At 66.7% G+C, this 448,915-nt stretch carries 441 protein-coding genes, 1 tRNA gene and 5 pseudogenes (2 of these 447 cut by a window edge); 226 read left to right on the plus strand and 221 right to left on the minus strand.

Annotated features, from left to right (window positions below):
- The 17 genes from R0232_RS15115 to R0232_RS15195 all read left to right on the plus strand — a co-directional run.
- Positions 1-541 carry the end of a ClpP-like prohead protease/major capsid protein fusion protein gene (locus tag R0232_RS15115; protein WP_431512609.1) on the plus strand. The gene continues 1,607 nt to the left of window position 1, outside the view, so only the last 541 of its 2,148 coding nucleotides appear in the window; its start codon lies beyond the left edge, outside the window; the stop codon is at positions 539-541.
- Between the two features lie 37 nt (positions 542-578).
- On the plus strand, positions 579-950 hold the full coding sequence (locus tag R0232_RS15120) for a capsid cement protein (RefSeq protein WP_431512610.1): 372 nt from the start codon (positions 579-581) through the stop codon (positions 948-950).
- A gap of 11 nt (positions 951-961) precedes the next feature.
- A complete protein-coding gene (locus R0232_RS15125; protein WP_431512611.1) occupies positions 962-1,285 on the plus strand; it encodes a hypothetical protein in 324 nt (107 codons plus the stop codon).
- Between the two features lie 2 nt (positions 1,286-1,287).
- Positions 1,288-1,734 carry a hypothetical protein gene (locus tag R0232_RS15130; RefSeq protein ID WP_431512612.1) on the plus strand — a complete coding sequence of 149 codons (447 nt, stop codon included), beginning with the start codon at positions 1,288-1,290 and terminating at the stop codon, positions 1,732-1,734.
- 12 nt (positions 1,735-1,746) lie between these two features.
- Positions 1,747-2,394: a phage tail tube protein gene (locus R0232_RS15135; RefSeq protein WP_431512613.1), complete on the plus strand. Its 648-nt coding sequence runs from the start codon at positions 1,747-1,749 to the stop codon at positions 2,392-2,394.
- Between the two features lie 3 nt (positions 2,395-2,397).
- The gene (locus tag R0232_RS15140) at positions 2,398-2,766 is read left to right on the plus strand and encodes a hypothetical protein (RefSeq protein ID WP_431512614.1); all 369 of its coding nucleotides are present in this window, start codon (positions 2,398-2,400) and stop codon (positions 2,764-2,766) included.
- A 77-nt stretch (positions 2,767-2,843) separates the two neighbouring features.
- On the plus strand, positions 2,844-3,110 hold the full coding sequence (locus R0232_RS15145) for a hypothetical protein (protein WP_431512615.1): 267 nt from the start codon (positions 2,844-2,846) through the stop codon (positions 3,108-3,110).
- 1 nt (position 3,111) lies between these two features.
- Positions 3,112-5,361 (plus strand): hypothetical protein, encoded by a 2,250-nt coding sequence (locus R0232_RS15150; RefSeq protein WP_431512616.1) that lies wholly within the window; start codon positions 3,112-3,114, stop codon positions 5,359-5,361.
- Positions 5,361-5,855 carry a hypothetical protein gene (locus tag R0232_RS15155; protein WP_431512617.1) on the plus strand — a complete coding sequence of 165 codons (495 nt, stop codon included), beginning with the start codon at positions 5,361-5,363 and terminating at the stop codon, positions 5,853-5,855. Before R0232_RS15150 ends, R0232_RS15155 begins: the two co-directional genes overlap by 1 nt.
- Positions 5,855-6,379, plus strand: a complete 525-nt coding sequence (locus tag R0232_RS15160; protein ID WP_431512618.1) for a DUF1833 family protein — start codon at positions 5,855-5,857, stop codon at positions 6,377-6,379. Before R0232_RS15155 ends, R0232_RS15160 begins: the two co-directional genes overlap by 1 nt.
- Positions 6,376-6,744, plus strand: coding sequence for a hypothetical protein (locus R0232_RS15165; RefSeq protein ID WP_431512619.1), 369 nt, complete (start codon positions 6,376-6,378; stop codon positions 6,742-6,744). Before R0232_RS15160 ends, R0232_RS15165 begins: the two co-directional genes overlap by 4 nt.
- Positions 6,741-9,554 (plus strand): host specificity factor TipJ family phage tail protein, encoded by a 2,814-nt coding sequence (locus tag R0232_RS15170; RefSeq protein ID WP_431512620.1) that lies wholly within the window; start codon positions 6,741-6,743, stop codon positions 9,552-9,554. The genes R0232_RS15165 and R0232_RS15170 overlap by 4 nt, the downstream gene beginning before the upstream one ends.
- Positions 9,555-9,566: 12 nt before the next feature.
- The gene (locus tag R0232_RS15175; protein WP_431512621.1) at positions 9,567-12,206 is read left to right on the plus strand and encodes an SGNH/GDSL hydrolase family protein; all 2,640 of its coding nucleotides are present in this window, start codon (positions 9,567-9,569) and stop codon (positions 12,204-12,206) included.
- Positions 12,207-12,213: 7 nt separating this feature from the next.
- Positions 12,214-12,618, plus strand: a complete 405-nt coding sequence (locus R0232_RS15180; RefSeq protein WP_057592900.1) for a hypothetical protein — start codon at positions 12,214-12,216, stop codon at positions 12,616-12,618.
- Positions 12,615-13,019, plus strand: coding sequence for a hypothetical protein (locus R0232_RS15185; RefSeq protein ID WP_431512622.1), 405 nt, complete (start codon positions 12,615-12,617; stop codon positions 13,017-13,019). Before R0232_RS15180 ends, R0232_RS15185 begins: the two co-directional genes overlap by 4 nt.
- Positions 13,016-13,558, plus strand: coding sequence for a lysozyme (locus R0232_RS15190; protein WP_431512623.1), 543 nt, complete (start codon positions 13,016-13,018; stop codon positions 13,556-13,558). Before R0232_RS15185 ends, R0232_RS15190 begins: the two co-directional genes overlap by 4 nt.
- A gap of 61 nt (positions 13,559-13,619) precedes the next feature.
- A complete protein-coding gene (locus tag R0232_RS15195) occupies positions 13,620-14,117 on the plus strand; it encodes a DUF2514 family protein (RefSeq protein WP_431512624.1) in 498 nt (165 codons plus the stop codon).
- A gap of 61 nt (positions 14,118-14,178) precedes the next feature.
- Here the strand turns inward: R0232_RS15195 and R0232_RS15200 are convergent, their stop codons facing one another.
- The 3 genes from R0232_RS15200 to R0232_RS15210 form a co-directional block, all read right to left on the minus strand.
- Positions 14,179-15,303 (minus strand): hypothetical protein, encoded by a 1,125-nt coding sequence (locus tag R0232_RS15200; protein WP_431512625.1) that lies wholly within the window; start codon positions 15,301-15,303, stop codon positions 14,179-14,181.
- A 249-nt stretch (positions 15,304-15,552) separates the two neighbouring features.
- Positions 15,553-16,377, minus strand: coding sequence for an SOS response-associated peptidase family protein (locus tag R0232_RS15205; protein ID WP_431512626.1), 825 nt, complete (start codon positions 16,375-16,377; stop codon positions 15,553-15,555).
- A gap of 34 nt (positions 16,378-16,411) precedes the next feature.
- A complete protein-coding gene (locus tag R0232_RS15210; RefSeq protein ID WP_431512627.1) occupies positions 16,412-16,789 on the minus strand; it encodes a hypothetical protein in 378 nt (125 codons plus the stop codon).
- Between the two features lie 180 nt (positions 16,790-16,969).
- Between R0232_RS15210 and R0232_RS15215 the strand changes: the two genes are divergently transcribed.
- Together R0232_RS15215 and R0232_RS15220 are read left to right on the plus strand one after the other, a co-directional pair.
- Positions 16,970-17,158, plus strand: coding sequence for a hypothetical protein (locus R0232_RS15215; RefSeq protein WP_431512628.1), 189 nt, complete (start codon positions 16,970-16,972; stop codon positions 17,156-17,158).
- A gap of 3 nt (positions 17,159-17,161) precedes the next feature.
- Positions 17,162-17,416 (plus strand): hypothetical protein, encoded by a 255-nt coding sequence (locus tag R0232_RS15220; RefSeq protein ID WP_431512629.1) that lies wholly within the window; start codon positions 17,162-17,164, stop codon positions 17,414-17,416.
- On the opposite strand, the gene R0232_RS15225 is transcribed toward R0232_RS15220, so the two are convergent.
- A complete protein-coding gene (locus R0232_RS15225) occupies positions 17,388-18,995 on the minus strand; it encodes a recombinase family protein (RefSeq protein ID WP_431512630.1) in 1,608 nt (535 codons plus the stop codon). The genes R0232_RS15220 and R0232_RS15225 overlap by 29 nt on opposite strands.
- A gap of 205 nt (positions 18,996-19,200) precedes the next feature.
- Here R0232_RS15225 and R0232_RS15230 point away from each other — a divergent pair, with 205 nt between their 5' ends.
- On the plus strand, positions 19,201-21,135 hold the full coding sequence (locus R0232_RS15230) for an adenylate/guanylate cyclase domain-containing protein (protein ID WP_431512631.1): 1,935 nt from the start codon (positions 19,201-19,203) through the stop codon (positions 21,133-21,135).
- On the opposite strand, the gene R0232_RS15235 is transcribed toward R0232_RS15230, so the two are convergent.
- Genes R0232_RS15235 through R0232_RS15245 form a run of 3 tightly spaced genes read right to left on the minus strand, consistent with a single transcriptional unit; the run spans position 21,132 to position 24,333 of the window.
- Positions 21,132-22,106 carry a PDR/VanB family oxidoreductase gene (locus tag R0232_RS15235; protein ID WP_431512632.1) on the minus strand — a complete coding sequence of 325 codons (975 nt, stop codon included), beginning with the start codon at positions 22,104-22,106 and terminating at the stop codon, positions 21,132-21,134. The two genes, R0232_RS15230 and R0232_RS15235, sit on opposite strands and share 4 nt — an antisense overlap.
- Complete coding sequence (locus R0232_RS15240; protein ID WP_431512633.1) at positions 22,103-23,335, minus strand: Rieske 2Fe-2S domain-containing protein; 1,233 nt, start codon at positions 23,333-23,335, stop codon at positions 22,103-22,105. The genes R0232_RS15235 and R0232_RS15240 overlap by 4 nt, the downstream gene beginning before the upstream one ends.
- Complete coding sequence (locus R0232_RS15245) at positions 23,332-24,333, minus strand: Bug family tripartite tricarboxylate transporter substrate binding protein (protein ID WP_208509284.1); 1,002 nt, start codon at positions 24,331-24,333, stop codon at positions 23,332-23,334. The genes R0232_RS15240 and R0232_RS15245 overlap by 4 nt, the downstream gene beginning before the upstream one ends.
- Positions 24,334-24,418: 85 nt before the next feature.
- Between R0232_RS15245 and R0232_RS15250 the strand changes: the two genes are divergently transcribed.
- Entirely contained in the window at positions 24,419-25,363 is a 945-nt protein-coding gene (locus tag R0232_RS15250) for a LysR family transcriptional regulator (protein ID WP_057596670.1), read from the plus strand.
- Here R0232_RS15250 and R0232_RS15255 read toward each other — a convergent pair.
- On the minus strand, positions 25,350-26,099 hold the full coding sequence (locus R0232_RS15255) for a TetR/AcrR family transcriptional regulator (protein ID WP_431512634.1): 750 nt from the start codon (positions 26,097-26,099) through the stop codon (positions 25,350-25,352). The genes R0232_RS15250 and R0232_RS15255 overlap by 14 nt on opposite strands.
- Positions 26,100-26,220: 121 nt before the next feature.
- On the opposite strand from R0232_RS15255, the gene R0232_RS15260 reads away from it, so the two are divergent.
- Positions 26,221-27,525, plus strand: a complete 1,305-nt coding sequence (locus R0232_RS15260) for an aspartate aminotransferase family protein (protein ID WP_431512635.1) — start codon at positions 26,221-26,223, stop codon at positions 27,523-27,525.
- A gap of 7 nt (positions 27,526-27,532) precedes the next feature.
- Here the strand turns inward: R0232_RS15260 and R0232_RS15265 are convergent, their stop codons facing one another.
- The 16 genes and pseudogenes from R0232_RS15265 to R0232_RS15340 all read right to left on the minus strand — a co-directional run bounded on the left by R0232_RS15265 (position 27,533) and on the right by R0232_RS15340 (position 45,581).
- A complete protein-coding gene (locus tag R0232_RS15265; RefSeq protein ID WP_431512636.1) occupies positions 27,533-28,603 on the minus strand; it encodes an NAD(P)/FAD-dependent oxidoreductase in 1,071 nt (356 codons plus the stop codon).
- Positions 28,561-28,890, minus strand: coding sequence for a ferredoxin FdxA (gene fdxA / locus R0232_RS15270; protein ID WP_057596674.1), 330 nt, complete (start codon positions 28,888-28,890; stop codon positions 28,561-28,563). Before fdxA ends, R0232_RS15265 begins: the two co-directional genes overlap by 43 nt.
- 42 nt (positions 28,891-28,932) lie before the next feature.
- A complete protein-coding gene (locus R0232_RS15275; RefSeq protein ID WP_431512637.1) occupies positions 28,933-30,261 on the minus strand; it encodes a sulfate adenylyltransferase subunit 1 in 1,329 nt (442 codons plus the stop codon).
- Between the two features lie 106 nt (positions 30,262-30,367).
- On the minus strand, positions 30,368-31,309 hold the full coding sequence (gene cysD, locus R0232_RS15280; protein ID WP_203205795.1) for a sulfate adenylyltransferase subunit CysD: 942 nt from the start codon (positions 31,307-31,309) through the stop codon (positions 30,368-30,370).
- Between the two features lie 41 nt (positions 31,310-31,350).
- Complete coding sequence (locus R0232_RS15285) at positions 31,351-31,971, minus strand: phosphoadenosine phosphosulfate reductase family protein (protein ID WP_093341456.1); 621 nt, start codon at positions 31,969-31,971, stop codon at positions 31,351-31,353.
- Positions 31,972-31,998: 27 nt separating this feature from the next.
- A complete protein-coding gene (locus R0232_RS15290) occupies positions 31,999-32,394 on the minus strand; it encodes a DUF934 domain-containing protein (RefSeq protein WP_057596678.1) in 396 nt (131 codons plus the stop codon).
- Complete coding sequence (locus tag R0232_RS15295; protein WP_431512638.1) at positions 32,391-34,169, minus strand: nitrite/sulfite reductase; 1,779 nt, start codon at positions 34,167-34,169, stop codon at positions 32,391-32,393. The genes R0232_RS15290 and R0232_RS15295 overlap by 4 nt, the downstream gene beginning before the upstream one ends.
- Positions 34,170-35,027: 858 nt before the next feature.
- Complete coding sequence (locus R0232_RS15300; protein WP_431512639.1) at positions 35,028-35,849, minus strand: M55 family metallopeptidase; 822 nt, start codon at positions 35,847-35,849, stop codon at positions 35,028-35,030.
- A 25-nt stretch (positions 35,850-35,874) separates the two neighbouring features.
- On the minus strand, positions 35,875-36,924 hold the full coding sequence (locus R0232_RS15305) for a P1 family peptidase (protein WP_431512640.1): 1,050 nt from the start codon (positions 36,922-36,924) through the stop codon (positions 35,875-35,877).
- Positions 36,921-37,862 carry a glutathione ABC transporter permease GsiD gene (gene gsiD, locus R0232_RS15310; RefSeq protein ID WP_431512641.1) on the minus strand — a complete coding sequence of 314 codons (942 nt, stop codon included), beginning with the start codon at positions 37,860-37,862 and terminating at the stop codon, positions 36,921-36,923. The genes R0232_RS15305 and gsiD overlap by 4 nt, the downstream gene beginning before the upstream one ends.
- 10 nt (positions 37,863-37,872) lie before the next feature.
- Positions 37,873-38,793 (minus strand): glutathione ABC transporter permease GsiC, encoded by a 921-nt coding sequence (gsiC, locus tag R0232_RS15315; RefSeq protein WP_261205959.1) that lies wholly within the window; start codon positions 38,791-38,793, stop codon positions 37,873-37,875.
- Between the two features lie 80 nt (positions 38,794-38,873).
- The gene (gene gsiB / locus R0232_RS15320) at positions 38,874-40,427 is read right to left on the minus strand and encodes a glutathione ABC transporter substrate-binding protein GsiB (protein WP_057591101.1); all 1,554 of its coding nucleotides are present in this window, start codon (positions 40,425-40,427) and stop codon (positions 38,874-38,876) included.
- 91 nt (positions 40,428-40,518) lie between these two features.
- Positions 40,519-42,420, minus strand: coding sequence for a dipeptide ABC transporter ATP-binding protein (locus R0232_RS15325; RefSeq protein WP_431512642.1), 1,902 nt, complete (start codon positions 42,418-42,420; stop codon positions 40,519-40,521).
- Positions 42,421-42,446: 26 nt separating this feature from the next.
- Positions 42,447-43,445, minus strand: coding sequence for an isoaspartyl peptidase/L-asparaginase family protein (locus tag R0232_RS15330; RefSeq protein WP_296787587.1), 999 nt, complete (start codon positions 43,443-43,445; stop codon positions 42,447-42,449).
- On the minus strand, positions 43,442-44,404 hold the full coding sequence (locus R0232_RS15335; RefSeq protein WP_431512643.1) for a MurR/RpiR family transcriptional regulator: 963 nt from the start codon (positions 44,402-44,404) through the stop codon (positions 43,442-43,444). Before R0232_RS15335 ends, R0232_RS15330 begins: the two co-directional genes overlap by 4 nt.
- A gap of 228 nt (positions 44,405-44,632) precedes the next feature.
- A pseudogene (locus R0232_RS15340) lies at positions 44,633-45,581 on the minus strand (LysR family transcriptional regulator).
- Positions 45,582-45,697: 116 nt separating this feature from the next.
- On the opposite strand from R0232_RS15340, the gene R0232_RS15345 reads away from it, so the two are divergent.
- Both R0232_RS15345 and R0232_RS15350 read left to right on the plus strand, forming a co-directional pair.
- Positions 45,698-46,786 carry a tartrate dehydrogenase gene (locus R0232_RS15345; RefSeq protein WP_431512644.1) on the plus strand — a complete coding sequence of 363 codons (1,089 nt, stop codon included), beginning with the start codon at positions 45,698-45,700 and terminating at the stop codon, positions 46,784-46,786.
- 74 nt (positions 46,787-46,860) lie between these two features.
- Positions 46,861-47,850, plus strand: a complete 990-nt coding sequence (locus tag R0232_RS15350) for a tripartite tricarboxylate transporter substrate binding protein (RefSeq protein WP_431512645.1) — start codon at positions 46,861-46,863, stop codon at positions 47,848-47,850.
- 155 nt (positions 47,851-48,005) lie between these two features.
- Here the strand turns inward: R0232_RS15350 and R0232_RS15355 are convergent, their stop codons facing one another.
- Entirely contained in the window at positions 48,006-48,353 is a 348-nt protein-coding gene (locus R0232_RS15355) for a hypothetical protein (protein WP_431512646.1), read from the minus strand.
- The gene (locus R0232_RS15360; protein WP_431512647.1) at positions 48,350-48,826 is read right to left on the minus strand and encodes a hypothetical protein; all 477 of its coding nucleotides are present in this window, start codon (positions 48,824-48,826) and stop codon (positions 48,350-48,352) included. Before R0232_RS15360 ends, R0232_RS15355 begins: the two co-directional genes overlap by 4 nt.
- Before the next feature lie 33 nt (positions 48,827-48,859).
- Here R0232_RS15360 and R0232_RS15365 point away from each other — a divergent pair, with 33 nt between their 5' ends.
- Positions 48,860-49,060 (plus strand): hypothetical protein, encoded by a 201-nt coding sequence (locus R0232_RS15365; RefSeq protein WP_431512648.1) that lies wholly within the window; start codon positions 48,860-48,862, stop codon positions 49,058-49,060.
- On the opposite strand, the gene R0232_RS15370 is transcribed toward R0232_RS15365, so the two are convergent.
- The 5 genes from R0232_RS15370 to R0232_RS15390 form a co-directional block, all read right to left on the minus strand.
- Positions 49,035-49,511: a hypothetical protein gene (locus tag R0232_RS15370; protein ID WP_431512649.1), complete on the minus strand. Its 477-nt coding sequence runs from the start codon at positions 49,509-49,511 to the stop codon at positions 49,035-49,037. The two genes, R0232_RS15365 and R0232_RS15370, sit on opposite strands and share 26 nt — an antisense overlap.
- 153 nt (positions 49,512-49,664) lie before the next feature.
- Positions 49,665-49,814, minus strand: a complete 150-nt coding sequence (locus R0232_RS15375; RefSeq protein WP_431512650.1) for a hypothetical protein — start codon at positions 49,812-49,814, stop codon at positions 49,665-49,667.
- Positions 49,815-49,893: 79 nt separating this feature from the next.
- Positions 49,894-50,685: an alpha/beta hydrolase gene (locus tag R0232_RS15380; RefSeq protein ID WP_431512651.1), complete on the minus strand. Its 792-nt coding sequence runs from the start codon at positions 50,683-50,685 to the stop codon at positions 49,894-49,896.
- A gap of 31 nt (positions 50,686-50,716) precedes the next feature.
- Positions 50,717-51,946, minus strand: a complete 1,230-nt coding sequence (locus R0232_RS15385) for a diaminopropionate ammonia-lyase (RefSeq protein ID WP_431512652.1) — start codon at positions 51,944-51,946, stop codon at positions 50,717-50,719.
- 31 nt (positions 51,947-51,977) lie between these two features.
- Positions 51,978-53,159, minus strand: coding sequence for a M20 aminoacylase family protein (locus R0232_RS15390; RefSeq protein ID WP_431512653.1), 1,182 nt, complete (start codon positions 53,157-53,159; stop codon positions 51,978-51,980).
- A 97-nt stretch (positions 53,160-53,256) separates the two neighbouring features.
- Between R0232_RS15390 and R0232_RS15395 the strand changes: the two genes are divergently transcribed.
- The 4 genes from R0232_RS15395 to R0232_RS15410 all read left to right on the plus strand — a co-directional run bounded on the left by R0232_RS15395 (position 53,257) and on the right by R0232_RS15410 (position 56,409).
- On the plus strand, positions 53,257-53,748 hold the full coding sequence (locus R0232_RS15395; protein WP_431512654.1) for an Lrp/AsnC family transcriptional regulator: 492 nt from the start codon (positions 53,257-53,259) through the stop codon (positions 53,746-53,748).
- A complete protein-coding gene (locus tag R0232_RS15400; protein WP_431512655.1) occupies positions 53,745-54,272 on the plus strand; it encodes a demethoxyubiquinone hydroxylase family protein in 528 nt (175 codons plus the stop codon). The genes R0232_RS15395 and R0232_RS15400 overlap by 4 nt, the downstream gene beginning before the upstream one ends.
- A 137-nt stretch (positions 54,273-54,409) precedes the next feature.
- Positions 54,410-55,276 carry an alpha/beta hydrolase gene (locus R0232_RS15405; protein ID WP_431512656.1) on the plus strand — a complete coding sequence of 289 codons (867 nt, stop codon included), beginning with the start codon at positions 54,410-54,412 and terminating at the stop codon, positions 55,274-55,276.
- A gap of 104 nt (positions 55,277-55,380) precedes the next feature.
- Positions 55,381-56,409 carry an aldo/keto reductase gene (locus tag R0232_RS15410; protein WP_431512657.1) on the plus strand — a complete coding sequence of 343 codons (1,029 nt, stop codon included), beginning with the start codon at positions 55,381-55,383 and terminating at the stop codon, positions 56,407-56,409.
- Between the two features lie 143 nt (positions 56,410-56,552).
- On the opposite strand, the gene R0232_RS15415 is transcribed toward R0232_RS15410, so the two are convergent.
- Positions 56,553-57,458: a LysR substrate-binding domain-containing protein gene (locus tag R0232_RS15415; RefSeq protein ID WP_431512658.1), complete on the minus strand. Its 906-nt coding sequence runs from the start codon at positions 57,456-57,458 to the stop codon at positions 56,553-56,555.
- 206 nt (positions 57,459-57,664) lie between these two features.
- Between R0232_RS15415 and R0232_RS15420 the strand changes: the two genes are divergently transcribed.
- The 5 genes from R0232_RS15420 to R0232_RS15440 are packed head-to-tail and all read left to right on the plus strand — an operon-like array spanning position 57,665 to position 63,355.
- Positions 57,665-58,828, plus strand: a complete 1,164-nt coding sequence (locus R0232_RS15420) for a branched-chain amino acid ABC transporter substrate-binding protein (RefSeq protein WP_431512659.1) — start codon at positions 57,665-57,667, stop codon at positions 58,826-58,828.
- Positions 58,829-58,838: 10 nt separating this feature from the next.
- Positions 58,839-59,738: a delta(1)-pyrroline-2-carboxylate reductase family protein gene (locus R0232_RS15425; protein WP_431512660.1), complete on the plus strand. Its 900-nt coding sequence runs from the start codon at positions 58,839-58,841 to the stop codon at positions 59,736-59,738.
- Between the two features lie 28 nt (positions 59,739-59,766).
- Positions 59,767-60,939 carry an NAD(P)/FAD-dependent oxidoreductase gene (locus tag R0232_RS15430; RefSeq protein WP_431512661.1) on the plus strand — a complete coding sequence of 391 codons (1,173 nt, stop codon included), beginning with the start codon at positions 59,767-59,769 and terminating at the stop codon, positions 60,937-60,939.
- 46 nt (positions 60,940-60,985) lie between these two features.
- Positions 60,986-62,011 carry a class I fructose-bisphosphate aldolase gene (locus R0232_RS15435; RefSeq protein WP_431512662.1) on the plus strand — a complete coding sequence of 342 codons (1,026 nt, stop codon included), beginning with the start codon at positions 60,986-60,988 and terminating at the stop codon, positions 62,009-62,011.
- A 48-nt stretch (positions 62,012-62,059) separates the two neighbouring features.
- On the plus strand, positions 62,060-63,355 hold the full coding sequence (locus R0232_RS15440; protein WP_431512663.1) for an acetyl-CoA hydrolase/transferase family protein: 1,296 nt from the start codon (positions 62,060-62,062) through the stop codon (positions 63,353-63,355).
- A 7-nt stretch (positions 63,356-63,362) separates the two neighbouring features.
- Here the strand turns inward: R0232_RS15440 and R0232_RS15445 are convergent, their stop codons facing one another.
- The gene (locus R0232_RS15445; protein ID WP_431512664.1) at positions 63,363-64,259 is read right to left on the minus strand and encodes a ribokinase; all 897 of its coding nucleotides are present in this window, start codon (positions 64,257-64,259) and stop codon (positions 63,363-63,365) included.
- Between the two features lie 236 nt (positions 64,260-64,495).
- Here R0232_RS15445 and R0232_RS15450 point away from each other — a divergent pair, with 236 nt between their 5' ends.
- Genes R0232_RS15450 through R0232_RS15480 form a run of 7 tightly spaced genes read left to right on the plus strand, consistent with a single transcriptional unit; the run spans position 64,496 to position 71,982 of the window.
- A complete protein-coding gene (locus R0232_RS15450; RefSeq protein WP_208508432.1) occupies positions 64,496-65,437 on the plus strand; it encodes an ABC transporter substrate-binding protein in 942 nt (313 codons plus the stop codon).
- 35 nt (positions 65,438-65,472) lie between these two features.
- Positions 65,473-66,963: a sugar ABC transporter ATP-binding protein gene (locus R0232_RS15455; protein WP_431512894.1), complete on the plus strand. Its 1,491-nt coding sequence runs from the start codon at positions 65,473-65,475 to the stop codon at positions 66,961-66,963.
- Positions 66,960-67,694 carry an HAD family hydrolase gene (locus tag R0232_RS15460; protein ID WP_431512665.1) on the plus strand — a complete coding sequence of 245 codons (735 nt, stop codon included), beginning with the start codon at positions 66,960-66,962 and terminating at the stop codon, positions 67,692-67,694. The genes R0232_RS15455 and R0232_RS15460 overlap by 4 nt, the downstream gene beginning before the upstream one ends.
- Before the next feature lie 37 nt (positions 67,695-67,731).
- A complete protein-coding gene (locus R0232_RS15465; RefSeq protein ID WP_057596723.1) occupies positions 67,732-68,763 on the plus strand; it encodes an ABC transporter permease subunit in 1,032 nt (343 codons plus the stop codon).
- Positions 68,764-68,768: 5 nt separating this feature from the next.
- Entirely contained in the window at positions 68,769-70,430 is a 1,662-nt protein-coding gene (locus R0232_RS15470; protein WP_431512666.1) for a ribulokinase, read from the plus strand.
- A complete protein-coding gene (gene araD / locus R0232_RS15475; RefSeq protein ID WP_057596725.1) occupies positions 70,417-71,115 on the plus strand; it encodes an L-ribulose-5-phosphate 4-epimerase AraD in 699 nt (232 codons plus the stop codon). Before R0232_RS15470 ends, araD begins: the two co-directional genes overlap by 14 nt.
- A gap of 15 nt (positions 71,116-71,130) precedes the next feature.
- Positions 71,131-71,982, plus strand: a complete 852-nt coding sequence (locus R0232_RS15480) for a DeoR/GlpR family DNA-binding transcription regulator (RefSeq protein WP_281077217.1) — start codon at positions 71,131-71,133, stop codon at positions 71,980-71,982.
- Positions 71,983-71,992: 10 nt separating this feature from the next.
- Here the strand turns inward: R0232_RS15480 and msrA are convergent, their stop codons facing one another.
- The 4 genes from msrA to R0232_RS15500 form a co-directional block, all read right to left on the minus strand.
- Complete coding sequence (gene msrA, locus R0232_RS15485) at positions 71,993-72,697, minus strand: peptide-methionine (S)-S-oxide reductase MsrA (RefSeq protein ID WP_431512667.1); 705 nt, start codon at positions 72,695-72,697, stop codon at positions 71,993-71,995.
- A gap of 105 nt (positions 72,698-72,802) precedes the next feature.
- The gene (locus tag R0232_RS15490) at positions 72,803-73,039 is read right to left on the minus strand and encodes a pentapeptide MXKDX repeat protein (protein WP_431512668.1); all 237 of its coding nucleotides are present in this window, start codon (positions 73,037-73,039) and stop codon (positions 72,803-72,805) included.
- A gap of 104 nt (positions 73,040-73,143) precedes the next feature.
- Complete coding sequence (locus R0232_RS15495; RefSeq protein ID WP_208508437.1) at positions 73,144-73,935, minus strand: molybdopterin-dependent oxidoreductase; 792 nt, start codon at positions 73,933-73,935, stop codon at positions 73,144-73,146.
- 298 nt (positions 73,936-74,233) lie between these two features.
- Positions 74,234-74,866, minus strand: coding sequence for a cytochrome b/b6 domain-containing protein (locus tag R0232_RS15500; protein WP_431512669.1), 633 nt, complete (start codon positions 74,864-74,866; stop codon positions 74,234-74,236).
- A 97-nt stretch (positions 74,867-74,963) separates the two neighbouring features.
- Here R0232_RS15500 and R0232_RS15505 point away from each other — a divergent pair, with 97 nt between their 5' ends.
- The 4 genes from R0232_RS15505 (at position 74,964) to R0232_RS15520 (ending at position 79,578) form a co-directional block, all read left to right on the plus strand.
- Complete coding sequence (locus R0232_RS15505) at positions 74,964-75,695, plus strand: response regulator transcription factor (RefSeq protein ID WP_093341507.1); 732 nt, start codon at positions 74,964-74,966, stop codon at positions 75,693-75,695.
- The gene (locus R0232_RS15510; protein ID WP_431512670.1) at positions 75,692-77,185 is read left to right on the plus strand and encodes an ATP-binding protein; all 1,494 of its coding nucleotides are present in this window, start codon (positions 75,692-75,694) and stop codon (positions 77,183-77,185) included. Before R0232_RS15505 ends, R0232_RS15510 begins: the two co-directional genes overlap by 4 nt.
- Before the next feature lie 116 nt (positions 77,186-77,301).
- Entirely contained in the window at positions 77,302-78,225 is a 924-nt protein-coding gene (locus R0232_RS15515; protein ID WP_431512671.1) for a crotonase/enoyl-CoA hydratase family protein, read from the plus strand.
- A 138-nt stretch (positions 78,226-78,363) separates the two neighbouring features.
- Positions 78,364-79,578 (plus strand): glycerophosphodiester phosphodiesterase, encoded by a 1,215-nt coding sequence (locus R0232_RS15520; protein ID WP_431512672.1) that lies wholly within the window; start codon positions 78,364-78,366, stop codon positions 79,576-79,578.
- Between the two features lie 46 nt (positions 79,579-79,624).
- On the opposite strand, the gene R0232_RS15525 is transcribed toward R0232_RS15520, so the two are convergent.
- Both R0232_RS15525 and R0232_RS15530 read right to left on the minus strand, forming a co-directional pair.
- Entirely contained in the window at positions 79,625-81,139 is a 1,515-nt protein-coding gene (locus tag R0232_RS15525) for an alpha/beta hydrolase family protein (protein ID WP_431512673.1), read from the minus strand.
- A gap of 189 nt (positions 81,140-81,328) precedes the next feature.
- Positions 81,329-82,231 (minus strand): transglutaminase family protein, encoded by a 903-nt coding sequence (locus tag R0232_RS15530; protein WP_296800980.1) that lies wholly within the window; start codon positions 82,229-82,231, stop codon positions 81,329-81,331.
- Between the two features lie 121 nt (positions 82,232-82,352).
- Between R0232_RS15530 and R0232_RS15535 the strand changes: the two genes are divergently transcribed.
- Entirely contained in the window at positions 82,353-82,682 is a 330-nt protein-coding gene (locus R0232_RS15535; RefSeq protein ID WP_093341517.1) for an antibiotic biosynthesis monooxygenase family protein, read from the plus strand.
- Positions 82,683-82,688: 6 nt separating this feature from the next.
- Here the strand turns inward: R0232_RS15535 and mnmC are convergent, their stop codons facing one another.
- Positions 82,689-84,551, minus strand: a complete 1,863-nt coding sequence (gene mnmC / locus R0232_RS15540) for an FAD-dependent 5-carboxymethylaminomethyl-2-thiouridine(34) oxidoreductase MnmC (protein ID WP_431512674.1) — start codon at positions 84,549-84,551, stop codon at positions 82,689-82,691.
- Positions 84,552-84,570: 19 nt separating this feature from the next.
- Positions 84,571-84,843 carry an oxidative damage protection protein gene (locus R0232_RS15545; protein WP_093341520.1) on the minus strand — a complete coding sequence of 91 codons (273 nt, stop codon included), beginning with the start codon at positions 84,841-84,843 and terminating at the stop codon, positions 84,571-84,573.
- A gap of 145 nt (positions 84,844-84,988) precedes the next feature.
- Between R0232_RS15545 and R0232_RS15550 the strand changes: the two genes are divergently transcribed.
- From R0232_RS15550 to R0232_RS15600, 11 genes are all read left to right on the plus strand, one after another.
- On the plus strand, positions 84,989-86,032 hold the full coding sequence (locus R0232_RS15550) for a sulfate ABC transporter substrate-binding protein (protein WP_209544847.1): 1,044 nt from the start codon (positions 84,989-84,991) through the stop codon (positions 86,030-86,032).
- 106 nt (positions 86,033-86,138) lie between these two features.
- Positions 86,139-86,723 (plus strand): NADPH-dependent FMN reductase, encoded by a 585-nt coding sequence (gene ssuE, locus R0232_RS15555; protein ID WP_431512675.1) that lies wholly within the window; start codon positions 86,139-86,141, stop codon positions 86,721-86,723.
- A 129-nt stretch (positions 86,724-86,852) separates the two neighbouring features.
- Positions 86,853-87,890 carry a sulfonate ABC transporter substrate-binding protein gene (locus R0232_RS15560; RefSeq protein WP_431512676.1) on the plus strand — a complete coding sequence of 346 codons (1,038 nt, stop codon included), beginning with the start codon at positions 86,853-86,855 and terminating at the stop codon, positions 87,888-87,890.
- Positions 87,891-87,928: 38 nt separating this feature from the next.
- Positions 87,929-88,885, plus strand: coding sequence for a sulfonate ABC transporter substrate-binding protein (locus tag R0232_RS15565; protein ID WP_422097164.1), 957 nt, complete (start codon positions 87,929-87,931; stop codon positions 88,883-88,885).
- On the plus strand, positions 88,885-90,054 hold the full coding sequence (gene ssuD, locus R0232_RS15570) for an FMNH2-dependent alkanesulfonate monooxygenase (protein ID WP_398500550.1): 1,170 nt from the start codon (positions 88,885-88,887) through the stop codon (positions 90,052-90,054). The genes R0232_RS15565 and ssuD overlap by 1 nt, the downstream gene beginning before the upstream one ends.
- Positions 90,055-90,064: 10 nt before the next feature.
- The gene (gene ssuC, locus R0232_RS15575) at positions 90,065-90,913 is read left to right on the plus strand and encodes an aliphatic sulfonate ABC transporter permease SsuC (RefSeq protein ID WP_431512677.1); all 849 of its coding nucleotides are present in this window, start codon (positions 90,065-90,067) and stop codon (positions 90,911-90,913) included.
- Positions 90,914-90,923: 10 nt separating this feature from the next.
- Complete coding sequence (locus R0232_RS15580; protein ID WP_431512678.1) at positions 90,924-91,910, plus strand: aliphatic sulfonate ABC transporter substrate-binding protein; 987 nt, start codon at positions 90,924-90,926, stop codon at positions 91,908-91,910.
- 1 nt (position 91,911) lies between these two features.
- On the plus strand, positions 91,912-92,757 hold the full coding sequence (locus R0232_RS15585; RefSeq protein ID WP_431512679.1) for an ATP-binding cassette domain-containing protein: 846 nt from the start codon (positions 91,912-91,914) through the stop codon (positions 92,755-92,757).
- 31 nt (positions 92,758-92,788) lie between these two features.
- Positions 92,789-94,078, plus strand: a complete 1,290-nt coding sequence (locus R0232_RS15590) for an O-acetylhomoserine aminocarboxypropyltransferase/cysteine synthase family protein (RefSeq protein WP_296787650.1) — start codon at positions 92,789-92,791, stop codon at positions 94,076-94,078.
- A gap of 20 nt (positions 94,079-94,098) precedes the next feature.
- Positions 94,099-94,695 (plus strand): malonic semialdehyde reductase, encoded by a 597-nt coding sequence (locus R0232_RS15595; protein WP_093341537.1) that lies wholly within the window; start codon positions 94,099-94,101, stop codon positions 94,693-94,695.
- A gap of 60 nt (positions 94,696-94,755) precedes the next feature.
- Positions 94,756-94,971 carry a TOBE domain-containing protein gene (locus tag R0232_RS15600; protein ID WP_042579699.1) on the plus strand — a complete coding sequence of 72 codons (216 nt, stop codon included), beginning with the start codon at positions 94,756-94,758 and terminating at the stop codon, positions 94,969-94,971.
- Positions 94,972-95,045: 74 nt separating this feature from the next.
- Here the strand turns inward: R0232_RS15600 and R0232_RS15605 are convergent, their stop codons facing one another.
- Genes R0232_RS15605 through R0232_RS15615 form a run of 3 tightly spaced genes read right to left on the minus strand, consistent with a single transcriptional unit; the run spans position 95,046 to position 96,791 of the window.
- Complete coding sequence (locus R0232_RS15605) at positions 95,046-95,777, minus strand: DUF4261 domain-containing protein (protein ID WP_431512680.1); 732 nt, start codon at positions 95,775-95,777, stop codon at positions 95,046-95,048.
- 52 nt (positions 95,778-95,829) lie between these two features.
- A complete protein-coding gene (locus R0232_RS15610; RefSeq protein WP_431512681.1) occupies positions 95,830-96,177 on the minus strand; it encodes a hypothetical protein in 348 nt (115 codons plus the stop codon).
- A 26-nt stretch (positions 96,178-96,203) separates the two neighbouring features.
- On the minus strand, positions 96,204-96,791 hold the full coding sequence (locus R0232_RS15615; RefSeq protein WP_431512682.1) for a hypothetical protein: 588 nt from the start codon (positions 96,789-96,791) through the stop codon (positions 96,204-96,206).
- A 220-nt stretch (positions 96,792-97,011) separates the two neighbouring features.
- On the opposite strand from R0232_RS15615, the gene R0232_RS15620 reads away from it, so the two are divergent.
- From R0232_RS15620 to R0232_RS15640, 5 genes are all read left to right on the plus strand, one after another.
- The gene (locus tag R0232_RS15620) at positions 97,012-97,491 is read left to right on the plus strand and encodes a rhodanese-like domain-containing protein (RefSeq protein WP_431512683.1); all 480 of its coding nucleotides are present in this window, start codon (positions 97,012-97,014) and stop codon (positions 97,489-97,491) included.
- Positions 97,492-97,523: 32 nt separating this feature from the next.
- A complete protein-coding gene (gene epsC / locus R0232_RS15625; protein WP_431512684.1) occupies positions 97,524-98,435 on the plus strand; it encodes a serine O-acetyltransferase EpsC in 912 nt (303 codons plus the stop codon).
- A 7-nt stretch (positions 98,436-98,442) separates the two neighbouring features.
- Positions 98,443-98,712, plus strand: a complete 270-nt coding sequence (locus tag R0232_RS15630; RefSeq protein WP_057593379.1) for a helix-turn-helix domain-containing protein — start codon at positions 98,443-98,445, stop codon at positions 98,710-98,712.
- Positions 98,713-98,844: 132 nt separating this feature from the next.
- Positions 98,845-99,777, plus strand: a complete 933-nt coding sequence (locus tag R0232_RS15635) for a family 2A encapsulin nanocompartment shell protein (protein ID WP_093341542.1) — start codon at positions 98,845-98,847, stop codon at positions 99,775-99,777.
- A gap of 90 nt (positions 99,778-99,867) precedes the next feature.
- Positions 99,868-101,775, plus strand: coding sequence for a family 2A encapsulin nanocompartment cargo protein cysteine desulfurase (locus R0232_RS15640; RefSeq protein ID WP_431512895.1), 1,908 nt, complete (start codon positions 99,868-99,870; stop codon positions 101,773-101,775).
- On the opposite strand, the gene R0232_RS15645 is transcribed toward R0232_RS15640, so the two are convergent.
- Complete coding sequence (locus R0232_RS15645; RefSeq protein WP_431512685.1) at positions 101,772-102,767, minus strand: alpha/beta hydrolase family protein; 996 nt, start codon at positions 102,765-102,767, stop codon at positions 101,772-101,774. The two genes, R0232_RS15640 and R0232_RS15645, sit on opposite strands and share 4 nt — an antisense overlap.
- A gap of 20 nt (positions 102,768-102,787) precedes the next feature.
- Positions 102,788-103,642, minus strand: coding sequence for an AraC family transcriptional regulator (locus R0232_RS15650; protein ID WP_431512686.1), 855 nt, complete (start codon positions 103,640-103,642; stop codon positions 102,788-102,790).
- 107 nt (positions 103,643-103,749) lie between these two features.
- Between R0232_RS15650 and R0232_RS15655 the strand changes: the two genes are divergently transcribed.
- Positions 103,750-105,108, plus strand: a complete 1,359-nt coding sequence (locus R0232_RS15655) for an NAD(P)/FAD-dependent oxidoreductase (RefSeq protein ID WP_208513947.1) — start codon at positions 103,750-103,752, stop codon at positions 105,106-105,108.
- Positions 105,109-105,265: 157 nt separating this feature from the next.
- Here the strand turns inward: R0232_RS15655 and R0232_RS15660 are convergent, their stop codons facing one another.
- The 3 genes from R0232_RS15660 to R0232_RS15670 all read right to left on the minus strand — a co-directional run bounded on the left by R0232_RS15660 (position 105,266) and on the right by R0232_RS15670 (position 108,485).
- Positions 105,266-106,207 (minus strand): ketopantoate reductase family protein, encoded by a 942-nt coding sequence (locus R0232_RS15660; protein ID WP_431512687.1) that lies wholly within the window; start codon positions 106,205-106,207, stop codon positions 105,266-105,268.
- A 65-nt stretch (positions 106,208-106,272) separates the two neighbouring features.
- A complete protein-coding gene (gene solA, locus R0232_RS15665) occupies positions 106,273-107,487 on the minus strand; it encodes an N-methyl-L-tryptophan oxidase (protein ID WP_431512688.1) in 1,215 nt (404 codons plus the stop codon).
- A 14-nt stretch (positions 107,488-107,501) separates the two neighbouring features.
- Entirely contained in the window at positions 107,502-108,485 is a 984-nt protein-coding gene (locus R0232_RS15670) for an aliphatic sulfonate ABC transporter substrate-binding protein (RefSeq protein ID WP_431512689.1), read from the minus strand.
- A 197-nt stretch (positions 108,486-108,682) separates the two neighbouring features.
- Between R0232_RS15670 and R0232_RS15675 the strand changes: the two genes are divergently transcribed.
- The 4 genes from R0232_RS15675 to R0232_RS15690 all read left to right on the plus strand — a co-directional run bounded on the left by R0232_RS15675 (position 108,683) and on the right by R0232_RS15690 (position 111,578).
- Complete coding sequence (locus tag R0232_RS15675) at positions 108,683-109,516, plus strand: ABC transporter substrate-binding protein (RefSeq protein ID WP_398493213.1); 834 nt, start codon at positions 108,683-108,685, stop codon at positions 109,514-109,516.
- Positions 109,517-109,529: 13 nt separating this feature from the next.
- Complete coding sequence (locus tag R0232_RS15680; protein WP_395347598.1) at positions 109,530-110,231, plus strand: amino acid ABC transporter permease; 702 nt, start codon at positions 109,530-109,532, stop codon at positions 110,229-110,231.
- On the plus strand, positions 110,228-110,959 hold the full coding sequence (locus tag R0232_RS15685) for an amino acid ABC transporter permease (RefSeq protein ID WP_431512690.1): 732 nt from the start codon (positions 110,228-110,230) through the stop codon (positions 110,957-110,959). Before R0232_RS15680 ends, R0232_RS15685 begins: the two co-directional genes overlap by 4 nt.
- Before the next feature lie 61 nt (positions 110,960-111,020).
- Positions 111,021-111,578: an NADPH-dependent FMN reductase gene (locus R0232_RS15690; protein WP_431512691.1), complete on the plus strand. Its 558-nt coding sequence runs from the start codon at positions 111,021-111,023 to the stop codon at positions 111,576-111,578.
- A 19-nt stretch (positions 111,579-111,597) separates the two neighbouring features.
- On the opposite strand, the gene R0232_RS15695 is transcribed toward R0232_RS15690, so the two are convergent.
- The 4 genes from R0232_RS15695 to R0232_RS15710 form a co-directional block, all read right to left on the minus strand.
- Complete coding sequence (locus tag R0232_RS15695) at positions 111,598-112,584, minus strand: hypothetical protein (RefSeq protein ID WP_431512692.1); 987 nt, start codon at positions 112,582-112,584, stop codon at positions 111,598-111,600.
- A gap of 22 nt (positions 112,585-112,606) precedes the next feature.
- A complete protein-coding gene (locus R0232_RS15700; RefSeq protein WP_431512693.1) occupies positions 112,607-113,344 on the minus strand; it encodes a hypothetical protein in 738 nt (245 codons plus the stop codon).
- Entirely contained in the window at positions 113,341-114,750 is a 1,410-nt protein-coding gene (locus tag R0232_RS15705) for a hypothetical protein (protein ID WP_431512694.1), read from the minus strand. The genes R0232_RS15700 and R0232_RS15705 overlap by 4 nt, the downstream gene beginning before the upstream one ends.
- Positions 114,751-114,884: 134 nt before the next feature.
- Positions 114,885-115,532 carry an FMN-dependent NADH-azoreductase gene (locus R0232_RS15710; RefSeq protein ID WP_093342420.1) on the minus strand — a complete coding sequence of 216 codons (648 nt, stop codon included), beginning with the start codon at positions 115,530-115,532 and terminating at the stop codon, positions 114,885-114,887.
- Positions 115,533-115,667: 135 nt separating this feature from the next.
- Between R0232_RS15710 and R0232_RS15715 the strand changes: the two genes are divergently transcribed.
- From R0232_RS15715 to R0232_RS15765, 11 genes are all read left to right on the plus strand, one after another.
- The gene (locus R0232_RS15715; RefSeq protein ID WP_296787690.1) at positions 115,668-116,582 is read left to right on the plus strand and encodes a LysR family transcriptional regulator; all 915 of its coding nucleotides are present in this window, start codon (positions 115,668-115,670) and stop codon (positions 116,580-116,582) included.
- A gap of 128 nt (positions 116,583-116,710) precedes the next feature.
- Complete coding sequence (locus tag R0232_RS15720; protein ID WP_431512695.1) at positions 116,711-117,352, plus strand: peroxiredoxin; 642 nt, start codon at positions 116,711-116,713, stop codon at positions 117,350-117,352.
- A 34-nt stretch (positions 117,353-117,386) separates the two neighbouring features.
- The gene (locus R0232_RS15725) at positions 117,387-117,962 is read left to right on the plus strand and encodes an RBBP9/YdeN family alpha/beta hydrolase (RefSeq protein WP_093341564.1); all 576 of its coding nucleotides are present in this window, start codon (positions 117,387-117,389) and stop codon (positions 117,960-117,962) included.
- Positions 117,959-118,975 (plus strand): sulfate ABC transporter substrate-binding protein, encoded by a 1,017-nt coding sequence (locus R0232_RS15730; protein WP_093341565.1) that lies wholly within the window; start codon positions 117,959-117,961, stop codon positions 118,973-118,975. The genes R0232_RS15725 and R0232_RS15730 overlap by 4 nt, the downstream gene beginning before the upstream one ends.
- Positions 118,976-119,863, plus strand: a complete 888-nt coding sequence (cysT, locus tag R0232_RS15735; RefSeq protein ID WP_093341567.1) for a sulfate ABC transporter permease subunit CysT — start codon at positions 118,976-118,978, stop codon at positions 119,861-119,863.
- A 1-nt stretch (position 119,864) separates the two neighbouring features.
- Positions 119,865-120,758: a sulfate ABC transporter permease subunit CysW gene (gene cysW / locus R0232_RS15740; protein ID WP_093341569.1), complete on the plus strand. Its 894-nt coding sequence runs from the start codon at positions 119,865-119,867 to the stop codon at positions 120,756-120,758.
- Between the two features lie 14 nt (positions 120,759-120,772).
- The gene (locus R0232_RS15745) at positions 120,773-121,873 is read left to right on the plus strand and encodes a sulfate/molybdate ABC transporter ATP-binding protein (RefSeq protein ID WP_093341571.1); all 1,101 of its coding nucleotides are present in this window, start codon (positions 120,773-120,775) and stop codon (positions 121,871-121,873) included.
- Positions 121,870-122,373 carry a disulfide bond formation protein B gene (locus R0232_RS15750; RefSeq protein ID WP_208509013.1) on the plus strand — a complete coding sequence of 168 codons (504 nt, stop codon included), beginning with the start codon at positions 121,870-121,872 and terminating at the stop codon, positions 122,371-122,373. The genes R0232_RS15745 and R0232_RS15750 overlap by 4 nt, the downstream gene beginning before the upstream one ends.
- A 233-nt stretch (positions 122,374-122,606) precedes the next feature.
- Positions 122,607-123,773, plus strand: a complete 1,167-nt coding sequence (gene macA, locus R0232_RS15755) for a macrolide transporter subunit MacA (protein ID WP_203205858.1) — start codon at positions 122,607-122,609, stop codon at positions 123,771-123,773.
- Positions 123,770-125,755, plus strand: a complete 1,986-nt coding sequence (macB, locus tag R0232_RS15760; protein ID WP_431512696.1) for a macrolide ABC transporter ATP-binding protein/permease MacB — start codon at positions 123,770-123,772, stop codon at positions 125,753-125,755. The genes macA and macB overlap by 4 nt, the downstream gene beginning before the upstream one ends.
- Complete coding sequence (locus R0232_RS15765; protein WP_431512697.1) at positions 125,748-127,133, plus strand: efflux transporter outer membrane subunit; 1,386 nt, start codon at positions 125,748-125,750, stop codon at positions 127,131-127,133. The genes macB and R0232_RS15765 overlap by 8 nt, the downstream gene beginning before the upstream one ends.
- 13 nt (positions 127,134-127,146) lie before the next feature.
- Here R0232_RS15765 and R0232_RS15770 read toward each other — a convergent pair whose 3' ends face one another.
- The 3 genes from R0232_RS15770 to R0232_RS15780 are packed head-to-tail and all read right to left on the minus strand — an operon-like array spanning position 127,147 to position 129,717.
- Complete coding sequence (locus tag R0232_RS15770; RefSeq protein ID WP_208509009.1) at positions 127,147-127,923, minus strand: glycosyltransferase family 2 protein; 777 nt, start codon at positions 127,921-127,923, stop codon at positions 127,147-127,149.
- A complete protein-coding gene (locus R0232_RS15775) occupies positions 127,890-128,693 on the minus strand; it encodes a lysophospholipid acyltransferase family protein (RefSeq protein ID WP_296787701.1) in 804 nt (267 codons plus the stop codon). The genes R0232_RS15770 and R0232_RS15775 overlap by 34 nt, the downstream gene beginning before the upstream one ends.
- Positions 128,694-128,721: 28 nt before the next feature.
- Entirely contained in the window at positions 128,722-129,717 is a 996-nt protein-coding gene (locus R0232_RS15780; RefSeq protein WP_398493237.1) for a hypothetical protein, read from the minus strand.
- A gap of 286 nt (positions 129,718-130,003) precedes the next feature.
- On the opposite strand from R0232_RS15780, the gene R0232_RS15785 reads away from it, so the two are divergent.
- The 9 genes from R0232_RS15785 (at position 130,004) to R0232_RS15825 (ending at position 138,464) form a co-directional block, all read left to right on the plus strand.
- On the plus strand, positions 130,004-130,729 hold the full coding sequence (locus tag R0232_RS15785; RefSeq protein WP_431512698.1) for a YebC/PmpR family DNA-binding transcriptional regulator: 726 nt from the start codon (positions 130,004-130,006) through the stop codon (positions 130,727-130,729).
- 57 nt (positions 130,730-130,786) lie between these two features.
- Entirely contained in the window at positions 130,787-132,088 is a 1,302-nt protein-coding gene (gene purD, locus R0232_RS15790) for a phosphoribosylamine--glycine ligase (RefSeq protein ID WP_093341583.1), read from the plus strand.
- Positions 132,088-133,014 (plus strand): oxygen-dependent coproporphyrinogen oxidase, encoded by a 927-nt coding sequence (hemF, locus tag R0232_RS15795; RefSeq protein ID WP_296787706.1) that lies wholly within the window; start codon positions 132,088-132,090, stop codon positions 133,012-133,014. The genes purD and hemF overlap by 1 nt, the downstream gene beginning before the upstream one ends.
- The gene (gene nadD / locus R0232_RS15800) at positions 133,011-133,637 is read left to right on the plus strand and encodes a nicotinate (nicotinamide) nucleotide adenylyltransferase (RefSeq protein WP_431512699.1); all 627 of its coding nucleotides are present in this window, start codon (positions 133,011-133,013) and stop codon (positions 133,635-133,637) included. Before hemF ends, nadD begins: the two co-directional genes overlap by 4 nt.
- Positions 133,637-134,335 carry a ribosome silencing factor gene (gene rsfS / locus R0232_RS15805; protein ID WP_208509006.1) on the plus strand — a complete coding sequence of 233 codons (699 nt, stop codon included), beginning with the start codon at positions 133,637-133,639 and terminating at the stop codon, positions 134,333-134,335. Before nadD ends, rsfS begins: the two co-directional genes overlap by 1 nt.
- The gene (rlmH, locus tag R0232_RS15810) at positions 134,332-134,799 is read left to right on the plus strand and encodes a 23S rRNA (pseudouridine(1915)-N(3))-methyltransferase RlmH (protein ID WP_057593347.1); all 468 of its coding nucleotides are present in this window, start codon (positions 134,332-134,334) and stop codon (positions 134,797-134,799) included. Before rsfS ends, rlmH begins: the two co-directional genes overlap by 4 nt.
- Positions 134,800-134,896: 97 nt before the next feature.
- The gene (locus R0232_RS15815) at positions 134,897-135,499 is read left to right on the plus strand and encodes a Maf family protein (protein WP_431512896.1); all 603 of its coding nucleotides are present in this window, start codon (positions 134,897-134,899) and stop codon (positions 135,497-135,499) included.
- A gap of 16 nt (positions 135,500-135,515) precedes the next feature.
- Positions 135,516-137,042 (plus strand): ribonuclease G, encoded by a 1,527-nt coding sequence (gene rng, locus R0232_RS15820; RefSeq protein WP_093341590.1) that lies wholly within the window; start codon positions 135,516-135,518, stop codon positions 137,040-137,042.
- A gap of 183 nt (positions 137,043-137,225) precedes the next feature.
- On the plus strand, positions 137,226-138,464 hold the full coding sequence (locus tag R0232_RS15825) for a tyrosine-type recombinase/integrase (RefSeq protein WP_060987550.1): 1,239 nt from the start codon (positions 137,226-137,228) through the stop codon (positions 138,462-138,464).
- A gap of 107 nt (positions 138,465-138,571) precedes the next feature.
- Here R0232_RS15825 and R0232_RS15830 read toward each other — a convergent pair whose 3' ends face one another.
- Positions 138,572-139,630 carry an IS110 family transposase gene (locus tag R0232_RS15830; RefSeq protein WP_431512700.1) on the minus strand — a complete coding sequence of 353 codons (1,059 nt, stop codon included), beginning with the start codon at positions 139,628-139,630 and terminating at the stop codon, positions 138,572-138,574.
- Between the two features lie 132 nt (positions 139,631-139,762).
- Between R0232_RS15830 and istA the strand changes: the two genes are divergently transcribed.
- Complete coding sequence (gene istA, locus R0232_RS15835) at positions 139,763-140,632, plus strand: IS21 family transposase (RefSeq protein ID WP_431512701.1); 870 nt, start codon at positions 139,763-139,765, stop codon at positions 140,630-140,632.
- Between the two features lie 215 nt (positions 140,633-140,847).
- On the opposite strand, the gene R0232_RS15840 is transcribed toward istA, so the two are convergent.
- Genes R0232_RS15840 through R0232_RS15850 form a run of 3 tightly spaced genes read right to left on the minus strand, consistent with a single transcriptional unit; the run spans position 140,848 to position 144,028 of the window.
- Positions 140,848-141,852, minus strand: a complete 1,005-nt coding sequence (locus R0232_RS15840; protein WP_060985439.1) for a tyrosine-type recombinase/integrase — start codon at positions 141,850-141,852, stop codon at positions 140,848-140,850.
- A complete protein-coding gene (locus R0232_RS15845) occupies positions 141,849-142,787 on the minus strand; it encodes a tyrosine-type recombinase/integrase (protein WP_060985440.1) in 939 nt (312 codons plus the stop codon). Before R0232_RS15845 ends, R0232_RS15840 begins: the two co-directional genes overlap by 4 nt.
- Positions 142,784-144,028 (minus strand): tyrosine-type recombinase/integrase, encoded by a 1,245-nt coding sequence (locus R0232_RS15850; protein WP_060985441.1) that lies wholly within the window; start codon positions 144,026-144,028, stop codon positions 142,784-142,786. Before R0232_RS15850 ends, R0232_RS15845 begins: the two co-directional genes overlap by 4 nt.
- A 162-nt stretch (positions 144,029-144,190) precedes the next feature.
- Here R0232_RS15850 and R0232_RS15855 point away from each other — a divergent pair.
- Together R0232_RS15855 and istB are read left to right on the plus strand one after the other, a co-directional pair.
- Positions 144,191-144,724: pseudogene (locus R0232_RS15855) on the plus strand (Mu transposase domain-containing protein); the annotation flags it as partial.
- Positions 144,725-144,750: 26 nt separating this feature from the next.
- Positions 144,751-145,488, plus strand: a complete 738-nt coding sequence (gene istB / locus R0232_RS15860) for an IS21-like element helper ATPase IstB (protein WP_060985442.1) — start codon at positions 144,751-144,753, stop codon at positions 145,486-145,488.
- 152 nt (positions 145,489-145,640) lie between these two features.
- Here istB and R0232_RS15865 read toward each other — a convergent pair.
- A pseudogene (locus tag R0232_RS15865) lies at positions 145,641-146,003 on the minus strand (IS110 family transposase); the annotation flags it as partial.
- 331 nt (positions 146,004-146,334) lie between these two features.
- On the opposite strand from R0232_RS15865, the gene R0232_RS15870 reads away from it, so the two are divergent.
- On the plus strand, positions 146,335-147,735 hold the full coding sequence (locus tag R0232_RS15870; protein WP_431512702.1) for an IS701 family transposase: 1,401 nt from the start codon (positions 146,335-146,337) through the stop codon (positions 147,733-147,735).
- Positions 147,736-147,774: 39 nt separating this feature from the next.
- Here the strand turns inward: R0232_RS15870 and R0232_RS15875 are convergent, their stop codons facing one another.
- The 12 genes from R0232_RS15875 to R0232_RS15930 all read right to left on the minus strand — a co-directional run bounded on the left by R0232_RS15875 (position 147,775) and on the right by R0232_RS15930 (position 161,125).
- On the minus strand, positions 147,775-148,887 hold the full coding sequence (locus R0232_RS15875; protein ID WP_431512703.1) for a CaiB/BaiF CoA transferase family protein: 1,113 nt from the start codon (positions 148,885-148,887) through the stop codon (positions 147,775-147,777).
- Positions 148,888-148,934: 47 nt separating this feature from the next.
- A complete protein-coding gene (locus R0232_RS15880) occupies positions 148,935-149,795 on the minus strand; it encodes an ABC transporter ATP-binding protein (RefSeq protein ID WP_431512704.1) in 861 nt (286 codons plus the stop codon).
- Positions 149,789-151,018 carry an ABC transporter substrate-binding protein gene (locus tag R0232_RS15885; RefSeq protein WP_431512705.1) on the minus strand — a complete coding sequence of 410 codons (1,230 nt, stop codon included), beginning with the start codon at positions 151,016-151,018 and terminating at the stop codon, positions 149,789-149,791. The genes R0232_RS15880 and R0232_RS15885 overlap by 7 nt, the downstream gene beginning before the upstream one ends.
- Before the next feature lie 63 nt (positions 151,019-151,081).
- On the minus strand, positions 151,082-152,134 hold the full coding sequence (locus R0232_RS15890; RefSeq protein ID WP_431512706.1) for a branched-chain amino acid ABC transporter permease: 1,053 nt from the start codon (positions 152,132-152,134) through the stop codon (positions 151,082-151,084).
- 3 nt (positions 152,135-152,137) lie between these two features.
- Complete coding sequence (locus tag R0232_RS15895; RefSeq protein WP_431512707.1) at positions 152,138-153,025, minus strand: branched-chain amino acid ABC transporter permease; 888 nt, start codon at positions 153,023-153,025, stop codon at positions 152,138-152,140.
- Positions 153,022-155,034, minus strand: a complete 2,013-nt coding sequence (locus tag R0232_RS15900) for an AMP-dependent synthetase/ligase (RefSeq protein WP_431512708.1) — start codon at positions 155,032-155,034, stop codon at positions 153,022-153,024. Before R0232_RS15900 ends, R0232_RS15895 begins: the two co-directional genes overlap by 4 nt.
- The gene (locus tag R0232_RS15905) at positions 155,031-155,840 is read right to left on the minus strand and encodes an ABC transporter ATP-binding protein (RefSeq protein ID WP_431512709.1); all 810 of its coding nucleotides are present in this window, start codon (positions 155,838-155,840) and stop codon (positions 155,031-155,033) included. Before R0232_RS15905 ends, R0232_RS15900 begins: the two co-directional genes overlap by 4 nt.
- Before the next feature lie 3 nt (positions 155,841-155,843).
- A complete protein-coding gene (locus tag R0232_RS15910; protein WP_066690281.1) occupies positions 155,844-157,004 on the minus strand; it encodes an acyl-CoA dehydrogenase family protein in 1,161 nt (386 codons plus the stop codon).
- Between the two features lie 27 nt (positions 157,005-157,031).
- Positions 157,032-157,799, minus strand: a complete 768-nt coding sequence (locus tag R0232_RS15915) for an SDR family NAD(P)-dependent oxidoreductase (RefSeq protein ID WP_431512710.1) — start codon at positions 157,797-157,799, stop codon at positions 157,032-157,034.
- Between the two features lie 10 nt (positions 157,800-157,809).
- Complete coding sequence (locus R0232_RS15920) at positions 157,810-159,057, minus strand: thiolase family protein (RefSeq protein WP_431512711.1); 1,248 nt, start codon at positions 159,055-159,057, stop codon at positions 157,810-157,812.
- Between the two features lie 27 nt (positions 159,058-159,084).
- Positions 159,085-159,885 carry an enoyl-CoA hydratase/isomerase family protein gene (locus tag R0232_RS15925; protein WP_431512712.1) on the minus strand — a complete coding sequence of 267 codons (801 nt, stop codon included), beginning with the start codon at positions 159,883-159,885 and terminating at the stop codon, positions 159,085-159,087.
- Positions 159,886-159,946: 61 nt separating this feature from the next.
- Positions 159,947-161,125 carry an acyl-CoA dehydrogenase family protein gene (locus R0232_RS15930; RefSeq protein WP_431512713.1) on the minus strand — a complete coding sequence of 393 codons (1,179 nt, stop codon included), beginning with the start codon at positions 161,123-161,125 and terminating at the stop codon, positions 159,947-159,949.
- Between the two features lie 713 nt (positions 161,126-161,838).
- On the opposite strand from R0232_RS15930, the gene R0232_RS15935 reads away from it, so the two are divergent.
- From R0232_RS15935 to R0232_RS15990, 12 genes are all read left to right on the plus strand, one after another.
- Complete coding sequence (locus R0232_RS15935) at positions 161,839-163,023, plus strand: lipid-transfer protein (protein ID WP_066690404.1); 1,185 nt, start codon at positions 161,839-161,841, stop codon at positions 163,021-163,023.
- Positions 163,024-163,057: 34 nt separating this feature from the next.
- Positions 163,058-163,501: a MaoC family dehydratase N-terminal domain-containing protein gene (locus tag R0232_RS15940; protein ID WP_431512714.1), complete on the plus strand. Its 444-nt coding sequence runs from the start codon at positions 163,058-163,060 to the stop codon at positions 163,499-163,501.
- 10 nt (positions 163,502-163,511) lie between these two features.
- Positions 163,512-163,928, plus strand: a complete 417-nt coding sequence (locus tag R0232_RS15945; protein ID WP_431512715.1) for a MaoC family dehydratase — start codon at positions 163,512-163,514, stop codon at positions 163,926-163,928.
- A gap of 66 nt (positions 163,929-163,994) precedes the next feature.
- Entirely contained in the window at positions 163,995-164,822 is an 828-nt protein-coding gene (locus R0232_RS15950; RefSeq protein ID WP_066690408.1) for an SDR family NAD(P)-dependent oxidoreductase, read from the plus strand.
- Positions 164,823-164,853: 31 nt separating this feature from the next.
- The gene (locus tag R0232_RS15955) at positions 164,854-166,035 is read left to right on the plus strand and encodes an acyl-CoA dehydrogenase family protein (protein WP_431512897.1); all 1,182 of its coding nucleotides are present in this window, start codon (positions 164,854-164,856) and stop codon (positions 166,033-166,035) included.
- A 10-nt stretch (positions 166,036-166,045) separates the two neighbouring features.
- Entirely contained in the window at positions 166,046-167,188 is a 1,143-nt protein-coding gene (locus R0232_RS15960; protein WP_431512716.1) for an acyl-CoA dehydrogenase family protein, read from the plus strand.
- On the plus strand, positions 167,175-167,360 hold the full coding sequence (locus R0232_RS15965) for a biotin/lipoyl-containing protein (protein ID WP_133156848.1): 186 nt from the start codon (positions 167,175-167,177) through the stop codon (positions 167,358-167,360). Before R0232_RS15960 ends, R0232_RS15965 begins: the two co-directional genes overlap by 14 nt.
- Positions 167,357-168,196 (plus strand): enoyl-CoA hydratase/isomerase family protein, encoded by an 840-nt coding sequence (locus R0232_RS15970; protein WP_431512717.1) that lies wholly within the window; start codon positions 167,357-167,359, stop codon positions 168,194-168,196. Before R0232_RS15965 ends, R0232_RS15970 begins: the two co-directional genes overlap by 4 nt.
- A 20-nt stretch (positions 168,197-168,216) precedes the next feature.
- The gene (can, locus tag R0232_RS15975) at positions 168,217-168,867 is read left to right on the plus strand and encodes a carbonate dehydratase (RefSeq protein ID WP_431512718.1); all 651 of its coding nucleotides are present in this window, start codon (positions 168,217-168,219) and stop codon (positions 168,865-168,867) included.
- Between the two features lie 22 nt (positions 168,868-168,889).
- Positions 168,890-169,207: a hypothetical protein gene (locus R0232_RS15980; protein ID WP_431512960.1), complete on the plus strand. Its 318-nt coding sequence runs from the start codon at positions 168,890-168,892 to the stop codon at positions 169,205-169,207.
- Entirely contained in the window at positions 169,143-170,054 is a 912-nt protein-coding gene (locus R0232_RS15985) for an MmgE/PrpD family protein (RefSeq protein ID WP_431512898.1), read from the plus strand. The genes R0232_RS15980 and R0232_RS15985 overlap by 65 nt, the downstream gene beginning before the upstream one ends.
- Positions 170,054-171,223, plus strand: a complete 1,170-nt coding sequence (locus R0232_RS15990; RefSeq protein WP_431512719.1) for an acyl-CoA dehydrogenase family protein — start codon at positions 170,054-170,056, stop codon at positions 171,221-171,223. The genes R0232_RS15985 and R0232_RS15990 overlap by 1 nt, the downstream gene beginning before the upstream one ends.
- A 27-nt stretch (positions 171,224-171,250) precedes the next feature.
- Here the strand turns inward: R0232_RS15990 and R0232_RS15995 are convergent, their stop codons facing one another.
- Positions 171,251-173,218, minus strand: coding sequence for an AMP-binding protein (locus tag R0232_RS15995; RefSeq protein ID WP_431512720.1), 1,968 nt, complete (start codon positions 173,216-173,218; stop codon positions 171,251-171,253).
- A gap of 94 nt (positions 173,219-173,312) precedes the next feature.
- Here R0232_RS15995 and R0232_RS16000 point away from each other — a divergent pair, with 94 nt between their 5' ends.
- The 4 genes from R0232_RS16000 to R0232_RS16015 all read left to right on the plus strand — a co-directional run bounded on the left by R0232_RS16000 (position 173,313) and on the right by R0232_RS16015 (position 177,338).
- A complete protein-coding gene (locus R0232_RS16000; protein ID WP_431512721.1) occupies positions 173,313-173,984 on the plus strand; it encodes a nitroreductase in 672 nt (223 codons plus the stop codon).
- Positions 173,985-174,049: 65 nt separating this feature from the next.
- Complete coding sequence (locus R0232_RS16005; protein WP_431512722.1) at positions 174,050-175,687, plus strand: class I adenylate-forming enzyme family protein; 1,638 nt, start codon at positions 174,050-174,052, stop codon at positions 175,685-175,687.
- A 23-nt stretch (positions 175,688-175,710) separates the two neighbouring features.
- Positions 175,711-176,922, plus strand: coding sequence for a thiolase C-terminal domain-containing protein (locus R0232_RS16010; protein ID WP_431512723.1), 1,212 nt, complete (start codon positions 175,711-175,713; stop codon positions 176,920-176,922).
- Positions 176,919-177,338, plus strand: a complete 420-nt coding sequence (locus R0232_RS16015; RefSeq protein WP_431512724.1) for a Zn-ribbon domain-containing OB-fold protein — start codon at positions 176,919-176,921, stop codon at positions 177,336-177,338. Before R0232_RS16010 ends, R0232_RS16015 begins: the two co-directional genes overlap by 4 nt.
- Positions 177,339-177,461: 123 nt before the next feature.
- Here R0232_RS16015 and R0232_RS16020 read toward each other — a convergent pair whose 3' ends face one another.
- The 35 genes from R0232_RS16020 to R0232_RS16190 form a co-directional block, all read right to left on the minus strand.
- Positions 177,462-177,905, minus strand: a complete 444-nt coding sequence (locus R0232_RS16020; protein WP_431512725.1) for a PaaI family thioesterase — start codon at positions 177,903-177,905, stop codon at positions 177,462-177,464.
- Positions 177,902-178,780 (minus strand): SDR family oxidoreductase, encoded by an 879-nt coding sequence (locus R0232_RS16025; protein WP_431512726.1) that lies wholly within the window; start codon positions 178,778-178,780, stop codon positions 177,902-177,904. The genes R0232_RS16020 and R0232_RS16025 overlap by 4 nt, the downstream gene beginning before the upstream one ends.
- Entirely contained in the window at positions 178,777-179,640 is an 864-nt protein-coding gene (locus tag R0232_RS16030; protein WP_431512727.1) for an SDR family oxidoreductase, read from the minus strand. Before R0232_RS16030 ends, R0232_RS16025 begins: the two co-directional genes overlap by 4 nt.
- A gap of 11 nt (positions 179,641-179,651) precedes the next feature.
- Positions 179,652-181,250, minus strand: a complete 1,599-nt coding sequence (locus R0232_RS16035; RefSeq protein WP_431512728.1) for an acyl-CoA carboxylase subunit beta — start codon at positions 181,248-181,250, stop codon at positions 179,652-179,654.
- Positions 181,251-181,274: 24 nt separating this feature from the next.
- Positions 181,275-181,772: a biotin/lipoyl-containing protein gene (locus tag R0232_RS16040; protein WP_431512729.1), complete on the minus strand. Its 498-nt coding sequence runs from the start codon at positions 181,770-181,772 to the stop codon at positions 181,275-181,277.
- 2 nt (positions 181,773-181,774) lie between these two features.
- Positions 181,775-183,253, minus strand: a complete 1,479-nt coding sequence (locus R0232_RS16045) for an acetyl-CoA carboxylase biotin carboxylase subunit (protein ID WP_431512730.1) — start codon at positions 183,251-183,253, stop codon at positions 181,775-181,777.
- 29 nt (positions 183,254-183,282) lie between these two features.
- The gene (locus tag R0232_RS16050; RefSeq protein ID WP_431512731.1) at positions 183,283-184,488 is read right to left on the minus strand and encodes an ABC transporter substrate-binding protein; all 1,206 of its coding nucleotides are present in this window, start codon (positions 184,486-184,488) and stop codon (positions 183,283-183,285) included.
- Between the two features lie 41 nt (positions 184,489-184,529).
- Positions 184,530-184,745: a hypothetical protein gene (locus tag R0232_RS16055; RefSeq protein WP_431512732.1), complete on the minus strand. Its 216-nt coding sequence runs from the start codon at positions 184,743-184,745 to the stop codon at positions 184,530-184,532.
- A 155-nt stretch (positions 184,746-184,900) separates the two neighbouring features.
- Complete coding sequence (locus tag R0232_RS16060) at positions 184,901-185,947, minus strand: branched-chain amino acid ABC transporter permease (protein WP_431512733.1); 1,047 nt, start codon at positions 185,945-185,947, stop codon at positions 184,901-184,903.
- Positions 185,947-186,819: a branched-chain amino acid ABC transporter permease gene (locus R0232_RS16065; RefSeq protein ID WP_060986784.1), complete on the minus strand. Its 873-nt coding sequence runs from the start codon at positions 186,817-186,819 to the stop codon at positions 185,947-185,949. Before R0232_RS16065 ends, R0232_RS16060 begins: the two co-directional genes overlap by 1 nt.
- Complete coding sequence (locus R0232_RS16070; RefSeq protein ID WP_060986785.1) at positions 186,819-188,687, minus strand: AMP-dependent synthetase/ligase; 1,869 nt, start codon at positions 188,685-188,687, stop codon at positions 186,819-186,821. Before R0232_RS16070 ends, R0232_RS16065 begins: the two co-directional genes overlap by 1 nt.
- Positions 188,684-189,466 carry an ABC transporter ATP-binding protein gene (locus tag R0232_RS16075; protein WP_431512734.1) on the minus strand — a complete coding sequence of 261 codons (783 nt, stop codon included), beginning with the start codon at positions 189,464-189,466 and terminating at the stop codon, positions 188,684-188,686. Before R0232_RS16075 ends, R0232_RS16070 begins: the two co-directional genes overlap by 4 nt.
- Positions 189,467-189,474: 8 nt before the next feature.
- Positions 189,475-190,266 (minus strand): ABC transporter ATP-binding protein, encoded by a 792-nt coding sequence (locus R0232_RS16080; RefSeq protein WP_060986787.1) that lies wholly within the window; start codon positions 190,264-190,266, stop codon positions 189,475-189,477.
- 350 nt (positions 190,267-190,616) lie between these two features.
- Positions 190,617-192,302: an electron transfer flavoprotein-ubiquinone oxidoreductase gene (locus R0232_RS16085; RefSeq protein ID WP_060986788.1), complete on the minus strand. Its 1,686-nt coding sequence runs from the start codon at positions 192,300-192,302 to the stop codon at positions 190,617-190,619.
- A 59-nt stretch (positions 192,303-192,361) separates the two neighbouring features.
- The gene (locus tag R0232_RS16090) at positions 192,362-192,871 is read right to left on the minus strand and encodes a MaoC family dehydratase (protein WP_431512735.1); all 510 of its coding nucleotides are present in this window, start codon (positions 192,869-192,871) and stop codon (positions 192,362-192,364) included.
- Positions 192,872-193,039: 168 nt separating this feature from the next.
- Positions 193,040-193,672: a TetR/AcrR family transcriptional regulator gene (locus R0232_RS16095; RefSeq protein WP_066690462.1), complete on the minus strand. Its 633-nt coding sequence runs from the start codon at positions 193,670-193,672 to the stop codon at positions 193,040-193,042.
- A gap of 104 nt (positions 193,673-193,776) precedes the next feature.
- On the minus strand, positions 193,777-194,568 hold the full coding sequence (badI, locus tag R0232_RS16100) for a 2-ketocyclohexanecarboxyl-CoA hydrolase (protein ID WP_431512736.1): 792 nt from the start codon (positions 194,566-194,568) through the stop codon (positions 193,777-193,779).
- Positions 194,569-194,616: 48 nt separating this feature from the next.
- Positions 194,617-195,414 (minus strand): SDR family oxidoreductase, encoded by a 798-nt coding sequence (locus R0232_RS16105; protein WP_066690469.1) that lies wholly within the window; start codon positions 195,412-195,414, stop codon positions 194,617-194,619.
- Between the two features lie 357 nt (positions 195,415-195,771).
- Entirely contained in the window at positions 195,772-197,016 is a 1,245-nt protein-coding gene (locus tag R0232_RS16110; RefSeq protein ID WP_431512737.1) for an ABC transporter substrate-binding protein, read from the minus strand.
- Positions 197,017-197,097: 81 nt separating this feature from the next.
- The gene (locus R0232_RS16115; RefSeq protein WP_306556042.1) at positions 197,098-197,904 is read right to left on the minus strand and encodes an ABC transporter ATP-binding protein; all 807 of its coding nucleotides are present in this window, start codon (positions 197,902-197,904) and stop codon (positions 197,098-197,100) included.
- Between the two features lie 10 nt (positions 197,905-197,914).
- Positions 197,915-198,988, minus strand: a complete 1,074-nt coding sequence (locus tag R0232_RS16120; RefSeq protein ID WP_066690475.1) for a branched-chain amino acid ABC transporter permease — start codon at positions 198,986-198,988, stop codon at positions 197,915-197,917.
- Between the two features lie 3 nt (positions 198,989-198,991).
- On the minus strand, positions 198,992-199,879 hold the full coding sequence (locus R0232_RS16125; protein WP_066690478.1) for a branched-chain amino acid ABC transporter permease: 888 nt from the start codon (positions 199,877-199,879) through the stop codon (positions 198,992-198,994).
- Between the two features lie 3 nt (positions 199,880-199,882).
- Entirely contained in the window at positions 199,883-201,811 is a 1,929-nt protein-coding gene (locus R0232_RS16130) for an AMP-dependent synthetase/ligase (RefSeq protein ID WP_431512738.1), read from the minus strand.
- Positions 201,798-202,643: an ABC transporter ATP-binding protein gene (locus R0232_RS16135; protein ID WP_431512739.1), complete on the minus strand. Its 846-nt coding sequence runs from the start codon at positions 202,641-202,643 to the stop codon at positions 201,798-201,800. The genes R0232_RS16130 and R0232_RS16135 overlap by 14 nt, the downstream gene beginning before the upstream one ends.
- Before the next feature lie 142 nt (positions 202,644-202,785).
- Positions 202,786-204,009 carry a CaiB/BaiF CoA transferase family protein gene (locus R0232_RS16140; protein ID WP_431512740.1) on the minus strand — a complete coding sequence of 408 codons (1,224 nt, stop codon included), beginning with the start codon at positions 204,007-204,009 and terminating at the stop codon, positions 202,786-202,788.
- A 15-nt stretch (positions 204,010-204,024) separates the two neighbouring features.
- The gene (locus R0232_RS16145) at positions 204,025-205,191 is read right to left on the minus strand and encodes an acyl-CoA dehydrogenase family protein (RefSeq protein WP_060986553.1); all 1,167 of its coding nucleotides are present in this window, start codon (positions 205,189-205,191) and stop codon (positions 204,025-204,027) included.
- A 125-nt stretch (positions 205,192-205,316) separates the two neighbouring features.
- Positions 205,317-206,120: an enoyl-CoA hydratase/isomerase family protein gene (locus tag R0232_RS16150; RefSeq protein WP_431512741.1), complete on the minus strand. Its 804-nt coding sequence runs from the start codon at positions 206,118-206,120 to the stop codon at positions 205,317-205,319.
- Between the two features lie 39 nt (positions 206,121-206,159).
- Positions 206,160-207,017: a MaoC/PaaZ C-terminal domain-containing protein gene (locus R0232_RS16155; protein ID WP_431512742.1), complete on the minus strand. Its 858-nt coding sequence runs from the start codon at positions 207,015-207,017 to the stop codon at positions 206,160-206,162.
- Between the two features lie 13 nt (positions 207,018-207,030).
- On the minus strand, positions 207,031-207,936 hold the full coding sequence (locus R0232_RS16160; protein ID WP_431512899.1) for an SDR family oxidoreductase: 906 nt from the start codon (positions 207,934-207,936) through the stop codon (positions 207,031-207,033).
- 46 nt (positions 207,937-207,982) lie between these two features.
- The gene (locus R0232_RS16165) at positions 207,983-209,140 is read right to left on the minus strand and encodes a thiolase (RefSeq protein WP_431512743.1); all 1,158 of its coding nucleotides are present in this window, start codon (positions 209,138-209,140) and stop codon (positions 207,983-207,985) included.
- A gap of 3 nt (positions 209,141-209,143) precedes the next feature.
- On the minus strand, positions 209,144-209,557 hold the full coding sequence (locus tag R0232_RS16170; RefSeq protein WP_431512744.1) for a Zn-ribbon domain-containing OB-fold protein: 414 nt from the start codon (positions 209,555-209,557) through the stop codon (positions 209,144-209,146).
- Positions 209,554-210,726: an acyl-CoA dehydrogenase family protein gene (locus R0232_RS16175; protein WP_431512745.1), complete on the minus strand. Its 1,173-nt coding sequence runs from the start codon at positions 210,724-210,726 to the stop codon at positions 209,554-209,556. Before R0232_RS16175 ends, R0232_RS16170 begins: the two co-directional genes overlap by 4 nt.
- Entirely contained in the window at positions 210,723-211,889 is a 1,167-nt protein-coding gene (locus R0232_RS16180) for an acyl-CoA dehydrogenase family protein (protein ID WP_431512746.1), read from the minus strand. The genes R0232_RS16175 and R0232_RS16180 overlap by 4 nt, the downstream gene beginning before the upstream one ends.
- An 82-nt stretch (positions 211,890-211,971) precedes the next feature.
- Entirely contained in the window at positions 211,972-213,138 is a 1,167-nt protein-coding gene (locus R0232_RS16185; protein ID WP_431512747.1) for an acyl-CoA dehydrogenase family protein, read from the minus strand.
- A gap of 19 nt (positions 213,139-213,157) precedes the next feature.
- Entirely contained in the window at positions 213,158-215,209 is a 2,052-nt protein-coding gene (locus R0232_RS16190; protein WP_431512748.1) for an FAD-dependent oxidoreductase, read from the minus strand.
- A 160-nt stretch (positions 215,210-215,369) separates the two neighbouring features.
- Here R0232_RS16190 and R0232_RS16195 point away from each other — a divergent pair, with 160 nt between their 5' ends.
- From R0232_RS16195 to R0232_RS16275, 17 genes are all read left to right on the plus strand, one after another.
- Entirely contained in the window at positions 215,370-216,533 is a 1,164-nt protein-coding gene (locus R0232_RS16195; RefSeq protein WP_431512749.1) for an acyl-CoA dehydrogenase family protein, read from the plus strand.
- Positions 216,533-217,330, plus strand: a complete 798-nt coding sequence (locus R0232_RS16200; RefSeq protein ID WP_431512750.1) for an enoyl-CoA hydratase/isomerase family protein — start codon at positions 216,533-216,535, stop codon at positions 217,328-217,330. The genes R0232_RS16195 and R0232_RS16200 overlap by 1 nt, the downstream gene beginning before the upstream one ends.
- 34 nt (positions 217,331-217,364) lie before the next feature.
- Entirely contained in the window at positions 217,365-218,972 is a 1,608-nt protein-coding gene (locus tag R0232_RS16205) for a carboxyl transferase domain-containing protein (RefSeq protein ID WP_066697091.1), read from the plus strand.
- 75 nt (positions 218,973-219,047) lie between these two features.
- Positions 219,048-221,045: an acetyl/propionyl/methylcrotonyl-CoA carboxylase subunit alpha gene (locus tag R0232_RS16210; protein ID WP_431512751.1), complete on the plus strand. Its 1,998-nt coding sequence runs from the start codon at positions 219,048-219,050 to the stop codon at positions 221,043-221,045.
- Between the two features lie 18 nt (positions 221,046-221,063).
- On the plus strand, positions 221,064-222,017 hold the full coding sequence (locus tag R0232_RS16215; protein WP_431512752.1) for a hydroxymethylglutaryl-CoA lyase: 954 nt from the start codon (positions 221,064-221,066) through the stop codon (positions 222,015-222,017).
- 5 nt (positions 222,018-222,022) lie between these two features.
- Complete coding sequence (locus R0232_RS16220) at positions 222,023-223,618, plus strand: acyl-CoA carboxylase subunit beta (protein ID WP_431512753.1); 1,596 nt, start codon at positions 222,023-222,025, stop codon at positions 223,616-223,618.
- A gap of 25 nt (positions 223,619-223,643) precedes the next feature.
- Positions 223,644-224,441: a crotonase/enoyl-CoA hydratase family protein gene (locus R0232_RS16225; protein ID WP_431512754.1), complete on the plus strand. Its 798-nt coding sequence runs from the start codon at positions 223,644-223,646 to the stop codon at positions 224,439-224,441.
- A 134-nt stretch (positions 224,442-224,575) separates the two neighbouring features.
- Positions 224,576-226,585 (plus strand): acetyl/propionyl/methylcrotonyl-CoA carboxylase subunit alpha, encoded by a 2,010-nt coding sequence (locus tag R0232_RS16230; RefSeq protein WP_431512755.1) that lies wholly within the window; start codon positions 224,576-224,578, stop codon positions 226,583-226,585.
- Between the two features lie 11 nt (positions 226,586-226,596).
- The gene (locus R0232_RS16235; protein WP_431512756.1) at positions 226,597-227,742 is read left to right on the plus strand and encodes an acyl-CoA dehydrogenase family protein; all 1,146 of its coding nucleotides are present in this window, start codon (positions 226,597-226,599) and stop codon (positions 227,740-227,742) included.
- A gap of 2 nt (positions 227,743-227,744) precedes the next feature.
- On the plus strand, positions 227,745-228,782 hold the full coding sequence (locus tag R0232_RS16240; protein ID WP_431512757.1) for an MBL fold metallo-hydrolase: 1,038 nt from the start codon (positions 227,745-227,747) through the stop codon (positions 228,780-228,782).
- Between the two features lie 17 nt (positions 228,783-228,799).
- Positions 228,800-229,273, plus strand: coding sequence for a PaaI family thioesterase (locus R0232_RS16245; protein WP_431512758.1), 474 nt, complete (start codon positions 228,800-228,802; stop codon positions 229,271-229,273).
- Complete coding sequence (locus R0232_RS16250) at positions 229,270-229,704, plus strand: PaaI family thioesterase (RefSeq protein WP_431512759.1); 435 nt, start codon at positions 229,270-229,272, stop codon at positions 229,702-229,704. The genes R0232_RS16245 and R0232_RS16250 overlap by 4 nt, the downstream gene beginning before the upstream one ends.
- Positions 229,705-229,725: 21 nt before the next feature.
- Entirely contained in the window at positions 229,726-230,610 is an 885-nt protein-coding gene (locus R0232_RS16255) for an SDR family oxidoreductase (protein WP_431512760.1), read from the plus strand.
- Between the two features lie 7 nt (positions 230,611-230,617).
- The gene (locus R0232_RS16260) at positions 230,618-231,319 is read left to right on the plus strand and encodes a transglutaminase-like domain-containing protein (protein ID WP_431512761.1); all 702 of its coding nucleotides are present in this window, start codon (positions 230,618-230,620) and stop codon (positions 231,317-231,319) included.
- Positions 231,320-231,334: 15 nt separating this feature from the next.
- Positions 231,335-232,117 carry a methanethiol S-methyltransferase gene (gene mddA, locus R0232_RS16265; RefSeq protein ID WP_431512762.1) on the plus strand — a complete coding sequence of 261 codons (783 nt, stop codon included), beginning with the start codon at positions 231,335-231,337 and terminating at the stop codon, positions 232,115-232,117.
- A gap of 188 nt (positions 232,118-232,305) precedes the next feature.
- Positions 232,306-233,178, plus strand: coding sequence for an alpha/beta fold hydrolase (locus R0232_RS16270; protein WP_431512763.1), 873 nt, complete (start codon positions 232,306-232,308; stop codon positions 233,176-233,178).
- 14 nt (positions 233,179-233,192) lie between these two features.
- Complete coding sequence (locus tag R0232_RS16275) at positions 233,193-234,707, plus strand: AMP-binding protein (protein ID WP_431512764.1); 1,515 nt, start codon at positions 233,193-233,195, stop codon at positions 234,705-234,707.
- A 14-nt stretch (positions 234,708-234,721) separates the two neighbouring features.
- On the opposite strand, the gene R0232_RS16280 is transcribed toward R0232_RS16275, so the two are convergent.
- Entirely contained in the window at positions 234,722-234,868 is a 147-nt protein-coding gene (locus R0232_RS16280; RefSeq protein ID WP_431512765.1) for a hypothetical protein, read from the minus strand.
- 9 nt (positions 234,869-234,877) lie between these two features.
- On the opposite strand from R0232_RS16280, the gene R0232_RS16285 reads away from it, so the two are divergent.
- From R0232_RS16285 to R0232_RS16310, 6 genes are all read left to right on the plus strand, one after another.
- Positions 234,878-235,174 (plus strand): hypothetical protein, encoded by a 297-nt coding sequence (locus tag R0232_RS16285; RefSeq protein WP_431512766.1) that lies wholly within the window; start codon positions 234,878-234,880, stop codon positions 235,172-235,174.
- Entirely contained in the window at positions 235,171-235,656 is a 486-nt protein-coding gene (locus tag R0232_RS16290) for a MaoC family dehydratase (RefSeq protein WP_431512767.1), read from the plus strand. Before R0232_RS16285 ends, R0232_RS16290 begins: the two co-directional genes overlap by 4 nt.
- A gap of 60 nt (positions 235,657-235,716) precedes the next feature.
- Positions 235,717-236,886, plus strand: coding sequence for an acetyl-CoA acetyltransferase (locus R0232_RS16295; RefSeq protein WP_431512768.1), 1,170 nt, complete (start codon positions 235,717-235,719; stop codon positions 236,884-236,886).
- Positions 236,887-236,891: 5 nt separating this feature from the next.
- On the plus strand, positions 236,892-237,293 hold the full coding sequence (locus R0232_RS16300; RefSeq protein WP_431512769.1) for a Zn-ribbon domain-containing OB-fold protein: 402 nt from the start codon (positions 236,892-236,894) through the stop codon (positions 237,291-237,293).
- 16 nt (positions 237,294-237,309) lie between these two features.
- On the plus strand, positions 237,310-238,542 hold the full coding sequence (locus R0232_RS16305) for an acyl-CoA dehydrogenase family protein (protein WP_431512770.1): 1,233 nt from the start codon (positions 237,310-237,312) through the stop codon (positions 238,540-238,542).
- Between the two features lie 70 nt (positions 238,543-238,612).
- Entirely contained in the window at positions 238,613-239,410 is a 798-nt protein-coding gene (locus R0232_RS16310) for an alpha/beta fold hydrolase (protein ID WP_431512771.1), read from the plus strand.
- A gap of 105 nt (positions 239,411-239,515) precedes the next feature.
- On the opposite strand, the gene R0232_RS16315 is transcribed toward R0232_RS16310, so the two are convergent.
- The 3 genes from R0232_RS16315 to R0232_RS16325 are packed head-to-tail and all read right to left on the minus strand — an operon-like array spanning position 239,516 to position 242,611.
- On the minus strand, positions 239,516-240,922 hold the full coding sequence (locus R0232_RS16315; RefSeq protein WP_431512772.1) for an MmgE/PrpD family protein: 1,407 nt from the start codon (positions 240,920-240,922) through the stop codon (positions 239,516-239,518).
- Between the two features lies 1 nt (position 240,923).
- Complete coding sequence (locus R0232_RS16320) at positions 240,924-241,685, minus strand: enoyl-CoA hydratase-related protein (protein WP_431512773.1); 762 nt, start codon at positions 241,683-241,685, stop codon at positions 240,924-240,926.
- 47 nt (positions 241,686-241,732) lie between these two features.
- Positions 241,733-242,611, minus strand: coding sequence for an IclR family transcriptional regulator (locus tag R0232_RS16325; protein WP_431512774.1), 879 nt, complete (start codon positions 242,609-242,611; stop codon positions 241,733-241,735).
- Positions 242,612-242,756: 145 nt separating this feature from the next.
- Here R0232_RS16325 and R0232_RS16330 point away from each other — a divergent pair, with 145 nt between their 5' ends.
- Positions 242,757-243,986, plus strand: a complete 1,230-nt coding sequence (locus R0232_RS16330) for a CaiB/BaiF CoA transferase family protein (RefSeq protein WP_431512775.1) — start codon at positions 242,757-242,759, stop codon at positions 243,984-243,986.
- A 400-nt stretch (positions 243,987-244,386) separates the two neighbouring features.
- On the opposite strand, the gene R0232_RS16335 is transcribed toward R0232_RS16330, so the two are convergent.
- Positions 244,387-245,712: an IS1182 family transposase gene (locus tag R0232_RS16335; protein ID WP_431512776.1), complete on the minus strand. Its 1,326-nt coding sequence runs from the start codon at positions 245,710-245,712 to the stop codon at positions 244,387-244,389.
- Between the two features lie 33 nt (positions 245,713-245,745).
- Here R0232_RS16335 and R0232_RS16340 point away from each other — a divergent pair, with 33 nt between their 5' ends.
- From R0232_RS16340 to R0232_RS16365, 6 genes are all read left to right on the plus strand, one after another.
- On the plus strand, positions 245,746-246,600 hold the full coding sequence (locus R0232_RS16340) for a branched-chain amino acid ABC transporter permease (RefSeq protein ID WP_431512900.1): 855 nt from the start codon (positions 245,746-245,748) through the stop codon (positions 246,598-246,600).
- Between the two features lie 52 nt (positions 246,601-246,652).
- The gene (locus tag R0232_RS16345) at positions 246,653-247,729 is read left to right on the plus strand and encodes a branched-chain amino acid ABC transporter permease (protein WP_431512901.1); all 1,077 of its coding nucleotides are present in this window, start codon (positions 246,653-246,655) and stop codon (positions 247,727-247,729) included.
- Positions 247,726-248,574: an ABC transporter ATP-binding protein gene (locus tag R0232_RS16350; RefSeq protein ID WP_431512777.1), complete on the plus strand. Its 849-nt coding sequence runs from the start codon at positions 247,726-247,728 to the stop codon at positions 248,572-248,574. The genes R0232_RS16345 and R0232_RS16350 overlap by 4 nt, the downstream gene beginning before the upstream one ends.
- The gene (locus R0232_RS16355) at positions 248,571-249,368 is read left to right on the plus strand and encodes an ABC transporter ATP-binding protein (protein WP_431512778.1); all 798 of its coding nucleotides are present in this window, start codon (positions 248,571-248,573) and stop codon (positions 249,366-249,368) included. The genes R0232_RS16350 and R0232_RS16355 overlap by 4 nt, the downstream gene beginning before the upstream one ends.
- 114 nt (positions 249,369-249,482) lie before the next feature.
- Positions 249,483-251,339 (plus strand): AMP-dependent synthetase/ligase, encoded by a 1,857-nt coding sequence (locus R0232_RS16360; RefSeq protein ID WP_431512779.1) that lies wholly within the window; start codon positions 249,483-249,485, stop codon positions 251,337-251,339.
- Positions 251,340-251,365: 26 nt separating this feature from the next.
- Positions 251,366-252,538 carry an ABC transporter substrate-binding protein gene (locus tag R0232_RS16365; protein WP_060983763.1) on the plus strand — a complete coding sequence of 391 codons (1,173 nt, stop codon included), beginning with the start codon at positions 251,366-251,368 and terminating at the stop codon, positions 252,536-252,538.
- 215 nt (positions 252,539-252,753) lie between these two features.
- Here the strand turns inward: R0232_RS16365 and R0232_RS16370 are convergent, their stop codons facing one another.
- From R0232_RS16370 to R0232_RS16430, 13 genes are all read right to left on the minus strand, one after another.
- Entirely contained in the window at positions 252,754-253,404 is a 651-nt protein-coding gene (locus tag R0232_RS16370; RefSeq protein WP_431512780.1) for a TetR/AcrR family transcriptional regulator, read from the minus strand.
- 154 nt (positions 253,405-253,558) lie between these two features.
- Positions 253,559-254,746 (minus strand): acyl-CoA dehydrogenase family protein, encoded by a 1,188-nt coding sequence (locus tag R0232_RS16375; RefSeq protein ID WP_431512781.1) that lies wholly within the window; start codon positions 254,744-254,746, stop codon positions 253,559-253,561.
- 52 nt (positions 254,747-254,798) lie between these two features.
- Positions 254,799-256,580, minus strand: a complete 1,782-nt coding sequence (locus tag R0232_RS16380; RefSeq protein ID WP_431512782.1) for an acyclic terpene utilization AtuA family protein — start codon at positions 256,578-256,580, stop codon at positions 254,799-254,801.
- A 57-nt stretch (positions 256,581-256,637) separates the two neighbouring features.
- Positions 256,638-257,144 carry a PaaI family thioesterase gene (locus tag R0232_RS16385; RefSeq protein ID WP_431512783.1) on the minus strand — a complete coding sequence of 169 codons (507 nt, stop codon included), beginning with the start codon at positions 257,142-257,144 and terminating at the stop codon, positions 256,638-256,640.
- Between the two features lie 43 nt (positions 257,145-257,187).
- Positions 257,188-258,606 (minus strand): VWA domain-containing protein, encoded by a 1,419-nt coding sequence (locus R0232_RS16390; RefSeq protein WP_431512784.1) that lies wholly within the window; start codon positions 258,604-258,606, stop codon positions 257,188-257,190.
- Positions 258,590-259,558, minus strand: coding sequence for an AAA family ATPase (locus R0232_RS16395; RefSeq protein ID WP_431512785.1), 969 nt, complete (start codon positions 259,556-259,558; stop codon positions 258,590-258,592). Before R0232_RS16395 ends, R0232_RS16390 begins: the two co-directional genes overlap by 17 nt.
- Positions 259,555-260,805, minus strand: a complete 1,251-nt coding sequence (locus R0232_RS16400) for an acyl-CoA dehydrogenase family protein (protein WP_431512786.1) — start codon at positions 260,803-260,805, stop codon at positions 259,555-259,557. Before R0232_RS16400 ends, R0232_RS16395 begins: the two co-directional genes overlap by 4 nt.
- A 69-nt stretch (positions 260,806-260,874) precedes the next feature.
- Positions 260,875-262,035: an acyl-CoA dehydrogenase family protein gene (locus tag R0232_RS16405; protein WP_431512787.1), complete on the minus strand. Its 1,161-nt coding sequence runs from the start codon at positions 262,033-262,035 to the stop codon at positions 260,875-260,877.
- A 62-nt stretch (positions 262,036-262,097) separates the two neighbouring features.
- Complete coding sequence (locus R0232_RS16410) at positions 262,098-264,059, minus strand: acetyl/propionyl/methylcrotonyl-CoA carboxylase subunit alpha (protein ID WP_431512788.1); 1,962 nt, start codon at positions 264,057-264,059, stop codon at positions 262,098-262,100.
- Positions 264,060-264,067: 8 nt separating this feature from the next.
- Positions 264,068-265,687, minus strand: a complete 1,620-nt coding sequence (locus tag R0232_RS16415; RefSeq protein WP_431512789.1) for an acyl-CoA carboxylase subunit beta — start codon at positions 265,685-265,687, stop codon at positions 264,068-264,070.
- A gap of 16 nt (positions 265,688-265,703) precedes the next feature.
- Positions 265,704-267,836: a 3-hydroxyacyl-CoA dehydrogenase NAD-binding domain-containing protein gene (locus R0232_RS16420; RefSeq protein WP_431512790.1), complete on the minus strand. Its 2,133-nt coding sequence runs from the start codon at positions 267,834-267,836 to the stop codon at positions 265,704-265,706.
- A gap of 54 nt (positions 267,837-267,890) precedes the next feature.
- Positions 267,891-269,099 carry an acetyl-CoA C-acetyltransferase gene (locus tag R0232_RS16425; RefSeq protein ID WP_431512791.1) on the minus strand — a complete coding sequence of 403 codons (1,209 nt, stop codon included), beginning with the start codon at positions 269,097-269,099 and terminating at the stop codon, positions 267,891-267,893.
- Positions 269,100-269,153: 54 nt separating this feature from the next.
- Positions 269,154-270,290 (minus strand): acyl-CoA dehydrogenase family protein, encoded by a 1,137-nt coding sequence (locus tag R0232_RS16430; RefSeq protein WP_066690107.1) that lies wholly within the window; start codon positions 270,288-270,290, stop codon positions 269,154-269,156.
- A 153-nt stretch (positions 270,291-270,443) separates the two neighbouring features.
- Between R0232_RS16430 and R0232_RS16435 the strand changes: the two genes are divergently transcribed.
- From R0232_RS16435 to R0232_RS16520, 18 genes and pseudogenes are all read left to right on the plus strand, one after another.
- Entirely contained in the window at positions 270,444-271,076 is a 633-nt protein-coding gene (locus R0232_RS16435) for a TetR/AcrR family transcriptional regulator (protein WP_431512792.1), read from the plus strand.
- 138 nt (positions 271,077-271,214) lie between these two features.
- The gene (locus tag R0232_RS16440) at positions 271,215-271,964 is read left to right on the plus strand and encodes an electron transfer flavoprotein subunit beta/FixA family protein (protein ID WP_431512793.1); all 750 of its coding nucleotides are present in this window, start codon (positions 271,215-271,217) and stop codon (positions 271,962-271,964) included.
- Positions 271,964-272,902 carry an FAD-binding protein gene (locus R0232_RS16445; RefSeq protein WP_066690098.1) on the plus strand — a complete coding sequence of 313 codons (939 nt, stop codon included), beginning with the start codon at positions 271,964-271,966 and terminating at the stop codon, positions 272,900-272,902. Before R0232_RS16440 ends, R0232_RS16445 begins: the two co-directional genes overlap by 1 nt.
- Before the next feature lie 87 nt (positions 272,903-272,989).
- The gene (locus R0232_RS16450) at positions 272,990-274,147 is read left to right on the plus strand and encodes an acyl-CoA dehydrogenase family protein (protein WP_431512794.1); all 1,158 of its coding nucleotides are present in this window, start codon (positions 272,990-272,992) and stop codon (positions 274,145-274,147) included.
- Positions 274,148-274,161: 14 nt separating this feature from the next.
- The gene (locus R0232_RS16455) at positions 274,162-275,139 is read left to right on the plus strand and encodes an acyl-CoA dehydrogenase family protein (protein WP_431512795.1); all 978 of its coding nucleotides are present in this window, start codon (positions 274,162-274,164) and stop codon (positions 275,137-275,139) included.
- A 141-nt stretch (positions 275,140-275,280) separates the two neighbouring features.
- Positions 275,281-276,072 carry an enoyl-CoA hydratase/isomerase family protein gene (locus tag R0232_RS16460; protein ID WP_431512796.1) on the plus strand — a complete coding sequence of 264 codons (792 nt, stop codon included), beginning with the start codon at positions 275,281-275,283 and terminating at the stop codon, positions 276,070-276,072.
- 14 nt (positions 276,073-276,086) lie between these two features.
- A complete protein-coding gene (locus R0232_RS16465) occupies positions 276,087-277,280 on the plus strand; it encodes a CaiB/BaiF CoA transferase family protein (RefSeq protein ID WP_431512797.1) in 1,194 nt (397 codons plus the stop codon).
- Positions 277,281-277,326: 46 nt separating this feature from the next.
- Entirely contained in the window at positions 277,327-278,109 is a 783-nt protein-coding gene (locus R0232_RS16470) for an enoyl-CoA hydratase-related protein (RefSeq protein WP_431512798.1), read from the plus strand.
- A gap of 29 nt (positions 278,110-278,138) precedes the next feature.
- A complete protein-coding gene (locus tag R0232_RS16475) occupies positions 278,139-279,296 on the plus strand; it encodes an acyl-CoA dehydrogenase family protein (RefSeq protein WP_431512799.1) in 1,158 nt (385 codons plus the stop codon).
- An 11-nt stretch (positions 279,297-279,307) separates the two neighbouring features.
- Complete coding sequence (locus R0232_RS16480) at positions 279,308-280,483, plus strand: CaiB/BaiF CoA transferase family protein (RefSeq protein WP_431512800.1); 1,176 nt, start codon at positions 279,308-279,310, stop codon at positions 280,481-280,483.
- A gap of 16 nt (positions 280,484-280,499) precedes the next feature.
- Positions 280,500-281,864, plus strand: coding sequence for an MmgE/PrpD family protein (locus R0232_RS16485; protein ID WP_431512801.1), 1,365 nt, complete (start codon positions 280,500-280,502; stop codon positions 281,862-281,864).
- Between the two features lie 55 nt (positions 281,865-281,919).
- Positions 281,920-282,750, plus strand: coding sequence for an HpcH/HpaI aldolase/citrate lyase family protein (locus R0232_RS16490; RefSeq protein ID WP_431512902.1), 831 nt, complete (start codon positions 281,920-281,922; stop codon positions 282,748-282,750).
- 33 nt (positions 282,751-282,783) lie between these two features.
- Entirely contained in the window at positions 282,784-283,569 is a 786-nt protein-coding gene (locus R0232_RS16495) for a citryl-CoA lyase (protein WP_431512802.1), read from the plus strand.
- A 44-nt stretch (positions 283,570-283,613) separates the two neighbouring features.
- Positions 283,614-284,621: a biotin synthase BioB gene (bioB, locus tag R0232_RS16500; protein ID WP_082753111.1), complete on the plus strand. Its 1,008-nt coding sequence runs from the start codon at positions 283,614-283,616 to the stop codon at positions 284,619-284,621.
- Positions 284,622-284,646: 25 nt separating this feature from the next.
- Positions 284,647-285,033, plus strand: coding sequence for an aspartate 1-decarboxylase (gene panD, locus R0232_RS16505; RefSeq protein WP_060983955.1), 387 nt, complete (start codon positions 284,647-284,649; stop codon positions 285,031-285,033).
- A gap of 197 nt (positions 285,034-285,230) precedes the next feature.
- Positions 285,231-285,869: pseudogene (locus R0232_RS16510) on the plus strand (IS3 family transposase); the annotation flags it as partial.
- A 300-nt stretch (positions 285,870-286,169) separates the two neighbouring features.
- A complete protein-coding gene (locus R0232_RS16515) occupies positions 286,170-286,952 on the plus strand; it encodes a site-specific integrase (protein WP_243721573.1) in 783 nt (260 codons plus the stop codon).
- Positions 286,953-287,053: 101 nt separating this feature from the next.
- Complete coding sequence (locus R0232_RS16520; RefSeq protein ID WP_060983956.1) at positions 287,054-287,389, plus strand: hypothetical protein; 336 nt, start codon at positions 287,054-287,056, stop codon at positions 287,387-287,389.
- Positions 287,390-287,401: 12 nt separating this feature from the next.
- Here R0232_RS16520 and R0232_RS16525 read toward each other — a convergent pair.
- The 23 genes and pseudogenes from R0232_RS16525 to R0232_RS16635 form a co-directional block, all read right to left on the minus strand.
- A pseudogene (locus R0232_RS16525) lies at positions 287,402-287,900 on the minus strand (IS4 family transposase); the annotation flags it as partial.
- Positions 287,901-287,969: 69 nt separating this feature from the next.
- Positions 287,970-290,741 (minus strand): conjugal transfer protein TraG N-terminal domain-containing protein, encoded by a 2,772-nt coding sequence (locus R0232_RS16530; RefSeq protein ID WP_060983963.1) that lies wholly within the window; start codon positions 290,739-290,741, stop codon positions 287,970-287,972.
- Positions 290,742-290,762: 21 nt separating this feature from the next.
- A complete protein-coding gene (locus R0232_RS16535; RefSeq protein WP_431512803.1) occupies positions 290,763-292,211 on the minus strand; it encodes a conjugal transfer protein TraH in 1,449 nt (482 codons plus the stop codon).
- Positions 292,212-292,220: 9 nt separating this feature from the next.
- Positions 292,221-293,096: a conjugal transfer protein TraF gene (gene traF, locus R0232_RS16540; RefSeq protein ID WP_066787231.1), complete on the minus strand. Its 876-nt coding sequence runs from the start codon at positions 293,094-293,096 to the stop codon at positions 292,221-292,223.
- A 10-nt stretch (positions 293,097-293,106) separates the two neighbouring features.
- Positions 293,107-293,496, minus strand: coding sequence for a hypothetical protein (locus tag R0232_RS16545; RefSeq protein WP_060983797.1), 390 nt, complete (start codon positions 293,494-293,496; stop codon positions 293,107-293,109).
- Positions 293,493-295,910 carry a type-F conjugative transfer system mating-pair stabilization protein TraN gene (gene traN / locus R0232_RS16550; protein WP_431512804.1) on the minus strand — a complete coding sequence of 806 codons (2,418 nt, stop codon included), beginning with the start codon at positions 295,908-295,910 and terminating at the stop codon, positions 293,493-293,495. The genes R0232_RS16545 and traN overlap by 4 nt, the downstream gene beginning before the upstream one ends.
- A 9-nt stretch (positions 295,911-295,919) precedes the next feature.
- Entirely contained in the window at positions 295,920-296,684 is a 765-nt protein-coding gene (gene trbC, locus R0232_RS16555; RefSeq protein ID WP_060983795.1) for a type-F conjugative transfer system pilin assembly protein TrbC, read from the minus strand.
- Positions 296,671-297,696: a conjugal transfer pilus assembly protein TraU gene (gene traU, locus R0232_RS16560; protein ID WP_431512805.1), complete on the minus strand. Its 1,026-nt coding sequence runs from the start codon at positions 297,694-297,696 to the stop codon at positions 296,671-296,673. The genes trbC and traU overlap by 14 nt, the downstream gene beginning before the upstream one ends.
- Complete coding sequence (traW, locus tag R0232_RS16565) at positions 297,693-298,328, minus strand: type-F conjugative transfer system protein TraW (RefSeq protein WP_431512806.1); 636 nt, start codon at positions 298,326-298,328, stop codon at positions 297,693-297,695. Before traW ends, traU begins: the two co-directional genes overlap by 4 nt.
- Complete coding sequence (locus tag R0232_RS16570) at positions 298,325-298,708, minus strand: hypothetical protein (RefSeq protein ID WP_060983792.1); 384 nt, start codon at positions 298,706-298,708, stop codon at positions 298,325-298,327. Before R0232_RS16570 ends, traW begins: the two co-directional genes overlap by 4 nt.
- 11 nt (positions 298,709-298,719) lie before the next feature.
- Positions 298,720-299,313, minus strand: a complete 594-nt coding sequence (gene traF / locus R0232_RS16575) for a conjugative transfer signal peptidase TraF (RefSeq protein ID WP_060983791.1) — start codon at positions 299,311-299,313, stop codon at positions 298,720-298,722.
- Entirely contained in the window at positions 299,310-299,666 is a 357-nt protein-coding gene (locus R0232_RS16580; protein WP_060983790.1) for a hypothetical protein, read from the minus strand. Before R0232_RS16580 ends, traF (R0232_RS16575) begins: the two co-directional genes overlap by 4 nt.
- Positions 299,663-302,245, minus strand: coding sequence for a type IV secretion system protein TraC (gene traC, locus R0232_RS16585; RefSeq protein WP_431512807.1), 2,583 nt, complete (start codon positions 302,243-302,245; stop codon positions 299,663-299,665). Before traC ends, R0232_RS16580 begins: the two co-directional genes overlap by 4 nt.
- A 7-nt stretch (positions 302,246-302,252) precedes the next feature.
- Positions 302,253-302,918 carry a TraV family lipoprotein gene (locus tag R0232_RS16590; protein ID WP_067512335.1) on the minus strand — a complete coding sequence of 222 codons (666 nt, stop codon included), beginning with the start codon at positions 302,916-302,918 and terminating at the stop codon, positions 302,253-302,255.
- Positions 302,915-303,745, minus strand: a complete 831-nt coding sequence (locus R0232_RS16595; protein WP_060983788.1) for a DsbC family protein — start codon at positions 303,743-303,745, stop codon at positions 302,915-302,917. Before R0232_RS16595 ends, R0232_RS16590 begins: the two co-directional genes overlap by 4 nt.
- A complete protein-coding gene (locus R0232_RS16600) occupies positions 303,729-305,165 on the minus strand; it encodes a TrbI/VirB10 family protein (protein WP_060983787.1) in 1,437 nt (478 codons plus the stop codon). Before R0232_RS16600 ends, R0232_RS16595 begins: the two co-directional genes overlap by 17 nt.
- Positions 305,162-306,070 carry a type-F conjugative transfer system secretin TraK gene (locus R0232_RS16605; protein ID WP_243721572.1) on the minus strand — a complete coding sequence of 303 codons (909 nt, stop codon included), beginning with the start codon at positions 306,068-306,070 and terminating at the stop codon, positions 305,162-305,164. Before R0232_RS16605 ends, R0232_RS16600 begins: the two co-directional genes overlap by 4 nt.
- Positions 306,071-306,155: 85 nt before the next feature.
- The gene (traE, locus tag R0232_RS16610) at positions 306,156-306,722 is read right to left on the minus strand and encodes a type IV conjugative transfer system protein TraE (RefSeq protein WP_060983786.1); all 567 of its coding nucleotides are present in this window, start codon (positions 306,720-306,722) and stop codon (positions 306,156-306,158) included.
- Positions 306,723-306,736: 14 nt separating this feature from the next.
- Entirely contained in the window at positions 306,737-307,036 is a 300-nt protein-coding gene (gene traL / locus R0232_RS16615) for a type IV conjugative transfer system protein TraL (RefSeq protein WP_011804814.1), read from the minus strand.
- A gap of 31 nt (positions 307,037-307,067) precedes the next feature.
- The gene (locus R0232_RS16620) at positions 307,068-307,430 is read right to left on the minus strand and encodes a hypothetical protein (protein WP_060983785.1); all 363 of its coding nucleotides are present in this window, start codon (positions 307,428-307,430) and stop codon (positions 307,068-307,070) included.
- Positions 307,431-307,946: 516 nt separating this feature from the next.
- The gene (locus tag R0232_RS16625) at positions 307,947-308,474 is read right to left on the minus strand and encodes a lytic transglycosylase domain-containing protein (RefSeq protein ID WP_060983783.1); all 528 of its coding nucleotides are present in this window, start codon (positions 308,472-308,474) and stop codon (positions 307,947-307,949) included.
- Positions 308,475-308,615: 141 nt separating this feature from the next.
- The gene (locus R0232_RS16630; protein ID WP_060983782.1) at positions 308,616-309,113 is read right to left on the minus strand and encodes a hypothetical protein; all 498 of its coding nucleotides are present in this window, start codon (positions 309,111-309,113) and stop codon (positions 308,616-308,618) included.
- A gap of 203 nt (positions 309,114-309,316) precedes the next feature.
- Positions 309,317-309,625 carry a hypothetical protein gene (locus R0232_RS16635; RefSeq protein ID WP_060983799.1) on the minus strand — a complete coding sequence of 103 codons (309 nt, stop codon included), beginning with the start codon at positions 309,623-309,625 and terminating at the stop codon, positions 309,317-309,319.
- Positions 309,626-309,795: 170 nt separating this feature from the next.
- Here R0232_RS16635 and R0232_RS16640 point away from each other — a divergent pair, with 170 nt between their 5' ends.
- The gene (locus R0232_RS16640; protein ID WP_041835951.1) at positions 309,796-310,041 is read left to right on the plus strand and encodes a helix-turn-helix domain-containing protein; all 246 of its coding nucleotides are present in this window, start codon (positions 309,796-309,798) and stop codon (positions 310,039-310,041) included.
- A 15-nt stretch (positions 310,042-310,056) separates the two neighbouring features.
- On the opposite strand, the gene R0232_RS16645 is transcribed toward R0232_RS16640, so the two are convergent.
- From R0232_RS16645 to R0232_RS16665, 5 genes are read right to left on the minus strand one after another with little or no spacing between them, the layout of a single operon-like run.
- The gene (locus tag R0232_RS16645) at positions 310,057-310,680 is read right to left on the minus strand and encodes a DUF4400 domain-containing protein (RefSeq protein WP_060983781.1); all 624 of its coding nucleotides are present in this window, start codon (positions 310,678-310,680) and stop codon (positions 310,057-310,059) included.
- Positions 310,677-312,578, minus strand: a complete 1,902-nt coding sequence (gene traD / locus R0232_RS16650) for a conjugative transfer system coupling protein TraD (protein ID WP_431512808.1) — start codon at positions 312,576-312,578, stop codon at positions 310,677-310,679. The genes R0232_RS16645 and traD overlap by 4 nt, the downstream gene beginning before the upstream one ends.
- Before the next feature lies 1 nt (position 312,579).
- Positions 312,580-314,373, minus strand: a complete 1,794-nt coding sequence (gene mobH, locus R0232_RS16655) for a MobH family relaxase (RefSeq protein ID WP_060983779.1) — start codon at positions 314,371-314,373, stop codon at positions 312,580-312,582.
- A 53-nt stretch (positions 314,374-314,426) separates the two neighbouring features.
- On the minus strand, positions 314,427-315,089 hold the full coding sequence (locus tag R0232_RS16660; protein ID WP_133156800.1) for a FlhC family transcriptional regulator: 663 nt from the start codon (positions 315,087-315,089) through the stop codon (positions 314,427-314,429).
- A complete protein-coding gene (locus R0232_RS16665) occupies positions 315,090-315,404 on the minus strand; it encodes a hypothetical protein (protein ID WP_060983777.1) in 315 nt (104 codons plus the stop codon).
- Between the two features lie 263 nt (positions 315,405-315,667).
- Here R0232_RS16665 and R0232_RS16670 point away from each other — a divergent pair, with 263 nt between their 5' ends.
- The gene (locus R0232_RS16670) at positions 315,668-316,417 is read left to right on the plus strand and encodes a S24 family peptidase (protein ID WP_243721571.1); all 750 of its coding nucleotides are present in this window, start codon (positions 315,668-315,670) and stop codon (positions 316,415-316,417) included.
- A gap of 84 nt (positions 316,418-316,501) precedes the next feature.
- Here R0232_RS16670 and R0232_RS16675 read toward each other — a convergent pair whose 3' ends face one another.
- From R0232_RS16675 to R0232_RS16700, 6 genes are all read right to left on the minus strand, one after another.
- Positions 316,502-317,566 carry a DUF932 domain-containing protein gene (locus tag R0232_RS16675; protein WP_060983776.1) on the minus strand — a complete coding sequence of 355 codons (1,065 nt, stop codon included), beginning with the start codon at positions 317,564-317,566 and terminating at the stop codon, positions 316,502-316,504.
- Positions 317,567-317,848: 282 nt separating this feature from the next.
- Positions 317,849-318,853, minus strand: a complete 1,005-nt coding sequence (locus R0232_RS16680; protein WP_066786508.1) for a DUF7146 domain-containing protein — start codon at positions 318,851-318,853, stop codon at positions 317,849-317,851.
- Positions 318,840-320,477 (minus strand): ATP-binding protein, encoded by a 1,638-nt coding sequence (locus R0232_RS16685; RefSeq protein WP_431512809.1) that lies wholly within the window; start codon positions 320,475-320,477, stop codon positions 318,840-318,842. The genes R0232_RS16680 and R0232_RS16685 overlap by 14 nt, the downstream gene beginning before the upstream one ends.
- A gap of 66 nt (positions 320,478-320,543) precedes the next feature.
- Complete coding sequence (locus R0232_RS16690) at positions 320,544-320,891, minus strand: hypothetical protein (RefSeq protein ID WP_060985795.1); 348 nt, start codon at positions 320,889-320,891, stop codon at positions 320,544-320,546.
- Positions 320,888-321,109, minus strand: a complete 222-nt coding sequence (locus R0232_RS16695; RefSeq protein WP_060985796.1) for a hypothetical protein — start codon at positions 321,107-321,109, stop codon at positions 320,888-320,890. Before R0232_RS16695 ends, R0232_RS16690 begins: the two co-directional genes overlap by 4 nt.
- Before the next feature lie 33 nt (positions 321,110-321,142).
- Positions 321,143-321,724, minus strand: a complete 582-nt coding sequence (locus R0232_RS16700) for a hypothetical protein (RefSeq protein WP_060985797.1) — start codon at positions 321,722-321,724, stop codon at positions 321,143-321,145.
- 489 nt (positions 321,725-322,213) lie between these two features.
- Between R0232_RS16700 and R0232_RS16705 the strand changes: the two genes are divergently transcribed.
- A complete protein-coding gene (locus tag R0232_RS16705) occupies positions 322,214-322,999 on the plus strand; it encodes an AcaB family transcriptional regulator (protein ID WP_060985798.1) in 786 nt (261 codons plus the stop codon).
- Between the two features lie 421 nt (positions 323,000-323,420).
- Positions 323,421-323,660: an AlpA family phage regulatory protein gene (locus tag R0232_RS16710; protein ID WP_060985805.1), complete on the plus strand. Its 240-nt coding sequence runs from the start codon at positions 323,421-323,423 to the stop codon at positions 323,658-323,660.
- 49 nt (positions 323,661-323,709) lie between these two features.
- Here the strand turns inward: R0232_RS16710 and R0232_RS16715 are convergent, their stop codons facing one another.
- Both R0232_RS16715 and R0232_RS16720 read right to left on the minus strand, forming a co-directional pair.
- Positions 323,710-324,954 carry a DUF1173 domain-containing protein gene (locus R0232_RS16715; protein WP_060985799.1) on the minus strand — a complete coding sequence of 415 codons (1,245 nt, stop codon included), beginning with the start codon at positions 324,952-324,954 and terminating at the stop codon, positions 323,710-323,712.
- A 5-nt stretch (positions 324,955-324,959) separates the two neighbouring features.
- Positions 324,960-325,907, minus strand: coding sequence for a site-specific integrase (locus R0232_RS16720; protein WP_243721570.1), 948 nt, complete (start codon positions 325,905-325,907; stop codon positions 324,960-324,962).
- A gap of 276 nt (positions 325,908-326,183) precedes the next feature.
- Between R0232_RS16720 and R0232_RS16725 the strand changes: the two genes are divergently transcribed.
- Entirely contained in the window at positions 326,184-327,488 is a 1,305-nt protein-coding gene (locus tag R0232_RS16725; protein ID WP_431512810.1) for a hypothetical protein, read from the plus strand.
- A gap of 11 nt (positions 327,489-327,499) precedes the next feature.
- Complete coding sequence (locus tag R0232_RS16730; RefSeq protein ID WP_060985801.1) at positions 327,500-328,780, plus strand: metallophosphoesterase family protein; 1,281 nt, start codon at positions 327,500-327,502, stop codon at positions 328,778-328,780.
- 99 nt (positions 328,781-328,879) lie between these two features.
- Here the strand turns inward: R0232_RS16730 and R0232_RS16735 are convergent, their stop codons facing one another.
- The 3 genes from R0232_RS16735 to R0232_RS16745 are packed head-to-tail and all read right to left on the minus strand — an operon-like array spanning position 328,880 to position 332,611.
- Positions 328,880-331,207, minus strand: coding sequence for a type I restriction enzyme HsdR N-terminal domain-containing protein (locus tag R0232_RS16735; protein WP_067512333.1), 2,328 nt, complete (start codon positions 331,205-331,207; stop codon positions 328,880-328,882).
- Positions 331,208-331,247: 40 nt separating this feature from the next.
- Positions 331,248-332,213 (minus strand): nucleotidyl transferase AbiEii/AbiGii toxin family protein, encoded by a 966-nt coding sequence (locus tag R0232_RS16740; protein WP_066788246.1) that lies wholly within the window; start codon positions 332,211-332,213, stop codon positions 331,248-331,250.
- Positions 332,210-332,611, minus strand: coding sequence for a DUF6088 family protein (locus R0232_RS16745; RefSeq protein ID WP_066788243.1), 402 nt, complete (start codon positions 332,609-332,611; stop codon positions 332,210-332,212). The genes R0232_RS16740 and R0232_RS16745 overlap by 4 nt, the downstream gene beginning before the upstream one ends.
- A gap of 200 nt (positions 332,612-332,811) precedes the next feature.
- Between R0232_RS16745 and R0232_RS16750 the strand changes: the two genes are divergently transcribed.
- The gene (locus R0232_RS16750; protein ID WP_243721569.1) at positions 332,812-335,295 is read left to right on the plus strand and encodes a DNA repair protein; all 2,484 of its coding nucleotides are present in this window, start codon (positions 332,812-332,814) and stop codon (positions 335,293-335,295) included.
- Positions 335,296-335,346: 51 nt separating this feature from the next.
- On the opposite strand, the gene R0232_RS16755 is transcribed toward R0232_RS16750, so the two are convergent.
- The gene (locus R0232_RS16755; protein ID WP_060987327.1) at positions 335,347-335,655 is read right to left on the minus strand and encodes a hypothetical protein; all 309 of its coding nucleotides are present in this window, start codon (positions 335,653-335,655) and stop codon (positions 335,347-335,349) included.
- A gap of 541 nt (positions 335,656-336,196) precedes the next feature.
- On the opposite strand from R0232_RS16755, the gene R0232_RS16760 reads away from it, so the two are divergent.
- Entirely contained in the window at positions 336,197-336,409 is a 213-nt protein-coding gene (locus R0232_RS16760; RefSeq protein ID WP_060987328.1) for a hypothetical protein, read from the plus strand.
- A gap of 94 nt (positions 336,410-336,503) precedes the next feature.
- Here the strand turns inward: R0232_RS16760 and R0232_RS16765 are convergent, their stop codons facing one another.
- Complete coding sequence (locus R0232_RS16765) at positions 336,504-337,016, minus strand: hypothetical protein (RefSeq protein WP_060987329.1); 513 nt, start codon at positions 337,014-337,016, stop codon at positions 336,504-336,506.
- 111 nt (positions 337,017-337,127) lie between these two features.
- On the opposite strand from R0232_RS16765, the gene R0232_RS16770 reads away from it, so the two are divergent.
- Entirely contained in the window at positions 337,128-337,373 is a 246-nt protein-coding gene (locus R0232_RS16770) for a hypothetical protein (RefSeq protein WP_431512811.1), read from the plus strand.
- Here the strand turns inward: R0232_RS16770 and R0232_RS16775 are convergent.
- Positions 337,344-337,568 (minus strand): hypothetical protein, encoded by a 225-nt coding sequence (locus tag R0232_RS16775; RefSeq protein WP_060987331.1) that lies wholly within the window; start codon positions 337,566-337,568, stop codon positions 337,344-337,346. The two genes, R0232_RS16770 and R0232_RS16775, sit on opposite strands and share 30 nt — an antisense overlap.
- A 1,600-nt stretch (positions 337,569-339,168) precedes the next feature.
- On the minus strand, positions 339,169-344,211 hold the full coding sequence (locus tag R0232_RS16780) for a DEAD/DEAH box helicase (protein ID WP_296335979.1): 5,043 nt from the start codon (positions 344,209-344,211) through the stop codon (positions 339,169-339,171).
- Between the two features lie 451 nt (positions 344,212-344,662).
- Between R0232_RS16780 and R0232_RS16785 the strand changes: the two genes are divergently transcribed.
- On the plus strand, positions 344,663-345,574 hold the full coding sequence (locus R0232_RS16785; RefSeq protein ID WP_060986651.1) for an AbiJ-NTD4 domain-containing protein: 912 nt from the start codon (positions 344,663-344,665) through the stop codon (positions 345,572-345,574).
- Positions 345,575-345,623: 49 nt separating this feature from the next.
- Positions 345,624-347,000, plus strand: coding sequence for a hypothetical protein (locus R0232_RS16790; protein WP_431512812.1), 1,377 nt, complete (start codon positions 345,624-345,626; stop codon positions 346,998-347,000).
- Between the two features lie 71 nt (positions 347,001-347,071).
- Here the strand turns inward: R0232_RS16790 and R0232_RS16795 are convergent, their stop codons facing one another.
- Together R0232_RS16795 and R0232_RS16800 are read right to left on the minus strand one after the other, a co-directional pair.
- Positions 347,072-347,746, minus strand: coding sequence for a hypothetical protein (locus R0232_RS16795; RefSeq protein ID WP_060986648.1), 675 nt, complete (start codon positions 347,744-347,746; stop codon positions 347,072-347,074).
- 308 nt (positions 347,747-348,054) lie between these two features.
- Positions 348,055-348,387 carry a hypothetical protein gene (locus R0232_RS16800; RefSeq protein ID WP_060986647.1) on the minus strand — a complete coding sequence of 111 codons (333 nt, stop codon included), beginning with the start codon at positions 348,385-348,387 and terminating at the stop codon, positions 348,055-348,057.
- 622 nt (positions 348,388-349,009) lie between these two features.
- On the opposite strand from R0232_RS16800, the gene R0232_RS16805 reads away from it, so the two are divergent.
- From R0232_RS16805 to R0232_RS16835, 7 genes are all read left to right on the plus strand, one after another.
- Entirely contained in the window at positions 349,010-349,513 is a 504-nt protein-coding gene (locus R0232_RS16805) for a hypothetical protein (RefSeq protein ID WP_431512813.1), read from the plus strand.
- Positions 349,506-350,450 carry a nucleotidyl transferase AbiEii/AbiGii toxin family protein gene (locus R0232_RS16810; RefSeq protein WP_431512814.1) on the plus strand — a complete coding sequence of 315 codons (945 nt, stop codon included), beginning with the start codon at positions 349,506-349,508 and terminating at the stop codon, positions 350,448-350,450. Before R0232_RS16805 ends, R0232_RS16810 begins: the two co-directional genes overlap by 8 nt.
- A 111-nt stretch (positions 350,451-350,561) precedes the next feature.
- The gene (locus R0232_RS16815) at positions 350,562-351,425 is read left to right on the plus strand and encodes a DUF5131 family protein (RefSeq protein ID WP_013722621.1); all 864 of its coding nucleotides are present in this window, start codon (positions 350,562-350,564) and stop codon (positions 351,423-351,425) included.
- Positions 351,426-351,461: 36 nt separating this feature from the next.
- Entirely contained in the window at positions 351,462-352,745 is a 1,284-nt protein-coding gene (locus R0232_RS16820) for a three-Cys-motif partner protein TcmP (protein ID WP_066788249.1), read from the plus strand.
- A gap of 92 nt (positions 352,746-352,837) precedes the next feature.
- Positions 352,838-353,587, plus strand: coding sequence for a three-Cys-motif partner protein TcmP (locus R0232_RS16825; RefSeq protein ID WP_431512815.1), 750 nt, complete (start codon positions 352,838-352,840; stop codon positions 353,585-353,587).
- A 129-nt stretch (positions 353,588-353,716) separates the two neighbouring features.
- A complete protein-coding gene (locus R0232_RS16830; RefSeq protein ID WP_431512816.1) occupies positions 353,717-355,339 on the plus strand; it encodes an AAA family ATPase in 1,623 nt (540 codons plus the stop codon).
- A gap of 1 nt (position 355,340) precedes the next feature.
- Positions 355,341-356,186, plus strand: a complete 846-nt coding sequence (locus R0232_RS16835; RefSeq protein WP_431512817.1) for an HNH endonuclease — start codon at positions 355,341-355,343, stop codon at positions 356,184-356,186.
- A gap of 196 nt (positions 356,187-356,382) precedes the next feature.
- On the opposite strand, the gene R0232_RS16840 is transcribed toward R0232_RS16835, so the two are convergent.
- A complete protein-coding gene (locus R0232_RS16840) occupies positions 356,383-356,511 on the minus strand; it encodes a hypothetical protein (protein ID WP_296338130.1) in 129 nt (42 codons plus the stop codon).
- Between the two features lie 118 nt (positions 356,512-356,629).
- Between R0232_RS16840 and R0232_RS16845 the strand changes: the two genes are divergently transcribed.
- From R0232_RS16845 to R0232_RS16885, 9 genes are all read left to right on the plus strand, one after another.
- The gene (locus tag R0232_RS16845; RefSeq protein ID WP_066788232.1) at positions 356,630-358,393 is read left to right on the plus strand and encodes a PRTRC system ParB family protein; all 1,764 of its coding nucleotides are present in this window, start codon (positions 356,630-356,632) and stop codon (positions 358,391-358,393) included.
- A gap of 98 nt (positions 358,394-358,491) precedes the next feature.
- Positions 358,492-358,980 carry a PRTRC system protein E gene (locus R0232_RS16850; RefSeq protein ID WP_066788229.1) on the plus strand — a complete coding sequence of 163 codons (489 nt, stop codon included), beginning with the start codon at positions 358,492-358,494 and terminating at the stop codon, positions 358,978-358,980.
- A gap of 96 nt (positions 358,981-359,076) precedes the next feature.
- Positions 359,077-359,520: a PRTRC system protein C gene (locus tag R0232_RS16855; protein ID WP_060987129.1), complete on the plus strand. Its 444-nt coding sequence runs from the start codon at positions 359,077-359,079 to the stop codon at positions 359,518-359,520.
- A gap of 26 nt (positions 359,521-359,546) precedes the next feature.
- The gene (locus R0232_RS16860; RefSeq protein WP_431512818.1) at positions 359,547-360,581 is read left to right on the plus strand and encodes a PRTRC system protein F; all 1,035 of its coding nucleotides are present in this window, start codon (positions 359,547-359,549) and stop codon (positions 360,579-360,581) included.
- 26 nt (positions 360,582-360,607) lie between these two features.
- Entirely contained in the window at positions 360,608-361,348 is a 741-nt protein-coding gene (locus tag R0232_RS16865) for a PRTRC system protein B (protein WP_060987127.1), read from the plus strand.
- The gene (locus R0232_RS16870; RefSeq protein ID WP_060987126.1) at positions 361,348-362,058 is read left to right on the plus strand and encodes a PRTRC system protein A; all 711 of its coding nucleotides are present in this window, start codon (positions 361,348-361,350) and stop codon (positions 362,056-362,058) included. Before R0232_RS16865 ends, R0232_RS16870 begins: the two co-directional genes overlap by 1 nt.
- On the plus strand, positions 362,055-362,957 hold the full coding sequence (locus tag R0232_RS16875) for a PRTRC system ThiF family protein (protein WP_296338124.1): 903 nt from the start codon (positions 362,055-362,057) through the stop codon (positions 362,955-362,957). The genes R0232_RS16870 and R0232_RS16875 overlap by 4 nt, the downstream gene beginning before the upstream one ends.
- Positions 362,954-363,172: a hypothetical protein gene (locus tag R0232_RS16880; RefSeq protein WP_060987125.1), complete on the plus strand. Its 219-nt coding sequence runs from the start codon at positions 362,954-362,956 to the stop codon at positions 363,170-363,172. The genes R0232_RS16875 and R0232_RS16880 overlap by 4 nt, the downstream gene beginning before the upstream one ends.
- Before the next feature lie 96 nt (positions 363,173-363,268).
- Positions 363,269-363,622, plus strand: a complete 354-nt coding sequence (locus tag R0232_RS16885) for an H-NS family nucleoid-associated regulatory protein (RefSeq protein WP_060987124.1) — start codon at positions 363,269-363,271, stop codon at positions 363,620-363,622.
- Positions 363,623-363,626: 4 nt separating this feature from the next.
- Here the strand turns inward: R0232_RS16885 and R0232_RS16890 are convergent, their stop codons facing one another.
- Positions 363,627-364,784, minus strand: coding sequence for a phage integrase N-terminal domain-containing protein (locus R0232_RS16890; protein ID WP_431512819.1), 1,158 nt, complete (start codon positions 364,782-364,784; stop codon positions 363,627-363,629).
- A gap of 1,197 nt (positions 364,785-365,981) precedes the next feature.
- Here R0232_RS16890 and R0232_RS16895 point away from each other — a divergent pair.
- The 4 genes from R0232_RS16895 to R0232_RS16910 all read left to right on the plus strand — a co-directional run bounded on the left by R0232_RS16895 (position 365,982) and on the right by R0232_RS16910 (position 368,269).
- Positions 365,982-367,013, plus strand: coding sequence for a PRTRC system protein D (locus R0232_RS16895; RefSeq protein WP_060987122.1), 1,032 nt, complete (start codon positions 365,982-365,984; stop codon positions 367,011-367,013).
- Positions 367,010-367,285, plus strand: a complete 276-nt coding sequence (locus R0232_RS16900; RefSeq protein WP_067512833.1) for a hypothetical protein — start codon at positions 367,010-367,012, stop codon at positions 367,283-367,285. The genes R0232_RS16895 and R0232_RS16900 overlap by 4 nt, the downstream gene beginning before the upstream one ends.
- A 139-nt stretch (positions 367,286-367,424) precedes the next feature.
- Positions 367,425-367,739, plus strand: a complete 315-nt coding sequence (locus R0232_RS16905) for a CFI-box-CTERM domain-containing protein (protein ID WP_296338134.1) — start codon at positions 367,425-367,427, stop codon at positions 367,737-367,739.
- Complete coding sequence (locus R0232_RS16910; RefSeq protein WP_060987120.1) at positions 367,736-368,269, plus strand: PD-(D/E)XK nuclease family protein; 534 nt, start codon at positions 367,736-367,738, stop codon at positions 368,267-368,269. Before R0232_RS16905 ends, R0232_RS16910 begins: the two co-directional genes overlap by 4 nt.
- Positions 368,270-368,524: 255 nt before the next feature.
- On the opposite strand, the gene R0232_RS16915 is transcribed toward R0232_RS16910, so the two are convergent.
- The 3 genes from R0232_RS16915 to R0232_RS16925 form a co-directional block, all read right to left on the minus strand.
- A complete protein-coding gene (locus R0232_RS16915; protein WP_431512820.1) occupies positions 368,525-369,859 on the minus strand; it encodes an MFS transporter in 1,335 nt (444 codons plus the stop codon).
- A gap of 91 nt (positions 369,860-369,950) precedes the next feature.
- Positions 369,951-370,883, minus strand: a complete 933-nt coding sequence (locus tag R0232_RS16920) for a 3-keto-5-aminohexanoate cleavage protein (protein ID WP_431512821.1) — start codon at positions 370,881-370,883, stop codon at positions 369,951-369,953.
- A 43-nt stretch (positions 370,884-370,926) separates the two neighbouring features.
- Complete coding sequence (locus R0232_RS16925) at positions 370,927-371,709, minus strand: SDR family oxidoreductase (protein WP_431512822.1); 783 nt, start codon at positions 371,707-371,709, stop codon at positions 370,927-370,929.
- A 100-nt stretch (positions 371,710-371,809) separates the two neighbouring features.
- Between R0232_RS16925 and R0232_RS16930 the strand changes: the two genes are divergently transcribed.
- Positions 371,810-372,553, plus strand: coding sequence for a GntR family transcriptional regulator (locus R0232_RS16930; protein WP_208509000.1), 744 nt, complete (start codon positions 371,810-371,812; stop codon positions 372,551-372,553).
- Here R0232_RS16930 and msbA read toward each other — a convergent pair.
- Positions 372,535-374,325 (minus strand): lipid A export permease/ATP-binding protein MsbA, encoded by a 1,791-nt coding sequence (gene msbA, locus R0232_RS16935; RefSeq protein ID WP_431512823.1) that lies wholly within the window; start codon positions 374,323-374,325, stop codon positions 372,535-372,537. The genes R0232_RS16930 and msbA overlap by 19 nt on opposite strands.
- 201 nt (positions 374,326-374,526) lie before the next feature.
- Here msbA and tolB point away from each other — a divergent pair, with 201 nt between their 5' ends.
- The 9 genes from tolB (at position 374,527) to tnpC (ending at position 382,838) form a co-directional block, all read left to right on the plus strand.
- The gene (tolB, locus tag R0232_RS16940) at positions 374,527-375,852 is read left to right on the plus strand and encodes a Tol-Pal system beta propeller repeat protein TolB (RefSeq protein WP_172705446.1); all 1,326 of its coding nucleotides are present in this window, start codon (positions 374,527-374,529) and stop codon (positions 375,850-375,852) included.
- A gap of 24 nt (positions 375,853-375,876) precedes the next feature.
- Positions 375,877-376,401 carry a peptidoglycan-associated lipoprotein Pal gene (gene pal / locus R0232_RS16945; RefSeq protein WP_093341601.1) on the plus strand — a complete coding sequence of 175 codons (525 nt, stop codon included), beginning with the start codon at positions 375,877-375,879 and terminating at the stop codon, positions 376,399-376,401.
- Complete coding sequence (ybgF, locus tag R0232_RS16950; RefSeq protein WP_431512824.1) at positions 376,401-377,159, plus strand: tol-pal system protein YbgF; 759 nt, start codon at positions 376,401-376,403, stop codon at positions 377,157-377,159. Before pal ends, ybgF begins: the two co-directional genes overlap by 1 nt.
- A 109-nt stretch (positions 377,160-377,268) precedes the next feature.
- Positions 377,269-378,057: a tRNA threonylcarbamoyladenosine dehydratase gene (locus R0232_RS16955; protein WP_431512825.1), complete on the plus strand. Its 789-nt coding sequence runs from the start codon at positions 377,269-377,271 to the stop codon at positions 378,055-378,057.
- Positions 378,058-378,142: 85 nt separating this feature from the next.
- Positions 378,143-378,218: transfer RNA gene (locus R0232_RS16960), tRNA-Lys, on the plus strand.
- Positions 378,219-378,573: 355 nt separating this feature from the next.
- Positions 378,574-380,073 carry a hypothetical protein gene (locus tag R0232_RS16965; protein WP_431512826.1) on the plus strand — a complete coding sequence of 500 codons (1,500 nt, stop codon included), beginning with the start codon at positions 378,574-378,576 and terminating at the stop codon, positions 380,071-380,073.
- Positions 380,074-380,489: 416 nt separating this feature from the next.
- Positions 380,490-380,870, plus strand: a complete 381-nt coding sequence (locus R0232_RS16970) for a transposase (protein WP_431512397.1) — start codon at positions 380,490-380,492, stop codon at positions 380,868-380,870.
- Positions 380,867-381,202 carry an IS66 family insertion sequence element accessory protein TnpB gene (gene tnpB / locus R0232_RS16975; RefSeq protein WP_431512396.1) on the plus strand — a complete coding sequence of 112 codons (336 nt, stop codon included), beginning with the start codon at positions 380,867-380,869 and terminating at the stop codon, positions 381,200-381,202. Before R0232_RS16970 ends, tnpB begins: the two co-directional genes overlap by 4 nt.
- A gap of 70 nt (positions 381,203-381,272) precedes the next feature.
- Positions 381,273-382,838, plus strand: coding sequence for an IS66 family transposase (gene tnpC / locus R0232_RS16980; protein WP_431512395.1), 1,566 nt, complete (start codon positions 381,273-381,275; stop codon positions 382,836-382,838).
- 41 nt (positions 382,839-382,879) lie between these two features.
- Here the strand turns inward: tnpC and R0232_RS16985 are convergent, their stop codons facing one another.
- The 4 genes from R0232_RS16985 to R0232_RS17000 all read right to left on the minus strand — a co-directional run bounded on the left by R0232_RS16985 (position 382,880) and on the right by R0232_RS17000 (position 385,717).
- The gene (locus R0232_RS16985; RefSeq protein WP_296779176.1) at positions 382,880-383,392 is read right to left on the minus strand and encodes a hypothetical protein; all 513 of its coding nucleotides are present in this window, start codon (positions 383,390-383,392) and stop codon (positions 382,880-382,882) included.
- Between the two features lie 184 nt (positions 383,393-383,576).
- Entirely contained in the window at positions 383,577-384,092 is a 516-nt protein-coding gene (locus tag R0232_RS16990; RefSeq protein ID WP_431512827.1) for a hypothetical protein, read from the minus strand.
- A 125-nt stretch (positions 384,093-384,217) separates the two neighbouring features.
- Positions 384,218-384,448, minus strand: a complete 231-nt coding sequence (locus tag R0232_RS16995; protein WP_431512828.1) for a hypothetical protein — start codon at positions 384,446-384,448, stop codon at positions 384,218-384,220.
- 111 nt (positions 384,449-384,559) lie between these two features.
- Complete coding sequence (locus R0232_RS17000; protein WP_431512829.1) at positions 384,560-385,717, minus strand: alpha/beta hydrolase; 1,158 nt, start codon at positions 385,715-385,717, stop codon at positions 384,560-384,562.
- Here R0232_RS17000 and R0232_RS17005 point away from each other — a divergent pair.
- Positions 385,675-386,115, plus strand: coding sequence for a hypothetical protein (locus R0232_RS17005; RefSeq protein WP_296787736.1), 441 nt, complete (start codon positions 385,675-385,677; stop codon positions 386,113-386,115). The genes R0232_RS17000 and R0232_RS17005 overlap by 43 nt on opposite strands.
- A gap of 30 nt (positions 386,116-386,145) precedes the next feature.
- Here R0232_RS17005 and R0232_RS17010 read toward each other — a convergent pair whose 3' ends face one another.
- From R0232_RS17010 to R0232_RS17020, 3 genes are all read right to left on the minus strand, one after another.
- Positions 386,146-386,367: a hypothetical protein gene (locus tag R0232_RS17010; RefSeq protein WP_093341623.1), complete on the minus strand. Its 222-nt coding sequence runs from the start codon at positions 386,365-386,367 to the stop codon at positions 386,146-386,148.
- Positions 386,368-386,493: 126 nt separating this feature from the next.
- Positions 386,494-387,420, minus strand: coding sequence for a hypothetical protein (locus R0232_RS17015; RefSeq protein WP_431512830.1), 927 nt, complete (start codon positions 387,418-387,420; stop codon positions 386,494-386,496).
- Complete coding sequence (locus R0232_RS17020; protein ID WP_431512831.1) at positions 387,417-388,040, minus strand: hypothetical protein; 624 nt, start codon at positions 388,038-388,040, stop codon at positions 387,417-387,419. The genes R0232_RS17015 and R0232_RS17020 overlap by 4 nt, the downstream gene beginning before the upstream one ends.
- Positions 388,041-388,297: 257 nt before the next feature.
- On the opposite strand from R0232_RS17020, the gene R0232_RS17025 reads away from it, so the two are divergent.
- Positions 388,298-389,296, plus strand: a complete 999-nt coding sequence (locus R0232_RS17025; protein ID WP_431512832.1) for an AraC family transcriptional regulator — start codon at positions 388,298-388,300, stop codon at positions 389,294-389,296.
- Between the two features lie 9 nt (positions 389,297-389,305).
- On the opposite strand, the gene R0232_RS17030 is transcribed toward R0232_RS17025, so the two are convergent.
- Positions 389,306-390,520 carry an ABC transporter substrate-binding protein gene (locus R0232_RS17030; RefSeq protein ID WP_256222403.1) on the minus strand — a complete coding sequence of 405 codons (1,215 nt, stop codon included), beginning with the start codon at positions 390,518-390,520 and terminating at the stop codon, positions 389,306-389,308.
- A 223-nt stretch (positions 390,521-390,743) separates the two neighbouring features.
- Between R0232_RS17030 and R0232_RS17035 the strand changes: the two genes are divergently transcribed.
- The 6 genes from R0232_RS17035 to R0232_RS17060 are packed head-to-tail and all read left to right on the plus strand — an operon-like array spanning position 390,744 to position 396,174.
- Positions 390,744-392,006, plus strand: coding sequence for a dienelactone hydrolase family protein (locus tag R0232_RS17035; protein WP_093341627.1), 1,263 nt, complete (start codon positions 390,744-390,746; stop codon positions 392,004-392,006).
- A complete protein-coding gene (locus R0232_RS17040) occupies positions 392,003-392,968 on the plus strand; it encodes a PDR/VanB family oxidoreductase (protein ID WP_431512833.1) in 966 nt (321 codons plus the stop codon). Before R0232_RS17035 ends, R0232_RS17040 begins: the two co-directional genes overlap by 4 nt.
- Positions 392,969-392,993: 25 nt before the next feature.
- Positions 392,994-394,298: an aromatic ring-hydroxylating dioxygenase subunit alpha gene (locus tag R0232_RS17045; protein ID WP_431512834.1), complete on the plus strand. Its 1,305-nt coding sequence runs from the start codon at positions 392,994-392,996 to the stop codon at positions 394,296-394,298.
- A complete protein-coding gene (locus R0232_RS17050; protein WP_208508978.1) occupies positions 394,295-394,789 on the plus strand; it encodes an aromatic-ring-hydroxylating dioxygenase subunit beta in 495 nt (164 codons plus the stop codon). Before R0232_RS17045 ends, R0232_RS17050 begins: the two co-directional genes overlap by 4 nt.
- Positions 394,786-395,373: a cysteine hydrolase family protein gene (locus R0232_RS17055; RefSeq protein WP_057595342.1), complete on the plus strand. Its 588-nt coding sequence runs from the start codon at positions 394,786-394,788 to the stop codon at positions 395,371-395,373. The genes R0232_RS17050 and R0232_RS17055 overlap by 4 nt, the downstream gene beginning before the upstream one ends.
- Positions 395,374-395,391: 18 nt before the next feature.
- Positions 395,392-396,174 (plus strand): SDR family oxidoreductase, encoded by a 783-nt coding sequence (locus tag R0232_RS17060; protein ID WP_093341635.1) that lies wholly within the window; start codon positions 395,392-395,394, stop codon positions 396,172-396,174.
- A gap of 261 nt (positions 396,175-396,435) precedes the next feature.
- Here the strand turns inward: R0232_RS17060 and R0232_RS17065 are convergent, their stop codons facing one another.
- The 13 genes from R0232_RS17065 to flgB all read right to left on the minus strand — a co-directional run bounded on the left by R0232_RS17065 (position 396,436) and on the right by flgB (position 409,016).
- The gene (locus R0232_RS17065) at positions 396,436-397,302 is read right to left on the minus strand and encodes an EAL domain-containing protein (protein WP_256222405.1); all 867 of its coding nucleotides are present in this window, start codon (positions 397,300-397,302) and stop codon (positions 396,436-396,438) included.
- Positions 397,303-397,495: 193 nt separating this feature from the next.
- Positions 397,496-398,728, minus strand: coding sequence for an HDOD domain-containing protein (locus tag R0232_RS17070; RefSeq protein ID WP_296787752.1), 1,233 nt, complete (start codon positions 398,726-398,728; stop codon positions 397,496-397,498).
- Between the two features lie 44 nt (positions 398,729-398,772).
- Positions 398,773-399,975: a flagellar hook-associated protein FlgL gene (gene flgL / locus R0232_RS17075; RefSeq protein WP_093341638.1), complete on the minus strand. Its 1,203-nt coding sequence runs from the start codon at positions 399,973-399,975 to the stop codon at positions 398,773-398,775.
- A gap of 20 nt (positions 399,976-399,995) precedes the next feature.
- Positions 399,996-401,879 (minus strand): flagellar hook-associated protein FlgK, encoded by a 1,884-nt coding sequence (flgK, locus tag R0232_RS17080; RefSeq protein WP_093341639.1) that lies wholly within the window; start codon positions 401,877-401,879, stop codon positions 399,996-399,998.
- A 34-nt stretch (positions 401,880-401,913) separates the two neighbouring features.
- Positions 401,914-402,768, minus strand: a complete 855-nt coding sequence (gene flgJ / locus R0232_RS17085) for a flagellar assembly peptidoglycan hydrolase FlgJ (RefSeq protein ID WP_398499012.1) — start codon at positions 402,766-402,768, stop codon at positions 401,914-401,916.
- A gap of 5 nt (positions 402,769-402,773) precedes the next feature.
- Entirely contained in the window at positions 402,774-403,925 is a 1,152-nt protein-coding gene (locus R0232_RS17090; protein ID WP_431512835.1) for a flagellar basal body P-ring protein FlgI, read from the minus strand.
- Positions 403,926-403,939: 14 nt separating this feature from the next.
- Positions 403,940-404,632 carry a flagellar basal body L-ring protein FlgH gene (locus R0232_RS17095; RefSeq protein ID WP_431512836.1) on the minus strand — a complete coding sequence of 231 codons (693 nt, stop codon included), beginning with the start codon at positions 404,630-404,632 and terminating at the stop codon, positions 403,940-403,942.
- Positions 404,629-405,411, minus strand: coding sequence for a flagellar basal-body rod protein FlgG (flgG, locus tag R0232_RS17100; protein ID WP_057595348.1), 783 nt, complete (start codon positions 405,409-405,411; stop codon positions 404,629-404,631). The genes R0232_RS17095 and flgG overlap by 4 nt, the downstream gene beginning before the upstream one ends.
- Positions 405,412-405,439: 28 nt before the next feature.
- Positions 405,440-406,180 (minus strand): flagellar basal-body rod protein FlgF, encoded by a 741-nt coding sequence (gene flgF, locus R0232_RS17105; RefSeq protein WP_431512837.1) that lies wholly within the window; start codon positions 406,178-406,180, stop codon positions 405,440-405,442.
- Between the two features lie 25 nt (positions 406,181-406,205).
- The gene (gene flgE, locus R0232_RS17110; protein WP_208508974.1) at positions 406,206-407,423 is read right to left on the minus strand and encodes a flagellar hook protein FlgE; all 1,218 of its coding nucleotides are present in this window, start codon (positions 407,421-407,423) and stop codon (positions 406,206-406,208) included.
- A gap of 38 nt (positions 407,424-407,461) precedes the next feature.
- On the minus strand, positions 407,462-408,139 hold the full coding sequence (locus tag R0232_RS17115) for a flagellar hook assembly protein FlgD (protein WP_093341644.1): 678 nt from the start codon (positions 408,137-408,139) through the stop codon (positions 407,462-407,464).
- Between the two features lie 40 nt (positions 408,140-408,179).
- Entirely contained in the window at positions 408,180-408,584 is a 405-nt protein-coding gene (gene flgC, locus R0232_RS17120; protein WP_057595352.1) for a flagellar basal body rod protein FlgC, read from the minus strand.
- Between the two features lie 3 nt (positions 408,585-408,587).
- Positions 408,588-409,016, minus strand: coding sequence for a flagellar basal body rod protein FlgB (gene flgB / locus R0232_RS17125; protein ID WP_296787762.1), 429 nt, complete (start codon positions 409,014-409,016; stop codon positions 408,588-408,590).
- 211 nt (positions 409,017-409,227) lie between these two features.
- Here flgB and flgA point away from each other — a divergent pair, with 211 nt between their 5' ends.
- The 3 genes from flgA (at position 409,228) to R0232_RS17140 (ending at position 410,759) form a co-directional block, all read left to right on the plus strand.
- Positions 409,228-409,968, plus strand: a complete 741-nt coding sequence (gene flgA / locus R0232_RS17130; RefSeq protein WP_093341648.1) for a flagellar basal body P-ring formation chaperone FlgA — start codon at positions 409,228-409,230, stop codon at positions 409,966-409,968.
- A 97-nt stretch (positions 409,969-410,065) separates the two neighbouring features.
- On the plus strand, positions 410,066-410,374 hold the full coding sequence (flgM, locus tag R0232_RS17135) for a flagellar biosynthesis anti-sigma factor FlgM (protein WP_431512838.1): 309 nt from the start codon (positions 410,066-410,068) through the stop codon (positions 410,372-410,374).
- A gap of 4 nt (positions 410,375-410,378) precedes the next feature.
- Positions 410,379-410,759 carry a hypothetical protein gene (locus tag R0232_RS17140; protein WP_431512839.1) on the plus strand — a complete coding sequence of 127 codons (381 nt, stop codon included), beginning with the start codon at positions 410,379-410,381 and terminating at the stop codon, positions 410,757-410,759.
- A gap of 9 nt (positions 410,760-410,768) precedes the next feature.
- Here R0232_RS17140 and R0232_RS17145 read toward each other — a convergent pair whose 3' ends face one another.
- The 9 genes from R0232_RS17145 to flhD all read right to left on the minus strand — a co-directional run bounded on the left by R0232_RS17145 (position 410,769) and on the right by flhD (position 420,156).
- Positions 410,769-411,689: an SdiA-regulated domain-containing protein gene (locus R0232_RS17145; protein ID WP_431512840.1), complete on the minus strand. Its 921-nt coding sequence runs from the start codon at positions 411,687-411,689 to the stop codon at positions 410,769-410,771.
- Positions 411,690-411,741: 52 nt separating this feature from the next.
- Positions 411,742-412,464 carry an RNA polymerase sigma factor FliA gene (locus tag R0232_RS17150; protein WP_093341659.1) on the minus strand — a complete coding sequence of 241 codons (723 nt, stop codon included), beginning with the start codon at positions 412,462-412,464 and terminating at the stop codon, positions 411,742-411,744.
- Between the two features lie 52 nt (positions 412,465-412,516).
- Complete coding sequence (gene flhF / locus R0232_RS17155; protein WP_431512841.1) at positions 412,517-413,989, minus strand: flagellar biosynthesis protein FlhF; 1,473 nt, start codon at positions 413,987-413,989, stop codon at positions 412,517-412,519.
- Positions 413,986-416,058, minus strand: a complete 2,073-nt coding sequence (gene flhA / locus R0232_RS17160) for a flagellar biosynthesis protein FlhA (protein ID WP_093341662.1) — start codon at positions 416,056-416,058, stop codon at positions 413,986-413,988. The genes flhF and flhA overlap by 4 nt, the downstream gene beginning before the upstream one ends.
- A complete protein-coding gene (locus R0232_RS17165) occupies positions 416,055-417,233 on the minus strand; it encodes an EscU/YscU/HrcU family type III secretion system export apparatus switch protein (RefSeq protein ID WP_431512842.1) in 1,179 nt (392 codons plus the stop codon). Before R0232_RS17165 ends, flhA begins: the two co-directional genes overlap by 4 nt.
- A 15-nt stretch (positions 417,234-417,248) precedes the next feature.
- Positions 417,249-418,268, minus strand: coding sequence for a flagellar motor protein MotB (motB, locus tag R0232_RS17170; RefSeq protein WP_431512843.1), 1,020 nt, complete (start codon positions 418,266-418,268; stop codon positions 417,249-417,251).
- 25 nt (positions 418,269-418,293) lie between these two features.
- Positions 418,294-419,151: a flagellar motor stator protein MotA gene (gene motA, locus R0232_RS17175; RefSeq protein ID WP_093341666.1), complete on the minus strand. Its 858-nt coding sequence runs from the start codon at positions 419,149-419,151 to the stop codon at positions 418,294-418,296.
- A gap of 103 nt (positions 419,152-419,254) precedes the next feature.
- Complete coding sequence (gene flhC, locus R0232_RS17180) at positions 419,255-419,794, minus strand: flagellar transcriptional regulator FlhC (RefSeq protein WP_093341667.1); 540 nt, start codon at positions 419,792-419,794, stop codon at positions 419,255-419,257.
- A 29-nt stretch (positions 419,795-419,823) separates the two neighbouring features.
- The gene (gene flhD, locus R0232_RS17185; RefSeq protein ID WP_057591771.1) at positions 419,824-420,156 is read right to left on the minus strand and encodes a flagellar transcriptional regulator FlhD; all 333 of its coding nucleotides are present in this window, start codon (positions 420,154-420,156) and stop codon (positions 419,824-419,826) included.
- A 623-nt stretch (positions 420,157-420,779) separates the two neighbouring features.
- On the opposite strand from flhD, the gene R0232_RS17190 reads away from it, so the two are divergent.
- The 4 genes from R0232_RS17190 (at position 420,780) to R0232_RS17205 (ending at position 424,353) form a co-directional block, all read left to right on the plus strand.
- Positions 420,780-421,943 carry a flagellin gene (locus R0232_RS17190; protein WP_093341669.1) on the plus strand — a complete coding sequence of 388 codons (1,164 nt, stop codon included), beginning with the start codon at positions 420,780-420,782 and terminating at the stop codon, positions 421,941-421,943.
- Positions 421,944-422,070: 127 nt separating this feature from the next.
- The gene (gene fliD / locus R0232_RS17195; protein WP_208509021.1) at positions 422,071-423,519 is read left to right on the plus strand and encodes a flagellar filament capping protein FliD; all 1,449 of its coding nucleotides are present in this window, start codon (positions 422,071-422,073) and stop codon (positions 423,517-423,519) included.
- A gap of 98 nt (positions 423,520-423,617) precedes the next feature.
- Positions 423,618-424,034, plus strand: coding sequence for a flagellar export chaperone FliS (gene fliS / locus R0232_RS17200; protein ID WP_208509020.1), 417 nt, complete (start codon positions 423,618-423,620; stop codon positions 424,032-424,034).
- 19 nt (positions 424,035-424,053) lie between these two features.
- Entirely contained in the window at positions 424,054-424,353 is a 300-nt protein-coding gene (locus R0232_RS17205) for a flagellar protein FliT (protein ID WP_057591767.1), read from the plus strand.
- A gap of 73 nt (positions 424,354-424,426) precedes the next feature.
- Here the strand turns inward: R0232_RS17205 and fliE are convergent, their stop codons facing one another.
- Positions 424,427-424,744, minus strand: a complete 318-nt coding sequence (fliE, locus tag R0232_RS17210; RefSeq protein WP_203205913.1) for a flagellar hook-basal body complex protein FliE — start codon at positions 424,742-424,744, stop codon at positions 424,427-424,429.
- A gap of 158 nt (positions 424,745-424,902) precedes the next feature.
- Here fliE and fliF point away from each other — a divergent pair, with 158 nt between their 5' ends.
- The 13 genes from fliF to fliR all read left to right on the plus strand — a co-directional run bounded on the left by fliF (position 424,903) and on the right by fliR (position 435,606).
- Complete coding sequence (fliF, locus tag R0232_RS17215) at positions 424,903-426,648, plus strand: flagellar basal-body MS-ring/collar protein FliF (protein ID WP_093341676.1); 1,746 nt, start codon at positions 424,903-424,905, stop codon at positions 426,646-426,648.
- A gap of 15 nt (positions 426,649-426,663) precedes the next feature.
- Entirely contained in the window at positions 426,664-427,656 is a 993-nt protein-coding gene (gene fliG, locus R0232_RS17220; protein ID WP_057591764.1) for a flagellar motor switch protein FliG, read from the plus strand.
- Between the two features lie 43 nt (positions 427,657-427,699).
- Complete coding sequence (locus tag R0232_RS17225; protein WP_431512844.1) at positions 427,700-428,377, plus strand: FliH/SctL family protein; 678 nt, start codon at positions 427,700-427,702, stop codon at positions 428,375-428,377.
- On the plus strand, positions 428,364-429,770 hold the full coding sequence (fliI, locus tag R0232_RS17230; RefSeq protein WP_093341679.1) for a flagellar protein export ATPase FliI: 1,407 nt from the start codon (positions 428,364-428,366) through the stop codon (positions 429,768-429,770). Before R0232_RS17225 ends, fliI begins: the two co-directional genes overlap by 14 nt.
- Positions 429,767-430,216, plus strand: coding sequence for a flagellar export protein FliJ (locus tag R0232_RS17235; protein WP_398500445.1), 450 nt, complete (start codon positions 429,767-429,769; stop codon positions 430,214-430,216). Before fliI ends, R0232_RS17235 begins: the two co-directional genes overlap by 4 nt.
- Positions 430,213-431,466, plus strand: coding sequence for a flagellar hook-length control protein FliK (locus R0232_RS17240; RefSeq protein WP_431512845.1), 1,254 nt, complete (start codon positions 430,213-430,215; stop codon positions 431,464-431,466). Before R0232_RS17235 ends, R0232_RS17240 begins: the two co-directional genes overlap by 4 nt.
- 107 nt (positions 431,467-431,573) lie before the next feature.
- Entirely contained in the window at positions 431,574-432,140 is a 567-nt protein-coding gene (locus tag R0232_RS17245) for a flagellar basal body-associated FliL family protein (protein ID WP_431512846.1), read from the plus strand.
- Positions 432,141-432,153: 13 nt separating this feature from the next.
- Positions 432,154-433,143, plus strand: a complete 990-nt coding sequence (fliM, locus tag R0232_RS17250) for a flagellar motor switch protein FliM (RefSeq protein ID WP_431512847.1) — start codon at positions 432,154-432,156, stop codon at positions 433,141-433,143.
- Positions 433,133-433,498 (plus strand): flagellar motor switch protein FliN, encoded by a 366-nt coding sequence (gene fliN, locus R0232_RS17255; RefSeq protein WP_093341686.1) that lies wholly within the window; start codon positions 433,133-433,135, stop codon positions 433,496-433,498. Before fliM ends, fliN begins: the two co-directional genes overlap by 11 nt.
- Positions 433,499-433,523: 25 nt before the next feature.
- The gene (locus tag R0232_RS17260) at positions 433,524-433,820 is read left to right on the plus strand and encodes a FliO/MopB family protein (protein ID WP_093341687.1); all 297 of its coding nucleotides are present in this window, start codon (positions 433,524-433,526) and stop codon (positions 433,818-433,820) included.
- The gene (gene fliP / locus R0232_RS17265) at positions 433,801-434,550 is read left to right on the plus strand and encodes a flagellar type III secretion system pore protein FliP (RefSeq protein ID WP_431508852.1); all 750 of its coding nucleotides are present in this window, start codon (positions 433,801-433,803) and stop codon (positions 434,548-434,550) included. Before R0232_RS17260 ends, fliP begins: the two co-directional genes overlap by 20 nt.
- Positions 434,547-434,816 (plus strand): flagellar biosynthesis protein FliQ, encoded by a 270-nt coding sequence (gene fliQ / locus R0232_RS17270; RefSeq protein WP_057591754.1) that lies wholly within the window; start codon positions 434,547-434,549, stop codon positions 434,814-434,816. Before fliP ends, fliQ begins: the two co-directional genes overlap by 4 nt.
- A gap of 19 nt (positions 434,817-434,835) precedes the next feature.
- Complete coding sequence (gene fliR / locus R0232_RS17275; RefSeq protein WP_057591753.1) at positions 434,836-435,606, plus strand: flagellar biosynthetic protein FliR; 771 nt, start codon at positions 434,836-434,838, stop codon at positions 435,604-435,606.
- Between the two features lies 1 nt (position 435,607).
- On the opposite strand, the gene R0232_RS17280 is transcribed toward fliR, so the two are convergent.
- The 3 genes from R0232_RS17280 to R0232_RS17290 form a co-directional block, all read right to left on the minus strand.
- Positions 435,608-436,135 (minus strand): nucleoside 2-deoxyribosyltransferase, encoded by a 528-nt coding sequence (locus tag R0232_RS17280; RefSeq protein ID WP_431508853.1) that lies wholly within the window; start codon positions 436,133-436,135, stop codon positions 435,608-435,610.
- Between the two features lie 127 nt (positions 436,136-436,262).
- Complete coding sequence (locus R0232_RS17285) at positions 436,263-437,660, minus strand: alkaline phosphatase PhoX (RefSeq protein WP_431508854.1); 1,398 nt, start codon at positions 437,658-437,660, stop codon at positions 436,263-436,265.
- Between the two features lie 288 nt (positions 437,661-437,948).
- Complete coding sequence (locus tag R0232_RS17290; RefSeq protein WP_431508855.1) at positions 437,949-438,752, minus strand: helix-turn-helix domain-containing protein; 804 nt, start codon at positions 438,750-438,752, stop codon at positions 437,949-437,951.
- Positions 438,753-438,818: 66 nt separating this feature from the next.
- Between R0232_RS17290 and R0232_RS17295 the strand changes: the two genes are divergently transcribed.
- Together R0232_RS17295 and R0232_RS17300 are read left to right on the plus strand one after the other, a co-directional pair.
- Positions 438,819-439,226, plus strand: coding sequence for a helix-turn-helix domain-containing protein (locus tag R0232_RS17295; RefSeq protein ID WP_431508856.1), 408 nt, complete (start codon positions 438,819-438,821; stop codon positions 439,224-439,226).
- Between the two features lie 3 nt (positions 439,227-439,229).
- On the plus strand, positions 439,230-439,481 hold the full coding sequence (locus tag R0232_RS17300) for a hypothetical protein (RefSeq protein ID WP_431508857.1): 252 nt from the start codon (positions 439,230-439,232) through the stop codon (positions 439,479-439,481).
- On the opposite strand, the gene R0232_RS17305 is transcribed toward R0232_RS17300, so the two are convergent.
- The 9 genes from R0232_RS17305 to argA all read right to left on the minus strand — a co-directional run.
- Entirely contained in the window at positions 439,414-439,917 is a 504-nt protein-coding gene (locus tag R0232_RS17305) for a hypothetical protein (protein ID WP_093341697.1), read from the minus strand. The two genes, R0232_RS17300 and R0232_RS17305, sit on opposite strands and share 68 nt — an antisense overlap.
- A gap of 112 nt (positions 439,918-440,029) precedes the next feature.
- Positions 440,030-442,069 carry an ABC-F family ATP-binding cassette domain-containing protein gene (locus tag R0232_RS17310; RefSeq protein WP_431508858.1) on the minus strand — a complete coding sequence of 680 codons (2,040 nt, stop codon included), beginning with the start codon at positions 442,067-442,069 and terminating at the stop codon, positions 440,030-440,032.
- Positions 442,070-442,237: 168 nt separating this feature from the next.
- Positions 442,238-443,116: a 50S ribosomal protein L3 N(5)-glutamine methyltransferase gene (prmB, locus tag R0232_RS17315; protein ID WP_431508859.1), complete on the minus strand. Its 879-nt coding sequence runs from the start codon at positions 443,114-443,116 to the stop codon at positions 442,238-442,240.
- Positions 443,113-444,291: a succinyl-diaminopimelate desuccinylase gene (gene dapE, locus R0232_RS17320; protein WP_208507889.1), complete on the minus strand. Its 1,179-nt coding sequence runs from the start codon at positions 444,289-444,291 to the stop codon at positions 443,113-443,115. The genes prmB and dapE overlap by 4 nt, the downstream gene beginning before the upstream one ends.
- Positions 444,292-444,306: 15 nt before the next feature.
- Entirely contained in the window at positions 444,307-445,455 is a 1,149-nt protein-coding gene (locus R0232_RS17325) for a PilT/PilU family type 4a pilus ATPase (protein WP_093341704.1), read from the minus strand.
- A 92-nt stretch (positions 445,456-445,547) separates the two neighbouring features.
- Positions 445,548-446,381, minus strand: a complete 834-nt coding sequence (dapD, locus tag R0232_RS17330) for a 2,3,4,5-tetrahydropyridine-2,6-dicarboxylate N-succinyltransferase (protein ID WP_208507891.1) — start codon at positions 446,379-446,381, stop codon at positions 445,548-445,550.
- 50 nt (positions 446,382-446,431) lie between these two features.
- Complete coding sequence (gene dapC / locus R0232_RS17335; RefSeq protein ID WP_431508860.1) at positions 446,432-447,658, minus strand: succinyldiaminopimelate transaminase; 1,227 nt, start codon at positions 447,656-447,658, stop codon at positions 446,432-446,434.
- Between the two features lie 47 nt (positions 447,659-447,705).
- Positions 447,706-448,341 (minus strand): LysE family translocator, encoded by a 636-nt coding sequence (locus R0232_RS17340; RefSeq protein WP_431508861.1) that lies wholly within the window; start codon positions 448,339-448,341, stop codon positions 447,706-447,708.
- A 31-nt stretch (positions 448,342-448,372) separates the two neighbouring features.
- A protein-coding gene (gene argA, locus R0232_RS17345; protein WP_093341712.1) for an amino-acid N-acetyltransferase crosses the window boundary here: on the minus strand, positions 448,373-448,915 show its 3' end. It continues 804 nt past the right edge of the window; the window shows 543 of its 1,347 coding nt (coding positions 805-1,347); its start codon lies beyond the right edge, outside the window; it ends in the stop codon at positions 448,373-448,375.

The raw sequence follows: 448,915 nt of genomic DNA on the forward strand, positions 1-448,915 counted from the left end.
GGAAGCCGATGTCTATGCCACCCTCGCGCTCAACGCAGGCCTGGGCCCGCTGCTGGAGGACGGGAAGACGCTGTTCCATGCGGATCACAACAACATTGCGGGCACGCCCGGCGCGCCGAGCGTCTCGACTTTCGAGGCCGCACGCGTACAGCTCGCCTCGCAAAAGGACGTCTCGGGCAACGACTTCCTCGATCTCACGCCCGACGTCTGGCTGGGCCCGGCGGGCATCAGCGGCCAAGCGAAGGTGGTGATCAACAGCACCTACGACCCCGACGCCAACAACAAGCTCCAGCGCGCGAACGTGGCCGCGAGCATGGTCCGCGACATCGTCGACACGCCGCGGCTGGCCGGCACCGCCTGGTACATGTTCGCGGATCCGAACATCGCGCGCGTGCTCGAAGTCGCGTTTCTGGACGGCAACGACGTGCCGTACCTCGAGCTGGAGACCGCGTTCAACACGGACGGCGCGCGCTGGAAGGTGCGACTGGACTACGGCGTGGCCGGCATCGACTACCGCGGCGCGGTCCGCAACGCCGGCTGATCGTCGAGCGTCATCTATCCGTTCGAAAGGAACCTTCATGACCACCACCTACGTCCAGCCGGGGCATGTCCTCGACTTCACGAACAATTCCGGCGCCAAGATCTCGAGCAGCGCCGTCGTTCGCATCGGCCAGCTTATCGGCGTGGCGCTGACCGATATCGCGATCGGCGCGACCGGCTCCGTGGCCATCGACGGCGTGCACCGCCTGCCGAAAGTCGCGGGCGCCGTGATCGCGCAGGGCGAGTCCCTCGTCTGGGATGCGTCGGCCGGCGCTTTCGACGACAACCTGGCGGCCCCCGCCGCCGGCGACGTCTCGGGTGCGGCCGCGGTGGCATTCGCTGGCGCCGGCAACGGCGCCACGACGCTGCTCGTTCGTCTGACCGGCGTGCCGGGAACGCTCGCGGCCTGATCGAGGATCTCGTGTCCGTCAACTTCGCCGCTCTGGAGTCGCGCCTCAACGCGAAGGTGATGCGCCGCGTCGCGAATCGCCGTGTGGTGGTGTCGGCGCCGGTGGCCGCGGAGTTCGGCGGGATCTACGAGGCCGCGGGCGTCGAGGCCTTGGACGGCCTGGCCGAGGCCACCGAGCCGCGCCTGACGGTTTCCTTGGCCGATGCACAGAAGCTCCGGCAGAACACGGCCGTAGTGCTGGTGAACCCCGTCACGGCCGTCTCGGAAGAGTTCCTCGTGGGCCGCGGCGACCCGGATGGCGCGGGATTCATCGTGTACGCACTTCGGAAGGCCTGAGCATGGTCCACGCGCAGCAGTTGATCCTCGAGGCCTTTCGCGACGCGCTCCTCGCAGCCAGCACGGCGGCCGGCTCGCGTGTGTTTCTCGATCGCGTGGATCCGCTGGAAGCGGAGGATCTGCCGGCGATCTTGATCGAGGAAGGCCAGGAAGGCGAGCGATCCGACCCGCAGACCGTCAACGGCATGCAATCGCGCGTGCTGTCGGTGCTGGTGACGGCCGTGCTGGCCCACGGCGAGGGGTACGGGGCCCAGGCCCGCGCCCTCGGACTCGAGATCGAGCGCGTACTTGGAGCTTCCACGTTCGCGGCGCCGAAGCCCGGGCGTACCGCCCTCACTGGCTCGCGCATCCGCTTCAGCGGAGAGGGCGATCGCGTGCTGGCGGCGCGCGAGCAGGCCTGGCAGACCCAGTATTTCACCCGGCGCGGGGCGCCGGACCAACCCCTCTAGCAGGAGACTCACATGTCCGATTTTCAGATCTGGTCCGAGGTGCAGGTCGACGTGCAGTCGGCTCTCGGCGCACCCGTCGCCATCACTGGCATTTCCAAGGCCAATCCGGCCGTCGTCTCCGCTGATCACGAGTTCGTTGTTGGCGATATCGTGCTGCTGCGAGTCAAGGGCATGGGCGATCTCGACTATGCCGTGGTGCGTGTGGCGACGGTCATCGCGGACACGTCGTTCGTCGCGGAAGGCATCGACGCCACGGACATGAACGGCACGTTCGTCTCCGGCTCGGCCGCCAAGATCACCTTCGGGGTCAGCGCGAACACGTTCACCGACGTGACGCCGTCGGGTGGCGAGACCAGCGACGTGCTGATCCAGACCATCCACATGAAGCGCGGCTTCAACAAGCCGGGCGCCGAGTCGCCGCTGGTCTACGGCTTCGGTTCTCTGTGGGACGTCGCAGATCCTGCCCTGCTGGCCCTGCAGGTCGGCGCGCGCAAGGGCCGTGTCCTCGCGGTGCGGTTCAAATTCCTCGACGGAACCACGGTGCTCTTCGCCGGTCTGCCCAGCACCAGCATGGCGCCGGGTGGCAGCGCGGGTGGGGCGGTCACTACGCCCGTCAAGATCAACGTGCGCGGCTGGCTGCAGGCCTACCCGGGAGCCTGACCCATGGTCGTGAACCGCAACTCGGTGCGGAAGCCCGTGCTGCCGCAGCAGATCGAACCGTGCGAGCCGCTGGGTGGCGACGTCGTCGTACGGGGCCTGCTGATGTCGGAGCGCATGGCGCTAGACGATCTGAACGAGAAGGCTGCGAAGCCGCTCGAGGGCGAATCCGAGGAACAGGCGCGTACGCGCGCCGGCAAGTTGATCGTGCCTCGCATGCTCAATGCCTGCGTGGTGGACGACGAGGGCATGCCCGTGCTGTCGATGGACGAATGGGACGTCTTCGGCGGCGCACATCGGCGGCTCACCTTCCACCTCTTCGGCATCGCACTGCGCCTCTCGGGACGAGACCCGGAAGCCGTCAAAAAAAACTAGCCGCCCAGCCCGCGCTGCGATTCGCCTTCGTCCTGGCGCGGGATCTGGGAAGCACCGTCGAAGAACTGGGCCGGCGCATGAGCGCCCTGGAGTTTGCGCAATGGCAGGTGATGTACGAGCTCGAGGGCTTCAATCCGGAATCGCGGCGGCTGCAACACGCAACGCTGCTCGCCGCAACGATGCAAGGGGCCAGCACGCGAAAGGACCGCAAGCCCTGGTCGGCGGCGCACTTTCTCGGGCCCGATCCTTGGGCGCCACCGTCGTCGCAGTCGTCCGCGTCTCGCGGGCCCAGCGTCGTCGATCAAGTGAAGGCCATGAACGCTCGCCGCAGAGGGAGGCATTGACATGGTGACTCGTGCCGAGATCATCCTCGCGGGCAAGGACCAGACCGCCGCGATGTTCGCGAGCGCGAGCCGCGGCTTCGACGGGCTCAAGCGGCAGGCCGCCGCGGTCCAGACGGGCATGGCGGCCGTGGGCACCACGCTCGCCGGTGCCTTCGCGCTTGTCGGCGCGAAAGGTGCGATCGACACGCTCGACATGCTCGACGACCTGCAGGAAAAGACCGGCATCAGCGTCGAGAAGCTGAGCGAACTCCGGTTCGCGGGCGAAGCAGTTGGTACGCCCTTCGAGGTGCTGGCCGGCGGCGTCAGTCGTCTCAGCAAACTGATGGCGGAGGCCGCGAGCGGAAACAAGGAAGCCGCGGCCACCTTCAAGGCGCTCAACGTCGAGGTGAAGAACGCGGACGGCACGCTGCGCAGCCAAGACCAGGTGCTCGGCGATCTGGCCGACCGGTTTGCTTCCTACAGCGACGGGCCCGAAAAGGCCGCCGATGCCCAGCGCCTTTTCGGGAAGAGCGGCCAGGAAATGATCCCGCTGCTCAACCAGGGTCGCGAGGGCATCGAGAAACTGCGCCTCGAGGCGGAGCAGCTCGGTGCGATCTACAGCGGGTCGCTTGCGAAGGATGCGGCCGACTTCAATGACAACCTGACGAAGCTCAAGCTGTCATCGGAAGCGGCCGCGATCGCGGTCGGTGGGCCATTGCTCAAGTCGCTGGTGGCGATCACCAACCAGATCCTCGAGGCGAAGAAGGAGGGCGGTCTCCTGAATGCAGTGCTGGTCGCTATGGGCGGTGGTGTCGCCCGCACCTTGGGTCTTGACGAGATCGGCCAGGCGCAGAGTCGTGCGCGCGGCGCCATCGGCGAAATGACGCGCCTTCAGAGCCAGATGAACGGCGTCGAGCTGCAGTTGCAGCGAGACCCGACGAACGAGATGGCCCAGCGGCGGCTCGCCACCTATCGCAGCAAGATCGAGGAACAGCAGCGGATCGCAACGGCAGCGAGCGGCGACCTCAAGCGGCTGGCAGATTCGGCAGACCCGAACGGTTCCGCGCAGAAGCGCAAGGAAGACCGAGGCTTCAATCCCGTGATTCCCGATGGCCGCGGCGCCGCTCCGGTGATCGGCGACGGTGGAGCGGCCGGCAAAAAGGCCAAGGACGACGAGGCCGCGGCCAAGCGTTACATCGACAGCCTCACGAAGCAGAAAGAGAAGGTCAAGGAGCTCAGCCAGGTCGAGATCTCACTGGCGGAGATCCAACGCATCCGCACCGCCGGCGGCGAGATCACGGATGCGCAGCAGCAGCAGATCCTGACGATCTCAGCCGAGATCGACCACCTAAAGGAAGTCGAGGATCTGAAGAAGAAGGCGGACGAGGACCAGAAGGAGCGGCAGCGGCGCCTGTTTGCGGAGCAGGACGAAGCCAAGCGGCTGTACCAGGAAACGCTCACGCCGCTCGAGGCCTACAACGCTGCGGTTGCGCATCTGAACGACCTGCGGCGTGATGGCTTGATCACGGCGGAGACCTATGCGCGCTCGATCTCCAAGGAAGGTGACGAGTTGACCGCGGCGGAGAAGCGGCTGCGCGAGCTGGCTGGCCAGTCCGATGACTTTGCGAAACAGGCTGCAGAGAATATTCAAGACAGCCTCGGCCAGAGGTTGAAGGAAGGACTCGACGGTGACTTCAGGGACATCGGCAAGAGCTTCTTGAAGATGGTCCAGGACATGGTCGCGCAGGCTGCCGCTGCACGGATCGCGCGCGCTATGTTCGGTGACCTGGTCAAAGGCGGGGAGGGAGACGGCATCTTCGGCCAATTGCTTCGCACTGCCGGTGGCGCACTGCTTGGGGGTGGAGGCGGGGGATATACGCCCGCGCAGCAACGCGATCTCGATACATTGGTTGTCGGTCTTTCTGGCCAGAACGGTTACTCGGTGACCGGCCTCGCTGGCACCCGCGCTGACGGCGGTCCCGTGGCCGCGGGCAAGGCCTATCTCGTAGGCGAGCGCGGCCACGAGGTGTTTGTACCCAAGACCGACGGCACGATCGTTCCGAACCACGAACTCGGTCGTAGCGGCTCTCTGACGGTCAACAACCTGACCAACGGCCGGGTCGATATCGCGAACCTCGATCGCACGCCGCAGGGCGACGTGCTCACCATCCGCCAGGTCGACGACTACATGTCGCGCCAGATCGCCAACCCGAACAGCCAGTTCAGCAAGGCGCTGGCCGCTCACACCGGCGCATCGCGGAGGCGCGACTGATGACCTTGGCCACCATTCCGAGCGGCTTCGTCCCGCAGGTGCAGGGCTACAACATCGGATCGCCGTCCGGCGTGCGATCAACCAGCGTCGCCGGCGGCGCCCCGCGCAACGGGCTCGAGTACGACCGTGGGCCGCAGTTGTTCCAGGCCACGTTGATCTTCGATGACCTCGAGCTGGGCGTGTGGACGGTCTGGTACCAGCGAATCATCCGCAACGGTGCCTACCCGTTCTCCATGGATCTGAACAGCGGCACGGGCCCTCAACCGCACGAATGTCAGATGGTGCCGGGCAGCTATTCGGCGGTTCCTGTGGGCGGCGGAGCGCTGTGGTCCGTGTCGTTCGTCGTCACTGCCACCTCGGCCGCCTACCAGTACTCCGATGCTGACGCGCAGGCGCTCATGGATCTGTGGGAGGGCGTGGGCACCGATCTCGACGCTCTGCTGGCCCGCCTGGCGCAGTTCGCCAACGTCGACACGTTGGTGCTGGACTTCTGATGGCACTCGATCTCCCGACCCGTCTTCGCATGTACCTGGCCTCCGCGCCGGCGAACGTTCGCGCGATCCAGGTGCTCGAACTCAGCCACCCGGCAATGTCACGTGTGTGGCACCTGTGGGCCGAGCCGTACGTCGGCCAGGTCACCGTGCAGGATCCGCTCACGCTGATCACCAGCGAAGTGGAGGTGTTGCCGATTAACCTCGAGATCGATCTCGCCGGGTCCGAGGGAAACCTCGACCAGGTCTACGAGATCACGCTGGACACGGTCGACAACAGCGACGAGTTCGGTGGTGAGATGGATCGCATCCCGCTGGACACCAATCAACGGGTGCGTGCGGTCTATCGCGAGTACCTCAGCGATGACTTGACCGAGGCCGCCGTTACGGCGCTGCTGCAGGTCGAGTCGGTGTCGTCGAACGCCGGTGCCGCGACGATCTCCGCGATCTCGCCGCGGCTCAACATCACACGGACCGGCGAGATCTACGCGCCGCGCGACGTGCCTATGCTCCGGAGCTTCACATGAACGTGGCGCACTACCAGGCCAAGCAGTATCCGAACCCGCCTTGCTGGGCGCTCGTGGCGGACGTCTACGCTACCGAGCGCCAACAAGGCGTCTCCGAGTTCCGAACCATCAACAGCTCTATCCGGGAGATCGCCTCAACCTTCCGGATCGCGCTGCACAAGGGGCAACACGGCTTCGAGCAGATCGCGGAGCCCGAGGACTTGTGCCTCGTGCTGATGGGCAAGTCCATCCGGCTGGGGCTGCATCACTGCGGGATCTTCTATCAGGGCAGCGTGCTGCATGCGCTGCCTGACGGAAACCTGTTCCAGGACCTGGCCAGCCTCGCCGACAACTATTCGCTGATGCAGTTCTGGGGGCGTGCATGAGAATTCGCGTCTACGACCACCCCCTGGCGCCGGTAGCGCCCAAGATCTTCGAGACCGACAACCTTGCGGAGTGGCTGCTCGATCGCTACTGGGTTCCAAGCCGCATCAATGCGCAGGTCTTCCGCGGTGAGCCGAGCGGGGCGACGGAGATCACTCACGATTTCGATGCACTGCTGCATGCCAGCGAGGGTGAGTACGTTGTTCTCGAAAGCCCGGGCACCGGCGCTGAATTGATCGCGATCGGCAAGACCCTCCTGGTCAGCGTCGCGCTTCAAGTCGTCACCTCGATCCTGTTCCCGCCGCCGCGCATGCCGTCGAACGTCAACCGCACGCAGCAGAGTCCGAACAACGCGCTGGGTGCGCGCGAGAACCAGGTGCGGATGCTGCAGCGCGTCGAGGACATTATCGGAACGGTCAAAGCGATCCCCTCGGTGATGATGACGACGTACACGAAGTACGTCGGCAGTCGGCAGGTGGAGTACGGGTACTACTGCATCAGCCGCGGCTATCTCGAGATCACCGACGTCAAGGATGGCGAGACGTTCATCTCGTCGATCACCGGCTCGAGTGCGGCGATCTACCGTCCATTCACGAGCCCGAACAGTGGAGATGCGCCGCAGCTGCTGATCGGTGACGCCATCATCGACACGATCATGTCGGTCCGTCGGTCGGTGGAGACCGATGGCTTCACACTGAAGGCCTACAACCAGATTCAACTCTCGGCGGCCGACCGCTACAAGTTCATCCCTGGCAGTGCTCCGGGCTACGGCGGGAACGACGTGCTCGAGCAGAAAGAGAAGAAGCCGAACTTCAACTCGGTGTCCGAGGTCGGGCAGACCATCACGATCGCGCCGTTCGACACGTCCTACACGGTGAGCCAGGAGGCGGAGTGCATCGGCGTCGATCGCAAGTACATCGACCTGGGCGTGGTCCCATCGATGTTCACCGGCGTGCGCCCAGGGGATCAGGTCACGTTCTCCGGCTGGTTCAGCCCTCAGAACAACGGCACGTTCACGGTCGCGACCAAGGCACCGGACGATAGCTTCATCACTGTGACCTCGGGCAGTCAAATCGACGAAGTGCGCGTTCTGCCTGACCAGGTGACGGTCCTCGCTACGCCGGACCTCAGTTCGTTCTCGGGCACGCGGACAATCATCGAAGTGCGCGACGGAGCGGTGGTGCTGAGCGGATCGGTGTTCGCCTATGAGCTCGACCTGGGCACTGGTGGCACCTTCGTGAATGCATCGGTCGCGAACGGCCTGAGCGATTGGACCGACCAGATCACGCTGCGCGAGCTGGACCGCACGCAGGTGTGGCTGAACATCATCGCGCCGCAGGGCTTGTATGCGGACGCCGGCGGCAAGTCGCCGGTTGCGGTGGAGTTCGAGATCCAGATCGAGCAACTGGACGGTTCGCTCAATCCGACGGGCAACGTCGAGACCATCATCAGCACAATCGGCGGCGCAGTGTCGGACCTGCTGGGCGAGACGGTGGAGCGCGTGACCGGCTGGACAGGCCCCGCACGAGTCCGCATGCGTCGCCGAACGCCATACCTGTATGACTACCCGGGAACCTTGATTGACGAAATCAAGTGGGCCGACCTGTACAGCGTGTCGCCGGTGGACAAGCTGCACTTCGGGAACAAGACCACGGTGCATACAGTCACGCAGGCCACGCAGCGGGCTACCGCGGTGCGCAGCCGGCAGTTGAATTGCATCGCGACCCGGCTGCTACCGCGTTGGACCGGCAGCGGGTTCTCCGGCGCTTTCGATGCAGAGGGTCGACACGTGTCCGGCACGCTCGAGCCGACCGCCTATCTGCACGATGTGATCGCCGCGCTCGCGCTCGATCCGAAGATCGGAAACCAGCAGCTGTCGGACCTGGACATGGTGCAGATGTCTGCACAGGTCGATCTCGCGTACGGCGTGCATCCCGAGCTGCCGACTTTCAACTTCACGTTCGATTCGGACTCGATGAGCTTCGAAGAGACGGTGCAAACCGTGGCCAACGCCGGCGCCTGCATCGCCTATCGGCAGAACGGAAAGATCCGCCTCAGCTTCGACCGCGCGCAACCCTACAGCACGGCGCTCTTCACGCATCGGAACAAGGAACCCAACGCTGAGACGTTCGTGCGGACCTTTGCCAACGATGGCGGCTACGACGGCATCGAGTTCGTCTACCAGGATCCGGACACCGAGCAGCCAGAGACGATCCGACTGCCAGCCGATGGCAGCTACACCAAGCTGAAGAAATTCGAGATCCCGGGCATCCGCAGCTTCGCGCAGGCTTGGATCCGCGTCAACCGCGAGTACCGCAAGCTGATCGGGCAGCGCATCACCGGCCGCACCAGCGTGACGACCGATGCGCGTGCGTTGCTGCCGAATGCTCGCGTCGACGTGGTCGACAACACGCGGTTCAAGGCCTACGACGGCGAAGTGATCGGCCAGGCTGGTCTCGAGCTGGTGCTCAGCCGGGACGTTGCTTTCGAGGATGGTGCTGATCACAGCATCGTGCTGATGCGCCGTGACGGAACCCCCGAAAGCATTGCAGTCGTGGCCGGGTCCGCCTCGAACAAAGTTGTCCTGCAAAGCGTGCCCAGCGAACCCATCGTGACCGCTCTCAGTGCCAACGGCATTCGCACGATCTTCTCATTCGCCAGCGATAGCGCACGCCAGCGCCAGGCGTACTTGGTCCAGCGAATCGGGCGGCCCAAGGGCGACTACGTCGAGCTCGAGCTCGTGAACTACAGCGACAGCTACTACGCCATGGACGGGGAGCCGATTCCGCCCAAGGCCTCCATCATCAATTGAGCAGAGGAAGACATGCCATTTCCGTCCATTCCGGACCTCAATGAGGCCGACATCGATGTCGAGTTCATAAAGGAGTTTGCGACTTCTGAAGAGGTCACTGCAGTAGACCGCCTGGGTCGCACTCGTCGGACCCTTGCTGGCGTGGAAGCGTACATAGGTGAGCACGGTGTCCTCGGCGAGGTGTTGGACGTGCAGGTTGCCACTGAGATGGCACGGGATCAGGCCATTGCGCTGACGAACTCGCGAGACAGCAAGGAGATCGCGCTAGCTGATTCCACCATTCCTGTAGGGGGACGGTTTGCCGCCCCATTGGCGGACGGGTCATGGCAGGCATACACGAAGACCAGTACGTCCGTGGCAACGCCGATCGGCGGCCCCGGCGCGACAGCGCAGGCTGTTTTGTATGCCCCATTGGCAACGATCAGCCCCGAGTCCACGATCACAGTGGATATGACGGCAAAGGCCGTGACGATCGCAGCGGGATCTGCATTTTTCCTTCGCAGTGGTCGACTGCCTCTCAATCCGCAGGTGATCAATTTCACTGCAGCGGACACGGGTGTCTTCATGCGGCTGTACTACGACCCTGCGACCGGTGTTGGCGGCATGTCAGTCGGGATAGGCACCGTCATGCCCATTGGTGTAGTCCTGCTCGCCTATCTCTACAAGGAGCGCCTGATTGCAGACGATCCTGACAGCCGAATCGTGGTGGTACAGGCCCAGCGACTCGCAGGACCGATGGAGCCGTTTCGACCGTTGATTGGCGGCGCCGTCGTCGTCAACATGCAAGGCCCAACCCTTCGAATCTCAACAAGTGCCGCCGGCTATGTGCCGTCGAAGCGCAATAACAACGGCGGCTTTCTGGAGATTCCCACTGGGCAGAGTGTGCCGATCTCGGCTCCGAGTGGCCTAGTTTCTATACATGCGCATCCGGTGACTGGTGCACTATCGGCGTGGAATCTCGGTGCGCCGCCTCCCCTGAACCACCCCCTGCTAGCGGTGGTGCTGAACAACGTGCTCTACAAGCCGTCGACCAGCAATATCACGCTGATCATGACGAATGGGGCGGAGTACACGGACCCCGCGCGCACGATGGCCAGTGCGTACTTCGTGGACGCAGCGCTTACGATCAACCTTGCCACCCTCACGCTTTCGTTGATCAGTTCCAGTGGTGTGGTGATCTGGAGCGATGGCTATCGCTCGATGACTTCTCAGCCGAGCGTGGCGTTCACCATGCCGTTCCTGAACGGGTTGCTGTGGGTCTACGTGAACAAAGCGACAGGAGTGATGGGGGCCATGGCCGCGGGCAGCGGTGTCCCGCCAGTTGGTAGCGCTGTGGTTGCTGAGGTCTACGGCCAGAAACTCGATGCGCCGCTCGACTCGCGGCGTCAGGTCAAGCTCATCAACGCAAGCGGCAACGAGGTACCCAGCAGCAGCGGCGCGGCCTTCGATCCGCTCGTGCAGCGCATGATCCTGCCGGACACGATGTATTTCCTGCCGAGCACGCCAATGCGCCTGTTCCGCGCGCCGTGCTTCGCCGACTACCAGAACATGATCCGCACGGACATCGCGTTCTGGCTCGACACTGGCGGCACCTCTGTCGTGGATCGCTTCCAGCCCGTTGGTGATTCCATCAAGATCGATCCCGCGCAACTCGGGGCGACGTTCCGGCTCGGCTACCGCCACAACGCGCAGCCGGACAAGCGCTACATCAAGACGATCACGCGCGCCGTGGCCGCGCCGGGGGCATTGGCCGGCAAGGCGATCAAGCTGCTGGCCTTTGGCGACTCGCTCACAGAGGAGGGCATGGTCACCGAGCTCAAGACCCAGATCGACGCCCAAGGCGCCACGGTCACGCCGGTAGGGACCTACTTCTCGGCCAGCACCAACAGCCTGCGTGGCGAAGGGCGCGGTTTCTGGGCCTACCGCAACTTCATCGGCAAGGACAACTTGTCGAACGTGAGCGGAACGCCGACGCCGCACACGCTGGCGCCGGCTGGGCCCGACACCACGAAGTTCGCCAATCCCTTCCTGCGGCTCGCGACCGGCACCGACACTACGAACACGCCGACCTGGTGCTTCCGCAACACCGGAGCCGAGAAAGAACTCTCGTACACCGACGACCCCGACAAGACCGGAAACTTCTACATCTTCGACTTCGGCTGGTATCGCACACAGCACAGCGTGTCCGCGCCGGACATCATCACGATCGCGATGTCGACGAACGATATCAACCTCGACCGTGGCACATACAGCCAGGCCGAGCGGCTGCAATTCATGCGGCTGGGCCTGGAGATCATGGTGAAGTCGATCAAGGCGGATCTGCCGAGCGTGAAGATCTTGATCATCCCGGCGCCGTCGTGGTGCGCAGACAGCGTGAATGATCCTCGCTGGCTGGCCGAGACGGCTCCGTGGGTCGAGATCTGCATCAAGGACGTGGCCGCGCTGTCGGGAACCTACTCGAATCTCTTCGTGGTCGGCGTCTGGCCGTTCATTTCCGAGGACTGGGTCTATCCCTACACGGGCTCGCCGCCCGATCTCTCGGCCAACAACAACACGAAGGTGAACACGATCGCGGATCGCGTGCACTTCGAAACTATTGGCCGTGCGCAGTACGCCACCGCGGTGACTGCGTGTGTCGCCAACGTGGCTTGAGGCGGCGATGAACGGACAGCCTTCGGTCACCGATGCAGTTGGCTTCGGCATCTTCCTCGCCGGCCTGGTCTATGCGCCCAACGTGGCCGCGGTGGTCGGCCCCTACATCGTGATCGTGCTGGCTTCGGTCATCGGCGCATCCTTCGCGCTCAAGCGCCGCGAGAAGACCTCGCGCGCCGCGGCGCTCTGGTACTTCCTCCGCGTGGCCGGCCTGGCCGTGCTGATCACCGTCAGCCTGGCCGGCATCGGCAGCAGCTACTACAGCTCGCTCACCGAGCGCGTGCTGATCACGCCGGTGGCGCTCTTGATCGGCGCCATCGGTGACGACTGGCCCAAGCTGCTCCGGGCCATCGTCCGGTTCATTTTCAAGGCCATCGACCTGGCGCGCGGCAGCAGGGGAGACACGCCATGACCTGGGACATCGCCCGTCTCTACGCCCTTGCCATCTGGCCCGCCAGTGCCGCGATCTTCGTGATCGCTGGCTGTCGGCTCAATGCGATGCCCAAGAACACGCGGTGGCCAGTGGTGGTCGAGTACGCCGTCTGGTCGGCCATCGCGTGGGGCATGGTGCTGCTGCCGCTGGTCGGCGAATGGCCGGGCCCGGGCATGGTGCTGCTGGCCTACAGCCTGGTCGTGGTGTTGCTATGCAGCGCGCGGGCGTGGGCCGGCGACGTGGCGCCGGACGAGGCCACCGACATTTTGGCGCTCGAGTCGTTGGCGCCCGTGCAGCGCATCGAGCTCTACGTGCTCCGACAGCGCGCCAGGGCCGGCGCGCTCTGGCAGCGGCTAAAGGCGAGGAGGGCACGATCGTGAACGAATCCCTGCACCTCGGCCCGGACGGCACCGAGATCTGCCACTACTACGAAGAACTTCGGCTGCGAGCCTACCCTGACCCCGCATCGCCTCGCGCCAAGGCCGAGCGGGCAGGGCGCCCCTCGGCAGGGCTGAGCGGCGCTCCCTGGACCATCGGATGGGGCGACACCGGCCCGGATGTGGTCGACGGCCTGAGCATCACGCTGGATGAGGCCAATCAGCGCTTCGCGCGCCGGATGGCGCTGGAGTTCGAGCCGGCGGTGCGCAAGGCCGTGCTGGTGCCGCTGACGCAGCGTCAGTTCGATGCGCTGGTCTCGATCTTCTACAACGCTGGCCGCGCGGCGCTAAGCGCCTCGACGCTGGTCCGGCTGCTGAACGCGGGCGACTACGCCGGCGCGGCCAGCCAGTTCCCGCGGTGGAATATGGCCGGCGGCTCGGTCATGAAGGGCCTGCAGCGCCGGCGCGAGGCCGAGCTGCTGGTGTTCCTGGGCGGCGACGCACGCAGCGCCATCGACTCGGCCAAGGCGCGATACCCATGACCGCCGACGGACGCTGGTGCTGCCTGTGTGGCGGCCAAGGCCACCGCGCAAGGAGCTGCCCGTGGCTGCGCTGACCTGGCTGCTCGCTAACTGGAAACTGATGCTGGTCGGCCTACTGATGGCGCTGCTGGGCCTTCAGACCGTGCGCGTGGCAGGGCTCGAGCAGGCGGCGGCCGACCAGCGCGCCACCGATGCCGAAAGCCAGCGCTTGGCCGAGCGCGCGCAGCGCACCGAAGAACAGCGCCGCGCCGCGGCCGTCACGAAGGAGGCCACCGATGCTCATGCCCGAATCACGACCCTGGAAGACGACCTGCGCGGTGCTCGCGCTGCTGCTGACGGCGTGCGCAGCGCGGCCGCCAGCGCAGCCGGTCGAGCCCGCGCGGGTGCCTGCACTGCCCCCAGAAGCCCGGGCGACCCTGGTGCCGACGCCATCGGAGTGCTGGCCGACGTGCTCCGCCGGGCTGACGAGCGCGCGGGCGTCTTGGCAGAGCATGCTGACCGGCTCCGGATCGCCGGCATTGCCTGCGAGCGATCCTACGGCGCGCTAACCATCCAATGATTCAGGCGAGAGGCAACGAAGGCGGGCAGTTTTCGGAAACTCGGTTCATCCGGGGTGAATATCACTTGTTGCCTTTTTGTGAATCGCTGCTGACCGAATTTCTCAACTTCGCAAAGCCTTCCGCAATTTCCTGTAGCGGTGTACCCGCGTCGCTTGGAATTTTGTAGATTCGAAGCGGATTCTCGGAGAATGTGGTGAGCGTCAATTCCAGTAGCTTAGCTTTTAGCTGTTCATTTATGTCGGCCTCACTTTTGTATCCCAGATAGGAGCGAGCAGTTGAGACTTTGAAAGAGTAATCTTCTTGCAGGCGAGAGGTGTACCCAAATTGCTTCGCGCAGAACCATGCTACCCAAATCAATGGGAGCGTCAGAAGCGCACGCGAAACTAGCAATTGCCACGTCAAGTCTGCGGGAGGTGCGGAAAGGATTTTATATGCGTTCAATGTCATACATGCCAGTGCCGCCAATAGTCCTGCGCCCCACCACCACTTTTGTGCATTGAGTGAATCTGCTTTTTTCTGAAACGCACTTTCCAATTGAATTCGATTGGATTTCCCAATCGTTTCATCAAAATTTTTCTCATAGCCACGATAGAGGTTGATTAGATCGACTAGGGCCTTTAGAGAAGATTTAGCTTCAATCGTATGATCTGTGAGGGTCGCGGCATAGTCCAACTCCAGTTGATGAACCCTCGTTTGCGAAGCGTCAATTTCCTTTTCGATGGCGTTGTTCAACCGTTTGCTCCGGCGCGCAATTCCCTCGAGATATTTGTCACCGGGCGTCGTGTCTGTACCTGAGAGGGCGTCGCTGTCGCCTTCAAGTATTTCGGGGCCATCGAGAAGCATTAGAAGATTCCAATACTTGTTATGGAAACTGTATCTGTCAGGAAGATACTGTATATAGCTATGCAGACTTGAGAAAACAGGTGACTGCTCAAGTTTCGCGAGCTCTTCTTGATCTTTTTTTAGATTCTGCTGCAAGTAATCCAAGGAGATGTATTCGGCGCCAATGAAGTGTTGATTTTTATTGCTTGAAACTTCTTCAATCGTTTCTTTGAGGGTTGTGAGTGCCGCGACGGTGTCGGAAAATACGGAATAAGGTTGCCCCATGTTCCCGGCGATCTTATTTATAAGTTCGATTAATTGAGAAATCGAATTTGATATTTCCACCAGCTTTAGGTCGGCCATTATTCAGCCCTCAGATAAAATTAACTCAAGCGGAGTGCGGTCAAGCACCGCACTCTACCTTAATGATCGCTGCTGGCCGATGCGGGGCACGCAAAAATTCTTTGCTCGTTGAGTTGGTGTCAGTTGCTTCCCCGGGAGGCGACTGAAAGTTGGACGCGTGGATTGCTGCGCTCCGGCATTTCCCAAGCTCAGCGATGCTCTGCAGACTTTTATCGAGACGTGGCAGTGGGCGGCTTGGGACAAACGCGGCTAATCAAACAGACTTGGTTGATTTGGCGGCGCCGGCGGGGCGCTCGAAGCCCCGGTGGCTTTCGGTGCGCGCGAGGGCTTGTGCGATTGCGGTGGGTCTTCGAACTCCCAAAGCTGCGCGGTCGGATCCGCCAATGGCTTTGCATCCCTCGCTGCCGCCTTCTTTGGCGTGGGCGCACGTGGCGGCAGCGGCGCCGGGAACGTGTCGAGTTGCCCATGCCATTGCCGGAAAAACTTCGTTGCCCGGTCGACGCGACAGGTCAACCACTCGTCCTGCTCGTGCGGGTCGAGAAAAATCACCATCCTTTTTTCGTCGCCCGGCCTGTGAAACCTGCTCATGACAGGGTGGCCGTCTGCATTGACGGTCAGCATCGCGAAGCTGAAGACTTCTTTGCCTGTCGCGGTTTCGGTGTACTTTTCCCACACGCCCGCGATCGCGAACGGCACCTCACCGGGCTGCTGAATGCGCCAACGCACGGGAGCTGAGTCGGCAGTTTCGTAGTACTGCTCGTAGATTCCCTCGGCGGGGACGATGCAGCGCTGGCCCATGCGCCACGCACTGCGGAAGCTGGGCTTGCTCGCCACGGTCTCAGACCGAGCGTTGTAGGTGCGCCGGCCGTACTTGACTTCCTTCGCGTACGTCGGAACCAGTCCGAAGTGTCCATCGTTGACCAGGCGGTTGCCTGACCCGTCTTCGGCCAGCCGGATGAACGGCGCCATGTCGGTCGGGAAAGCGATGATCGATTTCTCGTCACCTTCGCGCCTGGCGTCGAAGAATGAGAGCAATCGATCGGCGCGAGTCACGGCCTCGTAGTTGCTGCACATGTTCGCTCCCGAGGTTGTGCACGTCGCCCGGGCGTCAGAAGTAGCCTGGGCTTCGGTCCGGCTTTCCGGTAAACCGCTCTGGTCTGCGGCTTGATTGTCGCGTCAGGGTATCGCCGATCTCGCGTGCGTGCAGGGACTCCTCGAGCTCGAGCTCGCGAGCTCGGCGCCGTGCCTCTGCTGGGTTGCCGAAGGGGGATGGGTCCCCCTCGAATGCGCTGGTTGTCACCCGGACCGGTCGGCAGTACCAGGTCTGCGGGTAGTCGTCGGACTTGATGTTTTTTGATCCATGGCCGCGCGCGATGACCTCGACGCCGCTGATCAGGGTTCCGCCTCGGATCTCCCGCACTCGCGCTCGATCGAGTGGCGGGATGACGTAGGTCTCGCCATCGGGCTGAAGGAGCATCGCGATCATGATGCTCCGCCCCGGCCGAGGATCCCAGACGCGATGCCGGTAGAACAGCTCGCCGATTCTGTGGGTGTGCTTGATAGCCTGTTCGGACGGCAGCTTTCGCCCTTCATGCCGGGTGCGGAAGACCTCGTAGTGATGCGCAGGCTGAATTGACACTGTTTAAATATACAGTAGTATTCGCCCATGTTCGCTACTTCCGACACGCTCTGGATCCAGGCCTGCGCCCATCGCCTGCAGCGGCAGTGGCGCACGGTCGACCCGGAGGTGCTTGAAGATGTGGCGCGCGACCTGGCGCAGGATCCGAGGCTGCGAGCGATGCCGCCGGGAGAGGCTGCTGTGGACTGGCTGCGGCCGGTCAACGAGTTGGAGTAGTACATGCCGCTCGAGCAGCTTGCCATCGCGGTACTCGGCTTCGTGGCCGCCTGGCTGTCTCAGGACGGCCGGGAAGCGCGCAGGCGGTGGGCATGCTTGTTCGGTATCGCCGGCACGCCGTTTTGGCTGTACGCGAGCTGGCAGGGCGCCCAGTGGGGCGTCTTCGCCCTGAGCGTGCTCTACGGGCTCGCCTGGTTGCGCGGGATCTGGATAGGCTGGCTCGCCCCGCTCAGTCGTCTTCGACCTCTTCGGCGGTGAGCGGCTCGCCCTTCTTGCTGATCCGCAGCAGGCGCGGAGCACCGCCCCCTCTCGCCTGCAGGATCAGGTCGATGAATCGGTCATCATCAGCCGGCCGCATCCCACGGTGATACACGGCAATCTTTTCGAAGGTGTCGGCCACGAGCTGGCGGGCACGCATGCGCGCTTCGTAGTCGAGGCTGTCGACGCCTTCGATCAAGGCTTTCCACCGTTCATCGGCTCCGGTGAGGTCCGATCGCGCGGCTTCCGACAATGCACGCTCGGCCTGCCGGACTCGATCGCGGGCGAGATCGCGATCGGTTTCCAGCTCTCGTGCGCGTCGGATGAACGTCGCCGGCGCACCGTCGGCACTCTCGAGCAATGCCTCGGTGATGCGCTCGAGCTTCGTCTCGATGTCCCGCAGCCGGGCCGCCGCCACCGCCAGTTCGCTACGAGGGAGCGCGCTGCGATCACCGTCGTAAAGGGATTGAAGATTGACCATGTCCGAGCAGTAGCGCATCAGGGCGCGCTCGATCGGTGCCGAGGAGCAAGATCCCTTCACCGCACAGCTCTCACCACTGTTCACTCGGATGCACTGCAGCCGGCGGTGGCCGTCGGCCAGAGTGCCGTCGATGCGGCGCTTGTTCGCCATCGTCTGGCTCTTCAGCGGTGAGGCGCAATAGCCGCACACGGTCACCCCGAAGCCGGTGAGCAACGAAGGGATCTCGCCTTTCACGTGCTGCCTGCTGCGAAGGCCGGCCAGCTGCTGCAGTTCGGTCCACACGTCTGCATCGATGACGGCGGGGTAGTAGCTCTTGAGCACGTGCGTGTCAGGCTCGAGCACCAGGTGCTTTTCGCCCTTGAGCGCCGGGCTGGCCAGCAGACGGACCAGGTGTCCCGAAGTCGGGGCCCCGTCGCTCGTCGACATGCCGGCGTCGTGGAGCGTTTTGGCGATCTGCCCCGTGCCAATCCCGCGGCGAAACAGGTCCACGGCAACACGGATCGCCTCGGCACGCTCGGGGATGATCTCCCAATGGCCGTCGACGACGCGCAGCCAGCCGGGCGTTTTGCCATAGCGGATGAGCCCGCGGTACGTGCCTGCGATCCACCCGAGGCATTGCCGGCGGATAGCGTCGCGCACTCGCTTGCTCTTCGTGTCCGATTCTTCGTGCGCGCGGATCATCACCAGCAGGCTGTACACGAGATCCATGGGATTGGCCTTCAGCCGATCGCGGCTGTAGATCTTGCCGTCGCTGGCCGTCACGACCGATATGCCGGCCGAGATGATGGCTGTCAGCTGGGCCTGCGCTTGGATCGGTTCAGCTCGAGAGAGCCGGTCGAGGCCTTCGACGACAAGGAACGAGCCGGCGGGCACCTGGCCATCTTCGACGGCCTTCAGGAAGACGCCCAGTGCGCCTTTTTTCACGTGCTTCTCGTGGAAGGCCGAGAGGCCCTCGTCGCGCATTGAAAGCGTCTCGTCGAGGGGGAGGGCGTGTTCCTTGGCCCACGCCGCGGCGTAGGCGCCCTGGCGCTCCGAGCTCGCCCCGCCGGCTTGGCGGGCGTCGCTGAAACGCATGTAGCTGTAAACCTTGGCCGTCATGCGAGCCAGTTTACTTTGCGCGCGTAGGGCTTACCTCAATCAGGTTCAAAGGGACTTTCTCAGCCGGGACGGCAAGCCGACCCAACACCCCTAGCGAACCGCCATTTTAGGCCCGTCGCGGCGTACCGGGGGCATTCCGCGAAGTCCGGGACAATCCGCGCCACAACGAACGAGGGCGCGCACGAGCGCGCCGAAAGGGAATGACATGGCAGACGCTGCTACCGCTGCGGCCTCCGAGGAGGCCACCCGGCCGCCCCCGGCCGCGACCCGCCTGCGCCGCTTCCGGGTCGACGTCGGCACCATCATCTGCGCCGTCGCGCTGGTCCAGTCGCTGCTGCTGGTGGCGCTGGGCTACTGGGGCGCGCAGCGGCTGGTGTCGCGCGTCGGCGAGTCGGCGCACAAGGTGAGCCACGACCGCATCGAGGACAACGTGCTGGCCTTCCTCGCCAAGACCCAGGCGGTGGTGCACGCCATCGGCGATTCGCCGAGCCTGCATCCGCTGGGCGAGGACGGCGAGCGCAGCGCCGAGATGCTGTGGACCATGCTCGAGGAAGCCTCCGAGCTCGACAGCCTCGGCGTGGCCAGCGACGACGGCCACCTGCTGATGGCCGAGCGCTATCCCGTGTCGGCGATCCGCCAGGTGGTGCGCGACCCGGCCTTCAGCACCGAGACCTGGGAATACAAGCGCTCGGTCGACATCGAGGGCGGCGATCCGCGCCAGCGCTTCGCGACCACGCGCATCGAGTCATTCCGCAGCGACCACGACGCCACCGAGCGCGACTGGTACCGCGAGGCGCTGGCGCGGAAGGCGCCGGTGTGGACGCCACCGTTCCACCTGGCCGACGGCGAGGAGCTCGGCGTGAGCTACGCCCAGCCGGCCGAGCGGCTCGACGACGAGGGGCGGCACCTGCAGTCGATGGTGGTGGTCGGCCACCTGTCGCTGGGCCACCTGTCGACGCTGGTGCGCCAGTTCGGCAGCCGTGGTCCCGGCGAGAGCGTGCTGCTGAGCGACGACCACCACGTGCTCGCGCGCAGCGACCATCCCGATCCCGTGCGCGCGCTGCAATGGCCCGAGGGCGGCGTGCTCGGCGCGGTGCATGCCTACATGCTGGCCCACGGCATCTCGGAGAACGTGGAGGACGAGAGCTTCGTCGTCACCCATGCGGGCGAGCGCTACCGGGTCGAGTCCTCGCGCATCGGCCCCACGGGCTGGGAGCTGATCAGCTGGGAGCCCGAGGCCGCGCTGCTCGCCGGCGTGGAGCGCCTGGTGCGCTGGGGCCTGCTGCTGACCCTGGCCTTCCTGGCGTTCGCGCTCTTCATCTCGCTGCGGCTGTCGAAGCTGGTGACCGCGCCGATCGAGAAGCTGTCGCAGACCGCGCGCCGCATCGGCCGGCTCGAGCTCGACGACCTGCCGCAGCAGCCCAGCCGCGTGCTCGAGATCCAGCACCTGAACCAGGCGCTCGACGACTCCGCGCGCAGCCTGCGGGCCTTCAGCAAGTTCGTGCCGGTGCATCTGATCCGCCAGCTCGTGGCCGAGGGCCACGCGCTGGCGCCCGGCGGGTCGCCGCGCCGCATCACCGCCATGTTCACCGACGTCGAGGGCTTCACGAGCATCGCCGAATCGCTGCCGGCCGACCTACTGGTGCGCCAGCTCACCGAGTACTTCAACCTCGCGCAGCGCGTGTTCGCGCGCCATGGCGGCGTGGTCGACAAGTACATGGGCGACGGCATCATGGTGCTGTGGGGCGCGCCGCTCGACCTGCCCGACGCCGAGTACCGCGCCTGCCTCGCGGCACGCGAGCTGCATGCCGAGATGGCCGAGCTCAACCGCCGCTGGCAGGCCGAGGGGTTGCAGCCCTTCCACACGCGCATTGGCATGCACACGGGCGTGGTGATCGCCGGCGTGCTCGGGTCCAGCGACCGGCTCTCCTACACCGCGCTCGGCGACGTGATCAACGCCGCGAGCCGCATCGAGGGCAGCAACAAGGAGCTGGGCACGCGCACGCTGATGTCCGAAGCTACCCACGCGGGCCTGAACGGGCGGCTGCCCACGCGCCGCATCGAGGAGCAGGTGGCGCTGCGCGGCCGGCAGACGCGCATGGTGCTCTACGAACTGCTCGAGGAGAACGAGGCGCCCTAGAGATCGAGCACCAGCCGCGGCGAACGCGCACGCGAGCAGCAGGGCAGGAACTGGTCGTTCGCGGCCTGCTCTGCGGGCGTGAGAAAGAGGTCGTGGTGCGCGACCTCGCCCTCGAGCACGCGCGTGAGGCAGGTGCCGCAGACGCCCTGGGCGCAGGACACCGGGATCTCGATGCCCTCGGCCGCGAGCGCGTCCACCACGCTGAGCGCGGCCGGCACGCGCACCACGCGGCCGCTGCTGCGCAACTGCACCTCGAAGCTGCCGGCCTCTTCGACGGGTGGCAGCGCGCCCGCGAAGCATTCGAAATGCACGCGCGCCTCGGGCCAGCCCTGCGTGCGGGCCGTGGCGCGCACCGCCTCGATGAAGCCTTTCGGCCCGCAGACGTAGAGATGGCGCCCGGGCGCCGGTTCGCCGATGGTGGCGGCCAGGTCGATGCGCTGCGCGGGCGGGCCGTCGTCGTGGTGGAAGAACACCCGCTCGGCGAAGGCCGCCGCCCGCAGCCGCGCGCGATAGGCCGCGCGCGCCGCGCTGCGGCTGCAGCAGTGCAGCGCGAAGTCGCGGCCCAGCGCCGCGAGCCGGTGCGCCATCGCGAGCAGCGGCGTGATGCCGATGCCGCCGGCCAGCAGCAGGCTGTGATCGGCCCCTTCATCGAGCGCGAACAGATTGCGCGGCGTACCGACCTGCAGCAGCGTGCCTTCGGCCACCGCCTCGTGCAGCGCGCGTGAGCCGCCGCGCGATGCCGCCTCGCGCAGCACGCCGATCTCGTAGTGGCCGGGCGCTTGCGCGGGCGGGTTGCACAGCGAGTAGGGCCGCACCAGGCCGCCGGGCAGCAGCAGCTCGATGTGCGCGCCGGCCTCGAAGGGCGGCAGCGCGCCGCCGTCGACCGCCTCGAGCCGGAAGCCCGCGATGCCCTCGGCCTCGATCGTCTTGCGCGCGACGCGCACCGCGATGCGTTCGATGGCCGCGCTCATTCGCCCTGCAGGAAGTTGCCGGCCTCGAAGCGCACCGGCGGCGCCTCGGCATCGAAGCTCACGCCGGCCGGGTCGCGGCCTTCGCGCAGCGCGTCGAGCTGGCGCTGCAGCAGCCGGCGCAGCATCACGATGCCGCGGTCGGAGCTCGCCAGGTGCTCCTCCGAATGCGCGGTGATCGCGCCCTGGCTCACCTGGGCCTCGTAGTCGCCGGGAAAGCGGCGGTGCTCCTCCTCGCTGAGCTCCTCCCACAGCTTGCCGTTGAGGCGCGAGCGCACCCGAGCGAGATCGCCGGGCTCCTTCACCCGGCCCACGGTGTAGATGCGGAAGCTGTGGTCGTCGATCGGCAGCACCCAGCCGATCGATTCGACCCGGCCATAGGCCGCCACGCGCGGGTTCGGCACCACGCGCAGGGTCGGCAGCACCGGCCCGGCCACGCGGCGGAACACGCGGCCGTCCTCGAGGCGGCGGATCGAGGTGATCATCACGCCGGTCTCGGTGCTCTCGAAGTTCACCTCGGGCATCTGGCCCATCAGCGCCACGAACTGGGTGCCGCTGAAGCTGCCGTGCAGCACCGGCACGTGGAAGGGGTCGGCCACGTTCTCGTAGTGCTGCAGCCAGTTGCAGGGAATGATCCGCGGCCCGCCGCCGCCGATGCTGTTGTCGTCGGCCTCGAGCGTCTCGCCCCCGTCGAGCACCTCCAGGCAGTCGTAGCGCGGCAGCACCGGCTTCTTCTCGGCCGGGCCGAGGTAGGCCCAGACCAGGCCGTAGCGCTCCTCGACCGGGTACCAGGGCTGGCGCACGCGGCCGCGCGTGCGCGCGCCGTTCTCGGGCTCGCAGGGCTGGTCGACGCAGTGGCCCTGCACGTCGAACATCCAGCCGTGGTAGCAGCAGCGGATGCCGCCTTCCTCCACGCGGCCGTAGTAGAGCGAGGCGCCGCGGTGGGCGCAGCGCCAGTGCACCAGGCCGGGCCGGCTGCCCTTGTCGCGGAACAGGATCAGGTCCTCGCCGAGCACGCGCACCTGGCGCGGCGTGTCGGTGGCATCGGCGGCCAGCCCGATCGGATGCCAGTAGCGCCGCAGCAGCTCGCCCATCGGCGTGCCGGCGCCGACCTCGGTCAGCTCGGCCTTGTGGCTCGGCGGCTTGCGGCCGTAGGCGGTGCCGGTGTCGAAGGCGACCGGCTGCCAGCCGGACGCGGAAGAGGAAGAGGAGGGGGGAAGGACGGTGCTCATTCGGGGGTGACTCCTGCGGCCTTGATCAGGTCCGCGACACGGGGGAAATCGGCTTTCTGGCCGGCGCGGAACTCGGCCGGCGTGCTGCCCAGCGGCTCGAAGCCGAAGCCGGCCAGCCGCTCCTGCACGTCGGGCTGGCGCGTGACTGCCTGCAGCGCGGCGACCCATTCGTCGAGCACCGGCTGCGGCGTCTTCGCGGGCGCGTAGACGCCGATCCAGCTGTCGAGGTCGAAGCCCGCGAAGCCCTGCTCGGCGAAGGTCGGCACCTCGGGCATCGAGCGCACGCGGCGCTTTCCGGTGATGCCCAGCACCTTGATGCGGCCGGCCTGCGCCAGCCCGCGCGCGGTGGCCGGGTTGGCCCAGGCCACGCCCAGCGCCTCGCCGAACAGGTCGTTGTGCGCGGCCGCCTCGGCCTTGTAGGGCACGTGGATCAGGTCGATGCCGGCCTGGCGCGCGAGCAGCTCGCCGAACAGGTGGGCGTTCGAGCCGTTGCCCCAGGTGCCGTAGCTGATGCCGCGGTGCGCCTTGGCGTAGGCGACGAACTCGCGCACGTTCGAGAACGGCGCCGAGGCACGCGCGATCAGCATCGGCCCGCCGGTCGCGAGCTGCGACAGCGGTTCGAAGTCCTTCACCGGGTCGTAGGGCAGGCGCGGCTGCAGCACCACGTTGTTGATGTGCGTGAGCGGCAGCGTCAGCAGCACCGTGTAGCCATCGGGCGCCGCCTTGGCAACCGCGTCGGCCGCGATGGTGCCGCTGGCGCCGGGCCGGGGCTCGACGATCACCGGCTGGTTCCAGCGTGCCTTGAGCTTCTCGGCGTAGATGCGCGCGATCGAGTCCATCGGCCCGCCGCCCGAGCCGAAGGGGATGATGCGCACCACGCGGGTCGGGAAGTTCGGCGCGCTGGCCTGCGCGAAGGCCGGGCCGGCGGCGCCGGCCATGACGGCGCCGAGAAGGCCGAGCGCGCGTCGGCGCGTCGGCTGGGGTCGCAACGGATTCATCGTGTCTCCAGGTCGTGCTGTACTTGTGGACCCGACGATAAGTACCGCCCGTGCCCCGGGCAATTCGAAGCTTTGGATATGAGATATGGCCCGACGTGATATCCGCAGCCTGGACGTCGGCATGCTGCGGACCTTCGATGCGCTGATGCGCGAGCGCAGCGTGTCGCGCGCGGCGACGCGCCTGTTCCTGAGCCAGCCCGCGGTGAGCGCCTCGCTCAACCGGCTGCGCGAGACCTTCGACGACCCGCTGTTCACGCGCACCGCGCACGGCGTGCAGCCCACCGCGCGCGCCACGGCGCTGGCGGGCCAGGTCGAGCGCGTGCTGGCCGACCTGTCGGCCATGCTCGAGCCCGACGACCGCTTCCAGCCCGAGCATTCGCAGCGCATCTTCCGCATCTCGGGCGGCGACTACGCGAGCCACCTGCTGCTGCCGCGGCTGGCCAACGAGCTCGTGGCCTGCGGTTCGCGCGTGCGGCTGTACTGGGAGACCAGCTCCTTCCTCACGCTGACCGAGCGGCTGCGCAAGGGCGATTTCGACGTCGCCGTGCTGCCGCGGCTGCAGCCGCCGAGCGACTGCGAGTCGGCGCTGCTCTACGAGGACCGCTACGTGGTCGCGGTGCGCCGCGGCCATCCGACCATGGGCGAGGCCGCCTCGCTCGACGACTTCTGCGCCGCGCCGCACGTGTTCCTGGGCTACGGCAGCTCGGCGCTCGACGACCTGATCGACCAGGTGCTCGCGCGCCAGGGCCGCCAGCGCAGCATGAGCGTGGCCATGACCAGCTTCGGCCAGATCGTCGACCTGCTGGCGCAGACCGACCACGTGGCCGTGATGCCGCTGCGCGTGGCCGCGCGCTTCGACGCGCTGCTCGCGGTGCATCCGCTGCCCTTCGAGCTGCAGGGCTACCGCTCGGTCGTGTGCTGGAACCGGCGCTCGAATTCCGACGCCGGCGTGCTGTGGCTCAAGGACGCGCTGCTGCGCATCGGGCGCGAGGCCGATGCGGTGCCGATGCCCGTGCCTACGTCGGCCTGACGCGCCGCGCGAAGGCTTCGAGCCCGTCGATGGTCATCTGGACGTGGCGCTCGAAGCTGCTGTCCAGCGGCACCGTGCTGCCGTTGTCCCAGCGCACGATGAAGGCGCGGTTGGCCAGCAGCGGCAGGTTGCGCGAGAGTACCGGGTGGTCGAGCGGGCGGATGGTGTGGACGCGCTCGCGCAGCTCCTCGGCCCAGGTCTGCGTGTTGTCCGAGGGCAGCGGCGAGAACTCCATCGTGAGGAAGCCCAGCATCGCAGCGATCGTGCAGTTGTAGGCCTCGCGCAGCGGCTCGCCCTCGAAGCCGGCCTCGGTCAGCGCCGTGAGCACGCCCTCGACCAGCGCGGTCGGCAGGCTGCCGTTGGAAACCAGCTGCGCGCCCAGCAGCTGCGCGACGTTGGGATGGCGACGCACGGCCGCGCGGCAGCGGCGGAACAGCTCGGCGATCCAGGCCTGCCAGCCCGGCTGCGCGGCATCGGCGGGCGGCGCCACGTCGGCCATGACCGTGGCCGCGACTTCGGCCAGCAGCGCCTCGCGCGAGCTCACGTGCCAGTGCACCGTGGCCGGGTAGACGCCGAGCCGTGCCGCCACCTCGCGCAGGCTGAAGGCGCCGAGGCCGGCCTCGTCGATCAGCGCCAGCGCGACCTCGGCGATCCGGCCCTTGGTCAGCGCGGCGCCGCCCGCGGGTCGGCCGGCGGTGCGGGGCGGGGGAGCGGCTTTCTTGCGCGCGGTGGTCATCGGGTGGGTGCCATTGTTCGGTCGGTGAATTGATTGTATAAACATCGAAAAATTGAGCATCGAACAATTAACGCTGAGCCAAGCGTCAATTCCAGCCGTCCAACCCTTTCCAGGAGCCGCCATGACCCTTGCCCCCATCGACCACGCCCTGGCCGAGGCGCACCGCCGTTTCGCCGAGGCCAACCCCGCCAGCCGGCGCCAGTTCGAGGCCAATGTCGAGTCCATGCCCGGCGGCAACACGCGCTCGGTGCTGTTCTACGCGCCGTTCCCGCTGACCATCGCGCGCGGCGAGGGGGCCGCGCTGTGGGATGCCGACGGCCACCGCTACGCCGACTTCATCGCCGAGTACACGGCCGGCGTCTACGGCCACTCGGCGCCCGAGATCCGCGAGGCCGTGATCGAGGCGATGCAGGGCGGCGTCAACCTCACGGGCCACAACCTGCTCGAGGGCCGGCTGGCGCGGACCATCCGCGAGCGCTTCCCGCAGGTCGAACGACTGCGCTTCACCAACTCGGGCACCGAGGCCAACCTGATGGCGCTCACGGCCGCGCTGCACTTCACGGGGCGGCGCCGCATCGTGGTGTTCTCGGGCGGCTACCACGGTGGCGTGCTGGGCTTCGGCGACCAGCCCTTGCCCACCACCGTGCCCTTCGACTTCCTCGTGCTGCCCTACAACGACGCCGAGACGGCGCGCTCCCGCATCGCCGAGCAGGCCTCGCAGATCGCGGCCGTGCTGGTCGAGCCGATGCAGGGCGCGGCCGGCTGCATCCCGGGGCAGCCCGATTTCCTGCAGGCGCTGCGCGAGGCGGCCACGGCGGCCGGCGCGCTGCTGATCTTCGACGAGGTCATGACCTCGCGGCTGGGCCCGCGCGGGCTGGCCAACGAGCTGGGCATCCGCGCCGACCTCACGACCCTGGGCAAGTACATCGGTGGCGGCATGTCCTTCGGCGCCTTCGGCGGCCGCGCCGACGTGATGGCGCAGTTCGACCCGCGCACCGGCGCGCTCGCGCACTCGGGCACCTTCAACAACAACGTGATGACCATGGCGGCCGGCCAGGCGGGCCTCACGCAGCTGTTCACGCCCGAGGCGGCCGGCGCGCTGGCCGAGCGCGGCGAGGCGATGCGCGCGCGGCTCAACGCGCTGGGCGCGAAGGAGGGCGTGGCGCTGCAGTTCACGGGCGTGGGTTCGCTGATGAACGCGCATTTCCTGCAGGGCGAGGTGCGGCGCGTGGCCGATCTTGCGGCGGTCGATGGGCGGCTGCGCCAGCTGCTGTTCTTCCACCTGCTGAACGCGGGCATCTACACCTCGCCGCGCGGCTTCGTGGTGCTGTCGCTGCCGCTCGGCGACGCCGACATCGAACGCTACGTGGGGGCCATCGGCGGCTTCATCGCCGAGTACCGCGCGCTGCTGCCCGCTCTGGGCTGAACGCGGCTCAGGCCTTGCCGGCCACGCCCAGCAGCTCGTGCAGCCGGGTGCTGGTGGTCGTGTACTGCAGCGGGATCGCCTTCCCGGGGAACACGATCGCCGCGGCGCCCCATGCGGCCAGCGTGGCCTCGTGGAAGCCGCAGACGATCAGCTTCTTCTTGCCCGGGTAGGTGTTGATGTCGCCGACCGCGAACACGCCCGCTTCGCGCGTCTGGTACTTCTCGGTGTCGACCGGCACCTGCTTGCGCTCGAGCTCGAAGCCCCAGTCGGCGATCGGCCCGAGGCGCGGCGAGATGCCCAGGCAGGCGACCAGCGCATCGAGCGGCAGCTCGACCGTGCTGGCATCGGGCGTGGCGATGCGCAGCGTCTGGCCGTCGAAGCCGCTGGGCTGGCCGACCTGGAAGCCCAGCCGGCCCTCGGCCACCAGCGCGCGCATCGCGGCCACCGTGGCCTCGTCGGCCTGGAAGCCGTCGCGCCGATGCACCAGCGTGACCTGCCTGGCGATGGCGGTCAGCGCGATCGCGGTTTCGAGCGCCGTGTCGTCGCCGCCATTGACCACCACGGCCTGGCCCGCGAAGCGGTCGAGCGAGTCGGGGTGATAGAACAGCGATTGGCCCTCGAAGCGGCCGATGTCGTCCAGCGCGATGCGCTTGGGCACGAAGGCGCCGACGCCGGCCGCGATGAACACCGTCTTCGCGAGGAAGCGGCGGCCGGCCGAGGTGCCCAGCAGCAGCCGCTGGTCGGCCTGGCGCTCGAGCGTGGCGACCTGCTCGCCGAAATGGAAGACCGGCTTGAACGGCGCCACCTGCGCCAGCAGCGACTGCGCGAGCTCGCGCCCGCTGGTCACCGGCGTGCCGGGAATGTCGTAGATCGGCTTGTGGCCGTACAGCGCCACGCACTGGCCGCCCGCGGCGGGCAGCGCATCGACGATGTGGCAGGAGATCTCGAGCAGGCCGAGCTGGAAGGCCTGGAACAGCCCCACCGGGCCGGCGCCGATGATCAGGGCGTCGGTCTCGATGGGGGCGGGGGACTGGCTCAGCGCACCAGCTCCGAGATCTTGCCCGTCTTGTCCTTCCACTCGTCGGCGTCGGGCAGGGCGGGCTTGCGCTTGGTGATGCTCTTCCAGCCGTCGGCCTGGGCCAGCTCGGCATTGAGCTTGATGAAGGCGATCTGGTCGGCCGGCAGGTCTTCCTCGGCGAAGATGGCGTTGGCCGGGCACTCGGGAATGCAGACCGCGCAGTCGATGCATTCGTCCGGGTCGATCACCAGCATGTTGGGACCTTCGCGGAAGCAGTCGACGGGGCAAACGTCCACGCAGTCGGTGTATTTGCAACGGATGCAGGCTTCGGAGACGACGTGGGTCATTTGGCGTTGTATGCGGTCTGTGGTCGGGAAAAACCCTTGATTTTAGGCCTTTGCGGCGCTCGGCCGCACGAGCACGGCCGCCGAGGTGCGATGCGAGGCCGTATCGACCAGCACCAGCGAGCCCAGCGTGCGCGAGCGCGTGAACGGCAGCACGGCCAGCGGCTGCTGCAGCGCGAGCACCACGTCGCCGATGGCATTGGCCTCGAGCTGGGTCGCGGGCTCGGATTCGAGCGTCGTGATGTTGACCCGGTCGACGATGCGCGCGACCTTGGCCTTGACCCAGCGATGCCCCTGCAGCGCCCAGTAGACGCGGCCCGCGACCAGCGGCTCGTCGTCGAGCCAGGCCACGGTGGCGGTGATCTCGCGCACCGGCTCGAAGGCCTCGGGCGCCAGCAGCCAGTCGCCGCGCGACACGTCGACCTCGCGGTCGAGCACGATGCCGGCGCTGTGGCCCGCATGCACGGTCTTCGGCTGGCGCGCGTGGCTCAGCACCTGGGCCACGGTGGCGGTCTGGTTGCTCGGCAGCACGGTCACGCGCTGGCCCGGCTCGACATGGCCCGAGGCCACGCGGCCCCAGAACACGCGGCGGCCCTGCGAGGTATCGGCCGAGGACGAGAACTTCTCGACCCATTGCACCGGGAAGGCGAAGGGCACCGATTCGTCCTGCGCCGTCACCGGCAACTGTTCGAGCAGCTCGAGCAGGCTCGGGCCCTCGTAGCCGACCCAGTCGGCATGGCGGGTGGCCACGTTCCAGCCCTTGAGCGCCGAGATCGGCACGATCGCGGCCACCTGCACGCCCGCGGCTTCGGCGAAGGCGTTGAGCGCGGCCGAGATGCGTTCGAAGGCCAGGCCGGCATCGGCGATGGCGTCGAGCTTGTTGACCGCGAACACGATCGACTGCACGCGCAGCAGGTGCGTCAGCAGCGTGTGGCGGCGCGTCTGCGGCAGCAGCTCGCGCTTGACCACGGTGCCGTCCTCCACCTCGGCGGCCCAGGCCAGCTTGGTGGCATCGACCAGCACCACGGCGGCGTCGGCGGCCGAGGCGGCCGTCACCATGTTGCGCGTGTACTGCTCGTGGCCCGGTGCGTCGCCGATGATGAACTTGCGCTTGGCGGTCGAGAAGTAGCGGTAGGCCACGTCGATCGTGATGCCTTGCTCGCGCTCGGCCGACAGGCCGTCGGTCAGCAGCGCGAGGTCGGTCTCGCCGCCGCGCTGCACGCCAGCGAGCTGGTCCTGCAGCACGGTCTTGCTGTCGACCAGCAGGCGGCCGATCAGCGTGCTCTTGCCGTCATCGACCGAGCCGCAGGTGATGAAGCGCAGCGCGGTGCCGGTGTCGGCTGTGATTTCGGGTGGAAGCGTGGTGGCGGTCATGGGTTTCTTTCGGGAGACACCGCGGAACCGGCTTTGCCGGGCCGCTGGTGTCGCCCCCTTGAGGGGGGAGTCGAGCTACACGAAGTGAGCGAGGGACGGGGGTGGGTCAGAAATAACCGTCTTTCTTGCGTTTTTCCATCGAAGCTTCGGACGTCATGTCGTCCATCCGGGTGGCGCCGCGTTCGCTGACATCGACCGACAGCGTCTCGAGCACCACGTCGCCCGCGTCGGCCGCGAGGCTCTCGACCGGGCAGGTGGTCGTGATGTCGCCCACGGTGCGGAAGCGCACGTCGCGCACCTGCACGGTTTCGCCGTCGCGCGGCGGGGTCAGTTCGGTCACCGGCACCAGCAGGCCGCGGCGCTCGACCACCTCGCGCTTGTGCGTGTAGTAGATCGAGGGCAGGCCGACATGCTCGCGCTCGATGTACTGCCAGACGTCGAGTTCGGTCCAGTTCGAGATCGGGAACACGCGGAAGTGCTCGCCCGGTGCCAGGCGGGTGTTGAACAGGGTCCAGAGCTCGGGGCGCTGGTCCTTGGGCTGCCATTGGCCGAAGCTGTCGCGGTGCGAGAAGATGCGCTCCTTGGCGCGGGCCTTCTCTTCGTCGCGGCGCGCGCCGCCGATCAGCGCGTCGAAACGGAATTCCTCGATCGCCTCGAGCAGGGTCACCGACTGGTGCGCGTTGCGCGATTCGCCCGGGTGCGCGAGGCGCACCGTGCCGCGCTTCATCGAGTCCTCGACGCTGCGCACGATCAGCTCGGCGCCCAGTTCCTTGGCGCGCTGGTCGCGGTAGTCGGTCACTTCGGGGAAGTTGTGGCCGGTGTCGATCATCAGCAGCGGATAGGGCAGGCGGCCGACGCCGAAGGCCTTCTCGGCGCACTTCAGCAGCACCAGCGAATCCTTGCCGCCCGAGAACAGCAGCGCGGGGCGCTCGAAGGCCGCGGCCACTTCGCGCAGGATGAAGATGGTTTCTTCTTCCAGCGCATCGAGGTGCGTGTTGGACAGGTGCGCGGGCGGCAGCAGCAGATCGGATTCGGTACGGGCGTTCATCGGGTGGGGCGCTGGAGATTCGGAGTCGGTGGAGCGTGCGTTCAATGCGAGAGGTGCAGGCCGCATTCGCGGTTGTCCTCGCCCTTGGTCGGGTCCACGTAGTCGAAGTTGTTCGGCAGGCCGTGCGCCTCGCAGTAGGTGTAGAGGTCCTTGGACGACCAGTGCAAGAGCGGCGCGACCTTGATCAGGCCGTCGGGGTTGATGCTGACCGGCTCCATCTGCGCGCGCACGGCCGTGTCGGTGGCGCGCAGCGCGGTGAACCAGACCTTGGGCGCCGTTTCGCGCAGGGCGCGCGCGAAGGGCTCGAGCTTCACCTCCTCGGTGAAGGCGGCGTGGCGCGGGTCGTCGAGTGCCGGCGTCGGGCCGTCGACGGCCTCGCGGTGCGCGCGCGAGCGGCGCGGCAGGTAGATGTGCAGGTCCAGGCCCAGCTGCTTGGTCACCTCGTCGGCGAAGCGGTAGGTGGCCTCGGTGTTGTAGCCGTTGTCCATCCAGATCACCGGCACGTCGCGCTTGGCGCGCGTCACCATGTGCAGGATCACGGCCTCGAAGGGCCGGAAATTGGTGGTGACGATCGCGTTCTGGCCCAGGCCGATGGCCCAGTCCACCAGGCCTTCGGCGTTGCGGCCGAGTTCGGTGTTGATGCGTGCGAGGTCGATGCTCATGGATGAATCAGGCTTTGCTGTGGGAACTCAGTTGCCGGCCGCGAAGTGCGGCGCGGTCTGCACCGCGTCGCCCTGGTAGAAGGCCGAGAAGCGGTCGAACTGGCGCTGCGCGTCGGAGGCGTCCACGCCTTCCTTGAGCACGGCGCTCGAGAAGCCGGTGCGTTCCATCTGCACCAGCTGGTCGATCAGCACGTCGCCGGTGGCGCGGATGTCGCCCTTGAAGCCCAGGCGGCGGCGCAGCAGGAAGGCCTGGCTGTAGGCGCGGCCGTCGGTGAACTTCGGGAAGTGCAGGTCGATGCGCTCGATGTCCGACAGGCAGACCTCGATCGCGAGCGGATCGGCGTCGTTCGCCAGTTGCAGCACCTTCGGGTCGCCGTCGTCCACGTGTTCTTCGGCCGCCAGGATGTTCAGGGTCTTGTTCATGCTGCTTCCTCCACCTTGAAACGCGCACCGTTGGCCGCGGCCTTGAACGGGTCGGGTCCCACGCGGCGCAGCGTGTCGATGAAGTTCTCGCCGTTCTCGCGCGTGTCGCGGTAGGTCGTGAGCACGGCCTCGATCACGCCGGGCACTTCGGCCGCCGAGAACGAGGGGCCGACCACCTTGCCGGCCTGCGGCGCGCCGCTGAGGGCCGAGCCGTCGGAGCCGCCGAGCGTGACCTGGTACCACTCCTTGCCGTCCTTGTCGACGCCCAGGATGCCGATGTGGCCGCTGTGGTGGTGGCCGCAGGAGTTGATGCAGCCGCTGATGTGCAGGTCGATCTCGCCGATGTCGTCGAGCTCGTCGAGGTCCTGGTAGCGCTCGGTGATCGCCTCGGCGATCGGGATCGAGCGCGCATTGGCCAGCGCGCAGAAGTCGCCGCCGGGGCAGGCGATCATGTCGGTCAGCAGGTGCACGTTGGCGCTCGCGAAGCCGGCCGCGCGGGCGGCGAGCCACAGCGCATGCAGGTCTTCGGCGTGCACCCAGGGCAGCACCACGTTCTGGTCGTGCGTCACGCGGGCTTCGCCGGCCGAGAAGCGGTCGGCCAGTTGCGCGAGCGTGTCGAGCTGGTCGGCCGAGGCATCGCCGGGCGCCTGCTTCAGGCGCTTGAACGACAGCGTGACCGCGCGCAGGGCCGGGTTCTTGTGCGGCGCCACGTTGCGCGCGAGCCAGCGTGCGAACTGCACGTCCTCGGCGGCATGGGCGCGCAGCTCGGCGTCGGTCTTCTCGGCGCTCTGCAGCACGCGGGTGGCCAGTTCAGGCGGCACGAAGGAGGCGGCCACGCGGTCGAACTCTTCCTGCGTGATGGTGTGCGGCGCGCCGTCGTGCTCGAGGATCTGCTTGTACTCGGCATCGACGTCGTCGATGTAGCGCTGGCCTTCGGCCTTCACCAGGATCTTGATGCGTGCTTTGTAGATGTTGTCGCGGCGGCCATAGCGGTTGTAGACCCGGATCACGGCCTCGAGGTAGTTCATGATCTGCTGCCACGGCAGGAACTCGCGCAGCACCGTGCCCACGATCGGCGTGCGGCCCATGCCGCCGCCCACCTGCACGCGGAAGCCGATCTCGCCGGCCTCGTTCTTCACCAGCTTCAGGCCCACGTCGTGCCAGCCCGTGGCCGCGCGGTCCTCGTCGGCGCCCGTGATCGCGATCTTGAACTTGCGCGGCAGGAACGCGAACTCGGGATGCAGCGTGCTCCACTGGCGCATGATTTCGGCGTAGGGGCGCGGATCGGCCACCTCGTCGATCGCGATGCCGGCGCGTTCGTCGCTGGTGATGTTGCGGATGCAGTTGCCGCTGGTCTGGATGCCGTGCATGTCGACCGAGGCCAGCAGGTCCATCACGTCGGCCGACTTGGCGAGCGGGATCCAGTTGAACTGGACGTTCTGGCGGGTCGAGAAGTGGGCGTAGTGGGTGGGCAGCTTCTGGCTGCCGAGCTGGCCCTGGGTCTCGATGGCCTTCTTGTAGACCTCGGCCTCGGGCTCGTCGTACTCGCGGGCGATCTTCGCGAGCACGCGCACCTGCCGGCTCGAGAGTTCGCCGTAGGGCACGGCCACGCGCAGCATCGGGGCGTAGCGCTGCACGTACCAGCCGTTCTGCAGGCGCAGGGGACGGAACTCGTCTTCGTGGAGGCGGCCCTTTTGCCAGCGCTCGAGCTGGTCGCGGAATTGGGCGGCTCGTTGATGAACGAACTGGCGGTCGAAGTCTGTGTATTGGTACATCGTGCGTGAGTCTTGTCTTGAAGTGCGGTGCGTCCAGCGCGCCAGCAAGAAGCCGGGATTCTGAAAGCGTGCCTTATGGAACCAAACTATTTTTTGGTTCGCGCCTTATGCGGATAAGCTTATTCGCCAGTGTTCATGCGGGTTTGCGGGCGGTTGGATGCTTATTCTGGATAAGGGCGGGTGCGGGGGGAGGGGTGATTTTAGGAAGCCTTTGGGGTGGGGCTTGGGTTGGGGTTGTGTTCTGTTTTTAGGCTGTGGCCGGGTCTCGCCCCGGCGGGCGAGTCACTTTCTTTTGCTTCGCCAAAAGAAAGTAACCAAAGAAAAGGCGACCCACTGTCTGCGACCCTCCGCTTCGCTACGGGCAACCTGCGGTGCTCGCGTTTCGCGGGGTCTCGCAGAACTCGCTCCGCTGCGCTGCGCTCAGACAGCTGCGAGCCCTTATCCGCGAAACGCTGCGCTCCTCGGCGCAGCCAGAGGGGAGTGGTTCGGGCCATCGCTGCGCTCGGCCACCAAGACCCAACGGGCCTTCGCGTTGCTCGGCCTTGGTGAAAGATCCAGGGCCTACGAATCCCAGCACCCCACACAAGGGCGCGCCATGGCGCGTTGACCCTCATCCCCTCTGGCTGTGCCGAGGAGCGCAGGAGAAAGCGGGATAAGGGCCGCAGCTGTCTGAGCGAAGCGAGTTCTGCGGACCCCCGCTTTCTCCGAGCACCGCAGGTTGCCCGTAGCGAAGCGGAGGGACACAGACAGCGGGGTCGCCTTCTTTTGCTTACTTTTCTTGGCGAGACAAGAAAAGTAAGTCGCCCGCCGGGGCGAGACCCGGCCTACGGCCTAAGCAGAGAAAAGAAAGATCAAATCTCAGCGCAACATCGAAGACATCGCCGAGCAGCAGTTCAACATCCGAACAGCAGCCTCGACGTCAGGAGCCAAGAAACGCAGGGTTACTCCATCGACCCGCTCAAACCCCGGCCACTGGCAAAACAGATCCGCCAGCGCCGCAGTCTGCGCCCTCAAAGTCACAGTCTGCGGCCCCTCGAACACCAGCGGAAGAACCTTGACCCGTGAAGACAGCGCGACTTGAACCCCAGCCCGAATCGCTTCACGAGCCCTCTCGGGCGACAAAGAAACCCCACTGGTATTCCCAGTAGCCTTCTTCGTCTCCACGAACACAGCCTGAGGAAACAAGCCACGATTCTCTGCAATGAACACATCGTCCCCACTGCCCATCACCACCGGCACCCCATATTCCCCAGCCAGCGCCCCATAAAGCCCAGCCTCGCCCAGCTCCTGCCCGCCGAGCGAGATGCCCGCAAAGGCAAAGCTGTTGATCGTGTGCGCCAGGATCCCGCGCCCCTGCGCCCGCGAGTGGTAGCCCACCATGCAGACCGCTTCGACCCCGTCTTCCTCCACCCCCGCCACCATGCTCAGATAGCGCGGCTTCCCTTGCACCACGCGCGCCCGAGGATCGAGCACATCGGGCGGCATGTTGCGAAACCCCCCGTGCGAGTCGTTCACCAGCACCTCGTCGGCCCCCGCATCGAAGGCCCCCGCGATCGCCGCATTGGCTTCGTGCGCCATCAGCAGTCGGGCGCGTTCGTATTCGGGATTGCCTTGCCGCGTCTGCTCGGGGTGATAGACCCCCGCAACGCCTTCGATATCGGTGGAGATCAGCACTTTCATGAGGGCACCCGGCAAAAGAGAAAAATCAGAAAAAGAGGGAAGGCGACAGCAGCTCGCTCAACGCGGTCCGATGATGCCCGTCGCGCCCGGTCACCGACTTGGCCCGCCACAGCGCATGCAGGATCGCCTGCTCGGTCCCGTCGGCCGCCGCCTGGAACAGCCCGTCGAGCTGCGTCTCGTGCAGCATCGCCACGGCCGGCATCGCGCGTTCGGCGCGGTCGGGCACGGTGTAGGCGGTCGAGAAGGCCAGCACGATGTCGCCGCTGCCATGCCCGAAGACCGAGCCGGTACGCGCCAGCCCGGCCCCCGCGCGCAGCGCGAGCCGGTGCAGCTGGCGCGCATCGAGCGGCGCGTCGGTCGCGACCACGACGATGATCGAGCCCTTCTCGGGCTCCTGCGCCACGGCCCGGTCGGCCACGAGCGCTGCAAGGCGGGCGCCCACCGCGTGCCCCGCCAGCCGCAGCTCGGGCTGCCGCCCATAGTTCGCGAGCACCAGCGTGCCCACCGTGTGCAAAGCCGCTCCCACCGGCACCAGCCGCGAGGCACTGCCGATGCCGCCCTTGAGCTGGAAGCTCGACATGCCGCGTCCCGCGCCCACCGAACCCTGCGCGAAATCCGCGCCGGCATCGGCCAGCGCGCGCTGGTAGTCGGCCTCGCCCACGGCCAGCCGCTGGATGTCGTTGAGAAAGCCGTCGTTGCACTCGAACACCAGCGGATTCACGGTCGGCAGCGAGCGCCCGGTCTCGGGGTTGTGCGCGATGCAGTCGCGGATCTGCGCGCCGGCCACGGTGCCGACCGAGAAGGTGTTGGTCAGCGCGATCGGCGTCTCGAGCACGCCGAGCTCCTCGAGCTGCACGAGCCCGACGCTCTTGCCGAAGCCGTTGAGCACCACGGCGGCCGCCGGCACCTTGTCGCGGAACGGGTCGCCGGCATGCGGGCGGATCACGGTCACGCCGGTCTGCACCGGGCCCTCGGCGAGCGTGCGGTGGCCCACGGTCACGCCCGCGACGTCGCTGATCGCGTCGCGCGGGCCGGGGCGCAGGCCGCCGATGCGGGGCAGGGCGTTCGCGTTCATTGGCGGTCGATCTTCGGATCGAGCGCGTCGCGCAGGGCGTCGCCCAGCAGGTTGAAGGCCAGCACGGTGAAGAAGATCGCGAGGCTGGGGAACAGCGCCACGTGCGGCGAGGTCACCATGTCGGCGCGCGCCTCGCTGAGCATCGCGCCCCATTCGGGCGTGGGCGGCTGCGCGCCCATGCCGAGGAAGGACAGGCTGGCCGCGGTGATGATCGAGGTGCCCACGCGCATGGAGAAATACACCACGATCGAGGAGATGGTGCCCGGCAGGATGTGGCGCACGACGATGGTCCAGTCCGAGGCGCCGATGCTGCGCTCGGCCTCGATGTAGGTCTGCTGCTTGAGCACCAGCGTGTTGCCGCGCACCAGCCGCGCGAAGGCCGGCACGCTGAACACCGACACCGCCACCACCACGTTGGTCATGCTGCTGCCGAGGATCGCGACCACGCCCAGCGCCAGCAGGATGCCGGGGAAGGCGAACAGCACGTCCGAGATGCGCATCACGATGCGGTCCCACCAGCCTTCGTAGTAGCCCGCGAGCAGGCCGAAGGCGGTGCCGACGAAGCCGCCGACCAGCACCGACAGGAAGCCCGCCATCAGCGAGATGCGCGCGCCCGCGAGGATGCGGCTGAAGATGTCGCGGCCCAGCGGGTCGACGCCGAACCAGTGCGTGGCCGAGGGCCCGCTGTTGAGCATGTCGTAGTCGAAGTAGTTCTCGGGATCGAAGGGCACGATCCACGGCGCGAACACGGCGACGAACACCAGCAGCAGCACGAACAGGGCGGCGACGATGCCCACGGGCTGTTTCTTGAAGCGGCGCCAGCATTCGCCCCAGGGGGTGCGGACCTTGCCCGCGGTCTGGACCGCGGTCACGAGCGTGGCAGCGGACGTGGCGGCGGGAAGGGGGGATTCGGCAGGCACGCCGGTGGCTTGGGTCATGGCGGCGGCCTCACTTGTAGCGGATGGTCGGGTTGATGAAGCCGTACAGCACATCGACCACGAGATTGATCAGGATGAACTCGAGCGAGAACAGCAGCACCAGCGTCTGGATCACCGGGTAGTCGCGCATCTGCACCGCGTCGACCAGCAGGCGGCCGAGGCCGGGCCAGTTGAACACCGCCTCGACCAGGATCGAGCCGCCGAGCAGGAAGCCGAACTGCAGGCCCATCATCGTGACCACCGGGATCAGCGCATTGCGCAGGCAGTGCTTGATGATCACGCTGCGCTCGCGCACGCCCTTGGCGCGCGCGGTGCGCACGAAGTCCTCCTGGATCACCTCGACGAACGAGGCACGCGTGAAGCGCGCCATCACGGCCGCCACGGCCGCGCCCAGCGTGATCGAGGGCAGGATGTAGTGCTTCCAGGTGGCCGCGCCCACGGTGGGCAGCCAGCCGAGCTGCACCGAGAAGATCTGCATCAGCAGCATGCCCAATGCAAATGCGGGAAAGGAGATGCCCGACACCGCCAGCGTCATGCCGATGCGGTCGGGCCATTGGTTGCGGTACACGGCCGAGACGATGCCGATGCCCATGCCGAAGATCACGGCCCACACCATGCTGGTGACGGTCAGCATCACCGTCGGGAAGAAGCGCTCGGCGATCTCGGTCGACACCGGCCGCCGCGTGCGGATCGAGGTGCCGAAGTCGCCCTGCAGCATGTGGGTGAAGAAGTTCGCGAACTGCTGCGGCAGCGGCTTGTCGAGGCCGAGCTCCGCGCGGACCATGGCCACGGTCTGCTCGTCGGCCTCCTGGCCGGCGGCAAGGCGCGCCGGGTCGCCGGGCAGCATGTGGACGAACAGGAACACCAGCACCGCCACGATGAGCAGCGTGGGGATCAGGCCCAACAGTCGTTTGAGGAAGTAGTTCAGCATGGGGAGCAGGGGCCGCGAACGGCCGGCGGCGGGGTGCCGCCGGCCATCGCGCGGTCAGTCAGGAAACGGGAAACCCGCGATCAGTTCGCCACCGACATCGCGTCGATGTTGATGTTGGCGTCGGGCATCACGAACACGCCCGTCAGCCGCTTCGAATGCGCCGACAGGTTCTGCTCCGTCACCAGCGGCAGGCGCGGCAGGTCCTTGCGGATCTGTTCCTGCGCGGTCTTGTAGAGCGCGGCCTTCTCGGCCTCGTCCACCGACACCAGCGCCTTGGCCAGCGCGTTGTCGACCACTTCGCTCTTGTAGAACGACATGTTGTTGAGCTTCGGCGCCCACGACTCGGAGGCGAACAGCGGGCGCAGGCCCCAGTCGGCCTCGCCGGTCGACGAGGACCAGCCGGTGTAGTACAGGCGAACCTTGGCGGTCTTGGGATCGGGCCAGGCATCGACCTGCTCGGTGCGCTGGCCCACTTCGAGCGCCTGCACCTGCAGCTTGATGCCGACCTGCGCGAGCTGCTGCTGCACGAACTGGATGGTCTTCTGGCTGGTCGTGTTGTTGTAGGCGCTCCACAGCACCGACTCGAAGCCGTTCGGGTAGCCGGCCTCGGCCAGCAGTTCCTTGGCCTTCTTCACGTCGTAGGGCACGGGCGCCATCTTCTCGGCGTACTTCACGCCCTGGGGCATCACGCCCTGCGCGGGGATCGCATAGCCGCCGAAGGCCACCTTGGCCAGCGCCTCCTTGTTGATGGCGTAGCCGATGGCCTCGCGCACCTTCTGGTTGTCGTAGGGCTTCTGCAGCATGTTGAAGGCCAGGAAGCGCGTGATGATCGAGGGCGAGGCCACGACCTCGAGCTTGTCGCTCTTCTTCAGCAGCTCGGCCTGCTCGTAGGGGATCGGGAACGCGAAGTCGGCCTCGCCGGTCTGCATCATCGCGGCGCGCGTGTTGTTCTCGAGCACCGGCTTCCACTGCACGGTGTCGACCTTCGGGAAGCCCTTCTTCCAGTAGCCGTCGAACTTCTTGGCCTTGACCGCCTCGGTCTGCTTCCATTCGACGAACTCGAAGGGGCCGGTGCCCACGGGGTGGAAGGCGATGTCCTTGTTGCCCCACTTCTTGAGTGCGGTCGGCGAGATCATCGCGGCCGAGGCATGGGCCAGCGAGTTGATGAAGGGGCCGAAGGGCTCCTTCAGCGTGATGCGCACGGTGGTCGGGTTCAGCGCCTCGACCTTGCCCACGCGGTTGAACTGGTTGTAGCGCAGCAGCTTGTTGTCCTGGTTCAGCACGCGCTCGAGCGTGAACTTCACGGCCTCGGCATTGAAGTCGGTGCCGTCGTGGAACTTGACGCCGCTGCGCAGCTTGATGGTGTAGACCAGGCCGTCCTTCGAGACCTCGTAGCCCTCGGCCAGCACGTTCTGCACCTTCAGGTCCTTGTCGAACTGGAACAGGCCTTCATAGAAGGTCTTGGTCACGGCCGTCGTGATGGTGGTGTTGGTGTTGTACGGGTCCAGCGTCTCGGGCTGGTAGCCGATGGCGAGCACCACGTCTTTGGCGGCCAGGGCCGAGCCCGAGGCGGCGAGCGCGGCCAGGCCCAGCAGCGCAGAGGCCCATCGCAGGGAGGAAGAGGATGGCTTCATGGGAAGAACTCCAGTCGATTCGTGAGAGAGAGGGAGGAACAAAAAAGCAGGGGGCCCTGCGACGGAAAAACGAAGGAAGAACTCAACGGCGTCAGAAAGCGCCGCCGATGGCATGCCGCGCCACGAAATGGCCGGGCGCCACCTGCACCAGCGGCGGCACCTCGGGCTCGTCGCCCACGGCGCGGATCGGGCTCGGGATCTCGCCCTCGAGCAGCGCGCGCTGCTTGTGGCGGCGCGAGGGATCGGCCACCGGCACCGCGGCCATCAGCTTGCGCGTGTAGGCATGCTGCGGCGCCTCGAACACCGCGCGGCGCGGGCCGATCTCCACGATCTGCCCGAGGTACATCACGGCCACGCGGTGGCTGATGCGCTCCACCACCGCCATGTCGTGCGAGATGAACAGGAAGGCCACGCCGAGCTCGCGCTGCAGGTCGAGCATCAGGTTGACGATCTGGGCCTGGATCGAGACGTCGAGCGCCGACACCGATTCGTCGGCCACCACCACCTTGGGGTTGAGCGCCAGCGCGCGCGCGATCGCGATGCGCTGGCGCTGGCCGCCCGAGAACTCGTGCGGATAGCGCTGCGCCGCCTCGGGCGGCAGGCCCACCTTCTGCAGCAGCCAGTCGACGCGCTGCTGCGCCTCGGCGCCCTTGGCGATGCCGTGGATCAGCAACGGTTCCATGATCGAGAAGCCCACCGTCACGCGTGGATCGAGCGAGGCGAAGGGGTCCTGGAAGATGAACTGGATGTTGCGGCGCAGCGCCTGCAGCTCGCGCGTGGGCAGCTCGCGGATGTTCTGGCCGCCGAACTCGATCGCGCCGCTCTGGCTCTCGACCAGGCGCAGCAGCGAGCGGCCGGTGGTCGACTTGCCGCAGCCCGATTCGCCGACCAGCGCCAGCGTCTCGCCGGGGTAGAGGTCGAAGCTGATCTTCTCGACCGCATGCACGCGCCGCTTCACGCGGCCAAAGACGCCGCTGCGCACGTCGAAGCGCGTGACCAGCTCGCGCACGCGCAGGATCGGGCCGGCCTCGGCGCGCACCGTGTCGTGCGGCTCGGTGTGGGTGCAGGGCACGGTCTGCGCACCGGTCTCGGTGCGCAGCAGCTCGAACTTGGCCGGCAGCTCGGTGCCCTGCATGGCGCCGAGCTTGGGCACGGCCGACAGCAGCGCACGGGTGTAGGGATGCTGCGGCGCGCCGAACACGGTGTCCGACGGGCCCGCCTCGACCTTGTCGCCGCGGTACATCACGAGCACGCGGTCGGCGATCTCGGCCACCACGCCCATGTCGTGGGTGATGAACAGCACGCCCATGCGCATCTCCTGCTGCAGCTCGCGGATGAGCTGGAGGATCTGGGCCTGGATCGTCACGTCGAGCGCGGTGGTCGGCTCGTCGGCGATCAGGAGCTGCGGCTTGCACGACAGCGCCATCGCGATCATCACGCGCTGGCGCATGCCGCCCGAGAGCTGGTGCGGGAAGCGGTCGAGCACGTTGCGCGCCTCGGGGATGCGCACCAGCTCGAGCATGCGCAGTGCCTCGGCGCGCGCGGCCGCGTTGCTCTTGCCCTGGTGGATGCGGATGGCCTCGGCGATCTGGTCGCCCGCGGTGAACACCGGGTTCAGCGAGGTCATCGGCTCCTGGAAGATCATCGCGATGTCGGCGCCGCGGATGCCGCGCATCGTGTGGTCGCGCGCCTGCGCGAGGTCGAGCACCTCGCCGTTGCGGCGGCGAAACGCCATGCGGCCGTCGAGGATGCGGCCGCCGCCGTGCTCCACCAGACGCATCAGCGCGAGCGAGGTCACGGACTTGCCCGAGCCCGATTCGCCCACCACCGCGAGCGTCTCGCCATGGTCGACGTGGAAGGACAGCTTCTTCACGGCATCGACCGTGCGCTCCGAGGTGGTGAAGCGCACGCTGAGGTCGTCGACCGCGAGCACTCGGCCCTCAGGGAGATGGGGCAGGTTGGGCAGAGGGGGGAGGGAGGTCGCAGCGGACATGGCGGTCGGGAAAGGAAGCGGTGGCGTCAGGCGAAGATCGCCGTCTTCGGGGTCTCGCGGCCGCGCGCATGGGCGCGGTACATGCCCTCGGTGTTGAAGGGCAGCGCGAGGTTGCCGTGGCGGTCGACGGCGATCAGGCCGCCGGTGCCGCCGATGGCCGAGAGCGACTTCATCACCACCGTGTAGGCGGCGGCTTCGAGCGTGGCGCCGGCGTAGGCCATGCGCGCGCAGAGGTCGTGCGCGGCGGCGATGCGGATGAACATCTCGCCGCTGCCGGTGCACGAGACCGCGGCGGTGGCGTCGTCGGCATAGGTGCCGGCGCCGATCAGCGGTGAATCGCCAACGCGGCCCACGCGCTTGTTGGTCATGCCGCCGGTGGAGGTGGCGGCGGCCAGGTGGCCGTGCATGTCGAGCGCGACCGCGCCGACGGTGCCGAACTTGCGGTCCTCGTCGAGCGGGGCATGCGCGAGCGAAGCCATGGCCGCGCCCTCGTGGTCGACCACCACGCGGCCGGTGTCGCGCACGCGGTGCAGCTGCTGGCGGCGCGCCTCGGTCGAGAAGTACGAGGGCTCGACCATCTCGAGCCCGCGTTCGCGCGCGAAGGCCTCGGCCCCGGCGCCCGCGAGCAATACGTGCGCGCCGTCCTCGAGCACCGCGCGCGCCAGGCGCACCGGGCGGCGCACATGGCACACGCCCGCGACCGCGCCGGCGGCGAGCGTGGCGCCGTCCATCACCGCGGCGTCGAGCTCGTGGGTTTCGTCATGCGTGAAGACCGCGCCGTGGCCGGCGTTGAACAGCGGGCAGTCCTCGAGCAGCTCGACCGCGAGGCAGGTGGCGTCGAGCGCCGAGGCGCCCTGCAGCAGCGCGGCCTGGGCGGTGGCCACGATGTGGCGCAGCGCCTCGTGATAGGCCGCGGCCTGTTCGGGCGTGGTGGTGCCCGCGCTGATGGTGCCGGCGCCGCCATGGATGGCGATCACGGGCACGCGCGGGGTGGAGGCGTTGTCGTTCTGGGTGGGGCTGTTCATCGGGAGGTCTTCTTCTTCGGGGTGCTGTCTACGGGCGGCGTGGCCTGCGGGTTCGCGCCGTTCGCGCCATTCGTGCGTGGCCCGTTGCCCCCGTGCAGCCACGGCCGCACCGCCTGCAGGATGCGGCCCGCCGACTGCACCGCGCCCGGCGCGCGCAGCGCCACGGCGCTGGTCAGCGCCTCGATCAGCGCGAGCACGCTGGTCTCGCAGTTGGGGCGGTAGCTGGTCTCGGTCTGGCAATAGAGCGCCACGTCGGCCAGCGGCGCCAGCGGCGAACTCGGCCGGTCGGTCAGCGCGAGCACCGCGCAGCCCTGGCCGCGCGCGATCTGCGCCAGCGCGATGGTGTCGGTGAGGTAGCGCGGGAAGGTCACGCCGATGAACACGTCCTGCGGCCCCGCATGCATCAGCGTGCGCGCGGCATGGGTCACGCCGCTCACGCCCGAGAGCAGGCGCACGTCGCTGCAGCTGCTGTCCAGCCCGTGCTGCAGCAGGCCCGCGAGCCAGGCGCTGGCGCCGAAGCCGCCGATGTAGATCGAGCGCGCCTTGCCGATGCGCTCCACCGCCGCCTCGCAGGCCGCGTAGTCGAGCGACTGGCGCGTGGCGTCGATGTTGCGGCGGCTCTCCTCGAGCGCCGCGGCGAACACCTCCGACACCGTGGTCGGCCGCTCGAGGTTTCCGCGCAGCCGCTCGACCGGCGCCACCAGCGGCTCGAAGCCGCGCACCAGCTCGGCCCGGAAGGCCGGGTAGCCGTCGAAGTCGAGCGCGCGCGCGAAGCGGTTGGCCGTGGCCACCGACACGCCGGCGGCCGTGGCCAGCTCGTCGATCGGCAGCGTAGCCACCTGCAGCGGATGCTCGAGCACGTAGTCGGCCACCTGCCGGTGCGAGCGGGACAGCCGCGGCAGGGCCTGCGCGATGCGCTGGGCCACGGTGGTGCCTGGAGGGTCGACGTTGGTGCTCATGGGTTCGGAAGGGCGCCGGAACGGTGCAAATTTGAAAACTGATTTACAAATATAAGTCAGTTAAGAAAATTTTCTGTCATTTTTGGCCGAGTTTGCAAGTTGCGGGCCAGTGCCGTGGGGACATCGGGGCGGGTGAGGGAGGGCACCGCGCGCGTGCTTTTCCCTCTGGACGAGGGCGCGCGCGGGCACGGCCGCGAGCACGGCCTCGGGGATTTCCCTAGGGTCGCGTCAGAACGCGGTCTTCGAGGCCGCGGAGGCCGCCGAAGCCTGTTGCTCGAGCGATTGCGCGAGGAAGTCGACGAAGGCCCGCACGCGCGCCGCGAGCTGGTGGCGCTGCGGATACACCGCGTAGATGTCGGCATCGGGCGTGTGGAAGGGGCGCAGCACCTGCACCAGCCGCCCGCTGCGCAGGTAACGCGCGATGTCCCATTCGGCGCGCATCAGGATGCCGTGGCCCTCGAGCGCCCAGTTGACCGCGATCTCGCCGTCGTTGGTGGTCAGCGTGCCGCGCGTCTTCACGGCCTGCGTGCTCGCGCTCGCGCCACGTCCGCTCGACAGCCGCCACAGGCCGTAGGCCTCCTCGCCCTGGCGGATGCCGATGCAGTTGTGGCGCGTGAGGTCGTTCGGCACCTTGGGCGTGCCGTGCTTCGCGAGGTAGGCCGGCGCCGCGCACAGCAGCCGCCGGTTGGCCGCGATGCGCCGCGCGATCACGCGCGCCTCGGGCGGCGCGCCGAAGCGCACGCAGACGTCGAACGAATCCTCGGTCAGCGGCGGCGGGTTCACCGACAGCTGCAGCTGCACCTCGACCTCGGGATGCCGGCGCACGAACTTCGAGATCAGCGGCGCCACATGGCTGCGCCCGAAGCCCAGCGTGGCGTTGACGCGCAACAGGCCCTGCGGCACCGCCTTCGACACGCCGAGCTGCTCGCCCAGGCTCTCGATGTCGGCCAGGATGCGCCGCGCCTGCGCGAGGTAGAGCTCGCCCTCGGGCGTGAGGCCCATGCGCCGCGTGGTGCGGTTGACCAGGCTCACGCCGAGCCGCGCCTCCCATCTGCGCGAGGTGCTTGCTCACAGCGGCCGTGGTGATGCCGAGTTCGCGCGCCGCCGCGCTGAGGCTGCCGGCGCGCACCAGCGCCGAGAAGAAGCCGAGGTCGGCGGGTTGGATCTCGTGGGCCATCGCGGTTTTGACTGTTGACTTGAAGTTAACGATGGATTGACTTTAGGGGCGATCCGATCGCACGTCGAGTTCCTACAGTCGAAGCCATTCCAACACTTCAGCGACGCAGCTACACCATGAAGACCTACAGGATCGCAACCATTCCCGGCGACGGCATCGGCAAGGAGGTGGTGCCGGCCGGGCGCGAGGTGCTCGAGGCGCTGGCCGCCGGCAGCGAGCGCTTCGGCTTCGAGTTCGAGGACTTCGGCTGGGGCGGCGACTACTTCCGTGCCCACGGCGAGATGATGCCGGCCGACGGCCTCGACGCGCTGCGCGACAAGGACGCGATCCTGTTCGGCTCGGCCGGCGATCCGCACATTCCCGACCACGTCACCCTGTGGGGCCTGCGCCTGAAGATCTGCCAGGGCTTCGACCAGTACGCCAACGTGCGGCCCACGCGCATCCTGCCCGGCATCGACGGCCCGCTCAAGCGCTGCGGCCCCGGCGACCTCGACTGGGTCATCGTGCGCGAGAACTCCGAAGGCGAGTACGCCGGCGTCGGCGGCCGCGTGCACCAGGGCCATGCGATCGAGGCCGCCACCGACGTCTCGATGATGACCCGCGCCGGCGTCGAGCGCATCATGCGCTTCGCCTTCTCGCTGGCCCGCTCGCGGCCGCGCCGCCAGCTCACCGTGATCACCAAGAGCAACGCCCAGCGCCATGCGATGGTGATGTGGGACGAGATCGCCGTGCAGGTGGCCAGGGAGTTCCCCGAGGTGCGATGGGACAAGGAACTGGTCGACGCCGCCACCGCGCGCATGGTCAACCGGCCGGCCTCGCTCGACACCATCGTCGCGACCAACCTGCATGCCGACATCCTCAGCGATCTGGCCGCCGCGCTCGCGGGCAGCCTCGGCATCGCACCCACCGGCAACATCGATCCGGAGCGCCGCTTCCCCTCGATGTTCGAGCCCATCCACGGCTCGGCCTTCGACATCATGGGCCAGGGCCTGGCCAACCCGGTCGGCACCTTCTGGTCGGTCGTGATGATGCTCGAGCACCTCGGCGAGCCCGAGGCCGCCGCGCGCCTGATGCGTGCCATCGAACAGGTCACGGCCGACACCTCGCTGCACACGCGCGACCTCGGCGGCAGCGCCACCACCGCCGACGTGACCCGCGCCGTCTGCGCGCTGCTGGCCCCGCTGCCCGAGCGCCAGGCCGCCTGAGTTTTCCGCCCCCGGGGCCGGAGAGGGCGTGCGCGCACGGCCGGCCATTGCCACGACAAAAAAGGAGACAACCCGTGACTCAGCCCATCGTCCGCCACCGCGCGGCACTGACCGCGCTCGCCGCCGCCTTCACCCTCGGCCTGGCCGCCTCGACCGCGGCCGCGCAGGCCTGGCCGGCCAAGCCCATCAACCTCGTCGTTCCCTTTCCGCCCGGCGGCAGCTCCGACGTGCTGGCGCGTTCATTGAGCGACAAGCTCTCGCAGAGCCTGGGCCAGCCCGTGGTGGTCGAGAGCCGTCCCGGCGCCGGCGCCACGCTCGGCGCCGACTACGTCGCCAAGGCGCGGCCCGACGGCTACAACCTGCTGATGGGTGCGGTCCACCACACCATCGCCACCAGCGTCTACCGCAAGCTGCCCTACGACTTCGAGAAGAGCTTCGCCCCCATCACCACCGTCGCGCTGGTGCCCAACGTGATGGTCGTCAACGCCAGGTCGTCCGCGCGCGATGCGCAGGCGCTGATCGCCCAGGCCAAGGCCGCGCCGGCCAGGCTTTCGTACGGCTCGAACGGCAACGGCACCGTGCAGCACCTGATCGGCACCCGGCTCTCGGCCCTGTCGGGCATCGAGCTGCTGCACGTGCCCTACAAGGGCAGCGCGCCGCTCACCACCGACCTGCTCGGCGGCCAGGTCGACATGTCCTTCGACACCCTGACGCCCGTGCTGCAGCACATCCGCGCCGGCAAGCTGCGCGCGCTGGCCGTGACCACCGCCAGGCGCTCGAGCAGCCTGCCCGATGTTCCGACCCTGGCCGAGTCGGGCCTGAAGGATTTCGACCAGGGCACCTGGTTCGGCATCCTCGCGCCGGCGGGCACGCCGAAGGAGATCGTGGACAGGCTCAACGCCGAGATGGTGAAGATCATCCAGTCGCCGGAGTTCAGGAAGCGCATGGAGGAGATCGGGGCGGAGCCGGTGGGGGATACGCCGGCGCAGATGGCGGCGCGGATTCGCAGTGACACCGCGAAGTATGCGAGGCTGGTGAAGGAGGCGAGGGTGGCGATTGATTGAGGGTGTGAGGGCTTGTGTGCCTGAAATTGTCATTTGAGGAAGAACCACTTCACTGGATTCGCGGCCGGCAGGCCCGATCGGGCGCAGGCGGTTCGTCCGCAGGAATGCCGCCATGGCCACGGGAGACCCTGCGATCGTCGCGATAGTGCGGAGATCTACAGCTTGCAGCCCGAACCCACCCATTCGTGAAGGTCCTCGGCCACCTCGACGAAGTCGACGCGCGACATGCTGCCATGGCCCACCAGGTACACGGCGGTCGGCCATCGGTCCGGTGCCACGACGATGGCGCTGCCTCCACCGTCATCGCCGATCGTCAGCCAGCCGGGGCAGTACGCCCTGGTTTCGTAGGTCTCGTTGCGTTCTCGCAGGTCGGCGGGGGCGTAGAAGTGAGCGAGGTCGCCGACGGTGGTGTCGCCGAGGCTGGAGAGCAATGCTCGAAGGGGCGGCGAGATGGCGCATCCGCTCCATTCCTCTATGGCGCGAAATGGGTCTTCGAGGTTCATCGGTTGTGTGCTTGTTCGGATGGGGCGGCGTGTGGCGCTGCGGGAAGGTCCGGCGGCAGCATCAGGTCGATGACCTGGCGGCGAGGCTCGCTTTCTGCACTGTCGAGCCAGCGCGCCAGATCGGCGCACATGGCTGCGTCGTCTGAAACCATGAACAGGATCGTCCTCTGGAGTTCCTTGTCGAGTTCAATTTCTATCTCTGCGGGGCTCTGCTCGGGAGCTTCCTCGCGAATTCGCTTCATGTTGAACTCCTGCAAGGCGGTGGCTTGACGCTCGTTGCGTGCCTTCCATGACTGAAACGCTTTCAGTCGGACGCCTGCTTCTGCCGGGGCAGATGTGTTGCACTGAAGAACGATGGCCTCGGTAAATTTCACCGATCTCGTCGCGTGGAGCAATGGCCACTCGATCTGTGCATTGGCAAAGCCGGACATGAGCAGCAGGCAAATGAACAAGTTGAATCGCTGGATCGGCATCGGATACATCTCCCCAAAAAAGCAGATCAAGAGGTGGTGGCGAATCTGCGCTATCGGTTGTCAGGCATCGGCCCCCTCGAGTTCGACTTCCTGGATTCGAAACTTCATCCTGTGATCGCCGCTGAGTTTGAAACGGTGGGGTTGGTTGAACGCGACAAGTGGAGCCTGAGCCTGCGCGAGGCGGTTGTTCCCGATCGAAAACGACGGACTATCGAGGATATCGGTCGAGGATGATGTTGGACGAGGCCGGGGTGTCGTGATGGTGGAAGATGACCAGTCGGACATCCCCTCGCAGCCACGCCCAGAAGGAGAGCTTCTCGTGCACCTCCGACGCATCCGGAGAACCGTACGCTTCAGCAGCCTTCGCAACGGCTTGCACGGCATCGATCCCCACGACCAGGACACTTTCCACCTCGCCCCGCTGATCGGTGGCCAGCGAGAGTTGGTCTGCCGGCGTACCGAAGACCGCTCTGGATCTTTCCGGAAACCTGCAGGCAATGCCGCTGTTCCGGGCATCCTTGCGCACGGGCACAGAAGAGTCCGGGCAGGACTTCATCTCCTGACCGATGGCAAAGCCCGCCACGGCGAATTGAGCGCTGGCTGCGATGCTGGCGAACAGCGTTGTCGGGATGACCAGGACCTTGAATGCGCCTGTGAAGCGTGGCCGTGGCTGAGAGTGATTCATGCATGAAGACTAGGGAGCCTCCGCCGCTCGACCGCGAGATTTCAGGCAGGTAGCAGGTCTGGATACCCTGGAGGCTCGTGCGACGCTACTTCGCCAGTTTCGTCCGAGGTATCAGCGTCCCCTTCGGCGCACCACTGTCGCAGCCCGTGCCTTTCAATCGTCCTCGCGCCCGAACGCCAGCGACAGCGCAATCCCCAGCGCAAGCCCGATCCCGATCCCCACGCCGATGTCATCGATCCATGCGCCGATGCCCACGCCGGCTGCCAGTCCGGCGCCCACTCCGAGTCCTTGGTTGGCTTTCATCGGTCCAGTCTAGGTTGGCATGTGGAGAAGAGGTTCTACAGCGTGTAAGAACTGTGCGAGGCCGGCCGGCGGCCCGGCGCTATCGCGCCAGTATCCAACCCGCGATCCGCGGCACGACCTCGCCGTCGAGCCCGTTGAGCCCGTGGTAGGCCATCGCCTCGCAAGGATCGCCCCGGTTCTCGCCGCCCTGGAAGCTCAGCACTTCCTTGCGCGGCGCGTTCTCGAGCTTCGCCATCAGCGCGGGCACGCCGGCGAAGGCACAGTGCCTGCAGCCGTCCTGTTCGTGATGCACCACGAGCACGGGCACGCGGATCTTCGCGAGCGGCATGGCGGGAACGGGGCGGCCGCCATCGTCGGTGAGGATGGTGGAGCTCAGCACCACGCCGTCCGGGCCGTCGGTGCCCGAGAGCTCGGTCGCGACATAGGCCGCCGATTGCGTGCCGCGGCTGGTGCCCACGAGCCATACAGGCACCTTCGACTGCGCGCGCATCCAGGCGATGACGGCCTGGAGATCGGCCGCATGCTCGGGCCTCTGGCGAAAGCCGGCGAGGTAGGGCGGGCTCTGCCGGTCGGACGGTGCGTCGATGACGGCCACCAGCAGTCCCTGGTCGGCGAACAGTTGCCGCGTGCGGACGAGGAAGTTGCCGGCACCCCATTGGAGCGATCCGTTGGCAAAGATCCGAAGCCCGCCATGTCCGCCCGCGATCAAGATCACGGCCGCCTTCGGCGTGGGCGGGGTCAGCACGAGCATGCGCTGCGTCACGCCGGGGCGGGTGGGGATGTCCACCACCTGCTGCGTGACCTGGGCCTGCACGGGTGAGAAGCACGCGATCCACAGGGCCGCGATCCAAAGTCCCGCAAGCTGGCGCATCGACGATCTCCTGGAGGAAGGGCGGTCGATGCTACCGCCGAGTCCCCTGGCTCAGCCATTCGCGTTGCGCTGCCAGCACTTCATCCGCGGTACGGCCCATCAGTTCCGCATAGACCGAAGGCGCGGTCGCCCCCTCGGTGCTGATCAAGAGCACCTTCGACGAAGCACCGAGTCCGGCCTGCGCCTTCGCCGCCTCGGACCGTGCGAGCTGCAGCAACGCGGCCGCGCCCGCGGCGCCCGATTCCCCGCTCACCACCGGCACGTCGCGCGCCGATCCCTCGGCCAGCCGCCGCATCGCATCCACCGCCTCTTCATCCTCCAGCGTGAGGAACACATCGACCGAGGGCTCGAGGAAGCGCCAGGCCAGGGTCGAGGTCTCGCCGCAGGCCAGGCCGGCCATCACCGAATCGACGCTGCCGGTGGCCACGGCCGGCCGGCCCTCGATGGCGCTGCGCGTGAGGCAGTCGGCCTGGCGCGGTTCGGCGACGACGAGCACGGGACGGCGTTCGCCGAAGCGTTCCCAGAGGTAGCTCGCCACGCCGGCCGCGAGGCCGCCGACGCCGCCCTGCAGGATGACGTGGCTGAAGGGGCAGGCGCCGTCGGGCGCGGCGGGACGCTGTTCGAGCGCCTCGTCGACCATCGTGCCGTAGCCCTGCATCACGTCGCGCGGCACGTCCTCGTAGCCCGGGTACGCGGTATCGGACACGACCTGCCAGCCATGCCGTTCGGCGAGTTGCGCGGCATGCGCGACCGAGGCGTCGTAGTTGCCCTCGATGCGCACGATCTCGGCGCCGAAGTCGGCAATGGCACGCTCGCGCTCGGCGCTCACGTGCCGGTGCAGCACGATCACGCAGCGCACGCCCACGCTGCGCGCCGCGGCGGCGAGTGCGCGGCCGTGGTTGCCGTCGGTGGCGCTGATGACGACGAGGTCCTTCAAGGCATTCGCGTGTTCGCCGCGCAGCACTGTGTCGGCGTTCCAGTCCGGATGGCGCCGCAGCACCAGCCGCACCAGCGCGGCCGGCGCGCCGAGTGCCTTGAAGCTGCCGAGCGGCGAGCGCAGCGACTCGTCCTTGAGGAACACTTCGGCGATGCCGCAGGCCTGCGCCAGGTCGCTCAGGCGGCGCAGCGGCGTGGGCTCGGGCGCGAGCAGCGACCAGCGCGAGAGCCACGAGCGCGTGGCGCGTGCCTCGTCGATGCTGAGGATGCGGCGCAGCGCCTCGGGGTAGGGCGCGCGCACGGCGCGGGCATTGCGGACCAGCATGTCTGGTGTCTTTCGGAAGAAGAGAAGGGATTCAGCGCGGCAGCCGCAGCCGCACCAGTTCCGCGAAGTAGCGCGCGCCGATCTCGAGCACCGCGTCGTTGAAGTCGTAGCCCGCGTTGTGCAGCGGCGTGCCGCCGGGCTGGCCGTCGGCACCGTTGCCGAGGAACACGAAGGCGCCGGGCACCACGCGCAGGAAGGCGCCGAAGTCCTCCGAGGCCATCATCGGCACGGTGTTGGCGTCCACGCGCCCGGCGCCGAGCACTGCGGTCGCGGCGGCCACGGCGTGCGGCACGCATTCGGGCCAGTTCACCGTGGGCTCGAACTCGTGCGTGTACGAGAACGCGCATTCGGCGCCGTGCAGCCGGCAGATGCCCTCGCTGATCTCGCGCATGCGCCGCTCCAGCGTGGCCTGCACGGCGGGGTCGTAGCTGCGCGTGTCGCCCTTGATGACGACGTTCGAGGGAATCGCGTTGCGGATGCCGTCGGTGATGAACTCGGTGCACGAGATCACGGCCTGCGCGCCCGGGTCGAGGCTGCGCGAGACGATGGTCTGCAGCGCGAGCACGATCTCGGCGCCGATCACGATCGGGTCGATGCCCATGTGCGGCCGTGCCGCATGGGTGCCGCGGCCGCGCACGTGGATCGTGAAGTTGTCTTCGCTGGCCATGATGCCGCCCGCGCAGGTGGCGATGGTGCCGGCCGCGAGGCCCGGCATGTTGTGCAGGCCGTAGATCTCGTCGACGGGGAAGCGCTCGAACAGGCCGTCGGCCATCATCGCCTTGGCGCCGCGGCCGTGTTCCTCGGCGGGCTGGAAGATGAAGCGCACGGTGCCGTCGAAGTCCTGGCGCTCGCGCAGCAGCCGCGCCGCGCCGAGCACGATCGACATGTGGCCGTCGTGACCGCAGGCGTGCATCTTGCCGGGCGTGGCCGAGGCATGGGCGCGGCCCGGCGCCGATTCGGCGATGTCGAGCGCATCCATCTCGGCGCGGATGCCGATCGTGCCGCGGCCTTCGCCCACGCGCAGGTTCGCCACCAGCCCGGTGCCGCCGATGCCCTCGTGCACCTCGAGGCCCAGCGCGCGCAGCGTGCGCGCGACGAAGGCCGAGGTGCGGTGCTCGGCGAAGCCGGTCTCGGGAATGGTGTGCAGGTAGCGGCGCCAGCCCGAGAGTTCGGCATCGAGCGGCGCGTCGGAGGCGAGGGTGGCGGTGGTCATGGGCAACAATGCTATTTCGCCGACCCCTGAATTTGCGCGCATTGAAGGGGCTGTCGGCGCAATTTCATTCCACCCGCCACGCCTGCCGGTCCCGCCCATGCCCACGCCCCTCGATGCCTACGACCTCAAGCTGCTGGCGCTGGTGCAGCAGGACGCGCGCCTGCCGCAGGGCCAGCTGGGCCAGCAGGTGCATCTCTCGGCCGCGGCGGTCAACCGGCGCCTGAAGCGCATGGCCGACGAGGGCGTGATCGAGCGCCATGCGGCGATCGTCAATCCCGACGCGGTGGGCTGCGAGCTCACGGTGATCGTCGAGGTCGAGGTGGAGAGCGAGCGCGTCGACCTGCTCGATGCGATGAAGCGCAGCTTCCAGGCCTGCCCGCAGGTGCAGCAGTGCTACTACGTGGCGGGCGAGTGCGACTTCGTGCTGATCTTCGCGGTGCGCAGCATGGCCGACTACACGCGGCTCACGCGCGAACTGTTCTTCGAGAACAACAACGTGAAGCGCTTCAAGACGCTGGTGGCCATGAGCCGGGTGAAGGTGGGGCTGACGGTGCCGGTGGACGAGGCCCTGAAGGAGATCGCCCCTTGAGCTCGCGCGACACCGCGCTCGGCGGCCGCATCCTCAAGGTCGACCATGCGGGCGAGCAGGGCGCGGTGAACATCTACCGCGCGCAGATCCTGTCCGCGCGCTTCACCGCGCCGGCGCTGGTGCCGCAGTTGCGCGAATTCAGGTCGCACGAGGAACGGCACCGCGCCGTGTTCGCCACCGAGTTGCAACGGCGCGGCGTGCGCCGCTGCCGCAGCTACTGGCTGTGCGGCATCGGCGGCTGGGTGCTGGGCCTGGTCACCGGGCTGCTCGGCCGCCACGCGATCGCGGCCACCACCGTGGCGGTGGAGCGCGTGGTGCTGCGCCATCTCGAGGCCCAGTTGCGCGAGCTGGCGGGCAAGGACGAGGCGGCGGTGGCGGCCATCGCGCAGATCGTCGACGAGGAGCGGCAGCACCACGACCAGTCGGCGGCGCACCTCGAGCCCGGCCGCTTCTGGTCGCGGCTGCTGAGCCCGGTCGTGGCGGCCTCGACCGAATCGGTGATCTGGCTCGGCATGCGGCTGTAGACGCCATCGTGCCGTCGCGAGGCGTGTGGACATGGCGCCACAGCCTGGCCGATCCGACCGGCGAGGTTGACGCTGCCCGGTCCCCGGCGCAGCATCCCGCCCCGGCACGACGTGTGCCGGGGTCGAAGAGGAACCACATGAGACAAGAAAAATGGCGCCGCGCACTCGCGGCTGTGTGCGCTTGCGTGCTCGTCGCGGCGATGGCCGCCTGCGGTGGAGGTGGCGGCGGAGGAGGCGGTGGCCTCCCGATCCTGCCGCCGGGCCCGGCACCCGAGCAGCCCGCGCCGCCGCCATCCACCAGCGGCCGCGTGGTCAGCGAGACCGTCAGCGCCAAGGCCTACGGCGTGGACTACCGCATCGACATCTACATCCCGGCCGGCTATGACGCCAGCACCGATGCCTACGCCACCATCTATGCGCTCGACGGCGATGCCACCAACGGCCTGCCCGACACGCGCTTCACGAACCTCAAGAACATCCTGCAACGGCGTGGCACCAAGGCCATCCTGGTGGGCATCGGCGGCAGCGCGCGGCGGCAGGAGGACTACAACTTTCCGGGCGCCACCGGCTACCACGGCTTCCTCGTGAAGGAGCTGGTTCCCTACCTCGAATCGAAGTACCGCATGGACCCGAAGCGGCGCATGCTCTCGGGCCTGTCGACCAGCGGCAACCTGGCCGCGACCGCGATGTTCCTCGAGGCGCCCGACCAGCTGGTGTTCTCGTACTTCCTGTCGACCGAGGCCGCCTTCTGGCAGCAGAAGGACTTCAACTACGACCTCGAGCAGAAGATGTTCACCGCGCTGGCCGGCAAGTCGCTGCCCGCGACCATGGTGCTGGCGCGCTGCGACGCCAACTGCAACGGGCCGCTGGTGAAGGAGATGTACGACCGGCTCGCGGCCCGCAACTACAAGGACTTCAAGCTGACGCAGACGGTGTTCAACTCGACCCACGTCGGTTCGGACGTGCTGGCGTTCGAGGACGCGATCTCGAAGCTGCTGCCCTAGAAGCCCGACTGCCGGCCGGGGTTCAGTCCCGCGGCCAACAATGGCGGCCATCCGCGGGCCGTCGGCCCGCATCACCCTGGCCCGCGGGCCGAAGGAGCAGCATCTTGGAATACCGTCATCTGGGCCGATCGGGCCTCAAGGTCCCCGTCCTGAGCTTCGGCACCGGCACCTTCGGGGGCAAGGGCGAATTCTTCCAGGCCTGGGGCAGCACCGACGTGGCCGAGGCCCGCAAGCTGATCGACATCTGCCTCGACGCGGGCGTCAACATGTTCGACAGCGCCGACATCTATTCGGGCGGCGCCGCCGAGTCGGTGCTCGGCGAAGCCATCAAGGGCCGGCCGCGCGACAAGCTGCTGATCTCGACCAAGGCCACCTTCCGCAGCGGCGAGGGCGCCAACGAGGTCGGCTCCTCGCGCTACCACCTGGTCGCCGCGGTCGACGCCGCGCTCCAGCGCCTGGGCACCGACTACATCGACCTGTTCCAGCTGCACGGCTTCGATGCCGCCACGCCGGTGGAAGAGACGCTCTCGACGCTCGACGACCTGGTGCGCGCCGGCAAGCTGCGCTACGTGGGCGCCTCCAACTTCTCGGGCTGGCACCTGATGAAGTCGCTGGGCGTGGCCGATCGCTACGGCTATCCGCGCTACGTGGCGCACCAGGCCTACTACTCGCTGGTGGGCCGCGACTACGAATGGGAGCTGATGCCGCTGGCACAGGACCAGGGCGTGGGCGCGGTGGTGTGGAGCCCGCTGGGCTGGGGCCGCCTCACCGGCAAGATCCGCCGCGGCCAGCCGCTGCCGGCCAACAGTCGCCTGCACGTGACGGCCGACATGGGCCCGCCGGTGCCCGACGAACTGCTCTACCGCGTTGTCGATGCGCTCGAGAAGATCGCCGGCGAGACCGGCAAGACGGTGCCGCAGGTGGCGCTGAACTGGCTGCTGCAGCGCCCGACGGTGTCGAGCGTGGTGATCGGCGCGCGCGACGAGCAGCAGCTGCGCCAGAACCTCGGCGCGGTGGGTTGGAACCTCACGAAGGAGCAGGTGGCCGAGCTCGACGTGGCGAGCACGACGACGCTGGCCTATCCGTACTGGCACCAGCGCGGCTTCGCGGAGCGCAACCCGGCGCCGGTCTGATCAGGTATTGACTCCTTCCCCCTCTGGGGGAAGGTCGGGATGGGGGCACTGGGCGCATCCATCGCCTCGTGTTTCTCGAGCGGTCGGTGCCCCCACCCCGGCCCTCCCCCAGAGGGGGAGGGGGCAGGAAAAAGACAGGCCGCTCAATCCTTCGCGGGTTCCGGCGTCAGGCTCAGCACCCAGCGCTTGAAGTGCTCGAGCGCCCCCGAGGCCGGCCGGCCCTCGGGATAGGCGAAGTAGTAGCCCTGGCTCACGTCGAGGCTGCGGTCGATCGGGATCACGAGCTCGCCGGTGCGCAGCTCGTGCTGGATCAGCAGGCGCGGCGCCAGGCCCACGCCCATGCCGGCCGCGGTGGCGGCCGTCACCATGGTGAAGAGCTCGTAACGCGGCCCGCGCGAGGCATGCACCGTGTAGTCCCAGCCCTGCTGCGCATACCAGTCGCGCCAGGCATGGGCGCGCGTGCTCAGGTGCACGTGGCGGCAGCGCGCGAACGCGGCCTCGTCCCAGGGGGCGTTGGCATCGCGGAAGGCCGGGCTGCACACCGGCACCATCTCGCCCTCGGAGAAGATGCGGCCGCCGCGCGTGTCGGGCCAGAACTGGTCGCCGAAGTAGATCGCGGCGTCGTAGGCGTTCTCCTGGAACGAGAAGGGCTGCGAGCGCGCCGACAGGTTGACCGTGATGTTGGGATGCAACCGGCTGAAATCGGGCAGGCGCGGAATCAGCCACTGGGTGGCGAAGGTGGGCACCACCGCCACCTCGAGCACGAAGCCCATGTCGTGGCCGGCGGCGATCTCCAGCGTGTCGCGCCGGATCTGGTCGAGGTGGCGGCGGATGCGCGCCGCGTACTCGCGGCCCACGTCGGTCAGGGTGAGCCGGCGCCGCACGCGCGAGAACAGCGCCACGCCGAGCCGCTGCTCGAGCATCGCCACCTGGCGGCCGACCGCGCTCTGCGTGAGCGCCAGTTCGCTCGCGGCGCGCGTGAAGCTGCCCAGCCGCGCCGAGGCCTCGAAGGCCTGCAGCGCGCCGAGGTTGGGTATGTCTTTTCTCATCTCGCCTGCTTGTCCTGGTGGGCCGATTCTGGCGCGGCCCGCTTTCCGTCAACCAAAGCATTCATCGCGTCGCCGATCCGAGGGGCTTCCTTCCGGGATCGCACAACGTCGTGCGCATTGAGCGTTTGTTGCGCCCGCCAGCGCGACTCTATTCTGCGTTCGGGCCTCCAGCGCGGCCCGCACGCACAAACACAAGGAGACTTTCGATGACCGCTTCGCGCGTATCGCCACGGCGCCATGCCGCCGCTTCGGCCTGCTTGCTGACCGGCGTCCTGGCCGGCGCCCTGGCGCTGCCGGCCTGGGCCCAGTCCGAGCAGACGGTGCTGATCGGCCATGCCGGCCCGCTCACGGGCGGCGCCGCCCACTGGGGCAAGGACAACGACAACGGCGCGCGGCTCGCGGTGGAGGATCTCAACAGGCAGAACCTGCTGATCGGCGGCAGGAAGATCAAGTTCGTGCTGCAGTCCGAGGACGACCAGGCCGATCCCAAGCAGGCCATGGTGGTCGCCAACAAGCTGGCCGACATGGGCGTGAAGGGCATCCTCGGCCACTTCAATTCGGGCGCCGCCATCCCCGCCTCGGCCGTCTACAGCCGCGCCGGCCTGCCCGACGTGTCGACCGCCACCAACCCGAGCTTCACCAAGCAGGGCTACGACAACGTGTTCCGCATCCTCGCGAGCGACGACGACGTGGGCATGGCGATCGCGAACTACACGGTGAAGGAGCTCAAGGCCACGAAGATCGCCGTGATCGACGACCGCACCGCCTACGGGCAGGGCGCGGCCGAGGTGTTCGCGCGCGGCGTCAAGGCGCTGGGCGGCACCATCGTCGCGCAGGAGTACGGCAGCGACAAGGCGACCGACTTCATGGCGATCCTCACCAGCATCAAGGCGAAGCAGCCCGAGGTCGTGTTCTACGGCGGCATGGACGCGCAGGGCGGGCTGATCGCACGCCAGATGAAGCAGCTGGGCATCACGGCCAAGCTGCTGGGCACCGACGGGCTGTGCACCAACGAGGTCGCCAAGATCAGCGGCGGCGCGGTCGACGGGCTGCTCTACTGCACGCGCGGCGGCAAGGAGGTCGAGAAGACCACCAGGGGCGCCGAGTTCGAGCAGCGCTACAAGGCGCGCTTCGGGGTCGACGTGCTGACCTACGCGCCCTACCTCTACGACGCGATGATGGCGCTGGCCGCCGGCATGCGCGAGGCCAACTCGGTCGAGCCCGCGGCCTACCTGCCGGCGATGCGCAAGGTGAAGTTCGACGGCGTGACCGGCGCCATCGCCTTCGATGCCAAGGGCAACCTGCAGAAGCCCGACTTCACCGTCTTCACCTACAAGGACGGCAAGCGCGTGCGCGTCGCCGGTTCCTGAGGCGGCCCCGGTGCGTACGCTCGATGCGGCCGAGACGGCCGCGGCCTTGCCCTGGGGACCGCTGGTCGAGGCCATGCTGCGGATGTTCGAGCGCGAACGCCGCGGCGAGGCACGGGCCGCGCCGCGCACCGCGGTGCCGCTTGCGGCCGGCGGCACGATGCTGCTGATGCCCGCGGCCGACGCCGACTTCGCCGCGCTCAAGACCGTGACCGTGCATGCGGGCAATGCGGCGCACGGCCTGCCGGTGGTGCAGGGCGAGGTGGTGCTGCTCGATGCGGCCACCGGCACGCGGCTGCTCGCGCTCGACGGCAATGTGCTGACCGCGCGGCGCACGGCGGCCCTGTCGCTGGCCGGTGTGATGCGGGCCGGGCGCAGGGGGGCGGAACAGGTGCTGCTGATCGGCGCGGGCGTGCAGGCGCGCGCGCATGCCGAGGCGCTGGCAGAGCTGTGGGGCCTGCGGCGGCTCGCGATCCATGCGCGTACTGCTGCTCATGCCGAGGACCTCGCGCGGCACATGCGCTCGCTCGGTGTCGATGCCCAGGCGATCGCCGATGCGGACGCCGCCGCGCGCGAGGCCGACCTCGTCGTCGCCGCGACCAATGCGCTCGACCCCGTGGTGCCGCCGGACCTGCGCCCCGATGCCTGCGTGATCGCGATCGGCGCCTACCGCGCCGACATGGCCGAGGTGCCCGCCGCGCTGGTGCGCCGCGGCAGCGTGTTTGTGGATACGCTGGAGGGCGCGCGCCGCGAGGCCGGCGACCTGATCCGCGCCGACGTCGATTGGCGCGCCGTGCAGGACTTCGCGCATGCGGTGCCCGCGGCGGCCGGCGCGCCGGTGCTGGTCAAGACCGTGGGCCATGCGCTGTGGGATCTGGCGGCGGCGCGGCTGGCGTATGACGAAGGAAGGTGACGATGACGAGCGGAGCGAAAGGCATTCCATGCGGCGTGTGGTGATCATCGGCGGCGGAGCCATCGGCTCGGCCATCGCCTATTTCCTGACCCGCGATCCGGCGCAGGAGCCCTTCGAGGTCACGGTGGTCGAGCGCGACTTCTCGTACAGCCAGGCCTCCTCGGCGCTGTCGGCCAGTTCGATCCGCCAGCAGTTCTCGACCGCCATCAACATCGAGATGTCGCGCTACGGCATCGACTTCTTCCGCAGCCTGGGCCAGACGCTGCGCGTGGGCGACGACGCACCCGACATCGGCCTGGTCGAGCCCGGGTACCTCTACCTGGCCTCGGCGGCGGGCGAGGGCGTGCTGCGCGAGAACCATGCGCTGCAGAAGGCGCATGCGGTCGACGTGGCGCTGCTCGCCCCCGAGGAGTTGAAGACCCGCTTTCCGTGGCTCGACACGGAGGGCGTGGCGCTGGGTTCGCTGGGGCTCTCGGGCGAGGGCTGGTACGACGGCTACAGCCTGCTGCAGGCCTTCCGCAGGAAGGCCGTGTCGCAGGGCGCGCGCTATGTGCAGGCGCGGGCGACCGGGCTGCAATGCGAAGGGCGCCTCGTGCGCGGCGTCGTGCTCGCCGACGGCCAGGCCCTGCCGGCCGACGTGGTCGTCAATGCCGCGGGCGCCTGGGCCGCGGCGGTGGCGCGCTGGGCCGGCATCGACCTGCCGGTGCGCGGCCGTCGGCGCAGCGTGTTCAGCTTCTCGTGTCCCGAGGCCTTGCCCGGCTGCCCGCTGGTGATCGACACCTCGGGCATCTGGCTGCGCCCCGAGGGCCGCCAGTTCATCTGCGGCTTCGCGCCGCCCGAGGACCAGGACCCCGACGACGCCGCGCTCGAGGTCGAGTACGAGGCCTTCGACAGCTTCATCTGGCCCGCGCTGGCCGAACGCGTGCCGGCCTTCGAGGCCATCCGCATGACCGGTGCCTGGGCCGGCTACTACGAGATGAACCTGTTCGACCACAACGCCATCCTCGGCCTGCACCCGGACTGCGACAACCTCTACTTCGCCAACGGCTTCTCGGGCCATGGCCTGCAGCAATGCCCGGCGGCGGGGCGCGGCGTGGCCGAGCTGATCCGGTTCGGCGGCTACCGCAGCCTCGACCTGTCGGCCGTGGGCTTCGAGCGCATCCTGCGCAACACGCCGCTCTTGGAGCGCAACGTCATCTAGGGGCAAACCTCGCGGGCGTAGGATGGCCCCCGAAAGGTGTCCCGACATGACCGCCAAGACATTGACCGACACGGCCGCCGCGCTGCTGGCCGCCGACAAGGGCCTGCTCGCGATGGACGAGAGCAACGCCACCTGCAACAAGCGCTTCGCCGCGCTCGGCATCCCGCAGACCGAGGCGGCGCGGCGCGACTGGCGCGAGCTGATCGTCACGGCGCCTGGGCTGTCCGACAGCATCGGCGGCGCGATCCTGTTCGACGAGACGCTGCGCCAGACCACCCACGCCGGCGTGCCCTTCGCGCAGGCCCTGGCCGCCGCGGGCATCGTGCCGGGCATCAAGGTCGACACCGGCGCCAAGCCGCTCGCGGGCCATCCGGGCGAGACCGTGACCGAGGGCCTCGACGGCCTGCGCGAACGGCTGGCCGAGTACGCGGGCCTGGGCGCGCGCTTCGCCAAGTGGCGCGGCGTGATCGCGATCGGCGCGAGCCTGCCCAGCCGCGCCTGCATCCGCGTCAACGCCCATGCGCTCGCACGCTATGCGGCGCTGTGCCAGGAAGCCGGGCTGGTGCCTATCGTCGAGCCCGAGGTGCTGATGGACGGCGACCATTCGCTCGCGCGCTGCGCCGAGGTCACGGAAGAAGTGCTGCACCGCACCTTCGCCGAGCTGCGCGCGCAGGGCGTGCTGCTCGAGGGCATGCTGCTCAAGCCGAACATGGTGCTGCCGGCGCAGAACGCCGCCGTGCAGGACGACGTGGCCGCGGTGGCCGACGCCACGGTGCATTGCCTGCTGCGCAGCGTGCCCGCGGCGGTGCCGGGCGTGGCCTTCCTCTCGGGCGGGCAGTCGGCGCAGCTCGCCTCGGCGCGGCTCAATGCGATGAATGCCCGCTTCGGCGCGCGGCTGCCGTGGGCGCTGAGCTTCTCGTTCTCGCGCGCGGTGCAGCAGCCCGCGCTCGAGCTCTGGAAGGGCGACCCGGCCCGCGTGGCCGAGGCGCAGAAGGCCTTGGTGTTCCGTGCGCGCTGCAACCGGGCCGCGCGGCGCGGCACCTACGATGCGCGCAACGACGCGCCGCTGTAGGCCGACCCCTCATTTCCCATCCCTTCAGAAAAAGAGACGAGACGCTTCATGGACTTCCAGGACCAGTACCGCCGCAAGCGCGCCAGCGCCGCCGATGCCGTGCGCCAGGTGCGCAACGGCGACATGATCATCGTGCCCACCGGCGTGGGCGAGCCGCCCGCGCTGCTCGAGGCACTGTCCGAGCAGCGGCGCGATTTCCGCGACGTCAAGGTCGCGCAGATCCTCGCGATGCGCAAGTACGCCTACATCGATCCCGAGACGGTGGCGCACGTGCGCCATGTCGCGCTGTTCTTCGGCGGTGCCACGCGCGCGGGCGGGCAGGAGGGCTGGATCGATTTCCTGCCCAACTACTTCTCGGAGATCCCGGCGCAGATCGAGCGCGGCCAGATTCCGGCCGACGTGGTCTTCAGCATGGCCTCGCCGATGGACGCGCACGGCTACTTCGCGCTGAGCCTGGGTGCGGACTACACGATGGCCGCCGTGGCCAAGGCGCGCGCGGTGGTGCTCGAGGTCAACCCGAACGTGCCCTTCGCGCATGGCGCCTGCCATGTGCACGTGTCGCAGGTGGCGGCGCTGGTCGAGAGCGAGGCGCCGGTGCTCGAGGTGGGGCTGCCCAAGATCGGCCCGGTGCAGCAGGCCATCGGCAAGTACGTGGCCGAGCGCATCGACGACGGCTCGACCCTGCAGATCGGCTACGGCGGCATTCCCGACGCGGTGGTGATGCAGCTCACCGCCAAGCGCGACCTCGGCATCCACACCGAGATGATCGGCGACGGCATCCTCACGCTGGTGGAGAGCGGCGCCGTGACCAACCGGCGCAAGAACCACCTGCCGGGCAAGTCGATCGCGACCTTCGCGCTCGGCTCGAGCAAGCTCTACCGCTTCATGGACCGCAACCCGGCGCTCGAGATGCATCCGGTGAACTTCACCAACGACCCGGCACTCGCGGGCCTCAACGACAACCTTGTCGCCATCAACGCCACCATGCAGATCGACCTGCTGGGCCAGTGCGGCTCCGAGAGCCTGGGCCATGCGCCGTACTCGGGCACGGGCGGGCAGTCGGACTTCGTGCGCGCGGCCAACCGCTCGCGCGGCGGCAAGGCCTTCATCGTGCTGCCCTCGACCGCCAAGGGCGACACCATCTCGCGCATCGTGCCCTCGCTGTCGCCCGGCACGCACGTGAGCACGAGCAAGAACGATATCGACTACGTGGTGACCGAGCATGGCGTGGCGCAACTGCGCGGCAAGTCGGCCAAGCAGCGCGCGCGCGAGCTGATCGCGATCGCGCATCCGGATTTCCGCGCGGAACTCGAAGAGCAGGCACGGCGGCTGAGGCTGCTGTGATCTCGTTCTAGGAGTCCGCGCGCTCCAGAAAGTCCTGCAGCTCGCGCTGCGTGGGCAGCGTGCTCTGCGAGCCGAAGCCGCGCACCGCGAGCGCCGCCACCGCGCATGCCAGCCGCATCGCGCGCGGGATGCCGAGCGCCCAGTGCACCGCCAGCGCCGCGGCGAAGGCATCGCCGGCACCGGTGGTGTCGATCACCGGCACGCGGAAGGCCGGCTGCTCGTGCAGCGTGCCCTGGGCATCGACGTGCGCCGCGCCTTCGCCGCCGCGCGTCACGACGATGCGGCCCGGCCATCTCGCCAGCAGCGCGCGCCAGTCGGACTCGCCGTCGCCGAAGCCCGCCATCAGCTCGTGCTCGTTGGCGAGGAACAGATGCACCCGCCGCGCCAGTTCGGGCGGGATCGCGCCCGCGGGGGAGGGCGTCAGCAGGAAGGGCTTGCCGTGGCGGTGGGCGAGCTCGGCCGCCTCGAGCGCGGCCGCCAGCGGAATGCCCAGCTCGGCCAGCACCAGGTCGCTGCGCCCGAACAGCGGTTCGGCCGCGCGCACGTGCGCGGCACTGAGCCGGTGGTTGGCGCCCGGCACCACGGCGATGGCGCTCTCGCCCTGGCAGGCGAACACCGCCGCGGCGCCGGTGGGGGCGTCGGCCGTGGTGGCCACGTGGTCGGTGCGCACACCCTCGGCACGCAGGCGGCCCAGCAGCTCGCGGCCTTCCGCGTCGTCGCCGGTGCAGCCGACCAGCCAGGCCTCGGCGCCCAGGCGCGTGGCCGCCACGGCCTGGTCGGCGCCCTTGCCGCCGGACGCGCGGCGAAAGCTCTGCCCGCCCAGCGTCTCGCCGGTGCGCGGCAGGCAGGGTGCTTCGAACACGTAGTCCATGTTGATGCCGCCCACCACCAGCAAGCGAGTCATGGCTTGTCTTTTCCCCTTTGGCTGCGCCTCGCGGGGTCGCGAAGGCGCGGCAAGTATGCAGCATCAAATACGCACATAAACGGACATATATCGAGGGATTTCCCTGAGAATAATTTCGATATTGTTCGATTTGAAATGTTCGAATGAACAATAGAATTCGTTCGTTCTATCGAACAACCGAACGCCTGCCGGCTTCCGGCGCGCACCTTCCAGAGCATTCGAAAGGAGACAGGTCCATGAAGAAGTCGATCACCCGCTGCGTCGCAGCCGCCGTCCTCGCGCTGTGCGCGGGCCATGCATTCGCGCAGGACAAGCCGCTCAGGTCCATCGGCATCACGCTGGGCGACATGGCCAATCCGTTCTTCGTCGCGATCGGCCGCAGCGCCGAAGCCGAGGCCAAGAAGATCAATCCGGCGGTGAAGGTGACCACGGTCTCGAGCAAGTACGACCTCAACACGCAGGTCGACCAGATCGACAACTTCATCGCCAACAAGGTCGACGTGATCGTGCTGGGCGCGGCCGACTCCAAGGGGATCGCGCCGGCCGTGCGCAAGGCCCGCGCGGCGGGCGTGATCGTGGTGGCGGTGGACGTGACGGCCGAGGGCGCGGACGCCACCGTGATGTCCGACAACACGATGGCGGGCGCCGAGTCTTGCAAGTTCCTGGCCGAACGCATCGGCGGCAAGGGCAACTTCGTGATCGTGAACGGCCCGCCGGTGTCGTCGATCATGGACCGCGTGAAGGGCTGCAAGGAGACGCTGGCCAAGTACCCCGGCATCAAGCTGGTGTCGGACAACCAGGACGCCAAGGGCAGCCGCGACGGCGGGCTGGCCGCCATGGCCAACATCCTGACGGCGCAGCCGAAGATCGATGCGGTGTTCGGCATCAACGACCCGACGGCGATCGGCGCCGAGCTCGCGATCCGCCAGGCGCGCCGCACCGACATCAAGGTCACGGGCGGCGTCGACGGCTCGCCCGACGGCGAGGCCGCGCTCAAGGCCAAGGACTCGCTGTTCGTCGTCACGCCGGCGCAGGACCCGAACGAGATGGCCGCCGAGAGCGTGCGCGTGGCCTACGGCCTGCTCAACGGCCGCAAGCCCGCCAAGACCCTGAACCTGATGGCGACGCCGCTGACCACGCGCGACAACATCGCCGGCTACAAGGGCTGGGTGCGTTGAGCACGCAGGCCGCCATGGACGGGTTCGTGCTGGAGATGTCCGGGATCCACAAGCGCTTCGGCGCGACCCGGGCGCTGCGCGACATGCGGCTGCAGGTGCGCCCCGGCGAGATCCACGCGCTGATGGGCGAGAACGGCGCGGGCAAGAGCACGCTGATGAAGATCCTCTCGGGCGTCTACCAGCCCGATGCCGGGCAGATCCGCGTGGCCGGCCAGCCGGTGGCCATCCGCAGTCCGGCCCATGGCCAGCGCGCGGGCATCAACCTGATCTACCAGGAGCTCGCCATCGCGCGGCACCTCACGGTGGCCGAGAACGTGTTCATGGGCAACGAGCCGCGCGCGGCGCTCTGGCTGGTCGACCGCGCGCGCATGCTGCGCGAGACCGAGCGCGTGCTGCAGCTGCTGGGCGCGCAGTTCGGCGCCGACTGGCCGGCCGGCCGGCTGTCGATCGCCGAGCAGCAGCAGGTCGAGATCGCGCGGGCGCTGGTGCACAAGGGCCGCATCCTGATCATGGACGAGCCGACGGCCGCGCTGTCGGACCGCGAGACGGCGCACCTGTTCCGCGTCATGCGGCGGCTGCGCGACGACGGCATCGCGATCATCTACATCAGCCACCGGATGGCCGAGGTCACGGCGCTGGCCGACCGCGTGACGGTGCTGCGCGACGGCTGCCACGTGGCGGACCTGGCGCGCGACCAGATCGACGAGCAGCGCATCGTGCAGATGATGGTCGGGCGCACGCTGACCGACTTCTACCAGCACCGCGGCCGGCGCCCGCCCGGGCGCGTGATGCTGGAGCTGCGCGACCTCAGCGGGCCGCGCAACCGGCCGAGCAGCCTGCGCGTGCATGCGGGCGAGGTGCTGGGCCTGGCCGGGCTGGTCGGGGCCGGGCGCTCCGAGCTGGCGCGGCTGGTGGTGGGCGCCGACGCGCGCACCGGCGGCACGATCCTGGTCGACGGCCAGCCGGTCGACGTGCGCCGCCCGCTCGATGCCATCCGCCTCGGCCTGGGCTACGTGCCCGAGGACCGCAAGGGGCAGGGCCTGTTCCTGCAGCTCAGCGCGCTGACCAACGTGGCGATCAACGTGCTGCCGCGGCATGCGGTCGCGGGCGTGCTGAACCACGGCGCGCTCGACCGCCTGACGCGCCAGGCCATCGCGCGGCTCAACGTGAAGATCGCGGGGCCGCAGGGCATCGTGGGTGCGCTGTCGGGCGGCAACCAGCAGAAGCTGCTGCTGGCGCGCTGGCTCGAGATCCAGCCGCGCGTGCTGATCCTCGACGAGCCCACGCGCGGCGTCGACGTCGGCGCCAAGAGCGAGATCTACCGGATCATCGGCGAGCTGTCCGAGGCCGGCGTTGCCGTGGTCGTGATCTCGAGCGAGCTGCCCGAGATCGTCGGCGTGTGCGACCGCGTGCTCGTGATGCGCGAAGGCGCCATCGCGGGCGAACTCGCGGGCGATCGCATCACCCAGGAAAACATCATCCAACTCGCAGTCAACGCTCCCGAGCCGGAGCGGCACATCGCATGAACGCCTCGATCGCAACCCACCCTTCCTCCGCTTCTTCTTCGCCGCTCCAGGCCGTGGTCTTCGACATGGACGGCGTGCTGATCGACACCGAGATCGTCTGGCAGCGCGTGCGCGAGGATTTCGCGCAGAGCATCGGCGCGCGCTGGACCACCGAGGACCAGGAGTCGACCATGGGCACCAACACCGCGGCCTGGTCGCGCATCATGGTCGAGCGCCTGCGGCTGCGCGAGCGCAACGGCATGGACGAGGCCGCGATCGCGCGCGAGATCGTTGGCCGCATGCTGGCGCAGTACCGGCGCCACCTGCCGCTGCGCGCCGGTGCCGTGGAGGCGGTGCGCATGGCCGCGCGCTCGCACGCGGTGGCGCTGGCCACGGGCTCGCCGGCCGAGCTCGCGCACCACGTGCTGCAGGCCAGCGGCCTGGCACCGCTGATGCAGGCCGTGGTCTGCGGCGACGACGTCGAGCACGGCAAGCCCGCGCCCGACATCTACCTGCTCGCGCTGTCGCGCCTGGGCATCGCGCCGCAGGCCGCGGTCGGCATCGAGGACAGCGCCAACGGCCTGCGCTCGCTCAAGGCCGCCGGCATGGCCGCGATCGCCGCGCCCGGGCCCGACTACCCGCTGTCGGCCGAGGCGCTCGCGCTGGCCGACCTGCGCATCGACACCATGGAAGCGCTGACGCCCGGGCTGCTGCAGCAGGCCCATGCCAACGCCACGCGCGCGCCGCGCTGATCCGTGCCGCACAACCCCACATCACCGAACCCTCGCCATGTCCAAGACACTCGTTTCCCCGGCGCTCCCGCCGGCATCCCCCCCGGGCGGTACGCCGGCGCGCGCCAGCCGCGCGACCGGCATCCTCCAGCGCCTGGGCATGCTGCCCGCGTTGCTGATCCTCTACCTCGTGTTCTGGGGCCTCACGGTCTACCTGTCGGGCGACGGCGGCTCGAACTTCGCGACCACCGCGAACACGATGAACATCCTGCGCCAGGTCTCGATCAACCTGGTGCTCGCGGCCGGCATGACCTTCGTGATCCTGACCGCGGGCATCGACCTCTCGGTGGGCTCGATGCTGGCCGTGTCCGCGGTGCTGGGCATGCTGACCTCGCTCACTTCGCACGCGGCGCTGTCGCTGCCGGTGTTCCTCGCCGCGGGCCTGCTGATGGGGCTGCTCAACGGCACCACGGTGGCGCTGCTGAAGATCAATCCCTTCATCGTGACGCTGGGCACCATGACCGCGTTGCGCGGCGCGGCCTACCTGTTCGCCGACGGCACCACGGTGCTCAACAGCGAGATCCCGAGCTTCGGCTGGATCGGCAACGAGGACTTCCTGGGCCTGCCCTGGCTGGTGTGGATCGCCGCCGGCGTGACGCTGCTGTCGTGGGTCATCCTGCGCAAGACCATCCTCGGCCTGCACATCTACGCGGTGGGCGGCAACCCCGAGGCGGCGCGCCTCACGGGCATCGGCGTGGGTGGCGTGCTGCTGTTCGTCTATGCCATCAGCGGCCTGTTCTCGGGCCTGGCCGGCGCCATGTCGGCGAGCCGGCTGTTCGGCGCCAACGGCAACTGGGGCACCGGCTACGAGCTCGACGCGATCGCGGCGGTGGTGCTCGGCGGCACCAGCCTGATGGGCGGCGTGGGCTCGATCGGCGGCACCATCATCGGCGCGCTGATCATCGGCGTGATCAACAACGGCCTGACCATCCTCGGCGTCTCGTCGTTCTGGCAGTACGTGGCCAAGGGCGCGGTGATCCTGCTCGCGGTGATCATCGACAGATGGCGGCAGAAGCAATCGCAACACTGAGCGCCATGACCTCCATCACTCCTGTCATCGGCGTCGACTTCGGCTCCGATTCCTGCCGCTGCGTGATCGCCGACGCCTTCACCGGCGAAGAGCTCGCGAGCGCGGTGGCGGCCTTTCCGCGCTGGGCCGCCGGCCAGTACTGCGATCCGGTGCGGCGCATCTTCCGCCAGCATCCGCTGGACCATCTCGAGGCGCTGACCCAGGCGGTGCGCGGTGCGCTGTCGCAGGTGGCGCCCGCGGTGCGCGCCGGCGTGCGCGGCCTGTCGATCGCGACCACCGGCTCCACCTCGGCGCCGGTCGACGCGGACGGCCGCCCGCTGGCGCTGCAGCCGGCCTTCGCCGACAACCCGAACGCGATGTTCCTGATGTGGAAGGACCACAGCGCCACGCTCGAAGCCGAGCAGATCACCGCCACCGCGCGCGGCTGGGGCGGCGTCGACTACACGGCGCACATCGGTGGCGTGTATTCGGCCGAGTGGTACTGGGCCAACCTGCTGTGGGTGTTCCGGCACGACGCGCGGGTGCGCCAGGCCACCGCGAGCTGGGTCGAGCATTGCGACTGGCTGCCGGCCGAACTCACCGGCACCACCGCGCCCGCGCAGCTGCGGCGCAGCCGCTGCGCCGCCGGCCACAAGGCGATGTGGAACGAGCGCCATGGCGGCCTGCCGTCGCAGGCCTTCCTGAGCCGGCTCGACCCGCTGCTCGACGGCATCCGCGAGCGGCTGTACGAACGCACCTGGACCGCCGAGACGCCGATCGGCACGCTCACGCCCGCCTGGGCCGACCGGCTGGGCCTGCCCGGCGACGTGACGGTCGGCGTGGGCGCCTTCGATGCCCACATGGGCGCCGTCGGGGCCGGCATCCGGCATCACACGCTGGTCAAGATCATGGGCACCTCGACCTGCGACATCGTGCTGGCGCCGACCGAGGAACTCGGGGACCGCGTGGTCGAGGGCATCTGCGGCCAGGTCGACGGCTCGGTGATGGCCGGGGCCATCGGCCTGGAAGCCGGGCAGTCGGCCGTGGGCGATGCCTTCGCATGGTTCGCGCGCGTGCTCGAGTGGCCGCTGCAGGACGGCGAAGCGCGCGAGGCGCTGCGCGCCGAACTGCTGCCGCGGCTCGAGCGCGCCGCCGCGCTGGAGCCGCCGGGCGCGCACGGCGTGGCCGCGCTCGACTGGCTCAACGGGCGCCGCACGCCCTATGCCGACCAGACGCTGCACGGCGCGCTGTTCGGGCTGTCGCTGGGCAGCTCGGCGCCGCAGCTCTACCGTGCGCTGGTCGAGGCCACGGCCTTCGGCGCGAAGGCGATCGTCGACCGCTTCACCGATTCGGGCGTGCGCATCGACGAGGTGCTCGCGATCGGCGGCGTGGCGCGCAAGTCGGCGCTGCTGATGCAGATCCAGGCCGATGTGTTCGACCAGCGCATCCGCGTGGCGAAGTCGGAGCAGGCGGTGGCGCTGGGCGCCGCCATGTGCGCGGCGGTCGCATGCGGCCTGCATGCCGACATTCCCGCCGCGCAGCGGGCCATGGCCTGCGGCTTCGACCTGGTCTACGAGCCGCGGCCGGTGGAGGCCGCGGCCTATCGTTTACTATTCCGGCGCTATCGCGAGATGGGCGCCTTGGTGCAAGGGATGAAGCAGGAGAAGGTGGGCCATGACGCTGCATAGAGAACTCAAGCGCGAGGCCTACGAGGCCAACCTCGAAATCCCGAAGCAGGCGCTGGCGCTGTACACCTTCGGCAACGTGAGCGCCTTCGATGCCCGCCAGGGCGTCTTCGCGATCAAGCCCAGCGGCATGCCCTACGACCGGATGACGGCCGACGACATGGTGGTGGTCGATCTCGAGTCGCGCGTGGTCGAAGGCAGCCTGCGGCCGTCGAGCGATACGAAGACCCATGCGGTGCTCTACCGCGCCTTCGAAGGCATCGGCGGCGTCTGCCACACCCACTCGGTGCATGCGGTCGCCTGGGCCCAGGCGCGGCGCCCGATCCCCATCTACGGCACCACGCATGCGGACCACCTCACGGTGGCGGTGCCGGTCACCGAGGTCATCAGCGACGAGGCCGTGGCGCGCGACTACGAGGAGGAGACCGGCCTGCAGATCGTGCGGCGGATGCAGGGCATCTCGCCACAGGAGGTCGAGATGATCGTGGTGTCGTGCCACGGGCCGTTCACCTGGGGCAAGAGCGCGATGAAATCCGTGTACAACGCACGCGTGCTCGAGGAACTGGCGCAGATGGCCTATCTCACGCAATCGATCGACCCCCAGGCGCGCGAGCTGCCGAGCGCCGTGATCCGCAAGCACTACGAACGCAAGCATGGCGCCGGCGCCTACTATGGGCAGGCCCGATAGACACACGAACCCGCGATGACCCGAAACGCTTCCCGTCCCACGCCCCAGGCTTTCGAGCCGCCGTCCGATCCGTCGCGGCAGGAGGCCCTGCAGGCGACGACGGCGGAGCACCGGCACATGCTGATCCTCAAGGTGCTCGCGCAGGAGGGCGCCTGCCGGGTCAGCGACATGGCGCGCCGCTTCACGCTGTCGGAGATGACGCTGCGGCGCGACCTGCAGGAGATGCACGATGCCGGCCTGCTCAAGCGGGTGCACGGCGGCGCGCTGCCGATCGGGCGCGACACCGAGTTCGGCGTGCGCATCCAGGAGGGCTCGTCGCAGAAGCAGCAGATCGGCACGGCGGCGGCCGGGCTGATCCAGGACGGCTGGTCGATCTACCTCGACGCCGGCACCACCTCGATGGAGGTGGCACGCGCGATCCAGCAGGGCCTGAAGAACGTGAAGCGGCTCGCGATCGTCACCAACGGCATCAACATCGCCGCCGAGCTGGTGGGCCGCACGCCTTACGACATCTACGCGATCGGCGGCGAGATCTACGCCGCCGGCGTGAGCGCGGTGGGCCCGATGACGCTGGCCCAGGTCGCGAACTTCCATTTCGACCTGTTCTTCATGGGCGCGCGCGGGGTCGATGCCGAGGTGGGCTGGACCAACACCAACCACCTCGAGACCCAGGTCAAGCACGCGGTGATGGAGCGCAGCCGGCAGGTGTGCGCGATCGTGGACAGCAACAAGTGGGGCCAGCGCGCACTGGTCTCGGTGGTGCCCTTCGGCGCGGTGACGCACTGGGTGTGCGACGCCCGGCTGCCGCAGGCGGCGCGCGATGCGGCGTCGGCCCAGGGGGTGGAGCTGGTGATCGCGGGCGGCTGAGCGAGGGCTCTCAACCGGCCTTCGCCGCCGCGCTCACCAGTGCCGGCGCCGACCGATAGCTCTCGGGAAAGAGCTTCTTCAGATCGTCGATCTTGGGCCAGTCGTTGACGACGATGTAGCCGTGGTCCGGGTGCTTGGTGAGGAAGTCCTGGTGGTAGTCCTCGGCGGCGTAGAAGGGCTTGCCCGTCTCGATGGTGGTGGCGAGCGGCTTGCCGAAGGTCTTGGCCTGGTTCAGTTGCGCGATGTAGGCCTTCGCGATGCGGGCCTGCTCGGCGTTCTCGGCGAACACGGTGGAGCGGTACTGGGTGCCGGTGTCGGGGCCCTGGCGGTTGAGCTCGGTCGGATCGTGCGCGACCGAGAAATAGATCTGCAGCAGCTTGCCGTAGCTGATCTGCTTCGGGTCGTAGGTGATGCGCACCGATTCGGCATGGCCGGTGCGGCCCGAGCCGACCTCGTCGTATTTGGCGGTCTTCGCATCGCCACCCGCGTAGCCCGAGACGGCGTTGCTCACGCCCTGCACGCGCTGGAACACGCCCTGGACGCCCCAGAAGCAGCCGCCCGCGAAGACGGCGGTTTCGGTCCTGGCGGCGGGCGGTGCCACGAGGTCGGCGGTGGGGGCGGGCACGCGGCGCGCGGGCTCGGCCGACGAGGGCACGGCATGCCAGACCAGGGCCGCGGCGGCGAGGGTGGCGGCGGTGAATGCGAGGGATTTCATGGAGGGTCCTTGAGGGGAGGTTGCCGCGCGGGCGCGGCCGCCGGAGGCGACATTGCCGCCGATTCCGGCGGCCGTCAATGCCGCGTCGGGTTCGGGTGCCTTTTCCTACTTCTTCATCGCGTCCTTGCCCATGGCATCCTTCTTCATGCCATCCTTGGACATGGCGTCTTTGGCCATGGAGTCCTTCTTCATGCCGTCTTTCGACATGGAGTCCTTCGCCATCGAATCCTTCTTCATGGCGTCCTTGGACATCGAGTCCTTGGCCATCTCGTCGGCGGCAAAGGCGGAGGCGCCGGCGAAGGCCAGGCAGGTGGCGAGCAGGGTTGCGCTGAGCTTGTTCATTGGGAAGTCTTTCGGGTTGAGTTTCACTTTTCAAGAGAGGCGCGGTTCATCGAGGAACACGGCCTCGCGCTTTCATCGGCAGTCGAATCGTCGCGGGCGACGACTCAGCTCCCTCCGAACCAGTTGTAGCCCTGGTCTTCCCAGTAGCCACCTGAATAGGTATTGCTGACGAACATCGCCTGGATATGCTTGGGGTTCTTGTAGCCAAGCTTGGTCGGCATCCGCAGCTTCATCGGAAAGCCGTACTTCGGCGGCAGCACCTCGCCGTCGTAGGTCAGCGCCAGCAGGGTCTGCGGATGCAGCGCGGTGGCCATGTCGATGCTGGTGTAGTAGTCGTCGGCGCACTTGAAGCCGACGTAGCGCGCGGTGGTGTCGGCGCCGACATGGCGCAGAAAGTCGGCGAAGCGCACGCCGCCCCAGCGGCCGATGGCGCTCCAGCCTTCCACGCAGATATGACGCGTGATCTGCTCGTGCTGCGGCATGGCACGCAACTCGGGCAGGGTCCAGCGGCGCTTGTCGGCGACCAGGCCGGTCACCTCGAGCCGGTAGCTTTCCCCGTCGACCTCGCGGACCTCGTCCTCGCCGTAGTAGGCATTGAACGGAAACGGGCGCGTGATCATCGAGGCGGGATAGGTCTCGGCGAGTTGCATGGGGCTGAAGATCAGGCCTTGCACCTTGTCGTTGATGCGCGAGATCTTCGAGAGCGCGGCTTCGACGTGGCTGTCGTCGCTGATGCTGCAGCCTGTGAGCAGCGACAGGCCACCCAGGGTCAATGAGCGTTGCAGGAAGGCGCGGCGTGCGGGGTGCTCTACCTTCTTCGCGATCAATGCTCGGGCTTCCTGGACCACGGCCTCGCTGTCGACGGTGGTCATCTTTGGGGCTTTGAAGATTCTCATGTCTGGCTTGGGTTGTTTGGGGTCGGGGCGCGTGCACAGGACAGCGGGTACTTCCCTCCGCGAATGTCCCCCGCCTTCGGCTCCTCCTTTATTTCGCTGCGGGAAGCACCCACTGCCCTGTGCACGTGGACGCAGCGGTGGTGCCGGCCGATCCACTGCTGCGCGTCTGGCGCGCGCCGGCGGGGTACTCCCCGCAGCGAAATAAAGGAGGAGCCCGAAGGGCGGGGGACATTCGCGGAGGGGAGTACCCCGTCGGCGTGAGCCCACCCCGAACGCCTCCAATGAATCGCCACGGAATTCATTTGGACCCCCGAGGCAAACGCCCAAGCACCATCGCAAGCAAGGTGCGCGGAACCAGCGCCACCATCACCAGATGCACCACGACAAAGGCAACCAAAGAGGCCATCCCGAAGAAGTGAATGCGCCGTGCGAACTCGTATCCACCCAGCAGATCCCGCAACACAGCGAACTGCACCGACTTCCAGAGCACCAGCCCCGACAGCACGATCACCACGATGTCGAGCATCACGAACAGGTAGGCCAGCCTCTGCACGTTGTTGTAGCGGCGCGGGTCGGCATGCGAGAGCCGCCCCTTGAGCGCCGACAGCGCGTCGTGCCACACACCGCCCGGCGTGACCGGAAAGAACTTGGTGGCCAACCGTCCGCTCGCGATGTTGAGCGCCAGGTAGACGAAGCCGTTGAACACCAGCAGCCACATCGCCGCGAAGTGCCATTGCAGCGCGCCGCCGAGCCAGCCGCCGAGCGTGATCTCGGTCGGGATGCGGAACGGCAGGAAGGGCGCCGCGTCGTAGATGCGCCAGCCGCTCGTCACCAGCACCAGCACCGCCAGCGCGTTGAGCCAGTGCGTGATGCGCATCCACAGCGGATGGATGGGACGGGTGTCCGGGGCGGCGAGGGCGGTGCTGTTCATGGGGCGGATTCTTGGGCCCACCCCCTGGCCGATTCATCACGCAAAGTTCAAAGAATCGTGATAACTCGGGAATCCGTATCGCGGGACAATCGGCGCCATGGACACCCCCAAGCGCGTGCTGCTGGTCGAAGACGACGCCCATATCGCCGAATTGCTGCGCATGCACCTGCGCGACGAAGGCTATGCGGTGGTGCATGCGGCCGATGGGCACGCGGGCCTGCGCGAACTGGAGCGCGGCCAGTGGGACGCGCTGGTGCTCGACCTCATGCTGCCCGGCATCGACGGGCTCGAGATCTGCCGCCGCGCACGCGCCATGGCGCGCTACACCCCGATCATCATCATCAGCGCGCGTTCCAGCGAGGTGCACCGCATCCTCGGCCTCGAGCTCGGCGCCGACGACTACCTTGCCAAGCCCTTCTCGGTGCTCGAGCTGGTGGCGCGCGTGAAGGCGCTGATCCGCCGCACCGATGCGTTGGCGCGCAATGCGCGGCTGGAGTCGGGCAGCCTCGCGCTCGGCAACCTCGAGATCGAGCCGCTCGCACGCGAGGTGCGCGTGGACGGCAAGCCCATCGAGCTCACGCCGCGCGAGTTCGACCTGTTGTACTTCTTCGCACGCCACCCGGGCAAGGTGTTCTCGCGGCTCGACCTGCTCAACCAGGTCTGGGGCTACCAGCATGACGGCTACGAGCACACCGTCAACACCCACATCAACCGGCTGCGCACCAAGGTCGAGGCCGACCCGGCCGCGCCGCGGCGCATCCTCACCGTCTGGGGCCGCGGCTACAAGCTCTCGGCCACGGCCGATGGCAAGGACGAGGGCGCTGCATGATGGGCTGGGCCACGCTCTCGCGCCGGCTGTCGCTGGTGTTCGCGCTGCTGCTGCTGGTGTGCTGCGGTGCCTCGGCCTGGCTGCAGGTGCGCGCAAACGGGCGCCACGAGCAGGAGGTGATCCAGCGCCTGTCGGGCGGCCTGGCCGCGCACATCGCCGAGAACGCCGAGTTGATGCGCCCGGGCGGGCTCGACCCGGCCGCGGTCAAGCGGCTGTTCGACCAGCTGATGGCGGTCAACCCCAGCGTCGAGGTCTACCTGCTCGCGCTCGACGGCCGCATCGAGGCCCAGGCCGCGCCCGAGGGGCACCTCAAGCGCGACCGCGTCGACCTCGCACCGGTGCGGCGCCTGCTGGCCGGCGCACCGATGCCGATCCTCGGCGACGATCCGCGCAACCTGCAGACCGCCAAGGTCTTCAGCGCCGCGCCGCTGCGCATGGACGGCCGCGACGCCGGCTATGTCTACGTGGTGCTGCAGGGCGAGGACCACGATGCGCTCGTCGCCCACGTGGCGGCCGACAACGCGTTGCGCACCACGCTGTGGTCGATGGGGCTGGTGGCGCTGCTCGGGCTGGTCGCGGGCACGGCCGCGTTTTGGCTCATCACGCGGCCGCTGCGCGAGCTCACGGCCGCGGTGCGGCGCTTCGAGACCGAGGGCATCGATGCGATCGAGGGCCAGGCGCCGACGCTGGAGCGCATCGCGCGTGGCGGCGGCGAGATCGCCTTGCTGGCGCAGGCCTTCGCGCAGATGACGCGGCGCATCGCCGAGCAGTGGCGCGAACTCACCTTGCAGGACCAGCAGCGGCGCGAGCTGTTCGCCAACGTCTCGCACGACCTGCGCACGCCGCTGACCTCGTTGCACGGCTACCTCGAGACCCTGCGCCTGAAGGCCGGCACGCTCGACGAGGAGGAGCGCCGCCGCTACCTCGACATCGCACTCGACCAGAGCCGCAAGGTGGGGCGGCTCGCGCAGGAGCTGTTCGAGCTGGCGCGGCTCGAGTACGGCGTGGTCAAGCCCGAGAAGGAGAGTTTCGCGCTGGCCGACCTGGTGCAGGACGTGTTCCAGAAGTTCGAGCTCGCGGCCGAGTCGCGGCAGCAGAAGCTGCGTCCCGACATCGCGCCGGGCCTGCCGGTGGTGTCGGCCGACCTCGGGATGATCGAGCGCGTGCTGACCAACCTGCTCGACAACGCGATCCGCCACACGCCCGCCGGCGGCGAGATCGTGGTGCAGCTGCGGGCGGCCACCGGCGACGAGGGCACGGGCGTGACGGTGCAGGTCAGCGACACCGGGCCCGGCATTCCGCGCGAGCTGCAGCCCAGCCTGTTCACGCGCCCGGCCTTCACCGGCAGCGTGCGCAGCGACGGTTCGGCCGGCGGCGGGCTGGGGCTGGTGTTCGTGCAGCGCATCCTGCAGCTGCATGGCAGCGACATCCGGCTGGTGCCGCAGGCGGGGCGCGGCGCGGTGTTCCGCTTCCGGCTCTCGGGCGCCTGAGCACGGGGCGCATCGGTGCAAGCGCCGGTTGCGCGCGCGGCGGCCGATGCTACAAGCGGATGCGGGATGCAGGCACGTCGACCTGCACCCGACGATCCACCCAGGAGACACCGCCCATGCCCGACTTCCGCACCGTCGTCATCGACCAGGACCCGCAGCATCCGCGCATCGCGCGCCTCGTGCTCAACCGCCCCGAGAAGCTCAACGCCATCGCCGAGACCACGCCGACCGACATCCGCCATGCGGTGGAGTGGGCGCAGGCCGAGGACGCGGTGCACGTGATCGTGGTCGAGGGCGCGGGCCGCGCCTTCTGCGCCGGCTACGACCTCGGCGACTATGCCGAGGGCCACGGGCGCGAGGGGCAGGGCGAGCATCCGTGCCGGCAGGAGAAGACCCCCTGGGACCCGATGCTCGACTACGCCGCGATGAAGCGCAACACCGACGACTTCATGGCGCTGTGGCGCTGCACCAAGCCGACCATCGCCAAGGTGCATGGCTACGCGGTGGCCGGCGGCAGCGACATCGCGCTGTGCTGCGACCTGCTGGCCATGGCCGACGACGCGCGCATCGGCTACATGCCCACGCGCGTGTGGGGCTGCCCGACCACGGCCATGTGGACCTACCGGCTCGGCGCGCTGCGCGCCAAGCAGCTGATGTTCACCGGCGACACCATCGACGGCGCGCAGGCGGCCGACTGGGGCCTCGCCAACTTCGCGGTGCCGGCCGAAGAACTCGACGCCGCCACGCTGAAGCTGGCGCTGCGCATCGCGGGCGTGCCGCGCTCGCACCTGATGATGCACAAGCTGGTGGTCAACCAGGTCTGGCACTCGATGGGCCTCGAGCAGAGCCAGATGTTCGCCACCGTGTTCGACGGCATCACGCGCCACAACCCCGAGGGCATGTGGTTTCGCCGCCAGGCCGAGACCGAGGGCTTCAAGAGCGCGGTGCAGTGGCGCGACAGCGGGCGCGACATCCCCGAGGGCGACGAGGCGAGGGCGCTGATCGCGGTGCTTGAGGCGAAGCTGGCCGCGCGCTCCTGAGCGAGGCGTGACGGCCGTGCATGTCACGGCACCGACACATGGGGCCGCAATGATCCGGCGCCCGCTAAAAACCCATAACAACGCGCGGCGGGCGGCGACGACAACGTACCAGCCACACAGCGAGAGAGAGGGTCTCCCATGCAGTCATTTTCCCTGGCCAGGATCGCCCTGGCGGCCAGCGCCTGCGCGCTCATGAGCGCTTGCGGCGGCGGTGGAGGCGGCGGCCTGCCGTTCTTCCCGCCCGCGCCCGCGCCGGCCCCCGCACCACCGGCACCGCCGGCACCGCCTCCCCCGGCGCCGGCCCCCGTGCCCGCCGCGCTCGTGATCGGGCACCGCGGCGAACCGGCCAAGCGGCCCGAACACACGCTGGCCTCGTACCAGCAGGCCATCGACGATGGCGCCGACTTCATCGAACCCGACCTCGTGCCGACCAAGGACGGCGAGCTGGTGGCGCGCCACGAGAACGCGATCGCCATCGTCGACGCCAGCGGCAAGGTGCTCGAAGCCACCACCAACGTGATGGACGTGCCGAAGTTCGCGAGCCGCAAGACCACCAAGACCATCGACGGCCGCCCGGTCATCGGCTGGTTCACCGAGGACTTCACGCTGGCCGAGCTCAAGGAGCTGCGCGCGCGCGAGCGCATTCCGGCGCAGCGCCCGGCCAACATCTCGTACAACGACCTGTTCCAGGTGCCCACGCTCGACGAGGTGATCGAGCTCGCGAAGACGCAGTCGCAGGCCAAGGGCCGCACCATCGGCATCTATCCCGAGACCAAGCACCCGACCTACTTCCGCTCGATCGGCCTGCCGCTCGAGAACAAGCTGCTCGACACCCTGCAGAAGCACGGCCTGAACAAGGCCGATGCGCCGGTGTTCGTGCAGTCCTTCGAGACCGGCAACCTCAAGGACGTGCGCCTGCGCAGCACGGTGAAGATCGTCCAGCTGATCGGCGGCTCGGGCGCGCCCTACGACCTGGTGGCGCTCGGCGACAAGCGCACCTATGCCGACCTCGTGAAGCCCGAGGGCCTGGCCGAGATCGCGACCTATGCGCAGGGCATCGGTCCCGACAAGTCGCGCGTGATCCCGGTGGTGGCCGGCAAGCTGGGCACGCCCACCACGCTGGTGAAGGATGCGCACGACAGGAAGCTGTTCGTCCACATCTACACGATCCGGCCCGAGAACGCCTTCCTGCCCGACAGCCTCAAGAAGGAGCCGAAGGCCGACGGCACCGTGCATGGCGACACGGCGGCGGAGATCACCGCTTTCCTCGATGCCGGGATCGACGGGCTGTTCGTCGACAGCGCCGCGACCGCGGTGCCGGTGGTGAAGGCCTATAGCGCGCAGAAGCGCTGAAGGCGGGCGGGAACCGCCCGCGAAGGCGGTTCCCGTGTCTTGCCGCTCAGGGCGGGCAGGGATGCATGCCGGCCGCCACGGTGCGCGAGGCGATGCTCGTCTCGTCCACCGCGCCGAGCGGACGGGTGAACTTGCAGCCATAGGCCGGATCGGCCACCGTCGCCGCAGTCACCACGTCGTCGCCCGCGGGCTTCACGCCGTCGCGTTCCCACTTGATCATCGCGTCGAAGGCCTCGACTTGCTCGGCCTGCGTGAAGTCGCAATGGGTGATGCCGCGCACCGCGCGCTGCACCAGCCAGCCGCTGTTGCCCTTGGCCGCCACGCGCTTGTTGTAGATCTGCTCCATGCTGAAGGGCACGTAGAGGTCGCCGAGCGTGTGCAGGGTGACCACCGGGATCTTGAACTCGCCATTGGCCTTGGGAATCCAGCGCAGCCCGTCGCGGCGCAGGCGATTGGCGTCGGGCACGGCGGTGAGCTTGAGCACCGAGCCGTTGAGCGCCGTCGAGCCGGCCGCATCGCCTTCGATGGTGTAGGTGAAGCGGTTGGTGTCGAGCGTGCTCTTGTTGAGGATGCCGTTGACCGTGCCGTCGCTGCCGAGCACGCCCCACACGAAGGCGAAGGAACCGCCCGACTTGAAGCCGAGGTCGAACATCGGACGAGGCCCGCCGGTGAGGTTCTCGATCACCGAGGCGTACTTGGTGCCGGTGGGCGTGGTGGTGATGTTGGGGATCGGCGAGACCGTGAAGTCGGTGAACAGCGTGCCCGTCACCTGCGCCGCGATGTCCGACCAGTTCACCGTCGGGTACTTCGGCAGTCCCGCCAGCGCCTGTGCCGTGACCTGCGCGCCCGCGAAGTAGTCGAACAGCTCGGTGTCGCCGACCACGCCGCACATCGGCACGGCGCCGTTGTAGCGCACCTTGTGGTTGGCCGTGGCATAGGCCTCGTCCTCGATCGCCGCGGCCGTGATGTGGCCGCCCATCGAGTGGCCGGTGATGTAGATCTTCGACGGCGCGGCGAGCTCGCGGCCATTGGCCTTGGCGATCTTGTTGAACTCCAGCGCCAGCGCGTTGGTGTCCTCCACGCCCACGCGCACGTCGTAGAAGTTCTTGCTGTAGCTCGAGGCGGCCCAGGCATAGCCGTTCTGGATCAGGTAGCGGCGGATCGAGGGATTGCTGACCGCGAGCACGTTGCCTTCGCCGGCATAGCCGTGCGCATACATCACGAGCTTGCCGTTCCAGTTGGCCGGCACCTCCACGCGGTAGGCCGCGCCGCCGAGCACGCCGGCCCAGCGGCTGGTGGTCGCGTTGTCGACGGTGTCGCCGGCCGCTGCGGCCAGGGCCGTGAAGGTGGTGGCCGCGGCATCGGCCGGCGCGAAGGAATTGCGGTCGTCCTGCGCGCGGCGCTCCTCGGGCGCGGGCGGCGGCGGGGGCGGTGCCGGCGGCGCGGGGGCGGGCGCGGGTGGCACGATCGGGAAGATGGCCCCACCGCCGCCTCCGCCGCCGCAGGAAGCGGCGGCGATGCTGGCGGCGATGACGATGAGCTTGAGGCGCGCGGAATGCATGGTTCGTTGTCTCCGTTTTCTGGGGCGAGGAATGCCGGCCGCCGTCGTCCGGAGGTGCCCATGAGGCTGGCACGACCGTGCTTTTCTTGCGGACCGGCGGCGCAGCGTAGAGGCGCCGCCCCTGCAATCGGTGGGGGCTTTCCCGTAGCCGCTATCGCCTGCGCGACAGCAGCGCCGCGCGCGGCGCGCTCAGTTGCGCCGGCGCGTGACCGTCACCGTGGCCTCGAGGCCTTCGTAGGCCTCGGCCGGGCCGTACCAACTGCCCGAGATCGGGGCGCCCTGGGCCGGGTCGCGCGTCACGCCGACGCGGATCAGTTGGCCGCTGCCCATGAGGTTGTTGGTCGGGTCGAACGCGACCCAGCCCGCGCCCGGCAGGTAGGCCTGCAGCCAGGCGTGGGTGGTGCCGGCGCCGGTCATGGCCTCGCCCTTGGCCTGCACCGTGCTGTCGAGCGCGGCGTCGTAGATGTAGCCCGAGACGAAGCGCGTGGCGATGCCCAGGCGGCGCACCGCCTCCATCATCAGCAGCGCGTAGTCGCGGCAGCTGCCGCTGCCCAGCGCCAGCGTCTCGAGCGGCGTCTGCGTGCCTTCCTCGTCGCGCGCCAGGTACTCGAGGCTCTGGCCGATGTGGGCGTTCATGCGCGTGAGCACCTCGCGCGTGCTGTTGGGCTTGTCGGTGTGCAGGAACTGGTGGGCCCAGCGGATCAGCGTGCCGTCGGGATCGTCGTGATGCGGGCGCAGGTAGTGCTCGAGGTCGAGCCGGTCCTGCACCGAATAGGCGAAGGGCAGGAACTCCGCGGCCGGGTCGATCGCGAGCTGGTCCTGCATGGCCGCGGGCACGGTCTCGATGGTGAAGGCGCAGACGATGCGCAGCTCGGTGGCTTCGCCCATCGGCTGCACCAGCGCCACCGAATTCGAGTGCGGGTCCTGGATCAGCCGTGTGTGGGCCGACGGGCTCACCTGCAGGTCGGTGGCCAGCACGCGCAGGTCGTGGCTGTCGCGTGGACGGAACATCACGCGGTGCAGCCCGAAGCTGACCGGCTCGTTGTAGCGGTAGATCGTGGTGTGGCGGATGTCGTACTGGGTGCTGGGCATGGGGCATTCTCCTGCGTTCGTGTGTCGCCGGACATGTATGCGGTGATGGGCGCAGGCAGGACTGCCGCATAATCCGCGCCCCTTCGGCCCGCGTGGCCGCACCGTTCGCCCATGGAGGACCATGTACGCATCGACTTTCATCTTCGCCACCCGCCAGTTCGACGACGCCTTCCACCGGCTCGACCAGGCGATCGCCGAGGCCGCGCGCGCGCTGCCCGGCTACCTGGGCGAGGAGAGCTGGGAGAACAGCGCCAACGGGCTGGTGTCGAACGTCTACTACTGGCGTTCGCTCGAGGCGCTGCAGGCGCTGATGACGCATCCCTCGCATCTGCAGGCCAAGGCGGCGCAGGCGAACTGGCTCGACGGCTACCGGGTGGTGATCTCGGAGGTGGTGCGCAGCTATGGCGATGGGCGCATCGACCACCTGCTGCCCGCGCTCGACGCCGCGTAGCGGCCCTCAGGCCCGCGCGGTGCGCCGCGTATCGAGGGCCTTGGCCAGCGCCGCCGGCAGCGGCAAGGGTTCGCCGTGCCACTGCGCGGCCAGCAGCTCGGCGCACAGCGCGGCGAAGCTGAGCCCGCGCGAGCCGAGCGCCGTGCAGGCCCACAGGCCCTTGTCCTCGGGCACATCGTCCAGCGGCCCGACCAGCGGCCGGCGGTCGCCCGAGGCACAGCGCACGCCGACCCAGGCCCGGGCCTCGCCGCGTGCGAAAGCCTGGTCGATCGATTCGGCGCTGGCCGGATGCAGCCGTGCGGCGCGTTCGCGCACGGCCTCGGCGTCGCTGTCGCGCGGCGCCAGGTCATGGCTGTCGCGGTCGAAGGTGGCGCCGGCCAGCCACAGCGGCGCGCCGCCATCGGACTCGGGCACGCCGGCGATCAGGTGGCCGTCGCCATTCACGGGCGCGGCGGGCAACGCGGCCGCGTCGCTGCGGCCCCAGGCCACCTGGCCGCGCACCGGCTGCAGCGGCAGGCGCGGCGCCAGCAGGCCCGAGCCATGGCCCATCGCGACCACCACGCGGTCGGCCTCGGCCAGCACGGCACCGTCTTTGGCCAGCAGCCGCCAGCCGCCGGTGGCCGCATCGCGCTCCAGCCGTTCGACGCGGCAGCCGCCGCGGAACGCGATGCCGGGCTCGCGCAGCCAGGCCTCGACCAGCGCACGCGGCCGCACCCAGGCGGCGCGCGCATGCCAGAGCGCGGGTATGTCGGGCGGCAGACCCGCGGCCGCGAGCTGCGCGGCGCTCGCGGGCCAGGATTCGTTGGGCCCGTCGGCCTGCCAGCCTGTGGGCATGCGCACATCGCCATCGGGCCGGCGCTCCAGCGTGCCGGTGCCGCGCCAGTCGCGGCCTTCTTCGAGGCGCTGCGCCAGTTCGTTCCAGGTCGCGCGGATGCCGGCGCGCGTGAGCCGCGAGAGCAGGGCGTCGTCGGGCGACACATGGGGCGCGAGCAGGCCCACGGGCAGGCCCGAGGCGCCTTCGGCCGGCCGCGCGGCGGCGTCGAGCAGCTCGACCTGCCAGCCGCGCCGCGCGAGGCTGGCCGCCACGGCCGCGCCCGCGAGGCCGGCGCCGATCACGGCGCAGCGGCCGGGCGTGGCGACGGTCTCGGGCAGTGGCTCGCGCCGGCGCACGGTCCAGGCCGGCGCGAAGCGCGCGCCCAGGCAATCGCGCTTGGGCGGCAGGCCGGGACGGCGTTCGAGCTGGAAGCCGTTCTGCGCCAGCGCGTCGCGCACGGCGCGCGCATAGGTCCAGGTGCCGAGCAGGGTTCCCTGGCGCGCGAAGCGCGAGAGCGCCTTCAGCGTCTCGGGCGACCACATCTCGGGATTGCGCTGCGGGCTGAAGCCATCGAGGTACAGGCTGTCGGCCTCGAAGCGCTGCGCGCGCAGCATGGGCTGCACCTCGCCCACGCAAAGCGTCAGCAGCACCCGGCCGTCGTCGAAGGCCAGCCGATGGAAGCCCGGCAGCAGGCCGTGCCAGCGCGCGGCCAGCTCGCGCGCGAGCGGCGCGAGTTCCTCATAGGCGCCGGCGGCGCGCAGCAGGCTGTCGGCCGCGACCGGCCAGGCCTCGATCGAGACGAAGTGAAGCAGCCGCGGGCGTGCCGGATCGGCGCGCCACGCGGCCCAGGTCGCGAGGAAGTTGAGGCCCAGCCCGAAGCCGGTTTCGAGAATCCGCCACTGCGGCTGGCCGGCCCAGGCGGCCGGCAGGCCGCAGCCGCCGAGGAAGACGTGGCGCGACTGCGCGAGCGCACCGGCCTCCGTGTGATAGATGTCGCCGAAGCGCTCGCTGTGCGGTGTGCCGTCCGTGCGCCAGGCGACCGGTTCGGCCGTCACTGCAGATAGTTGCGCGGCCTCAGGCCGACGGCGGGACGTAGCCCTGGGCGACGTCGGCGCCCTCGCCGAAGAAGTGCTTCTCCATCTGGCGTGCCAGGTACTGGCGGGCGCGCTGGTCGGCGAGGTTCAGGCGGTTCTCGTTCACCAGCATGGTCTGCTGCTTGAGCCAGGCGGCCCAGGCTTCCTTGCTGACGCTCTCCCAGATGCGCTTGCCGAGTTCGCCGGGGTAGGGCGGGAAGTCGAGCCCTTCGGCTTCCTTGCCGAGCTTGATGCACTGAATCATGCGTGCCATGTCGATTGCCTTTGGGTGGGGGGAGCGCGAAAAAGCTGCTCTTAGTTGATTTAGCTATTTAGAACTGAAAACTTGGTCGTTCCAGTTCCTATATGTCGTATTGAGAATACGCAGCTTCATTGATATGCCATTCGAGAACGACACCATGAGCCTCCGCCGCGACTTTATCAAGCTTTCCCTCGGTGCCGGCGTGGCCGGCGCCATGGCCCTGTCGGCACTGCCGGCGTTCGCCCAGGGCAGCGCTGCCGGTCCGGTGACGCTGCTGAACGTCTCCTACGACCCCACGCGCGAGCTGTACGTGGACTACAACCAGGCCTTCGCCAAGTACTGGAAGGGCAAGACCGGCCAGGACGTGACGATCAAGCAGTCGCACGGCGGCTCGGGCAAGCAGGCCCGCTCGATCATCGACGGCATCGACGCCGACGTGGCCACGCTGGCCCTCGGCGGCGACGTCGACGCGTTGGTCACCCACGGCGGCCTGCTCAAGGCCGACTGGCAGAAGCGTCTGCCGCACAACTCGGCGCCCTACACCTCGACCATCGTGTTCCTGGTGAAGAAGGGCAACCCCAAGGGCCTGAAGGACTGGGACGACCTGGTCAAGCCCGGCGTGCAGGTGATCACCCCCAACCCCAAGACCTCGGGCGGCGCGCGCTGGAACTACCTCGCGGCCTGGGAATTCGCCAAGCGCAAGTACGGCGGTGATGCCAAGGCCAAGGAATACGTCGGCAACCTGTTCAAGAACGTGCCCGTGCTCGACACCGGCGCGCGCGGCTCGACCATCACCTTCGTCCAGCGCGGCGTGGGCGACGTGCTGCTGGCCTGGGAGAACGAGGCCTTCCTGGCGCTGAAGGAATTCGGCCCCGAGAAGTTCGAGATCGTGGTGCCGTCGATCTCCATCCTGGCCGAGCCCACCGTGGCGGTGGTCGACAAGGTGGTCGACAAGAAGGGCACGCGCGCCGTGGCCGAGGAATACCTGAAGTACCTGTATTCCGACGAAGGCCAGGACATCGCGGGCCGCAACTTCTACCGCCCGACCTCGGACAAGGCGAAGGCCAAGTACGAGAAGCAGTTCCCCAAGCTGACGCTGGTGACCATCGACCAGGCCTTCGGCGGCTGGAGCAAGGCCGACAAGGACCACTTCGCCGACGGCGCCTCGTTCGACCAGATCTACACCGCCAAGCAGAAGTAAGCGCGGCATTCGCCCCGCGGCGACCGACCCCGATGGCGCCCGCTGCGGCGGATGCCGGGGACCGGTTCGCTTCGACCCTTCCGATACCGCCACCCGAAAGCCTTCCGTGTCCGTTCTCCTGATTGCCGGCAGCCCCTCGGCGCCCTCGCGCTCCACCGCCTTGCTCGACGCGGTGGCCGAGCGCCTGGCGCGGCGCCATGCGCAGATCGAACGGCTCGCGATCCGCGACCTGCCGGCGCAGGCGCTGCTGCTGGCGGACTGGAACCATCCGGCCATCGTGCAGGCCATCGCCCAGGTGACGCGGGCCCGCGCCATCGTGGTGGCCACGCCGGTCTACAAGGCCGCCTACAGCGGCGTGCTCAAGGTCTTCCTCGACCTGCTGGCGCAGAACGCGCTCAAGGGCAAGACGGTGCTGCCGCTGGCCACCGGCGGCAGCCCGCACCACATGCTCGCGCTCGACTACGCGCTGCGGCCCGTGCTGCAGTCGCTGTCGGCGCGCCACATCCTGCCGGGCGTCTACGCGAGCGATTCGCAGATCGCGCTGACGCCCGAGAGCGCCTACCAGGTGCACAACGACCTGGCGGAGCGGCTCAACGAGGCCGTCGAGGTGCTGGCCACCGAGGGGCTGAAGCTGCCGGCGACACACGGCTTCGAGCCGGTGCCGTTCTCGCGCGTGCGATGTAGCGTCTGAAGCCGGCCGGCGCACGGCCCGGTCGCCACCACCGCTTCATTCCATTCCCGACCCTTCCGAACGCGACGCTGTGCGCCGCGCGGGGATGGCTTCGCCTCCAGTTTCGATTCAGTCCAAGGACCACCCCGCATGAACCCCGTTGCCACCGAAGACTCCGTGCTCGACGTGCCGCCGCGCTCGCTCTGGCGCGCATTGCGCGACCTCGCCGTCAGCATCGTCGTGGTCGCCGCGATCGCATTGATCGTGAGCTTCCTGTCCGCCACTTCCGCGCATGCGCAGGGCAAGGCCGGCGCCGCCAGGGAGCTGCGCATCGGCTACCAGAAGTCGGCCAGCCTGTTCGTGCTGCAGAAGGCGCAGGGCTCGCTCGAGAAGCGCCTCGCGCCGCTGGGCGTGGGCGTGAAGTGGGTCGAGTTCCCGGCCGGCCCGCAACTGCTCGAGGGCCTGAACGTCGGCGCCGTCGACGTCGGCTACGTGGGCGAGGCGCCACCGATCTTCGCGCAGGCCGCGGGCGCCAAGTTCGTCTACTTCGGCTACGACCCGGCCGCGCCGCGTGCCGAGGCGATCCTGGTCACCAGGGATTCGCCGATCCAGTCGGTGGCCGACCTCAAGGGCAGGAAGGTCGCGCTCAACAAGGGCAGCAACGTGCACTACCTGCTCGTGAAGCAGCTCGAGAAGAACGGCCTGAAGTTCAGCGACATCCAGCCCGTGTACCTGGCACCGGCCGACGGCCGCGCCGCCTTCGAGAGCAGGAACGTCGACGCCTGGGTGATCTGGGATCCGTTCCAGGCCGCGGCCGAGAAGGCCACCGGCGCGCGCGTGCTCGCCGACGGCACGCCGGGCGTGGTTAGCAACTACCAGTACTACCTGGGCGAGCGCGGCTTCGTGAAGAACAACCCGAAGGTGATTGAGGCCCTGTTCGAGGACTCGGTGGCACAGGGCATCTGGCTCAAGAAGAACCTGCGCCAGGCGGCCGAGCTGATCGCGCCGCTGCAGGGCCTGCCGGTCGACGTGGTCGAGCTCGCGCTGCGCCGCTACGAGTTCAACGTGAAGCCGATCACGCCCGAGGTCGCCGCCGACCAGCAGCGCATCGCCGACACCTTCTACGCGCTCAAGCTGATTCCGAAGCCGATCAAGGTCAGCGACGCCGTCGTCGCGGCCCAGCCCTGAGCACCGGTCCCCTTCATCTTTCGCAAGCCACACCAGCCATGACCACCATCTCCCTCCCGCGCCGCCGCCTGCTGCAGGGCGCCGCCGCCGCCATCGCGCTGCCCTCCGCCTTCGGTGCGCTGGCGCAGGCGCCCGCGCGCCAGTTCCGCATCGGCAACCAGAAGGGCCTGCTCAACATCCTCAAGGGCCGCGGCACGCTCGAGAAGCGCCTCGCGCCGCTGGGCGTGAGCCTCAAGTGGACCGAGTTCACGGCCGGCCCGGTGCAGCTCGAGGCGCTGAACGTCGGCTCGATCGACTTCGGCGACGTGGGCGAGGCGCCGCCGATCTTCGCGCAGGCCGCCGGCGCGCCGCTGGCCTACGTGGGCGCCACGGTGCCGCGTCCGCAGTCGGAAGGCGTACTGGTGCCCAAGGGCTCGGCCATCAAGAGCGTGGCCGAACTCAAAGGCAAGAAGATCGCGCTCAACAAGGGCTCGAACGTCCACTATTTCATCGTCAAGCTGTTCGAGAAGCACGGCCTCTCGTATGCCGACCTGAACCTGGTCTACCTGCCACCGGCCGATGCGCGCGCGGCCTTCGAGAAGGGCTCGATCGACGCCTGGGTGATCTGGGATCCGTTCCTGGCCGCGGCCGAGAAGACGCTCGAGGCGCGCGTGCTGGCCGACGCCACCGGCGTGGTGGGCAACCGCGCCTACTACTTCTCGTCGCTCGACTACGCCGCGAAGAACGCCGACGTGGTGGCGATCGCGATCGAGGAACTCAACAAGGTCGACGCCTGGGGCTCGGCCAACCGCGGCGAGCTCGCGACCGAACTGGCCGCGCTGTGGGGCCTGCCCAAGCCGGTGGCCGACCTCACGGTGGCGCGCACCGCCTACGGCACCACGCCGATCACCAAGGCCATCCTCGGCGAGCAGCAGAAGATCGCCGACACCTTCTTCGAGCTCAAGCTGATCCCGAAGAAGATCAACGTGCTCGAAGCCGCCACGGGGATCGCGTGATGCAGATCTTCTGGTTCCTGCCCACGCACGGCGACAGCCGCTACCTCGGCACCAGCGAAGGCGCGCGCCCGGTCGACCTCGACTACCTGCAGCAGATCGCGGGCGCGGCCGACCACCTCGGCTACGAGGGCGTGCTGATCCCGACCGGCCGCTCGTGCGAGGACCCGTGGGTGATCGCCTCGAGCCTGATCGGTGCCACCAAGAAGCTCAAGTTCCTGGTCGCGGTGCGGCCCGGCCTGCACCAGCCCAGCCTGGCCGCGCGCATGGCCGCGACCTTCGACCGGCTCTCGAACGGACGCCTGCTGGTCAACCTCGTGACCGGCGGCGACCAGGCCGAGCTCGAGGGCGACGGCGTCTACCTCGACCATGCCGCGCGCTACGAGCAGTCGGCCGAGTTCATCCGCATCTGGCGCGAGATCCTCGCGCGCAGCCACGACGGCCAGGCCTTCGACTACGAGGGCAAGCACCTGAGCGTGAAGGGCGCCAAGCTGCTCTATCCGCCGGTGCAGAAACCGCATCCGCCGGTGTGGTTCGGCGGCTCGTCGGCCGCGGCCCACGACCTCGCGGCCGAGCAGGTCGACGCCTACCTCACCTGGGGCGAACCGCCGGCCGAGGTGGCGAAGAAGCTCGCCGACGTGCGCGCGCGCGCCGAGCGCCAGGGCCGTCAGGTGCAGTTCGGCATCCGGCTGCACGTGATCGTGCGCGAGACCGAAGAGGCCGCCTGGAAGGCGGCCGAGGACCTGATCAGCCGCGTCGACGACGAGACCGTGATCCGCGCCCAGGCCGCCTTCGCGCGCATGGACTCCGAAGGCCAGCGCCGCATGGCCGCGCTGCATGCGGGCGGTGCCAGGCGCACGCGCGCCGAACTCGAGATCGCGCCCAACCTCTGGGCCGGTGTGGGGCTGGTGCGTGGCGGTGCCGGCACGGCGCTGGTCGGCGACGCGAAGACCGTGGCCGCGCGCATCGAGGAATACGCCGCGCTCGGGCTCGACCGCTTCATTCTCTCGGGCTACCCGCACCTCGAGGAGGCCTACCGCTTCGCCGAGCTGGTGTTCCCGCTGCTCTCGCGCAAGGCCAAGGCCCGGCTGGCCGGGGGCTCGCTGAGCGGGCCTTTCGGCGAGGTCGTCGCCAACCTCGACGCGCCTTCGCGCCTCGTCTCGCAAAGCTGAAGGACACGCCATGATGGAACAGGTTCAGGAACTGCCGGCGGTCGCGCCGGCCGAGGGCGCGGGCTCCGCGCTGCGGGGCTTCGGCCTCAATGTCGCCAGGCGGCTGGTGCCGTGGCTGGTGCCCGTGGGGCTGATCGTGGTGTGGCAGATCGCGTCGTCGCTGGGCTGGCTCAGCACGCGCGTGCTGCCGGCGCCGGTCGACGTGGTGAAGGCCGCGTGGAACCTCACGGTGTCGGGCGAGCTGTGGACGCACGTGAAGGTCAGCGCGGGCCGCGCGCTCGCGGGGCTGGCCATCGGCGGCGGCGCCGGGCTGGCGCTGGGCCTGCTCACGGGCTCGGTGAAGTTCTTCGAGACGCTGCTCGATTCCACCATCCAGATGGTGCGCAACATCCCGGCGCTGGCGCTGATCCCGCTGGTGATCCTGTGGTTCGGCATCGACGAGTCGGCCAAGCTGTTCCTGATCTCGGTGTCCGTGTTCTTCCCGATCTACCTCAACACCTTCCACGGCATCCGCAACGTCGACCCGCAGCTGATCGAGATGGGCCGCACCTACGGTCTCACGCGCTGGCAGCTCTACCGCGAGGTGATCCTGCCGGGCGCGCTGTCCTCGATCCTGGTCGGCCTGCGCTTCTCGCTGGGCCTGATGTGGGTGATCCTGATCGTGGCCGAGACCATCTCGGCCCAGGCCGGCATCGGCTACCTGACGATGAACGCACGCGAGTTCCTGCAGACCGACATCGTGCTGGTGGGCATCCTGCTGTACGCGCTGCTCGGCAAGCTGGCCGACCTGTTCGCGCGCGGCCTCGAGCAATGGTGGCTGCGCTGGCATCCGGGCTACCAGAAGAAGACGACGAAGTGAGGGCAGGGCAATGACGCACACGACCATCTCCCGCCGCCAGGCGATCGCGACGCTCGGCGCAGCCGGCGTGCTCGGCCTGACGGGCACGCCCGCCGCCTTCGCGCAGGGCACGGCCGCGCGGCCCGCCGCCGTGCGCCTGGGCTACCAGAAGTCCTCCACGCTGATCGCGGTGCTCAAGGCGCAGGGCGTGCTCGAGAAACAGCTTGCGCCGCTCAATGCCACCCTGAGCTGGCACGAGTTCACCAGCGGCCTGCCGTTGCTCGAGGCGCTGAACCTCGACAACCTCGACATCAGCGCCGACGTGGCCGATACCGTGCCGGTGTTCGCGCAGGCGGCCGGTGCCGAGCTGACCTTCATCGCGCAGGAAGCGCCGTCGCCCGCGGCGCAGGCGATCCTGGTGCGCGAGGACTCTCCGCTCAGGAGCGTGGCCGACCTCAAGGGCAAGAAGGTCGGCTTCGCCAAGGCGGCCGGCGCGCACTACCTGCTGATCGCCGCGCTCGACAAGGCCGGCCTCTCGTTCAAGGACATCGAGCCCGCCTACCTGACGCCGGCCGACGGCCGCGCCGCGTTCGAGAAGGGCGCGATCGACGCCTGGGTGGTGTGGGACCCGTTCCTCGCCGCCGCGCAGCGCCAGTCGAAGGTGCGCGTGCTGGCCGACGGCGCGGGCATCGCGTCCTACCAGCGCTACTACCTCGCGAGCACCAAGTTCGCGAAGGCGCGGCCCGACGTGCTGCGCGTGGTCTATGCCGAGCTCGAGAAGACCGGCAGGTGGGTCAAGCAGAACCCCAGGGAGGCGGCCGCGCTGCTGTCGCCGGTGTGGGGCCTCGACGCCGCCACCATCGAGCAGGCCAACGGCCGCCGCAGCTACGCGGTGCGGCCGGTGGTGCCCGAGGTGCTCGGCGAGCAGCAGCGCATCGCCGATGCCTTCCTGGCCGAGAAGCTGCTGCCCAAGAAAATCAATGCGCTCGACGTGGCGCTGTTCAAGCCTGGAGCCTGAGATGAGTGCCGTCCTCGACCGACCGCAGAACGACGCGCCGCTGGCGATTCCCGGCGGCGTGCGCCTGGAAGTGCGCGGCCTGCACAAGCGCTACGGCGAACGCGAGGTGCTGCGCAACACGCAGCTCGCGATCGAGCCGGGCCAGTTCATCGCCATCGTGGGCCGCAGCGGCTGCGGCAAGAGCACGCTGCTGCGCCTGATCGCCGGCCTCGAGGAGGCCTCGTCCGGCGCGCTCTACACCGACGGCAAGCCGGTCAGCGGCCTGCACGACGACACCCGGATCATGTTCCAGGAGGCGCGCCTGCTGCCCTGGCGCCGCGTGCTCGACAACGTGACGCTGGGCCTCTCGAAGGACGCCAGGGCGCGCGGCAAGGAGGTGCTGGCGCAGGTCGGCCTGGCCGACCGCGAGAACGAATGGCCGGCGCGCCTGTCGGGCGGCCAGCGCCAGCGCGTGGCCCTGGCGCGCGCTCTGGTGCACCACCCGCGGCTGCTGCTGCTCGACGAGCCGCTGGGTGCGCTCGACGCACTCACGCGCATCGAGATGCACCGGCTGATCGAGAACCTGTGGCAGCGCCACCGCTTCACCGCGCTGCTGGTCACGCACGACGTGCAGGAAGCGGTGGCGCTGGCCGACCGCGTGATCCTGATCGAAGACGGGCGCATCGCGCTCGACGAGAACATTGCCCTGGCGCGTCCGCGCTCGCAGGGCGACCCGGCCTTCGCGGCCATCGAAAAACGCATCCTCGACAGGGTGCTGCAAAAGCCCGGGGCAACCGAAGAGGCTGAAAGCGGCGCCGAAGCAAGCTGGCTCGGCAAGCCCGCGCACGAACTGCGCTGGGCGATCTGAGCGTTCCTTCCTCCCATCTGAAAGGCTTCGCATGTCGCAACACTGGAAATTCGAGACCCTGTCGGTGCACGCCGGCTATTCGCCCGACCCGACCACGCGCGCCGTGGCGCCGCCGATCTACCAGACGGTGGCCTACGCCTTCGACAGCGCGCAGCACGGCGCCGACCTGTTCGACCTCAAGGTGCCGGGCAACATCTACACCCGCATCAACAACCCGACGCAGGACGTGCTCGAGCAGCGCATCGCCGCGCTCGAGGGCGGCATCGCCGCGCTGGCGCTGGCCTCGGGCCAGGCGGCCGTGACCTACGCGATCCAGACCATCGCGGAAGCCGGCGACAACATCATCAGCAGCACGGCGCTCTACGGCGGCACCTACAACCTGTTCGCCCACACGCTGCCGCAGTTCGGCATCACCACGCGCTTCGCCGACCACCGCGATCCGAAGAGCTTCGAGAAGCTGTTCGACGAGAAGACCAAGGCGGTGTTCGTCGAGTCGCTCGGCAACCCGGCCGGCAACGTGACCGACATCGCGGCCATCGCCGAGATCGCCCATCACCACGGCGTGCCGCTGATCGTCGACAACACCGTGCCCTCGCCGTACCTGAGCCGGCCGATCGAGCATGGCGCCGACATCGTGGTGCACTCGCTGACCAAGTACCTCGGCGGCCACGGCACCAGCATCGGCGGCGCGATCGTCGATTCGGGCAAGTTCCCGTGGGCGCAGCACAAGCAGCGCTTCAAGCGCCTGAACGAACCCGACGTGAGCTACCACGGCGTGGTCTACACCGACGCGCTCGGCCCGGCCGCCTACATCGGCCGCGCGCGCGTGGTGCCGCTGCGTAACACCGGCGCCGCGATCTCGCCGTTCAACGCCTTCCTGATCCTGCAGGGCATCGAGACGCTGTCGCTGCGCGTGGAGCGCATCAGCGACAACGCGCTGGCCGTGGCACGGCACCTGAAGGCGAACAAGTCGGTGAAGTGGGTCAACTACGCGGCACTCGAGGATCATCCCGACCATGCGCTGGCGCAGAAGTACCTGGGCGGCAAGGCCAGCGGCGTGCTGACCTTCGGCATCGAGGGCGGCCGCGAGGCGGGCGCGAAGTTCCTCGACGCGCTCAAGCTGTTCACGCGCCTCGTCAACATCGGCGACGTGCGCTCGCTCGCCACCCATCCGGCCTCGACCACGCACCGCCAGCTCTCGCCCGAGGAACTCGCGCGCGCCGGCGTGAGCGAGGAGACCGTGCGCCTGTCGGTCGGCATCGAGCACATCGACGACCTGCGCGCCGACCTCGACCAGGCGCTGGCCGCGGCCTCGGCCTGAAGCAGGGGGAAAGCAAAACCATGACAACACTGCAATCCATTCCCGACGCCGCGCTCGACCAGCTGTTCCGCAAGGCGCGCACCGTGCATGCCTTCAAGCCGGTGCCCGTGAGCGACGAGACCATCCGCCAGCTCTACGAGCTGCTGAAGTGGGGCCCGACGGCCTACAACGCCCAGCCCGCTCGCTACGTGTTCGTGCGCAGCGAGGAGGCCAAGGCGAAGCTCAAGCCCGCGCTGTCGTCGGGCAACACCGCGCAGACGCTGGCCGCGGGCGTGACCGTGATCGTGGCGCACGACACGCGCTTCTACGATCAGCTGCCGGTGCTGTTCCCGGCCTACGACGCCAAGCCCTTCTTCGAGAAGAGCGCCGAGGCGGCGCAGGCCACGGCCTTCCGCAACAGCAGCCTGCAGGGCGCCTACCTGATCCTCGCGGCGCGCGCGCTCGGCCTCGATGCCGGGCCGCAATCCGGCTTCAACGCCGAGCTGGTCGACAAGGCCTTCTTCCCCGACGGCCGCTGGCGCGCCAACTTCCTCGTCAACCTCGGCGTGGCCGACCACGCCGGTACCTTCGAGCGCGGGCCGCGGCTCGCGTTCGACGACGTGGCCGAGATCGCCTGAGCGCCACGTCCTTCCTTCACCGATCCATCCATCCACACCATCCAACCAAAGGGAACCATCATGTCCATCCAAGCCATCAACGTGCGCAACCAGTTCAAGGGCAAGGTCCGCGAGATCATCCGCGGCGACGTCGTCTCCGAAGTCGACGTCGAGACCGCCTGGGGCATCGTGACCTCGGTCATCACCACGCGCTCGATCGACGAGCTGCAGCTCAAGGTCGGCTCCGACGTCGTCGCGCTGGTGAAGTCCACCGAAGTGTCGATCGCCAAGCTCTGAATCCCCTGGAGTGCGCGTGGCGCATTCCCCCTCGGCCCGGCGCCAGCGATGGCGTCGGGCTTTTTTTCGTCGGCTCAGAGCGGGACGAGGCGCCAGAAACCGTAGGGGTTGTGGAACAGCGAGTCCGGCCCGTAGGGCTGGTCCTGTGTTTCCTCGATGCGGCAGCCCGGCGCATCGCGCGCGACCGAGAAGGTCTGGCCCGCGCGGATCTCGGGCTCCTCTGCGTAGAGGTAGTGCGTGAACGCACGCAGCAGTTCGACGGCGGCCGCCATGTCGTCCTGGCCGTCGGTGACCGCATCGCGCAGGCCGAGGTTGTGCATGCCGCAGGAGCTCACGGGCTCGCCCGTGAGGTAGAGCACCAGCGCCCGGTGCGCGAAGAACAGGTGCAGGTGCTCGCAGTGGTCGAGCCAGGCCGCCGGCGTGTGCGCGAGGCCGGTGCTCTCGACCTTCACGCCCAGCCCGCCCGCGCGCACCAGCGCGGCGCCGGCCTCCATCAGCGACGTGGCGTTCTCGTGGCTGCCGCCGGAGCCGACCAGGTAGACCACCGAGCGGTGGCCGTCGACGGCCTCCATCTCGGGCGTGTCGCGCCAGTGCGGCGCCGCGGCGCGGAAGGCATGGGGCATGCGCTCGTCGGGACCCTCGAAGACCAGCTCGCAACTGAAGCGCGTTCGCGCGCACATCAGGATGCGGCCGGCGAACAGGTAGCCGCTGTCGTTTGCGATCAGGCCACGGATCAGTTCCGTGGTGTCGGTCCAGGGGCCTGGAATGCACAGGACCATCTCGGGGAGGTCGGCGGGCTCGCTCACGTGGGTGCCTTCTCGGTGCTGAAAGCGGCCATTCTGCCGTCGGCCCCGCAGCTCAGTACTTGATTGTGATGCCGGCCTTCACGCCGTTGTTCTGCTTGCCGTCGGATTCGACGCCGGCCGAGAACGAGGTGTTGCCGCCGGTGCTGCCGCCCACCGAATAGATCGGGCGCGAGCCCGAGGTGTCCATGCCGCCATAGGCCGCGGCGCCGCTGGGGCGCTGCACGCCGATGGTCGCGCCGAGGGTGTCGGCCGATTTCTCGGTGGGCGCGATCTTGGGCGCGACGTAGAGGATGGTGCCGTCGTCGGTCTTCACCGGGAGCTTGGGTTCGTCGGCCCAGGCGAGGGCGGCGGCCGTGCAGCCGGCGGCCAGGACCAGGGAGGTCGAGAGGAATCTGCGCATGCGTCGGGGGAGGAGGTCGTCGGGGTTCAGGAGGTGGTCCTGCTGGCGCGCCAGGGCAGGCCCGTCAGGATATCGAAGGCGTGCTCGGTCTCGCCGATCCGGATCACGAAGACGTAATCGTTTGTCAGTCCCTGCTGGCGCGCGCCGAGCACCTTGTAACCGGCGCGTCCCGAGGGCACCTCGTAGGTGGGTCCGAATTCGGCGCCCAGCGCGAGCAACTCGCGCGTGGTCCAGGTCTTCAGCAACCGGCCGCCGAGATAGAAGCCGAACGCGGCCTGTGGGCCCGCGGACGATGGCTCCAGCTCGCGGTCGAGCCGCATCAGAGCGACCTGGCCCGCGATCGGGCTCCACGCCAGCAGCAGGCGGCCCGGGTTGAACCAGGGATAGCGGTCGACGGCTTCGTCGCCGTTCCTGCGGACCCGGTAGACCGTGGTCGTGCCGGCCTCGCCCGTGTCGGATTCGGGTATGCATCGGGCATAGAAGACACCATCGGGGCCGGCCACGACGTAGGCGATGTTCGACATCGCGCGCGCGGCGAACACGCTGCCGGGCAGCCCGACGACGCCCGAGAGCAGGGCCAGCGGGGCCAGGGGCCAGAGGGATCTGCGTTGCATGAATGCACTCCCGAAGCGGTGGGCGGGGACTGTAGCGCCGGGCCCGCGGGGTGGCTTCAGCTTCCCTTCAGCACCTGGAATGACGCTTAGAACGCCCGGTTGTTAAGAATCGACTTTTCAGTCGTTTGAGGATCGCGGACGGGCTCCTACAGTGATGGTCATCGCCACCAACGGCGCATGCATCGATCCGACAGCAACGCACACCAGGAGCCCGCACACCATGTCCGTGGAAGTTGAAGACCTCGTCCTGCCCGAAGCGCTCGAGAAGGCGCGCGCCCATGCCGCCGAAGCCGGCTGGCCCCATGCCGGCGGGGTGACGCCGCCCGTGGCCTGGCAGTTGGTGCAGGAAGGCAAGGCGGTGCTGGTCGACGTGCGTTCGGGCGAGGAGCGCAAGTTCGTCGGCCATGTGCCCGAGAGCCTGCACGTGGCCTGGGCCACCGGTACCGCGCTCACGCGCAATCCGCGCTTCGTGCGCGAGCTCGAGGCCAAGCTCGCCAAGGACGGCGGCAAGGATGCCGTGGTGCTGCTGCTGTGCCGCAGCGGCAAGCGCTCGGCGCTCGCGGCCGAGGCCGCCGCCAAGGCCGGCTTCTCGCAGGTCTACAACGTGCTCGAGGGCTTCGAGGGCGAGATCGATGCGCAGCAGCACCGCGGCGGCGCCGACGGCTGGCGCTTCCACGGCCTGCCGTGGGTGCAGGACTGATCTCTCCCCACGCACGGAAGGAAGAACGGCCCATGGCCCATTTCGAAGTCGCGGAGATCGTCGCCGCGCTGCATGCGGTGCGCAACGAATGGCGCGACCTGCAGCGCCGCTCGCGCGAACCCGGCGCGCGCGAGTTTCCCTCGCGCGACGCACTGGCTCATATCGTGGAATCGCTCAAGGGCGCGCTGTTTCCGATGCGGCTCGGCCCGCACGACCTGCGCCACGAGAGCGAGGATTTCTACGTCGGCCACACGCTCGACGCCGCCTTGCAGGCGCTGTTGACGCAGGCCCGGCTGGAACTGCATTTCAACGCGCGCCATGTGCCGCGCAGCGCCAGCGAGATCGACGAGGCCGCCACCGCGGCGGTGCGCAGCTTCGCGAACCGTCTGCCCGAGTTGCGCCGGCTGCTCGACAGCGACGTGCTCGCGGCCTATCAGGGCGACCCGGCCGCACGCAGCGTCGACGAGGTGCTGCTGTGCTATCCGGGCGTGCTCGCGATGATCCACCACCGGCTCGCGCACGAGCTCTACAGACTCGACCTGCCGCTGCTGGCGCGCATCGTGGCCGAACTCGCGCACGGGCAGACCGGCATCGATATCCATCCGGGCGCGCGGATCGATGCCGGCTTCTTCATCGACCACGGCACCGGTGTCGTGATCGGCGAGACCGCGGTCATCGGCAAGCGCGTGCGGCTCTACCAGGCCGTGACGCTGGGCGCCAAGCGCTTTCCGACCGACACCGAGGGCAACCTGCAGAAGGGCCTGCCGCGCCATCCGGTGGTGGAGGACGACGTGGTGATCTACGCCGGCGCCACCATCCTCGGGCGCGTCACGCTCGGCAAGGGGGCCGTCATCGGCGGCAATGTCTGGATCACCGACGACGTGCCGCCGGGCGCGAGCGTCACGCAGGCCAGCCTGCAGAAGAACAACGCACCGAGGGGGTGAACACACCATGAATGCATTCGTCGAAGATTTCGGAGTGGCCGTGCGACAGTTGCGCGAGGCCCATGGCTGGTCGCAGGAGCAGCTCGCGGAGCGCTCGGACCTCAACCGCTCCTACGTGGGTGAGGTGGAACGCGGCCGCGTGATCCCCTCGATCGTCACCGCGCACAAGCTCGCCACCGCGCTCGAGATCAACATCGTGCATCTGCTCTCGCGCTGCGAGCAGCTCGGCCAGTCGCGCCTGGCGCGCCGGATCAACTTGGCGGCTATAGCCTGTTGAGGGGAAACCCTTGGCGCCGGGACACTCCCGCCGTCAGTCGGATTCGTTTTTTTCTTCATTCCCACGGCCTTTCGGAGTCGCCGGCACCGCTCGCGGTGACCCGGTGGGCCTGATCACATCGGAGCTTTCTTCATGACCGCAACCGTCGGTGGAACCACCGCGCTCGGCGACAACGCCGCAAGGCAGTTGGCCAATGCCACCAAGACCGTTCCCCAGCTCGAGACCATCAGCCCGCGCTGGCTGACGCACCTGCTGCAATGGGTGCCGGTGGAGGCGGGCATCTACCGCGTCAACAAGGTCAAAAACCCCGAGTCGATCAAGGTCACCTGCACCTCGCGCGAGGAAGAGAACCAGCTGCCGCGCACCTTCGTCGACTACGAGGAGAACCCGCGCGAGCACTACCTCAATGCCGTGAGCACCGTGCTCGACGTGCACACCCGCATCTCCGACCTCTACAGCAGCCCGCACGACCAGATCAAGGAACAGCTGCGCCTGACGATCGAGACGATCAAGGAGAACCAGGAGAGCGAGCTCATCAACAACCCCGACTACGGCCTGCTGGCCCAGGTCAGCGAAGAGCAGCGCATCTTCCCGCTGACCGGCGCGCCCACGCCCGACGACCTCGACGAGCTGCTGACGAAGGTCTGGAAGGAGCCGGCCTTCTTCCTCACGCACCCGCTGGCGATTGCCGCCTTCGGCCGCGAAGCCACGCGCCGCGGCACGCCGCCGCCGACCGTGAGCCTGTTCGGCTCGCAGTTCATCACCTGGCGCGGCATTCCGCTGATCCCGTCGAACAAGGTGCCGGTGGCCGACGGCAAGAGCAAGATCCTGCTGCTGCGCGTGGGCGACAAGCGCCAGGGCGTGGTCGGCCTGTTCCAGCCGGGCCTCGCGGGCGAACAGAGCCCGGGCCTGTCGGTGCGCTTCATGGGCATCAACAACCATGCGATCGCTTCCTACCTGATCTCGCTGTACTGCTCGCTCGCGGTGCTGACCACCGACGCGCTCGCGGTGCTCGACGACGTCGAGATCGGCAAGTACCACGACTACGCCGACACCTACAAGTAAGTCGCGGTGAGCTCCCCATTGACTCCAGGCGGCCTGCCTTCGGTGCCGTCGTCCGCCGAGGCGCCGTTCGATCCGGCGCTGCTCGCGCGCATGGCGAGCGCGATGTTCGCGGCGCTGCCGGGCACGCCGCCGGCTTCGCTGCAAGGCTCGTCGCCGGCAGCTTTGCTGCCGGGTGCCGCCAGCGGCCTGGTGCCGGGCGCGCAGTTCCCCGCCAACATCGCGCCGCCGGGTTCGCCGCTCGTGAGCCCGGCCGGCTTCGGGCCCAGCGTGCCGGGCACGCCGATCCCGCAGGGGCAGCTGCCGGGCACCAACCTGCTGCCGGCCTCGCCCACGCAACTGCCTTCGCTCGCGAACCGCGCGCCCGCGTTGCTGCCGCATGCGGTGGCCGGCAACGGCGTGCCCGACACGGTGCTGTCGGTGGCGCCGGCCTTCGAGCCGCGCTCGGGCGGCCACGTGCTCGGCGTGCCGCCGGTGCAGCCCTCGCAGGCCGCATCGAGCGCTGCCTCGCCGTACTACTTCCTCGGCGGCAGCCACGGCCAGCCGGCCGGTGCCGGCGGCTTCGCGGTGCACGATCCCTTCGCCGACCTCGCGGCGCTGGCCGTGTCGCGCGAGCCCGCCGTGGCGCCGTCCGCGCCCTCGGCACCGGCCAACGGCCGCGATGCGCAGTTCTACTTCGTCGACGCGGTGCGGCTGCCCAGCGGCTTCGTCACGCCGGCCAAGGCCGATCCGCGCGGACCCGAGGCGGTGCCGCTGGCCGGCAGCGGCCAGCATCCGCCGTTCGACGTCAACGCCGTGCGGCGCGACTTCCCGATCCTGCAGGAGCGCGTGAACGGCAGGCAGCTCGTGTGGTTCGACAACGCGGCCACCACGCACAAGCCGCAGTCGGTGATCGACCGCATCGCCTACTTCTACGAACACGAGAACTCGAACATCCATCGCGCGGCGCACGAGCTGGCCGCGCGCGCCACCGACGCCTACGAAGGCGCGCGGGAGCGCGTGCGCAGGTTCATCAACGCGCCCGAGGTGGAGGAAGTGATCTTCGTGCGCGGCACCACCGAGGCCATCAACCTGGTGGCCAAGAGCTGGGGCGGCCAGCACGTGGGCGAGGGCGACGAGATCATCGTCTCGAACCTCGAGCACCACGCCAACATCGTGCCGTGGCAGCAACTCGCCGCCGCCAAGGGCGCGAAGCTGCGCGTGATCCCGGTCGACGACTCGGGCCAGGTGCTGCTCGACGAGTACCGCAAGCTGCTCAACGACCGCACGAAGATCGTCGCCGTGACCCAGGTCTCGAACGCGCTCGGCACCGTGGTGCCGGTGAAGGAGATCGTGGAACTCGCGCACCGCGCGGGGGCCCGGGCGCTGGTCGACGGCGCGCAGTCGGTCTCGCACATGCGCGTGGACGTGCAGGACATCGGCGCCGACTTCTTCGTGTTCTCGGGCCACAAGGTGTTCGGCCCGACCGGCATCGGCGTCGTGTGGGGCAAGCGCGAGGTGCTCGAGGACATGCCGCCATGGCAGGGCGGCGGCAACATGATCGCCGACGTGACCTTCGAGAAGACCGTGTTCCAGCCGATCCCGAACAAGTTCGAGGCCGGCACCGGCAACATCGCCGACGCGGTGGGCCTGGGCGCGGCGATCGACTACGTCAACAAGGTCGGCATCGAGAACATCGCGCGCTACGAGCACGACCTGCTGGTCTACGGCATGGCGCAGCTCGGCGCGATTCCCGGTGTGCGGCTGATCGGCACCGCAGCCGACAAGGCCAGCGTGATGTCCTTCGTGCTCGACGGCTACAGCACCGAGGAGGTGGGCCATGCGCTCAACGAGGAGGGCATCGCGGTGCGCACGGGCCACCATTGCGCACAGCCGATCCTGCGCCGCTTCGGCGTCGAGACCACGGTGCGGCCCTCGCTGGCCTTCTACAACACCTTCGACGAGATCGACCGGCTCGTGGCGGTGGTGCGGCGGCTCGCGGGCCAGCGGCGCGCGGGCTAGTTCGACGACCCGAGGTGCTGCCTGAAGAAGGCCAGCACCTCGGCGTTGAAGGCCGCATGGAAGGCCGTGCGGTCGAAGTCCGGGCCGTCGCGGCAGATCTCCGGATTCGCCGCGAGCTGCGCGGCGGAGCAGGGCGCGAGAAAGCCGAAATGGCCGGCCTTGTCGGCCACGCGCCAGTCCGGGGCCGTGGGCAGGTTGCGCCGCACGGCCGCCACGCTGTCGGGCGTGACGCCATCGCCCCCGTATGCCGAGGCCCAGAGCTGCACCGGCACCTTCACCTGTTTCAGGCTCTCGGCATCGAACAGCATGCTGAGCGGATCCGCGATCACCGCGGCCTTGATGCGCTCGTCGTGCGCCAGCGGTGCCGCGAGCAGCGCGCGAAAGCGCTGCCGCATGGCAGTGCAGGCCGGGCCTTGTGGCGCCACGCTGCAGGGCGAGCCGGGCAGCGGCGGCAGCTTCTCGAAATCGGGCCGCGCGCCGATCAGCACCAGACCCGTGTAGCCGCCGCGCGAGAAGCCGTAGAAGCCGACCTTGCCGGCCGCGAGCTTCGCATGCGCGGGCCAGCGCGCGAGCATGTGGTCGACCAGGCGGCGGATGTCGGTGGTGCGCGTCGCGAGTGCCACGATGCTGTCCTCCGGGCCGCCGCGGATGCGGAAGTTGTCGTCCGAGTGGTTGATCGCGGCGACCACGAAACCCGCGTTCGCGAGCGCCTCGGCCGTGTCGTGGTGGCCGAGGAAGGAGCCGCCGTAGCCGTGCGACAGCACCACCAGCGGCAGCCGGTCGCCCGCGATCGGGCAGTCGCGCACGCCGGGCAGCGTGACGCGCTCGAGCTGGACCTGGCCGTCGGGCGCGGCGCAGGGCGTCCATACCGCGCCGCGCAGCGCCGGGCCGTCGGCATCGGCCGGTATCTCGAGGGTGCTGAAGCCCGCGGCCTGGGCGCAGGCCGCCCCCAGGCCAAGCGCGAGGGGAAGAAGGTAGCGAAGCAGGTTCATTGCGGCAGTGAAGGCCGGCATCAGCCGGCGGGACGGATCGGAATCAGCAGGTCGGTGCGCAACGCCGCCGGCGCGACCTGGCGCGGCGAGTTCAGGTAGTGCTCGAGCGTGGGCCGGTCGTCGGGCTCGTAGCCGCTGCCGGGCAGCCAGCGTGCGTAGAGCGCGTAGACGGCGGCGTTGATGCGCGTGTAGGGCCCGGCAAGCGTGTGCACCGCGTAGAGGCCGCCCGGCATGTCGAAGGCCTCGATCTCCGCGTCGCCGACTGGCCAGGGATCGGGCGAGGCCGCCGCCACGTAGTAGCGGAAATCCGGCCGCGCCTCGGGATTGCCGCAGGAGATGCCGAACCAGCCCGACACGCGGCGCGGGCCCAGCCGGGCGCGCAGCCGCCGGTGCGTGTGCGGGATGGTGGAGGCCGGCCCGTGGTGGCGCAGCGCATGCACCGGTTGCGCCGGGCGCTCGACGATCCGCACGGCGGGCGGTGCCTCGTCGCTCCGGTCCCGCGCCACGGGCATCGCGTCGAGCACCACCGCGTGCATCTGCTGCTGGAATTCGCGCGGCGATTGCCCGGTGAACTGGCCGAAGGCGCGCGTGAAGGCCTGCGGGCTCTCGTAGCCCACGGCCAGCGCCACGTCCGTGATGCTCTGGCCGCCGCGCACGAGCAGCCGCGTGGCCATGGCGAGCCGCACGCGCCGCACCGTGGCGGCCACGGTCTCGCCCGCGACGCTCTGGTAGATGCGGTGGAAGTGGAAGGGCGAGAAATGCGCGAGCGCAGCCAGGTCCTCGAGCCGGTGGTCGGCCATCGGGTCGGCCACGATGGCCGCGACGGCGCGCGCCACGCGTTCGCGGTAGTCGTGTTCGGCGCGGGGGGCGGTCATGCCCCGCAGTGTGCCGCCGGGCGGCGGCGGCCGCTTAGCCGACTTTGCGGAGTCCGCGACGCACAGGCTATGCTTTGCGGTCGTCGACAACGTAGCCTGTCCCTCGCATGTCCCAGCCTCCCGTTTCCACTCCCGCATCCTCGGTCACCGACGAATCCTGCGACGTGCTCGTCGTGGGCGGCGGCCCCGCCGGCTCCACCGTGGCCGCGCTGCTCGCCCAGCAGGGCCGCAAGGTGGTGCTGCTCGAGAAGGCGCAGCACCCGCGCTTCCACATCGGCGAATCGCTGCTGCCGGCCAATGTCGAGCTGTTCGACAAGCTCGGCGTGCGCGACCAGGTCGAGAAGATCGGCATGCCGAAGTTCGGCATCGAGTTCGTCTCGCCCGAGCACGAGCACCGCAGCTACGTCGACTTCGCCGAGGGCTGGGACAAGTCGCTCGACTCGGCCTGGCAGGTGCGCCGCTCGGAGCTCGACGAGCTGCTGTTCCGCAACGCCGCGGCGCGCGGTGCCGAGGCGATCGAGGGCTGCCGGGTGCGCGACGTGAGCTTCGACGCCGACGGCGCCACGGTGCGCACGCAGATGGACGACGGCGAGCGCCGCAGCTGGCGCGCGCGCTTCGTGGTCGATGCGACCGGCCGCGACACCCTGCTGGCCAACCAGTTCCGCTGCAAGGAGAAGAACCCCGAGCACAACAGCACCGCGCTGTTCGGCCATTTCCGCAATGCCAAGCGGCTCGAGGGCCGCAAGGAAGGCAACATCAGCATCTGCTGGTTCCCGCACGGCTGGTTCTGGTTCATCCCGCTGGCCGACGGCACCACCAGCGTGGGCGCGGTCTGCTGGCCCTACTACCTGAAGTCGCGCGAGAAGCCGCTCAAGGACTTCTTCTACGACACCATCGCGCTGTGCCCGGTGCTGGTCGAGCGCCTGAAGGACGCCGAGCTGGTCGACGACGCCGTGCACGCCACCGGCAACTTCTCGTACGCCAGCACCCATGCCACCGGCGACCGCTACCTGCTGCTGGGCGACGCCTTCGCCTTCATCGACCCGATGTTCTCCTCGGGCGTCTACCTCGCGATGCACAGCGCCTTCGACGGCGCCGAGGCCGTGGCCAAGGCACTCGACCGCCCGATGGAGTACGCGGGCGCGCGCGCCGACTTCGAGGCCATGATGCGCAAGGGCCCGCGCGAGTACTCGTGGTTCATCTACCGCGTGACCAACCCGACGATCCGCGAGATGTTCATGTACCCGGGCAATCCCTTCCGCGTGAAGGAGGGCCTGATGTCGCTGCTGGCCGGCGACATCTACCGCGGCACGCCGTTCTGGCGCGCGCTGGGCATGTTCAAGGTGCTGTACTACTTCATCTCGGCGATGCATCCGCGCCGCACCTGGGCCGGGTGGAAGCGGCACCGCGTCAACATCCAGGACATGGGGATGTTGAAGGGCGAGACGATCCTCAAGTCGGATTGACAGGGCGGTCGTGCTCGCCTTTGCCATTCAGCGGGGCGGCCCCGTGAATAGCAAGGTGAATAGATAAATCGCGCGGCTTCACGCGGGTTTTCGCTGGGAAAACCCGGGAAGCTGAATGGATTCGTGAATAGATACTCGGCGCGCGCCGGCCAAAGGCTCAGTTCGCCGCGCCCTGCGCGCGGGCGCGCTGCACCTCGTAGGCCTTGAGGTGCACGTAGGCGATGCGCAGCACCGAGGGCACGGCGGGCGCCGGCTGCGGTGCGCGGCTCAGCAGGTCGCCCAGGATGTGGTCGGCCTCGACGGCGCCGCCGCGCGCGAGGTCCTTGTACATCGAGGCAGTGATCGGCGAGCCGGCCGCGGTCATGAAGGCATGGCCGCGCTCGACGGCGCCGGGGCGCACCGCGAAGCCGTTGTGGGCGGCGATGGCGGCGCATTCGTCGAACAGGGCCAGCGCCACGTCCTGGCCGCCCGCGGCGACCACGTCGCCGATGGCGCCGCGCATCAGGCTGGTGAGGCCGGCGATCGAGGCGATGAAGACCCACTTCTCCCACATGTCCTGCAAGACGTTGTCGCTGGCCTTGGCCTCGAAGCCGGCGCCCTCGAACTGCTGCTGGATCGCCTGGATGCGCGGCGGGATGCCGCCCGCGCGGTCGCCGTAGGTGAGGCCGTGCGAATCGTTGAGGTGCAGCACGCGGCCCTCGTCGTCGAGCGTGGCCGAGATCAGGCACAGGCCGCCGAGCACACGGGCCTCGCCGAAGCGCTCGACCAGGGCGTCGATGTGCTGCATGCCGTTGAGCAGCGGCAGGATCATCGTCTCGGGGCCGACGGCGGGCGCGAACGAGTCCATGGTCGAGGCCAGGTCGTAGGCCTTGCTGCCGACCACGACCACGTCGTAGGGGCCGCCGATGTTCTCGGCCGACACGTGGGGCGGCGAGGGGATGTGCAGGTTGCCCTGCGGGCTCTGGATCACGAGGCCTGTGGCCGCGATCTGCGCCGCGCGTCGCGCGCGCAGCAGGAAAGTGACGTCGCGTCCCGCCGCCAGCAGGCGGCCACCGAAATAACCACCGAGTGCGCCGGCACCCACCACCAGAAATCTCATCGCGCTTGCTCCTGAATCAGACAAAGAACCGGCGGCGATGATGCCGAAGATCGCGCGAGGCTGCTTTAGGCTGCCGGCTTCTCCAGCAGCCGCTGGCGGGCAAAGGGCGAGAGGTCGAGCGTGCTCGCGCGCCCCAGCACATGATCGGCGATGGCGTCGCCGAGCCCGGCCGAGTGCTTGAAGCCATGGCCCGAGCAGGCCGAGACCACCAGCACGCCGGGCAGGCCGTCGAGCGCGTCGATGACGAAGCGGCGGTCGGGCGTCACGGTGTACATGCAGGCGCGGGCCTTGAGCGCGCGGCCCTCGATCTGCGGGAAGCGCCCGGCCACGCGCTCGCGGAACATTGCAGCGCTTTCCTCGGGCCGCACGCTGCGGTCGATGGCGTCGGGCGTGGTGGCCTCCACGTACTGCTCGGTCGCGACCTTGAGCGCGGGCTGCGCGGGGTCGGAGGACGGAAAACCGTACATGTAGTCCTCGGGCCCGTCGCCGAACATCCAGATGAAGACCGGGAAGCGGCCGGGCGCGAAGTCGGCGGCGGCCGTGCCGGTGTCGAACCAGTGCATGACCTGGCGGTGCACCGAGAAGTCGCGTTGCCAGTCGGCGCGCGCCTGCCGGCCGAGGAATTCGGGCAGCCAGGCGCCAGCCGCGACCACGACGCGCCCGGCCTCGAAGCTCGCTGTTTCGGTGCGCACGCGCACGGTGTCGCCGTTGCCCACGGGCTCGACGGCCAGCACCTTCTCGCCGGTGCGCACCTGCGCGCCCGAGGCGCGCGCCACCGCGAGTTGGACCTCGATCGCCGCCTCGGGCCGCACGAAGCCGGCCTCGCGCTCGTGGTAGCCGATCTCGTCGCCCTGCAGCTGGAATTGAGGAAAGCGTGCGCGGATGCCGGCCGCGTCGAGCACCTCGTGCGCGATGCCGAAGCGCTCGGCGCAGGCGATGGTGCGGCGCACGAAGTCGGGCTTGCCGTGGTGCTCGGCCACGCGCCCCTGCGGCGCCAGCACCAGGCCGCCGGTGGTGGTCATCAGCGAACGGCCGGTGCGCGCCTCGAGTTCGCGCCAGATGGCGTGCGAGCGCTGCACGAAGGGCACGCATTCGTCGCCTTCGCCGATCGCGAGCCGCGTGATGCGCGAATCGCCGTGCGAGGAGCCGAGCTCGTGCGGCGGCGCGAACTGGTCGATGCCGAGCACGCGCGTGCCGCGTTGCGAGAGCTGATGAAGCGTGGCGGCACCGAGGGCGCCGAGGCCGATGACGATGACGTCGTGATGGGAGCTGGAAGTCAAGGCGGACAGGGGTGTCAGACGAGGTTCAGGTCCAGGAAGGCGTCCTTCACCTCGATCGGTTTGGGAATGAGTTTGAGCTGCGCGAACACGTCGGCCAGGCCCTGCTGTTCGCGGGCGATGGCCGGCGTGAGCGCGACCACGCCATATTGACGCCGTTCGGTCGCGAGCGCCAGCACCTTGGGCTCGACCTTGAGCTGCGGCGCCAAGGTGGCCACCACCTCGACCGGATGGGCCTGGGCCCAGTCGTTGGTCTTGCGCAGCTCGGCGAACACGGTGCGCAGCAGCTCGGCATTGGCGCGCGCGAACTCGGGCTGCGCGAAGTGGTAGGTGCGGTTGCCGCTGAGGCCGGTGCCGTCGAACAGCAGGCGCGATTCGGTGGCCTGCTGCGCGCCGGCCAGGAACGGATCCCAGAGGCCGATGGCCGCCACGCTGCCCGACTGGTAGGCGGCCACGGTGTCGGAGGCGGTGACGATGTAGACCGGCTCGATGTCCTCGTAGCGCAGGCCCGCGGCCTCGAGCGCGCGGATCAGCACGTACTGCGTGTTGTAGCCGCGGCCCGTGACCACCTTCCTGCCCTTGAGGTCGCGCACAGTGCGGATCGGCGAGTCGCGCGGCACCAGGAAGCCGACGCCGCCGGGGTAGGGGCTCTCGGCCGCGAGGTAGACCAGGCCCTTGCCGCTGGCCTGCTGGAACACGCCGATGCCGTCGGAGGCATGGCCGAAGTCGATGGCGCCGGCGGCCAGCGCCTCCGACAGCTGCGCGCCGCCGAGGAACTCGGCCCATTCCACCTTCACGCCCGCGGGCGCGAGCGCCTGCTCGAGCCGGCCCGTGCCCTTGAGGATGTTGAGCGTGTTGAACTTCTGGTAGCCGATGCGCAGGGTCTTGGCACGGGTCTGCGCGAACAGCGGCATGGCGGCCGCGGCGATGGCGGCACCGGCGCCGGCGCGAAGCACGAGGCGCCGCGAGAGGGCGGAGGAGGACGGACGGGGAGTGTTCATGGCGATGCCGCGCGCGGCGCGGTGGGAGAAGTGAGCGTGGAGGCCGGCGACTCTAGGGGCCGCGCGCGCATCGCGCGACGAAGCTTTTCGCATGAGCTCATGCGCAACTCCGCGGGGCATATGCAAGCGGAAATTGCTTCGTTGGACGCGGCGCGCGCGCTGCCTAGAGTCGCGGCTTTTCATTCCCAAGAGCAGGCATGACCCGCAGCACATTCATTCTCTCGAGCCTGGCACTGGCCATCGGCTCCTTCACCCTGTCCGGCGCCGCCTGGGCCGATCGGCTCGATGACGTCAGGAAGGCCGGCGTCCTGCGCGTGGCCGCCTTCGATGGCAACCCGCCGTTCGGCTACATCGACCCGGCCAGCAAGAAGCAGGTCGGCCACGACATCGACCTCGCGACCGAGTTCGCCAAGAGCCTGGGCGTGAGGATCGAGCTGGTGCCGACCAACCCGGCCAACCGCATCCCGCTGCTGACCTCGGGCAAGGCCGACGTGGTGTTCGCGAGCTTCACCATCACCGACGAGCGCGCCAAGGCGGTGGACTTCACCACGCCGTACTTCCTGGTCGGCCAGCAGTTCCTCGCGAAGAAGGGGCTGCTGAAGGACGTGGCGCAGATCAACGAGATCCGCATCGGCACCGAGAAGGGCACGACGATGGAATCGAACCTGCGCAAGAACTACCCCGAGGCCAAGGTCGTGCTCTACGACGACTCGCCGTTCGCGCTGGCCGCGCTGCGCAACGGCAACGTGCAGGCCATCACCAACGACGGCGTGAAGCTCACGGCGCAGTGGAACGCGCTGCCCGACAAGGAGAAGTACGAGATCCCGGCGATCACGGTCTCGAAGGAGTACCTGGGCGCGGCCGTGCCCAAGGGCGAGACCCGGCTGCTCGAGGCGCTCAACACCTGGCTGGCCGAGAGCGAGAGGAACGGCCGCGCGCTGGCGATCTACGACACCTGGTTCGGCCCGAACAGCAAGGCGCCGCTGCCGCGCCTGCTGAAGATCGGCGACCAGCGCGTGGCGGCGCGCTGAAGGCGCCACGGCCTTGATCGATCTCCTGCGCGAGCAGCTGCTCGCGCCGCGCTACCTGGGCTGGCTGCTCGACGGCTGGCTGACGACGATGTGGAGTTCGCTGCTGGTGGTGGCCGGGGCCACGGTGCTGGGGGTGGCGGTCGCGGCCGGCCGTTCCTCGGACCGGCCCGCGCTGCGGCGCGCCACCGCGGCCTACGTCTCGCTGTTCCGCAACACGCCGCTGCTGGTGCAGCTCTTCTTCTGGTACTTCGGCGCGCCCTCGGTGCTGCCCGAGGCCGCGCGCGAATGGCTCTACGCCGGCCACGTGCTGTCCTTCGAGCTGCTGTCGGCGCTGGTCGGGCTCACGCTCTACGCGGCCGCCTACGTGGGCGAGGACATCCGCTCGGGCATCCGCGGCGTGCCCGTGGGCCAGACGCTGGCCGCGTCGGCGCTGGGCTTCACGCGCGCCCAGGTGCTGGCGCAGGTGGTGCTGCCGCAGGCGCTGCGCATCGCGCTGCCGCCGCTGCTGGGGCAGTACATGAACATCGTCAAGAACACCTCGCTCGCGATGGCGGTCGGGCTGGTCGAGCTGTCCTATGCCTCGCGGCAGGTGGAGGCCGAGACCTTCAAGACCTTCCAGGCCTTCGGCATCGCGACCTTGCTCTACATCGCGACCATCGGCGCGATCGAGCTGCTGGCGGCCTGGGCCGCGCGGCGGCAGGCGAGGGCGGCATGACGGTGTTCGAGACGCTGTGGGACAGCCTGCCGTACCTGCTGTGGGGCGCCTTTCCGCAGGGGCCATTGGGCGGCGCCGCGCTCACGCTGCTGCTGAGCGCCGGCTCGGCCGTCGCCTCGGCGCTGCTGGGGCTGGCCGGGGGCATCGGGCTCGCCACGGCGCGCGGCGGCCTCAAGGCGCTGCTGGTGCTGGTGCTGGGTTTTCTGCGCGCGATCCCGGTGCTGATGCTGATCTTCTGGACCTACTTCCTGCTGCCCTTCGCCTTCGGCGTCAGCGTGCCGGGCGTGCTGTCGGTGATGTGCGCGCTGTCGCTGGTGGGCGGCGCCTACCTCGCGCACGCGGTGCACGCGGGCATCCGCGGGGTGGGGGCCGGGCAATGGGCGGCCGGGCTGTCGCTCGGGCTCACGCGCTGGGGCACGCTGCGTGTCATCGTGCTGCCGCAGGCGCTGCGCATGATGCTGCCCTCGTTCGTCAACCAGTGGGTCACGCTGGTGAAGGACAGCTCGCTGGCCTACATCGTCGGCGTGGGCGAGCTGTCGTTCGTGGCCGCGCAGGTGAATGCGCGCACCATGGTCTATCCGGCCGAGATCTTCATGCTGGTGGGCGCGATCTACTGGCTGCTGTGCAGCGGGCTCGACCGGCTGGCGAACGCATGGCTGCGGCGGGCGCGTGCCGATGGCGCCGAGGCCAAGAACTTTTCCGGAAAAGGTCTTGAACGCTTCGCATAATCGCCAGCGTCATTTCGACGCCCTTCTTCACTACGACTCTCTCATCCAAGGAGCTTCACCCATGGCCCAGACCCGGATCGCCGTCATCGTCGGCAGCCTGCGCAAGGACTCGTTCAACCAGAAACTGGCGCTCGCGCTGGCCAAGCTGGCGCCCGAGGACTTCACCTTCGAGCACGTGCGCATCGACGACCTGCCGCTGTACAACCAGGACGACGACGGCAACCAGGCAGCGTCGGTCAAGCGCCTGAAGACCGAGATCGCGGCGGCCGACGGCCTGCTGTTCGTCACGCCCGAGTACAACCGCTCGGTGCCCGGCGTGCTCAAGAACGCGATCGACCATGCCTCGCGCCCCTACGGCCAGAGCGCCTGGGCCGGCAAGCCGGCCGGCGTGGTCGGCATCTCGGTCGGCGCCATCGGCACCGCGCTGGCGCAGCAGCACCTGCGCAACGTGCTGGCCTACCTCGACGTGCCCACGCTCGGCGCGCCCGAGGTGTTCCTGCAGACCAAGGACGACCTGTTCGACGACAAGGGCCACATCGGCAACGAGGCCTCGAAGAAGTTCCTGCAGGGCTGGATGGACAAGTACGTGGGCTGGATCAAGAGCCACAAGGCGGCCTGAGCACGGTCCGCACGCGGGTTCAATAGAGGATCACCAGCACGGTCTCGCCGCCGAAGGCCTCGTCGCGGGCCACGGCGGCCGTGACCGGCCGGGTGGCGACCTTGTCCGCCTTGCCGTCCTTGTCGATCCTCGGCGGCAAGGGCGCGTTCAACTGCACGTAGCGCACCTGCGCCGGCGCGGCGGCGAACTCGGCCACCGCGCGCAGCGAGGCCGCGCCGGGCGGCGGCGCCACGGCCTGCATCTGCTGGTTCACGCGCTGCGAGAGTTCCTGCAGCGCCTTGAGGTCGCCGCGTGCCGCCGCGGCCTGCAGCTCCTGCTTGATCGAATCCATCGACTTCATCGCCGCATCCTGCTGCTTTCGGCCGGGCACCTGCGAGCCGTCGAAGGTCTTCTGACCCTTGGCCACCAGCTGCAGCACCTGCTCTGGCGACAGCCGCGTGGTGAAGACCGCGCGGCCCTCGCGCGCGTCGCTCGCGAACGGGCGCCAGCGCAGCGTGGCCGCGTCCTTCGCGCCGACGGCGCTGGCCAGGCCCAGCCGCGTGGCATCGGGCTGCTCGTCGGGCACCAGCGCGCCGAAGCCGTTGCGCTGGCCGGCGCGCATCCACGGTCCCAGGCCCTTGCGGAAACGGTCGTCCTGCACCTCGAGCATCTGGCGCGCGATCGCCCGCACGCCGGGCGAGGTGTGGTCGAGCGCGGCCAGCACCGCCTCGCGGTCCTCGGACGAGCCGATCTTGCCCAGCCTGCGCAGGCCCATCTCGGCCAGCATGGGGAAACGGGCGCGCGCGGCGCTGCGCAGCACCTCGCGGTCGATCTCGCCGCGCGACTGCAGCATCTGCAGTTCGCCGTAGAGCGACAGTTCGAGTTCGGCGCGCAGGCCGGGGCAGGCGGCGTTCCAGCGGCCGTCGACGCACTGGGCCTCGAAGCGCGGCAGCACCTGCTCGGGCGGGATCTCGGTGCGCGGGCCGCCGATCAGCAGCGCGGCGCTCAGCAACAGGGCTTCGTTCATGGCGATGACTCCGGATGGGGGCTCACTGGGTGGCGCGGCGCATCGCGTTGCCCTTGGCCTTGACGTTCTTCGTCAGGGTGACGATCTCCTCGGGTGTCGGCACCACCATGCTGTTGTCGGGCTTGCGCACGTTGGTCGAGCCGGCCCACTGGCATTTGCGCGCCAGCGCCGCGATGGCGTCGCGCAGCACCCGCACGCCGGCGTCGTAGGCCTTGGCGTCGCTCTGCACGAACCATTCGACCGACTCGACCGACTTGTCGCCGGCCTTGTAGGCGGCAGCACAGGCCTTGATGTGCGTGTTCTCGTGCTCGATGGTGAATTCGGCCAGCGGCTTGCACAGCTTCTGCCGGATCTGCTGTTCGGTCACCGGCCGCGTGGTCGGCGACTGGCCCGGGCGCGGAACGTACTCCACCAGCTGGCAGCTGCCGCCGCTGATCACCGTGCCGAAGGAGGGCGCCGCGGCCCCGGCCGTGCCGGCGTCGCTGGCCGGTGGCGCGAGCACGCCGTACAGGTTGCCTTGCATGGCCGCGGTGAGCGCGCTGGTGGCCTGTGTCTGCATCGCATCGATGCTCAGGGGGTAGTAGGCCTGGGAGATCCAGGTCTGGAACTTGGCGCGCAGGAATTCCTGTTCGAGCATTTCGCGGTACAGCCGCGGCAGGTCCTGGCAGCGGTCGCAGTCGGGCGCGGCCTGGGCGGCGGCGCAGCCGAGCGCGAGCGCCAGCGCGGCCAGCGCGCGCGAGGGGCGTGGAAGCAGCTTCACGGTGAGGGGCTCCTGGAGGGAAGGGAGGGGGACGGCGCGTCGTCGTCGGCCGCCAGCGAGATCGCGAGCGCCAGTGCCTGGGTGCGCGGCGCGTCGGCATCGAGGGCCAGGGCGGTCTCGACGCTGCGGCCTGCCTCGGCATCGCGGCCCGCGGCGGATTCGGCCAGCGCGCGGTTGTGCCAGGCGCGGGCCGACAGCGGCGCGCGTTCGGTGGCCTCGCGCCAGAGCGCGGCCGGGTCGGCCCAGATGGCGGCGCGCCAGGCGCAGGTGGCCGCGAGTGCCGCCAGCAGGACGAGTCCCGGAACTGCGCGGCCGGGCCGGCGCAGCCAGGTCGCGAGCAGGGCGCCCAGCGCCAGTGCCGGGCCGATCCACGCGGGGTACAGCGGCTTTTCCACGATCCAGTCGAGCCGCGCGATCAGCGTGTGGGTCGGCGCGAGCATGGCCAGCGGCCACAGCAGCGCCAAGGTCGCGAGCGGCCAGCGCCGGCGCAATGCGAGCGCGGCGAGCAGCAGGCCCGCGAGCGCGAGCGCGCCCGGCAGCACCGCGCCCGCGCCTGGCGCCGGATGCTCGACCGACAGCGCCCAGGGCCGCAGCCACAGCGCGAGCGACAGCGGCAGCGCGGCGGCATGCCGGGCCAGGGCCTCGAGCGGATCGGCCAGCGCGAGCGAGTAGCCGGCCAGTTCGCGCAGCCGGGGGCCGAAAGCCCAGAGCAGCGCGGCACCGGCGAGCGTGGCGAACGTGGGCCCGGCCACGCGCCGCGCGATGCGGCCGGCCGTGGCGCCGGGTCGGGTGGACTCCCACACGATCAGCAGCAGCGGATAGACCAGCGCCACTTCCTTGGCCGACACCGCGAGCGCGAAGGCGACGAGCGACAGCGCTTCAAAGACGGTGCGGCGCGTGCGGACCAGGCCCTCGCGCCACGCATGTTCATGGGCCAGCAGCGCCAGCACCAGCCCCAGCGTCATCAGTCCGGTGGAGCGCCCGCTCGCGAAGCTCACCACCGCCGCGTGCGCGGGCTGCAGCGCGAACAGCGCGGCGGCCAGGAAGGCGGCCAGCGGATCGGCCAGCCGGCCGAGGGCGAGCCGCCACACGGCGAGCACCGTGGCCGCGTGCAGCGCGAGGTTGGTGGCCAGGAAGCCGGTGCCGTCGAAGCCCCACAGCGCATGGTCGGCGACGTAGCTCAGCCGCAGCAGCGGCCGGAAGCCGTTGGCGAGCCGCTCGCGCAGGGCCTCGCCGCCGGCCGTGGCCGGGTCGAGCACGATGTTGGGCAGGTCGTCGTACTGGAAGCCGCCGGCCAGCCCGGCGGCCCAGGCGGAGAAGCACAGCGCCAGCAGCGCGACCGCCGCCATGGGTTCGGTCGCGGGAAGAAGAGGGATGCGGGAAGCCGGAAGGCGGGCTGCGGGCATGCGGCGATTCTGGCGAGCGCGCCGCGCGCCAGCCATTGGCCGAAGCGCCTATGTCAGCCGTGATGTCGCCCATGAAAAAAGCCGGCACGTCGGCCGGCTTGTCGTCGGGGTGCGCCGCGAACGGCGCGCCGTCATCAGGCCGCGAGGGCCGCGACGCTCTGGTTGGCGGCTTCGGCGGTCGCCGTGCCGATGTCGCTGCGGGCCGAAGCCAGCGCGGCGTTCTTGACCGCGTCGCCCATGCCGAGGCCTTCGGCACGCACGAAGCGCACGTCGGTGATGCCGAAGAAGCCGAAGATCACCTTGAGGTAGCTCTCCTGGTGCTCGGTGGCCTGGCCGCCTTCGGTGGTCGAGTAGATGCCGCCGCGGCTCGAGGCCACGATCACGGTCTTGCCGCCGGCCAGGCCGACCGGGCCCTTGTCGGTGTACTTGAAGGTGCGGCCGGCCTGCGCGAGGCGGTCGATCCAGGCCTTGAGCTGGCTCGGGATGGTGAAGTTGTAGAGCGGGGCGCCCACGACCACCACGTCGGCGGCGAGGAACTGGCTCACCAGCTTTTCGGACAGCGCGTTCTCGCGCTGCTGGGCTTCGGTGGGCTGGGCCTGCACGCCGGTCTTGATGCCGAGCGCGTCGGCGCTGAAGTGGGAGGGGGTGTCGACCGCGAGGTCGAGGTACTCGACCGTGGTGTCGGGATGAGCGGCGCGCCAGGCGGCCACGGTTTCGGCGGTGAGCAGGCGCGAGGCCGAGTTGCCGCTGAGGATGCTGGAGTCGACGTGAAGCAGCTTCATGATGTTGATCGCTTTCTTTCTTTCGATGTCGGCGCTCAAAGGTGGCCGGCGTGGTCAGAATTCTATTTTTGGTGCGAGTGAGTGATAAGTAGGTAAAAATAAGCCACATCGTTTCAAAAACAGGACAGTAGAGCCATGCAGGACCTCAACGACATGGTGTTCTTCGCCGAAGTGGCCGAGCGCGGCGGCTTCGCGGCCGCGAGCCGGGCGCTGGGCATTCCGAAGTCGCGGCTGTCGCGGCGCGTGGCCGAGCTCGAGGAGCAGCTCGGCGTGCAGCTGATGCAGCGCAGCACGCGGCGGCTGTCGCTCACGCCGGCTGGCGAGATCTACCTGCGCCACGCGGCCTCGGTGCGCGACGCGGCGCGCGCCGCCTCCGAGGCCGTGGCGCAGGTGCAGACCGAGCCCAGCGGCCTGGTGCGGCTCAGCTGCCCGGTCACGATCTCGCACAGCGGGCTGGCGCAGGTGCTGCCGAGCTTCCTCGAGCGCTATCCGGCGGTGCGCATCGACATGCGGGTGATCAACCGGCCGGTCGACCTGATCGAGGAGGGCATCGACATCGCGCTGCGCGTGCGGCCGCAGATCGAGGACAGCGCGACCCTGGTGGCGCGCACCTTCGGCACCAGCCGCGGCGTGCTGGTGGCAACGCCCGAGCTGGTGCGGCGGCTGGGGCCGATCGAGGGGCCGGAGGATCTCGCGAAGCTGCCGACCGCGGCGATGTCGGTCAACGGGGAAGGCCGCAGCGAATGGCGGCTCGAGGGCCCCAAGGGCCGGATCCACGTGCATGCCCACACGCCGCGCTACGTGGCCGACGACCTCGCCACCCTGCAGTACGCGGTGCTCGGCGGCGTGGGCGCGACCCTGCTGCCCGACTACATGTGCCGCGCCGACCTCAACGAAGGGCGGCTGACCCGGGTGCTGTGCGACTGGGGGCCGACGCCGGTGGTCGCGCACATGGTGTTTCCGGCGCGACGCGCGCTGGTGCCGGCGGTGCGGCGGCTGATCGACTTCCTGGTCGAGCACCTGGAACACGGGGCGCACCGCATGTTCTGACGGCGATTTCGAGGCCCCGGACCGGGTCGATATGCAAAAAACGTCATAACCAAACAATCAGATATTCGTTTGGCATCCTTGGCGGGGTTCGGACAATCCAGGTCTTCCATTCCATCCAAGGAACGACCATGGCAACCCTCCGTCTCGGCGACAGCGCCCCCGATTTCACCCAGGATTCCAGCGAAGGCCCGATCAGATTCCATGAATGGGCCGGCGATTCGTGGGTCGTGTTCTTCTCGCACCCGGCCGACTTCACGCCCGTGTGCACCACCGAGCTCGGCAAGACGGCGGCCCTGTCGGGCGAGTTCCAGAAGCGCGGCGTGAAGCCGATCGCGCTGAGCGTGGACCCGGCCGACAAGCACAAGGAATGGATCGGCGACATCAACGACACGCAGAACACCACGGTCAACTTCCCGATCGTGGCCGACGCCGACCGCAAGGTGTCGGACCTCTACGACCTGATCCACCCGAACGCCTCGGCCACGGCCACGGTGCGCAGCGTGTTCATCATCGATCCGAAGAAGACGATCCGCACCATCATCACCTACCCGGCCTCGACCGGCCGCAACTTCGACGAGATCCTGCGCGTGATCGACTCGCTGCAGCTCACCGACAGCCACAAGGTGGCGACGCCCGTGAACTGGAAGGACGGCGACGACGTGGTCATCATCCCGAGCCTGCAGGACCCGGCCGAGATCGCCCAGCGCTTCCCCAAGGGCTACAAGGCGGTGCGTCCCTACCTGCGCCTGACGCCGCAGCCGAACAAGTAAGCCGGCGGCATCGGCCCAGGCCCACCACCTTCGCATGCAGACCCGCATCGTCATCGTTCCCGGCTGGCGCGACTCCGGCCCCGGCCACTGGCAGAGCCTGTGGCAGGAGCGCATTCCGGGTGCCGCGCGCGTGCAGCAGGACGACTGGGCCTCGCCGCGGCGCGAGGCCTGGGTGTCGACGCTGGCGCGGCTGGTGCTCGAATCGCCGCAGCCGGTGGTGATCGCGGCGCACAGCCTGGGCTGCATCGCCACGGCGCACCTGCCGGCGGAGGCCGCGGCCCGGATCCAGGGCGCGCTGCTGGTGGCGCCGGCCGATCCGGAACGCCGTGCCGTGCTGTCGGACTTCGCGCCCGTGCCCTACGCGGCGCTGCCGTACCGCAGCATCGTGGTGGCCAGCAGCAACGACCCGTACTGCCCGATCCGCCTGGCCGGCGCATACTCGCGCGCCTGGGGCAGCGAGTTCGTTCGCATGCAGAATGCGGGCCACATCAACGTCGACTCGGGGCACGGGGAATGGCCGCTCGGCCTGGCCCTGCTCCAGTCGCTGACCGACGAGCCCGCCCCCTGGGCGGCGGGCCGTGATTTTTCAGAAACCTTGGCAACCACATGACTTCCAGAATCAAGACCTTCGCCGCCGTGCTCGCGCTGGCGTCCTCCGCACTCGTCGGCAGCAGCGCCCTGGCCCAGGGCACCGGCCTGCTGAACGCCTCGTACGACGTGGCGCGCGAGTTCTACAAGGACTACAACGCGGCCTTCACGGCGCACTACAAGAAGGCCACCGGCAAGGACGTCAAGATCGACCAGTCGCACGGCGGCTCCAGCGCCCAGGCGCGCGCGGTGGCCGACGGCCTCGATGCCGACGTGGTGACCATGAACACCTCGACCGACATCGACTTCCTGGCCAACGCCGGCGTGGTCGCCAAGGACTGGACCAAGAAATTCCCCGAGAACGCATCGCCGACCACCTCGACCATGCTGTTCCTGGTGCGCAACGGCAATCCCAAGGGCATCAAGGACTGGGACGACCTGGTCAAGCCCGGCGTGCAGGTCGTGATCGTCAACCCCAAGACCGGCGGCAACGGCCGCTACGCCTACCTGGCGGCCTGGGGCTACGTCAAGAAGAAGGGCGGCACCGACGCCCAGGCGGCCGAGTTCGTCGGCAAGCTGTTCAAGAACACGCCGGTGCTGGCGCGCGGCGGCCGCGATGCCACCACCGCCTTCCTGCAACGCAACATCGGCGACGCGCTGATCACCTTCGAATCCGAAGTGGTCTCGATCGACCGCGAATTCGGCACCGGCAAGGTCGACTCGGTCTATCCGTCGATCAGCATCGTGGCCGAGAACCCGGTGGCCGTGGTCGAGCGCACGGTCGCCAAGAAGGGCACCGGCGAACTCGCCAAGGCCTACCTCGACTGGCTCTATTCCGAAGAAGCGCAGGAAATCGCCGCCAAGCACGCGCTGCGCCCGCGTTCGCAGACCGTGCTCAAGAAGTACGCCGCGACCTTCAAGCCGCTGCAGCTGTTCACGGTGCAGGAACTGTTCGGCAGCCTCGGCGAAGCGCAGAAGGTGCACTTCAACGACGGCGGCCAGTTCGACAAGCTCTACACGCCCGGCGCCCGGTAAATGAGCGGGGCAACCTCCTCGGCGCTGTCCTCACCGGCAGCGCCGTTTTCGCGTGCGGTCGGCGGCGGTGGCGCCAAGCGCGTGCTGCCCGGCTTCTCGATGACGCTGGGCTTCGCGGTCTTCTACCTCTGCCTGATCGTGCTGATCCCGCTGTCGGCGCTGGTCTTCAAGACCTTCACGCTGAACTGGGACCAGTTCTGGGTCGCCGTGACCGCGCCGCGCGTGCTGGCCTCGTACCGGCTGACCTTCGGCGCCTCGCTGCTCGCGGCGCTGGTGAACCTGGTGTTCGGGCTGCTCGTGGCCTGGGTGCTGGTGCGCTACAAGTTCCCGGGCAAGCGCATCGTCGATGCGCTGGTCGACCTGCCGTTCGCGCTGCCCACGGCCGTGGCCGGCATCTCGCTGACCGCGCTGCTGGCCGGCAACGGCTGGGTCGGGCAGTACCTCGAGCCGCACGGCATCAAGCTCGCGTTCACGCCCGCGGGCGTGGTGATCGCGCTGATCTTCATCGGGCTGCCCTTCGTGGTGCGCACGGTGCAGCCGGTGCTCGAAGACGCCGAGAAGGAACTCGAGGAGGCCGCCACCTCGCTGGGCGCGACGCGGCTGCAGACCTTCACCAAGGTGATCTTCCCCTCGATCGCGCCGGCGCTGCTCACGGGCTTCGCCATGGCCTTCGCGCGCGCGATCGGCGAGTACGGCTCGGTGATCTTCATCGCCGGCAACATGCCGATGATCTCGGAGATCACGCCGCTGATCATCATCGGCAAGCTCGAGCAGTACGACTACGCGGGCGCCACGGCGGTCGCGCTGGTGATGCTGGTGATCTCGTTCCTGCTGCTGCTGGTCATCAACGGCCTGCAGGCATGGCAGCGTCGCCGGGCAGGAGGTTGAGATGAGCGCACCGTCCAAAGTCATCCGCCGCACCCAGGCCGGCACCACCGAAGCCGCCTGGGTCCGCTGGCTGCTGATCGGCCTCGCGCTGGTCTTCATGTTCCTGTTCCTCGTGCTGCCGCTGGCGGCCGTGGCCACCGAGGCACTGCGCAAGGGCCTCAACGCCTACCTCGAGGCGCTCAAGGAACCCGATGCCTGGAGCGCGATCCGCCTGACGCTGATCACGGCCGCCATCGCGGTGCCGCTGAACCTGGTGTTCGGCGTGGCCGCGGCCTGGGCCATCGCCAAGTTCGAGTTCCGCGGCAAGGCCTTCCTCACCACGCTGATCGACCTGCCGTTCGCGGTGTCGCCGGTGGTGGCGGGCCTGATCTACGTGCTGGTGTTCGGCGCCCAGGGCTGGTTCGGCCCGTGGCTGGCCGCGCACGACATCAAGATCATCTTCGCCGTGCCCGGCATCGTGCTGGCCACCGTGTTCGTGACCTTCCCGTTCATCGCGCGCGAGCTGATCCCGCTGATGCAGGCGCAGGGCACCGACGAGGAACAGGCCGCGATCGTGCTCGGCGCGAACGGCTGGCAGACCTTCTGGCGCGTGACGCTGCCCAACATCAAGTGGGGCCTGCTGTACGGGGTGATCCTGTGCAATGCGCGCGCCATGGGCGAGTTCGGCGCGGTGTCGGTGGTCTCGGGCCACATCCGCGGCCAGACCAACACCATGCCGCTGCACGTGGAAGTGCTCTACAACGAATACCAGTCGGTGGCCGCCTTCGCGGTGGCCTCGCTGCTGGCGATCCTGGCGCTGGTGACGCTGGTGATCAAGTCGGTGATCGAATGGCGCCATGAGCGCGAGATGAAGGCGATCGCCGAGCTGCCGCCGGAACGGCCGACGGCGGCCTAGGAAGAAAGAATTTCATGAGCATCGAAATCCGCAACATCAGCAAGCAGTTCGGCACCTTCCGGGCCTTGAACGACGTCAACCTGAACGTCGAATCGGGCGAGCTCGTCGCGCTGCTCGGCCCCTCGGGCTGCGGCAAGACCACGCTGCTGCGCATCATCGCCGGGCTGGAAACGGCCGACGCCGGCAGCATCCTGTTCTCGGGCGAGGACACCACCGACGTGCACGTGCGTGAGCGCCAGGTCGGCTTCGTGTTCCAGCACTACGCGCTGTTCCGCCACATGACCGTGTTCGAGAACGTGGCCTTCGGCCTGCGCGTGAAGCCGCGCAAGGAGCGCCCGAGCGAAGCCCAGATCAAGGCCAAGGTGACCGAGCTGCTCAAGCTCGTGCAGCTCGACTGGCTGGCCGACCGCTATCCGCCGCAGCTCTCGGGCGGCCAGCGCCAGCGCATCGCGCTGGCCCGCGCACTCGCGGTCGAGCCCAAGGTGCTGCTGCTCGACGAGCCCTTCGGCGCGCTCGACGCCAAGGTGCGCAAGGAACTGCGCCGCTGGCTGCGCCGGCTGCACGACGAGCTGCATGTCACCTCGATCTTCGTCACCCACGACCAGGAAGAGGCGCTGGAAGTGGCCGACCGCGTGGTGGTCATCAACAAGGGCCACATCGAGCAGGTCGGCTCGCCGCAGGAGGTCTGGGACCAGCCCGCGAGCCCCTTCGTCTACGGCTTCCTCGGCGACGTGAACCTGTTCCACGGCCGCGCCGACAACGGCTCGGTGCAGCTGGGCGACGTGCGCCTCGATTCGCCCGAGCACAGCGGCGCGCGCGACGCCAAGGCGCTGGCCTACGTCCGTCCGCATGACCTGGAGGTGACAGCCCACGTACCGGGCGCAACGAGCGGCATCGTCGCCACGCTGGCGCGCGCGATCGTCGTCGGTCCGATCGCGCGGCTGGAACTTGAACCCGTCGACACGAATCCAGACAATCCGGGCTCCGGAACCATCATCGAGGCGCAACTCCCTGCGCAACAGTTCCGTGACCTGGGCTTGAAGGAGGGCGACACCGTCGTCGCCACGCCACGCAAGGCCAGGGTGTTCGTAGAAGAGGATTGGGTGTCTCCTTGATCGATTGGTACTTCGGCGCGCCGCGCCGCGCTTACGGCCTGATCTGCCTGGCCTGCGTGCTCATGCTGGCCTTCGGGCTCTACCTGCAGCACGTGGTGGGGCTCGAGCCCTGTCCGATGTGCATCGTCCAGCGCTATGCGCTGGTGCTGGTGGCGGTGTTCACGGGGCTGGCCGGGGCTTTCCGCGGCCGCGCGCTGCAGGTCGGCGGCGGCCTGCTGGCCCTGCTGTCGGCCCTCGGCGGCGCCTACACGGCGGCCTCGCAGAGCTGGCTGCAGTGGTATCCGCCCGAGGTGGTGTCGTGCGGCCGCGACCTCTACGGCATGATCGAGACCTTCCCGCTCAAGCGGGCGCTGCCGATGATCTTCCGCGGCGGCGGCGACTGTTCCAAGATCGACTGGACGCTGTTCGGCCTGACGCTGGCGAACTGGTCCTTCATCGCCTTCGCGGTGCTGACGGTCCTGCTGCTGGTGCTGCTGTTCCGCCGGCGCCCGGTGCGCTGAGCGCGGCGTTCGCCGCATCGGCCTTCCAAGGCGGACCGCGGGTCCGCCTTTCGTCTTTGTGGCGCCCCGTACGGTGATGAGGGCGGCGAGGGCGGAGTAACCCCGCCGCGGAACTCCGTCTTTAGGAACGCTTCAGACAGCGGGACTAGGATGCTCCCATCCCCCTTGCATGGCGACCCGGCCGCAGAGCCCGGCGAATGCATCCCCCGCCCGTTCCACTTCCTTCCCGCTGCATGCCCCAGACTCCCCCCCGGCGTTCGCGCAAGCTCCTCTACGGCATCCTGGCCCTCGTCGTGCTCGGCATCGCGGCCGCGATCGTGCTCACGCCGGCCAAGAAACCCGAATACCTGACGGCGACGGTGCAGCGCGCCGACCTCGAGAACGCGGTGCTGGCCACCGGCGTGCTGCAGGCGCTGCGGCAGGTGGAGGTGGGCGCGCAGGTCACGGGCCAGCTCAAGTCGCTCAAGGTGTCGCTGGGCCAGACCGTGAAGAAGGGCGACTGGCTGGCCGAGATCGATCCCGCGATCTCGCAGAACACGCTGGCGCAGGAACAGGCCCGGCTCGACAACCTGCAGGCCCAGAAGGTGGCGAAGGAAGTGCGCGTGAAGCAGGCCGAGCTGGCCTGGGCGCGCCAGCGCGAGATGCTGGCGCAGGACGCCTCGGCGCGGCAGGACATGGAGAGCGCCGACGCCGAACTGCGCGCGCTGCGCGCCGACGCGGTGTCGCTCGACGCGCAGATCCGCCAGCAGCGCCTGGCCGTGTCCTCGGCCCAGACCAACCTCTCGTACACCCGCATCATCGCGCCCATCGACGGCGACGTGATCTCGATCAAGACGCTCGAGGGTCAGACCGTGGTCGCGTCGTTCCAGGTGCCCACGCTGATGACCCTGGCCGACCTGTCGACGATGACGATCAAGGCCCAGGTGTCCGAAGCCGACGTGGTGCGCGTGCGCGCCGGGCTGCCGGTCTACTTCACCATCCTCGGCGACCCCGACAAGCGCTACCACGGCACGCTGCGCGCGGTGCAGCCCTCGCCCGAGAAGATCAACAACGCGGTGTTCTTCAACGCGCTGTTCGACGTGCCGAACCCCGATCGCACCCTGCGCGTGGACATGACGGCCCAGGTCGCGATCATGCTCGGCGAGGCGAAGCAGGCGCTGACCGTGCCGCTGACCGCGCTGGGCAACCGCGACAAGGAAGGCCGCTACGAGGTGCGCGTGCTCAAGGCCGACCACACGCCCGAGACGCGCAAGGTGCGCACCGGCATCACCAACAACTTCCAGGCCCAGGTGCTCGAGGGGCTGAAGGAGGGCGACCAGGTCATCACCGGCGACGCCTCGGCCGTGGAGCCGCGCGAGGGCGAGGCCAACGGCGGCGAGCGCCGCGGCAAGGGCCCATGACGCAGCCGCCACGGCAGGCCCTGCTGTCGCTGCGCGGCATCGGGCGCAGCTTCCCTTCGGGCGAGACGCGGGTGCAGGTGCTCGAGGACGTGAACCTCGACATCGGCCACGGCGAGATGCTCGCGATCGTCGGCGCCTCGGGTTCGGGCAAGTCGACGCTGATGAACATCCTGGGCTGCCTCGACCGCCCCAGCAGCGGCAGCTACACGGTCTCGGGCCACGACGTGGGCACGCTCGACAGCGACGCGCTGGCCGAGTTGCGGCGCGAGCACTTCGGCTTCATCTTCCAGCGCTACCACCTGATGCAGCACCTGACGGCCACCGGCAACGTCGAGGTGCCGGCGGTGTACGCGGGCACCGACGGCGCGACGCGCGAGGCGAGGGCGCGGCAGCTGCTCGCACGGCTGGGCCTGGACGACCGCGGCGACCACCGGCCGAGCCAGCTCTCGGGCGGCCAGCAGCAGCGCGTGAGCATCGCGCGCGCGCTGATGAACGGCGGCCAGGTGATCCTGGCCGACGAGCCCACGGGCGCGCTCGACAGCCGCAGCGGCCAGGAGGTGATCGCGATCCTGCGCGAGCTGCATGCGCAGGGCCACACCATCATCATCGTGACCCACGACATGCAGGTGGCGAGCTGCACCGAGCGCATCATCGAGATCGCCGACGGCCGCATCGTGGGCGACCGGCCCAACGTGCCGACCGTGCCCGCGCCCGAAGCGACCGGTGCCGGCGAGGCACCGCAGCCCGTGACCCGGCCCGCCACGGGCGGCCGGCTGAGCACCGGCTGGTCGCGCTTCGCCGAGGCCTTCCGCATGGCCTGGCGCTCGATGATGTCGCACCGCATGCGCACCGCGCTCACCATGCTGGGCATCGTGATCGGCATCACCTCGGTGGTCTCGATCGTGGCGATCGGGGAGGGCGCCAAGCGCTTCGTGCTGTCCGACATCCGCGCCATCGGCACCAACACGCTCGACATCTACCCGGGCCGCGACTTCGGCGACGACAAGGCGCAGAGCATCCGCACCCTGGTGCCGGCCGACCTGCAGGCGATCGCGGCGCAGCCCTTCGTGCACAGCGTGACGCCGGCCACCATGCGCAGCCTGCGGCTGCGCTACCGCAGCATCGACATCAACGGCAACGTCAACGGCGTCAGCGACAACTACTTCGCGGTGCGCGACGTGCAGATGGCCAGCGGCATCGCCTTCAACGCCAACGACGTGCGGCACCAGTCGCAGGTGGTGGTGATCGACCAGAACACGCGCCGCAAGCTGTTTCCCGAGGGCGTGGATCCGCTCGGCAAGATCATCCTGGTCGGCAGCCTGCCGTGCACCGTGATCGGCGTGGCGCAGGAGAAGAAGAGCATGTTCGGCGAGAACAAGCAGCTCAACATCTGGCTGCCCTACAGCACGGCGGCGAGCCGGCTGTTCGGCCAGCAGCACTTCGACGGCATCACGGTGCGCATCCGCGACGAGCAGCCGACCAAGGCGGCCGAGGACGGCATCGTGAAGCTGCTGACCCTGCGCCACGGCGGCAAGGACTTCTTCACCTTCAATATGGACAGCATCGTGAAGACGGCCGAGCGCACCAGCCAGTCGCTGACCCTGCTGCTGTCGCTGATCGCGGTGATCTCGCTGGTGGTGGGCGGCATCGGCGTGATGAACATCATGCTGGTGTCGGTGACCGAGCGCACGCGCGAGATCGGCATCCGCATGGCGGTGGGCGCGCGCCAGAGCGACGTGCTGCAGCAGTTCCTGACCGAGGCCGTGCTGGTGTGCCTGGTCGGCGGTCTGATCGGCGTGCTGCTGTCCTATGGCATCAGCTTCCTGTTCTCCCTGTTCGTGAAGCAATGGCAGATGATCTTCTCGCTCGGTGCCGTGCTGTCGGCCTTCTTCTGCGCCTCGCTGATCGGCGTGCTGTTCGGCTACCTGCCAGCACGCAACGCGGCGCGGCTCGACCCCATCGAGGCACTGGCCCGTGAGTAAGGCGCGCCTGTTCCCCCTGGCCCTCGTGGCCGCGCTGGTCGCGGCCGGCTGCACCGCGTTCCAGCCCGAGCGCCGGCCCGAGAAGCCGCTCGAGCTGCCCTCGGCCTGGCAGCAGCCGCAGCCGGGCACGGCCAGCGCGGCGGCGGTGTTCCCGGCGAAGTGGTGGTCGGCCTTCGGCGATCCGCGGCTCGATGCGCTGGTCGACCAGGCGCTGCAGGTCAACAACGACCTCGCGGCCGCCGGCATCCGGGTGCAGCGCGCGCAGCTGCAGGCCGGCCTGGCCGACACCAACCTCACGCCCGGCGTGGTCGGCCAGGCTGCCACCAGCCGCGGCTACGACCTCAAGCGCGGCGGTGTCGCGGGCTCGAGTTCGAGTTCGCTGGTGACGCTGAGCTACGAGCTCGACCTCTGGGGCCGGCTCGCGGCGGTGCGCAGCGCGGCCGACTGGGAACTGAAGGCGACCCAGTCCGACCGGCAGGCGACGGCGCTGGCGCTGGTCGCGACCACCGCCAATCTCTACTGGCAGACCGGCTATCTGAACCAGCGCATCGCGCTGAGCGAGGCCGGCATGGAGGACGCGCGGCGCATCGTGGCGCTGGTGCGCGCGCGCTACGAGGCCGGCGCGGTCTCGGGCCTCGATGTGGCGCAGGCCGGCCAGAACCTCGCGAGCCAGGAGGCGGCGCATACGCAGCTGCTGCAGCAGCGCGTGGAAACGCGCAATGCGCTCGCGATCCTGTTCGACCGTCCGCCCGAGGTGGCGGCCGAGGAGCCCGCGAGCCTGCCCGACGCGGCGCTGCCCGCCATCGACGCGGGCCTGCCCGCCAGCCTGCTGGGCCGGCGTCCCGACCTGCGCGCGGCCGAGCAGCGGCTGCGCGGCGCGCTCGCCAACGTCGACGCGACGCGCACCGGCTTCTATCCGGCGCTGAGCCTCACGGGCTCGCTCGGCACCTCGAGCACGGCGCTGGGTCAACTGCTGCGCAACCCGGTCGCGACGCTGGGCGCGGGCCTCGCGCTGCCCTTCCTGCAATGGAACACGGCGCGGCTGACGGTGGCGGTGTCGCAGAGCCAGTACGAGGAAGCGGTGGCGGGCTTCCGGCAATCGCTGTACACGGCGCTGTCGGAAGTGGAGAACGCGTTGTCGTCGCGCACCCAGTTGCGCGACGAGAGCGCGAAGCTGGTGGTGGCGCTGGAGCTGGCGCAGCGCGCCGAGCGGCTGTCGGAGGTGCGCTACCGCGCGGGGGCGACGGCGCTGCAGCCGGTGCTCGACGCGAAGGACCGGCGGCGCGCGGCCGAGGTGTCGCTGGCGCAGAACCGGGTCAACCAGCTCAACGCGACGATGACGCTCTACAAGGCGCTCGGCGGCGGAGCCGTCGAATAGCCGGCGCGGTGGATCAGGCCTGGAACGGCGGCGCGCCGCGCAGCTTGCGCCAGAGCAGGCCCGGCAGCCGCAGCACGAACTCCACCATCAGCCGCGTGTGCATCCAGGTCAGCAGCACGTTGTCGCGCCCGTAGCGGAAGTGCGAGACCCCGCCTTCCTCGGCCGTCAGGTACTTGACCGGCGCATCGATGTTGACCGGCTTCACGCCGCGCCAGGCCAGCCGCACCACGGCCTCGGTGTCGAAGTCGAAGCGGCGCATCCAGGGCTGGCGCTGCATCACCGCGATCAGGTCCTGCACCGGGTAGACGCGAAAGCCGTAGAGCGAATCGCCGACGCCGGCGAACAGCGTCTCGAGCTGGGTCCAGCCGTTGGAGACGCGGCGCCCGCGCACGCGCAGCAGCGGCGCGCTGGCGTCGAACACCGGGCGGCCCAGCACCATGGTCTCGGGCCGTGCCAGCGAGGCCTGCATGAAGGCCGGGATCAGCGGCGCCGGATGCTGGCCGTCGGAGTCCATGGTGAGCGCATGCGTGAAACCGGCATCGCGCGCCGCGCGCAGCCCGTGCAGCACCGCCGCGCCCTTGCCCTGGTTCTCGGGCAGCAGCCACACGCGCAGGCCGGGGCGGTCGGCGGCCATCCGCTGCAGCCGCTCGCCGGTGCCGTCGTCGCTGCCGTCGACCACCACCCACACCGGGCTCCATTGCGCGAGCGCCGCCTCGACGGTGGAGAACAGGCGCTCGCCCGTGTTGTAGCTCGGGATCAGGACAAGGTGGGTGCGCGAGGCGTCTGGCATTCGGGAGAGTCGGCGTCGGCGGCGCGCCGTTCCAGGTGGTGGCGGAAATATTGTTCGAGCTCGGATTGCAGCACGTCGCTGTCCTGCGTCGGCGCGAAGCGCTGGCCCAGGCGCAGCTTGAACACGATCGGCAGCGGCGGCACGCGCCAGATCGGCCAGCCCTTGCCGAGGTAGGGCGAGTCGGTGTCGATGAACACGGTCTGGATCGGCGCCTGCGCGAGCTTGGCGATCAGCGTGACGCCGGGGCGGAACGGATTGAGCGGCGGCGTGACGGTGCGCGTGCCCTCGGGAAAGATCACCAACTGGCCGCCTTCGCGCAGGTCGGCCACCGCCAGCCGCACCATGGTGCGCGCCGATTCGTTGCTGATGTAGCGCGCCAGCCGCGCGCCCGCGCCCAGGAAGATGTTGTGCAGCAGCTCGGCCTTCATGATGCAGGCGCTGCGCGGCAGCCGCGCCACCAGCAGCAGCGCGTCGAGCATGGTCGGGTGGTTGGCCACGAAGATCACGCCGGGCTCGTCGCGCAGCGCGTCGAGGCAGCTCGCGTCGATGCGCATCATGCCGGTGACCGAGGCCAGGCCCCAGAAGGTGCGGTAGGCGAAGGCGATGGTGGCGCGGCCCAGCGCGCGCGCCGGCTTCACCGGCATCACCGGATGGATCAGCATCGCGAAGGCGTTCCAGACCAGCGAGATCACGCCGAGGAACAGCAGCAGCGCATAGAGCATCAGCGCCAGGGGAACGGCCGTGAGAATGCGCAGCACGCGGAGGATCATCGGGAAAGGTGGGGCTGCCGTTCGAGCGTCAGTCCCGCCGCCGCCCGGGGGCGGTGGCATGGGCTTCGATCTCGACCAGCAGGTCGCCGCGGCAGATGTCGGCCTCGAGATATACCGCGCCGCGCACCATCGGCGCGTCGGACCCGAGCGCGTCTTCGAGCACGCCGCGCACGGCTTCGAGATCGCCCGGGTGGCGCACGTAGACCACGCCGTCGAGCGCCGCGACCGAGAAGCGCGCCGATCCCTGCGCGTTGGCGGCATGCACCACGGCCTCGAGGTTGCGCAGCGTCTCGCGGGTCTGCTCGCGCACGTCGCCGCGGTGCACGGTCTCGTGGCCGACGATGCTCGCGGTGCCCGAGATGAACAGCGCGCAGCGTTCGTCGCCGATGTCGGCCAGCGCCGCGCGCGAGAAGGTGGGGGCGCGCGGCCCGTAGGTCGAGGGATAGCGGTAGGCCGAGACCTGGCGCGGGTTCTCGATCGGCAGCGGGGCGCGGCGCCCGGCCAGGAAGCGCACCGACAGCGCGCCGCGGTGGATGCCCAGCGCGCAGGCGGCCGGCGCGCCCTCGAAGGCGGCGCGGCCGGCTTCGAGGAAGGCGTCCTGCCGGCCCAGGTTGAACTGGCGGTAGCGCTCGAGCCCGCCGCCGTCGCCGTTGATCTGCGGCAGGTAGTTCCAGATCCGCAGCGGATGGGCGATGCCGCTCTGGTCGAGCGTGGCGAACAGGTCGCGGTAGGCGCGGTGCGCCAGCTCGGCCAGGCCCTGCTTCTCGACGCTTTCGTCGAGGTCGATCGCGCCGAGCAGCCAATGGTCGTCGGCGCGCCAGCGCACGAGGCCGGTGCGGCCGGTCTGGACCGCCGGGCCGGCGGCATGCCAGACGTCGGCCACCGCGCCGCGCTCCGACAGCACGCTGGCGTCGACCGGCGGCATCCAGTCGAGCCGCTCGGGCGTGCCGTAGCCGATGGCGGCGAAGGGCGCCGGTCCGTCGGCGGCCAGCGCCAGGCTGTCCGCGAGGGAAAGGCGCTCCACGCGCAACGAGGAAGAGGAGGGTGTTTCGCCCTGGAAGCGCACGATCAGGAAGCCTTTGCGAGGGGATCGGGGCCTGCCTGCGGGGTGTCCGCCCGGCTCGCACGGCGTGCGTGGCGGGTGGGCGGCAGCGTCGGATGTCCCGACCCGGCGAAAGGCAATGGCGTCATCGAGGGATTATCACCAAAAGGTTTGACCGGCCCGCCCGCCCGCGGCGCCGGTCCGTTGTGCGCGCCGGACAGTAAACTCGCAGCCTGCTTCGAAAACACAGGACAGCGAGAGAAAAGCCATGGCCGGACACAGCAAATGGGCAAATATTCAGCACCGGAAGGGCCGGCAGGACGAAAAACGAGGGAAGCTCTGGACCCGCGCCATCCGTGAAATCATGGTGGCGGCCCGGGCCGGCGGCGGCGACCTGAGCGCCAACCCCCGCCTGCGGCTGGCGGTCGAAAAGGCCAAGGCGGTCAATCTGCCGGCCGACACCGTCAAGCGCAACATCGACAAGGCCACGGGCAACCTCGAAGGCGTCAATTACGAAGAAATTCGTTACGAAGGGTACGGCATCGGTGGCGCGGCGATCATCGTCGACACCATGACCGACAACCGCGTGCGCACCGTGGCCGAAGTGCGCCACGCCTTCGCCAAGCACGGCGGCAACATGGGCACCGAGGGCTCGGTGGCCTTCCAGTTCAAGCATTGCGGACAGTTCGTCTTCGCCCCGGGCACGGACGAGGACAAGGTGATGGAAGTGGCGCTCGAGGCCGGCGCGGAAGACGTCGTGACCGACGACGACGGCGCCATCGAGGTGATCACCGCGCCCGGCGACTTCGAGGCGGTGAAGAACGCGCTCGAGGCGGCGGGCCTGAAGCCCGAGGTGGCCGAGGTCACGATGCGGGCCGAGAACACCATCGACGTCGTCGGCGAGGACGCCGCGAAGATGCAGCGGCTGCTCGACGTGCTCGAGGACCTGGGCGACGTGCAGGAGGTCTATCACAACGCCTCGCTGTCCGAATGAGGACCGGCACCCGGCAGCAGCAATGATGGAAAGAACACAGCGTATGAAGGCCCGAGAATGAAGGTACTGGTGATTGGGGGAGGGGGCCGCGAACACGCCCTGGCATGGCGGCTGGCACAGGCCACCCGGGTCAGCCGGATCTACGTGGCGCCCGGCAACGGCGGAACGGTCACCGACCCGCGCTACGACAGCATCGACATCACCGAGCCCGCCGCGCTGCGCGAGTGGGCGCTCAAGGAAAAGATCGCGCTGACGGTGGTCGGCCCCGAGGCCCCGCTGGCCGCGGGCGTGGTCGACGAATTCCGCGCGCACGGCCTGCGCATCTTCGGCCCGACCAAGGCCGCCGCCCAGCTCGAGAGCTCGAAGGCCTTCTCCAAGGCCTTCATGAAGCGCCACAAGATCCCGACGGCCGAGTACGAGGCCTTCACCGACGCCGCCGCCGCCCATGCGTACATCGACGCCAAGGGCGCGCCGATCGTGGTCAAGGCCGACGGCCTGGCCGCCGGCAAGGGCGTGGTGGTGGCCATGACCGCGCAGGAAGCGCACGACGCGGTCGACTTCATGCTGGTCGACAACAAGTTCGGCGTGTCGCACAACGAGGGCGGCGCGCGTGTCGTGATCGAGGAGTTCCTGCAGGGCGAGGAAGCCAGCTTCATCGTGCTGTGCGACGGCAAGAACGTGACCGCGCTGGCCACCAGCCAGGACCACAAGCGCCTGCTCGACAACGACGAGGGCCCCAATACCGGCGGCATGGGTGCCTACTCGCCCGCGCCCGTGGTCACGGCCGAGGTGCATGCGCGCGCCATGCGCGAGATCATCCTGCCGACCATCCGCGGCATGGAAAAGGACGGCATTCCCTACACCGGCTTCCTCTATGCCGGCCTGATGATCGACGCGCAGGGCCATCCCAAGACGCTCGAGTTCAACTGCCGCATGGGCGACCCCGAGACCCAGCCGATCATGATGCGGCTGAAGTCCGACCTGTTCGAGGTGTTCTGGCACGCCACCGACGGCACGCTCGACCAGGTCGAGCTGCAGTGGGACCGCCGCGTCGCGCTCGGCGTGGTGATGGCCGCGCACGGCTACCCGCTCTCGCCGCGCAAGGGTGACCGCATCGACGGCATTCCCGCCGAGGCGCCCGATGCCGTGGTGTTCCATGCCGGCACCACCGTCAAGGACGGCGAGCTCCAGACCAGCGGCGGCCGCGTGCTCTGCGTGACCGTGCTGGCCGACAGCGTGAAGCTCGCGCAGCAGCGCGCCTACGAGGTGGCGGCGCGGGTGCGCTTCGACGGCGCCCAGTACCGCCGCGACATCGGCTTCCGTGCCGTGCAGGCGCGCAGCCACGGCACCAACGGTTGATGCAGCGGCAACCCTCCGATCCCCAGGCGGTCGGCGACTATCTGCGCGGGCTGCAGCAGTCCATCGTCGCCGCGATCGAGGCGGCCGATGGCGGTACCGCGGTGCGCGATGCCTGGCACAAGGCGCCCGACGAGCCGCTGCAGGGCAGCGGACTCACCTGCATCCTCGAAGGCGGCGAGCTGTTCGAGCGCGCGGGCTGCGGCTTCTCGCAGGTGCGCGGCCCCAAGCTGCCGCCCTCGGCCACGCAGAACCGGCCCGAGCTGGCCGGCGCGCCCTTCGAGGCGATGGGCGTGTCGCTGGTGTTCCATCCGCGCAACCCCTACGTGCCGATCGTCCACATGAACGTGCGCATGCTGGCCGCGCTGCCGGCCGGCGGCGAGCCGGTCTGCTGGTTCGGCGGCGGCATGGACCTCACGCCCTGCTACGGCTTCGCGGAAGACGCGGTGCATTTCCACACCGTCTGCCGCGATGCGCTCGCGCCCTTCGGCGAGGACAAGTACCCGCGCTTCAAGACCTGGTGCGACGAGTATTTCTTCCTCAAGCACCGCAACGAGCAGCGCGGCATCGGCGGCATCTTCTTCGACGACTTCGCCGAGGGTGGCGTCGACAACGGCTTCGCGCTGATCCGCTCGGTCGGCGACGCCTTCCTGCCGGCCTACCTGCCGCTGGTGGAACGCCGCCGCGGCATGGCCTGGGGCGAGCGCGAGCGCGCGTTCCAGCTCTACCGGCGCGGGCGCTACGTCGAGTTCAACCTCGTGTGGGACCGCGGCACGCACTTCGGGCTGCAGTCGGGCGGCCGTACCGAATCGATCCTGCTGTCGATGCCGCCGCAGGCGAGCTGGGCCTACCGCCGCGAGCCCGAGCCGGGGTCGCCCGAGGCGGCGCTCTACAGCGACTTCATCGTGCGCCGCGCGTGGCTGCCGTGAACGCTTCGAAGAACGCGCCGCGCATCGGCGTGTTCGGCGGCGCCTTCGATCCGCCGCACCGCGCCCACGTGGCGCTCGCGCGGGCGGCGCTCGAGCAACTGGGCCTCACGGCGCTCTATGTCTTTCCGACCGGGCATGCCTGGCACAAGGTGCGCGAACTCACGCCCGCGAAAGACCGCCTCGCGATGGCGCAGCTGGCGTTCGGAGACATCCCGGGCGTGGTGGTCGATTCGCGCGAGATGCTGCGCGACGGCCCCACCTACACCATCGACACCCTGCACGAACTGCAGCAGGCGCAGCCCGACGCCGAGCTGGTGCTGGTCATGGGCGCCGACCAGGCGCGGGCCCTGCCGAGCTGGCACGGCTGGCAGGATATACTCGCGGTCGCTACTATTTCTGTAGCGTATCGCGCACTATCGACGGCCGACACCGCCCGTTTTGATCCGAATACGCTGCCCGGCCTCCCGGCCGGCGCGCGTTTCGAGGCGCTCGAACTGCCTGCCATGGACATCAGCGCCACCGACATCCGGCGGCGTGCGTCGCTGGGCGAGGAGATTTCCTCACTGGTTCCGTCCACGGTTGCACGCTATATTGACCAACACTTCCTCTATCGCTCTGCCTGATGACCACTGAAGCCGCCGCCAAGAAAGACACCCAGAAACTCCAGCGAGCCATCATCGATGGGCTCGAAGACGTCAAGGCGCAGGACATCCAGGTATTCGACACCGAGCATCTCTCGCCCCTGTTCGAGCGCGTGATCGTGGCCTCGGGCACCTCGAACCGCCAGACCAAGGCGCTGGCCGCGAGCGTGCGCGACGCGGTGCGCGATGCCGGCTTCGGCAAGCCGCGCGTGGAAGGCGAGGAAAACGGCGAGTGGATCATCGTGGACTGCGGACAGGCCGTCGCGCACATCATGCAGCCGGCGATCCGCCAGTATTACCACCTCGAGGAAATCTGGGGCGACAAGCCCGTGCGCCTGAAGCTCGGCGCGAGCAAGCCGGCCCGTGCCTCCGAGGACAAGGAAGCCAAGCCCGCGGCCGCCAAGGCGCCGACCTCGCTGCGCCGCGCGAGCGCCGCCAAGACCGCGATCCGTGCCGCCGAGCGCGAGGCCAAGGAAGCCAAGGCCGCGCCGAGGAAGGCAGCGGGCAAGACGACTGGCGCCAAGACCGCAGCGAAGAAGGCACCGGCCAAGAAGGCCCCGGTGGTGGTGGTCGGCAAGCCGGTGGCCAAGAAGGCCGCCGCCAAGACGGGCGCGAAGCCGGCGGCCAAGCCCGCGGCGAAGAAGGCGCCCGCGCGCAAGACCGCTTCGCGCAGCGCATGAAGCTGCTGGTGGTCGCAGTCGGGCAGCGCATGCCCGACTGGGCACAGACTGCCTGGGACGACTACGCCAAGCGCTTCCCGCCCGAACTCAAGCTCGAACTGCGCGCGGTCAAGACCGAGCCGCGCGGTTCCAAGTCGCTCGAGACCCTCTACGCCGCCGAACGCGAACGCATCGAGGCCGCCATCGCGCGCGGCATGCGCATCGTGGTGCTCGACGAGCGCGGCACCGCGCTGACCACCAAGGCGCTGGCCGCGCGGCTGCAGAGCTGGCAGGGCGAGGGCGACGATGTCGCGCTGGTGATCGGCGGCCCCGACGGGCTCGACCCGGCCTTCAAGGCCGCGGCCCACGAGCGCATCCGCCTGTCCGATCTGACCCTGCCGCATGCGATGGCGCGCGTGCTGCTGGTGGAGCAGCTCTACCGCGCATGGTCGGTCAACGCGGGCCATCCCTACCACCGCGAATGAGCGGCCCGTCGAGCCGCCGCGCGACGAGAACCTCGCCGCGTTCCTCCATCGACCCCGTCTTTTCTTCCGCTTCACAGAGACGACCGCCGTGCCGACCATCCCGACCTTCCTCTACCTCGCCTCGCAGAGCCCGCGCCGCGCCCAGTTGCTCGGCCAGCTCGGCGTGCGCCATGAACTGCTGCTGGCCGCCGCCGACGAGGACGCCGAGGCGCTCGAGACCGTGCTGCCCGGCGAATCGCCCACTGCCTACGTGCAGCGCGTGACGGCGCTCAAGCTCGATGCCGCCGTGGCGCGCCTGCGTCGCCGCGGCCTGGCCGATGCGCCCGTGCTGTGCGCCGATACCACGGTGGCGCTGGGCCGCACCATCCTCGGCAAGCCCGAGGACGCGCGCGATGCCGAGCGCATGCTGGGGCTGCTGTCGGGCACCACGCACCGCGTGCTGACGGCCGTGGCGCTGCAGCAGGGCCGCCGTCGGCAGGCCGCGCTGAGCGCGTCGCGCGTGCGTTTCGCGCCCATGAGCCGCGCGCAGATCCGCCGCTACGTCGAAGGCGGCGAGCCGCTGGGCAAGGCCGGCGCCTATGGCATCCAGGGCGCGGCGGCCGCCTTCGTCGAGCACATCAGCGGCTCCTATTCGGGCATCATGGGCCTCCCCATGTTCGAGACCGCGCAACTGCTGCGGCGCGCCGGTTTCCCCACTTGAGACAACCGAGAACTCCATGCAAGACATCCTGATCAACTGGTCCCCGCAGGAGACCCGCGTGGCGGTGGTCGAGCACGGCGCGGTGCAGGAGCTGCACGTCGAGCGCACGCTCGAGCGCGGACTGGTCGGCAACATCTACCTGGGCAAGGTCTCGCGCGTGCTGCCGGGCATGCAGTCGGCCTTCATCGACATCGGACTCGAACGCACCGCCTTTCTGCACGTGGCCGACATCGTGGCCCCGTTCACGCCGGGCTCGCGGCCCAGCGCCGCGCCGGCCGAACGCGACCACCGCAACGGCGGCACCATGGTGCCGATCGAGAAGCAGGTGTTCGAGGGCCAGTCGCTGCTGGTGCAGGTCATCAAGGACCCGATCGGCACCAAGGGCGCGCGGCTGTCGACGCAGATCAGCATCGCGGGCCGGCTGCTCGTGTTCCTGCCGCAGGACAACCACATCGGCGTGTCGCAGAAGATCCCGGCCGACCTGCGCGATGCGCTGCGCTCGCGCATGCTCGCGCTGATCGAGGCCGCCGCGGCGGCCGACAGCGGCGGCGTGGTGCCCGAGAACACCGGCGGCTTCATCCTGCGCACCAATGGCGAGGATTCGACCGACGCCGAGCTCGCCGACGACATCGCCTACCTGCGCAAGACCTGGTCGCGCATCCGCGAGGCCTCGACACGGCTGCCGCCGATGTCGCTGCTGCACCAGGACCTGAGCCTGCTGCAGCGCGTGCTGCGCGACCTCACCACCGAGGACACGCAGACCATCCGCATCGATTCGCGCGAGCAGTTCGAACTGCTGCTGAAGTTCGGCCTCGAGTTCATGCCCAAGGCGTCCGGCAAGCTGCAGCACTACCGCGGCGAGCGGCCGATCTTCGACCTCTATTCGGTCGACGAGGAGATCGCGCGCGCGCTCGGGCGCCGGGTCGATCTCAAGTCGGGTGGCTACCTCGTGGTCGACCAGACCGAGGCGCTGACCACCATCGACGTGAACACCGGCGGCTTCGTCGGTGCGCGCAACTTCGACGACACCATCTTCAAGACCAACCTCGAGGCGGCGCAGGCCATCGCGCGCCAGCTGCGGCTGCGCAACCTGGGCGGGATCATCATCGTCGACTTCATCGACATGGCGCGCGACGACCACCGCGAGCAGGTGCTCGGTGAGTTCCGCAAGCAGCTCGCGCGCGACCGCGTGAAGACCACGGCCGGCGGCTTCTCGCAGCTCGGCCTGGTCGAGATGACGCGCAAGCGCACGCGCGAATCGCTGGCCCACATGCTGTGCGAGCCCTGCGTGGCCTGCGGCGGGCAGGGCATCGTGAAGACCGCGCGCAGCGTGGCCTACGACGTGATGCGCGAGATCCTGCGCGAGGCGCGGCAGTTCACGCCGCGCGAGTTCCGCATCGTCTCGTCGCCGCAGGTGATCGAGCTGTTCCTCGACGAGGAGAGCCAGCACCTGGCCGGACTCAGCGACTTCATCGGCAAGCCGATCTCGCTGCAGTCCGAGCCGGCGATCGGGCAGGGGCAGTACGACATCGTTCTGCTTTGACGACTCACGGGGTGCCACTCCGTTTCAGTTGCCATGTATAAGTGATTGTTCTGTAAGGAGTTTTCGGTAGGTAAGCTGTCTTTTAGTGTCACGGAGTGCCACCCTGTTTCAACAAAATTGGGTGACCTGATGGGTGACCAGCCGGACGATCCGGCCAAGCCCGTCGGCACTAGGAGAACGAACATGGCAAGCAAAGGCGGGCTGCTTTCTGACCTACAGCTCAGGCAATGGATCAAAGCGGGCAAGCCGCTATCGATGAGCGACGGCGGGGGGCTGATCTTCACGTTGTCGGCCGCAGGCAATGCGGCGTGGGTACTGCGATACCGACACGGCACACGACGACCCGAGATGACCCTTGGGCCCTATCCGGCCATCGGTCTGTCCGAAGCGCGGACGATGGCCCTGGTCAAGCGGGCCGAGATCGCACAAGGCAAGAACCCGATGGCCGAGCGGATCAAGGCCAAGGCAGCATTGGCGAAGGACTGGACGGTCCGTCAACTGATCCAGGACTATCGCCAGAAGGTACTCGTCACGTTGGCCAAGAGCACACGGGTCTGCTACTCACGCCACCTCAAGCGCATCGAAAACCGGTTTGGCTCGCTCAGCGTGCGTGAAGTCGAGTCCAGCGACATCGTGGCACTGATCGACGACAGCAAGCTCACCTGGGGTGAGTCGAGCCTCCTGCACATCACGGCCAAGTGCCTGTTCACCCATGCCTGCGGCAAGCGCCTCGTCAACGCCAACCCCTGTGTGGGCATCATGATCAGTGCTCTGCTGGGCCCCAGACCACCGGTTCGCAAACGCTTGATGCTGACCCGCGAGGAACTGCACCTGCTGCTTAACGCGCCGATGCGCCGACCAAACACACTCGCAATCCGCATCCTGCTGGCAACGGGCGTGCGAGGAGCAGAACTCTTCACGGCCAAGTGGAAGGACGTGCATCTCGACGAGGCCCGTTGGCACATTCCCGCGAGCAAAACCGGGCCGGCCATGGATGTGCCGCTCGCCCCGGAGCTCATCGATTGGTTCAAGGAACTGCGTACGTTCGCCTTCCGGTCGGCCTATGTTTTGCCGGCGAGGGCGCACAGCCGTACTGAGCGAAACGGAGGCGACACCCATCTGAGCAAGGACACCGTGCGCGAGTCGATCGACTACTGGATCAAGCAGTACAAGCCCCAAGTGCGCCGCTTCACGCCGCATGACCTGCGCAGCACGATGAAGTCCCACATGCGCGCACTCGGTGTTCCCAGAGATATCTCCGAGATGTGCCTGAACCACAAGCTCACGGGCGTGGAGGGCATCTACGACCAGCACACCTACTACCCGGAGCGTCGGCAGGCGCTGCTGACCTGGATGCAGTTCCTGATGGACTGCGAGGCGGGAGATGGGAGCGTTGTCAAGGAACTGGAGTTGATTGTGTAGAGCAGTTTGCCGGTCGGCTTCGTGGCTGCACTTATGCTGCAGCGTCAGCGAAGAAGAGAGGGACCTCTCAAGAAACACCAGATAGCTGATTGATTTTCCTGGTGTTTTCAAGCGGGGTTGTCGGAAGGGACGAGCTGCATGCCCATGGCCTTGGCCTTCTGGGCGAGGTTGTGCAAGACCCGTTGGCGGTAGCGCTCCTCGAAGTAGTCCTGCCCTCGGTCGGTGTATTCCTGACCGTGGGTGAGCATGGCGTAGATCAGTCGGGCCAGCTTGTGTGCCGCTGCTGTCACGGCCTTGGGCTTGTCCATGCGTGCGCACATACGCCGGTAATAAGCCCCCGGCGCCGAGTGGCTCGAGCGCAAGACCGCTGCCGCCAGACGCAGCGCTTGGGCCGCACGGTTGGCGCAGCGCTTGGTCTTGCCGCTCATGACCTTGCCTCCGGTGATCTTGGTGCCCGGACACAGGCCCAGCCAGGAGGCGAAGTGTTTGTCGCTGGGGAACTTGCCCATGTCCGCGCCCACCTCGGAGACCACCACCAGCGCGGTGATCACATCGATGCCGTCGATGCGCGTGAGGTCCACGCCGCACATCTGGAAGAGCTGGGTGCGCAGATCGAACTTCGGGGCATTGCGGGCGCGCCCGCGCTTCTTGCCTTGAGCCGGTTCGTCCTCTCGCACATGCAGGGCCTGCAACTGCGCCTGAATCTGCGCGTCGCACTCGGTCAGCTGGGTGCCACAGAAGTCAAACGCGTCCAGCGCCTGCCTCAAGGCAAAGAGGTGCTCGGCGCGCCAGCTACCTTGCAGGCTCCTGGCGATCTGTTCCTCGCTGGCGCGGATGCGCGCGTTCCTGAGCTTGGCCAGGGCCTGCCCATCGCGCTCACCGGCGACGATGGCGTGCAGGATCTTCTGGCCGCTCTCGCCGGCCACGTCTGCGATGACGTTGGCCAGCTGGATGTTCATCTGCGTCAGGGCCTTTTGCATGTGCTGCACGAAGCGGCCCTGGCTGCGCAGCAGCATGGCGCGTTGGCGGGAGAGACAGCGCAGCACGCAAACCTGCTCAGCCGGGCGGAAGGCGCCGCGCAGCAGGCCAAAGCTTGCGTATTCCACGCCATGGCGGACACGATTCCACGCTGATGGCGGACAGTGTTCCAGCGGGATGGCGGACACCGTTCCACGGTGAAGGCGGACAGCATTCCAAACTGATGGCGGACACCTGAGGGGTGTTCTGAGTGACCCGAACGCGGCATACGCTGCCCGGTTTTTTGACCGGAACCAGCGATGCCCACACCCAGGGTCACCATGAGCAAGATACGACACACACTGCAACTGCTGCACGGCGGTGCCTTGAGCACCCGCCAAATCGGCGCCGCTCTCGGCATCTCCAAATCCACTGTCAGCGAAATCGCCAGCTACGCGCGCGTGGCCGACGTGGACTGGGCGCTGGCCCAGACCTTGAGCGACGAAGAACTCCAGGCCCGGCTCTACAAGCCACCGGTGCCCCGCGCGTCGCGCCACCTCGAGCCCGACTGCGCCCGCATTCACATTGAGCTGCGCCGCCCCGGCGTCACACTGCAACTGCTGTGGGAGGAATATCAACAGCAGCACGCCGGTCAGGCCTACAAGTACAGCGCCTTCTGCGAGAAGTACCAAGCCTGGTCCCGGCGATTGAAGCGCTCCATGCGCCAGACCCATGAGGCCGGCGACAAGCTCTTTGTGGACTACGCCGGTCAGACAGTGCCCATCGTGGACGCCAGCACCGGCGAGATAACGCAGGCCCAGATATTTGTGGCGGTGCTGGGCGCCTCGAACTACACCTATGCGTGCGCCACCGCCAGCCAGAAAGCCACCGACTGGGTGGCCGGCATCATGGCTGCGCTGGAGTTCATCGGCGGCGTGCCCCGCTTGCTGGTGCCCGACCAGCCGCGTGCCTTGATGGCCCGTCCTGACCGCTACGAGCCGACCTCGCACCGCCTGCTCGAAGAACTCTCCGCCCATTACGGCCTGCCCGTCATGCCCGCGCGCCCAGCCAAGCCACGCGACAAGCCCAAGGTGGAGGTGGGCGTGCAGGTGGTCGAGCGCTGGATTCTGGCGAGGCTGCGCCACCAGACCTTCTTCGGCCTGGCCGCGCTCAACCGGGCGATTGCCGCCTTGCTGGCCGACTTGAATTAGCGCCCGTTCAAGAAGCTGCCCGGTAACCGGGCCAGCGCTTTTGCCGAGCTCGACCGGCCAGTCCTGCGCCCACTGCCGGTCACGCGCATGGCGATTGCACGGTTCAAGAGTGCCCGGGTCAACATCTTGTGTGGCGTTGCCAGTTCTGTGGCCTTGACGCCGTACAGCGGCCTGTAGCGCGGGCGTAGCTGCCTTGATGGCCACAGAACTTTGGGCTACAGCGAGCGCAGGAACTGCATCAAGTCGGGTTCGATTCGTCGCCGGGTTGCCTTGCCCGAGGGCTCCAACTGGGCCACTGCGCGAGACTTCACTTCCAGATCGATCTGCGCGTAGATGTTTGTCGTACTCAGCGAGACATGCCCCAGCCATGCGCGGATGGTGTTGATGTCGACGCCGGCACGCAGCAGGTAGGTCGCTGTAGTGTGCCGGATGGTGTGAGGGCTGACGCGTTTGGCCTTGATGGCAGGAAACTTCTCCGAAATCCGGCGCGCATATCGCGCCACCAAGTCATGGACACCAAACCGTGTCATCGGTCGGCCGCAACGGTTGAGGAACACCGGCTCGGTGGACGGGCGCCCCGCGATCAAGGAGGCCAGTTCACGGGCCGTTTGGGGCCACAGCGGGCAGAGCCTGATCTTGCCGCCTTTGCCATGCAGTGAGACGAACGCATTGCGCGCCCCGTCAGACTGCGCAAGCTGCACGCTCCCGATCTTGACGTGCGCTGCCTCGTCAGCGCGAGCGCCCGTGTTGTAGAGGAACAGAAGCAAGGCATGGTCACGCATGCCCTGGGGCGTGTGCGCATCTGCCGCGGCCAGCAGGGCATCCATCTCCGGCTTCTCCAGGTACGCGATCTGAGGGCTGGCAAACTTCCTGAAAGGGATCGCAAGCACGCTTGCGGACCATTGCAGGTGTTCCGGCCCGTACTCACCCACGAAACGCGCGAACATGTGCAACGCGGCCAGCCGTTGATTGATGGTCCTCGCACCGACGCCCTTGGTAGTCGTCGTCGACGGCAAGAACGCGGTGAGCATCTCGCGACTGAGATCATCCACGCTCAGCTGGTCCACACGTTTGTGCGTCGCGCGAGCTGCGAAGCGAAGAAGCTTGGCCAGCGTGTCCCGGTAGCTGAGCTGGGTGCTTCTGGCCACTGTTCTGACGGTCACCAAGTACTCCGCCAGGAAGCGTTTGACCCAGGGGCCGAGTTGGTTCGCGGTGTTCATGGCTGATCGCCCTGCAGCGTCGCGTAGCGCTCGAACCGCGCAGAGGCCTCGACGAGCAACTCCGGCGTCAACGGCAAATAGACCTGGGTGGCTGCGATGCTGACGTGGCCGAGATACGTCGACAGCAGCGGCAGCAGCTTCTGGACATCGGCACCCTCCCTGTACCAGGCCGTCAATCGGCGAACGGCAAAGCTCGCCCGAAAGTCGTGCAGCCGAGGCAGATTGGGCAGGTCGTCGTTGCGCCGCAGACCAGTCATGGACCGAAGCCTGGCGAACGCCCGGCGTGTGCCGCTTCCTGTGAGTGGTTCGCCGTCTCTGCACACGAGCAGCGGCGAGGCCGGATCGGCGCCGCGCGATGGGTGCAGCGCATCGACATAAGTGCACAAGATTCGAACCAGATCAGGTCCGATCGGGACCAAGCGCGTCTTGTAGAACTTGCTCTCGCGCACGATCAGCAGGTTCTGCTCCAGATCGACATCGGCCAGGGTCAGATGCAGCGCTTCGCTGAGCCTCAATCCGGTTCCCAGCAAGAGCACAAGCAAGGTGCGAAGACTGTACCGTTCGATGCGCGATGTCCGAAGGGAGTCGATGGCGCCGATCAACCGAGCGACATCGTCATCGGTGTAGATGTAAGGCCGAAAGACCTGGCGACACCGCGGGGTGTGCATAGGCAGCGGCATGTGCGCCACCATGGACCGGACGAAGGCGAAGCGAAAGAAGCCCAGCAAGGCCGAATGCTTGCGGTGCCAGTACCGTGTCAGTGGTCGGGTTCCGTCGAGAAAGGTTCTCACCTCGGAGGTCAGGATCGTCTCCAACTCGCGTTCGCCACCAATCGACTTGGCGAACATGCGCAGCACACCAGCGATGCTGGTGCCGGCACAGCCACGGGCTTGGAGCTGTTGGATGTACAGAGCTTGGGCGTCGGCGAGCTTCACAGGAATCTCCTCAGATCGACGTCTGCGACACGGCGCAGGCCATGGAGGTCGACCTTCGCGTACACCGCAGTGGTGGAAGGATGGCGGTGGCCGAGGAAGTCCCCGATCTCCTTCATGCTCATCCCGCGCGCCAGCAGGCGGGTCGCGCAGGCGTGTCGCAACGCATGGGGACCATGGTGTCTGAGACCAGGATCCATCGGCCTCAGGCGCCGGCTGACCACTTGCCACAATGCACTCGTGCTCAATGGCAGGTATGGCGCGCGCATCTGCAGGAAGACTTCGCGCCGATCTGTCTTCGGTCGGACGGACCGTATGTACGTGGCAAGCGCCTGCGCTGTAGGGTGCGCCAGCGGATAACACTCGACACGCGCGCACTGTTTGGAGCGATGGACCCGAATGATGGCGTTCTCCCAATCGAAGTCATCCAACGACAGCCGCTGGACTTCGGACGCGCGCAGACCGTACAGAGCGAAAAGCATCATGATGGCGCGATCACGGACCACGCTGTCGGTCTCTCCCTGCATCGCGTCCAGCAGGCGGCAGACCACATCCCAGGACGGACCCATGGGAAGTTGCTCACCTTGGTAAACGCGCCCCGGTCGAATCGCTGCGGCCAGGCCGGGCAGGCAATGATGGCGATCTTCGAGAAAGCGGACGAAGTTGCGCAAGTCATAGGTGTACGTCTGCATGGAGGAGCGGGTCAGGCCTTCCTGGCGGCCTTTGAAGACCAGGATCTGATCCACGTCGCGCCAGCCGAACCCGACCACGTCGCGTCCCTGTTCTGCGAGTAGCCGAAGGAACTCTGCGGCGTGCCCGCAGCGGGCACGAACTGTGACCGGAGAGAGGTTGCGCTCCTCGAGCATGAAGCGCGCGTAGGCTTCGATCTGTTCACTGCCCGGATGGTTGTCAACGTTCGCCTGCAGGAGTCCAAGGAAGCGAAACCAGCCCCGCGCGGTGCACCGCAAGGCAATCTTGGTCGCATGTCCGGGGATCTTGCGGCTGTGTCGGCGGGTGATCCATCGATCCACCGCTGCTTCGACTTGCTCTGTCGTGATCGGATTCGGCAACGTCCACCGCAGCATCTCCCCAATGCACAGCATGCCGTCCGCGTATCGGATCAACGTCTTGTGTGCGGACCCGACGTCGCGCAGATGCTCCAGGTACAGGAGTCGCTCCACAAGGAGCGGTGCTGCGGTATGGCGCACAACGGCGGCGGTGCGCTTGAACAACTCGTCGAACATAGGTGACCCCTTCTGGAACAGTGGATGGAGGACCCATGCTGCTCGTGCCAGAAGTTCTGTGGCCATCGTGACGGCCACGCCCGCGCTACAGGCCGCTGTACGGCGTCAAGACCACAGAACTGGCAACGCCACACAAGATGTTTTCTGTGGTCGACCACAGAAAACATCGACTACCACGTCGAGCTCGATGGCCACTACTACTCGGTGCCCCACGCCCTGGTGGGTCAGACGGTGGAGCTGCGCATCACGGACGCCACCGTCGAAGTCCTGCACGGCAACAAGCGGGTGGCCGCCCACGCGCTCAATGGGCGCAAAGGCGCTCACACCACCACGCCTGAGCACATGCCGGCCTCGCACCGGGCGCACCTGCAGTGGACGCCGGCCAAGCTCATCGCCTGGGGCGAACGAATAGGTGCTGCCACCGCCGCCGTGGTGCGCTGGCAGATGGAGCACCGAGCGCACCCCGAGCAGGGCTACCGCTCCTGCCTGGGCCTCATGCGCCTGGGGCGTGAGTACGGGGCAGAACGGCTGGAGGCGGCCTGTGCACGGGCGCAGTCAATTCGCTCGCCGTCCTACAAGAGCGTCGCCTCCATCCTGAGTTGTGGCCTGGACCAGCGTCCGCTGGACACCCCCATCCCCATGCAGGTCAGCTTGCCGCTGCACGAGAACGTGCGCGGGCCGGGCTACTACCACTGAGACACGGAAATAGAGAAAGAACAAGCATGCTCAACGAACACACCCTCAACCAACTACGAGCACTGCGCCTGGACGGCATGGTGGCCGCCCTGAACGATGCCGCCATCCACATCACCGCCAGCGAGCTGCCCTTTGAACAACGCCTGGCCCTGCTGGTGCAGCGTGAGGTGGACTGGCGTGACAGCAAACGCCTGGAACGCCTGTTGAAAGCCGCCCGCCTGAAGGTCTCCGGCGCGTGCCTGGAGGACATCGACTGGCGGGGCAGTCGGGGCCTGAGCCGGGAGGTCATCACCAGCCTGGCCGGCGGCGACTGGCTGCGCCATGGTCACAATGTGCTGCTCACCGGCGCCACCGGTTGCGGCAAGACGTGGCTTGCTTGCGCGCTTGGGCAGCAGGCGGCGCGCCTGGGGTTCTCTGTTCTTTATGCTCGCGCGCCGCGCCTGCTGGAGGAGCTGCATGTGGCCCATGGGGACGGCAGCTTTGGCAAACGGCTGGCGCAACTGGCGCGGCTGGACCTGCTCATCCTGGACGACTTTGGCATTGCACCGATTGCCGCGCATGAGCGAAACGACTTGCTTGAACTGCTGGACGACCGGGTGGGCTCACGCTCGACGCACATCACCAGCCAGTTGCCGGTGACGGCCTGGCACGCCTGGCTGGATGAGCCCACGCTGGCCGATGCCATCCTGGACCGCATCGTGCACGGCTCGCACAAGATAGGTCTCAAAGGCGAGTCGATGAGAAAGCTGGCCAAGGCCGCCTGACCATCCCGCCCAAACGCCATTCCACGCTGATGGCGGACACTTCGGCTACGATTTGGGCGTCACTCAGGACATCCGCGCAAGGTGTCCGCCATCGCATGGAACGCTGTCCGCGATGGGAATGGAATCACTGTCCGCCATCAGTGGAATGCGCAAAAGCTCATGAGCTGCTGCAGCCACTGGCAGTCCAGCACATCGCTCTTGCGGCCCGAGACGTTCTTGACGTGGCGCGCGTTGACCAGCAACACCGTCAAGCCGCGCGATTCGAGCAGTTCGTACAGAGGAATCCAGTAGACCCCGGTGGACTCCATGGCCAAGGTGTCCACGCCGCAGGCGTCGAGCCAGTCGGCCAGGCGGTGCAGGTCGGCGGTGAAGCTGGCGAACTCGCGCACGGGCTCGTCGTCGCGGTCCGGTGGCACGGCTACGAAGTGCGCGGCGCTGCCGATGTCGATACCGGCGGCGTTGGGGTGGGTCAGAGAGATGGCCGCCTGTGTGGTGGGCCGCTTGTGTTGTGCCATGGCATCCTCCATCATGAGAAGTGGAACGTGACACCGGCTCGGGTACGTCGTCTTGATCACTCTCTCAAACGGGATGCCTGCGCCAGACCGAAGAGGCCTGGCACAGGCTCACCAATGTCGATGACGCAGCCCATGACCAAGCTCAGTCGCGGGCAATGTGTACCATTGCTGTGTCGGCCTTCGCCGGTGCTGCGTTCCACCTTCTCACATTGCGCGCGCCAACGCCAGGTGTTTCTTCGGAACGATTTGCGGCGCGGGCGGGCCGATTACTTAGTCTTACTGTGTCATAAATGGCATAATGCGATCTTCTCGACTTCGTGGCGGAGGATCGATGAATGCAGCCGAGCGCTTCGATCACTACCTGGAGCACCTGAGCAAAGGCCTGGGGCATGCAGACCGACACGCGGGCCTTCGTGGCTACTGCACCGGCTTGATGCTGCCGTTGGCTCGCAAGAGCGTGGAGCCCATGGCCGCACGTGTGGATCCGATGCACGCCAGCGCTCGGCACCAGGCGTTGCATCACTTCGTGGCCAAGGCCGAGTGGTCGGACACCCAGATGCTGCGTCGCGCGTGCCAGTGGGTGATGCCCAAGATGGACTTCAGTGAGGGCGGCTGGTGGATCATCGACGACACTGGATTCCCGAAGAAGGGTCGCCACTCGGTCGGTGTCACTCGTCAGTACTGCGGGGTGCTGGGCAAGCAGGACAACTGCCAGGTGGCCGTGAGCATCTCGCTTGCAAGCAATCAGGGCAGCCTGCCCGCGGCTTGGCAGTTGTATCTGCCCGAGGACTGGGCGGCCGATCCTGAACGCCGTGCCAAGGCCGGCGTGCCCGAGGAGGTGCGCTTCGCCACGAAGACGCAGATCGCGCTGCAGCAACTACGCGCGCTGCTCGAGGAGGGCGCGCCGCACCACTGCGTGCTGGCTGATGCCGGCTACGGTGTGGACAACGCCTTTCGCCAGGCGCTCAGCGACATGGGCCTGCTCTATGCGGTTGGCATCACCTCGGCCATCGTAGTCTGGCCACCCGGGCTGCAGCCGCTGGCGGCGTACAGCGGCCGGGGCCGCCCACCTGTGGTGCCTCGGCGCACTGCCGCCTTGCAGCCCATCAGCGTCAAAGCATTGGCGATGTCACTGCCAGCCCAGGCATTCCGGAGCGTTACTTGGCGCGAGGGAACCAATGCACCGCTGAACGGCCGCTTCGCGGCCGTGCGGGTGCGCCATGCGGGCGGCAATGTCGGCAAGGCGCGCCTGCGTCCCGAGCAATGGCTGCTCATCGAGTGGCCGGCCCATGAGGCTGAGCCGAGCAAGTATTTCCTGTCCACGCTATCCGAGGACGTCACCCTCGACGAACTCGTCGGCGTCGCCCACCAGCGCTGGCGCATCGAGCGCAACTATCAGGATTTGAAACAGGACTTCGGCCTCGGGCACTACGAAGGGCGAGGCTGGCGGGGGTTTCACCACCATGCCGCCTTGAGCATCGCGGCCTACGGATTCCTGATGGCAGAACGCCTCGTCGCCGACAAGCCTGTCGGCGGCAAAAAAAACTTCCTCGAACGCCAGATGCCTGCCCTTCCCGAGGATTACGTCCCCCGCGGCAGCCCTGCGCGCGCAGCGCCACGTGATGATCTCGATCACGACGCTGCGTTATCGGCTGAGCTATCAGCTGATCGCTCGTTTGGGGCGGTGCCCCTGCTGCGGCAGGGTAAGCACAAGGCTACTCTTGTGACATAGTAAGATTAGCTCAGTCCTAGATCGAGATCGCCAATCGCATCAGGTCGCGCCAGTGGCCTCGGTGTCGTCGTGTTCCCCGATAAACGGCGCGGGTGGCGGTCGATCCGGAGCCGTTCGGCTAAATCGCGGGGCCGGCGAAGGCTGCAGGACGCCGTCTCGCTCAAAGAAAGTTTCGCGAGCCGCGTTGTGCGGATGGCGGGCTGCCTCTTCCAGCGTCAGCACCGGTGCAAAGCAGACGTCGGTCCCTTCTAGCAAGGCACACCAGTGCGCGCTCGGTTGATTGCGGAAGATGTCGGTGATCTGGCGCTTGAGCGCCGGCCAGGCTGCCGGGTCGCGTTGCCGTTGAAATTCGGGGTCGCTGATGCCGAGCTTCTCCAGCAGCAGCGCATAGAACTGCGGCTCCAGTGAGGCAATCGAGATCCACTTTCCATCCGCACACTCGTACGTGTCGTAGAAATGCGAGCCACCGTCCAGAAGGTTGGCCTGCCGTTCGTTTTTCCACAGCCCCAGGGCTTTGAGGTCGCAGACGATCGAGGTGAGGAGGGCCGCACCGTCGGTGATCGCGGCATCGACCACCTGGCCCTGGCCGGAGGTGCGCGCTTCGAGCAAGGCGCAAACGATGCCGAACGCGAGCATCATGCCACCGCCGCCAAGGTCGCCGACCATGGCCGGCGGTGCCGCCGGCCCGCCTTCAGCGCGCCCGATCATGCTGAGCGCGCCCGACAGGGCGATGTAGTTGATGTCGTGGCCCGCAGCCTGCGAGAGCGGCCCGTCCTGGCCCCAGCCGGTCATGCGCCCGTACACCAGGCGCGGGTTGCGCGCGAGCAGCGCATCCGGGCCCAGACCCAGCCGCTCCATCACGCCCGGGCGGAAGCCCTCGATGATGGCGTCCGCGCCTTCAACCAACGCCAGGACCCGCTGTACGTCATCGGGCGACTTCAGGTCGACCGCCAGCGATCGGCGTCCGCGATGCAGCACGCTGCGCCTGCCACTGGCCAGGAAGGCCCCTTGTCCGCGGTCCTTGCCCTTGTCCGCCTTGCGATCCAGCCGGATCACGTCGGCACCCATGTCGGACAGCATCATCGCGCAGAACGGTCCGGGGCCGATGCCGCCGAACTCGATCACTTTCAACCCTTGCAGGGGACCACTCATTTGTCGTTACTCCTGAAACCGAATTTAAGCCACAGGCCAGCCGGCTGTTACCCCAGCCAGCGCTTTCGCCGCTTGTAGTGCTTGACCTCGCGAAAGCTCTTTCGCTCCCCCTCGCGGTCCAGTCCGAGATAGAACTCGCGCACGTCCTCGTTTTCGCGCAAAGCCTGGGCCTGGCCTTCAAGCACGATGCGACCGCTTTCCATCACATATCCGTAGTCGGCGATCTCGAGGACCACGCGGGTGTTCTGCTCGACGATCAGGAGCGACAGTCCCTGCTCACGCAGGTGATGCAGCACGGCGAAGACGTCCTCGACCATGCGCGGCGCCAAGCCGAGCGAGGGCTCGTCGATCAGCATGAGTTTCGGCTCGGCCATGATCGCGCGCCCGATCACAAGCATTTGCTGCTCGCCGCCCGAAAGGTAGCCGGCGGTACGCTTGCGCAGTTCGGCCAGGCGCGGAATCGCCTGGTAGACGCTGTCCATGGCCCGGCGCATGGCCTGCGTTGAGGGGAACATGTGGCCGCCGATGATCAGGTTTTGCTCGACCGTCATGTGTTGCAGCACACGTCGGCCTTCCATGACATGGACCAGACCGCTGCGCACCACCGTCGCCGGGTCATGCCCCTGATTCGGCCGCCCGTCGAAGGTGATCGCCCCACCGGAGACGCGACCGTCTTCCGAGTCGATGACGCCGGAGATGGCCTTGAGCGTGGTGCTCTTGCCAGCGCCGTTGGCACCCAGCAGCGCAACGCAGCCGCCTTCGGGAATCTGCATGGACACGCCCTTGAGCGCCAGGATCACCTCGGCATACAGCACCTCGACGTTGGAAAGCGTCAGCACCGCCGGTGGGGCGGGCACATGGGACGCGGCACCTTGATTCGGTGCGCCAGCAAGGGTTGTACTTACCATTTATTCACCATAGGGACGGTCACATCGCCTGCCGCCCTGAACACCTTGCCATCCTTCATCGTGGCAATGTTGACCTTTGAGGTGCCGGTCGGGAAGGGGGCATCGTTGCTGAAATCCATGCCCGGCAGCACACCCATCAGATCGTTGCTGGTGAACTGGCTGGCCAGCAGCGTCTCACGCACGGCTTCGCCGGTGACTTTGCCTGCGCCCTTGGCCTTGAGGGTGGCCTCGATCGAGCGCACGGCCACAATGCTCTGGCCCAGACCCATGATGGTCATTGCGTTCCAGCCCGATTTCAGGCCGTGCTTTTCCTGCAACATGCGGTAGAACTTGCGCGCGGCCGTGTCGTCTTCGGTGGCATCGGCGATGGCGCCCACTTCGAAATCGTCGGCAAAGCCGTTCGGGTCGCCAAGTGCCTTGGACGAACCCACTACCCCGTTGTGCAGCGACAGCATGATCGGAACGTTTTTACCCAGTGCCTGTAACGCCCGTTTGGCGGCCACGGCCTGGGCGGTGTTGGTCTGGATCACGATCACGTCGGTGCCGGCGTTGACCAGGCGGCGCACCGGCAGTGTCAGGTCGGTCGGTTGCACCTCGGTCCAGATGGCCTCGACGAAGGTGGCCTTGTCGGGGTTGGCCTTGGTGTAGCTTTGCAGGCCCTTGGCCATGTCGGCATAGGCGGGTGTGGCTTCGGAGGTGATGATTGCCACCTTGACGGGACGCTTGTCCTGGAGTTTGGTGGCGCGGAACCATTCCAGGAAACCGGCCGCCTCATGGGGGTAAGTGGGGCGCAGGTTCAGGACCCATTGGTTGGGCTTCCAGCCGAAGCCGTAGGCGGCGGTGCCCATGAGCATGGGTACCTTGTCATCCGGCAGGCGCTGCTGCAGCGCAGCAGCATCAGGACCGCCAAGGCCAAGCACGAGCACCGGTTTGAGTTCGGCCTTGATGCCGGGCCAGAGGCTGGCGGTTTGCGCCACGTCGTAGCGCGTGTCAAAAGTTTTGACGGCGATCTGTACATTGAGCTTGCTGCCGACTTCCTTGTTCCACCACTCGATCACGGCGAGTCGCCCACCCTGCATCTGGGGCATGACGCTGGCGTAGGGGCCGGCGAAGTCGGCAATGGCGGCGACGTTGATCGTTGTCGTCTGCGCGTGGGCCGGCGTGTTCAGCAGCAGGCCGGTTGCCAAAACGGTTGTGAGTTTGATAAAGGTGTTGCGTTGCATGGTTGTCTCCGGGCAGTGGTGGTGAAGGGAAAAAGGCACTGGGACTCGCCGTGTAGAACGGGTTCAGTGGTGAAACGGCCAGAGCCGATAGTTGGCTTTCAGGATGTTCCAGCGGTGCATCAGGCCTTTCGGTTCCAGCAGCAGGAACAGCGTGATGATGAGGCCGAGAAATACATTCATGCTGGCGAAGATCAGGTCGCTGCTCAGGCTGGGGATGCGTTCGACCAGATCAGGCCCCAGACTGGTAATGGTCTCCTGCACGCCCCGGATGAGCACGGTGCCGATCAGCGCCCCCACGAGTGACCCGAGCCCGCCGACGATCATCATGGCAATGAACCAGATCGAATTGAACAGCGTGAACTGATCGACCGAAACATAACGCACCTGGTAGGCCCAAAGGGCGCCGCCAATGCCGGCGTAGAAGGCGCCCAGCACAAAGGCGCGCGATTTGGCGCCGGCCACGTCTACGCCCATCATGCCGGCAGCCACATCGTCGTCGCGCACCGCGACGAAGGCACGCCCGTGGCGGCTGCGCAGGATGCCGAAAGCGCCGAATACCATCACCAGGGTGACGACCAGAAACAGGTAGTACAGCGAGCGGTCGGTGTTGAACACGAAGGCGCCCAGCTGAGCCGGTTGCAGACTGAAACCATTGACGCCGCCGAGCCAGTCCGATGGCAGATTCAACACCATGAAGTGGAAGATGAACTGGGCCGCGATGGTGGTCAGCGCAAGGTAAAAGCCCTTGATCCGCGCCGCCGTCAGGCCAAACAGCCAGCCGGCCAGCGCCGCGACCAGCCCCCCCACCGGCACCGCCACCCAGAACGGCAGCCCGGCCTTGACCTCGATCACACTGGCGGCGTAGGCACCGACCCCCATGAAGGCAGCCTGGCCCAGGTTGATCTGTCCGGCGTAGCCAGTGGTGATCTGCAGGCCGACCACCACGATGGAGGTGACCAGCATCAGGTTGGCTATTGCTACCAGGCGCGCCGAGGCGAACCAGGGGTAGATCAGCAGAATGCCGATGAAAAGGGCCAGCGCGACCCACTGGGCGCGCGTGCGGATCAGCGCGCGGTCACGTGCATAACTGGTGGAAAAAATGCCGGAGGGATCCATGGGTCAGACTCTTTCAATGCGTTTCCAGCCGAACATGCCGGTCGGGCGGACCACCAGCACCACCAGCATGAAGATATAGGGGACGACGGCGGCGGCGTTGCCGCCGATCAGCGGGTCGATGTAGGCGGCCGTCAGCCCCTGCACGACCCCGACGATGATGCCGGCCAAGAGCAGGCCACCGATGGATTCGAGCCCGGCCAGCAGCGCCACCGGCAGGGCGGCGAAGCCGATCTCGGAGGACAGGACGGTCAGTGATTTGCCGCTCAGGTAGACCATCGAGGTGATGACCGACAGCACCCCGCCCAGCGCCCAGGCGAAGGCGATGGAGCGGCGCACGCTGATACCCATGGCCAGCGCGATTTGGTGGTCTTCGGCCACCGCCGACATGGCCAGCCCGGTGCGGCTGCGGTTGAAGAACCAGTGCAGCGCCACCGCCGCCAGCACCGCGATGAGGCCACCGATGGCGAGCGAGCGCGGGATGATCATCTCGCCCAGGATGATGGGCGCCAGGGGAAAGATAGCGGGGAACTGACGCTCCTGCGGGCCCCAGATCACCAGCACCAGTCCGCGCATCAGGATCAGCAGCCCGATGGTGACCATGATCATCGAGAACACCGATTCGCCGATCAGGCGCCTGAACAGCAGCCGTTCAATCGCCAGCCCGATCAGCACCGAAATGCCCAGCGCGACGGCGATGCCCAGCGCCGGATGCATGCCGCGCGACTGGATCGCCCACCACAGCAGGAAGGCGCCCAGTACGATCATCTCGCCGATTGCCATGTTGAAGACCTTGCTGGCGCGGTAGATGACCACAAAGCCCATGGCGACCAGCGAGTACAGCAGGCCGAGCAGCGCGCCGTTGATTGTGTAGTTGATGAATTCGATGATCATGGTGTGGGCGTCTGGTCGATGTCGGTGGCGACTACGGTTGCGCGCAGCACGCCCTGGCGGCCGTCCTGGTAGGTCACGGCGATTTCGCAGGCGATGTCGGCGGCGCCTGCATACAGGCCGTCAATCAGCGCCCGATAGCGCACCTCAAGAAACTCGCGGCGCAACTTGCGCGTGCGCGTGAGTTCGCCTTCGTCGGGGTCGAGTTCCTTCGGAAAATTGGCGAAACGCACCACGCGCGAGCCTTCGGGCAGCAGTTTGTTGATGCGGCGGATTTCGCCCTGCACCAGTTGCCGCACTTCGGGCCGCTGCGACAGATCGGTGAAGGTGGAGAAGGCGATGCGCCGCTCCTCGGCCCAGCGGCTAGTCACCGCCATGTCGATGTTGATCAGCGCGCCAACCCAGGGCCGGGTTGCGTCGCCCAGCACCATCACGTCTTTGATGAAGGGCGAAAAGCGCAGGCGCGTCTCGATGAACTGCGGCGGATACAGGTGGCCGCTGGCGAGTTGGACCAAGTGCTCCAGCCGGTCCAGGTACACCAGTTCACTGCGCTCGGTCTTGCGCACGGCGTCACCGCTGATGTACCAGCCGTCGCGCTGGATGGCGGCGGCCTTCTCGGGCTTGCCCCAGTAGCCGAGAAAGCCGGTGCCGCCGCGCAGCAGCAGCTCGCCGTTATCCTGGATGCGCGATTCCAGCGGTGCGCCGAAGGCAGGATCCACATCGAGCAGCGGGCCCACAGTTTCGAGGTCGTAACGCTCGCCGCGGTGGCCGGCAATCAGGCCGAATTCGGAACAGCCGTAGATGTTGCGCAGTGGCACGCCCATGGCGTGAAACAGCCGGAACACGTCGGGCGCCATGGCGGTGCCGCCAGATACAGCGACCTTGCCGCGAATAAAGCCAAATTGGTCGCGCAGCGGATGAAGCACCAGCGCTTCGGCCAGCGGCAGCAGCAGCCGCGACAGCCATGGTGCCGTCCGCCCTTCGAGCCGCGTAACATGCACGTCGTGGCCGATGCGTATGCCCCAGCGGTAGATGCCGCGCGCAAGCCAGTTCGCGGCGAGCATGCGCGCCTCGATGGTGGCGGCGATGTTCTCCCACTGGCGCGGGCCGAACAGCACAATGTGCGGCGCGAGTTCGCGCAGATTGGGCAAGACTTGGTCAGGACCTTCCGGGAAGCTGACCACCAATGGCATGGTCAGCCCGAGTGTCACGCCCAGCAATTGCTCGGTGATCCAGGCCAGCGGCGTGTAGGACAGGTACTCCATACCGGGCTTGATCGGAAGCGCGCTGCTCATGCGCAATGCGTTGTCCATCAGCCAGCGGTGACTGATCATCACGCCCTTGGGCTTGCTGGTGGTGCCAGAGGTGTAGGTCAGCAGTGCCAGATCATCAGGGTGGCCGGCGGCGATTTCGCGTTCGAAGCGCTGCGGGTGCCGCTCGTGCTGGCGCCGCCCCGCGTCGGTCAAGGCATCGAAGGATTGCAGCAGCGGATGCCGGTACGACCACATGCCCGAGTTGTCCCAGTAAGCGATGCCCCGAATGTCGGGCAGCCGCTCCAGCAGCGCGAGCGCCTTGTCGACTTGCTCCTGATCCTGCGCGAAGATGAAGCGGGCCTGCGCGTCCTCGCATAGGTAATGCAGTTCGTCGACGGTGGCGTCGGGGTAGACCGACACGGTTTTGGCGCCCAGTGACTGGGCTGCAAACAGAGCCCAGTAATGCTCGGGTTCGTTCTCGCCGATCACGATCGCGGTTTCGCCGCGCTGCAGGCCCTGCGCTGCCGCGCCAAGCGCCATGCTGCGCGTGCGCTCAAACACGTCGGACCACGTATAGCAGCGCCACACGCCTTTGCGCTTGGCGCGCTGCGCCAGTCGCTGCGGATGTTCCTGGCTGTGGGCGAGCAATTTCTGTGGCAGGGTGAGTGCGGATGCAGGGGTGGGATGGTGTGCGCTCACTGAATTGCCCTTCGCGCTGTGCACCGCGGTATTCACGTTGGGAGCGGCCCGGCGGTTCATGCCGCTGCTCCCAGGTAGGCATGAATGACGGCCGGGTCGGCTTGCACCTGCGCCGGCGTGCCGTCAGCGATCTTACGGCCGAAGTCTAGTACCGCCACGCGGTCGGCCAGATCCATGACTACTCCCATGTCGTGCTCGACCAGCACCACCGGGATGCGCTTGGCCTCACGCACATCGATGATGAAGCGGGCCAGGTCTTCCTTTTCTTCGGTGTTCATGCCGGCCATCGGTTCATCCATCAGCAGCACCTTGGGGTCCATCGCCAATGCACGGCCCAGGTCGACGCGCTTGCGAAGACCGTAGCCGAGTGCGCCCACCGGCTGGTGGCGGATGTTTTCGATTTCGAGGAAGTCGATGATTTCCTCGACCACTTCCCGGTGCAGAGTTTCTTCACGCTGGGTCCAGGGGAAATAGAGAAATGCCTGCGCCAGGCTCGAGCGCATCTTGCAGTAGCGGCCGACCAGGATGTTGTCGAGCACGCTCATGTTGGAGAACAGATGGGTGCCCTGAAAAGTGCGCACCACGCCGTCGCGCGCGATTTCGTGCACCGCGCGGCCCTTGATGTCGTGCGCACGGTAGTGCACATCGCCCTGTTGTGGCTGGTAAAAGCCGCTCAGCACGTTCATCAGCGAACTCTTGCCAGCTCCGTTGGGGCCGATGATGGCCAGCAGTTCGTTGTCACGAACTTCGATGCCGACGTCAGCCAAGGCTGTAACGCCACCGAATCGCAGCGTGACGTTCCGGGCCTGGAGCACTGGAATGTCAGCTGCACGAGCGATTGAGGAAGGGGCGGAAAGGGAGGCCATGGGTCAGGAGAAACCATTGATGCCGGTCAGGGCGCGGCCAATGATGAGCTTCTGGATCTCGGTCGTGCCGTCGGGGATGGGCATCATGCGGGCATTTCGGAACAACAGCTCCACCCCAAAGTCCTTGGTGATGCCATTGCCGCCGTGAATCTGTACGGCTTTCGACGTGACGTTGACAGCCATCTCGGTGGCGTACCATTTGGCCATGGCGCTTTGCACCTCGCTGCGCACACCGTGGTCGATCAGGTTGAAGGCGCGATAGACCAGTAACCGTGCGGCATCGAGTTCGGTGGCGGCTTCGGCCAACATCCCCTGGATCAACTGGTGGCCGCCGATCGGCTTGCCATGCTGGCGGCGCTCCTTCGAATAGGACACCGCCTTGTCAAGCGCCGCCTGTGCGATTCCCACCGAAGTAAGGCCGACCATGGGACGCGCTTTCTCGAACAGCACCATCGTGTTCTTGAGGCCGGAGCCTGGCTCGATCATCATATTGGCGGCCGGTACGCGCACGCCGTCGAAGAAGAGCTGTGCGGTCGAGGTGCTGTTGAGGCCGAGCTTGTCGATGTTGCGGCTTTCGTAGCCGTGTTCGGCGCGGTCCACCAGGATCATCGATAGGGCACCAGAGCTTTCACTCGACGTGCGCACGATGACCATGCAAAAGTCGGAGTAGTGCCCGTTCGAGATCCAGGTTTTCTCGCCGGTAACGATATAGTGGTCGCCGTCGCGCTGGGCCCGGCAGGTGACTTCAGCCACGTTGGAGCCGACACCGGGCTCGCTGATGCCGCTGCAGGCGATGATTTCGGCGCGCACCATGCGCGGCAGGTACTTCTCGCGCATGGCGGTGTTGGTACACACCTCCAGTGAATAGGCGCCGAGCTGCTGAATCAGCAGCGAGATCGCCACGTCGCCGGAGACGCGCGCGAGCTGCTCGTACATCAGTGCATAGGTGAGCCAAGGCATCCCCATACCGCCGTATTCCTCGGCGATGATGCCATTGCCGCCCATGCCGTAGGGCAGCATTTTCTGGAAAATTTCGAGCATCAGCTCCTTTTCAATCAGCTTGTCGGGCTGGTAGCGTTCGACGATCGGGCGCAGTTCGTTTTCGAGGAAGCGTGTGAAGCCTTCGACGGCCATGCGCTGCTCTTCGGTGGGCAGAAAGTTCATTCAGGTGGTCTCCTTGTGGTGGCGCTGTCAGCGTGCGCTCATGCGCGCGCCAGCGTCGATGTGCAGGCAGGTGGCATTGATGTAGGGGTTCTCTATCACCGAGCGCACCAGGTGCGCCAGTTCCCCGGGCATTCCCATGCGGGGCGGAAAAAGGATCATGTGGTCGATGATCGCCTGTGCGACCTTCTTCGGTAGGCCGGCGACCATCGGCGTGTCGAACAGGCCTGGCGCAACCGCAACGCATCGAATGCCCAGCTCGGCAAGGTCACGCGCCACCGGCAGCGTCAGACCGATCACGCCGGCCTTACTGGCGGCGTAGGCGGCTTGGCCGATCTGGCCATCGTGTGCCGCGCCCGACGATAAATTTACGATGACTCCGCGTTCGTCGCCTTCGGGCTCATTGCGCGCCATCGCTGCGGCGGCCAGTCGCAGCACGTTGAAGGTACCGGTCAGGTTGACGGCGATCACCTTTTGCCACAGATCAAGCGGGAACGGCTTGCCGTCGGACACGGTCCTGGCGGCGTGCGGCACGCCGGCGCAGTTGACGCAAATGTGGATCGCGCCGAAGCACTCGAGCGCCCGGGCTATGCCCATTTGGACCTGCGTCTCGTTGGTGACATCGACGGGCTCGAATATCGCCGCTGTGCCGAGATCTGCGGCAGCGGAGACACCGTGTTTGGTGTCGTGATCAAACACGGCTACCCGTGCACCTGCCGCAACCAAGGTCTCGGCCACCGCGCGGCCCAGACCCGATGCGCCACCGGTGACAATCGCAACTTTGCCTGAGGGGTTCATCGTGGTTCCCTCAACGTCCGAGCAGGGTGATCGCGCACACAGCCTCCTCGAGGCCGAACAGGCCACCGCCGTTTTCGGCGATGGCGAGCCGTGCGCCCTGCACCTGGCGGGCCCCGGCTTCGCCCCGAAGTTGCATGACAAGTTCGTGCAACTGACCCAGACCGGTAGCGCCGATCGGGTGCCCTTTGGACTCCAGCCCTCCCGAGGTGTTGATCGGGATGCGCCCGCCAATTGTTGTGCCGCCGCTCTCGGCGAGCCATCCGCCTTCGCCGAACGCGCAGAAGCCCAGGTTTTCGCTTTGCACGATTTCGCCGATGGCGGTGGCATCGTGAACCTCAGCCAGCGAGATGTCCTGCGGGCCGATGCCGGCGAGTTCGTAGGCGAGCTTGGATGCCCTGGCGGTGATGTGCTGACCCACGTCTTCGGGTCGCCGGTTGGTGCCCGTGGCCACCACGGAGGCCAGCACTTTGATGGCACGCCTGCGGTCGGCCATCCGCATCAGCGCCGCCTCAGAGCAGACGATCGCCGCGGCTGCGCCGTCGCTGATCGGCGCGCACATCGGCAGCGTGAGCGGATAGGTGATGGGTGGCGCGGCCAGTACCTCGTCGATGGTGTAGGTGTTGCGGTATTGCGCGAGCGGGTTGTGCACAGAATGGCCGTGGTTCTTGGCCGAGACGGCGGCGATCTGGCGCTGCGTGGTGCCGAACTCGCGCATGTGAAAGCGTCCAAAGGCTGCGTAAATGTCCATGAACAGGCTATAGGGCGCCTTCGACATCGACCCTTCAGGCGGCTCCACGCCGTGCCCCATTTGCAGCAGATTGCGTTTGTTCTCCTCGACCGTTGCCACGTCCCAGGCGCCGTCGAAGACGCTGAACATTTTGGCCTTGTCGGTGCAAAACATCTTCTCGGCACCCACTGCCAGTGCGATCTCGCCCGCTCCGGAGCGCACATACTGCACCGCCAGGCTGAAGGCCGAGCTGCCACTGGCGCAGGCGTTCTCAATGTTAAAGATCGGGATGGATTCGAAGCCCATGGACCGCAACGCAATCTGGCCGCGGATCATGCTCTGGCCTTCAAGCACACCCTGGGTTGCGTTGGAAAAGTACGCCGACTGGATATCGCTGGTGGCGAACCCGGCGTCGGTCAGTGCCGCGTGCACCGCATCGGCGGTGAGTTGCTTGATACCGCGATCGAGGAATTTTCCTGTCGGTGTCATGCCGACGCCGGCAATGTAGACGGTTGAATGCGTGTGGCTCATTGTGGGAATCCTTGTGCAGAGTTCGGTTCAGTAGCCTTTGAAATCGGGCGTGCGTTTGCCGACGAAGGCCGCGAGGCCTTCGCGGATGTCGTGCGAATGGCGATGCGCGTCGAGTACCACTCGCTCCAGCCGTAGCGCCGAAGCCTGTGGTTGCTCCAGCCCGTCGGCGACCGTCTGCTTCATGCGGCGGATGACGAGCGGACTCTTGCTGGCGATGCGCGCGGCCAGTTTCTCCACCTCGCTCCCCAGATCGGCGTCGGGAACGACGCGGTTCACGAGGCCGAGTGGAACCAGTTCTTTCGCCGGCAGGGTGTCGCCGGTGAAGAGCAGGTATTTCGCGGCGGTGGCCCCAATTCGACGCGGCAGGATCGCGGCGCCACCGGCGCCGGGGAAGACGCCGAAATTGGCGTGGGCGTCGCCGATGCGGGCACTGTCGGCGGCGATGATCAGATCGCAGGCCATCGCCAATTCCAGGCCACCGGCCAGGGTCAGGCCATTCAATGCGGCAATGGAAGGCTTGGGGCACACGCGCAGCCGTTCCATCATCGTGCCAACCTGGTCGAGAAAATCTGTCATTGGGTCGATCGGCCCAGGCGAACCGCCAGCGTCCTCAAAAACGCCCTTGAGGTCGGCCCCGGCACAAAAGGCACGGCCTGCGCCGGTGAGCACGATGACGCGAATGCCGGGGTCGCGCTCAATGCGCCCGATGGCCTCCAGCAACTCGGTGCACATCGGGCCCGACAAGGCATTCATCGCGTCGGGCCGGTCAAGGGTAATCCAGGCGGTGGCGCCGCGCTGCTCGTAGCGGATTGTCGGTGTCGCTTCCATGTGTCTCCTTCGTATCGTGGTGTGGCCTCGGCCAGCATCGTGCGGCGGTCCGCAAGCGGGTTCAGCCTTTCAGCAGCTCCTCTGCGATGATCAATTTGCGCACCTCGGATGTTCCGGCGCCGATCTCGAGGATCTTGATGCAACGGAACAGCCGGTTGATCTCGGACTCCCAGATGTAGCCGCCCCCGCCATGGACTTGCATGGCCTTGTTGAGCACCCGGTTGCAGGCCTCGCCAGCAAAGAGAATGGAGGCCGCAGTGAGCTTGTGGGCTTCGCCGCGTCCGCCGCCGCCGATCTCGAGGTCATTGACGTCGGCCAGTGTGCGCCAGACGAGGGTTTTCATCGCCTCGGTTTCGGTGTACATCTCAGCCAACATGGCCTGCACCATCTGGAAGCTGCCGATAGGTTTGCCGAACTGCACGCGCGTCCTGGCGTATTCGACGCTCAATTCGAGCGCGCGTTCGCAGATGCCGACGCACAGCGCGGCCACAAGCGCGCGCTCCAAGTCGAGCCCGCTCATGACGATTTTGACGCCTTCGTTTTCCTTGCCAACCAGGTTGGCCGCCGGCACGCGGCAGTCGTCGAATACCAGCTCGCCGGTCTGGCTGCCGCGAAAGCCCATCTTGACCAGTTTTTGCGCCACCTTGAAGCCGGGGAAGTCCTTTTCGACGATGAAGGCCGAGATGCCCTTGGCGCCGAGTTCCGGGGCGGTCTTGGCGTAGACCAGCAGCACATCGGCCACCGGGCCGTTGGTGATGTAGATCTTGGTGCCGTTGAGAATGTAGTGGTCGCCCACACGGCGTGCGCTGGTGCGCATGGCGCCCAGCGCATCCGAGCCGGCGCCAGGTTCGGTCAGGCCGAGCGCGCCGATCTTGCTGCCGTCGCACAGACCGGGCAGGTATTGGCGGCGCTGCGCTTCACTGGCGTTGCGGTAGATGTTGTTGACGCACAGGTTGTCGTGCGCCGCCCACGAAAGCGCGATGGCAGGGTTCCAGCGCGCGAAGGACTGGCAGATCAAACCCGAACCGAACAGGTCCATGCCGGCGCCGCCATGCTCGGCGGGCACGGTGACGCCCATGAAGCCAGCCGCGCCGATTCTCTGAAAAATATCCGGCGGCCACCATTCCTCGTCGTCCATGCGACGCGCGTGCGGCACAAACTCATTGCGGGCGAACTTGTCCGCGGCATCGAGCACGGCGCGGTCGTCGGCGGAGAGAATGAAACTGCGGGGGGCGACCATGTGGGGGTGCCAATCAGTGTTTGGGTTGTGGGTCAATGAGTCACGACGCGCGCCAGATCGGACCGGCGCCAACGAGAACTTTTTAGGTTGCCGCAAATTTACAGGGGCGTTGCAAAACTGTCAAGCGTTAGATAAAATGCGGTGCGGACACTCAATCGAGCTACCAGAACTGGAGGCGGTATTCATGGGAGACGGAATCGGCGCTTTTTCTTTGGCCTTGGCCGACCTACGGCACAAGCAGGCGGTCGTCAGTGCCGAATCGACGGCTGTCGAAGATGCAAGGGGAGTGCTGGGCTGCCGAACGTTTGACCGGCGTGTGGGTCGATTTGCCCTGTGTACTGGCCGATGCCGAAATGACGCACCGCGTGCGCCTTGCCTCAACAGCTTCTCCGCGACGAGCACTGGCGCGACGTACCCGTGGCATTCGTCGCGCTCAAGCCAGGAGCTGCCACGGACGCGCAGGCCATGCTGCAATGGTGCCGTGCACAACTGGCCGGCTACAAAGATCCCTAGGACATTCGGTTTGTCGATGCCGCCGTGTTTCCGCGCAGCAGCACCGGCAAGATACAGCGCCACGAGATCGAGCGCCAATGGGCAAGCCTGTGATCCCGGTGGTTCGGCGCTTCAGCTTTGGCAAGCATCCCGTCACGCCGCATGCGGCGTGACCATTCATCAGCGTCAGCCGACGCTTCAACTTGAGGAGTTAGAGAGTCATGAGTCATAAAGTCATCGTCGCCGGCGTCGGCATGGTCCCGTTCACCAAACCGGGCGCCAGTGAGCCCTATCACGTGATGGGAGAGAAGGCCGTGCGCCAGGCACTGGCCGACGCGCGAGTCGAGTACCCCATGATCCAGCAGGCCTATGTCGGCTACGTTTATGGTGATTCCACCTGCGGCCAGCGCGCACTGTATCCAGTGAGCATGAGCGGCATACCGATTGTCAATGTCAACAACAACTGCTCCACCGGTTCGACCGCGCTGTTCCTGGCGCGCCAGGCGGTTGAAAGCGGTGCGGTCGATTGCGTGCTGGCGCTGGGCTTTGAGCAGATGGCAGCAGGCGCCATCAAGGCTCAGTTCGAGGACAGGCCCACGCCCTTTGAAGAATTCGACCGCGCCACCGCCGAACTGGTGGGTCACCCGGAAATCCCGCTGGCCATTCGTTACTTTGGCGGTGCGGGCAAGGCGCACATGGACAAATACGGCACGCGCCTGGACACCTTCGCCCACATCCGCGCCAAGGCCAGCCGCCATGCCGCCAACAACCCGCTCGCGCTGTTCCGCAAGGAAGTCAGCGTTGACGACGTGATGAGCGCACCAGCCGTCTGGCCCGGCGTGATGACGCGCTTGATGGCGTGCCCGCCGACCTGCGGTGCCGCCGCCGCGGTGATCTGCTCCGAAGCCTTCGCCAGGAAGCACGGGCTAGACACCCGCGTCTCCATCCGCGCCCAGTCGATGAGCACGGACTTCCCCAGCACCTTCGAATCGCACGACATGATGCGCCTGGTCGGCTTCGACATGGCGCGCGATGCGGCGCAAAAGGTTTATGCGCAAGCCGGCATCGGTCCGGACGACGTGGATGTGGTCGAGCTGCACGACTGCTTCGCACAGAATGAACTGCTGACTTACGAGGCCCTGGGCCTGTGTCCGGTGGGGGGCGCGGAGAAGTTCGTGCTGGACGGCGACAACACCTATGGCGGCAAGGTCGTCACCAATCCGTCGGGAGGACTGTTATCCAAGGGCCATCCGCTGGGCGCCACCGGCCTGGCGCAATGTTTTGAGCTGACTCACCAACTGCGCGGCACGGCGGATCAACGCCAGGTCGAGGGCGCGCGCGTGGCCTTGCAGCACAACCTCGGGCTGGGCGGCGCTTGCGTCGTCACGCTCTACCAGGCCGCTTGAGCGCAAACACAAGAAAACCAGGAGCTTGAATCCCATGATTGACAAAAAATTCATCGGGTACGAGGTGCCGCCTACGCTATGGGATGTGGAGAAGGGACGCATTCGCTTCTTCGCCGAGGTGATCGGTACCGCTGATCCGATTTACCTCGACGATGCCGCCGCCAAGGCCGCCGGTTACCGCAACGTCGTTGCGCCACCGACCTTCATCTTTGGTGCCGAGAGCGATTCGGGCGTGCTGATGAAGTTGCTCGACACGCTCAAGATCGATCTGCGCGAGGTCTTGCACGGCGAGCAGCGCTTCGACTACCACGCCCCGGTGTGCGCTGGCGACACGCTGCGCTTCCAGACCCGGGTCGCCGACATCTACGACAAGAAGGACGGCGCACTCGAGTTTGTCGTCAACGACACGAAGGTCACCAATCAGCTCGGCGAACATGTCGCCGACTTGCACTCAGTGATCGTCGTGCGCCACGCCTGAAGGAATAGCCATGAACTCTGAAACAAAAATGATCCAGGTCGGCGATGACATGCCCGTGCTGGAGTTGCCACCAATCAGCCGCACCACCCTGGCCTTGTTCGCCGGCGCCTCGGGCGACCACAACCCGATCCACATCGACATCGACTTCGCGCGCGGCGCGGGCATGAAGGACGTGTTTGCGCAAGGCATGCTGTCGATGGCCTATCTCGGGCGCGCGCTCACCGAATGGGTGCCGCAGCGCCAGATTCTCAGCTATGGCGTTCGCTTTGCAGCCATGACTCACCTGGGTGACCGCGTGCGCTGCAGCGGCAAGGTGGTCGAAACGCTCGAACACGCCGGTCGCCCCTGCGTGCGCGTTCAAATCAGCGCGGCCAAGGCCACGGGTGAAATCACGCTGGCGGGTGAGGCCTTGGTGGCCCTGAACTGAGGGCCGCGGACGGGCGGCCCAATTTACATATTTCTTTTCTTTCAATCACAAGCAAGGACACACATCATGAAAAAACTCGAAGGCAAAGTTGCGATCGTCTCCGGATCGGGTCGCGGCATTGGGCGCGCCATCGCCATGAAGCTCGCCAGCGAAGGTGCCAAGGTCGTGATCAATGACCTCGACGCAGCGCCGGCCGAGCAGACGCTGGCCGACATCAAGGCCGCTGGCGGCACCGCCGTGGCCTGCGTAGGAAGCGTCACCGCCGACGGTTTCGCTGATCGCTTCGTAAAGACCGCGATCGACAACTTCGGCGGCCTGGACATCATCATCAACAACGCCGGCTACACCTGGGACAACGTGGTCCAGAAGATGACCGACGAGCAATGGAACGCGATCATTGATGTGCACCTGACCGCGCCGTTCAAGATTCTGCGTGCGGCTGCGGAGTTCATTCGTGCCTCTTCGCGCAAGGAGGCCGAAGCAGGGCAGGAGGTGTTTCGAAAGGTGGTCAACATTTCGTCCATCGCCGGCACCGGCGGCAATGCCGGCCAGGCCAATTACTCGGCCGGCAAGGCCGGCATCATCGGTCTGACCAAGGCGCTGTCCAAGGAGTGGGGGCGCTACAAGGTCAACGTCAATGCCGTCGCTTTTGGCATGATCAAGACGCGGCTGACCGAAGCTTCGGCCGCCGGCGATGCCTCGATTGACGTGGAAGGCCACAAGATCAAAGTCGGTGTTAATCCTGATCTGCTGGAAATGATGGAGCGCACTATTCCTCTGGGTCGCGGCGGTACGCCCGAGGAAGCGGCCGGATCGGTCTATCTGCTGTGCATTCCAGAATCGAACTACGTCAGCGGCCAGACCCTGATTTGCGGCGGCGGCATCTCGATCTGAAACGCATACCACCAGCGCACAAAGGCACATGATGGACATTGATTTTAGCCCGGAAGACAGGGCGTTCCAGCAAGAGGTTCGCGGCTGGTTCAAGGCCCACACGCCAGCCGAGCTCAAGCGCAAGACCGTCACCGGGGAGATGCTGCAAAAGGACGACATCGTTCAATGGCAGCGCCGACTCGACACGCAGGGCTGGCTGGTCACCGGCTGGCCCAAGGAGCACGGCGGGCCGGGCTGGACGCCAACGCAGCGCTATATCTTTGACCTTGAACGGGCGGCGGCCAGCGCGCCGGTCGGCCTGTCGATGGGGGTGATCATGCTCGGGCCGGTGCTGGTCGCCTTTGGAACGCCTGAGCAAAAGGCGCAGTACCTGCCGCGCATCCGTCGCTGTGAAGACTGGTGGTGCCAAGGCTATTCCGAGCCGGGCGCAGGCTCGGATTTGGCCAGCTTGAAGACCACGGCCGTGGCCGATGGCGACGACTACATCCTCAACGGTTCGAAAATTTGGACCACCTACGCACACTGGGCCACCCACATGTTCTGCCTGGTGCGCACCTCTAGTACCGGAAAAAAGCAGGAAGGGATTTCCTTCCTGCTGATCGAGATGGACCGTGCTGGCATCGAGGTCAAGCCCATCGTCTCGATCGACGGCGAGCATCACCTCAACCAGGTGTTCCTCACCGACGTTCGCGTGCCCAGGAAAAACCTGGTTGGCCGTGAGGGCCAGGGCTGGGACATTGCCAAGTACCTGCTGACGCACGAACGCACCAGCATCGCCGGCGTGGCCGACTGCAAGGCGCATCTGGCCAACCTGCACGCCGCAGCGGGTGAGCGCCGCTCGGGCGGCCGACCGCTGGCCGAGGATGGCGCGATGCGCCTCAGGCTGGCGCGCGCCGAGATTGAACTGATGGCGCTTGAATACACCAATTTCCGTGTGCTCGCGGCCACTGCCGCAGGCAAGGCGCCGGGGCCGGAATCCTCACTGCTCAAGACCATGGGCACGGCGGTGCAACAGACCTTGTCCGAGCTGGACGTGGAAATCGCCGCCGAGATGGCGTGGCCCTGGCACGAGGGCGGCGAGTTGGGCCACGGGCGCTACGCGCATGCGATGCCGCGCTACTGCTTCTCACGCGCTGCCACCATCTACGGTGGCAGCGACGAGGTGCAGAAGAACGTACTGGCCAAGATGCTTCTTGCCGGCGGCGCACGCTAAAGGAAACCCCATGAACTTTGATTTGTCTGAAGAACAAACGATGCTGCGTGACGCGGCGCAGAAATTTTTGCGCGCCGAGTACGGTTTCGATGCCCGCAACAAAATCGCCGCCTCCGAGCCCGGCATGAGCCGTGAGCACTGGCGGCGATTCGGCGAATTCGGCTGGCTGGGCGTGGCGCTGCCCGAAGCGGACGGCGGTTTCGGCGGAGGCATTGTCGAGACGATCCAGGTCGCCGAGGCCTTGGGTGCGGCGCTGGTGGCAGAACCCTATCTCGCCAGCACGGTGCTCGGTGCGCAGGCGGTGGCGCGCGCAGGCAACCCGGTGCAGCGCTCGACGTGGCTGCCAGGGCTGGCATCGGGCGAGCTCATTCTCAGCTTGGCGTATACCGAGGTCGATGCGCGTCACGACCTCGCCCATGTCCAGACCCGCGCCACCGCCAAGGGCGGTGGCTGGGTGCTGTCGGGCCGCAAGAGCGGCGTGCTGGGCGCTCCCTGGGCTGACGGCTTTGTCGTCGTGGCCAGGACGTCGGGTGCGGTCAATGAGCGCCGGGGTATCAGCTTGTTTCTGGTCGGGGCCAGGACGCCAGGGGTGCAGGTGGCGGATTACAAGGTCTATGACGGCAGCCGGGCCGGCGATCTCCGGCTCGACGATGTCGTGCTCGGCGAGGGCGCGCTGCTCGGCACCGAAGGTGAAGGCCTGGCGCTGCTGGAGCACTTGATCGATCTTGGCATTGTTGCCGCCTGCGCCGATGCCCTCGGCGCGATGGGCGTGCTGCTGCGAAAAACCGGCGAGTACGTCAGTGCGCGCAAACAATTTGACGTTCCGATTGCCAGCTTCCAAGTTGTCCAGCACCGGCTGGTCGATATGTTTGCAGCCGTCGAAGCCACCCGTTCCCTGGTGTGGATGGCGGCCTTGCATGCCGAGCATCTCGATGCGGCGGTCCGTTCGCGTACCGTGTCGGCCGCCAAGGTGGCCATTGGCGAGCGAGCGCGTTTCGTCGCCCAGCAGGCGGTGCAATTGCACGGCGGGGTGGGCATGACCGAGGAGTTGGACATCGGCCATTACTTTCGCCGCCTCACCCTCTTTTGCAACCTGTTCGGCAGCTCCGACCACCACCTGCAGCGTTTTGCGGCGCTGCGTGCGGCAACTTGATGGCGTGATGGGCGACCGGTTGCGAGACGGCGACGTGGAGTCGATGAAGATGGAGATGTGCATCAACGCCGATCACGACGGCGTGGTGCGCTTGCTGTCGGTGCAGGCCGGGGAGATGGTCGAGCGCGGCCTGGTCGTGGCGGTGGTCGAATCCGAAAACGCCGGCGAATGAATGGCGAACAAGTTGATCGCAAGAGATTTGTACCAGGAGACCAAGACATGAATGAAGCAGAAACGGTTCTGTACGAGGTGCGCGACGGCATTGCCACGGTAAAGATCAACCGGCCCGAGATGCGCAACGCGCTGTCACCGGCCACGGCCAACCGGCTGCACGACCTGTGGGGCGAAGTCGATGCCGATAAAAACGTGCGCGTCGCTATCCTGACCTCGGCCGATTGCGGCACCTTCTGCGCCGGGCTCGACCTGCGCGAGGCGTCGCGCGTCAAGAAGGAAGAGGGCGTCGACATCTTGACCAAGATGAAGGATCCGTTCCACGGCCGCCAGCGCCGCGTGGCCAAGCCGATCATCGCCGCGATGACCGGCCACCTGATTGCCGGTGGCATGATGCTCAGCCTGAACTCGGATCTGCGCGTCGGCCTGAAGGGCACGAAAGTTGGCATTTCCGAAACGCGCATCGCCGGGCGCGGCAGCCCGTGGGCGATTCCGCTGCTGTGGATGCTGCCGCAGCCGATGCTGATGGAGATGGTGCTGACCGGCGACCTGTATCCGATCGAGACTTTCCATGGGCTGGGTTTCATCAACTACCTCGAAGACACGCCGGATGCGGTGCGCGCCCGCGCCACCGCGCTGGCCGAGAGCATCCGCGACAACGCGCCGCTGTCGGTGATGGCCGGCAAGGAGTCGATCCTGGCGGCCATGAGCGCGGGCTGCGACGCCGGCATGGCGCTGGCGCACAACATCTACCGCGCCGCCTATGCCAGCGAAGACGCGCAGGAGGGCCCGCGCGCCTTTGCCGAGAAGCGAAAGCCGGTGTGGAAGGGGCGCTGAAGTCGCACGGGAGAGAGGCCATGTCCAGTATTAACCCTTTGTTCGAGAACAACCGTGTCTGGTCGGCGCGCTGCGCTGCCCAGGACCCGCAGTACTTCGAGCGCCTGGCGCAGCAGCAGATGCCACGCTACCTGTGGATCGGCTGCTCCGACAGCCGGGTGCCGGCCAACGAAATCGTGGGCTTGCAGCCGGGCGAGGTGTTCGTGCACCGCAACGTTGGCAACCTGGTGGTGCACTCCGACCTGAACTGTCTGACGGTGCTGCAGTACGCGGTTGAGGTGCTCAAGGTCGAGCATGTGCTGGTGGTCGGGCACTACGGTTGCGGTGGCGTGCAGGCAGTGGTCGAACAGCGCCGAACCGGCCTGGCCGACAACTGGCTGCGTCATCTGGAAGACGTGGCGCGCAAGCATGCCGATCGGCTGGACGGCATTTCCTGTGCCGACGAGCGCGCCGCCCGGCTTTGTGAGATGAACGTGATCGAGCAGGTCAGCAATGTGTGCCGCACCACCATCCTGCGCCGCGCTTGGGAGCGCAGACAACAAGTCGAGGTGCATGGGCTGGTCTATGGCCTGCGCGATGGCTTGCTGCGGCCAGTTGGTGTCAGTGTCAACGGTGCGCAGGATGGAAAAGATCGTTACCTCCAGTCACTGGCCGCGCTGTGTCTGCCGTGAAACTTGCCACGAGCGAGGCGCATTGAAAATAATTCAAAACATCCCTGACGCCGCGCCCAGCATTGCTGCGCAGTTGGCTTCGTTCGCGCATGACCTCGAGCCCGGCATGCTGCCGACGGCCGTGGTCGAACGGTTCAAGCTGCTGATGCTCGACGCACTGGGCGTCGCACTCGCGTCGTCACAGCTGGATTTCGCGCACTGCGCCTACTGCGGCCTGCAGGCCTTGGGCGGCCCGGGGCGGCTTCCACGACGTTGGCGTTCATCCGACCGGGTTGGTGGGGGCTTTTGGTTGCACGCTGGCGGCGGGCAAGTTGATGGGGCTGGACCGGATCGGACTTGAACACGCGCAAGGCGTGGTGTTGTCCATGGCTTCCGGCAGCATGGAATTCCTGAGCGACGGCGCCTGGACCAAGCGCATGCACCCGGGCTGTGCCGGTGTCTGCGGACTGACAGCCACGGCGCTGGCCGGTGCCGGGTTTCGCGGCCCTTCAAAGCCCTATGAAGGGCGTTTTGGCCTGTACGCCAGCCACCTGGCCCCACGCGGCCTGCAGGCCGACCTGTCGCAGTGCACGCGCGGCCTGGGCGAGCGCTGGGAAGTGCTCGATGTCGCCGTCAAGCTGTATCCGAGTTGCCACTTCACGCACGCCAGCATCGACGCCGCGTTGGCGCTGCGGGCTGCCGGTCTGCGTGCCGAGGAGGTGGCGTCGGTGCAGGTGCTCCTGCCGCAAGGGGTGCACCCGGTGGTGTGCGACCCCGTTGCGGCCAAGCGCCGCCCGGTCAACGTCTATGAATCGCAGTTCAGCATCCACCACCTTGTTGCGCGGGCCCTGCTGCGCGGGGAATTGGGGCTGACCGAACTGGATGACGCCAACCTGAGCGCCCCACGGGTGCAGGCGCTGGCTGACCGCATCGAGCACGTGGCTGACTCCGAGGCCGATTACCCGGCCTTCTTTTCAGGCGAACTGCACTGGCGTGAGTCAGCGCACCGCGGCGCGCCGGGTCGGCCCATCACGGGCGCTGACATCGAAACCAAATTCATGCGCAATGCGCTGCTGGCGCTGCCACGCGATCAAGCGCTGCACTGGCGCGACGCCGTGCTGGCGGCTGACCGGATCAAAGACGCAGCCACCTTGGCGCGCACCCTGACCCTGACCCTGACCCAGTCCAACACCTCCGGAGCCCCCTGATGACCACCAGCCAGCCAATGGCCTTTGATGCTGAAAAAGAAAGTTTGGTGCTCGATGCCGTCGAGCGCTTCGTAGAGAGGGAGATCAAGCCGGTGGCGCAGCGGCTCGAACATGCCGACGAGTGGCCGGCCGACATTGTCGCCGGGATGCGCGAGATGGGCCTGTTTGGCTGCATCATCCGGGAGGAATATGGCGGCCTGGGCCTGTCGGCCAGCACCTATGCCAAGGTTGTGGAGCGCATCGCGCGGGTCTGGATGTCGGTGTCCGGCATCATCAATTCGCACCTCATCATGGCCGCTTGCGTGCAGCGCAACGGCACCGAGGCGCAGCGCCAGCGTTTTCTGCCGCTCTTTGCCAACGGTGAACTGCGCGGCGGGCTGGCACTGACCGAACCCGATTGCGGCACCGATCTGCAGGCGGTGCGCACGGTGGCGCGCCGCGACGGTGATCACTACGTCATCAACGGCAACAAGACATGGATCTCCAACGGCATCCATGGACAGGCCTTTGCAGTGCTGGTCAAGACCGACCCCCAGGCGCAGCCACGGCATTGTGGCATGAGCTTGTTCATCTGCGAGAAAGGCCCGGGCTTCACCTCCACACGCAAGCTGGAAAAGCTCGGCTACAAGGGCATTGACAGCGCCGAGCTGGTGTTCGAAAACTTCCGCGTGCCGGCCGAAAATCTGGTGGGCGGTGTGGAAGGGCAGGGCTTCAAGCACGTGATGAGTGGGCTCGAGCTCGGGCGCATCAATGTGGCAGCACGCGGCGTGGGTGTGGCGCGCGCCTGCCTGGAGGAATCGGTTGCCTATGCGCAACTGCGGCGCACCTTTGGCAAGCCGATCTGCGATCACCAGGCGATTGCGCTCAAGTTGGCTGACATGGCGACCCGGGCCGAGGCGGCGAAGCTGCTGGTTGAACAGGCCGCGCGTGCTTATGACGCCGGCCAGCGCTGCGACATGGAAGCCGGTATGGCCAAGCTGTTCGCCAGCGACGCGGCGGTCGAAAACGCCATCGAAGCACTGCGGATTCACGGTGCCTATGGTTATTCGAAAGAGATGAACGTCGAGCGCTATTACCGAGACGCGCCGCTGCTGTGCATCGGCGAGGGCACCAACGAACTCCAGCGCCTGATCATTGCCCGCCAATTGGTGGAGCGGAACCCCATTTGAGCCTTCGCCTGCGAAGCGATCGGAGCCTCACCCCGCCAGTTTTCTCTGCAGTTCGTCCACGGCCTCCGGGTTGACCAGCGAGGACAGGTCGCCTGGGCTCTCGCCCCGGTACACGGCACGCACGACGCGGCGCATGATCTTCATGTTGCGCGTCTTCGGCAGGTCGCTGACCAGCAGCACCTGACGCGGGCGGTAAGACGTGCCCATGCCTGCGACCACGGCCCCCGACAGTTCGGCTTGCAGCGCCGCTCCCGCCGCCACGCCGGGCATCGGCACGCAGACGCAGACGATGGCCGAGCCCTTGATCTCGTCGGGCACGCCGACCACCGCGGCTTCCGAGACCTTGCCGGTGCCGGTGAGCAGCGTTTCGATTTCCGACGGGCCGGTGCGCTTGCCCGAAACCTTGATCGTGTCGTCGCTGCGGCCGAGGATGTAGAACAGACCGTCTGCGTCACGCATGGCGAAATCGCCATGCACCCACAGGCCGGGGAGGGAACGCCAGTAGCTGTCGAGGTAACGCTCGTCGTCGCGCCACAGGCTTTTGGTAAAACCGATATTGGGGTTGCGCAGCACCAGTTCGCCGACCTGCCCGGGGCCGACCGGCTGGCCGCTTTCGTTCACGATGTCAACGCCCGCACCGAGTCCGCGCGCGCCAAACGAGCCAGGACGCAGAGGATGGTGCAGGGTGCCGGTGAAATTACAACCGCCGACCTCGGTGCCGCCCACGATGTTCAGGAACGGAAGCTTTGTTTTGCAGATGTGCTCGAAGAACCAGCGCCACGGCGCCTCGGTCCAGGCCTCGCCGCCTGAGCAGGTGACGCGCAGCGACGACAGGTCGTAGCGCTCGACGTCCTCGTTGCCATAGCGCATCAGCCCCCGGATCAGCGTCGGCGCCACCCCGACATAGCTGACCTTGTAGTCCTGCAGCAGGCGCCAGAACCGCCCGGTGTCGGGGTAATCGGGCGTGCCTTCGGCCACCAGCAGGCTGCCGCCAAAGTAGCTCGGAATGCAGGCGCACATGGCGCCCACCATCCAGCCCATGTCGCTCATGAAGAAGAAGCGGTCGCTGGCCTTGAAATCGGCGCAGATGTGCATGTCGCGCGTGACCATCGAGCCAAGGAAGCTGACATGCGTCCAGACGCAGCCCTTGGGTTTGCCGGTGGTGCCGGAGGTGTAGAGCAGCACGGCGGGTGCCTCGGCCTCCATTTCGGCGGTCGGGCGGTCGGCGGTTTGCTTGGCCACCAGCGTGGCCCAGTCGTGGTCTCGTCCTGGTGTCATTGGGCAGGTGAGTGCTTCGCCCAAGTGGCGCAGCACCACCACGTGCTGCACGCTTGGTGCTTCGGTCAGCGCTTCGTCGAGCACCGGCTTCATGGCCCCTGGGCTGCCACGTCGCCAAGTGCCATCGACCGTCAGCACGGCTTTGGCTTCGCCGTCGTTCAAGCGCGAGATGATCGGCTGCGGCCCGAAGCCTGAAAACAGGGGCATCAGGACTGCCCCCATTTTCAGCACCGCGAAAAACGCGATGAAGGTCTCTGGCAGGTTGGGCATGAACAGACCGACCCGGTCGCCGCGCCCTATGCCGAGCGACGCCATCGCGCCTGCCAGGCGGCAAACCTCGGCATCGAACTCGCGGTAGCTCAGGCTCCTGCGGTCTTTCGGGTCTTCTCCCTCCCAGACCAGGAAGGGCTGCTCCCACACCGGCTTGCCGCGGTGCCGGTCCAGACAATTCAAGACGATATTGGTCGTGCCGCCTACACACCAGCGCGCCCATTCGATGCCGCGCGAGGTGTCGAGCATCTGGGTGTAGGGCTTGTAGAAGCGCATGTCGCAGAAGTCGAACACCTCTTCCATAAGCCATGCCGGATCGGCATCGGCACGCGCGCTCAAGTTCTCGAAGGTGGATTCGCCAACCTTGCGAAGGAAGGCGGTGAGGTTCGATTGCGCCATCAGGTCCGGGGTCGGCACCCAGTCGAACGGCTGTTTGTTAGAAATCATGACATAATATACACTGGAGACCGCGCTGGAGTCCAGTGTGGTAGCCGTACAAATTTTTCCTATATTTGGCTTGTCAGAAGGGCGGTGTAGTCCCATGCATGTCGACGAAGCGATCCGCAGCCGAAAATCAGTCAGGCGTTTTCTGTCCACTCCCATTTCCACCTCGGTAGTGCATCACATACTGAACGTGGCGGCGCGGGCGCCGAGCGGCAACAATGTGCAGCCTTGGAGGGTTTATGCGGTGGCAGGCGAGGCCCGGCAGCGCTTGTGCGAGGCCATCATTCATGCGGCCACCCACGAAGCCGACCGCCACCTTCCCGAGTACGCCTATTACCCCACGACCTGGGTTGAACCGTATCTGGAGCGCCGGCGTCGCTGCGGCTTTGGCCTGTATGCCAGCCTGGGCATCGGCCGCGACGATATGGCGGCGCGCGAGCGCCAGATGCTGCGCAACTACCTTTTCTTCGACGCGCCGGTCGGGCTGATCGTCACGCTGGACCGCCGCCTGAACACCGGCAGCTTCATGGACCTGGGGATGTTCATCGAGAACATCCTTATCGCCGCGCGCGCCCAAGGCCTGCACACCTGTGCGCAGGCGGCGTTTGCCTGGTTCCACAAGGTGGCGCGCACCCAGTTGCCGATCGGTGACCACGAAATCCTGGCCTGCGGCATCGCCCTGGGTCACGAAGACCTCTCGGCACCGGAGAATGCCTTCATTACCGAACGTGCCGAGGTGGATGCCTTCGCTAGCTTCCATGGCTTTTGATCCTCAGGGCGTGATCGAAGTCGATCGCGCCCTGGGTTGCTTGCTTTTTTTTGGAGACCCGCAACATGATTCTGCATAGCCCAGTCACGATTGAACGCTACACGTCTGACGGATTGTGGGGCGACCGAACGCTGCTCGATGTCGTCGCAGCACACGTGGCCAATGTCCCTGAACGGGTGGCCATCGTCGACACCCCCGACCGCGAGGCGCTGATCGGCTCGCCCGCCACCTCGGTGAGCTGGCGCGAGTTCGGCCACGCCGTCGATGCAATTGCCACCGGGTTGGTCCGCCGGGGGGTTAAAAAAGACGATGTTGTGGTCGCTCAGCTGCCCAACGTCTGGGAGTTGATTGCGCTGTACTTTGCTGTTTCCCGTGCCGGCGGCGTGCTGTCGCCCGTGGCGATGCAGTGGCGCGAAACCGAGTTGCACAACGTTTTTGATGCCAGTCTGGCACGTCTGTACATCGGCGTGAAGGATTTCAAGGGCTTCAATCACATCGCCATGGCTGACAAGCTGGGTTGCGATACATTGGCGCTCGAAGACATCACTGCCATGTCCGCGCAGGCGCCGGACAAGGCGTTGCTGGACGCGATCAGTATCGGCCCCAACGATATCTTCAGCCTGTGCTGGTCCTCGGGCACCGAATCGTATGCCAAGGGCTGCCCGATGTCGCATAACAACTGGCTCTACCAGATGCGGCTGGTGCCCAACACGGCGGGCATCCATGAGGGCGACCGTGTGCTGGCGCCGGCGCCGATGGTCAACATGACTGGCGCTGTGGCCTGGCTGAGCTGGCTGGCGGCGCGCGGTACGCTGTTGTTGCACCATCCGCTCAATGTGGAGCTGTTTCTCAAGCAGATACTCACGGAGCGCGTTCAGTTCACGATTCTGGTGCCGGCGATTCTGAACATGATTCTCAAGCTGCCCAACGTTGACCAGCTTGACCTCTCGTCGATTCGCTCGATCGCCACCGGCTCTGCACCGCCGTCGCGCTGGAGCATGGAAGAGTTCAAACGACGCTGGAACATCGAAATCTGCAATCTGTGGGGGCAGACCGAGGGAACTGGCCTGGTCGGAGGACCGGTTGACGTGCCGGACTTCGCCATGCGCTCGGACCATTTCCCCTGGTGGGGCAAGCCAGGGCTCGAATGGCCTTCCAATATGGAAGGCGTGCAGGCCAAGCTGCTCGACGAGCAAGACCGGGAGTGCACGCAGCCGGGCCAGGTTGGCGAATTGGTCTACCGCGGGCCGAACGTATTTGCCGGCTACTACCGACGGCCCGACCTTGCGCAGAACTCGTTCACGCCGGACGGCTTCTTTCGAACCGGCGATTTCTTCATCGTGCGTGACGAGCGCCACATTGGCTTTTTTGACCGCAAGAAAGACATCATTATCCGCGGCGGCTTCAATATCAGCGCTGCCGAGGTGGAGAACCTGGTGCTGACCCACCCTGGCGTGCAAGAGGTTGCGGCGGTGGCTGTGCCCGACGATATCATGGGCGAGAAGACCTGCATCCTGGTCGTGCCCAAGGACAAGGCGCGGCCACCGACGCTGGAAGACATCGTCGCGCACCTGAAGCAGATCGGCGTGGCGGCCTACAAGCTGCCTGAGAGCATGAAGTTGATCGACGTGATCCCGCGCAATCCGGTGGGCAAAATCCTCAAGGCGCAATTGCGCCAGCATTTGCGCGCTCCCGCAGCCTGAGACCGCCCCCATTCTGAATCACCATGCCAACTTTCAGATCATCGTCTTCCTCGTCATCGAGACAGACGCTTCGCGGCCAGACCGCGATCATCGGCGCCGGTCTTTCGGCGGTCGGGCGCGTGCCGGGCAAGAGCGCACTCGCGCTGGCGGCTGATGCGGCCGACAAGGCGCTTGCCGACGCCGGCATCGGCAAGCACGAGGTGGACGGCGTGCTTTCAAGCGCTGCCTTCGCCTCGCCGTTCCATCGCTTCAGCGTCGCCTTCAGCGAGTACCTTGGCATCCAGCCCACATTCTCCAACACGCTACAGGTCTCGGGCGCCACGGCGGCGACGATGTTCAATATCGCCGCCGCCGCGATTGCCGGCGGCCTGTCTGAAACCGTGCTGGTGGTCGGTGGAGACAGCTTGCTGACTGGCCTGTCGCCCGACCTCGCCTTGCGCTCGATGACCGAAAGCCGGGACCAGCAATACGAGATGCCATTCGGCATTCCCGTGGCCAACACCTTCGCCATGACCGCGCACCGGCACATGAAGGAATTCGGTACCACCTCCGAGCAGTTGGCCAAGGTGGCGGTGATCCACCGTGAACACGCACGCCGCACGCCGGGGGCGCAGATGACCAGCCCCCTCACCGTTGACGACGTGCTCAACTCCGGCATGGTGACAACCCCCTATCACAAGCTGGACTGCTCTCTGATCTCGGACGGCGGCGCGGCTTTCATCGTCACCTCGGCCGAGCGTGCCAAGGCCTTGGGCATTGCCAAGCCGGTCTACATCCTGGGTGGCGGTGAATGCTACACGCACGAGCACATCTTCTTGATGCCCTCGCTCACGACCACCGGCGCGGTGCAGTCGAGTGCCAAAGCCTATGCCATGGCCGGCTGCGGACCCAAGGACATTGACGTGGCCGGGGTCTATGACTGTTTCACCGGCACGGTGATCATGATGCTGGAGGACCTTGGGTTCTGTGCCAAGGGCGAGGGCGGGTCTTTTGTCGATGACGGTCAGATGACCTACGGCGGTGCCATTCCATGCAACACACACGGCGGCCTGCTGTCGTTCGCGCACTCGGGCATGCCGGGCTCCCTGTTCCACTTTTACGAGGTCATCAACCAACTGCGCGGACGCTGCGGCGAACGCCAGGTGGCGGGTGCCGAACTCGGCTTGGTACACAGCCTGGGGGCAGGCTTCGCAACCAACGCAACGACTATTTTGGGAACGGAGGCGACGCTGTGATCAATCCCCAAGACGCCCACGTCAAGCCGCTGCCCATGCCGGACGCGGATTCGCAAACTTTTTGGAAGGGCATCAACCAGGGCGAACTGCTGTTGCAACACTGCCAGGCGTGCGGCCACGTGCAGTACTACCAGCAGGCCATCTGCCGCGCATGCAGCAGCGAGCGCCTGGAGCACCGTGCCGCAAGCGGCCGCGGCAAAGTGCATTCCTTTAGCGTCGTTCACCGGGCACCCGGGCCGGCTTTCAAGCAGGATACTCCTTATGCCGTGATCCTGGTCGAACTCGAAGAAGGACCGCGGATGATCAGCTCCTTTGCTGGCGCCGACCCTTCGCTTGTGGGTTTTGACATGGCAGTCGAGTTGGTCTGCGAGCCCGCCGGGGGCGGCATGGCACTGCCGCGATTCCGGGCAGCCTGATCGCAAGAATGCCGCAGGGTTATCGTTTGCGTGATGCTATGTCGCGCTGCCGGGTCCCGGTGAGGCGCTCTGGGTGAGGGCGTCACCGATCTGGCGCCCGGCGACCAGGTGATTCAGTGCCGATCAGATGCTTTTGACCAGCGACTTGGTATAGATGCGGTAGGTGCCGATGCCGCGCGAAACGATGTCGCCGTCGAGTGCATCGAGCGTTACTTTCACGGAGACGTAGGCCAGTGTCTTGCCGATGTGGTCTGGCGTTGCCGATGCAAATAGAATCCCCCCGTTGACTGCACGCATGAAATCCACGGTGAGCGTGACCGTCACGGACGACTGTATAAGCTGGCCGCTGCCAGGGATGGGCCGGTCAATCAGCGATCTGCCCCCGACCGCATCGAGCAAAGTCAAGGGCACGCCGCCGTGCAGCACGCCGTGGGGGTTGAGGTGGTCGCGCCGGATCGGCAGCCGGAAATACAGGCCGCGCTCGTTGTTCAGGATGTCGTATCCCACGAGCTGCTGAAACGGCCCGTGGAAGTAACTTGCCGGCGCAGAAGGGTCCTGCGCGCTCAAGTGGGTTCCACTTTGAAATAGTCCGGCTTGCCGGCAGGCCAGAACTCACCCCACAGCAGCATTCCGCCCTCGACATTGAGCACCTCGCCGGTGATGAACTTGCCGGATGGCCCCGCCAGGTACACCACCGCTTCGGCGATGTCCTGCACGTCGCCGGCGCGTTTCATCGGGTTGCAGGAATAAAAGGTGGCAACATTTTCTTCCCGGTAATTGTTGAAACCGTTGCTTTCGATGGCTCCGGCGCCGATGCAGTTGAGGCGGATGCCGTGTTCGGCCCACTCGATGGCCAGCGTGCGCGACAGCGCGATCACGCCGGCGCGCGAAGCGGTGGTGTGCGCCATGCCTGTGAGGCCGCGGTCGATGGCGGCGGTGATGTTGACGATGTTGCCGGGTCGATCCTGCTCCACCCAACGCTTGGCCGCACCCTGCATCATGTACCAGGTGCCGTTCAGGTTGGTGTCGATCACGGCGTTCCAGCCTTTGACGGTGAAGTCCATCGCATGGGCGGCGAACTGGCCGCCAGCGTTGTTGACCAGTACGTCGATGCCGCCGAAACGCTCCCAGACCGCAGCCAGCAAGGCGTCTACCTGTTCGGGGTCGCGGATCGTCATGGGGTAGATGAACACCTCGCGGCCCGACAGCGCCCTGAGTTTTTCGGCGCAGTCCTCAAGCTTGTCGACCTTGCGCCCGCAGAGGGCAATCGTGGCGCCAAGTCGCGCAAACAGGAAGGCGATGGCCTTGCCGATGCCGCTGCCGGCGCCCGACACCAGCACCACCTTGCCGGCGAAAAGGTCGTCGCGGTAAACCGTGGGCAACGCGGCCAGGGCTTCGTCGCCCGGGCCGAACCTGGGGTGTTGTGTGGCGGCCGAATTCATGCGTTTACCTTGAAGTAGTCGGGTTTGGCGATGGTCCAGGCCTCGCCCCAGAGCACACCGCCGCCATCCACCGTAAGCAGCTCGCCCGTGATGAACTTGCCGCTGGGCGCGCTGAGGTACACCACGGCTTCGGCGACGTCCTGCACGTCGCCGACATGCTTCATCGGGTTGGCTCCGGCGAAGGCTTTCACCGCCTCGGGTGAATACTGCCGGAAGCCCGTGCTGGCAATCGCGCCTGGTGCGATACAGTTGACCCGAATGCCGTATTGCGCCCACTCGACCGCGACCGTCTTGGACAGGAAGGTGACCGCGGCGCGCGCGGCGCAAGTGTGGGCCACGCCCGGCATGCCGCGCTCGAAGGTGGCGACGATGTTGACGATGTTGCCCTGGGTGCCGGAATCTCTCCAGCGGCGGGCCAGTGCCTGCATCATGTACCAGGTGCCGTTGAGGTTGGTGTCGATCACCGCTTTCCAGCCCTTGACGCTGTAGTCCAGCGCCCGTTGCGGAAACTGCCCGCCAGCATTGTTGACCAGTACGTCAACGCGGCCAAAGTGCAGCCAGACAACGTCGATCAACTGTTCGACCTGCTCGGGCTCGCGGATGTTGGTGACTTGCACCAGAACGTCGGGGCTGCCCAGCCGGCGCAACCACTCGGCACAGGATTCGAGTTTGGCCGGGTCGCGACCGCAGATCACGAGTCGGGCACCGAGCCGTGCGTAGAGGAAGGCAATGGCCTTGCCGATGCCGCTCCCAGCGCCGCTGACGATGGCCACCTGCCCCGCGAAGAGGCCTGGCTGGTAGACAGTGGGTCGGGCGGCGAGGGCCTCGTCGTCGAATCCGAAGGGGGTGGGTTCGGTCATGGGGTGCGCCCTTAGAAACGGAAGATGCCGTAGCGCGGATCGGCGATGGGCGCGTGCGAGGCCGCTGACAGGGCCATGCCCAGCGCATTGCGGGTATCGACTGGTGCCAGCAGTCCATCGTCCCACAGGCGCGAGGTGCCGAAATAGGCGTTGGACTCGCGCTCCGCCTTTTCGTAGACCCGTTGCCGCAGTACCTTCATTTCATCCGCGTCGGGTTCGTTCCCCTTGCGCCGCAACTGTGCGATTTTGACGTCGGCCAGGGTGTTTGCTGCCTGCTCTGGCCCCATCACGCCCATATGCACGTTGGGCCAGGCCCAGAGCATGCGCGGGTCCCAGGCACGGCCGCACATGCCGTAGTAACCGGCGCCGAAGGCGGCGCTGGTGATGACCGTGAACTTGGGTACCTCACTGCCAGCCTGGGCCATCAGCATTTTTGCGCCGTCCTTGGTGATGCCTTCCATTTCGTAGCTGCGGCCTATCATGTAGCCGGTGGTGTTTTGGAGAAACAGCAGTGGCGTGCGGTTCTGGTTGCACAGCGAGATGAAGTGCGCCGCTTTCTTGGAGCTGTCGCTGAACAGCACGCCGTTGTTGGCCAGGATGCCCACGCGGTAGCCCCAGATGTAGGCGTAGCCACAGATCAGCGTGGTGCCGTAGGCCGGCTGGTATTCGTGGAAACGGCTGCCATCAACGATGCGGGCAATGAGCTCGCGCTGATCGAACTGAACCTTATGGTCGGGCGAAACGATGCCATGGATTTCGTCCGGGTCGTAGTAGGGCGCCTCGGGGTCGCGCTCGGGCAGGAAGCTGCGCGACGGCGGCTTGAACTGGGCCACGATCTCGCGGCAGATTTCAAACGCATGCGCTTCGCTGTCGGCTGGATAGTCCACCGTGCCTGAAACTTGGGTGTGCAGGTCGCAGCCGCCGATCTCGTCAGCGGTGTGCTCCTCGCCGGTGGCAGCCTTGACCAGCGGCGGGCCGCCCAGGAACACCCCGCCGGTGCCACGCACGATGATACTGTAGTCGCACAGCGCCGGAATGTAGGCGCCGCCGGCCGTGCAGTGGCCGAAAACGATGGCAACCTGCGGTACGTTGGCTTTCGACAGCAGGCACTGGTTGCGGAAAACCTTGCCGCCCTCGATGTAAACGCCCGAGAGTTCTTCGAGAAAGGCGCCGCCGCTGTCGCACAGGTGGATCACCGGCAAATGGTTTTCCAGCGCGATGTCGAGCAGGCGGCTGAGCTTGCGCGGCGTCAGGGTGTACCAGACGCCGCCCTTGACGCTGGAGTCGTCGGCGTGGATCAGCACTTCGCGGCCACTGACCACACCCAGGCCGGTGACGACGTTGGCGCCCGGCACCTCGCCGTTGTAGTCATCGCAGGCAGCCAGGGCCGAGAATTCGAGGAAGGGCGTGCCGGGGTCGAGCAGCAGATCCAGGCGCTCGCGCACCAGCAGCTTGCCCTGATCGCGTACACGCTTGATCTCGTGCGCCGGGCGCTGGTGGCGGGTGATCTGCATGCGCTCACGGTACTTCGCGACAATGGCTGTCATTGCCTTGTAGTTGCCACGGTACGCCGGGGACGAAGTGTCGATGCGGGATTCGATGCGTTTCATGGTGTGAGTCAAACGTGTTGGGGCTCAGGCGTCGGCCAGCGTCAACAAAATTGCCTTGAGGCCGAAGGTGGCGCCAACGCCAAAATGCACGGCCTGTATGCGCGCCTCGCGGGGCGCGAACAGCGTGGTTTCGAGCTTCATGCTCTCGATCACCATCAGCGGCTGGCCGGCGTTCACCATGTCGCCCTCGCACACCTGGACGGCGATGACGGTCCCGGGCATCGGTGCGACCAGTGTGTCGGACGCGCCGGTGCGGGCTTGTCCGGCACCACCCGCGGCGTCCACCGTCTCGATCTCGATGGCGCCGCTGAGGTTGCTGTGCAAGAAAACCGACTTTTCACTGCAAGCGACCCAGACAGCGTGTTCCTGTCCGTCGATGTGGAAGCGCTGGCGGCCGTCGGGCAGGCCTTCGGCGCGCGCGTCAATGCGACGACCGTCTCGCACAATGGAAAATCCTCCATGGATGCTGCGGGTTACCACAACGTCATGGGTTTGTCCGTCTATCAGGTAGCGTCGGCGCATCGTCAATTCCTCCAGGCACCCATTGCGGCATGCATCGAGGGCACGCTGCGCACCGAGCGCAGCAACTCGCGATCAGACAGCACAGCCGCGACGATGGCCATGTCGGTGTCGGCCTCGCTCTGAGGTGCGGCGCGCAGCTCGTCGGCGCAGCGCATCAGCATGCCGGTGTCGGCTCGGCCTTCCACGAATTCGGGGTGCAGCAGAACACGGGTTAGGTAGCGTGCATTGGTGGTCAGGCCCAACAGCACGGTGTCCTGCAGCGCACGCACTGAACGCGCGATGGCCTCGTCGCGCGTGGCGCCGTGGCAGATGATTTTGGCGATCATCGGGTCAAAGGCGGCGGTCACGGCCTGGCCTTCGCGCACGCCTGAGTCGACGCGCACGCCAGGCCCCGCAGGTGCTTGCCATCGCAGGACTTTGCCGATGGCTGGGCGGAAGTCATGCGCCGCGTCCTCGGCATAGAGCCGGCACTCAATGGCATGGCCTTGCTGCGCGATATCGGACTGGGCGAAGGCCAGTGGCTCGCCGCGCGCCACCCGCACCTGCTCGCGCACCAGGTCGATGCCCGTGACCATCTCGGTCACCGGGTGCTCGACCTGCAGCCGTGTGTTCATCTCCAGAAAATAGAACTCGCCACCGGCGCCATAGATGAATTCAACGGTACCGGCGCCGCGGTAGCCGCATGCGCGGGCAATGCCCGCCGCAGCCTCGCAGATATCGAGCCGCTGCTTGCCGGTCAGCGCGGGCGAGGGGGTTTCCTCGATGATCTTCTGAAAGCGCCGCTGCACCGAACATTCGCGCTCCCACAGGTGGACAACCTGGCCGGATTCATCGCCCAGCACCTGCACCTCGATGTGGCGCGGGCGCTCGACGTAGCGTTCGACGAACAGGCGGCCGTCGCCAAAGTAGCGCTCGCCCTCGCGACGCGCGGTGGCAACCTCGGCCTCGAGCTGGGCCAGGTCGCGCACGATGCGCATGCCCTTGCCGCCACCACCTGCCGAAGGCTTGATCAGCAGCGGAGAGCCCACCTGGCGGGCGCGTTCAAGAAAAGTCGCCGGGTCCTTGTCCTCGATCGCGCCAGGCGCTACGGGAAATCCGCGTTCGGCCACAAAGTTGCGGGCACGCACCTTGTCACCCATCAGCTCAATGGTGTCGGCACGCGGCCCGATGAACACGATGCCTGCCTGCATCAGAGCACGGGCAAAATCCGCGTTCTCGGACAAGAAGCCGTAGCCGGGGTGTACCGCCTGCGCCCCCGTGCTGCGGCAAGCTTCGACGATTTGGGCGATGTCGAGGTAGGCTGCCACCGGCGTCGCACCGTGCAGCTCGACGGCCTGGTCGGCTTCGAGTACAGCCGGACTACCGGCATCCACCGCATGGTGAGCAACCACGGTGGAAAGCCCCATGGCCTTCAGGCTGCGGTGAATTCGCAGCGCGATTTCCCCTCGGTTGGCGATCAGAACTTTTTGGAATACCGGCATATGAGGACAGGTCAATGGCGACGCAGGTATCAGTCAAGCACCGGCAGGGGCTCGGACACACGCTCAAACCGGGCATTCTTGGCATCTGAGCGCAATACCAGAATACTGCTTGGTGAGTGCCGAACGCCGGCTGCGAAGCTGATCGGTGATGCCAAGCCATCTGTGCTGAAGTTTTTTGTCGCTTCGAGCTTGTCGACCACGCAGGCGCGCGTCAATGCCTTGCCACAGCGCTTGATGGCATCTTCCATCAACAGCGCGCCAACGTAGGCCGTGATGGAGTAGCGGTTGAGCGATTTCAGCTCGTCTGATGAAAGGTACTTCTGGGCCAGTCCCATGAATTTGGCCATTCCCGGGACAGACAGGTCTGTCAGAGGCGGCACGTAGTCGGCGACGAAGTAGCCGTCTCCAGCGGCGCCGGCGAGCGCCTGCACCGGGGTCAGGTGGGCCGAGTGCACCGCCAGAATGGTCAGCGGCATCTGGTTTTTGGCAGCTTCCTTCATCAGCGCTGAGTGCTCGGCCACCACGCCACCCGACAAGAGGAAGGTCGCTCCGGCCTGCTTCAGGCTGAGCATCTCGGCCGAGAAATCCTTGGTGCCGCGTTTGAAGGAGATATCGGACACGCTGTTGAGCCCGAGTTCCTTGACGGCCTTCTGGTAGCCACAACGCACGTCGCTGCCGAACTCGTCGTCTTGGTAGACGATCGCGAACTTCTCCTTCTGCAGCTTCTTGCTCGCCACCATGGACTTCATCGCGGTGCTGACTTCTTGGCAGTAGGTGGGCCCGACCACGAACACGGTCTTGTTGGGTGGTGTGAAATGCGCTGCCGCCACCGCCATGGCGTTGATCGTCGGGATCTGCTGCTCGTTGATGTAGGGGAGCATCGCCTGTAGCATTGCCGACCCCGAGGTGCCGATAAGCCCGAAGATGTTCTCGACCTCGACCAGTTTCTTGACACTTTGCAAGGCCCGCTGTGGCACGTAGCCGTCATCGTCCTGGCGGATATCCACCTTGCGGCCGTTGATGCCCCCGCGAGCGTTAACATCTTGTTCCCACGCCCGCAAGGCAAGCATGTGGGCCTTGCCCAGCAGGCTTGCCGGCCCGCTGACGGGTGTCACCGAGCCGAGAACGATCTTGGTGTCGGTCACGCCAGGTTCCGCGGCCACCGGTGTTGCGGCAAGGCCGACCGCCATGCCGATCAGGCTGGCGACCGCGAGTCTGTTGAGTTTTTGAATCATGAAAGGTACTCCTCTATCAATGGGTGAGACGTGGATGGAGCTCATTGCTCGACGAGAAAATCGGATGCACGTTCGAACTTGCCGATGGACACGTTAGCCTTCAGCAGGATGGGGCGCGGGCCTGACTGGCGGATACTGGGTCCAAACGTGAGCGGCACCATGATCCCGTCGCGGTTGAAGTTTTTCGTTCGCTGCAACTTCTTGACCACGCAGGCCCGCGACGGGTTGTTGCCACAGGCGACAAGGGTCGCTTCCACGAGTTGCTTGCCTCGCTGAGCGGAATCACCGCACCAAGCACTTTTTCGCTGGTCACAACTGGATCGGCTGCATGAGCGCTACCAAGGGAATAGCGGATGGCCAACGTGTGGATTTTTCGCATTTCCGGTTTTCCTTTGAGCATTTGCAGCAGTGCTTAAAAACGGAATGGCCAGTTGGTCCAATAGTGCTTGATGTCGCGCCAGCGTCCCACCAACCCGTCGGGTTCAAAACGCAGGAACAGCACGATCGCGAGCCCGTATATCACGCCTTTGATTTCGTAGGCGGCAGTGGAGCCCGCCCCGCCTAAGCTGGCGCCGATCATGCCGAACACGAAACCCAATCCTTCATTCAGCAAGACGATAAAAGCAGTACCAAGCAAGGCTCCGGCCACCGTGCCGAGTCCACCGACGATGAGCATCGAGAGTGCCTCGATCGATATCAGCAGGCTGAAGCTGTCGACATTCAGGTAGCGTGTGTAAAACGCCAGCAATCCGCCAGCGATTCCCGTGTAGAAAGCGCTGATCATGAACGCCAGCAACTTGTAGCGGATCAGGTTGACGCCCATCGCCTTGGCGGCGATGTCATGCTCTCGAATGGCCAGGAAAGCCCGGCCGATGCGACTGCGTAGGATGTTCAGGGTAATGAAGGTGAACACCACCAAGAATGCGAGAACCACGTAGTAGTAGCCGCGCTCTGCGCCAAGTGGGCGGCCGAACAATGAGGGCTGTGGGACCGTCAGGCCTTCCGACCCCCCTGTGAGGGTGCCGCCATTGAGAATCAGATGGTTGATGATCACGGCGAAGGCCATCGTCGTGATGGCCAGGTACAGGCCCTTGAGCCGCAGTGACGGTATGCCCACGATGACGCCTGCGATGGCTGCGCTCAGGCCGCCGACCAATATAGCTGGCAGCATTGACCAACCCAGCTTGCCGGCCACGATGCCGGCCGTGTAGGCGCCGACCGCCAGAAACCCGGAGTGCCCGAGCGAGATCAGCCCGGTGGTGCCGGTCAGCAGATTGAGGCCCAGCACCCCCACCGCCGTGATCAGCAGCAGCAGCAGCACAGATACGTAGTACGTGGGCAACACCAGCGGCGCAGCGAGCAGGAACGCCACCAGCACACATGACCAGAAGACGACAGCGACCGAGTCGGTCAGTGCCAGCAGTTCCCGATAGTTTTGCTTGAAATTTCCGCTACGCATCAGACACGCTCGATATCAGGTTTGCCGAACAGGCCGTAGGGTCTGACCATGAGGACGACGAGAATAAGGACAAAACCGGCGATTTCTTTCATGCCGCGGCCAATGTAACCTTCGGACAGGTTTTCGACGACGCCGATCAGAACGCCACCCAGCGCGGCACCGAACACCGAGTCCAGTCCGCCGAGAATCACCGCCGGAAAGCTGCGCAGACCCGTTGTCCACATGCCGGGATTGACGTCGTAGATGACGCCGATCAGCACACCGGCAATGGCGGCGAGACCGGCCGACAGGGCCCACGACAGCGCGAAAATGCGCTTGACATTGATCCCCATCAGCAGCGCCGCGGTCTGCAGGTTGGCGGTCGCGCGCATCGCGATGCCGACCCGTGAATAGCGGAAGAAGGCCCAAAGACCGACCAGCACCGCGGCCATGAGTCCCAAGGCGTAGAGTTGTGCCGGGTACAGACCGGCCGGCCCGATCCTGATGACTTCGGTGGACAGGCCTGTATTCAGCGGCATCGGGTCGGCGCCCCAGATGAGCACGACTACCGAGCGCAGAATCACGGCCAGCCCGATGGTCACCATCACCGTCGAAAAGACCGGCTGGCCGAGCATGGGCCGGATCAGCAAAACCTCGACCACCAGACCGATCAGTACCGAGATCGCCACCGTTGCCGCGAGCATCGGCCAGAAGCCAAAGTGCAAGGTGCCCGCCAGGGTGAATGCGATGTAGGACACCAGCATCATCATCTCGCCCTGGGCGAAGTTCACCACGCCGGTGGCGCGGTAGATCATCGCAAAGCCCATGCCGATGAAGCCATAGATCAGACCGACGGCCATACCGGAAATGAGCAGCTGAAGAAAATAGTCCATCAGGCAGTTCCCCCGCCGTAAATGATCGCGATCTCGCGAGAAAAAGTCTTTTCGATCACGTTGCGGCGCACTTTCTGGGTGGCGGTGAGTTCACCGTCATCGTGGTCGAGTTCCTTTTCCAGGATCAGGAACTTGCGGATATTTTCGACTCGCGCAAACAGTTTGTTGACGCGCTTGACGTCTTCGTCGATCAGCTCGCGCACCTCGGGCAGCAAGGCCAGGCTCTTGTAGGTGGTGTAGGCCAGCTTGCGCTCCTGTGCCCACTTGCCCACCGTTTCGTAGTCGATCTGGATCAGCGCGGACAGAAAATGGCGGCCGTCGCCCAGAATGATGGCTTCGCGCACGTACAGGCTGTCCTTGAGTGCGTTCTCGATTTCGGACGGGGCGATGTTCTTTCCCCCGCTGGTGATGATGATGGCCTTCTTGCGGTCGAGGATCATCAGTTCGCCGTTGTCGGCGAGTGCCACGATGTCGCCGGTGTGCAGCCAGCCATCGACCACGGTCTTGGCGGTGGCGCCATCGTCGTGGAGATAGCCCTTGAACACGGCGGGGTGCTTGACGATCAGCTCGCCGTCGTCGGCGATCTTCCAGTTCAGGCTGTCGATCGGCAGTCCGGTGGCGCCCAGCCTGGCCGCTTTTTCATGCTGGAAGAAGACCACCCCCCCGGACTCGGTCATGCCGTACACCTGGAACACCGGAAGACCGAGGACGCGGAAAAACTTCAGCACTTCGGGCGAGACGCTGGCGCCGCCGCAGAACCCGCAGCGCATGCGGTCCAGACCGATGAACTTTTGCAGGTTGCGAAACATCACCAGCCAGAGCAGGAAGAACTGCAGCCGGTCGGAGAGTGAGCGCCGTCCTCCTCGTGCCTCGACGCGCTCGAACAGCCGCTGTCCGGCCGCCATGCAGCGCGAGAAGGCCCAGCGTTGAAAGCGCGAGGCGTCCTGCATGCGGATCAGAATGCCTTGCTGCAATTTCTCCCAGATGCGCGGCACGCCCAGAAACACCGTGGGCGCAATCTCGCGCAAATTGACGGCGACGGTGTCGATCGATTCGGCGTAGTTGACCACGCCGCCAGTGAGCAGGTGCAAAACGGTCGAGAAGGCGCGTTCCGCCACGTGGCACAGCGGCAGGTAGCACACCACCTCGTAGTTGTGACGGTCCAGCCTGAAATGGGTCTTGAGCTTGTCCACCGTGACGATCAGGTTGCGGTGTGAGAGCATTGCGCCCTTTGGGGGTCCGGTGGTTCCCGAGGTGTAGACGAGCATGCATGTGTCGTCGGGCTGGGTTTGCTCAATGGCACGATCAAATGCTCTCGCGTTCTCGGGCGACGATGCAAAGTACTGGTCGCCGAGTTCGAGTACATCCTCGAACGACATCAGCTTGTCGAGCTTGTAGCCGCGCATGCCTTTCATGTCGGCGCAGATGATCTTTACCACATCGGGCAAACCGGTCGCGTGCTTGTCCATCGCATCGAGCACCTTGTCCACCTGCTCCTGGTCGCCGCAGACCACGAACTTGCTGTTCGAGTGATGCACGATGTACTGTAGTTCCGGCCACGGATTGGTGGGATAGATCCCCACCACCACGCCGCCGATGGCCTGCGTGGCCAGGTCGGCGAACATCCACTCCGGGCTGTCCTCGCTGGCGATGGCCAGCCGGTCGCCCTTGTCGAAGCCCAGGGACTTCAGTCCCAGGGCGAAGCGGCGCGCCGTTTCGAAATAGTGCTGCCAGGTCATCCGGTTCCAGATGCCGTAGTCCTTTTCTCGAAAGGCCAGCGAATCCGGAGTGCTCTGCGCCCAATGCTGCAAGAGTTGGGGGAGGGTGGCGTTGCCGTCGCGCAGCTTGGCGTCCAGGGCGTAGATCACGCAACCTCCTTTGTTTTGCTGCCCAGGTAGGCGTCGATCACCGCCGGGTTGGCCGATATCTCGGCGGGCGTGCCTTCGCCGATCTTGCGCCCGAAGTTGAGCACACAGATACGGTCGGAGATGTCCATCACGATGCCCATGTCATGCTCGACCATCAGCACCGAGATCCCGAGCTCGTCGCGGATGTCGAGCACGAAGCGGGCAATGTCTTCGGTTTCTTCGCTGTTCATTCCCGACACCATTTCGTCCAGCAGCAGCAGCTTGGGTTGCGTGGCCAGTGCGCGCCCGAGTTCGACCCGCTTTTGAAGCCCGTAGGACAAGGTGCCCACCGGCATGTTGCGGACCTCCTCGATTTCCAGAAAATCGATGATCTCCTCGACCTTGCGGCGGTGCTCCATTTCCTCGCGCCGCGCCCGCCCGAAGAACCAAGAGGCATCCAGCACATTCGTGGCCATGTGGCAATGGCGACCTACCAGAAGGTTGTCCACCACGCTGGCATGCTTGAATACTGCCAGGTTCTGGAAAGTTCGGCCGATGCCGATGGCGGCCAGACGATGCGCGGGCACACCCGTGATGTCGTGGCCGTCGAAATGCACCGTGCCGCTGCTGGGCTTGACCACACTGCTGATCATGTTGAACGTTGTCGTCTTGCCGGCCCCGTTGGGGCCGATCAGCGAATAGATCTCGCCGCGCTTGACGTGAAAGCTGACGCCGGCCACGGCCTCGACGCCGCCGAAGCGCTTGGACAGGGTTTCGACCCTCAGCAAATCGTCGTTCATGATGCTTCTCAGGACAGCCAGCGTTTGCGCCGCTTGTAGTGTTTGACGTCGCGCATGTTCTTGCGCGATCCGCCCTCGCCGAAGCCCAGGTAGAACTCGCGCACGTCTTCATTGCGCAGCATCTTGTCTGCCGGGCCATCAAGCACTACGCGGCCATTTTCCATGATGTAACCGTAGTCGGCGATGGCCAGTGCCATCTGCGCGTTCTGCTCTACCAGGAGAATGCCCATGCCGTCCTGACGGCAGAGGCGGGCGACGATCTCGAATATCTCTTCTGTGATTTGAGGTGCAAGGCCGAGCGTCGGCTCGTCGAGCATCAGTAGCTTCGGGGCCGACATAAGGGCGCGACCGATGGCTACCATCTGCTGCTCGCCGCCCGAAAGATAGCCCGACACCGTGGTGCGTTTGTTCACCAGTCGCGGGAACAGGCTGTACACCATGTCGATCTGGCGTTTGGCGTCGGCCCGGCTTCGCGTGTAGCCACCCATCACGAGGTTTTCCTCGACCGTCAACTGGTCGAAAAGGCGGCGCCCCTCGGGCACCATCACCGCACCCGTGCGCACAATCTCGTCCGGCGGCAACCCGGCAAGTGGACGACCTTCGAAGATGATCTGGCCGCCCTTGATTTCGCCATCTTCCGGGTAAAGCACGCCGCAAATGCCTTTGAGCGTGGTCGATTTGCCTGCCCCGTTGGAACCCAACAGCGCGACGATGCTGCCCTTGCCGACCGACAACGACGCTTCTCTTACCGCTTCGATGGTGTTGTCGTAAACGATCTGAACATTCGTGAGATTCAGCATGGCAGTTTGCTCCGTGCGCCACGCTGCGGGGGAGTGGGCATCGAGCCGCCCCTCCACCCCTCCGGGCCGGGGCAACGGTCGCGGTCATTGCCTTTGGCGTCTAGGGCATAGGTCGAAGGCGCAGTGAGTCTTTGCAAGGTTTTTCCTGTGTGGGCTGCGTCGGGGCAGGGTGGATGCCTGTCTTGTGTTTCCTTGTCAGGTAAGACACGCATTGCCCCCTGTCGATGCCTTAAATCTAACGGTAGTTAGGTATCTGCTCAACTAGGGAAATCCCTGAACTGGTAACGAGCCACCGGTTGTGATCAAAGACTCTTTCCCAGGGCCCCTGCCGGCGGTTCGTTATTGATCGGCTACATGGCGCTGTAATTCGGCCCGCCGCCGCCTTCTGGCGTGACCCAGACGATGTTTTGCTTCGGGTCCTTGATGTCGCAGGTCTTGCAATGTACGCAGTTCTGCGCATTGATCTGCAGGCGATCGGTATCGTCCGGGTTTTTGACAAACTCATAGACGCCGGCAGGGCAGTAGCGCGACTCCGGCCCGGCATAGGTGGCCAGGTTGACGCTAACCGGCACACTGGCGTCCTTGAGGGTCAGGTGTGCGGGTTGCTGCTCTTCGTGGTTGGTATTGGAGACAAACACCGAACTCAGGCGGTCAAAGCTGATTTTGTTGTCGGGCTTGGGATAGACGATTTGCCGGCACTGGGCCGCGGGTTTGAGCTTGGCATGGTCGGGCACGCGGTTGTGAACAGTCCAGGGCGGCGCTTTGAAACCGAGTTTGGGCAGCAGCCACAACTCGATGCCGTTCATGATGGATGACAGGTACAGGCCTTTCTTCATCCACTGCTTGGTGTTGCGCGAAGCATCCAGTTCTTCAAACAGCCAGCTCTTTTTAAAAGCTTCGGGGTAGGCAGTGAGTTCATCGTGTTGGCGGCCACCCGTCACCGCTGCATACGCCGCTTCCGCCGCAAGCATGCCGGTTTTCATGGCGGCGTGGCTGCCCTTGATGCGCGCAAAGTTGAGAAAGCCCGCTTCGCAGCCCACCAGTGCACCGCCGGGGAACACGGTTTTGGGCAGGCTCATCAGGCCACCGCAGGTGATGGCGCGGGCGCCATAGCTGATACGTTTGCCGCCTTCGAGGTACTGGCGAATCGCGGGATGCGTTTTCCAGCGCTGCATCTCATCAAACGGGCTCAACCACGGATTGCTGTACTCCAGGCCGGTGATGAAGCCCAGCGTGACCTTGTTGCCTTCGAGGTGATACAGAAAGCCACCGCCGTAAGTCTGGTTGTCCATGGGCCAGCCCAGAGAATGCACAACGTGGCCCGGTTTTGCCTTGGTCGGGTCAATCTCCCAGAGTTCCTTGATGCCGAGTGCGTAAGTCTGCGGGTCCTTGCCGGCATCGAGTTTGAATTTTTCAATCAGTTGTCGGCCCAGGTGGCCGCGTGAGCCTTCGGCAAAAATTGTGTACTTGCCGTGCAGTTCCATGCCAAGCTGAAAACTGTCGCTGGGCTGGCCGTCCTTGCCAATACCCAAGTTGCCGGTGGCCACACCTTTGACCGAGCCGTCCTCGTTGTAAAGCACTTCTGCAGCGGAAAAGCCCGGGAAGATTTCGACCCCCAGCGCTTCGGCCTGCTGACCCAGCCAGCGCACCACATTGCCCAGGCTGATGACGTAGTTGCCCTCGTTGTGCAGGCTTTTGGGAATCAAGAATTGCGGTGTGCCGAGCTTGCCGGTTTGGCTGAGAAACAGCATCTCGTCGCCGGTGACCGGCTGCGTCAAGGGCGCGCCCAGCTTTTTCCAGGTGGGAAACAGCTCGGTGATCGCACGGGGGTCCATCAGCGCGCCGCTCAAAATGTGCGCGCCGGGCTCGGAGCCTTTTTCGAGCACCACCACCGAGAGTTCCGTGCCCTTGTCGGCGGCGAGCTGTTTCAGCCGGATGGCGGTAGCCAGCCCGCCTGGGCCGCCGCCGACCACGACCACGTCGTATTCCATCGTTTCACGGGGGCCGTATTGCTCGATCAGGGAGGATGGCGTCATACGGAAAGAATCTGAAAAGTTTGGGGCCTTGTGGGGCCCAAGTTGTTGAAAACGGCGGTTCAGGGGCCGCTGCGGACCGGCAATGGCGGAGCGGTGCGTGGTGCACCGTCGCGCTTGTAAACCAATACCGTGCGCTTGAACGCGCAGACAATGGTGCCGTCCTGGTTGTAGCCCTCGGTACGCACCGTCACCACGCCGACGTGGGGGCGCGACCGCGACTCGCGCTTGTCAAGCACCGTGGAGCGCGAGTAGATCGTGTCGCCTTCGAACACAGGATGAGGCAGACGGACTTCATCCCACCCGAGGTTGGCCATGACGTTCTGCGAGACATCGCTCACCGTCTGGCCGGTCACGAGGGCGAGCGTGAGACAAGAGTTGACGAGGGGCCGACCGAACTCCGTCTGGGCCGCGTAGTGGGCATCGAAGTGCAGAGGTGCCGTGTTTTGCGTCAGCAGCGTGAACCAGATGTTGTCCTGCGGGGTGAGGGTGCGCCCGAGGGCATGTCGATACTCGTCGTCCACTTCGAAGTCTTCATAGAACCGGCCGCGCCAGCCTTCCTTCACCGTCATGCCCCACTCCTGTTGCAGGCTTCACGGACCGCGAGTCCCTTGACGCAACGGAGCAACAAGCCACGCGGCTCCACCGCAGGCGGCACGCTGACGGTTGCTGTCAGGCTCGGGTGTGCAGCTTGATCTACCGAAGCGGCCGGCAATGTCCGCCCGAAATGGCGTGTCATGTCATACCTTGTCATGGGTGAGGATTCCATCGAACACGATCGCTGTGATTTGGCGCGCGAAGTCCTGGAATGAACCGCGCTGGGGGTTGTACCACTCCACGGTCCAGTTCAACGCGCCGATCACGAAAAGTCGAATCATGGCCAAGCCGGTGTCTTGACGCAACTCGCCGCTGGCCAGTGCCGATTCGAACAGGCGGTCCCAGTAGTCCGCATAAGCCCGGCGGACTATCTTGTGGTGATTCTTTGCGCTGGTAGGTATCTGGCCATATATGCGGATGTTGGCGGAGGTGAAGTCACCATAGTGGAGCATTCCCCACAGGTGGCCTTCGATGCCTGCCGCGATGCGGTCACGCCAGCTTGCGTTCGCTGGTAGCGCCTCGATACGGGTGCGAACAGCATCGGCGACGATGGTGATGCCTTTGTCCAAGACTTCGACGAGGATCTCCTCCTTTGATTCGAAGTGGTAATAGATGCTGCCGGCTTTGACGCCGGCCGCGTCGGCAATCTCTCGCAGGGTGGTGGCGGCATACCCATGGTGCCGGAGCAGTCGCGCGGCTTCGAGTAGTATGCGCTCGCGGGTGTCCGCTGCTTCGGCGCTGCTGGAGGCGACATCAGCACGTGGTTTGATGGTCATTTCGGTTGTTAGTTAGGCTGAACAGACCGAGTTTAGCAGCGTGTTCCCGCGCACTTACTCGCTGTCTGCCCTGCGTGCTCCCTGCCTGAGGTGTCTGTTCTGGCTCATTTGCTGTCACCAGTCCATTGCCGGAAGTCTGGCTGGCGTTTCTCCAGGAAGGCGCGTACGCCTTCTTTGGACTCCGCAGTGTCATAGTACAGGCTCAGCGCCTGGAGGCCGAGACTGCCAATGCCCCGAATGTGCTCGGTGGAAGCGTTGAATGAGCGTTTGGCGATGGCCAGTGCGGTCGGACTCTTGTCAACGATCTCGCTGCACCAGCGTGCGACTTCGGCATCGAGCTGCTCGTGCGGAACAACGGTGTTGCAAAGTCCCATCGCCAACGCCTCCTGCGCTGTGTAACGTCGACACAGATACCAGATTTCGCGCGCCTTTTTCTCGCCGACGACATGTGCAAGATACGCTGTTCCCCAACCAGGATCGACCGAGCCGACCTTCGGGCCAACCTGGCCGAACACGGCTTTCTCGGATGCGATGGTCATGTCGCACAGGGTGGCCAGCACGTTGCCGCCGCCGATCGCGTAGCCCTGTACGCGGGCAATCACCGGCTTGGGCACGTCTCGGATGGCGCTGTGTACTTCTTCGACCGGCAAGCCAATCGTGCCGCGTCCGTCGTACTGGCCTGCGTGCGCCGACTGGTCACCGCCAGTGCAGAATGCGCGGTCCCCTGTACCCGAAAGGACGATTGAGGCAATTTTTTTGTCCCAGCCAGCCTTCAGGATGGCATGGAGCAGTTCATCCATGGTTCGGCCCCGAAATGCATTCATCACCTGCGGCCGGTTGATGGAGATGTAGGCGGTCGAGTCACGCTCTTCGTACAGGATGTCTTCGAAAATCATCTTGAGTTTTCTGGGTTAAGTTGTCGGTTGGCAACTACCGCAAGCCGTTCAGCCGATCATGCTGTAGCCACCGGAGACGGAGAGGACTTGCCCGGTCACGTGTCCGGCGACCTTGCTCGACGAAAGGAAGGCGACGGCATTGGCGATATCCTGCGGACGGCCTACCTTGCGCAGCGGCAGTGACTTGGTGACTTTTTCGAGTTGCTCGGGCGAGAACATGCTGCCGGCGTCGACCCACATGCTGCTTCCGCCCACTTCGTCCAAGGTGCTTGGGATCGTCACGCCGGGACAGACCACGTTGCAGCGGATGCCGTAGCGACCGTTTTCCTTGGCCACGGTTTTCATGAAGCTGTTGATTGCTGCCTTAACGCCGCCATAGACTGCTTCGCGCGGCTCGCCCTGACGGCTGGCATCGGAGCTGATCGAAACGATGGCGCCGGCGTTGCGCGGAATCATCACTTCCAGCGCTGTCTTAGTGCAGTTCAGGACCCCCACATAGTTGATCTGGATGACCTTTTGCCAGAACTCGGGGGTCGTTTGCGTAAAGAACATCAGTTGATCCCAGCCCACGTTGTTCACCAGCACATCAACGCCGCCGAACTTGTCCACAGCGGTCTTGAACATGGCCTGCACCTGGTCAAGTTGAGTGACGTCGGTCTTCACTACCTGGGTGGAAGCCGCGCCCAGCTGCATGGCGAAGTCGGCCGTTTTCTGCGCTTGTTCGGTGTCGATGTCGCCGATGGTGATATTCGCGCCCTCAGCGGCGAATGCCAGCACGATGCCCCGTCCGATGTTGGAGCCACCCCCGGTGACGATGATTGATTTGCCCTTCAGATCGAGATCCATATTTACTCCTGGCGCATTCGCGCGCAACATTGCTTTGTCAATAGTTTAACGGCCTAACGGTAGTTAGACAAACTAGTGTTTGATTTTTTTGTGTTTCGGGTGATTCCTGTGTGCTGGGCACTGCAACCCGCCAACTTGCGGGCTATCGGTCGCAAGTTGAAGGGTCTGGATTTGCATGCAGCTTCGAAGTCTCAATAGGTAGTTAAACCTCAATCCGGAAGTTATCCATACCCAGCAACCCCTGCGGCGGCCTCAACGGCCCGTGCAACGTGGGCTGCCCGTGGTATCCGATGGCGACGGCGAGAGCTCACCGAATGACCACGGACTACCCCGTGCCGAGACAGCCCTCGATCTTGCTCACTTGTTGGTCTTGGCGAACTCGGCCGATTCCTTCTTGATCACTTCCCAAACCACATCGTTGTAGGCCGAGATCCAGTCGGACTGCGGCACCCACTTGGCGCCGTCCCACATATCGATGCGGGTCTTGCCGCCGCCACCGTGGTCTTGGGCGGTCACGGTCACTGGGGCCATCAGTCCGTTGGCGTCGAAGTTGCGCAGATTCTCAAGACCGGTCTTGATCTTGGCCGGTGTCAGCGGTCGGCCCGCCTTGAGCCCATTGCGTACGCCTTCAAACGCCACCGAGAAAATGGCCAGGCCGGTGTTGTAGTACACATCCTGCAGGTTCTTGCGGTCGCCGTTGCCTTTTCCCTTGTCGTAGAGGTCGGCCACAATCTGCTTGATCAACGCGTGGTCCTGCCCACCGGCGACGTTGGTGCCACGCTTCATGCCTTTGGCTTCCGCAGCACCGATGTTGGCAATGTCCACTTCATTGAGCCAATTCACGCTGATCAGCTTGTCCATGGGGACGCCGTTGCGCTTCATTTCGCGCGCCGCCACCACGTGCATGGCCGATAGGTTCCAGGTGATCACCCAGTCGGGGTTGAAGCGACGGATCTGTGTCCACACCGCAGCCTGGTCTCGCCCGGGCATCGGGTTGGGAAATAGGTTCAGCTCGAAGCCCTCTTTCTCAGCCAGTGTTTTGAGGATGGGGATGGGCTCCTGGCCAAAGGCGTAGTCGGGGTATATGAAACCAACCTTGACGCCCTTGAGACTGCCTTTGTTTTGGTTCTTGATGTACTGGATGTTGTTGGCCATCTGGCCCCAGTAGGTCGGGCCGATGGGGAAAACCCACTTGAACACGTCGCCGTCGATGGCGTCGCCCCGGCCCACGAAGGACTGCAGCATGATGTTGCCGTCGGCCATGGCGCGTGGAAGCATGGCACGCGAAACCGGTGTGGACAAGGTGTCGAAGATCATCACGCCTTCGCGCTTTAGCTTCTCGTAGCACTCGATTCCGCGCTGTGGTTCGTTGCCGTGGTCCTGCACGACGATCTCGATGGGGCTCCCCTCCAGGCCACCCTTGGCGTTGAGGATGTCCGCGTAGTCCTTGGCAGCCTGCACGATCTGCGGCGTGACGAAGGTGTAGGCCTTGCTCAGGTCGTAGCACAGGCCAAACTTGACCGGCGCTTGCTGCGCCGACGCCGCGGACGCGCCCAGCAGCAGGGCGACACCTGAGAGGGTGGATAGCAAAGCTCGTTTCATCGAATGTCTCCTGCGTACGGTGGATTGAAACGTCCAATAGGCACCAAGTACGCGCATGCCTGGGACTGCGGTGGTGATCTTTCAGCTCAGCCAGCGCTTGCGTCGGCTGTAGTGTTTGATGTCGTGGAAATTCTTGCCCTCGGCGCCACCCAGGTAGAACTCCTGGATGTCGGGGTTCTTCTTCATCGCCTCGGCGCTGTCGTGCATCACGATGCGGCCGTTTTCCAGCAGATAACCGTGCGAGACCACCTCCAGCGCGGCGATGGCGTTCTGCTCGACCAGCAGCACCGACAGGCCCTCCTGCTGGTTGATGCGTTTGACGATGTCAAAGATCTCGGCCACCAGAAAGGGCGCCAGGCCCAGGCTGGGTTCGTCCAGCATCAACAGCTTGGGCCGCGTCATGAGGGCGCGGCCAATGGCCAGCATCTGCTGCTCGCCGCCTGAGAGAAAGCCCGACTGTGCAGTGCGCCGCTGGTGCAGGCGCGGGAAGTAGGCGTAGACCATGTCGCGGTTGCGGTTCATGTCGGCGCGCGAACTGCCCACCACCGCTGAGGCGGCCACAAGGTTCTCGTCGGGGGTGAGGTGTTCGAACACGCGCCGGCCCTCCAGCACCTGCACGATGCCGCGCTTGACCCGCGCCTGTGGCGCCAGGCCGGCGATGTCCTGATCCATGAAGCGGATGTCGCCGCGCGTGACCTCGCCGCGCTCGGGCACCAGCAGGCCGCTGATGGACTTGAGCGTGGTGCTCTTGCCGGCGCCGTTGGCACCCAATAGGGCCACCATGCCGCCTTGCGGCACCTCGACCGACACGCCCTTAATGGCCAAGGCCACCTTGTCGTAAATGACCTCGATGTTGTTGAGCGAGAGGATGGGGTAGTCGTTGTTCATGGTACTCGCCTCACTTGCGTGCGTAGCCAAAGGGCCAGACCAGCAGGTAGTTGCGCACGTTGCCGTACATCTTGCCCAGTCCCATCGGCTCGATGAGCAGCACCGCGATGATGGTGGCACCGTAGACCATGTGCGGGATGTGGGCCAGGGTTTCGACGCCGATGTCCAGACCGAAGACCTTGGCGATCCAGGCAATGAAGGTGTTCATCTGCCCCGGCAGTAGCAGGATGAAGGCGGTGCCGAAGAAGCTGCCGATGATGCTGCCCAGGCCGCCCACGATGACCATGGCCAGCAGCTCGATGGAGACGTTGACCGCAAACTGCTCGGGTGTGACCGCCTTGTAGAAGCCGAAGATCAGGAGCGAACCGCTGACGCCGCCAATGAAGGCCGAGGTGGCGAAGGCCACCAGCTTGAAGTAGAAGCTTTGCACCCCGATCACCGCAGCGGCAAAGTCCTTCTCGCGCACGGCCACCAGGGCGCGGCCTAGGGCGGTGCGGCGAAGGTTGAGCATGAACACCGTGACAAAGATCACCCAGGCCAACACCACGTAGTAGATGCCCGCCTCGGACGTGACGGCCTGGCCCAGCAGCTTCATGGGTGGTGATTGCAGTGTGGCTGACACGCCGCCGCTGATGGCCGGCACGTGCGAGATCACCCAGTCCATCACGAACTGCATGGCCAGCGTCGACAGCGCCAGGTACAGGCCCTTGACGCGCAACGCCGCGAACGCGAACACCACACCCACAACGGCCGCGGTGATGCCGCCCAGCACTACCGCGATCTCCCATGGCACGCCGGCCCGTGTCGCGTGCACCGAGGCATAGGCGCCAATGCCCATGATGGCCGCGTAGCCGAAGTGGAACTGCCCGGCCCAGCCCAAGATGAGGTTGAGACCCAGCACGGCAGCCGTCCAGATCAGCCAGGGCTTGAGGTAGCTGGTGAGCACCAGCGAACTGAACAGCCAGGGCGCGGCCAGGGCGATCAGCAGGATGACGATGATGGCCTTGCGCTCGAAGGGGATGGGGAACAGCCCCCGGTCGCTGGCGTAGCGGGTGTGAAAAATGCCTGCTTGACGGTACAGCATCGTTCAAATCCTTTCGATGTCGTGGCGACCGAAGAGGCCGTGGGGACGGATCATGATGGTGAGAATCAGTACAGCCGCCACCACCAGTTCTCGCGTGCCGCCTCCCAGCAGGGGGTCGAGAACACCCGAGGCCACGCTTTCCAGGATGCCCAACAGCAGGCCGGCCAGGATGGCGCCGCCCAGGCTGTCCATGCCGCCCAGCACCGCCACGGTGATGCCCTTGAGCAGCAGCATGGCCAGGGTCTGGTCCACCGTCTGCACCGAGCCCCACAACACACCGGCCGTGGTGGCCACCACTGAGGAGAGCGCCCAGGACAGCGCCACGCCACGCTCCACCGAAATGCCCACCGACCAGGAGGCGGTGTAGTCGTCGGCGATAGCGCGCAGCACCACGCCACGCCGCGTGCGGAAAAACAGCATGAAGGCGGTGAACAGCACCAGCGAGACCACCGCACCTACCACATAGGCGCGGTTGAGCAGCAGTGGGCCGAGGAACAGCGGTTCGTCGCTGATGCCGATGTCCAGCGGGCGGCCGCTGCCTCCCCAGATGGTCATGGTGGAGGCGCGGATGAAGATGTCGATGCCCAGCGTCATCATCAGAATCATCACGATGGGCCGGCCGGCCAGGCGGCGCAGCGCCACGCGTTCGATGCCCATGCCCGCGAGGAACATGGTGGCCATGGCAGCCGGGATGGCCAGCCACATGGGCAGGCCAACGCCGTTGGCAAAAGCGAGCACCATGTAGGCGCCCAGCATGGTCAGACCGCCTTGTGCCAGGTTAGGCACCGAGGATGACTTGTAGATGAGCACGATGCCCATGGCCACCAATGCGTACATCAGGCCGGCCAGACCGCCGTTGACCGCAAGTTCGAGGAGATACATCAGGTCCATGGTTCAGACTTCCTTCACGGTCAGCAGTCGTTCGGTCACGCCGATCTCGCCTGTCTCGTAGGTGATTTGCGCACGCATCGTCACCTGCTTCTGGCCGCCGTAGATGGCTTCGATGATGGGTGCGTAGCGTTCCTCCACCACGTTGCGGCGCAGCTTGCGGGTGCGGGTGATCTCGCCGTCGTCGGCATCGAATTCCTTGTGCAGGCTCACGAAGTGGCGCAGCTTCAGGCCCTCGGGCAGGGTTTCGTTGACGTGGCGTACCGCCTGCGTCAGCAGCTCGATGACCTCGGGTTTTTGCGATAGGTCGGCGTAGGAGATGTAGGAAATGCCGCGCACCTCGGCCCAGTGGCCCACCGGCTCCTTGTCGATGCAGACGATGGCCGCCAGCGTGTCGCGTCCCTTGCCCAGCACCGCCACGTCTTTCACGAAGGGGCTGAATTTGAGTCGGTTCTCGATGTAGTTGGGGATGTAGCGCTCGTTCTTTGCGGTGTAGACCACCTCGGACACCCGGCCCAGCACCACCAGTTGACCATCGGGCTCCAAGTAGCCGGCATCGCCGGTGTGCAACCAACCATCAGTCAGCGTTTCGGCTGTCGCCTTCTCATTCTGGTGGTAGCCGCTGAACACGCTGCCCGAGCGGATCAGGATTTCGCCGCTGTCACTGATCTTCACTTCCACGTCTGGCAATGGTCGACCAACGGTGTGCAGCCGCACCTCGTTGGGGGCCTGCATGGCGTTGAATGCGCTGCTTTCAGTCTGGCCGTAGAACTGACGAAGGCGCACGCCCAGTGCGCGGTAGAAGACGAAGGTGTCTTCACCCATGGCCTCGCCACCTGTAAAGGCATTGCGCAGGCGGCTAATGCCGAGCTGATCTTTGATGGGGCCGGTCACCAGCCACTCGCCGAATGGGCGCAGCAAGCGCTGCAGTGTGCTCGGAGTCTCACCTGCCAGTTTTCGTTTCTCCGACAAGATGGCATGGGCCATGAAGAAGTCGTAGAGCTTCTTTTTCAGCCAAGTCGTGTCCTCCATGCGCACTTGCACCTGGGTCAGCATGTTGTCCCAGCTGCGGGGCGCGGCCAGGTAAAAGGTGGGCGCAATCTCTCGCAAGTTGTGCAGCACCGTCTCGGGCCGTTCGGGGATGTGGATGGAGAAGTGCAGCGCCACCCCCGCGCCCATGGTGATGGCAAAGTCGCCGATCCAGGCCATGGGCAGGTAGGCCAGAATGTCTTCACCAAACTCGAAAGACTGTCCCCTGAACGCATTGGCCACGCCGCTGAGCACGTTGCGGTGGGACAGCGCAACGCCCTTGGGCTTGCCGGTGGTGCCCGAAGAGTGGATCAGCACCGCCGGATCGGCCGGAGTGGCCAGCTCGGTCAGTTGCTGTGCCAGTCCGGCCTGCGATTGCAAACGGTTGTGGCCATCGTTCATCAGCTGCTGCAGCGACACCAGGCCGGGCGCCGTGTAGCGCGACAGTCCGCGCGGGTTGTCGTAGACGATGTGCTGCAGCGACGCACCACGCTCACGCAGATCCAGCGCCTTGTCCACCTGCTCCTGGTCTTCGGCCAGTACAAACTGCACATGCACGCTATTGACCACATGCATGATTTCCTCGGGCGTGGCATCGGGGTACACCGGCGTGGCAAAGCCGCCCAGCATTCCCACTGCCAGCATGCCCAGGTACAGGTGGGGCCGGTTGTCACCGAGGATCAGCACCGCATGGCCCTTTTGCAGTCCCTGGGCCTGCAGGCCTGCGGCGCAGCGCAGGGCCTTGTCAAAGGCGGTCTGCCAGGTTGTCTCCTGCCAGATGCCGCGGTCCTTTTCGCGAAAGGCAACCGCCTGCGGCAACACGCGTGCGTTGGCAGCCAGCAGCCGAGGCAGGGTGGTATCCGGGTTCAGGTCCCAGGTGCTGGAAGGGCGCTCACTGAACGGCATGGGCACCTCCCAGATAGGCCTTGATCACACGCGGATCGGCAATCACGTCTTTCGGAATCCCGGTGTCGATCACCTCGCCATAGCTCAGCACCATCATGCGGTCGCAGATGCCGGTGATGATGTCCATATGGTGCTCGATCAGCATCACGGTCACGCCGCGCTCTTCGCGCGCATCGAGGATGAAGCGGGCCATGTACTCTTTTTCTTCCTGGTTCATGCCGGCCATGGGTTCGTCCAGCACCAGGAAGCTGGGTTCGGCCACCAGCGCGCGCGCCAGTTCCACCCGCTTTTTCAGACCCAGCGGGATGGCGTCCACCGGCTCGTCGCGCACGTTCTCCAGTTGCATGAAGTCGATCACTTCCTCCACCACCTCGCGGTGGGCGATCTCCTCGGGCCGGCTCAGCCAGGGATAGAGGGCGGTGCGCAGCACGCTGGGCTTCATGTGCACATGACGCCCCAGCAGGATGTTGTCCAGCACCGTCATGCCGTTGAACAGGGCCAGGTTCTGGAAGGTGCGGGCCACGCCCCTGCGCGCCACCTTGTGCGGCGCCAGGCCGGTGATGTCCTCGCCATTGAGCAGGATATGCCCTTTTTGCGGCGGGAAGAAGCCGGTGATGGCGTTGGTCATGGTGGTCTTGCCGCTGCCGTTTGGTCCTACGAGGCCGAAGATCTCGCCGCGCCGGATGTGCATGTCGACGCCGGTCACGGCCACCAGGCCACCGAAGCGCCGCTCCACGTCGCGGCATTCGAGCACGGGTACCCCTGCCCGTTGGTTGGCTGGCGACGGCCCATGCTCTTTCGCCGTGGTACTGGTACTGTTGGTGTTGATCACTGTAGGTGCCTATGACATTTCACGGGTGAGCGTCTGCCTGTGGGCAGATCGTTGATTTTCTGTGTTGTATAAAAGCTTTTCAAATGTAAAACCTAACATTAGTTAGATATATAGGGCTTACCCTCGTATCGGCAGGATTGACTCAAGCGGGAACGTGTTGCGACACTGTTCCCCTCGCGATCAGGGCTTCGATGGTGGCATCGCCGTAGCCATGCTCGGCGAGCAGCTCACGCGTGTGCTGGCCGAAGTGTGGCGGTGCGCTGTGGGTCCGCCCCGGGGTGCGAGACAGTTTGACCGGAATGCCAATGCCTTGCGCCCCCTCGACTTGCACCACCATGTCCCGGTGCAGGGTGTGCGGGTCGGACAATACTTGGGGGATGGCGCGCACCGCGCCGGCCGGAATGCCGGCTGCCAGCAATTGATGGCACAGCAACTCGCCATCGACCTGGAGCAGGTGCTCCTCCAGCAGGGCGCGCAGCGTGTCGCGGTTGCCAAAGCGGTCGGCGTTAGTGGCGAAACGCGGCTCGCTGGCCATCTCCGGGCGTCCGAGGAAGTCGCACAGCTTTCTCCACTGGCCGTTGTTGCCGATGCCCAGGAACACCTCGCAGGTGCGGGTCCGGAATTTGTCGTAGGGCACGATGTTGGAGTGCGCGTTGCCGCTGAGCTGCGGCGCCTTGCCCGACAGCAACCAGTTTGCACTTTGCGGGTGCAGCAGCGACACGGCTGTGTCGTACAGTGTGGCTTCGACGAATTGCCCACGCCCGGAGCGCTGGCGCTCGACCACCGCCAGCAGCACGCCGATGACGGCGGACAGACCAGTGGTGAGGTCCACCACCGGCACCCCGACCCGCATCGGGCCGGTATCCGCGGAGCCGTTGACGCTCATCAGGCCACCCAGGGCCTGGGCCACGGCGTCGTAGCCCGGGGCGCCACCCAGCGGCCCATCGGCCCCGAAACCGCTGACGCGGCAATGGATCAGGCGTGGGAAGCGCTCGCGCAGCGCCTGCTCATAGCCGATGCCCCAGCGCTCGAGGGTTCCGATCTTGAAGTTCTCGATCAGCACGTCCGCGTCCGCGAGCATTTTCAGAACAATCTCGCGTCCCTCGGCGCGCGACAGGTCGATCACGATGTCGCGCTTGTTCCGGTTCAGACCGAGGTAGTAGGCGGCCGTGCCATCGTCTGCAAAAGGGGGGCCCCAGGCGCGGGTCTCGTCGCCGGCGGGCGGCTCCACCTTGATGACGTTTGCCCCGTGGTCGGCGAGGATCTGGCCGCAGTACGGCCCGCCGAGCACACGTGACAGATCGATGACCTTCAGGCCGGCCAGCGCGCCGAAGACGGGGAGGGGAGAACGCGTGCTCTTGCTCATGGATTTGGATGCGGATCAGTACGAGCGTGGCAGGCCCATCACGTGCTCGCCGATGTAGTTCAGCACCATCTCGCGGTTCAGCGGCGCCGTGCGCAGCAAGCGCACCAGGCCGTACAGGTCGTAGATGCCGTACTCCTTGGTGAAGCCATTGCCGCCATGGGTCTGGATGGCGGCGTCCACGGCGTGAATGCCGGCTTCGGCACCGGCGTATTTGGCGATGTTGGCGTACTCGCCGGCGGGCAGGTTCTGGTCGAAGGCCCAGGCCGCCTTGAGCGCCATCAGAGAAGCCATTTCGATCTCGCTGCGGGCAATCGCCAGCGGGTGCTGCACGCCCTGGTGGGCGCCGATGGGGGTGTTGTTGAAGACCTTGCGGTCGTTGGCATAGGCCACGGCCTTTTTCAAGGCGAAACGTCCGACGCCGGTACACAGGCCCGACAGGATGATGCGTTCCGGATTCAGCGTGTCGAACAGGATGTTGAAGCCCTTGCCGACTTCGCCCAGCACATCGGCCTCGGTCAGTTCAACGTTGTCGAAGAACAGTTGCCACTGCGTCTCCGGCACCGGGAAGGCGACAGGAATCAGCGTTTTGCTGATGCCTTTTTTCTTCATGTCGACCATGAAGATGGTGAAGCCATCGGTCTTTTTCTTCACCTCGGCGCGCGCCGTGGTGCGGGTGACGACCATCACGTAGTCGGCGCAATTCGCATCGGTGATGAAGACCTTCTGGCCGTTGAGCTTGAAGCCGCCCTTGCCGTCGGACTTGGCGATGCTGGTGATCTCGATCGAGTTGGAGCCGGCGTTGGGTTCGGTGATGGCGAAGCAGAACTTGATTTCGCCGGTACAGCCGCCAGGCAGAAACCGGCGCTTCATGTCCTCGCTGGCGTGCTTGGCCAGCAAACCCATGGTCATGGTCGGGCCGACCACCAGGTTGAGCAGCGGGATGCCGTTGTTCGCCAGCCCTTCCATGAACAGCAGCATCTCGGTCATGCCCTGGCCGGCGCCGCCATAAGCCTCGGGCACCATGATGCCGAGAAAGCCGTCGCTGGTGATCTGCTGGTACAACTCGGTCGGCCTCTCATTCTTTTCGGCGTAGCCGCGCCAGTAGTTGTGGTCGAACTGCTTCGAGATACGGTCGCCGTACTCGTAAATCATTCGCTGTTCCTGGGTCAGTGTGAAGTCCATATTCATTCCTCTCGATGGGTTGATTGCGGCAAGCGCCATGCGCCGCTGATGGGTTCAGGCGCGCTGGTTGCAACGTCGCCCCACCTGTGCGGGTGCGATGTTGATGATCTGGATAGGGCTCGTGCTCAGCTGTTGGCGGAGGGGAACTTGGGCGCGCGCTTCTCGCGCACCGAGGCCACGCCTTCGGCGGCATCTTCGCCCAGGAAGCACAGCATCTCCATCGCCAGCGAGCTCTCGAAGATCGGGCGCGCGACGTTCATCCAGCCGTTCAGCGAGCGCTTGGTCAGGCGGATCGCCTGCTGGCTGCCCGCGGCCAGCTTGTTGGCCACGGCCATGGCCTTGTCCATCAGTTCGGCGCGCGGCACGCACAGGCTCACCAGGCCGATGCGCTCGGCTTCCTTGCCGCCGACGAACTCGGCCGTCATCAGGTAGTACTTGGCCTTGGCCATGCCACACAGCAGTGGCCACAGGATCGCGGCGTGGTCACCGGCGGCGACACCGATCTTGACGTGGCCGTCGGTGATCTTGGCCTCCTCGGCCATGATGCTGATGTCGGCCAGGAAGGCCACCGCCAGGCCGGCGCCGACGGCCACGCCGTTGATGGCCGAGATGATGGGCTTGTCGCAGGCCATCATGTTGTAGACCACGTCCGAGGCCTCGGTCATGGTGTTGGCGATCTCCTTGGGGTTGCCGACCATGTTGGCCACCCATTCCAGGTCGCCGCCGGCCGAGAAGGCCTGGTCGCCCGCGCCGGTGATCACCGCTACCTTGGTCTTGGCGTCGTCGTTGACGACGCCCCAGATCTTGGTCAGTTCCCAGTGCAGGCGGCCATTGGTGGCGTTCATCACCTCGGGGCGGTTGATGGTGATCAGCAGCACGCCGTTGGGCTTGTGGTCGAATTTCAGAAACTGGAAGTCAGCGTAGTTCATCTTGTGTCCTTGAAAAATAAAGAGAAAGGCAATGGGCGCTCAGCGCAACTCGGCGCGCCCGTTGTTGAGCACGACGATGTCGCGTTCGATGGCCCGGGCGCGAAACGACACGACCTTGCCTTCGATCCAGATCTCGGTGCGGATCGTCTCACCGGGATAAACCGGCGCTGAAAAACGCACGTCGATCGATTGCACGGCGGCCGGGTCACCACCGCACACGCTTTGGGTGATGGCCCAGCCAGCGATGCCGTAGGTGGCCAGACCGTGCAAAATGGGGCGCTCGAAGCTGGCCGCGCGCGCCACCGCGGGTTCGGCATGCAGGGGGTTGTAGTCGCCCGAGAGGCGATAAACCAGTGCGGCGCACGGCTGGGTGGCGAAATCAACGCCATGGTCGCTTGCGCGTTCCGGCAGTTCGTGCGCCGCCTTCACCGGTCCGGCCGGGCCGCCGAAACCGCCATCGGCGCGGCAGAAGGTGGTTGATGTCAGTGTTGCCAGCAGTTTGCCGCTGGCGGCATCAAGTACCGTGCGTTCGGTGTAGATCAGCGCGCCTTTGCCGGGGCCCTTGTCGACGATGCCGGTGACGCGCGTGCGCCCGATCACCTCGCCTTCGGGGGGCACGGGCCGGTGCAGGCGCAGGCCCTGTTCGCCATGCACCAGGCGTACCCAGTCGATGCCGGTGGCGGGGTCCTTGAGCCACATGCCGGGATAGCCCAGCACCACCGGCAGGGTCGGCAGCGCGACCAGGTTCTTCTCGTAGACGAAGCGCAATTGGGCTTCGTCGGTCGGATCGACGCCCAGGCCTATGCCCAAGGCGTAGAGCATGGTGTCGCGCTGGGTGTAGCGGTGGCGCACGTCCTCGAAAGGCCACGCCATGAGTTTGTCGTAGTTGATCGCCATGGTGTTGGCTCGCTCAGACCGGGTCCCACGAGAACACGACGGACGAGTTCTCCAGCGGCGTGAAGCTGGGCTTCATCGACGGCAGCACGCGCTCGGCGATGGTCTCGGGCGTCCAGCCCTCGGCGGTGTGCATGCCGCGTGCCGGGCGGGGCTGGCTCATCAGGAAGATTTCGTTGCCGCGCACGGCGAAGATCTGGCCGGTGACCTCGTGCGCGGCGTCGCTGGCCAGGAAGGCCGCCATCGGCGCGATCTTCGCAGTGTCCATTTTCTTCAGTTTCTCGACCCGTGCCTGCTGCTCGGGCGTCTCGGTTGGCATGGAGCCGATCATGCGGCTCCAGGCGAATGGCGAAATGCAGTTGGAGCGCACGTTGTAGCGCTGCATGTCGAAGGCGATCGAGCGCGACAGCGCCGCGACACCGAGTTTGGCGGCGGCGTAGTTGGCCTGGCCAAGGTTGCCCAGCAGACCGGAGGTCGAGGTCATGTGCACATAGGCGCCGGACTGCTGGGTCTTGAAGTGCGGCGCCGCGGCGCGCGAGACGTAGAAGCTGCCGTGCAGGTGCACGTCGATCACGGCGTGCCATTCTTCGATCGACATGTTGAAGAACAGCCGGTCGCGCAGGATGCCGGCGTTATTGACGACGACATCAATGCGGCCGAAGGTGTCGGCCGCGCACTCGATGATGCGATTGGCCGCAGCCCAATCCGAGACGCTGTCGGTGCTGAGCACCGCCTGGCCGCCCGCGGTCTTGATCTCGTCGACCACCTGCTGGCCCGGGCTGGCGTCATTGCCCACGCCACCGACCGAGGCGCCGATGTCGTTGACCACCACCTTGGCGCCTTGCGCCGCCATCAGCAGCGCGATGTCGCGGCCGATGCCCCGCCCCGCGCCGGTGACGACCGCCACCTTGTCTTGCAGCATGATGCCTTTGTTCATGAAATGACTCCTGGTTGTAGATGTAAAGAAATCAGACGGTGGCGGCCGTGCCCAGCAGGGCCGTCACCTGGCTAGAAAGAACGCCCCCGTTGCCATGGCACAGCGCCACCTCGGCGCCGCGCACCTGCCGCGCTCCGGCCTCGCCGCGCAGTTGCTGCACCGCCTCGATCAGCAGGAACATGCCGTACATGCCAGGGTGGCAGCACGACAGACCGCCGCCATTGGTGTTGACCGGCAACACGCCGCCCGGCGCGATGCGTCCGTCGCGCACAAAAGCGCCGCCTTCGCCCTTGGCGCAAAAGCCCAGGTCTTCGAGGAACAGCAGCGTGTTGATGGTGAACGCGTCGTACAGCTCCAGCACGTCCACATCCTTGGGCGAGAGGCCGGCCATGGCGAAGGCGCGCGGCCCCGACTCGGCGGCGGCGGTGACGGTCAGGTCGGGCATGGAGGCGATCTGGTGGTGCCAGGTGGCCGCGGCCGTGCCCAGCACATAGACCGGCGGCTTGGGAAAGTCGCGCGCCCGCTCGCTCTTTACAAGCACCAGGGCGCCGCCACCGTCGGTGACCAGGCAGCAATCGAGCACCGACAGCGGATCGCTGACCATGCGAGCGGCCAGCACCTGTTCGATGCAGAGCGGATCGCGCGCATGGGCCAGCGGATTGAGTTGCGCCCATCGTCGCGCCGCGACCGCGATGTGGGCCAGGTCTTCGCGTGTGGTGCCGTACTGGTGCATGTGGCGCGCGGCGGCCAGGGCGTAGCTGGAGATCGGGTAGCGTGGCGCGTAGGGCGCCTCGTACAAAGGTGTCTCGGCCATCGACTTGAGCTTGCCGAAACCCGAGCCCTGGTTGCTGCCATAGCAGATCAGCGCCACCTCGCACTGGCCGGTGTGCAAGGCCATCGCCGCGGTGAGCAGGTGGCTGACGTAAGACGAGCCGCCGACCATGGTGGCTTCGCAGAATTTGGGCTTGACGCCGAGATATTCCGCCACCGACAGGCCGGCCAGGAAGTGGTAGGACGAGCCTGTGAACAGGCCATCGACATCGGATGGTTTCAAGCCGGCGTCGGCCAGCGCGCCGTGTACCGCCTCGCCCAGGATTTCGAGCGCGCTGCGGCCGGGCGCCATGGACACGCCGCCCAGGCTGGCGCCGACGATGGCGGCGCAGCCGCGCAGGGGTGAAATGGCGCTCATTGGTTAAGCTTCGCCCCGCGCCGCCGCCACGAAGACCAGCAGTTTGCCTTGGGCCGGATCATCGATCACGCGCGCCTGCACGGCCATGCCAATGCGCACCTGCTCGGGTGGCACGCCATCGACGCGCGACATCAGCCGCGGCCCCTCGGCCAGGTCCACCAGCGCGACGTTGTAGTCGCCACCGGCCTCGGCCTTGCGCCGCACTGTGGTGCTGGAATAGACCTGAGCGGCCCCGCTGGCCTTGACCCAGCCAAGCCGTGCCGAGCCGCAATGCGGGCACAGCGTGCGCGGATAAAAGACATGCTGGCCGCAGGCGGCGCAGTGCTGAATTTGAAAGCGGCCCTGCGCCAGCGCGGCCGCGAATTGCGCGTCCGGGCCGGGGCCGGCTAAGGGCTGGCTGGCGCTGTGCGCCATCATGACGGCAGCTGCAGCACGCTGGCGGCCAGGATGTTGCGCTGCACCTCGTTGCTGCCGCCATAGATGGTGGCGGGCCTGGCGTTGTAGAAGGTGGTCAGCACGTCGGTCTTGCCGCCGGGCAGGGCGATGTCGCCAGGCATGCCGCCGCTCGAGCCGGCGATGTCAACCAGCAGATCGGCCAGCCGCGAGTAGGTTTCGGTGGCGAACAGCTTGAGCATCGAGACATCGGGCCCCAGCGTTTCACCGCGTTTGACCTGCTCGATGAAGCGGCCGTAGAGCGCGCCCAGGTCGGCCACATCAAGGGCCAGCTTGGTGTAGCGGTCCACAAAGCCGGTGTCTTGAAACAGGCCTAGGCGCTGAGCGGCTTCCTGCACCCGCGCCAGCGCGTACTGGCTTTGCTTGGGGCTGCCCAGGAAGATGCGCTCGAAGCCGAGCAGCGCCTTGGCGATGGTCCAGCCCTTGTTCAGCTCGCCGACGATGTTGGCGCGCGGCACGCGCACGTTTTCCAGGAAGACCTCGCAGAAGTCCTCGCTGCCCGCGATGTTGCGGATCGGGCGCACGCTGATGCCAGGCGTCTTCATGTCGGCCAGCAGGAAGCTGATGCCTTGCTGCTTCTTGGCCTGCTTGTCGGTTCGCACCAGCAGAAAGATGTGGGTGGCGTCCTGTGCCAGCGTGGTCCAGGTCTTTTGCCCATTGACGATGAAGTGCTCGCCGTCGGCCACCGCCTCGGTGCGCAGGCTGACCAGGTCGGAGCCAGAATTCGGCTCCGAATAACCCTGGCACCAGATGTGCTCGCCGGCCAGGATCTTGGGCAGATAGTCGGCGCGTTGCGCGTCGTTGCCGTGGTGGATCAGCAGCGGGCCGACCATGGTGATGCCCATGTCGGGCGCGCGCCCAACGCCCCAGCGCTCCTGCTCCTCGATGAAGATGATGAGCTTTTCGGGGCTCAGGCCCATGCCGCCATAGGAGCTGGGCCAGCTCGGGGCGACCCAGCCCTTTTGGGAGAGCGTCAGATACCAGTCCCTGATTTCGGCCCAGCGCAGCCGCCGTTTGGGATAGCGCAAGTCCTTGGGGTAGCGGGTTTCAAAGAATTCGCGCACGGTGGCGCGAAAACTGCTGTTGTCGAGTGCGTTCCAGTCGGTTCCGGTGGTGGTCGAGGGCTTGTTCATGGGTGCTCCTGCTCGGTGGCGTTGCGGGTGAGGTCGGCGTAGCGGCGGCGCTGGAGCGTGCCGTTGCCCAGCCAGGCGGCAAGCACCAGGGCGCGTTGCAGATACAGTCCCAAGTCGTATTCGTCGGTGACGCCGATGGCGCCGTGCAGTTGCACAGCTTCGCGTGCCACTTGCAGCCCGGCGTCCGACGCGCGAGCCTTGACGCGGCTGGCCATTGCCGAGCGTGCCGTGGCGTCGGCCTGCGGGTCGTCAAGCAGGGCGACGGCTTGCGATACCACGCTGGCGGTCAGTTCCTGCTGGATCAGAAGGTCGACGGCGCGGTGCTGCAGCGACTGGAAGCTGCCGATCGGCTTGCCGAACTGGACGCGCGTGCGCAGGTAGTCCAGCGTCATGGCCAGCATGCTGCGCACCAGGGCCAGCAGTTCGACACTGCTCAGCACCAGGGTTTCGTCATAGGCGCGGGCGAGGGCGGCCACGGCGGCCGGTCCTTCGGCCAGCAGGTGCCCGGCAGGCAGGCGAACGCTGTTAAAGTTGAGCTGCGCCGCATAGCTGCCGTCGGCCAGTGGCTGGCTCGACAGGGTGAGGCCGGAGGCATTGGCCGGCACCCAGGCCAGGGCCAGACCGTTCGCTCCGTTGGCACTGACGATGTAGCCGTCGGCGCCGGCGCCAGGGCGCACATGGCGTTTGCCACCGCTCAGCAGCAGGCCATCGCCCGCGCGCTCCAGCCGGGTGGCCGCCTGGTCGAGAGGGTCTTGCGCGCCGGTGACCTGCTCCTGCCAGGCAACGGCAGGCATGGTGCGCCCCTCGGCGAGTTCGGTCAGCAGGCGTGTCGCCAGGTCGGTGGTGCTCGCATGCGCCAGCAGCCGGCCGGCGAAGACCAGCACCGGCACCACCGGTTCGGGCGCGACCTGAGCGGCCAGGGCGGCGGCCACCTCGGCCATCTCGGCGAAGCCCTGTTCGTAGCCGCCCAGTGATCCGGGCACCAGCAGCCCGGTCCAGCCCTGCTCGGCCAGGGCGTTCCAGAAACGGCGGTCGTAGCCGGGAGCCTGGTGGCGCAGCGCGCGTGCGCGGTGCAGAGGCGACTCTTTGGTGACGAAACCGAGCGCACTCTCGCGCAGCATGTTGAGTTGGTCGGCGCGTTCGCTGTCGGTAGGGGTGGTCATGATGGGGTGGGGGATGCCATGGGTGAAAAGTGGGTGACGCCGGATGCCGCAGGAATGTCGGCGGCGAGTTCCGCAGTGAGCGTCAATAGGATTTGGGCAGGCCCAGCACCTTCTCGGCGATGAAGCACAGGATGAGCTGCGGGCTGATCGGCGCGATGCGCGGAATCATCATCTCGCGCAGGTAGCGCTCGACGTGGTACTCCTTGGCGTAACCGAAACCGCCGAGTGTTGCCATGGCGCGCTGGCAGGCATTGAAGCCGGCCTCGGCTGCCATGTACTTGGCCGCATTGGCGTCGGCGCCGCAGGGCAGGTTGTTGTCGTATTTCCAGGCCGCGCGCATCGCCATCATCTCGGCTGCTTCCAGTTCCATCCACGATTGCGCCAGCGGATGCTGGATTGACTGGTTTTGCCCGATCGGCCGATCAAAGACCACGCGTTCGCCAGCGTACTTGACGGCCACCTGCAGCGCCGCGCGGCCCAGGCCGACCGCCTCGCCCGCGATCAGCACCCGCTCGGGGTTCATGCCGTGCAGGATGTATTCGAAGCCGCGGCCCTCTTCCCCGATCCGGTCCTCCACCGGCACCCGCAGGCCGTCGATGAAGACCTGGTTCGAATCGACCGCCTTGCGCCCCATCTTCTCGATCTCCCGCACCTCTACAAAACGGCGGTCGAGGTCGGTGTAGAACAGGCTCAGGCCGAAGCTCGGCTTCTTGCAGTCTTCTGCCGCAGTGGTGCGCGCGAGGATCAGCATCTTCTCGGCCACCTGGGCGGTTGAAATCCAGACCTTCTGGCCGGACAACACATAGTGGTCGCCCTCTCGATCAGCGCGGGTTTTCAATCGGGTGGTGTTCAGGCCGGTGTCAGGCTCGGTGACCGCGAAGCAGGCCTTTTCCCGGCCCGCGATCAGCGGCGGCAGCATGCGGCGTTTCTGCTCCTCGTTGCCGAACACGGCCACCGGCTGCAGGCCGAAAATATTCATGTGCACCGCCGATGCGCCGGACAGCCCTGCACCCGACTGTGAAATGGCCTGCATCATCACGGTGGCTTCAGTGATGCCCAGTCCGCCGCCGCCGTATTCCTGCGGCAGGCAAATGCCGAGCCAGCCACCCTCGGCCAGGGCGCGGTGCAGCTCATGCGGAAAACCGCCCAGCCGGTCGCGTTCGAGCCAGTAAGCGTCGTCGAAGCGGGCGCAGATTTTGACGATCGCATCGCGTATCGATTCATGTTCTTGGTGGGGCGCGAAATCCATGGGGGTGTTTTTCGTGAGTTCAGATGGCCAGGCCGAGGCGTGTGCCCTGGTCAATGGCACGCAAGGCGTCCAGTTCGGCGGCAACCGCCGCACCGCCGATGATCTCGGGCGCCAGGCCGAGCGCGCGCAATTCGGTGGCCAGCGTGTTCTCGCTGTCCTGGCCGGCGCAAATGACGATGGTGTCCACATCGAGCGTTTGTGGCTGCCCCTGGATGCTCAGGTGCAGTCCGGCGTCGTCGATGCGCTCATAGCTGCAGCCCGACAGCATGCGCAGGCTGCGTCGTGCCAGTTCGGCCTTGAGCGCCCAGCCAGTGCTCATGCCCAGGCTACGCCCGGGTTTTTCCGGTTTGCGCTGCAACAGGGTGACCTCGCGTGGCGATGTCACGGGCAGCATCGGTTTCAGGCCCCCTGCGGCTGAGGGCGAGGTATCGACACCCCATTCAGCGTAAAACCGGTCGACCGCCTGCGGCGCACTGGCGTCCCCGGCCTGTTTTTCGTGCAGCAGGAATGCCGCCACGTCGAAACCGATCCCCCCGGCGCCAATCACCGCGACCCGGCGGCCCGCCTGCACCCGGCCCGACAGCAGGTCGGCATAAGCCACGACTTTCGGATGCTCGATACCCGGGATCTGCGGCAGGCGCGGGCGCACGCCGGTAGCGATCACGATGCGGTCGTACTGGGCCTTGGCGAGCGCTTGGGCCTCAACCCGGCTGCCAAGTTTGAGCCTGACGCCATGCCGCGCCACACCCTGTTGAAAGTAGCGCAACAGTTCATTGAACTCCTGCTTGCCCGGCACGGCCCGAGCCAGGTTCAACTGGCCGCCGATCTCTGGCGCGGCTTCAAACAGGGTGACCGCGTGTCCGCGAGCGGCGGTGCTCAGCGCGCAGGCCAGCCCGGCCGCGCCGGCGCCGACGACCGCGACCCTGCGTTGCGCCGCCCGTGGCGGCAGCCGCGAGAATTCGAGTTCGCGGCCAGCGCGTGGGTTGACTAGGCAGGTGGCGGGCCGGTCGGTGAAGATGTAGTCGAGGCAGGCCTGGTTGCAGGCGATGCAGGTGTTGATCTCATCGGCGCGACCCTGCGCCGCCTTGGCGATGAAGTCGGCGTCGGCCAAGAAGGGGCGCGCCATAGAGACCATGTCGGCATCGCCACTGGCAAGAATCTCTTCGGCCAGCGCGGGCGTGTTGATGCGGTTGGAGGTGATGACCGGAATCGATACGGACTTTTTGACCCGGGCCGCCGCGAAGCGCCAGGCGGCGCGTGGCACCACGTAGGCAATGGTGGGTATGCGCGCTTCGTGCCAGCCGATGCCGGTGTTGAGGATGTCGGCGCCGGCGGCTTGTACGGCCTGGGCTAGTTGGGCGATTTCGTCCGCCGGGGCGCCGCCTTCGACCAGATCCAGTGCCGACACACGGTACATCAGCAAAAACTGCGGTCCCACCTGTTCGCGCACGCGACGCACGATCTCCACCGGCAGGCGGTGGCGATTTTCCATGCTGCCGCCAAATTCGTCGCTGCGGTCGTTGGTGCGCGTGACGGTGAACTGGTTGAGTAGGTAGCCTTCCGAGCCCATGATCTCGACGCCGTCAAAGCCGGCGCGCTTGGCGAGTTCGGCGCAGCGCACGTAGTCGGCGATCGTTTGCCAGACTTCGGCCGTGCTCAATGCGCGGGGCCCGCGCGGATTGATCGGGGACGGAATGCCGGAGGCGCCGACCGGCCGTGCGACCTTGGCGTAGCGGCCGGTATGCAGGATTTGCAGAATGATCTTGCCGCCCTCGGCATGCACCGCCTGAGGAATGGGTTTGAGCGCATCGGCCTGCTCCGGCGTGGCGAGCAGAGGGCCGGTTTCATCCAGCAGGCCATCCTGGCAGGGCGCATAGCCGCCGGTGACAATCAGGCCGACGCCACCGCGCGCCCGCTCCGCATAGAACAGCGACAGACGCTCTATCGGCCGATCCAGCGACTCCAGTCGCGTGTGCATGGAGCCCATCAGCGCCCGGTTCCGAAGAACATGCGTACCGACCTTCAGTGGAGACAGCAGTCTTGTAAAGGGAGCTGTAGGACTGTTGGTCATGTAAAAAATCTCCTGCATATCTAACTAACGCCTGTTCGGTGCTATAGTAACAAGGAATCGCCGCGTTTTGCAATCGGGGTTTTCTTCATTTTTTGTTTCTGGCTGCTGACGGGCGCAGGAGGCAGTCGTTTTCAGCAGCAGTCAACCAGGAGATATGGCCATGATTTTTGATGACGATCAAATTGCGTTGCGTGACGTGGCGCGCCGCTTTGCACGCGAGAAGCTCAGGCCCGATTACCAAAAGCGCGAGTCGCAGCCGGGTATTGACCGGGCGCTGTTCAGGGAAATGGGGTCCCTCGGCCTGATCGGTGTCGATTTGTCCGAGGAGTACGGTGGCCTGGGCCTGAGTGGCGTCACGGCGGGCATGATCACCGAGGAAATTGCCTATGGCGACTTCAACGTGAGCTACATGCAGTTGCTGAGCTCGCTGATGGGCGCCATCATCCATGCTAATGCGTCCCCCGAGCTGGCGCGCACCTGGAACAGTCGGATCGTGGCGGGCGAGGCTATCGTCGCCCTGGGTCTGACTGAGCCGAGGGGCGGCTCGGATGCCGCCAACCTGCAGCTCAAGGCGCGCCGCGTTGGCGACGAGTACATCCTCTCGGGTGAGAAGACCTCCATCACCTTTGCCGACCAGGCCGATGCCATGGTGCTGTTCGCGCGCACCGGCAAGCCAGAGGATGGCGCGCGCGGTATCACGGCCTTGCTGGTGGATTTGAACCAGAAAGGCGTGCAGCGCACCCGCTTCAACGACGTCGGCAGCAAAATCATCGGCCGCGGCTCGGTGTTCTTCGACGACGTGCGGGTGCCGGTCGAGAACCGGCTAGGGGCGGAAGGCAAGGGCTTCACGCAGGTGATGCAGGGCTTTGACTTCAGCCGCATCCTGATCGCCCTGCAGTGCTTGGCGGCGGCGCAGGCCTCGATCGACGAAACCTGGGAGTACGTGAAGGAACGCCAGACCTTCGGCGCACCGTTGGCGCAGTACCAGGGCGTGAGCTTTCCGATTGTCGAATTCGAGACACTGATTTCCGCTTGCCGCCAGCTCTGTTACCACGGTCTGGCCTTGCGCGACGCGGGTCAAGCGCACACCGCGGAAGCCGCCATGGTCAAGTGGATGGCCCCCAAGACCTCGTTTGACGCCATCCATCAGTGCCTCCTGACCTTTGGTCACTATGGCTGGTCGATGGATCTGCCGCACCAGCAGCGCATGCGTGATGTGATGGGTCTGGAAATCGGCGACGGCACGGCACAAATCATGAAGCTGATCATCGCCCGCGAGCGTGTGGGCCGCGCTGCCGTGCAGTACGCCAAGGAGAGCAAATAATGCAAACCGGGAATCAGGCATCCCCCGTGGTGGTCAGTCGCAGCGGCGCGGTCGGCATCATAGAGCTGGCCCGTCCCGAAAAATTCAATTGCCTGTCGATGTCCGTGCATGAGGGCATCGAGGCTGCTCTTGATGAATTCGAGCGGCCCGGCTCCGGCGTGCGCGCCATCCTGATCCGGGCGCAGGGCAAGCATTTCTGTACCGGTGCCGACCTGGACGAGGTGAAGTCCTTGCGCGGCGATCCCGCCAGCCTGAAGCATTTCATCGCTTATGGCCATGGCGTGCTCAAGCGCCTGGAGCGCAGCGATCTGCCGGTGGTGGCGGCCTGTCAGGGCCTGGCCCTCGCTGGCGGCAGCGAACTGATGCTGGCCTGCGACATCATTTTCGCAGCCAAGGACGCGCGCTTTGGCGACCAGCATGCCCAGTTCGGCCTGATTCCGGGCTGGGGCGGTAGTCAGCGCATGCCGCGCATCGTCGGCCTGCGGCGCGGCCTGGACCTGTTTTTTTCGGCGCGCTGGATCGATGCCGACACGGCCGGACAATGGGGGCTGGTCAACTATGTGGTCGAGCCCGAACAACTGGGTGAAGCGGCGCTCGCCTACTGCACCAAACTCGCCACGCGCAGCCGGATCGGCATCGCCACCATGAAGCGCCTCGCCCGTCAGGGCATGGAGGGCTCATCGGAGGCCGGTCTCCAGCTCGAGGAGGATCTGGCCAGCGCCGCCTTGCTCGATGACGATGTGAGTGAAGGTTTGGCTGCGTTCGAAGCGCGTCGCACGCCTGTGTTCAAGTCCTGATGACTTTCCGTTTCGAATTGGTGCGAGAACGCAAATGACCATCCTCTCCTCACGTGTGTCGACTTCGGACGACGAATTTCGACTCAATCGCGAAGCCTATGAGGCCGTGATTGCGAATCTGCAGAGCCGTCGCCAACTGGCGCTTGCTGGTGGCCCTCTGAAAGCGCGGGAAAAACACCTGGCGCGCAACAAGATCCTGCCGCGCCATCGGGTCGAAGTGCTGCTCGATCCGGGTTCGCCCTTCCTGGAGGTCGGTATGCTGGCCGGCGAGGGTCTGTACGAAGGCGTACCGCCCGGCGCCAGCATCATCACCGGCATTGGCCTGGTGCAGGGCCGTCCGTGCATGATCATCGCCAACGATGCCACCGTGAAGGGCGGCACCTACTACGGCATGACCTGCAAGAAACACGTGCGGGCGCAGCAGATTGCCTGGCAGCACCGCCTGCCCTGCATCACGCTGGTTGACAGCGGCGGGGCGTTTCTGCCGGAGATGGCCAACATCTTTCCCGATGTTGGACAGTTCGGCAGCATCTTCAACAACCAGGTCCGCATGTCGGCCGAGGGTATCCAGCAGATTGCCGTCGTGATGGGGCCCTGTACGGCGGGTGGCGCCTATATTCCGGCTCTGTGCGACGAGGCGGTGATTGTCAAAGAGCAGGGCTACATGTACCTCGGTGGCCCTGAGTTGACGTTTGCCGCCACCGGCGAGACGGTGGATGCCGAGTCGCTGGGGGGGGCCAAGATGCACTGCAGCGTCAGTGGCGTCACCGATCATATCGCCGAAGATGACCGCCACGCGCTGGCCATCACGCGTGAGATCGTGCGCGACCTGGGTGAGCAACCCAAACCGCGCTGGACGCGTCAGCCTTCAGTGCCTCCGCGTTTCGACCCGCATGAGATTTACGGCATCATCAGCCGCGACACCAAGATTCCGACCGACACGCGCGAGATTCTGGCGCGCTTCGTCGATGACAGCCGGTTCCAGGAATTCAAGCCGATGTACGGCGACACCCTGTTGACCGGTTTTGCCCGTATCCACGGCCACGAGATTGGCATCCTCGCCAACCAGGGCGTGCTGTTCCCGGAGAGCGCGATGAAGGCGGCGCACTTTATTGATTTGTGCTGCCAGCGTGACATCCCGCTGCTGTTCATGGCCGACGTGACCGGCTTCATGGTCGGGCGCGCCGCCGAACAGGCCGGCATCGCCAAGGCCGGAGCCAAGATGATCACGGCCATGGCCTCGGCCAACGTGCCCAAGTACACCATCATCATGGGTGCCTCTTATGGCGCTGGCTACCTGGCCATGTGTGGCCGACCGTTCAATCCAACCGCGATGTTCGCCTGGCCGACCGGCCGCGCGGCCATCATGGGCCCGGATCAGGCCGCCACCGTGATGGCGCTGGTGCGCAAGCAGATCAACAAGACCGAGGGCAAAGAGTGGACGCCCGAGGAGGAAGAGGCCTTCAAGGTACCGGTGCGCAAGATTTACGAAGACTTCCAGCCCGCCACCAACTTCTCTTCCAACCTGTGGGTCGACGGTATTCTTGATCCGGTGGAAACGCGCGATGCCATGGGGCTGTTGCTCGACCTCGCTTCGCGCACCGCCGCTAAACCGACGCCGTTCGGTGTTTTTCGCTTCTAACCAGGACGCAAACCATGCAACGCATCCACACCGTCTTGATGGCCAACTTCCTTCACCGCTCTGGAGGCCTTGGGCATGCTTAAGAAAATCCTCATTGCGAACCGAGGCGAGATCGCCTGCCGCATTGCCCGTACTTGCCGCAAGCTTGGCCTGTCCGTGGCCACGGTGCATTCCAGTGCTGACCGGTTTGCCCGCCATGTGCGCGAGATCGGGGAATCGGTCGAGATCGGGGGGGCCGCGCCGAGCGAGAGTTACCTCAACATAGACGCCATCATCGCGGCGGCCAGGCGCGTCGGTGCCGACGCCGTGCATCCGGGCTACGGCTTCGTCTCCGAGAACGCGGACTTCGTGCGCGCGCTCGAAGCGGCAGGCCTGACCTTCATCGGCCCCCGGGCTGACACCATGGAGCGCGTGGGCGGCAAGGCCAGCGCCAAGCGCGAGGCGGCCCGGCTCGGCGTGCCGGTCATCCCCGGCAGTGAAGGCGGCATGAGCGACCCAGCCGAGGTGTCGCGCCTGGTGCGTGGCATGACGCTGCCGGTGCTGCTCAAGGCGGTGGCCGGCGGAGGCGGCCGCGGCATGGCGGTGGTCGAGACGCTGGAGGGGCTGGAGGCACGCATCGAGAGCGCCATGCGCGAGGCCGAAAAAGCCTTCGGCAATGGCGAACTGATCGTCGAACGCTACCTGCCGCAGGTGCGCCATCTTGAAGTGCAGGTCGCCGGTGACGGCCAGGGCCATGCCATCCACCTGTTCGAGCGCGAGTGCACTTTGCAGCGCCGCCATCAAAAAGTGATCGAGGAAGCGCCCTCGGCCGGCATCGGACCGCGTCTGCGCGAGGCCATCCTGGCCGATGCGGTGAAGCTGGCCGCCGGCGTGAACTACCGCGGCCTGGGTACCGTGGAGTTCGTTGTTGCCGGTGACGCGCACTACTTCCTGGAAGTCAACCCGCGCTTGCAGGTCGAGCACCCGGTGACCGAAGAAGTCACCGGGCTTGATCTGGTGGCGCTGCAGCTGCGCATTGCAGACACCGGGTGCTTGCCGCTGGCGCAAGCCGATGTGGTGTGCCGGGGTCACGCCTTCGAGGCGCGGCTGTGCGCGGAAGATGCCGACGCCGGTTTCCTGCCAGCCATGGGTCGGCTCGATGTCGTCGATTTTTCGCGCTCGGGCGTGCGCATCGAGTCGGGGGTGGACAGCGGGGACGAGATCTCGCCGCACTACGACTCGATGATCGCCAAGCTCATCGCCCATGGCCCCGACCGCGAGTCGGCCCGCCGGGCATTGGTGGCTGGATTGCGTGAGAGCACGGTCATCGGACTGGTGACCAACCTGCGGTTTCTGCATGAACTGCTCGAATGGCCGGAAACCCGCGACGCCAGTTTCCATACCCGCCTGATTGACGAGCGTCATGTGCAGCGGGGCGTGGTCGCACCCGCAGCCGTGCCGGTGGAGCACCTGGCGGCGGCCGCGCTGTACTGGCTGGCGCAGCGGCGCGCGGAGTCGCCCGCGTTGGGCTGCTGGACCCTGTGGGACGGTTTCACCGGCTGGCGCCTGAGCAGTGGGCCGATGCAGGCCGCGCCCCAGGCGGCCCTGGTGTTGAAGGCGGGCGCGGCAGAGTGGCCGGTCCGGTTTTCCGCTCGCGCCGCCGATGGCGCCTGCACCCTGGCCATCGGCGACGAGGTGACGCAGGCTGCGCTGCAGCCGATCCCCGGTGGGCGCCGCCTGTTGCAGTGCGGCGGGCGGGCGCTGGAGCTGACCATTCGGGGCGATGCGCAGCAGGTCGAGCTCTCCAGCGCGCTGGGCAGCAGCGTGTTCACCGCGGAACCCTATCTGGGAGGCGCCGCCGGTGACGCCGCCTCCAGCGGGCAATTGGGCGCACCGATGATGGGCAAGGTGGTCGCGGTCAAGGCGGCGGTTGGCGATTCGGTCGCCATCGGCCAGACCGTGATCGTGCTCGAATCGATGAAGATGGAGCTGCACGTCACAGCGCCGTTCGAAGGCAGCCTGAGCAGCCTGCGCTGCCGGGTTGGCGACATGGTCGAGCGCCACCAGGTGCTGGCCGAAGTCCGTCCGGTCTGATCGAAGGAGATGGCGGCAATGAGTGACTTGCCCGCCTCGGTCGAGTTCCATGAGGAGGGGCCGCGCGAGGGCTTCCAGATGGAGCCGCGGACCTATCCGCTGGGCGATCGCGCCGCGTTGATTGATGCTTTGGCGGCCTCGGGCTTGAAGCAAATCCAGGTGGCTTCCTTTGTCAGTCCGCGCGCGGTGCCGCAGATGGCCGATACCGCCGAGCTGTTCGCCGCCATCGTCAAGCGCCAAGGCACTCGCTACACGGCGCTCTGGCTCAACGACAACGGATTCGAGCGTGCGCGTGCCTGCGAGCAGGTGGACCTGGACGGCAGGCTGATGTTTTACACCACGGAGCCGTTTTCGCAGCGCAACAACAACTGCAGCGTGGCCGAGATGCGCGAACGCCAGCTCGGCTGGCTGGACCGCTACATCGCCCTGGGCATTCCGGTGGAAAAGGCCTACGTGATCACGGCTTTTGGCTGCAATCTCGGGGGTGCCGTGCCGCTGTCGTCCGTCACCGACCACATACGCTGGCTGCTTGATGCCTGCGCCGACCGAAGCGTGCCGCTGCCAGCGATTTACCTGGCCGATACCATGGGATGGGCCCATCCCGAGGAGATCAAGCGTCGCATCGGGGCGGTACGCGAGATCGTGCCCGATGCACGCATCGGGCTGCATCTGCACGACACGCGCGGCATCGGCGGCGCCAACGTCTATGCTGCCTTGCAGATGGGTGTCAGTCTGTTCGACAGTTCGGTCGCCGGTCTGGGCGGATGCCCGTTCGCCGGCCACAAGCATGGCGGCGCGGCGGGCAATATTTGCACCGAGGACATGGTGTTCATGTGCCAGGAACTCGGTATTGAGACCGGCATCGACCTGGAGTTGCTGATTGAGGCGGCTCGGCTGGCCGAGCGCATCATTGGCCGGGCATTGTCGGGCCATGTGATGCACAGTGGCTCGCTCGCTGCAATGAAGGGATGACGCAGATGACTCAGATCGAAAGCCGTATCGATACCCGCGGCGACGCCTACGCCCAGGCGCTGGGGCAGGGCCGATCACAGGCCGAGACGCTGCGTGCGCGTGTGGCCGGGGTGGCGAACGGCGGGCGCGATGCGCACATCCGGCGCCACCGCGAGCGCGGCAAGCTGCTGGTGCGCGAGCGCATCGACTTCCTCGTCGATGATGGCAGTGCCTTCCTGGAACTCTCGCCGCTGGCGGCCTGGGGCCAGTATGGCAACGAGGTGCCGGGCGCGGGCATCGTCACTGGCGTCGGCATGGTGGCCGGTCGGCCCTGCATGCTCATCGCTAATGATGCCACGGTCAAAGGCGGCTCGTTCTTCCATGAAACCGTCAAAAAACATATCCGGGCGCAGGACATCGCCGAGCGCCTACGGCTACCCTGCCTGTATCTCGTGGACTGCGGCGGCGCCTTCCTGCCGGAGCAGGACCGCGTGTTCCCTGACAAGGACCACTTCGGCAACAGTTTTCACCGCCAGTGCCGCATGTCGCAGGCCGGTCTGCCTCAGATATCGGCCGTGTTTGGCGGCTGCACCGCGGGCGGGGCTTACATTCCGGCGCTGTCCGACGAGGTGGTGATGGTGCGTGGCAATGCGCGCATCCACCTCGGCGGCCCGTCCATCGTCAAGATTGCGATCAACGAAGTGGCCGATGGCGAAACCCTCGGCGGTGCCGAGATGCACAGCCGCGTCTCCGGCGTCAGCGACCATTTGGCGGAGGACGAGCACCAGGCGCTGGCGATGCTGCGCCAGATCGTGGCCAGCCTGCCGCCCGAGCCCGCGCTGGCGCCGCCGCTGGCGCCCAGCCCGCCACGCTACGATCCGGGCGAACTCGACGGCATCGTGCCGGCTGATCCCAAGCAACCCTACGACGCGCGCGAGATCATTGCGCGGCTGCTCGACGGAAGCGCCTTCCATGAGTTCAAGCCGCTGTGGGGCGAGACGCTGGTGACCGGCTTCGGCGCGATCCACGGCCAGCCGGTGGCCGTTCTGGCCAACAACGGCGCGCTGCTGGCCGAGTCGGCCCTGAAGGGCGCGCACTTCATCGAGCTGGCCAACCAGCGTGGCGTGCCGCTGCTGTTTTTGCAAAACATTCCCGGCTTCATGGTGGGCACCGAGGCCGAGCGCGGCGGCATTGCCAAGCACAGCGCCAAGATGGTCTATGCCATGGCCTGCGCCCGCGTACCCAAGCTGACGCTGGTCGTCGGCGGCTCTTACGGCGCGGGCAACTACGGCATGTGCGGCCGCGGTTTCGAGCCCGAATTCCTGTTCGCCTGGCCCAGTGCCCGGGTGGCGACCATGAGCGCCGACATCGCCAGCAATGTGATGGTCGAGCTGGCGCGTTCCAATCTGCGCGGCCCGGCCGACGAGGCCCGCTTGGCCGAGACCGAACGCCAGGTGCGTGAGCAATACGCGCGCCAGAGCGACCCCTATTACGCCACCTCCCGGCTGTGGGACGACGGCCTGATCGAGCCTTCGGCCTCGCGCGATGTGCTCGGCCTGGCGCTGGCGCTGGCGGCGCGCCGTGCGCTGCCGGACACCGCCACCCCTGTCTATCGCATGTAACCCTGTCCATTCAGAGATCGGTCCCATGAACACTCCCGTCTACGAAACCCTGCAACTTGCCGTCGATGCGCGCGGCGTGGCCCGCCTCACGCTGAACCGCCCCGACACCCACAACGCGCTCAATGCCATCCTGATCGGCGAGCTGCGCCGTGCGGTCGAATGGCTGGGCGCTGCCGAGGGCGTGCGCGCGCTGGTGCTCACCGGCGCCGGCAAGACCTTTTGCGCGGGCGGCGACCTCGGCTGGATGCAGGACAACATGACGAAGAGCCGGGCCGAGCGCGTCAGCGAAAGCGGCGATCTGGCGCTGATGCTGCGGGCACTGAATGACCTGCCGATGCCAGTCATTGGCCGCATCAACGGCCCCGCCTATGGCGGCGGCGTCGGCATGATCTCGGTGTGCGACATGGCCATCGCGGTCGATACCGGCGTCTATTCGCTGACCGAGGTCCGCCTGGGCCTGCTGCCGGCCAACATCGCGCCCTATGTGGCGGCGCGCATGGGCGAAGCCAACGCACGGCGCACCTTTCTGACGGCGCGCCGCATGGGGGCGGCCGAGGCGCAGCGCCTGGGCCTGCTGTCCGATGTGGTGGCGGCGGACCAGCTCGACGACGCCGTCGAGCGCGAACTCGCCGACCTGCTGCAGTGCGCGCCCGGCGCGGTGGCGGCCACCAAGAAACTGATCGCCTACGTGCATTCGCATGACCTGGGCACCAACATGATCTACGCCGCCGACAAGCTGGCCGATGCCTGGGAGACCGAAGAAGGGCGCGAAGGCATCGCCGCCTTCTTCGGCAAGCGCCTGCCTGCGTGGCGGCAGGCCTGAGGTCGGGATGAATATGTTCGAAATCCCGCTGATTGCCAACCACGGCGACCAGCCGACACCAGTCGGCGCAGCGGCGCAGCCAAATTGCCTGGCGCGCGCAGCGTGCGCAGGCAATCTCGTCGCGGGAGCCGTGCATGTTTGACACGCTGCTGATTGCCAACCGCGGCGAGATTGCCTGCCGCATCGTACGCACCGCGCGCCGCATGGGCTTGCGAACCGTGGCGGTGTACGCTGACGCTGACCGCGAAGCGCTGCACGTGGCTCAGTCTGATACCGCCGTGCGCATTGGCCCGCCTGAGGCCGCGCGCAGCTACCTGGATGCCGCGGCGATCGTGGCCGCGGCGCGTGCCGCCGGTGCGCAAGCCATCCATCCGGGCTACGGCTTCCTGTCTGAAAGCCTGGCACTGATCGATGCCTGCGAAGCGGCCGGGCTCATTTTCGTCGGCCCCTCGCGTGAGGCGATCCGGCGCATGGGTTCGAAGATCGAATCCAAACGCATTGCGATGGAACACGGCGTGCCGGTGGTGCCGGGCTACCACGCTGACGATCAGGACAGCGCGGTCTTGCAGGCGGCGGCGGCTGATGTGGGCTATCCGGTGCTGATCAAGGCCTCGGCCGGGGGCGGCGGCAAGGGCATGCGGGTGGTGCGCAGCGCGGGAGAATTCTCGGCCGCGCTGGACACCGTGCGGCGCGAGGCCCAGGCGTCGTTCGGTGATGACCGTGTGCTGCTGGAGCGCTACCTGGACGAACCACGCCACCTCGAGGTGCAGTTGCTGGGCGACAAGCACGGGCATTTGGTGCACCTGTACGAGCGCGAATGTTCGATCCAGCGCAACCACCAGAAAATGATCGAGGAAGCGCCGGCGCCGCACCTGTCGCCAGTGGTGCGCGAGGCAATGTTTGCCCACGCGCTGACGATGGGACGTGCCATCGGCTACGACAGCACCGGCACCATCGAGTTCATTCATGACAGCCGCAGCGGCGACACATTCTTTCTGGAAATGAACACCCGGCTGCAGGTCGAGCACCCGGTGACCGAGCTGACCTGCGGCATCGATCTGGTCGAGTGGCAGTTGCGGGTGGCCGCCGGAGAAGCGCTCGGCTTCAGTCAGTCAGCGCTGTCGCAGCGCGGCTGCGCGATCGAGGTGCGCGTTTGCGCGGAAAATCCAACGGCCGATTTCGCGCCCGAGATCGGCACCGTGGTCGGCTACCGCGAGCCGCGCGGCGAGGGCGTGCGGGTTGACAGCGGTGTGCGCACCGGCAGCCGGGTCACCCCCTATTACGACTCGATGCTGCTGAAGGTGATTGCCCATGCCGATGTCCGGCCGACCGCCGCGCGACGGCTCGCCACCGCACTGGACGACACGGTGCTGCTCGGCGTGCACAGCAACCTTGGCTTCCTGGCCGATCTGTTGCGCCACGAGCACTTTGCGCAAAGGCTCAGTACGCACTACATCGCGCGTGCTTTCCCCGCAGGCTGGCAGCCACGCGAAGACGACGGGCTGGCCATCGCAGCTGCCGCGCTGCACGGTGTGCTGGCCACGCAGGCAGCTGCGGCCGGGCGCACGGCCTGGCAATCGCTCGGGGCCTGGCGCGTGCCTGGCGGCGGCGCTGGCGGCACGCGGGTGCTGCTCGAAGACGGGCAGCGCTGCGTGAACGAGGCCAGCGTGTCGCCGCAGGGCGAAGGCTGGCGCGTGCGCGTCGGCGAGCAGGAACGGGTGGTTGCGGCGACGCTGGTCGCAGACACCCTGGAATTGCGGCACAAGGGCGTGACGACCCGCTTCACGGTGGCGCTGGAACGGCACGCCAGCGAGGGCGAACGTCTGTGGCTGGCCGGCGCCGGCCGCACGCGCACCTGGCGCCGGCTCGACCGCTGGCAACGCGCGCTCACCGGCGCGGTGGCCGCGGACGAGCGGGGTGGCAGCCGCCTTCTCGCGCCCATGCCCGGCCTGGTGACACAAGTGAAAGCCAGCGTGGGCATGACGGTGAATGCGGGCGATATGCTGGTGCAAATGGAGGCCATGAAGATGGTGCACACGATCAGCGCGCCCGCCGCGGGCCGGGTCAGCGAGCTGCGCTGCCGCACCGGCGATGCGGTGCGCGGTGGCGATGTGCTGGTGGTCATGGATATAGAGGAAAGCTGAGGAAAAACGAAATGAACGAACCGATCTACTTTGACGAGCAACACCGGCAGTTCCGCGACAACCTGCGCCGCTTCGTCGAGCAGGAGGTAGTGCCACAGGCGGCATCCTGGGAAGACGTGGGCATGGTGCCGCGCGCGGTGCTGCGCAAAATGGGGGAGCTTGGCTACCTGGGCGTGCGCTACGCCGATACCTACGGGGGGTCGAACCTCGACACGGTGTACAGCGCGATCCTGGCTGAAGAACTCGGCCGCTCAACGTACGGCGGCTTTGCGGTGACGGTGATGGTGCATACCGACATGGCCTCGCCGCACCTGGCCAACTTCGGCACGCCCGAGCAGTTGCAGCGCTACCTGCCGCCCATCATTCGCGGCGAGAAAATCTGCGCCGTGGCCGTGACCGAGCCCGATGCCGGCTCCGACGTGGCCGGCATACGCACCCGCGCGGTGCGCGACGGCGACCACTGGGTCATCAACGGCAGCAAGATGTTCATCACCAACGGTGTGCATGGCGACGTGTATTTCGTCGCCGCCAAGACCGACCCGACGGCCAAGGGCTCGCGCGGCATCTCCATCTTTATCGTCGAAAAGGGCACGCCGGGTTTTCGCGTCGGCCGCGCACTCAACAAGAGCGGCTGGCTGTGCAGCGACACCGCCGAACTGGTATTCGAGAACTGCCGCGTGCCGGCGGCCAACCTGCTGGGCGAGGAGAATAAGGGCTTCTACCAGATCATGCGCAACTTCCAGAACGAGCGCATGGTGCTGGGCGCGCAGATGATGGGCGAGGCCGCGCGCGCGATCGAGCTGACGCTGGCCTACGCGCGCGAGCGCAAAGCCTTCGGCGCCGAACTGTGGGACAAGCAGGCGATCCGCCAGCGCCTGGCCATGCGCGCGGCGCAGGTCGAGGCCGCCCGCCAACTAGTTTACCACGCCGCCTGGCTGGACGCACAGGGGCGCGAATGCGTCAAGGAGGTGTCGATGGTCAAGGCGCTGTGCGGCGAGCTGCTCAACGACGTGGTCTATGACTGCCAGCAGTTCCATGGCGGCTTCGGCTATATGCGCGAGGCCGCAATCGAGCGCATGGTGCGCGACGCCCGTGTCCAGGCTATCGGCGGCGGCGCCACCGAAGTGATGCTCGAAGAAGTGGCCAAACGCTTGTGATCATGAGCACCTTGTCCCCCACCCCAGCCATGGACTTGCCGGTCGATCTGCCGCTCAAGGAAATCCTGCCCGGCATCCTGATGTTCACGCTGCCGGTGGACTACGGCATCGACCACGTCAACATCTACCTGATTCGCGACGGTGAAGGCTGGTGCCTGTTCGACACCGGCGCCGACTGCGAAGCGGCGCGGGCCTTGTGGCTGCGTGCCCTGGCGGGGCCGCTGGTGGGCGGCCTGACGCGCATTATCGTCTCGCACCACCACCCCGACCACCTCGGGCTGGCCGCGTGGCTGGCGCAGATCACCGGAGCGAAGATCCTGATGCGTCCCGAGGAACGGGAGGTGGCGCGTGCAATCCGCATGTTGGATGAAACGTCACGTCGCCATGGCATCGACTTCATGTTGCGTCACGGCTTGTCACTGGGCGAGGCAGAGGGGATCGTCAGCGGCGTGTTGCAGGAAAACCTGGGTTGCGACGAACCCCCGCCCGGCACCAGTCTGGAAAACGGGCAGCGACTGCAAATTGGCGACTTCGGTTTTGACGTGCTGGTGCTGGGCGGCCACAGCATCGCGCAAATCTGCTTGTACGAGCCAGCCTTGAAGCTGCTGCTCACCGGGGACCAGCTGCTTGAGCGCATCACGCCCAATGTCGGGGTCTGGCCATATGGCGAACCCCATCCGCTGCCGCGCTATATCGACAGCTTGCTGGTTATTTCGGGCCTTCCCATCGAACATGTGTTGCCGGCGCATCACCGTGTTTACCACGCGGGTGAAGCGCGCGCGCATGGGCTGCTTGCGCACCACCAGCGGGCGCTGCGGCGCTTCAAGGAAGGCTTGCGCGAAGGCATGAGTGCCGTGGATCTTGGCGAAGTGAGTTACGGAAAACAGTCCGAGGCACTGCACAGGTTCCTGTCCATGGGCGAGACACTGGCGCATCTGCTGTGGCTCGAAGGTGACGGTCATGTCAGGTCCAGCGAAGATGCTGGCGTGCTGCGCTGGGCACCCATCCAGCGGTCAGATCAGCCGACGGTTCAAATTTGAATGAGAGGAATTTTTTGATGGCAGAAACGATGAGTCCTGAAGAGGAATTCGCCCAGCGCTGGCGAAAGTTTGCGGACGTGTCCCCGTACAACAGGGAGCTCGGGCTGTTGCCACATTCCGTGCGGCCGGACTGGTGTGTGCTGAAGGTGGACTACAAGGACGACCTGGTTGGCGACCCGAACACGCGGGTGCTGCACGGCGGCGTCATCACCGCCTTGCTGGATGCTGCCTTCGGGTTCTCGATCTTTGTGAAGATCCCTCAGTTTCGCCCGATGGCTACGCTGGACCTGCGCATTGACTACCTCAGGCCAGCCACCCCCGATAAAGCGGTGCTGGGCGGCGCGGTCTGCTACAAGCTGACGCCGGATCTGGCCTTTGTCCGCGGCTGCGCCTACCACGAGTCACCGGACGATCCGATCGCCACCGCGGTAGGTATCTACATGTTCACCAGCGGATCCACTGTGATTCAAAACGAGGAGCGTCCCCGATGAAGTTTGCCGACCTCTTGATAAGCTGCAGGGCGTCCGGTGATTTGGGCCCGATGGTGCAATCCATTCCGTACGCCAACTTCCTGGATCTGCGCATCGACATCAAGGGTGACGAGTTCACCTGCATCCTGCCTTTCGAGAAAAAGCTGATTGGCAACCCTGTTCTGCCTGCCTTGCACGGCGGCGCAACCGGTGGTTTTCTGGAATGTGCTGGCTTGTTCTATCTGCTCTGGAAAATGGATACGAAGACCCTGCCGAAGACGATCGACTTCAACATTGACTACCTGCGTACCGGTCAGCCGCGCGACACCTTTGCCAATGTCGTGATGGTCAAGCTGGGAAGGCGCGTGGCCAACCTGCGCATCGAGGCCTGGCAGTCGAGTCCCGATAAGCCGATCGCACTCGGCCATTGCAACTTCATGCTTGACGCATGAAACCATCAAGGAAATGCACCCATGAGTCAATCTGTTTATCAATCCGTATTCCGTCCGGGACTCTTCGCTGGCCAAACGGTGATCGTCACTGGCGGCGGCAGCGGCATTGGCCGCTGCACCGCCCATGAGCTGGCGAATCTGGGCGCGGCCGTCGCGCTGGTCGGGCGCCGCGTCGAGAAGCTCGAGCAGGTGCAGGCCGAGATCACCGCCGCGGGCGGCCAGGCCAGCATCCATCCCTGCGATATTCGGGACGAAGCCGGCGTGAAAGCCATGGTCGCCGACGTGATCGCACGCCATGGTGTCATCAACGGACTGGTCAATAATGCCGGCGGCCAGTACCCGCAGCCGGTACGCGACATCACGCTCAAGGGCTGGGACGCGGTGGTGCGCAACAACCTGACCGGCGGCTTCCTGGTCGCGCGTGAAGTCTATGTGCAAAGCATGGAGGCCAACGGCGGCGCCGTTGTCAACATCATCGCCGACATCTGGGGTGGCATGCCGACTATGGCGCACAGCGGCGCGGCGCGCGCGGGCATGCTGTCTTTCACGGAGACGGCAGCCTGCGAATGGTCGCAGTCGGGTGTGCGCGTCAACGCCGTGGCGCCGGGCTGGGTGGCCAGCAGCGGCTTTGACACTTACAGCGCCGAGATGCAGGCCGAGCTGCGCAGCCTGAAGACCAAGGTGCCGCTGCAGCGCTATGGCACCGAATCCGAGGTGTCGGCGGCGATCGTGTTCCTGCTGAGCGAGGCGGCTGCCTTCATCACCGGCTCATGCATTCGGGTCGATGGCGGCGTGCCGAATGCCAGACCGACCTGGAAGCTGATACCGCACGAGCGTTCAAAGGCATTCAACGGTTTTACGCTGTCGCAGGCGCCCAAGTGTCTGGGCGAAGATGCGCAGGGATGATCGGGATATGAACACGCCGGCACAAACCACAAATGCGAACGACCTGTCGAACTGTCTCGCACCTGGCCGTTATGTCGACAGCGACCATCCCGCGGTGATATCGTTCGCACGCCGGGTTGCTGGCACCGCGACGACGCCGCATGACATTGCGCTCAAGCTCTACTATGCCGTGCGCGATGAGTTTCTCTATGACCCCTACCACTTCGACACCAGCATCGATGGCCTCAAGGCCAGCCATGTGATCGCGGCGGGACGCGGTTTTTGTGTGCCCAAGGCGGCGCTGCTCGCCGCCGCCGCCCGCGCGTTGGGCGTGCCGGCGCGTCTGGGTTTTGCGGATGTGCGCAATCACCTGACCAGCAAGCGGCTGCAAGAGATGATGGGCACCGATCTGTTCGTCTTTCACGGCTACACCGAGCTGTGGCTCGACTGTCAGTGGCTCAAGGCCACGCCCGCCTTCAACCGTTCCCTGTGCGAGAAAGCCGGCATTCGGCCGCTGGAGTTCGACGGCAGCGCCGATTCGGTGTTCCATGAATTCGATGTCAGTGGCCGGCGTCACATGGAGTATGTGCTAGACCGTGGTGCCTATGTCGATTTGCCGCGCGGCGATCTGATCGCCGCGTGGCGCGAGGCTTATCCCTCGTTTCCCGACTGGGGGCGGAAGTTGGGCGTCCGCGCCGATTTCGAATCCGATGTCCGGCCGGGTGCCTGACATTGGACCCCGTGGATGAAGTCCGCTGAACGGCAACGAATTTTTAATAGCCTTGCGGTGAATGGAGCCAGGCACATGAGAGTTTTATTCCTGATTTATGGGGCGGCCAGTTATCTGGCTTTCCTCCATGTGTTTGTCTATTTCATGGGCTTTGTCGGTGATGTGTTCGTGCCCCAATCCGTCAGCCATCCGGCGTCGGCCGGATTCAGCAAGGCCCTGCTGATCGACATCGGGGTGATGCTGTTGTTCGGCATTCAGCACAGCGTGATGGCGCGAGCCGGCTTCAAGTCGTTCATGGCTCGCGTGATTCCGCACACCATTGAACGCGCGACTTACGTGCTGGCCTCCGCCATCGCGTTGACGTTGCTGATGTTCTGGTGGCGACCTATCGAAGGCACGGTGTGGTCTTTGGAAAATCCGGCGGCGCGTGCAGCTGTATGGGCGCTCTTTGCGCTGGGCTGGCTATTGATTTTCACCTCCACCTTCCTGACCGACCATTTTGATCTCTTCGGTCTGCGCCAGGTCTGGCTGAGCTATGTCCGGCGGACTTACACCGACGTGAGGTTTACCGAGCGACTTTTCTATCGGTCAATTCGCCATCCGATGATGCTGGGAATCCTGATTGCCTTCTGGGCCTCGCCTGTCATGAGCGTGAGCCACCTGGTGTTTTCGATCGGAATGTCCTTGTACGTTCTGGTCGGCATCCACTTCGAGGAAAAAGGACTCCAGAAAGTCTTGGGGAGAGACTATGTTGCCTACCAAAAACGCACCAGGAAGATTGTTCCAAGCGTCTATTAACGATGACCAGCAAATGACCAGTAGGTGATGTCGTTTGCGTATCGGGACCAGGAAGCAAGACGCCTTGGTCCGTAACCCCGGAGCCTTAAAAACATGAATCTGCGATCTTTCATGCCTTCCCCGATGAGATTTCATCCATGAAAGACTTCGCTGCAGGTCGACAGCGTTCGGCCACGGCAGGCTCTTGCATGAATATCTTCGAGCGACGAGAGTTTTCCGGCTTGGACGATGGCGTTCTTGTCGCCGACGTGTATGGGCCGGTGGGTGCGCCGACGGTGCTGCTGCTGCATGGCGGGGGGCAAACGCGCCATGCCTGGGGCCGCGCCGCGCAGACCCTTGGCGATGCTGGCTGGCGTACGGTCGCCCTGGATCTGCCGGGGCATGGTGACAGCTCCTGGGCGACCAATGGCGATTACCGGATTGAGATCCTTGCCGAGCGCATGTGCCGCATCTGGCGCGAACTGGGGACGCCACTGGCCGTGGTGGGGGCATCTCTCGGCGGCCTCATCAGCATGGCTGCGGTCGGTCGCACAGACGCGCCACCGATCAACGCGCTGGTGCTGGTGGACATTGCGCCGCACATGGAAGAAGCCGGTGTCGAGCGCATCGTGCGTTTCATGCGGGCGCAGCCCGATGGATTTGCAACACTCGAAGAGGCCGCGCTGCATATTGCAGCCTACCGTGGCCGTCCCATGGAAGGCCCGATCGAGGGACTGAAGAAAAACCTGCGCCTCAATGCGCAAGGCCGTTGGGTGTGGCATTGGGACCCGCGCCTGATGAGCGAAGCCAACCACAATCACCGCCGCGACCCGGACGGCTATGAGCGGGCCTTGCGCGGACTGCAGGCGCCCACGCTGCTGCTGCGTGGTCAGCGCAGCGACGTCATATCCGAAGAAGATGCGCGTGCCCTGGTGCAAACCCTGCCGCGGGCGCGCTTTGTCGACCTGAAGGGTGCTGGCCACATGATCGCCGGAGATGCCAATGACGCCTTCGCCGCCAGTGTGGCGGATTTTCTGCACGAAGTGATGCCGCCGACGCCCGCCCCGGCGGGTGGAAACTGAACCAGGAGCATGCCATGAGTTTGCGATCTTTTACGCTGCACGATCTCATAGCGCGCAACGCGCGCTTGCACGCATCGAAAACAGCTTTTTTGTTTGGCGATCAGCGGGTAACGCACGCCCAGTACGCCGAGCGCACTGCGCGGCTGGCGGCCGGTTTGGCCGCAGCAGGCGTGCGCGCGGGTGACCGGCTGGCGATACTGGCCCCCAACTGCCTGGAGTACGTCGATTTGTTCGGTGCCAGCGCGCATCTGGGCGCGATGGTGGTGCCGATCAACTGGCGGTTGTCCGCTGAAGAAGTGGCCTATGTCATCGAGGATGTTTCACCCCGTGTGCTGATCGTGGCCGACGAATTCAAGGCACTGCTTCCGCAGCAGGGCCTGGACGACACGCTGCGCTACACGCTGGGCGCCGCGCTGGCCCCGTGGCAATCCATCAGCACGCTGTATCTGGAGCCCCATGCGCCAGCGGCGGACCTGCCAGACGTGGCCGACGACAGCGGGTTCGTCATTATCCACACCGCTGCCGTGGGTGGGAGGCCGCGCGGCGCGCTGCTCTCGCATGGCGGCCTGCTCGCCGCTGGCATGCAGACGCAACTGGCCTGGCACCTGATGCCGCAGGATATCAATTTGGGGGTCTTGCCGCTGTTTCACGTCGCCGCCATCGGTTTCATGCTGGCCACGCAGCAGGCGGGCGGGGCGACGCTGCTGCTGACACGTTTTGATCCGCCCAGCCTGGTCAAACATATCGACGAGGACGGTGGCAGCCTGATCGGCACTTTTCCGCCCATGCTCGGCGCACTGCTGGACGCTGCCGCGGCCCAGGGCTCGGAACTCGCAAACCTGCGCGTGGTGTCGGGGCTCGATGTGCCCGAAACCATCGCGCGCCTGCGCACGAACTGTCCCCGCGCGACTTTCTGGAGTGCCTACGGCCAGACCGAGACCTCGGGCTCGGTCACCCTGGCGCCCTTTGACGAGCGCCCCGGCAGTGCCGGTCGCCCCACCCTGTTGAACACGGTCGCGGTGCTGGATGATCTGGACCGTCCGCTGGCGGTTGGCGCCACCGGCGAGATCGTGGTGCGAGGACCGATGGTGTTTCTGGGCTACTGGGGCCGCAACGAAGACAACGCCTTCACGTTGCGCAACGGCTGGCACCATACCGGCGACATGGGGCGCATCGATGCCGATGGCTACCTCTGGTACAGCGGGCGCTCACCGGCCAAGGAGTTGATCAAGCCGGGTGGCGAGAACGTCTATCCAGCTGAAGTCGAGCGGGCCATTCTTGAACACCCGGCGCTGGCGCAGGCGGTGGTGTTCGGTGTGCCAGACGTTCAGTGGGGCGAGGCGGTCAAGGCCGTCTGTGTGCTGAAAGCGGGGCACACTTTGAGTGCTGAAGAATTGATCGAGTTTGTGGGCGGTCGCATCGCGCGCTACAAAAAACCCAAGCATGTGGTGTTTGTATCGGAACTGCCCACGGCAAGTGCCGATAGCATCGACCGCGCGGCGGTGAAGGCCGCGCACGGCGGGGCTTGACGGTCGTGTCTATGTCAGCCCGGTGTGCTCAAGCCGCCGTTGACGCTCAGCGTCTGGTCGGTGATGGCGTCGGATTCAGGGCCAGCAAAGAACGCTGCGGCATTGGCAATGTCCTGGCAATGCACCGGAAACAGCATGCGTTTGCGCAGGTTCTCGATCATGCCCTTGCCATGGTCTCCTTCAAGTGCTGGCGAGCCCCGGCCCCAGCGCGGCTGGGCGTCTCAGATGTAGCTCATCGCCACCGCGTTGACACGGATGCCGCCGCGGCCCAGTTCGCGCGCCAACACGTGGCACATCTGCATTATGCCGCTGGTCGCTCCGCCTATGAAAAACTCGCCGACGGTCGCTACACGGCCCGCTTCGGTGCCGATGGCGAAGACGCGTTCACCTCGGCGTGCGAGTTCCAGAGCGATGGCTCACGGTCTCGTTGCGATTTGAAATTCACACACAAGGAGATCATTGCATGAACACTGAGCGCACCGAAGAACTTCGGTTCAAGACCCACTGCCGAACCATCACCGAAACGGACATCGTCACCTTCGTCAATGTGGTGGGATTGCATGAACCATTTTTTATAGACATGGAATACATCCGGGAGAAAATGACTGGATCACATCGCAGCCGTTTCGCGCCTGGCCCCATGGTCATCTCGCTCGGCATGGGGCTGCTGGCTACCTATGTGCCAGGGATCATAAAGCAGGTGCTGGAAGGTCGCGAAGTGGGCCCTTTCGGTGGCATGACCGGTGTGCAGGCGCGCCTGCGTGGTGCGCTGTTTCCAGGCGACACCATTCATGTCGAAGGGGAGGCCCGACTGCTCCCCAAGACCTCGCGCGGCTATACCCTGATGGAGTTGCAGCACCTGGTGATCAATCAGCGTGGCGAGACCATCGCTGACTTCACCGAAACCATTACTTTTCTGCCTCAGGCCAACCAAAAGTCGCGGACCTGAACAAGTCAGCGCGCTACACATGCAAGGCAATCCACAGTCTAGCCAAGGAGTAATAGCACAATGAAAAAACGAGAAGCAGTGATCGTCGGCGTCGCCGACTTGCCGCTGAAGGACGGCAAGGCCCTCACGCCGATGTCGGTCTTGCAGGTTCAGGCGCTGGTCGCGCGCGATGCGCTCAAGGATGCCGGCATTCCCATGCGCGAGGTCGATGGTTTGCTGACCGCCGGCCTGTGGGGCGTTCCCGGTCCGGGCCAGTTGCCTACCGTGACGCTGTCGGAGTATCTGGGCATCACCCCGCGCCTCGTCGATGGCACCAACATCGGCGGCTCGGCTTTCGAGGCCCATGTGGCGCACGCCGCCACCGCCATCGAGGCCGGTCGCTGTGAGGTGGCGCTGATCACCTACGGCAGCCTGCAGCGCAGCGAGATGAGTCGAAACCTGGCGGGTCGGCCTTCGGTGCTGACCATGCAGTACGAAACTCCCTGGGGCATGCCGACACCCGTGGGCGGCTACGCGATGGCGGCGATGCGCCACATGCACGAGTACTGCACCACGTCGGAGCAACTGGCCGAGATTGCCGTGGCCACGCGCAAATGGGCCCAGCTCAACCCGGTCGCGACGATGCGCGATCCGATGTCGATCGACGACGTGCTGAAAAGCCCGATGATCTGCGACCCGCTACACCTGCTCGACGCCTGCCTGGTGACCGATGGCGGTGGTGCGGTCGTCATGACCACGGCAGAGCACGCCAAGGCGCTCGGGCGCAAACCGGTGTACGTGCGCGGCTACGGCGAATCGCACACGCACTGGACCATTGCGGCCATGCCGGATCTGGCGCGCCTGACGGCCGCCGAGGTGGCCGGCCGCGACGCCTTCGCCATGGCCGGCATCGGGCACGATGCCATCGACGTGGTCGAGGTCTACGACTCGTTCACCATCACCGTGCTGCTGACGCTCGAAGCCCTGGGCTTTTGCCAGCGTGGAGAGGGGGGCGCCTTTGTGTCCAACCAGCGCACCGCGCCGGGCGGGGCGTTTCCGCTCAACACCAACGGCGGCGGACTGTCCTACGCGCACCCCGGCATGTATGGCATCTTCCTGTTGATCGAAGCGGTGCGCCAGCTGCGTGGCGAATGCGGTCCGCGCCAGATTCAGGACGCCGTGACCGCGCTGGTCCACGGCACCGGCGGCACGCTCTCCAGCGGTGCCACTTGCATCCTTTCTACGCAGTGAACACCATGTACGACAAACCCCTGCCCGTCATCGATGGCGAGAGCCGCCCCTATTGGGACGCCCTGAAACAACACCGTCTCACACTTAAGCGTTGCCACGACTGCGGCAAGCACCATTTCTATCCGCGCGCCTTGTGCCCGCATTGCCACTCGGACGCCGTCGATTGGGTCGATGCGCGCGGAACCGGCACCATTTACAGCTACACCATCGCGCGCCGACCGGCCGGACCGGCCTTCAAGGCCGACACGCCCTATGTGGTGGCGGTGATCGACCTCGACGAAGGTGCGCGCATGATGACCCATATCGTCACCGACGATGTGGAGGCGGTGCGCATCGGCCAGCGCGTGACGGTTCACTATGACGATGTGACCGAAGAGGTCACGCTGCCGAAGTTCCGGTTGCTGTAGTGTCGAGGTAGCCCGCATGGACTTCACCACCGATCCCGATACCGTGGCGATTGCCGAGGCCGTGTTACGCTTCGTCGAGCGTGAAGTGCTGCCGCTGCAGGAGCGCCATCACGACCTGCTGGGCAGCGAACGCACCCTGTTCGACGCCAGCGGCCGCTACGTACCGGAGGTGCTGGTGCTGCGCCAGCAGGTGCGCAAGCGCTCGGCCGAACTCGGCTTTTACACCCTGTTCGGCGACGAAAAACTGGGTGGCGGGGGGCAGGGCGCGCAGGTCATGGCCCATGTGCAGGAGGCCCTGAACCACCGCGTTGGCCCCGCTCAGCCGCTGGTCCAGACGGTCGTGCTGCCATCGCCCTTCACCAATGGCCTCTCGCCGGTGCTGCGGCACCTGAACCCCGAGGTGCTTGCCCGCTACCGCGACGGCATTGCCAGCGGGGACAAGACCCTGTGCTTCGGCCTGAGCGAGCCCGACGCCGGTTCGGACGCATTCGGCATGAAGACCCGCGCCGTGCGTGATGGCGACGAGTGGGTGCTCACCGGTACCAAGCAGTGGATCACCAACTCGCCTTACGCCGATTACGCGATGGTGTTCGCGCTGACCGACCCCGAGGCTGCGGCGCGCCACAAGGGCGGCGTCACCGGCTTTTTCGTTGACACGCGAGCGCCTGGCTTTTCCGTGCCACGTGTCATCAACACCATGGGCCACCTGGGCGGTGATACCGGTGTCATCGTGCTTGACGGCGTGCGCGTGCGGGACGAGCACCGGCTCGGCGAAGTCGGGCGCGGTCTGGCGGTGGCGATGGACGGCGTCAATGCCGGGCGCATGGGCATGGCTGCCTCGTGTCTGGGGCTGGCGCGATGGGCGCTGGACCAGGCGCTTGAATACGCCAAAGTGCGCAAGACCTTTGGCGTACCGATCGCCGAGCACCAGGCGATCCAGTTCATGCTGGCCGACAGCGCCATGGACATCTACGCTGCCAAGGCCATGATCCAGAACTGCGCCTGGCGCCTCGACAGCGGCCAGGCCTCGACCGCGCAGGTCAGCATGGTCAAGGCGTTCTCGACCGAGATGCTCGGGCGCGTCATGGACCGCAGCATCCAGATCCACGGCGGCATGGGCCTGACCAACGAACTGCGGCTGGAAGAAGGCTACCGCTTCGCGCGCGTGATGCGTATCCCCGACGGCACCGGCGAGATCCAACGCCGCACCATCGCGCGCCAACTGCTGACCGGGCAGGCTGACCTGTAGGCTGTGGCCAGCCCAGCCCAGCCGAACGAATGCCGAGCCTCTGCAGTGCGCAACAAAGGGACCGATTGACATGATGAAAGAACACGAACTGTTCGCGGGCGGCCATCGGCTCGCCGCCACCACCTGGGGCGAGATCGGCGCCGGACGCCCGACCATCGTCATGATGCACGGCGGGCTGGACTGCATCACCACCTGGAAAGACCTGCCGCAGGCACTGGCTGAGGCCAGTGGCTGCCCTGTGCTGGCCTACGACCGTTTTGGCTATGGACGCTCCGAGCGTCTGGTAGGCGGACGTGAGCCGAGTTACCGGCGTGAGGAAGCCGGCCCCGTGTTGGGTGAGGTGTTGCGCCATTTCGGCATCACACACGCGCTGATGTTCGGCCACAGCGACGGCGGAGCCATGTCGGTGCTTGCGGCGGCGGCACATCCCGAACTGGTGTGCGGCGTGCTCGCTTGCTCACCGACCATTGCGCTTGATCAGTTCATGGTCGACGCCATGTCCGGCGCGCGCCGTGCCTTCGAACACGAAGGGCTGCGCGACAAGCTCAAACGTCACCATGGCGACAACACCGACACCATGTTCTGGGGCTGGTACGAGCCCTGGGCCAGCCCAAGCGCCTTGCAATGGGACATGAGTGCCGAGATTGCCGCGGTGCGCTGCCCGGTGGCGGCGCTGTTCGGCAGTGACGACGAATACGGCTGGCGCCCCAGCGCGGTTTCTTTGTTCCAGAACGGACGGATGCCGCTTGAGGTGACCGCTCTGCCGGCAGTGGGCCACCACCCGCAGCAGCGCGAGCGCGATAAAACGATTGCCATGCTGCAGTGGCTGCTGGAGCGTATCGAGCGCAATCCAATCAAAAACCAATGACGGGTCGATGATCGACACGGGAAAAGCACCGGCTCGTCGGACAGGTCTGGCCGAGCTGTCTTCCGAAAGCCATTGTGGACATGCGGGCGCTGGTGGGCGGTATCTTTAGAGAAGGCGGGCGGGCGCCCGGCGGGCCAGCATGCCTGCAAGCGGCGAGAGATCGGTCAGGGTGTCGAGCCGGGCCACCAGGTCGATCAACTCGTCGCCCTCGGACGCGTCGAGCACTGGCTCGACCAGACGACGGAACTTGTCCTCCAGCCGCTGCTGTTGTTCGTGCAGGTCCTTGGCTGGGCGTCCGCTATCGTGGCGCTGGCGCAGCATGGCGCCGGCATGGGTCTCGATCACCACCTCGCCGAGCGTCAGTCCCGGGCATTGTGGCGCGAGTTCGACTGTCACGCGCTTGCGCAGTGCCACCACATCGGGGGCTCGCACTGCGTCGTCACTGAAGCTGTCCAGGCCAGCGGTGTCGACCCCGGCCAGCGCCATCGCCACCGTGTGACGCAGGCTGAACTTGGACTCGAGCCCGGTGCGCGGCTCTGCGATGTTGCACACGCCTTCACTGGCGGCACCGACGCGCACCGTCACACGACGCACGTCGTCAGGCCGCAAGGCGTGATGCAGGCGCAAGCGGCGCGCGGCTTCGATGGCGGCATGGGTGCCGTAGCATGCAGCGTGGAACTTGAACAGGTTGTGGCGCAGGTGCCAACCGCCGTCGGGCGCGGCCGTTTCCAGTGATACTTTGCCGCCGTGTGTTGCCATGAAGCCTTGCGGACATTCAATCGCATCGGCACAGCTGGTGAAACCACGCGCGGCTAACTGAGCCGCTTGCAGACCGTCTGCGCTGGCGCGTCCGGCGTGCAAGGGCTTGCACATGGTGCCAAACATGGATTTCAGCCCGGCGGCCATCGTACTGGCGATGCCGAACGCGGTGGCGGTGTCGTCGGCGTCGAGTTGCAGCAAGCGCGCGCAGGCTGCGGCGGCACCGATCGTACCGAGCGTGGCCGTGGTATGGAAACCCTTGGCATACTGTGCTTCGCCGGTAGCCAGCCCCAACAGACACATCGTTTCGTAGCCTGCGGCGAAGGCGGTCATAAAGTCGCGTCCGCTGACGCCGCGCGACTCGGCCAAGGCCAGCAAGGCAGGGATCAGGACTACCGAGGGATGGCCGGTGCAGGCCATGTTGACGTCGTCGTAATCGAGCGCGTGCGACGCAGCGCCGTTGATCAACGCTGCCTGCCGGGTCGAGGTCGCCATGGCATGCCCAACTACCGTGGCCTGGGCGTGGCCGCCTTGCTCGTGCGCCTCTTCGGCAAGCATGTGCACCAGCGGCTCGCACGCGCCAGCCAGCGTCACCCCGATCCAGTCGAGCAGACACTGACGGACCCGCAGACGCACATCCTCGGGCAGATCGGCATAACACAGGGCGGCGTTGCGCTCGGCCAGTTCCTGCGTGATGCGGGGGGTGAAGCCTGTGGCCGACGATGGAATGCGTGTAGTCGTGAGTGTGCTCATTTCAACGGCCCTTCCACTGGGGCTTGCGCTTTTCGCGGAACGAACGCGGACCCTCAAGCGCATCTTCGCTGAGATAGACGGCGTCGAACGCGCGATTGGAGGCCCGTAGCGCGGCGGTCCGCCCCATTTCGGTGGACATGCGGACCATTTCCTTGGCCGCGCGCACCGTCAGCGGCGCGTTGGCCATGAGTCTGGCGGCCAGCTCTTTGGCCCCTTGCAGCGCCTGTCCCTTGGGCATTAGGCGGTTGATGTAACCGAGTTCATAGGCGCGCTGCGCCGTCAGCGGGTCGCCGGTCATCGCGACTTCCATCAGGATGCGCTGCGGAAGCATGTGGATGACCGGCGCAGCCCACGGCATCCCGCGCCCGACCTTGGCTTCGGTGATGGCGAACCTGGCGGTCTCGTCGGCTACGCACAGGTCGCACATCTGCGCCAGCAGCCAGCCGCCAGCATAGGCATAGCCCTGCACCGCGGCGATGACGGGCTTGGTGACTTCGACGGTGTCGCCGAGTACGGCCATGAAGCCAGGCGGCGGAATGCGCAGTTGGGTATCGGCCGCTTCGACCAGATCCATGCCGGCGCAGAAGTTGTCGCCGGCTCCGGTGAGGATGGCCACCTGGGCATCGGCATCGGCTTCGAAGCGGCGCCAGACCTCGAAAAAGCCTTCGCGCACGGCCCTGCTCAGGGCGTTGCGGCGCTCTGGGCGGTTGATGGTGATGACGGCGATTCCGTCGCTCACCTCGTAGAGAAGTTCGTTGTTCATGAGGTTAGTCTCCTTTTCAAGTCGTTGCGCGGCACCGTACCGCCTTGTCATGCCGTAAGCGGCGGATTCGAGTCGTTTTTCGGACGTGACGCGCTGCCATCTCTCGCGATGCCAGCCCCGCACTGGTATCCGAGCGCGTGAGAGATATTGGCTGCCAGCTCCACCACCAGGCGCTGCAGGTCATCGGCCGCGACGCGACCGCGCTCGATCGGTGCAGCGACGATCAGCGCCGCGTTCACGCGCCCGTCGGGTTCGAAGATCGGGGCTGAAAAGCCCGCAACGTCGGGAGCCACCTCGCCGATCGTGACGGCCACGCCGTCCAACCTGACCTTCTCGATAATGCGCGCAAGTTGCTTTCGGTCGGTGACAGAGCGCTCGGTCATTGCACGCAGGTTGGCGCTTTGCAGGTATTCGCGGCGCCATGCCTCGTCCTGGAACGCGAGCAGTACGCGACCGGCGGACGAGGCAAACAGCGGTCGCGTCGTTCCGGCCGGCACGGCGTATCGAATCGTTCTCGTGCTCTCGATGATCGGGCTGTAGATGAGTTGGCCAGCGGCGCGGTCGATCGTGGCGAGCAGGGCCGTCTCGCCGGATCGCGCCACGGCTTCGCGCAGGAACGGCATGGCCACGACGTCGAGCGAGCGTGCCGACAACAGCGAAGCCCCGAGAGAGAACGATTCGGGGCCCAATCGATACACCGCGTCGCTGCGTTGCAGGTAGCCATGGACCGTGAGGCCCCGTAACAGCGAGAGCACGCTGGTCTTCGGCGCATTCATTGAAACGCACAAGGGCGCAAGCGCCAAGCCGCCGGGCTGGTCGGCCAGCAGCCGCAGCAGTTGCAGAACGCGTGTCACCGACATCGGCGTCTGATCCACGCGGTCGCGGTGCGCAACGCCCGTTTGTTCCCGCTGGGAGGCGATTGACATGCTCATTGGATCGATGCTCACTGTTTGTTCTGATATCGGAATATCCATTCAAATATGAGAATAGCGGTAGGATGCACAGCCGTCAACCGGGTTTTCCTCACAGCATGACGCTGAGGAAGCCTCAAATCGATCGGAGGAGCTGCTGATGACGAACGGACAAGACAAGGCTGCGCTCGCAGGCCCGCTGGCTGGCGTTCGGGTGATCGACCTTAGCGCGGTGCTGATGGGGCCGTATGCGACGCAGATTTTCGGTGACCATGGTGCGGACGTGATCAAGATCGAATCCCCCGAGGGTGATTCGACGCGCCACATCGGCCCCGGCCGCAACGCCGGCATGGGTCCGATGTTCCTTCACCTGAACCGCAACAAGCGCAGCGTCGTGCTCGATCTCAAGCAGCCGGGCGGCCTGGCGGCCATGCGGCGTTTGATTGCGGAGGCCGATGTGTTCATCCACAACCTGCGACCGGCATCGATCGAGCGGCTCGGACTGGACTTCGAGAATGTCTCGGCGCTGAACCCGCGCATCGTCTGGTGCGGCATGTACGGCTATGGCGAGGACGGCCCCTACGCGGGCCGGCCGGCCTACGACGACCTGATCCAGGGAGCGGTCGGGATCGCCGATCTGCAGCGCCGTGCCGGACTGCCCGAACCGCGCTACGTGCCGCTGACCATCGCCGACCGGATGGTGGGGCTGCACGCCGCGCACAGCGTTGCGATGGCGCTGTACGCGCGAGAGCGAACCGGGCGGGGCTGCCGCATCGACGTGCCGATGTTCGAAACCATGGCCAGCGTCGTGCTCTCCGACCATCTTTACGGGCACACCTTCGAGCCGCCCAGCGGCGGCTGCGGCTATGTGAGGCTGTTGTCGCCGGGGCGGCGGCCGTACGCTACCAGCGATGGCTACATCTGTGCGCTGGTCTACAACGACGGACACTGGCAGCGTTTTCTGCGCAGCGTCGAGCGCGACGACCTGCTGGCTGATCCGCGGTTCGCCGATCTGGCGAGCCGCACCCGGCACATCGACGAGGTGTATGGCTTTCTCGGCGAGACGCTGCGCGGATGCAGCTCGGCGCACTGGCTGGCGCTGTTCGAACGCATTGACGTGCCCGCCATGCCGCTGAACACCATGGAGTCCCTGCTCGATGACCCGCACCTGTCTGCCGTCAGCTTCTTCCAGCATGTAGAGCATCCGAGCGAAGGCCCCCTACGCACCTTCGGCGTGCCCGCGCGCTGGGTTGGTCACGATGTGAGCGAACTGGCGCCGGCGCCGCGTCTTGGCGAGCACACCGCCGCCGTGCTGCGCGAGAGCGGCTGTTCGGCCAGCGACATCGAGGCGCTGGTGGCAAGCGGTGCGGCTGTCGTCACTGGGCCCTGACTTCGTTGCGGCCAAGGCCGATGTCAGGCCTTGAGCGACTGCTACGGGTTTCGCTGGGCCATGCATCGAATCATCCAAGGGTTAGCCCTGGGGCAAATTTCTTGTGCCCTCCTTTTTCAACGATAGAATCCGCCTCATCAAACAAATGACAGTTAGAAAGAAAATTCTGGAGACAAAGTGCAATTACTCCAACTGATCATCGGCGGCATCGCGCAAGGCTGCATTTACGGGCTCATTGCCCTAGGAGTCTGCGCGGCAGAGCGTTTTGCTGATGGGTTTGCGGGCTCGTTTTCGCCGCCGCAGGGGATTTGATAGTCGTTGCGGCCAACGCGGGACCTGATGCGCCCGTTCGAGCGCCTGGTGCGTGGCCTGCGCGGCCTCCTGAGAGCCGCCAATCCCCTCAAGTCCCTCGCAAACTGCACATCCTGCGCAGGTTCAGCGCCAGACACACGAGCTTGAACTCGGCCTGGACCTTCTCCAACCCCCGCAGACTGAACTGCCTGAACCCCAGCACGCTCTTGATCCACCCGTTGGGTGCCTCCACGAGCCACTTTCGCTTGCGGTAGGCCGCCTGGCCCCGTGGCGCCCTCAGCTTGGCATCCATCGCTGCGGTGTGCGGGTACTGGTTCGCGTCGATGCTCACCGCCTGCTTGCCCTCTCGCCCCAGCGCCACGATCAACTCACTCGGGCTGTCCTTGAGCTGCTCGAACACCGCCTCCGAGCGGAACCCCGCATCGGCCAGCACCTGCTCGGCGTCGTGTCCCAGGTTGGCCTTGACCGCCGCCAGCAGCACCGGCAGGCGATCACTGTCGGCGGCGTTGTTGGTGAGTTCGGCCGCCACCACGATCTGGGCGGCCTCGTCCACCGCCGTGTGCGCGTTGTAGCTGTAGTCATAACCCCCACCGGCTCGCTTCATGATCCGGCTGTCCGTGTCGGTGAAGCTCTCCTGGGCGTTGTCCTTGGGCACACCGAAGTCGCGCTTGTAGCGCCCGCCCTTGGGTTTGCCGTCCTTGTCGCGGGGTTTGCGCTGGTCGTCCGGGTTGCGCCCGCGCGCTGCATCGACCTCTTGCTGGCGCTGCTGCAGGCGCAGCTTGGCCGCCGTGATCGCGGCCAGCCGGTCGGCTCTGCGCTGGATTTCGCCGGGGATGTCAACGTCGGGCTCGTTCTTCTCCAGATCGTCAGCCGCTTTGGCCCGGTTGAGCAGTCCGTCGATCTGCGCCTTGAGCTCGACCTCGGCCTTGAGCATGCGCTCGTAGCTCATGGCCTTGTGGCGGCTGGCGTTGGCCTTGAGCTTGGTGCCGTCCACCGCCACGGTGCCCAGCTTGACCAGGCCGCACTCGCGCGCCAGGCCAACGACCTGCACGAACAGGGCCGACAGCTCTTGCAGGTGCAGTGCCCGGAAGTCACTGAGCGTGCGGTGCGCCGGATAGTTCTCGGCGGCCAGTACCCGCAAGGCCACGTCATCAAACAACTTGGCTGCGAGCTTGCGCGAACTGAAGGTGCCGGTGGCGTAGCCGTAGATCAGCACCTTGACCATCATGGCCGGGTGGAACGGCTGGTTGCGTGGGCCTGCCTTGGCGTAGCGGGCGTGAAAGGCGCTCAGATCCAGGCTGTCGACGCTGTCGCTGATGAAGTACGCCAGGTGCCCCTCGGGCAGCCAGTCTTGCAGCGCTTCGGGCAGCAGCCGTTGTTGTTGCGGTTCGTAGGGGAGGTAACTTGCGGCCATGACCGCAATCTACCAAGCCTTCTCAAACTCGTCATCCTTCTGCCGCGCAGACTCCTAGGTTTCGTTCTCATCTACAAGGCCACCGAAACCGTGAGCTTCGCGCAAGGCGAGCTGATGATGCTGGGCGCGTTCGGCGGGCTTGCCAGTATGGCCATGCTCGGTTTTCCGTTCTGGCTGGCGGTACTCAGCTCTATCGCCGGCATGGCGCTGTTCGGCGTGCTGCTGGAGAGGTTGGTGATTCGGCCCATCCTTGGGCAGCCGGCGTTTTCCATTGTGATGCTGACCATCGGCGTCGGCTATATGGCGCGCGGCCTGATCACCATGATCCCGGGCATAGGCACCGAAACCCACACCCTGCCTGTGCCGTACAAGGACATGATCTGGAAAATCGGCGGGGACGTAAACGCGCAGGGTACGTTGATCCTCAACGTCGAGCAGATGGCCGTCATCGGCAGCACCGCCGTGCTGTGCCTGATGCTGTTTGCACTTTTCAAGTACAGCAAACTCGGCATCGCCATGCAGGCCTCGTCGCAAAACCAGTTGGCTGCGTATTACATGGGCATTCCGGTCAAGCGCCTCAACGGCCTGGTGTGGGGCTTGGCTGCTGCCGTGGCGGCCATCGCCGGCCTGCTGCTGGCACCGATTACATATGTGCACGCCAACATGGGCTTTATCGGCCTGAAGGCTTTTCCGGCGGCGGTGGTCGGCGGTTTTGGCAGCCTGCCCGGCGCGATTGTGGGCGGACTGATCATTGGGACCGTCGAGTCGCTGTCGGGTTTTTACCTGCCCGACGGCTTCAAGGACATTGCTCCCTATGTGGTGGTGCTGATCATGTTGATGGTCAAACCCAACGGCCTGTTCGGCGAAAAACTCCGTAAGAAAGTATGAACCCACACGCTTTCACTTCGTGTCGCTCACCGCATCCAGAAAAACAAAAGACATGAGATTTATCTTCAAGACCGACTACGGGCAGGATATCAATCTTGCCAAGCATGGCGGCCATGTGTTCTGGTACAGTGTCCTGTTGCTGATGCTGCTAGCAGCACCGTGGCTGTTTGCCGAGTACTACTTGGCCCAGTTGACTTTCATCCTGATCTACGCCGTCGCCGGACTCGGACTGATGCTGGCGGTCGGGTTTACCGGTCTGTTTTCGTTGGGCCACGCGGCCTTTCTCGGCGTCGGTGCCTACACGCAGGCGGTCCTGACGAACGCTGGCCTGCCCTTCCCAATCGCATTGGCTTGCGCCGCGGGCCTGTCCGCCGCAGTCGGGCTGATCGTGGGGCTGCCGGCACTGCGCGTCAAAGGCATTTATCTGGGGATGGCCACACTATCGTTCGGCTTCATTGTCGAAGAAGTATTTGCGCGCTGGGAATCCGTCACCGGCGGCAATGCCGGTATCCACATCAAGGCGCCCGACCTGTTTGGCTGGAAACTGGGTAGCGGGGAAGCATTTTACTTTCTCTGCCTGGTGATCGCCATCGGCGCGACGCTGGCCATTCTCAATCTGCTGCGCTCGCCGACCGGCCGCGCCTTTGTGGCCATCCGCGATTCGGAAATCTCGGCACAAAGCATGGGCATTCACCTGGCCCGCTACAAGACGCTGTCGTTTGCACTGTCTGCCGCGCTGGCCGGCATTGCGGGTGCGCTGTATGCCCACAAGCTTCAGTTTATCTCGCCCGATCAGTTCAACCTCCTGCAGTCGATCGACCTGCTACTGATGATCGTAGTGGGCGGCCTGGGCTCGGTGCACGGCGCTTTTCTGGGCGCCATCTTCCTGATCTCCATGCCGCAGGCCATTGCGCTGGTCAAGGACTACCTCCCCGCGGCCATCGGACAGGCGCCGGGCCTGCAAGGCGTGGTGTACGGCATGGTGCTGATTGCCTTTGTTCTGCTTGAACCGCTGGGGCTGTATGGGCGCTGGTTGAAGATACGCACCTACCTGCAGACCTTTCCGTTCTACCGCAAAGGCATGTTCAAGCGTCAAAAAACCTACCAGAAATCGGATCGCTTGAAATGACCGACACCCAACAAACTGCCGACCAGCCCCTGCTATCGGCAAGAAATCTCAGCGTCCGTTTCGGTGGCGTTCTGGCCGTCAACAACGTCAGCTTCAACGTGAAGCAGGGCGAGGTGTTCACGTTGATCGGCCCCAACGGCGCGGGTAAAACCACCTTGTTCAACCTGATCAGCCGCATCTACACACCGACCTCCGGCGAGATAGACTACATGCGCGCGAAGCTGACGGATCAGCCGCCGCACAAGATTGCGGCGCTGGGCATTGCGCGCACGTTCCAGAACATTGAACTGTTTGAACATGCCACGGTGCTGCACAACCTGCTGATCGGCAGGCACACACACCGGCAGACGGGTCTGTGGAGCGAAATATTTTTCACCGGAAAAACCCGCGCAGCCGAGCTGCAGGCGCGCGAAAAAGCCGAGCAGGTCATTGACCTGCTGGGCCTGCAGCACCACCGTGACTCCTTTGTCGCCGGCCTGCCCTACGGCGTGCGCAAGGTGGTGGAGCTGGCCCGGGCACTGTGCACCGAACCCAAACTGCTGCTGCTCGACGAACCGTCCTCGGGGCTCAATGTGGAGGAAACCGACGACATGGCCTTCTGGATCCAGGACATCAAGAACGAGCTGGGCATCACCGTGCTGATGGTGGAGCACGACATGACGCTGGTCTCCAAGGTCTCCGACCGTGTGCTGGCCATGAACCAGGGCGAGGTCCTGGCCATGGGCACCCCGCGCGAAGTGCAGAACGACCCTGGCGTGATCGAGGCCTACCTCGGCTCCATCGACGATGTGTCCTCGCTGCGCCGACCGCACCAGGCACCTGATCTGCGCGGGGATGCCCAATGAGCGCCGCAACGCCGCCCGTCAACGACCAGTCCATGCTCAAGCTGCTCAACGTGGAGAGTGCCTACGGCCCGATCAAGGCCATACGCGGCGTCAGCCTGCAGGTGCGCCGCGGCGAAATTGCCACCGTGCTGGGCTCCAACGGCGCCGGCAAAACCACCATTCTGAAAACTATCTCCGGCATCATCGATCCACGCAAAGGCTCGATCGAGTTTAAGGGCAGCAACATCACGGCGCAGGACCCGGTCTACATCGTCCAGCAGGGCCTGAGTCATGTGCCGGAGGGCCGCGAGGTGTTTCCACTGCTGAGCGTGCATGACAACCTGCTCATGGGCGCCTACACACGCAGGGACCGCGACGGCGTGGCGCGCGACATGGAAACGGTGTACCGGTACTTCCCCATCCTCAAGGAGCGCGCCATGCAGGATGCAGGCCTGCTCTCGGGCGGACAGCAGCAAATGCTGGCCATTTCCCGGGCGCTGATGGCCAACCCGGACCTGATCCTGCTCGACGAGCCCAGCCTGGGCCTGTCGCCCAAGCTGACCAAGGAAATCTTCGAGATCGTGGTGCGCATCAATCGCGAGCGCGGTACCACCATCTTGCTGGTCGAACAAAACGCCAACATGGCCCTGAACGCTTCCGACTACGGCTACGTGCTGGAAAACGGGCGCATCGTGATGGAAGACACCTGTGCCCGGCTACGGGAAAAGGAAGACATCAAGGAGTTCTATCTGGGCATGAAGGAAGACGGCGTGCGCAGCGAGCGGCGCTGGAAGAAGAAAAAAACATGGAGATGAAGATGGCCGAAGAATTCGCCAAGCCGGGGCCGCAGATCAGGCTTTGCCAGTCCGCATGCGCTGCGCACCCTCGGGGGGCAGCGCAGCACACGCAGTGGCAAGCGTGGGGGCTCTATGTCTAATCTTTGGGATCTCTCCCACGTCCAGCCCGAAACCCGCGTGGTGCTTGAGGGCGAGACCATTCCGGCGATGTTCTGGAACGCGGTCGAACAGCGCCGGGACAAAATCTGGCTGCGGCAGAAAAAACTCGGCATCTGGCGCAGCTGGAGTTGGAACCAGACCGGCGAGGCCGTGCGAGAGATCGCCGGCGGCCTGCTGAGCCTGGGTTTTGCGCCGGGGCAATGCGCGTCCATCCTGTCGAACACCGTGATCGAATGGGTGCTGGCCGATCTGGCCGTGCTGAGCTGCGGCGGCGTGGCCAACGGCATTTACCCCACCGACGCTGCGTCGCAGGTGCATTACCTATGCGAAGACTCCCGAACCACCATACTGTTTGTCGAGGATGATGAACAGCTCGACAAGGCCCTCGAAGTGCGCAGCGCGCTTGCCGACCTGCGCAAGATCGTGGTGTTTGACATGGAAGGCCTGCGCGATCTGGACGAGCCCGATGTCATCAGTCTTGCCGATCTGCGCGAGCTCGGGCGCGGGTACCTCGCCCAGCATCCGGGCGCGGTCGAGGCGCGCGGCCGGGCCCGCCGGCCCGAAGACCTGGCCATCCTGGTCTACACCTCGGGCACCACCGGCAAGCCCAAGGGTGCCATGCACAGCCACAAGGGCTTGGTGTTCACGGCGCGCGGCTTCAACACGCTGATGGCGCAGGACGAGCACGATGAGCGCATGTGTTTTCTGCCTCTGTGCCATATTGCTGAGCGCATGGGAGGGGAATACCTTGCGCTCTATACGGGCGCCAAACTCAACTTTGTCGAAAACCCTGAAACCATTCCAGAAAACGTGCGCGAGATCGCACCGACCGTATTTCTGGCGGTGCCCCGCGTCTGGGAAAAGTTCTACTCCGGTGTGACGATTGCCCTGAAAGAATCCAGCCGGCTGCAGCAGGCCGCCTACGCTTGGAGCATCGGCGTGGGCAGCCGGATCGCCGACAAGATCATGGCGGATCAGCCGATCAGCCGTTGGCTCAAACTGCAGTTCATGATCGCCAGCTGGATTGCGCTGGACAATGCGCGCAAGCTGATAGGCATACACCGCGCGCGCTTTTGCGTGACCGGTGCTGCCCCGATCTCGCCCGAACTGGTCAAGTGGTACATGGCGCTGGGCGTGCCCATGCTGGAGGTCTGGGGCATGACGGAAACCGGCGGCGCCTCGACCGGCGTGCCGGCCAGCCGCATCAAACCCGGCTCCATCGGCCCGGCGGCTAGTTACAACGAAGTCAAACTGGACCCCACCACCGGGGAAATCCTCGTGCGTGGCACCAATGTGTTCATGGGTTACCTGAACCAGCCCGAAAAAACCGCTGAGGCAATTGACGCTGAGGGCTGGCTGCACACCGGCGACATCGGCCTCATGGACGAAGACGGATTCTTCCGCATCACCGACCGGATGAAAGACATCATCATCACGGCCGGCGGCAAAAACGTCACGCCGAGCGAGCTCGAAAACGAGCTGAAGTTTTCGCCCTACATCACCGATGCAGTGGTCATTGGTGACAAGCGCCCCTACCTGACAGCCATCATCATGATCGATCAGGAAAACGTCGAAAAGTTTGCCCAGGATGGGGACATACCCTTCAGCAATTACGCCAGCTTGACGCGCACCACCGAAGTACTGGGATTAATCCAGTCCGAGATTGAACGGGTCAACAAGAAATTTGCCAGAGTAGAACAGATCAAGAAGTTTTTCCTGCTCGACACGCAACTGACGGCAGAAGACGAAGAACTGACACCGACGATGAAGCTAAAACGCAAGTTGGTGGAAAAGAAGTACGCTTGCCAAATTGAGGCGATGTACCGGTAATTTTTTGATTTTTATGGAGATAAGTGATGAAACCTAAATCGACAATGACGCTTGCCGCCCTGGCACTGGCCACTGGTTTGTCGGCGACACTTGCCCAGGCCCAAAGTCAGGGCGTCAGCAAGACCGAGATCACCCTGGGCTCGATTCAGGATCTCTCGGGTCCGCTGGCGAGTGCTGGAAAGCAGGCCCGTCTTGGCATGATGCTGCGGGTGGATGAAATCAATGAGCAGGGTGGCATCAATGGCCGCAAGCTCAAACTCATTGTGGAAGACTCGGCTTATGACCCCAAAAAAGCCGTGCTGGCCGCGCAGAAGCTGGTCAACCAAGACAAAATTTTCATGATGATGGGCCATATCGGAACGGCGCAAAACCTGGCCGCCATGCCGGTGCAGTTTGACAAAAACGTGATCAACTTCTTTCCCTTGACTGCGGCCCGTGAAATGTATGAGCCGTTTCACAGACTCAAGTACTCCCAATTGGCCTCTTACTACGACGGGATGAGACTCTCCCTGCCCAGGCTCGTCAAGGAGAAGAATGCCAAAAAAGTTTGCTCGATGTACCAGGACGATGAGTACGGACTGGAAGTGCAGCGCGGCGCGGACGAAGGCCTCAAAGCCATTGGCATGACCATGGTCGAGAAGACCACGTTCAAGCGCGGCGCCACGGATTTTTCGTCGCAGGTCGCCAAGCTCAAGGCATCCGAATGTGATCTGGTGGTGCTGGGCACCGTCATTCGTGAAACCATTGGCGGCATTGCGACGGCTCGTAAGCTTGGCTACAACCCAACGTTTATCGGTTCCACGGCGACCTACGCCGACCTGATCCACAAACTCGGCGGCAAAGCCATGGACGGGCTGTACGCGACCATGACGGTGCAAAACCCTTATCTGGACGACGATTCGCAGCCGATCCGCTTCTGGGCCAACAAATACAAGACCAAGTTCAACGAAGACCCGGGGGTGTTCTCGGTCTATGGTTACAACACCATTGACATCTTTGGCAAGGCGGCTCAAAAAGCTGGCCAGAATCTGACGACCGACAGCTTCATCAAGGCGATGGATGCGATGACCTTCCCGCCTGACATCTTTGGCGGCCCGCAGATGATCTTTTCACCGACCAAGCGGCTTGGCAGCGATGCGTCGCGCCTGTCGCAAATTGTCGATGGCAAGTGGAAGGTGGTTGCCGACTACAACAAGTAAGCGGTCGGCCCGCAAATGCCCTCCGAGGGGGGTGTCTAGGAATCGAGCCTGACTCCTCTGTTGGCTATCTTGTTTCGGTGGGAGCAGACGGGCAGTAAAAATACTGGGCAACTACAAAAAGCTGTGGCCATGAGAATCCGACAACCCAGGGTAAGTTGCAAACTGGCAGCAGGCAGGTCGAGTCAAACAGTGTCAGGTTCGTTAGTCGCCATATGCTATCGCGGCGTGTCGTGCATCACCAGCGCCACCATCGCGTCGGTCAGGTCATCCAGCGAAGCTCCATTCTTTGCGTCGAACCACTGCAATGACCAGTTCAGTGAGCCGAAGATCAAATGGCGCGCCAATGGTACCTCGGCCCGCAGACAGCCGGTTGATGCGAGTTCATGGAGCACGGGCGTCCATGCTGCTTCGTAGTTGCTTTGCAGCTCTTCGATGAGGCGGAGCTGCCGAGTGTTGAGTGCGCGCGACTCGTAGAGTACTGCCCACATGAAGTCGCTGTTCGTTTCCAGTAGCGTTTCGAAATGCAAACGGATCAGCTGCCGCAGAGTGGCCGCAGCGTCGTGTTTTCCACGTAGGACAATCGTCTGGCGCGCCAGAGCGCTGCGCATGCCTTTCTGAATCACCTCGTACAACAGCGCCTCCTTGCTTTTGAAGTGACAAAAGAGCGACCCGGAACGCATGCCGGCGGCAGAGGCGATGTGACGTGTGCTTGTACCGTTGAAGCCATGACGACGAAACAAATTCGCCGCGGCCTGGATGAGGTCTTGTCGGCGGTTGCCGTCGTCGCGCTGGTCTGGTGTCTTGCGCGGTCGGCCTCGTGGCCGCTTGGCCGCTGCGGAAGTGGGTTGGGAGCGAGTGGCGCACATGTTCAGAGAGCAGGCGCCTGCACCTGCCAATAGCAACGGTGCTCAAACACGTGACTTTCTGAAAATTGCGACCGCCAGTCGAGATGCCGGGAGCCCCGGTTCGGGAGCCTGATGCAGGGGATGGCATTCATCCGGTCAACTGCGGTTTCAAGGTTCAATACGACTTCGGCAAACCCAGCACGTGCTCGCCAATGTAGTTGAGCAGCATTTCGTTGTTGATCGGCGCGATTTCCAGCAGACGAACCATAGGCCAAAGCGTCACGATGTCGTAATCGCGGTCAAAACCGTAACCCCCGTGGGTTTGCAGCGCAGCCTCGACGGCTGCAACGGCTGCTTGCGAACCCAGCAGCTTGGCCATGTTGGCGTGTGCGCCGGCATCTTCGCCGTCGTCGAAGCGCTCGGCGGCGTTGTAGGTCATCAGGCGCGCTGCCTCGATCTGGGCCTTGGCCTGTGCCATGCGGTGCTGCAGCGCCTGGTACGAGCCGATCGGTTTGCCAAAGGGCTTGCGATCCTTCGCATAGGCCACTGCCTTGGCCAGCGCATAGTCGCCCAGTCCGATGGCAGCGCCAGCGGCCAGGAGGCGCTCGGAGTTCAGGCCCTCGAACATCAGCTTGGCACCTTTACCGGCCTCGCCGATCAGTGCGTCGGCGGGCAGTTCGACGTTGTCGAAGAACACCATGTACTGGCGCTCGGCCGTTTCCACCTGGATGTTGAGTTGCGTCAGTTGGATGCCAGGCGTTTTCATGTCCAGCACGAACAGCGACATGCCTTCGGTGCGGTTCTTGACCTCGGCCGCGCGGGTGGTGCGCGCCACGACGAGCATGAAGTCGGCGTCGCGCGCGCCGGAGATAAATACCTTCTGGCCGTTGAGCGTCCAGCCACCCTTGCCGTTCGGCGTGGCGAGCGTGGTCATGGCGAAGCTGTTGGTGCCGGCGTTGGGCTCGGTGATGGCAAAGCACAACTTTTTCTCGCCGGTGCAGGTTGGGGTGACGTATTTCTTAATCTGTTCGGGCGTGCCGTTGCGCACGATGGGCACGCGCCCCAGCCCTGTGACGACGAGGAACAGCGTGGGCACGCCGGCCAGGGCCAGGGCTTCGTTGAGCGCGGTGATTTCGAGCACGCCACCGCCCGAGCCGCCGTATTCCTCGGGGATCGAGAGGCCCAGCAGGCCGAACTCACCGAGTTTGGCCCAGAGTTCGTCGGGGAAGCGGTCTTCCTTGATGCACTGCAGGATGTAGGCGCGGTCGTACTGGGCGGTCACGCCGCGCGTGGCTTCTTGAATGTCGCGGATGCGCGCTTGCATGGCCTCCATGGCGGTGTTGCGGGTGGTGGGGGCGTTCATGGACTATCTCCTTGGGGTCGTGTGGTGGGGATCGAGGGGAACTGTGCGGCCATCAGATCGCCATCTCGGCGGGGATGGGCACGGGGAAGTCGAGCAGCATCTGCGCGTAGGCCTTGGCTTGCGGGTCCATGCGGATGGATGCAATGCCGCCACCGCCCAGCGCTTCCTGCAAAAGGAAGTTCAGCGCATGCGTGCCCGGCAGGTCGAAGCGTTCGACCTTGCCTTTGACAAGGTGCGCGAACCAGTCGGCCACGGCCTGCTCGGTCAGCGCGGCACGGATGAAGGGCAGGTATTCGGGGCGGCGCGCGATGATGCCGATGTTGGCCGCGTCGCCCTTGTCGCCGCTGCGCCCCCAGGCGAGCTTGACGAGCGGCACGGGGCGCATGCCGCGCGCAAAGGCGCTCGCAGCGGGCAGCGGGCCCGTGACGGTGGGCAGGCTGGCAGGGTTGAAGGGCTGGCCGCTCCACTGCGGCGCGGGCACGGTCTGCTCGCCCATGTCTATGCTCGCCACCACCTTCGCCTTGGGCACCAGGCACGAGAACAGGCGCACGACGGGCTGCACCTTGGGACGCCCGCCGGTGAAGCCCGTGATCGCCGGGGCCGACATCAGGGCCAGCGGCGCCACTTCGCGCGAAAACAGTTCGAGCGCGTCCTTGAGCGGGTGGCGCACACCGACCTTGAGCATGACTTCACGCGCATCAGGCCGTGCATGCGGGCCGTAGGTGTCTTCGGCGCCGATGGCTTCGACACAGGTCTCTGTGAAGTCGGGCCAGCCGCGCTGCGCATAGTGGCGGCGCATGCGCGCCAGCATGGCGGCGCCGACGCGCTGCGCCTTGGCGCCGGCATCGATGCCGCCGATCATGAACAGGCTCATGGCGCGAAAGCCGTCGGCGTAGGTGACGCTGACCTTGGCCTGGTCGGTCGGTGCGCGGCCGCGCGCGCCCTTGACTTCGACGCGGTCGGGGCCGATCTGCGTGAGCGTGACACCCGTGAAGTCGCACACCACGTCGGGCAGGATGTAGGCGCGCGGGTCGCCGATCTCGTAGAGCATCTGCTCGCCCACGGTCGAGGGGCAGACCAGCCCGCCCGTGCCTTCGGGCTTGGTGACAACGAAGCTGCCATCGGCGCGGCACTCGGCGATCGGGAAGCCCATGTCGTCCCAGCCCGGCACCGTGTCCCAGTCGGTGTAGTTGCCGCCGGTGGCCTGCGTACCGCACTCGATCAGGTGTCCGGCCAGGCTGCCAAGCGCCAGGCGGTCGTATTCGTCGGCGGTCCAGCCAAAGGCATGAATCAGCGGCGCCAGCGTCACCGCGCTATCGACACAGCGTCCGGTGACGACGATGTCGGCACCGGCTTGCAGCGCAGCCGCAATTGGGAAGGCGCCCAGATAGGCGTTGGCGCTCATCACCTTCTGGGGGAACGGCGCACCGGAGAACATTTCCTGGGTGCCGGCCGCCCGCAGTGCCTCCACCTGCGGCATCAAGTCGTCGCCTAGCACGGCGGCGATCGCCAGGTCGACGCCCTCGGCCTGGGCCGCCGCAACCAGCGCGGCGCGGCAGGCGGACGGGTTGACGCCGCCCGCGTTGGCAATGACCTTGATGCCGCGCGACTTCAGCTCCTTCATCAGGGGCTGGAGGGCAGCCACGAAATCCGGTGCATAGCCCTGCGCCGGGTCTTTGGCCTTGGCGCGGCTGAGCAGGGACATGGTGATCTCGGCCAGATAGTCGAACACCAGGACATCGATGTTGCCTTGCTGCACCAATTGGGCGGCGGCGAATTCGGTGTCGCCCCAGAAGCCCGAGGCACTGCCTATGCGTAGGGTGGTCTTGGTCATGTTTGTCTCCGGTGGGTTGAGTGAAGTGGTGGGACAGGGTCTGGCGGCCGTCTGGTATCAACGGGCCGCGACAATCTTGTTGCGCGGCCAGAAGACTCGCCAGATGCCTTTGGCCGTCGCGCAAACCTTGCCGTTGGCATCGACGAAGTCGCCCTCGGCAAAGGCGGTGGACTTGCTCAAGCGCACGATGCGGCCATGCGCCTCGAAGTGCGAACCCATGGCGGCGTCGAGGAAGGTGATATCGAGATTGATGGTGAACTGGCGCAGGTCGGAGGGGTTGATTTCTTTCGCTTCGGGAATGTCCATGAGCGCCGACATGATGGCCCAGCCGAGCGCGCCGTCGAACATGTAGGAAATGACGCCGCCGTTGAGCACACCGCTGTTGAGCTCGTTGTCGGTGCCGCCGCCGCCGAGCTGGGTCGGCTGCACTTGCGGCAGGCGCACGGTGACGCGGCCCACGCCGGTTTCTTCGACTTCGAGGCCCTGGGCTTTGAGGAACGGGCTCTCGTTCCACTTTTGCTTCCAGGCGGTGATGCGATCTTGCGGGCAGGCGGGGGTACTCAAGAAATTCTCCTCTGTGAAAAACGGGGTTGCGTGGGAATGCGTCTCAGGTGCTGGCCGCGTGCGTGCGCAGCAGCGCGTCGAGCGTGCCTTCGAGCTGCACGAGCGAGTTGCACTGCCGCGCGATGTGGCAATAGGGCGCGTAGCGCTTCATCTCCGAATCGCCAAGGCCCCAGAACGAGGTGGGCTCGGGGTTGAGCCAGATCACGCGGCGCGCGCGCTCGTAGAGCAGGCGCATGACCTCGGTGTGCGCCTCGCCGCGGTTGTTGCGCGCGTCGCCGAGGAACAGGATGGTGGTGCGGCGGTCGATCTGGTCGAGCAGCTGCTCTTCGATGTCGAGCAAGGTCTGGCCATAGTCAGTGCCCGAGCCGCCCACGGCCTGGATGACCTTGTCCACGGCATGCTCGACCGGCAGCTGCGTGAAGGTGTCGCTGACATCGACCAGATGGTTGGTGAACGCATAGCTGCGCACGCCGCTCAATTGCTCGTCCAGGCTGTATAGGAACAAGAGCAAAAAGCGCGCGTACTGGCGTACCGAGCCGCTCACGTCGCAGATGGCGATCACGCGCGGTCTATCCACCACCTTGGTGCGCCAGAAGGTCTCGAACAGGATGCCGCCGTAGGCCGCGTTTTTGCGCAGCGTCTTGCGGAAGTCGAGCTGGCCGCGTACGCGCTGCTTTTTGCGCCGCGCGTGGCGCTCGGCCAGGCGCTTGGCCATTTTGCGCACGATGATGTGCATGCGCTCGAAGTCGCGTTTTTCGATGTTCGAGAGCTTTTGCGTCTGCAGAAAATCGTCGTGCAGCTGGCGCGTGGGCGCGGTGCCGTAGAGCGCGAGCTTGCGCTCGACGAAGTCGCGCACCTCGTTGAACAGGCGCTTGCGCGTAAGTTCGAGCTCTTTGGCTCGCTCGGGCGCCATGGTCTGGCGCTTGGCTTCGGAGATTTCGCGGTCGAGCAGCTCCAGCCCCATGGCCTGCTGGATTTTTTGCGTGTAGTAGCCTTTTTGCGTGAAGAACCAGATGTCGGTCAGGCCGACTTCGCGCGCGGCCACCTGCATGCGCTTGGCGAGTGCCGCCGAGTCGCCCGAGAGCAGCAGCTGCGACAGCGCCTGCCCGCCGCTGCCCTGGCAGCCGCCGGGGCCTCCCGAGCCCGTTTTGGGTGGCTCGTCCTTGGGCTGGTCAGGGTTGGTTTGATCCGCGCCTTGCGGGACGGCTTGGCCTGCGCCGGATGCGCTGCCCGTCGGTTTTTTGAACGCATCGAAGCAAAAGAAGCGGTCGAAGGCCTCGTCGAACAGCACGCGGTCTGCCGTGGTCTTGGCCAGCGTGGTGCCGAGCGCGTTTTTGAGCAGCGCGCGGTCGCTCCAGCCGACGAGCTCGACGGCGCGCGCCGCATCGACCTGCGCGTTCAGGTGCACTTCGAGGTCGCTGCCGCGCAGCGCCTTGAAAAAGTCTTCAAGCGTGGCTTGCATGGGACAGCTCCGCGTCCTTGCGGGCTTGTTGCAACAGATTCCCCATCTGCTCATTCGCCGTGGCAATGTCCTGCTCGAACTTCAGGAACACGTTGAGCGTGTCGCGCACCAGGTCCAGGCTCAGGTGTTCGGCATTGAGCAGCAGCAGCGTCTTGGCCCAGTCTATGGTTTCGCTGACCGAGGGGAGCTTTTTGAGGTCAAGCTGGCGCACCGCCTGGATGAAGGCGACCAACTCGCGGTTGAGCGTGCCGGACAGGCCCGGCACGCGCCGCTCGAGGATGCGGCGCTCGAGCGCCGGCTCGGGAAAGGTGATGTGCAGGTGCAGGCAGCGGCGTTTGAGCGCATCGCTCATCTCGCGCGTGTTGTTGCTGGTCAGGAAGACGATGGGCTTGACCTTGGCCTTGATGGTGCCGAGTTCGGGTACCGAGACCTGGAAGTCCGACAGCACTTCGAGCAGGAGGGCCTCGAACTCGGGGTCGGACTTGTCGATTTCGTCGATCAGCAGCACGCAGCCCTTTTCTTGGTGCAGGGCTTGGTACAGCGGGCGCGGCTCCAGAAAATGTTCGCTGAAAAACAGGTCGTCGTGCGCGTGCAGCCTGTCCATGGATTCGGCCAGGCCCTGGGCGCCCTGCATCATCTCGCCGAGCTTGTCCTTGAGCAGTTGGGTGTAGAGCAGCTGCTTGCCGTATTTCCATTCGTACAGCGCCTTGGATTCGTCCAGGCCTTCGTAGCATTGCATGCGGATCAGCGGCACGTCGAGGACTTCGGCCATGCCCTTGGCGAGCTCGGTCTTGCCCACGCCGGCCGGGCCTTCGATCAGGATGGGCTTTTCGAGCTGAAAGCCCAGATAGACCGAGGTGGCGATCGCGGAGCTCGCGATGTAGTCGACGGCAGCGAAGCTCTGGGCGACGCGGTCTATGGATGCGAAATGGTCGGAATGCTCTGTTTTCATGAGGAGATGGAGTGGAGCAACTGCTGCCCCGTTTGGCGTTGACGAGATTGAGCGACGCCGCGAGCGATGCCCAGCACCAGACGCAGATCACGGGCGAGAGAACGCGGGGCTACGCCGGTTTGCGCGCTGTTTTCGGCAAAGAGCGGTGCGAGAGACACGGCTTGCGACGCCCCTTCGCAGGCCCTTTCATACGCGGTCTGCCAGCGTTCGAGCAGGCGGCGCGCGCCTACGGTGGAGTAGGCCAGCGCTTCCTCGTAGCCCTGCGTTTCGAGCTGGCGGGCGACGGCGTCGCGCACGGCATGCAGCGCCTGCCATTCGAGCTGCAGCGCACCGAGTTCGCGCACGGCGTCGGTGGCGGCTGTATTGGAGACGCTGTTATCGCCCGACGTTGCGGCCGCCATGCCGAGCGCACGCGCCAGCGCTTGGAGTTCGCATTGCATGGCGCCGAGCAGCGGGCCGAGCAGCAGCGCGTCCTCGACGGCGCGCACGGGTCGTGCGATGGTTTCAAAGGCCTGCCCAGGCGCGCCTATACGCCGGCTCGCAGAAGCACGGCAAGATGCGAGCAACAGGTCGCAATGCCCCAGCGGCGCCAGACCTTGCACGCCCGCGTTCGCTTCGCGCGCGAGGCCGGGTGTTTGGGTGTCGAGCAAGAAGGCGTCGAAGCGCTTGCGCCCCTCGTGCTCGGAGCTCACGGCGAGCACGATGATGGCATCGGCGGCAGGGCCATTGCTGACGAAGGCCTTGTGGCCGTCCAGTATCCAGTGCTCGCCATCACGGTCCAGCACAGCGCGTGTGCGCAAGTGCTTGGGCTGTGCGCCCACGCCGGGCTCGGAAATGGCGAGCGCGAGCAGGCATTCACCCGCAGCCATGGACGCCAGCAGCTGTGTGAGCATTGCGTGCGATGCGCTCAATGTGCCCGATGCGCCCTGCTGCAAGAGCGGGCCGAGCACGTAGCGCCCGAGCATCTGTTGCATCATCCAGGCCATGCCCAGTCCCAGGCTGCCCGTGGCGTGCGTGATTTGCCCCGCGAGCGCACTGACCTGCACGGCGTCGGCCACAGGAGGGCGCCCATCCGCCGAAAACCCTAGCCCCAGCATGCCGCCGCGGCCCAGGTGGGCCCACCAGTCGCGTGGAAAGCCGCCGCTGTCGTCTATGCCAGGCGCCGTCTGCAATGCCTCGCGCAGGGCACGGTGCAGGTCTTGCGGCATGGCGCCGGTAGCGGATGCGGTGGCAAGGGTGGATGGCATCTTGGGCAAACCTGTTGCTACCTTATATGCAGCTGCTTGTGCAGGAAATTCGTGCACTGGAGACCGATTTCATGCATGGAAACCGAGCTGGCGAGAGGCCAGGTCGCGCATGACTTCTTCGGCGCCGCCGCCGATCGCGTTGACCTTGACCTCGCGGTAGATGCGCTCGACGGTGACGCCGCGGATGAAACCTGCGCCGCCGTGGATCTGCACGGCCTCGCTGGCGCAAAAAGCCATGGTCTGCGTGGCCTGGTTCTTGAGCAGACAAATTTCACCCACGGGATGCTCGCCCTGTTCGACGCGCCAGGCCAGCAGCTCGAGCATGGCCTGCGTGGCCTCGATGCGCATGGCCATGTCGGCGAGCTTGTGGCGCGTGACCTGCATGTCGATGAGCTTGCCGCCGAACATCTCGCGCTGCTTGGCCCAGGCGAGCGCCTCGTCCAGGCACACTCGCGCAAAACCGTTGGTGCCCGCAGCGAGGAAGATGCGCTCGCGGTTGAAGTTCTTCATGATGGCCTTGAAGCCCTGGTTTTCCTGGCCGACGAGGTTTGCCACGGGCACGCGGCAGTTGTCGAAATACAGCGTCGCGGTGTCCGAGCACAGCCAGCCCATTTTGCGCAGCGGCGTCTGCGTGAAGCCGGGCGTGCCTTTCTCGATCAGCAGCAGCGAAACACCGCCGGGTCCGGGGCCGCCGGTGCGCACGGCCACGGTGTAAAAGTCCGCGCGTATGCCCGAGGTGATGAAGGTCTTGGAGCCGTTGACGATGTAGTGGTCGCCCTCGCGCCGCGCCGTGGTTTTGAGATTGGCCACGTCCGAGCCCCCCGATGGCTCGGTGATGCCCAGCGCGCTGATCTTTTCGCCGCGCAGCACGGGTGGCAGCACGCGCTGCTTGAGCGTCTCGCTGCCCACGTTCACGATGGGCGGGCAGCCTATGGTGTGCGACAGCAGGCTAGCGAGCACGCCGCCCGCGCCGCAGCGCGCGAGCTCCTGCGAGGCGATGATGGTCATGAACAGGTCGCCGTCGTTGCCGCCATAGGCTTCGGGAAAGCCCAGGCCCAGCAGACCGACTTCGGCGGCTTTGCGGTAGAGCTCGCGCGGAAAGCTGCCGGCGTCGTCCCATTCATCGACGAACGGCGTGATTTCCTTCGCGACGAAGCGGCGCATGGCGTCGCGAAAGGCCACATGTTCGGTGGTGTAAAAAGGACTGGCTCCTTGGGCGGTGGTGGACATGGGCGTCTCCTTGAATCTTTGCTTTAGTGGTGAGGGGTTGTGTGAACGGGGCCGGCGGCTGGCTACGCGCTTTCTTCTTCGACCAGCGACACCAGAACAGCTTTGGACGGCACCTGGTCGCCTACGCGCACGAGCACCTGACCGACCACGCCCTCGCGGCGCGCGAGCAGTTGGTGTTCCATCTTCATGGCTTCGAGCACGGCCACGCGCTGGCCCTTTTCGACACGATCGCCGGGCTGCACGAACACGCCCAGCACCTTGCCGTTCATGGGCGCGACGATGCGCGCCTCGGCGCTGCCTGCGGCACCGGCGGGCGGCGCGTACGTCACGTCTTCAAAGCAGGCGCTCAGGGTCTTGAATTCGAGGTGCAGGCTGCAGTCATCGAATGCCGCCAATGCCTGCTGGCGCACGCCGTCGGCGAGCAGGCTGAGCTGGGCGCCGCTGCTAGCGAGTACGCGGATCTGGTGCACTTGCGCGCCCACTTCGATGCGGTAGTCGTGATTGTCCAGCGCGGTCACGAAGATGAGGTGGCGGCGCTCGTTTTCGCCCAGCGTCATGGGCCAGCGTGCCGGCCCGGTGGTGCGCCAGGGGCGCGCGCCCGCGGGCGTGGTGGCATCGAACCAGAGCACAGCCGCGATTGCCAGCGCGAGCGAGTCGGGCTGCGGACGCACCCACTGCGCAGCGTCGAAGTTCTGCGCGATGAAGGCCGTGTTGGCATTGCCTGCGGCGAACATCGGATGCTCGGCCACGGCTTCGAGGAACGAGCGGTTGTTCGCTAGCCCCAGCAGCTGCGTGTTGTGCAGCGCGCCGATCAAGCGCCTGCGCGCTTCTTCGCGCGTCGCGCCGCTGGTGATGATCTTGGCGATCATCGGGTCGTAGTGCGGGCTCACGGCCTGGCCTTCAATCAGGCCGTGGTCCACGCGCACGCCGGGCCCGCTGGGCGGCTGCCACACGAGCACGTCCCCGCTTTGCGGCAGAAAGTCGGCGTACGGGTCTTCGGCGTACAGGCGCACTTCGATGGCGTGGCCCGACAGCTGCACCTGCTCCTGCGTCAGCGGCAGCGCCTCGCCACGCGCCACGGCGAACTGCCAGGCGACGAGGTCCAGCCCTGTGACGCACTCGGTCACGGGGTGCTCGACCTGCAGGCGCGTGTTCATTTCGAGGAAGTAGAACTTGCCATCGCGGTCGAGCAGAAACTCCACCGTGCCTGCGCCCACATAGTTCACGGCACGGGCCGCGGCCACGGCGGCGGCGCCCATGCGCGCGCGCAACTCGGGCGAGACGGCAGGCGAGGGCGCTTCTTCGAACACTTTCTGGTGGCGGCGCTGGATCGAGCAGTCGCGCTCGCCGAGGTGGATGATGTTGCCGTGCCGGTCGCCGAACACCTGGATTTCGACGTGGCGCGGCTCGATTACGGCGCGCTCGAGGATCAGCTCGTCGCTGCCGAAGGCGTTTTGGGCTTCGGAGCGTGCACTGGCGAGTGCGTTGGGCAGGTCTTCGGTCTTGGCGACGAGGCGCATGCCACGACCGCCGCCGCCGGCCGCGGCCTTGACCATGATGGGAAAACCGATTTCGCGTGCCTGCGCGATCAGCACGGCGTCGGACTGGTCGGTGCCCTGGTAGCCGGGCACGCAGGGCACGCCCGCAGCGAGCATCAGGCGCTTGGCGCCGGCCTTGTTGCCCATGTGCAGAATGGCCTCGGGGTCTGGCCCGATGAAGACCAGCCCGGCGTCCTGGCAGGCTTGCGCGAAGGCTTCGTTTTCGGACAGAAAGCCGTAGCCCGGATGCACGGCGTCAGCGCCCGTGCTGGCCGCGGCGCGCAGCAGTGCCTGCATGTTAAGGTAGCTCTCGCGCACGGGTGGCGGGCCTATGCAGACGGCCTCATCGGCCAGGGCGACGTGCAGGGCCTGGACGTCGGTCTCGCTATGAACGGCCACGGTGCGGTAGCCCAGGGCTTTGGCCGTGCGGATCACGCGGCAGGCGATTTCGCCACGGTTGGCGATCAGGATCTTGGTAAAACGCATGGGCTTTCTCACATCCGGCCGACACCGAAGGTGTTGGGATTCAGTTGACGGGCTTCGGCGTCGCGGCACACGGCCAGGGCGGTGGCGAGCACGCGGCGGGTGTCGCGCGGGTCGATGATGCCGTCGTCCCATAGGCGCGCCGTGGCGAAGAACGCGTGCGATTCCATGTCGAAGCGCTGTAGGATTTCCTCGCGCATGGCTTGCATGGCGTCGGTCGGCGGCGTCTTGCCCGTGCGGGCAAATTTTTCTTCGGTGACGATGCGCATCACCGTCGCAGCTTGCTCGCCACCCATCACGGCCACGCGCGAGTTGGGCCAGGAAAAGACAAAACGGGGGTCGTAGGCGCGGCCACACATGCCATAGTTGCCGGCACCGAAAGAGGCGCCGATCATCAGCGTGATGCGCGGCACGGTGGCGTTGGTGACGGCCTGGATCATCTTCGCGCCGTGCTTGATGATGCCGACCTGCTCCACGTCCTTGCCCACGAGAAAGCCCGTGGTGTTCTGCAAAAAGATGAGCGGCGTGCCCGACTGGCTGCACAGCTGGATGAATTGCGCGGCCTTGGTCGCGCCCTGTGGATCGATCGGGCCGTTGTTACCCAAAAAGCCGCAGGGCTGCCCTTCGATGGCGCCCATGCCGCACACCGTGGCGCTCCCGTATAGGGCCTTGAACTCGAGGAAGTCGGAGTCGTCGATGATGCGTGCGAGCACCTCGCGCATGTCGTAGGGGTGGCGAAAATCGACGGGCACGGTGCCCACGATCTCGTCGATGGCATAGCGCGGCTCCTTCCAGATTTTGGAGGGGCGCAGCGGCAGATTGTCGTTCCAGGGCAGACGCGCCACGATGTCGCGCGCAATGCGGATGCCGTCGGCGTCGTCTTCGGCCAGGTATTCGGCCACGCCCGAGGTGGTGCAGTGCATTTCGGCGCCGCCCAGTTCCTCGTCGGTGGCGATTTCGCCCGTCGCGGCCTTGAGCAGCGGCGGGCCTGCGAGAAACGCCTTGGCACGTCCGCGCACCATGATCACGTAGTCGGACATGCCGGGCAGATAGGCGCCGCCGGCCGTCGAATGCCCGTGCATCACGCAGATCTGCGGAATGCCAGCGGCCGAGAGCCTCGCCTGGTTGGCAAAGCCGCGCCCGCCTTCAATGAAGACCTCGCCCACGTGCATGAGGTTCGCGCCGCCCGACTCGACGAGGCGGACCACGGGTAGCTTGTTTTCCATCGCGATGGCTTCGGCACGCAGGCTCTTGCGCATGCCCATGGGCGTGATGGTGCCGCCCTTGATCGCACTGTCGGACGCGATCACCACGCAGCGCACGCCCGACACTCTGCCGACGCCGGTGATGATGCCGCCGCCGAGCACGTTTTTGTCACCATCGTCGTCGTGCATGCGCAGGCCCGCGAGCGTGGAAAACTCCAGCCATTCGGAGCCGCGGTCGAGCAGCAGCGCGATGCGCTCACGCGGCAGCAATTGCTTGCGCGCGCGGAACTTGGACTCCTGGCTGTTGGAGGTGTTGCGCACGCGGTCCTCGCAGTCACGAAAGTGGTGGATCAGCGCGAGCATCTGCTCGCGCTCGCGCTGGAAACTCTCTGATTGCGGATCGATTTGGCTTTGGATGGCGGGCATGGGGGCTATCCCTCGCTCAACGGGGGTAGAAGGCGGCGTCGCGCTGGGCCATGTCGCGCAGCAACTGGGGCGGGGCGAAACGCGGGCCGACACGCTGCGCCAGGGCTTCGCAGGTCTGGACGAATTCGGCCACGCCCACGGTGTCGATCTGGCCGATCGGGCCACCGAGGCAGGGCGGGAAGCCCCAGCCCAAAATGGCGCCCACGTCGGCATCGACGGGCGCGAGCAGCACCTTTTCTTCGAGGCAGCGCGCGGTTTCGACGGACTGGATGAACATCAGGCGTTGCTTGACGTCGTCCACGCTGGGCTGCGTTGCTGCCAGCGCAAACTCCTGCGCGAGGCTGCTCCAGAGGTGTTTGGGCGCGCCTTGCGGATAGTCGTAAAAGCCCTTGCCGATTTTCTTGCCCAGGCGCCCGAGCTTGTCAACCATGCGGTCGCAGACATCGTCGATGGCGCTGCGCTGGTAGGCTGCGCCGAGATCGGCGGCGGTCTGTTTACGGATGCGCGCCATGAGTTCGAGCGATACCTCGTCGGCCAGCGCGAGCGGCCCAACGGGCATGCCGCACATGCGGCCGGCGTTTTCGATCAGCGCCGGCGCCACACCTTCGGCAAGCAGCGCCAGGCCTTCGCCGACGTAGGTAGAAAACACGCGGCTGGTGTAAAAACCGCGACTGTCGTTGACGACAATGGGCGTCTTGCGGATGGCCTTGACGAAGTCCATGGCACGCGCGAGGCACTCGTCGCTCGTCGCCTTGCCGCGGATGATCTCGACCAGCGGCATTTTGTCCACGGGCGAGAAGAAGTGCAGGCCGATGAAGTTCGCCGGGCGCGCCGAGGCTTCGGCCAGGCCGGTGATGGGCAAGGTGCTGGTGTTGGATGCAAAGACGGCGCCGGGCGCAAGCTGGGCTTCGGCTTTGCGCGTGACATCTGCCTTGATGGCGCGGTCTTCGAACACGGCTTCGATCACGATGTCGCAACCGTCAAGCGCCGCAAAATCGGTCGTGGGCTGGATCAGCGCGAGCTTGGCGTCGCGTTCGGCCTCGCCCATGCGCTTGGCGGCCACGCGTTTGCCCCACAGCGCTTCACTGTAGCCTTTACCTTTGTTCGCGGCTTCGAGGCTGGAGTCGAGCAGCACCACCTGCATGCCGACTTCGGCGCACGCATAGGCAATGCCCGCGCCCATCATGCCCGCGCCCAGGACGCCGACCTTGCGGTAGCTGGCCTTGGGCACATCCTTGGGGCGCGAGGCGAGCTTGTTCGCGTCGCCGATGCCGAAGAACAGCGAACGGATCATGTTCTTCGATTCAGGCCCCGTCGCCAGCTTCGCGAACTCGCGCATCTCGACCCTGCAGCCGGAATCCATGTCGAGTTGGCAGCCGTTGTAGACGCAGTTCAAAATCGCCTCAGGTGCGGGATAGTTGCCAAATGTTTTGGCGCGCAGCATGGCGTTGGCGGCCGTGAAGATTTCGTAGCCGGCGGGGCTTTGCACCGCGCCGCCGGGCAGCTTGAAACCTTTCTGATCCCACGGCTTGACGACATTCTTGACGCCCTCGGCCAGCAGCCATTGCCTGGCGCGTGCGAGCAACTGGTCGGCCGGCACGACCTCGTCGACCAGGCCGGCTTCGAGCGCTTTCTCGGGAGGCAACTTTTTGCCTTCGAGCAGCAAGGGCAGGGCTCCGCGCAGCCCGATCAGGCGCGGCAGGCGCTGCGTGCCGCCGCCCCCCGGTAGCAGGCCGATGGCCACTTCGGGCAGGCCGATCTGGGCCTTGGGGTTGTCGGCCGCAATGCGGCGGTGGCAGGCCAGCGCGACCTCATAGCCGCCGCCCAGCGTGGTGCCGTTGAGCGCGGCGACGAAGGGCTTGCCGCTTTTTTCGATGCCGCGCAGCAAAGTGTGCAGGCGCGCGACGAAGTCCATCAGGCCTTGCACGTCGGTGATCGCGAGCATCATGTTCAGGTCGGCACCGGCGATGAAATCGGTCTTGGCCGAGGCGATGATCACGCCCTTGACGGCGGCGTCTGCCACGGCCATGCGCACGGCCTCGCTGAACGCGGGGATGGATTGTTCGTTGAGGACGTTCATCGGCACGTCCTGCATTGCCCAGGTGATGGTGGCGATGCCTTCCGCATCCACCTTGTAGTCGATCGTCATGGTGAGAGTCCTGGTAAATGGGGTGGAACCTGCGCGTTCACGGGGGCTGCCGGGTCAGACGCGCTCGATGATGGTGGCCGTGCCCATGCCGGCGCCCACGCACAGCGTGGCCAGGCCAGTGGCCAGGTTGCGGCGCTCGAGTTCGTCGAGCAGGGTGCCCAGAATCATGGCGCCGGTGGCGCCGAGCGGGTGCCCCATCGCGATGGCCCCGCCGTTGACGTTCATCTTGTCGTGTGGGACGTTCATCACCTCCATGAAGCGCAGCACGACCGAGGCGAAGGCTTCGTTCAACTCGTAGAGATCGATGTCTGCCGCTTTCATGCCCGCCAGCTTTAGCGCCTTTTCCGCCGAGTAGGAGGGGCCGGTCAGCATGATGGTGGGCTCGCTGCCGATCGATGCGAACGAGCGGATGCGGGCACGGGCTTTCAGGCCGAGCCGTTTGCCGACCTCGGCGTTGCCGATCAGCACCGCGGACGCGCCGTCCACAATGCCCGACGAGTTGCCGGCGTGATGCACGTGCGTCATGCACTCGAGTTCCGGATAGCGCTGGAGGGCGACCGCGTCGAAGCCGTATTTCTCGCCCTGCACCTTGAACGCAGGCTCCAGCTGGGCCAGCGACTCCAGGGTGGTGTCGGCGCGCATGTGTTCATCGCGCTCGAGCACGACGCAGCCGTTCACGTCTTTCACGGGCACGATGGAGCGGGCGAAGCGTGCCTCGGCCCAGGCTTGCGCGGCGCGACGCTGGCTCTCGACGGCGTAGCTGTCCACGTCTTTGCGGCTGTGACCGTACAGGGTGGCAATCAGGTCGGCCGAAATGCCCTGCGGCACGAAATAGGTCGGAATCGCCACCGCCGGATCGGCCGCCCAGGCGCCGCCGCTGGTGCCCATCGGCACGCGGCTCATGCTCTCCACGCCGCCGCCGATGACCAGGGGCGACTGGCCCGACATCACCTTGGCGGCTGCCATATTGCAGGCTTCGAGTCCGGAGGCGCAGAAGCGGTTGATCTGCACGCCTGGAGCGGACTCGTGATAAGCGGCGGCGATGGCCGCCACGCGGGCGATGTTGGCGCCTTGCTCACCGGCGGGCTCGACACAGCCGAGGATGATGTCGTCTACGAAGGCGGTGTCCAGGGCGTTGCGCTCGCGCAGCGCCTGCAACGCCGTGATGGCCAGGCTGATGGGCGTGGTGCCGTGCAGAGCGCCTGAGCTGCGGCCCTTGCCGCGCGGCGTGCGCACGGCGTCGTAAATGAATGCACCGGTCATGGTGGGTTTCCTTTTTTGAATCGGTGGAGGCGAAAAAACGGCGGACCGCGCGTTCTACAGCGTGCGGCCGATGATTTCCTTCATGATCTCGTTGGTGCCGCCGTAGATGCGCGCGACGCGTGCATCCGCATAGGCGCGGGCAATCGGGTACTCCCACATGTAGCCGAAGCCGCCGAACATCTGCAGGCATTGGTCAAGCACTTTGCAGTGCAGGTCGGTGGTCCAGTACTTGGCCATCGCGGCGGTGGCAGCATCAAGCTGGCCGTCCATCAGCAGGCCGAGCAGGCGGTCGACAAAGACTTGTGCGACCTGGGTCTCGGTCTTCATCTCGGCAAGTTTGAAGCGGTTGTGCTGGAAGTCGATCACGCGCTGGCCGAAGGCCTTGCGATCCTTGGTGTAGGCCAGCGTCCATTCGAGCGCCGCCGCGGCGCCTGCCACCGCGCCGATGGCGATCTGCATGCGCTCCCAGGCGAGCTCCTGCATCAGCAGGAAGAAGCCCTTGCCCTCACCGCCGAGAATGTTGCCCGCTGGCACCCGTACGTTGTCGAAGAACAGCTCGGAGGTGTCCTGCGCCTTCATGCCGATCTTTTCGAGGTTGCGCCCGCGCGTGAAACCGAGGCGCCCAGTCTCGACCAGAAGCAGTGAGGTGCCCTTGGCGCCTTGCGTCGGGTCGGTCTTGGCGACCACGATCACCAGGTCGGCGTTTTGGCCATTGGTGATGAAGGTCTTCTGGCCATTGATGACCCATTCATTGCCGTCGCGGACCGCGCTGGTGCGCACGTTTTGCAGGTCGCTGCCCGCTCCCGGCTCGGTCATGGCAATGGCGCCAATGACCTCGCCGGTGGCCATGCGCGGCAGCCAGGCGAGCTTTTGCTCCTCGGTGCCGTAGGCCAGGATGTAGGGAGCGACGATGTCCGAGTGCAGCCCGAAGCCGATCCCGCTCGTGCCGGCGCGCGCGATTTCCTCGATCAGCACGGTGCTGTGCAGACGCGTACCACCGCCGCCGCCGTAGGCTTCGGGGATGGCCGGACACAGCAGACCCGCAGCGCCTGCCTTGCGCCAGACCTCACGCGGCACGATGCCATCTGCTTCCCAGCCGGCGTGATGGGGAATGACTTCCAGCTCCAGGAAGCGACGGGCCTGGTCGCGGAAGAGTTCGTGTTCTTCGCCGAAGATGGTGCGTGTCAGCATGTCTGGGCCTGTCCTTTAGGTGGTTTAAATCTGGCTTGGTCGACAGCTGTGATGGCTGCGAAGGCTTCGATCCAGCCATGCCGAATGCGCCGGAAGTGTCGAGTCCGCGACCTGAGGTCTATCAAACGCTTGTTAGATGATATAGTATATGGCATGACAAAAGTGCGTGACAACGGGCGGAAGGATGCGATTTTGGCCATTGCCGCGGGCCAGTTCCGGCGTCGCGGTTTCGAGCGCACCTCGGTGCGCGATATCGCCGATGCGCTGGGAATGACCTCGGGCTCGCTCTTCTATCACTTCGCCACCAAAGAGGAATTGCTCGTGGCGGTGATGGAGGGCGGTGTTCGCGACATCATGCAGTCGGTGCGCGACGGACTGGCCGGTGAGACCCGCTTGCCCGAGCGGCTGCTGTCGATGGTGCGTAGCCACCTGAAGGCTTTGCTGGGCCCGCGACTCGACGCGATGACGGTGCTGCTCTACGAGTGGCGCAGCCTGTCGCCCGCCGCCCAGACCCGGGTGCTGGCATTGCGTGATGCCTACGAGGCCTTGTGGATGGACCCGATCAATGAGGCTGTGGTGTTGGGCCTGGTCGAATCCGATGCCGTGCTGGTGCGACAGACGGTGCTCGGTGCCCTCAATTGGACGGCGCAGTGGTACCGACCCGAGGGGCGTCTGGATGTCGATGCGCTGGCGCAGAGCATGTTCAAGATGCTGTTTCCTCGCGTGGCCGTATCGGGCACGCTAGGAGAAACAGCAACAAGTCCGCAGTTAACCCGTCGGGTGTAGGCAATTCATGAAGCGGTCAGTCGCGGCAAGGAGGCTGATGCCAAGCTGCGCGAGGTGTAAGGATTGGAAGTAGAAGTGGATGTGAGTGGGCTGTACCCAGGCCCGTATGTGCAAGTTGTTTGAACCCCTGGAGATAACGTGAAGATATTGGTCGCTGTCAAGCGGGTGCTGGACTACAACGTCAAGGCCCGCGTCAAGTCCGACGGTTCGGGAGTCGATCTCGCGAACCAGAAGTTGTCCATGAACCCGTTCGACGAGATCGCCTGCGAGGAGGCGGTGCGCCTCAGGGAGGGCGGTGTCGCTTCGGAAGTGATCGCCGTGTCGTGCGGCCCGAGCGCTTGCCAGGAGACGCTGCGCAGCGCGATGGCCATCGGCGCCGATCGCGGCGTGCTGATTGAAACCGACGTCGGACTCGAACCACTGGCTGTGGCCAAGCTGGTGAGCCATGTCGCCACGAAGGAGGGTGTGCAACTGGTCATCTTCGGCAAGCAGGCTATCGACGACGACGCGGGGCAGGCGGGGCAGATGTTCGCCGCGCTGATGGGTTGGCCGCAGGCGACCTTTGCCTCGAGGGTTCAGATCGCGGGCGAGCGGGCCGTCGTGGCGCGCGAAATCGATGGCGGACTGGAAACCCTCGAGTTGAAGCTGCCGGCTGTGATCACGACCGACCTGCGGCTCAATGAGCCGCGGTACGTCACGCTGCCAAACATCATGAAGGCGAAGAAGAAGCCGCTGGAGATGATCAAAGCGGCCGATCTTGGCATCGACATTGCGCCGCGCACCGTTGCCCTTGGCGTCAGCGAGCCGGCGGTGCGCAAAGCCGGCATCAAGGTGGCCGATACGGCCGAACTCGTCAAACGACTCAAAGAAGAAGCTAAGGTGATCTGATGACGACACTGATCATTGCGGAACACGACAACACCGCACTCAAGGCGTCAACGTTGAACACGATCGCCGCCGCCAAACGGCTGGGCGGCGACATGCACGTGCTGGTGGCCGGTGGTAACTGTGCTGCCGTGGCCCAGGCCGCTGCGGCGGTCGCGGGCGTGGCCCAGGTGCTGCACGCCGATGCAGCCCATTACGAAGCCCACCTCGCCGAGAATCTGGCCGAACTGGTGCGGTCACGGGTGCGCTCCGATGCAGCCTACACCCATGTGCTGGCACCGGCCACCGCCTTTGGCAAGAACGTGCTGCCGCGCGTGGCAGCACTGCTGGACGCCTCTCAGGTGTCGGACGTGATCGCCATCGAGTCCGCGGACACCTTCGTTCGCCCGTTTTATGCCGGCAATGCACTGGCGCGTGTGCAATCGAAGGATGCCATCAAGGTGCTGAGCATTCGCACCACCGCCTTCGACCCGGTGGGCGCGGGCGGCACGGCAGTGATCGAGACGCTGGCCGCCGCGACTGATCTGGGCTTGAGCCGACTCGTCGGGCGTGAGGTGGTGAAGCTTGAGCGTCCGGAGCTCAGCGCTGCTTCGATCATTGTGTCGGGCGGACGCGGACTGGGGGCCGCCGAGAAGTTTCATGCCGTGCTGGAGCCGCTGGCCGACAAGCTTGGTGCCGCGCTTGGAGCCTCTCGCGCCGCCGTCGATGCCGGTTACGCCCCCAATGACTATCAGGTCGGACAGACCGGCAAGATCGTCGCGCCACAGCTGTATGTGGCGGTCGGCATCTCGGGTGCCATCCAGCATCTGGCCGGCATGAAGGACAGCAAGGTCATCGTCGCCATCAACAAGGACGCAGAATCGCCGATCTTCCAAGTGGCGGACTATGGTCTGGTAGGGGACCTTTTCGTCGAGGTGCCGGAACTGGTGGCTGCTCTGTAGCGATTCTGTAACACTGCACTAGGGCGAAGACGGTATCGGTGTGGTGCTCCCCATTTCAGCGATGACCAATTCACGGAGATACTGTCCTTGAGCAATCTGCTATCGGCTTTCCGGCTCGCCAAGCTTCCAGTGGCGACAAACCCGTTTCGCGCCGAGGTAAAAGCCTTTCTCCAGTCCAGCTTCGAACCCGGGCCGCCGGACATTCGGGCGCGGTCATGGATGGGCTTCGATGCCGCTTTCAGCCAAAAGCTGGCCGCGCGTGGCTGGGTCGGCGTGACGTTGCAGGCCGCATACGGCGGCGCCAGCCTGGACGCCTTCTCGCGCTTTGTGCTCGTGGAAGAACTGCTCGCCGCCGGCGCACCTGTGTCGGCGCACTGGATCGCCGACCGTCAGAGCGGGCCACTCATCATGAAGTTTGGCACTGAAGCGCAACGTCAGTTCTATCTGCCGAAAATCTGCGCCGCCGAGGCCTTCTTTTGCATCGGCATGAGCGAACCCAATGCCGGCTCCGACCTCGCCAGTGTCGGCACCCGTGCGACACGCTGCGAAGGTGGCTGGCGTTTGAACGGCCGCAAGATTTGGACCACCAATGCGCAGCATTGCCACTACATGATCGCCCTTGTGCGTTCCTCGGGCGAGCCGCAGGACCGGCAAACGGGTTTATCGCAGTTTATTGTCGACCTGTCCTTGCCCGGCGTGACGGTGCGTCCGATTCATGATCTGACCGGTGATGCCCATTTTTCAGAGGTCTTTTTCGACGATGTGCTGCTGGCCGATGACGCCCTGATCGGCCAAGAGGGCAGCGGCTGGGCACAGGTCAATGCCGAACTAGCCTTCGAACGCAGCGGCCCGGAACGTATCTATTCAAGCATCGTTTTGCTGGAGCACTGGATCGCCTGCCTGCGCCACACGCAGGACGCCGCTGTCCACGCCGCCACCATTGGGCGCTTCACTACGCATCTGGCCACGCTGCGCCACATGTCCATCGCCGTCACCAGCAAGCTGGTCAACGGAGACAGCCCGATCGTCGAGGCCGCGTTGGTTAAGGACATCGGTACAGAATTTGAGCAAAGCATTCCAGCCGTCATCGAGGCGGCCATCGCCATGAACCCGGACGCGCCGGTGGATGCCGACCTGTACCGTACGCTGGCCTACGTGAGCCAGATGGCCCCCACCTATTCTCTGCGCGGCGGTACGCGCGAGATCCTGCGCGGCATGATCGCGCGTGGGCTGGGCTTGCGTTGAGAAAGAACAAAGCCGTGTTTGCAGAAGCCATAGAAGACATTCTCAAAGACCAGTGCACTCCGGCTGTGGTGCGGGCCATCGAAGCGGGTGGCTCAGCCGCAGCCTTGTGGGATGCGGTGGCGGGTGCCGGATTTCTGGCCTTGATGGCGCCTGAATCCGAGGGCGGAGCCGACCTGAGCCTGGCCGAGCTGTTTCCAGTCCTGAGCCATTTTGGACGCTACACGGTACCGATGCCCGTGGCACAAACCATCGTGGCGCGCGCGCTGCTGGCCTCGCAGATGATCATGCCCGACGGCATGATCACACTGGCCTCCGCGTTTCGACGTGAAACCGGCGGAGGCATCACTTGCGAGTTCACACCTTATGGCCTGCTGGCGGACTTCGTGCTGGCCTGCGACGGTGATGTTTTGCTGCTGCTGCCTTGCGCGGCGGCCCGGCGTCAGGCCACTGGTGTGAACCGCAGCCTGACGGCAACGCTCACCTGGCCCGATGCCAGCAGCGCAGCCCGCGCGCCCCGTGGTGGCGCACTGTTGCCAGCCTTCGGGGCCGCACTGCATGCGGCCCTGCTCAGCGGTGCCATGAGCCGTGTGTTCGAGATGACGCTGCAATACTGCAACGACCGCATGCAATTCGGCAAGTCCCTCGGCAAGTTCCAGGCGGTGCAACATCAATTGAGCGTCATGGCCGAGCACACCGCAGCCGCATCCATGGCCGCTGAAGCAGCTTTTCAGGGTGCCGGAAAAGCGCCGTCCCTGCTGGCGGCCGCCATGGCCAAGTCCCGCACCAGCGAGGCGGCCGGCTTGGTCGCTTCAATTGCCCATGCCTTGCATGGCGCGATCGGGGTGACTGAAGAATACGATTTGCAGTTGCTGACCCGGCGCCTGCACGAGTGGCGTATGACCCACGGCTCGGAGGCCTGCTGGAACAAGGTGGTCGGCGAGCAGGTGCTCGCGGGCACGCTGTCGATCGTTGATTTCGTCCGCTCGGTTTGACAACCTCCGCATCGTCGGCGCAGGTGTGGCTGCTGGAATTTTAAAACTAACTAACATCTGTTATGTTACCATGATGCCATCCTCCGGTCGGTGTTTGACTTGAGGTTTCGCGCTACCCAACCGAGAGAGAGGAAAGCTTTCATGTCTGCTGAGTCACCCATTCTGTTCACGATCGATGCCGACGGCATCGGCACGCTGACCCTCAATCGTCCCGGCCAACTCAATGCCTTCGATCTGCCGATGATCGACGCCTGGCGGGCTGCGCTGGAGTCGGCCGAGGCCGACGATCGGGTGCGGGTCATCGTGGTGACGGGCGCCGGTCGTGCCTTTTGCGCCGGGGGTGATTTCGACGAAATGGCCAAGTTCAGCGAACTCGACAGCCTGGGCCGCAAGAACTTCCTGTACCGCCATGTGCATCGCATCGCGCTGACGCTGGAGCGCATGGAAAAGCCGGTCATCGCGGCCATCAACGGCGCCGCGCGGGGCGCCGGCTGCGACATGGCGCTGATGTGCGACCTGCGGGTGATGGCCAGTTCGGCCACGCTGGCCGAGAGCTACATCGACATCGGGCTGATGGCCGGCGATGCGGGCGCCTGGTTCCTGCCGCGCCTGATCGGCACGGCGCGCGCCCTGGAATTGTTCTGGACCGGCCGCACCGTCGATGCGCAGGAGGCCGAACGCATCGGCATGGTCAACCGGGTGGTGCCCGATGAAGAACTGATGGCGACCACTTACGCGCTGGCGCGCACTATCGCGGCCAAACCGCAGCAGGCGGTGCGCTTTTTCCGCCGCGCGGTTTACCAGAGCCAGACGATGGCGCTGGCCACCCACCTGGACATGGTTTCTTCGCACATGGCGGTCCTCGAGGACACGCCGGAGCACCGGGACGGCATCGCCGCGTTCCGCAGCCGGATGCGCGGCGCCAAGAAGTAAGACGAGGCGAAGGCGTGGCGGGCATTCTCCAGGGCATCACGGTCGTCGACCTGTCGCGCTTGATCGCCGGTCCGTATACGGCCATGGTGCTGGCAGACCTCGGTGCGCGCGTCATCAAGGTCGAGGCGTTGAGCGGCGAGGAGGGACGGCATTTCGGCCCGCCGTTCTACGGCGATTCAAGCGTTGCGTTCATGACCTGCAACCGTGGCAAGGAGTCTCTGGCACTGGACTTCCGCACGGACGCAGGGCGCAAGGCGCTGCTCCGACTGATCGCCCAGTCGCAGGTGCTGGTGCACAACTTTCGCCCCGATTTCGCCGAGAAAAATGCGCTGACCTACGAGGAGGTGCGACAGGTCAACCCGGAAATCATCTACACCATGGTGTCGGCCTTTGGCGAAGACAGCGAGTACCGTTTGCGCCCATCCGTTGACAGTGTTGTGCAGGGCATGGCCGGGGCTTTTTACGCCAGCGGCGAGGAAGGTGATCCACCGGTTCGCATCGGCTTGCCGATCATCGATGTGGCGTCTGGCATGTGTGGCGCCTTGGGTGTGCTGGCCGCGGTCATGCACTGGCAGCAGACCGGCCGCGGGCAGCGCGTCGAGTTGGCGCTGGCCGACACCATGTTCAACTTCATGGCAGCCAAGGTGGGCGAGCACGCCGTCGAGCAGCGCGAGCCGCTTCGCTCGGTGAACTTGCCGATCGCCGTGCCCAGCCGCCACTTCCAGGGTTCCGACGGTGCCTGGTTCAGCGTGTCGGTGGTCAATGAAGGTGCGTTCAGACGCTTTTGTGGCGTTGTCAACCAGCCCGCCTGGCTGGCCGATCCGCGCTACGACCGAAACGCCGCACGCATTGCCAACCGGCCCGCGCTGCTGGCCGAACTGGCGGCGATCTTTGTCATACGCCCGGCTGCCGAGTGGGTGACTGCGCTCGAGGCTGCAGACATTCCCTGCGGGCCGGTGAACACGGTGTCCGGGGCCATGTCTGACCCAGTGCTGGCCGACCGCTTCGTCGAGCATCCGGCGCTACCGGGTCTGCCGCTGATCCCGTTTCCAGCGCAGTTGGCCGAGGGCATGCGCCGGCCCGACGCCATGCCGCCGCCGCCCAAGCTCGGTGAACACAGCGCGGCCATTCTTGGCGAGCTGGGTTACAGCCCGGCCGAGGTCACTCAACTCGTACGAGACGGCGTGCTGAAACTGCACACGAGTTGACCACTTGTCATCCATCGATCCCCAAACTTCAACAGGAGATTCAGTTATGTCCGACAAAGAAGTCATATACGAGGTCAAAGATTTCGTCGCCACCATCACGATCAACCGGCCCAAGACGCTGAACGCGTTTACCGGTGACACGATCAAGGAAATGGAAAGCCTGTTGGCCCAGGCCGGCAGCGACCCGAAAGTCGGCGTGATCGTGCTCACAGGTGTGGGCGAGCGCGCCTTCTGCGTCGGCGGCGACGTCAACTGGGAAAAGGGAGAAGGTGGCAAGAGCGGCCTGCAGGACCTGGAGTTCAATTTCAACCGGCAAATCGCCGAGTGCCCGAAGCCGGTGATCGCGCGCGTTAACGGCTACGCGATTGGCGCTGGTCACCATATCGCCTACTTTTGCGACTTCACCATCGCTGCAGAGCACGCGATCTTCGGCCAAAATGGGCCGCGTGTGGGCTCCCCCGCAGGGGGCTACATTGTCTCGCACGCAGCCAATGTGCTGGGCCACAAGCGCGCTCGCGAGCTGTGGATGCTGTGCCGCCGCTACACCGCGCAGCAGGCTTTCGACTGGGGCCTGGTCAATTCCGTGGTGCCGATGGCCAAGCTCGACGAGGAGGTGCGCAAGTATTGCGACGAGTTGCTGTCGCTCTCGCCGACCTGCCTGAAGATCGTCAAACGTTCTTTCTATCATCACATGGCGCCGATCATGGGCCGCGACATGAACGACCTTATCCAGGAAGTGGCGCCCAACTACTTCAACACCGGCGAACAACAGGAAGGCGCCAGCGCCTTCCTCGAAAAACGCAAGCCTGACTTCAGCAAGTTCCGTTAGGCCCATCACGGATTCTTCAAAAACCGAGCATGATGAAACAAGAACGTTATCCGGAGTTGCGCGCCGCGCTGCGCGATCTTTTCAAACGCTTCCCGGACGCGTACTTTCGGAAGATCGACGAAGCGCGCGCCTACCCAGAGGAATTTGTGGACGCGCTGACCCGCGCCGGCTGGCTGGCGGTGATGATCCCGCAGGAGTACGGTGGCGCCGGTCTGGGGCTGGCCGAAGCCTCGGTGGTGATGGAAGAAGTCAACCGTTGCGGCGGCAATGCCGGCGCCTGCCACGGCCAGATGTACAACATGGGCACGCTGCTGCGCCATGGCTCGGACGCTCAAAAGCGCCGCTACCTGCCCCAAATCGCCAGCGGCGACTTGCGCTTGCAATCCATGAGCGTGACCGAGCCCACCACCGGCACCGACACCACCAAGATCAAGACCACGGCGGCCAAGCAGGGTGACCGCTATGTCGTCAATGGCCAGAAGGTGTGGATCTCGCGCATCCAGCACTCCGACCTGATGATTTTGCTGGCGCGCACCACGCCGCTCAAGGACGTGAAGCGCAAGTCCGAAGGCATGTCGATCTTCATCGTCGACTTGCACGAGGCGATCGGCAAGGGCCTCACCGTGAAGCCGATCCGCAACATGGTCAACCACGAGACCAACGAGCTCTTTTTCGACAACCTCGAAATCCCGGCGGACAACCTGATCGGCGAGGAAGGCAAAGGCTTCAAGTACATTCTTGACGGCCTGAACGCCGAGCGCACGCTGATTGCCGCCGAGTGCATCGGCGACGCCCGCTGGTTCGTCGATCGCAGCGCGCGCTACGCCCGTGAGCGCTGCGTGTTCGATCGCCCGATCGGACAGAACCAGGGCGTGCAATTCCCGATTGCCGCGGCGCACATCGAAACCGAAGCCGCCGACCTCATGCGCTGGCGCGCCTGCGAGCTGTTCGACGCGCACCAGCCCTGCGGCGCCGAAGCCAACATGGCCAAGTACCTTGCGGCGAAAGCCTCGTGGGAGGCCGCGAACACCGCGATCCAGACGCATGGCGGCTTCGGCTTTGCCTGTGAATACGATGTCGAGCGCAAGTTTCGTGAAACTCGGCTGTACCAGGTGGCGCCGATCTCCACCAACCTGATCCTGAGCTACGTGGCCGAGCACGTGCTCGGGATGCCGCGTTCGTTCTGAAAGAAGCTGCCATGCGTCCCCTGGAAGGCATGCTTGTCGTCACGCTCGAGCACGCGATCGCCGCGCCGTTTTGCACCCGTCAGCTCGCTGACCTGGGGGCGCGCGTCATCAAGGTCGAGCGCCCGGGCGAGGGCGATTTCGCCCGCGCCTACGACACCCGCGCGCACGGCCTGGCTTCGCACTTCGTCTGGTGCAACCGCTCCAAGGAGAGCCTGACGCTGGATCTCAAACAGCCGGCCGCGCGCGCTGTGCTGCACAAGCTGGTGGAGCGCTGCGACGTGCTCGTGCAAAACCTCGCGCCTGGCGCGGCGGCGCGCATGGGGCTGGACCACGCGAGCCTGGCGCCTGTCAATGCCGGCATCGTCGTGTGCGACATCTCCGGTTACGGCGAAGGCGGTCCCTACACCGAGAAGAAGGCCTACGACCTGCTGATCCAGAGCGAGGCCGGTTTTGTATCGGTGACCGGCACCCCCGAGCAGCCGTCCAAGGCCGGGCTGTCGATTGCCGACATCGCCGCCGGCATGTACGCCTACAGCAGCGTGCTGGCCGCGCTGCTTCAACGCGGTCGCACTGGGCGCGGTCAGCGGCTCGAAATCTCGATGCTCGAAGCGATGTCCGAGTGGATGGGCTTTCCGCTCTATTACACGCTGGACGGCCAGCCGCCGCCGCCGCGCGCGGGTGCCTCGCATGCGGCGATTTACCCCTACGGCCCGTTCACCTGCGGCGACGGCAAGCAGGTGGTGCTGGCGGTGCAGCATGACCGTGAGTGGGCCATTTTTTGCGATCAGGTGCTGCTTCAGCCGGAACTGGCCAAGACGTATATGGGAAATGCCAACCGGCTGGCCCGGCGCGAGCAGTTGCGCGCTGTCATCGAAGGCGTGTGCTCGACATTGACTGCCGAGCAATTGGTCGAGCGCCTGGATGCGGCGCAAATCGCCAATGCCCAGCTCAACGAGATGGCCGCTCTGTGGCGCCATCCGCAGTTGGCGGCGCGTGGGCGCTGGACCGAAATCGGCTCTCCCAGCGGCCCACTGCCGGCGCTGTACCCGCCGCATCACCTCAGTGGCAGTGAGCCGCTACCGATGGGGCCGGTGCCTGCTTTGGGTGAGCAGACCGACTCCATTCTCGCCGAGCTGGGCTACGGTGCGCCGGAGATTGCCCGGCTGCGTGCGGAAAAAGCGATCTGACTGAATGTGTAATGCCATGACCCTGGATAAAAACCCGAGCGCGACGCTGGCCGCCTTTGCGGCTGGCTTGCAATTCGACACGATTCCGGCGCCTGTGCTTCGCCGCACCGAGGATCTGTTTCTCGACTGGTACGCCTCGGCGCTGGCCGGCAAGGGCGCGCGGCCGGTTGAGGCCATCGAGGCCTATGCCCGCGAGATGGGGCCGGCCTCGGGCCGCGCCGAGGTGCTGATCTCGCGCCGCACCACCTCCCCCCATTTCGCCGCATTGGTCAATGCCGCGGCGTCGCATTTTGCTGAGCAGGACGATGTGCACAACGGCTCTGTGTTCCACCCTGGGGCCGTTGTGTTCCCGGCGGCGCTGGCCATAGCGCAAGACATCGGCGCGAGTGGCCGCGAGTTTCTGGCCGCGGTGGTGGTGGGCTACGAGGTCGGCATCCGCGTCGGTGAATTTCTCGGACGCTCACACTATCGCGTCTTCCACACCACTGCCACCGCAGGAACGTTGGCCGCCGCTGCAGCGGCCGGGCGGCTGCTCAAGCTGGATGCGCCGACCATGGTGCATGCCTTCGGCAGCGCCGGCACGCAAGCCGCAGGATTGTGGGAGTTCCTTCGCGATGCGGCCGACTCCAAGCAACTGCACACCGCGCATGCGGCGTCCAGCGGACTGGCTTCGGCTTACTTGGCGCGCGAAGGCCTGACCGGCGCGCGCCAGATTCTGGAAGGGCCGCAGGGTCTGGCCGTCGGCACGTCCAGCGACGCCGACCCGGCGCGGCTCACCGACCGACTGGGGCAGCGTTGGGCCACGGCTGAAACCTCGTTCAAATACCACGCCTCGTGCCGTCATACGCACCCCAGCGCAGACGCGCTGCTGGCGTTGATGCAAACGCACCGGCTCGTTGCGGATGATTTGGTCCAGGTGACGACCCATGTGCACCAGGGCGCGATCGACGTGCTCGGACGGGTCACCGTCCCATCCACCGTGCACCAGGCCAAGTTCTCGATGGGTACCGTGCTCGCGCTGGTGGCCGAGTACGGGTACGCCGGGCTTGACGAATTCGAGCAGCACTACCTTTCGCCGCGCGTGGCGGCCTTGCGCGACCGGGTCACGATGCAGCTCGACGAGGAGGTTGACGGCGCTTATCCACAGCGCTGGATCGGCAAGGTGACAGCAAGCACGCGCGACGGCAAAACACTCTCGGCGCGCGTCGACGAACCCAAGGGGGACCCGGGCAACACCCTCACGCGCGCCGAACTGGAGGACAAGGCGCGGCGACTGGCGGCCTACGGCAGAGGTGCCACCTCGGCAGAGATGGCCGATCTGATGGCCCGTATCTGGTCCGTTGCCGAGGCGCCGCGCGTTGAACGATGGCTGGCGGCATGAGCCGCCCGGCAGTTCCGAAGGCGAATACCGCGGCCCGCTGGGCGAAGGTTTGCCCATGAGTGCGCCGCCAGTCCTGACTCGGCTGCCGAGGTCCTATCTTTTCGTTCCCGGGGACCGCCCCGAGCGCTTTGCCAAGGCGCGCGTCGCCGGTGCCGATATGGTGATCGTCGATCTGGAGGACGCGGTCGCGCCCGAGTCCAAGCCGCGTGCCCGCGCTGCGCTGGCGGCCACACTCGACGAGGCTGCGCCGCTCATCGTGCGCGTCAACGCTGCCGGTACACAGTGGTTCGACGAGGACATCGACCTGTGCCGCCATCCCGGCGTGGCAGCCGTCATGCTGCCCAAGGTCGAGGGCATCGAAGCCATCTGCGCGGTGGTCGAGACCACCTACAAGGATGTGCTGCCGATCATCGAATCGGCGCGCGGTATCGAAGCGGTGCGCGCCATTGCCCGCGTGCCTGGCGTCGTGCGCCTGGCCTTCGGCAGCGTCGACTTGGCACTGGATCTGGGCATTGACTGCGCGCCCGACGGGGGTGAAATCGAGTTGCAGGGGTTCCGCTCAGAGCTCGTGCTCGCCTCGCGCCTGGCCGGGCTGGACGCGCCGATCGACGGCGTCAGTCTCGTGATCGATGATTTCGACCGGCTGCATGCCGATGCGGAGCGTGCCAGGCGTCAGGGCTTCGGCGCCAAGCTGTGCATCCACCCCAAGCAGATTGCCGCCGTCCAGGCGGTGTTCACTCCCTGCGCCGAGCAAATCGACTGGGCGCGCAGCGTGCGCGATGTCTTCGTTGCCGCTGGTGGTGCCGCCGTCATGTTGGACGGTCGAATGGTCGACAGCCCGATTTATCAGCGTGCGCTTGCCGTCCTGCGCAGCACCGGCCTGTAAGCCTGATTTTCTGAACCCACTGGAGATGCCCCCATGGCGCGCATAAACATACCCATCCGCTCCGACATTGCCTGGAGCACCCCCGATCGCATCGAAGTGCACGGCAAGAGTCTGCCCGACGAGATACTCGGCCACATCAACCTGGGCGACATGGCCTTCCTGCAGATCGTCGGGCGCATGCCGACGCCGCAGGAGTCGAACGTGTTCAATGCCATTGCGGTGACGCTGGTCGAGCACGGCATCACGCCCAGCGCGCTGGTCGCGCGCCTGACCTACGCCGGTGCGCCCGAATCGCTGCAGGCGGCGGTGGCGGCAGGCCTGTGCGGCCTGGGCAGCGTGTTCGTCGGCTCGACTGAAGGCACCGCCAGGATGCTGTACGAGGCGCTGCCGCCGGGCACGAAAGGCGCTGACCTGGAGCGCATCGCGCGCGAGACCGTGTCGGCTTTCCGCGAACGCGGCCAGATCATTCCCGGTCTCGGCCATCCGCTGCACAAGCCGGTCGATCCGCGCGCGCCGCGTCTGTTCCAGATCGCCGCGGACAATGACTTCTCCGGTGATTACATCCGGCTCGAACAACTGATCTGCGCCGAGGCCGAACGCGCCGCGGGCAAGTCGCTTCCCGTCAATGCGACCGGCGCCATCGGTGCCATCAGCTGCGAACTCGGATTGCCGTGGAAGATCGTGCGCGGCATCGGCGTGCTCGCACGCGCAATCGGGCTGGTTGGTCACATCCTCGAGGAGAGCCAGATGCCGATGGCGGTGGAGATCTGGCAGCGCGTGGAAGACGAGGCGACGGCGCACATCCGCCCCCGTGCCTGAACCGAGAACCCTTGATAACAATCCACCTGCACAAAACGACCACCATGAACACCTTCGAGACGCCCGCCCAGCCGATCCAATTCACCCGCCGCCTTGCGGCCCCTGCGCTCGATGCTGCCGAGGCCCCCTGGCCGGCGGCCGAGGTACTGGCGCTGTTAGAGCTGCCGTTCAACGACCTGTTATTCCGGGCCCAGCAGGTGCACCGTGAGCATTTCGACCCCAACGAAGTCCAGTTGTCGACGTTGCTGTCGATCAAGACCGGTGGCTGCCCGGAAGACTGCGCTTATTGTCCGCAATCGGTCCACTACGACACCGGAGTCGAGGCGGGCAAGTTGCTCGACGCCGCAGCCGTCTCCGAGGCCGCCCAGGCGGCACGCGAGGAGGGGGCCAGCCGATTCTGCATGGGCGCCGCCTGGCGTGCGCCGAAGGATCGCGACATCGAGAAGGTTGCCGAGCTGGTGCGGGTCGTGAAGTCGCATGGACTGGAGGCCTGCTGCACGCTCGGCATGCTGAGCAACACGCAGGCGCGCACGCTCAAGGACGCTGGGCTCGACTACTACAACCACAACCTCGACACCGCGCCCGAAGCCTACGGCCGGATCATCACCACGCGCGATTATCAGGACCGGATCGACACGCTCGGCTATGTGCGAGAAGCCGGCATTCACGTGTGCAGTGGTGGCATCGTCGGCATGGGGGAATCGCGGCGCGAGCGCGCAGGGCTGATCGCTCAGCTCGCCAATCTCGATCCATACCCTGAGTCGGTGCCGATCAACAACCTTGTGCAGGTGGAAGGCACACCGCTGCACGGCATCGATGCGCTCGAGCCGTTCGAGTTCGTGCGCACCATCGCTGCGGCGCGGATCACGATGCCGAATGCGCGGGTACGCCTGTCCGCCGGACGCCAGCAGATGGGCGAGGCGGTGCAGGCGCTGTGCTTCCTGGCCGGTGCCAACTCGATCTTCTACGGCGACAAGTTGCTCACTACGGGCAACCCTGACTGGGCCAGCGACCGACGCCTGTTCGACACGCTGGGGCTGGTGGCGCGCTGAACTTTATTGCATTGAAGGTGAAACCATGTACCGTACCTTGCTCAAGTCCAAGATACACCGCGCGACGGTGACCGCGTGTGAGCTGCATTACGAAGGCTCCTGCGCGATCGACGAAGATTTGCTGGACGCCGCCGATCTGCGGGAGAACGAGCAAGTCCACATCTGGAACATCGCCAATGGCGAGAGGTTCATCACCTATGCGATTCGTGCCGAACGTGGCAGCGGAACAATTTCGCTCAACGGCTCGGCCGCGCGCCGCGCAGCTGTGGGCGATCTGGTCATCATTGCCGCATTCGGGCTGGTAGCAGAGACCGATCTCGACAGCGTCCAGCCCCGTCTGGTCTTTATGGATGCCGACAACCGTATACGCGAACTGAGGACGACGATTCCGGTCCAGGGCGCAAAGAACTGAGAGATCGAGCGCTTTTTCGCCTGTAGTTTGAGCAGGTACGAGATCCACCAAAAAATGCGGGGGAGACACGCTTACTGCAGAAGCCCGTACAGTCGGGCAATCCGGACTGCAGTGCGTCTGTCCAGTACATCACGTGACCTTGCCCCTGAAAAGTGGAGTTCTTGGCCTTGTTGAAAATACCGACAAGGAGTCAAGAGATGACAGCAAAGCAGGTGCGTGCGCAGTACACGCAGGAATTCAAACTGGAGGCGATGCGTCAGGTGCGCGCGGGCCAGGCCATTGCGGTGGTGGCCAAGGTGCTGGGCATTCCCAAGGCCAGTTTAGGCAACTGGGTGAGGTTGGCGGCCAAGGGTCCATTGAGTGGCGCCGGTGATGCTGACAAGGCCGCGCGGGTCTCGCCCGAGCAGATGGAGATAGCGCGCTTGCGCGCTGAGGTTGCCCGGCTTCGCATGGAGCGTGACATCGCAAAAAAAAGCCGCGGCGTACTTCGCGCAGGACACGCTGCGAGGTACGCCTGGATTCACCAAATGAGGCGCCAGTACCCGGTGAGCATCTCGTGTGGCGTGCTGGAGGTCAGCGCCAGCGGCTACTTCAACTGGCTGATCCGCCCACAACAAGACCTGGCTGGCAGACCCGGCGGGCGTCACAGCGACGAGGCTGTGCTGGCCCACATCCGCGCCATCCATGTCCAGGTCAAGGGCGAATACGGCTGGCCACGCATGCACAAGGAACTGCTGGCCCGAGGCATCCGTGTGGGCAAAGACCGAGTTCGCAAACTCATGCAGCAGCACGGCATCAAGGCCAGGACGAAACGCAAGTTCGTCGTGACCACCGACTGCGATCAGCCTGAAGAAGGATGGCAAGCCCATGCCCCTCGTCGGCAAGTACGTGGTGGTCTAAAGGTTAATCGAGGGGCAGTGGAGGCGGCGTTCAGGGCTGGCGCATAGCGGGCGCAGCTGCCCCGCCGACCCTTCCACCTCAGCATGCGTCTGAATAGCTGCATCGAAGGAAGGCATGTAATGGGGTGAAAGCTCCTGTAGTGGCTGCGGAACGTCAGCGGCCGATGTCGAAAGCAACAACAGGTCCGTTGCGTGGTGACGCTCCGCGGAACCGGTCGCCGAAGGAGCTCTTGTTCCATGACTGCAAGCACAGCGGTGCCAAATGAGCCGGCACGAGACGGAGGACGCGACCTTTCGCCCGTCTCAAACGATGAGGGCAGCGCATTTGAAGGCTTTGAGCCGGATGAGGGGGCGATCGAGTCCGCGCTGGAGGTCAGGCGTATCCTGAGCGTTACCGAGATCTCCCTCGGGGCGAAGCTCATCATGGCACACAGTCATCAGCCAACCGAGGACCTGGCGCTTTACTACATCCTGTTTGCGATAGGTGCGCGGCCACTGGAGATTGCTCGCCTGGAGGTGCAGGATTACCTTGAGGCGTCAGGCGACGTTAGTCGGATCTCCTTCATACGGCCGGAGGTCGCCATCAACGGCAGGACTCGTCCCCTGTATTTCCTGAGTGCCCGCCTGGACGAGGTGATGGCGGATTACCTCGGGAACAGGGGCAGGCGCGGCGACAGGATCGGTGGTGACTCGTACTATCGCGGACTCGACCCGCGATGCCCCCTGTTCCTCTCGCCCAGCGGCCAAGGCTTCGCGATCACGTCGTACGAGGAAAAGGGGCAGCGACGCTTCCTCTGCAGGGGAATCCAGGAGGCTTACCGCAAGCTGTTACGCTACGCCGGATTCTCCGGCCTCACGGCGCTAGCCGCGCGGCAGACGCTAGCGGACCGCCTGTACTCACGCGGTGCCGACGAGGCGCAAGTCGGGCTGTTACTGGGCATCGCGGACCGCAGCGCCGTCCGAGAGCGATTTCCTCGTCGGCAGCCGACCCTGGAAGAGCTCACGAAGGACTTGATCTAGCACTCGGTGCGGCTCCCGTAGCACCACGGCGACTCGGGCACGCACAGAATCACGTTCGCTAAACGGCTTGACTTGCAGCGGCATGGTGCTAGGGTATTTCGATGCGAAAAGCTGTCTTCCTCTTCTTCCTGCTGCTGGGCATCGGTCTCGGCTACCTGTCAGCACGCCATGACGACTGGGGCCTGCGGGTTGGGATGATGGCCATGGGAGCGCTGTTCGGCGGGGCGATCGGAGGCGGGCTGTCGCAGATCGGCAAGCAGCGCCACAAGCTTCGGCCTGTTCCGACAGAAGAAGAACTCAATCCGATCTCCGGAATGGGTACCTCCAGTCGCGATCTGGCGGCGAATTATTGGCGTGACGAGGGGCATCCGCAGTTCATGAAGCCACCGCACCCTGAGTACGGCAATCGTATGCTCGATGCCGACAAAAACCTCTAGCAGGCACCCCTTTCAAGGTCTTGCCCCCGCGGCCTGCTTGAGGACACGAGCTGTGGACAACTGCTTGCGAGCCACAGCGCCAGCGACGTACCCCCCTTGGCTTTTCCTTCTTGGGGCCGCGCTTCACACTACCCGGGCTGACGTTGCCCGCCAGGCGCAGCAGGTACTGCACAACATCCCCCGCTGGCGCTTCTGACCACGGCCGCCACACCTCTGAGGGCAGCGCAATCAGCATGCCCTGATAGATAGTCACTGGCTACATGTACGCCCAGGTGGTAGGTCGAGACATTCAGATCGGGGGCTCGCTCGCTGTGCGCCTGCTCCACGCAGTGCTTGAGCAGCGCCAGCACTGCCACAGCAAACCCCAGCAGTACCGCGCGCGGGTGGCCCAAGCTCCGGATCTCGCTTTGCAGCACACCGATTCGAGCCGTCCGGACAGGCCCTCGATGCGCCAGCGTTTGCGGTACAGCTGCGCGATGGTGGCCGCGTCAATGCACGCTGGCAGATTGGAGCGTTCTGCCGCGTCGGTCATCTCCGAACGAAACCGCTGTTTTGGTTTTTCAACAGCCTGCTATCGCTTCTATTTCTTCAGGGCATCCTTGATAGCCTGCTTGGCGTCCTCGACGATGGGTGCGGCGTCTCCCTTTACCTGATTGACGGATTGCTTCATCAAGGAACGTTCGGATGCCAACGTTCCATCCGGTGTTTTGGTGATCTGCGCTTTGCGCTCGAAGGTGGCCTGATCCGCAGAGGAGCTTGCACGAATACGCAGGCCCTCTGCCTGGACATCGCTGCGCATGGCTGACGGGGATTCACCCGGAGACCCGGGCCTGGGCCCACCGCCAGAGCCGCTCACGCTGCCCTGGTTGGCGCGGTGCTGGCCTCCAAGATCCTGATCCAACGACGGACTGCTCGAGTCTTGCAGGTGCTGCGCGGAAAGGTCTCCAAAGGCGGACGGTACTGCAATACCGTCCGAGAACACGCGGTTGGGCTGCAGCGACTGCCTGGCCAGCTCCGCTTCCATCAGCACGCGCGCCGACGCGCTGTTGCCACCATACTGCTCGGCGTAGCGGGTGAACATCGCGAGATTATAGGGATCCTGGGCGATATCGATCGAGATGGTTTCGCCGCGCTCATAGGCCGTCGAGACGCGCTCAGCAAAGGCGCTCCGCTCGTTCAAGCTGGCGTCGGCGCGCTCTATCCGCGCAGTGGTCGATGTCAGCCGGGCAGACAGATCCAAGGCTTCGCGGCTGTCGCTGGTGACCATGCTGATGAAGCTCTTGTCCCTAGATACCCGGTCGCCGAACTGCTTGAACTCGGCCAGTTGCTCGCTGTTTATGGAGGTCAATACCTTTTGCTCTGCGGCAGAAAGCCCAGTCAAATAGCTCTTGTCGCCAGATGCGTTTGCTCCTAGCCCCGCAATGGGTGTATTGATTCCCACTTGACCCGTGGCGCCCAAGGCAATTCGTGCTACCTGAGATTGCGTGAGCCCCGTCGTATCAGCCACACTCTTGCTGATCTGGTCCAGACGGTTGACCGTTTCGCCAAACTGCTCGAAGCCGCTCGATGTGGTGCCGGTGCTGTTGCGCGATGAGTGCAGCTTGGCGATGCCCTTGGAAAATGCCTCTGCCAGAATCGCCGAGCGCTCGCTGCTGGCAGCCACCGCCTCGCTGCGCGCAGCATCCACCTGCCGGCTTGCATCCTGCACGTCCTGCTCAGACACCCGCATCGACACCACCCGCGACGCAAAGCCCTGGTTGCGCAGCAGGTTCACGGCCGTGCGCCCCGTCAGCGCATTGCCGGTAAAGGTGTTGCCGCTCAGGTCGTTCTGCCAACTGCCCATGAAGGCCGAGGTTCGGTTCGGCGCGAGCTGCATCTGGTCCATGGAGACATTGCCCAGCGCGGTATTGCCCACGGTGGACGCCGCCGTCGAGCCAGAGAGCATGGCCTGCAGGCCCGACAGCCCACCCACGAGGGCCGTGCCAAAGTTCTCCATGCGTTTGAGCGCGGCCCAGGCGATGAAAGGGATGCTGATGGCAAGATACCCGACGATAGCCTCTCCCGACAGCGCCCGGGAGTAGATCACCGAGGCGGTCTGCAGGGCCAGGGCCTTGCCGCCGGTACCCAGGTCGGCGGCGGCCGCCAGGTCGTAGGCGGCATAGATCGAGGCCATGTAGTTCAGGATCGCATAGAGCGGAGGCCATAGCTGGATCCAGATCAGGATGGCCGCATAGCCCTTGAAGGCCAGCATGGTATCGCGGCCGCTGGTCAACAATAGCAAGAGCACGAACAGCGGGAAGAGGGCGTATGTCACCGCCTCGATCACATTGCGGAACACCGGCAGCGCCTGTTCGGCCACCTTGCCGTAGTTCAGCCACGAGGCATTCATCTGGGCCACGGCCTGGGCGCGTCCCACGGCCAGCACCATGGCCGCCGGGTCATTGACCTTCTGTCCCACGATCTTGCCTGTGTCCTCCAGTGCATTGAGCATGGCGTTCTGGCGGATGATGTCGGCGGTGGTCGCCGAGGCATTGGCGATGCCGTTCTTCAGATAGGCCTGCTGGATTTGGCCAGCTACGGTCGCAGCAGCAGCCGTGCCCGGCAACGTCGGGTTCAGCTGGAAGGCCAGCCGCCCCTGGATGCGCTGCAGTTGCGCCGGCAACCGCCCGTTCAGGTTCCGGTACACATTTGGGCAGGTATCCACTCCTACGGTGCCGCCGGCTCCCGTCAAGGTACTGAACCGGGCCGGATTGGGCGAGCTCATCAGCGGCCAGACGTCGTCCGACGCAGAATACGCCGCCGGATCCAGCGTGCCGTCGACCAGGTCGTAGGTCGTGCAGTTGTGGATGAAGTTCACCAGGTCGGTCCTGAACCCCGGGTCCTGGAACACCACATTGCCGGTCTCGCGGATCAACCGGTTGCCGAACATCAGGCCGTTGCGTTGGTAAGACAGCTCAATTGGCAGCGCGCCGGCGCCGGGGATCGCCTGGAAGGCCGTCTCGAACAGGCCGGTCAGCGTATGGCCGATGTTGCTGGTGAGGCTCCCCAGCAGCGTCACGCCGAAGGGCACGTTGTCCACCACCTTGACCGCAGAGCCACCGGTCTTGTCGACCACCCCCACGGTTACCTTGGGCACGATCAGGATGCTGAAAATCAACATCACCGAGCCCAGCCACTTCCACCCCTGCAGCTTCTCCGGGGCAAAAGCGTAAGCGATCAGGGCCGCGACGAAGCCGCAAAAGGCGACGGCTGCGACGGCCGAGGCATAGTCGCTGGAGGCATGGATGGCCGCGGCCGCGTTGAACACGCCGAACAGGCTGTCGGCATTCTGGTAAGCGTAGATCTCCCACATGGCCGAGCCCATCCATCGGTGTCAGCGCGACAGGTAGGCCGCCTGCTGGCCCAGCATGTCCACCACGTGCTGCGGCATGCTGGAGCGCAGTTGCCGTTCCAATTGCTCCAGGTGGCTGGCTACGGCCCGGAATGAGCCGACCTTCTGGTACAGCAGGTTCTTCTCCTGCGAGATCTGCAGCAGCATGGCCTGCGCGCGTTGCCGTACCTGGTTGGCCTGGTCGCGCTGGGTCTGCTGCAGCGTGTAGTCCTTGGACAGCGCCGCCATGCCCAGGCGCAGGTTGCGTTCGAGGAAGACGTACGCATAGTCGGCCGCGATCACGTCGCGGTACTGGCCGATCAGGCTGTCGGCCAGGCCTGAACCCGGGATGCTGGTGCCCACCGAGAGCATCTTGTAGACGGGTTCGGTGGTCTGGTTCACGAAGCCCACTTCCGCCGAGTTGTTGGGAATCGGCGTGCGCGTCGCGATCTTGTCCGCGATCGAGCGCATCATGGTTTCGACCTTCGCCGTGAACGGGACGTGGCTGTAGTTGGTGTTGAGTGAGACCACGTCGCAGTTCGTGTAGTCGTTGCAGCGCAGCAGGTGCTGGACGACGTTCGTACCGGAGCCTGCGGCCTGGCCGTAGAGCAACTGGCTGATGGAAGTCAACGTGGGGGCGATGGGCTCCGGATCGCGCTTCGATTCCTCGGGGTAGTAGATGATGGTGCCGACAATGCTCATGATGAGCTCGCGCTCAGCGTCGTCCAGATAGGTGCCGGTGTACTGCAGTGCTTTCCAGGTGAGGTTGCCGACGAACGGCGCCTTGTTGCGCACATTGGCATCGGCCGACGAGCGCGCCGACGACAGGATGTTGGGCCGGTCGGTGCCGCAGCGTTTGCGCGCAGAGTCCCGGTCGCTCTCCAGGCCCATGTCGATCGCGAGATCGGCGCAGGTCTCCTGCGAGCTGTAGCCCACGGCCTCGGCTGCCGTACTGACGATGGCTTTCGCCGTTTCGCAGGAATTGATACGGGCGTTGTTGATCCAGGTCTCCAGACCCTTGGCCCATTTGGTGAGTCCGCCGAGCAGCGGCGAGACCGCCTCCAGCGCGAGCTGGAAGGCGATCCCCGGCAAAGCCGCGGTGATGTTCCGCAGCATGTTCTTGAACTCCTGCGCGGAGATGTGGCTGAAGCTGCCGCCGAACACGTCGATACCGCCGCAGCCGGCCTTCGCGCTTGGGAACTGGATGGCCGCGAGCTGGTACACCTTGTTCGGCGATCGCATCATCAGGTTGCCGCCGGTGTAGGTGTTGTAGGTCTGACCGCGAAACGCACCCGGCGCGGTGTAGTTGCCGATGGCGCCGAGGTTGTTGAACATGTCGTTGACCTCGCTGTTGAGATCGGCGCGACTGGGTGTCGCGGTGCACAGAAGCGATAGGGCGATGGCCGCAGCGGTGGCCTTGCGCGCATGAACGGTGCAGGAACGGATGGGCATGGAGACCTCCTACGGAAGAGCCAGGCGCTGGGTGGCGCTCGGCAGCATGGCCTCGCCGTTGGGCGATGAGACGGTGGCGATCCGCTCGAGCAATTGCGATTCGGACAGCACGCCGAAGCCGATCGGGCTGATCTTTCCGGTATAGGGCTGGGCCAGGAAGACGGCCGGCACCTGGGTCACCTTCAAGGCGGTGGCAATGCCGTTGTCGGGGCGCGCCCTCGGGAATCCCGGCATCGGACCTCCGTCCACGCTCACGGCCACTACCTGGATGCCATGACGGGATTCGAAGGCCTGCAGGGTTGGCGCGAACGCGTGGCAGTAGGGGCAGTCGCTGCGGTAGAAGAAGAACAGCACATGGTCGCGGCCCAGTGATTCAACGGAGGTGGAGCGGCTTGCGCGCTGCTGCTGATCGAAGACCTCCAGCGCCTGGGCATTGACCGGACGACCTTGCAGGGTAGGGTCGAGCTCCGGCGTGGCCCACGCCACGCGCTGCGCCACGTCCGCGAAATAGGAGGCCCGGTTCACCACCTGCATCTCCAGCTGCATGTAGCGCCGCACATTGCCCTCGGTCGGCCGCATGATCGCGATGTTGCGCAGGTTCTCCAGGGTCTTCTGCAGGCGCTCGAACTCCACCAGCTCAGGCGGGCGCGGTGGCGCGGTGGGCTGGGACGGGATGGCCAGCGCGGGCCGGGCGGTGGGCACGAGTTCTTCCTGGGGGGGATCCTCGTAGAAGTGCCAGCCGCGCCAGCCGTCGGACCAGTAGGGGCGGTGGGATTCACCCAGGGGCGTCGGCGGAGCAACGCCCTGCGCAGAGGCAATGCCGACCACCATGGTGGCCCCAGAGAGCACGGCGGTGGCCAGGATCGAAGGCAGACGTGCGTACATGGAGATCCCCTCAGAGCAGCGACTTGGGCGGAAGGCCCGTGGCGCAGTAGTTGATGCCGAACTCGATCGTCTGCTTGCGTGGCGCCTTGGCCTCGGGCAGGCGCACGCCTTCCTGCCAGAAGAGCACCTTCAGCCGGCTGCAGCCTGGCTCGCGGTAGCGCCGCTCGGTGGAGACGTCGATGTAGATCGGCGACGTCGCCTCGAAACGCTTTGTGATGGCGTCCGCGATTTCTCCAGCCAAGACACCATGGGCCGTGCCGTCGGCGGATTGCAACGCGGCCAGCATGACGGGGCGAGCGTCGGGAACGGGAGTGCGCACCGGCTCGGCGTGTGCCGCTGCGCAAAGCAGGCACATGGATGCCGATGCAGCGGCAGCGACGATGCGTGCGCGGATGTTCATTGGCATCTCCCTTCCGCGTAATAGCAGTTGCTCGCGCGGCCAGCGTTGCCGCCCTGGATTGCGCCGACGTTGGGCAGCTTGGGCACGATGGAGGCGTAGAACTCGGTCAGGTCCATGCGCGAGAAGTCCAGCGCCTGCAACTGGGCGATCGTGAAGCCCGAGCAGTCCGGCATCTCTGCCGTGCCCCACCATTTCATGATTTGGAGCCGGCCCTGCTCGTTGATGATCCGGGCCAGTACCGAGTTGAAGCAGCACTTCGTGGTCGTGTGCTCGATGCAGGACACGCACTTGCCCAGGATCCGCAGGCAGGAAGAGCAGTAGGTGCCGACCGTGTGGCACAGCTTCGCGCCTTCCTTCATGGCAAGCTTTCCCTCATCCTCGTTGCAGGACATCATCGACATCACGATGTAGATGACGACCGCGATCACCAGGCTCCAGGGGTCGAAGGCAATGACCAAGCTCTCGCCGGAATAGAGGACCGCCGACCCTGCCGGCAGGGCCGTGCCGTTGACCGCTACGGTGACGCCATAGCTCGTGAAGCTGCCGGAGAACCCTCCGCCGGTCAGCAGAGCCGAAAGCCCCTGGTAGACGAACTCGCGGTTGCCGGCGTTCATGAGCGTGTCGTAGACCAGGCGTGAGCCGACGCCGTAGACGCTCTGGTTGCTCATGCCCGAGCCGGCCGAGTCGGCGTAGCAGCAGTTCTTGAGCAGGCGGTCGCGGCAGCTGTTGGCCTCTCCCTTAAAGACCTGCAGGTTGTCGGTGTCGAGGTAGACACCAGCTTGGCGCCCGGCTTCCAGGAAGGACATGGACCGGGCGAAGTCGGCATCGTTCGTGTAGGCCGTGTTGAAGCAGTTGCCCGCGATGCAGAAGACGTTGGCTGGGCAGTTGCTGGCCGCCACCGTCGAGCCCGGCGCCACCGGGCAGGTGTAGCGGTTCTCGGTGATCTCGCACGCGCCGGTGGCCGGGTTGGTCTGCCTGCAGCTGGTGCCCGCCGGTGTGCAGCCGGCTGCAGCCAGCGGCGCGCATTCGTCGGTGGGTGCGCCGTACTGGCACGACATCGCGGTCTCGTAGCGCCAGCAAGCCCGTGTGACCGGCGCGCCGTCGATCTGCCGGGTCGCCGGCCCGTCCACGCAGCGCGCCGCACCGGAAATCGAGCAACGACCGTCGCCCTGGAGGTTGGGACATTGATCGTCCCACTGGTCCGATTCCGTGACCGTGGTGTGCGGCCGCTCATAGGCTAGCGTCATTTGCGGGATCGGGCCGTAGGCCGGGTTCAACTGGAATCCAACGACGGGGCGGCTCGATTGCACCGTCCAGTAGCTGCCCGAGACCGCGCCCGTGTCGTCGGAGCCGGGGTAGTCCGAGGGCCCCTGCGTCGGCGCGTAGCAGGTTGCCTTGTCCAGGTAGGTCGTCTGGCCGGAGCCGCCGTCACCGCCGCCACCGGTGGTGTACGCGATGTGGTCGCCGCTTTGCGTTCCGGCGGGGCAGGCGGCGTAGACCTCCAGGAAGGGCCGCTCGGTGGTGCAGGTCATATCACCAGCGTCCCCGCCGCTGCCGGTGCAGATCTGCCGGTACTGCTGCGTGATGAAGCCGATCAGGCGGCAGTCGTCGCCGTTGCATCGGTTGTTGGCGACCCAGACACCGTTGGCGCCGCCGCCCCACCAGTTGCCACCTGGCACTTGAGCGACCATCTGCGGGAACACGTACGCGGCGCTCATGTTCACATCGAAGAAGGCCAGCGGCACGCCGTTGCTCGTGACCCGGAAATGCTGGGCCGAGGCCGGCAGATCCGGTTTGCACTGCACGGCCAGCGCGATTCTTCCCGAGGCCGCCTGGGCGAACCAATCGCCAGGCGAGCAGCTGCTCGTGCGCGAGATCGACGCCGACAGGGTGCGCGCGCAGGATTGCGCCGTGGCGCCGCTGTACTGACGGCACACGCGGGTCTCCGTTGCCGGCGTGGCCACGGTATCGACCTGGCAGCCGCTGTAGTAGCTCGCGATGTCCTCCAACTGCGTCGACGGGTTGGCCGCGATGCGCCGGGCGCCCAGCACGGCTGGGTCGTAGGGCGAGACCGGCTCCCGCGGCGTGTTGGCTGAAGCCCGGGCGCCCAGCAGCGCCTGGCACACGGGGTCGTTGGGCGTGAGCGCGCAGGCGGCGAGCTGGGCACTGGTCTGGCCTGAGAGATTGGGCTGGCCGTAGTAGAGGCGCTCGGGCGGTGCCGCCGTGTAGCCCGGCACCACGGACGTAGCGCTGGGCGTCGTGATCGTTTCCCGGGCCACCGGGTTGGCCGCCTGCCCTGCGGCCGTACCTTCCTCGTGCGGGCCGGCCACGGCCGCCGTTTGTGTCGCAAGGAAGCTGGCCAGCGTGAAGCCGACGACGATCTGGCGCAGCAGCAGTGCAAGAGCGGTAGGCATGCAGGTCTCCTAGTTCCGCAACCGTGCGAGGAACGGGGCCGCATCGGCGCGGAAGGCAGGGGCGGCGCGCTGCATATGCTCGAGGGCGTAGTCCAGGCTCACGTCTCCGGCCGTGCGCAAGAAGGCCTCGGGCGGCGCGCAACTGCCGGAGGCGCAGGAGACTGGCCGGGTGCCGTCGCGCACCAGCACGAAGCTGGGCACCCGCACGATCGCGAAGCGGTCGAAGGCCTGCGGGTCGATCTGCACCGCGACCTGGCGTTGGCCGATCAGTGGCTGCACCTGGGCCACGGTCTGGCGCAGCGAACCGTTGGCCAGGCCGCGCAGGATGACTGAGGCCCGCGCGCGAGCAGCTTGGTCGATCAGGCGTTGCAGGGTAGACCGGGGCATCGCGAGGCTGACGAAGATGAACAGGCCGGGACCTTTTGCCAGGCCCTGGGCGGCTTCCATCGCGTCCGCCTGCGATGCATAGCCGCGCGCCAGCGCTTCGAGGTCGATCGGCGTGCGCGTCACGGGCTGCGGTAGGGCGTCGATGGAAGGGGCAATGGTCGCGGGGGCGCTCGCCGGGATGTCCATCGGGGGCAAACTGTGCTTGCGCCGCGCCTGTTCGATGTCCTGCTCGGTGACCGTGGGCTGGGCGCGGCGCGCTCGCTCGATATCGGCCTCGGTGATCGCTGAGCCGGCGGCCCAGACCGCTGGCAGCGCGCCCGCGGCCAGCAGGCAGGTGAGCGCGCGCCGCAGGAGGCTGGGGAGGTGGGAGCGGTCAGTAGCCGACACAGCAGTTCCTTTTCCTGAACAACATGAAGGCGAAGTCCTCGCCGCGCACCGGGTACTCCTTCCCGGCGCCCCAGGTCACGGTCGTGCGGCCGAAGGGCTGGCAGCACTTCCCGGCTTCCTTCGCGGTGTTCGGGATGGGATGGGTGAGCTGGGTCTTGTAGGCGGTCTTGTCCATGACCGGCGCGAAGTAGGGCCCGCACAGGCCGGCCTGGCCGTGCCAGGCCCACGCGATCAGCTCGCGGTGCATCTTGGCCGTCAGCCGCTGAGCCATCAGGGCCGCGGTGCGCACGCCGCCCATGTGGTACGGGACATGGCCGTTCATCGGGTACAGGCCGCCCTGGCAACCAGCGCACCAGAACATCTCCCGGATCCCGAAGCCCACCGAGGCGGCCACGCAGTCGGCGGCGCACGCGGCGATCGCCACCGGATTGGCGAACAGCGCCGCGTCCGGATTGATGATCAGGGTGAGTTCGTCGTCGGCCCACAGCGGATCGACCTCGGTCAGGTAGGCCAGGTCGAACGAGCCCCTCTCCAGGCACGGGAAATCGGTCACCACCTCCAGGTAATAGAGGACCGGGTTCACGTAGAAGTGGGCCTGGTAGAAGCTCCCGCCATCGCCATCCCCCTCAGGGCGGGTGAAGCGCGCCGCCTCGGGCGCCGGGATGCCGGGATCGAGGTCGATGCCGCCCAGGGACGCCAGGCAGAAGGGCTCGCGCACGGCCTCGACGTGGCGCGCGGGCTCCCAGAATCCGATCGACAGGCCGATGATGGGATTCACGCCGCAGGTGCACAGCGGGCTCGAGGGGTTGTCGATGTCCTCCTGGTCGCCGAAGTTGCCAATGCGCGCGCCGCCGATGCTCAGCGGCAGGATGCAGCTCCAGCAGATGTCCGTAATCGGATTCGGAAACTTGCCCGTGCAGGTGGCCGCGCCCGCAGCGCCTGCCGCCGTTGCCGTGGCCAGGAGCAGCACGGCCAGCAACGTTGACGCCAGCGCGCGGAGGATGCGGGTCATCGCGGCACCTCCATCTCGTCGATGCGCAGCCGCTTGCCCTCCTGTGAGACCAGGGCCGGCACTTGCGCGATGCCGAGCCGGCGCGTCAGCAGTCCCTGCTGGTCGTAGTAGACCGGGGTGCGCCAGGACTGCATCAGGTCCAGGTAAGAGCCGCCCGTGAGGATCGGCTTGACCTTGCCCTGGTAACGCGCCATCAGGTCGCGCGCCTGGCGGACCTGGCGGCTGTCGCGGGCGTCGAAGAACAGCAGATGCCGCGACAGTGACACCACGTCCAACGGATTGGCCTTGGTCCCGGCGGCGAACATCAATTCACCCTTTTCACCCAGGATGTTGCGGTCCAGCGTGTAGGTCGGGTCGAAGTAGAAGGTGCGGGGCTTGGCCGTGGTCTGCACACCCGCAACAGGCACCGGGCTGCGCACTGCCTCCGTGCCGCGGGCGCGTGCATCCTTCTCGATCCGGGCCAACTCGCCGCTGCGTTCCTTCTCGCGCAGGCGCTGCTCGATCATCTGCAGCAGATGCGGCTCGGCGATCTCGTAGGTGGGGCCGAGGGTGCCGAGGTCGGTGGCGTGCGAGGCAGCGCTGGAACAGGCAAGCACAACGAACGCGAGGGCAAGGCGGGCTTGGGGGTTCATTGCGTTCCTCCGCGTGGACAGGGAAGCTGGGCGACGAGCCGGTCTCGAGCGGCGGTGTCCTTCTGGTGGGCGGCGCGGATCAGCCCCATCAGGGCGGGATTGCCTTCGCCCTCGGACACTGCATGCCGCAGCTCGGCCGTGGTCAGCGTGCGGCCGCAGCGCAGCTGCAGGGCGCCGAGGTAGGTGCGTGCGCCGTTTTCCACGGCTGGCGCGATCTGCTTGAGCAGGCCCAGGTAGTCCGCGAGGGGCATGTCGCCCGAGGCGTCCTGGCTGGGCGTCGCGGACAACGGCCCGAACGCCGGGCTGGTCTGCGCGAGCGAAATGCCAGCGGCTAACGCCTGGCCCAACAGGAACGCGACGAGGGTGGAAACTCTGAACATGATCCGGCTCCTCAGAAGATCGGCACCACGATGCCCACCACCTGTTCGGCACGCACCAGGCCGCTTTCGGCGTACCGCGAGTCGAAGCTGTGGGGGCCCATGCCCTGGACGTAAAAATGCCCGGGTGGAATCACCGTCGGCGCGATGGGTGCCAGCGGATGTCCGTCGAAAGCCCGGACCTTGGCCAGGCCCACGGCCTCGCCGTTGACGAAGACCGCGCGCTCCGACACCGTGACGACGTCGCCAGGCACTCCCCGCACCCGCTTGAAGAAGGGTTGTCCGCGCAGGCCGGGGTAATGGGCCTGGGCCTCGCCTGCAAACGCGAAGACGATGAGGTCGCCGCGCTGTACTGCCGGGTGCTGGTACTGCATCAGCGCCAGGCGGTAGGGCAGGCTGGGCGTCCAGTTGACCAACAGGGGCAGACGCGGCGTCGGGTCGATGAAGAGCCGCACATAGGCAAAGCCCCAGATCGCGAACACCGGCAGGTAAAGGTACCAGCGTCGGCGCATATGGCGCAGAAAGTCCAGCAGGGCATTGGCACGTCGCCGCGACCAGCTTTGAGGTTGGGTGTCCAGTGCATCGAGGGAATCCAGGTGTGCGGTCATGGCAGATCCACCTTGCGGCGCAGGGTCGCGGTCAGGTCCAGCCCATGGGGCGTGCCAGCGATCGCGCTCTTGATGACGACCAGGCACCCGCATTCCTGGGGCAGCTCGTCCAGCGCCGCGGGCAGGCGCTGCGAAAAGTTGCGCGCCAGCGCGAGCGCCCGCTCGCGGTCCGCGTCGCTGCCGGGCTGGGTCAGCAGGCGGGTGAACTCGGCTTCCTTGGCGCGGTAGACCTCGGACAGGTCGACCACGCCGACCACCAATGCCGGGCGCAGCACCCAGCGGTCATAGGCCGTGATGCCAAGCGCGACCAGCAACGCCGAGACCACAGCGTTGAGCAGCAGCAGCCGGGTCATAGCGCATGCCCCCGCTGCCGCAGCAGTTCGGCAATCGCCTCGTCGATCGACAAGCCTTGGGCGCGCAGCGCATCGATGGGCGCGTTGTCCTCCAGCTTGTTCGAGAACAGCAGGTGCGTGGCCGGGTCCAAGATGTTGCGTGCCACGCCTTCGCCCACGGGCGAGGAGATGTACAGCTCAGAGAATGCCCCGGCTTCGGTGCGTAGCGAATTGAGCAGCCGTTTCTTGGGCTCGTCCATGGCCAGGCGCCCTTTGCGGTCCAGCATCTCGATGGATTCGGGTTTCTGGCGCAGCAGGAACACCCAGTCCGAGCAGTTGAAGGCGGCCTCCATCTGCGCACTGCCGTAGTAGTCGTCAGCGCTCTGGGTGGCGGTGCCCAGGGCGCCGCCGTACTTGCGAGCCCGTCGGGCGGCTTCCTCGACCACGGCAGCCTTGACCGGGTCGTCGGCACCGATGTCGCCGAGCTGCTGCTTGAGCTCGTCGATGAACAGTACCTTGCGCCGGTTGCGCGTCAGGTACATCTCGCCAGTGATCTGGTGCAGCAGCAGGATGTTGACCACCGCGTGCAGGTCGGGCCGGCGCTTGAGCTCTTCGTTCTCGATGACGATGAAGTCGTTCGAGAAGTCCACATTGGCCCGGCCCTCGAAGAAGCGCTCGTACTGCCCACCCCTGGCATACGGGTTGAGCATGATGGCCAAGTCCTTGATGCGCTGGTCATTGACGGCACCGAGTTCCTCCAGCGTGCCGGTCTTGAAGGCATCGCGCAGCCCGGTGACCGTGAGATCCTGGCCGTACTGGCGCCACAGCTTGAGGATCATGGCCGAGATGGCCTTGTACTGGACCTCATCCAGCGCATGCTGCATCGAGCACATCTTGCTGATGCCCGGCACCAGCATGTCGATATCCTCGTTGATGTCGTGCACGATGGTGAACGGGTTCAGGCAGATATCAACGTCCGGCCGGAACTCGATATAGGTGCCCTGGGCTTTGCGGCACAGCTTCTCGAAGCTGCGACCCAGGTCCAACATCCAGACCTTGGCGCCGATGGCCCGGTACGACCACGCCAGCTCGTTCATCAGCACGGACTTGCCCGAGCCGGGTGCGCCGATGATCGCGAAGTTGTAGTTGCCGAGGTCGTTGTCGAACAGGTCCAGCGTCATGACCTGCCCGCGCCGGCCACCGAACACCAAGGCCGGGTTGCGCGTGCCGCGCCACTCGGCGATCAGCGGCGCCATGTGGATGGCGTTGGCCATGGTCTTGCGCGTGACGCGGCGCATCTTGGCCAGGTCCTTGTGGAACCTCGGGGTCAGCGTCATCGGCAGGCTGGCCAGCAGCGCCTGGCGGTGCATGTAAGCGTCGGCGTTGAGCTGGAAACCCCGGGCCCGCCAGATGGCATTTGCAGCCTCGTGCGCCGAGGCGGCCTTGCCCGGCGACGTGAAGATGGCTAGCTGGTGGTACAGGCTCACCAGGCTGCCGCCGGTGTCGATCGCGTTGGCCGCGGCAGACCAGTCGTCGAGCTTCTTCCGGACATCCGGCATCACGTCGGCCATCTTGGACTTGGCGTTCTGCGTGGCGCGCACGTGGTTGGCCGTGATGATGGACTTGGTGGCGTTCGGGTCCAGCACGTGCACGCCCAGCGTGATGAGGAACGGTGCGCTGTACTGCAGCGCTGGCTGCATCAGGTCGCCGATCAGCGAGCCCATCTGCCACAGGGCAAAGCGATCGGGGAAACTCTTGATCGAATAAAAACGTGCCTCCAGCACCTCGGCGCTGGTTTCCTTCCAAAGCGTGATTCCCGAAGGGTGCGGATCCTGGATGGTGTCGAAGTCCACGATCTGGTCGCGGATCTCGCGGCCGTCGTCGTAGCGCAGCCGGTGGTCATCGTCGTAGTTCAGGTCCTCGGCATCCGAATGCGCGATGCGGTCCGGGTTGGTGAATAGCGCGCACCAGTTGATCAGGTCGGCCGCGTCGCAGACCCGGTTTGGCAGCATGGCCGAGCGCAGCGTGGCCGCCATCGAGTCGCGAAGGGCCAGCAGCGCGTCGCGCCGGTTCAGATCCTCGGCGCTCCCCGGAAACGTCACGCTCAGCATCAGCCGAAAGTCCCGCAGCGTGTAGTGGAACCCTGCGGTCAGCGAATCCTGGGTGCCGTGCAGCAGGTGGTTGACCCGCTGGCGGGCCAGCTTGCGGAACAGGTTCTCGTTGGGGACGGGGCGGCCCCACTCGCGGGCTTTCTCGGCCTGGTCCTCGTCCTCGACGCGCAGGTTGGTGTACTGGCGCAACTGGTGGCGGATGTGGGGCGAGGCAAACAGGTGGAATTGCAGTCCGGTGCCCGGTGGGCAGTTGGCGTAGAGCGAGACCAGCACCTCGGCCATGCGCTCGTCAGCGCCCGACTGCGGCATGACTTCGAGCATGAAGCCCATGCCGTCGCGGTTCACGAAGATCTTTTCATGGGCGAGGTAGGCCGAATACGGTAGCCAGTTGGCAAACTGCTCGGCCGGCGTGTCCGCGGGGGCGCCAAAGTGCAGCAGCGGTGCGGCGCGACCGCCGCTGGGTTGTGTGTCCGTGGAGGAAAACTGCATGGCGGCCTCACTGCGGACGGGCCCCCAGGCCGGCCGGCGGACGGGCGAGCGAGGGGAAGGCACTGAATGGGGCGGGGCGCTGAACGGCGCCCTCGGCAGGGGCGGCGCTGTCAGACTCGGACGGGGTGAACCCGGCAACTGCCGGCGCGCCACTGGACAGTGTGGCGGGTGCAACTGCTGGCGGCGGGCGTAGCGGGGCGTACTGGTCGCGAATGCGCTGGCGCACATGGTCGATCTGCCAGCGGCCTGCATCCACCTGGACATAGACATAGCCCTGGTCCCAGAGATCGCCGTCGGCGTCTTCCCAAGGCCTGGTCCACAGACGCAGCACGCGGGCCTGGGAGCGCAGTGCCAGGGGCGGAGCGCCATCCGCGCTGCCGTCGGCGATGCTGCGCGGCGCACCGGCCATCGGCTGGCGCACCGGCGGTGATGCGATAGTTTCCGCTGCAGTGCCCTGTGGGGCGCCGCGGGAGGCCGACGTCTGTTGGCCGGGCAGGTTGTTGTGCAGGGCGTTGGTGTAGGTGCCGGATACCGAGTCGCAGGCCACGCCTTCCGGCGCGGTGCATGAATATTTGGAGCTGCCGCTCAGGCCCGACATGTTCATGCAGCCGGCCAGCGGCAGCAGCAGGGCGGCAGAGGCCCTGCGCGCGATCCATGCGATGCGCGCGCTCATGGCCGCTTCTCCGTCTTGACCGGCTGGGCCACGGCCACCTTGCCGACCTCCGCGAACCTGGCTTCCAGCACAGAGCGCCCGACATAGCCGTCGGTGCGGCTGCCGTCCCCCCAGATCATGGTCGGCGTGCCCTGTACGCGGAGCCGGCGCGCCAGCTCAAGGTTGCGCGCGATCGGGTGCTCGCACTGCGCGCCGGGCTGCAGCAGGCTGGCATCGGCCTGCAGCATCCATTGGCGCCAGGCGCGCTCGCGGTCGGCGGCGCACCAGATGGCGACCGGCCGGGCCTCGCCCTGGAATGGGACGAGGAAGGTGTAGATGGTGACGTTGTCCAGGCCGGCGAGCTCCGGTTCGAGCTGCTTGCAGTAGACGCAGTTCGGGTCGCTGAACACCGCGAGCTTGCGCTGGCCGTTGCCGCGCACCGTCTTGATCGCATCGGCCAGCGGCAACTGATCGACTGGCACCGGCGCGGCGGAGACGGCTTCCGCCTGCGCCCGCGCATCCTGGCCCCCGCGCTGCGCGATCCTCGGGCCCGTGATGTCACGCATGACCTGGGTGTCGAACAGCCGCCCGAACACGAAATACCGTGGATTCGCCGACGCGACATAGGCGACGTTGGCGTTCATCCAGACCTCGTAGAGGCCCGAGACTTCGGTGCGCGACACCTCGGTGAACTCGGTGCCCGGATGGGCTTTGCGCAGCGCGGCGAGCAGCCGGGTCTCGTCGGGAGACGCGGCCTGGGCGGTCGCCGCCGCAGCCGCCAGCACACCGCAGAGCACTGTCGAAGCGAAGCGGTGACTCCGGCGCGCGGATTCAGTAGTTGCCATCATCGGTGGTCTCCAGGTAGCGGGTTTCGGGGGAAGCGGTGCGGCGCTGGCCGCGCTCGGCAAGGGAATGGGAGGACGCGGTCATCGGCACGTCGATGCGCACGCCCTTGGTGATCACGACGTCGATCTGGCGGCCGGCGTCCACCTCGATGACCGGGAACGTGTTCTCGGCCAGCTTGATGTAGTACTGGGCGAGTCGGTCCAGTGCTTTGCCGACGCCGCTGCCCAGGCCGGCTCGGTAGGCATCGGCATTGCTGTCGGTGCTGGCCATGGTCCCGAGCGGCGAGCTGCTGTAGGTGGTATTGGCGGTGGACAAGCCCTGGCCGATGCCGCTGACCACGCCAGCCAGCAGCGCGTTGGCCAGCATCTGGCCTTGCTTGGTGACCAGCCTCCCGCGCATGCCGACCTTGCCGTCCTCGCCGTAGACCGAACCCTGGATGCGCACTTCCAGCGTGGCACCGTCGGCGCGCACGCAGGACAGGTTCTCGGTGCGCAGGTAGGCGCGCTCGGAGCTGATGTCGCCATAGCCCGCCGCGACCACAAAGCACTCGCGGTATTCGCCGCGGAACTGGTTGGGCAGCACGCTGTTGTCCGACAGGCGGATCAGCACCGGATGCGGGTTGGCCTGGGACTGCCCGCCCGTGGGCGCATCGAGGCCGCCCAGCAGAATGCCGCGCGTGAAGCTCACGGGCAGGAAGGTGGACACCGTCTTGGGTGCGTTCGATGCCTGGCCGCCTCCCTCGGCCCTGTGGGGGCCGTCGCCGCCGGTCGTGGTGGACGAGCGAGGGCGCTCAGTGAGCGTCACGCGGGAGATCACGGGCACTGGCGGGGTGGCTGCGGCCATGCCTTGGAACGTGGGCATGCCGGAGGGCATGGCGCCCGTGCCCGGGGCGGGCGGCGCTGGCGGCAGGCCGGCCGCAGGCGGCATGGTGGTCGGGGCTGCCGGTGCGGGCACTGGTGCCGGCGCTGGCGTGGGCGCGGGAGGAGGCGATGCGGCGGCCTGCTGGGTGCTGGTCAGCCGCTTTTCCAGTTCCGCGAAGCGCTGCAGGGTCTTGTTCTCGAAGGCCTCGCGGTCCTTGTTGACCCGGCTCTGTGCCTCGCGCTCGGTCTCGTACTGGGCCAGCTTGCGCCCCGCGGTGCCGACCCACTGGTCCACCGGATTGACCTGGCCCCCCGGCGGCATCACGCCGATGTTGGTGACGTCGCCGGGCTGGGTCTGTGCCGCGCGGCCGCCGTGCGGCTTGGCATCGCTTCCCGCGAAGCTGAAGATCATCCACAGCAGGCCGATCCCGCCGCCCAGGATGGTGGTCAGCAGCGCGTACTGGCGCTGGCGCGGCGACAGCCGCTCCAGCCAGCCGCGCACGGCATGGCTGGATGGCCGTCCGGTTCCGGACGGCCCCGAAGGCATGGAAGGAGTGCTCATCGTGAACCTCCTCGCCGGATCACATAGACGCTGGTGGTCTCGCCGGGCCGCAAGTTGTGGTGCTCGATCGCGATGCCGGTGATCTCCCCGCCGGAACGGCTGTCCGGACGGTCGAACTCCTGCTCGGCCAGCACCATGGGAGCCAGGCTCACGTTCTGCAGGGCGTACTTTTCGCCGACGTAGCCGCGGCCTTCGTAGCGGCGCATCAACGTGAAGCGCGCTTCCGCCCAGAGCTGGATGGGCTTGAAGGCTTCCTCGACGCGCACGTCGGCGGGCACCCGGTCCGAGGACATGGCCACCAGGAGGCCCTTCATCGCGCGCACATGGCTGGGTGCAGGGCCGGAGGGCGCCGCCTCGGGTGCGCCGGAACGCAGCGCCACGGGCGTCTTGTCCCGGATGACGATGGTGTCGGCCGGGGTGTCCGAACGGCGCAGCAGCAGCGTGTAGGTGGCCGTGCCCGACGACACGAACAGGTTGATCGGCCGCAGCGCATCGCCGACGGGCCGGATGTAGACCTCCCCCTTGTCGCGGTCGCATTCGACGATGACGTTCCCGGCCGGGTTGACCGAGGAGGAGGTGAGCGATGCCGGGCTGGCAAGGCCGGGCGTGCTTGACGGGGTGTTGGGTGCGGCAGAGATGGCCGGCGCGGCACCGCCGCAATGGCTGGAATGGATGTTGCCGAACACGTCGGTGATCGCCGCGCCCTCGATGCGGATGCGTGTGGGCTCCTTGAGGGAGACGATGGCCTCGACCGCCACCCCGTCGCTGGCCTCCACGACCTGCAGCGCGTGGGCGTGCAGGCCGAGGGACAGGGCGGTGACGGCGAGCACCTTGCGCGCGGCCGGCGGCAATCGGCGCCAGCGCTGGTGCGACGGATTGCTGCGGGAAGTGGGCGGCAAGGCCATGCGGCTTCCGGCTGATCCCTGCAGGGCCAAAGTGCGCGAGAGCGTGCGCGGGAAATACGCGGGCCAGGGCCGCGTGAGCGTGCTGTCACTTGACCGCATAGGGCACCTCCTTGAATCCGATGACGTGCATGCGAGCCGCGGCATGGCCGAACTCGATGCGGTAGGCCTTGAGGTCGTTGGCGGTCTCGTAGCCGTTGACCAGGGTGCGCAGCCGGCCGCGCACGACGAGCGACTGGGTGTCCTCGCTGGCGACGAGCTGCTGGGGCGCAAAGGCGGTCGCGGCGTTGATGCGCTTGAGCCGCTCGGCCTCGACCTCCTGACGCGTCTTGAGCGGGCCGTACTGGGCCGGGTCGACGTAGCCCAGCAGGATGTCCTTCTTCCAGTCGATCGTGGACGGCGTCACGTCCAGGATCAGCCAGGCGACGAAGCTGCCCATCTGCTCCAGGTACTCGCTGGAAGCCCGGTCGCTGGTGACCCAGAAGCTCTTGCTGATCGAGGGCGGCACGACCACGGTGCGCACCGTGCCCAGCAGGTTGATGATGATGGTGAGCGCGAGCAGCATGCCGACGGCCAGGGCGCCGACGGCGAGCCCCAGGCCCCGGTTGCGTCGGCGCATGTCCTTGAGGTCGCCTCTGAGCCGGTCGAAGTCCATGGTGCTTCTCCGGTTCAGCCGACCATGCGGCGGATGTGCGAGGGCGGCGTGGCGCGCATGGCAGTGGCGGGATTGACCGGCAGGTGCCAGTACAGCCAGTGCAGCGCGAAGGCCGGATGCTTGTCCGACTTCAGCCGCGCGATCCAGCGCGAGACGGCGATGCCGGCCGCCATGCAGACCGCGAACGCGGCCTTGCTGGCCGACAGGTAGCCGATGAAGAAGGCCAGGACGATGGGCGCGGCGACATCGACGTCCCAGAAGCCGATCTTCCACTGGTCGTCCAGGCGCCGCGGGATATAGGTGTCCGCTTGCATGTGGGCCTCCGGGATGGTGATGCGCCGGGGCTCAGACGACCGCGCCCATGATCGCGCCGGCAATCACGAGGCCGACGGCTGCGAAGATGGCCAGGCCCACATAGAACAGCACGGGTCCGAAATTGCGCAGCGCGGACAGCGAGATCAGCGCCACCACGAAGCCGACAAAACCCACGAGAGCCTTGATGCCCGGTCCCAGTTCGGCGATCTGCGTCAGGGCCGACGTGAGCGGGCCGGTGATGCCCGTGAAGGCGACGAGATCCAGCGCATGGCTCGGGAACGCCAGCGCCAGGCCGGCCAGGGCCAGCGTGACCAGACAGAGAAAACCGAGGACCCTGCGCGCGGGGGCGCGCCGCGAGGCTGTGGTGGGAGTGGACAGGATGGCAGTGCTCATGACGAATCTCCGGAATAGGAAAAGACGGGTGTCGATCGGGTGGTGCGGTTCGGTCTGCTCAGTGGCGAGGTGGGGCCAAGGCCCGGTCGGGTGTTCGTTAGCGTTCTTGGTCGGGGAGTGACCTACCGTGCTGTGGCGCCGCCGGTGGCGTTTCCGTGCCAGGCGGCCCCTCGGTGATGGGCGTTGCCTGATGGGTCTGCTCCTCCACCTGCTCGCCGGGTCCCATCGATTCGATGAGCGGAACCGGGGCATCGGCTACGGGATCCGGCACTACCGGGGCGATGACCCTTGGTGCTGCGTTCAAGGTCTTGGTCGTGGGTTGGGGACAGGCGTCGCCACGGCACAGTGCGAACGCGGCTTGCGCTCCATGTCCGTGCTGGGCCAGCCGTGCCCAAGCCTTGGTGGCCATCGCTGCGGGCGGCTCGATGGCGCTGGGCGGCGCCGTGGTGCACGCCGAGATGGCCAGGCACGCGCACAGCGCGCAGCGGTGGTACAGCGCCGCAGGTGTCAAGCACCTCATGGCGAAACCCTCACGCGCAGGCCCTGGCCTTGCGCCACGACGGCGGTGGCCTTCTGCCGTGTACCCTGATCCACACCACGCGCTGACGGCAGATGCCGGTACACCTTCCATGCATAGGTGGCTCTGGCCTGTGTGCAGGCGGCCCCTTTGAGCTGGGTGCACGCTGCGTTGTAGGCGCCCACGGCGTTCCAGCTGACGCCGTGCCGCGCGAAGCTGTCAGCCATCAGCCACGCCCCCACCTGCAGGTTCACGCAGGGGTCGTACAGATCAGCTTCGCGTATGCCGAAGCCAGCCAGCCGGGGCAGGTGCCGGCTGTTGATCTGCATCAGGCCGATGTCGTAGCTGCCCGTGCGCTTCTCGTGCGCGCGGTTCACCGCGCGCGGATTCAGGCTCGACTCGGTACGGGCGACGGCGTAGAGCAACTCTGGCGCAATGCCGTAGCGTTGCGCCGCCGTGTCCCAGCACGTGGCCAAGGCTGAAGCGGTCGGCAGCATCGCCATCATGAAAACGGCAAGCAAGCGCATCGAACACCCCCCAGTGGTTCATGACAAGCCCGCTGCGGCGCGGGCACGGGGTGAGGGCCGGCGTGCCGGTCAAGGTCTTGGCGGGTAAGCCGGGCGGGGGCCCGGAGGGTCAATGCGGGTGAGCGGCGCCATGCCGCACGGTCATCGCTGGTGCCGCGGCCCGAGGTGGGTCAAGTGCCGCTCGACCATGTTGCGGCGTGCCTGGACGAGCACGGCTGCGCCCGAGTCATCCTGCAGTTGGCACAGCGCCACGCAGGCGGTGGTCAACTGGTCGAGCTGGAACTTGGGGTTGGGATGCCTGTTGGCAGGCGAGCATTGCAGATCGTGGAGCAGCTCGAACTGGGGGCGCCACAAGGACTCGCGCCGGCGTGGCGTGGTAGGCGAGCGCATGACCAGCGCGGTCCCGAGAAAGCCAAAGATGCGTTCCGCGGCATCTTCATTGCCGAAGACGAGAGCCACGCAGGCACTCATCAGATCCGGAATGCGGAACGTGGGAGCGACATTGCTCTCGCTGCGCAGAAGGGCATAGAGCCAGTGGTGCTCCTCCAGCCAGAGCCGCGTCTCGACCACGTCGCTGGTGCCGGCAGTTCCTTCGGGGGGCTGGCTTGCGGGGCTGGTGTTCGGCATGGCAATCAGCATGGCATGGGTCCTCGTGTCCTGGAGTTCATTGAACACGCGCGTCAGCGCATGGACAGAGAATAGGAGAGGGCTGAATGCAAGTCACCCGGAAATGAAGCTCAACTCAGGGGTGTTTCGCAATCAGCCTGCTTTGGTGTCCATGCCATAGAGAACGCGAGAGGCGAGACTGCTTGAGGACTCAGCGATTTCCACTCTGATTGGCGTCAGGGAGTGGACTGGTGAGTGTCGAACACGGGCAGCCCGTTAACGACCGGCCCCTCGGCGTCGAAAAATAGCCATTCAATGCCAGCATGGGCCGAGAGTCCCGCGATAAGTGCCAGATCAGTCTCGACGGGAATGCGGTGTGGTGGTGAACCGACGTAGACCAGTCCTCCAAACTCGGTGGGATAGGCATTCACCGACAGGTCATTCCGGTACAGCTTGGCACGTGTGGCTGGCTGCAAATGGGATAATGAGAGAGCGGTGATGGATTCCGCCAACTCCCGGAGGCGATCGATGCAGGCTGTGTTCATGGTCGTGCCCTCGACAGAGATGATGCAATGCGTCAATGCGAGACGAGTCCAGAGTTAGCGGGAACAGTCCAGCATTGACGGACACAACACCGGTCGCACGCTCTCCCACTGGTCGGCTATGTGGAAGATCGTCCGTGGTGTGATTGGCATCATATCCCCACCATGCGGGGATGCCCATTACCTCGCCTCGGCACGCCAACGACCCGGTGCTCATCGCACTGGGCGGTGCCATTCGCCGCAGCCGGCGCGCGCGAGGCATCTCTCAAGAAGAACTCGCACACCGAAGTGCCATTGATCGTTCCTACATGAGCAGCATCGAACGCGGCGGCCAGAATCCCGGGATCGTCTCGATCGCTCGCATCGCGAAAGCGATGGAGATGAGCATGACCGAACTGATGGCGGAGGCCGAGTTGTAGCGGGCAATGGCTCGGTCATGCGCGCCGATGAAAATGCGTGATCGCGCGGCCCAGCAGCACGGTCATTGCAATGGGCGAAGCGGCCAGCATGGCTGGATGCAACTGGACAGGCAGCACGAATGCGACCACCGTCGCGCAGCCGGTGATGATCAGAAGTGAGCACCACACGGCGAACATCTCCGGATCGTGCAGCAAAAACTCCTTCGACCGAACAATGCGCAGCAAGAAGCCGTCAGTGCTGGCGGCCAGCACCAGGGGGATCAGCCAAGGCAGCCATTCCAGCAAACCGGACAGGCGATAGCTCGCGAGCATCAGCAGCGCATCGACCGAGCGAAAGTAGGCGTTGTTGAACAGGCGCTGATTGACTGATCTCATCTCGGAGGCGACCGCTTGGTTGGTGCCGTGGCTCTTGGGCATGTCCCTCAGCGCCGGAAGAGGACTGGCTTCGGCGGCATTGGACTGCAGGCGTATGGCGCGATCGAGCATCCGGTAGGCGGGTTCCGCTCCCCAGAATTCAACAGCCACCTGGTGCTCGCTGCGCATTTGCTCCAGGAAGCGCTCGGGCGGATGCACGGCAGGCACGTACAGCACCAGTATGAGCAGCAGAACGAGGGAGATGACGGCGACGGCCCGGATCATGCGGCCGCTCCCCGTGGCTGTGCGTCCGCATCCGGATTGATGATCGGAAAGCGGCCCTTGATGATGCGGCCGCCCGATACCGACGCGAAGTACTGCAGGTTCGGCAGCTTGCCCAGAATATCCGCCGGCACCACCTCCTCGAAGCTCTCGGTGAGCTGGGTCGAATAGCTCGACGAGAAGTCCCCGATATGCGTGTCGGCCCCGTGGCTCAGGCCCACGCGTACCGTGTGGATCGCCGTCTTGCCAAAGGTCTCGACCACGAAGTCCTGCGTGGGCCGATCCTTGGTGCGCAGCGCGATCAGGTTGTTCAGGTTGCCCAGCGCCATGCGGGCGGCATCCTCGCTGCCCAGGCGCCGCGCCAGGTCGGCCAGGGTCTGCATGGCGCAGGTCGCGAAGATGCCGCCCTCGGCGCCCTTGTTCAGAACCTCGATCAGCGGCTGGTTGATGACGTTGCTGACCTCGTCCACGAACAGCGAGATGCGCCGGTAGGTGCCAAGGTTGTAGCGCATGCCGGCCCGGGCGGCCTGGTCGGCCAGGGCCAGGGCACCGATGGCTGATGCGACCGACGGATCGGGCAGCGAATCCAGGCACATGTAGAGCACATGGTCGCCGCGTTCGATCTTCTCGAAGTTCATGATCGGGCGCGGATCGTCGGCATCGAAGGGATCGGGCGACAAGCTGCGGCCCAAGTCGCCCGAGGTCAGCATCGAGAGGATCGGCAACAGATTCGCCGTGATCTTCTGGTAGTGCTCCCGGTTGTGTCGGAACGTGCGCACCTGGGCATCGAGCACCTTGTTGCGCTGGTTCTGCGCGACGTGGTGCTCGTAGTAGGCGACGAAGCCCATCAGGTCGGCGCTCGCCGCCTCGGAGGGCCTGCGCATGTTCCCCCGGTGCGCATCGTGCAGCAGCTTGCGCATCTCGGGCTGGTCGCGCCAGCTATGGCCCAGCAACTGCTCGTAGAAGCGTCGCAGCGAGGCTTCCAGCACCGGCTCGATGCCGCCCTCGATGTACTTCGTGAGCTTGATGAGATTCGGCCGCTCCTCCAGTTCGACCAGGCCCTGCACCACCACGTTGACGGCGTCCCAGCCGAAGGCCGTGAACGCACCGGCCGTGTCGGGCGGCATGATGGACTGGATGCGCGATGCGATCTCGGTGGGCTTCTGCCAGTTGAACGTGAAGTCCAGGCGGACGCCGCGCTCCGGAAAGGCGGGGTGGAACTCCATGAAGGTGTCCGCCTCGCGGTAGTCCTCGCAGGCCCGCTCGACGACCCGTTTGAGGCGGCGGCTGTTCTTGGGGTCGATCACGATCACGACGTCGCCGCGGCGCACGGCCTGGGTGATCAGGTTGGCCAGCGCCACGCCCTTGCCCGACTGCGTGGTGCCGACCAGGAGCGTGCCGCCCTCGAAGTTCTGCAACGGCCGGCGCAGCGCATGTTCGGTCGGCTCTACCCCGTGGATGTAGGGCAGGCCGATCTCGGCATCGGGCTGTGCGGTGCCACCTTGCCCCATGGCATGCTGCAGCCACTCGGGCACTTTGAACTCGCGGTAGTCCACCTTGGAGAGTTCGTAGAGGCGCTGCGCATGCACGGGCCTCCACTCGAAGCCGAAGCCCAGGAACACCTGGGCCGGATCGGTGCACAGTCGCCCCAGCTCCTGCGCGCTCAGCACCTGGATGCGGCGCCCGCCGAGGGATCCGCGCAGCCGCAGTATCCGTACCGCCTGGGCCATTCGTCGGCACGCCATCAGCAGGCAGGCGGCAGCCAGTCCGAGTGAAGGAAGGACAGGCAATGGGCCGGCAAGCGCAATGGTTGCGAAGTAGAGCGAGGCGGCCAGCCACACCAGCCCCGAATGGGCCTCGAAGGCGCGGCGCCAGGGCATTTCGTAACTGCGCACCAGCATGTCAGCGGCCTCGCTGCTGTGCGGCGGTAGTGTCGGAAGGGGTGACCGCGTCTCCTTCGGCAGCGAGGCCGAAGGCCGCAGGATCCAGGCCTTCGACGTGCGCGGACGCCAGGATCACGCCTACCACGGTGGTGCCGCCGATCTGGCGCGAAACCGTTGGCGGGCCGTCTGGGTGCAGGCGCCGGATCATCCGCGTATCGTCCAGCGCGCGGATCGCGATGCTGGGCTGTATGCCGCGCTGTTCGAAATCAGCCAGCGGCACAAAGACGCCCTCGGCCACCGTGGAGATATCCGACGCAGAGGCACCGTCATTGAGGGTCGCCACGATTTCGGCCAGGGCTTTGCGCACGGCAGGGTTCAGGCGCATAGGGGCTTGCAGGCATATGGCGGTTGGCTCCGCCCTCGAAGGGACTGAAGCCGGTGCTTCAACCACGGCAGCGGCTTCTTGCGGCGCAGTTTCGGGCGCATCGGTATTGCCGGTGGCATCCAGCAGCGACAGCTGTTCTGTTGGTGCGGCTGCCGCGGATACGTCGGGTGGGGGCGTGGTTGGAGGTGACGACACGCTCGTCATGGCTGCGGGCGAATCTCCAGCGACTGCGGGCTTCGCGTTGGCAGCCTGAGCAGGTGGCTTCGTTGGTGGTGAAGGCGCAGCGAGGAGGTTTGCTGTCAGGGCGGTGGGCTGTGGCTCAAGGCCCGCCAGCAAGATAGACGGATTGGCGAGCTTCACCGCTTCGATCGACGTCTTCGTTCCCGGCGGCTGGATGTCCCAGGTTTCGCGGCCGACGCCGGCCGCCACGAATACCTTCGCCTCTAGCAGCAACTCCAGCAGGGTATGGGGCGATTTCGGGATACCGACCAATTGGTCGCTTTCCAGCAGCGACAACGCATCCTCCGCAGCCCCCGGCCAGACCAGGAACAACCCCTCCGGCCCCAGCCAGACACGGCTCTTGTCGCGGTTCGGCGTCCACGTGGAATGGCCGGCGGCGAGGCGTCGTAGCGCGTCCACGAGATAGCGCTCAAGGTGAGAGCCATACTGGGGCTTGCCGTAACGGTCGGCGCTTGCCAGCAGGTTACGGTCGATGACCAGTGCCATCGACCGGCGCACGAGTTCGTCCAGAACGTTGTGCTCGCGGTACTGGGGGAGACCCGCGATGCTGGCCAACAGCTGCGGCACCACCAGGGAATTGCCATCTCCCAGCATTTGCAGCACTTCTGCCGGGACGACGTGGGCCAGGGCGAACAGGCCCACGCCCCGGGACTCTCGCGCATTGGCGCGCCAGCGCACGAAGTAGCGATCGGCTGCTCGCTGCTCCAGCCACGGCGCCAGACCTCCCAGGAATGCCGGCCACTCCTCGCCGTCCGCAGTGGTCACGATGAGGTGGGTCAGCGTCCGGTGCAGTTCGCAGCACAGTCCGCCTATGAAGGTCGCGATGCGCCAGCGCGGCTCCAGTTCACGGCGCTCGGAGATCGTCGCACGGCCGGAGAAGATGTGTGCGTCCGTGCCCTGCAGGCTGAAGAATGCCGTCTCCAGCCCGAGCTGCAGCAGACCGCCGGGCGTGTGGAAATAGTTGTCGGCGGTGGCGGGAAGCAAGTGCACGAAACGCGCATAGCCCTGAACCAATGGCATCAGCTCGCGCTCGAAGGTGGCGCGATCCGCGCCGAAGCACAGCTTGATCCGGCCCAGAAGCGCCTGGTGTCCCGCGATGACCGCGGCCAAGGGCAGTGCTTCGAAGCCGGGATCCGAGGATGCGAACGGTTGTACGCCGGTGGTGGACGATGAGGTGCCGGGAGCCATCGAAGAATCTCCATGCCCGCGCGGGGCCATGAAGATTCATTGTTCAGGAAGGGCTAGGTTTCGGCTGGCGGCAATGAAGACGAATTGGAGGGGGTTTCGCCATTGGCATCCGTGACCGCGCCAAGCACGGGCATCAGGTGTGCGATCAACTCCTCTGAAGCCGTTGGCGGTTCGGCGAAGGATGCGGTGAGGCGCGGATCGCGGGCGTGCCGATCGAGCAACTGGCAGAAAGGGCAGGGTCGTGCGGATGTGTCGGCGCCTGCGAATGTGTCCAGGAACTCGCTGTCACAGCGGGAACACGATGCCAGGCGGAAGTTGGGGGCCTTGGCGATCCACAAGCCCTCGGTATGCGCCGCGAGATCGAATGCCCGGTCAAAGCTGATGCGAGGCGGGGGCCGGTACATCGACTGGTAATAGCGGTACGCGCCAACCAGAGCTTCAGGCGCCGGAAAACCCAGATGGCGCATGCGCCGGAAGTTGGCGATGACGATGGACGCCTCGATCCGCTGCACGAGGTTCGCGCGGTGGTACCACTCGCGGGAATTCGGGGCCCTGCCACAGGGCGGCATGGTATGCGAATTGAACAGCAGGTGCAGCAACTCGCGCGGTCGCAGCCCAGTGAGATGGTGGATCGTCCGGATGCGTGCGCCCAATGCCGCGCAATCGCGGGCCAGTTGCAGCGCCCGCATGCGCTGGCTGATCTTGGTGCCCGGCATCTATCGGGACACCTGAATCTGCATGGGCGGCGCTGGGCGGGGCGGACGCGCGGCGGCCAAGGTGCCCGCAAGCGCCGGCGGCGAGTCGATCAGCGCGACAAGATCGGCCCGCGGAACGAACAGGGAGGTCTGGCCGACCGCATGCACCAGGCTCCAGACCCCGGCAGGTGTCAGGGTGCGCAGGCGTTCGGCCTGGGCCGCATGCAGGTTGAATTTGCGGCAGGTCTCCACCATGTCGCGCTCCGTGCCGACGAGGATGGCATAGAGGAATTGAAGGTTGGTGGATTGCACATCGGATAGAAGCAGGTGGCACATGATCGTTCCTCGATGCCCCTCTGGAGGGGAGTGTCAACAATGTTTCACGGGTACTCGATTCGGGGATGAGGTGGTGGTAAGGTCATAGTCAGCATATGCTGTCGACCATGAACTGGTGCGCATCAATTGCTGCTTTCTCGAGGGCTGGCTGAATTCGCCACCGTAAAGAGCAGGGGTTGGCGGTCGTTTCCGAAGTCGGCCACATCCGGTAACAAAAGTAGCGGTAAAACACGCGCTTTTGTTTTTTTTCGGCGGGAGGTCATGTGACTGCCAAGACAACGTCGTCGAGCCGCGTGGTGCCACGCTTGCCAGTGGATCGGCGTGGAAGGCTGGAGGACAGCCGTGCAGTGAGCCGCGCAGGGCGTTCCTTTGCAGCATCTCTTGATGGGGATCTCGACCTGATTCCTGGTGTGCGTGACCGCCTGCAGGCCAGGCTGGTCGCCATGGGCATTCCCGCCGACAAGACGGTTTCGCATGTGGCCGGGATCACGCAGCGCGCGGCCCAGAGCGTGCGTCGATGGTTCGATGCCAGCGAGCCTGGTTTGCCGGATCTGGAATCGTTCGCCCGGCTGTGCGCGGGCCTGGGCTGCAGTGCGGACGAGATCATCGGCGCGCTGCGACCACTCGCTGACGATGAGGCCCACTGCGCCCAGCTCATCGAGGTGGCCAACTGCATCCAGGCCATCACCGATTCTCTGGCCCACCATGGCCAACTGGGCATTCCAATGCAGGTGCCTGGGGACGAAATGGCTCCCCATCTGAAGGCGGGTGATCTGGTCTTCGTCGATTCAGCCGTGACGCAACTGGCTGGCAACGGAATCTATGCGTTCAACTGCAACGGCAGTCTGTACATCCGGCGGGTGGAACGGCGCATGGACCGGAGCATCGTGCTCAAGTGCGACAACAAGGCCTACCAGGACTACGAGTGGACAGGGACAACAGCGGCCGCAAGGCGCCGCGTGAAAATCCTGGGCAAGGTGCGCAGCGCGATCAGCGTGAAGGTGTTCTCCTGACGCCGGCATGCACAGGCGCGTGAAAACGGGCGGAAGGGGGCATCCCCTCCCGCCACGGTTTCGTCTATGGGCCGCGCACGCGGTTCATGCCGCTTCGGCGAGCGGCTTCCATTCGGCGGCCGTCAGCTCGATGAGCTTGCCGCCCAATGCCTCGAACTCGGTCGCCCGGTCGTAGTCCTCGACCTCCTGGCTGAAGTGGGTCACCGCGTTGACCAGGCCATAGCCCGACAGATCGCCTCCTGCAACCAGGTGGCGCAGCACGCCCGAGCGTTCGGTATCGTTCAGCGTGTAACGCTGGGCCAGCACTTCCACGCTTTGCACCGGATCGCCAGTCAGTTTGATGCCCATGGTCTTTTGCATCTTCACCGCCGCTTGCCGGAACGTCACGTCCGATACGGCGGCTTGCACGACGTCGCGCACCTTCAGGAAGAAGGCCTTGTCGTCGGCCTGCAAGGTGTCGTCCTGGTAGACCGTCACGCCTTCATCCTCCTGGGCGAGCGCGCGGCCGACGTGGGTTTTGCGCAGCGCCCGGTCGGCGACGATCAGGCCATTGCGGCACACCAGGCGGAACAGCAGCGGCTGCACCGACAGCGTCCCCTGGCCAACCTCGGAGTTCGAGATGGCGATCCCGGCCTGCACGATGTCGCCGGGCGCCATCTCGAATTTGAGCTGCGGCGTGACGCACTTGAGGTACATCCGCGTCTCGGTCAGCTCTACAGACTCGAATCTGAGCTCGGGCAGACCCTGCAGGATGGGCAGGACATGCTCGGCCAGGTCGTAGTTGTCCAGACGGCGATAGCGGTCGGACAGCACAGCGCGCACGCGGCCATCGAGCGTGCGCAGCAGACGGCGGTCGCCTTCGCTTTGCAGCCAGGTGTTCACATTGCGGTCCAGCAGCACGGGCTGGTTCTCGCGCATGCGCTCGAAATAGGCATACGGGATGCTCAGTTTGTCGGCAAGCTGGCGCCGGGCCAGCGGCGTGACGCCGTAGCTCGCGGGCCCACCGGCCTCTTCGATGACGAGGGTGGTGCCGCCGTCCTCGCTGGTGCTGTGGCGCACCAGCGGCGAGGGCACCACCAGATCCTTCTTGGTATCAAGCTGGCGCTGCAGTTCATGGGCCAGGCTGACCAGGGTACGTCCGCTTCTCATGAGAATCTCCTTTTGGGGAACAGAAAAAGCGGGGACGGCAGAGCCCCGACGGGGATACATCCCCGCATGGGCTGATGAAGGACCGGTGCAAACCGATCCACGATGCGCAATCGAATTGCGCGAAAAACTCCAAGGCTGCCTTCGCCGCACGATGGGTGTCGTGAACGGCCTGGTCTGGCAGCGACCAGAGGGAGAAACCTTTTCGGTACAGGCGCAGAGCGAACACCTCGAACCTGCACTGAAAGGGCCCGGGAGTGAGCGAACCCACCCCCGAAACCAACATCACGCGGCGCGCAGCACCGAGGATTCCTGGCGCTGCAGCCACACGTCAGCCCAATCGGTTCCTGCCAGCTTGGGCAGGAACACCTGGACCGTTCTCGGGCCGCTTTGTGCCTCCTCGCGCTTCACCCGGCGCGCCAGCGCGTAGGCGCTGGCCTGTCCCGTGAAATCGCCGTCGGCATCGTTGTCGCCGTAGATGCACAGGCGCTTGACGGTCTCCGGAATCCAGAGCTTTTCGAGATTGCCGGCGCTCAGGGCGCTCCACACGGGCTTGCCTGTGGCCAGGAAGACCGCAATCGCTGTCTCTATGCCTTCGCACACGGCAAGTTCCTCCGTCGCCTCGGCCAGTTGGACCGCTGCCCCGACGAAACCACTGCAGAGCACCTTCTTCGCATCGGGTGCATCCAGCTTGCGGCCTGCGTTCAGGTAGGTCCGGTGCAGCGTCACCGCGCTCTGGGCATCCCGCACGCTGGCCAGCATGGCCGGGTATTCGGCCACCTTGCGCGCCTTGGCCGCACCCTCCTTCTGGTAGTAGCCCAGGGCAGGGTGGAACCGCAGCGAGTCGGGATAGTGGCTCAAGGCCAGTCCGCGGCCGCGCAGGTAGCGGTCCACTTCATCGCCCAGCGTCACCGGACGGGCTTCGTTCCAGATGCGCTGCACCAACTTCTTCATGCGATCCGGCGCGGCTTCGCCGGCAGGTGCCGTAGGTGGCAGCAGGCCGACCAGCTTCTCGACGGCGCACAGCGCGGTGTGGAAGTCCATGTCCTTGCAGGCCTGGAGCAGCTTGAAGCCCCCGCCGGGCCCGCACTTGCGGCAGTGGTAGTTCCCTTCGCCGTATTTGTCGGTGTACTGGAAACGGTCCACACCATCCCTGCAGACGGGGCAGGGCATGGGCTTGCGCTTGAGCATGCGCTCGTCCAGGCCCAGGGCGCCGAGGATCTCCGTCCATCGGCCATGGGCGCGCTGCTTGACTGCTTCTATGCGCGCAGCATATTCAGCATTCTGCATGGCCGCCTCCGTCGGATGCGAGCGCCTCTTCCGCGCCGACCAGTTCCACCGAGCATCCCGGCATGCCGCCCACGCCCACGGTCACCTCGAAGCGCCGGCCGTGCAACAGTGCGTACTTGCCAAGGCCGAGTTCGGACAGCAGCGAGCTGAGCGTGGCGACCGGGTCCGTCGACCGCAGCCTGCGGATCAGGTCGGCCAGCGCCATGCAATCGGCCTCGGCGTCGTCATCACGGTAGTGATCGTTTCCATCGACGAAGTCGGACAGCTGCCGCATGGCTTCACCCGAGACCTCGTTGGCGGGAATCAGGAGATTGCCCTCGTGGCATACCCCGTCATCCACGAGGATGGCCTCGTGCCCGCCGAAGCGGATATTGACCGCCTCGCAGAGGACGACCTGTGGCCAGACCCAGCGGCCCTCCAACGTGATGCGCGCGGTTTCACCTTGCGGTTCGACTACGGCTTTCTCCAAATCCGGGTAACGGACATGCGGATGAAGCCAATGGTTGCTGTCCAGGCGGTAAGCCTCGGTGAGCAGCCACTGATTTTGCCGGGCCAGCATCCAGTGCGCGGCGTTCTCCTCGCTGACTGCGCCCATGGACACCAGCGTGACCTGACCGGACTCGATGTCCTCGCGGCTGGGGGCCGCAGCGGCAGGCTCGAGAAAGCCCTGCTGTCCGTAGTGGGTCTGGAAGGGGTAGCCCGAGATGCGCTGGAACAGCGCGGCGGGCAGCTCGTCCATGTCATTGAGCAGATCCTGATGCTGCCACTGGAGCATCGCGTCGAAGTAGGTTGCGACGAAGTCCTGCGGCTTGAGCTGGGTCTTCGCCACCTCGAGGATGCTGCGCCAGGACTGCTTGACCTGGGCATCGACCCGCTTGAGCTGCTGGTCGGCGTCGATCAGTTGATCCCGATCGGGGAGCCGGGCCATGAACTGCTGCGGGTCGAGATGAACGACATTCACGGAGTCCGCCTGGAAGAACCTGGGCCGATGAACGCAGAAGCCCTGAAGGAACACCAGCGTGGCATAGGTGGCCTTGCCGTCGCGGGCGCCGCTGACATGAACCACGCCAATCGGCGTGGGGCTCAACGCAATCTTGTCTTCGGCATAGCGGCGCGCCATCGGCGTGCCGTTGAACACCACGTCGACCGGGAAGCCCTCGCACAGGGTCTCCATCTGCTTGGCGAGATCGCTGATCTCGACGCCATGCAGTTCGATGACCGTGCCGTTCACGACGCGCCGCTTGGTGGTGACGTCGAAGGGCTCGCGCTGCAGGGCTGCAGCGCTATCAATGTCCACCTGCTGGCGTCCCGATGCGGCCACGATGCGTGAAGCCGCGTAGAGGCACTTGGTGAAGCCGACGCCGAAGGGATGCTCCTGGCCGGCCAGGCCCGCGTCCCAGCCGGATTCGTGGAAGCTCAGCAGCTTTTGGAAATCTGCCACGCCGTGGCCGTCATCCACAACGCGCAGCACCTGATCTTCGGGACGGTGCTCGATGGTGATGTGGCGCGCGCCGGCGCGGCGGGCGTTCTGCAGCAGCTCGGTGACCAGTGTGAAACGGTTCGTGAAGGCATAGCGCTGGTTGCGCAGTGCGCCTTCCTCGTTGAAACGGATCTGGATCTTCATCGTGATCTCCTGAAAGACCAGCGCCCGCCCGCACAGCGGGCGGGCCCGCTGGCGGGGTGAAAGAAATCAGGCGTGGGTGCCGGGCGCGCCAAATGCGCTGGACACGTGCGGCACAGGTGCCGTGAACAACTGGCCGCAGGCGAGGGCCTGGGCCAAGCTGTGCTGAGGGAACTCCCAGGGCAGCAGGTGCTGGCAATTCAGGACGTCGCCGCTCTCGTCGAGGCGCTCGACCTTGAATCCGAGCGGATGCCAGTGCACCCGATAGGACAGACGGTCGGCCCCGGCGATGACGAAGCTTCTGCCGGCCTGGCCGGTGAGCACCTCGCTCTCCTTCACCAGGTACTCGATGTCGCCCAGGGCCTGGACCGTGAGCAGGGCGGCCGGGCGGCTCGGTGTGCGTGCGATGTGGTTCATTTTTCGATCCCCTCGTGATCCTCCGGCCGGCACGCCGGTGGGGGGTGGGGTTCATCCCGGGCCAAGCGCGCAGGCGCTGGCTCGAACTGCGGCGTGGCGCAGGACGGCGGATCGTCCTGGCGCATGGCTTCTTCCATGGCGACGGCATCCTGGTAGTCCAGGTGGCCGGCCAGGCCGTAGGCGAAGAAGATCGCCAGCAGGCAAAGAACGTCCTTCATGGCGGACTCCTTTCGGACGGGGTTGATGGGCAGTCAGGCGAAGAGGTCGCCCTCGCTGGCGAAACGCCTGACTTCTTCGTTGATCCACTGCGGGTTGCGGGCCAGACGCGCTTCCACCCAGTCGGGGTGGTCCACGATGGCCTCGCGTACCCAGCTGGGGTAGCGCTTCAGGGTCTGCTGCAGCCATTGGGGGATGGCGAGACGGATGAAGTCGCGCACCTCCTCAACATCGACCAGGCCGCAGTACGGCAGGGGCGACAGCGGGCTGCAGCCCACCACGCGCAGGCAGGACACGAAGCTGAAGGGCCGGAGATCCTTGTCGCGCTCGGTGAAGACCCAGCGCAAGGTGTCGAACTTCTCTTCCAGCGGTGTTTCGGGATCGGCCAGGCGGCCGATTTCCTTGAGCAGCCGCCAGTGCAGCAGCACGACGTCTTCCTCGCTCCATTCGATGGGAGAGCCTTGGTCCGCATCCAGCGAAGCCAAGGCCGCTGCTGCCGGGGGCGGCGAAGCATCGGTTTGAAGCCTGTCGAGCAGGACGTGGAAGAAAGGCCGCTGTGGCTCGGGGCAGACGGAGGAAGCAGCTCGGAACTCGGGTGCGACGCTGGGGTGCAGCATGGTGGGCTCCTTGGAGAAAGCAGGAGCCAACGCACCAATCAAGGGGCGATGAGCCCCAAGGGGTGGATGGGTGGACGGATCCGCGAGACGGATCGGAGATTTCTGGGCTGGCTTGGGTCACGGCGGGATGCGCCATGGGGCCGGTGTGCCAGCGACCGGCGGGGGAAGCTTTCGGCGCCAGGCCGAGGGCGTTGCTACCCTCGGGGCCGGCCTCGAAAGCCGCCGGCGGGAAGCGCTACATGGAGACAGCGATCGAGCGCGTCGCGCTCAGACCGTGTCGATGGAAACTCCAGGGCTTGCCAGGGGTGCAGGGCCAGCTACTGCATGCTTCGCACAGTAGAGGGCCGCCCCTTGCGCGTCAATGCCTGATGCTCTAGCAATGCGTGCTAATGCCGAAAGCAGCCTGACTTCGTGGCCGTTTCGCGTGGCGACCCGTGGCTGCATTGCCGATCATTGATCCGGGCAGCGCTGCCTCAGGAGAACTCGATCATGGCCGACATTGATTTCGTCAAGCACGACCAAGGGGGTGTCAACGCCCGCATCCTAGCGAAGGAAACCAAGGCCGACTTCCGCCGCGTCGAAGCGGCTTCGTTGAAGATCAAGGCGAGCTTTGCCAGTGCCGAGGGCAAGCGCCTGTTCATCCGCTACTTCAACACCTTCCAGTTGGGCATTCATTTCATCTCGGTGATCTCGCGCACCCGGCTGAACCATGACGACGTCAGCAAGGTCGAGGTGCTGATCCGGTCGCAGATGGACAAGGTGGCCGAGGATCTGAACAAGGCGATCGACGGTGCCGAAGCGCTGTTCCATGCCAATGGCATCACCAGCACCGCGACCTATGACACCGTCCCCTTGGATCTGGAGGTGGGCGTCTTGTCGTCGAGCAGCCGCCGGTATCTGGAAATCCTGGGCAAGCTCGATCAGCTGATGCCCTTGCTGCAGACGCTCGAGATCCACGAAATCATCACCCAACAGGCCGTCGATGTCGAACGGGCGGCGCTCAAGCGCAAGGTGCGTGACGTGGCGAACGGGGCGCGCAATCTGGCGACACGCCTGCGGCGGGAGATGAATGCGCTCGACGCGCGCCGTCCGGCGAGTGAGGCTGGAAGCGCGGGTGATGTGGAGAGATCCCAATCCGGCGAAACGCCGCCAGCAGACGATGCCGCAGCCAGTCTTCTGCTGGAGGCCGATGCAGGGCAGGGCGTGGCCGGGGCCGACGACATCGCACCATCCCCGTCTCCGGAGGCCGACGCCGTCCCGGTGGATCCGGCATAGCATGGTGACGTCTCCACGGACAACCGGCCGCGCGCGGGGCCGTTTGCTGGCGCCGCGTTGAATGCTGCCGGTACGTCATCGGCCTGCGAGGGTAAAGTGATGCACAGGGGCTGACACTTCACCTTGGCCCCGCAGTCCACTTGGCAAGCAAGTGCGTCGCAGTCGTCACCTGCCTTCAGGCCGCGTCTCTACTACTCGGCCCCATGTATTGAACACTGCCCTCATTGCTCTGGCGGGCAGATGTTCATGATTTGCTGATTCAAGCCCCTATACACCCATTGCCCTGTGCCTGAATGGAACGCCTGCACAGAGGTAGGAGTTCTGCGTTCCTCGGCAGCGAAAGCCTTTCAAGACCGACTTCGCTGCGACAGAGCTGGTCATGCCCCTGCACCTTTGGCATTCGCCAAGACAAGGAATGATCATGCAAGTTACCTCGACCACCTCTCCCTCTGTGCCCGCCGGACTTCAGGCACAGCGGCCCACACTGCCCGAGACGGGATTCGTTCGCCAGAAGCTGCTGCTGAGCTTCGTCCCGTTTTCCAAGTCCACGCTTTGGCGACGCGTCAACGACGGCGTATTCCCTGCCCCGATTCGCCTGTCGGTTGGGATCACGGCATGGCGCGCAGAAGATGTTCGGCGCTGGATTGACGAGCAGAATTGAACGGCTGGCGTGCTCCGGCTGCATGGGCAGCCGGAGCTTCAGGTGAAGGTCAGAGGTGCTGGCCCGATGTTTTGGCCGGCAACGGCGGTATCGGAAGGGCGGTATGCCAATGCCAAGCGCCTGACTTCTCGCTGGCGTGAATCGCCTTTTCCTTGAGGGCCCGGTCCTTGGGGCTCGTGAATTCACTGGTCAGATGCAAGGGGACGGGCGTGGCGCCGCAGTCCAGCAGCAGAGCATTGGGGAAGGTCGCCGCCGCCTTGGCGTCATAGCGCAACGGTTTGAGGAAGCGCCGTCTTTGCGCGATCAAGGCATCGATGAGGGGGAGTTCGTGCACCCCTTCCACGGGGATCCACTGCTCGCTGACCAGCATCAGACTGGCAGCGTCGATCTCGTAGGTGAACTCCCGCCGCGCGTGGATCAGCGCCGCCATGGCGAGCCGGACGGGATGACCGGAATCGGCATCGCGAGCTTCCAGCAGGGCCGCGTAGGTGCGAGCCAGGCGATCCCATGCGCGTGAATCCATCAGAAGCGGAGCATCCGGCATATGGCGGATCCAGATGCGGCAGCCGTTGTCTCCCCGCTCGCAGGTCTTGAACTCGCCGATCACCAGCGCGAGCGGTGCTTGGCCGTCATGGGGTTGCAGCACCGCCAGCTTGGCGCGCCGGCGCTGCGCAATGTCGGCCTTTGCGGATTCGCTGAAGGGCTCGGGCACGTAGAGCCTTTCGGCCAGGGACTTGCCCTTGACCTCGATCTCTGCGGCGGTCTCGAGCAGGTACTTGCACAGCACCCCCTGATTGCGCTTCCCCGACATGGCAGGTGTCCACCGGTTGAAGCCGGCGCGCTCAAACAGGAAGTGCGTGACGGCTCTGAGGGTCATGCGCCTGCGCGGTACCGAAACCTCTCCCGGCTCGTCCGGCTCGCCGCGCGCCACGGCGTGTCCACGAACGCGCGTCCATGGAAAGTCGACGCGAAGCTCGACATGGCCCGGATGCGTTTCGAGCACGGCGTCGCCCACCAAGTCACCCAGTCCCGAATAGGCGTTGTCGGGCTCATACGATGGGCACAGTGGATGATGGGACTTGCCGGTGTCCGGCATTCGTTTCACGAGGTATTGGCGGTGCCGTGCCACGTACATCTCGATCCCGTCGGGCATGCACAGGCAGCGCGGCCGTTCCGCCGTGTCATGAATCCGGGCGAGTGCCTCCTGCAGGCCCAGATCGGTGATCTCCCAGACCTGGCCACGGATGGAGAATCGTTGCTCATCCGGGGACGGAACGGCTGTGATCCCGCTCATTGCCGCTACACCAGGTCGGTGGTCAGGGTGTCCAGCGATAGCAGAGGGCGGGGGAATTGGTCCCGCACCGCGCTGCGGTCGGCAATGCCCAGCAGCAGCCCTACCTGGGATTCGTCCGCGCCTCTCGCATAGAGGCGGTCGGCCACAGTATGGCGCACCGTGAGCGCGGTCACCTGCTTGAGTTCGGCGTAGCGGAAAAGCTTGCGGTAGGTTTCCTGGACGGCTCGGCACCGGAACCGCTTCTGGCCATTCGACCCATAGGGCTTGATCTCGAAGCCTTGGCCATTGGCGGACAGAAAGAGCCGGCTGGCCGGATCGAGACCTCGGTATTCTCCATCGGCACCCATTCCCTGCCGGGCGGCAATGCGTTCCGCCAGATAGGCATTCAAGGCTTCCTCGAGCCGCGTGCTGCAGAAGAAAAGCGGGCGCTCCTTCCGGGTGATGGCGACCTCAGGTCGGACAGACGAGATTCGGCGCACCGTGCCGTCGGCATGGAGGTAGTCGCGAACTTCGAGGCGAGCGATCTCCAGCGGCCGGGCGCCCGTGGCGAGCAGGATGTAGTAGAGAGCCAGATCCTCGTGAGGCTGCTGACTGCGCCCTCGAATGCGCACGGCACCTGAGCTGATTTCCTCATCGGTGAGAACGCGGATAGGCCGTGCATGGGCAGGTGGCTCAGTGCCCAGTCTGTCCAATGCCTCGCGAATGGCGTCGCGATGCAGCCGGAGACGACGAACGAAGGCCGCTCCCTCGGCATTCAGCCCCTCGATGCCTGCGGTGGACGCGACATGGATGGCGACGGCCTTGATGCGCCTCTCGACAGCCGTGCGCGTGATGCCATGCCGGGATGCGACGGCGTCATAGGTGCCGCCGTCCAGAACGCCACGCAACATTGCGATCGCGAGCGTCCAGGAACTTTGCGGTGTTCCCTCTTCGGGTTCGATGGGTTCCTCCATTTGCACGCTATCGCTCCTTGTTGCTCCAGCTTGGTCATGGCTCCATGCTGAACAAATGCCAGTCTGCGCGCCAGCCGAAATCGAGGCGAAATGCACGGGGTTTCGGCATCAGCCAAGTGTGCGCCTTGTCCGTCAACGCTGCGTCCTGGGCAATCTTGAAGATTCAACTCGGGAATGTTGACACCGTTGGCTCTCGAGCACGCGATCGCTTGCGGGCCGGCACCAGGGGTTGATGGCGGCCACATGCGCGAGAGCATGAACCATCGGAATTCCCCGATGTTCATGAAGGAGCACTCCATGGCACAAGCCATTATCACGGTGCAGGGCGGATCGGACTCCTTGCCGACCTTGCTGGGCCAGGCCCCCGCGCGCATCCCTACCGGCGGCAAGATCCGCCCCGGCATCATGGTGCTCACGCGCAAGGCGGCCGAGCAGCCCGAGGCCAAGGCCATCTACACCCAGGGCGTGGCCGAAGGGCGATCCTTCGAGGCGATCGAGAAGGCGCTGGCGCAGGCGCTGCCCCAGCTCAAGTCCCCGCTGGTTCCGCGCAACGTACCGTGGTTCACGGTGCGCGGGGCGGACTTCCCCAATCCGGAAATCGCCCGCGAAATTCTCGACACCTACGGCGAGGATCGGGGGCAGGGCCATCGCCTGTACCGCTTCCCGGTCGTTTTCCCATCCGACCACTGGCAGACGGTGATGCCACATGAGCTGGCGGCCTGGAGCACCCATGAAAAGCGGTTCTGGTCGCAGTATTCGCCCGATGGGCTGGTGCGCCACTGCATGCACCATGCACCGGTGCCTGTGGATCACACCGGGCGCCGCACAATCCGCATCTTCGGCGGGCGCAAGACCATGCAACGGGAGGAGAACGGCGGCATCTGCAACCCGGAGTCCTGCCCTGAATACCAGGCCCACCAGTGCAATCTCACGGGCCGCTTCCTGTTCTTCATTCCCGGCATCCGTTCGATCAGCGCCTTGGAGCTGCCCACCACGAGCTTCTACGCGATGAGCGCCGCCATCCAGCGCTTCCAGGCCATCGCCCAGATGCGCGGCGGGCGCATTTCCGGCTTTTTGGGACGGGACCGCACGACCTTCTTCCTGACCAAGGTGCTCAAGGAGGTGCCGCGCATCGATGAACAGGGACGGGCGGTGCGCGTGCCCCAGTGGATCATCGAGCTCGAGGCCCCCGTGGACGTGACGGCGCTCCTGCGCGACCACGAAGACGAGGAGGCGATCGTCCAGCAAGCCCGTCTGGCGACCCAGATCCTGGACGGTGCTGCAGCGGGCGTGCAAGGTCTTGGCGAGGTGCAGGCACCAGTCGAGGCGTACGACGCCGACGGTTCGGAGAAGGCGGAGCCGTCCCCGGGACGCCCGACGTTGGAGCAGGTGCTGGCGCGCGTGCGCGGCATCGGCCTGCCGGTGGAGCGCTACCAGGCCTATGCGGATCGCCGATGGGGCCGTGGCTGGCGGGTCAACCCGCATGGCAGGGGCCGGGCCTGGGATGAACTCGAGCGCTACCGCAACGATCCGCGGGGCTATGCCGACAAGATCGACGTCGAGCTGCGCGCGTCGGCGTGAAGGAGACGACCATGCGCATTGCCCATTTTTCCGACCTGCACTACGGCAGCCGGACGTTGGTCGAGGCGGACCGCTGCTTCGGTGCGGCCATCGACCGCGCAGCGGCGCTCGGCGTCGCCGCCGCCGTCATCTCTGGCGATGCCACCGACCATGCGCTCGACCTGCACGCCCCGGCGGCCCGGCGGCTGGTGGCGCAGGTGCGGCGGCTCGCCGATCACTGTCCCGTGCTACTGCTGCAGGGCACTTACTCCCACGAGCCGCCAGGCACGCTCGGAATCTTCCGGGCGCTGGGCGGCCGCCATCCCATCCATGTGGCCGAAGGCATCGGGCAGGCGGTGCTGACGCGCGGGCGGGGCTGGCGGCGCTCTCCTGACTGGCGCTTCGAGGTGCTGCCGAGCGATGCCGTCGCCTTGTTTTCCTGCCTGCCGACCGTCAACAAGGCCGAGCTGGCGGCTGCGGTTGGGGCGGTGGATGCCGCCCAGGCCGTTGGCGAGCAGTTGGAGCGCCTGCTGGCCGGCTGGGCGCCCACCCACCGTCTGGCGCGCGAGCGAGGATTGCCTACCATCGGCGTGTCGCACGGGACGGTGTTCGGCTGCGTGAGCGAGCACGGCGTGCCGATGGCGGGCTTCGACCACGAGTTCACCACCGGCGCGCTTTTCGCGGCCGAGGCCCAGGCCTTCATGCTCGGCCACATCCACCGGCACCAGGCCTGGAGCCGGCAGGGTGACCGAGGAGAGCAGCTCATTGCCTATCCTGGGTCGATCGGCCGCTTCCACTACGGCGAGGAGGGCGAGAAAGGATTTCTGGTCTGGGAAGTCGGCGCCGACGATGCGCGCTGCACGCTGGAAGCCACGCTGGCGCGCCGCACCATCGATATCGTCTTCGAAGGGCGCCCGGACCTGGACGTGCTGCGAGACGCAATCGCGCGCCAGGACGTGACGGGCGCCAGCGTGCGCGTGCGCTGGACGGTCGCGGACGAGGACCGCGGCGCGGTCGACCGCGAGGCGATCCAGCGCATGCTGGCAGGCGCGGCCGAGGCCAAACTGGAGGGGCGCATCGTTCCTGTGGTGCGCACGCGCGCGGCCGGCATCTCCCAACTGCCACGCCTGGAAGACAAACTGCGCGCCTGGGCGAAGGTGGCAGACGTTCGCCCCGAACCCCTACTGGCCTGCATGGCCGCGCTGGACCACGAGCAGCCCGAGGTCATCGCGGCAAGGCTGATCGGAAGCAATACGGACTCAACCCCGTCGACGCACCATGTGCTACCGGAACGGTTGAGTGAGCCGGTCTGAGGATCCGGATCCGCTGTCTCAACCCAGGGTGGTTGTGCACGATGCTGGTGGTGACACAGAGGCCGGGTATGCGCTGATTGGGGGCGGTCGTGTCGGGAGTCAGTGAAACGAGGGCAGGGCGGACCATGCCGGCCGGTAGAACCGCTCCATCATGTCCGTCGCCCATTCGCTCTTGCCCTGCAGCCTGGCGATGTGGGTGAGCGCCAGCCCGAGACGATGGATGAGCGGCGGACAGTCGCTCGCGGCCGCGGCCTGGACCCAGGCGTCTCGGTCGACGCCTTGAATGTCGTGAAGCAGGAGCTCCGACATTGCCCACACGACGGGCTCCGCAATGCCGTTCCTGAAACACGACATCTCAGCCCCATCGATCTCGTGCGAATGGAACCCTTCGAGATTCCGACTGGGCCGCCGCAATACCATGGGGCAAGTTCCCAACTCCAGGAGCAAGGTCGCGGCCACGTTGGAAAGTTCTTCCTCGTTGTCGACGAAGGCCAGACGAAACTCCCGCATCTGCGACAGGATCAGCCAGCCGTCCATACTGGTCGTGGTGGTGAGATCCTCGTCGTCGACTTCCACTTGTACCGGTGCCCCATTCTTCGCGCGTGAACGCAGGGTCAGCGTGCCGTTGTCACCCACCTCGATGTCGACGAGGCCGTGGTCTGGCATGAGCGTGACCATGCGTGCACCCGCTCCCAACTGCTGTCGGCTTGGCGGCTGTTTCAGGAGGCCATTGATCAGTACCAGGTAGCCAGCGCCGCCCAGATCGTGGATGGCCCTGGAGATGGCACGTGCACCAATGGCGTCACCCAATGGCATTCGAGCGCACGTCTGGATGATCCACTTCGCGGCGTCATCCGCGCTTTTCGACACGCGCCGGGGGAGCAGCGCGGCCAGCCGAGCCGCCACCTCGAATCCGAAGAGTTCAGGAACCCGGACCACATATACCGTGTCGCCGGAGAACGCCTTTCCCCGGCGAATGAGACCGGCGCGGGTCAGGTCTCGAATGGCATCCCGTTCGATGTGCTCCTTCACCACCTCCTGCCGGATGGAGAACAGGTACATGGCGGCGAGCACATCCCCATGGTGACGATGCGTGTTCAGATCCTCAAGGTACGCCACTGCAAGTCGCCTGAAGTCATCGCGCAACTCACCGAGACTGTCGAATCTCTCGTCGGCAACCTCGAACATTTCCGCGCCGAGCAGAGGCGGCAACATGACGACCTTCTCGGGTGGGTTGCCGTGCATGCCGCTCGCGACCGCTGCGCGCAGGACCCATGGTGCCCGAAGCTCCGGCGCATATTGGGCACCATCGACGAGGCCGCCACCCAGCGCCCACAACTCGCGCTTGGCAACTTCGAACTCGTCGTCATCGTAGTTGCCGAACTTCACCAGCCCGCTGTGGCGGCCCAATCTGGTGCGTTCCCTGCCGTTGGGCTTGAGCGTCAGCCCGTCGACGTCGTTCTCGTCGACCGCCACGACGATGCGCATGCGCTCGCCGAAGGTGGTCAGCATCTCGTCCAGTTCGCTGGCCATGGCCGGGTTGGCCGTTGGCAGGGAGTCGAGGCAGAGGATGAGTTTGCGCTGGTTCTGGCTGGCGAGCTGGCGCAGCCAGACCCTGGATTCGTCCGGGGTCGCGGGCCAACCGAACTGCGCGGCGAGCACGTTTGCCAGCCTCCGGAACAGTCCCTCGCTGCAGGAGCCTCCCTCGACGAACAGGATGTCCCATGGTTCGTCATGGCTCTTCAGTGCGAGCTCCCGCAATACTGAACTCTTGCCGGACAGCGGAGGGCCGGCCAGGAGAAGAACTTTGTGGGATCCCGACCGCAAGATGGTTCTGAGATCCTTCGTGGCTTGGCGCGGCACAAGGAATCGGTCGACGAAGCGCTCGCCGGAGATCCAGTCCCCTGTCAGCTCCTCCAGCTCGGCAGATGTGATGGCCGCGACCGCGCTTCGGCCCAGATCGGTCCCGAGCAGCTTGCTGACGGCGCTGGAGACACCCGATTGCGCGGCAATCGCCGCGGCTTGGAGCCGGCGCGCCAGCTCCGCTTCGTCAACGGTCTCGCCCGACAGCCGTTCCATGTCGTACGTCTGGTAGATCCTGGTGTCCGTGCCGTTGGTGATCACCACGATGGGCGCTTGGGCCAGCAGGGCGTAGGAGCGCCCCTGCGCCTCGTCATCGGCGGTGAGGGCAAGCCCTTCCCGTTTCAGTTCCAGAACGGCCACCGCCACGTCACCCCTGTAGACGATGATGTCTGCACGGCCCTCGACGTAGTTGGCCGCGCCAGCCTCGAGGACGGTGCGCCCGACCCGCAGCTTGAATCGAGACTGGTGTCTGAGTTGGGTGACACCCGGGAAGACGCGCTCCAGCGTGGCGTCAATGCGTGCTTCAAATTCGGCTTCGGGGGGCTGGGTCGTTGTGATGGTCATGACGTGGGCATTGAGGCAAGGGGTGCCGGGGGCAGACCGGTCAGCGCAGCGTGTCCAACAGCGTGGCCGCCACCTTCTCAAAGTCCCCGAATGCCTGCTCGAATGCGGGTGTGCCGCCGCCATAGACCAGGGGCAGCAGGTTGCCGGTGAACTCCGCCTGGATCTTCGTATCCGCACGGGCTTGCCGCAGCGCGCCGCTCAGCACCTGGTGGGGTGCCGCGGCAAAGTCCGAGAACTGGACGCCAAACTCCTTCTGGTCGCCTGCGACCAGCGCGGGGAATGCCCGCTGGGCGTCGGCCAGCACGTCGGGCTGGCGCTGGAGAATGCTGTGCACGTCGTACAGGTGCCGGACCAGGGCCGTGTCCCAGGCTTGGCGCATCAGCCCGGCGCGGTGCTGGGCGTAGCGGCGCAGGAACGAGAGGACTTTTTCCGCGACTGTCTCGGCCACGGCGACCACCAGCGCCTCGAAGGCTGGATCGCTGCGGCCGGCGAGCTGGTCGGTCAGCGTGGTGATACGGCAGACCTGCGGAGGCAGAACCGGGGTGCGTGCCGTCAATTCGATCTGCAGGTGAGGACGCAGCCCGGCGGCGGAGCCATAGTGCCGCGCGTAGCTCCATTCGCTACAGAAGTACCGGTTCTCGTTGAAGGCCAGCCCCTTGGCTGGGTCCTCGACCAGACCGATGCCGGTCAGGGTTTCGGTCACCAGCGCTTTCAGCGAGGAAAGCCTGCGGCGGATTTCGGCGCGGGATGCTTGACCGGCATCCGGGATCACCACCTTCAGATCCGCGTCCTCGGACATGCGTTCGATCAGCCCATAGGCCTTGGACAGGCTGGTGCCGCCACAGAACACCAACTGCATGCCTTCGGGTTGCAAGGCGAACAGGGCCCGCAACGCATCGGTCAGGTACTCGTCCTTTTCCAGCAGGCCCGCCGTGATCCCGCCAGGCGCCGCTTCCGCGACGAGCGCCTCGATCAGTTCCCGCCGCTCGGGCGCCAGTACCCTCATGCGTGTTCGTACTGGATCGCTTTGCCGTTGAAGCCGAGCTTGCGGGCGATACGGCGCCGTCCGACGTTGAAGATGATGCCCGCGGGCACCTGGGTGCTGCGCCCGGCGTTGTACTCCTGGGTCAGGCGGCTGGCCATGACGGTCACCCCCAGCTTGTTCAGCGCCTCCGGGGCCAGAACCTCCAGCGGCCGTACCGGAATGGGCTTGCCAGTCAGCACACTTGGCTTGGCCTTGGCGTAGACGCCCAGGCCCAGGCGCACCAGCGTGCCGTCCATCAGCAACTCGCGCAGGGCACGGCCCACCTGCGCAGCACTGCCGAACTGATCGAACTCGCTGCGCAGGAGCACGTCGTCGCTGCGGTTGGCGACAGAGCGTTTGATGCGGTTGAGTGTGTTCATGGCAGCGGAGCAGTGGATCCTTGGAAGGCCATTTTACCTCTCTTGCAGGTTTCCGTAAGTTGCTGTCTACAAAAGGGATTTTTTATCTTGACTCGCTCATCCGTTGGAGCATCCGTTCGATGAGCGGCAGAGAAAGCCATCGGCACCTCCAAGCCCTTGATCTCCCCCGGCCTCGCGGGAAACTGGGATGCACCAATTCCATGGAGATCATCGCCATGCAACTTCTTTCCCTGACCCTCAAGGGCTTTCGCGGAATCCGCGACGGCCTGGGGCTGGATGTCCTGACCCTGGACTTCGAGGCCCTGTGCGATGGGGCCGAGCTGGTCGCCATCGTCGGCGCCAATGGGCGCGGCAAGACCACGGTGCTCGACAACATGCATCCCTACCTCACCATGCCTTCGCGCTCGGCAGCGGCAGGTGCGGGCGGCTTCAGCTACTACGACCACGTCTTCCTCCCGGAGAGCGAGAAGGATCTGGTCTGGGCCTTGGAGGGGCGCAGCTACCGTTCCCAGATCGTGATCCGGCTCAATGGCCGACGCCGGACGGAAGCCTTCCTGTTTGTTCTCTCCGATACGGGAGCATGGCGCCCGGTGATTCTGGAGGACGGCGCGGTATCGGACGGCAAGGTGGACACCTATACGCGCTGCGTAGAACACCTGTGCGGCAGCGCCGATACCTTTTTCACCTCGGTCTTCGGTGCCCAGGGCAAGCGCCAGCTCAGCGACTACCGCAACGCGGAAATCAAAACGCTGCTGGCCGACCTGCTGGGCCAGGAGCACATCCGCGAACTGGGCCGCAAGGCTGGCGATACGGCCAAGTTCCTGAAGGCGGGGCTGGTAGCTGTGCGGCAGGAAACGCTCGGCATGGACGCCGAGGCCAGCCGGCTGGAGGCAGCATGGGAGGAAATTGCGGATGCGCCTGCCCTGGCTGGGCGAGCCCAGGATGCCGTGACAGCCGCAGCCGCCCAACTGGAAGTCGCTCGGCATGCCTGCGCCAAGGTCACCGCGCAGAGTGACCATACCCGTGAGGCCGATGCCCGGCGGGCCCAACTGCTGGCGGAGCGGGAAGCAGCGCAGACCGCTGCTCGTAGCGCGATGCAGGAGCTGGCGGATCGGGAGAGCGGGGAGGGCCTGCGGCTGGAACGCCTGACCCGCCGGGCGGCTCAGCGGCAGGCCCAGGCCGGCCTGCGCAGGGAGCGTCTGAAGGGAGTGCAGGCGCAGTGCAATGCCTTGCTGGCCAGCGAGCCTCTGGTGCGGCGCGCGATTCGGCGCCTGCCGCTGGCCGAACACCTTCTGACGCAGCGCGCGGAGCGCGTTCGTCTGGCGAGGATTCAGTTGGCAGACCGGGAGCAGGGCCGCGGCCAGTTGCGGATGCTGGCGCAGCGAGTGCAGGGCATCGAGCGCGAAGCGGGGCAGGCGGCCCTGCAGGCGCAGGCACTGCGGCGCCGTTTCGGCCTGACCGCCGAGGTGCCCTGCAGCGGCATGCCGTTGCAGGGGCGCTGCCAGTTGCTGGCCGACGCCCGCGAAGCCCAGGCGCTGATTCCCAGTGCTGACGCGGTGCTGCAGCGGCTGGCCGACGAGAAGGCCGGGGTCGAGCGTGAGGGCCGGGCCGTCAAGGCACGCGTCTTGGCCATGAATTCCGTTGGGGCCCAGTTGGAGCTGTCAGAGCGGAACCTGGAGCGTGCACGGGATCGGGCATCCACGTTGGCGCTGCTTGCAGCGAAGGCCGACGACATGGAGGTTGCCCGGCAGCGTCTTGCCGACGCGCGGGATGAGCTGACAGGCCTCGGTGTGGCCGGCGGCGAGGACGGTTCGGCCGAAGCCCGCGCAGAGCGGGAGGAGCTGGAAGCCATCACGGCGGCGATGCAAGCCATCGGCACACAGCGGCAACAGAAGTCGGCCGGACTGCAGCAAGCGCTGGCCCGACTGGATGGAGTGCTGGCAACGCTGCCCGAGCCCTTCGACCACAAACTTCTGTCCGCAGCGAATATGGCCCTGGATCACGCCGTCACCGTGCACGAGGCCGCGCAGCGCGCCCATGTACAAGCCCTCCAACAGGTGCAGAGCTTGGCCGCACTGCGCCAGCAGCGGGAGGCATTGTCGGAACGCCAGGCGGCGGCCCGTCGGCGCAGCCAGCGTATCGAGAATGCCATCGGCGACTGGGCCCTGCTGGCACGCTGCATGAGCAATGACGGCCTGATCGCCCTGGCGATCGACGACGCGGGGCCGGCCTTGTCGGGTCTGGCGAACGACCTGCTGCTGGCTTGCTACGGCCCGCGCTTTACGGTATCCATCCTTACGCAGGCGGAGACGGCCAAGGGGGAGAAGCGGGAGGATTTCGACATCGTGGTGCACGACGCCGAATCGGGGGAAAGCAAGAGCGTGCGGCTGATGAGCGGAGGGGAGAGGGTCTGGATCAACGAATGCCTGGTGCGGGCCGTCGCGCTGTACCTGGCGCAGACCAGCGAGCGGCGCTATGAAACGCTGTTCTCGGACGAGGCCGATGGCGCGCTCGATCCTGAACGCAAGCGCATGTTCGGAGCAATGAAGCGGGAGGTGTTGCGGCTCGGAGGCTACCGGCGCGAGTTCTTCGTCTCGCAGACGCCCGAGTTGGCGGGCATGGCAGATGCAGTGATTGACCTGGAGGCGCTGCGGATGGACGCCGGTGCCGTTCCCGTCGAGTGATGGCGATGAAGATGGGCCAGTCCCCGGCGCCGAGTCGGCACCGGGGCGTTCTCATAAGAGGGGATCTTGGGGAGAGAAGGTCGGCAGTCCCTCGACGGCGGGGGCCTCGCTGTCGAATTTGAGCCAGATGATTCCGGCTCGCTCGGCGGCCTCGAAAATTGTTGCCAGGTCGGATTCCGCAGGCGAGCGATAGCGTGGTGAGCCTACGAAGACGAAGCCTCCGAAGTCGGTCGGGTAGGCATTGACGGACAGTTCGTCGTCTCGCAGCTTTTGCCGCGTGGCCGGCGTGAGATGGGTCAGCGAAAGCGCCGCCAGAGGTTCAGCCAATTCGCGCAACTGTTCAATGCATTGGGTGTGCATGGGGGTTACTCCTTGTGGGGCGATGCCGGCATGGGGTTCGGGAAGCCTTGTGGACTTCACCAACCCTGCAGAGGTAGGCCATCATGAGTGTCAACTTTCCCAGAAACATGGTTTCGGCACCGATGATGCGGTGCTGCACGAGGACGGCGTCCCCGGCGGGAATGTGGTGCGCAACGGTTGTCGGCACGGTGGTCTTTGCACGTAGCGATTGCGGCGCCGGCGACTGGCCGGAGGGCCTTTATCTGAATAGAAAGTGGGTTTGGGCAGTGTCGCCCTGGCCTCGCTGCGTCACAAGGGGGAAAACGTGTGCAGGCAGTAAACCGCGGTGAAAAACCGCTCATTCATTGCTGAATTCGGATGGCAATTGCACGCGGTGTCGCGAATCGTCAATGCCGAGAGAGTCTGATGCATGCCACTGCCGGTCTTGTGACACTCAAAAGTCACTCCGGTGTCACTCAAGATATTTTTTGATCAGGCTCCGCCAATTCGCCCTCAAGTTTGTTTTTTGGCGTCAGTATGGTGAGCATCAAGGGGGTTCACCATGATCCGCCTGGGCGCGCAGATCCGTTTGACGAGCAAGGAAATCGAGTATTTCCAATGGCTGACCGACATCGAGCCGGCCGGCATCCGCACGCTCGCGGATCTCGATGCGTATGTGGCGAAGTGCAAGGCGCACTACTGGGGCGTGTCGCACGACACGCAGTTCCTGCATTGGATGATCGACCAGGAGGTTGCGCGTTGCCTCGCGGCCTGATGGCGTGAGCGCGGTGGGGATGGGGGTGTTGTGCCTTTGGCGGCAGAAACACCGAGTTCCCCCGGCCATGGGCCAGGAGAACTTGGTGCCAGGCTCAGCCGTTGGCCTGAGCCGCTCGTGGAGCCGCATCCATCGCCTCGACAGCCACCGGTGGGGCGGGTGTCTCTGCAACGATAGATCGCGCCTTGAACGCCGCGCGTGCGGCGCGGACCTTGGGGCTTTTGCTCAAACGCTGAACCTGCGCAGCGGCCGGCTCAACGCTGCTCTCGGGCAGGCATGCTGCGGCGAAGTCACTTCCCCGGCCGATGGCACGGCGCGCGTTGGCTGGGAATCGGACGAACAGTCCACTGAGCAGCCAGCGCACGAACTGCCCGAAGCGCTGATTGCGCGCCTCGCGGGCCTGGTGCAGGCGCAGCGATTCGCGGCAGCACAGGTACAGCGCCAGGTGCTCGCGCTTCATTTCGATGTCGGCTTCGAGCTGGGCCGCCACTTCGGCGGCGATCGCCGGATCTTTGCCGGCGCGCCGGTAGAAGGACACCCAGGCGCGCTCTTCCTCGAGGCCGATGGCATTGCGCTTGGGCCGGGCCCGGGAAGCGTTGAGAGTCATGGTCGTTACTCCTTGCTTGAGGGAAGCACGCGCCAGGCCCCATTCGGGAGGCGTCAGTCTCCCAGGGGTTGCGGCGGTGTGCTGCCTTGCTAAGCTGGCATCCCACACGCCTTGAAAAGCCCACACATGCTTCGTGCAGGCCACTCACTCCGGTTCACGCCCACCGAAACCGATGAACTCCGAAAGCTCGGCATCGGTGTCGGCGGGGCGCGAACGCAAGACGATCTCGACCAGGCGCTGGCCCAATGGGCCGGCACGCTGGCCGAGGAACGTCCGGAACTGCTGGAGAAGATCGCTGCGGCGATGGCGCAGGCGAAGGGAGCCCCGTTACCCGCGCGTTTGACACGGGTGCGCTGAACTGCCTCGCTGCACGTTGACCTGGGCAATGGTGATCCAGCGGTCGGCGATCCGGTCCAGATAGACCAGATCGTCGGCCTCGATCTCACCCGCCGTGCGCAGGCGGGCGATGACTTCCTTGACCAGAAACGGATCGTCCCGGGCCAGTTCGACGACAGTGGCGGCAATGCGCCGGCGGTACAGGTCGACCGTCATGGTCAACCTCCCGCACGGCACGTAGCACACGGGAGCCCCATGCACTTGCCAAGGCAGGGCAGGGGACGCAATAGCAGCGCGAGGTTGCGCTGCGGAGCGGGCAGGGGGCTGGCGAGGCCAGTCCCGCCCAACAGCACCGGAACACGGTGCAATGCTCTGACTGCAGGGATAGCAGACATGGGGTTCTCCTTCGGTGAAAAAGGGGAACGCCCAACCCTGGCGGGGACTGGGGTCCCCGTTCGGGTGTGCCTCGCTGGCGCGAAGCGGCTCGGCACCGGCCTCGAGGGCCGGCATGGGATGAGGGCCCTACGCCTTGCGGCAAGGGCCCTTGCTCAGTAGCGCGCCACGGTGAGGCGGCGCGTCACAGAGAAAGGTCGGCGCCGACGCCGACGGACGCTCTCGGCAGCCGAAGCCGCCGCCCCGGCAGAAGCCAGGGAACTCGGGGCAGGTAACGACTGCGACGCCAGCGGAGCCGGACTTCGGCGCGGCCGAGGCCGCGAGGAAGGCTTTATGGACGCGATGTCCATGGGAAGCCTCTTCAGTATGGCGAGTACGCGGCTATATGCTCATCAGGCAGGGAGACACCCACCGCAATCGACGGTTTGGTACGGTGGTTGCGGGTGGCTATCCTCCCGCGTATCCAGCGCCTGGCTGTTGACTCGCTGCGAAACCGACCGCCACATCGTCGGGGCCGAACTCTGCGAGCAGCGTGTGCCGTCCACGCCACGTAATTTTCTAACTGAACTGGAGGCCCGACTTTGCCTTGGACTAACGACCTTCGCCTATGGACTCAAGACCTCTACATGGCCTGTCTGGCCACAAGCGGAATTCCTCACGCTTCGACGGGCGTCGCGGCGATACGGCCGACGATTCGGGGGCACACGCAGCTTGGCGTCAATCCGTTGGCACCCCCTTCCGTGCAGCACCACCCGAGTCGAAACGTGGCTCGGGCGAACTTGCACAACGCCGACTACAGGAGGGCGCGAGGCCGGTTCGCGTCGCGGCTCGCCCGCGCACTGTTAGTTGATCTTTACACAGTACTAGACATCGAAATTCAAGCCCGCTCGATTGCCGTTGGCAACAACCCAAACAGTGGCCTTGAGGCCAACGTCGCGAATCTGAAGTTGAACTGGACGCCTTACCCCTGGGCGTACGCGAGGTGTGTTGAGCTTGCTGCAGTCCGAAACTGCATCGTGCACAACAACCAGACGTGGCAGTCCGCTCAGATTAACCGGCTCTCGTCGATACCAAACTTCCCATATTGCATGCCACAGATCGGCCAGCCTATCGAGGTCGAACTGGCACACCTATTCGTCTACAAGAGCTCAGTACGACAGCTCCTAAACCTGTAGCCTTATGTAGCCGGTTCAAGTACTTTTAGGGCAGTGGCGCCTTCCCCCACGCGGTGACCTGTAGAAGTGAGCCGCAGAGCGTGTCCAGCGCGAAGACCTGGGCCATGAAGTCCATGCGCATGTCGCGATGGGCTTGCAAGGGGCATTCCGCGCATCTCCAGGGAGTGAAACGCCATGCAATTCGGCGCCGTCCGATTTCATCGCGCAAGAAAAAATGCCCCGCCACCTTTCGGTAGCAGGGCGTGAACTCAGGCAGCCTGGCGCATCGCTTCGCCGTCCAGGCTGGCATTGCCGGCCTCGTCCTTGTCGAGGTCGAGCTGTTTGAGCAGCTCGCGCTGGCGCACCAGCAGGGTGGTCAGCCGCACCTCATGCTCGAACGGCCGGGCCAGCTCCAGCTGGAGGTCTTCCAGCCGCTTGCGCCGCAGGGCGAGCTGTTCGCCCGTCCTGGACTGCTGCTCGCCGACCGAGGCCAGCGCCGCCAGCAGCGCGGACACCAGTCCGGGCCCGGTCTGGTAGGGCTCGGCGTCGTAGCGGCAGCGCCCCGCGAGGAAGAACGCCGGGACAGCCTCGGTGCCGATGGCCTGCAGGCCCAGCTCGAAGCCGCCGAAGCGGCCCAGGATCTGGCCCGACAGCAGGGCTCTGCCGTGGATCGCGGCGCGCGAGGTTTTGACGAGCTCGCGCAGGGCGTCGCCCATGGCATCCGGCCCGGCAATCCGCCGGCCTCCCAGCTCCACGGCGATCTGCGCCATGGTCTGAGGCTCCGCCTGGGCCACATCATCCACCTGCAGCATCAGCTTCTGCTCCAGCGACTCGATCAGCATGGGCAGCCGTCCCACCTCGCTCTCATTGGCCCAGCGCTGGTTGCGCCAGACCGAGAACAGGGCGGAGAGCTTGGCCACCTCCGCGTCCACGCCGGCCTTCTCGATCACCATCGGGTTGCCCGAGGCGAGCGCCTTGACCTCCGCGTAGCTCAGCGTGGCCAGCTCCACATCCTCGATCGCCCGCAGGCCCTTGTCGCCGCGCATGACCTGCGCGATGAAGCGGGCCTTGGTCTCCAGCGTCTGCCACATGTAGGCGTCGAAGCTCTGCTCGGTCACGTAGCGGAAGATCTCGACCTCCTCGCATTCGTTACCCTGGCGCAGGATCCGCCCCTCGCGCTGCTCGACGTCACAGGGGCGCCACGGCGCATCGAGGTGGTGCAGCGCCACCAGGCGCGTCTGCACGTTGGTGCCCACGCCCATCTTGCCGGTCGATCCCAGCAGCACGCGCACGCGGCCCTCGCGGACCGCCTTGAACAGCGTGGCCTTCTGCGCGTCGGTCTCCGCATGGTAGATGAATGCGATCTCCCGCTCGGGAATCCCGGCATCCACCAGGCGCTGGCGCAGGTCCTCGTAGACGCTGAAGGCCTTGCCGCCCTTGGGGCTGGACAGATCGCAGAACACCAGCTGCGCGCCGCGGAAGTCCGCCGTACGCTGCCAGATCGCCAACACCTCGCGGGCGCAGGCTCCAACCTTGCCCTCCGGATTGAACCGCGCCGCAGGCGCCACCAGCCGGAAATCCAGCGCCGCCGCCCGGCCGTCGTTCGTGACCGCGAGCATGTTGTCCTCGGTAGGGTCGACGTGGCCGTTGCGGATCGCCTCGGCCCGCGCCACCAGCGTCTGCACATAGGCCTTGAGCGCCGTGCTGGCAGGGCAGGCCACCGTGCGCGTCTTGCCGCCGCGGAGCCTCGGCACCGGCAGGTTCAGCATCTCGGCGGTGCGGATGTCCGCGACCTCCCCGAAGACAGCCATCAGCTCCGGCACATTGATGAAGCGCGCAAAGCGCGTGTGCATGCGGTAGCCGCTGCCGTCCGGCGCGATCTCCAGCGCCGTCACCGACTCCCCAAAGGTCGCAGCCCAGGCGTCGAACTGCTGCAGGCCCAGCTCCTCCAGCCGCCGGGGCTGCAGGTAGCGCTGCATGGTGTGGATCTCGGCCATGGTGTTGGCCACCGGCGTTGCCGTCGCGAAAACCACGCCGCGCTGCGCGTTGCCATGCAGCTTCATCGTGTAGCGGGTCTTCAAGTACAGATCGAACGCACGCTCCGAATTCGAGAGCGGCAGACCCGCGACCCGCGTCATCTTCGTGAACCTATAGAGGTTCTTGAAGAGGTGCGCTTCGTCGACGAACAGGCCGTCGATCCCCAACTGCTCCCAGGTCAGCAGATCGTCCTTCTTCCGGTCGGCGGCCAGCCGCTCCAGCCGTGCCTTCCAGCTTTTCTTCTGCGCCTCGAGCTGCTTGATGATTCGGTTGCTCCGGTCACCGCTTTTCTCGGCGCGCACCGCCATCTCTATTTCATGGATGACCTCCGCGATGTAGTCCTCGGTGAATTGCGGCGACATCCGGATGCGCTCGAAGCTCGAGTGCGTGATGACCACCGCGTCCCAGTCGCCTGTGGCGATGCGCGACACCAGCTCGCGCCGGCGGTCGCCTTCCAGATCCTCCTTCCCGGCCATGAGCACCGAGGCCTGCGGGTACAGGCGCACGAACTCGGCCGTGTACTGGGCCAGCATGTGGTTGGGCACCACGTGGCAGGGCTTGGACAGGAAGCCCAGGCGGCGCATCTCCATGCTGGCGATCACACACACCGCGGTCTTGCCCGCGCCGACCACATGGAACAGGCCCACGTTGCCGGTCTGCACGGCGCGCCAGACGGAATCCCGCTGGTGCGGATGCAGCTCGAAGCACTGCGAGAACCCCGGCAGCTTCAGGTGCGAGCCATCGAAGTGCCGCGGCCGCGTGGCGTTGAACAGGTCGTTGTAGACCCGGCACAGCTGTTCGCGGCGCTCGCTGTCCTCGAAGGCCCATGCCGCGAAGCGGTCCTTGAGCGCCCCGAACTTCTCCCGCGCCGCCAGCGTTTCCGCCGGATTGACGTGGTAGCGGTCCGTGGCCGGATCACGGTCGCGCACCGTCGGCACCTGCACATTCAGCGCGGCCTGCACCAGCTCGATGGCGTTCATCCGCGCCGTGCCCCATTCCTGGGTCACCTTGACGTTGTGCCGCGCGCTCCATTCGGGGTAGGTCACCGACCAGGCCCCGGCCTCGGCCGAGTACGACACCTTGCAGTCCTTGAGCTCCAGCATTTCATGGATGAAGGCCTCGACGTCGCCCGCCGGTATCCAGACCGCGCCCAGGCGCGGCTCGATGGAAGCGGGCGGCAGGTCCTCGGGCTGCACGCGCTCCAGCGCTTCCACGTTGCGGCGTAGGGCAGGGCCCGAGAGGGCCGCCTGCTTGAGCCTGGCCTTGACGTTGCCCGACAGGTAGTCGTCCGCAGTCTTCCAGGCGCCGTCGGACGGATCCAGGAAGATCTGTCCCGCGTCGGAAAGGGCAGCAAGCACTTCGTCCTCGGGCGCCGACAGCAGCCGGGCCATGTAGCCGGGATCGACCTGGCCACGCCACTGCACCGATGCCGCCAGCGCCTCGGTGGGCTCGGCGACCGCAGTCGGGGCAGACACCCTGCGCAGCGTGCGCTGGGTGAACAGCGCCGCCTTGCGAGCGGTGTCCGACTCTTCGTCGTAGTGCTCCAGCGACAGCAGCAGCGGGTAGTCCGGGTCGCGCCGGAAGGCCAGCGCGTTGGCCCGGGTGCTCAGGCAACCGTGGCGCGACACATAGCGGTCGTAGGTGCCATTGAGCATCGCCCGCAGCTGCGCCAGCCCTTCGTCGCCGTCCTGCGCCAGCTGCGCATCGAGCAGCGCCCGGGCATGGTCCCGGATCGCGCACATGCCCGCGATGCGGGCGCGCTGGGTGGCATTCAGGCTGTCATGCAGGTCGACCAGCTCGGCGCCTTCGACCCGGTGCACGCGCCCATGGTGGACGCGAAAGCTCCCGGGCCGCGCGCCGGGTTCGGCCGGCACGGCGGCGCGCACGGACGCGAGCACCACCGGCTTGGCCGGGGTATACACGCCGCTGGGCAGCAGCGCGATGCGCTCGGCCAGCGCCGGCTCGAGGTCGCCCTCGAACACCACGGTAGGCACTTCCTCGTAGCCGTTGCTCTCCTGCGTGACCTGGCCGATGCAGAACGCGGGGTTCCTGGCGTACCAGGCGTTGATCTGCAGGTATTTGTGCGGGCAGCGCGGGTGGCGCAGCCCATCCGGAACCAGCACGCGTTCCATCCAGGCACCGCTCACGGCCTCGCCGGGGTGGCGCTTGCGCAGGAACAGCATGTCCGTCTGCACGTCGGTCGAGGCGAGGCCGTCGAAGGCGCCCCGGGGCAGCCGGATCGCGCCCAGCAGCTCGGCCTGCGACGCCACGTACTCGCGCACGGCGTCGTCGCGGGCCTCCATCGTGCCGGTGCTGGTGATGAAGCACACCAGCCCGCCGGGGCGGACCAGGTCCAGCGCGCGGCCGAAGAAGTAGTTGTGGATCCGGAACCGCGCATAGGGCTTGGGGCCCGCATCGGCGGCGGGAAAGTTGCCGAAGGGCACGTTGCCGATCACCAGGTCGAACCAGTTCTCGGGTAGCGCCACCTTCTCGAACGGCGCGATGCGCACGTCGGCGCCGTGCGGCGCGTACAGCGCCTGTAGCAGCCGGCCGGAGAGCCGGTCGATCTCGATGGCGGTGACCGCGCTGCGCTCGGCGAGCGCGCGGGGCATCACGCCCAGGAAGTGGCCGACGCCGGCCGCGGGCTCGAGCACGCGCCCGCCGGTGAAGCCGAAACGCTCCACGGCCTGCCACATGGCCTCGATCACATGGACCTCGGTGTAGTGGCTGTTGTTGACCGAGGCCCGGGCCGACGCGTAGTCGTCGGTGGGCAGCAGGGCCTGGAGCTCCTCGGCGCGGCCGCGCCAGGACGGATCAGTGCCTTCGAGGTTGAAGGCAGCGGGCAGGCCGCCCCAACCTGTGAAGCGCAGCAGCTGGCCGCGCTCGGTGGCGTCCGGGGTGCGAGGCGCCAATTCGATGCCCTGCAGTGCGCGTGCGGCGGCGAGGTTGGCTTCGAACTTGGTGACGGCGCCGTTCAGACCGCTCAGGTGCTCACGGCGCAATGGCGGCCAGAGAGGTCGCGGCTCATCGCGCTTCGCACCGATGACGACGCGCCAGCTTGCACGCGTGGGCGAGCTGGGGCGCTCGCTGTGCACTTCGGCGTCGGTTTCGGTCCCAGCAAGCACGCCGGCCGCGCTGGTGTCAGCGGTGGCTTGGGACGCGTCGGGCGCAAGGTGTTCGGCAAACAGATCCGCCTCGGGGGGCAGATCGGGAAGCGCAGGTTCGTCGGGGTCGAAGCCCGGCAGCCATAGGGAAGGCGCGGTGGTGCGTGCCATCGGTGGTTCTCCGAAGGAAGGCGGGGAACGCACCGACCCCATGGGGGAGGCGAGCTCCCCGGATGGGATGAACAAATGCACGGAGCCATGCGCCCGCAGTGCGGGCGCATGGCGCAAAGTGCGTGATGAAGGGACAGCTCAGGGCTGCCGTGGCGTGGAGGCGGGTATCGACCGCGACGCCCGAGCGGACTCGGGAACGCCCGTGGGGCGTGCGTTGGCCGGAGCCAGGATGCGAGGAGCAGTGTGTGGCGCGGCGGGCTCCGGCCGCGAGTTCCTGGAGCGGCGCCTGCGCAAGCGGCAGCCCACCGGGAAGAAACCCCGTGGCGCTGTACGTCCCATCCCGGGAGTCAACCGTGAAATGCGGGGCGATACCATGTCAATGGCGTCGAGATTCGACATCGATATCCGCTGGAAAAGGCGGGTCGCAGACGCTGATGACCAAGGATGTTCTATGAGTGACTACTTCAGCGACCGCGAACTGGGTCCCAAAGCCAGGGTCGAGCAGGAGATGGGCCCTGTGACCTGGGCTGGTATCGCGGCGCTCGCGGCTTCATTGGCCAATAGCGGGGCCTTTGGGGCGAGCTATCCAGAGCGTTGCCCCGATGGGCAGGCCATCTGCGGCAATGAGATATCCGATCTGAAAAGCGCCATCGAAGCTGAACTCCACGGCTTGACATGGCCACTGCCGACCGACCAAATCGATGAGAAAAGCTTCATCCGCACCCGCGAACCGTGGGCGCCGCCGACCTTGGTGGCGCTGGACTTCGTGGAGTTCGTTTGGCGCAAGGTGGCGCTGCCTGTCGTTGGCTGGCATCACGACTATCACCGACACCACCACCTCACGTTCGACATCGAGGCTGGGCGTTCGGCATTCCGTTCGGACGTGAACCGGATCCTGGCTCGCAATGGCATGGCCTATGAACTGGGAGAGGACGGTGGGATGCGGCGTTTGTTGCCGGCCGTGCTCGGGGAGGCTCTGGTGCGGACCTACTTCCGGACCGGGGATCGGACACTGGACGTGATGCTGGAGGAGAGCCGGACGAAGTTCTCAGACCCGGATCCCCTGATTCGGCGTGAAGCGCTTGAGCGGCTGTTCGATGCCTGGGAGCGCATCAAGTCCCTGGCCGATGCCAACAAGGCCAAGTCGGTTCAGCTGATCCTGGACAGGTGCGCTTCCGAGCCCGCGTTCCGCGAGGTTCTTGAGAAGGAAGCGCGGGAACTCACGCAGATCGGCAACGGCCATCTGTTGCGCCACCATGAGCGCAACCAGACACCGGTGATCGATGTCGACCATGTGGACTACCTGTACCTCCGGTTGTTCGCATTGGTCGAGTTGGTCATTCGCCGGAACTCGCCGCGCTAGGAAGCCGATCGACGATGGCACAACTACACCGACCACCACCCTCGAGACATTGCGCGACGCGATCGCCGAAGCCTTGTGGGGCGCCGTGAGCGCGCCCGCGCTGCCCGCCGCCTGCATTGCCCTGGGCCTGCGCGACGGCGATTCGGCCGAGGCGATGAACAGCAAGCGCAAATACGTGCGCAGCCGCATCACAATATTCAAAGGGCCAGAGCTGTTCGCGCTGGCGCAGCGCGTGGTGGAGGAGTTCGGAGCTGCGGACCTGGCGGACTACGTGAGTGAGCTGACGACGCATGCCGATCACCGCATCACGGATTTCACCCGTCGCGCCGTACTTGCGGAGTTGGTCTCAGCGGGAGAATTGTTCGGCAACCTGCCAGTCTGGGACGGCGTCGCGGTGCTGTGTCCGGACCTCGAAAAGCCCGCTCAGTACTCGACCAAGTTCGCGGCCACGCTGCGAGACGACATCCAGCGGCACTATGTTGAAGACAACGATCTGAACAATGCCGAACTGCTGGAGCTGTGTGGCGCACTGACATGCTCGCAGCAGCGTTTTGTCGACATGCTGGAAAAGGTTGTCGATCCTGTCTGCCGCCGCGGGCCGGAGCAGGAACGCCTCGTTCAAGCGTTGAACCAGCTGCTGGTGGCCGACGGCTTCGTGCTTGTCGTCATCGGCGAGGTCTCGCGGCATCCGCAGTACGGTGTGCGCCGCGCGGCCAGTGGGGTGGCCGGCGCGCCGAAGAACCTGATCTTTGCCGCGATCAACTGCAAGCCGGACCTGTATTTTTCTGACGCGATCAACAACGACGTTGCCATCGCCAACGATTCCGACGCCTTGATCTACGACCGTGTGCTGTCCGATGGCGGCCTTCGCTGGGACGCTCTGGTCGACTGGTGGCGCGACCGGGAACGGCACGAGGAGGTGGCGGACGCCAGGAAGAGCCTTTTCGTGAGGCTGCGCGCCGCGGTTCACGCCGCCCAGTCGCCGGGCGAAGTGGCTATCTTTGAGGCCTACTACGCTCACTTCGCGCGAAGCATGGGCGACAAGCTGCCGGCGCTGATTCCTCAGGTCTACCTGCACTACGACCCCAGGACGGCGTCGGAGCGTGGCGCCGGCTGCGTTCTCGCGAGGCAGCGCATGGACTTTCTGCTCCTTCTGGGGCATGGCGTCCGTGTCGTGGTCGAGGTGGATGGCAAGCACCATTTCGCCAATGGAGAGGTGGCGTCGCCGGCGCGGTATGCAGAGATGGCTGCGGAAGACCGCCGCCTGCGCCTGCAGGGCTACGAGGTCTATCGTTTCGGAGCCGCCGAGTTTGCGGATGTTGAGCGCGTTGATGGGCGTTACGCGGTGGGGCCACGTTCGAGACAGCTCATCGTGGACTTCTTCGAAAAGCTGTTCGCCCGGCACCTGGATCGCGCGAGCGCATAGTCGCCGCTGACGCGCACAGCGAAGCCCAAGATGGGACTCTCGGGTCCGCCGTGCGGCCTGCGGTTCAGGCTTCACTGGAAAACACGGGGCTCGACGGTCTCGCCGCACATGAAGGCAAGGTAGCCGCCCGCCTTGCCGATATCCGCAAAGCAGGCCACGACGGTTCCGTCAAGCAACAGCTGCCAGGGCCGGTCGGTTTTGTCACGATCCTTGCGGATCGTAAGGTCGGGCGTGCGATAGGCCGGGTGCCGGTAGAGGTCGCGGCCCGATCCCCAGTCGATCAGGCGCAGTAGGCAATTCGTCAAGATGGCCGTGCCACCACCATCGGCGCCGGCCGCGATCAGCAACGGCACTTTCGTCATGCCGCCAGAACGGCCGATCCGGCCGACCACATCGTGCTCGTCCAGCCAGCAGCGGCCGGTAGCGGTGTCGCCCTGCACCAGCCGCACCTTGCAGCCATCGCGGCGACAGATCTCCAGCGCCCGGGCCGCCTTGGGATCGGTGCCCGGGTCGAAGTAGGTCTGCAGTGTCAGCTGTGAACGGCCCCAGGCGGCGATGGCGGCCTGGTACTTGGCGTAGCCGTCCAGCGAGCCGTGGTCGCTGGACGCGAAGGCCAGGTCAGGCCGTTGCAGCCGGGCGGCGATTTGGTCGGCATGGCTGCGCGCGTTGTCGAAGCCCAGGCAGGTGTAGCCATCGCCGCAGGGGATGACGTACAGCCGTTGCTCGGCATTCAGGGTCACGTTCATGGCGGGTTCCTTGAGGGTTGGGGCAGAACCCGCCCCCCAGCGGAGCGAGCCCCGCCGGGTTGGATTGGAAAAGCAGATGCCGTGGCATCCACCCGATGCTTCGGGCGACCAGCCGTTGCGGCTGGGCCCGCACCGTGGTGACGAACAGGCGCCGCAGCGCCGTCACTGCGCCAATGGTCAGGGATGCGCAGGCGCCGACCTCGGCCATGCCGGGTCGCACACCAGGATGCTGACGAAAACCAGGCAACCGCTGGTGAGGATGGACAGGTGGCGGCCTGTCGACGGACTCGGTACGCGGGGTTGGGTATTCAGCCCGCGTGCAGAACGACCGAAGGCCGGTCGAAGTGGTGTTCGACCAGTCGGTTGCCGACGTTGAAGCATTGATCCAGGAAGATGCCTTCGATCAGGCTGGCGGGAGGCTCGATGCCCAGGCTCGCCAGTTTGTCGGCCACGGTGTTGATGTCCGTCCAATCCAGGCCAGGGTCGCCCAGACTGTCGTAGACGAACGCTTCCTCCTGATGGGGATCCGCATCGTTGTCGTGGATCACGTGCAAATACAGCTCACGCAGAGGCCGGTCGTAGCCGGCCACCACGGTGAGCTTGCGGCCCTGATGGATCAGGTGCAGGAGGTGGCGGCTCATGCTGGCCGTTCCAGTGACGCAGTCGCTGCAGCAGGGGCGGGGCGCCTCGGACGGCGGGTGCGGCTGAAGTCCATGCCGCACTGGCGGCAGCGGAACCAGGTACGCAAGCCCAGCGCGCCGAGTAGCGCACCTTCACCTGGGCAGAGGGGACATGCGGGGGCATGGCGATGAGACATATGGGTGATCTCCAGAAAAAGCGGGAACACCCTCCCCACGGGAGCAGTGTTCCCAGGGGGATATGAAGCGAAAGGGCGGTTGTCCTTTCTCAGGCAGGTGACGACTGCGACGCCCGGCTGGGCCGGGAGGGCTTACGCAATGCAAGCAGGGGAATTTCCAGTATGGCTGCAATGCCACAAGATCTGTGGCGCTGGCGATCCGAAGTCAACCGGTAAGCGTCTGGATCGATGGCCGAATCACGGTGGCATAGGTGTCCGAGCTGCGCCTGGGCTGCCCCCGATGTCTGTGGAGCGTGGAAAAGCGGTAAAATGCATGAAATTTCAATGAGAAACTAGCCATGCCTGCCGTTGCTCAATCTCCTGTTGTCTCCTTGCGAGGCGGGGCTGCACACCTTGCTGGCGAGTTGCAAGCCGGGCGCGTTTACCGGAGGGAGGATCTTGCAGGCTTGTCCACGGCAGTGGATCGGCATCTGCGTGAACTGGTGGCTACCGGAAAGCTGAAGAAGCTGGCCCAAGGTCTGTACCACGCTCCGAAGCAGTCCAGCTTTGGTCCACTGCCGCCGGCCGATGAGCAAGTGGTGGGCGGGTTCCTGCGCGACAAAGATTTCCTGGTGTTCTCTCCCTCGGCTTACAACGCCGTGGGTCTGGGTACGACCCAGCTCTACAACCGCACGCTGGTCTACAACCACAAGCGCCACGGCGTCTTCAAGCTCGGCAATCGGCAGTTCGACTTCAGGATGAAGCCGCGCTTTCCCAGGAAGCTGACGCCGGAGTTCCTGTACGTGGATCTGCTGAACAACCTGGACGAACTGGCTGAGGACCGTGATGCGGTCTTGCGGCAGGCGCGCAGCAAACTGCCTTCATTTGATCCCGCCCGTCTGCAACGCGCGGCTGACAGCTTTGGCAGCGTGGCCACGCGCAAGCGTCTGCGGGAGTGGGTGGATGGCTGAGTTCCTACACGAACGACGAGACTTCGATCAGTTGCTGTCGGTGGTTGCAGACGAGCGCGGCGTCGATCCCGTGCTGGTCGAGAAGGACTACTGGATCATGCATTGCCTGTGGGGCCTTCAGGCGCAGGGCTTTCAGTTCGAGTTGAAGGGCGGTACGTCCTTGTCGAAGGGGTTCGGTGTCATCCACCGCTTCTCCGAAGACATCGACATCCGCATTGAACCTCCCGCTGGCATGGACGTGAAGACGGGGCGCAACCAGGACAAGCCGGCGCATGTCGAATCACGGCGGGCGTACTACGACGCGCTGGCAGCAAGGATTCGAATTCCGGGCATCGACAGTGTTGAGCGCGACATGCAGTTCGACGACGACAAGATGCGCAGCGCAGGCATCCGCATGATCTACGCACCGCGTGTCCCGGCGCTTGCTGGCGTCAAGGACGGCATCCTGCTGGAACTCGGATTCGATGACACCGCCCCGAACCGGCCCGTCACGATCTCGTCGTGGGCGCTGGATGTAGCCATGGAGCGCGGGGTCGCGGCGGGGGACAACCGCGCGGTGGCCGTGCCGTGCTATGCGCCCACGCACACCTTCGTCGAGAAACTGCAGACGATCTCCACCAAGTACCGCCGACTCGATGAAGCCCAGGCGTTCCCAGGCAACTTCCTGAGGCATTACTACGACGTGTACTGCCTACTGGAGTTGGATGAGGTCCAGGCCTTCATGAGGACGCCGGCCTACCAGGAGCGCAAGGCGCAGCGGTTCCGAACCGGCGATGACCAAGCCATTGCCCGCAATCCTGCTTTTTTGCTGGCCGACGCCGATCAGCGTCAGCGATTCGCGCAGGAATATCGCAAGACAGCCGCGCTGTACTACCAGGGGCAGCCTGACTTCGAGGTGCTGCTGGACAGAATCCATCAACACATCGACGTCATGTGAGAGGGCGAGGGCTTGATGCGGCGATTTCCGAATTCGGTGCCTTCCCATGTCTGCATGTCGCTGCTGTACAAAAAACCAGTGCATTGTTACGATGCATTAAGAGAGTGAACAATGGGAAAAGACACCCGTATCGAGTGGACGCACCACACCTTCAATCCATGGTGGGGTTGCGTGCGCGTGTCCGATGCGTGTGACCATTGCTATGCCGAAACCTGGGCGAAGCGCCTGGGGGAAGACGTTTGGGGCGCAAAGTCTGAGCGACGCTTTTTCGGCGATGCCCATTGGAAGGAGCCCCTGAAGTGGGACCGGGAGGCCAGGGAGAGCAAGACCAGACGGCGCGTGTTTTGTGCGTCCATGGCGGATGTATTCGAGAACCGCAAGGATCTGGTTCCGCATCGGCTTCGCCTTCTGGACCTTATCGCGGCAACGCCCCATCTTGATTGGCTGCTCCTGACTAAGCGAATCCACCTGGTGCGCAAGCAACTGCCAAAGGGCTATGAACTGCCTTCCAACGTTTGGCTTGGTGCGACCGTCGAAAACCAGGATGCCGCAGGCAAACGGCTGAAGTACCTTCTGGAGTTCGAGACGCCGGCAGTCCGGTTCCTGTCCTGTGAGCCTCTGCTCGGGCCCCTGGATTTGCGCCAGTGGTTGAAGGCACGGGAGGGCGGCACGCGTGTGGATTGGGTTATCGCTGGCGGCGAGTCGGGGCCAGGGTCGCGTCCCATGGATCCGCAATGGCCTGAAGATCTGCGCAAACAATGCAATGCGGCCGGCGTCGCCTTCCATTTCAAGCAATGGGGCCACTGGGCGCCCATCGAGCAAGCCGCCGACGCCGTGACGGGCCGGACCCCGATTCACATCGTCAGGCGTGATGGTTCAGAGATCAAACTCGCCGCTGTCGGGAAAGGCAAGGCTGGCCGCTCTTTGGGCGGCCGGCATTGGGATCAGTTTCCGAGCACGGGAAACACGGTGTAGTGTCGATCGACTTCAGTACCGCAGAAAGGCTTGCACTTGGCAAAGAGTCACTACGATTGGAGGAACGGACCGGCAGAGATCGATCCGCACAGTGTGACGAAGCATGAGGTGCTGGTTGGCTACCTGATTCGGTACTTCGAGCAGCGAACGCTCAATGCCCGCGGGCGTGAGCGACTCCGCATCACGTTGGTTGATGGATTTTGCGGGGGCGGTCTCTACACGCTCAAAGGGCTGGGTACGGAAATCCTTGGCTCGCCGCTGCGTATGCTGGATGCCGTCCGGGAGGCCAGTCTCCGCGTCAACGCCCAGAGAACGAAACCCATCGATCTGGATGTGCGGTACATCTTCATCGACAAGGATGCTCAGGCACTGTCGCACCTGAAGCAAGTCTTGCATGACAGAGGATACGGTGCACAAGTTGGCCAATCCATTCACGTCATTCATGACGACTTTGTCTCGGCGTCGCCAGCCGTGTTTCGGTTGATTGAGGCTCACACCCCCCGAGCACACACGGCGCTTTTCTTTCTGGATCAGTATGGTTACAGCGATGTGCCGGCGCCGCTGATTCAAAAGATATTTGCTGAATCACCGAAGAGCGAGGTGGTCCTGACGTTCCATGTCTCGGCTTTTGCCACCTACACCAACGATGAGTTCACGGACAAGGTTTCTGGAAAGCTGGCCATTGACATCCGTGCGGCGTTGGGAGGTAAAACGATCGAGCAAATCAAGGAAGAGAACTCGACGGATTGGCGGCGCTTCATTCAAGCCGCTCTGTACCATGCCTTGGTGAAAGATTGTGGAGCTGAGTACTTCACGCCGTTCTTCATTCGTGGAGAAGGGAGCGGTCAAGGCGAGTACTGGCTTGTCCATCTTTCGCGGCATCCGCGTGCGCAGGATGTGATGAAGCAGGTGCACTGGGAGCACCAGAACCATTCCATCCACTACGGTGGTGCGGGCCTTGACATGCTTGCGACCCACATGATGGGGTTCCGCCAGGAGTTCGAAGGGGGATTCGTGTTCGACGATGTGGCGCAGAGCCTGTCTGCCGATGTGTTGCCCCAGCACCTCGCGGAGAATATTTTTGGGCGAGGACAGCCGGTGCAGATCGGCGAGCTTTATGCCTCGACCTGCAATACGTCCCCGGGCACCTCGCTCATGTACAAGGACGCGCTTGAGCGGTTGTCCGGTGAGAAGGACATCGTCATTCGATCGGAGGATGGGGCGGTTCGGCGGCTTGCGCGATACATGCGGGATACGGATTGGATCGAACGAAACCGGCAGGGCGCTCTATTCCGCACTCCGCAAAGAGGTGGGCAGTGAGTTTTTCCCTCGCGCACAACGATGACCCTTTGCCCCATCTGCCGGTGGAATTCGGGCGGGCCGGCGAGGGTGTTGGCAGGTGGGTTCCAGAGATGAAGCACACCTTCCTGGCCAAGTATGTGGAAGGCACACGGAGAGCGCGCGAGAAGTTCAAGCAGCGCGTCTATGTCGATCTGTTCTGTGGGCCTGGACGCATTCAGGTCAAAGGCGAAACGATGACCCGTCCTGGTGGCGCACAGGTCGCATGGCAGCACTCGCTGCGCGACAAAGTGGCCTTCACATCATGTTTCGTTGGTGACCTGGACGCGTCACGAGCATCGGCCTGCGCGGAGCGGTTGCAGGCAATGGGTGCGCCGGCCACAGCTTTGCTGGGGGCAGCCGAGTCCACGGTGGATCAAGTGTTTGGAATGATTCCGAAGGGCGCTCTGTGCCTTGCGTACCTCGATCCCTACAACCTCCAGTACCTGTCGTTCAGCGTGATCGAGAAACTGGCACGGCTGAAGTTTGTTGATTTTGCGGTTCATTTCAGCACCATGGATCTGCGGCGAAACGTGCTGATGGAATACAACTCGGAGCGGGCGCGCTTCGATGCGGCAGCACCTGGATGGCGGGATCATATCGACCCGATTGCATTTGTACGTGGTGATGCAGACGAGGCGTTCTTTGACTACTGGTGCGATCTGGTGCGCGGCCTTGGATTTTCGATCAGCCGACGCATGCCGCTGGTGCGCGACGAAGGAAATCGGCCGCTGTACCACTTGGTTTTCTTCAGTCGTCATGAGCTACCCAACAGGATCTGGGGCGATGTGGCCCAAGGTCCGAACCGTGAATTCGACTTCTAGGGAAGCTCTGAGCGAATCACTTTGAGCTTGCCCCTAAAAATCGCATCCCATGCTGAGGTGTTTCAATCGAAGCGAGGAAGCAAAGATGCCGTTGTGATGGCTGTTCTTGGAAAAATATAGGGAGAAGGAATGCTGTCATTCAGGGTCGTCGATTCGACCTCTGCCCCAAGCAGCGGCAATGAGGTACTCCTCGGCCGAGACAATTGGAACGACTGGTTCACCTGGGTGACGCAGTTCCATGTGATCGTGGTCACAGAAGACCGCCGGCGGATCGATATTGGCAACGTAAAGATTGCCAGGGCGGGGATGACCTCTGAGTCTGCCGTCAGCTCGGCATTGCTCGACCCCGTGTTTTCCAGGCTCGAAGCCCCGTGGTTCTCGATGGGCCAGACCGAGAACTACTACGAACAGCTCAACGAACTCGGCGAGCAGTTGCGGGACGAGTACCTCCTTGCAATGCGTGACATGGCGCGGAACCCATCACTGCTCGAGGAATATGCCGCCGAGGAAGTTTTGCGGCGGTCACTGCTGCGCGATATCGATATCGACCGAGTGCGCAATCGCTTCCACCGGCTCGCGCTCGGCAATGTCGTGCTGACCGCGTTCGCGTTTCGCTACACGTTTCCCCAGGATCCGCGTACCTTGGACGCTCCGCCGCGACTCGATTTCCAGGTCACGCCCGAATCCAGTCCACCGACCAACGTCCACGTCGTTATCGGACGGAACGGCGTCGGCAAGACGCGCTGCTTCGACTATTTGTCGCGGGCCTTTCTTGGCCTGCAGTCGCGCGATGGAGGTGCGGTAGGCGAATTGGGGCCGCTGAATCCTCTCGGGTTCAACAGTCCGTTCGGGTACGTCAATCCGTCCCCGGGTAGGGGCCATGACTTTGCCGGATTGGTGACGGTTTCGTTCAGTCCATTCGACGAGTACGGCCCGCTGGTGCCCGCGAATACTCAACTGGCGGTGAGGTACGAATACATTGGCCTGATCCGGCAGTCCGCAGCGGATGTTCAACCAAGTGGCGTCGATGATGATGGGCAGTCGGAGCTGAGCATCAAGGGGCGTCCCGAGCTTTCTCGGGATTTTTTGAAAGGCATAGTCGCCTGTCGCGGTGCCGCGCGTCGGCGTCGCTGGCTGAAAGCGGTCGAACTGCTCGAGGCCGACCCCTTGTTTCTTGATGCGAATGCCAGGAGCGTCATCGATGACACAGGTGAGGGCTGGGAAGATCGCACGCGCAAGTGGTTTCGGCGACTGAGCTCGGGCCATAGTGTTGTCTTGCTGACGATCACGCTGCTCGTCGAACTTGTCGAGGAGAAGTCGCTGGTGCTCATTGACGAGCCCGAAGGGCATCTCCATCCGTCGCTGCTATCCGCGTTTGTGCGTGCGCTGAGCGAGCTACTGGTTAACCGCAATGGTGTGGCCATCATTGCGACGCACTCGCCGGTCGTTTTGCAGGAAGTGCCTGGTTCTTGTGCATGGGTGCTCAACCGCTCGGGCCACTCCGCGCGCGTCGACCGGCCCGAGCTTGAGACTTTTGGCGAAAACGTCGGAATCCTCACCCGCGAGGTGTTCGGACTGGAGGTTGTCCAGACTGGCTTTCACCGCTTGATCAGCGACGCAGTGCAACAAGGCGGATATGAACAGGCCATAGCGCGATTCGGCGGCCGACTCGGAGGCGAGGCGCGATCGTTGGCTCGCGCACTCAGCATGGTGCCTCCGTCTCCACCCGACGCGGCAGGCGAGGGGGCCTAACATGCGAAGTTTGCCTCTTCCTACCGACACGCAGGCGAGTGTGTTCGCGCTGTGCCTGGGCGCCACGACAGATCCTGGCCTTCAGGCCCGCCTGACGGCAATTGGTGCCAGCCTCGCTGCTTCTGGGGTGACCTATCATGCGAACGCTACGGCGGCCTCGCTCCACCACGTCGAGCGCCGGCCCTCGGTTGGCGGTGTCACCAAGGCGGAGCTGACCGGACTTTACGAGGAGCATCTGAGCAAGACGAGCGGCGCGGCTCGCGCGGTCTATGACCGCATACGCAGCGCGGCACCGAACAACCGTTGTCCGCTGTGCGGTGTAGGCAGCGTCGCCCATTGCGACCACCATCTGCCCAAGTCACGCTATCCCGACTTGTCCATTCTGCCGTCCAACCTGGTGCCCGCATGTCATTTCTGCAATGACAAGAAGCGCGCGAAGTATCCTGCCACGGCCGGACAACAGACCTTCCATCCTTATTTCGACCAGCATCTGCTGAACGTACCCTGGGTGCGCGCAACGCTCAACCCCGGGCCACCGCCGGTGCTGGTGTTCGATGCCTGCCCTCCAACTGCGTGGACCACTGTGGATCAAGATCGCGTTCGGCGGCACTTCGACGTGTGCGGGCTGGCGACCACGTTCACAACCAACGCCAATGACGAATTGCCGATCCTTCGCGACAGGCTGGCTCTGCAGTCAAGTCGCGGTGGCGTGCCTGCGATCCAGCAGTTTCTAAATGACGAGCGTGACTTGCATTCGGTACGGCCCAACAGCTGGCAATATGCGACCTATCGCGCGTTGGCCGCTGATGCTTGGTTCATGGGCGGGGGCTATCTCACGATTCCGTAAGCGAACTCGGCTCCTCCTTGCCGTGTGATGGAGTGGCCGCCTGTTGGGGAAGGCGAGTTCCTGCCAGGTGGTTCCTCGACGCGTACCTGATCGCGAACGGACAGTGAGTCGGTCAGCGCGCGCTATGCGGCGCTGATGCAGCAGCACGCTCTGCGGCTGCGGGCGTGACACGCATTGCGCTGGCGGTCGGAAGACTTCAGTTCAGGTGCTGATGCACCAGCCGCTGGAACTCGGGGCGCAGCGCGCGCCCGGGATCGAGCGACAGAGCCTCGCGCCGGCCGCTGGGCCAGGCCAGTTCGCCGTGGTGGCCATTGAGCGTCAGCACCGCGTGGTCGAAGATCCGTTTGGACGGGTTCCCGCCTGATGGCGAGGGCGAGCCTCTTGAAGGGAGGCGGAGCGGCGAGAGCATGACTGCATCCCACCCGATGCAGACAGGAGGCACCATGACCGACCCCACCCAGCCGAGCCAGCCCACCTTGCCGATCCGTAAGATCGTCCAAGGCAAGAACCCCCGCGAATACTTCGACCCCGCCGAGATGGCGGAACTGGAGGAGGGCATCCGCGCCGTCGGTGTGCTCGAACCCATCGTCGTGCGCCCCGTGCCGGGCACCGACCTCTACGAAATCATCGCCGGTGAACGCCGCTGGCGCGCCGCGAAGAACGTGTTCGGCGACGGCTACGACATGCCGGTGGTCATCAAGGACGCGAACGACGAGACGGCCGAGGCCATGTCGGTGATCGAGAACTACCACCGCGCCGCGATGTCGCCCGCAGAGGAGGCCCACGCCGCACAGCGCCAGCTCCTGCGCCAGCGTGGCGACAAGGAGGAAGCCGCCCGCCTCATGGGCTGGTCGCCCGATGTGCTGGAGCGGCGGCTGGCGCTGCTGGCCTGCACGCCCGCCGTGCTCAAGGCGCTCACCACCCGCACCATCCAGCTCGGCCACGCCGAACTGCTCTCGGGCATTCCCCCGGACAAGCAGGACAGCGTGCTCACAGGCATCGTGGCACAGAAGGTGCCGGTGGCCGTGCTCAAGGCGCAACTGGGCCGCTACGCACGGCGGCTGGCCGAAGCGATCTTCGACACCGCGCAATGCGGCGGCTGTCCGCACAACTCGGCGCGGCAGTCGGGCCTGTTCGCGGAATCCCTGGGCGAGGGCTACTGCCAGCACCCGAGCCACTTCGAGGAACTGACCCAGCCGGCCATCGAATCCCGAGCCAATGCGCTGCGCGATGAATACCCAGTCATCCGCATCGTCAAGGCCGGCGATGGCTTCGCGCCGCTTCCCGTGAGCGCCGAGGGCGACCTGGGCGTCGGCGCGCCGCAGTACACCTCCTGCCAGGGATGCCAGTCCTTCGGCTGCGCGGTATCCGCGATGCCGGGCAGCTATGGCGAGGTCACGCGCTCGCTGTGCTTCGACGCCGCATGCAACAGCCAGAAGGTTGTCCTGTGGCGCAAAGCGCAGCGCGATGCCCAGGCGGCGCAGGACGAAGCGCAGGGCAAGGGCGCGGTGAAGGCAGGCGCAGCCAAGCCCACCGGCAAGAAGCCCACGGCTGCCGCGCCCACGAACCAGACACCGCAGCGTGTCGTCAGCCACCGTGTCATGGAGTGGCGCAAGTGGCTGGCCAAGGCCCTGATGGCGCAGCCGCAGTGCAGCCAGCGGGTGCTGATCGCGCTGGCGCTGGCCGGTCGCGGGGCCGATCTGCGCGAGGCGCAGTTCCGCAACGCCTTCGACCGGCTCGCTGGTCAAGCCGCAGGTGCGGGGTTCGGCGTGCGGGGCGGGCTGCAACGGGCCGCTGCCGCGCCCGAGGCCCAACTGGAGCGGCTGCTGCAAGCCGCCACCGCCTCGGCGGCGTTCGGCGTCACTGTGACCGACCTCGAACTGCTGTTGAACTATGCCCAGGTGGATGAAGGGCGGTACTTCCAGTGGAACAAGGAGTTCCTCGACCTGTTCACGATGAGCGAACTGGAGTGCCTTGCCGAAGAAGTCGGGCTCAAGAAGGCGATGGGCTCGGGCTTCAAGGTGGCACGCGGCGGCAAGAAGCCCGACTTCATCACGGCCCTGCTCAAGGTGCCGGGCTTTGCGTACCAGGGTACGGTGCCTGCCGTGATGCGCTTCCCGCGTCAGCCGATCCTGGCCGATGCAGCGGATGAGGCCGAGAGCACCGAGGCCACACCGGCCTTGCAGCCCGAGCCTGCGCTGGCCTGACGCGCCGACCGGCCCCTGGACACCAGGGAGCCGGGTTCTAGCATGGTCTGGACGGCCTCGCATGGGGCCATGTCCCTCATTCCACCAAGGAGTTTCAAATGACGATGTTCGAGGAACTGTTCACGCTGGCTTGCAGCGCCACGCTCACGATGACGGTGAGCGCCGACGAGAAATCCGGCCGCCTGACGGTCAACGTAATCCCCAAGCCCCGGCAGGACGCGGGCGAGCCTGGGCTGACGCAGCCCCTGAGCCTCACGGCCACGCCGCAGGAGTTCGACGCGGGTTTCATCGAAGCCCTGCGCGGCTACCGCGAGGTGCGCCAGAGCCTGGCGCAGCAGGCCGAGGCCACGAAGGAAGTGATCGAGGCCGCGAAGGCGGTATCGGTCAAGCAGGCCAGTGACGCCATCGTGAAGGCGGGTGCTTCCAAGTCCGCACCGGCCAAGCCCGTGACGGCCCCGGCGGTATCCGCCTTGGGCAACGGGGCGGATGACGAGGGGGAGGACGATGCCTCGCAGGCCGCAGTGGCGGGCGCGGCACCTGCCGCAGCCGCCACCGCTGGCGGCGAATCCTTCGACCTGTTCGGGTAAGTCGGCGGGCACCCTTGATCGGGGCATCAGCAGCGGGAGACTGAACACATGGCAATCACGGCGGTTGCCGCGTTCATCCCCCAAGGAGCCCAACCCATGGCCATTGAAGTCACCCCCATCGTCCGCACCTTCACCTACAACGGCATCCTGCTGCCGGATGTGCCCGGGCTCGCGCCCCGCGAAGTGCGCGACCTCTACAGCGCCCAGTACCCCGAACTGGTCAGCGCCGAGGTCGAAGCAGGTTCGGTCGCCAACGGGCGGCAGGACTTCACGTTCCGCAAGGCCGTGGGCACCAAGGGCACGGGCAAGGCCGAGCAGCCCGGCCCCCGCCTTGCGGCGCTGCTGGCTTGCGTTCAGACCCAACTGACCGGCCCGGCCAGCGCGACGGCCAAGCTGTCCCGTGCCGTGTCGCAGCGCCCCGTGGCGAAGCGCTCGGCAGCGTGGAGCCGCTTTGCCCGCCAGACCCTGGAACAGCACCGGCACGAAGGCGCAGCCCAGCGCGCCAGCGTCACCAGCGAAATGCTCACCCCGCTGCCTTGAGGGCCACGGTCATGCCTGTCGCTCCCATGCTGGCGCTGCCCAGCCTGCAACCCGGCATTCCGTCGGCGGTCGCTTCCACGTCCCAGGCCAGCGCGAACGCGGCGCTGTGCCGTTTCCTGATCGCATCGGGCGCGGTACGGGAAGATGACCTGCCGGAGGGCGAGGCCGACCCGCTCAAAGCCTGTCAGCGTGCCATCGACGCCTGGATCAAGCGCCAGATCGGCCCGCTGCACTGCCTGGAGCCGCGCTTCGCCATCAACGTGCTCGACGAGCATGGCCACCATCCGGCCATGCGCAGCGGGCAGCCGGCCCCCTATGCCCAACTGGACGTGTACTGGTGCGAATACCGCGAGGCCGAGTGGCCGGTGGGCCGGAGCCTGGAGGCGTTGAACGAAGCCATGCCGCACCTGGGGGCCACGGTGTTGCAGGTGCTGCGCCAGCAGGGCCGCTATGTGTATCCCCTGTTCACCCCGGACATTGCCGATGACGTGGCGTCCTACGTGTACTGGCAGGGGGAAATGGATGAGGAGGCGGCGCTGGACATGATGTGCGAGGACAGCGATGACGCCGACCGCGAAGCCATGCGCGAGGAAATGGTTACGCGCAGGATGCTGGACGATGCCTATCCCGAGTGGGCGCGCCGCTGGCTGGTGCGGCCCGACAAGAATGCGGGAGGGCGCGAGTGCACCCAGGCATGGCGACCATGCAGCCTGCGCCGCGCCGCCAGGACGCTGACCGACCCGCACCAGCGCCAGATCGCCGCCGATGCGCTGGCGCTGTCCCGCCTGACGCTCACCGACGACTTCCATCCCGACATCGACGGCGAGTACATCGGCTTCGGCGCGGTGCTGTCCTGGGAAGAGGGCGACGTCACCACGCGCATCTACGACGACTTGCTCAATCTGGCGCACCAGTCCGAGTACTGCGACCGCATGGGTGAGGTGCTCATCCCGCTGGACGACCCCGGCGCGCTGCAAGCTTGGTTCCTGCGCATGGGACAGCGCTTCGAGGCCATCGCGCTGATCGACCGCTTGATCCACGCCCTGTGCCACGGACACTGACTTCATACAGATAGGAGGTAGTCCCTATGAACGAGGCGGAGTTTTCCATTCAGACGCCCACGGACAACGTGCTGGAGCTGGATCAGGCGGTGCTGCTGTACCACGGGCGCTCGGGCAGCGCCCTGGCCACGGTGCATGAGGTCACGACCGTGGATGGCGCACCCGTGATCGGCGCGGGCCGGGCCATGACCGCCCAGGCGGCAAGGGAGTTGGCTGGGGCCTTACTCCAGCGCGCGGCCCACGGCGGCTTTCTGCCCGAGACGGTGCTGTACCTCCACGGCGACCTGCTGGTGTGGTGGGTGCCACCGGCACGCAGGCATGTGGCGTTCAGGGTGGGCGCGGAGCAGGCCGAAGCGTTTGGCGGGCGCGAGCGCGGCGAGACGGTGCCGCAGCCGGGGCTGGTCTTCGCCGCCGCCAGCAAGGTCTGGAGGGTTTGGGCCGTGAAGGGCCAGAACCGCCCGATGCCGCAGACGCCGCTGTTCCAGGCCCCGTACTTCAATGTCGATGGTAAGGGCCACATCTGCCAGGGCAATGTGCCGGTGCCCAATGGCACGACCGTGGAGAAGATCAGCGCCTGGAACGACGCCTTCCTGCGTTCCTACTTCACGCACCCCAACGTGGCGGGCAAGCTGCTGCGCTACCGGGCCGGTGCCTACGCCTTCTGGCGCGACATGCTCGATGGAGCCTTCACGCGCTTCCCCGAGCGGGTGCTGGTCGATGCCAAGACCACGCTGGGCCGACTGCTGGGCGAACCAGAGGCCACATGATGGGCACGATGGACCCGAGAGACCAAGCCCTGCTCGCTGCCTGCCCGGTGATCGCCGCGCCGCGCTTCGGCGCGCTGCCGGACATGGGCAACGGCCAGCGCATCATCGTGGCGCGCAACGGGTGGTTCGTGCAGACCCGGCTCGACTGGCTCGACAGCATCGCGGCCCTAGGCCACGGCTCACTGCCCATGCGCTTGCCCTATGGCGAGGTCGCGGAGTACCTGCGGTTCAGCTTTGGCGTGCTGCCCATCCGCTTGATCGAAGCGTTCGTGGTGGCGAGCCGGGAGAGCCTGCCCAATGAAGCCGCCGGGGTGTTGATCTATTCGCGCCGCACCGGGCAGTTGCGGCTGGCGATGTGCGAGCCCGAGCAGACCTCGCCTGTCCATATCCGCTATCGGCGTCCCGCCATGGCCGACGACGAGACGGTCGCGGTGGACCTGCACACGCATGGCCGGGCACCGGCCTTCTGGTCGGGCGAAGACGACCGCGAAGATCAGGGCATCAAGGTGGCGGGGGTCTTCGGCCTGCTCGACCGGCCACGGCCCTCGGCCTGCTTCCGGCTGGTGATCAATGGCCTCTACGTGCCGCTCAACAAGCACCCCTGGCGGGAGCCGCAAGGCGAATGGCAGGAGCAGGGGGTTGTGGCACCGCGCGGCGAAGGCTGGATGCAGCGCGTGCTCTGGCGCTGGCGGGATCGCCATCTGCCTTGAACACCAGCGTTCCCGCGAGAGACTGGGTGCAGGACATTCGATTGGAGGTACTGGTGGAACACCTGATTCATCCGAAGCTGCTGGAGCACCGCGTGGCGGTGCATCTGGTGGGTGTGGGCGGCAACGGCGCGCAGATGGCCACCTGCCTCGCCCGCCTGGACATTGCGATGCGCGCCCTGGGCCATCCGATGGGCCTGCACGTCAAGGCATTCGACGCGGACCGCGTCAGCGAAGCCAACGTGGGTCGGCAACTCTACAGTGCCGCCGACATCGGCAAGCACAAGGCGTTGGTGACCATCCATCGCCTGAACCAGTTCTATGGGCTGGATTGGGAGACCCATCCCATGCGTTACGAGGAATTCGTGCTCGGCCACCGGTACGCGGCCAGCGCCGATGTGCTGGTCAGTTGCGTGGACAGCCGCTCGGCGCGGCAAGTGCTGCACCAGCTCGCGTGGCGTGACGCCAATCGCTACGGCTACTGGCTCGACTTGGGCAATACCGAGTCCACCGCGCAGGTGGTCTTGGGCGAGCCGCAGAGCAGCGCGGCATCGTGGAAGGGGCAAGGCCCACGCCTGCCGTGCGTGACAGAACTTTTCCCCGAACTGCTCGACGCCGCCGCGCCAGAGAACAACCAGCCGTCCTGCTCAGTGCGCATGTCGCTGGCCTCCCAGGGTCTGTTCGTCAACGACGTGGCGGTGCGCTACGCCGCGCAACTGCTCTATGAGTTGTTCTCCAAAGGGCGGCTGTCCGCGCACGGTGTCGTCGTCAATCTGGAATCCAAGCGCAGCGGCCCCATCGAGGTCGATCCACGCACCTGGGCGCGCTTCGGTTTTAGCCACGAGGACGCCGAGCGCCAGGAGCCGGAGCTGGAATCCGTTGCCGAGGGGTGCGCGCCATGACCATGAAGCAATGGAACGTGCGCGTGACGCGCAACGGGCATGCCGTTCATTTCGGGCAGGTAGCCGAATCCACCGAGACGCTGGCGCGGTGTGCCGCGCTGTCGCGGTATGGCCTGTCCGAGGACGAGGCCGAAGAAATGCAGCAAGACCCCATTGACCCACGCGGTCCTGCGATCTACCCGGACGAGGCGTTCGACGTGTCGCCCGCGACTTGATTCCGAGGGCCTGCTATAGACTTGACCTGTGGTCTGGGTGTTTGACTCGCCTCGCACGATCACGCATTCCAACGCATTCCAATCACAAAGGCTGCCATGGCTCGCAAATCTTCCAAACGCACGACCCAGGAAATCGACGCCGAGATCGCCAAGTTGCAAAAGGAGCGGGATCAACTCCGCGAAGACGAGAAGGCTGGCGTGGTGGGCCGTATGAAGGAAGCCATTGCCTACTATGGCATCACCGCCGCCGACCTGGGACTGGATGCTGCCAAGCGCAAGGCCCGCACCAGCGTGACGAAGGCCAAGGGCTCGAAGACCCTGCGCGCCTCAGGCCGCATCAAGTACAAGGACGACGCGGGCCACGCATGGTCGGGCTTCGGCCCCAAGCCCAAGTGGTTCACCGAGGCACTGGCCAGCGGCAAGACCGAAGCCGATCTGCGCGCCGCCTGAAGCGTCAGGCTGGCGGGTTGGCTTCCGGCCCGTCGGCGGATTGCCTGCGGCCTGCGCTTTGCGTCGGCGATGCTTGGCCTATATAGGCTCCAGCGGCTCTTTGCCTGGCATGGCCAGCTCTCTCTGATACGGCCAGTCGCGCAGCCCGATCCGAATTCGCGTCCACACAGCCGCCGCCGCGCACGGGCGATGGTGCACCTGAAAGCGATTCATACAAATCGTTCAGATTGCCATGCCGCAGGCCGTGGGCCGTGACGCCTGCCTGCCGCTTGGTGATGCCGAATTTCTCCAGGGCGTAGTCGAGCCGGCGCAGGTTGCGCTTGAGGTTCAGGGCGGGATCGCCCATGTGCGCGTCGCGGCCCGTGACCAGTGAACGTGCCAGTGCCACCGCCGAGCGCTGACCGTCTGTCTCCAGCGGCACCCAGCGCACGCGCCCGCCCTTGCCCTTGATCCATACATACTCATCCGCCTTGCGGCTTTCGAGGGGCAGGCCGGTCTGCTCGAACGGCACGACGTGCTCCAAGGGACGGAACATCACCGACTCCTTGCGCCGCAGCGCCAGCGCGTCCATCAACCGTATCGAAGCCGCGATCCGCGCATCGAACTGAGCAAGCTGGGCGAGGACCGTTTCCACATCGACGCCATGCGCGCCCCAGCTCTTGTCGCGCTGCGCCACTTCGTGGCGCTCGTATTCCTCCAGGCTCAGGCCATAACGAGCCGGTGGCCGCACGAAGCCCGGCTTTCCCAGCCAGGACGCAAGCCCCCGCAGAAAGCTCAGATAGGTCTGGATCGTGGCAGGCGCCAGCCGCTCGCGCTGCCAGACCTGCACCATCGCATGCAGGTGCTTCTGTCCCAGGTTGCGTGGGTCGGGCATGGTGTGGAAGCCGGCCTTGCGCTGGAGGTCGAGGAAGAAGCGCCGCAGAAAGCGCGCTCGTTCTGCACGGGTCTTGTGCGAGACGGTCTTCTCGCGTGCCGTGTGCCGCGTGTTGAACAGATCGATCAGGGTGTCCAGCACGCGCAGCGGATCGGCATGGCCTGGACGCAGGCGGGCAAGTATTTCCTGGGGCGTTTTGCCCGCCCAGGCTTGGGGGCGCAGCCGATCCATGCCGGGGATCCGTCCTGGGCTGACCGAATCGGCCTGTCGGGTTGAGGGTGTCGTCATCGTGCTTTCCAGGTGAGGGGTCGGCGCGCCGCCCGAACGGCGCGCTGTCAGGAATCCGGGAGGTCCAACCCCAGCGACGGATTCCGTCATCCGCTGGAGCGGGTGGTCAGGCAAGCACGGCGGCACGCGGGACCACACCGCGTGCCGCCGACCCAAGGGTTGCGCCAGCCATGCGCTTGCACGGGCCAGCTCGGTCGGTCTTAAAAATGAAAACATGTGATCCGGCTCCGTCCGCGCATTTCTGCGACCACGGAGGGGTGTGACGCGCTGTTGCCTCAAGGGCAGGCAGCCGCGTCGGCGGCGAGATCGGGTCTCGCGCCTACTGGTGGATCAATCCTGAAATTCGCAGCGCCATCCGACCGCATGGGTCCACCCCTGACCGAAAGTCCAGGGCGGTGTCGGGCGTTTGAGCGGAAACCAGCGGGGAGCCCATGAGGGCAAGCACAGCCGCTGGCGGCGTGAAATACGCATGCTCGGGTGATGGCGGGATCGGGAGCCGGCATCGGGTGCCGGGCCGGGAGATCGACGGCCTCGACGCGCTTCTGTGAGCGCCCAGCCGCAAGGGCTGGCAAAGGTCGAGGCACATGCTCTACGAAACAAACCTCGGAGCGGTCGCCTCGGGGGCGACGGCCACCCCGGCTCTGGGCCGGGGCTGCAAGGGCAGGTAACGACTGCGACGCCTGTTGCTCCGCGATGGAGCGGGCCAAGGATGGCCCTCGGGAGCCTCTAGTGGATGACGAAAAGGGCTTGATGGTCAATGCCGGCGTGGCAATGCGACGGCATGGGAAAGCGCCTTGCCGGTGGCGCTTGTGGGCACGCGACGGCGTGATAGGGGCAATTTAGTGTCCCGCAAGATCGCAGAGCAAGGCTGCATGCGGGCTTGACGGGCGAAAGTCCTGCCTCTGGTCCCGGACGGGATTCCCAAGCCCTTGCCGGGCATCTGCACGAAGGGCGCCTGATTGGCGCGCAACCAGGGTTGACGACTGCCAGTGCGATGAGACCGTGGTGACACACACGCAGTTCGCAGCGGCTTGAGTCCGGGTCTGGCGTCATTGCAATGCCACTGTTCCTTCACTCCGGTGACAGGCGGCGGCACCTGATCCCGAAACCCGGGTCATTTCGTGCGAATTGCGGGTGGCGTGGCCGCACCGCCTTGCCGATGCTGGCCGTCATGTTTCCTCACCTTGGAGCACCATCATGGAATTGATCGTCAGAGCGGTGGATGTCGGATCGGGCAACACCAAGTTCGTCACCGGCGTCACAGAGGCCGAAATCCGTTGCGCCAGCTTTCCCTCCATCGCCTATCCATCCAGCGGCGAGACGCCGCAATGGCCGACCAGCGAGCGGCGCAAGACCGTCTGCATCCCAGTCGGCCCATTGTTCTACGAGGTCGGGCCGGATGTCGGCTTGGCCGCGGACACCTTCCGCGCCAAGCAGTTGCATGACGAGTACACCGAGTCGCCCGAGTACATGGCGCTGCTGCGCGGCGCGCTCAGCATGATGAAGGTGTCCCATATCGACCTGCTGATCGTCGGGCTGCCGGTGGCGCTGTTCACCCTGAAAAAGGCAGCGCTCGAGAAGGCCATGGTCGGCAGCCACCAGGTCGGCGGCGGCAAGACTGTGACGGTGGCCAAGGCGATGGCCGTGGCCCAACCGCAGGGCGCGCTCGTTCACTACGCGGCCGAACACCAGAAGATCGAGACCATCGGCAACGAGCAGAGTCTGGTCATCGACCCCGGCTCGCGCACCTTCGACTGGCTGGTCACCCGCGGCATGCGCCTGATGCAAAAGCAATCGCACTCGATCAACCGCGGTATGTCTGACGTACTGCGCCTGCTGGCGGCCGAGATATCCAAGGACATCGGCACACCGTACCGTGATTTCGATGCCATTGATCTGGCGCTACGCACCGGCAAAGCCCCCGTGATCTTTCAGAAACCCTATGACATGAAAAAGCACCTGCCGCTGGCCGAGAGCGTGGCCCAGCAGGCGGTCTCCACGATGCGCCAGTGGATCGAGACCCCGGAGAGCCTGCAGAACATCATCCTGGTGGGCGGTGGCGCCTTCCTGTTCAAGAAGGCTGTGAAGGCGGCGTTTCCGAAGCACCGGATTCACGAGGTCAAGGAACCCATGTTTGCCAACGTGCGAGGTTTCCAGATCGCGGGCCAGAACTATGCCGCCAGCGCCATGGCCCCAGGCCGGGATCGTGGGGCAGGGGAGGCTGTATGAATCTCCGTCCTCAGAACGAGCCGAAGCCGATACGGCTGGTGTTCGAGCTGGCGCGTGCTGACAACCCGCGCCTGTACGACGAGTTGGTGCGCTTTCCGCAAGGGGCCAAGCGCGTGAACCGGCTGCGTGTGCTGGCCTATGACGGACTGCTGGCGCAGTACGGTGTGTTTGCCGTGGATGAGGCGAGGCAGGTACCTCCGCCTGCGGCCAGCGAAGCGTCGAGGTCCGCGACCGTAACCAACGACGTGTTCGGGCCCAGCCTGGAAGAGTGAGGTGGCCATGCCAAGACGCAGATGCGCGCGGCGTGATGAGGTGAGCGCCACGGAACTTGCGGAAATGGGCTTCTGCGAGAAGAGGGTGCAGCTTGCACATCTATATGGTGACCAGGCGACGCCCGAGCAGCGACAAGCCATGGCCCGAGGGCAGGCGGCCCACCAGCGGTACTTGGAGGAGGGCCTGGCGGCAACGGCGGATCGCCGGTGTTTTGTGGCCACCTTCGTGTTCGGCCCGGATGCGCGGGAGACACAGGTGCTTCGTGCATACCGTGACGCCGTGCTCTTGCGACGGCGCTGGGGGAGAGGCTTGGTCGCCGCGTACTACTGGGTGGCCCCAGTGGGTTGCCGAATCATGGCGCGATCACCTGTGATCGTGGCAGGGGTGCGCCGCATGCTGTGCGTCGTGGTTGCACGGTGTGAAAGGTCGCTGAGCGACAGGAGGTCGTCATGACTTTGTCTGCCGTGTATGTCCTTGCCGGTCTGGTATTCGCGCTGTGGCTGGCGCGGCAATGGACGCGCCGCCACACATCTTGCGAGCGCGCTTCGCGACCGCAAGAACTGGCCAATGCCGAGCTGGTCTATATGGAGAAGCTCTTTCGCATCGCGGAGCCCATCCGCCTTGTCGCGAAGGTGGATCGGGTGTACCGGCTCCCAGGGGGATCGCTGGTGCTCGTCGAACTGAAGACGCGCCGGCAGGATAGGCCTTATCTGACGGATATCATTCAATTGTCGGCGCAGCGGGTCGCCATCGAGGTTCAGACGGGCGAGGCGGTCAAGCCCTACGCCTTCGTTTCCATCCTTGGAAGAAATCGCAAGATGCGTTCGCATCAAGTTCGGCTTCTCGATGCTGCGGAAGTGGTTGACGTCTATCGGCGACGCAAGGCGATCCGCACAGGCCGGACTTCGCCTGCCTACGCCTCCACCGAATCAGCCTGCCGCGGCTGCACGCTGCGATCGAGGTGTGACCGCTTTGAGAGGTGAGCAGTGGACGCAAGGCGGTCTTCAACGACCGAATCCACGTACTCGACATGAGGCCAACTTCGATGAGAATCGAAGATGCAGGTAGTTTTCCAACGTGGATCTTTTGGTTCCATAGCGTCGCACCGACGGTGGGTGACTAGCTGGGTGGGTAAGGCGACCCAAGATGCAAAAGAGACCGCTAACCTATTGATGGATAAGCAGAAAATTCTTGCAGCAGAACGATACGACATCGTGCTGCTCTGAGTTCCTGGTCCTTCAACGCCGCGATTCGCGGCCCTGGCGCATCCCGATGCTGGCCAATGCGGCCAGCACCAGCAGCACGGCCATCGCGAGCAGGCCGTTTTTCGTGCTGCCCGTGCTCTGCTCGATCCATCCCATCACCGACGGTCCGATGAAGCCGCCCAGCAGGCCGCAGGTGTTGACCAGTGCCAGCCCGCCCGCGAGCGCCACGCCGGCCAGGCGCGAGGAAGCGAACAGGAAGATCACCGACTGCACCACGAAGAACATCGAGCCCGTGAGGCAGAAGCCCGCGAGCGCGACGGCCGGGCTCGCGAAGGCCGCGATGCCCAGCCCCACGGCCATGGCGACCAGCCCGATCAGCAGCAGCAGGCGCCCGCGCTGCGGCGTGACCGCGAGCCGCGGCAGCGCGATCGCGCCGACCGCGGCGGCGACCCAGGGCAGCGAATTGAGCGCGCCGATCTGCAGCGGCGTGAGCTTGCCGTAGGTGCCGATGATGCTCGGCAGGAAGAAGATCACCGTGTAGATGCTGATCTGGTGGCAGAAGTAGACGAAGATCGCGAGCCAGATCTGCTTGTCGACCAGGCAGGCACGGAACGATTCGCCGACCTGGCCATGGGCGGCGTCCTCGGCGCGTTCGGCGGCGAGGCCCTGCTCGATTGCCCGGGCCTGCGCAGGCGTGAGCCAGCTCGCATCGGCCGGCCCGTCGGGCAGCTTGCGCCAGACCACGAAGGCCAGCGCCACGGCCGGCAGGCCCTCGATCACGAACATCCATTGCCAGCCGTGCCAGCCCAGCAGGCCGTCCATCTGCAGCAGCGCGCCGCCGACCGGGCCGCTGAGTATGTTGGCGATGCACACGCCGAGCAGGAAGTAGCCGGTGGCGCGCGCCCGGTCCTTGCGGCCGAACCAGTAGTTCAGGTAGAGCATCACGCCCGGGAACAGGCCGGCCTCGGCCGCGCCGAGCAGCACGCGCATCACGTAGAACGAGGTCTCGCCCGTGACGAAGGCCATGCCGGCCGACAGCAGGCCCCAGGTGATCATGATGCGGGCGATCCACCAGCGCGCGCCCACGCGGTGCATCACCAGGTTGCTCGGCACCTCGAGCAGCGCGTAGCTCAGGAAGAACAGGCCCGCGCCCAGGCCGTAGGCCGCGGCCGAGATGCCGATGTCGACCGCCATGTGGCTCTTGGCGAGCGCGATGTTGGTGCGGTCGATGAAGCAGATCACGTAGGCGAGCACCAGCAGCGGCATCAGCTTGCGGAAGATCAGCGCATTGAGCGAGGCCTGCTCGTCGGTGGTGGCCGTGTCGGCCGCGGGCCCGAGACGGGCGCCGGGGATGGAGGTGTGTGCCATCGGTGTCTCTCTCTGAAGTCTTGTTCTGGTGAAGGAATGCAGCGGCGCGCCGTGCGATGCGGCGGCGCTGCGGACGATGGGAATGCGAGGGCTAGAAGTCGACCTGGGCCGCGCCCTTGAGGCCGAGGATCTCGCGTGCCTCGTCGGGTGTCGCGATGTCGATGTTCAGCGCCTCGAGCACGGCGCGGATGCGCAGCACCTGCTCGGCGCTCGAGGCGGCGAGCCGGCCCGGGCCGATCCACAGCGAGTCCTCGAGGCCGACGCGCACGTGCGAACCCATGGCCGCGCCGATGGTGGCCAGCGGCAGCTGGTTGCGGCCGGTGCCGAGGATCGACCACTGGAAGCGGTCGCCGAACAGGCGCGCCGCGGTGCGGTGCATGTGCATCAGGTCCTCGGGATCGGCGCCGATGCCGCCGAGGATGCCGAACACCGTCTGCACGAACACCGGCGCGCGCACCAGGCCGCGGTCCATGAAGTGGCGCAGGTTGTTGAGGTGGCTGACGTCGTAGCACTCGAACTCGAAGCGCGTGCCGTTGGCTTCGCCCAGGCGCAGGATGTTCTCGATGTCGGCGAAGGTGTTCTTGAAGATCAGGTTGCGGCTGTTCTCGAGGTGCTCGCGCTCCCAGTCGTGCTCGAAGGACTTGAAGCGATCGAGCATCGGGAACAGGCCGAAGTTCATCGAGCCCATGTTGAGCGAGGCCAGCTCGGGCTTGAAGGTGGTGGCCGGGCGCATGCGTTCCTCGACGCTCATGTGCGGGCTGCCGCCGGTGGTGATGTTGATCACGGCGTCGGTGGCGGCCTTGATCTTCGAGAGGAAGGGGCGGAACAGGTCCGGGTCCTGCGAGGGGCGGCCGTCCTTCGGATCGCGCGCATGCAGATGCAGGATCGCGGCGCCGGCGCGGGCCGCCTCGATCGAGGCGGCGGCGATCTCGTCGGCCGTCACCGGCAGGTGCGGCGACATGCTCGGCGTGTGGATCGCGCCGGTGGGGGCGCAGGTGATGATGGCTTTGGTGCGGGTGGCCATGGTCGGGATTCGGGTGAGGTCGGGAAGAGAGGAAGAGGGCGGGTCAGCTCAGCGCCTGGGTGTGGCCGTCGACCACGAGCTCCTGGCCGGTGACGCTGGCGGCCAGGTCGCTGGCGGCGAACAGCACCATGTTCGCGATGTCGCCGGCCGTCACCATGCGGTTGAGCGCGGACTGCGAGGTGTAGATGCGCGTGACTTCCTCGATGGGCTTGCCGAGCGCCTGGGCCTTGGCGGCGATCACGGCGCGGATGCGCGGCCCGTCGACCGCGCCCGGCAGGATCGCGTTGACGCGGATGCCGTCGGGGCCGAGTTCGAGTGCGAGCGTCTTGGTGAAGCCGATCACGGCCCACTTCGATGCCGCGTAGGGCGAGCGCCCCGGCATGCCGAGGTGGCCGGCGGCCGAGGACAGGTTGACGATCGAGGGATTGCGGCCCTGGCGCAGCCGCGGCACCGCGAGCCGGGCGCAGAGGAACTGGCCCGTGATGTTGACGGCCAGCGTGCGGTTCCAGTCGTCGAGCGACAGGGTCTCGACGCCGCCGGTCGGGCCGGCCACGCCGGCGTTGTTGACCAGCACGTCTAGGCCGCCGAGCTTGCGGTCCGCGGCCTCGAACAGCCGGGCGACCTGTTCTTCGCTCGAGACGTCGGCGAGGCAACTGCCGACCTCGGGCAGCTCGGTCGACAGCCGGTCCAGGCTCTCGGCCTGCACGTCGCAGACGAAGACGCGGGCGCCGGCGGCGGCGAAGGCACGCACGATGTCGAGTCCGATGCCGCTGGCGCCGGCGGTGACGAGCACGCGCTGGCCGGCGAGGGAATTGCCGTTCCACATTCTGAATAGCTCCTTGGGGTGTGACAGGGAATGGTCGGCATCGTAGATCTGTGATCACAGATATCGCATAGGGTATACCCCGAAACGTATACTCCCCGGCATGGAGCTCTCCGATCTCGTCACCCCGCTCAAGCGCCAGACGCTCAGCGCCAACGTCTACGACCAGTTGCGCGACCTGGTGATGAGCGGGCAGATGATGCCGGGCGAGCAGATCTCGCTGCGCAGCGCCGCCGCGGCGTTGGGCGTGAGCGTGATGCCGGTGCGCGAGGCGATGCAGCGGCTGGTGGCCGAGCAGGCCCTCGAGCTGACGCCCAGCCGCACCCTGCGCGTGCCGCGCATGACGGCCGCGCAGTTCAAGGAGATCACGGTGATCCGCACCAACCTCGAGGGGCTGGCGACCGAGGCCGCGGCCGCGGCGGTCGGCACGGTGGCGCTGCGCGAGATCGCCGAGCGCCACGATGCCTTCGTCGCCGAGATGAAGGCGGCGAGTCCCGACGGCTCGAGGCTGGTCACCTTCAACAAGGAATTCCACTTCGCGGTCTATGCCGCGGCCGACATGCCGATGCTGCTGCAGATGATCGAGGCGCTGTGGCTGCGCATCGGGCCGATCCTCAACTACGACCTGCGCGCCGGCTCGCGCCGCGTGGGCGAGAAGGTGGCGGTGGCGCACCATGCGGCGCTGCTCGCGGCGCTGAAGCGGCGCGACGGTGCCAAGGCCCGGGCCGCGCTCGAGGGCGACATCCGCAGCGCGGCCGAGTTCATCCTCTCGGCGGGCGTGCTGGTGGCGGAGGGCGCTTCAAGGCCGCCGTCGCCCGGCGGCAGGGATCAGAGCGTCGGGTCCTGACCTGCGGCGGCGCTGCGCACCGCGTTCGTCTGCAGCCGCGCATAGAGGCCGTCGAGCGCCATCAGCTGCGCGTGCGACCCCTGCTCGGCCACGCGGCCCTGTTCCATCACGATGATGCGGTCGGCATGCTGGATGGTCGACAGGCGGTGCGCCACGATCAGCGTGGTGCGGTTCTGCATCAGGCGCTGCAGGGCGTCCTGCACCAGGCGCTCGGATTCGGTGTCGAGGGCCGAGGTGGCCTCGTCGAGCAGCAGCACCGGCGCGTCCTTGTAGAGCGCGCGCGCGATCGCGAGGCGCTGGCGCTGGCCGCCCGAGAGCTGGGTCGCGTTGTGGCCCAGCACGGTGTCGATGCCCTGGGGCAGGCCCTCGACGTGGCTGCTGAGGTTGGCGGCCGCGATGCAGGCCAGCACGCGGTCGCGGTCGATCTCGGCATCGGCGCCCAGCGCAACGTTGGCCGCCAGGGTGTCGTTGAGCATCACCACGTCCTGGCTCACCATGGCGAACTGCGAGCGCAGGCTCTTGAGCTCCCATTCCGAGATGTCGTGGCCGTCGAGCAGCACCTGGCCGCCGCTGGGCAGCACGAAGCGCGGCAGCAGGTTCATCAGCGTGGTCTTGCCAGAGCCCGAGGGGCCGACGAAGGCCACGTTCTGGCCCGGCTCGATGGCGATGCTCACGCCGTCGAGGGCGGGGCGCTCGTCGTCGCCGCGGTAGTTCACGCGCGTGTTGCGGAACTCGATGCGGCCCTGCGCATGCGCCATGCCGAAGCTGCCCTGCGGCTCGGTCGGCACCTCGTCGACCAGCGCCAGGCCGCGTTCGAGGGCGGCCAGGCCGCGGGTGATCGGGCCGGCCACTTCGGCCAGCCGCCGGATCGGCGCGATCAGCATCAGCATCGCCGTGATGTAGGCGACGAAACCGCCGACGGTGAAGCCCTGCTTGCCGCTCTGCCAGAGCGCGATCATCACCACCACCGACAGCGCCAGCGAGGCCATCATCTGCGTGAGCGGGGTGGTCGCGGCCTGGGCGATGGTGGACTTCACGGCCAGCCGGTTGAGCTTCTGGCTCAGCTGCTCGAAGCGCTTGGCCTGGGCCGTTTCGGCGCCATGAAGGCGCACCATGCGGTGGGCCAGCACGTTCTCTTCCACCACGTAGGCCAGCTCGTCGGTGGCCTGCTGGCCCTGCTGCGTCAGCTTGTAGAGGCGCTTGGAGAACACCTTCATGATCCAGGAGATGCTCGGCACCAGGAAGGCCACGATCAGCGTGAGCTTCCAGTTCAGGTAGACCAGGTAGCCCAGCAGCGCCACCAGCGTGAAGCCGTCGCGCGACAGCCCCAGCAGCGCCTGCACCAGCAGCATCGCGCCGGTCTGCACTTCATAGACCACGGTGTTCGACAGCGTGCTGGCCGACTGGCGCGCGAACAGCGCGAGTTCGGCGCCCAGCAGCCGGTCGAACAGCACCTTGCGCAGCCGCTGCATGCCTTCGTTGGCGATGCGCGAGAGCGCGTACTGCGAGATGAACTGGGCGATGCCGCGCACCGCGAACAGCAGCAGCACGGCCGCCGGCACGAACCACAGCGGCATTTCGCCGCGCGTGAAGCCGCGGTCGAGCAGCGGCTTGAGGAGGGCAGCCATCAGCGGCTCGGTGATGGCGGCCAGCATCGCGCCGCTCAGTCCCAGCGCCCACCACTGGCGCGAGCCGCCGAACCAGGTCATGAGCCGCGCCAGCCGGCGCATCAGGGGAGGGCGTGCGGCTTCGCTGCCGGGGGGTGTCTGCATGGCGGCGGATTCTACGGGGCGGGTCGGAACACCCTTTCAGCCGCCCGGGCCGGTGCTTCGGACCGCTTTCCTGAAGCATTTTGAATGTAGGACCCGGCCCCGCATGGAACGTTTTGCAATGGCGCCATCAAAGCAATGTGTACCATGTGGCCCCGTTACAAGGGGAGAAACTTTTTCAACCCGAGATCTCTCCGAAACCGCATGAACAAGCCGTTGCAAGCCCTCTCTCCAACTCCTTCTTCATCGCTTTTGGGTCGCCGCACGGTCATTGCGGCCCTGGCTGCCTCTCCCGTTTTGCCCGCACTCGCCCAGTTCAAGGTCGAGGTGTCGGGCGTGGGGCTGACCCAGTTGCCCATCGCGCTCGTGCCGTTCCGCGGCCAGGATTCCTCGCCGCAGAAGATCTCCGAGATCGTCCAGGCCGACCTCGAGCGCAGCGGCCAGTTCCGCGGCGTCGATGCCTCGGGCCAGGCGCTCGACGAGGGCTCGCGTCCTGATTTCTCCGTCTGGCGCCAGCGCACCGCCGACTCGCTCGTGGTCGGCAGCGTCACGCGCCTGGCCGACGGCCGCTACGACGTGCGCTTCCGTCTCTGGGACGTGGTGCGCGGACCGAACGGTGGCGATCTCGGCGGCCAGAGCTACATCGTTCCCCAGGGCGATCTGCGGCTCGCCTCGCACCGCATCGCCGACTACGTCTACGAGAAGCTCACGGGCGACAAGGGCATCTTCTCGACCCGCATCGCCTACGTGACCAAGGGCGGCAGCCGCTACTCGCTGTGGGTGGCCGATGCCGACGGCGAGAACGCGCAGGCCGCGCTGGCCAGCCCCGAGCCGATCATCTCGCCGGTCTGGTCGTCCAACGGCCAGCAACTGGCCTACGTGTCCTTCGAGTCGCGCAAGCCCGTGGTCTACGTGCACAACGTGGCCAGCGGCCAGCGCCGGCTGGTCGCCAACTTCCGTGGCTCCAACAGCGCGCCGGCCTGGGCGCCCGACGGCAGCACGCTCGCCGTCACGCTGAGCCGCGACGGCGGCTCGCAGCTCTACACCATCCCGGCCAGCGGCGGCGAGCCGCGCCGGCTGACCCAGAGTGCGAGCATCGACACCGAACCGGTCTACTCGGCCGATGGCAGCACCATCTATTTCGTGAGCGACCGCGGCGGCGCGCCGCAGATCTACAAGATGGGTGCCAACGGCGGCAACCCGACCCGGGTCACCTTCAGCGGTACCTACAACATTTCTCCTTCCGTCAGCGCCGACGGCCGGTGGTTGGCCTACATCTCCCGCGTGGGAGGGGCCTTCAAACTCCATGTGATGGAGTTGGCCAGCGGCAATGTCACCGCCATCACCGACACCTCGGCGGACGAGAGTCCGAGTTTTGCCCCCAATAGCAAGCTGATCGTCTACGCCACGCAACTGCAAGGTCGCGAAGCCCTCATGACGACCACGCTGGACGGAAAAATAAAGGCACGGCTGGCGGGTCAGGCAGGAGACATCAGGGAACCGGACTGGGGTCCGTTTCAAAAGCAATGATTAGGTTTATCTGAGGAGTTCGAAATGTTGAAACGTACGATTTATTCGCTGGCCATCGTGGCGCTGATCGCAGGCTGCTCGTCGGGCACCAAGCTCAACGAAACGCCCGTGACCGACCGCACCGGCACCACCGGTGGCGCCGGCAACCAGGGCGCGACCACTTCCGTGGCGCCCGTCACGATCGATCCCAACGCCGGCACCGCGCAAGGCCCGGTGGGCGTCGAGCGCATCGTGTTTTTCGACTACGACAGCTACACGGTCAAGCCCGAGTTCCAGTCGCTGATCGACGGCCATGCCCGCTTCCTCAAGGCCAACGCACAGCGCCGCATCTCGATCGAAGGCCACACCGACGAGCGCGGCGGCCGCGAGTACAACCTCGCGCTGGGCCAGAAGCGTTCGGAAGCCGTGCGCCGCGCGCTCACGCTGCTGGGCGTGAACGACAGCCAGATCGAAGCCGTGAGCTTCGGCAAGGAAAAGCCCGCCGTGACCGGCGCGGGTGAAGAAGTCTGGGCGCAGAACCGTCGCGCCGAAATCCGCTACACCCGGTGATGCGACCCGCCCAACGCGCAATGTGGCGTGGCGCGGCCCTGGCGGCCGCCCTGTTGTGCGCCTCGGCCGGATCGCAGGCCGCGCTGTTCGAGGATGACGAGGCCCGCAAGGCCATCCTCGACCTGCGCCAGCGCGTGGAGGCCGTGCGCCAGCAGACCGATCAGCGCCTGACCGACGAGAACGGCCAGTTGCGGCGCAGCCTGCTCGACCTGCAGACGCAGATCGAGCAGATGCGCGGCGACCTGGCGCGCATGACCGGCCAGAACGAACAGCTCACGCGCGCCGTGAGCGACCTGCAGTCCAAGCAGACCACCATCGACGACCGGCTCAAGCAGAACGAGCCCTCGAAGGTCACGGTCGATGGCCGCGAGTTCAATGCCGATCCGCGCGAGAAGGCCGACTTCGAAGCCGCGCTCGGCGTGTTCCGCGCCGGCCAGTTCGCCCAGGCCCAGACGGCCTTCGCCGAGTTCGTCAAGCGCTACCCGCAAAGCGGCTACAACGCTTCGGCCCTGTTCTGGCTCGGCAACGCCCAGTACGCCACGCGCAACTACAACGAGGCCATCGCCAACTTCCGTTCGATGCTCTCGCTCGCGCCCGACCATGCCAAGGCCCCCGAGGCCGTGCTGTCGATCGCGAACTGCCAGATCGAGCTCAAGGACACGCGCGCCGCGCGCCGCACGCTGGAAGACCTGACCAAGGCCTACCCGCAATCGGAAGCCGCACAGGCCGGCCGCGAGCGTCTCTCGCGCCTGCGCTAGTGCCGGCGGAGCCCTCCGCTTGAGCGCCGTTCACGAGCCTGTCTCCACGACCGAACCGGCGACTGCCCCCGAGGCAGCCGCCGGTTTTGTCGCGTCTGGCGACGAAGCCATGGCACCCAATTTCGCGCGCCGCTTCGGCGGCCTCGAGCGCCTGTACGGCGTGAGCGGCGCCGCGCGCATCCGCAACGCGCACGTGCTCGTCGTGGGCATCGGCGGCGTCGGATCGTGGGCCGTCGAGGCGCTGGCGCGCAGCGGGGTGGGGCGGCTCACGCTGATCGATCTCGACCACGTGTCCGAGTCGAACATCAATCGCCAGATCCACGCGCTCGACAGCACCGTGGGCCAGGCCAAGGTCGAGGCCATGCGCGAGCGCATCGCGCAGATCAATGCCGAGTGCCGCGTGCTGCCGATCGACGAGTTCGTCGAGCCCGACAACTGGCCCGCGCTGCTCGAAGCCGCGCAGGCCGCCAACGGCCCCGTGCATGCCGTCATCGATGCCTGCGACCAGGTGAAGGCCAAGCTCGCGATGGCCGCCTGGGCCCGCGGCGTCGCACGCGGCATCGACTTCGTCACCGTCGGCGCGGCGGGCGGCAAGCGGCTCGCCCACAAGGTCGACATCGACGACCTCTCGCAGGTCACGCACGACCCGCTGCTCGCGCAACTGCGGCAACGCCTGCGCAAGTCGCACGGCGCACCGCGCGAAGGCCGCAAGATCGGCGTGACCTGTGTCTTCAGCCGCGAGAGCGTGGCCCCGCCCGATGCTTCGTGCGCCATCGAGAGCGGCGACGGTTCGCTCAACTGCCATGGCTACGGATCGGTGGTGAGCGTGACCGCGACCTTCGGCCAGTGCGCGGCGGGGTGGGTTCTCGATCGGGTGGCTGCAAATACCACGCTATAATCTCGGGCTTTGCCGCGTTTGACACAGCGGCGAAGCACCAAGAAGAACAAGAACGAGGAACTCCCTTCCGGGGGAAACCGAATTCGGGACGTTAGCTCAGTTGGTAGAGCAGCGGACTTTTAATCCGTTGGTCACTGGTTCGAATCCAGTACGTCCTACCAATCCCAAAAGGGTCAGCCAGCATTTGCTCGCTGACCTTTTTCCTTTGTGCAGTCTCTTGTTTCATCTCATCGCTGCATGGCGTGAGACGCCATCGAACGCCTGTGCCCCATCGTTGCTGGCTTGGCTATCCACCAGTTGGAGGGGACGTGCGGGCTATGCAACAGCTGCTACGAGTCTCGCGCTCGCACGTTGGAAATCTCCATATGCTGCTGCTCTCCCCGTGTAAGATTTGGACTACATAACACGAGGAGAGATTCGATGAATGGAGCGAGGAGTCTTGCGTCGGTCGCGCTTGCCGTGGCCGCGTTGGTGTCGGCATGCGGCGGTGGCGGAGGAGGAGGAGGAGGAGGCGGCTTGGTGCTGCCCATTGGTGGCGCGACGCCGCAAACGCCTACGTCGACTCCGACAACCCCTACCTCGCCGTCCACCGAAACGCCTACCAGCGTCGATGACAGCGTGAAGCTCACCTTCGACACCCAGACGCTGAAGATGGCGTACGAACTTGGCACTGCAAGTCCTGGCGGGGTCGTCCTGCATGCGGTTATCGAGCGCAAGTCGACGGCAGCCCTGTTCATCAAGGCGGCAACTCCGGACGGCGGGGTTGATCCCCACATCGGCGCTGTCGATGCGACCCTCGATGGCCTGAAGGCGCGCATTGTCGTCAAGCCGAAAGCTGGCTTGAACCCCGGTGTCTACAAGGGATCCTTCACCTTGCGCGCGTGCGCCGATGCGGATTGCAAAGTGGTCTATGCGGGCTCGCCCTGGACCATCGAGTACACGCTGACAGTGACGCTGCCGTACGCCGCACTGGATACCAGCGCGTATGGTGTTCCGCGCACAGTTGCCTACGATGCCGTACGCAATGCCGTCTACGCTTCCTACCCGACTCCTTTCGTGGGGCCTGGCATTAGTGCCGTTGCGCGCTTCCGGTTGACGGGCTCGACCTGGTCCGGCTCGACGCTGTCTGTACCTGGCCTTTACGACGTTGCACTCTCCACCGATGCCAGCGTGCTGGCGACCACGGATTCCAGCAACCAGGTCACCCTGATCGATCCCTCAAACTTCAGCATCAAGAGTACTCATCTCTCTGCCGACGGTATTGGCTCGCAGGGATCCATGACCGAAACCGGTATCGCCTTCACCAACGACGGCAAGCTTTGGATGCCCAGCCGCAGCGGCTACGATTGGCATGGTTTGGGCTACTTCGACACCCGGACTCTGCAGTTCGGCGCCTCGCCGGCTTGTGACAGTTGTTATGGCGGCCCCTTCTTTGCTGTTTCAGGCGACGGTTCCCGCATGATGTTGACGCAGTCGGCTAGCATGTCACCAACTCCGCCGATGCTCTATATGGATACGTCCGACGGCATCTTCCGGACAATGCCCATCAATGACTTCTTCTATTGGAATACGAGCCTGAGCACCAATGGCGACCGTTTCCTACATGTTGGCACCACGGTGTATGACCGGGATTTCGGAACCGTGGGGTCGGTCCCCCAGCCGGTCGATGGTACGAAGGCCGTCCAGATCTCGCCCGACGGTCGCCGGCTCTACCAGTTGAGCTACGCAGTCGGTCCGGAAGAGTCGGGCGCAGCGGTGATCGAGGTCTACGACACGAGTGCCAAGGCCGGCACGCAACTCACGCTGCCGAAGGTGGGAAGGTTCGCCCTGGCTGATGCGCCCGGCTGCCTGAGTTCAGACTACCCCTACTTCTGCCTGCACCCTGTCATGCGCGTCACGCCGGACGGCAACAACCTGGTGATCCTCGGCAACCTGAAGCTGATCGTGGTGCCGATCCCGCAGAAGCTCAGTGGTCTCGCGACCACGGAGCCTGCCGAGGCGCCGAAGAAGCCCTGAACGGCGCGTCGCGCGTCCGGAGTCGGCGGGCGCGGGCCAGTCATCTGCACGATGAAGAGGGCCGTTGCCGTGTCGCGGCGCGCGCCCTTCATCGTATGACGACAGTCGTCCAGATGACATGGTTCCGCACGATGGGAGGAGGCGGCCGCATGGTGGCTCTCGGCTGTGTTTGATGCGACCCGCAGCCGACTTTACGCATGCGGCATGTTCACTCCCAGCCTGTGCCTTGCACACCGTAGGGTGTATCCGTTGGCGGCTCTATGCTTGGGAGCGTCAGCCCTTGAGCTCCTTCCCCTCACTCCAGGTTGGCTGGAAAAAGTGCAGCCGGCGTTGCGGCTGCTCTCCGTGATTCTCAGAAGTAAGCACGCAGTGAAGTCATCTTGATAGCCTGAGAGTCGGCAGGCATCGTGTCCGCGATGAATGATGTGGACGCAATAGATGGGGTGGTTAAGCGGGCCACCCGTCGCAAGCACAGCGCGAGATTCAAGGCGGAGGTTCTGGAGGCATGCCGCCAACCGGATGCGTCTGCTGCGGCGATCGCGAGGCTGTACAACCTGAACGCGAACGTGGTGCACAGGTGGCGCGCCGACGATCGCAAGGCAGCGGCGCCGAAGGCGCTTGAGGTTCCCAAGTTGCCGGCGCCAGCCTTTGTCGCGCTCGATGTGCAGCCCGAAGCCGAGAGGCCGATTCGCGACATCCGCATCGAGCTTAAGAGAGGCAGCGCCACTGCGGTGGTGCACTGGCCAGTGGAGTCGGCCTCGTCGTGCGCAGCCTGGCTGCGCGAGTGGCTGCGTTGATCCGCATCGATGCGGTGTGGCTGGCCACCGAGCCGATCGACATGCGTGCTGGCACCGAGACGGCGCTGGCGCGTGTCGTGAAGGTGTTCGGTGCCGCACATCCGAACCATGCGTACCTGTTCGCCAATCGGCGGGCCAACCGCATGAAGGTCCTCGTCCACGACGGCATCGGCATCTGGCTGTGTGCCCGTCGGCTGCACCACGGCCGCTTCCTCTGGGCTAACGCAAGTCTGGGCACGCAGATGGCTATGACGCGTGAGCAGCTTGACGCACTCGTGCTTGGACTGCCCTGGCAGCGTGTCGGTGCAGCGGGCGTCATCACCGTGGTGTGATCGCAGGCGGCGGTGCAATTGCTGCAAACGCCGATGACATTCGTGCGCTCGGTCAGCACCATACGTGCTCATGGTGGATGCCGAACAACTGAAGGGCCTCAACGCAGAGCAACTGCGCGAGGTGACCCTCCGGCTCATCAAGGACCGCACAAAGCAGCAAAGCCAGCTTGAGGCCAAGGACCGCTCGATCGAGACGCTCACGCGCGAGGTCACGTTCAAGACCGCCAAGGTCGATCAGCTGACCCACGAACTCGCGCAGTACAAGCGCCTGCGCTTCGGCAAGAGCAGCGAGAAGCTCGACGCGGCGCAGGCCAGCCTTCTGGATGAGACGCTCGATGCCGACCTGGCCGCCATTGAAGAGGAGCTGAAGCAGCTCCGCCCGCCACCCAAGACTGAGGACAAGCAGCAGCCGCGTCGCACGGCGCTGCCGGCAGACCTGCCGCGCGTCGACATTCACCACGAACCCGAGTCGACTACTTGTGCATGCGGCTGCGCCCTCAAGCGCTTCGGTGAGGACGTGGCCGAGAAGCTCGACTACGTTCCCGGCGTGTTCACCGTCGAGCGGCATGTTCGAGGTAAGTGGGCCTGCGCGAAGTGCCAGACGCTGATCCAGGCGCCGGTGCCCGCACAGGTGATCGACAAGGGCATCCCGACAGCCGGCCTCCTGGCACAGGTGATGGTCGCCAAGTACGCTGACCATCTGCCGCTGTACAGGCAGGAAGCGATCTTCGGGCGCGCTGGCCTGGCCATCCCTCGCTCAACGCTCGGAGCCTGGGTCGGCGCCTGTGGTGTGCGCCTGCAACCGCTGGTGGACGCACTCAAGGAAGCGATCCTCGCTCACCGCGTTCTGCATTCCGACGAGACACCGGTAGCGATGCTCAAGCCCGGCACCGGCAAGACTCACCGTGCGTATCTGTGGGCCTACACGCCCGGCGCCTTCGAAGACATGAAGGCGGTGGTTTACGACTTCGCCGACAGCCGGGCTGGCCAGCATGCGCAGAACTTCCTGGGCGGCTGGCGCGGCGCGCTGGTCTGTGATGACTACTCCGGCTACAAGGCCCTGCTGGCCAAGGGCGTTGTCGAAGCTGGCTGCCTGGCCCATGCGCGGCGCAAGTTCGTCGAGCTGCACACAGCCAACAAGAGCCAGATCGCCGAGGCCGGAATCCAGTACTTCACTCGGCTCTACGAGATCGAGCGTGAGGTGAAACACTTGGACCCCGATGAGCGGCGTCGGATACGCCAAGCGCGGGGTCGACCGATCGCCGAGGCGCTGCATGCCTGGATGATCGCGCAGCGGCTCAAGGTTCCAGAAGGTTCAGGGACAGCCAAAGCACTGAACTACAGCCTGAAGCGCTGGGCCGCGCTGACGCGCTACCTGGACGACGGCAACTTGCCTGCAGACAACAACTGGGTGGAGAACCAGATCCGGCCGATCGCCGTAGGCCGCAACAACTGGCTGTTCGCCGGAAGCCTTCGTGCCGGGCAGCGGTCCGCCGCCATCATGAGCCTCATCCAGACCGCCAAACTCAACGGCCACGACCCCTACGCCTACCTCAAGGACGTCATGACGCGATTGCCAACGCATCGGGCGCGCGACATAGCGGAACTCCTGCCACATCGCTGGGACGCGGCTTAGTCACGGCAAGGCGTAGTTGTGGTGACGGAGGCAACTCTCCGTCATGTTTGGGTTCGGAAGATCGTCCAGTCGTGAACGCAGTAACCGACGACCGGTGTAGAGGCGTGCTGTGACACGTCGGCCTCCACAGCGACTATCGCGATTCCTGGGATGTACTCGCCCTCGCCATCGAGGCGGTAATACATCTCGTCTCCGCCGTCGAAGTCGAGCTCCATAGTCGGTGACAGCAGCGACAGCATGTCACCGACCCGCACTCCTTCGTAGGCGCCAAGATAGCCCTCGAAGACGTAAATGCACCTGAGCACCCCACCGGGAGAGAACACTAGCCGGACGACGTCTGAACCAAAGAATATGGCGGTTTCCCCAGGGTCGCCAAAGTTCCGAAGAACAAGAGCTCCCTTGTTCTCTGCCAGCGCGGCCACGAGGTGAAAGCCCGGTACATGGTCCTTCCTGCTTGCACCATGCAGCAAGGATTCAACACTTGACAGCGATTGCCCAATCTCGAATCCCGCGGCAGATGTTCCGGGTACAAGTGGGGCGTGGAGATCAAGCATTTGCACGTATCAGACCGTTTGAGAGCGACCATTGTGCGACCGCTACCCACCCACGGCAGAAGACGTCAACATGACTTCTCGGGACGCTTACTCTCAGAAGAGAGACTGGCAGAGGCAACTACCGGAATCCGCAGGTCCACGTCATGGCGGTCGACTTCGATGAATGGACGCGCGCGCTGTCCTTTCACGATTCAGATCGATCGCCCCCGCCGCGAATCGATGTTGCGGCCGCCACCTTGCGCATGTGATGAGCAATTCGCATGAAGTAGATGATGGTGTAGGCAAGCGACGCGACGAACACGAGCAGGCGATAAACGAAAGCCGGATCCCGAAACGTTTCGTTCGTCAGCACATGCGGCAGTCCAAAGTGCATGAGCGTCGCCACCAGAAGATTGAGGGCCAGGACCTTGAATCCGATGGGAACCGCAATGACGCAATAGCGACGAACGAAGTCGCGCCCGGAAGCCGCACCGTTCGCGACGAATGCTTCGTGCGTGCCCACGAAGCTGATGGCGAGGGTGAGGGCGGCCTCGAACAGCAAGGTCCAGTTTCTGTAGCCACCGAACCAGAGCGCCGAATAGTTCAGGATCACATAGAGCAGCGCCGCCGCCAGCATGTACTTGAGGCCATCGGTTTCATCGAGCCTGTCATGGACCAGATCGTCTCTGAGTTTTCGCGTGTTCCAGATGTGCATGCTCATGGGGATTTCGATGGCTGGGTTGAATCCAGATGTACACCCATAAGCATGCCGGATCCACCTTTGTCCGCCGGATCCAGATGGTCAAGCGGATGAAGTCCGGGCGCTCTCGGAACCACCGGGTCGATTCACGTCGCGGGCCGACTCTTCCGCGGCCAAAGCAACTCCTTCCCCGCCGGCGTCAACTGATAAGCAAACCGCCGCGCCGGCCTCGCCTGAATCCGCACCGAAGGCGTATCCACCGGCGCAATCAACCCCGCCGTCTGCAGCACCTCGAGGTGATGCCCCTCGACCTCCGGCCACGCCCCGGCGCTGACCCGCGCAAGGCAGGCGGTGACGAGCGTCTTGTTCTCGAGCATCGATGACTCCTTCTGGCTGGCCGCGATTCTGTGCCTGCCATGGAGTTCGATCCCTCCTCCGTTGGGAGGAGGAGGAGGGCGCACGCGGAGCGAGGTCCGAAGCGCGTGCAGCTAGTCGATGAACCGCGCCGCGATGTCCCCGAGCGAAGGGATATCCATCTGCGTGTGCCCGCCCGCATACCCCTTCAGGCTCAGCTTCAGGCCCTTGTAGTTGCGGCTGGCGATGGTGTCGTGCATCGCGGTGATCGTGGGGCCGCCGCTGTTGTTGAGGGCGTAGGCCAGCAGCAGCGTCGCGGGAACATCGCGGGTGCCGGCGCTGGCGTACATCTGCTTCTCGAGCTGATCCATCGGCGCGGCCAGGGGGCCGTTGAAGGGCGCTTCGGAGGAGAAGAAGTACTGGAAGGTGAATTGGCCCGTACCCTCCATGAAGAAGGCGCTCGCGACGAAGATGCCGCCGTTCGACAGGCCCGAGAGCATGCGCCTGGCCGAGTTGGCGCGGTAGTTCGATTCGACGTACGGCACGAGTTCGCGCGTGACGAAGTCGTGATACGCCGTGGAGCCGGGCGGCAGGTAGTCGGTGTTGCGGTGCGCGGTGCCGCCGATGCCGACGACGATGGCCTTCTTGCCCTGCTGCTCGAGGATGTCGACGAAGTTCTGGAAGCGCGACGTGCCGAAATTGAATTTGGCATCGCCGTCCGTCAGGTACATCGCGGGATAGGTCGATGTCCCGCCATCGTAGGCGGCAGGCAGGTAGATCTGGATCGGATAGGTGTCGCCGTTCGCGTTGGACTTCAGCGTGGCATTGATCACTCGGATCGTGCTGGACGGCGGCGGCGGGGGCGGCGGTTCACCGGCCACCGGCGGAAGCAGCGGCAGCCCACCACCGCCGCCGCCTCCACCCCCGCCACAGGCGGCGAGGCCGAGCACGAATGCGGCGGCCAGGGCCAACGTGAATCGGCGGAACATCCGATGAACCTGCATGCTGAATCTCCTCGTGCTGCGGATGCGCGGGGCATCCTGCTTGTGCTCGCCGATGCGGGATGGCATCGCGCGGCCAATGGCTTGCGCATTGGTGGAGAGCGATTGGGTCAGAAGATGTCGTCGAATGGAAGTTACGAAGATCGTTGTAGTCGGCAGGGGTGCGAGCGACGCGGGCGCACGAAGATCGGGGGTATGGCCGCGCGCTACAGTGGTCCACCTCCGGAACCACAGACCAGGGACGATCCATGACCACCCGAAGAAGCCGCCCGGCCTGCCTGCTGCTGGCACTGGCGGCCTCCTGCACGGCCGCATCGGCCGCCACCATCGTCTGCACGCCGGGGCCGGCCGCGGGCAATGCGCCGTTCAACGCGGTACGCAGGATCGCGATCGACGAGTTCTCGCGCACGGTCAATCTCGACGTGGTGCGATCGAAGACGCGCGAGACCGAGACGCTGGGCAAGATGCGCGCGGACCTGGTCGGCATGGACGAATCGTCCGGCGATCCGGTCTACGTGTTCAATTCGATCCCGACCTCCGAGGTGGAGACCACCACGCTGTTCAAGCTGTTCAAGGCCGGCGAATGGCGGCTGACCAGCGCCACGCTGAGCTTCGTGGGCAAGGTGCCCATGCTGCGCGCGGCGGACAGCGGCACGGTGTTCAACTGCAAGCGCTCGAGCCTCGGTTGACGAGGCCGCGCGCGAACGAGAGGGGCGGGCTCAGGGCTGGGTGCGTGCCTTGATGAACTGGCCACCGCGCAGCCGCACGCGTTCGACGGCCGCTTCCAGCGAAGGTTGGCGCATCACGACGAGGTCGCCCTTGGGGATGCCGTGCCAGGTGATCCGGGCCACGCCCGAATAGCTGCCGCGCACCGTCTCCCTGCAGAAGAACGAACCATTCCAGCCATCCTGGAGGTCGACGGAGATGTGGGCTGAGTGCATGGGAGGCAAGCGTAGGCGCGAGAGGCCTGCGAAGCCAGGAAATAGTACCTTGGTTCTCAATTAATTGCTACCGATTGCCGTGGGCGCTCTGGCGTCGGCAGCGGCCGGCCTTCAGGGCTCGTCTCGTCAGTTGAAGTCGGTCATGAAGTACCAGATCGGCTCGAGCTTCGCGCCGGGCGCGGGCCGGTGCAGGTAGATGTCGTAGACGATGGTCCGGGGCTGCGGCCCCCGCTTGTACGCGATGCGCACCACGCCTTCGTCGACGCTGGCCGGGTCGGTGCGCCTGAGCCGCACCAGCTTGCCGTCGCCGCGGATCTCGAGCGCGTGGTGCTCGAGCGGCACGACGGTTCCGGTGCCCTTGTCGATGAAGCTCACCCATTCGGCATCCCGCTCGCGCGCCTCCCTGGCCGACAGGTAGATGGTCGGGTAGAGCAGCCGCTGGGCCTTGGCCAGCGCGCCCATGAAGGCCTCGCCCTTCCTGTTCCCGATGTCGTCGATCAGCCGGCGATAGGCCTCGACCACCTCGGCCTCGAGCTTGGGATCGTTGGCATCGAGCGGCACGCTGCGTTCCCAGCCGGCCAGCCTGTAGGGCACCTGGGCCTCGAACTGCACGGTCTGGCTGAAGCCCCGCGGGTCGGTGAACTGCGCCTGCCTGCCGTCGCGCAGCGGGGGCAGTTCATAGAGCATGGTGTTGCGCGGCGGCGCTGTCTTGCTGCGTACGACCAGCTCCACCTTGAGGTCGTCCGTGTCGGGCAGCCGGTCCTGCCCGGCCGCGGGCAGCAGGCGGATCGTGAGCTTCTGCGGGCCGCTGCGCAGGATCGCGGGGTTGAGCGGCATGCTCATCGAGCCGATCCGCCGGGTCGGGAAGGCCTGGATCAGCAGGTCGTTGACGTACACCCGGAACGCCAGCTTCTCGGTCGAGATCCGCAGGTCATACGAGGGCTGTTGCTCCTGCTGCTTCGGCGTGGCCGCGTCGGCCGGGGCCTGGGCCGCCACCGGCACGGTGGCCTGCAGCAGCGCGGCGAGCACCGCGATGGCGGTCGATTTCCTCATTCGACGATCTCCTTGAGCCGGGGTGAGCGCTGGGCATGCAGCGCATCCTGCACGCGGTCGAGCTCGGTGCCGAGCGTGTCGATGCGTTCGAGCAGGCCGATGAAGGCGCGGCGCATGTCGTCGTCGGCAGCGCGGGCCCGGGCCCAGTGGTCCTCGAGGAAGCCCTTGGACGCGTAGTAGGCGTCGAGCGGCGTCCACACGTCGACCAGCCTGTCGCCGGCCGCCAGCACGCCGTCCACGGCGGCGTCGAGTGCCGCGTCGCCCGAGCCGTCGATGCGCGCGGCCTCGAGGTCCGAGAGGATGGGATGCAGCTCGGAGGGGTTGCCATGGAAGGCGCTCGCGTTCGGCGCCGTGCCGGGCACGTTCATGCGCAGGTAGCTGCGGTACTTCGCGGCCACGCTGCGGTTGTCGGCGACCAGCCGGTAGTAGGCCGTGCCGTAGGCGCCGCGGGTGGTGGCCTGCAGCCTGTCGAGGGTGGGGCGGGCCAGGGCCGGGGGAGCTGCGTTCGAAGGCGCCGTCGCAGTGCGGTCGCTCGGACCGCAGGCCGCGAGCAGGGCGCAGCACAGGCCCGGCAGCAGCAGGCGCGCATGCGCCACCCTCCCTCTTTCTCGTTCGCTCATGGGCGTCTTTTCTCTCCCGAAGGGCGCGGATGATAGCCACGCCCTCGGCCAGAACGGCCGCGCGACATGCAAGCAATCGCAACGTCCGCTGCTTTGCGCTTCAGGCCTCGCGGGCAGGTTTCTTGCTGCGCGAATACCTCCGTGTGCATCGCCTCAGGGCAACCGCCATGGCGGCCCGCGGCGTTTGCACGTAGATTCGCCGCCGCACAAGACGCAACAAGCGTTCGGTTCCCCACCTTGAAATCGCAGGAGTGTCCGTGGAAGCATGGTCGAGCCAGCAACTCTCGCCGCTGTACGGGCGCGAGGTCTTCCGTTCCCGCGCGGCTGACGAAACCCATGCGCGCATCGCCTGCGAGCTGAAGCCGCACCGCAGCGTCTGGCATCGCGGTGACGTCGATGCGATCTTCTGCCGCGCCGAGCTGAGCGCACTCTCGCTGTGCATCCTGCGCTATGGCTGCGACGTGGACATCGAGCCCGATGCGCTCGGCAACTTCGTGCTGGTGCAGATGCCGCTGCGCGGCCACGCCGACATCCATCACGCGGGCGGCAGCCTGCAGATCCATCCGGGGCAGGGCGCGGTGATCTCGGCCCACAAACCGGTGCGGCTGCGCTGGCATGCCGACTGCGAACAGCTGATGCTCAAGATCGAGCTGAGCCGGCTGCAGGAGGTGGCGCGCCATGCCTTCCCGCTGCGCGGCGCCGATGCGGTGGGCGAGATCGACTTCGAGATGCCGTTCCGGCTCGACGACACGGCGGGCACGCAATGGCGCCGCATGGTGGCCAGCCTCGCCTCGCTGCTGCCCGCGGCGGGCGATGCCGGCTACGACGCGCGCTGGCTCTCGCATTGCGAGGACAACCTGATGCTCTACCTGCTGTGCCACCGGCCGAACTCGGTGCGCGAGCGGCATGACGAGGCGCGGCACGGCTCGGAGGCCGCGAGCCTGCGCCAGATGCGGCGCGCCGAGGAGTTCATGCAGGAGCGGCTCGACACGCCGCTGTCGCTCGAGGAGGTGGCGCGCGCCGCCGGCCTCACGCGGCGCGGGCTGGCGCTGCTGTTCCGGCGCTACCGCGAGCTCTCGCCCGGCGAGGTGCTGCGCAACATGCGGCTCGACGCCGCGCATGCGCAGCTCGCGCGCCACGACGGCGCCAGCGTGACCGAGGTGGCGCTCAACTGCGGCTTCTCGCACCTGAGCCGCTTCGCGGCCTGCTACCGCGAGCGCTTCGGCCACCTGCCGCGCGAGACCGCGCGGCATTGAGGCACGGGATCAGGACGACTTCATCGCGCACTGCGCCGCGGTCGTGTCCTGGTAGTTCGTCAGCACGGTGCCGATCACCTTGTTGGCGATGCGGCCGCTGCCGTCCTTGGCGATCACGCGCAGGTAGTAGTTCTGCACCGGGAAGTTGTTGGCGCCATAGCGGAAGTCGCCGCGCACCGACTTGTAGTTGGCGGCCTTGATCGCCTTCAGCAGCGCGGGCTTGTCGGCCACCTTGCCGCCGACGTCGCGCACCGCCGCGTCCATCGCCATCAGCACGTCGTAGGCCTGGCCCGCGTAGAACGAGGGATTGCGGCCGTTGTTCTGTTGCCGGAACGCGGCCACGAAGCGCTGGTTGGCCGGGTTGTCGAGGTCGAAGGACCAGTGCGCGGTGTTGAACAGCCCGAGCATCGGCTCGCCGACCGCGGGGATCATGTCCTCGTCGGCCGAGAAGGCGGTGGAGATCAGCGCCACGTCCTTCGACAGGCCCGCGCCCACGAACTGCTTGATGAAGGCCACGCCCATCGCGCCCGGCAGGAAGAAGTAGAGCGCGTCGGGCTTCGAGGCGCGGATCTGCGCGAGCTCGGCCGAGTAGTCGAGCTGGCCCAGCTTGGTGTAGAGCTCGTCGCCCGTGCCGCCCTTGTAGGTGCGCTTGAAGCCGGTGATGGCGTCCTTGCCGCCCGGGTAGCTGGGGGCGATCAGCGCCACCTTCTTGAAGCCCTTGTCGCCCGCGAACTTGCCGGCCGCCTCGTGGTACGCATCGTTGGGGTACGAGGCGCCGAAGAAGTAGGGATTGCAGCGCGCGCCCGAGAGGTCGCTCGGCCCGGTGTTGCTCGACAGATAGGGCACCTTGGCCGCGAACAGCGGCGGTGCCACGGCCAGCGCCACCGAGGAGCCGACCGGCCCGGTGAACAGGTCGATCTTGTCGCGCATCAGCATGCGCTCGACCACCTGGCGCGCGGTCTCGGGGTTGCCCGCGGTGTCGGCCTCGACGAACTCGACCGGCACGCCGCCGAGCTTGCCGCCCAGCTGCTTGATCGCGACCGCGAAGCCGGCCTTCGACTCGGCGCCGCCGACGGCGAAGGGGCCCGACAGGTCCATCGCGAGGCCGACCTTGACGGTCTGCGCGCGCACCTGCGGCGACACGGCGAGCACCGCGGCGAAGGCGGCGAGGGCGATGACCGAGGGCACGGCGGCGGTGGTCGTGCGCTGGCGTCTGTACGGCATGAAGGAACTCCTCTGGCGGTGGTCCGCCGAACGTGGGTGGCAAGGCTGGATGGAAAAGAAGCGTCAGGGAAATGTACGCAAGCCGGAGTCTGGGCAGCGCCCCTCGGCGCGGCTATCCATTTCCTGCAGCGCCGCCGGCTGCCGGAAATGGACAGACAGCCGGCGCGGGCGCTCGCCAGAATCGCCGCCACGACGATCCACCCCTTCGAAAGAGACACCCCCGATGAGCCACTACATCGACATCCCGGCCGGCGACGGCGCGCAGAGCTTCCGCGGCTACCTGGCCCTGCCGGCCTCGGGCCGCGGCCCCGGCATCGTGCTGTGCCAGGAGATCTTCGGCATCAACGACTACGTGCGCGAGGTGGCCGACCTCTATGCCGAGGAGGGCTACGTGGTGCTCGCGCCCGACCTGTTCTGGCGCATGGAGCCCGGCGTCGAGCTCGGCTACTCGCCCGAGGACTGGCAGCGCGCCTTCGGCTTCTTCCAGCAGTTCGACATCGAGGCCGGCATCGCCGACGTGACCGCGAGCGTGCAGGCGCTGCGCGCGCACCCGGCCTGCACCGGCAAGGTCGGCGCGCTGGGCTTCTGCCTCGGCGGCAAGCTGGCCTACCTCGCGGCCGCGCATTCGGGCGTGGACGCGGCGGTCGGCTACTACGGCGTCGGCATCGAGGGCGCGCTCGAGCTGGTGCCGAAGATCGCGTGCCCGATCGCGCTGCACTTCGCCGAGCTCGACAAGTTCTGCCCGCCCGAGGCGCGCGCCCAGGTGCTCGAGGCCTTCGCGGGCCGGCCCGGCGCGCAGATGTACGTCTACCCCGGCGTCGACCATGCCTTCGCGCGCACCGGCGGCGACCACTTCGACAAGCCCTCGACGCTGATGGCGCACCAGCGTTCCATGGCGCTGTTCAAGGAGGCGATCGGACCGGTCTACGACCTGTCGGCGCTGTGGGACAAGCACTGCGAGTACGAGTTCGCCACGCGCGACGTGGTCGCCACCATGGGCACCATGGTCGCCGAGCCCTACGTCAACCACATCCCCACCATGACCGGCGGCGTGGGCGCGAAGGAGCTGTCGCGCTTCTACAAGCACCACTTCATTCCCACCACACCGCCCGATACGCGGCTCACGCCGATCTCGCGCACCGTGGGCGCCACCCAGATCGTCGACGAGATGCTGTTCTGCTTCACCCACACGGTCGAGATCGACTGGATGCTGCCGGGCATCGCGCCCACGGGCCGGCCGGTGGAGATTCCGCTCGTGGCCATCGTCAAGTTCCGCGGCGACAAGCTCTACCACGAGCACATCTACTGGGACCAGGCCAGCGTGCTCGCGCAGATCGGCCTGCTCGATCCGAAGGGCCTGCCGGTGGCCGGCGTGGAGACGGCGCGCAAGCTGGTCGACGAGACACTGCCGTCGAACACGCTGATGCCGCGCTGGGCCAAGTCCACCGCGCTGACCATCGCCGACCCCGCGCTGCCGCTCGGATGAGCACCGCGCCTTCCATGCTCGAGCTGGTGGTGGCCTCCGTCAGCGCGCTCACGCCGGCCATCAAGGCCTTCGTGCTGCGCAGCGCGAACGGCGAGGCGCTGCCCGCGTTCGCGCCGGGCGCGCACCTGGGCGTGCAGGTAACGCAGTCCAACGGGCAGTCCGGCCAGCGCGCCTACTCGCTGGCGCAACCCCATGGCGCGCCGGACCGCTACGAGATCGCCGTGCTGCACGAGCCCGACGGCGCGGGCGGCTCGGCCTGGATGCATGGCCTGGCCGAGGGCGCGCGCGTGCTCGCGCAGGCGCCGCGCAACGATTTCGCGCTGCGCCGGGGCGAGGCCGCGCCGCTGCTGATCGCGGGCGGCATCGGCATCACGCCGCTGCTGTGCATGGCGCGTGCGCTCGCGGCCGAGGGCCGCTCCTTCGAGTTCCACTACGCCACGCGCAGCCCCGAGGCCACGGCCTACCTCGACGAGGTGCAAGCGCTCGGCGGCCGCGTGGTGCACGACGGCGGCGATCCCGCGCGCGGCCTCGACCTGCGCGCGCTGCTGGCCGCGCCGGCGCCCGGGCGCCATCTGCATGTCTGCGGCCCGCGCGGCCTGGTGCAGGCGGTGGTCGACACCGCGCGCGCCCAGGGCTGGAGCGACGACCACGTGCACTTCGAACTGTTCGCGGGCGCGCTCGCGCAGGCCGGCGACTCCGCCTTCGAGGTGCGCACCTTGCGCTCGGGCCACGTGCTGACGGTGCCGCCGGGCCGGAGCCTGCTCGACGTGCTGATCGCCGCGGGGCTCGACCCGCTCTACGATTGCCGCCAGGGCGACTGCGGCGTATGCGCCGTCGACGTGGTCGAGGGCGTGCCCGACCACCGCGACCACAACCTGAGCCCGCGCGAGAAAGCCGACGGGCGCACCATCTGCACCTGCGTGTCGCGCGCCAGGACGCCGCAGCTGGTGCTCGACATCTGATCCCACGATTCCAGGAGACCCATCCATGACCATCGACCTGCAGTCCCTCGTGCAGCCCGACCGCGTCCACAAGCGCGTCTACACCGACCCCGCGATCTTCGAGCTCGAGATGGACCGCGTGTTCGGCCAGGCCTGGCTCTACGTCGGCCACGAGAGCCAGGTGCCCAAGCCCGGCGACTACTTCACCACCCGGCTCGGCCGCGAGCCCGTGGTGATGGTGCGCCACACCGACGGCCAGATCCACGTGATGTTCAACCGCTGCCCGCACAAGGGCGCCAAGATCGTGCCCGACGGCAGCGGCAGCGCCGGCAAGTTCCTGCGCTGCCTCTACCACGGCTGGACCTTCAAGTGCGACGGCAGCCTGCTGTCGGTACCGCTGCGCAGCGGCTACGAGGACACGGGGCTCGACCTCAAGGACCCTCAGTACGGCGTGCGCAACGTGGCGCGCGTCGCCACGCACCGCGGCTTCGTGTTCGCGAGCCTGTCGAAGGAAGGGCCCGAGCTCAAGGAGTTCCTCGGCGGCGTCGCGACCTCGCTCGACAACTTCTGCGACCGCGCGCCCGAGGGCGAGGTCGAGGTGGCCGGCGGCGTGCAGCGCGTGATCCAGCGCAACAACTGGAAGATCTTCTTCGAGAACCTGCACGACACCATCCATGCGGTGGCCACGCACGAGTCGTCGTGGCGCGCGGCCAAGGAGGAGTTCGAGGCCATGCCGGCTGGCACGCGCAAGCCCTTCGAGGTGGTGATCGTCGACGGCAACGGCGAGCCGCTCGAGTTCTGGGAGAAGCTCGAGCTCAAGGGCTACGACAACGGCCATGGCTTCATGGAAGGCATCTTCGTGCCGCCGACCGACCCGGTGAGCCTGGCCTACGTGGCCGCGCTCGAGGCGGCGCAGGGCGCCGAGCGCGCCGACCAGATCCTGCGCGTGAACCGCCACAACACCATCGTCTACCCGAGCTGCTCGCCCCACACCTCGTTCCAGCAGATCCGCGTGATCCGGCCGCTGTCGGTCGACCGCACGCTGGTCGAGATCTTCAGCTTCCGGCTCAAGGGCGCACCCGAGGCCACCTTCCAGCGCACGCTGAAATACACCAACATCGTCAACTCGCCCTCGTCGAACGTGATGCCCGACGACCTCGAGGCCTACAACCGGGTGCAGGAGGGCCTGGGCTCGGACGGCGGCGACTGGGTCAGCATGCACCGCGCCGTGGGACGCGACCAGCCGCTGCCCGGCGGGCGCGCCTCCAACGGCAACAGCGAGATGCCCGCGCGCAACATGTTCGGCACCTGGGCCAAGTACATGGGCGTGGACACCGGGAGCGCCGCATGAACTTCCTCGACTGGAACGAACAGCAGGAGATCACGCAGTTCCTGCACCACGAGGCGCGGCTGCTCGACGAGCACCGCTGGGACGAGTGGCAGCGCCTGTTCACGCCCGACGGCCTGTACTGGGTGCCGCTGGTGCACGGCCAGGCCGACCACCTCAACCATGCCTCGCTGTTCTGCGAGGACGCGCTGCTGCGCTCGATGCGCGCGCGCCGGCTCGAGCAGGCGCGTGCCTATTCGCAGCAGCCGCCCACGCGCACCGTGCACGTGGTGGGCAACATCGGCATCGAGGCGCGGGAGGAGGGTGAGAACGGCGGCTGCACCGTGCGCTCCACCTTCGTGCTGCTCGAATGGCGCAAGACCGAGCAGCGCATGTTCGGCGGCAGCGTGCTGCACACGCTGCGCCGCCACGAGGGCGAGCTGCGCATCCACCTCAAGCGCGTCGAGCTGGTCAATTGCGACGCCGCGCACGAAGCGCTGCAGGTGTTCGTGTGAAGGCCGCGCTGCTCGCGATGCACTACCAGAACGACGTGCTGCACGCGGACGGCAAGGTGCGCGTGGGCGTCGCGGCCGACGATCCGGCGCGCCCGCGCCTGATCGCCTCGGCCGGCCGTCTGATCGCGGGCGCGCGCGCCGCCGGCGTGCCGGTGATCTTCGTGCGCATCGCCTTCGCGCCCGGCTACGTCGACTGCCTCGACAACTGCACGCTGTTCCGGCGCGTGGCGCAGAGCGGCGCGGTGCAGGAGGGCAGCTGGGGCGCGGAGTTCTACGACGAGCTCGCGCCGCTGCCGGGCGAGGCCGTGGTCACGCACAAGCGCAACAACCCCTTCTGGGCCAGCGGGCTCGAGCAGGCGGTGCGCGCCACCGGCGCCGACCGGCTCTACGTGGCGGGCATCGCGACCAACCACGTGGTCGAGCACGGCGCGCGCCATGCGAGCGACCTGGGCTACGACGTGGCGGTGGTGGCCGATGCCTGCAACACGGCGCAGCCGCACCTGCATGCCGCGAGCCTGGAGAATCTGTCGATGCTCGCGCAGGTGATCGGCGTCGAGGACGCACTCGCCCAGATGGGCCCCTGAACCGATGAAGGACATCTCATGAACATGCAAGGCAAGGTCGCGATCGTCACCGGTGCGGCCGCGATGCTGGGCAGCGCCATCGTGCGCACGCTGGCGCAGGCCGGCGCGCGCGTGGTCGCGGTCGACATCGACGCGGCGCGCGGCCAGGCGCTGGCGGCCGAACTCGGCGCGGCCTGCCGCTTCGCCGCCTGCGACATCGCGAACGACGAGGCGCTCGACGCGCTGGTGGCCGATGCGCTGCGCATCGAGGGTCGCATCGACTGCCTGGTCAACAACGCCGTGGTCTACAACGATGGCGGCATGGGCGCGAAGCGCGCCGAGTGGCTGAGCGCGCTGAACGTCAACCTGGTCTCGGGCGCGCTGCTCGTGCACAAGGCGACCGAGGCGCTGGCCGCGCAGGGCGGCGCCATCGTCAACATGGGCAGCGTGGGCGGCAAGTTCGGCACCGCCGATCGCGCGCTCTATCCCGCGGCCAAGGCGGCGATCCTGCAGCTCACGCGCAACCAGGCCGCGACCCTGGCGCCGCGGCGCATCCGCGTGAATTCGGTGTCGCCGGGCTGGACGTGGTCGGACGCGCTCTCGCGCATGGCCGGCGGCGACCGCGCCAAGGCCGACCGCATGGCCGCGCCACTGCATCCGCTGGGCCGCGCGGGCGACGGCGACGACGTGGCGCAGGTGGTGCTGTTCCTGTGCTCGGACGCGGCACGTTTCGTGACCGGCGCCGACATCCCGGTCGATGGCGGCTTTTCGATGCTCGGGCCCGACCAGGGCCGCTCGGCGCGCGACTGGTTCGCGAGCTAGGGCCTGTTCACACTATTCAAGGGGTCGCGTTGCCCCTGAAAGGGGCTGGATGCAAGGCGCCCGCGCGCAGCAAGGCTGATGCCTTGCAAGCGCGGGCAACGCCGCAGACGGCCCCTTTGCGGGGCAACCCGGAGGGAAGCTCGCCAAAGCCCGCCCCTCGGCGTTGCGCTCCTAGCGTGTGCGGACGCACACGTGTCGTCGCGCGCCTTGATGGGCGGGCTTTGGCGAGCTTCGCGACCCCTTGAATAGTGTTAACAGGCCCTAGTCGAAGCGCTGCTCCCACTCCCAGTTCACCGCCGGCAGCGTCTCGACCACCGGCCGCGCGAACAGGTAGCCCTGGAACAGCCGGATGCCGAGCTCGCGCAGCGCCACCACCTCTTCCATGATCTCCACGCCCTCGGCCACCACGTGAATGCCGAGTTCGCCGCAGGTCGAGACGAAGCCCTTGACCACGGCGCGGCGCACGCCGTCGGTGTGGATGTTGCGGATCAGCTCCATGTCGAGCTTGACGATGTGCGGCCTGAGCGCGACGAACAGCTCGAAGCCCGCGAAGCCGGCGCCGAAGTCGTCGATGGCCGAGGAGAAGCCGTGCTGCTGGTGCATCTCGAAAGCCTTCACCAGGTGCGGCAGGTCCTCGACGCGCTCCGACTCGGTCACCTCGAAGATCAGCCGCTCCTTCGGGAAGCCGAAGCGCTCGGCGGTCTCGACCGCGCTCTGGAAGCATTCGCCCTGGCGCCCGGTGTCGTTGGGCATCACGTTGAGGCTCAGCCGCGAGGCCATGCGCAGCCCGGCCGCGAGCTCGATCGCCTTGGCGCGGCAGGCGCGGTCGAACTCGACGCGGTGGCGCGCATGCACCAGCCCGAGGATGTGGCCGGCGCCTTCGCCATGGATGCCGCGCACCAGCGCCTCGTGCGCGTAGACCTCGCCCTTGTCGACGTCGACGATGGGCTGGAAGGCCATGGTGAAGGCGGGGCAGCTGGCGGCGAAGTCGAGCACCGCCGAGGCATCGTTGCTGGCCTGGGTGGCCGGCTGCTGGAGGCGGTTGATGGTCAGCGCGCGCGCGGCGCTGCAGTAGCCCGGCGGGCGGGCGTTGAGATCGAGGGCCAACGACGATGCCGAACTGGACACGGATGGCCTTCAGGCCCGGGGGCCGTGGATGAAAAGTCGGTGCGGGATGCTCGACATGCTGTTCTCCGGTTCCTGGGCGCGGCCACGTGGGGCCGCATGTCCGCTTTTTCGGCGCGGCGGCGGAAGACTTGAGGAAAAAAGCGGGTCGGCAGGCAAAAAAAGAGCGGACTCCTCCCAATGGAGGAGGGCTGGTCTAGAAGCCGCCCGCGGCGATCATCCGCAGCAGCGCGCGGTTGACTTCCTCGGCATCGACCGCATGGGTGCGGCGCAGGTTGCGCAGCGCGGTCGGGTTGCTCGATTCGAGCGCGGTCGCGAGCTGCAGCGCGGGCGCATAGGGGCCGTTCTGCGCGATGGTCGCGGCCACGATGCGGTCGGTCAGCGGGATGCGGCCGAAGCTGGTGCGCAACGGCTCGCCCATCACCAGGTCGAGCTGCGAGAACAGGCCGCAGAGGTAGACCTCGCGCTTGAGGTCGTCCTCGATGCCGGCGTCCATCAGCTGCGCGACCAGGTGGCCGCGCATCGCCATCGAGGTGTTGAGCGGACGCAGGTTGGCGTCCTCGCTGGCGGTCGGCAGCTGCTGCGACAGCCAGGTGCTCAGGCGCTGGAAGCCGATCATCATGAAGCCGTGGCGCAGCGAGGCCACGCGGTTCGGCAGCCCCAGGCCCGGCGAGTTCAGGTAGAGCATCAGCGCATAGACCAGCGCGGCCTCGCGGCTCACGAGCTGATCGATGCGCTCGAGCGATTCCTCGGCGTCGATCGCGTTCATCACGCGCACGATGGCGCGCCGCGTCGGCGGCAGCGGCTGGCCGCCGTAGCCGTGCAGCACGTCCTCGCTGGGCCAGCCGGCCACGGCCCAGGCGTTCTGCTGGTCGAGCGCATGCTCGGCCAGCGCGCGGCTGGCCACGCCGTCGATCAGCGCATCGGGGCGCACCGGGCTGCTCTCGCCGGGGTGCGTCATGCCGCGGTCGAACACCGTGGTGTCGCGCTCCACCTGCGCCAGGCGCAGCGCGTCCATCGCGTCTTCCGGTGCCAGCCGCAGCAGCCGGCGCTCGAACCAGGGGGCGGCCTCGGCGTCGGGGATCTGGGTCGGCACGCCGCTCGCGACCATGCGCACGCCGCGGCGGGCGGCGGCGCGCACCGCGGGGCGCAGGCCGGCGTCCTGCATCCAGCCGAGCGGAATCTCGAGCATCGGCCCGGCCGCCTCGGCATTGCTCGCGATGTCGCGCAGGAACTCGGGCGTCTGGATCGACAGCAGCAGGGTCGGCGAATCGGCATTCCAGGTCTCGGCCAGCGTACGCAGCAGGTGGCGCCCGTCGATGCGTTGGCGGTCCTCGTGGACGAACAGCTGGACTCCCGCGAGCGCGCGCGGCCGGTTCCAGAACGGGCGGTAGCCGAAGGTCAGGCTGCCGAGTACCGATTGAGACATGAAGACGAGAAGGAGAGAAAGAACGAAAGGGCGGTCACGCCGCGTCAGCCGATGAAGTTGAACAGCGAGAGTTTCTGGATTTCGGCATAGGAGCCGAGGGCCGCGGAGTAGGCGGTCTGCTGGGTCTTGAAGTCGGACAGCGCCTGGATCGTGTCGAGGTCCTCGGCGCGCGAGCGGTCGGCCTCGAGCTGCAGGCTGCGCGAGGACTGGCGGTCGGAGATGCTGTCGACCTGGTTCAGCAGGTCGCCCGCGCGGCCGCGCGAGGCCGACAGCCGCGCGCTCGCGGCGTCGATCTGCACCAGCGACTGCGCCACGTTCTGCGCCAGTTGGCCGCTGCTGTTGCTGCCGTCCTTCACGCCCGCGATCGCCTGGTCGAGCACGCCGAACAGGCTGGTCTTGCCGCTGGGCGCGACGGTCAAAGCATTGCCGTCGGCCGGCACGCCGCTGGCCGTGAGCGAGATCCCGGCGAACTCGATCGCCTGGCCCGCGGTGTAGGGCTGGCCCGACTTGAGCGTGGCCTGCGTGGTGGTGTCGATCACGTCGTAGGTGGTCACGCCGTTGGCGACGCTGAACGCGACGCGGTAGCCGTGGCCGGTCAGCGCCGAGGGATCGACCACCTTGCCGGCGTCGCTGTAGACGTTGCGCGTGCCGGCCGCCTGGCTCACGGTGAACACGCCGTTGCCGGTGGGCACGTCCATCCAGGTGCCGTAGCCGTCGAGCATCGAGGGGATGGCGGTGTCGCTGGCGGCGCCGGCCTGGCCCGCGATGCCGTCGAAGCGCACGCCGCTGCCGTTGTCGACGAAGGGCGCGGCGGTGCTGCCCAGGCCGCCGAACAGCGACTGGCCGTTGCTGTCCTGCGCATTGGCATAGCCGAGCAGCTGGCCGCGCAGGGTGGTCAGGCGCTGCGCGATGGTGGCGCGGTCGGCCGCCGACAGCGTGGCATTGCCGGCGTTCACCACCAGCGTGCGGAACTCGGCCATGGCCGCGGTCGCGCTGCCCAGGGTCGACTCGGCCGTCGAGACCGCGTTGCGCTGCAGCTCCAGCGCGCGCTGGTCGGTGCTGACGCGCGCCATGCGCGTGATGGCGCGCTCGGCCTGCGCCGCGCCGGTCGGGTCGTCGCTCGGGCGCAGCACCTTCTTGCTGGCGCTGAGCTGTTCCTGCAGTTTCGAGAGCTGGGACTGGCGCGTGGTGAGCTGGCGCACCGCGTTGTCGTAAGTGGTGGCACTGGCGAGGCGGGTGGCGGTCATGGTTCTTCCTGTCTCCCGGGTCAGTTCATGTTCTGCAGCAGCGAATCGAAGATGCTCTGCGCGATCTGGATCATCTTGGACGAGGCCTGGTAGGCCTGCTGGTACTGCAGCAGCTTGGCGGCTTCCTCGTCGAGGTTCACGCCGGCCTGGCTGGTGCGGTCGGTCTCGAGCGAGGTGGCGATCGAGCCCGAGATCTCGGCCGCGTACTGCGCGCTCTGCGAACGCACGCCGACCTGCGCCATCAGCGCGGCATAGCCGTCGGTCATGGGGGCGCCGTCGAACACCGTCTTGTCGCGCAGTGCCAGCAGCGCCTGCGCATTGCCGGCGTTGCTGCCGCCATAGGCGGTGGTGGCGGCCTGCACGGTGATCGTGTCGCCGGCCTTGGGCGTGCCCGACAGCACGATGGTCCAGCCGTTGTAGCTGATCGGCTGGCCCGCCACGTAGGGCACGCTGGTCGGGTTGCCGGTGCCGTTGCCCGACACGTCGAAGCCGCCCGCGCCGTTGAAGGTCAGCGTGACCGGCTGGTTGAGGTTGGCGTTGGCCGAGGTCGCGGCCAGGCTGCCGACCGCCATGCCGCCGGTGTTGCCGGTGCCCACGCGCGCCTCGACCGGGCTGCCCGCGGCCAGCCCGCGCGCCGAGCGCAGCACGGTCGCCATGTCGCCGGCGGCCGAGGCATAGGGCTTGAGCACGAAGCTGTCGCCCTCGGCCGCGCTGCCCGACTTCAGGTCGAGCTTGAGCCCGTCGATCTCGATCGGCATCGGGCCCGCGAAGCTGGTGGTCTTGCCGTCCGACAGCCGCTGCACCTCGATGCTGCCGCCCGCGCCGAACTTGACCTGGTAGCTCGAGGCCGCGAGCGCCGAGGTGTTGGACACCGTGGCGCCGATCACCGCGTTGCCGGTGTTGCTCGCGGCGCCCATGGCATCGGGGATCGCGATCGGCTTGAAGAAATCGCCGCCGGCCTTGCCGTCGAGGTCCACGCCGAGCCGGTGCTGGGCATTGATCTCGGTCGTCAGGGTGAGCGCCATGCGGCCCAGGCCGTCGCGCGCCTCGGCCAGGTCCGAATTCTGGAAGCGCAGCAGGCCGGCGACCGCGCCGCCGCCGAGCGTGGCCTCGTCGATGGTGGTCGAGAGGCCGCTGCGCATCAGCGTCAGCTTGCTCTGGTTGGCGTCGTCGGTGCTCATCGCGACCTGCGCCGCCTTGTTGCCCAGCACCAGCGCCTGGCTGCCCACGAACACGCTGAGCGAGCCGTCGTCGGCCTGCACGGTGGTGGTCTGCACCTGCTGGTTGAGCTCGCGCAGCAGCTGGTCGCGCTGGTCGAGCAGGTCGTTCGGGCTCTGGCCGCCGCCGCTGGCGCGCGCGATCTGCTCGTTGAGCGTGGCCAGCCGCGCGGCCAGGCCGTTGATGCTGCGCACCGCGTCGCCGAGCTGCGAGTTCACGCCCTTCTGCAGGTCGTCGAGCCGGGTCTGGGCATCGCGCATGCGCGCGGCCATCTCGTCGGCGCGCGTGAGCACCACGTTGCGCGCCGTCACGTCGGTCGGCGCGCTCGCGATGTCGGAGAAGGCGTTGAGCAGGTCCGACACGGCCGCGCCCAGGCCGGTCTTGCCGCCTTTGAAGATGTCCTCGAGCGAGGACAGGCGCGCCGCGCGCGTGGCGTCCATGGCCTGCACCGACTGCGCGGCCGCGGCCTGGCGCGTCAGGAACTCGTTGTGGGCGCGCTCGATGGTCGTGACCTCGACGCCCTTGCCGATGTAGCCGCTGCCGGTGTATTGGCCCGCGACCTGGCCCATCACGGCGGTCTGGCGCGAGTAGCCGACGGTGCTGGCGTTGGCGATGTTGTGGCCGGTGGTCGACAGCGCGACCTGGTTCGCGAGCAGGGCGCGGGCGCCGACGTTGAGCAGACTCATGGCGGGATCTTTCTCGGGGACTGGCCTGTGCGCTTCAGGTGCGCTGGATCTTCAGCGTGGTGTGGATTGCGCGGCTGAGCTTGGCCGCGTAGGCCGGGTCGGTGGCGTAGCCGGCGCGGTGCAGCTCGCTCGCGTAGGCGCTGACCGAGCTCACGCTGGCGCGCGCCTTCTCGTAGCGCGGCGAGTTGCCGATCAGGCGCGCGTAGTCGCGGAACGACTCCTCGTAGGAGTCGTAGGCGCGAAAGCGCGCCGTCACCTTGCGCGGCTCGCCGCCGATGTATTCGGTGGTGGTCACGGCCACGGTCGGGCCGGTCCAGCTGCCGCCGGCCTTGATGCCGAACAGGTTGTGCGAGGGGCTGCCGTCGCGGTGGCGGATCTCGCTGCGGCCCCAGCCGGTCTCGTGGCCGGCCTGGCCGATCATGAAGCTGGCGGGAATGCCGGTCTCGCGCGACACGCGCTCGGCCGCATCGTCGTGCTGCTCGACGAAGCTGCGCTGGTTGGCGGCCGGCTTGATGCGCGCGGCCTCGGCGCCCAGCGCGATGGTCGGGGCCTTGGCGCTGCCGCTCATCTGCTGCGTGAGCTGGCGCGTGATCGCGTCGGTGAGGCCGCCGGGCAGGCCCGAGAGCTGCACCGCGAACTGCTGGTCGAGCAGGTCGGTGCCGAGCTTCTCGCCGTCGCTGTCGAGCAGGCCCGACTTCATGGTCGCCTCGCGCATGCTCTTGATCAGCTCGCGCATGAACAGCGACTCGAACTGCTTGGCCGCCTCGCGCACCGCCTTCGGGTCGTTGCCATTGGCTGCGAGCTTGAGCGCATCGAGCGAGCGCGCGTCGGCCGCCAGCCCCTGGCCGGTCGAGGGCGACATGGACATCGCGGACAGCGAGGTCTGCATCGACATCAGATCACCTCGAGTTCCGCGTTGAGCGCGCCCGAGGCCTTGATGGCCTGCAGGATCGCGAGCAGGTCCTGTGGCGTGGCGCCCAGCGAGTTGAGGGCGCGCACCACGTCGGCCAGCAGCGGCGCGGCCGGCACCTGGATCATGGTGCCGGGCTCCTGCCTGATCTGGATCGAGGCCTGCTCGGCCACCACCGTGCGCCCGCCCGACAGCGGCGCGGGCTGGCTGATCACCGGCGCCGAGCTGATCGTGACCGACAGGTTGCCGTGCGCGATGGCGCAGGGGCCGAGCGTCACGGCCTGGTTCAGCACGATCGAGCCGGTGCGCGCATTGATCACCACCTTGGCCGCGGGCGTGCTGGCCTCGAGCGTGAGCTCCTCGAGCTCGGCGATGAAGTTCACGCGCGCATTGGCGTCGGTGGGCGCGCGCACCTGCACCGTGCGGCCGTCCATGGCGCGCGCGGTGCCGGTGCCGAGCTTGCGGTCGATGGCCTGGGCCACGCGGCGCGCGGTCTGGAAGTCGACCGCGTTGAGGTCGAGGTTCACGCTGTCGCCGTCGAGCAGCGGCGAGGGCACGCTGCGTTCCACCTGCGCGCCGTTGGGCACACGGCCCGCGCTCAGGTGGTTGATCTGCACCTTGCTGCCCGCGGCCGAGGCGCCGGCGCCGCCCACCACCATGTTGCCCTGCGCCAATGCGTAGATCTCGCCGTCGGCGCCGCGCAGCGGCGTGGCGACCAGCGTGCCGCCCTTGAGCGACTTGGCATTGCCCATCGAGGAGACGTTGACGTCGAGCTGCTGGCCCGGCTGCGCGAAGGCCGGCAGCTGCGCCGTGACGATCACCGCCGCCACGTTCTTCAGCTGCAGCTGCGAGGCGCGGTTGTCGGGCAGCGTGATGCCCAACTGCTGCAGGTAGTTCGCCACGCTCTGCGTGGTGTAGGGCATCTGCGTGGTCTGGTCGCCGGTGCCGTCGAGCCCGACCACCAGGCCGTAGCCCGTGAGCTGGTTGCTGCGCACGCCCTGCACGGCGGCGACTTCCTTGATGCGCAGCGCATGCGCCTTTTGCGCGGGGCCGAGCGCGAGCAGCAGCATGCCGGTCACGCCGAACGAGAAGGCGGCGAGCCGGCGGCGCAGGCGGTGCTTCGGTGAAAGGGCCATGGCGTCGTGCATCCTCAGAACGGCAGCACGCTCATGAAGAAGCGGCCCAGCCAGGGCATGACCTGCGATTCCTGCTGCGCGCCGCGGCCGCGCGACTCGATGCGCACGTTCGCCACCTGCGTCGACAGCACGTTGCTGCCGGCCTGGATCGAGCGCGGATCGATGGTGCCCGAGAAGCGCAGCACGTCCACGTTCTGGTTCACGCCGATCTGCTTCTCGCCGGTCACCACCAGGTGGCCGTTGGGCTGCACGTCGATCACCGTCGCCGTGATCGAGCCCTGGAAGGTGTTGGCGCTCTCGGTGCCGCCCTTGCCCGCGAAGTTGTGGGCCGACTCGGCATTGGCGCTGGCGCGGCCGAAGGAGTTGGCGGCGAAGAAGGGCAAGGCCGCGATGCCGGTGTCGATGCTGCTGGTCTTGCCGATGGTCGAGGTCGACTTCTGGCTCGCGCTCACGTTCTCGACGATCGAGATCGTCACCGTGTCGCCGATCATGCGCGCGCGCCGGTCCTCGAACAGCGGTCGGTAGCTCGCGGTGCGGAACAGGCTGCCCGTGGCCTGGCGCGGCACGGCCGCCATCGGCGAGGCGCTCACGGGCGGCGGCGCGGTCGAGGGCATCTCGACCTGCGGCGTGTTGGCCAGCGTGGTGCAGCCGCCGGCCACGACGAGGGCGAGGGCGGCGAAGACCGCGCGAATCAGTGGAAGTCTCACAGCTGCCCCAGCTTCTGCAGCATCTGGTCGCTGGTTTGAATGGCCTTGGAGTTCATCTCGTAGGCGCGCTGCGTCTGGATCATCGAGACCAGCTCCTGCACCACGTTCACGTTCGAGGTCTCGAGGAAGCCCTGCATCACCGTGCCCAGGCCGTTGGTGCCCGCGGTGCCGCCGTTGGGCTGGCCCGAGGCGGCGGTCTCGGCATAGAGGTTCTCGCCCAGCGGCTCGAGGCCGGCCGGATTGATGAAGTTGACGATCGCCAGCGAGCCGATGTTCTGCGGCGTGGCATTGCCCGACAGCGTGGCCGAGACCGTGCCGTCGCTCGAGATGCTGACGCTGGTCGCGGTGGCGGGCACCGTGATGCCGTTGGCCACCGGCAGGCCCGAGGAGGTGACCAGCCGGCCCTGCGCGTCGACCTGGAACGAGCCGTCGCGCGTGTAGCCGATGGTGCCGTCGGGCTGCGTGACCTGGAAGAAGCCGTTGCCCTTGATCGCCAGGTCGAACTGGTTGTTGGTCTGCTGCATGCTGCCCTGCGAGAACGAGCGGCTGGTGGCGACCGTGCGCACGCCCAGGCCCAGCTGCAGGCCGGTGGGCAGCTGCGACTGCTCGGTGCTGTTGGCGCCCACCTGGCGCAGGTTCTGGTACATCAGGTCCTCGAACACCGCGTTGGCGCGCTTGTAGCCCGTGGTCGAGACGTTGGCGAGGTTGTGCGAAATCACGTCCAGCTGGGTCTGCTGGGCTTCCATGCCGGTCTTGGAGATCCAGAGCGAATTGATCATGGCGAGGGTCTTTCTCTTGCGATGGGCATCAGCCCTGGACGTTGAGCAGCTGCGCGGCCGACTTGTCGGAGTCCTGCGCGGACTGCAGCAGGCGCAGCTGGCTGTCGAACTGGCGCGCGGCGGCGATCATCCCGACCATGGTCTCGATCGTGTTCACGTTCGAGCCCTCGAGCGCGCCGGTCTCCACGCGCGCGGTGGCGTCCGAGGGCAGCGGCTCCTGCGAGGCGGTGCGGAACAGGCCGTCCTCGCCGCGGCGCAGCGGGTCGTCGGCCGTGGGCGTGGCCAGCTTGAGGCGGCCCAGGGTGGAGGAGGGCTGGTCGCCGGTCTTGGCGCTGACCGTGCCGTCGCTGCCCACCGACAGCTCCGAGCCCGGCGGCACGTCGATCGGCGCGCCGCCGTCGGACAGCAGCGGCAGGCCCGAACTGGTCATCAGCGTGCCTTCGGGCGAGACCTGGAAGGCGCCGGCGCGGGTGTAGGCCTCGGTGCCGTCGAGGCCCTGCACCGCGAACCAGCTCCTGCCCTGCGCCACCATGTCGAGCGCGCGGCCGGTGCGCTGGATCGCGCCGGGCTTGTCGTCGTGGCCCGAGGTGGCTTCCATCGCGAACACGCGCGTGCTGGCGCCGTCGCCGCGCAGCGGCACGGCGCGGAAGGTCGAGAGCTCGGCGCGAAAGCCCTGGGTCGAGGCATTCGCCAGGTTGTTGGCGAGCACGCTCTGGCGCTGCGCCGCGGCGCTCGCGCCGCTCATGGCGGTGTAGATCAGGCGGTCCATCGCGCGTCGCTTCCGGTGCGTCCGGTCAGCGCAGGTTGATCAGCGTGGACATGACCTGGTCCTGCGTCTTGATGGTCTGCGCATTGGCCTGGTAGGCGCGCTGCGTGCTCATCATGTTGACCAACTCGGCCGTGAGGTCGACGTTCGATTCCTCCAGCGCGCCCGAGCGCAGCTGGCCGAAGGTGCCCTCGCCGGGCGCGCCGCGCACCGGCTGGCCCGAGGCGGCGGTCTCGACCCAGTAGCCCGAGCCGCTGGGCGCCAGGCCCTGGGCATTGCGGAAGTTCACCAGCGCGACCTGGCCCGCGGCCTGGGTCTGGCCGTTCGAGTAGGTGGCGGTGATGACGCCGGTGTCCTCGATCTTGATGCCGGTGAGCTGGCCGGCGGTGTAGCCGTCCTGCGTCAGGTCCGAGACCGCGAAGCGCGCGTTGACCTGGGTCATCTTGCTCAGGTCCAGCGAAGCGGTGAAGGTGCGCGTCGGGTCGTTGGGCGAGGACAGCGTGATCGCAGGCACCGTCGAGGTGGTGGTGTTGAGGCTGCCGTCGGCGTTGAAGTTGAGCTGGAACGGCGTCGAGGCCGCGGGGTCGCTGCCGTTGACGCTGGTGTAGACGTTCCAGCTGTTGTTGGCGGTCTTCTGGAAGTACAGGCCGACCGGCACCTCGAGGCCCTGCGCGTCGTAGGCGGTCAGCGAGGTGCCGTAGGTGCGGATCGGCGTCGGCGGCGTGGCGGTGGAGGCGACCACGGCGCTGGCGTCGAGCGTGATCTCGGCCGCCATCTTGGTGGTCTGCTTGGCCGGGATCGGCGCGCCGGTGGGCAGCTTCAGCGGGATCGCGTCGTAGCTCTGGCGCACGCCGTTGGCGTCGGTGGCATAGCCCATCACCTGCGCGCCGCTGTTGGTGATGATGTTGCCCTGCTTGTCCTGCTTGAAGTTGCCGGCGCGGGTGTAGGCGGTGGAGCCGTCGGGCGCCTTCACCTGGAAGAAGCCGCCGCCGTTGATCGCCACGTCGAGGTCGTTGCCGGTGATCGACAGCGAGCCCTGCGAGAACTGCTGCGAGACGTCGGCCACGCCCACGCCCAGGCCCACGTTGGTGCCGCCGATGGCGCCGGCCGAGCTGGCGTAGATCTCGGCGAACTCGGCGCGCGAGGACTTCATGCCGGTGGTGCCCGCGTTGGCGATGTTGTGGCCGATCACGTCGAGGCTGCGGCTGGCGGCGTTGAGACCCGAGAGTGCCTGTTGAAAGCTCATGGAGTGGCTCCTGTGTGCTGGATGGGAAGGGGTGTCTGTCAGAGAACGGCGTGCACGTTGGCGTAGGGCGTCTTGCCCGCGGTCAGCAGCGTGAGCGTGAGGCCGCCGCTGGCGTCGCTGCCCACGGCCACCACCTTGTCGCGCATCAGCGCCACGGCATCGACCTTCTCGCTGCCGTTGGTGGCGATGACCTTGAACTGCAGCGGCGTGTCGGCCGGGTACGTGGAGGAGTCGAGCGTGAAGCCGTGCTGGCCCGCCTCGAGCTCGCCGAGCGAGACGGTGTCGATGACCTGGCCGCCGGCGGTGGTGACCTGGATCTTCACGTTGCTGGCCTTGGCCGGCAGCTCGATCGCGCCCACCGCGGTCTTGGCCGTGGTGTCGAAGGCCAGCTGGTTGCCCTCGGTCAGCACGCCGTGGCCCACCAGGTTGCCGGCCTGCAGCACCTGCATGGCCGACATCTGGGTGTTCATGTTCTTCATCGTGTCGTTGAGCTGCTGGATGCCCGTGACCGTGTTGATCTGCGCGATCTGCGAGGTCATCTGCGCGTTGTCCATCGGATTCATCGGATCCTGGTTCGCGAGCTGGGCGACCAGCAGCTTGAGGAAGCGGTCCTGCGCCTCGGCGGTGCCGCTGGCGGAGATCGACTTGCTGTCCGCGCTCGAGCTCGGCACGTAGGTGGTGCCGGTGAGGTTGGAGGTGGCGGCGGTGGAGGTCATGCGCGGGCGTCCGGAAGAGGGGTGTGCGGAGGGGTGGCGGTCACTGGCCGATCTGCAGCGTCTTGAGCAGCAGGTTCTTGGCCGTGTTCATCACCTCGACGTTGTTCTGGTAGGAGCGCGAGGCCGAGATCATGTTGACCATCTCCTCCACCGCGTTCACGTTCGAATGGGTCACGTAGCCCTGGGCGTCGGCCATCGGGTTGGCGGGCTCGTGCACCTTGCGACCGGGCGTCTGGTTCTCGGTCACCGAGTCCACGCGCACGCCGGCGCCGGTCTCGCCGTCGAGCGCCACGGTCTGGAACACCACCTGGCGCGCCTTGTAGGGCTGGCCGTCGGGGCCGGCCACCGCGTCGGCATTGGCCAGGTTGCTGGCCACCACGTTGAGGCGCTGCGACTGCGCGCTGACCGCGCTGCCGGAGATGCCGAAGATCGAGAACATCGACATGGCTTATTGCCCCTGGATGGCCGCGAGCAGCGTCTTGCCCTGGCCGTTGATGAAGCGCAGCGTGGCCTCGTAGCGCACCGCGTTGTCGGCGAAGGCCGCGCGCTCGCGGTCGAGGTCGACGCTGTTGCCGTCGAGCGAGGGTTGGGTCTGGACCGCGTAGCCGCCGCTGGCGCCCGTGCCACCGGTTCCGCCGCCCGAGGTCAGCGGGATGTGGCGCGCATCGGTGCGGCCGTCGGCGCCGGCACCGGAAGCGGCGCGCGGCGTGCCGCCGCCCGTGGCCTCGCGCATCGCGTCGGCGAAGCTGAAGTCGCGCGCCGCGTAGCCGGGCGTGTCGGCGTTGGCGATGTTGCTCGCGATGTCGCGCTGGCGGTCGGCACGCAGCACCAGCGCTTTCGCCTGGAAATCCAGTGAGTTCGTCAGTTTGTCGAGCATGGGCCAAGGTCCTCGCGAAGGGGGTGGGCGTGAGCGCCCGTGCGGAAATTGTGGGAGCCGCGCCGATTTCGGAAGCGCGGATGAAAGGCGGCTTTTTCGGCCTTATCGCGGCTTTGGGGTCGGGCCGGTCTGCCTACAGTGCGGGTCGCGGCGCGGTGGGCCGAGGCGCGCGCGTTCCGCATTTCCGTCCCTGCACATCCCGGAGGAGCCCATGGCCATCCCCGCATTCCATCTCGCCGCCGGCGCGCTGCTGCTCGCGGCCGGCACCGCCTTCAGCGCCTTCGCCCAGCAGGCGCCGTCCGAAGGCGCCGAGGCCGGCGAGGCCTTCGCCGCCAGCACCCGCCAGTGGCTCGACGACGCCGTGGCCCAGGCCCAGTCGGCCAATCCCGCGCCGCTGCGCATGGAGGTCGCCATCGGCGCGCTCGACAACCGGCTGCGCCTGGCGCCCTGCAGCCGCGTCGAGCCCTACATTCCCACCGGCCTGCGGCTGTGGGGCCGCACCCGGCTCGGCCTGCGCTGCGTCGAGGGCGGCGCGCGCTGGAACGTGTTCCTGCCGGTCACCATCAAGGCCTTCGGCCCGGCCTGGGTGCTGCGCGACAACGTGCTGCCCGGCACCGTGCTGAGCGCGGCCGACGCGGTCGAGGCCGAGGCCGACTGGGCCGCCGATCCCTCGCCGGTGATGGCCGAGGCCACCCAGTGGGTGGGGCAGGTCGCCTCGCGCTCGCTGCAGGCCGGCCAGCCGCTGCGCCAGTCGATGGTGAAGCCGGCCCAGGCCTTCGCCGCCGGCACCCAGGTGCGCGTGGTGGCCCAGGGCCAGGGCTTCGAGATCGCCACCGAGGCCCAGGCGCTGACGCCGGGCGTGGTCGGCCAGATGGTGCGCATCCGCATGGAGAATGGCCGCATCACCACCGGCGTGGTGCAGGACCCGCGCACCGTGCGCCTCTCGATGTGAGCGGCGCGGCGCAAAAAACTTCGAAAAAGTCCTCAAGTCCGTCGAACGGCGGTCGAAATCCTGGGGACGAAGCCCCCGCCCGGGGCCAGGAGCCGCCATGAAGATCAACCCGTTGCAAGATCCCGCCGTCGCGGCCGCCACTGGCGTGGCCGCGACCGCGAAGACCGGCCGCGGCGCCACGCCCGCGGTGGCCGATGCCGGCGACGCCAGCGGCACGCCGGTCAGCGTGTCGGCCTCGGCCCGCACGCTCGAGGCCGCCGCCACGGCCGGCAACGGCATCGACGCGGCGAAGGTGGCCGCGGTGCGCGCCGCCATCGCCGACGGCAGCTTCAAGGTCGACTCCGGCGCCATCGCCGACAAGCTCCTGGCCAACGCCCAGGAATTCCTGAGCCGCGCAAGGAACTGATGCCATGCCCGATACCCGTGCTTCCGCCGAGTTGTTGCTGAGCGAGGTCGAGGACCAGCTCGACCGGGTCGATGCCGGCCTGCGCTGCGACCAACCCTCGGACCTGCTGCAGGCCAGTGGCGAGCTGCGCCGCTGCGCCTCCGGTTTCGCACGCGCCCTCGAGGCCGCGCTGTCGGCCGAGGCGCTCGACGCCGAATTCCGCCGCCGCATCGAGGCCGTGGCCCAGCGGCTGTCGAACCAGCGCGACAGCGTGGCGCGCCGCACCGTCATCGTCGACCGCAGCCTGGCCTCGCTGCTGGGGCCGCGCCCCGACGCCACCTACACCATGCCCGGCGAGCGCAGGGTGTTCGCGGGCCTGCGCTCGGCCTCGATGCCGGCGCACTGACGACCAAGGCTACGAAGGCTTCGGCGCGCGCTCGAAGCGGTAGAACAGGTTGGGTTCCGACAGCAGGTAGAGCCGCCCGTCGGGCCCGACCGCCACGCCCTCGGGCTGCGGCACCTTGCGCTGCAGGCCGCCGAAGCCGCGCCACAGCGGCAGCATGCTGATCGGGCGCCCGTCGGGTGCGTACTCCACCACCAGCGCCGACTCGTCGCTCAGCAGCAGCAGGTGGCCGGTCGCATCGTGCAGCGTGACCGAGGACAGGTCGCTCATGAACAGCGAGGACGCGCGCGAGGACTGCCATTCGCTGATGTCGATGTTGAAGCCGCTGGAAGTCGTGTCGGGGTCGAGCCCGGTGATCACCAGCACGCGCATCGGCAGCTTCTCGCGCACCACGTACAGGCGCTTGTGCACGCCGTCCCAGGAGATGCCCTCGAAGCTGCTGTTGTGCAGCCGGTCGATGCCGATGCCCAGGCTCGGGCGGCCGGCCACCGACACCTGCCGCGTGTCGCGCCCGATCTGCACCCAGTACATGCGGTGGCTGTCCTCGTCGGAGATCACGTAGCGCTCGCCCTGCACGTAGGTGATGCCCTCGGGATCCTTCACGCCCTCGAGCCCGATCACGCGCAGCAGCCGGCCCTCGGTGTCGAGCTCGGCGATCTGCGGCGGGCGGTTGATCACCGTGAACAGGGTGCCGGTCTCGGTGTTGAAGGTCAGGCCCGAGGCGTTGCGCGTCAGGCCCTGGATCGGCAGGCCCTCGACCGCCACCCGGTAGTCCGGCAGCCACAGCGCGTTGTTCGCCCATTGCGCCGCGCCCAGCGTGGTGCTGAGCCAGTAGTAGCCGAGCGCGGGCACCTTGAAGTACCAGCCGAACAGCAGGCCCAGGACCAGGGCGAGGGACAGCAGGATGGTCTTGAGGGATCTCGGTCGCGGCATGCGGCCGAGTCTAGCGGCGGCCCCCATGCCGCCCGGTGCCGCCGTCGGCGCTTCAGTGGCTGCGCATCTTCGCGCGCAACCGCGCGATCGACTGGCTGTGCAGCTGCGACACACGCGACTCGGTCACGCCGAGCACGGCCGCGATCTCCTTGAGGTTCATGTCCTGCTCGTAGTACATGCCCATGATGTGGCGCTCGCGCTCGGGCAGGCTGTCGATGGCGCCCACCAGCGCCTGGCGCAGCCGCTGGTCCTTGAGCAGGCTCATCGGGTCGGCGTCGGCGTCGGCGAGGTGGCGGTCGAGAAAGCCCGATTCGCCCTCGGCGTCGGTGCCGCCACCCATGTCCTCCAGGTACACGAGCTGGGTGCCGCGCACGCGGCCCAGCAGGCTCTGGTAGTCGGCCAGCGGCATCTCGAGAGCGTCGGCGATCTCGGACTCGGCGGGGGCGCGGCCGAGCTTCTGCTCGAGCGCGCGCACCGCCTGCTCGATCTGCTTCTGGCTCTTGCGCGAGCCGCGCGAGAGCCAGTCGCCGTCGCGCAGTTCGTCGAGCATGGCGCCGCGGATGCGCTGGGTGGCGAAGGTCTCGAACTGCACGCCCTGGCTGGCCTCGTAGCGCGACAGCGCATCGGCCAGGCCGATCATGCCGACCTGGATCAGGTCGTCGAGCTCGACGTTGGGCGGCAGCTTGGCGATCATGTGATGCGCCAGCCGGCGCACCAGCGGCACGTGCTGGCGGATCAGCGCATCGCGGTCGAGCCGGCCCTTGGGCGTGTACATCTGGGAGAGCGGGGAAGCGGCCTGCATGTCGTGTCGGGGGGCGGAACGCTCCTCAGAGTTCGCCCGCGCCCGGCGAGAAGAACAGTTCGAGGTCGGCCGGCTGCGGATCGAAGGGCGAGCGCTGCGCCGCGCGCATCGAGTCGCGCACCAGCTCGGCGGCCAGCGCCGGCTTCCAGTCCTGCGAGGTGCGCGGGCCATGGGCCACGCCGCGCAGCACCAGCTGGTGGCGGATCAGCGTGTCGAGCGCCGGGCCCAGCTTCACGGCCTCGTCGGTCTTGCTCAGCACGGCCTGGCGCGCGCCGCCGATCTTGAAACTGGCGGCCATCTCGTCGAGCGTGTCGCCGTGCGCGCCGGCGTTGAGCACCATCAGGCGCGAGATGCCGGGCAGGTCGAGCAGGTCCAGCAGGTCGCGCCGGCGCGGATCGCGCGGCGCGAGGCCGGCGGTGTCGATCAGCACCATGCGCTTGCCGTGGAACAGCGCGAGCAGCTCCTGCAGCGCGGCGCGGTCGTGCGCGAGATGCGCCACCACGCCCATGGCGCGGCCGTGGGCGCGCAGCTGCTCGTGCGCGCCCGCGCGGTGCATGTCGAGCGTGATCAGGCCGACGCTGGCCGGACCGTGCAGCCGCGCGCACTGGGCCGCGATCTTGGCGGCGGTGGTGGTCTTGCCGACGCCGGTGGCGCCGACCAGCGCATAGACGCCGCCTTCCTCGGCCAGCGTGGGCGCGGCGGGGTCGAGGCCGAGCATGGTTTCGAGCGCGCCCATCATGCGGCGCACCGCGCCGGCCGCGTCGTTGTCGAGCGCGATCGATTCGAGCACGCTGCGCGCGAGCGCGGGCGAGTAGCCGGCGCGCAGCAGCTTGAGCATGAGGTTCGAATGCACCGGGTTCTGCCGCGCCGGGCCGAGCCAGGCGAGGGCGTTGAAGCGGCTCTCCATCAGCGTGCGCATGGCCTGCAGTTCGGCCATCAGCGCTTGCTGCGTTTCGCTCGCGGTGTCGGTCACGGGTGCGGGCGCGGCGACGGGAGCGGGGCGTGGCGTTTCGGTGGCGGCGGGTGCGGCGGTGGGCGCGAAGGCCGCGCGGACCGGCGCTGCCGAGGGCGTGGCGGGCACGGGCGCCGGCGATGCGGCCTCCTGCTGGCGCCGCAGCATGCGTTCGCGCACATAGTCCTGGAACGACAGCGTGCTCATGCCGAGCTCGGCCACGTCGGCCTCGACGATGGCGCGCGACTCGGCGCTCGCGAGCGGGGCCGGGGCCGGTGCCGGTGCGGCGGGTTGCGGTTGCGCGATGGCGGGCGCGGGCATCGGCTTCGGCGGCGTCCACGCGGGCGCCGACAGCGTGCCCTGCGTGCCCTGCAGGATCGCGCGGCCGGCCTCGAGCGCGCTGAGGCTGTCCTCGGCCGCGGCCACCACTTCCACACCGTCGTCGAGCTGGCGGTTCGAGAGGATCAGCGTGCCGTCGCCGAAGACATTGCGCGCCAGCGCCATCGCTTCGCGGGCGGTCGGTGCGGTGAAACGTTGGATGTTCATGCGGAGGCTCCTCGCAGGATCGGGCCGATGCGGATCGTGTGGGTTTCAGGGATTTCGCTGTGGCCGAGCACCTGCATGCGCGGCGCGGCGCGGCGCACCATGCGCGCGATGGCGTTGCGGATGGCGTCGGGCACCAGCAGGCAGGCCGGCACGCCTTGCTCTTCCTGCTTGAGCGCCACCTCGGCGGCGGTGCGCGTGAAGATCTCGACCACGCCCGGATCGAGCGCGGGCGCCTGGGCATTGCCCAGCGCCTGCATCAGCAGGCGCTCGAAGGCGGGCTCGATGGCGATCACGTCGAGTTCCTTCACCGGGCCGTAGATCTGCTGCACGATGGCCGGCGCCAGCGCCACGCGCACGCGGCGCGCGAGCTCGGCCGGGTCGGTGGTGCTGCCGGCATGCTCGGCCAGCGTCTCGACGATGGTGCGGATGTCGCGGATGTGCACCGACTCTTCCAGCAGCAGTTGCAGCACCTTCTGGAACGTGGACAGCGGCACCAGCTTGGGCACGACTTCCTCGATCAGCTTGGGCGCCAGTTTGTTCACGTGTTCGACCAGTTGTTGGGTTTCGGTGCGGCTCAGCAGCCGCGCCGCCTGCACCTGCATCAAATGTGACAGGTGGGTGGCCATCACGGTCTCCGAATCAACGACGGTGAAACCGCTCATTTGCGCGGCTTCCCGCTGCCGCTCCTCGATCCAGTGCGCGGGCAGGCCGAAGGCCGGGTCGGTGGTGGGCGTGCCGATCAGCGGGGTGGTGATGCCGCCCGGATTGATCGCCAGGTACATGCCCGGATGGGCTTCGCCCTCGGCCACCACCACGCCGCGCAGGGTGACGCGGTAGCTGCTGGGCTTGAGCTCGAGGTTGTCGCGCACGTGCACCGCAGGCGGCAGGAAGCCGACCTCCTGCGCGAACTTGCGGCGCACGCCCTTGATGCGCGTGAGCAGGTCGCCCTGGCGGCTCTTGTCGACCAGCGCGATGAGGCGGTAGCCTAGCTCCAGGCCCAGCAGGTCCACCGGCTGCAGGTCGTCCCAGGTGGCCTCGGCATCGGGCGCGGGCGGTGCCGGCGGCGCCGGCGCGGCCGGCGGCGGGCGGCGCGACAGCCGCCAGGCGCCCCAGGCCAGCAGCGACGCGATCGAGAGGAACACCACATGCGGCATGCCCGGGATCACGCCCAGCAGGCCCAGGATGCCGGCCGTGAGGCCGAGCACGCGCGGCGAGGTCAGCAACTGGTCGACGATCTGGCGGCCCACGTCGTCCTCGCGGCCCACGCGCGAGATCACCATCGCCGCGGCGACCGAGATCAAGAGGCCCGGCACCTGAGCCACGAGCGCGTCGCCGACCGCGAGCAGCACGTAGGTGTCGGCCGCCTTGCCTGCAGAGAGGCCGTGCTGCAGCACGCCGATGGCGAAGCCGCCGACGATGCTGATCACCAGGATCAGGATGCCGGCGATGGCATCGCCGCGCACGAACTTGGAGGCACCGTCCATCGAGCCGAAGAAGTTGGCTTCCTCCGACACCTCGGCGCGGCGGCGGCGGGCCTCCTTCTCGTCGATCACGCCGGCGTTGAGGTCGGCATCGACCGCCATCTGCTTGCCGGGCATGGCATCGAGCGTGAAGCGCGCCGACACCTCGGCGATGCGCTCGGCGCCCTTGGTGACCACCACGAAGTTGATCACCACCAGGATCGCGAACACGATCAGGCCGACCGCGAAGTTGCCGCCGATCAGGAAGTGGCCGAAGGACTCGATCACCGCGCCCGCGGCGCCGGGGCCGGTGTGGCCCTCGAGCAGCACCACGCGCGTGGAGGCCACGTTGAGCGACAGCCGCATCAGCGTGGTCAGCAGCAGCACCGAGGGAAAGGCCGCGAAGTCGAGCGGGCGCACCATGTAGGCCGCCACCATCATCACCATCAGCGCGACCGCGATGTTGAGCGTGAAGAAGCCGTCGAGCAGCCAGGGCGGGATCGGCAGCACCATCAGCGCGAGGATGGCCACCACCAGCAGCGGCGCGGCCGCGCGCTGGAACATGCCGCCGCGCTCGCCGAGCCACTGGCGCAGGGCGAGCGGGTTCATGGGCGCACTCCGGCGACGGGTTCGGCGGCGGTCGTTGCCGCCGGCTTGCGGTGCGGATCGAGCTCGGGCGCCACGTAGGGATCGGGCACGCCCTGCGGCATCGGGCCCTCGCCGCGCAGCGCGGCCTTCAGGCGGTAGACATAGGCCAGCACCTGGGCCACGGCGGTGAACAGGCTCGAGGGAATGGGCTGGTCGATCTCGGCATGGGCGAACAGCGCGCGCGCGAGCATCGGCGACTGCACCACCGGGATGCCGTTGGCGTTGGCGATCTCGCGGATCTTCATCGCGAGCAGGTCGGCGCCCTTGGCCACCACCTGCGGCGCGTTCATGGTGGCCTCGTCGTAGCGCAGCGCCACCGCGTAGTGGGTCGGGTTCATCAGCACGAAGTCGGCGCGCGGCACGGCCGTGATGCTGGCGCGCTGCGAGATCGCGCGCGCCGCGCTGCGCTGGCGGCCCTTGGTGTGCGGGTCGCCGTCGGATTCCTTGTGCTCCTGCTTGAGCTCCTGGTGCGACATCTTGAGCTTCGACAGGTGGAAGAAGCGCTGCAGCGGCACGTCGATCACCGCGGTGGCGAACACCACCAGCAGCAGCAGGCCCACGCCGGTGGCGAGCCAGTCGCCGAGCGCGCGCATCGCCGAAGGCGAGGGCTGCAGCACCACGCGCACCACCTCGCCGATCGAGCCGGCCACGTAGTACCAGCCGATGGCGCCGAGGATGGCCGACAGCAGCACCAGCTTGGTCACCTGCGCGACCTGCTGGCGGCTGAACAGGTTGCCCAGGCCCTTGAACGGGCTCAGGCGCGAGAGGTCGGGCGTGATCGCCTTGGTGCTCGAGACCCAGCCGCCGACCGCGAGGCTGCCCGCGACCGCCGCGCTCAGCACGATGGCCGCGAACACCACGCAGGCCACCAGGCCCAGGCCGGCGAAGGTCGACAGCCGCGACAGCATGTCGGCCGGGTCCTGCACGCTGGCCGCGTTGAAGACCAGTGCCTGCGCGAGCGTGGCGCGCAGCTGCTCGAAGGCGGTGGGCGCCAGCAGCAGCAGCGCGACCGCGCCGGTGCCCATCACCGCGAGGTGCGACAGGTCCTTCGAGCGCGGCACCTGGCCGTCGCGGCGCGCCTGGTCGATCTTGCGCTGCGAGGCGGGGAGCTGGCGGTCCTGGCTGTTCGATTCCATGGTGGTGGCGCTCGCTCAGGGCTGGGCGCGGCCCGGGGTGGCGGCGGGCGCCGCACCAGCGGGCGCGGCCGGCGCATCGGTGCCCTCGGGCTTCTTCTGTTCCTTGGCGAGCTCGGTGGCGATGGCCTTGACCGCGTCGTTGCCCTCCAGGCGCGCGTTGCCGAACAGGCGCGACTCGGCGTCGCGCGTGAGCACCACGATGCTGATGCGGCGGTTCAGCGGCGCCAGCGCGTTCTTCTTGTCGAGCAGGTCGCTGGCGGCCAGGCCGACCACGCGCACCAGCTTGTCGTCGGGCATGCCGGCGGCCACCAGCTCGCGCCGCGAGGCATTGGCGCGGTCGGCCGACAGCTCCCAGTTGCCGTAGCCGCGGTCGCCGTTGCCGTAGGGCGCGGCGTCGGTGTGGCCGGCCAGGCTCACGCGGTTCTCGATGTCGTTGAGCGCGCTGCCCACCGCACGCAGGATGTCGTGCATGTAGGGCTTCACGATCGCGCTGCCGGTGTCGAACATCGGGCGGTTCTGCGCGTCGACGATCTGGATCTCGAGGCCGTCGGAGGTCACCTCGAGCTTGATCTGCGAGCGGAACTCGCGCAGCTTGGGGTTGGCGTTGATCATCTCCTCGATGCGCGCGCGCAGGGCGGCCATGCGGCGCGCGTCCTGGCGCGCCTGCTCGAGCTTGAGGCTGTTGTCCTGGCCGATCTTCTTCGGGTCCATGGTGCTGCCGTCGGTGCGGCGCACCTCGCCGGTGGTGCGCGTGAGGTCGCGCCCGCCGCCGGGCACCACGCTCGAGGCGCTGCCCGCGCCCGAGCCGCCGGCCATCTCGACCTTCATCGGCGAGTTGAAGTAGGAGGCGATGCCCTGCAGGTCGCCCTTGGCGGTCGAGCCCAGCAGCCACATCAGGAGGAAGAAGGCCATCATGGCCGTCACGAAGTCGGCGTAGGCGATCTTCCAGGCGCCGCCGTGGTGCGCATGCGTGGTCTTCTTGACCCGCTTGATGATGATCGGCTGGAGCTTGCGGGTCCCGGGCGTGGTGGCCATGGCGTTGCCTCTTGCGCTGGGCGCTCTACTTCTTCTTCACGTGGCTCTCGAGCTCGACGAAGCTCGGGCGGTCGGTCGAGAACAGCACCTTGCGGCCGAACTCGATCGCGGTCGTGGGGTTGTAGCCCTGCATGCTGGCCAGCAGGGTGGTCTTGATGCACTGCAGTTCCTTGGTGCCTTCCTCGGCCTTCTGCTCGAGCAGGCCGCCCAGCGGCTCGACGATGGCGTAGGCCAGCAGGATGCCCAGGAAGGTGCCGACCAGCGCCGAGCCGATCATGGCGCCGAGCACCGCCGGCGGCTGGCCGACCGAGCCCATGGTGTTCACCACGCCGAGCACCGCGGCCACGATGCCGAAGGCCGGCAGGCCGCCGGCCAGCCGCGCGATGGCGGCCACGGGGGCGTGCGATTCCTGGTGGTGGGTCTCGATCTCGCTGTCCATCAGCGACTCGATCTCGTGGCTGTTGAGGTTGCCCGAAGCCATCATGCGCAGGTAGTCGGTGGTGAACTCGACCACGTGGTGGTCCTTGGCCACGTTCGGGTGCTTCTGGAACAGCGGCGAATCCTGCGGCGCCTCGATGTCCTTCTCGATCGACATCAGGCCTTCCTTGCGCGCCTTCTGCAGGATGTCGTAGAGCAGCGCCATCAGCTCGAGGTAGCGCGCCTTGGTGTACTTGGAACCCTTGAGCGCGGTCGGCAGCGCCTTCAGCGTGGCCATCAGCACCTTGCGCTGGTTGTTCACCACGAAGGCGCCGAGCGCGCCGCCGCCGATCACCATCAGCTCGATCGGCAGCGCATGCAGCACCACCCCGATGTTGCCGCCATGGATGATGTAGCCGCCGAAGATGCAGCCCAGCGCGACGAGGTAACCGAGGATGACGGACATGGGGCGATACGAGTTCCTGGAGCCCCTATTGGGCCTCGGAGCCGCCGCCCGCATTCCATGAAAAAAGGGCCCTGCAGGGGCCCTTATCTTCTGTTTGCCGTGCTCACTGCAGCTGGATGCCGCCCGCGCCCGCACCCTTGCCGGCGCGCGCCGGCGGTTCGCACAGGCCGCAGACGAAGTGCTGCGCGTTCTCGTAGGGCTCGGTCACGAAATGGCCGCCGCAGCGCGAGCAGGGCGTCATGGCGAGCATCTGGTTCTCCATGAAGCGCACCAGCCGCCAGGCACGAGTGATCGACAGCTGCGGCTCGAGGCCGCAGGCACCGGTCTGCTCGGTGTACAAGCCGTAGGCCTTGATCAGCGCGTCGACCGGTTCGAGCTCGCTGGTCTTGTGGAGGTAGGTGTAGATGTTGTGGAACAGCGAGGCGTGGATGTTCGGCTGCCAGGTCAGGAACCAGTCGGTCGAGAAGGGCAGCTGGCCCTTCGACGGCGACTTGCCCGCGACTTCCTTGTAGAGGCGCAGCAGCCGCTCGTACGACAGCTCGGTCTCGCTCTCCAGCACCTGCAGGCGGGCGCCCATCTCGATCAGATGGACCGCGCGCTCGATCTGCCGGGACTCGCCCAGCACGCTCTTCGGATTGGCCATGCCTTGTCAGCTCGCGAACGCGCGGCGCCTCAGTACGAGGTTTCCGCGAAACGGCTCGACATGACGATGTTGGCGTGCAGCTTCAGCGTCTCGTCGTTGGCCGTGCGGGTGCGCACGTTGTGGTTGGTGAGCAGTCCCCAGACCATGTCGTCGGTGGCGCGGAAGCGGCACAGCAGCATGTTGCTGGAGGCCAGCTTCATGATCTGCGCCGGCGACAGCGTGTCGATGAGGTCCGCGGATTCCTCGGAAATGCCCAGCCGGAACAGGGCCTGTGCCTTGTCTTCCCGGATGAGGCTCTGGGCCAGCATCAGGTAGGTGAGGTTGGCTTCCTTGATCTCGGCGAGCAACTGTTCATTGGTCATGAGTGCCTCCTCCTAGGCGGGCAAAAGTGCCCTTGTCGACCGTGTACTTTCAGTTTAATCACAAATGTCAGCTTCAGTAAACATTTGTTAAAAATGTACCTGAGTAGGCGGGTTCCTACAAAAAAACTTCGACCCGAAGGCATCCGATGGTAAGCGCTTGCAACCATCGCGCCCCAAGAATGTGATTTTGTTGGCTGAAATGAATACTAAGGCATACGCGATGAAAGACTTATTTCGACACTGCTAGATAAATATATCGAAAGTCAGACATTCATGGCTTCCGTCTCGCGCTTTACAAGCTGTTAACGAGTGTGACCTGCCGTGGTGCACAGACCACGAAATCCCGTGGGGGCGAAGTTGTCTTGCGTGGTGGGGAAGCTACGTGTTTCCGTGGGGGTAACACGCGGAACATGGTGGTCCCGGCGGCGCAATCGCTGTGGCACCCGTCTGCACCCGCTCGGAAATCTTGAGGGTGCGATCGCAAAAATAAATCGCTAAAGAGCAGGCCGGGACCCACCGAAAACCAGTGCAACGGGCCTTGCACCAGGGTTCGTCAGGCAGCCAGCGCTTCGCTGGCGCGACTTTGGCAGCGATGCCCGACTTATCAGTTTGAAGGAGCTCTCATGGCCTCGATCATCAACACCAACATCAGTTCGCTCACCGCGCAGCGCAACCTCTCGGGCAGCCAATCCTCGCTGGCCACCTCGATGCAGCGCCTGTCCTCGGGCCTGCGCATCAACAGCGCCAAGGACGACGCCGCCGGCCTCGCGATCTCCGAGCGCATGACGGCCCAGATCCGCGGCCTGACGCAAGCCGGCCGCAACGCCAACGACGGCATCTCGCTGGCGCAGACGGCCGAAGGCGCGCTGAGCACCATCGGCAACAACCTGCAGCGCATCCGCGAACTGGCCGTGCAGTCGCGCAACGCCACCAACTCGACCGAGGACCGCGCCTCGCTGCAGAAGGAAGTCACGCAGCTCAAGAGCGAAATCGACCGCGTCGCCAAGCAGACCTCGTTCAACGGCACCAAGCTGCTCGACGGCAGCTTCAGCGCCCAGTCGTTCCAGGTCGGCGCCAACCAGGGCGAGACCATCTCGATCGACTCGATCGCCAACGCCAGCATCACCTCGCTGGGCAGCTGGACCAGCGTGGACACCTACTCGGCCACGGTGACCGGCGCGGCGCCCGCGGGCTTCGGCGGCATCACCGCCAACGCCTTCACGATCAACGGCGTGGGCATCGGCGCGGTCAATGCCGGCACCGACGCGGCGACGCAGGGCGCCAACGTGGCGGCCGCCATCAACAAGAAGTCGAGCGAGACCGGCGTGGTCGCGACGGCCGCCGCCAGCGGCGCCATCACGCTGACCTCGAGCGGCAGCACGGCCATCACGGTCGGCGGCACGCTGACCAACACCGGCCTGACCGCCGGCCAGACGGCCGCGACCGTCACCGCCGCGGGCAGCGCGCAGACCGGCTTCTCCGGCCTGACGGTCGACACGGTGGACGGCGCCGACAACGCGATCCTCGCGATGGACGCCGCGCTGAAGGCGGTGAACTCCTCGCGCGCCGACCTCGGCGCGATCCAGAACCGCTTCGAATCGGTGGTCTCGAACCTCTCGACCTCGGCCGAGAACCTGACCGCTTCGCGCAGCCGCATCCAGGACGCCGACTTCGCGGCCGAAACCGCCAACCTGTCGCGCGCCCAGGTGCTGCAGCAGGCCGGCACGGCGATGGTGGCCCAGGCCAACCAGCTGCCGCAGACGGTGCTGTCGCTGCTGCGCGGCTAAGGCTGGAACAGGGGGCCGAAGGCCGGCCTCCTGCACGCTTCATCGCGGGGCGGCGAACGGACAATTCCGTTCGCCGCCCCGCGTTTTTTTCCGTGGGCGCAAGCGATTCCAGCATCGGAGAAACGACATGGCCACCATCACATCGACCGGCATCGGCAGCCAGCTCGACGTCGAATCCATCATCACGCAGCTGATGGCGATCGAGAAGAAGCCGCTGACCGCGCTGCAGGGCACGGCGTCCACGCTCGACAACAAGATCTCGGCCTTCGGCACGCTGAAGTCGCAACTCTCGGCGCTGTCCGACGCGGCCACCAAGCTGGCGGCCGCCGCGACCTGGAACGCGAAGACCGCCTCGAGCTCGAACGCCACCGCGCTGAGCGCGAGCGTGACCAAGGCCGGCGACGCCGTGGCCAGCAGCTTCACCATGCAGGTGTCGCAGCTCGCGCGCGCCCAGGCCGTGTCCTCGGGCGCGGTGGCCACGGGCACCGGCTTCGGGCTCGGCACGCTGAGCATCCAGCTCGGCGACTGGAACGACACCGACGCGGGCGGCCCGAACTTCGCGGCCGGCGACAAGCCGGCGATCGACATCAGCGTGAACGAGGGCGACAGCCTCTCGGCCATCGCGGCCAAGATCAACGCCGCCGGCGCGGGCGTCAGCGCCACCGTGCTCAAGGACCTCTCGGGCGAGCGGCTGATGCTGCGCTCGGGCGCCACCGGCGAGGCCGCGGGCTTTCGCGTGACCGCGGCGCCCGTGGGCTCGGGCGACGGCGCCGACCTCGGCCTGCTGGCCTTCGACGGCACGGGGCAGGGCATGGGGGCGAATCCGGTGCAGTACGCGCGCAATGCCGAGGCCACCATCAACGGCGTGGCGATCCGCTCGGACAGCAACGTGCTGGCCGACACCGTGCCGGGCCTGAGCCTCACGCTGTCGCAGGTGACGACGGCGCCGGTCGAGGTCGCCGTGACCACCGACACCTCGGGCCTGCGCAGCACGATCCAGGCCTTCGTGACGGCCTACAACACGATGAACCAGACGCTGAACTCGGCCACCGCCTACGACGCGGCGAGCAAGACCGCGGCGCTGCTGCAGGGCGACTCCACCGCCGTGAGCCTGCAGAACGCGCTGCGCAGCCTGGTCGGCGCGCCCTCGGGCGGCGGTGCGATCCAGCGCCTGAGCGACCTCGGCATCACGGTCGCCAAGGACGGCGCGGGCAACCTCGCGCTCGACACCGCCAAGCTCGACACGGCGCTGAAGAACCCGGCCGCCGTGCAGCAGTTCTTCGCCGCGCCGCAGAACACCGTGGACTCCAGCGCCACCGGCTTCGCCACGCGCCTGTCGGCCTTCACCCAGGCGGCCGTGGCCACCGACGGCACGCTCGACACCCGCACCCAGTCGCTCAAGGCCCAGCGCAAGGACAACGACAAGAGCCAGGACAACCTCAACGACCGGCTGACCCTGACCGAGAAGCGGCTGCGCGCGCAGTACACGGCGCTGGACACCAAGATGGCCTCGCTGACCGCGCTCAACACCTACATCACCCAGCAGGTGGCGCAGTGGAACAAGTCCACCAGCTGAGGCGCGAGATCGGGCGCGCGCGCCGGGCCCGCGGGCCTCAACTTCCGCACCGGAATGCCGATAAAGAAGGCATAGACACCGGAACAGGAAGCCGCACCATGTACACCTCGCCCGCAGCCCGCGCCGCCAAGGCCTACTCGAGAGTGGGCGCCGAATCGGGCGTGGACGCCTCGACGTCCCCGCACCGGCTCATCGAACTGCTGTTCGACGGCCTGCTGCAGTCGATCCACGCCGCCAGCGGCGCGCTGGCGCGCGGCGACATCGCGCTCAAGGGCCAGCAGATCATGCGGGCGGTGCGATTCCTCGAGGAGGGCCTCAAGGGTGGGCTCGACGAGGCCCGGGGTGGAGAACTCGCGGTTACACTCCGCGCGTTGTACGACTATTGCATCAACCGCCTGACGGTTGCCAACCTCCGCAACGACGGGGCGGCCCTGGCGGAAGTGGCCTCGCTGATCGCACCGGTCGCACAGAGCTGGAAACAGATCGGGCCGTCCCAGCCCGCGCAGGCCGCCTGAGGCGTCCTTGGAGTCCTTCATGCAAGAGCGACTGCTCGACTACTACAAAGCGATCGAAGCCGCGAGCAAGCAGATGCTCGAGGCCGCCCGCATGGAAGACTGGGAAGGCGTGGTGCGCTGCGAAGGCGCCTGCGCCGTGCTGATCGAGCAACTGCGCTTCAAGGCCACCTCGCTCGAGCTGCCGCGCACCGACCGCGCCGAGAAGACCCGCGTGATGCAGCGCATCCTGCGCAACGACGCCGAGATCCGGCTCTTGGCCGAGCCCTGGATCGCCGACCTCGACCACCTGTTCGATTCGCGGCTGCAGCTGATCCACTGAAGAAGAAGGACCGACACCGCCGGCAAGGCGGTGGCACGGTCCGGCAAGACGGACGGGCAGGGCGCCCGTCGCCTCACACCTGCATGTTCATGATGTCGCTGTAGGCCTGCACCATGCGGTTGCGCACGTGCATCGTGGCCTGGAAGCCGATCTGCGCCTTCTGGATCGCGACCATGGTCTGCTCCAGGCTGACGTTCGGGTTCTCGAGCTGAACCTCGCGCTGCAGCGCGCCGGCCTGGTTCTGGGCCGCGCTCACCGACTGCAGCGCGCCCGAGAGCGCGCCGGCGAAGCCGCCGCCGCTGCCCTCGGCGGCCGAGGGCGCGGTGCGCGCCGTGCGCGCGAAAGCCTGCGCCGAGGTGGGCGAAGTCAGCGGTGCGAGTCGGAGGTCCATGGGCACCGATGCTACGGGCGCTCGGCCGCCCGCGATCGCGGGGAAATGGGCAGGAAAGCAGCCCTTTATCGGGCTTATGTGGGACGGGGCCGGCCCGAATAATCGCAGCGAGCACGAAGCGCCTTCCGCGCCGTGCGAACACCCGCACCGCCGAGCCCATGTCCACCGCCGTCGCCGAACTTCCCGCCGCCCAGCCCGCGTCCCTTGCCGCCCCGGCCTGGCAGGGCCGCCTCGCGTCGCTCGACCGGCGCCAGCGCCTGCGGCTGGCGATCGGTGCCGCGCTGCTGGTGGCACTGGCCGTGGCCGCCATCGTGATGGGCCGCCAGGCCGACTGGCGCGTGCTCTACGCCAACCTCGGCGACAAGGACGGCGGCGCGATCGTCGCCCAGCTCGCCCAGATGAACGTGCCCTACAAGTACACCGAGGGCGGCGGCGCCGTGATGGTGCCGGCCGACAAGGTGCACGACGTGCGCCTGCGCCTGGCCTCGCTGGGCCTGCCCAAGGGCTCGGTGGCCGGCTTCGAGCTGATGGAGAACAACCGCTTCGGCATGACCCAGTTCCAGGAGAAGCTGAGCTTCCAGCGCGGCCTCGAGGGCGAGCTCACGCGCTCGATCCAGGGCCTGGCCTCGGTGCAGAGCGCGCGCGTGCACCTGGCGCTGCCGAACCAGAACGGCTTCTTCCGCGAGCAGCAGAAGCCCTCGGCCTCGGTGCTGCTCACCCTGCACCCGGGCCGCACGCTCGAGCGCAACCAGATCGCGGGCATCGTGCACCTGGTGGCTTCCAGCGTGCCCGAGCTCGCGCCCTCGGCCGTGAGCGTGGTCGACGACAGCGGCAAGCTGCTGTCGCAGACCGGCGACGGCGCCACGGGCGGCGCGGGTGCCGGCGAGGGCCAGCAGCTGCAGTACGTGCAGCAGATCGAGCAGCAGTACATGCGCCGCATCCTCGACATCCTCGAGCCGGTGGTGGGGCGCCAGAACGTGAAGGCGCAGGTCACGGCCGACGTGGACTTCTCGCAGAGCGAGGCGACCATGGAGGAGCACCGCCCGAACCAGGCGGCCGAGGCCGGCGCCGTGCGCAGCCAGCAGACGGTGGAGACCACCGGCCCCGGCGCGGCCGGCGCCACGCCGCCCGCGGGCGTGCCCGGCGCGACCTCGAACCAGCCGCCCGGTGCCTCGTCGGCGCCGGTCAACGGGCCGGCCGCGGCGCTCGCGCCCACCGGCGCGGCGGCCGCGGGTGCCGCGGCCCAGCGTCCGCCGGGCAAGCGCGAGTCCACCATCAACTACGAGGTCGACAAGACCGTGAAGACCGTGCGCAGCGCCAGCGGCCAGATCCGCCGGCTCAGCGCGGCGGTGGTCGTCAACTACCAGGGCGTGGCCGATGCCGCGGGCAAGGTGGTGCCGACCGCGCTGTCGGCGCAGCAGGTCGAGCAGATGACGGCGCTGGTGCGCGAGAGCATCGGCTTCAACAAGGAGCGCGGCGACTCGGTGAACCTGATGAACACGCCGTTCCTGGTCGACGCGCCGGTGCAGGTCGAGCTGCCGCTGTGGAAGCGCCCCGAAACGCTCGAGCTGGCGCGCAGCTTCGCCTGGCCCGTGGGGCTGGTGCTGATCGGCGCGATCGTGCTGTTGGGCATGGTGCGCCCCGGCCTCAAGGCCATGGCCGCGGCCAAGCCGCTGCCCGGCAGCACCACGCCGGCGCTCGGCGGTCCCGCCGCCGGCAGCCAGCTCAACGCGATGGTGGCCGACACGCCCGAGCGTCCCGCGCTCGGCGCGCCCGAGGCGGTGGCCGTGCCCTCGCCGCAGGAGCAGGTGCCCGAGCAGATGCGGCTGGAGGGCGCGCGCCAGATGGCGCGGCAGAACCCGGTGGCGGTGGCGAACATCGTCAAGACCTGGGTCCACGGCTGACCGGAACGAACGCGCATGGACGAACAGGGACTCAACGACGCGGCGATCCTCCTGATGTCGCTCGGCGAACAGGAAGCCGGCGAGGTGCTGCGGCACCTGTCGCCGCGCGAGGTGCAGAAGATCGGCGAGACCATCGCCAAGACCCGCGCGGTGTCGCGCGAGCGGCTCGGCGAGGTGGCGGACCGCTTCATCACCGCCACCGCGGGCCAGAGCCTGTTCGCGGCCGACACCGGCGACTACGTGCGCTCGGTGATGCGCCACGCGCTCGGCGAGGAGAAGGCCTCGATCCTGGTCGACCGCATCCTGCAGACCGCCGACCTCAGCGGTATCGAGAACCTCAAGTGGATGGACGCGCCCTCGGTGGCCGAGGTGCTCAAGCTCGAGCATCCGCAGATCGTGGCCGCGATCCTGGTGCACCTGGAGCCCGAGCATGCCTCGGCGATCCTGCTGCAGCTGCCCGACCTGCAGCGCGCCGAGGTGCTGCTGCGCGTCGCCACGCTCGAGGGCATCCAGCCGGCCGCGCTCGAAGACCTCAACGAGGTGATGTTCCGCGTGCTCTCGGGCGGCGCCAAGGTGCGCAAGCCCTCGCTGGGCGGACCGCGCACCGCGGCCGGCATGATCAACCTGCTGGGCAGCGGCGCCGATGCGCAGGCCATCGCGGCGATCCGCAACCACGATGCCGAGCTGGCGCAGCAGATCGCCGACCTGACCTTCGTCTTCGACGACGTGATGAAGCTCGACGACAAGTCGCTGCAGCTGGTGATGAAGGAGATCGCGTCGGAGACGCTGATCGTCGCGCTCAAGGGCGCGGCGCCGCCGCTGCGCGACAAGTTCCTCTCGAACATGTCCTCGCGCGCGGCCGAGGCGCTGCGCGAGGACCTCGAGGCGCGCGGTCCGCTGCGGCTGTCGGAGGTCGAGGCGCAGCAGAAGGAAATCCTCAAGGCGCTGCGCCGGCTCGCCGACGAGGGCCAGATCATGCTGGGCGGCGGCGATGGCGGGTTCGTCTGATGGGCGCACGCATGACGCTGGCTGAAACGACGGAGGTCCGGGCGTGAGCCGCGGCGCCTTCATCCGCGGCGAGGATGTCGCGCGCTTCGCGCGCTGGCAGTTCGCCGCCGTCGGCGCCGAGGGCAACGTGCTCGGCGGCGTGGTCGATCCCGAGGCGATCGAGGAGGCGCGCCAGCAGGGCCGCGACGAAGGCTATGCGGCCGGCCGCGCGGCCGCGCAGGCCGAGGCGCGCGAACAGATGGAGGCCTACCAGGCCAACGAGGGCCTGGAGGCCGCGCAGCGCGTGGCCGCCTTGCTCGCAAGCGCCGAGGCGCAGCTGGCCGAGGTGCAGCAGGAGCTCGCGCGCGGCACGCTCGAGATCGCCTGCGCGCTCGCGCGCCAGGTGCTGCGCCAGGAGATCGCGACCCGGCCGGCCGTGCTCGAGCCGGTGGTACGCGAGGCGCTCGCGATGCTCGCGGTCGATGGCAAGGCCAGCGCCGTGCGGCTGTCGCCGGCCGATTTCGAGAGGCTGGGCGTCGCGCTGCGCGCCGAGTTCGAGGGCCAGCCCGTGAGCGTGGTGGCCGATGCGGGCATCGCCCCCGGCGACTGCCTGGTCGAATCGGCCGGCACCGTCATCGACGGCGGCGTGGCCACGCGCTGGTCGCGCGCGGTCGCGGCGCTGGGTCTGGCGATGCCGTGGCAGGACGACGTGGCGCCGAAGGACCCGGATGCGGCTGGCTGACCCGCTCGACTGGCGCCAGTTCATGGCCGATGCGCAGGCGCGGCTGGCGCACGACGCCGGCCTCGAGGCGCGCGGCACGCTGACCCGGCTCACCGGCCTGGTGCTCGAGGCCTCGGGCATCCGCGCGCCCGTGGGCTCGCAGTGCCTGGTGCGCATGGGCAGCCAGCCCGCGGTGCTGGCCGAGGTGGTGGGTTTCTCGAACGACCGCGCCTTCCTGATGCCGGCCGGCGAGGTGCAGGGCCTGTCGAGCGGCGCCAGCGTGGTGCCCGCCGCGCCCTATGTGCCGGTGCCGCGGCTCGGCGAGGCCGATCCCGGCATCGCGCCGCGCGTGGGCGCGCTGCGCCTGCCGCTGGGCGACGGGCTGCTGGGCCGGGTGGTCGATCCGCAGGGCCATGTGCTCGACGACCTGGGCCCGCTGACCGAGGTCAGCGCCGAGCCGCTGGATCGCGCGCCGATCAATGCGATGGACCGCGACCCGGTGCGCGAGCCGCTCGATACCGGCGTGCGCGCGATCAATGCCTTGCTGACCGTCGGCCGTGGCCAGCGCATCGGCCTGTTCGCCGGCTCGGGCGTGGGCAAGAGCGTGCTGCTCGGCATGATGGCGCGCTACACCGCGGCCGACGTGATCGTGGTCGGCCTGATCGGCGAGCGCGGCCGCGAGGTGAAGGAATTCATCGAGGACATCCTCGGCCCCGAGGGCCGCGCGCGCTCGGTGGTGGTGGCCGCGCCGGCCGATTCGCCGCCGCTCTTGCGCATGCAGGGCGCGAGCTACGCGACCGCGGTGGCCGAGCATTTCCGCGACCAGGGGCTGCACGTGCTGCTGCTGATGGATTCGCTCACGCGCTATGCGATGGCGCAGCGCGAGATCGCGCTGGCGATCGGCGAGGCGCCGGCCACCAAGGGCTATCCGCCCTCGTGCTTCGCCAAGCTGCCGCGGCTGGTGGAGCGCAGCGGCAACGGCCTCAACGGCGTGGGCTCGATCACCGCCTTCTACACCGTGCTGTCGGAGGGCGACGACCAGCAGGACCCGATCGCCGATGCCGCGCGCGCCATCCTCGACGGCCACATCGTGCTGTCGCGCGCGCTGGCCGAGGAGGCGCATTTCCCGGCCATCGACATCGAGCAGTCGGCCTCGCGCGTGATGCACAACGTGGCCTCGGCCGGCCACCTCGAGTGCGCGCGCCACTTCCGCGCCATCTATTCGCGCTACCGCAAGAGCCGCGACCTGGTGCGCGTGGGCGCCTATGCCGCGGGCAGCGACCCGGCGCTCGACCAGGCGATCCGGCTGCAGCCCGCGATGACCGCGTTCCTGCAGCAGCGCATGCACGAGAGCGCGCCCTTCGATGTCAGCCTCGGTGGCATGGCCGACGTGCTCGAGGGCCGGCAGCCATGAGCGGTCTGGAGATTGCCGCCGACATGGCGCGCGACCGGCGCGACGCCGCGGTGCAGGTGCTCGCGCAGGCGCGGCAGAAGTGGCTCGCGGGCCAGGTGCAGCTCGACCAGCTCGAGAGCTATGCGCAGGAATGCACCGCGCGCTGGGCCACGCGCTCGCTCAACTGCACGCCCGAGCTGATGCGCCACCACTACCAGTTCATGGAGCGGCTCGATCACGCGATCGCGTTGCAGACCGGCATCGTGCGCGAGCTCGGCCAGGGCGTGGAGCGCGCGGCCGTGCCGGTGCGCGAGGCCGAGGCGCGGCTCGAGAGCCTGCGCCAGCTGGTGCAGGCGCGCGAGCGCGAGCTGCAGCTGCAGGCCGACCGGCGCGCGCAGAAGCAGACGGACGAGCAGGCGGCGTTGCAGCACCGCCGGCACCAGGAACGCACGGAGGAATGGCGATGAGCGTCGAAGTCGCGCGCACGAGCGTCGATCCCTTGCTGCCCGCGCGTGCGCCGGCCGCGCGCGAGCAAGGCGGCGCGGCCGATGCCTTCGACCGGGCGCTCGAGGGCGCGAATGAATCCCAGGCCTCGGAGGCGGCGGAAGCGGCCGGCGAGGAGGGCGCTTCGAGGCCCGTGAAGACACCCACCGCGGGTGCCGCCAAAGAGGACGAGAAGGCCGACGAGGCGCTTGCCGGCGCGCCAGTGCCCACAACCACGCAGCCGGCCGTCGAGCCCTGGATGCTGCTGGCGCAGGGCGCTTTCGTGAGCCGCGAGGGCAAGGCGGGGGACGCGTCCGTCGCCACGGCCGAGGCCGCGGTCGATGCCGTGAACGGCGCCGGAGCGGGACCGAAGCCCGCCAAGGGCATGCCCGCGTTGCCGGCGCCCCCCGGCACCACGCAGGACGCCGCTGTCGATGTGCCCGTCGCGCCCGCGGCCAAGCCGAATGCCACGGCGACCGCGCGCAGCACGGCGCAGCGCCTGGCGAACCTGGCGGCGGCCGATGCCGCGGCCGCGCCGCAGCGCACCGCGCCGTCGCAGGCCCTGCCGCCGAAGGAAGAACTCGCCGCCGCCTCGCTGTCCGTGCAGGCGCGAACGATCCAGACCGCGGTGACGGAAACCGTCGCCACCGTGGCCGCGCCGCGCCGCGCCGAGCGAAGCACCGAGCGCGGCAGCGCCACCGGCACGCTCGCCGATCCCGGCAGCGCGACCGCGGGCACGTCCTCCTCCGCCTCGGCATCGTCGGCCTGGATGGCACCCGTGGATGCCGCGTCCGCCGCCGCCTCGGCCGGTGGCGCCGTGCTCGCCGACCGCATGACCGAGCAGGTCAGCTGGTGGCTGGCGCAGAAGTCGCAGGGCGCCGATGTCTCGCTCGAGCTCGCGCCGGGCCAGACCGTGTCGTTCAGCGTGCAGGTGCAGGGCAACGAGGCGCAGATCGCGTTCCGCAGCGACCAGCCCGAGGTGCGCCAGATGCTGGGCCAGGCCGCGGCGCAGCTCAAGGACCTGTTCGGGCAGGAGGGGCTGCTGCTGTCGGGCGTGACCGTGGATGCGCAGTCCGCGGGCACGCAGCAGCGCGGCGAGGGCGAGGGGCGGCCCGATGCGCGCGGCGTGGTGCGCGGCGTCGCGCGGCTCGGCGCGGCCTCCGCCTCGGCGCCCGCGCCGGTCGTTGCGCGTGCGCCGCTGCCGGCGGGGCGCGCGCTCGATCTGTACGTCTGAGCGGTTTTCCCCCCTTTTATCCGCCCCTTCCCACGGCCCTCGCGATCGAATAATCGACCGCACGAGGATGGCGATGGCCGCCGTCCGTGCCCCCAAGGAAATCCAACGTGTCCGCCAAAGCCGCCGACCCCGCCATGGCCAATGCCGCGCCGCCACCCAAGGGCAGGATGAAGCTCGTGCTCGGCATCGTCGTCGCCGTGCTGCTGGCCGGCGGTGCAGCCGCGGGCGGCACCTGGTTCTTCCTCAACAAGAACGGCGCCGCTGCGCCGGCCGCCGCCGCCGAGTCGGAGCCCGAGCCCGATGCCAAGCATGTGGACGCCACCTACCTCGCGCTCGAGAACCTGATCGTGAACCTGGCCGACCCGGGCGGCGAACGCGTCGCGCAGATCGGCATGACGCTGGACGTGAAGGACGAGAAGACCGCCGCGCGCCTGAAGACGCTGATGCCTGTGGTGCGCAGCCGGATGCTGATGCTGGTGTCGCAGCGCACCTCCGAGGAACTGCTCAAGCGCGACGGCAAGGAGAAGCTGGCCGAGGACGTGATGATCGAGGTGACGCGCGTGCTCAACCCCGACGCGGCGCGCGCCGGCGACGACGAGGCGCCGCGTGCGCGCAAGCCGCGCGCGAACGGGCCGGTGCGCGGCGTGCTGTTCTCCAGCTTCATCGTGCAGTGAGCCCGAAGCGCCCATGAGCAGCAGCGAACAGGACACCGAGGCCGCGCCCGAGGCGGCGGCTCCCACCGACACCGCCGAGCGCATGGCCGACGCGGCCGCGCGCGACTACGACATCACGGCCGGCGAGGAGCGGCTGGTGCGCCGCCCCATGCCCACGCTCGACGTGGTGCACGACCGCTTCGCGCGCAACCTGCGCCAGGGCCTGTTCCAGCTCGTGAGCCGCAGCGCCGACATCGCGATCGAGCCGGTGCAGCTGCTGCGCTTCTCCGATTTCCTCGGCGCCTTGCCGCTGCCGTCCAACTTCAACATCGTGGCGATGCCGCCGCTGCGCGGCCGCGCGCTGGTGGTCTGCGAGGCCACGCTGATCTCGGCGCTGGTCGATGCGCTGTACGGCGGCTCGGGCACGGTGCATGCGCCGATCGAGGGCCGCGACTTCTCGCCGACCGAGCAGCGCGTGATCCAGCGCGCGCTCGGCGCGATCTGCCATGCCTACAACACCGCTTGGCAGGACGTGTACCCGCTCAAGCTGGTGCCCGACCGCTCCGAGACCCACGTGCAGTTCGTCGACGTGGCCGCGCCCGGCGACACGGTGCTGGTCAACCTGATCAAGGTCAGCGTCGCGGGCGTCACGGGCCACATCCACGTCTGCCTGCCGTACGCCTCGCTGGAGCCGATCCGCTCGGTGCTCTACGGCGCGCAGCAGGCGCGCGAGATGGCCGAGGACCGGCGCTGGGTGACCATGCTCACGCGCGAGATCCAGGCCGCCGAGGTCACGCTGGTGGCCGAGCTGGCCCATCCCGAGGTCACGGTGGCGCAGCTCATGAGCATGAAGCCCGGCGACTTCATCCAGTTCGACCGCCTGCCGCAGCTGGTGGCCTCGGTCGAGGGCGCCCCCGTGTTCATCTGCCACTACGGCACCCACAACGCGCGCTACGCCTTGCGCATCGACGAATGCCTGCGCGGCGACGACCCGCACTGGCTTGGAGGTTCACATGTCCACTGATCAAGCCACCCCAGACAACGCGGCCGGCGGCTGGGCCGAGGCACTCGAGGAAGTGCCCGCGGGCGCCGCCGCTTCGGGCGCGGCGCCGCTGCAGGACATCCAGCGCGTGCTCGACATCCCGGTGCAGCTCTCGGTGGAGCTGGGCCGCAAGAAGGTGCCGATCAAGCAGATCCTGCAGCTGGGCCAGGGCTCGATCGTCGAGCTCGACACGCTCGCGAGCGAGCCGATGGACGTGCTGGTCAACGGCTACCTGGTCGCCCAGGGCGAGGTGGTGGTGGTCAACAACAAGTTCGGCATCCGGCTGACCGACGTGGTCGCGCCGGCCGAGCGGCTGCGCCGGCTCAACCGGGTCTGAGGCGGCTTTTCCTCCGTTTGCCTTCATGACGCAGAGCCTGCTCACCATCGTCGTCTTCATCGGCCTGATCTGCGCCGTGCCCTTCGTGCTGCGCCGCCTGCAGCAGCGCCGCGGGCTCGGTCCGGCCGGCGCGGGCGGTTCCGCCTCGCGCCTGCTGTCGGCGGTGGCGGTCGGGCCGCAGCAGCGCGTGGTGACGGTCGAGGTCGGCCCCGAGGGCGCGCGGACCTGGCTGGTGCTGGGCGTGACCGGCCAGTCGATCACCTGCCTGCACACGCTGCCGGCCGCGTCTTCCGAGGTGCCGCATGCGCAATTGCCGCGCTAAGGCCCTCGCGGCCGTCGCGCTGCTCGCGCCCGCGTTCGCCTTCGCGCAGGAGGCCGGCGGCCAGCTGCCGCTGCTGGTGGGCTCGGGCAGCGGCGGCACCAGCTTCTCGGTGCCGGTGCAGACCTTGCTGTTCTTCACCGCGCTGTCGTTCCTGCCGGCCATCGTGCTGATGATGACGGGGTTCACGCGCATCGTGATCGTGCTGTCGCTGCTGCGCCAGGCGCTGGGCACGCAATCGGCGCCGCCCAACCAGGTGATCATCGGCCTGTCGCTGTTCCTCACGGTGTTCGTGATGGGCCCCACGCTGGACCGCGTCTACGACGAGGCCTACAAGCCCTACAGCACCAATGCCATCGGCTTCGAGGAGGCGCTCAAGCGCGCCGAGACGCCGATGCGTCAGTTCATGCTCAAGCAGACGCGCCAGAGCGACTTCGCGCTGTTCGCGCGGCTGGCCAAGCTGCCGGCCGACGTCAAGGCCGAGACCGCGCCGATGCGCGTGCTGATCCCGGCCTTCGCCACCAGCGAGCTCAAGTCGGCGTTCCAGATCGGCTTCATGATCTTCATCCCGTTCCTGGTGATCGACATCGTGGTCTCGAGCGTGCTGATGTCGCTCGGCATGATGATGCTGTCGCCGGTGCTGGTCGCGCTGCCGTTCAAGCTCATGCTGTTCGTGCTCGCGGACGGCTGGAACCTGTTGATCGGCTCGCTCGCCGCGAGCTTCGCCACATGAACGCGCAGATGGTCCTGACCATGGGGCAGGAGGCGCTGGTCATGCTCCTGACCGTGTCGCTGCCCGTGCTGCTGGTGGTGCTGGTCGTGGGCCTGGTCGTGAGCATCTTCCAGGCCATCACGCAGATCAACGAGGCCACGCTGGCCTTCGTGCCCAAGCTGGTGGCGGCCGTGGCGGTGTTCGCGCTGGCCGGGCCGTGGATGCTCGCCACGCTGGTCGACTACATCCGCCGCGTGATCGAGTCGATTCCGCAGATGGTGCTGTAGCGCGCCTTCTTCTTTTTTCGTGCTGACCTTCACCGAAGCCCAGCTCATGGCCTGGGTCACGCCCGTGCTGTGGCCCTTCCTGCGCGTGCTGGGCGTTTTCACCACGGCGCCGGTCTTCTCCTCGCGTGCCTTTCCGGTGCGCGCGCGCATCGGGCTGGCCTTCATGGTCGCGCTGTGCGCGCAGGCCACGCTGGACACGCCGCCGATGATCGGCCTCAACGACGCCGCGATGCTCGGCACGCTGGTGCAGCAGGTGGGCATCGGCATGGCGATCGGCTTCTCGGTGCGCATGGTGTTCGCGGCGGTGGAGTTCGCGGGCGAGCTGGTCGGGCTGCAGATGGGGCTGAACTTCGCCTCCTTCTTCGACCCCGTGAGCAGCGGCCAGACCAGCGCCGTGTCGCGCTTCTTCGGCAACATCGCGGTGCTGTTCTTCGTGGTGATCAACGGCCACCTCACGGTGCTGATGGCGGTGATCCGCAGCTTCGAGGCCTTCCCGGTCGGCGGCAGCCTGCTGCAGGCGCTGGCGCGCACGCGCATGCACGAGCTGGGCACCGACCTGTTCGCGAGCGCGATGTGGATCGCGCTGCCGATGATCGGGCTCCTGCTGTTCGTCAACTTCACGCTGGGCATCGTCTCGCGCGTGGCGCCGCAGATGAACATCTACGCCATCGGCTTCCCGGTCACGCTGACCGCGGGGCTGGCCGGCATCGCGCTGGTGCTGCCGATGATGGAGCAGCCGCTGCTCGCGCTGATGGAACGCATGATCACGACCGCCGCGGGCGGCCGCTGAGTCAGCCCAGGCGTTCGCGCAGCAGGTCGAGCGCGTCCTCGGCCGTGCGCGCGATGCGGATCGAGCAGGCCAGCATCAGGTTGAGCGGCAGCTCGAAGCCCTCGATCGCCATGCCGTTCGCGTCGCGCAAGGTGCCGTCGGCATCGCGCCGCGTGGGCAGCGCCGTTTCGACGCGCGCCGCGTAGCTGCCCTCGGGAATGCCGTAGCCCACCACCGGCAGGCCCAGCGCGATCGCCACCCCGACCTCGAACACCGTGCCCGAATCGGGCTCGGTGCCGCGGAACGGCGACAGGTCGGCGATCACGCCCGAGGCGCGGCGCAGCAGCGCCATGTTGGTGTCGTAGATCGCCTGCGCCACTTCGGCCGGCGGCGTGGCCGGGCCGCTCGCGTCCTCGGCCGGCGGCAGCGCCTCGAGACCGCGCGCCTCGCAGGCCTCGACCAGGCGCTGCAAGCGCGCCGTGGCATCGGCGCTGAAGACATCGGGACCGGCGAGGTAGACGCGCCGCACGCGGTCGGAAGGAGCGTTCATGGGCCGAGTATGCGGCGGCATGGCGTGCGTGTGCGTAGGGCGATGCGCCCTGGCATATCGCCGCGGACGAAAAAAAGCCCGGACGAACCGGGCCAAGACTGCTCGCAGGAATGCGCGCCGCGCCGCTTTACTTGGCGGGCGAAGGCAGCGTGATCTCGAAGGTGATGCCGCCGTTGCTCGAGCCGCTGGTGCCGCGCTGCGAGCTGAAGTACAGGCGCGTGCCGTCGGGCGAGAGGGCGGGGCCGGTGACTTCGCTGTCGTCGTGGCCCACGAGGCGCATCAGCGGCTGGGAGGTGCCGGCTTCGATGCGCAGCACGCCGATCTCGAGATTGCCCGCGTCCTCGGCCACGAGGATGTCGCCGAGCGCCGAGATCGTCAGGTTGTCGGGCTCGTCGATCGAGTGCGTGGCCGGGTCCTTGTCCTTGCCGTCGTAGATCACCTCGAGCGTCTGGTTCAGCGTGTCGTAGGCCCAGATGCGGGCATTGAACGAGGTCACGAAATAGACGATGCCGTTGAAGAACCAGATGCCCTCGGCCTTGGTGAAGATGGCGCCGGGCGGCGTGAGGCCGCCGGTGCGCATGGCGCTGCGCACGCCGGCCTGCGCCTTCTCGGGATTGATCACGTCGAGCCATTCCACGGGCTGGGGCGTGCCGTAGTCCTTGAGCTTGGCGTAGTCGGGCGCGGCGAGGTCCACGTCGTTCACGATGCCCTTGACCTTGAGCACTTCGAGCCGGCCGCTCTTCATGGCGGGACGCGCCGCGCCTTCGGGCCAGTCGCTGGCGTCGCAGACGAAGCGGTAGACGCGGCCGCCCGAAGCGTCCTCGGTCAGGTAGAGCGTCTTGTGGACCGGGTCCACGCAGACGGCTTCGTGCGCATAGAGGCCGAGCGCGGGCAGGCTGGGCGCGCTGCTGGCGTCGACCCAGGGCTTGGCGGGATCGCACTCCCACACCATGCCGCTCGAATGCTCCTCGCACGAGAGCCAGGTGCCCCAGGGCGTGGGGCCGCCCGCGCAGTTGGTGGAGGTGTTCTTGAGCACCGCGTACGAATCGACGACCACGCCATTCTTGTCGAAGCGCAGCGCGCCGACGCCGCCGTTCTTGCTGCCGACTTCCGAATTGCTCAGGTAGATCCAGCCGCCGTCGGGGCCCGGATAGACCGCGCCGCCATCGGGCGCGCCGTGCCATGCATAGCTGCCCGCGGCCGCGGTGCCCGAGCGCGCGACGATGCGCGAGCTGAAGCCCTTGGGCAGCATCACGCCGTTGGCGTCGGCGGCCTGCAGCGCGGAGAACTCGGCGAACGGGCTCTTCTTCACGGGCGGCGCCGGCGGCGGTGCGGGCGGCTCGCCCGCGGGCGGCGGGCTCGGCGGCAGGGCGCCGATCGGCGGGAAGGCCACGCCGTCGCCGCCACCGCCGCAGGCGGCGAGGAAGGCGGGCAGCGTGACGGCACCGGCGGTGGCGAAGCTCTGGCGCAGGAAGGCGCGGCGCTGGGGCAGGTCGAGGGGAATCGCGGGGAAGGCTTTTGTCATGTTCTTTGCATCGTGAAGTCAGGTCGCGGTCAGGGAGGACCGGGCGCGATTCTTCGGGGGTGCGATGGCAGAACGATGACGCTGGACGCGAGGCGTCGCGGAAAAAAAACAGCCCGCACGAGGCGGGCTGGAAGGTGACCTGCGGAGGAGGGAGGATCAGAGGTACAGGTCACAGGGAGAGCCCTTAATGTGCTCTGCGAACCTGCATGCAACCTGACCGCGGGCGCCGTTTCGCATTCCTGGAGGGATGCTCATCCTGCGCTCATTCTTCTCGCCGCGGCGCTCGACTCAGTCCTCGTCTTCCCACTTGCCGATGACCGTGCCCAGCACGGTGAACGCGAGCCGGATCGGTTCGTGCGCGGGATTGAGCGGCTGCAGCCAGCGCCGGCCGTCCTCCTGCTTGAAGGCCTTGAAGGTGACCTCGCCGCTGGCGTCGAGCCTCGCGATGATGCGTTCGCCGTCCATCGGCTGCACGCGCTGCGGGTCGACGAAGATGATCGCGTCGACGGGATAGCTCTTCAGGTGGCCGCTGGGCGCGGTCATGCTGTCGCCGCGCACGCGCAGCGCATAGGCCAGCTCGCTGTGGCGGCTCACGCAGGGAATCCACATCTCGGCCGGAACCGGCTGCGGCGGCGGCGCGGGCGGCAGCTTGCCCTTGCGCAGTTCGCGCACGTTGAGCGGCAGCGGCGGCGCGGCCGGCGGTGGCGGCTCGGGGATGGTGGGGCCGGCCCAGGTGGCAGCCTGCTCCCAGTCGATCAGCGGCACGGTGCCGGGCGTGCCGGCGCGATAGGAGGGGATCGGCGGCGGCACGCGGGTCACGCGGTAGGGGCCGTCGCGTTCGCTCGCGATGTGGCTCGAGCGCTGGAGGGTGGCTTCTTCCCAGGGCGCGCTGCACTCGCCGGTGACCAGCCAGATCGGATCGCAGTTGTAGGCGCGCGCGAGCTGCACCAGGCCCGAGGGCCGCACCGTTTCTCCGCGTTCGATCTTCGAGATGTCGGATTGCCGCACGCCCGAGAGTTCCTCGGCCTGCCGCTGCGTCAACTTGGCGTATTTGCGAGCCGCCAGCGCCCGCGCCGCGAGGGGATCTTCCATGGGCGCGAATTTAAGCGCGAAGGAATATTCACTCTCAACTCTAGAATGAGCGAAAGGGAGTCAACCATGAAGCCACAGGAGCTCGTACTGGCGCTGCGCGCCATGGGACTTACGCAGAAGCAGATCCAGAAACGGACCGGCATTCCGCAACCCACCATCAGCAAGATCGGGCGCTACGGCGAGCGCGACGTGATGCTGCGCACCTACGACGCGCTGCTCGCCGCCTACGAGCAGCAGCTCAAGGAAGGACCGGTGGCGCCAGGACCGGGCCGGGGCCGGCCATTGTCGCGCAGCGCGCCGGCCGTGACCACGGCCCCCGGCGCCGCGCCGCTCCCGACGCCCGCGGCGTCGGCCCCCGCACCGGCGCCGGCCAGGGCCGGCAGTTCGTCGCGCCGCCGGCCCGCGCCGGCCTCGGTGGTGCTGCGGCCCTTTCCGCGCGGCCCGCTGCCCTGGCCCGCGATGCACCGCGATTGAGCCATGCGCCGCGAAGCCGCGCCGGGCCTCGAGTTCGAGGGCGCGCTGCGCGGGCTGCTGATGCTGGTGTCGGTCGCCGTGATCTGCGTGGGCTCGCAGGCCGGCGACATGCTGGCGCTGGGCCTCGGCGGCTTCGGCCTGGCGGTCGGCGTGGCCCTGGCGCTGGCCACGCACGACCGCGAATCGCTCAGGCGGACGCGGGCGCTTCGGCGGGCGGCAGCGCGAGCGCGGTGCGCACGCGCACGCAATCCTTGATGTGCTGTTCGCCCAGCGCGCGCAGCGCGGCGTAGCCGAGGGCGGCCGACACCACCTGCCCGGCGATCGGCACGTACTTGGTGGCCTGCTTGGCCGTGAGCCGCATGCCCGCATGGCGCGCGAGCTTGAGCAGCAGCTCGCGCGTGACCAGCCGGCCGACCAGCAGCGCGCCGACCGTGGTGGCGGCCTTCTGCACGCGCTCGCGCTGGTGCGTGCCGAGGCGGTCGATCTGGGTCACCGAGAGCCCGAACTCGGCGCTGATCTGCGGCACCAGCCGCGAGAGCAGGGCGGCATCGGCCATCCAGTCGACGCCCGGCAGCGGCACGGCGCTGGCGGCCGCGGCCATCAGCGCCTTGCGTCCGAGCAGGCGCCGGCTGCGCAGGATGGCGGCGATCAGCTTCTCGTCGCCCTGGGCCAGTTCGATGGCGGATGGCATGCGGTGCACCTCCCGGGTGGTCGGATGGATGGGGATCTTCCGATAGATGGTCCGCCCGGGCGGTGGTTCAAGGCCTGCAGGCGTTACTGGCGTTACAGGCGTCTCAGGCCCGTCACGCGCTCAGGGCTTCCAGCTGGTCCGACAGCGCGAGCCAGCGTTCCTCGAGCTGGCCGATCTCGTCGTTGAGCGCCTTGAGCCGCTTGCCGGCGTCGGCGATCTCGGCCGGCGGCAGCGGCTCGGCCAGCCGGGCCTCGAGCGCGCTGCGCTCGCTGCCGGCCGCGGCCATGCGCTCGTCGATCTTCGTGAGCTCGCGCTTCAGCGGCTTGGCCTGCTCGCTGCGCTGCTGGCGCTCCTGGGCGTCCTGCTTGCGCTGCTGCGGGTTGCGCGACGAGGCCGCGGGCGACGAGGCGGGCGACACGGGCGCCGGTGCCGGCGCGGGCGCCGCCACCGGCGCCGGGGCAGGGGCCGCGGCCGATGCCGCCGCCGCGTTCGCCACCTTGGCCTCCTCGCGCAGCCGCTTGGCCTCGTCGAGCAGGTAGCGCTGGTAGTCGTCGAGGTCGCCGTCGAAGTCGCCGACCACGCCGCGGCCCACGAGCCAGAACTCGTCGCAGACCGAGCGCAGCAGCGCGCGGTCGTGGCTCACGAGCATCAGCGTGCCCTCGAACTCGTTGAGCGCCACGGCCAGGGCCTCGCGCGTGGCGAGGTCCAGGTGGTTGGTGGGCTCGTCGAGCAGCAGCAGGTTGGGCCGCTGCCAGACCATCATCGCGAGCACCAGGCGCGCCTTCTCGCCGCCGCTCATGGTGCCCACGGGCTGCTTCACCATGTCGCCGCTGAAGTTGAAGCTGCCGAGGTAGCCGCGCAGCGCCTGTTCGCCGGTGGCTTCCTTCACGCTGCTGCCGAGTTCGCGCGCCATGCGCACCATGTGCTCGAGCGGGTTGCTCTCGGGGTGCAGCACGTCGAGTTCCTGCTGCGCGAAGTAGCCGATGTTCAGGCCCTTGCCCTCGGTGACCTGGCCGGCCAGCGCGCCCATCTCGCGCGCGATGGTCTTCACCAGCGTCGACTTGCCCTGGCCGTTGGCGCCCAGGATGCCGATGCGCTGGCCCGCGAGCACCGAGCGGTTGACGCCGCGCAGGATGGTCTTGGGCTCCTCGTTCTCGATCTCGTAGCCGAAGCTCGCGTTGCTGATCGACAGCATCGGGTTCGGGATGTTGCCCGGCTCCTTGAACTCGAAGCTGAAGTCGGCCTCGGCCAGCAGCGGCGCCACGCGCTCCATGCGCTCGAGCGCCTTCACGCGGCTCTGGGCCTGCTTGGCCTTGCTGGCCTTGGCCTTGAAGCGGTCGATGAACTTCTGCAGGTGGGCGATCTTGTCCTGCTGCTTGGTGAAGGCCTGCTGCTGCTGCTCCATCTGCAGCGCGCGCATGTCCTCGAACTTGCTGTAGTTGCCGCCGTAGCGCGTGAGCTGGGCGTTGGCGATGTGCAGGGTCACGTCGGTCACGGCGTCGAGGAACTCGCGGTCGTGGCTGATGACGATCATGGTGCCCGCGTAGCGCTGCAGCCAGGCTTCGAGCCAGACCAGGGCGTCGAGGTCCAGGTGGTTGGTCGGTTCGTCGAGCAGCAGCAGGTCGCTCGGGCACATGAGCGCGCGCGCGAGCTGCAGCCGCATGCGCCAGCCGCCCGAGAAGCTGTTGACCGGCGCGTCGAGCTCGTGCGCCTTGAAGCCCAGGCCCAGGATCAGCGCCTGCGCGCGCGGCACGGCGTCGTGCTCGCCGGCATCGGCCAGGTCGGTGTAGGCATGCGCGAGCGCCATGCCCGCATCGGCGTCGTCGGGATCGGCCTCGTGCGCGGTCTCGGCCAGCGCGAGCGCCTCGCGCAGCTCGACCAGGCGGGTGTCGCCGCCGACCACGAAGTCGGTGGCCGACTCCTCGGTCTCGGGCATGTTCTGCGCGACCTGCGCCATGCGCCATTGCTTGGGCACGGAGAAATCGCCGCCGTCCTCGTGCAGGGTGCCGTTGAGCAGCGCGAACAGGGTGGACTTGCCCGCGCCGTTGCGGCCCACCAGGCCGACCTTCTCGCCGGGGTTGAGGGTGACGGTGGCGCCGTCGAGCAGGACCTTGGCGCTGCGGCGAAGAATGACGTTCTTGAGAGTGATCATGAGAGAGGAACCGTGGGGGCGATTATCCCGCCCGGCCCTTGCGGCTTGGCGACAAGGGACAAAGGCGCGGAAAACCAGCCCGAAAACCGGGATTCGCGGCCGATGGCCGCGAGAAGAAGGTGGAAGGGGGTTCGGTCGAGCGCAGCTAACGCACGCCGGCGCCGGCCCTCATGGCGGCGTGAGCGCCGCCAGCGCGGCGCGGGTGGCGAGCAGCACCTGGTCGTCGCCGGCCGAGGTTTCGAGCCACACCACCTCGAGCTGCGGGAACGCCGCCTCGAAGTGCTCGCGCTCGTTGCCGATCTCCAGCACCAGCACCGCGTGCTCGCTCATGCGCGCGGGCGCGTCGGCGAACAGCCGGCGCACGAAATCCATGCCGTCGGCGCCGCCGGCCAGCGCCAGCTCGGGCTCGGCGCGGTATTCGGCGGGCAGGGCGGCCATGCTCCGGCTGTTGACGTAGGGCGGGTTGCACAGCACCAGGTCGTAGGGGCCGGGCGTGGCCGCGAGGCCGTCGGATTCGATCAGCGTCACGCGCGCATCGAGTGCATGGCGCGTGACGTTGATCGCGGCCACCTCGAGCGCTGCCACCGACAGGTCGGCCGCGTCCACCCTCACCTCGGGATAGGTCAGCGCCGCGAGCACCGCGAGGCTGCCGTTGCCGGTGCACAGGTCGAGCACGCGCTGCGTGTGTTCGCCGAGCCAGTAATCGATGGAGCCGTCGGCGATCAGCTCGGCGATGAAGCTGCGCGGCACGATGGCGCGCTCGTCGACATAGAAGGACACGCCCTGCAGCCAGGCTTCCTTCGTGAGGTAGGCGGCGGGCTTGCGGCTCGCGATGCGCTCGGCGATCAGGGCCTCGACCTTGGCCGCGTCGGCCGGCGCCACCGGCGTGTCGGCCACGGCGTCGAGCTCGTCGAGCGGCAGCTTCAGGCGCCACAGCACCAGCCAGGCCGCTTCGTCGAAGGCGTTGGCCGTGCCATGGCCGAAGGCCACGCCGGCCTGTTCGAGTTGCTCGGCGCCGGCTTCGATCAGCGCGATGACGGTCTTCATGCCGCGAGCGCAGCGTCGAGCTGCTTCAGGGTGCGCAGGTAGATGTTCTTCAGCGTCTCGATCTCGGCCACCTCGATGTGCTCGTCGATCTTGTGGATGCTGGCATTCACCGGGCCGAGCTCGACCACCTGCGGGCAGACCTTGGCGATGAAGCGCGCGTCGCTGGTGCCGCCGCTGGTCGACAGCTCGGTCTCGATGCCGGTCTCGTCGCGGATCGCGCCCTGCACGGCCGCGACCAGTTCGCCCGGCGTGGTCAGGAAGGGCAGGCCGCCGACGGTCCAGGCCAGGGTGCAGTCGACGCCATGCGCGTCGAGCACGGCCTGCACGCGCTGCTGCAGCGCCTGCGGCGTGGACTCGGTCGAGAAGCGGAAATTGAAGTCGATCACCGCGCTGCCCGGGATCACGTTGCTCGCGCCGGTGCCCGCGTGGAAGTTGCTGATCTGCCAGCTCGTGGGCTGGAACCAGGCATTGCCGGCGTCCCAGCCGCCGGCCGCGTTGATCGCGACCAGCTCGGCCAGCGCGGGCGCCACCGCATGCACCGGGTTCTTCGCGAGGTGCGGGTAGGCGATGTGGCCCTGCACGCCCTTGACCGTGAGCTTGCCGCTCATGGTGCCGCGGCGGCCGTTCTTGATCATGTCGCCGCAGCGCTCGACGGCCGTGGGCTCGCCGACGATGCAGTAGTCGAGTTTCTCGCCGCGCGCGGCCAGCGCATTGCACACGACCACGGTGCCGTCGACGCCCGGGCCTTCCTCGTCGCTGGTGAGCAGCAGCGCCAGCGTCAGGCGCGGATCGGGCACGGCCTGCAGGAACTCCTCGATCGAGACCACGAAGGCGGCCACCGAGGTCTTCATGTCGCAGGCGCCGCGGCCATAGAGCTTGCCGTCGCGGTGCGTGGGCGTGAACGGGTGGCTGGTCCACTGCTCGACGGGGCCGGTGGGCACCACGTCGGTGTGGCCCGCGAACACCAGCGTCTTCGTGGCGGCCGAGGCGTCGGCCGGGCGGCGCACCGCCCACAGGTTGGTGACCCGAAAGTCCGCCGGACCGCTCTCGATGGTCTCGAGCGCGAAGCCCAGCCGCGCGAGCCGCTCGCCCAGGATCTGTTGGCAGCCCGCGTCGTCGGGGGTGACGGAAGGGCGCGAGATCAGTTGTTCGGCGAGCTGGAGCGTGCGGGACATCGGGGGGGGCGGTTCTCAGAATTTCACGTCGAGCGTGATGTCGGTGAAGGTGGGCTCGTCGAGCTGGTCGGTCAGGTGCCGCTCGTCGGCCTGGGGCTTGGGCGCCTGGCGGTTCTGCAGGCGCCACATGAGGTTGGTGGGCGAATCGGCATGCGCCAGCCCTTCCTCGCGGGTGATGCGCTCCTCGATCACGAGGCGCGCGATGTCTTCCTCGAAGGTCTGCGAGCCTTCGGCCATGGATTTCTCCATCGCTTCCTTGACGCCCGAGAAGTCGCCTTTCTCGATCAGCTCGGCCACCAGCGCGGTGTTGAGCATGACCTCGAGCGCCGGCACGCGCGCGCCCTGGGGCGTGCGCAGCAGCCGCTGCGAGACGACGGCGCGCAGCGCCGAGCCCAGGTCGCCCAGCAGCGTGGGGCGCACCTCGACCGGGAAGAAGCTCAGCACGCGGTTGAGCGCGCGGTAGCTGTTGTTGGCATGCAGCGTGGCCACGCACAGGTGGCCCGACTGCGCATAGGCGATGGCCGCGGTCATGGTCTCACGGTCGCGGATCTCGCCGATCTGGATCACGTCGGGCGCCTGGCGCAGCGCGTTCTTCAGCGCCGTCTGCAGCGACTGCGTGTCGCTGCCCACCTCGCGCTGGTTCACCAGCGAGCGCTTGTTGGTGTAGGTGAACTCGATCGGTTCCTCGACCGTGAGGATATGGCCGCTGGCGTGCTCGTTGCGGTAGTCGAGCATCGAGGCCAGCGTGGTGGTCTTGCCGGCGCCGGTGGCGCCCACCATCAGGATCAGCCCGCGCTTCTCCATGATGAGGGTCTTCAGGATGTCGGGCAGGTTGAGCTCGTCGAAGCCTGGGATGACCGAGGCGATGTGCCGCACCACCACCGCGTAGGTGCCGCGCTGGCGCATCGCGCTGATGCGGAAGTTGCCCGCGCCCTCGATGCCCACCGCCATATTGAGCTCGCCGTTGGCCTCGAGCTCCTGGATGCGCGCGGGCGGCACCACCTCGGCCAGCAGCGCGAGCGGCGCGGCCGGCGGCAGCACCTGCGCATTGATCGGCACGCAGACGCCGTTGATGCGGATCTGCACCGGGGAGTGCGCCGACAGGTAGATGTCGGAGGCCTTGCGCTCGGCCATCAGCCGAAGAATCCGCTCCATCATGTTCATCGTCGCTCTCCTTCTCCTCGGTCGTTCGGCGGTGCCGTCGTGGCACTCTTGGTGGGACAGGAAAAAGGCGGCCCCTTTCGGCCGCCGTTCGATCAGTCGCGCAGCAGGTCGTTGAGGCTGGTCTTCGAGCGCGTCTGCGCGTCGACCGTCTTCACGATGATCGCGGCGTAGGTGCTGTAGTCCTGGCCGGTCTTGGTCTTCTTGGGCAGGTTGCCGCTGATCACCACGCTGCCGCTGGGCACGCGGCCGTACGAGATCTCGCCGGTGTCGCGGTTGAAGATCGGGGTGCTCTGGCCGATGTAGACGCCCATGCCGAGCACCGAGTTCTCTTCCACGATCACGCCTTCGACCACTTCGGAGCGCGCGCCGATGAAGCAGTTGTCCTCGATGATGGTCGGGTTGGCCTGCAGCGGCTCGAGCACGCCGCCCAGGCCCACGCCGCCCGACAGGTGCACGTTGGCGCCGACCTGCGCGCACGAGCCCACGGTGGCCCAGGTGTCGACCATCGAGCCTTCGCCCACGTAGGCGCCGATGTTCACGTACGAGGGCATCAGGATCGCGCCCTTGGCGATGAAGCTGCCGCGGCGGGCCACGGCCGGCGGCACGATGCGCACGCCCGAGTCCTTGAGCTCGCTGGCCGACAGGTGCGAGAACTTGGTCGGCACCTTGTCGTAGAAGCCGAGCGAACCGGCCTGGATCTGCTCGTTGTCCTTGAGGCGGAACGACAGCAGCACGGCCTTCTTGATCCACTGGTGCACCGTCCACTGGCCCACGCCCTGGCGCGTGGCCACGCGCAGCTTGCCGTTGTTGAGTTCGGTGATCACGTGCTCGACGGCATCGCGCACCTCGGCCGAAGCGGCGGTGGCGGAGATGTTGGCGCGGTCTTCCCACGCGGCGTCGATGATTTGTTGCAGTTGCTGGGTCATGAGGACTCTCGGATGAAGAAGCGAAAAATCGGAGGCGGGGAGAGGCAGGATCAGCGGCCGCCCTGGACGAAGCGCACGATGCGCTCGGCCGCTTCGACGCACTCGGCGGTCTCGGCCACCAGCGCCATGCGGATGCGGCCCTTGCCCGGGTTGACGGGGGCGCCGCCCTGCGGGCCATGCGTGTCGCGTGCCAGATAGCTCCCCGGCAAAACCGTGACATTGTATTGAGCGTGGAGCGCGCGGGCGAAGCCTTCGTCGTCGCCGGCCCACACTTCGGGCACGCCGGCCCAGAGGTAGAAGCTGGCGTCGGGCAGGCGCACGTCGAGCACCGGCTCGAGCAGCGGCGTGACGGCCGCGAACTTGGCGCGGTACATCGCGCGGTTGTGCACCACGTGTTCCTCGTCGCCCCAGGCGGCGATGCTGGCCGCGGCCACGATGCCGCTCATGGCGCTGCCGTGGTAGGTGCGGTAGAGCAGGAATTTCTTGAGGATGTCCGCATCGCCCGCGACGAAGCCGCTGCGCAGGCCCGGCACGTTGCTGCGCTTGGACAGCGAGGTCAGCGCGACCAGGTTCTTGAAGTCGCCGCGGCCGAGCCTGGCCGCCGCTTCCAGCCCGCCGAGCGGCGGCTCGTCGCGGAAGTAGATCTCGCTGTAGCACTCGTCGGAGGCGATCACGAAGCCATGGCGCTCCGACAGCTCGAACAGCTTGCGCCATTCGTCGAGCGGCATCACGGCACCGGTCGGGTTGCCGGGCGAGCAGACGAACACCAACTGGGTGCGCTGCCAGATCGCCTCGGGCACGCTGTCCCAGTCCACGGCGAAGTTGCGCGCCGGCACGCTGGGCGCGTAGTAGGGCTCGGCGCCCGAGAGGAAGGCCGCGCCCTCGTAGATTTGATAGAAGGGATTGGGCGAGATCACGACCGGCGGATGGTCGCGGTCGCTGGGGTCGATCACGGTCTGGGCCAGCGAGAACAGCGCCTCGCGCGAACCGTTGACCGGCAGCACCTGGGTGGCCGGATCGAGCGCGAGGCCGTAGCGCTTTTGCAGCCAGTCGGTGAAGGCGGTGCGCAGCTTCAGGTCGCCGGCGGTGGCGGGGTAGGCGGCCAGCGCGCCGAGGCCGGCGCTCAGGGCCTCTTTGATGAATTCGGGCGTGGCGTGCTTGGGTTCGCCGATGCCGAGGCTGATGGGCTTCAGGTCGGGGTTCGGCGTGACGCCAGCGAACAGCTGCTTCAGCCGTTCGAAAGGATAGGGCTGGAGCCTGGAAAGCAGGGGATTCATGGGGCGCGATTATCGGCGACACGGGCCGCCGCCGCCCCGGCGCGGGCTCAGGGCGTGGCGCGGCGGTAGAAGGCCAGCGAGCCGGCCAGCGCCAGCAGCATCGCGCCGCAGGTGCGGTCGATCCAGCGCGCGGCACGCGCGGTCAGCAGCTGCATCGCCTTGGCGCCGACGAAGGCGTAGACCAGCATCACGGCCATGTCGAGGCCAGCGAACAGCACCGCGATGATCGCGTACTGCACGCCCTGCGGCGAGGCGGGATCGATGAACTGCGGCAGCAGCGCCGAGCAGAACAGGTAGCCCTTGGGATTGGTCACCGCCACCAGGAAGGACTTGAAGAAGACCTGGCGGCCGCTGCCCGGCGCGGCGGCCGCGCCCTCGGCGGGCCGCTCGAAGCTGCCGCCCTTCGAGCGCAGCATGCGGAGGCCGAGCCATGCGAGGTAGGCCGCGCCCACCCACTTGAGCATCGAGAACCAGAATTCCGAGGCCGCGAGCAGCGCGCCCAGGCCCAACGCCACCGCGCCCACCAGCACGAAGTCCGACAGCATCGCGCCGAACATGCCCGGCAGCGCGCCGCGCACGCCGCGGCGCGAGCCATTGCTCAGCGCCAGCAGCACGGTGGGGCCGGGCGTGGCGATGGCGGCCAGGGCCACGATGGAGAACAGCAGGGCGGTGGTGAGCGTCATGGTTTCTCGCGGGCAGAATCGATGGAGGGGCTCAGATCTTCTTCACCAGCACCTGGCTCTTGCGGTCCCAGTTGTACTTGCGCTTGCGCGCCTCGGGCAGCCAGTCGGGGTTGACCTGCTGGAAGCCGCGCTTGAGGAACCAGTGCATGGTGCGGGTGGTGAGCACGAACAGGCTCTCGATGCCCATGGCCTTGGCGCGGTGCTCGATGTGCTTGAGGATGCGCTCGCCATCGCCCTGGGCCTGCGACTGCGGCGAGACGGTGAGCGCGGCCATCTCGGCGGTCTTGGCCTCGGGATAGGGATAGAGCGCCGCGCAGCCGAAGATCACGCCGTCGTGCTCGACCACCGTGTACTGGTGGATGTCGCGCTCGATCTCGGTGCGGTCGCGCTTGACCAGCGTGCCGTCGCGCTCGAAGGGCTCGATCAGCTGCAGGATGCCGCCGATGTCGTCCACCGAGGCCTCGCGCAGGCTCTCGAGCTTCTCGTCGATCACCATGGTGCCCACGCCGTCGTGCACGTAGATCTCGAGCAGCAGCGAGCCGTCGAGCGCGAACGGCAGGATGTGGTTGCGCTC

This window comes from Variovorax sp. DAIF25, assembly GCF_050711835.1.
Classification (GTDB): domain Bacteria; phylum Pseudomonadota; class Gammaproteobacteria; order Burkholderiales; family Burkholderiaceae_C; genus Variovorax.

Coding starts and splice junctions, on each gene's coding strand:
- fliM (WP_431512847.1), top strand. CDS start 432,154: ATGAGCAGCAGCGAACAGGACACCGAGGCCGCGCCCGAGGCGGCGGCT.
- R0232_RS16235 (WP_431512756.1), top strand. CDS start 226,597: ATGAACGAACCGATCTACTTTGACGAGCAACACCGGCAGTTCCGCGAC.
- R0232_RS16075 (WP_431512734.1), bottom strand. CDS start 189,466: ATGAACGACGATTTGCTGAGGGTCGAAACCCTGTCCAAGCGCTTCGGC.
- motA (WP_093341666.1), bottom strand. CDS start 419,151: ATGTCCGTCATCCTCGGTTACCTCGTCGCGCTGGGCTGCATCTTCGGC.
- R0232_RS16995 (WP_431512828.1), bottom strand. CDS start 384,448: ATGCTCGAGAACAAGACGCTCGTCACCGCCTGCCTTGCGCGGGTCAGC.
- R0232_RS16520 (WP_060983956.1), top strand. CDS start 287,054: ATGCGAAAAGCTGTCTTCCTCTTCTTCCTGCTGCTGGGCATCGGTCTC.
- R0232_RS15560 (WP_431512676.1), top strand. CDS start 86,853: ATGAACCCCGTTGCCACCGAAGACTCCGTGCTCGACGTGCCGCCGCGC.
- R0232_RS17010 (WP_093341623.1), bottom strand. CDS start 386,367: ATGCACTCAGCCCACATCTCCGTCGACCTCCAGGATGGCTGGAATGGT.
- R0232_RS15435 (WP_431512662.1), top strand. CDS start 60,986: ATGACCGCCAAGACATTGACCGACACGGCCGCCGCGCTGCTGGCCGCC.
- R0232_RS16870 (WP_060987126.1), top strand. CDS start 361,348: ATGGGCACGATGGACCCGAGAGACCAAGCCCTGCTCGCTGCCTGCCCG.
- R0232_RS16640 (WP_041835951.1), top strand. CDS start 309,796: ATGCCCATTACCTCGCCTCGGCACGCCAACGACCCGGTGCTCATCGCA.
- R0232_RS15620 (WP_431512683.1), top strand. CDS start 97,012: ATGTCCGTGGAAGTTGAAGACCTCGTCCTGCCCGAAGCGCTCGAGAAG.
- R0232_RS16785 (WP_060986651.1), top strand. CDS start 344,663: ATGAGTGACTACTTCAGCGACCGCGAACTGGGTCCCAAAGCCAGGGTC.
- R0232_RS16920 (WP_431512821.1), bottom strand. CDS start 370,883: ATGGCCACCCGCACCAAAGCCATCATCACCTGCGCCCCCACCGGCGCG.
- R0232_RS16335 (WP_431512776.1), bottom strand. CDS start 245,712: ATGGCCGCAAGTTACCTCCCCTACGAACCGCAACAACAACGGCTGCTG.
- R0232_RS15565 (WP_422097164.1), top strand. CDS start 87,929: ATGACCACCATCTCCCTCCCGCGCCGCCGCCTGCTGCAGGGCGCCGCC.
- R0232_RS16190 (WP_431512748.1), bottom strand. CDS start 215,209: ATGACCAACAGTCCTACAGCTCCCTTTACAAGACTGCTGTCTCCACTG.
- fliF (WP_093341676.1), top strand. CDS start 424,903: ATGTCCACCGCCGTCGCCGAACTTCCCGCCGCCCAGCCCGCGTCCCTT.
- R0232_RS15490 (WP_431512668.1), bottom strand. CDS start 73,039: ATGAACAAGCTCAGCGCAACCCTGCTCGCCACCTGCCTGGCCTTCGCC.
- flgM (WP_431512838.1), top strand. CDS start 410,066: ATGAAGATCAACCCGTTGCAAGATCCCGCCGTCGCGGCCGCCACTGGC.
- R0232_RS16375 (WP_431512781.1), bottom strand. CDS start 254,746: ATGAACGCCCCCACCACCCGCAACACCGCCATGGAGGCCATGCAAGCG.
- R0232_RS16145 (WP_060986553.1), bottom strand. CDS start 205,191: ATGGACTTCACACTGACCCAGGAACAGCGAATGATTTACGAGTACGGC.
- R0232_RS16080 (WP_060986787.1), bottom strand. CDS start 190,266: ATGCTGAATCTCACGAATGTTCAGATCGTTTACGACAACACCATCGAA.
- flhC (WP_093341667.1), bottom strand. CDS start 419,794: ATGGCCAATCCGAAGAGCGTGCTGGGCGAGTCCCGGCAGATCGAGCGC.
- R0232_RS16740 (WP_066788246.1), bottom strand. CDS start 332,213: ATGAGGGTACTGGCGCCCGAGCGGCGGGAACTGATCGAGGCGCTCGTC.
- traD (WP_431512808.1), bottom strand. CDS start 312,578: ATGCTGGTGCGCAGTTACGAAATGCCCTGGCGCCGCGCCTTCGAGGCC.
- R0232_RS17290 (WP_431508855.1), bottom strand. CDS start 438,752: ATGGAAGATCCCCTCGCGGCGCGGGCGCTGGCGGCTCGCAAATACGCC.
- R0232_RS16700 (WP_060985797.1), bottom strand. CDS start 321,724: ATGCTGCACCCCAGCGTCGCACCCGAGTTCCGAGCTGCTTCCTCCGTC.
- flgJ (WP_398499012.1), bottom strand. CDS start 402,768: ATGCAGACCTCGCTGTCCGCGATGTCCATGTCGCCCTCGACCGGCCAG.
- R0232_RS16040 (WP_431512729.1), bottom strand. CDS start 181,772: ATGCGCCGACGCTACCTGATAGACGGACAAACCCATGACGTTGTGGTA.
- R0232_RS16890 (WP_431512819.1), bottom strand. CDS start 364,784: ATGACGACACCCTCAACCCGACAGGCCGATTCGGTCAGCCCAGGACGG.
- R0232_RS16130 (WP_431512738.1), bottom strand. CDS start 201,811: ATGCCGTTCAGTGAGCGCCCTTCCAGCACCTGGGACCTGAACCCGGAT.
- R0232_RS15580 (WP_431512678.1), top strand. CDS start 90,924: ATGACGCACACGACCATCTCCCGCCGCCAGGCGATCGCGACGCTCGGC.
- ybgF (WP_431512824.1), top strand. CDS start 376,401: ATGCGACCCGCCCAACGCGCAATGTGGCGTGGCGCGGCCCTGGCGGCC.
- fliI (WP_093341679.1), top strand. CDS start 428,364: ATGCGGCTGGCTGACCCGCTCGACTGGCGCCAGTTCATGGCCGATGCG.
- R0232_RS16195 (WP_431512749.1), top strand. CDS start 215,370: ATGATTTTTGATGACGATCAAATTGCGTTGCGTGACGTGGCGCGCCGC.
- R0232_RS17295 (WP_431508856.1), top strand. CDS start 438,819: ATGAAGCCACAGGAGCTCGTACTGGCGCTGCGCGCCATGGGACTTACG.
- R0232_RS15170 (WP_431512620.1), top strand. CDS start 6,741: ATGAGAATTCGCGTCTACGACCACCCCCTGGCGCCGGTAGCGCCCAAG.
- R0232_RS16710 (WP_060985805.1), top strand. CDS start 323,421: ATGCAAGTTACCTCGACCACCTCTCCCTCTGTGCCCGCCGGACTTCAG.
- cysD (WP_203205795.1), bottom strand. CDS start 31,309: ATGAACGCCCGTACCGAATCCGATCTGCTGCTGCCGCCCGCGCACCTG.
- R0232_RS16910 (WP_060987120.1), top strand. CDS start 367,736: ATGACTTTGTCTGCCGTGTATGTCCTTGCCGGTCTGGTATTCGCGCTG.
- R0232_RS15480 (WP_281077217.1), top strand. CDS start 71,131: ATGACCCGAAACGCTTCCCGTCCCACGCCCCAGGCTTTCGAGCCGCCG.
- R0232_RS16360 (WP_431512779.1), top strand. CDS start 249,483: ATGTCTAATCTTTGGGATCTCTCCCACGTCCAGCCCGAAACCCGCGTG.
- msbA (WP_431512823.1), bottom strand. CDS start 374,325: ATGCAGACACCCCCCGGCAGCGAAGCCGCACGCCCTCCCCTGATGCGC.
- pal (WP_093341601.1), top strand. CDS start 375,877: ATGTTGAAACGTACGATTTATTCGCTGGCCATCGTGGCGCTGATCGCA.
- R0232_RS16530 (WP_060983963.1), bottom strand. CDS start 290,741: ATGTGGGAGATCTACGCTTACCAGAATGCCGACAGCCTGTTCGGCGTG.
- R0232_RS16775 (WP_060987331.1), bottom strand. CDS start 337,568: ATGACGGTCGACCTGTACCGCCGGCGCATTGCCGCCACTGTCGTCGAA.
- flgC (WP_057595352.1), bottom strand. CDS start 408,584: ATGTCGATGTTCTCGATCTTCGGCATCTCCGGCAGCGCGGTCAGCGCG.
- traC (WP_431512807.1), bottom strand. CDS start 302,245: ATGCAGTTTTCCTCCACGGACACACAACCCAGCGGCGGTCGCGCCGCA.
- R0232_RS15670 (WP_431512689.1), bottom strand. CDS start 108,485: ATGAACACTCCCCGTCCGTCCTCCTCCGCCCTCTCGCGGCGCCTCGTG.
- R0232_RS15630 (WP_057593379.1), top strand. CDS start 98,443: ATGAATGCATTCGTCGAAGATTTCGGAGTGGCCGTGCGACAGTTGCGC.
- R0232_RS15290 (WP_057596678.1), bottom strand. CDS start 32,394: ATGAACAAGACCCTGAACATCCTGGCGGCCGAAGAACACGTGGACGAC.
- R0232_RS17040 (WP_431512833.1), top strand. CDS start 392,003: ATGAGCACCGCGCCTTCCATGCTCGAGCTGGTGGTGGCCTCCGTCAGC.
- R0232_RS15495 (WP_208508437.1), bottom strand. CDS start 73,935: ATGAGAATCTTCAAAGCCCCAAAGATGACCACCGTCGACAGCGAGGCC.
- R0232_RS15375 (WP_431512650.1), bottom strand. CDS start 49,814: ATGAAAGCCAACCAAGGACTCGGAGTGGGCGCCGGACTGGCAGCCGGC.
- rsfS (WP_208509006.1), top strand. CDS start 133,637: ATGACCACTGAAGCCGCCGCCAAGAAAGACACCCAGAAACTCCAGCGA.
- R0232_RS15710 (WP_093342420.1), bottom strand. CDS start 115,532: ATGAAGCTGCTTCACGTCGACTCCAGCATCCTCAGCGGCAACTCGGCC.
- R0232_RS15660 (WP_431512687.1), bottom strand. CDS start 106,207: ATGAGATTTCTGGTGGTGGGTGCCGGCGCACTCGGTGGTTATTTCGGT.
- R0232_RS16185 (WP_431512747.1), bottom strand. CDS start 213,138: ATGGATTTCGCGCCCCACCAAGAACATGAATCGATACGCGATGCGATC.
- R0232_RS15920 (WP_431512711.1), bottom strand. CDS start 159,057: ATGAGCCACACGCATTCAACCGTCTACATTGCCGGCGTCGGCATGACA.
- R0232_RS17015 (WP_431512830.1), bottom strand. CDS start 387,420: ATGAGGAAATCGACCGCCATCGCGGTGCTCGCCGCGCTGCTGCAGGCC.
- R0232_RS16955 (WP_431512825.1), top strand. CDS start 377,269: ATGGCACCCAATTTCGCGCGCCGCTTCGGCGGCCTCGAGCGCCTGTAC.
- traF (WP_060983791.1), bottom strand. CDS start 299,313: ATGACCGCACACCTGGATTCCCTCGATGCACTGGACACCCAACCTCAA.
- R0232_RS15825 (WP_060987550.1), top strand. CDS start 137,226: ATGGCAAGCAAAGGCGGGCTGCTTTCTGACCTACAGCTCAGGCAATGG.
- R0232_RS16225 (WP_431512754.1), top strand. CDS start 223,644: ATGAACACTCCCGTCTACGAAACCCTGCAACTTGCCGTCGATGCGCGC.
- R0232_RS16885 (WP_060987124.1), top strand. CDS start 363,269: ATGGCTCGCAAATCTTCCAAACGCACGACCCAGGAAATCGACGCCGAG.
- R0232_RS15870 (WP_431512702.1), top strand. CDS start 146,335: ATGAATGCAGCCGAGCGCTTCGATCACTACCTGGAGCACCTGAGCAAA.
- R0232_RS15505 (WP_093341507.1), top strand. CDS start 74,964: ATGGACACCCCCAAGCGCGTGCTGCTGGTCGAAGACGACGCCCATATC.
- R0232_RS15635 (WP_093341542.1), top strand. CDS start 98,845: ATGACCGCAACCGTCGGTGGAACCACCGCGCTCGGCGACAACGCCGCA.
- R0232_RS16370 (WP_431512780.1), bottom strand. CDS start 253,404: ATGTGCGCCACTCGCTCCCAACCCACTTCCGCAGCGGCCAAGCGGCCA.
- R0232_RS16160 (WP_431512899.1), bottom strand. CDS start 207,936: ATGCTGCAAGACAAGGTGGCGGTCGTCACCGGCGCGGGGCGGGGCATC.
- R0232_RS15910 (WP_066690281.1), bottom strand. CDS start 157,004: ATGAACTTTCTGCCCACCGAAGAGCAGCGCATGGCCGTCGAAGGCTTC.
- R0232_RS17280 (WP_431508853.1), bottom strand. CDS start 436,135: ATGAACGCTCCTTCCGACCGCGTGCGGCGCGTCTACCTCGCCGGTCCC.
- araD (WP_057596725.1), top strand. CDS start 70,417: ATGACGCTGCATAGAGAACTCAAGCGCGAGGCCTACGAGGCCAACCTC.
- R0232_RS15640 (WP_431512895.1), top strand. CDS start 99,868: ATGGCGAGCGCGATGTTCGCGGCGCTGCCGGGCACGCCGCCGGCTTCG.
- R0232_RS16125 (WP_066690478.1), bottom strand. CDS start 199,879: ATGGACCTGATGTATCTCCTCGAACTTGCGGTCAACGGCGGTCTGGCC.
- traE (WP_060983786.1), bottom strand. CDS start 306,722: ATGGACTTCGACCGGCTCAGAGGCGACCTCAAGGACATGCGCCGACGC.
- R0232_RS15655 (WP_208513947.1), top strand. CDS start 103,750: ATGTCCCAGCCTCCCGTTTCCACTCCCGCATCCTCGGTCACCGACGAA.
- R0232_RS16425 (WP_431512791.1), bottom strand. CDS start 269,099: ATGACCGGTGCATTCATTTACGACGCCGTGCGCACGCCGCGCGGCAAG.
- R0232_RS16705 (WP_060985798.1), top strand. CDS start 322,214: ATGGCCGACATTGATTTCGTCAAGCACGACCAAGGGGGTGTCAACGCC.
- hemF (WP_296787706.1), top strand. CDS start 132,088: ATGCAGCGGCAACCCTCCGATCCCCAGGCGGTCGGCGACTATCTGCGC.
- R0232_RS16600 (WP_060983787.1), bottom strand. CDS start 305,165: ATGAGCACTCCTTCCATGCCTTCGGGGCCGTCCGGAACCGGACGGCCA.
- bioB (WP_082753111.1), top strand. CDS start 283,614: ATGAACACCTTCGAGACGCCCGCCCAGCCGATCCAATTCACCCGCCGC.
- R0232_RS16025 (WP_431512726.1), bottom strand. CDS start 178,780: ATGAATTCGGCCGCCACACAACACCCCAGGTTCGGCCCGGGCGACGAA.
- R0232_RS16420 (WP_431512790.1), bottom strand. CDS start 267,836: ATGACGATCGACTACAAGGTGGATGCGGAAGGCATCGCCACCATCACC.
- mobH (WP_060983779.1), bottom strand. CDS start 314,373: ATGGCTCCCGGCACCTCATCGTCCACCACCGGCGTACAACCGTTCGCA.
- macA (WP_203205858.1), top strand. CDS start 122,607: ATGCCCCAGACTCCCCCCCGGCGTTCGCGCAAGCTCCTCTACGGCATC.
- R0232_RS15970 (WP_431512717.1), top strand. CDS start 167,357: ATGAATGGCGAACAAGTTGATCGCAAGAGATTTGTACCAGGAGACCAA.
- R0232_RS15430 (WP_431512661.1), top strand. CDS start 59,767: ATGCGGCGTGTGGTGATCATCGGCGGCGGAGCCATCGGCTCGGCCATC.
- R0232_RS15685 (WP_431512690.1), top strand. CDS start 110,228: ATGACGGTGTTCGAGACGCTGTGGGACAGCCTGCCGTACCTGCTGTGG.
- R0232_RS17090 (WP_431512835.1), bottom strand. CDS start 403,925: ATGGCCCTTTCACCGAAGCACCGCCTGCGCCGCCGGCTCGCCGCCTTC.
- R0232_RS16200 (WP_431512750.1), top strand. CDS start 216,533: ATGCAAACCGGGAATCAGGCATCCCCCGTGGTGGTCAGTCGCAGCGGC.
- R0232_RS16645 (WP_060983781.1), bottom strand. CDS start 310,680: ATGATCCGGGCCGTCGCCGTCATCTCCCTCGTTCTGCTGCTCATACTG.
- ssuC (WP_431512677.1), top strand. CDS start 90,065: ATGATGGAACAGGTTCAGGAACTGCCGGCGGTCGCGCCGGCCGAGGGC.
- R0232_RS16105 (WP_066690469.1), bottom strand. CDS start 195,414: ATGGATCTCGATCTGAAGGGCAAATCAATCATCGTCACCGGGGGTGGC.
- R0232_RS16255 (WP_431512760.1), top strand. CDS start 229,726: ATGAGTCAATCTGTTTATCAATCCGTATTCCGTCCGGGACTCTTCGCT.
- R0232_RS16590 (WP_067512335.1), bottom strand. CDS start 302,918: ATGAGCGCGCGCATCGCATGGATCGCGCGCAGGGCCTCTGCCGCCCTG.
- R0232_RS16845 (WP_066788232.1), top strand. CDS start 356,630: ATGACCGACCCCACCCAGCCGAGCCAGCCCACCTTGCCGATCCGTAAG.
- R0232_RS15935 (WP_066690404.1), top strand. CDS start 161,839: ATGAGTCATAAAGTCATCGTCGCCGGCGTCGGCATGGTCCCGTTCACC.
- fliD (WP_208509021.1), top strand. CDS start 422,071: ATGGCCACCATCACATCGACCGGCATCGGCAGCCAGCTCGACGTCGAA.
- R0232_RS15240 (WP_431512633.1), bottom strand. CDS start 23,335: ATGAGCACCGTCCTTCCCCCCTCCTCTTCCTCTTCCGCGTCCGGCTGG.
- R0232_RS16280 (WP_431512765.1), bottom strand. CDS start 234,868: ATGATCGAGAACCTGCGCAAACGCATGCTGTTTCCGGTGCATTGCCAG.
- R0232_RS17060 (WP_093341635.1), top strand. CDS start 395,392: ATGAACATGCAAGGCAAGGTCGCGATCGTCACCGGTGCGGCCGCGATG.
- R0232_RS16245 (WP_431512758.1), top strand. CDS start 228,800: ATGGCAGAAACGATGAGTCCTGAAGAGGAATTCGCCCAGCGCTGGCGA.
- prmB (WP_431508859.1), bottom strand. CDS start 443,116: ATGAAGACCGTCATCGCGCTGATCGAAGCCGGCGCCGAGCAACTCGAA.
- R0232_RS17145 (WP_431512840.1), bottom strand. CDS start 411,689: ATGCCGCGACCGAGATCCCTCAAGACCATCCTGCTGTCCCTCGCCCTG.
- traU (WP_431512805.1), bottom strand. CDS start 297,696: ATGACCCGCATCCTCCGCGCGCTGGCGTCAACGTTGCTGGCCGTGCTG.
- R0232_RS15890 (WP_431512706.1), bottom strand. CDS start 152,134: ATGGATCCCTCCGGCATTTTTTCCACCAGTTATGCACGTGACCGCGCG.
- R0232_RS15295 (WP_431512638.1), bottom strand. CDS start 34,169: ATGTACCAATACACAGACTTCGACCGCCAGTTCGTTCATCAACGAGCC.
- R0232_RS15360 (WP_431512647.1), bottom strand. CDS start 48,826: ATGCCGATCCAGCGATTCAACTTGTTCATTTGCCTGCTGCTCATGTCC.
- R0232_RS16800 (WP_060986647.1), bottom strand. CDS start 348,387: ATGAGCCGCCACCTCCTGCACCTGATCCATCAGGGCCGCAAGCTCACC.
- istB (WP_060985442.1), top strand. CDS start 144,751: ATGCTCAACGAACACACCCTCAACCAACTACGAGCACTGCGCCTGGAC.
- R0232_RS16230 (WP_431512755.1), top strand. CDS start 224,576: ATGTTTGACACGCTGCTGATTGCCAACCGCGGCGAGATTGCCTGCCGC.
- R0232_RS16090 (WP_431512735.1), bottom strand. CDS start 192,871: ATGACGGTGAAGGAAGGCTGGCGCGGCCGGTTCTATGAAGACTTCGAA.
- R0232_RS16300 (WP_431512769.1), top strand. CDS start 236,892: ATGTACGACAAACCCCTGCCCGTCATCGATGGCGAGAGCCGCCCCTAT.
- flhA (WP_093341662.1), bottom strand. CDS start 416,058: ATGAACCCGCTCGCCCTGCGCCAGTGGCTCGGCGAGCGCGGCGGCATG.
- R0232_RS16355 (WP_431512778.1), top strand. CDS start 248,571: ATGAGCGCCGCAACGCCGCCCGTCAACGACCAGTCCATGCTCAAGCTG.
- R0232_RS15545 (WP_093341520.1), bottom strand. CDS start 84,843: ATGGCACGCATGATTCAGTGCATCAAGCTCGGCAAGGAAGCCGAAGGG.
- R0232_RS16480 (WP_431512800.1), top strand. CDS start 279,308: ATGCGTCCCCTGGAAGGCATGCTTGTCGTCACGCTCGAGCACGCGATC.
- R0232_RS15445 (WP_431512664.1), bottom strand. CDS start 64,259: ATGACTCGCTTGCTGGTGGTGGGCGGCATCAACATGGACTACGTGTTC.
- R0232_RS15615 (WP_431512682.1), bottom strand. CDS start 96,791: ATGCAACGCAGATCCCTCTGGCCCCTGGCCCCGCTGGCCCTGCTCTCG.
- R0232_RS16410 (WP_431512788.1), bottom strand. CDS start 264,059: ATGCGTTTTACCAAGATCCTGATCGCCAACCGTGGCGAAATCGCCTGC.
- R0232_RS16990 (WP_431512827.1), bottom strand. CDS start 384,092: ATGAGCATGCACATCTGGAACACGCGAAAACTCAGAGACGATCTGGTC.
- R0232_RS17340 (WP_431508861.1), bottom strand. CDS start 448,341: ATGACGCTCACCACCGCCCTGCTGTTCTCCATCGTGGCCCTGGCCGCC.
- R0232_RS15395 (WP_431512654.1), top strand. CDS start 53,257: ATGCCCACGCCCCTCGATGCCTACGACCTCAAGCTGCTGGCGCTGGTG.
- R0232_RS16010 (WP_431512723.1), top strand. CDS start 175,711: ATGCCAACTTTCAGATCATCGTCTTCCTCGTCATCGAGACAGACGCTT.
- flgB (WP_296787762.1), bottom strand. CDS start 409,016: ATGCTCGACAAACTGACGAACTCACTGGATTTCCAGGCGAAAGCGCTG.
- R0232_RS15235 (WP_431512632.1), bottom strand. CDS start 22,106: ATGAGCGCGGCCATCGAACGCATCGCGGTGCGCGTCGCGCGCAAGACG.
- R0232_RS16900 (WP_067512833.1), top strand. CDS start 367,010: ATGAATCTCCGTCCTCAGAACGAGCCGAAGCCGATACGGCTGGTGTTC.
- R0232_RS16305 (WP_431512770.1), top strand. CDS start 237,310: ATGGACTTCACCACCGATCCCGATACCGTGGCGATTGCCGAGGCCGTG.
- R0232_RS15405 (WP_431512656.1), top strand. CDS start 54,410: ATGAGACAAGAAAAATGGCGCCGCGCACTCGCGGCTGTGTGCGCTTGC.
- R0232_RS15690 (WP_431512691.1), top strand. CDS start 111,021: ATGGCCCAGACCCGGATCGCCGTCATCGTCGGCAGCCTGCGCAAGGAC.
- R0232_RS15840 (WP_060985439.1), bottom strand. CDS start 141,852: ATGAACACCGCGAACCAACTCGGCCCCTGGGTCAAACGCTTCCTGGCG.
- R0232_RS15185 (WP_431512622.1), top strand. CDS start 12,615: ATGACCTGGGACATCGCCCGTCTCTACGCCCTTGCCATCTGGCCCGCC.
- R0232_RS16460 (WP_431512796.1), top strand. CDS start 275,281: ATGTCTGCTGAGTCACCCATTCTGTTCACGATCGATGCCGACGGCATC.
- R0232_RS16695 (WP_060985796.1), bottom strand. CDS start 321,109: ATGAAGGACGTTCTTTGCCTGCTGGCGATCTTCTTCGCCTACGGCCTG.
- epsC (WP_431512684.1), top strand. CDS start 97,524: ATGGCCCATTTCGAAGTCGCGGAGATCGTCGCCGCGCTGCATGCGGTG.
- R0232_RS17190 (WP_093341669.1), top strand. CDS start 420,780: ATGGCCTCGATCATCAACACCAACATCAGTTCGCTCACCGCGCAGCGC.
- R0232_RS15345 (WP_431512644.1), top strand. CDS start 45,698: ATGAAGACCTACAGGATCGCAACCATTCCCGGCGACGGCATCGGCAAG.
- R0232_RS16735 (WP_067512333.1), bottom strand. CDS start 331,207: ATGACCATCACAACGACCCAGCCCCCCGAAGCCGAATTTGAAGCACGC.
- R0232_RS16170 (WP_431512744.1), bottom strand. CDS start 209,557: ATGATGGCGCACAGCGCCAGCCAGCCCTTAGCCGGCCCCGGCCCGGAC.
- R0232_RS17165 (WP_431512842.1), bottom strand. CDS start 417,233: ATGGAATCGAACAGCCAGGACCGCCAGCTCCCCGCCTCGCAGCGCAAG.
- R0232_RS16310 (WP_431512771.1), top strand. CDS start 238,613: ATGATGAAAGAACACGAACTGTTCGCGGGCGGCCATCGGCTCGCCGCC.
- R0232_RS16905 (WP_296338134.1), top strand. CDS start 367,425: ATGGCCCGAGGGCAGGCGGCCCACCAGCGGTACTTGGAGGAGGGCCTG.
- R0232_RS16745 (WP_066788243.1), bottom strand. CDS start 332,611: ATGAACACACTCAACCGCATCAAACGCTCTGTCGCCAACCGCAGCGAC.
- R0232_RS15180 (WP_057592900.1), top strand. CDS start 12,214: ATGAACGGACAGCCTTCGGTCACCGATGCAGTTGGCTTCGGCATCTTC.
- R0232_RS15135 (WP_431512613.1), top strand. CDS start 1,747: ATGTCCGATTTTCAGATCTGGTCCGAGGTGCAGGTCGACGTGCAGTCG.
- R0232_RS17030 (WP_256222403.1), bottom strand. CDS start 390,520: ATGCCGTACAGACGCCAGCGCACGACCACCGCCGCCGTGCCCTCGGTC.
- R0232_RS16165 (WP_431512743.1), bottom strand. CDS start 209,140: ATGAGCGCCATTTCACCCCTGCGCGGCTGCGCCGCCATCGTCGGCGCC.
- R0232_RS15960 (WP_431512716.1), top strand. CDS start 166,046: ATGAACTTTGATTTGTCTGAAGAACAAACGATGCTGCGTGACGCGGCG.
- R0232_RS15675 (WP_398493213.1), top strand. CDS start 108,683: ATGACCCGCAGCACATTCATTCTCTCGAGCCTGGCACTGGCCATCGGC.
- R0232_RS16215 (WP_431512752.1), top strand. CDS start 221,064: ATGAGTGACTTGCCCGCCTCGGTCGAGTTCCATGAGGAGGGGCCGCGC.
- flgL (WP_093341638.1), bottom strand. CDS start 399,975: ATGACCGCCACCCGCCTCGCCAGTGCCACCACTTACGACAACGCGGTG.
- R0232_RS16835 (WP_431512817.1), top strand. CDS start 355,341: ATGCGAAGTTTGCCTCTTCCTACCGACACGCAGGCGAGTGTGTTCGCG.
- R0232_RS16085 (WP_060986788.1), bottom strand. CDS start 192,302: ATGACGCCATCCTCCCTGATCGAGCAATACGGCCCCCGTGAAACGATG.
- R0232_RS15130 (WP_431512612.1), top strand. CDS start 1,288: ATGGTCCACGCGCAGCAGTTGATCCTCGAGGCCTTTCGCGACGCGCTC.
- R0232_RS16815 (WP_013722621.1), top strand. CDS start 350,562: ATGGGAAAAGACACCCGTATCGAGTGGACGCACCACACCTTCAATCCA.
- R0232_RS17115 (WP_093341644.1), bottom strand. CDS start 408,139: ATGACCTCCACCGCCGCCACCTCCAACCTCACCGGCACCACCTACGTG.
- R0232_RS16825 (WP_431512815.1), top strand. CDS start 352,838: ATGAAGCACACCTTCCTGGCCAAGTATGTGGAAGGCACACGGAGAGCG.
- R0232_RS15535 (WP_093341517.1), top strand. CDS start 82,353: ATGTACGCATCGACTTTCATCTTCGCCACCCGCCAGTTCGACGACGCC.
- R0232_RS16780 (WP_296335979.1), bottom strand. CDS start 344,211: ATGGCACGCACCACCGCGCCTTCCCTATGGCTGCCGGGCTTCGACCCC.
- R0232_RS15520 (WP_431512672.1), top strand. CDS start 78,364: ATGCAGTCATTTTCCCTGGCCAGGATCGCCCTGGCGGCCAGCGCCTGC.
- ssuD (WP_398500550.1), top strand. CDS start 88,885: ATGCAGATCTTCTGGTTCCTGCCCACGCACGGCGACAGCCGCTACCTC.
- R0232_RS15715 (WP_296787690.1), top strand. CDS start 115,668: ATGCAGGACCTCAACGACATGGTGTTCTTCGCCGAAGTGGCCGAGCGC.
- R0232_RS15995 (WP_431512720.1), bottom strand. CDS start 173,218: ATGATTTCTAACAAACAGCCGTTCGACTGGGTGCCGACCCCGGACCTG.
- R0232_RS17285 (WP_431508854.1), bottom strand. CDS start 437,660: ATGACAAAAGCCTTCCCCGCGATTCCCCTCGACCTGCCCCAGCGCCGC.
- R0232_RS15695 (WP_431512692.1), bottom strand. CDS start 112,584: ATGAACGAAGCCCTGTTGCTGAGCGCCGCGCTGCTGATCGGCGGCCCG.
- R0232_RS16330 (WP_431512775.1), top strand. CDS start 242,757: ATGACGAACGGACAAGACAAGGCTGCGCTCGCAGGCCCGCTGGCTGGC.
- R0232_RS15145 (WP_431512615.1), top strand. CDS start 2,844: ATGAGCGCCCTGGAGTTTGCGCAATGGCAGGTGATGTACGAGCTCGAG.
- R0232_RS17310 (WP_431508858.1), bottom strand. CDS start 442,069: ATGATCACTCTCAAGAACGTCATTCTTCGCCGCAGCGCCAAGGTCCTG.
- traL (WP_011804814.1), bottom strand. CDS start 307,036: ATGCAAGCGGACACCTATATCCCGCGGCGCCTGGACGACCAGTGGAAG.
- R0232_RS16925 (WP_431512822.1), bottom strand. CDS start 371,709: ATGTGGAACGGCAATTCCCTCGCCGGCCAGCGCGTGCTCGTCACCGCC.
- R0232_RS15705 (WP_431512694.1), bottom strand. CDS start 114,750: ATGCCCGCAGCCCGCCTTCCGGCTTCCCGCATCCCTCTTCTTCCCGCG.
- R0232_RS16620 (WP_060983785.1), bottom strand. CDS start 307,430: ATGAGCACTGCCATCCTGTCCACTCCCACCACAGCCTCGCGGCGCGCC.
- R0232_RS15355 (WP_431512646.1), bottom strand. CDS start 48,353: ATGAACCTCGAAGACCCATTTCGCGCCATAGAGGAATGGAGCGGATGC.
- R0232_RS15305 (WP_431512640.1), bottom strand. CDS start 36,924: ATGAACGCGAACGCCCTGCCCCGCATCGGCGGCCTGCGCCCCGGCCCG.
- R0232_RS16275 (WP_431512764.1), top strand. CDS start 233,193: ATGAGTTTGCGATCTTTTACGCTGCACGATCTCATAGCGCGCAACGCG.
- R0232_RS15930 (WP_431512713.1), bottom strand. CDS start 161,125: ATGGTCGCCCCCCGCAGTTTCATTCTCTCCGCCGACGACCGCGCCGTG.
- R0232_RS16050 (WP_431512731.1), bottom strand. CDS start 184,488: ATGATTCAAAAACTCAACAGACTCGCGGTCGCCAGCCTGATCGGCATG.
- R0232_RS16120 (WP_066690475.1), bottom strand. CDS start 198,988: ATGCTGTACCGTCAAGCAGGCATTTTTCACACCCGCTACGCCAGCGAC.
- R0232_RS15325 (WP_431512642.1), bottom strand. CDS start 42,420: ATGTCCGCTGCGACCTCCCTCCCCCCTCTGCCCAACCTGCCCCATCTC.
- R0232_RS16880 (WP_060987125.1), top strand. CDS start 362,954: ATGACCATGAAGCAATGGAACGTGCGCGTGACGCGCAACGGGCATGCC.
- R0232_RS16495 (WP_431512802.1), top strand. CDS start 282,784: ATGGCGCGCATAAACATACCCATCCGCTCCGACATTGCCTGGAGCACC.
- R0232_RS16535 (WP_431512803.1), bottom strand. CDS start 292,211: ATGCCCATCCGTTCCTGCACCGTTCATGCGCGCAAGGCCACCGCTGCG.
- R0232_RS15945 (WP_431512715.1), top strand. CDS start 163,512: ATGAACTCTGAAACAAAAATGATCCAGGTCGGCGATGACATGCCCGTG.
- R0232_RS15875 (WP_431512703.1), bottom strand. CDS start 148,887: ATGAGTGGTCCCCTGCAAGGGTTGAAAGTGATCGAGTTCGGCGGCATC.
- R0232_RS15585 (WP_431512679.1), top strand. CDS start 91,912: ATGAGTGCCGTCCTCGACCGACCGCAGAACGACGCGCCGCTGGCGATT.
- R0232_RS16400 (WP_431512786.1), bottom strand. CDS start 260,805: ATGCCATCCACCCTTGCCACCGCATCCGCTACCGGCGCCATGCCGCAA.
- R0232_RS16065 (WP_060986784.1), bottom strand. CDS start 186,819: ATGGACTATTTTCTTCAGCTGCTCATTTCCGGTATGGCCGTCGGTCTG.
- R0232_RS16810 (WP_431512814.1), top strand. CDS start 349,506: ATGGCTGAGTTCCTACACGAACGACGAGACTTCGATCAGTTGCTGTCG.
- traN (WP_431512804.1), bottom strand. CDS start 295,910: ATGCCTACCGCTCTTGCACTGCTGCTGCGCCAGATCGTCGTCGGCTTC.
- R0232_RS17300 (WP_431508857.1), top strand. CDS start 439,230: ATGCGCCGCGAAGCCGCGCCGGGCCTCGAGTTCGAGGGCGCGCTGCGC.
- fliN (WP_093341686.1), top strand. CDS start 433,133: ATGTCCACTGATCAAGCCACCCCAGACAACGCGGCCGGCGGCTGGGCC.
- R0232_RS16545 (WP_060983797.1), bottom strand. CDS start 293,496: ATGAACATCCGCGCACGCATCGTCGCTGCCGCTGCATCGGCATCCATG.
- R0232_RS16515 (WP_243721573.1), top strand. CDS start 286,170: ATGACTGCAAGCACAGCGGTGCCAAATGAGCCGGCACGAGACGGAGGA.
- gsiB (WP_057591101.1), bottom strand. CDS start 40,427: ATGAAGCCATCCTCTTCCTCCCTGCGATGGGCCTCTGCGCTGCTGGGC.
- fliS (WP_208509020.1), top strand. CDS start 423,618: ATGTACACCTCGCCCGCAGCCCGCGCCGCCAAGGCCTACTCGAGAGTG.
- R0232_RS15250 (WP_057596670.1), top strand. CDS start 24,419: ATGGCCCGACGTGATATCCGCAGCCTGGACGTCGGCATGCTGCGGACC.
- R0232_RS17140 (WP_431512839.1), top strand. CDS start 410,379: ATGCCCGATACCCGTGCTTCCGCCGAGTTGTTGCTGAGCGAGGTCGAG.
- R0232_RS16390 (WP_431512784.1), bottom strand. CDS start 258,606: ATGCAAGCCACGCTTGAAGACTTTTTCAAGGCGCTGCGCGGCAGCGAC.
- flgF (WP_431512837.1), bottom strand. CDS start 406,180: ATGGACCGCCTGATCTACACCGCCATGAGCGGCGCGAGCGCCGCGGCG.
- R0232_RS16860 (WP_431512818.1), top strand. CDS start 359,547: ATGCTGGCGCTGCCCAGCCTGCAACCCGGCATTCCGTCGGCGGTCGCT.
- R0232_RS15300 (WP_431512639.1), bottom strand. CDS start 35,849: ATGAAAGTGCTGATCTCCACCGATATCGAAGGCGTTGCGGGGGTCTAT.
- R0232_RS15285 (WP_093341456.1), bottom strand. CDS start 31,971: ATGAGCATCGACCTCGCACGCATCAACACCGAACTCGGCCGCAACGCC.
- R0232_RS15370 (WP_431512649.1), bottom strand. CDS start 49,511: ATGAATCACTCTCAGCCACGGCCACGCTTCACAGGCGCATTCAAGGTC.
- mddA (WP_431512762.1), top strand. CDS start 231,335: ATGAAGTCCGCTGAACGGCAACGAATTTTTAATAGCCTTGCGGTGAAT.
- R0232_RS16915 (WP_431512820.1), bottom strand. CDS start 369,859: ATGGCACACACCTCCATCCCCGGCGCCCGTCTCGGGCCCGCGGCCGAC.
- R0232_RS16350 (WP_431512777.1), top strand. CDS start 247,726: ATGACCGACACCCAACAAACTGCCGACCAGCCCCTGCTATCGGCAAGA.
- R0232_RS17235 (WP_398500445.1), top strand. CDS start 429,767: ATGAGCGGTCTGGAGATTGCCGCCGACATGGCGCGCGACCGGCGCGAC.
- R0232_RS16895 (WP_060987122.1), top strand. CDS start 365,982: ATGGAATTGATCGTCAGAGCGGTGGATGTCGGATCGGGCAACACCAAG.
- R0232_RS15885 (WP_431512705.1), bottom strand. CDS start 151,018: ATGCAACGCAACACCTTTATCAAACTCACAACCGTTTTGGCAACCGGC.
- R0232_RS17045 (WP_431512834.1), top strand. CDS start 392,994: ATGACCATCGACCTGCAGTCCCTCGTGCAGCCCGACCGCGTCCACAAG.
- R0232_RS16110 (WP_431512737.1), bottom strand. CDS start 197,016: ATGAAACGAGCTTTGCTATCCACCCTCTCAGGTGTCGCCCTGCTGCTG.
- R0232_RS15335 (WP_431512643.1), bottom strand. CDS start 44,404: ATGAGCACCAACGTCGACCCTCCAGGCACCACCGTGGCCCAGCGCATC.
- R0232_RS16690 (WP_060985795.1), bottom strand. CDS start 320,891: ATGAACCACATCGCACGCACACCGAGCCGCCCGGCCGCCCTGCTCACG.
- R0232_RS15510 (WP_431512670.1), top strand. CDS start 75,692: ATGATGGGCTGGGCCACGCTCTCGCGCCGGCTGTCGCTGGTGTTCGCG.
- R0232_RS17260 (WP_093341687.1), top strand. CDS start 433,524: ATGACGCAGAGCCTGCTCACCATCGTCGTCTTCATCGGCCTGATCTGC.
- R0232_RS16395 (WP_431512785.1), bottom strand. CDS start 259,558: ATGAAAACAGAGCATTCCGACCATTTCGCATCCATAGACCGCGTCGCC.
- R0232_RS16970 (WP_431512397.1), top strand. CDS start 380,490: ATGAATGATGTGGACGCAATAGATGGGGTGGTTAAGCGGGCCACCCGT.
- R0232_RS15120 (WP_431512610.1), top strand. CDS start 579: ATGACCACCACCTACGTCCAGCCGGGGCATGTCCTCGACTTCACGAAC.
- fliQ (WP_057591754.1), top strand. CDS start 434,547: ATGAACGCGCAGATGGTCCTGACCATGGGGCAGGAGGCGCTGGTCATG.
- R0232_RS16570 (WP_060983792.1), bottom strand. CDS start 298,708: ATGTTCAGAGTTTCCACCCTCGTCGCGTTCCTGTTGGGCCAGGCGTTA.
- R0232_RS15600 (WP_042579699.1), top strand. CDS start 94,756: ATGTCCATCCAAGCCATCAACGTGCGCAACCAGTTCAAGGGCAAGGTC.
- R0232_RS15880 (WP_431512704.1), bottom strand. CDS start 149,795: ATGGTAAGTACAACCCTTGCTGGCGCACCGAATCAAGGTGCCGCGTCC.
- flgK (WP_093341639.1), bottom strand. CDS start 401,879: ATGAGTCTGCTCAACGTCGGCGCCCGCGCCCTGCTCGCGAACCAGGTC.
- R0232_RS17205 (WP_057591767.1), top strand. CDS start 424,054: ATGCAAGAGCGACTGCTCGACTACTACAAAGCGATCGAAGCCGCGAGC.
- R0232_RS17005 (WP_296787736.1), top strand. CDS start 385,675: ATGACCACCCGAAGAAGCCGCCCGGCCTGCCTGCTGCTGGCACTGGCG.
- R0232_RS16035 (WP_431512728.1), bottom strand. CDS start 181,250: ATGAAACGCATCGAATCCCGCATCGACACTTCGTCCCCGGCGTACCGT.
- fliP (WP_431508852.1), top strand. CDS start 433,801: ATGCGCAATTGCCGCGCTAAGGCCCTCGCGGCCGTCGCGCTGCTCGCG.
- R0232_RS16415 (WP_431512789.1), bottom strand. CDS start 265,687: ATGCCCGCCATCCAAAGCCAAATCGATCCGCAATCAGAGAGTTTCCAG.
- R0232_RS15220 (WP_431512629.1), top strand. CDS start 17,162: ATGCCGCTCGAGCAGCTTGCCATCGCGGTACTCGGCTTCGTGGCCGCC.
- R0232_RS15515 (WP_431512671.1), top strand. CDS start 77,302: ATGCCCGACTTCCGCACCGTCGTCATCGACCAGGACCCGCAGCATCCG.
- fliG (WP_057591764.1), top strand. CDS start 426,664: ATGGACGAACAGGGACTCAACGACGCGGCGATCCTCCTGATGTCGCTC.
- R0232_RS16240 (WP_431512757.1), top strand. CDS start 227,745: ATGAGCACCTTGTCCCCCACCCCAGCCATGGACTTGCCGGTCGATCTG.
- R0232_RS16855 (WP_060987129.1), top strand. CDS start 359,077: ATGGCCATTGAAGTCACCCCCATCGTCCGCACCTTCACCTACAACGGC.
- R0232_RS15745 (WP_093341571.1), top strand. CDS start 120,773: ATGAGCATCGAAATCCGCAACATCAGCAAGCAGTTCGGCACCTTCCGG.
- R0232_RS15950 (WP_066690408.1), top strand. CDS start 163,995: ATGAAAAAACTCGAAGGCAAAGTTGCGATCGTCTCCGGATCGGGTCGC.
- R0232_RS16490 (WP_431512902.1), top strand. CDS start 281,920: ATGAGTGCGCCGCCAGTCCTGACTCGGCTGCCGAGGTCCTATCTTTTC.
- R0232_RS16365 (WP_060983763.1), top strand. CDS start 251,366: ATGAAACCTAAATCGACAATGACGCTTGCCGCCCTGGCACTGGCCACT.
- R0232_RS15450 (WP_208508432.1), top strand. CDS start 64,496: ATGAAGAAGTCGATCACCCGCTGCGTCGCAGCCGCCGTCCTCGCGCTG.
- R0232_RS15470 (WP_431512666.1), top strand. CDS start 68,769: ATGACCTCCATCACTCCTGTCATCGGCGTCGACTTCGGCTCCGATTCC.
- R0232_RS16605 (WP_243721572.1), bottom strand. CDS start 306,070: ATGGCCTTGCCGCCCACTTCCCGCAGCAATCCGTCGCACCAGCGCTGG.
- R0232_RS16720 (WP_243721570.1), bottom strand. CDS start 325,907: ATGGAGGAACCCATCGAACCCGAAGAGGGAACACCGCAAAGTTCCTGG.
- R0232_RS16580 (WP_060983790.1), bottom strand. CDS start 299,666: ATGACCCGGCTGCTGCTGCTCAACGCTGTGGTCTCGGCGTTGCTGGTC.
- R0232_RS16760 (WP_060987328.1), top strand. CDS start 336,197: ATGATCCGCCTGGGCGCGCAGATCCGTTTGACGAGCAAGGAAATCGAG.
- R0232_RS16315 (WP_431512772.1), bottom strand. CDS start 240,922: ATGAGCACACTCACGACTACACGCATTCCATCGTCGGCCACAGGCTTC.
- R0232_RS15725 (WP_093341564.1), top strand. CDS start 117,387: ATGCAGACCCGCATCGTCATCGTTCCCGGCTGGCGCGACTCCGGCCCC.
- R0232_RS15730 (WP_093341565.1), top strand. CDS start 117,959: ATGACTTCCAGAATCAAGACCTTCGCCGCCGTGCTCGCGCTGGCGTCC.
- R0232_RS17020 (WP_431512831.1), bottom strand. CDS start 388,040: ATGAGCGAACGAGAAAGAGGGAGGGTGGCGCATGCGCGCCTGCTGCTG.
- R0232_RS16030 (WP_431512727.1), bottom strand. CDS start 179,640: ATGACCGAACCCACCCCCTTCGGATTCGACGACGAGGCCCTCGCCGCC.
- gsiC (WP_261205959.1), bottom strand. CDS start 38,793: ATGCTGAACTACTTCCTCAAACGACTGTTGGGCCTGATCCCCACGCTG.
- flhF (WP_431512841.1), bottom strand. CDS start 413,989: ATGAACATCCAACGTTTCACCGCACCGACCGCCCGCGAAGCGATGGCG.
- R0232_RS17325 (WP_093341704.1), bottom strand. CDS start 445,455: ATGAACATGATGGAGCGGATTCTTCGGCTGATGGCCGAGCGCAAGGCC.
- R0232_RS16220 (WP_431512753.1), top strand. CDS start 222,023: ATGACTCAGATCGAAAGCCGTATCGATACCCGCGGCGACGCCTACGCC.
- purD (WP_093341583.1), top strand. CDS start 130,787: ATGAAGGTACTGGTGATTGGGGGAGGGGGCCGCGAACACGCCCTGGCA.
- R0232_RS16345 (WP_431512901.1), top strand. CDS start 246,653: ATGAGATTTATCTTCAAGACCGACTACGGGCAGGATATCAATCTTGCC.
- R0232_RS15955 (WP_431512897.1), top strand. CDS start 164,854: ATGGACATTGATTTTAGCCCGGAAGACAGGGCGTTCCAGCAAGAGGTT.
- R0232_RS15550 (WP_209544847.1), top strand. CDS start 84,989: ATGAGCCTCCGCCGCGACTTTATCAAGCTTTCCCTCGGTGCCGGCGTG.
- R0232_RS16115 (WP_306556042.1), bottom strand. CDS start 197,904: ATGAACAACGACTACCCCATCCTCTCGCTCAACAACATCGAGGTCATT.
- R0232_RS15460 (WP_431512665.1), top strand. CDS start 66,960: ATGAACGCCTCGATCGCAACCCACCCTTCCTCCGCTTCTTCTTCGCCG.
- R0232_RS15155 (WP_431512617.1), top strand. CDS start 5,361: ATGACCTTGGCCACCATTCCGAGCGGCTTCGTCCCGCAGGTGCAGGGC.
- R0232_RS15530 (WP_296800980.1), bottom strand. CDS start 82,231: ATGCCCAGCACCCAGTACGACATCCGCCACACCACGATCTACCGCTAC.
- R0232_RS16270 (WP_431512763.1), top strand. CDS start 232,306: ATGAATATCTTCGAGCGACGAGAGTTTTCCGGCTTGGACGATGGCGTT.
- R0232_RS15230 (WP_431512631.1), top strand. CDS start 19,201: ATGGCAGACGCTGCTACCGCTGCGGCCTCCGAGGAGGCCACCCGGCCG.
- dapE (WP_208507889.1), bottom strand. CDS start 444,291: ATGTCCCGCACGCTCCAGCTCGCCGAACAACTGATCTCGCGCCCTTCC.
- R0232_RS15440 (WP_431512663.1), top strand. CDS start 62,060: ATGGACTTCCAGGACCAGTACCGCCGCAAGCGCGCCAGCGCCGCCGAT.
- R0232_RS15165 (WP_431512619.1), top strand. CDS start 6,376: ATGAACGTGGCGCACTACCAGGCCAAGCAGTATCCGAACCCGCCTTGC.
- R0232_RS15215 (WP_431512628.1), top strand. CDS start 16,970: ATGTTCGCTACTTCCGACACGCTCTGGATCCAGGCCTGCGCCCATCGC.
- R0232_RS17070 (WP_296787752.1), bottom strand. CDS start 398,728: ATGTCTCAATCGGTACTCGGCAGCCTGACCTTCGGCTACCGCCCGTTC.
- R0232_RS16475 (WP_431512799.1), top strand. CDS start 278,139: ATGATGAAACAAGAACGTTATCCGGAGTTGCGCGCCGCGCTGCGCGAT.
- R0232_RS15925 (WP_431512712.1), bottom strand. CDS start 159,885: ATGGAAGCGACACCGACAATCCGCTACGAGCAGCGCGGCGCCACCGCC.
- flgE (WP_208508974.1), bottom strand. CDS start 407,423: ATGAGCTTTCAACAGGCACTCTCGGGTCTCAACGCCGCCAGCCGCAGC.
- R0232_RS15205 (WP_431512626.1), bottom strand. CDS start 16,377: ATGTGCAGCAACTACGAGGCCGTGACTCGCGCCGATCGATTGCTCTCA.
- R0232_RS16000 (WP_431512721.1), top strand. CDS start 173,313: ATGCATGTCGACGAAGCGATCCGCAGCCGAAAATCAGTCAGGCGTTTT.
- R0232_RS16250 (WP_431512759.1), top strand. CDS start 229,270: ATGAAGTTTGCCGACCTCTTGATAAGCTGCAGGGCGTCCGGTGATTTG.
- rlmH (WP_057593347.1), top strand. CDS start 134,332: ATGAAGCTGCTGGTGGTCGCAGTCGGGCAGCGCATGCCCGACTGGGCA.
- R0232_RS16005 (WP_431512722.1), top strand. CDS start 174,050: ATGATTCTGCATAGCCCAGTCACGATTGAACGCTACACGTCTGACGGA.
- R0232_RS15850 (WP_060985441.1), bottom strand. CDS start 144,028: ATGTTCGACGAGTTGTTCAAGCGCACCGCCGCCGTTGTGCGCCATACC.
- panD (WP_060983955.1), top strand. CDS start 284,647: ATGTACCGTACCTTGCTCAAGTCCAAGATACACCGCGCGACGGTGACC.
- R0232_RS16260 (WP_431512761.1), top strand. CDS start 230,618: ATGAACACGCCGGCACAAACCACAAATGCGAACGACCTGTCGAACTGT.
- R0232_RS16205 (WP_066697091.1), top strand. CDS start 217,365: ATGACCATCCTCTCCTCACGTGTGTCGACTTCGGACGACGAATTTCGA.
- R0232_RS15275 (WP_431512637.1), bottom strand. CDS start 30,261: ATGACCGCCACCACGCTTCCACCCGAAATCACAGCCGACACCGGCACC.
- R0232_RS16485 (WP_431512801.1), top strand. CDS start 280,500: ATGACCCTGGATAAAAACCCGAGCGCGACGCTGGCCGCCTTTGCGGCT.
- R0232_RS16985 (WP_296779176.1), bottom strand. CDS start 383,392: ATGCTTGATCTCCACGCCCCACTTGTACCCGGAACATCTGCCGCGGGA.
- dapC (WP_431508860.1), bottom strand. CDS start 447,658: ATGAATCCCCTGCTTTCCAGGCTCCAGCCCTATCCTTTCGAACGGCTG.
- R0232_RS15200 (WP_431512625.1), bottom strand. CDS start 15,303: ATGGCCGACCTAAAGCTGGTGGAAATATCAAATTCGATTTCTCAATTA.
- R0232_RS16405 (WP_431512787.1), bottom strand. CDS start 262,035: ATGTCCACCACCGCCCAAGGAGCCAGTCCTTTTTACACCACCGAACAT.
- fliE (WP_203205913.1), bottom strand. CDS start 424,744: ATGGACCTCCGACTCGCACCGCTGACTTCGCCCACCTCGGCGCAGGCT.
- R0232_RS15990 (WP_431512719.1), top strand. CDS start 170,054: ATGACCACCAGCCAGCCAATGGCCTTTGATGCTGAAAAAGAAAGTTTG.
- R0232_RS15775 (WP_296787701.1), bottom strand. CDS start 128,693: ATGATCCTCCGCGTGCTGCGCATTCTCACGGCCGTTCCCCTGGCGCTG.
- R0232_RS17240 (WP_431512845.1), top strand. CDS start 430,213: ATGAGCGTCGAAGTCGCGCGCACGAGCGTCGATCCCTTGCTGCCCGCG.
- R0232_RS15260 (WP_431512635.1), top strand. CDS start 26,221: ATGACCCTTGCCCCCATCGACCACGCCCTGGCCGAGGCGCACCGCCGT.
- R0232_RS15595 (WP_093341537.1), top strand. CDS start 94,099: ATGACAACACTGCAATCCATTCCCGACGCCGCGCTCGACCAGCTGTTC.
- R0232_RS16095 (WP_066690462.1), bottom strand. CDS start 193,672: ATGACCATCAAACCACGTGCTGATGTCGCCTCCAGCAGCGCCGAAGCA.
- R0232_RS16150 (WP_431512741.1), bottom strand. CDS start 206,120: ATGAACTACGCTGACTTCCAGTTTCTGAAATTCGACCACAAGCCCAAC.
- traF (WP_066787231.1), bottom strand. CDS start 293,096: ATGTACGCACGTCTGCCTTCGATCCTGGCCACCGCCGTGCTCTCTGGG.
- R0232_RS16140 (WP_431512740.1), bottom strand. CDS start 204,009: ATGAGCAAGAGCACGCGTTCTCCCCTCCCCGTCTTCGGCGCGCTGGCC.
- R0232_RS16685 (WP_431512809.1), bottom strand. CDS start 320,477: ATGAAGATCCAGATCCGTTTCAACGAGGAAGGCGCACTGCGCAACCAG.
- R0232_RS16635 (WP_060983799.1), bottom strand. CDS start 309,625: ATGAACACAGCCTGCATCGATCGCCTCCGGGAGTTGGCGGAATCCATC.
- cysT (WP_093341567.1), top strand. CDS start 118,976: ATGAGCGGGGCAACCTCCTCGGCGCTGTCCTCACCGGCAGCGCCGTTT.
- flgA (WP_093341648.1), top strand. CDS start 409,228: ATGGCCATCCCCGCATTCCATCTCGCCGCCGGCGCGCTGCTGCTCGCG.
- R0232_RS16660 (WP_133156800.1), bottom strand. CDS start 315,089: ATGCCGGGCACCAAGATCAGCCAGCGCATGCGGGCGCTGCAACTGGCC.
- R0232_RS16210 (WP_431512751.1), top strand. CDS start 219,048: ATGCTTAAGAAAATCCTCATTGCGAACCGAGGCGAGATCGCCTGCCGC.
- R0232_RS15245 (WP_208509284.1), bottom strand. CDS start 24,333: ATGAATCCGTTGCGACCCCAGCCGACGCGCCGACGCGCGCTCGGCCTT.
- R0232_RS15390 (WP_431512653.1), bottom strand. CDS start 53,159: ATGACCACCGCCACCCTCGCCTCCGACGCGCCGCTCGATGCCGAACTC.
- R0232_RS17050 (WP_208508978.1), top strand. CDS start 394,295: ATGAACTTCCTCGACTGGAACGAACAGCAGGAGATCACGCAGTTCCTG.
- R0232_RS15455 (WP_431512894.1), top strand. CDS start 65,473: ATGTCCGGGATCCACAAGCGCTTCGGCGCGACCCGGGCGCTGCGCGAC.
- dapD (WP_208507891.1), bottom strand. CDS start 446,381: ATGACCCAGCAACTGCAACAAATCATCGACGCCGCGTGGGAAGACCGC.
- R0232_RS16445 (WP_066690098.1), top strand. CDS start 271,964: ATGACGACACTGATCATTGCGGAACACGACAACACCGCACTCAAGGCG.
- macB (WP_431512696.1), top strand. CDS start 123,770: ATGACGCAGCCGCCACGGCAGGCCCTGCTGTCGCTGCGCGGCATCGGG.
- traW (WP_431512806.1), bottom strand. CDS start 298,328: ATGAACCCCCAAGCCCGCCTTGCCCTCGCGTTCGTTGTGCTTGCCTGT.
- R0232_RS15720 (WP_431512695.1), top strand. CDS start 116,711: ATGGCAACCCTCCGTCTCGGCGACAGCGCCCCCGATTTCACCCAGGAT.
- R0232_RS15610 (WP_431512681.1), bottom strand. CDS start 96,177: ATGCGCAGATTCCTCTCGACCTCCCTGGTCCTGGCCGCCGGCTGCACG.
- R0232_RS16285 (WP_431512766.1), top strand. CDS start 234,878: ATGGTCTCCTTCAAGTGCTGGCGAGCCCCGGCCCCAGCGCGGCTGGGC.
- R0232_RS15160 (WP_431512618.1), top strand. CDS start 5,855: ATGGCACTCGATCTCCCGACCCGTCTTCGCATGTACCTGGCCTCCGCG.
- R0232_RS15140 (WP_431512614.1), top strand. CDS start 2,398: ATGGTCGTGAACCGCAACTCGGTGCGGAAGCCCGTGCTGCCGCAGCAG.
- R0232_RS16290 (WP_431512767.1), top strand. CDS start 235,171: ATGAACACTGAGCGCACCGAAGAACTTCGGTTCAAGACCCACTGCCGA.
- R0232_RS16175 (WP_431512745.1), bottom strand. CDS start 210,726: ATGAACAAGCCCTCGACCACCACCGGAACCGACTGGAACGCACTCGAC.
- R0232_RS15770 (WP_208509009.1), bottom strand. CDS start 127,923: ATGCCAGACGCCTCGCGCACCCACCTTGTCCTGATCCCGAGCTACAAC.
- R0232_RS16795 (WP_060986648.1), bottom strand. CDS start 347,746: ATGAACGTGACCCTGAATGCCGAGCAACGGCTGTACGTCATCCCCTGC.
- R0232_RS15210 (WP_431512627.1), bottom strand. CDS start 16,789: ATGATCGCGATGCTCCTTCAGCCCGATGGCGAGACCTACGTCATCCCG.
- R0232_RS15175 (WP_431512621.1), top strand. CDS start 9,567: ATGCCATTTCCGTCCATTCCGGACCTCAATGAGGCCGACATCGATGTC.
- R0232_RS16595 (WP_060983788.1), bottom strand. CDS start 303,745: ATGATGGCAACTACTGAATCCGCGCGCCGGAGTCACCGCTTCGCTTCG.
- badI (WP_431512736.1), bottom strand. CDS start 194,568: ATGATTTTCGAAGACATCCTGTACGAAGAGCGTGACTCGACCGCCTAC.
- can (WP_431512718.1), top strand. CDS start 168,217: ATGTCCAGTATTAACCCTTTGTTCGAGAACAACCGTGTCTGGTCGGCG.
- rng (WP_093341590.1), top strand. CDS start 135,516: ATGCAAGACATCCTGATCAACTGGTCCCCGCAGGAGACCCGCGTGGCG.
- R0232_RS16725 (WP_431512810.1), top strand. CDS start 326,184: ATGTTCATGAAGGAGCACTCCATGGCACAAGCCATTATCACGGTGCAG.
- R0232_RS16470 (WP_431512798.1), top strand. CDS start 277,327: ATGTCCGACAAAGAAGTCATATACGAGGTCAAAGATTTCGTCGCCACC.
- R0232_RS15150 (WP_431512616.1), top strand. CDS start 3,112: ATGGTGACTCGTGCCGAGATCATCCTCGCGGGCAAGGACCAGACCGCC.
- R0232_RS17035 (WP_093341627.1), top strand. CDS start 390,744: ATGAGCCACTACATCGACATCCCGGCCGGCGACGGCGCGCAGAGCTTC.
- R0232_RS16850 (WP_066788229.1), top strand. CDS start 358,492: ATGACGATGTTCGAGGAACTGTTCACGCTGGCTTGCAGCGCCACGCTC.
- R0232_RS16665 (WP_060983777.1), bottom strand. CDS start 315,404: ATGTGCCACCTGCTTCTATCCGATGTGCAATCCACCAACCTTCAATTC.
- tnpC (WP_431512395.1), top strand. CDS start 381,273: ATGGTGGATGCCGAACAACTGAAGGGCCTCAACGCAGAGCAACTGCGC.
- R0232_RS15900 (WP_431512708.1), bottom strand. CDS start 155,034: ATGAACCGCCGGGCCGCTCCCAACGTGAATACCGCGGTGCACAGCGCG.
- R0232_RS16320 (WP_431512773.1), bottom strand. CDS start 241,685: ATGAACAACGAACTTCTCTACGAGGTGAGCGACGGAATCGCCGTCATC.
- R0232_RS15330 (WP_296787587.1), bottom strand. CDS start 43,445: ATGAACAGCCCCACCCAGAACGACAACGCCTCCACCCCGCGCGTGCCC.
- R0232_RS15385 (WP_431512652.1), bottom strand. CDS start 51,946: ATGCTGGTCCGCAATGCCCGCGCCGTGCGCGCGCCCTACCCCGAGGCG.
- R0232_RS15525 (WP_431512673.1), bottom strand. CDS start 81,139: ATGCATTCCGCGCGCCTCAAGCTCATCGTCATCGCCGCCAGCATCGCC.
- R0232_RS16155 (WP_431512742.1), bottom strand. CDS start 207,017: ATGGCGATCAACTACGACAAACTCATGGCGTGGCCTTTCGAGGACGTG.
- R0232_RS15420 (WP_431512659.1), top strand. CDS start 57,665: ATGACCGCTTCGCGCGTATCGCCACGGCGCCATGCCGCCGCTTCGGCC.
- cysW (WP_093341569.1), top strand. CDS start 119,865: ATGAGCGCACCGTCCAAAGTCATCCGCCGCACCCAGGCCGGCACCACC.
- R0232_RS15415 (WP_431512658.1), bottom strand. CDS start 57,458: ATGAGAAAAGACATACCCAACCTCGGCGCGCTGCAGGCCTTCGAGGCC.
- R0232_RS15590 (WP_296787650.1), top strand. CDS start 92,789: ATGTCGCAACACTGGAAATTCGAGACCCTGTCGGTGCACGCCGGCTAT.
- R0232_RS16675 (WP_060983776.1), bottom strand. CDS start 317,566: ATGAGAAGCGGACGTACCCTGGTCAGCCTGGCCCATGAACTGCAGCGC.
- R0232_RS16430 (WP_066690107.1), bottom strand. CDS start 270,290: ATGCTGACACGCACCATCTTCGGCGAAGAACACGAACTCTTCCGCGAC.
- R0232_RS17305 (WP_093341697.1), bottom strand. CDS start 439,917: ATGCCATCCGCCATCGAACTGGCCCAGGGCGACGAGAAGCTGATCGCC.
- R0232_RS16180 (WP_431512746.1), bottom strand. CDS start 211,889: ATGACCACCCCTACCGACAGCGAACGCGCCGACCAACTCAACATGCTG.
- R0232_RS15500 (WP_431512669.1), bottom strand. CDS start 74,866: ATGAACAGCACCGCCCTCGCCGCCCCGGACACCCGTCCCATCCATCCG.
- R0232_RS15905 (WP_431512709.1), bottom strand. CDS start 155,840: ATGGCCTCCCTTTCCGCCCCTTCCTCAATCGCTCGTGCAGCTGACATT.
- R0232_RS16680 (WP_066786508.1), bottom strand. CDS start 318,853: ATGCAGAATGCTGAATATGCTGCGCGCATAGAAGCAGTCAAGCAGCGC.
- R0232_RS16380 (WP_431512782.1), bottom strand. CDS start 256,580: ATGACCAAGACCACCCTACGCATAGGCAGTGCCTCGGGCTTCTGGGGC.
- R0232_RS15465 (WP_057596723.1), top strand. CDS start 67,732: ATGTCCAAGACACTCGTTTCCCCGGCGCTCCCGCCGGCATCCCCCCCG.
- R0232_RS16630 (WP_060983782.1), bottom strand. CDS start 309,113: ATGCTGATTGCCATGCCGAACACCAGCCCCGCAAGCCAGCCCCCCGAA.
- fdxA (WP_057596674.1), bottom strand. CDS start 28,890: ATGACCCACGTCGTCTCCGAAGCCTGCATCCGTTGCAAATACACCGAC.
- R0232_RS16435 (WP_431512792.1), top strand. CDS start 270,444: ATGACAAAAGTGCGTGACAACGGGCGGAAGGATGCGATTTTGGCCATT.
- R0232_RS16765 (WP_060987329.1), bottom strand. CDS start 337,016: ATGACTCTCAACGCTTCCCGGGCCCGGCCCAAGCGCAATGCCATCGGC.
- R0232_RS15895 (WP_431512707.1), bottom strand. CDS start 153,025: ATGATCATCGAATTCATCAACTACACAATCAACGGCGCGCTGCTCGGC.
- R0232_RS15255 (WP_431512634.1), bottom strand. CDS start 26,099: ATGACCACCGCGCGCAAGAAAGCCGCTCCCCCGCCCCGCACCGCCGGC.
- R0232_RS15785 (WP_431512698.1), top strand. CDS start 130,004: ATGGCCGGACACAGCAAATGGGCAAATATTCAGCACCGGAAGGGCCGG.
- R0232_RS16930 (WP_208509000.1), top strand. CDS start 371,810: ATGGAGCTCTCCGATCTCGTCACCCCGCTCAAGCGCCAGACGCTCAGC.
- R0232_RS15940 (WP_431512714.1), top strand. CDS start 163,058: ATGATTGACAAAAAATTCATCGGGTACGAGGTGCCGCCTACGCTATGG.
- flhD (WP_057591771.1), bottom strand. CDS start 420,156: ATGACCAATGAACAGTTGCTCGCCGAGATCAAGGAAGCCAACCTCACC.
- R0232_RS16755 (WP_060987327.1), bottom strand. CDS start 335,655: ATGCACACCCAATGCATTGAACAGTTGCGCGAATTGGCTGAACCTCTG.
- R0232_RS16865 (WP_060987127.1), top strand. CDS start 360,608: ATGAACGAGGCGGAGTTTTCCATTCAGACGCCCACGGACAACGTGCTG.
- R0232_RS16060 (WP_431512733.1), bottom strand. CDS start 185,947: ATGCGTAGCGGAAATTTCAAGCAAAACTATCGGGAACTGCTGGCACTG.
- R0232_RS16625 (WP_060983783.1), bottom strand. CDS start 308,474: ATGCGCTTGCTTGCCGTTTTCATGATGGCGATGCTGCCGACCGCTTCA.
- R0232_RS15380 (WP_431512651.1), bottom strand. CDS start 50,685: ATGCGCCAGCTTGCGGGACTTTGGATCGCGGCCCTGTGGATCGCGTGC.
- R0232_RS15650 (WP_431512686.1), bottom strand. CDS start 103,642: ATGACCGCCCCCCGCGCCGAACACGACTACCGCGAACGCGTGGCGCGC.
- R0232_RS15915 (WP_431512710.1), bottom strand. CDS start 157,799: ATGAACCCCTCAGGCAAAGTTGCGATTGTCACCGGTGGCGCATCGGGT.
- msrA (WP_431512667.1), bottom strand. CDS start 72,697: ATGAAATCCCTCGCATTCACCGCCGCCACCCTCGCCGCCGCGGCCCTG.
- R0232_RS16295 (WP_431512768.1), top strand. CDS start 235,717: ATGAAAAAACGAGAAGCAGTGATCGTCGGCGTCGCCGACTTGCCGCTG.
- tolB (WP_172705446.1), top strand. CDS start 374,527: ATGAACAAGCCGTTGCAAGCCCTCTCTCCAACTCCTTCTTCATCGCTT.
- R0232_RS16325 (WP_431512774.1), bottom strand. CDS start 242,611: ATGTCAATCGCCTCCCAGCGGGAACAAACGGGCGTTGCGCACCGCGAC.
- R0232_RS16830 (WP_431512816.1), top strand. CDS start 353,717: ATGCTGTCATTCAGGGTCGTCGATTCGACCTCTGCCCCAAGCAGCGGC.
- R0232_RS16750 (WP_243721569.1), top strand. CDS start 332,812: ATGGAGATCATCGCCATGCAACTTCTTTCCCTGACCCTCAAGGGCTTT.
- R0232_RS16045 (WP_431512730.1), bottom strand. CDS start 183,253: ATGCCGGTATTCCAAAAAGTTCTGATCGCCAACCGAGGGGAAATCGCG.
- R0232_RS17150 (WP_093341659.1), bottom strand. CDS start 412,464: ATGTACACGCCCAAGGGCCGGCTCGACCGCGATGCGCTGATCCGCCAG.
- flgG (WP_057595348.1), bottom strand. CDS start 405,411: ATGATCAATTCGCTCTGGATCTCCAAGACCGGCATGGAAGCCCAGCAG.
- istA (WP_431512701.1), top strand. CDS start 139,763: ATGAGCAAGATACGACACACACTGCAACTGCTGCACGGCGGTGCCTTG.
- R0232_RS15225 (WP_431512630.1), bottom strand. CDS start 18,995: ATGACGGCCAAGGTTTACAGCTACATGCGTTTCAGCGACGCCCGCCAA.
- motB (WP_431512843.1), bottom strand. CDS start 418,268: ATGGCCACCACGCCCGGGACCCGCAAGCTCCAGCCGATCATCATCAAG.
- gsiD (WP_431512641.1), bottom strand. CDS start 37,862: ATGACCCAAGCCACCGGCGTGCCTGCCGAATCCCCCCTTCCCGCCGCC.
- R0232_RS15645 (WP_431512685.1), bottom strand. CDS start 102,767: ATGAACCTGCTTCGCTACCTTCTTCCCCTCGCGCTTGGCCTGGGGGCG.
- R0232_RS16715 (WP_060985799.1), bottom strand. CDS start 324,954: ATGAGCGGGATCACAGCCGTTCCGTCCCCGGATGAGCAACGATTCTCC.
- R0232_RS16730 (WP_060985801.1), top strand. CDS start 327,500: ATGCGCATTGCCCATTTTTCCGACCTGCACTACGGCAGCCGGACGTTG.